The organism is Frateuria sp. sgz306004 (assembly GCF_057750885.1).
Genome location: NZ_JBYLFE010000001.1, coordinates 225,713 through 680,006, shown reverse-complemented (window position 1 = coordinate 680,006; position 454,294 = coordinate 225,713). Strand labels below are relative to the sequence as shown.

General features: G+C 64.8%; 423 protein-coding genes, 8 tRNA genes, 1 other RNA gene and 1 pseudogene (2 of these 433 cut by a window edge). 192 read left to right on the top strand and 241 right to left on the bottom strand.

The window, feature by feature from the left end; all coding sequences use genetic code 11:
• The 43 genes from gyrA to AC3G2C_RS03010 form a co-directional block, all read right to left on the bottom strand.
• Positions 1 to 200, bottom strand: the beginning of a protein-coding gene (gene gyrA, locus AC3G2C_RS03220) for a DNA gyrase subunit A (protein WP_488383149.1). Its footprint begins 2,398 nt before the window's first position; the window shows 200 of its 2,598 coding nt (coding positions 1-200); it begins with the start codon at positions 198 to 200; the stop codon falls past the left edge of the window.
• Positions 201 to 337: 137 nt separating this feature from the next.
• Positions 338 to 748 carry a GtrA family protein gene (locus AC3G2C_RS03215; RefSeq protein WP_488383148.1) on the bottom strand — a complete coding sequence of 137 codons (411 nt, stop codon included), beginning with the start codon at positions 746 to 748 and terminating at the stop codon, positions 338 to 340.
• Positions 745 to 1,758: an S-methyl-5-thioribose-1-phosphate isomerase gene (gene mtnA, locus AC3G2C_RS03210; RefSeq protein WP_488383147.1), complete on the bottom strand. Its 1,014-nt coding sequence runs from the start codon at positions 1,756 to 1,758 to the stop codon at positions 745 to 747. Before mtnA ends, AC3G2C_RS03215 begins: the two co-directional genes overlap by 4 nt.
• 61 nt (positions 1,759 to 1,819) lie before the next feature.
• Positions 1,820 to 2,005 carry a PspC domain-containing protein gene (locus tag AC3G2C_RS03205; protein WP_488383146.1) on the bottom strand — a complete coding sequence of 62 codons (186 nt, stop codon included), beginning with the start codon at positions 2,003 to 2,005 and terminating at the stop codon, positions 1,820 to 1,822.
• A gap of 25 nt (positions 2,006 to 2,030) precedes the next feature.
• Positions 2,031 to 3,098: a class III poly(R)-hydroxyalkanoic acid synthase subunit PhaC gene (phaC, locus tag AC3G2C_RS03200; RefSeq protein WP_488383145.1), complete on the bottom strand. Its 1,068-nt coding sequence runs from the start codon at positions 3,096 to 3,098 to the stop codon at positions 2,031 to 2,033.
• A gap of 9 nt (positions 3,099 to 3,107) precedes the next feature.
• On the bottom strand, positions 3,108 to 4,187 hold the full coding sequence (locus AC3G2C_RS03195) for a poly(R)-hydroxyalkanoic acid synthase subunit PhaE (RefSeq protein ID WP_488383144.1): 1,080 nt from the start codon (positions 4,185 to 4,187) through the stop codon (positions 3,108 to 3,110).
• A 155-nt stretch (positions 4,188 to 4,342) separates the two neighbouring features.
• Positions 4,343 to 6,448, bottom strand: coding sequence for a polyribonucleotide nucleotidyltransferase (gene pnp / locus AC3G2C_RS03190; RefSeq protein ID WP_488383143.1), 2,106 nt, complete (start codon positions 6,446 to 6,448; stop codon positions 4,343 to 4,345).
• A gap of 82 nt (positions 6,449 to 6,530) precedes the next feature.
• Positions 6,531 to 6,800 carry a 30S ribosomal protein S15 gene (rpsO, locus tag AC3G2C_RS03185; protein WP_114241220.1) on the bottom strand — a complete coding sequence of 90 codons (270 nt, stop codon included), beginning with the start codon at positions 6,798 to 6,800 and terminating at the stop codon, positions 6,531 to 6,533.
• A gap of 140 nt (positions 6,801 to 6,940) precedes the next feature.
• Positions 6,941 to 7,873 (bottom strand): tRNA pseudouridine(55) synthase TruB, encoded by a 933-nt coding sequence (gene truB / locus AC3G2C_RS03180; RefSeq protein ID WP_488383142.1) that lies wholly within the window; start codon positions 7,871 to 7,873, stop codon positions 6,941 to 6,943.
• Positions 7,873 to 8,256, bottom strand: coding sequence for a 30S ribosome-binding factor RbfA (gene rbfA, locus AC3G2C_RS03175; protein ID WP_488383141.1), 384 nt, complete (start codon positions 8,254 to 8,256; stop codon positions 7,873 to 7,875). Before rbfA ends, truB begins: the two co-directional genes overlap by 1 nt.
• Before the next feature lie 170 nt (positions 8,257 to 8,426).
• Positions 8,427 to 11,249 carry a translation initiation factor IF-2 gene (gene infB, locus AC3G2C_RS03170; protein WP_488383140.1) on the bottom strand — a complete coding sequence of 941 codons (2,823 nt, stop codon included), beginning with the start codon at positions 11,247 to 11,249 and terminating at the stop codon, positions 8,427 to 8,429.
• Positions 11,250 to 11,380: 131 nt separating this feature from the next.
• Positions 11,381 to 12,886 carry a transcription termination factor NusA gene (nusA, locus tag AC3G2C_RS03165; protein WP_488383139.1) on the bottom strand — a complete coding sequence of 502 codons (1,506 nt, stop codon included), beginning with the start codon at positions 12,884 to 12,886 and terminating at the stop codon, positions 11,381 to 11,383.
• Positions 12,887 to 12,934: 48 nt separating this feature from the next.
• On the bottom strand, positions 12,935 to 13,462 hold the full coding sequence (locus tag AC3G2C_RS03160; RefSeq protein ID WP_488383221.1) for a ribosome maturation factor RimP: 528 nt from the start codon (positions 13,460 to 13,462) through the stop codon (positions 12,935 to 12,937).
• Between the two features lie 207 nt (positions 13,463 to 13,669).
• Positions 13,670 to 13,746: transfer RNA gene (locus tag AC3G2C_RS03155), tRNA-Met, on the bottom strand.
• A 110-nt stretch (positions 13,747 to 13,856) separates the two neighbouring features.
• Positions 13,857 to 15,296 (bottom strand): NADH-quinone oxidoreductase subunit NuoN, encoded by a 1,440-nt coding sequence (gene nuoN, locus AC3G2C_RS03150; RefSeq protein ID WP_488383138.1) that lies wholly within the window; start codon positions 15,294 to 15,296, stop codon positions 13,857 to 13,859.
• A gap of 12 nt (positions 15,297 to 15,308) precedes the next feature.
• Complete coding sequence (locus AC3G2C_RS03145) at positions 15,309 to 16,817, bottom strand: NADH-quinone oxidoreductase subunit M (RefSeq protein ID WP_488383137.1); 1,509 nt, start codon at positions 16,815 to 16,817, stop codon at positions 15,309 to 15,311.
• Between the two features lie 13 nt (positions 16,818 to 16,830).
• The gene (nuoL, locus tag AC3G2C_RS03140; RefSeq protein WP_488383136.1) at positions 16,831 to 18,861 is read right to left on the bottom strand and encodes an NADH-quinone oxidoreductase subunit L; all 2,031 of its coding nucleotides are present in this window, start codon (positions 18,859 to 18,861) and stop codon (positions 16,831 to 16,833) included.
• A 4-nt stretch (positions 18,862 to 18,865) separates the two neighbouring features.
• A complete protein-coding gene (gene nuoK / locus AC3G2C_RS03135) occupies positions 18,866 to 19,171 on the bottom strand; it encodes an NADH-quinone oxidoreductase subunit NuoK (RefSeq protein ID WP_019466195.1) in 306 nt (101 codons plus the stop codon).
• Positions 19,168 to 19,821: an NADH-quinone oxidoreductase subunit J gene (locus tag AC3G2C_RS03130; protein WP_488383135.1), complete on the bottom strand. Its 654-nt coding sequence runs from the start codon at positions 19,819 to 19,821 to the stop codon at positions 19,168 to 19,170. The genes nuoK and AC3G2C_RS03130 overlap by 4 nt, the downstream gene beginning before the upstream one ends.
• A gap of 11 nt (positions 19,822 to 19,832) precedes the next feature.
• A complete protein-coding gene (gene nuoI / locus AC3G2C_RS03125; RefSeq protein WP_488383134.1) occupies positions 19,833 to 20,324 on the bottom strand; it encodes an NADH-quinone oxidoreductase subunit NuoI in 492 nt (163 codons plus the stop codon).
• A gap of 8 nt (positions 20,325 to 20,332) precedes the next feature.
• Positions 20,333 to 21,361, bottom strand: a complete 1,029-nt coding sequence (gene nuoH / locus AC3G2C_RS03120; protein WP_488383133.1) for an NADH-quinone oxidoreductase subunit NuoH — start codon at positions 21,359 to 21,361, stop codon at positions 20,333 to 20,335.
• Positions 21,362 to 21,365: 4 nt separating this feature from the next.
• Entirely contained in the window at positions 21,366 to 23,687 is a 2,322-nt protein-coding gene (nuoG, locus tag AC3G2C_RS03115; RefSeq protein ID WP_488383132.1) for an NADH-quinone oxidoreductase subunit NuoG, read from the bottom strand.
• Positions 23,684 to 24,994: an NADH-quinone oxidoreductase subunit NuoF gene (gene nuoF, locus AC3G2C_RS03110; RefSeq protein WP_488383131.1), complete on the bottom strand. Its 1,311-nt coding sequence runs from the start codon at positions 24,992 to 24,994 to the stop codon at positions 23,684 to 23,686. The genes nuoG and nuoF overlap by 4 nt, the downstream gene beginning before the upstream one ends.
• A gap of 12 nt (positions 24,995 to 25,006) precedes the next feature.
• The gene (nuoE, locus tag AC3G2C_RS03105; RefSeq protein WP_488383130.1) at positions 25,007 to 25,534 is read right to left on the bottom strand and encodes an NADH-quinone oxidoreductase subunit NuoE; all 528 of its coding nucleotides are present in this window, start codon (positions 25,532 to 25,534) and stop codon (positions 25,007 to 25,009) included.
• Positions 25,535 to 25,553: 19 nt separating this feature from the next.
• A complete protein-coding gene (locus tag AC3G2C_RS03100) occupies positions 25,554 to 26,783 on the bottom strand; it encodes an NADH-quinone oxidoreductase subunit D (protein WP_488383129.1) in 1,230 nt (409 codons plus the stop codon).
• A gap of 26 nt (positions 26,784 to 26,809) precedes the next feature.
• Positions 26,810 to 27,538, bottom strand: a complete 729-nt coding sequence (locus AC3G2C_RS03095; RefSeq protein WP_488383128.1) for an NADH-quinone oxidoreductase subunit C — start codon at positions 27,536 to 27,538, stop codon at positions 26,810 to 26,812.
• 18 nt (positions 27,539 to 27,556) lie between these two features.
• A complete protein-coding gene (locus AC3G2C_RS03090; protein WP_026034090.1) occupies positions 27,557 to 28,114 on the bottom strand; it encodes a NuoB/complex I 20 kDa subunit family protein in 558 nt (185 codons plus the stop codon).
• Positions 28,105 to 28,461: an NADH-quinone oxidoreductase subunit A gene (locus tag AC3G2C_RS03085; protein ID WP_488383127.1), complete on the bottom strand. Its 357-nt coding sequence runs from the start codon at positions 28,459 to 28,461 to the stop codon at positions 28,105 to 28,107. Before AC3G2C_RS03085 ends, AC3G2C_RS03090 begins: the two co-directional genes overlap by 10 nt.
• Positions 28,462 to 28,738: 277 nt before the next feature.
• A complete protein-coding gene (locus AC3G2C_RS03080) occupies positions 28,739 to 29,095 on the bottom strand; it encodes a PilZ domain-containing protein (RefSeq protein ID WP_488383126.1) in 357 nt (118 codons plus the stop codon).
• A gap of 108 nt (positions 29,096 to 29,203) precedes the next feature.
• The gene (locus tag AC3G2C_RS03075; RefSeq protein WP_488383125.1) at positions 29,204 to 30,133 is read right to left on the bottom strand and encodes a PIG-L deacetylase family protein; all 930 of its coding nucleotides are present in this window, start codon (positions 30,131 to 30,133) and stop codon (positions 29,204 to 29,206) included.
• 1 nt (position 30,134) lies between these two features.
• Positions 30,135 to 31,763 carry an ArnT family glycosyltransferase gene (locus AC3G2C_RS03070; RefSeq protein ID WP_488383124.1) on the bottom strand — a complete coding sequence of 543 codons (1,629 nt, stop codon included), beginning with the start codon at positions 31,761 to 31,763 and terminating at the stop codon, positions 30,135 to 30,137.
• Positions 31,764 to 32,021: 258 nt separating this feature from the next.
• Positions 32,022 to 32,957 carry a DNA polymerase III subunit delta' gene (holB, locus tag AC3G2C_RS03065; protein WP_488383123.1) on the bottom strand — a complete coding sequence of 312 codons (936 nt, stop codon included), beginning with the start codon at positions 32,955 to 32,957 and terminating at the stop codon, positions 32,022 to 32,024.
• A complete protein-coding gene (gene tmk, locus AC3G2C_RS03060) occupies positions 32,954 to 33,589 on the bottom strand; it encodes a dTMP kinase (RefSeq protein WP_488383122.1) in 636 nt (211 codons plus the stop codon). The genes holB and tmk overlap by 4 nt, the downstream gene beginning before the upstream one ends.
• On the bottom strand, positions 33,586 to 34,623 hold the full coding sequence (mltG, locus tag AC3G2C_RS03055) for an endolytic transglycosylase MltG (protein ID WP_488383121.1): 1,038 nt from the start codon (positions 34,621 to 34,623) through the stop codon (positions 33,586 to 33,588). The genes tmk and mltG overlap by 4 nt, the downstream gene beginning before the upstream one ends.
• Entirely contained in the window at positions 34,620 to 35,450 is an 831-nt protein-coding gene (gene pabC / locus AC3G2C_RS03050; RefSeq protein WP_488383120.1) for an aminodeoxychorismate lyase, read from the bottom strand. Before pabC ends, mltG begins: the two co-directional genes overlap by 4 nt.
• Entirely contained in the window at positions 35,450 to 36,817 is a 1,368-nt protein-coding gene (locus tag AC3G2C_RS03045; protein WP_488383119.1) for an aminodeoxychorismate synthase component I, read from the bottom strand. Before AC3G2C_RS03045 ends, pabC begins: the two co-directional genes overlap by 1 nt.
• 189 nt (positions 36,818 to 37,006) lie before the next feature.
• On the bottom strand, positions 37,007 to 38,245 hold the full coding sequence (gene fabF, locus AC3G2C_RS03040; protein WP_488383118.1) for a beta-ketoacyl-ACP synthase II: 1,239 nt from the start codon (positions 38,243 to 38,245) through the stop codon (positions 37,007 to 37,009).
• A gap of 214 nt (positions 38,246 to 38,459) precedes the next feature.
• Entirely contained in the window at positions 38,460 to 38,699 is a 240-nt protein-coding gene (gene acpP / locus AC3G2C_RS03035; RefSeq protein WP_114823364.1) for an acyl carrier protein, read from the bottom strand.
• A 301-nt stretch (positions 38,700 to 39,000) separates the two neighbouring features.
• Complete coding sequence (gene fabG / locus AC3G2C_RS03030; protein ID WP_488383117.1) at positions 39,001 to 39,744, bottom strand: 3-oxoacyl-ACP reductase FabG; 744 nt, start codon at positions 39,742 to 39,744, stop codon at positions 39,001 to 39,003.
• 64 nt (positions 39,745 to 39,808) lie between these two features.
• Complete coding sequence (gene fabD / locus AC3G2C_RS03025; RefSeq protein ID WP_488383116.1) at positions 39,809 to 40,756, bottom strand: ACP S-malonyltransferase; 948 nt, start codon at positions 40,754 to 40,756, stop codon at positions 39,809 to 39,811.
• Between the two features lie 255 nt (positions 40,757 to 41,011).
• Entirely contained in the window at positions 41,012 to 41,986 is a 975-nt protein-coding gene (locus tag AC3G2C_RS03020) for a beta-ketoacyl-ACP synthase III (RefSeq protein WP_488383115.1), read from the bottom strand.
• A gap of 149 nt (positions 41,987 to 42,135) precedes the next feature.
• The gene (gene rpmF / locus AC3G2C_RS03015; protein WP_488383114.1) at positions 42,136 to 42,330 is read right to left on the bottom strand and encodes a 50S ribosomal protein L32; all 195 of its coding nucleotides are present in this window, start codon (positions 42,328 to 42,330) and stop codon (positions 42,136 to 42,138) included.
• An 18-nt stretch (positions 42,331 to 42,348) separates the two neighbouring features.
• On the bottom strand, positions 42,349 to 42,867 hold the full coding sequence (locus AC3G2C_RS03010; protein ID WP_488383113.1) for a YceD family protein: 519 nt from the start codon (positions 42,865 to 42,867) through the stop codon (positions 42,349 to 42,351).
• A 138-nt stretch (positions 42,868 to 43,005) separates the two neighbouring features.
• Here AC3G2C_RS03010 and AC3G2C_RS03005 point away from each other — a divergent pair, with 138 nt between their 5' ends.
• Together AC3G2C_RS03005 and AC3G2C_RS03000 are read left to right on the top strand one after the other, a co-directional pair.
• On the top strand, positions 43,006 to 43,461 hold the full coding sequence (locus tag AC3G2C_RS03005) for a hypothetical protein (protein ID WP_488383112.1): 456 nt from the start codon (positions 43,006 to 43,008) through the stop codon (positions 43,459 to 43,461).
• On the top strand, positions 43,458 to 44,042 hold the full coding sequence (locus AC3G2C_RS03000) for a Maf family protein (RefSeq protein ID WP_488383111.1): 585 nt from the start codon (positions 43,458 to 43,460) through the stop codon (positions 44,040 to 44,042). Before AC3G2C_RS03005 ends, AC3G2C_RS03000 begins: the two co-directional genes overlap by 4 nt.
• 9 nt (positions 44,043 to 44,051) lie before the next feature.
• Here the strand turns inward: AC3G2C_RS03000 and AC3G2C_RS02995 are convergent, their stop codons facing one another.
• Positions 44,052 to 45,695 carry an ArnT family glycosyltransferase gene (locus AC3G2C_RS02995; RefSeq protein WP_488383110.1) on the bottom strand — a complete coding sequence of 548 codons (1,644 nt, stop codon included), beginning with the start codon at positions 45,693 to 45,695 and terminating at the stop codon, positions 44,052 to 44,054.
• On the opposite strand from AC3G2C_RS02995, the gene AC3G2C_RS02990 reads away from it, so the two are divergent.
• The 4 genes from AC3G2C_RS02990 to AC3G2C_RS02975 are packed head-to-tail and all read left to right on the top strand — an operon-like array spanning position 45,694 to position 50,218.
• Positions 45,694 to 46,635 carry an AAA family ATPase gene (locus AC3G2C_RS02990; RefSeq protein ID WP_488383109.1) on the top strand — a complete coding sequence of 314 codons (942 nt, stop codon included), beginning with the start codon at positions 45,694 to 45,696 and terminating at the stop codon, positions 46,633 to 46,635. The genes AC3G2C_RS02995 and AC3G2C_RS02990 overlap by 2 nt on opposite strands.
• Positions 46,635 to 47,591 carry a DUF58 domain-containing protein gene (locus AC3G2C_RS02985; protein WP_488383108.1) on the top strand — a complete coding sequence of 319 codons (957 nt, stop codon included), beginning with the start codon at positions 46,635 to 46,637 and terminating at the stop codon, positions 47,589 to 47,591. Before AC3G2C_RS02990 ends, AC3G2C_RS02985 begins: the two co-directional genes overlap by 1 nt.
• Positions 47,588 to 49,558, top strand: coding sequence for a transglutaminase TgpA family protein (locus tag AC3G2C_RS02980; RefSeq protein ID WP_488383107.1), 1,971 nt, complete (start codon positions 47,588 to 47,590; stop codon positions 49,556 to 49,558). The genes AC3G2C_RS02985 and AC3G2C_RS02980 overlap by 4 nt, the downstream gene beginning before the upstream one ends.
• Before the next feature lie 48 nt (positions 49,559 to 49,606).
• Positions 49,607 to 50,218, top strand: coding sequence for a Slp family lipoprotein (locus AC3G2C_RS02975; RefSeq protein ID WP_488383106.1), 612 nt, complete (start codon positions 49,607 to 49,609; stop codon positions 50,216 to 50,218).
• A 69-nt stretch (positions 50,219 to 50,287) separates the two neighbouring features.
• Here the strand turns inward: AC3G2C_RS02975 and AC3G2C_RS02970 are convergent, their stop codons facing one another.
• The 9 genes from AC3G2C_RS02970 to AC3G2C_RS02930 form a co-directional block, all read right to left on the bottom strand.
• Entirely contained in the window at positions 50,288 to 50,632 is a 345-nt protein-coding gene (locus AC3G2C_RS02970) for a histidine triad nucleotide-binding protein (protein WP_488383105.1), read from the bottom strand.
• Between the two features lie 190 nt (positions 50,633 to 50,822).
• Positions 50,823 to 51,416: a recombination mediator RecR gene (gene recR / locus AC3G2C_RS02965; RefSeq protein ID WP_488383104.1), complete on the bottom strand. Its 594-nt coding sequence runs from the start codon at positions 51,414 to 51,416 to the stop codon at positions 50,823 to 50,825.
• A 68-nt stretch (positions 51,417 to 51,484) separates the two neighbouring features.
• Complete coding sequence (locus tag AC3G2C_RS02960; protein ID WP_488383103.1) at positions 51,485 to 51,808, bottom strand: YbaB/EbfC family nucleoid-associated protein; 324 nt, start codon at positions 51,806 to 51,808, stop codon at positions 51,485 to 51,487.
• A 21-nt stretch (positions 51,809 to 51,829) separates the two neighbouring features.
• Positions 51,830 to 53,503, bottom strand: a complete 1,674-nt coding sequence (gene dnaX, locus AC3G2C_RS02955) for a DNA polymerase III subunit gamma/tau (protein WP_488383102.1) — start codon at positions 53,501 to 53,503, stop codon at positions 51,830 to 51,832.
• A 100-nt stretch (positions 53,504 to 53,603) separates the two neighbouring features.
• Positions 53,604 to 53,700: signal recognition particle sRNA small type (ffs, locus tag AC3G2C_RS02950), an RNA gene on the bottom strand.
• A gap of 248 nt (positions 53,701 to 53,948) precedes the next feature.
• Positions 53,949 to 54,041: transfer RNA gene (locus AC3G2C_RS02945), tRNA-Ser, on the bottom strand.
• Between the two features lie 83 nt (positions 54,042 to 54,124).
• A complete protein-coding gene (locus AC3G2C_RS02940) occupies positions 54,125 to 54,628 on the bottom strand; it encodes a DinB family protein (RefSeq protein WP_488383101.1) in 504 nt (167 codons plus the stop codon).
• A 28-nt stretch (positions 54,629 to 54,656) separates the two neighbouring features.
• Complete coding sequence (locus AC3G2C_RS02935) at positions 54,657 to 55,415, bottom strand: MBL fold metallo-hydrolase (protein WP_488383100.1); 759 nt, start codon at positions 55,413 to 55,415, stop codon at positions 54,657 to 54,659.
• Entirely contained in the window at positions 55,412 to 56,143 is a 732-nt protein-coding gene (locus tag AC3G2C_RS02930; RefSeq protein WP_488383099.1) for a 3-deoxy-D-manno-octulosonic acid kinase, read from the bottom strand. The genes AC3G2C_RS02935 and AC3G2C_RS02930 overlap by 4 nt, the downstream gene beginning before the upstream one ends.
• A 50-nt stretch (positions 56,144 to 56,193) precedes the next feature.
• Here AC3G2C_RS02930 and AC3G2C_RS02925 point away from each other — a divergent pair, with 50 nt between their 5' ends.
• Positions 56,194 to 57,237, top strand: coding sequence for a glycosyltransferase family 9 protein (locus AC3G2C_RS02925; RefSeq protein ID WP_488383098.1), 1,044 nt, complete (start codon positions 56,194 to 56,196; stop codon positions 57,235 to 57,237).
• A gap of 147 nt (positions 57,238 to 57,384) precedes the next feature.
• Here the strand turns inward: AC3G2C_RS02925 and AC3G2C_RS02920 are convergent, their stop codons facing one another.
• Positions 57,385 to 57,783, bottom strand: a complete 399-nt coding sequence (locus AC3G2C_RS02920) for a DUF6165 family protein (RefSeq protein ID WP_488383097.1) — start codon at positions 57,781 to 57,783, stop codon at positions 57,385 to 57,387.
• 147 nt (positions 57,784 to 57,930) lie between these two features.
• Here AC3G2C_RS02920 and AC3G2C_RS02915 point away from each other — a divergent pair, with 147 nt between their 5' ends.
• Positions 57,931 to 58,410, top strand: coding sequence for a glycine zipper 2TM domain-containing protein (locus tag AC3G2C_RS02915; RefSeq protein ID WP_488383096.1), 480 nt, complete (start codon positions 57,931 to 57,933; stop codon positions 58,408 to 58,410).
• 56 nt (positions 58,411 to 58,466) lie between these two features.
• Here AC3G2C_RS02915 and lpxK read toward each other — a convergent pair whose 3' ends face one another.
• From lpxK to AC3G2C_RS02845, 14 genes are all read right to left on the bottom strand, one after another.
• Positions 58,467 to 59,450 carry a tetraacyldisaccharide 4'-kinase gene (lpxK, locus tag AC3G2C_RS02910; RefSeq protein WP_488383095.1) on the bottom strand — a complete coding sequence of 328 codons (984 nt, stop codon included), beginning with the start codon at positions 59,448 to 59,450 and terminating at the stop codon, positions 58,467 to 58,469.
• A 9-nt stretch (positions 59,451 to 59,459) separates the two neighbouring features.
• A complete protein-coding gene (gene msbA, locus AC3G2C_RS02905; protein WP_488383094.1) occupies positions 59,460 to 61,238 on the bottom strand; it encodes a lipid A export permease/ATP-binding protein MsbA in 1,779 nt (592 codons plus the stop codon).
• On the bottom strand, positions 61,235 to 61,666 hold the full coding sequence (locus AC3G2C_RS02900) for an ExbD/TolR family protein (RefSeq protein ID WP_488383093.1): 432 nt from the start codon (positions 61,664 to 61,666) through the stop codon (positions 61,235 to 61,237). Before AC3G2C_RS02900 ends, msbA begins: the two co-directional genes overlap by 4 nt.
• Positions 61,667 to 61,669: 3 nt before the next feature.
• Positions 61,670 to 62,332: a MotA/TolQ/ExbB proton channel family protein gene (locus AC3G2C_RS02895; protein ID WP_488383092.1), complete on the bottom strand. Its 663-nt coding sequence runs from the start codon at positions 62,330 to 62,332 to the stop codon at positions 61,670 to 61,672.
• A gap of 92 nt (positions 62,333 to 62,424) precedes the next feature.
• Positions 62,425 to 64,722: a DNA internalization-related competence protein ComEC/Rec2 gene (locus tag AC3G2C_RS02890; RefSeq protein ID WP_488383091.1), complete on the bottom strand. Its 2,298-nt coding sequence runs from the start codon at positions 64,720 to 64,722 to the stop codon at positions 62,425 to 62,427.
• Between the two features lie 111 nt (positions 64,723 to 64,833).
• Positions 64,834 to 65,532 carry a lipoprotein-releasing ABC transporter ATP-binding protein LolD gene (lolD, locus tag AC3G2C_RS02885; RefSeq protein ID WP_488383090.1) on the bottom strand — a complete coding sequence of 233 codons (699 nt, stop codon included), beginning with the start codon at positions 65,530 to 65,532 and terminating at the stop codon, positions 64,834 to 64,836.
• Positions 65,533 to 65,536: 4 nt separating this feature from the next.
• Positions 65,537 to 66,784, bottom strand: a complete 1,248-nt coding sequence (locus AC3G2C_RS02880) for a lipoprotein-releasing ABC transporter permease subunit (RefSeq protein WP_488383089.1) — start codon at positions 66,782 to 66,784, stop codon at positions 65,537 to 65,539.
• A gap of 69 nt (positions 66,785 to 66,853) precedes the next feature.
• On the bottom strand, positions 66,854 to 67,327 hold the full coding sequence (locus AC3G2C_RS02875; protein ID WP_488383088.1) for a protein YgfX: 474 nt from the start codon (positions 67,325 to 67,327) through the stop codon (positions 66,854 to 66,856).
• Entirely contained in the window at positions 67,299 to 67,547 is a 249-nt protein-coding gene (locus AC3G2C_RS02870) for an FAD assembly factor SdhE (RefSeq protein WP_488383087.1), read from the bottom strand. The genes AC3G2C_RS02875 and AC3G2C_RS02870 overlap by 29 nt, the downstream gene beginning before the upstream one ends.
• 153 nt (positions 67,548 to 67,700) lie before the next feature.
• The gene (locus tag AC3G2C_RS02865; protein ID WP_488383086.1) at positions 67,701 to 68,483 is read right to left on the bottom strand and encodes a succinate dehydrogenase iron-sulfur subunit; all 783 of its coding nucleotides are present in this window, start codon (positions 68,481 to 68,483) and stop codon (positions 67,701 to 67,703) included.
• A gap of 21 nt (positions 68,484 to 68,504) precedes the next feature.
• Positions 68,505 to 70,292: a succinate dehydrogenase flavoprotein subunit gene (gene sdhA / locus AC3G2C_RS02860; RefSeq protein WP_488383085.1), complete on the bottom strand. Its 1,788-nt coding sequence runs from the start codon at positions 70,290 to 70,292 to the stop codon at positions 68,505 to 68,507.
• 4 nt (positions 70,293 to 70,296) lie between these two features.
• Entirely contained in the window at positions 70,297 to 70,710 is a 414-nt protein-coding gene (sdhD, locus tag AC3G2C_RS02855) for a succinate dehydrogenase, hydrophobic membrane anchor protein (RefSeq protein ID WP_488383084.1), read from the bottom strand.
• The gene (gene sdhC, locus AC3G2C_RS02850) at positions 70,707 to 71,102 is read right to left on the bottom strand and encodes a succinate dehydrogenase, cytochrome b556 subunit (RefSeq protein ID WP_488383083.1); all 396 of its coding nucleotides are present in this window, start codon (positions 71,100 to 71,102) and stop codon (positions 70,707 to 70,709) included. The genes sdhD and sdhC overlap by 4 nt, the downstream gene beginning before the upstream one ends.
• 86 nt (positions 71,103 to 71,188) lie before the next feature.
• Positions 71,189 to 71,356 carry a DUF1674 domain-containing protein gene (locus tag AC3G2C_RS02845; protein ID WP_488383082.1) on the bottom strand — a complete coding sequence of 56 codons (168 nt, stop codon included), beginning with the start codon at positions 71,354 to 71,356 and terminating at the stop codon, positions 71,189 to 71,191.
• A 350-nt stretch (positions 71,357 to 71,706) separates the two neighbouring features.
• On the opposite strand from AC3G2C_RS02845, the gene ygfZ reads away from it, so the two are divergent.
• Complete coding sequence (ygfZ, locus tag AC3G2C_RS02840) at positions 71,707 to 72,285, top strand: CAF17-like 4Fe-4S cluster assembly/insertion protein YgfZ (protein ID WP_488383081.1); 579 nt, start codon at positions 71,707 to 71,709, stop codon at positions 72,283 to 72,285.
• A 461-nt stretch (positions 72,286 to 72,746) separates the two neighbouring features.
• Complete coding sequence (locus AC3G2C_RS02835) at positions 72,747 to 73,181, top strand: cell wall hydrolase (protein ID WP_488383080.1); 435 nt, start codon at positions 72,747 to 72,749, stop codon at positions 73,179 to 73,181.
• Between the two features lie 73 nt (positions 73,182 to 73,254).
• Here the strand turns inward: AC3G2C_RS02835 and AC3G2C_RS02830 are convergent, their stop codons facing one another.
• Entirely contained in the window at positions 73,255 to 73,710 is a 456-nt protein-coding gene (locus tag AC3G2C_RS02830; RefSeq protein ID WP_488383079.1) for an outer membrane lipoprotein, read from the bottom strand.
• 11 nt (positions 73,711 to 73,721) lie between these two features.
• Positions 73,722 to 74,303: a glycine zipper 2TM domain-containing protein gene (locus AC3G2C_RS02825; protein ID WP_488383078.1), complete on the bottom strand. Its 582-nt coding sequence runs from the start codon at positions 74,301 to 74,303 to the stop codon at positions 73,722 to 73,724.
• 137 nt (positions 74,304 to 74,440) lie between these two features.
• On the opposite strand from AC3G2C_RS02825, the gene AC3G2C_RS02820 reads away from it, so the two are divergent.
• The 24 genes from AC3G2C_RS02820 (at position 74,441) to AC3G2C_RS02705 (ending at position 95,912) form a co-directional block, all read left to right on the top strand.
• Positions 74,441 to 75,205: a TatD family hydrolase gene (locus AC3G2C_RS02820; RefSeq protein WP_488383077.1), complete on the top strand. Its 765-nt coding sequence runs from the start codon at positions 74,441 to 74,443 to the stop codon at positions 75,203 to 75,205.
• A gap of 97 nt (positions 75,206 to 75,302) precedes the next feature.
• Positions 75,303 to 75,800: a MarR family winged helix-turn-helix transcriptional regulator gene (locus AC3G2C_RS02815; protein WP_488383076.1), complete on the top strand. Its 498-nt coding sequence runs from the start codon at positions 75,303 to 75,305 to the stop codon at positions 75,798 to 75,800.
• On the top strand, positions 75,797 to 77,305 hold the full coding sequence (locus AC3G2C_RS02810) for an efflux transporter outer membrane subunit (RefSeq protein WP_488383075.1): 1,509 nt from the start codon (positions 75,797 to 75,799) through the stop codon (positions 77,303 to 77,305). Before AC3G2C_RS02815 ends, AC3G2C_RS02810 begins: the two co-directional genes overlap by 4 nt.
• Positions 77,292 to 78,494: an EmrA/EmrK family multidrug efflux transporter periplasmic adaptor subunit gene (locus AC3G2C_RS02805; RefSeq protein WP_488383074.1), complete on the top strand. Its 1,203-nt coding sequence runs from the start codon at positions 77,292 to 77,294 to the stop codon at positions 78,492 to 78,494. Before AC3G2C_RS02810 ends, AC3G2C_RS02805 begins: the two co-directional genes overlap by 14 nt.
• Before the next feature lie 23 nt (positions 78,495 to 78,517).
• Positions 78,518 to 80,071: a DHA2 family efflux MFS transporter permease subunit gene (locus tag AC3G2C_RS02800; RefSeq protein ID WP_488383073.1), complete on the top strand. Its 1,554-nt coding sequence runs from the start codon at positions 78,518 to 78,520 to the stop codon at positions 80,069 to 80,071.
• A gap of 90 nt (positions 80,072 to 80,161) precedes the next feature.
• A complete protein-coding gene (gene phaR, locus AC3G2C_RS02795) occupies positions 80,162 to 80,641 on the top strand; it encodes a polyhydroxyalkanoate synthesis repressor PhaR (RefSeq protein ID WP_488383072.1) in 480 nt (159 codons plus the stop codon).
• Between the two features lie 112 nt (positions 80,642 to 80,753).
• Positions 80,754 to 81,515, top strand: coding sequence for an acetoacetyl-CoA reductase (phbB, locus tag AC3G2C_RS02790; protein ID WP_488383071.1), 762 nt, complete (start codon positions 80,754 to 80,756; stop codon positions 81,513 to 81,515).
• 72 nt (positions 81,516 to 81,587) lie between these two features.
• The gene (locus tag AC3G2C_RS02785) at positions 81,588 to 82,988 is read left to right on the top strand and encodes an FAD-dependent oxidoreductase (protein ID WP_488383070.1); all 1,401 of its coding nucleotides are present in this window, start codon (positions 81,588 to 81,590) and stop codon (positions 82,986 to 82,988) included.
• On the top strand, positions 82,981 to 83,400 hold the full coding sequence (locus AC3G2C_RS02780) for a DUF3293 domain-containing protein (RefSeq protein ID WP_488383069.1): 420 nt from the start codon (positions 82,981 to 82,983) through the stop codon (positions 83,398 to 83,400). The genes AC3G2C_RS02785 and AC3G2C_RS02780 overlap by 8 nt, the downstream gene beginning before the upstream one ends.
• Before the next feature lie 100 nt (positions 83,401 to 83,500).
• Complete coding sequence (gene ccmA / locus AC3G2C_RS02775) at positions 83,501 to 84,151, top strand: cytochrome c biogenesis heme-transporting ATPase CcmA (protein WP_488383068.1); 651 nt, start codon at positions 83,501 to 83,503, stop codon at positions 84,149 to 84,151.
• Complete coding sequence (ccmB, locus tag AC3G2C_RS02770) at positions 84,148 to 84,834, top strand: heme exporter protein CcmB (RefSeq protein WP_488383067.1); 687 nt, start codon at positions 84,148 to 84,150, stop codon at positions 84,832 to 84,834. Before ccmA ends, ccmB begins: the two co-directional genes overlap by 4 nt.
• A 1-nt stretch (position 84,835) precedes the next feature.
• A complete protein-coding gene (locus tag AC3G2C_RS02765; protein ID WP_488383066.1) occupies positions 84,836 to 85,594 on the top strand; it encodes a heme ABC transporter permease in 759 nt (252 codons plus the stop codon).
• Positions 85,591 to 85,791, top strand: coding sequence for a heme exporter protein CcmD (gene ccmD / locus AC3G2C_RS02760; RefSeq protein WP_488383065.1), 201 nt, complete (start codon positions 85,591 to 85,593; stop codon positions 85,789 to 85,791). Before AC3G2C_RS02765 ends, ccmD begins: the two co-directional genes overlap by 4 nt.
• Before the next feature lie 22 nt (positions 85,792 to 85,813).
• Positions 85,814 to 86,281, top strand: a complete 468-nt coding sequence (gene ccmE, locus AC3G2C_RS02755) for a cytochrome c maturation protein CcmE (RefSeq protein ID WP_488383064.1) — start codon at positions 85,814 to 85,816, stop codon at positions 86,279 to 86,281.
• On the top strand, positions 86,278 to 88,251 hold the full coding sequence (locus AC3G2C_RS02750) for a heme lyase CcmF/NrfE family subunit (RefSeq protein ID WP_488383063.1): 1,974 nt from the start codon (positions 86,278 to 86,280) through the stop codon (positions 88,249 to 88,251). Before ccmE ends, AC3G2C_RS02750 begins: the two co-directional genes overlap by 4 nt.
• Positions 88,248 to 88,790 (top strand): DsbE family thiol:disulfide interchange protein, encoded by a 543-nt coding sequence (locus AC3G2C_RS02745; RefSeq protein ID WP_488383062.1) that lies wholly within the window; start codon positions 88,248 to 88,250, stop codon positions 88,788 to 88,790. The genes AC3G2C_RS02750 and AC3G2C_RS02745 overlap by 4 nt, the downstream gene beginning before the upstream one ends.
• A complete protein-coding gene (locus AC3G2C_RS02740; protein WP_488383061.1) occupies positions 88,790 to 89,242 on the top strand; it encodes a cytochrome c-type biogenesis protein in 453 nt (150 codons plus the stop codon). Before AC3G2C_RS02745 ends, AC3G2C_RS02740 begins: the two co-directional genes overlap by 1 nt.
• The gene (locus tag AC3G2C_RS02735; RefSeq protein WP_488383060.1) at positions 89,239 to 90,288 is read left to right on the top strand and encodes a tetratricopeptide repeat protein; all 1,050 of its coding nucleotides are present in this window, start codon (positions 89,239 to 89,241) and stop codon (positions 90,286 to 90,288) included. The genes AC3G2C_RS02740 and AC3G2C_RS02735 overlap by 4 nt, the downstream gene beginning before the upstream one ends.
• On the top strand, positions 90,288 to 91,391 hold the full coding sequence (gene metX, locus AC3G2C_RS02730) for a homoserine O-acetyltransferase MetX (protein ID WP_488383059.1): 1,104 nt from the start codon (positions 90,288 to 90,290) through the stop codon (positions 91,389 to 91,391). Before AC3G2C_RS02735 ends, metX begins: the two co-directional genes overlap by 1 nt.
• A 67-nt stretch (positions 91,392 to 91,458) precedes the next feature.
• The gene (locus tag AC3G2C_RS02725; protein WP_488383058.1) at positions 91,459 to 92,040 is read left to right on the top strand and encodes a cysteine dioxygenase family protein; all 582 of its coding nucleotides are present in this window, start codon (positions 91,459 to 91,461) and stop codon (positions 92,038 to 92,040) included.
• Positions 92,041 to 92,065: 25 nt separating this feature from the next.
• A tRNA-Leu gene (locus tag AC3G2C_RS02720) sits at positions 92,066 to 92,151 on the top strand.
• Between the two features lie 187 nt (positions 92,152 to 92,338).
• Positions 92,339 to 93,577: a tyrosine-type recombinase/integrase gene (locus tag AC3G2C_RS02715; protein WP_488383057.1), complete on the top strand. Its 1,239-nt coding sequence runs from the start codon at positions 92,339 to 92,341 to the stop codon at positions 93,575 to 93,577.
• Positions 93,578 to 94,305: 728 nt separating this feature from the next.
• On the top strand, positions 94,306 to 94,500 hold the full coding sequence (locus tag AC3G2C_RS02710; RefSeq protein ID WP_488383056.1) for a hypothetical protein: 195 nt from the start codon (positions 94,306 to 94,308) through the stop codon (positions 94,498 to 94,500).
• Between the two features lie 149 nt (positions 94,501 to 94,649).
• A complete protein-coding gene (locus AC3G2C_RS02705) occupies positions 94,650 to 95,912 on the top strand; it encodes an IS30 family transposase (protein ID WP_488383055.1) in 1,263 nt (420 codons plus the stop codon).
• A 329-nt stretch (positions 95,913 to 96,241) separates the two neighbouring features.
• On the opposite strand, the gene AC3G2C_RS02700 is transcribed toward AC3G2C_RS02705, so the two are convergent.
• The 6 genes from AC3G2C_RS02700 to AC3G2C_RS02675 all read right to left on the bottom strand — a co-directional run bounded on the left by AC3G2C_RS02700 (position 96,242) and on the right by AC3G2C_RS02675 (position 102,659).
• A complete protein-coding gene (locus tag AC3G2C_RS02700; protein WP_488383054.1) occupies positions 96,242 to 96,562 on the bottom strand; it encodes a helix-turn-helix transcriptional regulator in 321 nt (106 codons plus the stop codon).
• A 153-nt stretch (positions 96,563 to 96,715) separates the two neighbouring features.
• Entirely contained in the window at positions 96,716 to 97,048 is a 333-nt protein-coding gene (locus AC3G2C_RS02695; protein WP_488383053.1) for a hypothetical protein, read from the bottom strand.
• A gap of 897 nt (positions 97,049 to 97,945) precedes the next feature.
• Positions 97,946 to 99,319, bottom strand: a complete 1,374-nt coding sequence (locus tag AC3G2C_RS02690) for an amino acid permease (RefSeq protein WP_488383052.1) — start codon at positions 99,317 to 99,319, stop codon at positions 97,946 to 97,948.
• Between the two features lie 190 nt (positions 99,320 to 99,509).
• Positions 99,510 to 101,012 carry a DcaP family trimeric outer membrane transporter gene (locus AC3G2C_RS02685; RefSeq protein WP_488383051.1) on the bottom strand — a complete coding sequence of 501 codons (1,503 nt, stop codon included), beginning with the start codon at positions 101,010 to 101,012 and terminating at the stop codon, positions 99,510 to 99,512.
• A 731-nt stretch (positions 101,013 to 101,743) separates the two neighbouring features.
• A complete protein-coding gene (locus AC3G2C_RS02680; RefSeq protein ID WP_488383050.1) occupies positions 101,744 to 102,055 on the bottom strand; it encodes a hypothetical protein in 312 nt (103 codons plus the stop codon).
• Between the two features lie 527 nt (positions 102,056 to 102,582).
• A tRNA-Arg gene (locus tag AC3G2C_RS02675) sits at positions 102,583 to 102,659 on the bottom strand.
• 115 nt (positions 102,660 to 102,774) lie between these two features.
• Here AC3G2C_RS02675 and amaB point away from each other — a divergent pair.
• The 6 genes from amaB (at position 102,775) to murB (ending at position 108,322) form a co-directional block, all read left to right on the top strand.
• Positions 102,775 to 104,310, top strand: a complete 1,536-nt coding sequence (gene amaB / locus AC3G2C_RS02670) for an L-piperidine-6-carboxylate dehydrogenase (protein WP_488383049.1) — start codon at positions 102,775 to 102,777, stop codon at positions 104,308 to 104,310.
• 72 nt (positions 104,311 to 104,382) lie between these two features.
• A complete protein-coding gene (locus tag AC3G2C_RS02665; RefSeq protein WP_488383048.1) occupies positions 104,383 to 104,685 on the top strand; it encodes a DUF4190 domain-containing protein in 303 nt (100 codons plus the stop codon).
• Positions 104,686 to 104,687: 2 nt separating this feature from the next.
• Positions 104,688 to 105,479 carry an SDR family NAD(P)-dependent oxidoreductase gene (locus tag AC3G2C_RS02660; RefSeq protein ID WP_488383047.1) on the top strand — a complete coding sequence of 264 codons (792 nt, stop codon included), beginning with the start codon at positions 104,688 to 104,690 and terminating at the stop codon, positions 105,477 to 105,479.
• A gap of 5 nt (positions 105,480 to 105,484) precedes the next feature.
• Positions 105,485 to 106,252 carry a class I SAM-dependent methyltransferase gene (locus AC3G2C_RS02655; protein WP_488383046.1) on the top strand — a complete coding sequence of 256 codons (768 nt, stop codon included), beginning with the start codon at positions 105,485 to 105,487 and terminating at the stop codon, positions 106,250 to 106,252.
• A gap of 2 nt (positions 106,253 to 106,254) precedes the next feature.
• Positions 106,255 to 107,292 (top strand): quinone-dependent dihydroorotate dehydrogenase, encoded by a 1,038-nt coding sequence (locus AC3G2C_RS02650; RefSeq protein ID WP_488383045.1) that lies wholly within the window; start codon positions 106,255 to 106,257, stop codon positions 107,290 to 107,292.
• Between the two features lie 10 nt (positions 107,293 to 107,302).
• Positions 107,303 to 108,322, top strand: coding sequence for a UDP-N-acetylmuramate dehydrogenase (gene murB, locus AC3G2C_RS02645; protein ID WP_488383220.1), 1,020 nt, complete (start codon positions 107,303 to 107,305; stop codon positions 108,320 to 108,322).
• Positions 108,323 to 108,628: 306 nt separating this feature from the next.
• Here the strand turns inward: murB and AC3G2C_RS02640 are convergent, their stop codons facing one another.
• Positions 108,629 to 109,852, bottom strand: coding sequence for an MFS transporter (locus AC3G2C_RS02640; RefSeq protein ID WP_488383044.1), 1,224 nt, complete (start codon positions 109,850 to 109,852; stop codon positions 108,629 to 108,631).
• Positions 109,853 to 109,980: 128 nt separating this feature from the next.
• On the opposite strand from AC3G2C_RS02640, the gene AC3G2C_RS02635 reads away from it, so the two are divergent.
• On the top strand, positions 109,981 to 110,763 hold the full coding sequence (locus AC3G2C_RS02635) for an AraC family transcriptional regulator (protein WP_488383043.1): 783 nt from the start codon (positions 109,981 to 109,983) through the stop codon (positions 110,761 to 110,763).
• A gap of 192 nt (positions 110,764 to 110,955) precedes the next feature.
• A complete protein-coding gene (gene ppk1 / locus AC3G2C_RS02630) occupies positions 110,956 to 113,145 on the top strand; it encodes a polyphosphate kinase 1 (protein WP_488383042.1) in 2,190 nt (729 codons plus the stop codon).
• A 49-nt stretch (positions 113,146 to 113,194) separates the two neighbouring features.
• Here ppk1 (AC3G2C_RS02630) and AC3G2C_RS02625 read toward each other — a convergent pair whose 3' ends face one another.
• Positions 113,195 to 113,752, bottom strand: a complete 558-nt coding sequence (locus tag AC3G2C_RS02625) for an NADPH-dependent FMN reductase (protein WP_488383041.1) — start codon at positions 113,750 to 113,752, stop codon at positions 113,195 to 113,197.
• Positions 113,753 to 114,078: 326 nt separating this feature from the next.
• Between AC3G2C_RS02625 and AC3G2C_RS02620 the strand changes: the two genes are divergently transcribed.
• From AC3G2C_RS02620 to AC3G2C_RS02590, 7 genes are all read left to right on the top strand, one after another.
• Positions 114,079 to 115,773 carry a sensor domain-containing diguanylate cyclase gene (locus tag AC3G2C_RS02620; RefSeq protein ID WP_488383219.1) on the top strand — a complete coding sequence of 565 codons (1,695 nt, stop codon included), beginning with the start codon at positions 114,079 to 114,081 and terminating at the stop codon, positions 115,771 to 115,773.
• Between the two features lie 80 nt (positions 115,774 to 115,853).
• Positions 115,854 to 116,270 (top strand): VOC family protein, encoded by a 417-nt coding sequence (locus AC3G2C_RS02615; protein ID WP_488383040.1) that lies wholly within the window; start codon positions 115,854 to 115,856, stop codon positions 116,268 to 116,270.
• Between the two features lie 306 nt (positions 116,271 to 116,576).
• Positions 116,577 to 118,502 (top strand): CocE/NonD family hydrolase, encoded by a 1,926-nt coding sequence (locus tag AC3G2C_RS02610; RefSeq protein ID WP_488383039.1) that lies wholly within the window; start codon positions 116,577 to 116,579, stop codon positions 118,500 to 118,502.
• 120 nt (positions 118,503 to 118,622) lie between these two features.
• Complete coding sequence (locus tag AC3G2C_RS02605; protein WP_488383038.1) at positions 118,623 to 119,282, top strand: TetR/AcrR family transcriptional regulator; 660 nt, start codon at positions 118,623 to 118,625, stop codon at positions 119,280 to 119,282.
• The gene (locus AC3G2C_RS02600; protein ID WP_488383037.1) at positions 119,272 to 120,261 is read left to right on the top strand and encodes an HlyD family secretion protein; all 990 of its coding nucleotides are present in this window, start codon (positions 119,272 to 119,274) and stop codon (positions 120,259 to 120,261) included. The genes AC3G2C_RS02605 and AC3G2C_RS02600 overlap by 11 nt, the downstream gene beginning before the upstream one ends.
• Before the next feature lie 7 nt (positions 120,262 to 120,268).
• The gene (locus tag AC3G2C_RS02595) at positions 120,269 to 121,198 is read left to right on the top strand and encodes an ABC transporter ATP-binding protein (protein WP_488383218.1); all 930 of its coding nucleotides are present in this window, start codon (positions 120,269 to 120,271) and stop codon (positions 121,196 to 121,198) included.
• Positions 121,195 to 122,286, top strand: a complete 1,092-nt coding sequence (locus AC3G2C_RS02590) for an ABC transporter permease (RefSeq protein WP_488383036.1) — start codon at positions 121,195 to 121,197, stop codon at positions 122,284 to 122,286. Before AC3G2C_RS02595 ends, AC3G2C_RS02590 begins: the two co-directional genes overlap by 4 nt.
• Positions 122,287 to 122,362: 76 nt before the next feature.
• Here AC3G2C_RS02590 and AC3G2C_RS02585 read toward each other — a convergent pair whose 3' ends face one another.
• From AC3G2C_RS02585 to AC3G2C_RS02555, 7 genes are all read right to left on the bottom strand, one after another.
• Positions 122,363 to 122,860 carry a DUF3761 domain-containing protein gene (locus tag AC3G2C_RS02585; RefSeq protein ID WP_488383035.1) on the bottom strand — a complete coding sequence of 166 codons (498 nt, stop codon included), beginning with the start codon at positions 122,858 to 122,860 and terminating at the stop codon, positions 122,363 to 122,365.
• Between the two features lie 300 nt (positions 122,861 to 123,160).
• Positions 123,161 to 123,649, bottom strand: coding sequence for an RcnB family protein (locus AC3G2C_RS02580; protein WP_488383034.1), 489 nt, complete (start codon positions 123,647 to 123,649; stop codon positions 123,161 to 123,163).
• Between the two features lie 194 nt (positions 123,650 to 123,843).
• Positions 123,844 to 125,466, bottom strand: coding sequence for an alpha/beta hydrolase (locus AC3G2C_RS02575; RefSeq protein WP_488383033.1), 1,623 nt, complete (start codon positions 125,464 to 125,466; stop codon positions 123,844 to 123,846).
• Positions 125,467 to 125,534: 68 nt separating this feature from the next.
• Positions 125,535 to 127,181, bottom strand: coding sequence for a serine hydrolase (locus AC3G2C_RS02570; protein ID WP_488383032.1), 1,647 nt, complete (start codon positions 127,179 to 127,181; stop codon positions 125,535 to 125,537).
• Between the two features lie 196 nt (positions 127,182 to 127,377).
• Positions 127,378 to 129,918, bottom strand: coding sequence for a fimbria/pilus outer membrane usher protein (locus tag AC3G2C_RS02565; protein ID WP_488383031.1), 2,541 nt, complete (start codon positions 129,916 to 129,918; stop codon positions 127,378 to 127,380).
• A 379-nt stretch (positions 129,919 to 130,297) separates the two neighbouring features.
• Entirely contained in the window at positions 130,298 to 131,053 is a 756-nt protein-coding gene (locus AC3G2C_RS02560; protein ID WP_488383030.1) for a fimbrial biogenesis chaperone, read from the bottom strand.
• Positions 131,054 to 131,177: 124 nt separating this feature from the next.
• Positions 131,178 to 131,714 (bottom strand): fimbrial protein, encoded by a 537-nt coding sequence (locus AC3G2C_RS02555; RefSeq protein WP_488383029.1) that lies wholly within the window; start codon positions 131,712 to 131,714, stop codon positions 131,178 to 131,180.
• A 440-nt stretch (positions 131,715 to 132,154) separates the two neighbouring features.
• On the opposite strand from AC3G2C_RS02555, the gene AC3G2C_RS02550 reads away from it, so the two are divergent.
• Complete coding sequence (locus tag AC3G2C_RS02550; RefSeq protein ID WP_488383028.1) at positions 132,155 to 132,943, top strand: phosphatase PAP2 family protein; 789 nt, start codon at positions 132,155 to 132,157, stop codon at positions 132,941 to 132,943.
• Positions 132,944 to 133,295: 352 nt separating this feature from the next.
• On the opposite strand, the gene AC3G2C_RS02545 is transcribed toward AC3G2C_RS02550, so the two are convergent.
• From AC3G2C_RS02545 to AC3G2C_RS02530, 4 genes are all read right to left on the bottom strand, one after another.
• Positions 133,296 to 135,563: a thiamine pyrophosphate-dependent enzyme gene (locus AC3G2C_RS02545; protein WP_488383027.1), complete on the bottom strand. Its 2,268-nt coding sequence runs from the start codon at positions 135,561 to 135,563 to the stop codon at positions 133,296 to 133,298.
• Positions 135,564 to 135,600: 37 nt separating this feature from the next.
• Positions 135,601 to 136,110 (bottom strand): nucleotidyltransferase family protein, encoded by a 510-nt coding sequence (locus AC3G2C_RS02540; protein WP_488383026.1) that lies wholly within the window; start codon positions 136,108 to 136,110, stop codon positions 135,601 to 135,603.
• A complete protein-coding gene (locus tag AC3G2C_RS02535; protein WP_488383025.1) occupies positions 136,107 to 136,649 on the bottom strand; it encodes a GNAT family N-acetyltransferase in 543 nt (180 codons plus the stop codon). Before AC3G2C_RS02535 ends, AC3G2C_RS02540 begins: the two co-directional genes overlap by 4 nt.
• Before the next feature lie 99 nt (positions 136,650 to 136,748).
• Complete coding sequence (locus AC3G2C_RS02530) at positions 136,749 to 137,918, bottom strand: acyl-CoA dehydrogenase family protein (protein WP_488383024.1); 1,170 nt, start codon at positions 137,916 to 137,918, stop codon at positions 136,749 to 136,751.
• Positions 137,919 to 138,117: 199 nt separating this feature from the next.
• Between AC3G2C_RS02530 and AC3G2C_RS02525 the strand changes: the two genes are divergently transcribed.
• Both AC3G2C_RS02525 and AC3G2C_RS02520 read left to right on the top strand, forming a co-directional pair.
• On the top strand, positions 138,118 to 138,993 hold the full coding sequence (locus AC3G2C_RS02525) for a DMT family transporter (protein WP_488383023.1): 876 nt from the start codon (positions 138,118 to 138,120) through the stop codon (positions 138,991 to 138,993).
• A gap of 79 nt (positions 138,994 to 139,072) precedes the next feature.
• On the top strand, positions 139,073 to 139,951 hold the full coding sequence (locus AC3G2C_RS02520; protein ID WP_488383022.1) for an aldo/keto reductase: 879 nt from the start codon (positions 139,073 to 139,075) through the stop codon (positions 139,949 to 139,951).
• Here AC3G2C_RS02520 and AC3G2C_RS02515 read toward each other — a convergent pair whose 3' ends face one another.
• From AC3G2C_RS02515 to AC3G2C_RS02505, 3 genes are all read right to left on the bottom strand, one after another.
• A complete protein-coding gene (locus AC3G2C_RS02515) occupies positions 139,952 to 140,881 on the bottom strand; it encodes a 5'-nucleotidase (RefSeq protein WP_488383021.1) in 930 nt (309 codons plus the stop codon). It abuts the gene before it with no gap.
• A 396-nt stretch (positions 140,882 to 141,277) separates the two neighbouring features.
• Positions 141,278 to 142,051 (bottom strand): NAD kinase, encoded by a 774-nt coding sequence (locus AC3G2C_RS02510; RefSeq protein ID WP_488383217.1) that lies wholly within the window; start codon positions 142,049 to 142,051, stop codon positions 141,278 to 141,280.
• Positions 142,052 to 142,193: 142 nt separating this feature from the next.
• Positions 142,194 to 147,128, bottom strand: coding sequence for an NAD-glutamate dehydrogenase (locus AC3G2C_RS02505; RefSeq protein WP_488383020.1), 4,935 nt, complete (start codon positions 147,126 to 147,128; stop codon positions 142,194 to 142,196).
• A gap of 845 nt (positions 147,129 to 147,973) precedes the next feature.
• Between AC3G2C_RS02505 and AC3G2C_RS02500 the strand changes: the two genes are divergently transcribed.
• Together AC3G2C_RS02500 and AC3G2C_RS02495 are read left to right on the top strand one after the other, a co-directional pair.
• Positions 147,974 to 149,194 (top strand): efflux RND transporter periplasmic adaptor subunit, encoded by a 1,221-nt coding sequence (locus AC3G2C_RS02500; RefSeq protein ID WP_488383019.1) that lies wholly within the window; start codon positions 147,974 to 147,976, stop codon positions 149,192 to 149,194.
• An 11-nt stretch (positions 149,195 to 149,205) separates the two neighbouring features.
• Entirely contained in the window at positions 149,206 to 152,460 is a 3,255-nt protein-coding gene (locus AC3G2C_RS02495) for a multidrug efflux RND transporter permease subunit (protein WP_488383018.1), read from the top strand.
• A gap of 326 nt (positions 152,461 to 152,786) precedes the next feature.
• Here the strand turns inward: AC3G2C_RS02495 and AC3G2C_RS02490 are convergent, their stop codons facing one another.
• The gene (locus AC3G2C_RS02490) at positions 152,787 to 153,947 is read right to left on the bottom strand and encodes an acyl-CoA dehydrogenase family protein (protein ID WP_488383017.1); all 1,161 of its coding nucleotides are present in this window, start codon (positions 153,945 to 153,947) and stop codon (positions 152,787 to 152,789) included.
• A 221-nt stretch (positions 153,948 to 154,168) separates the two neighbouring features.
• On the opposite strand from AC3G2C_RS02490, the gene AC3G2C_RS02485 reads away from it, so the two are divergent.
• The 3 genes from AC3G2C_RS02485 to metH are packed head-to-tail and all read left to right on the top strand — an operon-like array spanning position 154,169 to position 158,889.
• The gene (locus AC3G2C_RS02485) at positions 154,169 to 155,095 is read left to right on the top strand and encodes an ArsR/SmtB family transcription factor (RefSeq protein ID WP_488383016.1); all 927 of its coding nucleotides are present in this window, start codon (positions 154,169 to 154,171) and stop codon (positions 155,093 to 155,095) included.
• A 17-nt stretch (positions 155,096 to 155,112) separates the two neighbouring features.
• Complete coding sequence (locus AC3G2C_RS02480) at positions 155,113 to 156,198, top strand: homocysteine S-methyltransferase family protein (RefSeq protein WP_488383015.1); 1,086 nt, start codon at positions 155,113 to 155,115, stop codon at positions 156,196 to 156,198.
• Positions 156,199 to 156,204: 6 nt separating this feature from the next.
• On the top strand, positions 156,205 to 158,889 hold the full coding sequence (metH, locus tag AC3G2C_RS02475; RefSeq protein WP_488383014.1) for a methionine synthase: 2,685 nt from the start codon (positions 156,205 to 156,207) through the stop codon (positions 158,887 to 158,889).
• A gap of 50 nt (positions 158,890 to 158,939) precedes the next feature.
• Here the strand turns inward: metH and AC3G2C_RS02470 are convergent, their stop codons facing one another.
• On the bottom strand, positions 158,940 to 159,281 hold the full coding sequence (locus tag AC3G2C_RS02470) for a lipid-A-disaccharide synthase N-terminal domain-containing protein (RefSeq protein WP_488383013.1): 342 nt from the start codon (positions 159,279 to 159,281) through the stop codon (positions 158,940 to 158,942).
• 132 nt (positions 159,282 to 159,413) lie between these two features.
• Between AC3G2C_RS02470 and AC3G2C_RS02465 the strand changes: the two genes are divergently transcribed.
• Positions 159,414 to 159,488, top strand: a tRNA-Val gene (locus AC3G2C_RS02465).
• Positions 159,489 to 159,613: 125 nt separating this feature from the next.
• On the opposite strand, the gene AC3G2C_RS02460 is transcribed toward AC3G2C_RS02465, so the two are convergent.
• Both AC3G2C_RS02460 and AC3G2C_RS02455 read right to left on the bottom strand, forming a co-directional pair.
• The gene (locus tag AC3G2C_RS02460) at positions 159,614 to 160,258 is read right to left on the bottom strand and encodes a response regulator (protein ID WP_488383012.1); all 645 of its coding nucleotides are present in this window, start codon (positions 160,256 to 160,258) and stop codon (positions 159,614 to 159,616) included.
• 113 nt (positions 160,259 to 160,371) lie between these two features.
• A complete protein-coding gene (locus AC3G2C_RS02455) occupies positions 160,372 to 160,656 on the bottom strand; it encodes a hypothetical protein (protein ID WP_488383011.1) in 285 nt (94 codons plus the stop codon).
• Positions 160,657 to 160,956: 300 nt separating this feature from the next.
• On the opposite strand from AC3G2C_RS02455, the gene AC3G2C_RS02450 reads away from it, so the two are divergent.
• Together AC3G2C_RS02450 and AC3G2C_RS02445 are read left to right on the top strand one after the other, a co-directional pair.
• Complete coding sequence (locus AC3G2C_RS02450) at positions 160,957 to 161,175, top strand: hypothetical protein (protein WP_488383010.1); 219 nt, start codon at positions 160,957 to 160,959, stop codon at positions 161,173 to 161,175.
• 126 nt (positions 161,176 to 161,301) lie between these two features.
• Positions 161,302 to 161,754 (top strand): hypothetical protein, encoded by a 453-nt coding sequence (locus AC3G2C_RS02445; RefSeq protein WP_488383009.1) that lies wholly within the window; start codon positions 161,302 to 161,304, stop codon positions 161,752 to 161,754.
• 168 nt (positions 161,755 to 161,922) lie between these two features.
• On the opposite strand, the gene AC3G2C_RS02440 is transcribed toward AC3G2C_RS02445, so the two are convergent.
• Together AC3G2C_RS02440 and AC3G2C_RS02435 are read right to left on the bottom strand one after the other, a co-directional pair.
• A complete protein-coding gene (locus AC3G2C_RS02440; protein WP_488383008.1) occupies positions 161,923 to 163,515 on the bottom strand; it encodes a SulP family inorganic anion transporter in 1,593 nt (530 codons plus the stop codon).
• A gap of 2 nt (positions 163,516 to 163,517) precedes the next feature.
• Positions 163,518 to 163,967, bottom strand: a complete 450-nt coding sequence (locus AC3G2C_RS02435) for a DUF3574 domain-containing protein (protein WP_488383007.1) — start codon at positions 163,965 to 163,967, stop codon at positions 163,518 to 163,520.
• 366 nt (positions 163,968 to 164,333) lie between these two features.
• Here AC3G2C_RS02435 and AC3G2C_RS02430 point away from each other — a divergent pair, with 366 nt between their 5' ends.
• The 4 genes from AC3G2C_RS02430 to recD all read left to right on the top strand — a co-directional run bounded on the left by AC3G2C_RS02430 (position 164,334) and on the right by recD (position 176,079).
• Positions 164,334 to 166,769, top strand: a complete 2,436-nt coding sequence (locus AC3G2C_RS02430) for a TonB-dependent receptor plug domain-containing protein (RefSeq protein ID WP_488383216.1) — start codon at positions 164,334 to 164,336, stop codon at positions 166,767 to 166,769.
• Positions 166,770 to 166,953: 184 nt separating this feature from the next.
• Positions 166,954 to 170,442 (top strand): exodeoxyribonuclease V subunit gamma, encoded by a 3,489-nt coding sequence (gene recC, locus AC3G2C_RS02425; RefSeq protein ID WP_488383006.1) that lies wholly within the window; start codon positions 166,954 to 166,956, stop codon positions 170,440 to 170,442.
• A complete protein-coding gene (gene recB / locus AC3G2C_RS02420) occupies positions 170,439 to 174,092 on the top strand; it encodes an exodeoxyribonuclease V subunit beta (RefSeq protein WP_488383005.1) in 3,654 nt (1,217 codons plus the stop codon). The genes recC and recB overlap by 4 nt, the downstream gene beginning before the upstream one ends.
• Positions 174,082 to 176,079: an exodeoxyribonuclease V subunit alpha gene (gene recD / locus AC3G2C_RS02415; RefSeq protein WP_488383004.1), complete on the top strand. Its 1,998-nt coding sequence runs from the start codon at positions 174,082 to 174,084 to the stop codon at positions 176,077 to 176,079. The genes recB and recD overlap by 11 nt, the downstream gene beginning before the upstream one ends.
• Positions 176,080 to 176,099: 20 nt before the next feature.
• On the opposite strand, the gene AC3G2C_RS02410 is transcribed toward recD, so the two are convergent.
• The 16 genes from AC3G2C_RS02410 to murJ form a co-directional block, all read right to left on the bottom strand.
• On the bottom strand, positions 176,100 to 176,609 hold the full coding sequence (locus tag AC3G2C_RS02410; protein ID WP_488383003.1) for a type IV pilin protein: 510 nt from the start codon (positions 176,607 to 176,609) through the stop codon (positions 176,100 to 176,102).
• Between the two features lie 11 nt (positions 176,610 to 176,620).
• Positions 176,621 to 180,625, bottom strand: coding sequence for a pilus assembly protein (locus AC3G2C_RS02405; RefSeq protein WP_488383002.1), 4,005 nt, complete (start codon positions 180,623 to 180,625; stop codon positions 176,621 to 176,623).
• Positions 180,626 to 180,683: 58 nt separating this feature from the next.
• The gene (locus tag AC3G2C_RS02400; RefSeq protein WP_488383001.1) at positions 180,684 to 181,262 is read right to left on the bottom strand and encodes a pilus assembly PilX family protein; all 579 of its coding nucleotides are present in this window, start codon (positions 181,260 to 181,262) and stop codon (positions 180,684 to 180,686) included.
• Between the two features lies 1 nt (position 181,263).
• Positions 181,264 to 182,274, bottom strand: coding sequence for a prepilin-type N-terminal cleavage/methylation domain-containing protein (locus AC3G2C_RS02395; RefSeq protein WP_488383000.1), 1,011 nt, complete (start codon positions 182,272 to 182,274; stop codon positions 181,264 to 181,266).
• Positions 182,271 to 182,774: a type IV pilus modification protein PilV gene (gene pilV, locus AC3G2C_RS02390; RefSeq protein ID WP_488382999.1), complete on the bottom strand. Its 504-nt coding sequence runs from the start codon at positions 182,772 to 182,774 to the stop codon at positions 182,271 to 182,273. Before pilV ends, AC3G2C_RS02395 begins: the two co-directional genes overlap by 4 nt.
• A 29-nt stretch (positions 182,775 to 182,803) precedes the next feature.
• Positions 182,804 to 183,403 carry a GspH/FimT family pseudopilin gene (locus AC3G2C_RS02385; protein ID WP_488382998.1) on the bottom strand — a complete coding sequence of 200 codons (600 nt, stop codon included), beginning with the start codon at positions 183,401 to 183,403 and terminating at the stop codon, positions 182,804 to 182,806.
• Positions 183,404 to 184,700: 1,297 nt separating this feature from the next.
• Positions 184,701 to 185,198: a DNA adenine methylase gene (locus tag AC3G2C_RS02380; RefSeq protein ID WP_488383215.1), complete on the bottom strand. Its 498-nt coding sequence runs from the start codon at positions 185,196 to 185,198 to the stop codon at positions 184,701 to 184,703.
• 54 nt (positions 185,199 to 185,252) lie between these two features.
• Positions 185,253 to 185,588 (bottom strand): hypothetical protein, encoded by a 336-nt coding sequence (locus AC3G2C_RS02375; protein ID WP_488382997.1) that lies wholly within the window; start codon positions 185,586 to 185,588, stop codon positions 185,253 to 185,255.
• Positions 185,588 to 186,118, bottom strand: a complete 531-nt coding sequence (locus tag AC3G2C_RS02370) for a hypothetical protein (RefSeq protein WP_488382996.1) — start codon at positions 186,116 to 186,118, stop codon at positions 185,588 to 185,590. The genes AC3G2C_RS02375 and AC3G2C_RS02370 overlap by 1 nt, the downstream gene beginning before the upstream one ends.
• 37 nt (positions 186,119 to 186,155) lie before the next feature.
• A complete protein-coding gene (locus AC3G2C_RS02365; RefSeq protein ID WP_488382995.1) occupies positions 186,156 to 187,193 on the bottom strand; it encodes a transglutaminase family protein in 1,038 nt (345 codons plus the stop codon).
• Between the two features lie 279 nt (positions 187,194 to 187,472).
• Positions 187,473 to 187,548: transfer RNA gene (locus AC3G2C_RS02360), tRNA-Thr, on the bottom strand.
• A 52-nt stretch (positions 187,549 to 187,600) separates the two neighbouring features.
• The gene (gene ispH, locus AC3G2C_RS02355) at positions 187,601 to 188,560 is read right to left on the bottom strand and encodes a 4-hydroxy-3-methylbut-2-enyl diphosphate reductase (RefSeq protein ID WP_488382994.1); all 960 of its coding nucleotides are present in this window, start codon (positions 188,558 to 188,560) and stop codon (positions 187,601 to 187,603) included.
• A gap of 59 nt (positions 188,561 to 188,619) precedes the next feature.
• Entirely contained in the window at positions 188,620 to 189,111 is a 492-nt protein-coding gene (gene lspA, locus AC3G2C_RS02350; protein ID WP_488382993.1) for a signal peptidase II, read from the bottom strand.
• A 237-nt stretch (positions 189,112 to 189,348) separates the two neighbouring features.
• Positions 189,349 to 192,216 (bottom strand): isoleucine--tRNA ligase, encoded by a 2,868-nt coding sequence (ileS, locus tag AC3G2C_RS02345; protein WP_488382992.1) that lies wholly within the window; start codon positions 192,214 to 192,216, stop codon positions 189,349 to 189,351.
• A 111-nt stretch (positions 192,217 to 192,327) separates the two neighbouring features.
• Positions 192,328 to 193,281 (bottom strand): bifunctional riboflavin kinase/FAD synthetase, encoded by a 954-nt coding sequence (locus AC3G2C_RS02340; protein ID WP_488382991.1) that lies wholly within the window; start codon positions 193,279 to 193,281, stop codon positions 192,328 to 192,330.
• A 73-nt stretch (positions 193,282 to 193,354) separates the two neighbouring features.
• Positions 193,355 to 194,962 (bottom strand): murein biosynthesis integral membrane protein MurJ, encoded by a 1,608-nt coding sequence (gene murJ, locus AC3G2C_RS02335; RefSeq protein WP_488382990.1) that lies wholly within the window; start codon positions 194,960 to 194,962, stop codon positions 193,355 to 193,357.
• A gap of 273 nt (positions 194,963 to 195,235) precedes the next feature.
• On the opposite strand from murJ, the gene rpsT reads away from it, so the two are divergent.
• On the top strand, positions 195,236 to 195,499 hold the full coding sequence (gene rpsT / locus AC3G2C_RS02330) for a 30S ribosomal protein S20 (RefSeq protein WP_017460878.1): 264 nt from the start codon (positions 195,236 to 195,238) through the stop codon (positions 195,497 to 195,499).
• Between the two features lie 209 nt (positions 195,500 to 195,708).
• Here rpsT and cgtA read toward each other — a convergent pair whose 3' ends face one another.
• From cgtA to AC3G2C_RS02310, 4 genes are all read right to left on the bottom strand, one after another.
• Positions 195,709 to 196,788, bottom strand: coding sequence for an Obg family GTPase CgtA (gene cgtA, locus AC3G2C_RS02325; RefSeq protein ID WP_488382989.1), 1,080 nt, complete (start codon positions 196,786 to 196,788; stop codon positions 195,709 to 195,711).
• Between the two features lie 165 nt (positions 196,789 to 196,953).
• Positions 196,954 to 197,211: a 50S ribosomal protein L27 gene (gene rpmA / locus AC3G2C_RS02320; RefSeq protein WP_199100683.1), complete on the bottom strand. Its 258-nt coding sequence runs from the start codon at positions 197,209 to 197,211 to the stop codon at positions 196,954 to 196,956.
• A gap of 19 nt (positions 197,212 to 197,230) precedes the next feature.
• Entirely contained in the window at positions 197,231 to 197,545 is a 315-nt protein-coding gene (gene rplU / locus AC3G2C_RS02315; protein WP_488382988.1) for a 50S ribosomal protein L21, read from the bottom strand.
• A 146-nt stretch (positions 197,546 to 197,691) separates the two neighbouring features.
• Positions 197,692 to 198,423 carry a DUF2059 domain-containing protein gene (locus AC3G2C_RS02310; RefSeq protein ID WP_488382987.1) on the bottom strand — a complete coding sequence of 244 codons (732 nt, stop codon included), beginning with the start codon at positions 198,421 to 198,423 and terminating at the stop codon, positions 197,692 to 197,694.
• A 186-nt stretch (positions 198,424 to 198,609) separates the two neighbouring features.
• On the opposite strand from AC3G2C_RS02310, the gene uvrA reads away from it, so the two are divergent.
• The 4 genes from uvrA (at position 198,610) to AC3G2C_RS02290 (ending at position 204,441) form a co-directional block, all read left to right on the top strand.
• A complete protein-coding gene (gene uvrA / locus AC3G2C_RS02305) occupies positions 198,610 to 201,507 on the top strand; it encodes an excinuclease ABC subunit UvrA (protein ID WP_488382986.1) in 2,898 nt (965 codons plus the stop codon).
• Entirely contained in the window at positions 201,504 to 202,010 is a 507-nt protein-coding gene (locus AC3G2C_RS02300; RefSeq protein WP_488382985.1) for an acyl-CoA thioesterase, read from the top strand. Before uvrA ends, AC3G2C_RS02300 begins: the two co-directional genes overlap by 4 nt.
• Before the next feature lie 141 nt (positions 202,011 to 202,151).
• Positions 202,152 to 203,576, top strand: a complete 1,425-nt coding sequence (locus AC3G2C_RS02295) for a DUF4139 domain-containing protein (RefSeq protein WP_488383214.1) — start codon at positions 202,152 to 202,154, stop codon at positions 203,574 to 203,576.
• 109 nt (positions 203,577 to 203,685) lie between these two features.
• Entirely contained in the window at positions 203,686 to 204,441 is a 756-nt protein-coding gene (locus tag AC3G2C_RS02290) for an enoyl-CoA hydratase/isomerase family protein (protein ID WP_488382984.1), read from the top strand.
• Between the two features lie 39 nt (positions 204,442 to 204,480).
• On the opposite strand, the gene AC3G2C_RS02285 is transcribed toward AC3G2C_RS02290, so the two are convergent.
• The 3 genes and pseudogenes from AC3G2C_RS02285 to bamJ form a co-directional block, all read right to left on the bottom strand.
• The gene (locus AC3G2C_RS02285) at positions 204,481 to 205,362 is read right to left on the bottom strand and encodes a sulfurtransferase (protein ID WP_488382983.1); all 882 of its coding nucleotides are present in this window, start codon (positions 205,360 to 205,362) and stop codon (positions 204,481 to 204,483) included.
• A pseudogene (locus AC3G2C_RS02280) lies at positions 205,359 to 206,152 on the bottom strand (CoA pyrophosphatase). Before AC3G2C_RS02280 ends, AC3G2C_RS02285 begins: the two are co-directional and overlap by 4 nt.
• A gap of 48 nt (positions 206,153 to 206,200) precedes the next feature.
• Positions 206,201 to 206,917 (bottom strand): BamJ family beta-barrel-assembly machinery protein, encoded by a 717-nt coding sequence (gene bamJ, locus AC3G2C_RS02275; RefSeq protein WP_488382982.1) that lies wholly within the window; start codon positions 206,915 to 206,917, stop codon positions 206,201 to 206,203.
• Between the two features lie 174 nt (positions 206,918 to 207,091).
• Between bamJ and AC3G2C_RS02270 the strand changes: the two genes are divergently transcribed.
• Positions 207,092 to 207,874: an enoyl-CoA hydratase/isomerase family protein gene (locus tag AC3G2C_RS02270; protein ID WP_488382981.1), complete on the top strand. Its 783-nt coding sequence runs from the start codon at positions 207,092 to 207,094 to the stop codon at positions 207,872 to 207,874.
• A gap of 60 nt (positions 207,875 to 207,934) precedes the next feature.
• Here AC3G2C_RS02270 and AC3G2C_RS02265 read toward each other — a convergent pair whose 3' ends face one another.
• The 5 genes from AC3G2C_RS02265 to AC3G2C_RS02245 all read right to left on the bottom strand — a co-directional run bounded on the left by AC3G2C_RS02265 (position 207,935) and on the right by AC3G2C_RS02245 (position 214,536).
• Positions 207,935 to 208,846 carry a DUF1684 domain-containing protein gene (locus tag AC3G2C_RS02265; RefSeq protein ID WP_488382980.1) on the bottom strand — a complete coding sequence of 304 codons (912 nt, stop codon included), beginning with the start codon at positions 208,844 to 208,846 and terminating at the stop codon, positions 207,935 to 207,937.
• Between the two features lie 72 nt (positions 208,847 to 208,918).
• Complete coding sequence (gene mutL, locus AC3G2C_RS02260) at positions 208,919 to 210,757, bottom strand: DNA mismatch repair endonuclease MutL (protein ID WP_488382979.1); 1,839 nt, start codon at positions 210,755 to 210,757, stop codon at positions 208,919 to 208,921.
• An 83-nt stretch (positions 210,758 to 210,840) separates the two neighbouring features.
• The gene (locus AC3G2C_RS02255) at positions 210,841 to 212,406 is read right to left on the bottom strand and encodes an N-acetylmuramoyl-L-alanine amidase (RefSeq protein WP_488382978.1); all 1,566 of its coding nucleotides are present in this window, start codon (positions 212,404 to 212,406) and stop codon (positions 210,841 to 210,843) included.
• 190 nt (positions 212,407 to 212,596) lie between these two features.
• On the bottom strand, positions 212,597 to 213,055 hold the full coding sequence (gene tsaE / locus AC3G2C_RS02250) for a tRNA (adenosine(37)-N6)-threonylcarbamoyltransferase complex ATPase subunit type 1 TsaE (protein WP_488382977.1): 459 nt from the start codon (positions 213,053 to 213,055) through the stop codon (positions 212,597 to 212,599).
• Positions 213,052 to 214,536 carry an NAD(P)H-hydrate dehydratase gene (locus AC3G2C_RS02245; protein WP_488382976.1) on the bottom strand — a complete coding sequence of 495 codons (1,485 nt, stop codon included), beginning with the start codon at positions 214,534 to 214,536 and terminating at the stop codon, positions 213,052 to 213,054. Before AC3G2C_RS02245 ends, tsaE begins: the two co-directional genes overlap by 4 nt.
• Positions 214,537 to 214,596: 60 nt before the next feature.
• Between AC3G2C_RS02245 and queG the strand changes: the two genes are divergently transcribed.
• The gene (gene queG, locus AC3G2C_RS02240) at positions 214,597 to 215,667 is read left to right on the top strand and encodes a tRNA epoxyqueuosine(34) reductase QueG (protein ID WP_488382975.1); all 1,071 of its coding nucleotides are present in this window, start codon (positions 214,597 to 214,599) and stop codon (positions 215,665 to 215,667) included.
• A gap of 32 nt (positions 215,668 to 215,699) precedes the next feature.
• On the opposite strand, the gene pgi is transcribed toward queG, so the two are convergent.
• From pgi to pcnB, 6 genes are all read right to left on the bottom strand, one after another.
• Positions 215,700 to 217,355 carry a glucose-6-phosphate isomerase gene (pgi, locus tag AC3G2C_RS02235; protein WP_488382974.1) on the bottom strand — a complete coding sequence of 552 codons (1,656 nt, stop codon included), beginning with the start codon at positions 217,353 to 217,355 and terminating at the stop codon, positions 215,700 to 215,702.
• A gap of 113 nt (positions 217,356 to 217,468) precedes the next feature.
• Complete coding sequence (gene panD, locus AC3G2C_RS02230; protein WP_488382973.1) at positions 217,469 to 217,855, bottom strand: aspartate 1-decarboxylase; 387 nt, start codon at positions 217,853 to 217,855, stop codon at positions 217,469 to 217,471.
• A 114-nt stretch (positions 217,856 to 217,969) separates the two neighbouring features.
• Positions 217,970 to 218,815 (bottom strand): pantoate--beta-alanine ligase, encoded by an 846-nt coding sequence (panC, locus tag AC3G2C_RS02225; protein ID WP_488382972.1) that lies wholly within the window; start codon positions 218,813 to 218,815, stop codon positions 217,970 to 217,972.
• A gap of 23 nt (positions 218,816 to 218,838) precedes the next feature.
• Positions 218,839 to 219,669, bottom strand: coding sequence for a 3-methyl-2-oxobutanoate hydroxymethyltransferase (gene panB / locus AC3G2C_RS02220; RefSeq protein WP_488382971.1), 831 nt, complete (start codon positions 219,667 to 219,669; stop codon positions 218,839 to 218,841).
• A gap of 56 nt (positions 219,670 to 219,725) precedes the next feature.
• The gene (gene folK, locus AC3G2C_RS02215) at positions 219,726 to 220,208 is read right to left on the bottom strand and encodes a 2-amino-4-hydroxy-6-hydroxymethyldihydropteridine diphosphokinase (protein ID WP_488382970.1); all 483 of its coding nucleotides are present in this window, start codon (positions 220,206 to 220,208) and stop codon (positions 219,726 to 219,728) included.
• Complete coding sequence (gene pcnB / locus AC3G2C_RS02210; RefSeq protein ID WP_488382969.1) at positions 220,205 to 221,587, bottom strand: polynucleotide adenylyltransferase PcnB; 1,383 nt, start codon at positions 221,585 to 221,587, stop codon at positions 220,205 to 220,207. The genes folK and pcnB overlap by 4 nt, the downstream gene beginning before the upstream one ends.
• Before the next feature lie 157 nt (positions 221,588 to 221,744).
• On the opposite strand from pcnB, the gene AC3G2C_RS02205 reads away from it, so the two are divergent.
• Together AC3G2C_RS02205 and fdxA are read left to right on the top strand one after the other, a co-directional pair.
• A tRNA-Glu gene (locus AC3G2C_RS02205) sits at positions 221,745 to 221,820 on the top strand.
• 48 nt (positions 221,821 to 221,868) lie between these two features.
• A complete protein-coding gene (gene fdxA, locus AC3G2C_RS02200; protein ID WP_488382968.1) occupies positions 221,869 to 222,192 on the top strand; it encodes a ferredoxin FdxA in 324 nt (107 codons plus the stop codon).
• A 96-nt stretch (positions 222,193 to 222,288) separates the two neighbouring features.
• Here the strand turns inward: fdxA and AC3G2C_RS02195 are convergent, their stop codons facing one another.
• Positions 222,289 to 222,882: a hypothetical protein gene (locus AC3G2C_RS02195; protein WP_488382967.1), complete on the bottom strand. Its 594-nt coding sequence runs from the start codon at positions 222,880 to 222,882 to the stop codon at positions 222,289 to 222,291.
• Between the two features lie 41 nt (positions 222,883 to 222,923).
• Positions 222,924 to 223,817: a 4-hydroxy-tetrahydrodipicolinate synthase gene (dapA, locus tag AC3G2C_RS02190; protein ID WP_488382966.1), complete on the bottom strand. Its 894-nt coding sequence runs from the start codon at positions 223,815 to 223,817 to the stop codon at positions 222,924 to 222,926.
• A 119-nt stretch (positions 223,818 to 223,936) separates the two neighbouring features.
• On the opposite strand from dapA, the gene AC3G2C_RS02185 reads away from it, so the two are divergent.
• The 7 genes from AC3G2C_RS02185 to AC3G2C_RS02155 all read left to right on the top strand — a co-directional run bounded on the left by AC3G2C_RS02185 (position 223,937) and on the right by AC3G2C_RS02155 (position 230,190).
• A complete protein-coding gene (locus tag AC3G2C_RS02185; RefSeq protein WP_488382965.1) occupies positions 223,937 to 224,494 on the top strand; it encodes a glycine cleavage system transcriptional repressor in 558 nt (185 codons plus the stop codon).
• Between the two features lie 287 nt (positions 224,495 to 224,781).
• A complete protein-coding gene (locus tag AC3G2C_RS02180; RefSeq protein ID WP_488382964.1) occupies positions 224,782 to 225,243 on the top strand; it encodes a peroxiredoxin in 462 nt (153 codons plus the stop codon).
• 151 nt (positions 225,244 to 225,394) lie between these two features.
• Positions 225,395 to 226,774, top strand: coding sequence for a PhoH family protein (locus AC3G2C_RS02175; RefSeq protein ID WP_488382963.1), 1,380 nt, complete (start codon positions 225,395 to 225,397; stop codon positions 226,772 to 226,774).
• Positions 226,775 to 226,876: 102 nt separating this feature from the next.
• Positions 226,877 to 227,662 (top strand): bifunctional hydroxymethylpyrimidine kinase/phosphomethylpyrimidine kinase, encoded by a 786-nt coding sequence (thiD, locus tag AC3G2C_RS02170; protein ID WP_488382962.1) that lies wholly within the window; start codon positions 226,877 to 226,879, stop codon positions 227,660 to 227,662.
• A gap of 127 nt (positions 227,663 to 227,789) precedes the next feature.
• Positions 227,790 to 228,734: an aspartyl/asparaginyl beta-hydroxylase domain-containing protein gene (locus tag AC3G2C_RS02165; RefSeq protein ID WP_488382961.1), complete on the top strand. Its 945-nt coding sequence runs from the start codon at positions 227,790 to 227,792 to the stop codon at positions 228,732 to 228,734.
• A gap of 56 nt (positions 228,735 to 228,790) precedes the next feature.
• Entirely contained in the window at positions 228,791 to 229,690 is a 900-nt protein-coding gene (gene sigJ / locus AC3G2C_RS02160) for an RNA polymerase sigma factor SigJ (protein WP_488382960.1), read from the top strand.
• 35 nt (positions 229,691 to 229,725) lie between these two features.
• On the top strand, positions 229,726 to 230,190 hold the full coding sequence (locus AC3G2C_RS02155; RefSeq protein WP_488382959.1) for a carboxymuconolactone decarboxylase family protein: 465 nt from the start codon (positions 229,726 to 229,728) through the stop codon (positions 230,188 to 230,190).
• Between the two features lie 3 nt (positions 230,191 to 230,193).
• Here the strand turns inward: AC3G2C_RS02155 and AC3G2C_RS02150 are convergent, their stop codons facing one another.
• The 4 genes from AC3G2C_RS02150 to grxC all read right to left on the bottom strand — a co-directional run bounded on the left by AC3G2C_RS02150 (position 230,194) and on the right by grxC (position 233,358).
• Complete coding sequence (locus AC3G2C_RS02150) at positions 230,194 to 231,285, bottom strand: sterol desaturase family protein (RefSeq protein WP_488382958.1); 1,092 nt, start codon at positions 231,283 to 231,285, stop codon at positions 230,194 to 230,196.
• A 188-nt stretch (positions 231,286 to 231,473) separates the two neighbouring features.
• On the bottom strand, positions 231,474 to 232,490 hold the full coding sequence (locus AC3G2C_RS02145; protein WP_488382957.1) for an isocitrate dehydrogenase: 1,017 nt from the start codon (positions 232,488 to 232,490) through the stop codon (positions 231,474 to 231,476).
• Between the two features lie 203 nt (positions 232,491 to 232,693).
• Positions 232,694 to 233,098, bottom strand: coding sequence for a carboxymuconolactone decarboxylase family protein (locus tag AC3G2C_RS02140; RefSeq protein WP_488382956.1), 405 nt, complete (start codon positions 233,096 to 233,098; stop codon positions 232,694 to 232,696).
• Positions 233,095 to 233,358 carry a glutaredoxin 3 gene (grxC, locus tag AC3G2C_RS02135; RefSeq protein ID WP_488382955.1) on the bottom strand — a complete coding sequence of 88 codons (264 nt, stop codon included), beginning with the start codon at positions 233,356 to 233,358 and terminating at the stop codon, positions 233,095 to 233,097. Before grxC ends, AC3G2C_RS02140 begins: the two co-directional genes overlap by 4 nt.
• 248 nt (positions 233,359 to 233,606) lie before the next feature.
• Between grxC and AC3G2C_RS02130 the strand changes: the two genes are divergently transcribed.
• From AC3G2C_RS02130 to AC3G2C_RS02100, 7 genes are all read left to right on the top strand, one after another.
• Positions 233,607 to 235,292, top strand: a complete 1,686-nt coding sequence (locus AC3G2C_RS02130; protein ID WP_488382954.1) for a M48 family metalloprotease — start codon at positions 233,607 to 233,609, stop codon at positions 235,290 to 235,292.
• Between the two features lie 119 nt (positions 235,293 to 235,411).
• Complete coding sequence (gene phoB, locus AC3G2C_RS02125) at positions 235,412 to 236,101, top strand: phosphate regulon transcriptional regulator PhoB (protein ID WP_488382953.1); 690 nt, start codon at positions 235,412 to 235,414, stop codon at positions 236,099 to 236,101.
• A 74-nt stretch (positions 236,102 to 236,175) separates the two neighbouring features.
• Positions 236,176 to 237,444 (top strand): phosphate regulon sensor histidine kinase PhoR, encoded by a 1,269-nt coding sequence (gene phoR, locus AC3G2C_RS02120; protein ID WP_488382952.1) that lies wholly within the window; start codon positions 236,176 to 236,178, stop codon positions 237,442 to 237,444.
• Positions 237,445 to 237,553: 109 nt separating this feature from the next.
• A complete protein-coding gene (ppk1, locus tag AC3G2C_RS02115; RefSeq protein WP_488382951.1) occupies positions 237,554 to 239,656 on the top strand; it encodes a polyphosphate kinase 1 in 2,103 nt (700 codons plus the stop codon).
• 143 nt (positions 239,657 to 239,799) lie between these two features.
• The gene (locus tag AC3G2C_RS02110) at positions 239,800 to 241,317 is read left to right on the top strand and encodes a Ppx/GppA phosphatase family protein (RefSeq protein WP_488382950.1); all 1,518 of its coding nucleotides are present in this window, start codon (positions 239,800 to 239,802) and stop codon (positions 241,315 to 241,317) included.
• An 89-nt stretch (positions 241,318 to 241,406) separates the two neighbouring features.
• On the top strand, positions 241,407 to 242,087 hold the full coding sequence (locus AC3G2C_RS02105) for a peptidylprolyl isomerase (protein ID WP_488382949.1): 681 nt from the start codon (positions 241,407 to 241,409) through the stop codon (positions 242,085 to 242,087).
• 6 nt (positions 242,088 to 242,093) lie between these two features.
• Positions 242,094 to 242,822, top strand: coding sequence for a UDP-2,3-diacylglucosamine diphosphatase (locus AC3G2C_RS02100; protein ID WP_488382948.1), 729 nt, complete (start codon positions 242,094 to 242,096; stop codon positions 242,820 to 242,822).
• A gap of 42 nt (positions 242,823 to 242,864) precedes the next feature.
• Here the strand turns inward: AC3G2C_RS02100 and AC3G2C_RS02095 are convergent, their stop codons facing one another.
• From AC3G2C_RS02095 to AC3G2C_RS02075, 5 genes are all read right to left on the bottom strand, one after another.
• Positions 242,865 to 243,995 (bottom strand): YXWGXW repeat-containing protein, encoded by a 1,131-nt coding sequence (locus AC3G2C_RS02095; protein ID WP_488382947.1) that lies wholly within the window; start codon positions 243,993 to 243,995, stop codon positions 242,865 to 242,867.
• Positions 243,996 to 244,175: 180 nt separating this feature from the next.
• Positions 244,176 to 244,268, bottom strand: a tRNA-Ser gene (locus AC3G2C_RS02090).
• Positions 244,269 to 244,341: 73 nt separating this feature from the next.
• Entirely contained in the window at positions 244,342 to 244,548 is a 207-nt protein-coding gene (gene csrA, locus AC3G2C_RS02085) for a carbon storage regulator CsrA (RefSeq protein ID WP_488382946.1), read from the bottom strand.
• 276 nt (positions 244,549 to 244,824) lie between these two features.
• Positions 244,825 to 247,461 (bottom strand): alanine--tRNA ligase, encoded by a 2,637-nt coding sequence (alaS, locus tag AC3G2C_RS02080; protein WP_488382945.1) that lies wholly within the window; start codon positions 247,459 to 247,461, stop codon positions 244,825 to 244,827.
• Between the two features lie 53 nt (positions 247,462 to 247,514).
• Positions 247,515 to 248,009, bottom strand: a complete 495-nt coding sequence (locus tag AC3G2C_RS02075; protein ID WP_488382944.1) for a regulatory protein RecX — start codon at positions 248,007 to 248,009, stop codon at positions 247,515 to 247,517.
• Between the two features lie 128 nt (positions 248,010 to 248,137).
• Here AC3G2C_RS02075 and AC3G2C_RS02070 point away from each other — a divergent pair, with 128 nt between their 5' ends.
• The gene (locus AC3G2C_RS02070; RefSeq protein WP_488382943.1) at positions 248,138 to 248,497 is read left to right on the top strand and encodes a carboxymuconolactone decarboxylase family protein; all 360 of its coding nucleotides are present in this window, start codon (positions 248,138 to 248,140) and stop codon (positions 248,495 to 248,497) included.
• A gap of 57 nt (positions 248,498 to 248,554) precedes the next feature.
• Here AC3G2C_RS02070 and recA read toward each other — a convergent pair whose 3' ends face one another.
• From recA to AC3G2C_RS02040, 6 genes are all read right to left on the bottom strand, one after another.
• Positions 248,555 to 249,589, bottom strand: a complete 1,035-nt coding sequence (recA, locus tag AC3G2C_RS02065; protein ID WP_488382942.1) for a recombinase RecA — start codon at positions 249,587 to 249,589, stop codon at positions 248,555 to 248,557.
• Between the two features lie 125 nt (positions 249,590 to 249,714).
• Entirely contained in the window at positions 249,715 to 250,221 is a 507-nt protein-coding gene (locus tag AC3G2C_RS02060; RefSeq protein WP_488382941.1) for a CinA family protein, read from the bottom strand.
• 111 nt (positions 250,222 to 250,332) lie between these two features.
• Positions 250,333 to 251,478, bottom strand: coding sequence for an ABC transporter permease (locus tag AC3G2C_RS02055; RefSeq protein WP_488382940.1), 1,146 nt, complete (start codon positions 251,476 to 251,478; stop codon positions 250,333 to 250,335).
• Positions 251,475 to 252,671, bottom strand: coding sequence for an ABC transporter permease (locus AC3G2C_RS02050; RefSeq protein WP_488382939.1), 1,197 nt, complete (start codon positions 252,669 to 252,671; stop codon positions 251,475 to 251,477). The genes AC3G2C_RS02055 and AC3G2C_RS02050 overlap by 4 nt, the downstream gene beginning before the upstream one ends.
• Positions 252,656 to 253,621 (bottom strand): HlyD family secretion protein, encoded by a 966-nt coding sequence (locus AC3G2C_RS02045; protein WP_488382938.1) that lies wholly within the window; start codon positions 253,619 to 253,621, stop codon positions 252,656 to 252,658. Before AC3G2C_RS02045 ends, AC3G2C_RS02050 begins: the two co-directional genes overlap by 16 nt.
• Before the next feature lie 68 nt (positions 253,622 to 253,689).
• Positions 253,690 to 255,060 carry a TolC family protein gene (locus tag AC3G2C_RS02040; protein ID WP_488382937.1) on the bottom strand — a complete coding sequence of 457 codons (1,371 nt, stop codon included), beginning with the start codon at positions 255,058 to 255,060 and terminating at the stop codon, positions 253,690 to 253,692.
• Positions 255,061 to 255,676: 616 nt separating this feature from the next.
• On the opposite strand from AC3G2C_RS02040, the gene mutS reads away from it, so the two are divergent.
• A complete protein-coding gene (gene mutS / locus AC3G2C_RS02035) occupies positions 255,677 to 258,259 on the top strand; it encodes a DNA mismatch repair protein MutS (RefSeq protein WP_488382936.1) in 2,583 nt (860 codons plus the stop codon).
• Positions 258,260 to 258,290: 31 nt separating this feature from the next.
• On the opposite strand, the gene AC3G2C_RS02030 is transcribed toward mutS, so the two are convergent.
• From AC3G2C_RS02030 to htpX, 7 genes are all read right to left on the bottom strand, one after another.
• Complete coding sequence (locus tag AC3G2C_RS02030; protein WP_488382935.1) at positions 258,291 to 258,542, bottom strand: hypothetical protein; 252 nt, start codon at positions 258,540 to 258,542, stop codon at positions 258,291 to 258,293.
• A gap of 257 nt (positions 258,543 to 258,799) precedes the next feature.
• Positions 258,800 to 259,375, bottom strand: a complete 576-nt coding sequence (locus AC3G2C_RS02025) for a response regulator (protein ID WP_488382934.1) — start codon at positions 259,373 to 259,375, stop codon at positions 258,800 to 258,802.
• 103 nt (positions 259,376 to 259,478) lie between these two features.
• Complete coding sequence (locus AC3G2C_RS02020; RefSeq protein WP_488382933.1) at positions 259,479 to 259,877, bottom strand: RNA-binding S4 domain-containing protein; 399 nt, start codon at positions 259,875 to 259,877, stop codon at positions 259,479 to 259,481.
• 60 nt (positions 259,878 to 259,937) lie between these two features.
• Entirely contained in the window at positions 259,938 to 260,300 is a 363-nt protein-coding gene (locus AC3G2C_RS02015) for a nuclear transport factor 2 family protein (RefSeq protein ID WP_488382932.1), read from the bottom strand.
• Positions 260,301 to 260,309: 9 nt separating this feature from the next.
• Complete coding sequence (locus AC3G2C_RS02010) at positions 260,310 to 261,215, bottom strand: AEC family transporter (RefSeq protein WP_488382931.1); 906 nt, start codon at positions 261,213 to 261,215, stop codon at positions 260,310 to 260,312.
• 70 nt (positions 261,216 to 261,285) lie between these two features.
• Positions 261,286 to 263,157 (bottom strand): molecular chaperone HtpG, encoded by a 1,872-nt coding sequence (gene htpG, locus AC3G2C_RS02005; protein WP_488382930.1) that lies wholly within the window; start codon positions 263,155 to 263,157, stop codon positions 261,286 to 261,288.
• Between the two features lie 104 nt (positions 263,158 to 263,261).
• Positions 263,262 to 264,158: a protease HtpX gene (htpX, locus tag AC3G2C_RS02000; protein WP_488382929.1), complete on the bottom strand. Its 897-nt coding sequence runs from the start codon at positions 264,156 to 264,158 to the stop codon at positions 263,262 to 263,264.
• Between the two features lie 533 nt (positions 264,159 to 264,691).
• Here htpX and gluQRS point away from each other — a divergent pair.
• Both gluQRS and phbB (AC3G2C_RS01990) read left to right on the top strand, forming a co-directional pair.
• The gene (gluQRS, locus tag AC3G2C_RS01995) at positions 264,692 to 265,552 is read left to right on the top strand and encodes a tRNA glutamyl-Q(34) synthetase GluQRS (RefSeq protein ID WP_488382928.1); all 861 of its coding nucleotides are present in this window, start codon (positions 264,692 to 264,694) and stop codon (positions 265,550 to 265,552) included.
• 158 nt (positions 265,553 to 265,710) lie between these two features.
• Positions 265,711 to 266,451 carry an acetoacetyl-CoA reductase gene (phbB, locus tag AC3G2C_RS01990; protein WP_488382927.1) on the top strand — a complete coding sequence of 247 codons (741 nt, stop codon included), beginning with the start codon at positions 265,711 to 265,713 and terminating at the stop codon, positions 266,449 to 266,451.
• Positions 266,452 to 266,505: 54 nt separating this feature from the next.
• Here phbB (AC3G2C_RS01990) and AC3G2C_RS01985 read toward each other — a convergent pair whose 3' ends face one another.
• Entirely contained in the window at positions 266,506 to 267,351 is an 846-nt protein-coding gene (locus tag AC3G2C_RS01985) for a tRNA threonylcarbamoyladenosine dehydratase (RefSeq protein WP_488382926.1), read from the bottom strand.
• Between the two features lie 120 nt (positions 267,352 to 267,471).
• Between AC3G2C_RS01985 and AC3G2C_RS01980 the strand changes: the two genes are divergently transcribed.
• Positions 267,472 to 267,861, top strand: coding sequence for a cytochrome c (locus AC3G2C_RS01980; protein WP_488382925.1), 390 nt, complete (start codon positions 267,472 to 267,474; stop codon positions 267,859 to 267,861).
• Positions 267,862 to 268,037: 176 nt separating this feature from the next.
• On the opposite strand, the gene AC3G2C_RS01975 is transcribed toward AC3G2C_RS01980, so the two are convergent.
• From AC3G2C_RS01975 to AC3G2C_RS01950, 6 genes are all read right to left on the bottom strand, one after another.
• On the bottom strand, positions 268,038 to 268,340 hold the full coding sequence (locus AC3G2C_RS01975) for an Mpo1-like protein (protein WP_488382924.1): 303 nt from the start codon (positions 268,338 to 268,340) through the stop codon (positions 268,038 to 268,040).
• Positions 268,341 to 268,430: 90 nt separating this feature from the next.
• On the bottom strand, positions 268,431 to 269,303 hold the full coding sequence (locus tag AC3G2C_RS01970) for a pirin family protein (RefSeq protein ID WP_488382923.1): 873 nt from the start codon (positions 269,301 to 269,303) through the stop codon (positions 268,431 to 268,433).
• A 31-nt stretch (positions 269,304 to 269,334) separates the two neighbouring features.
• Positions 269,335 to 270,393, bottom strand: a complete 1,059-nt coding sequence (locus AC3G2C_RS01965; RefSeq protein WP_488382922.1) for an NADH:flavin oxidoreductase/NADH oxidase — start codon at positions 270,391 to 270,393, stop codon at positions 269,335 to 269,337.
• Positions 270,394 to 270,446: 53 nt separating this feature from the next.
• Positions 270,447 to 271,349: an alpha/beta hydrolase family protein gene (locus tag AC3G2C_RS01960; protein ID WP_488383213.1), complete on the bottom strand. Its 903-nt coding sequence runs from the start codon at positions 271,347 to 271,349 to the stop codon at positions 270,447 to 270,449.
• Between the two features lie 112 nt (positions 271,350 to 271,461).
• The gene (locus tag AC3G2C_RS01955) at positions 271,462 to 271,671 is read right to left on the bottom strand and encodes a cold-shock protein (protein ID WP_114239386.1); all 210 of its coding nucleotides are present in this window, start codon (positions 271,669 to 271,671) and stop codon (positions 271,462 to 271,464) included.
• Positions 271,672 to 271,958: 287 nt separating this feature from the next.
• Positions 271,959 to 272,168 carry a cold-shock protein gene (locus tag AC3G2C_RS01950; protein ID WP_038616297.1) on the bottom strand — a complete coding sequence of 70 codons (210 nt, stop codon included), beginning with the start codon at positions 272,166 to 272,168 and terminating at the stop codon, positions 271,959 to 271,961.
• Positions 272,169 to 272,511: 343 nt separating this feature from the next.
• Here AC3G2C_RS01950 and AC3G2C_RS01945 point away from each other — a divergent pair, with 343 nt between their 5' ends.
• Positions 272,512 to 272,973 carry a hypothetical protein gene (locus AC3G2C_RS01945; protein ID WP_488382921.1) on the top strand — a complete coding sequence of 154 codons (462 nt, stop codon included), beginning with the start codon at positions 272,512 to 272,514 and terminating at the stop codon, positions 272,971 to 272,973.
• On the opposite strand, the gene AC3G2C_RS01940 is transcribed toward AC3G2C_RS01945, so the two are convergent.
• A complete protein-coding gene (locus AC3G2C_RS01940; RefSeq protein WP_488382920.1) occupies positions 272,965 to 274,212 on the bottom strand; it encodes a winged helix-turn-helix domain-containing protein in 1,248 nt (415 codons plus the stop codon). The two genes, AC3G2C_RS01945 and AC3G2C_RS01940, sit on opposite strands and share 9 nt — an antisense overlap.
• A gap of 197 nt (positions 274,213 to 274,409) precedes the next feature.
• Between AC3G2C_RS01940 and AC3G2C_RS01935 the strand changes: the two genes are divergently transcribed.
• Together AC3G2C_RS01935 and AC3G2C_RS01930 are read left to right on the top strand one after the other, a co-directional pair.
• Positions 274,410 to 274,817 carry a hypothetical protein gene (locus AC3G2C_RS01935; protein WP_488382919.1) on the top strand — a complete coding sequence of 136 codons (408 nt, stop codon included), beginning with the start codon at positions 274,410 to 274,412 and terminating at the stop codon, positions 274,815 to 274,817.
• 139 nt (positions 274,818 to 274,956) lie between these two features.
• Entirely contained in the window at positions 274,957 to 276,060 is a 1,104-nt protein-coding gene (locus AC3G2C_RS01930) for a phospholipase A (protein WP_488382918.1), read from the top strand.
• A gap of 39 nt (positions 276,061 to 276,099) precedes the next feature.
• Here AC3G2C_RS01930 and AC3G2C_RS01925 read toward each other — a convergent pair whose 3' ends face one another.
• Together AC3G2C_RS01925 and AC3G2C_RS01920 are read right to left on the bottom strand one after the other, a co-directional pair.
• The gene (locus AC3G2C_RS01925; RefSeq protein WP_488382917.1) at positions 276,100 to 277,278 is read right to left on the bottom strand and encodes an FAD-dependent oxidoreductase; all 1,179 of its coding nucleotides are present in this window, start codon (positions 277,276 to 277,278) and stop codon (positions 276,100 to 276,102) included.
• Between the two features lie 98 nt (positions 277,279 to 277,376).
• Entirely contained in the window at positions 277,377 to 277,859 is a 483-nt protein-coding gene (locus tag AC3G2C_RS01920; RefSeq protein WP_488382916.1) for an FKBP-type peptidyl-prolyl cis-trans isomerase, read from the bottom strand.
• 118 nt (positions 277,860 to 277,977) lie between these two features.
• Here AC3G2C_RS01920 and dacB point away from each other — a divergent pair, with 118 nt between their 5' ends.
• Positions 277,978 to 279,576, top strand: a complete 1,599-nt coding sequence (dacB, locus tag AC3G2C_RS01915; RefSeq protein WP_488382915.1) for a D-alanyl-D-alanine carboxypeptidase/D-alanyl-D-alanine endopeptidase — start codon at positions 277,978 to 277,980, stop codon at positions 279,574 to 279,576.
• On the opposite strand, the gene AC3G2C_RS01910 is transcribed toward dacB, so the two are convergent.
• Positions 279,561 to 280,046, bottom strand: coding sequence for a glutathione peroxidase (locus tag AC3G2C_RS01910; RefSeq protein WP_488382914.1), 486 nt, complete (start codon positions 280,044 to 280,046; stop codon positions 279,561 to 279,563). The genes dacB and AC3G2C_RS01910 overlap by 16 nt on opposite strands.
• Before the next feature lie 169 nt (positions 280,047 to 280,215).
• Between AC3G2C_RS01910 and AC3G2C_RS01905 the strand changes: the two genes are divergently transcribed.
• From AC3G2C_RS01905 to AC3G2C_RS01895, 3 genes are all read left to right on the top strand, one after another.
• The gene (locus AC3G2C_RS01905; RefSeq protein ID WP_488382913.1) at positions 280,216 to 281,247 is read left to right on the top strand and encodes a methionine ABC transporter ATP-binding protein; all 1,032 of its coding nucleotides are present in this window, start codon (positions 280,216 to 280,218) and stop codon (positions 281,245 to 281,247) included.
• The gene (locus tag AC3G2C_RS01900; RefSeq protein ID WP_488382912.1) at positions 281,244 to 281,927 is read left to right on the top strand and encodes a methionine ABC transporter permease; all 684 of its coding nucleotides are present in this window, start codon (positions 281,244 to 281,246) and stop codon (positions 281,925 to 281,927) included. Before AC3G2C_RS01905 ends, AC3G2C_RS01900 begins: the two co-directional genes overlap by 4 nt.
• A 72-nt stretch (positions 281,928 to 281,999) precedes the next feature.
• Positions 282,000 to 282,800: a MetQ/NlpA family ABC transporter substrate-binding protein gene (locus tag AC3G2C_RS01895; RefSeq protein WP_488382911.1), complete on the top strand. Its 801-nt coding sequence runs from the start codon at positions 282,000 to 282,002 to the stop codon at positions 282,798 to 282,800.
• Between the two features lie 217 nt (positions 282,801 to 283,017).
• Here the strand turns inward: AC3G2C_RS01895 and pncB are convergent, their stop codons facing one another.
• Positions 283,018 to 284,208: a nicotinate phosphoribosyltransferase gene (pncB, locus tag AC3G2C_RS01890; protein ID WP_488382910.1), complete on the bottom strand. Its 1,191-nt coding sequence runs from the start codon at positions 284,206 to 284,208 to the stop codon at positions 283,018 to 283,020.
• 360 nt (positions 284,209 to 284,568) lie between these two features.
• Between pncB and AC3G2C_RS01885 the strand changes: the two genes are divergently transcribed.
• Positions 284,569 to 285,408 carry a c-type cytochrome gene (locus tag AC3G2C_RS01885; RefSeq protein WP_488382909.1) on the top strand — a complete coding sequence of 280 codons (840 nt, stop codon included), beginning with the start codon at positions 284,569 to 284,571 and terminating at the stop codon, positions 285,406 to 285,408.
• Here the strand turns inward: AC3G2C_RS01885 and AC3G2C_RS01880 are convergent.
• The 4 genes from AC3G2C_RS01880 to AC3G2C_RS01865 all read right to left on the bottom strand — a co-directional run bounded on the left by AC3G2C_RS01880 (position 285,381) and on the right by AC3G2C_RS01865 (position 288,840).
• The gene (locus AC3G2C_RS01880; RefSeq protein ID WP_488382908.1) at positions 285,381 to 286,403 is read right to left on the bottom strand and encodes an aminopeptidase; all 1,023 of its coding nucleotides are present in this window, start codon (positions 286,401 to 286,403) and stop codon (positions 285,381 to 285,383) included. The genes AC3G2C_RS01885 and AC3G2C_RS01880 overlap by 28 nt on opposite strands.
• Before the next feature lie 83 nt (positions 286,404 to 286,486).
• Positions 286,487 to 286,891 carry a hypothetical protein gene (locus tag AC3G2C_RS01875; RefSeq protein WP_488382907.1) on the bottom strand — a complete coding sequence of 135 codons (405 nt, stop codon included), beginning with the start codon at positions 286,889 to 286,891 and terminating at the stop codon, positions 286,487 to 286,489.
• 450 nt (positions 286,892 to 287,341) lie between these two features.
• Complete coding sequence (locus AC3G2C_RS01870) at positions 287,342 to 288,118, bottom strand: histone H1-like repetitive region-containing protein (RefSeq protein WP_488382906.1); 777 nt, start codon at positions 288,116 to 288,118, stop codon at positions 287,342 to 287,344.
• 119 nt (positions 288,119 to 288,237) lie between these two features.
• Complete coding sequence (locus AC3G2C_RS01865; RefSeq protein ID WP_488382905.1) at positions 288,238 to 288,840, bottom strand: rhomboid family intramembrane serine protease; 603 nt, start codon at positions 288,838 to 288,840, stop codon at positions 288,238 to 288,240.
• A gap of 151 nt (positions 288,841 to 288,991) precedes the next feature.
• Between AC3G2C_RS01865 and AC3G2C_RS01860 the strand changes: the two genes are divergently transcribed.
• The gene (locus AC3G2C_RS01860; protein ID WP_488382904.1) at positions 288,992 to 289,873 is read left to right on the top strand and encodes a PhzF family phenazine biosynthesis protein; all 882 of its coding nucleotides are present in this window, start codon (positions 288,992 to 288,994) and stop codon (positions 289,871 to 289,873) included.
• Positions 289,870 to 290,337: a YaiI/YqxD family protein gene (locus AC3G2C_RS01855; RefSeq protein ID WP_488382903.1), complete on the top strand. Its 468-nt coding sequence runs from the start codon at positions 289,870 to 289,872 to the stop codon at positions 290,335 to 290,337. Before AC3G2C_RS01860 ends, AC3G2C_RS01855 begins: the two co-directional genes overlap by 4 nt.
• Before the next feature lie 3 nt (positions 290,338 to 290,340).
• On the opposite strand, the gene AC3G2C_RS01850 is transcribed toward AC3G2C_RS01855, so the two are convergent.
• Both AC3G2C_RS01850 and AC3G2C_RS01845 read right to left on the bottom strand, forming a co-directional pair.
• The gene (locus AC3G2C_RS01850; protein ID WP_488383212.1) at positions 290,341 to 291,243 is read right to left on the bottom strand and encodes an NAD(P)-dependent oxidoreductase; all 903 of its coding nucleotides are present in this window, start codon (positions 291,241 to 291,243) and stop codon (positions 290,341 to 290,343) included.
• Positions 291,244 to 291,296: 53 nt separating this feature from the next.
• Positions 291,297 to 292,475 (bottom strand): BaiN/RdsA family NAD(P)/FAD-dependent oxidoreductase, encoded by a 1,179-nt coding sequence (locus tag AC3G2C_RS01845; protein WP_488382902.1) that lies wholly within the window; start codon positions 292,473 to 292,475, stop codon positions 291,297 to 291,299.
• 108 nt (positions 292,476 to 292,583) lie between these two features.
• On the opposite strand from AC3G2C_RS01845, the gene AC3G2C_RS01840 reads away from it, so the two are divergent.
• Positions 292,584 to 293,066 (top strand): YajQ family cyclic di-GMP-binding protein, encoded by a 483-nt coding sequence (locus tag AC3G2C_RS01840; protein WP_488382901.1) that lies wholly within the window; start codon positions 292,584 to 292,586, stop codon positions 293,064 to 293,066.
• A 45-nt stretch (positions 293,067 to 293,111) separates the two neighbouring features.
• Here the strand turns inward: AC3G2C_RS01840 and AC3G2C_RS01835 are convergent, their stop codons facing one another.
• Positions 293,112 to 293,810: a DUF1345 domain-containing protein gene (locus AC3G2C_RS01835; protein ID WP_488382900.1), complete on the bottom strand. Its 699-nt coding sequence runs from the start codon at positions 293,808 to 293,810 to the stop codon at positions 293,112 to 293,114.
• A 130-nt stretch (positions 293,811 to 293,940) separates the two neighbouring features.
• Positions 293,941 to 294,438, bottom strand: a complete 498-nt coding sequence (locus tag AC3G2C_RS01830) for a GNAT family N-acetyltransferase (RefSeq protein ID WP_488382899.1) — start codon at positions 294,436 to 294,438, stop codon at positions 293,941 to 293,943.
• Positions 294,439 to 294,553: 115 nt separating this feature from the next.
• Here AC3G2C_RS01830 and AC3G2C_RS01825 point away from each other — a divergent pair, with 115 nt between their 5' ends.
• Positions 294,554 to 295,384, top strand: coding sequence for an intradiol ring-cleavage dioxygenase (locus AC3G2C_RS01825; RefSeq protein WP_488382898.1), 831 nt, complete (start codon positions 294,554 to 294,556; stop codon positions 295,382 to 295,384).
• A 294-nt stretch (positions 295,385 to 295,678) separates the two neighbouring features.
• Here the strand turns inward: AC3G2C_RS01825 and AC3G2C_RS01820 are convergent, their stop codons facing one another.
• Positions 295,679 to 296,812 carry a 3-deoxy-7-phosphoheptulonate synthase gene (locus AC3G2C_RS01820; protein WP_488382897.1) on the bottom strand — a complete coding sequence of 378 codons (1,134 nt, stop codon included), beginning with the start codon at positions 296,810 to 296,812 and terminating at the stop codon, positions 295,679 to 295,681.
• Between the two features lie 231 nt (positions 296,813 to 297,043).
• Here AC3G2C_RS01820 and AC3G2C_RS01815 point away from each other — a divergent pair, with 231 nt between their 5' ends.
• The 5 genes from AC3G2C_RS01815 to AC3G2C_RS01795 all read left to right on the top strand — a co-directional run bounded on the left by AC3G2C_RS01815 (position 297,044) and on the right by AC3G2C_RS01795 (position 303,770).
• Positions 297,044 to 297,967, top strand: a complete 924-nt coding sequence (locus tag AC3G2C_RS01815) for an oxygenase MpaB family protein (RefSeq protein WP_488382896.1) — start codon at positions 297,044 to 297,046, stop codon at positions 297,965 to 297,967.
• 157 nt (positions 297,968 to 298,124) lie between these two features.
• On the top strand, positions 298,125 to 299,996 hold the full coding sequence (locus AC3G2C_RS01810) for a 3'-5' exonuclease (protein ID WP_488382895.1): 1,872 nt from the start codon (positions 298,125 to 298,127) through the stop codon (positions 299,994 to 299,996).
• 78 nt (positions 299,997 to 300,074) lie between these two features.
• A complete protein-coding gene (locus AC3G2C_RS01805; protein ID WP_488382894.1) occupies positions 300,075 to 301,163 on the top strand; it encodes an aromatic ring-hydroxylating oxygenase subunit alpha in 1,089 nt (362 codons plus the stop codon).
• A gap of 94 nt (positions 301,164 to 301,257) precedes the next feature.
• Positions 301,258 to 302,022: an SH3 domain-containing protein gene (locus AC3G2C_RS01800; protein WP_488382893.1), complete on the top strand. Its 765-nt coding sequence runs from the start codon at positions 301,258 to 301,260 to the stop codon at positions 302,020 to 302,022.
• 356 nt (positions 302,023 to 302,378) lie between these two features.
• The gene (locus tag AC3G2C_RS01795; RefSeq protein WP_488382892.1) at positions 302,379 to 303,770 is read left to right on the top strand and encodes a glycosyltransferase family 2 protein; all 1,392 of its coding nucleotides are present in this window, start codon (positions 302,379 to 302,381) and stop codon (positions 303,768 to 303,770) included.
• Here AC3G2C_RS01795 and AC3G2C_RS01790 read toward each other — a convergent pair.
• Positions 303,748 to 304,206 carry a hypothetical protein gene (locus AC3G2C_RS01790; RefSeq protein ID WP_488382891.1) on the bottom strand — a complete coding sequence of 153 codons (459 nt, stop codon included), beginning with the start codon at positions 304,204 to 304,206 and terminating at the stop codon, positions 303,748 to 303,750. The two genes, AC3G2C_RS01795 and AC3G2C_RS01790, sit on opposite strands and share 23 nt — an antisense overlap.
• Positions 304,207 to 304,336: 130 nt before the next feature.
• Here AC3G2C_RS01790 and trxC point away from each other — a divergent pair, with 130 nt between their 5' ends.
• Positions 304,337 to 304,774, top strand: coding sequence for a thioredoxin TrxC (trxC, locus tag AC3G2C_RS01785; RefSeq protein ID WP_488382890.1), 438 nt, complete (start codon positions 304,337 to 304,339; stop codon positions 304,772 to 304,774).
• A 9-nt stretch (positions 304,775 to 304,783) separates the two neighbouring features.
• Here the strand turns inward: trxC and AC3G2C_RS01780 are convergent, their stop codons facing one another.
• From AC3G2C_RS01780 to AC3G2C_RS01765, 4 genes are all read right to left on the bottom strand, one after another.
• Positions 304,784 to 306,343: a protein adenylyltransferase SelO gene (locus AC3G2C_RS01780; protein WP_488382889.1), complete on the bottom strand. Its 1,560-nt coding sequence runs from the start codon at positions 306,341 to 306,343 to the stop codon at positions 304,784 to 304,786.
• A 470-nt stretch (positions 306,344 to 306,813) separates the two neighbouring features.
• Positions 306,814 to 307,512: a pseudouridine synthase gene (locus AC3G2C_RS01775; protein WP_488382888.1), complete on the bottom strand. Its 699-nt coding sequence runs from the start codon at positions 307,510 to 307,512 to the stop codon at positions 306,814 to 306,816.
• Entirely contained in the window at positions 307,509 to 308,573 is a 1,065-nt protein-coding gene (locus AC3G2C_RS01770; RefSeq protein ID WP_488383211.1) for a class I SAM-dependent methyltransferase, read from the bottom strand. Before AC3G2C_RS01770 ends, AC3G2C_RS01775 begins: the two co-directional genes overlap by 4 nt.
• A 66-nt stretch (positions 308,574 to 308,639) precedes the next feature.
• Positions 308,640 to 309,512, bottom strand: coding sequence for a pseudouridine synthase (locus tag AC3G2C_RS01765; protein WP_488382887.1), 873 nt, complete (start codon positions 309,510 to 309,512; stop codon positions 308,640 to 308,642).
• 185 nt (positions 309,513 to 309,697) lie between these two features.
• Between AC3G2C_RS01765 and AC3G2C_RS01760 the strand changes: the two genes are divergently transcribed.
• The 5 genes from AC3G2C_RS01760 to AC3G2C_RS01740 all read left to right on the top strand — a co-directional run bounded on the left by AC3G2C_RS01760 (position 309,698) and on the right by AC3G2C_RS01740 (position 316,599).
• Positions 309,698 to 311,722, top strand: coding sequence for a S1 family peptidase (locus tag AC3G2C_RS01760; RefSeq protein ID WP_488382886.1), 2,025 nt, complete (start codon positions 309,698 to 309,700; stop codon positions 311,720 to 311,722).
• A 202-nt stretch (positions 311,723 to 311,924) separates the two neighbouring features.
• Complete coding sequence (locus tag AC3G2C_RS01755) at positions 311,925 to 313,292, top strand: NfeD family protein (protein ID WP_488383210.1); 1,368 nt, start codon at positions 311,925 to 311,927, stop codon at positions 313,290 to 313,292.
• A gap of 50 nt (positions 313,293 to 313,342) precedes the next feature.
• Positions 313,343 to 314,092, top strand: a complete 750-nt coding sequence (locus AC3G2C_RS01750) for a slipin family protein (RefSeq protein ID WP_488382885.1) — start codon at positions 313,343 to 313,345, stop codon at positions 314,090 to 314,092.
• A gap of 80 nt (positions 314,093 to 314,172) precedes the next feature.
• The gene (locus AC3G2C_RS01745) at positions 314,173 to 315,432 is read left to right on the top strand and encodes a TIGR03862 family flavoprotein (protein WP_488382884.1); all 1,260 of its coding nucleotides are present in this window, start codon (positions 314,173 to 314,175) and stop codon (positions 315,430 to 315,432) included.
• A 162-nt stretch (positions 315,433 to 315,594) separates the two neighbouring features.
• Positions 315,595 to 316,599 carry an HDOD domain-containing protein gene (locus AC3G2C_RS01740; protein ID WP_488382883.1) on the top strand — a complete coding sequence of 335 codons (1,005 nt, stop codon included), beginning with the start codon at positions 315,595 to 315,597 and terminating at the stop codon, positions 316,597 to 316,599.
• A 6-nt stretch (positions 316,600 to 316,605) separates the two neighbouring features.
• Here AC3G2C_RS01740 and AC3G2C_RS01735 read toward each other — a convergent pair whose 3' ends face one another.
• The 4 genes from AC3G2C_RS01735 to AC3G2C_RS01720 form a co-directional block, all read right to left on the bottom strand.
• Positions 316,606 to 317,604: an LLM class flavin-dependent oxidoreductase gene (locus AC3G2C_RS01735; RefSeq protein WP_488382882.1), complete on the bottom strand. Its 999-nt coding sequence runs from the start codon at positions 317,602 to 317,604 to the stop codon at positions 316,606 to 316,608.
• 73 nt (positions 317,605 to 317,677) lie between these two features.
• Positions 317,678 to 318,040: a nuclear transport factor 2 family protein gene (locus tag AC3G2C_RS01730; RefSeq protein ID WP_488382881.1), complete on the bottom strand. Its 363-nt coding sequence runs from the start codon at positions 318,038 to 318,040 to the stop codon at positions 317,678 to 317,680.
• A 20-nt stretch (positions 318,041 to 318,060) separates the two neighbouring features.
• The gene (locus AC3G2C_RS01725; protein WP_488382880.1) at positions 318,061 to 319,230 is read right to left on the bottom strand and encodes a YncE family protein; all 1,170 of its coding nucleotides are present in this window, start codon (positions 319,228 to 319,230) and stop codon (positions 318,061 to 318,063) included.
• Between the two features lie 47 nt (positions 319,231 to 319,277).
• Complete coding sequence (locus AC3G2C_RS01720) at positions 319,278 to 320,090, bottom strand: creatininase family protein (RefSeq protein WP_488382879.1); 813 nt, start codon at positions 320,088 to 320,090, stop codon at positions 319,278 to 319,280.
• A gap of 181 nt (positions 320,091 to 320,271) precedes the next feature.
• Here AC3G2C_RS01720 and AC3G2C_RS01715 point away from each other — a divergent pair, with 181 nt between their 5' ends.
• Positions 320,272 to 321,369, top strand: a complete 1,098-nt coding sequence (locus tag AC3G2C_RS01715; RefSeq protein WP_488382878.1) for a linear amide C-N hydrolase — start codon at positions 320,272 to 320,274, stop codon at positions 321,367 to 321,369.
• An 83-nt stretch (positions 321,370 to 321,452) separates the two neighbouring features.
• On the opposite strand, the gene AC3G2C_RS01710 is transcribed toward AC3G2C_RS01715, so the two are convergent.
• The 4 genes from AC3G2C_RS01710 to AC3G2C_RS01695 form a co-directional block, all read right to left on the bottom strand.
• A complete protein-coding gene (locus tag AC3G2C_RS01710; protein WP_488382877.1) occupies positions 321,453 to 321,665 on the bottom strand; it encodes an oxidoreductase-like domain-containing protein in 213 nt (70 codons plus the stop codon).
• 4 nt (positions 321,666 to 321,669) lie between these two features.
• Positions 321,670 to 322,428, bottom strand: coding sequence for a class I SAM-dependent methyltransferase (locus AC3G2C_RS01705; protein WP_488382876.1), 759 nt, complete (start codon positions 322,426 to 322,428; stop codon positions 321,670 to 321,672).
• Positions 322,429 to 322,515: 87 nt separating this feature from the next.
• Entirely contained in the window at positions 322,516 to 323,913 is a 1,398-nt protein-coding gene (locus AC3G2C_RS01700; protein WP_488382875.1) for a M20/M25/M40 family metallo-hydrolase, read from the bottom strand.
• A gap of 63 nt (positions 323,914 to 323,976) precedes the next feature.
• A complete protein-coding gene (locus AC3G2C_RS01695) occupies positions 323,977 to 324,489 on the bottom strand; it encodes a 2'-5' RNA ligase family protein (RefSeq protein ID WP_488383209.1) in 513 nt (170 codons plus the stop codon).
• 273 nt (positions 324,490 to 324,762) lie between these two features.
• Between AC3G2C_RS01695 and AC3G2C_RS01690 the strand changes: the two genes are divergently transcribed.
• Positions 324,763 to 325,164, top strand: a complete 402-nt coding sequence (locus AC3G2C_RS01690; RefSeq protein WP_488382874.1) for an ExbD/TolR family protein — start codon at positions 324,763 to 324,765, stop codon at positions 325,162 to 325,164.
• A gap of 24 nt (positions 325,165 to 325,188) precedes the next feature.
• Here AC3G2C_RS01690 and AC3G2C_RS01685 read toward each other — a convergent pair whose 3' ends face one another.
• The gene (locus tag AC3G2C_RS01685; RefSeq protein WP_488382873.1) at positions 325,189 to 325,845 is read right to left on the bottom strand and encodes a 2'-5' RNA ligase family protein; all 657 of its coding nucleotides are present in this window, start codon (positions 325,843 to 325,845) and stop codon (positions 325,189 to 325,191) included.
• A 136-nt stretch (positions 325,846 to 325,981) separates the two neighbouring features.
• Here AC3G2C_RS01685 and AC3G2C_RS01680 point away from each other — a divergent pair, with 136 nt between their 5' ends.
• On the top strand, positions 325,982 to 326,446 hold the full coding sequence (locus tag AC3G2C_RS01680) for a hypothetical protein (RefSeq protein WP_488382872.1): 465 nt from the start codon (positions 325,982 to 325,984) through the stop codon (positions 326,444 to 326,446).
• A gap of 78 nt (positions 326,447 to 326,524) precedes the next feature.
• Positions 326,525 to 326,809, top strand: a complete 285-nt coding sequence (locus tag AC3G2C_RS01675; protein WP_488382871.1) for a GIY-YIG nuclease family protein — start codon at positions 326,525 to 326,527, stop codon at positions 326,807 to 326,809.
• Between the two features lie 54 nt (positions 326,810 to 326,863).
• Here AC3G2C_RS01675 and AC3G2C_RS01670 read toward each other — a convergent pair whose 3' ends face one another.
• Complete coding sequence (locus AC3G2C_RS01670; RefSeq protein WP_488382870.1) at positions 326,864 to 329,170, bottom strand: transferrin receptor-like dimerization domain-containing protein; 2,307 nt, start codon at positions 329,168 to 329,170, stop codon at positions 326,864 to 326,866.
• 272 nt (positions 329,171 to 329,442) lie between these two features.
• On the opposite strand from AC3G2C_RS01670, the gene AC3G2C_RS01665 reads away from it, so the two are divergent.
• Both AC3G2C_RS01665 and AC3G2C_RS01660 read left to right on the top strand, forming a co-directional pair.
• The gene (locus tag AC3G2C_RS01665; RefSeq protein ID WP_488382869.1) at positions 329,443 to 330,063 is read left to right on the top strand and encodes a hypothetical protein; all 621 of its coding nucleotides are present in this window, start codon (positions 329,443 to 329,445) and stop codon (positions 330,061 to 330,063) included.
• A 148-nt stretch (positions 330,064 to 330,211) separates the two neighbouring features.
• Positions 330,212 to 330,922 carry a DUF899 family protein gene (locus tag AC3G2C_RS01660; RefSeq protein WP_488382868.1) on the top strand — a complete coding sequence of 237 codons (711 nt, stop codon included), beginning with the start codon at positions 330,212 to 330,214 and terminating at the stop codon, positions 330,920 to 330,922.
• Positions 330,923 to 330,965: 43 nt separating this feature from the next.
• Here the strand turns inward: AC3G2C_RS01660 and AC3G2C_RS01655 are convergent, their stop codons facing one another.
• Positions 330,966 to 331,376, bottom strand: a complete 411-nt coding sequence (locus AC3G2C_RS01655; RefSeq protein WP_488382867.1) for a VOC family protein — start codon at positions 331,374 to 331,376, stop codon at positions 330,966 to 330,968.
• Positions 331,377 to 331,546: 170 nt separating this feature from the next.
• Between AC3G2C_RS01655 and AC3G2C_RS01650 the strand changes: the two genes are divergently transcribed.
• Both AC3G2C_RS01650 and AC3G2C_RS01645 read left to right on the top strand, forming a co-directional pair.
• Positions 331,547 to 332,350 carry a class I SAM-dependent methyltransferase gene (locus tag AC3G2C_RS01650; protein WP_488382866.1) on the top strand — a complete coding sequence of 268 codons (804 nt, stop codon included), beginning with the start codon at positions 331,547 to 331,549 and terminating at the stop codon, positions 332,348 to 332,350.
• Positions 332,351 to 332,361: 11 nt separating this feature from the next.
• A complete protein-coding gene (locus AC3G2C_RS01645) occupies positions 332,362 to 332,754 on the top strand; it encodes a hypothetical protein (protein ID WP_488382865.1) in 393 nt (130 codons plus the stop codon).
• A gap of 7 nt (positions 332,755 to 332,761) precedes the next feature.
• Here AC3G2C_RS01645 and AC3G2C_RS01640 read toward each other — a convergent pair whose 3' ends face one another.
• Positions 332,762 to 333,874 carry a glycosyltransferase family 4 protein gene (locus AC3G2C_RS01640; protein WP_488382864.1) on the bottom strand — a complete coding sequence of 371 codons (1,113 nt, stop codon included), beginning with the start codon at positions 333,872 to 333,874 and terminating at the stop codon, positions 332,762 to 332,764.
• Entirely contained in the window at positions 333,871 to 334,578 is a 708-nt protein-coding gene (locus AC3G2C_RS01635; protein WP_488383208.1) for a polysaccharide deacetylase family protein, read from the bottom strand. The genes AC3G2C_RS01640 and AC3G2C_RS01635 overlap by 4 nt, the downstream gene beginning before the upstream one ends.
• Positions 334,579 to 334,854: 276 nt before the next feature.
• Between AC3G2C_RS01635 and AC3G2C_RS01630 the strand changes: the two genes are divergently transcribed.
• Positions 334,855 to 335,547, top strand: a complete 693-nt coding sequence (locus AC3G2C_RS01630; RefSeq protein WP_488382863.1) for a DUF4386 domain-containing protein — start codon at positions 334,855 to 334,857, stop codon at positions 335,545 to 335,547.
• A 177-nt stretch (positions 335,548 to 335,724) separates the two neighbouring features.
• On the top strand, positions 335,725 to 337,632 hold the full coding sequence (locus tag AC3G2C_RS01625; protein ID WP_488382862.1) for an LTA synthase family protein: 1,908 nt from the start codon (positions 335,725 to 335,727) through the stop codon (positions 337,630 to 337,632).
• A 38-nt stretch (positions 337,633 to 337,670) separates the two neighbouring features.
• Here the strand turns inward: AC3G2C_RS01625 and AC3G2C_RS01620 are convergent, their stop codons facing one another.
• The 3 genes from AC3G2C_RS01620 to AC3G2C_RS01610 all read right to left on the bottom strand — a co-directional run bounded on the left by AC3G2C_RS01620 (position 337,671) and on the right by AC3G2C_RS01610 (position 342,872).
• Positions 337,671 to 341,138, bottom strand: a complete 3,468-nt coding sequence (locus tag AC3G2C_RS01620) for a methylmalonyl-CoA mutase family protein (RefSeq protein WP_488382861.1) — start codon at positions 341,136 to 341,138, stop codon at positions 337,671 to 337,673.
• 163 nt (positions 341,139 to 341,301) lie between these two features.
• Positions 341,302 to 342,240 carry an alpha/beta fold hydrolase gene (locus AC3G2C_RS01615; RefSeq protein ID WP_488382860.1) on the bottom strand — a complete coding sequence of 313 codons (939 nt, stop codon included), beginning with the start codon at positions 342,238 to 342,240 and terminating at the stop codon, positions 341,302 to 341,304.
• The gene (locus AC3G2C_RS01610) at positions 342,237 to 342,872 is read right to left on the bottom strand and encodes a TetR/AcrR family transcriptional regulator (protein ID WP_488383207.1); all 636 of its coding nucleotides are present in this window, start codon (positions 342,870 to 342,872) and stop codon (positions 342,237 to 342,239) included. The genes AC3G2C_RS01615 and AC3G2C_RS01610 overlap by 4 nt, the downstream gene beginning before the upstream one ends.
• A gap of 173 nt (positions 342,873 to 343,045) precedes the next feature.
• Here AC3G2C_RS01610 and AC3G2C_RS01605 point away from each other — a divergent pair, with 173 nt between their 5' ends.
• Positions 343,046 to 343,369, top strand: a complete 324-nt coding sequence (locus tag AC3G2C_RS01605) for a YXWGXW repeat-containing protein (protein ID WP_488382859.1) — start codon at positions 343,046 to 343,048, stop codon at positions 343,367 to 343,369.
• Positions 343,370 to 343,527: 158 nt separating this feature from the next.
• Positions 343,528 to 343,890: a YXWGXW repeat-containing protein gene (locus AC3G2C_RS01600; RefSeq protein ID WP_488382858.1), complete on the top strand. Its 363-nt coding sequence runs from the start codon at positions 343,528 to 343,530 to the stop codon at positions 343,888 to 343,890.
• A 60-nt stretch (positions 343,891 to 343,950) separates the two neighbouring features.
• Here the strand turns inward: AC3G2C_RS01600 and AC3G2C_RS01595 are convergent, their stop codons facing one another.
• Entirely contained in the window at positions 343,951 to 344,691 is a 741-nt protein-coding gene (locus AC3G2C_RS01595) for a PAS domain-containing protein (protein ID WP_488382857.1), read from the bottom strand.
• Between the two features lie 141 nt (positions 344,692 to 344,832).
• On the opposite strand from AC3G2C_RS01595, the gene AC3G2C_RS01590 reads away from it, so the two are divergent.
• The 30 genes from AC3G2C_RS01590 (at position 344,833) to AC3G2C_RS01445 (ending at position 375,221) form a co-directional block, all read left to right on the top strand.
• Positions 344,833 to 345,774, top strand: coding sequence for a proline racemase family protein (locus AC3G2C_RS01590; RefSeq protein ID WP_488382856.1), 942 nt, complete (start codon positions 344,833 to 344,835; stop codon positions 345,772 to 345,774).
• Positions 345,771 to 346,883, top strand: coding sequence for an NAD(P)/FAD-dependent oxidoreductase (locus AC3G2C_RS01585; RefSeq protein WP_488382855.1), 1,113 nt, complete (start codon positions 345,771 to 345,773; stop codon positions 346,881 to 346,883). Before AC3G2C_RS01590 ends, AC3G2C_RS01585 begins: the two co-directional genes overlap by 4 nt.
• A complete protein-coding gene (locus AC3G2C_RS01580; RefSeq protein WP_488382854.1) occupies positions 346,880 to 347,125 on the top strand; it encodes a 2Fe-2S iron-sulfur cluster-binding protein in 246 nt (81 codons plus the stop codon). The genes AC3G2C_RS01585 and AC3G2C_RS01580 overlap by 4 nt, the downstream gene beginning before the upstream one ends.
• Positions 347,118 to 348,407 carry an FAD-dependent oxidoreductase gene (locus AC3G2C_RS01575; protein ID WP_488382853.1) on the top strand — a complete coding sequence of 430 codons (1,290 nt, stop codon included), beginning with the start codon at positions 347,118 to 347,120 and terminating at the stop codon, positions 348,405 to 348,407. Before AC3G2C_RS01580 ends, AC3G2C_RS01575 begins: the two co-directional genes overlap by 8 nt.
• Positions 348,408 to 348,409: 2 nt before the next feature.
• On the top strand, positions 348,410 to 349,315 hold the full coding sequence (locus AC3G2C_RS01570) for a dihydrodipicolinate synthase family protein (protein WP_488382852.1): 906 nt from the start codon (positions 348,410 to 348,412) through the stop codon (positions 349,313 to 349,315).
• Position 349,316: 1 nt separating this feature from the next.
• Positions 349,317 to 350,915 (top strand): aldehyde dehydrogenase family protein, encoded by a 1,599-nt coding sequence (locus AC3G2C_RS01565; protein ID WP_488382851.1) that lies wholly within the window; start codon positions 349,317 to 349,319, stop codon positions 350,913 to 350,915.
• Positions 350,912 to 352,120, top strand: coding sequence for a M24 family metallopeptidase (locus AC3G2C_RS01560; RefSeq protein ID WP_488382850.1), 1,209 nt, complete (start codon positions 350,912 to 350,914; stop codon positions 352,118 to 352,120). The genes AC3G2C_RS01565 and AC3G2C_RS01560 overlap by 4 nt, the downstream gene beginning before the upstream one ends.
• A gap of 35 nt (positions 352,121 to 352,155) precedes the next feature.
• Entirely contained in the window at positions 352,156 to 353,922 is a 1,767-nt protein-coding gene (locus tag AC3G2C_RS01555) for a DUF885 domain-containing protein (protein ID WP_488382849.1), read from the top strand.
• 64 nt (positions 353,923 to 353,986) lie between these two features.
• On the top strand, positions 353,987 to 355,396 hold the full coding sequence (locus AC3G2C_RS01550; protein WP_488382848.1) for an amino acid permease: 1,410 nt from the start codon (positions 353,987 to 353,989) through the stop codon (positions 355,394 to 355,396).
• 222 nt (positions 355,397 to 355,618) lie between these two features.
• Positions 355,619 to 356,722 carry a Glu/Leu/Phe/Val dehydrogenase dimerization domain-containing protein gene (locus tag AC3G2C_RS01545; RefSeq protein WP_488382847.1) on the top strand — a complete coding sequence of 368 codons (1,104 nt, stop codon included), beginning with the start codon at positions 355,619 to 355,621 and terminating at the stop codon, positions 356,720 to 356,722.
• A gap of 447 nt (positions 356,723 to 357,169) precedes the next feature.
• Entirely contained in the window at positions 357,170 to 357,439 is a 270-nt protein-coding gene (locus tag AC3G2C_RS01540) for an acyl carrier protein (RefSeq protein ID WP_488382846.1), read from the top strand.
• Between the two features lie 16 nt (positions 357,440 to 357,455).
• On the top strand, positions 357,456 to 358,244 hold the full coding sequence (locus tag AC3G2C_RS01535) for a glycosyltransferase family 2 protein (protein ID WP_488382845.1): 789 nt from the start codon (positions 357,456 to 357,458) through the stop codon (positions 358,242 to 358,244).
• Entirely contained in the window at positions 358,232 to 358,840 is a 609-nt protein-coding gene (locus AC3G2C_RS01530) for a LolA family protein (protein WP_488382844.1), read from the top strand. The genes AC3G2C_RS01535 and AC3G2C_RS01530 overlap by 13 nt, the downstream gene beginning before the upstream one ends.
• Before the next feature lie 17 nt (positions 358,841 to 358,857).
• Positions 358,858 to 361,197: an MMPL family transporter gene (locus tag AC3G2C_RS01525; protein WP_488382843.1), complete on the top strand. Its 2,340-nt coding sequence runs from the start codon at positions 358,858 to 358,860 to the stop codon at positions 361,195 to 361,197.
• Positions 361,198 to 361,228: 31 nt separating this feature from the next.
• Positions 361,229 to 362,455, top strand: a complete 1,227-nt coding sequence (locus tag AC3G2C_RS01520) for a beta-ketoacyl-ACP synthase (RefSeq protein WP_488382842.1) — start codon at positions 361,229 to 361,231, stop codon at positions 362,453 to 362,455.
• Complete coding sequence (locus AC3G2C_RS01515) at positions 362,452 to 363,711, top strand: beta-ketoacyl-[acyl-carrier-protein] synthase family protein (protein WP_488382841.1); 1,260 nt, start codon at positions 362,452 to 362,454, stop codon at positions 363,709 to 363,711. Before AC3G2C_RS01520 ends, AC3G2C_RS01515 begins: the two co-directional genes overlap by 4 nt.
• Positions 363,708 to 364,451 carry a beta-ketoacyl synthase chain length factor gene (locus AC3G2C_RS01510; protein ID WP_488382840.1) on the top strand — a complete coding sequence of 248 codons (744 nt, stop codon included), beginning with the start codon at positions 363,708 to 363,710 and terminating at the stop codon, positions 364,449 to 364,451. The genes AC3G2C_RS01515 and AC3G2C_RS01510 overlap by 4 nt, the downstream gene beginning before the upstream one ends.
• Positions 364,427 to 365,221 (top strand): lysophospholipid acyltransferase family protein, encoded by a 795-nt coding sequence (locus AC3G2C_RS01505; RefSeq protein ID WP_488382839.1) that lies wholly within the window; start codon positions 364,427 to 364,429, stop codon positions 365,219 to 365,221. The genes AC3G2C_RS01510 and AC3G2C_RS01505 overlap by 25 nt, the downstream gene beginning before the upstream one ends.
• On the top strand, positions 365,218 to 365,487 hold the full coding sequence (locus tag AC3G2C_RS01500) for a phosphopantetheine-binding protein (protein WP_488382838.1): 270 nt from the start codon (positions 365,218 to 365,220) through the stop codon (positions 365,485 to 365,487). The genes AC3G2C_RS01505 and AC3G2C_RS01500 overlap by 4 nt, the downstream gene beginning before the upstream one ends.
• On the top strand, positions 365,475 to 366,020 hold the full coding sequence (locus AC3G2C_RS01495) for a COG4648 family protein (RefSeq protein ID WP_488382837.1): 546 nt from the start codon (positions 365,475 to 365,477) through the stop codon (positions 366,018 to 366,020). Before AC3G2C_RS01500 ends, AC3G2C_RS01495 begins: the two co-directional genes overlap by 13 nt.
• Positions 366,021 to 366,025: 5 nt before the next feature.
• Complete coding sequence (locus tag AC3G2C_RS01490) at positions 366,026 to 366,649, top strand: ApeI family dehydratase (RefSeq protein ID WP_488382836.1); 624 nt, start codon at positions 366,026 to 366,028, stop codon at positions 366,647 to 366,649.
• Positions 366,642 to 367,610: a lysophospholipid acyltransferase family protein gene (locus AC3G2C_RS01485; protein ID WP_488382835.1), complete on the top strand. Its 969-nt coding sequence runs from the start codon at positions 366,642 to 366,644 to the stop codon at positions 367,608 to 367,610. The genes AC3G2C_RS01490 and AC3G2C_RS01485 overlap by 8 nt, the downstream gene beginning before the upstream one ends.
• On the top strand, positions 367,600 to 368,097 hold the full coding sequence (locus tag AC3G2C_RS01480; RefSeq protein WP_488382834.1) for an acyl-CoA thioesterase: 498 nt from the start codon (positions 367,600 to 367,602) through the stop codon (positions 368,095 to 368,097). Before AC3G2C_RS01485 ends, AC3G2C_RS01480 begins: the two co-directional genes overlap by 11 nt.
• A complete protein-coding gene (locus AC3G2C_RS01475) occupies positions 368,094 to 368,816 on the top strand; it encodes a class I SAM-dependent methyltransferase (RefSeq protein WP_488382833.1) in 723 nt (240 codons plus the stop codon). Before AC3G2C_RS01480 ends, AC3G2C_RS01475 begins: the two co-directional genes overlap by 4 nt.
• Positions 368,813 to 370,003, top strand: coding sequence for a beta-ketoacyl-ACP synthase (locus tag AC3G2C_RS01470; RefSeq protein WP_488382832.1), 1,191 nt, complete (start codon positions 368,813 to 368,815; stop codon positions 370,001 to 370,003). The genes AC3G2C_RS01475 and AC3G2C_RS01470 overlap by 4 nt, the downstream gene beginning before the upstream one ends.
• The gene (locus AC3G2C_RS01465) at positions 370,000 to 370,449 is read left to right on the top strand and encodes a hotdog family protein (RefSeq protein WP_488382831.1); all 450 of its coding nucleotides are present in this window, start codon (positions 370,000 to 370,002) and stop codon (positions 370,447 to 370,449) included. The genes AC3G2C_RS01470 and AC3G2C_RS01465 overlap by 4 nt, the downstream gene beginning before the upstream one ends.
• 11 nt (positions 370,450 to 370,460) lie before the next feature.
• Positions 370,461 to 371,189, top strand: coding sequence for a 3-oxoacyl-ACP reductase FabG (fabG, locus tag AC3G2C_RS01460; protein ID WP_488382830.1), 729 nt, complete (start codon positions 370,461 to 370,463; stop codon positions 371,187 to 371,189).
• A gap of 61 nt (positions 371,190 to 371,250) precedes the next feature.
• Positions 371,251 to 371,694, top strand: a complete 444-nt coding sequence (locus AC3G2C_RS01455; RefSeq protein ID WP_488382829.1) for an excinuclease — start codon at positions 371,251 to 371,253, stop codon at positions 371,692 to 371,694.
• A 105-nt stretch (positions 371,695 to 371,799) separates the two neighbouring features.
• The gene (yccS, locus tag AC3G2C_RS01450) at positions 371,800 to 373,974 is read left to right on the top strand and encodes a YccS family putative transporter (RefSeq protein WP_488382828.1); all 2,175 of its coding nucleotides are present in this window, start codon (positions 371,800 to 371,802) and stop codon (positions 373,972 to 373,974) included.
• Positions 373,975 to 374,063: 89 nt separating this feature from the next.
• Positions 374,064 to 375,221, top strand: coding sequence for an isovaleryl-CoA dehydrogenase (locus AC3G2C_RS01445; RefSeq protein ID WP_488382827.1), 1,158 nt, complete (start codon positions 374,064 to 374,066; stop codon positions 375,219 to 375,221).
• 46 nt (positions 375,222 to 375,267) lie between these two features.
• On the opposite strand, the gene AC3G2C_RS01440 is transcribed toward AC3G2C_RS01445, so the two are convergent.
• Positions 375,268 to 378,198, bottom strand: a complete 2,931-nt coding sequence (locus AC3G2C_RS01440) for a S8 family serine peptidase (RefSeq protein WP_488382826.1) — start codon at positions 378,196 to 378,198, stop codon at positions 375,268 to 375,270.
• 188 nt (positions 378,199 to 378,386) lie between these two features.
• Positions 378,387 to 381,242: a S8 family serine peptidase gene (locus AC3G2C_RS01435; RefSeq protein WP_488382825.1), complete on the bottom strand. Its 2,856-nt coding sequence runs from the start codon at positions 381,240 to 381,242 to the stop codon at positions 378,387 to 378,389.
• A 230-nt stretch (positions 381,243 to 381,472) separates the two neighbouring features.
• Here AC3G2C_RS01435 and AC3G2C_RS01430 point away from each other — a divergent pair, with 230 nt between their 5' ends.
• The 3 genes from AC3G2C_RS01430 (at position 381,473) to AC3G2C_RS01420 (ending at position 384,872) form a co-directional block, all read left to right on the top strand.
• Positions 381,473 to 382,657 carry an acetyl-CoA C-acyltransferase gene (locus AC3G2C_RS01430; protein ID WP_488382824.1) on the top strand — a complete coding sequence of 395 codons (1,185 nt, stop codon included), beginning with the start codon at positions 381,473 to 381,475 and terminating at the stop codon, positions 382,655 to 382,657.
• 149 nt (positions 382,658 to 382,806) lie between these two features.
• Complete coding sequence (locus AC3G2C_RS01425; RefSeq protein WP_488382823.1) at positions 382,807 to 383,085, top strand: hypothetical protein; 279 nt, start codon at positions 382,807 to 382,809, stop codon at positions 383,083 to 383,085.
• Positions 383,086 to 383,264: 179 nt separating this feature from the next.
• Positions 383,265 to 384,872 (top strand): carboxyl transferase domain-containing protein, encoded by a 1,608-nt coding sequence (locus tag AC3G2C_RS01420; protein ID WP_488382822.1) that lies wholly within the window; start codon positions 383,265 to 383,267, stop codon positions 384,870 to 384,872.
• 111 nt (positions 384,873 to 384,983) lie between these two features.
• Here AC3G2C_RS01420 and AC3G2C_RS01415 read toward each other — a convergent pair whose 3' ends face one another.
• The 5 genes from AC3G2C_RS01415 to AC3G2C_RS01395 all read right to left on the bottom strand — a co-directional run bounded on the left by AC3G2C_RS01415 (position 384,984) and on the right by AC3G2C_RS01395 (position 393,366).
• Positions 384,984 to 386,981: an alpha-galactosidase gene (locus tag AC3G2C_RS01415; RefSeq protein WP_488382821.1), complete on the bottom strand. Its 1,998-nt coding sequence runs from the start codon at positions 386,979 to 386,981 to the stop codon at positions 384,984 to 384,986.
• Positions 386,982 to 387,107: 126 nt separating this feature from the next.
• Positions 387,108 to 390,164, bottom strand: a complete 3,057-nt coding sequence (locus AC3G2C_RS01410) for a TonB-dependent receptor (protein ID WP_488382820.1) — start codon at positions 390,162 to 390,164, stop codon at positions 387,108 to 387,110.
• Positions 390,165 to 390,314: 150 nt separating this feature from the next.
• Positions 390,315 to 391,247 (bottom strand): 1-phosphofructokinase family hexose kinase, encoded by a 933-nt coding sequence (locus tag AC3G2C_RS01405; protein ID WP_488382819.1) that lies wholly within the window; start codon positions 391,245 to 391,247, stop codon positions 390,315 to 390,317.
• A complete protein-coding gene (locus AC3G2C_RS01400) occupies positions 391,244 to 392,170 on the bottom strand; it encodes a carbohydrate kinase family protein (RefSeq protein WP_488382818.1) in 927 nt (308 codons plus the stop codon). Before AC3G2C_RS01400 ends, AC3G2C_RS01405 begins: the two co-directional genes overlap by 4 nt.
• Positions 392,167 to 393,366, bottom strand: coding sequence for an SIS domain-containing protein (locus AC3G2C_RS01395; protein WP_488382817.1), 1,200 nt, complete (start codon positions 393,364 to 393,366; stop codon positions 392,167 to 392,169). Before AC3G2C_RS01395 ends, AC3G2C_RS01400 begins: the two co-directional genes overlap by 4 nt.
• Positions 393,367 to 393,430: 64 nt before the next feature.
• On the opposite strand from AC3G2C_RS01395, the gene AC3G2C_RS01390 reads away from it, so the two are divergent.
• Genes AC3G2C_RS01390 through agaR form a run of 3 tightly spaced genes read left to right on the top strand, consistent with a single transcriptional unit; the run spans position 393,431 to position 396,427 of the window.
• On the top strand, positions 393,431 to 394,348 hold the full coding sequence (locus AC3G2C_RS01390; RefSeq protein ID WP_488382816.1) for a class I fructose-bisphosphate aldolase: 918 nt from the start codon (positions 393,431 to 393,433) through the stop codon (positions 394,346 to 394,348).
• A 13-nt stretch (positions 394,349 to 394,361) separates the two neighbouring features.
• Complete coding sequence (locus tag AC3G2C_RS01385; protein WP_488382815.1) at positions 394,362 to 395,621, top strand: amidohydrolase family protein; 1,260 nt, start codon at positions 394,362 to 394,364, stop codon at positions 395,619 to 395,621.
• Complete coding sequence (agaR, locus tag AC3G2C_RS01380; protein ID WP_488382814.1) at positions 395,618 to 396,427, top strand: transcriptional repressor AgaR; 810 nt, start codon at positions 395,618 to 395,620, stop codon at positions 396,425 to 396,427. Before AC3G2C_RS01385 ends, agaR begins: the two co-directional genes overlap by 4 nt.
• On the opposite strand, the gene AC3G2C_RS01375 is transcribed toward agaR, so the two are convergent.
• On the bottom strand, positions 396,428 to 396,607 hold the full coding sequence (locus AC3G2C_RS01375; protein WP_488382813.1) for a hypothetical protein: 180 nt from the start codon (positions 396,605 to 396,607) through the stop codon (positions 396,428 to 396,430).
• Between the two features lie 99 nt (positions 396,608 to 396,706).
• Between AC3G2C_RS01375 and AC3G2C_RS01370 the strand changes: the two genes are divergently transcribed.
• The 3 genes from AC3G2C_RS01370 to AC3G2C_RS01360 all read left to right on the top strand — a co-directional run bounded on the left by AC3G2C_RS01370 (position 396,707) and on the right by AC3G2C_RS01360 (position 399,418).
• Positions 396,707 to 397,075 (top strand): ArsR/SmtB family transcription factor, encoded by a 369-nt coding sequence (locus AC3G2C_RS01370; RefSeq protein ID WP_488382812.1) that lies wholly within the window; start codon positions 396,707 to 396,709, stop codon positions 397,073 to 397,075.
• Positions 397,072 to 398,031, top strand: coding sequence for an SRPBCC domain-containing protein (locus AC3G2C_RS01365; RefSeq protein WP_488382811.1), 960 nt, complete (start codon positions 397,072 to 397,074; stop codon positions 398,029 to 398,031). Before AC3G2C_RS01370 ends, AC3G2C_RS01365 begins: the two co-directional genes overlap by 4 nt.
• A gap of 367 nt (positions 398,032 to 398,398) precedes the next feature.
• On the top strand, positions 398,399 to 399,418 hold the full coding sequence (locus AC3G2C_RS01360; RefSeq protein WP_488382810.1) for a phospholipase D-like domain-containing protein: 1,020 nt from the start codon (positions 398,399 to 398,401) through the stop codon (positions 399,416 to 399,418).
• 60 nt (positions 399,419 to 399,478) lie between these two features.
• Here AC3G2C_RS01360 and AC3G2C_RS01355 read toward each other — a convergent pair whose 3' ends face one another.
• Genes AC3G2C_RS01355 through AC3G2C_RS01345 form a run of 3 tightly spaced genes read right to left on the bottom strand, consistent with a single transcriptional unit; the run spans position 399,479 to position 401,861 of the window.
• On the bottom strand, positions 399,479 to 399,778 hold the full coding sequence (locus AC3G2C_RS01355; RefSeq protein WP_488382809.1) for a DUF6587 family protein: 300 nt from the start codon (positions 399,776 to 399,778) through the stop codon (positions 399,479 to 399,481).
• Positions 399,775 to 401,619, bottom strand: coding sequence for a ferrous iron transporter B (gene feoB / locus AC3G2C_RS01350; protein WP_488382808.1), 1,845 nt, complete (start codon positions 401,617 to 401,619; stop codon positions 399,775 to 399,777). Before feoB ends, AC3G2C_RS01355 begins: the two co-directional genes overlap by 4 nt.
• A complete protein-coding gene (locus AC3G2C_RS01345) occupies positions 401,616 to 401,861 on the bottom strand; it encodes a FeoA family protein (protein ID WP_488382807.1) in 246 nt (81 codons plus the stop codon). Before AC3G2C_RS01345 ends, feoB begins: the two co-directional genes overlap by 4 nt.
• Before the next feature lie 302 nt (positions 401,862 to 402,163).
• Here AC3G2C_RS01345 and AC3G2C_RS01340 point away from each other — a divergent pair, with 302 nt between their 5' ends.
• Complete coding sequence (locus AC3G2C_RS01340) at positions 402,164 to 403,252, top strand: MBL fold metallo-hydrolase (protein ID WP_488382806.1); 1,089 nt, start codon at positions 402,164 to 402,166, stop codon at positions 403,250 to 403,252.
• Between the two features lie 12 nt (positions 403,253 to 403,264).
• Here the strand turns inward: AC3G2C_RS01340 and AC3G2C_RS01335 are convergent, their stop codons facing one another.
• The 15 genes from AC3G2C_RS01335 to AC3G2C_RS01265 form a co-directional block, all read right to left on the bottom strand.
• Positions 403,265 to 403,903 (bottom strand): hypothetical protein, encoded by a 639-nt coding sequence (locus AC3G2C_RS01335; RefSeq protein WP_488382805.1) that lies wholly within the window; start codon positions 403,901 to 403,903, stop codon positions 403,265 to 403,267.
• Complete coding sequence (locus AC3G2C_RS01330) at positions 403,903 to 404,568, bottom strand: TadE/TadG family type IV pilus assembly protein (protein ID WP_488382804.1); 666 nt, start codon at positions 404,566 to 404,568, stop codon at positions 403,903 to 403,905. Before AC3G2C_RS01330 ends, AC3G2C_RS01335 begins: the two co-directional genes overlap by 1 nt.
• On the bottom strand, positions 404,565 to 405,068 hold the full coding sequence (locus tag AC3G2C_RS01325) for a tetratricopeptide repeat protein (RefSeq protein ID WP_488382803.1): 504 nt from the start codon (positions 405,066 to 405,068) through the stop codon (positions 404,565 to 404,567). Before AC3G2C_RS01325 ends, AC3G2C_RS01330 begins: the two co-directional genes overlap by 4 nt.
• Positions 405,065 to 405,418, bottom strand: a complete 354-nt coding sequence (locus tag AC3G2C_RS01320; protein ID WP_488382802.1) for a DUF192 domain-containing protein — start codon at positions 405,416 to 405,418, stop codon at positions 405,065 to 405,067. The genes AC3G2C_RS01325 and AC3G2C_RS01320 overlap by 4 nt, the downstream gene beginning before the upstream one ends.
• Positions 405,415 to 406,305, bottom strand: a complete 891-nt coding sequence (locus tag AC3G2C_RS01315) for a type II secretion system F family protein (RefSeq protein ID WP_488382801.1) — start codon at positions 406,303 to 406,305, stop codon at positions 405,415 to 405,417. Before AC3G2C_RS01315 ends, AC3G2C_RS01320 begins: the two co-directional genes overlap by 4 nt.
• Positions 406,302 to 407,144, bottom strand: coding sequence for a type II secretion system F family protein (locus tag AC3G2C_RS01310; RefSeq protein WP_488382800.1), 843 nt, complete (start codon positions 407,142 to 407,144; stop codon positions 406,302 to 406,304). The genes AC3G2C_RS01315 and AC3G2C_RS01310 overlap by 4 nt, the downstream gene beginning before the upstream one ends.
• Position 407,145: 1 nt before the next feature.
• Positions 407,146 to 408,843: a TadA family conjugal transfer-associated ATPase gene (locus tag AC3G2C_RS01305; RefSeq protein ID WP_488382799.1), complete on the bottom strand. Its 1,698-nt coding sequence runs from the start codon at positions 408,841 to 408,843 to the stop codon at positions 407,146 to 407,148.
• A 9-nt stretch (positions 408,844 to 408,852) separates the two neighbouring features.
• Positions 408,853 to 410,208 carry a type II and III secretion system protein family protein gene (locus tag AC3G2C_RS01300; protein ID WP_488382798.1) on the bottom strand — a complete coding sequence of 452 codons (1,356 nt, stop codon included), beginning with the start codon at positions 410,206 to 410,208 and terminating at the stop codon, positions 408,853 to 408,855.
• Positions 410,209 to 410,210: 2 nt separating this feature from the next.
• Positions 410,211 to 410,990, bottom strand: a complete 780-nt coding sequence (gene cpaB / locus AC3G2C_RS01295; protein ID WP_488382797.1) for a Flp pilus assembly protein CpaB — start codon at positions 410,988 to 410,990, stop codon at positions 410,211 to 410,213.
• Positions 410,991 to 411,005: 15 nt separating this feature from the next.
• Entirely contained in the window at positions 411,006 to 411,194 is a 189-nt protein-coding gene (locus AC3G2C_RS01290; RefSeq protein ID WP_488382796.1) for a hypothetical protein, read from the bottom strand.
• A gap of 11 nt (positions 411,195 to 411,205) precedes the next feature.
• Positions 411,206 to 411,877, bottom strand: coding sequence for a hypothetical protein (locus tag AC3G2C_RS01285; protein ID WP_488382795.1), 672 nt, complete (start codon positions 411,875 to 411,877; stop codon positions 411,206 to 411,208).
• Complete coding sequence (locus AC3G2C_RS01280) at positions 411,861 to 412,757, bottom strand: TadE family protein (protein ID WP_488382794.1); 897 nt, start codon at positions 412,755 to 412,757, stop codon at positions 411,861 to 411,863. The genes AC3G2C_RS01285 and AC3G2C_RS01280 overlap by 17 nt, the downstream gene beginning before the upstream one ends.
• A gap of 25 nt (positions 412,758 to 412,782) precedes the next feature.
• Positions 412,783 to 413,658, bottom strand: coding sequence for a hypothetical protein (locus tag AC3G2C_RS01275; protein WP_488382793.1), 876 nt, complete (start codon positions 413,656 to 413,658; stop codon positions 412,783 to 412,785).
• Between the two features lie 32 nt (positions 413,659 to 413,690).
• Complete coding sequence (locus AC3G2C_RS01270; RefSeq protein WP_488382792.1) at positions 413,691 to 415,205, bottom strand: Tad domain-containing protein; 1,515 nt, start codon at positions 415,203 to 415,205, stop codon at positions 413,691 to 413,693.
• Positions 415,206 to 415,419: 214 nt separating this feature from the next.
• A complete protein-coding gene (locus tag AC3G2C_RS01265; RefSeq protein ID WP_488382791.1) occupies positions 415,420 to 415,710 on the bottom strand; it encodes a pilus assembly protein in 291 nt (96 codons plus the stop codon).
• 362 nt (positions 415,711 to 416,072) lie between these two features.
• Between AC3G2C_RS01265 and AC3G2C_RS01260 the strand changes: the two genes are divergently transcribed.
• The 20 genes from AC3G2C_RS01260 (at position 416,073) to AC3G2C_RS01165 (ending at position 434,416) form a co-directional block, all read left to right on the top strand.
• A complete protein-coding gene (locus tag AC3G2C_RS01260) occupies positions 416,073 to 417,050 on the top strand; it encodes an OmpA family protein (protein ID WP_488382790.1) in 978 nt (325 codons plus the stop codon).
• Between the two features lie 34 nt (positions 417,051 to 417,084).
• A complete protein-coding gene (locus AC3G2C_RS01255; RefSeq protein WP_488382789.1) occupies positions 417,085 to 417,552 on the top strand; it encodes a hypothetical protein in 468 nt (155 codons plus the stop codon).
• 93 nt (positions 417,553 to 417,645) lie between these two features.
• Positions 417,646 to 418,314: a zinc ribbon domain-containing protein gene (locus AC3G2C_RS01250; protein WP_488382788.1), complete on the top strand. Its 669-nt coding sequence runs from the start codon at positions 417,646 to 417,648 to the stop codon at positions 418,312 to 418,314.
• Positions 418,315 to 418,480: 166 nt separating this feature from the next.
• The gene (locus tag AC3G2C_RS01245) at positions 418,481 to 419,275 is read left to right on the top strand and encodes an enoyl-CoA hydratase-related protein (RefSeq protein WP_488382787.1); all 795 of its coding nucleotides are present in this window, start codon (positions 418,481 to 418,483) and stop codon (positions 419,273 to 419,275) included.
• 50 nt (positions 419,276 to 419,325) lie between these two features.
• Positions 419,326 to 419,718, top strand: a complete 393-nt coding sequence (locus AC3G2C_RS01240; protein WP_488382786.1) for a VOC family protein — start codon at positions 419,326 to 419,328, stop codon at positions 419,716 to 419,718.
• A gap of 90 nt (positions 419,719 to 419,808) precedes the next feature.
• Positions 419,809 to 421,806: an ATP-binding protein gene (locus AC3G2C_RS01235; RefSeq protein ID WP_488382785.1), complete on the top strand. Its 1,998-nt coding sequence runs from the start codon at positions 419,809 to 419,811 to the stop codon at positions 421,804 to 421,806.
• Between the two features lie 181 nt (positions 421,807 to 421,987).
• On the top strand, positions 421,988 to 422,887 hold the full coding sequence (locus AC3G2C_RS01230) for a hydroxymethylglutaryl-CoA lyase (protein WP_488382784.1): 900 nt from the start codon (positions 421,988 to 421,990) through the stop codon (positions 422,885 to 422,887).
• A gap of 37 nt (positions 422,888 to 422,924) precedes the next feature.
• Positions 422,925 to 423,587 (top strand): GIY-YIG nuclease family protein, encoded by a 663-nt coding sequence (locus tag AC3G2C_RS01225; RefSeq protein ID WP_488382783.1) that lies wholly within the window; start codon positions 422,925 to 422,927, stop codon positions 423,585 to 423,587.
• A 131-nt stretch (positions 423,588 to 423,718) separates the two neighbouring features.
• Complete coding sequence (locus tag AC3G2C_RS01220) at positions 423,719 to 424,987, top strand: histidine kinase (RefSeq protein WP_488382782.1); 1,269 nt, start codon at positions 423,719 to 423,721, stop codon at positions 424,985 to 424,987.
• A complete protein-coding gene (locus tag AC3G2C_RS01215; RefSeq protein WP_488382781.1) occupies positions 424,984 to 425,748 on the top strand; it encodes a LytR/AlgR family response regulator transcription factor in 765 nt (254 codons plus the stop codon). The genes AC3G2C_RS01220 and AC3G2C_RS01215 overlap by 4 nt, the downstream gene beginning before the upstream one ends.
• Before the next feature lie 27 nt (positions 425,749 to 425,775).
• A complete protein-coding gene (locus AC3G2C_RS01210; RefSeq protein ID WP_488382780.1) occupies positions 425,776 to 426,144 on the top strand; it encodes a hypothetical protein in 369 nt (122 codons plus the stop codon).
• Positions 426,145 to 426,537: 393 nt separating this feature from the next.
• Positions 426,538 to 427,803, top strand: a complete 1,266-nt coding sequence (locus tag AC3G2C_RS01205; RefSeq protein WP_488382779.1) for a metal-dependent hydrolase family protein — start codon at positions 426,538 to 426,540, stop codon at positions 427,801 to 427,803.
• Positions 427,800 to 428,285, top strand: coding sequence for a GNAT family N-acetyltransferase (locus AC3G2C_RS01200; protein WP_488382778.1), 486 nt, complete (start codon positions 427,800 to 427,802; stop codon positions 428,283 to 428,285). Before AC3G2C_RS01205 ends, AC3G2C_RS01200 begins: the two co-directional genes overlap by 4 nt.
• Before the next feature lie 11 nt (positions 428,286 to 428,296).
• A complete protein-coding gene (locus AC3G2C_RS01195) occupies positions 428,297 to 428,902 on the top strand; it encodes a YdeI/OmpD-associated family protein (protein ID WP_488382777.1) in 606 nt (201 codons plus the stop codon).
• Positions 428,896 to 429,363: a GNAT family N-acetyltransferase gene (locus AC3G2C_RS01190; protein WP_488382776.1), complete on the top strand. Its 468-nt coding sequence runs from the start codon at positions 428,896 to 428,898 to the stop codon at positions 429,361 to 429,363. Before AC3G2C_RS01195 ends, AC3G2C_RS01190 begins: the two co-directional genes overlap by 7 nt.
• A complete protein-coding gene (locus AC3G2C_RS01185) occupies positions 429,360 to 429,929 on the top strand; it encodes a GNAT family N-acetyltransferase (protein WP_488382775.1) in 570 nt (189 codons plus the stop codon). Before AC3G2C_RS01190 ends, AC3G2C_RS01185 begins: the two co-directional genes overlap by 4 nt.
• A gap of 34 nt (positions 429,930 to 429,963) precedes the next feature.
• Positions 429,964 to 430,725 (top strand): SDR family NAD(P)-dependent oxidoreductase, encoded by a 762-nt coding sequence (locus AC3G2C_RS01180; protein ID WP_488382774.1) that lies wholly within the window; start codon positions 429,964 to 429,966, stop codon positions 430,723 to 430,725.
• Positions 430,726 to 430,822: 97 nt separating this feature from the next.
• Complete coding sequence (gene efpL, locus AC3G2C_RS01175; RefSeq protein ID WP_488382773.1) at positions 430,823 to 431,386, top strand: elongation factor P-like protein EfpL; 564 nt, start codon at positions 430,823 to 430,825, stop codon at positions 431,384 to 431,386.
• 118 nt (positions 431,387 to 431,504) lie between these two features.
• Positions 431,505 to 432,257, top strand: coding sequence for an N-acetylmuramoyl-L-alanine amidase (locus AC3G2C_RS01170; protein ID WP_488383206.1), 753 nt, complete (start codon positions 431,505 to 431,507; stop codon positions 432,255 to 432,257).
• Between the two features lie 74 nt (positions 432,258 to 432,331).
• Positions 432,332 to 434,416 carry an FUSC family protein gene (locus tag AC3G2C_RS01165; protein WP_488382772.1) on the top strand — a complete coding sequence of 695 codons (2,085 nt, stop codon included), beginning with the start codon at positions 432,332 to 432,334 and terminating at the stop codon, positions 434,414 to 434,416.
• Positions 434,417 to 434,521: 105 nt separating this feature from the next.
• On the opposite strand, the gene AC3G2C_RS01160 is transcribed toward AC3G2C_RS01165, so the two are convergent.
• On the bottom strand, positions 434,522 to 434,896 hold the full coding sequence (locus AC3G2C_RS01160) for a YciI family protein (protein WP_488382771.1): 375 nt from the start codon (positions 434,894 to 434,896) through the stop codon (positions 434,522 to 434,524).
• A gap of 71 nt (positions 434,897 to 434,967) precedes the next feature.
• The gene (locus AC3G2C_RS01155; protein ID WP_488382770.1) at positions 434,968 to 435,525 is read right to left on the bottom strand and encodes an ECF-type sigma factor; all 558 of its coding nucleotides are present in this window, start codon (positions 435,523 to 435,525) and stop codon (positions 434,968 to 434,970) included.
• Between the two features lie 213 nt (positions 435,526 to 435,738).
• Between AC3G2C_RS01155 and AC3G2C_RS01150 the strand changes: the two genes are divergently transcribed.
• The 4 genes from AC3G2C_RS01150 to kynU all read left to right on the top strand — a co-directional run bounded on the left by AC3G2C_RS01150 (position 435,739) and on the right by kynU (position 439,919).
• The gene (locus AC3G2C_RS01150) at positions 435,739 to 436,773 is read left to right on the top strand and encodes an amidohydrolase family protein (protein ID WP_488382769.1); all 1,035 of its coding nucleotides are present in this window, start codon (positions 435,739 to 435,741) and stop codon (positions 436,771 to 436,773) included.
• Positions 436,770 to 437,276 carry a hypothetical protein gene (locus AC3G2C_RS01145; protein ID WP_488382768.1) on the top strand — a complete coding sequence of 169 codons (507 nt, stop codon included), beginning with the start codon at positions 436,770 to 436,772 and terminating at the stop codon, positions 437,274 to 437,276. The genes AC3G2C_RS01150 and AC3G2C_RS01145 overlap by 4 nt, the downstream gene beginning before the upstream one ends.
• Before the next feature lie 344 nt (positions 437,277 to 437,620).
• Positions 437,621 to 438,520, top strand: coding sequence for a hypothetical protein (locus AC3G2C_RS01140; RefSeq protein ID WP_488382767.1), 900 nt, complete (start codon positions 437,621 to 437,623; stop codon positions 438,518 to 438,520).
• Positions 438,521 to 438,638: 118 nt separating this feature from the next.
• Positions 438,639 to 439,919, top strand: coding sequence for a kynureninase (gene kynU, locus AC3G2C_RS01135; protein ID WP_488382766.1), 1,281 nt, complete (start codon positions 438,639 to 438,641; stop codon positions 439,917 to 439,919).
• Positions 439,920 to 439,979: 60 nt separating this feature from the next.
• Here kynU and AC3G2C_RS01130 read toward each other — a convergent pair whose 3' ends face one another.
• From AC3G2C_RS01130 to AC3G2C_RS01065, 14 genes are all read right to left on the bottom strand, one after another.
• Positions 439,980 to 441,074 carry an acyltransferase family protein gene (locus tag AC3G2C_RS01130; protein WP_488382765.1) on the bottom strand — a complete coding sequence of 365 codons (1,095 nt, stop codon included), beginning with the start codon at positions 441,072 to 441,074 and terminating at the stop codon, positions 439,980 to 439,982.
• Positions 441,075 to 441,130: 56 nt separating this feature from the next.
• Positions 441,131 to 442,444 carry a glutamate-5-semialdehyde dehydrogenase gene (locus AC3G2C_RS01125; RefSeq protein WP_488382764.1) on the bottom strand — a complete coding sequence of 438 codons (1,314 nt, stop codon included), beginning with the start codon at positions 442,442 to 442,444 and terminating at the stop codon, positions 441,131 to 441,133.
• Entirely contained in the window at positions 442,437 to 443,597 is a 1,161-nt protein-coding gene (gene proB / locus AC3G2C_RS01120) for a glutamate 5-kinase (protein ID WP_488382763.1), read from the bottom strand. Before proB ends, AC3G2C_RS01125 begins: the two co-directional genes overlap by 8 nt.
• Positions 443,594 to 443,953 carry a cupin domain-containing protein gene (locus AC3G2C_RS01115; RefSeq protein WP_488382762.1) on the bottom strand — a complete coding sequence of 120 codons (360 nt, stop codon included), beginning with the start codon at positions 443,951 to 443,953 and terminating at the stop codon, positions 443,594 to 443,596. Before AC3G2C_RS01115 ends, proB begins: the two co-directional genes overlap by 4 nt.
• A 12-nt stretch (positions 443,954 to 443,965) precedes the next feature.
• Positions 443,966 to 445,261, bottom strand: a complete 1,296-nt coding sequence (gene argH, locus AC3G2C_RS01110) for an argininosuccinate lyase (protein WP_488382761.1) — start codon at positions 445,259 to 445,261, stop codon at positions 443,966 to 443,968.
• A 72-nt stretch (positions 445,262 to 445,333) separates the two neighbouring features.
• Entirely contained in the window at positions 445,334 to 446,290 is a 957-nt protein-coding gene (gene argC, locus AC3G2C_RS01105) for an N-acetyl-gamma-glutamyl-phosphate reductase (RefSeq protein WP_488382760.1), read from the bottom strand.
• 5 nt (positions 446,291 to 446,295) lie between these two features.
• Positions 446,296 to 447,561, bottom strand: coding sequence for an acetylglutamate kinase (locus tag AC3G2C_RS01100; protein ID WP_488383205.1), 1,266 nt, complete (start codon positions 447,559 to 447,561; stop codon positions 446,296 to 446,298).
• Between the two features lie 57 nt (positions 447,562 to 447,618).
• Positions 447,619 to 448,713 carry an acetylornithine deacetylase gene (locus AC3G2C_RS01095; RefSeq protein ID WP_488382759.1) on the bottom strand — a complete coding sequence of 365 codons (1,095 nt, stop codon included), beginning with the start codon at positions 448,711 to 448,713 and terminating at the stop codon, positions 447,619 to 447,621.
• A gap of 34 nt (positions 448,714 to 448,747) precedes the next feature.
• Positions 448,748 to 449,185, bottom strand: coding sequence for a GNAT family N-acetyltransferase (locus AC3G2C_RS01090; RefSeq protein ID WP_488382758.1), 438 nt, complete (start codon positions 449,183 to 449,185; stop codon positions 448,748 to 448,750).
• 22 nt (positions 449,186 to 449,207) lie between these two features.
• On the bottom strand, positions 449,208 to 450,401 hold the full coding sequence (locus AC3G2C_RS01085) for an argininosuccinate synthase (RefSeq protein ID WP_488382757.1): 1,194 nt from the start codon (positions 450,399 to 450,401) through the stop codon (positions 449,208 to 449,210).
• Positions 450,402 to 450,441: 40 nt separating this feature from the next.
• The gene (locus AC3G2C_RS01080) at positions 450,442 to 450,921 is read right to left on the bottom strand and encodes an OsmC family protein (RefSeq protein WP_488382756.1); all 480 of its coding nucleotides are present in this window, start codon (positions 450,919 to 450,921) and stop codon (positions 450,442 to 450,444) included.
• The gene (locus tag AC3G2C_RS01075; RefSeq protein ID WP_488382755.1) at positions 450,918 to 451,544 is read right to left on the bottom strand and encodes an FMN-binding negative transcriptional regulator; all 627 of its coding nucleotides are present in this window, start codon (positions 451,542 to 451,544) and stop codon (positions 450,918 to 450,920) included. The genes AC3G2C_RS01080 and AC3G2C_RS01075 overlap by 4 nt, the downstream gene beginning before the upstream one ends.
• Positions 451,545 to 451,552: 8 nt before the next feature.
• Positions 451,553 to 452,560 (bottom strand): N-acetylornithine carbamoyltransferase, encoded by a 1,008-nt coding sequence (locus tag AC3G2C_RS01070; protein ID WP_488382754.1) that lies wholly within the window; start codon positions 452,558 to 452,560, stop codon positions 451,553 to 451,555.
• 359 nt (positions 452,561 to 452,919) lie between these two features.
• Positions 452,920 to 453,462: a glycine zipper 2TM domain-containing protein gene (locus AC3G2C_RS01065; RefSeq protein ID WP_488382753.1), complete on the bottom strand. Its 543-nt coding sequence runs from the start codon at positions 453,460 to 453,462 to the stop codon at positions 452,920 to 452,922.
• Positions 453,463 to 453,693: 231 nt separating this feature from the next.
• Between AC3G2C_RS01065 and cysS the strand changes: the two genes are divergently transcribed.
• Positions 453,694 to 454,294, top strand: the start of a protein-coding gene (gene cysS / locus AC3G2C_RS01060; protein ID WP_488382752.1) for a cysteine--tRNA ligase. 788 nt of this gene lie beyond the right edge of the window; 601 of the gene's 1,389 nt are visible here — the first part of the coding sequence; the start codon lies at positions 453,694 to 453,696; its stop codon lies off the right edge, out of view.

Below are 454,294 nucleotides of genomic sequence, written 5' to 3'. Positions count from 1 at the left end.
GCCGATTTCTTGTAAGGCTTGTTCCAGGCATTGCCCAGTTCGTTCATGGCGAACAGGACGCGGCGGTGCACCGGCTTCAAACCATCGCGCACATCCGGAAGGGCGCGGCCCACGATCACGCTCATGGCGTAGTCGAGGTAGCTCTGGCGCATCTCGTCTTCGATGTTGACGCGAATGACTTCTTTGGCGAGTTCTGCCATCAATCGGCTTCCCTGATGAATAAAAGGGCCCTACTGCACGCGCGTTACCGGCGCACAGCATCGACCTGAAGACAACCCACGAAGTGTAACACGTTCGTGGTCGAATTGACAGTATTTTAACCTTCTAAATCAACAAGTTATGTTGACGTTTTGGGGCGCTTGAAAAGCATCCCGCGGGCTGTCGCAAAATTGACCAGCGACGCCGCCGCCGAGCTGGCAGCTACCGCCACGGCAGGCCAGCGGTGCAGCCATGGATAGAACAGCAAAATGGCCGCATAAGCAGCGTAGTTGACCACCGCGCCCACGCTCATAAGGGCGATCCAGTGGGCCCATTCGGTCGCCAGCGAGCGCCCACTGTGCCGATGCGCGAAGGTGTAGCGACGGTTCCACACCCAGGTCGCGGTGGCCGCTGCCAGAAACGACACCACGCGCGCCAGATAGGGGTTCCACTGCCCCCAGCTCACCAGTGCCTGGACTACGCCCGCATCGACCACCAGGCCGATGACGCCGCCCACACCGAAGAGCAGCACCTGTCGACGCAGACTCATTGCGCGAACATGACCTGCATGGCCTTGACGGTGGGTCGCTCGATCACGCCACGCTCAGTCACGATGGCATCGATCAGCTCGGCGGGCGTCACGTCGAACACGGGATTCCATGCATCGGCGCCGTCCACCACGGTGCGACGACCGCCAATGGCAAGCAGCTCGGCCGCATCGCGCAATTCAATGTCGATGTCTTCGCCGGACGCCGTGGCCATGTCCACTGTGGAGGACGGCGCCACCACCATGAATTTGACCCCGTGATGGCGTGCGGCGATGGCGAGTTGGTAGGTACCGATCTTATTGGCGGTATCGCCATTGGCCGCAATGCGATCGGCACCGACGATCACCCACTGCACGGCACCGGTGCGCATAAGGTGCGCTGCGGCCGAGTCGGCAATGAGCTTGGCCGGAATGCCATCGCGCACCAGTTCCCACATGGTCAGGCGCGCGCCTTGCTGCCAAGGGCGCGTTTCGCCTGCGTATACCTGTTCGATGCGACCGCTCGCCACGCCCGCGCGGATCACGCCCAGAGCGGTGCCGAAGCCGGCCGTGGCCAGCGAGCCGGTGTTGCAATGGGTGAGCACGCCCGAGTGCTGCGCGATCAAAGCCGCACCCAGCTCGCCCATATGGCGGTTCGCAGCCAGGTCTTCGTCCTGGATCGCTTGCGCTTCGCGCTCCAACCCGGCTGCGTCGGCACCCGCAGTGATGCGTGCCTTCATGCGGTCGAGTGCCCACATCAGGTTCACCGCCGTCGGGCGCGCCGCGCGCAGCGTGGCCAACGCGACATCCAGCGCCTCGCCCTTGCGGGCGGCCAGCACCACGCCCCAGGCGGCCGCAATGCCAATGGCCGGAGCGCCGCGCACTGCCAGGTCCTTGATGGCTTGCGTCACTTGGGCGCTATCGGTGCAGTCGATCCAGCGCTCTTCCTGCGGCAGCAGGCGCTGGTCGAGCAGACGCAGGTGGTCGCCTTGCCATTGCACGGCGCGGATGCGGTCGTAACGGTCGTAATCCATAAACTGTTTTGCCAAACGTTGAAAACCAAAGGCGCGGCCTATGCCGCGCCGGAAGGAGAACTCAGGGGCCCTCAGGCATCACGATCCAGAGGATCAGATAAGCCACGATGCCCGAGCCACCCAATAGGGTGAATACCACCCACAGCAGCCTCACCAAGGTGGGGTCCCAGCCAAGGTACTGGGCAATGCCGCCACATACTCCGGCAATTTTTTTGTCGCTGAGCGATCGTTGCAGGCGCTTTTCCATGACTCTCCACTCCGTCTGAAGCCGCTCAGTTTCGCGTACTGAGCCACTGATGGATAGCCGGGGGCACTTCGCGCTGGGCGCGACCGGAGACATAGATGCCGATGTGGCCGCCCTTGAAGGCTAGCTGAGTGTAATCCGTGGTGCCGACATGGCGACCTAGGGCGCGCGACGCGTCGGGCGGCACCAGGTGATCCTGCTCGGCGAAAATGTTGAGCACGGGCTGGGTGATCATGCCCAGGTCCACCGGCTTGCCCCCAATCACCACTTCGCCCTTGATCAGCTTGTTCTGCTGATAGAACTCCTTGATGAATTCGCGGAACGCCTCACCAGCCTGATCGGGTGAATCGAAGATCCAGCGCTCCATGCGCAGGAAATTGGTGAGCTCCTTGGGGTTATCCAGGATGTCCACCAAACCCACGTACTTCTGCTGATTCAGGCGCACCGGCTTGAGCGTGAGGTACACCCAGTTGAGCATCTGCGCCGGAACATTGCCCACGGTGTCCACGAACAGGTCCACGTCCATGTCGCGCGCCCAACTGGAAAGCATATTGTCGGGCGTCTGGAAATCGACCGGCGTCACCATGGTGATCAGGTTCTTTACTTTCTCGCCGTGCGTGGCCGTGTAGCACAGAGAGAACGTGCCGCCCTGGCAGATGCCCAGCAAATTGATGGCACCAACGCCGGCATGCTTGCGCACGGCATCCACGCAGCGATCGAGATAGCCGTTGATGTAGTCATCCAGCGAAAGCCAGCGATCGGCGCCGTCGGGGTAGCCCCAATCGAGCAGGTACACGTCCTCGCCCTGTTCGAGCAGGTTGCGCACCATCGAGCGATCGGCTTGCAGATCGGTCATCCACACCGTGTTGACCAATGCGTACACGATAAGCGTTGGTGTTTTGGCGGTGGGCGTGCCCTGCCCCTTCATGCGCCACAGGGAGAGCTTGTCTTCGCGATAGATGAGCTCACGCGGCGTGTTGGCATATTCGGGTTCAGGCTGGTGCGCGAGCTGCCCCATGCCAGCGCTCAGTTTGCGCTGAAAGGCCGAGATTTCGCCGAGCAGTGCGGCCGGGTCGAGACGAAACGGTGCAAACATGACGATTCCTTACTTGCGCGTGCGCGTTGCGCCGCGCACCACAGTCTTGCGAGCCGCCACCGCGGCAGCCGGCTTGCCCCGGCGCACGCTGGCCTCTTCATCTTCCACGATGCGCTTGCTGCTGCGTGCGGCCGGTTTCTTGGCCGCCGCCTTGGGCGCTTCCTCTGTCTTGCCTGCCAGCTCGCGCTTGAGCGCTGCCACTTCGGCACGGAGCGTGGCGAGTTCTTCGGCTGTCTGCGCGGAGCCGCCAGCGGCTCGCACCTCGCGGCGTAGCTCGTGCAGGCGTTTGCCGATCGCGGTGACCTCACTGCGCGTGGGCATGCCCAACTCGCGGCACAGGGCGTCGAGTTGCTGCTGCTGAAGTTGGCGCACACGGCCTTGCGCGTTGGCCATTTCGCCATACACGTGGCGAAACTCTTCGGACAAGGCAATTTGCGCGTAGGCCTCTTCCGCGCCATCCACCCACAGGTCGTAAAGTGCCTTGAGCGACTCTACGTGGCGAGAGGATTCGCCGAACTCGGTGAGCTTGGCCTGCAGGCGCTCAAAGCCCTCGGTGTTGGCCCGCTGGATCAGCATTTGATATTTGCTGGCCCAGTCCAGGTACTCGCGCATGGCCGAGGCCAGCGCCTGCTGGTGCAACTGCTGTTCACGGGTGTAGCCGAAGGCGGCCACATGCTCCAGATCGATACCGCCCAAGCCCTGTGTGCCAACCGCCTGGGTCGCCTGCCACCAGGCCTGCCATTGCTGGGCGAAGCCGCGAGCGGCGTCGCTCTCGATGCTGCCGAATGCCTGCGCGAATGGCTGGCCGCCGAGGCCGGCAAACATCTGTTGCAGCGATTGCTGCCAATCGCCCGCGCCATGCCCCAGGCCGCTGCCGGCCGCACCCTGCAGCCAGTCGCCGTAGCTCTTGAGCGCGGCCATGCTGCGCGCGAAGACATCTGCGCCAGCGCCAGGGTGCGCAGCATGGACTGCAGCGCCCATGGGGCTCACAGCGGCGGTTTGCTGCTGCAGGTAACGGGTCCAGGCATCCCAGGACTGCTGTGCCATTGCCTGGTAATCCTTCAACAAATCACTCGCCTGGTCAGCCATGCCCACATCCTCAGTACGCTCCGGGCATCCTAGCAAAAGCCTGTTGCAGCGAGCGCAAAAAGCCCATGAGTTGCGACATTTGGACATGTTGCGGCGCACGAAAAGCAAAAGCCCGACACGAGGCCGGGCTTTTGCGACTACTTTTGCCGTGAAGCTTAGGCGTTGGCGCCTTCGTCCTCGGCCACGGCCTTCATGGACAGGCGAATACGGCCCTGCTTGTCCACTTCGAGCACCTTGACCTTGACGATGTCGCCTTCCTTCAGCTTGTCCGACACCTTTTCCACGCGCTCGCTGGAGATCTGCGAGACGTGAACCAGGCCGTCCTTGCCCGGCATGATGGTGACGAATGCGCCGAAGTCCATCAGCTTGGCGACCTTGCCCTCGTAGATGCGGCCCGGCTCGACGTCGGAGACGATCTGCTCGATGCGCTTCTTCGCTTCGTCAGCCGCCAGGCGGTTGACCGAGGCGATCACGACCGTGCCGTCGTCGCTGATGTCGATGGTGGTGCCGGTCTCTTCGGTGATCGAGCGGATGGTCGCGCCACCCTTGCCGATGACCTCGCGGATCTTGTCCGGATGAATCTTGATGGTGAGCAGGCGCGGGGCGTACTCGCTCATCTCGGTGCGCGGGGTGCTGATGACCTTGGCCATTTCGCCGAGGATGTGCAGACGACCACGCTTGGCCTGTTCCAGCGCCACCTTCATGATCTCTTCGGTGATGCCGTCGATCTTGATGTCCATCTGCAGCGCGGAGATACCATCGGCGCTACCGGCCACCTTGAAGTCCATGTCGCCGAGGTGATCTTCGTCACCCAGGATGTCGGACAGCACGACGAAGTCGTTGCCTTCCTTCACGAGGCCCATGGCGATACCAGCCACCGGTGCCTTCAGCGGGATGCCTGCGTCCATCATGGCGAGCGAGGAACCGCACACCGACGCCATCGACGAGGAACCGTTGGACTCGGTGATTTCCGAGACCACGCGCACCACGTACGGGAACTCTTCCAGCGACGGCTTGACGGCCTGCACACCGCGCTTGGCGAGGCGACCATGGCCGATCTCGCGACGCTTCGGCGCGCCAAAGCGGCCGGCCTCGCCCACCGAGAACGGCGGGAAGTTGTAATGGAACAGGAAGGCGTCCTTCGACTCGCCTTCCGGCGCGTCGATGATCTGCGCGTCACGGGTGGTGCCCAGCGTGGTGACAACCAGCGCCTGGGTTTCACCACGGGTGAACAGCGCCGAGCCGTGAGTGCGCGGCAGCACGCCGACGCGGACGGTGATCGGGCGGATGTCGTCCAGGTTGCGGCCGTCGATGCGGACCTTGGTCTTCAGCACGCCGTCGCGCATGGTGCGGTATTCGAGCTCGGCGAACTCCTTCGACAGCTCGGCCTTGTCCCAGCCCTTGGCTTCGGCATCGGCCTTGAGCGACTCGATCACATCGGCCTTGATGGCGGCGATGGCGTCACGGCGCTGCAGCTTGTCACGCACCTGGAAGGCGGTCTCGAGCTGGTTGCCCACGGCGCCCGTGAGGGCGGCAACGAGCGACTCGTTGCGGGCCGGAGCCTGCCATGCCATGGACGGACGAGCTGCCTCGGTGGCGAGCTCGGCGATGGCGCGGATAGCAGTCTGCATCTGCTGGTGACCGAACACCACGGCGCCAAGCATCACGTCCTCGGACAGCAGCTGGGCTTCGGACTCCACCATGAGCACGGCATTGGCCGTACCGGCGACGACCAAGTCGAGCTTGGAGGTCTTGAGTTCCGATGCGGTCGGGTTCAGCAGGTACTTGCCGTCGACGTAACCGACGCGGGCCGCGCCGATCGGGCCCTTGAACGGGATGCCGGCGAGGCTCAGCGCGGCGGAGGCGCCCAGCATGGCCGGAATGTCACCGTCGATCTCGGGGTTCAGGGAGACGACCTGTGCGATGACCTGCACCTCGTTCTTGAACTCTTCCGGGAACAGCGGGCGCACCGGGCGATCGATCAGACGCGAGGTGAGCGTCTCCTTCTCCGTCGGACGGCCTTCGCGCTTGAAGAAGCCACCCGGGATACGACCGGCGGAATAGAACTTCTCAACGTAGTCGACGGTGAGCGGGAAGAAGTCCTGCCCTTCCTTCGCCTTGGCCGCGGCCACCACGGTGACCAGCACCACAGTGCCGCCCATGCTGACCATGACGGCACCGGAAGCCTGGCGGGCGATTTCGCCCGTCTCCAGTGTGACTTCGTGATTACCGAACTGGAATGACTTGGTTACTTTCGCCACTGTCTTTTCCTGAATTTGAAAGCGCGGCCATGAATGACCGCTTTCTGACCTTCGCGCCCACGAATGAGCGCAAAAATCAACCTTAGCGACGGAGGCCCAGACGCTCGATCAGGGACTGGTAACGAGCCAGATCACGATCCTTCAGGTAGGCCAGCAGGCGCTTGCGCTGATTGACCAGCTTGAGCAGGCCGCGACGCGAGTGGTGATCCTGCTTGTGTGCCTTGAAGTGGTCGGTCAGGTGGTCAATGCGGGCGGACAGCAGGGCGACCTGCACTTCCGGCGAACCGGTGTCGTTCGCCACGCGGCCGAAGTCAGCGATGATCTTGCCGGTCTGTTCTGCGGTAAGGGACATGGGTATCTCTTCCTAAAAAAACGGGTGCGATGCTTGCGCAACGTCACTTACATGACGTTGCGCAAGCATCGCCTAGATTGATGAAAAGTCTGGAACAAGCTCCGTATTGTAACTAGCGGAGCCCAAAGACAACAAGAGCGTCATAAAACGGAATGTTCCGTGACGACGCTAGGCAGGTTGAAGCCACGCACGATACGCAACTTGCCGCCTGCCGCCTCACCCAGAGCCAGTAGGCGTCCGTCCTGGGCAAATACGGCGAGCTGGCCGGCCAGCGCCGGATCCAGCGGAATCTGTTGGCCCTGCTGCACCGCCAGACTGCGCGCCTCATCCAGGTGCAGGGGCGGAAGGTCGGCCAGGCCGGCGGAAACGGGAAGCAAATGCGCCAACAGCGCCTCGTCGCCCTGCTCGGCTGCCGCCCGCAGCTCCTCCAGGGTCACCATGGCCGGTTCCCTGAATGGCTCTACCCATTGCCGGCGCAAGGCCGTCAGATGGGCGCCACACCCCAGGTCTTCGCCCAGGTCCACGGCCAGGCTGCGGACATAGGTACCCGAGCCGCACTCCACATAGAGTTCGAGGCGATCGTCCTGGCGGGCGAGCACCTCCAGCCGGTGGACATCCACCTCGCGGGCCGGCACGTCCACGGCCTCGCCGCGACGCGCCTTCAGGTACAGAGGCTCGCCATCGACCTTGATGGCCGAATACGCCGGCGGCACCTGGGTAATGCGCCCACGCAACTTGGCCAGCGCAGCCTCCAGGCGTTCGTCGCTGAAGGCGGGCACCGGGCGCTCCGACACCACTTCCCCCTCCAGGTCGGCGGTGGTGGTGGTGACCCCCAGGCGACACTCGGCCACATAAGCCTTGCGCGACCCGAGCAACATGCCGGCGATCTTGGTGGCCTCGCCCATGCACAGCGGCAAAAGACCGGTGGCCAACGGATCCAGCGCCCCGGTATGGCCGCCCTTTTCGGCCCGCAGCAGCTTGCGGGCCACTTGCAGGGCCTGGTTGGAACTCAGACCCAACGGCTTGTCCAACAACAGGATGCCGTGCAGGTCGCGGAAGCGACGCGCCTTCATCAGTCTTCGGCATCGTCCTCGGCCACCGCCGGAGCGGGGGGCGCATCCTGGCGCAGCAGGGTTTCTATGCGCTCGCCCTTGTCCACCGAGTCGTCGTACTTGAAGCGCAGCTCCGGCACGCGGCGCAGGCGCATGCTGCGCGACAGTGCGCGGCGGAACTCGGGCGCCAGGGCATTGAGCTCCTTGACGGCCGCGACGGACTGATCGGCCAATAGTGCCGTAACCCACACGGTGGCCATGTCCAGGTCGCGGGTGACCTCTACGTCGGACACGCTCACCGAAGGCAAGCCGTGGTCGCGCACGGCGGCGTGCACCAGCAGGCCCACCTCGCGGCGCAGTTCGGCGCCAACGCGGTCGGTCCGTTTGAAGTCGCGTGAGGGCATGGGGACTACTCCTTGCGCCGACCCGGCCAGCGGGCGGCATGCGCAACCGACGAGGGCGCCAGCTGCTGGTGACTATCAGTGAAAAGAGCCCGGGCAAACTTTTTGCCCAGGCTCCGTATCCATCCAACACAGGGTTTTCGCGCCCTCGCTACTGGCCCCGCATCTTTGGCTTACAGCGTGCGGGCAACCTCGATACGCTCGAAGCACTCGATCTGGTCGCCGACCTTCACGTCGTTGTACTGCTTCACGGCGATACCGCATTCCATGCCGTTGCGCACTTCGTCCACGAGGTCCTTGAAGCGACGCAGGGATTCCAGCTCGCCCTGGAAGACCACCGTGTTGTCGCGCAGCACGCGGATGGGTTTGCTGCGCTTGACGGTGCCCTCGATGACCATACAACCGGCCACCGCGCCGAACTTGGAGCTGCGGAACACTTCGCGCACCTGCGCCACACCGATGATCTCTTCGCGCACTTCCTTGCCCAGAAGGCCGGAAGCCGCCTGCTTCACCTGGTCGATCACGTCATAGATGATCGAGAAGTAACGCACGTCGAGGCCGGAGGTATCGATCACCTTGCGGGCCGAAGCGTCGGCACGCACGTTGAAGCCGATGACCAGTGCCTTGGACGCGGCCGCCAGGGTGGCGTCGGACTCCGTGATGCCGCCGACACCGGCTGCGATCACGTTGACCTTCACGTTTTCGTTGCCGATCGCACTGAGCGACTCGCGCAGCGCCTGCACCGAACCCTGCACGTCGGCCTTGACCAGGATGTTGAGCGTCTGCTGCTCTGCACCCTGAGCCATCTGGGCCATGATGTCCTCAAGGCGGTTGGCCTTGCTGACCATGCGGGTTTCACGGCGCTTGAGCTGACGCTCGGCGGCCACTTCACGCGCCAGACGCTCGTCGGCCACCACCACGAAGTCGTCACCCGATTCCGGCACGCCGGACAGACCCAGCACCTGCACCGGAATGGACGGGCCGGCTTCCTGCACGGTCTTGCCGTTCTCGTCGATCAGTGCGCGCATGCGACCGTATTCGATACCGCAAACCACAAAGTCGCCACGCTTGAGCGTGCCCTGCTGCACCAGCACCGTCGCCACCGGACCGCGACCGCGGTCCAGGCTGGACTCGATCACCACGCCGGAGGCCGGGCCGTCCTCAACCGCCGACAGCTCCATCACTTCGGCCTGGACCAGGATGGCGTCGAGCAGGTCGTCGATGCCCATGCCAGTCTTGGCCGAGATCGGCACGAACGGCGTGTCACCACCCCACTCTTCCGGAATCACTTCCAGGTTGCCGAGGCCCTGCTTGACGTGATCCGGATTGGCGTCGGCCTTGTCCATCTTGTTCAGCGCCACGATCAGCGGCACCTTGGCAGCACGCGCATGCTTCACGGCTTCGGCCGTCTGCGGCATGACGCCGTCGTCGGCCGCGACCACCAACACCACGATATCGGTGGACTGGGCGCCGCGGGCACGCATGGACGTAAACGCCGCGTGGCCTGGCGTATCCAGGAACGTGATGACACCCTTGGGCGTTTCCACGTGATAAGCACCGATGTGCTGCGTGATGCCACCGGCTTCACCCGACGCCACCTTGGTGCGACGGATGTAGTCGAGGGTCGAGGTCTTACCGTGATCGACGTGGCCCATGATGGTGACCACCGGCGGACGCGGCTTCCTCTCGCCGTCCAGCTCTGCGTTCTGCGTGTGGGCAGCCAGCGCGGCCTCGGCATTGTTCTCGTTGACAGCCACGGCCTTGTGGCCAAGCTCTTCCACCACGAGCACGGCAGTGTCGTGGTCGATGGTCTGGTTGATGGTAGCCATCACGCCCATCTTGAAGAGGGCCTTGACGACTTCCGCGCCCTTGACCGCCATCTTCTGGGCGAGGTCAGCGACCACGTTGGTGTCGCCCACCACCACTTCGCGCACCACCGGTGCGGTCGGGCGCGAGAATCCGTGCGGGCCACTGGCCGCAGACGGCGTACCGAAACGCGGCGCGTCGCGGTTGGGACCCTTGCCGGGCTTGCCACGCTTGTTGTTCGAACGGCGTGCACGATCGGCATCGCTCAGATGCAGTTCGCCGCCAGCGAAACGCTTGCCACCGGCCACGTCGTCGCGCTCACGACCGTGACGAGCCTTGTTGCGGCTATCGCCGGCGCCGTTGGCCGCAGCAGCTGCCGGTGCGGGCGCAGGCGCGGGAGCCGGCGCAGGCGCGGGCGGCGCAACCACTTTCTTCTCGCGACGACGCGGCTCATGGATACGCGGCAGGATCATGCCCAGCGAGCTGTGATCGAGCTTCTGCACCGCAGCCTCGACCGGCGCGGCCGTTGCGGGTGCGGCCTTCTCGACCGGCTCGGCGCTGACAGGCTGCTCGACGGCCTGGCGCGACTGCTCGGCGACGACAGAGGCCTGACGTTCTTCCTGTTCCTTAGCACGCGCAGCAGCGGCATCAGCTTCTGCCTGCTGGCGGCGCTGTTCTTCTTCAGCTTCTCGCTGACGCTGGGCCTCTTCGGCACGCGCCTGAGCAGCCTCTTCCTGGCGCCGGCGCTCGATTTCCTGGCGCTCGTGCTCTTCGTGTTCGCGCTGCTGCTGGGATTCCTGCAGGCGGCGCACGGCCTCTTCGCGCTCGGCGTCGCCACCGGCTTCCTCGGCAATCACGCTGCGCTTGACGTAGGTGCGCTTGGCGCGCACTTCCACGTTCACCGTCTTGGCACCACCGGTGGCGCCACGGCCACCCGGCGTGGACAGCTTCAGCTCGCCGCGCGTGCTGCGCTTCAAGGTGATCTGGCGCGGCGAGTCGGATTCGCCCTCGGCAGGCGCTTCCTTGCCGTGGCTACGGCGCAGAAAGCCCAGCAGCTTCATTTTTTCCGTGCTGCTGATGATCTGCTCAGGGTCCGAGAAGGGCATGCCTGCCTGACTCAGCTGCGAGAGCAGCTTGTCGACGGGCACCTTCATGCTCTGGGCCAGTTGTTTGATCGTTTCACCGGACATCGTGTTCTTTCTCCGCCGTTCCCGCGCTTATCGTCCGTGCGTACAAGTCGCACGGCCACCGCCATCCCTGGTGGAGAGCCCATTAGAGAGGCTCTCCTCGGCGCGCCCATCCGGGGCGCTGCCGCCCGCGGTCAGCCACCCTTCTCCAGGCGCGCGATCATCGGCGCGCGCGCCGCCATGATCAGCGCCGCAGCGCGATCCTCGTCCATGCCTTCGATATCGATCAGGTCGTCGACCGCGAGGTCGGCCAGATCATCCACCGAGACGATTTCACGAGCGGCCAGCGTGTACGCGGTCGCTTCGTCCATACCCGGCAAGTGCAGGAGTTCATCGGACGGCGCATGCTCGTCGATGCTCTCTTCCACGGCCAACGCCTCAGTGAGCAGCGCATCGCGGGCGCGGGCGCGGAGTTCTTCGACGATGTCTTCGTCGAAGCCTTCCACGGCCAACAGCTCGGCGCTGGGCACATAGGCGATTTCTTCCACGCTGGAGAAGCCTTCCTGCACGAGGATATTGGCGATCTCCTGGTCCACTTCCAGCTTGTCCATGAACAGCTGGCGAGCGGATTCCTGCTCGGCCTCGCTCTTGGCGGCGACCTGATCCTGCGTCATCACATTGAGCTGCCAACCGGTCAGCTTGCTGGCGAGGCGCACGTTCTGGCCACCGCGCCCGATGGCCTGGGACAGCTTGTCCTCGGCCACGGCGATGTCCATGGAGTGCTTTTCTTCGTCCATGATGATGGACTGCACTTCCGCCGGCGCCATCGCATTGATGACGTACTGGGCCTGGTTTTCGTGCCACAGGATGATGTCCACGCGCTCACCGTTGAGCTCGTTGGACACGGCCTGCACGCGCGAACCGCGCATGCCGATGCAGGCGCCGATGGGATCGGTGCGCGAATCGTGCGCGACCACGGCGATCTTGGCGCGGTCACCCGGGTCGCGGGCGCAGCCCTTGATCTCGACCAGGCCCTGACCCACCTCTGGCACTTCGAGCTTGAACAGCTCGATCATGAACTCCGGTGCCGCACGCGATACGAACAGCTGCGGGCCACGCGCTTCGGAGCGCACTTCGTAGAGGTAGCCACGCACGCGGTCACCCACGCGGGCCGACTCGCGCGGAATGGTCCGGTCGCGCGGAATGAAGGCCTCGGCGTTGCCGCCCAGGTCCAGATAGACATTGCCGCGCTCGACGCGCTTGACGATACCGGTGACCAGCTCGCCCACGCGCTCGCGGAACGCATCGACCACCTGCATGCGCTCGGCTTCGCGCACGCGCTGCACGATCACCTGCTTGGCGGCCTGTGCGGCGATACGGCCGAATTCGGCGTTCTCGATCTGCTGCTCGATGTATTCGCCAACCTCGGCGCCTTCACGCTCGTCCACGGCATCCATCAGGCGAACCTGGTGGAACGGCGACTCCATCTCGCCGTCGTCGGCGATGATTTCCCAGCGACGGAAGGTCTCGTAGTCGCCGCTGTGACGATCGATGACCACACGGATATCCGGATCTTCATCCGGATAGCGCTTCTTGGCCGCGGACGCGAGCGCCGCTTCCATCGCCTGGAAAATCACTTCACGCGGCACGCCCTTTTCATTGGCAACCGCGTCAACCACCAGCAAAAGTTCTTTGCTCATTGCAGCAACTCCGTAGACGCCGCCGGCGCCGTATCGGTTTCGATTGATTTACTTCGAAGACTTCTTGCCCGGCGACTTGCCGGGCGCCTTGCCCGGCTTGGGCTGCGGCACGTAACCGAGCGCCACCCAGTCGGGCACCACGCGCGCGCTTTCCACCGCGTCGTGGCCAAACGTGAACGTCTTGCCTTCGGCCTCCAGCGAGATTTGCTCGCCTTCCACCGAGATCACCTTGCCGCGCAGGCGGCGGCGCCCTTCAAGCGGCGCCTTGAGCAGAATCTTTACCTCGCCACCCGTGAACTTGGCGAACTGTGCGGCCGTGAACAGCGGGCGGTCGATGCCCGGCGAAGACACTTCCAGCACATAGTGCCCAGGAATCGGGTCTTCCACGTCCAGCATCGCCGACAACTCGCGACTAGCCGACTCGCAATCGTCGAGGGTGACTTCGCGGCCTTCCGTATCCAGATAAACCCGAAGGGTACTCTGCCCTTGCGACGGGGAGAACTCCACGCCGATGCATTCCAGCCCCAAATCGGCCAGAACCTCGGAAAAACGTTGAGCCAGTGCCTGCGTATCCATCATTCGCCTACCGTTACCAGTCGCCAGAAACAAAAAATGGGCTCAAGCGGCCCATTCCCTTCCCTCGCCGATGTCCCGACTCATACAGACTCTTCCCGGGGCACCTTCGCGAAGCCGACAGTGAAGCGGCGTACAAAGCATGTGCGACGCATCCTTGCGCCCAACAAAAAAGCCTCACGAGGAGGCTTTCTTGTTCTAAGAAAGATCTGGTAGCGGGGGTAGGATTCGAACCTACGACCTTCGGGTTATGAGCCCGACGAGCTGCCAGACTGCTCCACCCCGCATCAGAGTCCAGAAATATTAGCGAGATGGCCGAATTCTTGCAAGCCTTTTCGCTAAAAAATTTCACAAATCTTACCAACGCCGCGACAAGGCATGCCTTGTCGCGGAAACATCAACCTACGAAAACGCGCTGGCACCACCCGAACAGCGGGCCCCAGGCAAAGCCCAGCACCAGCAACGCCAACACATTGAGCGACAGTACCAGGCGCACCGAGACGTCACCCTGCAAGCGCACTTCGGTGCCCTCTACCGGCTTGTCGAAGTACATCACCTTCACTACGCGCAAGTAGTAGTACAGGCCGATGATGGCGAACACGGCGGCAACGATCGCCAGCCACATGAAGCCAGCATGCACCGCAGCCTGGAACACCAGCAGCTTGGCGAAGAAGCCGAACAGCGGCGGCACGCCTGCCAGCGAGAACATCACCAGCATCATCAGGAAGGCCGCCCACGGCGAACGCTGGTTCAGGCCCTTCAGGTCGTCGATCTCTTCGCACTCGAAACCGGCGCGAGCCAGGGCCAGGATGATGCCGAAGCCCGCGGTGCCCATCAGCGCGTAACTAATGGCGTAGAACAAGGCAGCGGCATAACCCTCCGGACTGGCATTGACCAGGCCCAGAAGCAGGTAACCCATGTGCGAAATGGTGGAGTACGCCAGCAGACGCTTGAGATTGGTCTGCACGATCGCCACGAGGTTACCGATCGCCAGCGACAGCACCGCCAGGCAGGCCAGCATGAGCTGCCAATGCTGCGAAAGGTCGCCCAGGCCCGAAGCCAGCAGGCGATACGCCATACCGAAGGCCGCCAGCTTGGGAGCCGAACCAATGAAGATCGTCACGGCGGTGGGCGAACCCTGGTAGACGTCCGGAATCCACATGTGGAACGGCGCGGCACCCAACTTGAAGCCAATGCCGACGATCATGAAGATCAGGCCAAACACCAGCAGGTGCGGCATGGTGGTCTGCAGGGCAGCGCCGTGCAGCTGGGCCAGGCTCAGCGTGCCCGTGGCGCCATACACCATCGACATACCGTACAGCAGCATGCCCGACGCCAGCGCACCCAGCACGAAGTACTTGATGGCCGCTTCGGAAGACAGGCGGGAGTCACGATTCAGCGCCACCAGCGCATACGAGGACAGCGTCAGCAATTCCAGGCCCAGGTACACCATGATCAGGTTGCCGGCCGACACCAGCAGCATGATGCCGATCACCGCGAAGATGGTCAGCGTGTAGAACTCACCTACGAATAGCTTGCGGTCTTGCAGGTACGGCTTGGCGTAGACGAACACCAGCGCCGTGCTCACCAGGGCAAAGACCTTGAGGATCTCGGCCACGCCGTCGCGCACGAACATGCCATTGAAGGCAGTGACCGCCTGGCTCGGTTGGCCTTCCACCACGAGGTAGACGCCCACCAGCAGAACGGCAATGGAGAGCCAATGCAGCAACGGACGCTGTTCGGCCTTCATGAAGGCGTCCAGCAGTAGCAGCAAGCACGCTGCCACTACCAGATACAGCTCCGGCAACAGGATCAGAATGTCATTGAGATTCGGCATGATCAGTCCTGCTTAGATCTTGTGATTGCCAAGCTGCGTCACCAGCTGCGTCACCGAAGCGTCCATCAGATGGATCAACGGCTGCGGCCAGATGCCCAAAGCCAGCACGGCAGCGGCAAAGGCGCCGAGAACGAACCACTCGCGACCGTTGATGTCCTTCATCTCGGCCACGTGCGGGTTGGTGATGTCGCCCCACAGCACGCGCTTGACCATATACAGCGTGTAGGCCGCACCGATGATCAGGGTGAAGGCGGCGAAGAACGCGATCCACGGGTTGGCCTGGAAGCTGGCCAGCACCACCTGGAACTCACCCACGAAACCGCTGGTACCCGGCAGGCCGCTGTTGGCCATGGCAAACAGCACGTAGAAGAAGCCGAACCAGGGCATCACGTTGATGACGCCACCGTAATCCTTGATCTGGCGGGTGTGCAGGCGGTCATACAGTACGCCGATGCAGGAGAACATCGCGCCCGACACGAAGCCGTGCGAAATCATCTGCACCATCGCACCCTGCATGCCCAGCTTGGCGGCATCGAGGTTGTTGGCGCCACGCACCAGCATGAAGGCGATGAAGATGCCCAGGGTGACGAAGCCCATGTGTGCCACGGACGAGTACGCCACCAGCTTCTTCATATCCTCCTGCACCAGCGCGATGTAGCCGATGTAGACCACCGACACCAGACTGAGACCAATCACCAGCCAGGCGTACGCTTCGGAAGCATCCGGGGTAATGGGCAGCGAGAAGCGCAGGAAACCGTAGCCACCGATCTTCAGCATCACCGCGGCCAGCACCACCGAACCACCCGTCGGCGCTTCCACGTGGGCATCCGGCAACCAGGTATGCACCGGCACCATCGGCACCTTCACCGCAAAGGCGATGAGGAAGGCGAAGAACAGCCAGCTCTGCTCCTTCATGGTGAGCGGCAGCGCGGCCAGCGTGGCCAGGTCGAACGAGCCAGCCTTCAGGTACAGGTACACCAGGCCGACCAGCATGAAGATAGAGCCGAAGAACGTGTAGATGAAGAACTTCAGCGTTGCGTAGACGCGACGCGGACCACCCCAGACACCGATGAGGATGAACATCGGGATCAGCATGGCCTCGAAGAACACGTAGAACAGCAACGCGTCGGTGGCGCAGAACACGCCGATCATCAGGCCTTCGAGCACCAGCATGGCAGCCATGTACTGGTGCGGGTTGGTCTGGATCACCTCCCACGCGCCGACGATCACCAGAATGCCGACGAAGGTAGTGAGCAGGATCAGCGCGACGGAAATGCCGTCGACCGCGAGGCCGTAGTGGACGCCGAGCGAGGCGATCCACACGTGGCTTTCCACCAGCTGCTTGGCTCCGTCCGCCGCGTTGAACTGCGGCAGCAGGAACAGGCTGAGCACGAAGGTGGCAATGGCGACCAGCAGTGCGATCCAGCGTGCACCGTTGGGTCGACCGGAGCCGGCAAGCAGCACCGGGATGGCGCCCACGATGGGCAACCAGATCAGCAGGCTGAGCAAATGATTGAACATGGAGCAGGTTCCCTTATTGCCCGACCAGCCAATACCCGCCAAGCAGCAGGATCAGGCCGAGAATCATCGCGAAGGCATAGTGATAGAGATAACCGGACTGCGCGCGGCGCAAGCCGCTGGCAATACGTTGCACCAGACCCGCCGAACCGTTGACCAGCGTACCGTCGATCACGGCTGCATCGCCGCCCTTCCACAGCGCACGGCCCAGGGCCATGCCACCGCGGGCGAAGACGATGTAGTACACCGCGTCGAACCAGTATTTGTGGTTGAGCACGTTGTAGATCGGCTTGAGCGCATTCTTGATGCGATCGGCCAGGCTCGGGTTGAACAGGTAGATGTAGGTAGTAATGGCGAATGCCGCCAGAACCAGGAAGAACGGCAACTGCGTAAAGCCATGCAGGGCCATCGCCACGGAACCATGGAACTCCTTGCTGAGCTCGCCCAGCACGTTGTTCGCCTCGTTCACGTGGATGGCGCCGCCGAACCAGTCACCGAACAGCATCGGACCGATGGCCAGGAAGCCCACGATCAGCGACGGAATGGCCAGCAGCACCAGCGGCAGCGTCACCACCCACGGCGACTCGTGCGGAGTCTCGTGCATGATGCCCGGCTCGTGGTGGCCGTGGTCATCCTTGTGCTCGTGATGGCCATGACCATGGTCGTGCACCACCGTGAAGCGCTCCTTGCCATGGAAGGTCAGGTACATCTGGCGGAAGGTGTACAGCGCGGTGACGAAGGCACCGGCCAGCACGCAGAAGTAGGCGTAGCCCGAACCCCAGCGATGCGATTCACCCACGGCCTCGATGATCGCGTCCTTGGAGTAGAAGCCGGCGAAGAACGGCACACCGCACAAGGCCAGCGAACCGATCCACATGGTGATCCAGGTGATCGGCATGTACTTGCGCAGGCCACCCATGTAGCGCATGTCCTGCTCGTGGTGCATGGCGATGATCACCGAGCCCGCACCGAGGAACAGCAGCGCCTTGAAGAAGGCATGGGTCATCAGGTGGAACACGGCACCGGCGTAGGCCGAGACGCCCAGCGCCACCGTCATGTAGCCCAGCTGCGACAGCGTGGAGTACGCGACGACGCGCTTGATGTCGTTCTGCACGATGCCGATCAGGCCCGTGAACAGCGCACCGGTGGCACCGATCACCATCACAAAGCTCAGCGCCGTCTCCGACAGTTCGAAGATGGGCGACATGCGGGCCACCATGAAGATGCCGGCGGTCACCATCGTCGCGGCGTGGATCAGTGCCGAGATCGGGGTGGGGCCTTCCATGGAGTCCGGCAGCCACACGTGCAGCGGCACCTGGGCCGACTTGCCCATCGCGCCGATGAACAACAGGATGCAGATGACCGTGGCGGCATCCCAGTGAACGTTCTGGGTGATCTGCAGGGTCTTGCCGACCAGGGTCGGCGCCGCGTTGAACGCGGTGGCGTAATCCATCGTGCCCAGGAAATACAGCACGCCGGCGATGCCGAGCAGGAAGCCGAAGTCACCCACGCGGTTGACCAGGAACGCCTTGAGGTTGGCGAAGATCGCCGTCGGGCGCTTGTACCAGAAGCCGATCAGCAGGTAGGACACCAGGCCCACTGCTTCCCAGCCGAAGAACAGCTGCATGAAGTTGTTGCTCATCACGAGCATCAACATCGAGAAGGTGAACAGCGAGATGTAGCTGAAGAAGCGCTGGTAGCCCGGATCTTCGTGCATGTAGCCAATGGTGTAGATGTGCACCAGCAGCGACACGAAGGTCACCACCACCATCATCATGGCGGTGAGGCGATCGATCAGGAAGCCCACGTGGGCGCTGTAGTTACCGATCTCGAACCACGTGTAGATGTTGTGGTTGTAGACGGGCGCGCCTCCGGCGGTGAGCTGGTACAGCACGTAGAACGACAGGCCGCAGGACACCGCCACGCCGAGGATGGTCGCCGTGTGCGAGCCGACGCGACCGATGAAGCTGCCAAGGAAGCCGGCCAGCAAGCAGCCGACGAGTGGCGCCAGGGCGATGGTCAACAAAATGGAGGTAGACAGTTCCATCGACTCAGCCCTTCATGCTGTCGATTTCGGCGACGTTGATGGTGCTGCGGTTACGGAACAGCAGAACCAGGATCGCCAGGCCGATGGCGGTTTCCGCCGCAGCCACGGTAAGGATGAAGAACACGAACACCTGCCCCGCCACGTCGCCCATGAAACGAGAGAACGCAACGAAGTTGATGTTCACGGCGAGCAGCATCAACTCGATCGACATCAACAGCACGATCACGTTCTTGCGGTTGATGAAGAGACTGGCCAGGGCGATGCTGAAAAGCACCGCGCCGAGCACGATGAAGTGCGAAAGCGTGATCATGGGGTGGTCTCCTTGCCCGAATCGTGCTGGGGCGCGGCGGGAACTTCCGCCGCCATCTTCACCACGCGCACGCGGTCACGTGCATTGACGCGAACCTGCTGCGAGGCCTGCTGGTGACGCACGCCGGTGCGCTGGCGCAGGGTCAGTACCACGGCCGCCACCACGCCCACGGTGAGGATCAGCGCGGCGATTTCGAACGGCAGCAGGAACTGGGTGTAAAGCGCATGGCCCAGCCATTCGGTGTTGGACATGCCAGCGGCTTCGGCCGGGTTGGCGCCCATCACCTGCTGGTGCATGGCGCGCACGCCGATCAGCGCGAGCATTTCGCCCAGCATGACCAAGGCCACCACGATGCCTACCGGCAGGTACTTGATGAAGCCTTCGCGGACGTTCTCCTGCGAGATGTCCAGCATCATCACCACGAACAGGAACAGCACCATCACCGCGCCCACGTAGACCACGATGAGCGCGATAGCCAGGAACTCGGCCTCGGCCAGCAGCCAGATGCAGGCGGTGCTGAAGAAGGTGAGCACCAGCGACAGCACGGCGTGCACCGTGTTGCGCAGGGTGATGACGCCCAGGGCAGCGGCAACGGTCACCGCGGCGAAGGCGTAGAAGCAAACGAGTTGGAACACAGACGGATCGATCATCGGGTGTGTCCTCAGCGATACGCGGCGTCTTGAGCGCGGTTGGCCGCGATCTCGGCTTCGAAGCGGTCGCCGATGGCGAGCAGCTGCGGCTTGGTCACCACGTTCTCGCCACGCTGCTCGAAGTGGTACTCATGGATGTGGGTTTCGACGATCGAGTCCACCGGGCAGCTCTCTTCGCAGAAACCGCAGAAGATGCACTTGAACAGGTCGATGTCGTAACGCGTCGTGCGACGCTGGCCATCGCTCTCGCGCGGCGCCGAGTCGATGGTGATGGCGAGCGCCGGGCACACCGCCTCGCACAGCTTGCACGCGATGCAACGCTCTTCGCCGTTGGGGTAACGACGCAGGGCATGCAGGCCGCGGAAGCGGTTGGACTTGGGGATGTGCTCCATCGGGTAGCGCATCGTGTACTTCGGGCTGAACATGTAACGCATGGTCAGGCCCAAGCCCTTGAACAGCTCGATGAGCAGCAGGCTCTTGAAATAGTGAGTAACGCGGGACATGGTTTTCTTCAGCCTCCCGTGCCGACAGTGACCCAGCCGAAGTACTTCATGCAGCCGGCGACGAGGACCCAGACGATGGTGATGGGAATGAACACCTTCCAGCCCAGACGCATGATCTGGTCATAGCGGTAACGCGGGAAACTGGCGCGGAACCACAGGAAGAGGAATGCGAACACGAAGACCTTGGCGAACAGCCACAGGATGCTGGACTGGCCGAGGAAACCCCAGGAGGCCGGCAGCGGCGACAGCCAGCCACCCATGAACAGGATCGAGGCCAGGAAGCTCACTAGGATCATGTTGGCGTATTCGGCCAGGAAGAACAGCGCGAAGGCCGAACCGGAGTACTCCACGTGGAAGCCGGCAACGATTTCCGACTCGCCTTCCGCCACGTCGAACGGTGCGCGATTGGTTTCGGCCACGCCCGAGATGAAGTAGATGATGAAGACCGGCAGCAGCGGCCACATGAACCAGTCGAAGATACCCTTGGCGCCGCCCTGGGCATGCACGATGTCGACGAGGTTGAGCGAGCCGGCGAGCACCAGCACGCACACCAGGCACAAGCCCATGGCCAGTTCGTAGGAGATCACCTGAGCCGCCGAACGCATGGCACCCAGCAACGCATAACGCGAGTTGGACGCCCAGCCGGCGAGGATGATGCCGTACACGCCCAGCGAGGTCATCGCCAGCAGGTACAGCACGCCGGCATTGACGTTGGCCAGCACCAGCTTGTCGCCGAAGGGGATCACGGCCCAGGCGGCCAGTGCCGGGACCAGCGCGATCAGCGGGGCCAGGTAATACAGCACCTTGTTCGCGTTGGTCGGAAGGATCACTTCCTTCAGCAGCAGCTTGGTGACGTCCGCGAAGGCCTGCAGCAGGCCGAAGGGACCGATCTTGTTGGGCCCCATGCGCACGTGCATCCAGCCAAGGACCTTGCGCTCCCACCACACATACAGCGCCACCGTGATCACCAGCGGCAGGACGATGGCGAGGATGTACAGGACCGGCAGCAGGACCTGATTGAGTAGCTGTTCGCCCATGTGCTTACGCCTTGCTCAGGGTGAGGGCTGCGCCGTAGGGCGGCAGCGTAACGGTGTCTTCGTGTGCGGCCTCGATCCAGGCGGTGCCATCGGGCACGCTGGCATCGATCACGAGCGGAAGCACCACGTTGCCGACGCGCACGGCAGCACCGTCGCCCAGGCCCTGACGCTGGGCTTCTTCCGTGTTCACGCGCACGGCCGGCGCGCGATTCAGCGGATGCTTGCTCAGTGCCGTCGCCCGACGAAGCACCGCGTCGGTGCGGTAGATCGGCCAGGTTGCCAGGCGAGTGATGCCGACCGAGGCCGGACGCGAGGCCAGGCCAGCGCGCAGGGCCGGAGCGTGCTCGTTGATGCCCTCACGCAGACCCGCAAGGTCGTCGAACTCGAAGCCGGCGAGCTTGAGCGCGCCACCGAGGGCACGCAGCACCTTCCAGCCCGGGCGCGCATCGCCCGGTGCCTTGGCACCGGCCGCCACGCTCTGGGCCAGACCGTCGACGTTGACCAGCGTGCCTTCCGTTTCCGGCAGCAGCGCGATCGGCAGGATCACGTCGGCCACGTCGCGCAGCAGCGGGCTGGCGAACGCGGTGAACACGACCACGCGATCGGCACCGTGCAGCGCCTTGATCAGGGTGGCGGCATCGGCCACGTCCTGCGGCTCCACGCCGTACAGCACGTACGCCTTGCGCGGCTGGGCCAGCATGGCCTGCGCGTCGAGGCCGCCGTTGCCCGGGAGCACGCCCACGCGAGCCAGGCCCAGGGCGTTTGCGCCGACCGGCAGCTCGTTGTAACCGGCACCGGTGGCTTCCGCGATGAAGCGGGCCACGGCACGCAGCCACGAGGCCTGCGGATGCGTCACGGCCGCTTCGCCCAGGATCACCACGGCATTGCCGCTCTTGAGATCGGCGATGGCGTCCTTGTCGCCCTGGTCGGCGGCGGCGGCGTTGATAGCCTCGGCCAGCACGGACGGTGCGACCGCACCGGCTTCCACGGCGGCCTTGGCCAGCGCCAGCAGCGCATCGGCCATGGCCTGCGGCGCGACGATGGCTTCGCCGGCCAGCTTGTAGTTGAAGTTGAAGCTCGCCGGATTGACGGCGTAGACCTTGGCGCCCTTCTTCACCGCCTGGTGGATGCGGTGATTGACCAGCGGCATCTCGTGGCGCAGGTCCGAACCGACCAGCAGCGCGGCCTTCACCTTGTCCAGCTCCGCCACCGGCTTGCCGAAGGCAAGCGCCGCTGCGGCGTCGGCAAAATCGAGCTGACGCACGCGATGGTCGATGTGGGCGCTGCCCAGGCCACGGGCCAGGCGCACCAGCAGGTCGCCCTCTTCGCTCGTGGTCGCCGGGTGCACCAGCAGGCCCAGCTCGCTGCCGGCAACCTGCTTGAGGGACTCGCCGGCAACGCCCAGGGCGTCGTCCCAGGTGGTCGCCTGCCACTGGCCGTTACGCTTCACCTGCGGCGCGCTCACGCGATCGGCGGCGTAGAGGCCCTGGTGGCTGTAACGGTCACGGTCGGACAGCCAGCACTCGTTGATCGACTCGTTGTCGCGCGGCACGGTGCGCAGCACCTCACCGCGGCGCGTATGCAGCCACAGGTTGGAACCCAGCGCATCGTGGTAGGCCACGGACGGCTTGGCCACCAGCTCCCAGGCGCGCGCCTGGAACTGGAACGGCTTGTTGGTAAGCGCACCCACCGGACACACGTCGATGATGTTGCCCGACAGCTCAGTCTCGATCGTCTTGCCGATATAGGTGCCGATCTGCAGGTTGTCACCGCGACTCATGCCACCCAGCTCGTAGGTGCCAGCGATCTCGCTGGTGAACCGCACGCAACGGGTGCACTGGATGCAGCGGGTCATCTCGGTGGCGACCAGCGGGCCCAAGTTCTCGTCGGCCACAACGCGCTTGCGCTCGGTGTAGCGCGACACGCTGCGGCCATAACCCAGCGCCACGTCCTGCAGTTCGCACTCGCCGCCCTGATCGCAGATCGGGCAATCCAGCGGGTGGTTGATCAGCAGGAACTCCATGACGTCCTTCTGATACTTCAGGGCGACGTCGGTGCGGGTCTTCACCTTCATGCCTTCGGCCACCGGGGTGGCGCAGGCCGGCTGCGGCTTGGGCATGGGCTTGCCGCCCATTTCCACTTCCACCAGGCACATGCGGCAGTTGGCGGCGATGGGCAGCTTGCGGTGATAGCAGAAACGCGGGATCGACACGCCAATGGCGTCGGCCGCCTCGATGATCATGGCGCCCTTGCGGATCTGCGTGGGCTTGCCGTCGATCTCGATGTTCAGCAGGTCAAGATTTGGCGTAGTGGGCTGCGCACTCATGCGGCGGCTCCAAGCTTGTCGTCGACAATGGAGCGACCATTGACGATGTAGTACTCGAATTCATCCCAGAACTGGCGCAGGAAGCCCTGCACCGGCCACGCGGCGGCTTCGCCGAACGCGCAGATGGTGTGGCCTTCGATCTGGCCGGCAATGGCCTTGAGGCGATGCAGGTCGTCCATCGTGCCCTGCCCGGCCACGATGCGGTCCAGCACGCGGTGCATCCAGCCGGTGCCTTCACGGCACGGGGTGCACTGGCCGCAGCTTTCCTTGTGGAAGAACTGCGAGATGCGGCGGGTGAAGCGGACCGTGCAGACGGTGTCGTCGAGCACCACGATGGCGCCCGAGCCCAGGCCCGTCTTGAGGTCACGCAGGGTGTCGTAATCGAACGGCAGGCCCTTGAGCTGCTCGGCGCGCAGCACCGGCATGGACACGCCGCCGGGGATCGCGCCCTTCAGGGTGCGGCCCGGACGCAGGCCACCGGCCATCTCCAGCAGTTCGTCGAAGGTGGTGCCCAGCGGCACTTCGAAGTTGCCGCCCTTCTGCACGCAACCGGAGACCGAGAAGATCTTCGGACCACCGTTCTTGGTCTTGCTCTGCGCCAGGAACCAGTCCGCGCCCTTGCGCAGGATGGCCGGCACCGAGGCATAGGTTTCGGTGTTGTTGATGGTGCTGGGCTTGCCGTACAGGCCGAAGTTGGCCGGGAACGGCGGCTTGAAGCGCGGCTGGCCCTTCTTGCCTTCAAGCGACTCCATCAGCGCGGTTTCTTCGCCGCAAATGTAAGCGCCGGCGCCGAGCGCGCCGTAGATGTCCACGTTGATGCCGGTGCCCTGGATGTTCTTGCCCAGCAGGCCGGCCGCGTAGGCTTCCTTGAGCGCCTCTTCGAAGTGCTCGAACGGCTCGTGATGGAACTCACCGCGCAGGTAGTTATAGGCCGCGGTCGAACCGGTGCAGTAGCACGCGATGGCCATGCCTTCGATCACCGCATGCGGGTTGAAGCGCAGGATGTCGCGGTCCTTGCAGGTGCCCGGCTCGGACTCGTCCGAGTTGCAGAGGATGTACTTCTGCATGTCTCCCTTGGGCATGAAGGACCACTTCAGGCCGGTCGGGAAGCCCGCGCCGCCACGGCCGCGCAGGTTGCTCTTCTTGATCTCTTCGATCAGAGCGTTCGGGTCGGGCTTTTCGGCGAGGATCTTCCTCCACGCTTCATAACCACCAACCTGGGTATAGCTGTCCATCGCCCACGGCTTGTCGAAATGCAGCGTGGTGTAGACGACCTGGTGTTCTTTGGGTGCGGGTCCGTAAGCCATTGCGCCCTGCCCTTACTTGAGACCGTCGAGGATCTCGTCGATCTTCTGGATCGAGAGACGCTCGTGGTAGTGACCATTGACGGTCATCGCCGGCGCGGAGGCGCAAGCGGCGATGCATTCTTCTTCGCGCTTCAGATACACGCGGCCATCGGCGGTGCTTTCGCCAAGCTTGATGCCCAGCTTCTGCTCGCAATGCTTGACCAGGTCCTCGGCGCCGTTGAGCCAGCACGAGATGTTCGTGCAGATGGCAACGTTGTTGCGGCCGACGGGCTTGGTCTCCAGCATCGAGTAGAAACTGGCGACTTCATAGGCCCACACCGCGGGCAGCTCCAGGTACTTGGCGACGGCGGTGATCAGCTCGTCGGTCAGGAAGCCCTGGTTCTGCTCCTGCGCGGCGAACAGCGACTGGATCAGCGCCGAGCGCTTGCGGTCAGGCGGAAAGCGCGCCACCCACTCTTCGATGTGGTGACGGGTGTGCTCGTTCAGTACGACGAGCGGGTCGACGTTCTTGACCTGCTCGTAATTTCCGGTGGCTTTCATCAGTAATGCTCCCGTGCGCTCAGCGATCGACTTCGCCGAACACGAGGTCGTAGGTACCGATCATCGCCACCACGTCGGCCAGCATGTGGCCACGCACGATGGCGTCCATCGACGACAGATGGGCAAAACCCGGTGCGCGCAGATGCACGCGGAACGGCTTGTTCGCGCCATCGGAGACCAGGTAGCAGCCGAACTCGCCCTTCGGCGCTTCCACGGCGGCGTAGGTTTCGCCGGCCGGTACGCCATAGCCCTCGGTGAAGAGCTTGAAGTGGTGGATCAGCGCTTCCATGTCCTCCTTCATGTTTTCACGATGAGGCGGAGCTACCTTGTAGTTCTGCACGATGACCGGGCCGGGGTTGGCCTTCAGCCACTTCACGCACTGCTGGATGATGCGGTTGGACTGGCGCATCTCCTCGACGCGAACCAGGTAACGGTCGTAGCAGTCGCCACCCACGCCCACCGGGATGTCGAAATCCATCTCGGCGTACTTGGCATAGGGCTGCTTCTTGCGCAGATCCCAGGCAATGCCCGAGCCGCGCAGCATCACGCCGGTCATGCCCCAGGCCTGGGCCTTTTCCGGGGGAATCACGCCGATGCCGACCGTACGCTGCTTCCAGATACGGTTGTTGGTCAGCAGCTCTTCGTACTCGTCGACCTTGGTCGGGAAGTCGTTGGTAAACGCTTCGAGGTAGTCGAGCATGGAGCCTTCGCGCCAGCTATTGAGGCGCTTGAGGTCCTTACCCTTGTGCCAGGGCGACTCGCGGTACTGCGACATGTGATCGGGCAGATCGCGGTAGACGCCACCCGGACGGTAGTAGGTCGCGTGCATGCGCGCGCCCGACACCGCCTCGTAGACGTCCATCAGTTCCTCACGCTCACGGAACGCGTACAGGAACACCGCCATCGCGCCCAGGTCGAGCGCGTTGGAGCCCACCCACATCAGGTGGTTCAAGATGCGGGTGATTTCGTCGAACATGGTGCGGATGTACTGCGCACGCTCCGGCACCTCGATACCCATCAGGGTTTCGATGGCGCGCACGTAGGCGTGCTCGTTGCACATCATCGACACGTAGTCCAGGCGATCCATGTAGCCGATCGACTGGTTGAACGGCTTGGACTCGGCCAGCTTTTCCGTGCCGCGATGGAGCAGGCCCACGTGCGGATCGGCGCGGACGACGGTTTCGCCATCCATCTCCAGCACCAGGCGCAGCACGCCGTGCGCAGCGGGATGCTGCGGGCCGAAGTTCATGGTGTAGTTGCGGATCTCTTGTATGATCAGTTGTTCCGCCAGTTATCGGCCGCTTCGGCCTTGGCCTGCAGCAGGTCGGCATCGTCACGGATGACGCGCGGCACGAGCACGCGCGGCTCGATCGACACGGGTTCGTACACCACGCGCTTCTGCTCGGGGTCGTAGCGCACTTCGACGTTGCCGATGAGCGGGAAGTCCTTGCGGAACGGGTGACCCACGAAGCCGTAGTCGGTGAGGATGCGGCGCAGGTCCGGGTGGCCGTCGTAGACGATGCCGTACAGGTCGAACGACTCGCGCTCGAACCAGTTCACGCCCGGCCAGATGCCGGTCAGCGAGGGCACCACCGGCAGCGAGTCGTCTTCGCAGAACACGCGCAGACGCAGGCGCTGGTTGTTGTCCAGCGACAGCAGGTGCACCACGGACGCAAAGCGGCGCGGCTGGTTGTCGGACTGCGGACGGTCGGCCCACTTGAAGCGCCCCATGGCCTCGCCTTCTACGCCACGCGAGAAGCCGGTGCCGGACACGGTCTGGGTGTCCCACTCGGTCTGGCCGTAGCCCATGTAGTCGACGCCACAAACGTCGATCGGCACGGTGAAGCGGAACGGTGCCTCGTCACGCAACGCGGCGGCCACCGCGAGCAGGTCGGCGGCGGCCACTTCGGCGGTGACTTCGTTGCGTACCACGCTGATGGTCAGCGTGTCGCCGAATCGCGCGGTGAGGCGCTCGGCCAGCGAGTTGATCGGTGTATCAGTCATGGCTCAGCTGCGCCTTTCTCAGGAACGCGCGATGGTGTTGGTGCGACGGATCTTCTTCTGCAACTGCAGAATGCCGTGGATCAGCGCTTCGGCCGTGGGCGGGCAGCCCGGCACGTAGATGTCCACCGGCACGATGCGGTCGCAACCGCGCACCACGGAATACGAGTAGTGGTAATAGCCGCCGCCATTGGCGCAGCTACCCATGGAGATGACCCACTTGGGGTCCGGCATCTGGTCGTAGACCTTGCGCAACGCCGGGGCCATCTTGTTCACCAGGGTGCCGGCCACGATCATCACGTCGGACTGACGCGGACTCGGGCGGAACACCACGCCGTAGCGATCGAGGTCCAGGCGCGCGGCACCCGCGTGCATCATTTCCACGGCGCAGCAGGCCAGGCCGAAGGTCATCGGCCACATCGAGCCGGTGCGCGCCCAATTCATCAGCGCATCGACGCTGGTGGTGGCGAAGCCGCGCTGGATGACGGGGTTGTCCTCGGCCGGACGCAGGATGTCGTCCACGAGGTTCAACGGCTGCGGGTTGTGCATCACCCGGTCAAGGGACGAGATCACTCCCATTCCAGTGCTCCCTTCTTCCACACGTAAGCAAAACCAATGACAAGGAGCAGCAGGAACAACGCCATTTCGACCAGCGCGATCAGGCCGATCTTCTGGAACACCACTGCCCAGGGGAACAGGAAGGCGATTTCCAGGTCGAAGATGATGAACAGGATCGCCAGCAGGTAATAGCGCACGTCAAAGCGCATGCGCGCGTCTTCAAAGGCCTCGAAGCCGCACTCGTAAGGCGAGAGCTTTTCCGATTCGGGGCGACGCGGGCCGGCCAGGAGGCCAATAACCAGCAGGACCACGCCAAGGCCGGCGGCAACGCCGATGAAGAGCAGAATGGGCCAGTATTCGGCAAGCACGGTGAAACGTACCTCCGCGCCTTCATTGGCGCATCAGTGACCGTCGGGGGAACGGTCCGGAACTGGATTCAGCAGGCCGATCAAGGCCATGGGCTCAACGCCACGATCGCTGCGTTAGGGGCTACGAACGTCCGACTTTCCACGATCAGAGTCGGGAATCGCGACATTGTATCAGCGCGCTTAACAACAACAAGCCTTGACGGGTATTTGGAAGGCAATTTGCAGGCACTCACGTACGCCTCACGGCGATACTGCGCAGGCAATTACTACCAAGGTCTTACATGGTGTGGGTCGAGCGCTCGGAGGCGGTCATGCCGGCCAGGAGGTTTTCGATGCGCAAACGTGCCTGTTCACCGTCCGTGGAGTCGTTGAATTGCACCCCGATGCCGGCAGTGCGATTGCCTTGAGCCCCCACCGGGGTGACCCAGACCACTTTGCCAGCGACGGACAAGCGCTCGCCCTCGTCGGTGAGGTTGATCAGCAGCACCACCTCATCCCCCAGTGCGTATCGCTGGGCGGTTGGCGCGAACAGGCCGCCGTTCTTCAGATAAGGCATATAGGCGTTGTAAAGCGCCGCCGTGTCCTTGATCTTCAAGGAAATAATGCCCTGGCGGGCGGCAATGGCCGGATTCATGGTTGCTCCTGCGAATCGCTTAGGGCGATTCCCCTCCCCGGCATCGTAGCGAGCGGCCGGGGCAAGGGACAAGCGACAGGGCGGCAGAATGTGACGATGACGACCCGATCAGAGCTCGCACCAGCCCCAGCGATCGAATATCCAGGGCGAAGGCAGGTTCATGTGAAGCTTGGCAAAGGCCGGCCCTGGCGAACCCTTCGCACGCGCATGGAACACGTATCGCCCCGACCCATCCCGGGTCACCGGAGCCTCTCGCCATGGCCAACTGCGTAGCCCCTCCCCATCGACGACCGTCAGGTGCAGCCACGGGGTCAGCGCCAACGGCGGCTGCCAGGGAAGCACGTCCGTTAGCTCCGCCGAGCCGGAGGCGGCCACGCGCTGGTAGCGCTCGGCCCGATCGGCAAGGCGTCGCATGCGAGCACCGCTGAGCGCCATTTGAGTCCCGTGGCAGGCCAAGGCCGCCATCTTTTGGGCGTGCAACTCCACCGAGGAGTCCAATTTGACCCGTGCCGCACCAGACTCTTCACGTCCGTGGACTAAAAAGGCCAGCAGCTCGGGCTCGCCATCCGGCCACTTGGCCAGCGCTAGCCGGCAGAGCACATGAGCGGCACTGTGATCGGGATGGCGATCCCCCAAGGCTGGCAGCGCGATCACATTGGGGCGACAGGCGTCGAACACCCCACGCAATCTCGTCACGCTGTCCGAGAGCGCACCGCGCAACCGGCCGGTGACCCCCATGTCGGGCCAGTCCAGCACGTGAAGTGCCTCGGGGTTCACCCCTAGATGCTGCAGGGCGCGCGCCACTTCGCCGCGACGACGTTCGCCCCAGCGGCGGCGCTCGTCGTCGCCAATACGCAGCCGACGCTCCACCCAACGCTGCGGCCAGGGGTTGTTGTCGCCATTGGTGAGCAAGGCCACCGATACTTCGCCACCGAACCGACGCACGAGCTGGATCAGCTCGCCCGTCGCGATGGATTCATCGTCCGGGTGGGGCGCCACCACCAGCAATCGCGTGCTGGCGTTCAAACTCAACGCCATATCAACGCCATTCCACCAATTCGCGCGGCACCGGACGCCAGCCGCGATCAAAGGCCTGAGTCCACACCAAAGCAAGCGGCAGGCCCGCCTCCACCTTGAAGTGGTGAGTTCCAGCTGTGAGCTCCCAGTGATCGGCCACCGGCGCCCCATCCACGCTGGCGCGCAAACGCCGATTGCCATCGGTCAGCACGTAATCGCCCGGTACTGCCACATCGATCCCCTGATCCGCATCATGAGTGGGAAGCATAAGGCCGGCCACACCCACGCTGCCGCCTGCCGGCAAGAAGTTAAGCATGACAAAGCGCGCCGTTGCGTGAGGAAACCGACGCAACATCACGATCATCGTGTGATGCTCGGCCATGTCCTGCAGGATGGTGTCGGTCATGCTGCCCACACGGAGGCGATGCATGGCCAAGCTTTCCAGCACAGGGTAATAGGGACGCTGGCGAAAGATCGCGTCGCCCTTGGCATCCATGACGGTATCGCTCTTGTCCGTGTAGCGCAGCACCACGGCCAGCTCGTCGCGCTGCCGGGCAAGTGCATCGCGCCAGGGCGGGGCATAACAGATGATGGTGACCAGTTCGGCACCCAGCACCAACAACACGCCCGCCAGCCGCAGGCGCGGCCGCCGGCTCAGCCAAGCGCGCTGGGACAGCCAACCGCCGCCAGCAAGCACGAGGGTAGGCAGCACCGGCAGGAAATCCTGCCTGGTAATCAGCGGCCAGACAAACCAGATCAGCAGAACGAACAGGCCACCTTGCAGCAGCAGAAACATCGGCCAATCGAATGCGCTCAGGGCGCGCCGGCGGATACCCCATAGCGTGACGACAACCAGCACGGCGGAAAGCATGACAAACCAGAGGGCTTGCTGCGCCACATGCCGCCTGCCCTGCCCGCCCGTGTTGTAGCTCACCAACCCATACCAGACATCGCCGAGCGCGCCATGCACCGCGAACCAGGCGAGGAAGATAACCGGCACCACGAGCAAACCACCCAGCCCGGCCAACCAGCAGCGCCATCCGCCGCGGTCAGCCTGATCCGGACCGAGCCAGCGAATGGCCAGCGCCGCTACGCCGGAGGTAAGCAGCAACACCACGGTCTTCTGGGATACCGACAAGGCCGCGCCGAACATCAGCCCCGCCACGAAGTAACGCCACCAGCGCGGCGGGCATCCCACCACAAAGGCCAGGCCGACGAGCCATAGTGCCGCCCACATGTCATCGGTGCGAAATTGGCCACTAACCAGGAAGAAGCGCGGAACCAATCCGGCCACCAGCGTCAGCAGAACAGCGGCGCGCCAGCCATACAGGCGATGCGCGATCCAGCCAACCGCGCCCAGGGCCAGCAGGTACCAGACCTGCATCGCCATGCGCAGCCAGGTCAGTACATCCGGTCGGCCATCCATCAACGCCAACAAAGGTGCGTGCAGCCAGCCGAACAGCGGTCCGTGATTGTCGAAGACATCCCGATAAGGCAGCAAACCTTGGGTCCACGCCCAGGCGACATGGGCGTGTTGCGACTCATCGGAATTGAGGGGGTACGCATTCAACCAAGCCAGTCGCAGGACCAGCAGCAGCAACAGCGATACCCACGGCCAAAGGGGGACGCGGTGGGATACGGGGGATTTCATGCGCACAGCCTAAAAAAAAGGCCTGTCAGCCGGCTTTCCCTTTGCCCGCCTACGCCCTGACGACAGCGTCAGTTAAGCGACAAGCGTCCCGTAGGCTGTCAGCGAATTTCGCCCTGCCTAGTGAAGTGGCGCACTCAAGAGCCGAAAATCCGATCTCGTCGCCTGACCTGGTAGTCGTGCCCCGGGCACTGACCTCCTCGACACTTCCGGGTCTGCATCTAGGCGTGACCGCTCTGGTCTACTAGCGCAGGCGCGTGCTTAGCGCCAGCTCGACAGCAACTCGAGCAACAGCAAATCACCACGCAACGGCCCCCGCAAGGAATCGCGCGTGCGATTGGTTTGCATGTACCAGTGATCCAGCGCTTCGGCATCGAGCTGGCTGGCGAGCACACCCTGGGCGCCACAAGCTTTTGCCTTGGCCTCGTCGGCCGCCGCTTGCGCGGCAAACCAAAGGCGCTGCTCGGGCACGTCGTCGAGCCAACGCTTGGTCACATCCATGGCCTCACCGCGGCCTGCCGCGAGCGCTGCCAAATCCTTGCGCACCTCCAACCGCCGGACCAAAGCACCCTGCTCGCCCCAGACTTTCGCCAAGCCAGGATTGCCGCCCGCTGCATCAAGTGCAGCCACAGGGTCTTTCACGCCAGCCTGTTGCAACCATGCCAAGGCCTCTTCGCGCGCAGGCAAGTGAAACTCGATGCGCTGGCAGCGGCTACGAATGGTTTGCGGCAATCGCCACGGCGCGTCCGCCACCAGAAGCAGCAAGGTCTGGGGCGAAGGCTCTTCCAGCGTCTTAAGCAAGGCATTCGCCGCCGGTGTGTTCATGGCATCAGCAGGATCGATGCACACGATCTGCCATCCACCGAACTGACTTGCCATGGCCAGGCGCGCGGACAACTCGCGAATCTGGTCCACCACGATTTCGCTGCGCTGCACGCCATCCTTGCGCAGGCCATAGCTCAGCACTGCGTAGTCAGGATGCGTTCCTGCCACGAACAATTGACAGCTACGACACTGCCCGCACGGTTCGCCATCGCTCGACTGCTGGCACAGAAGGCCCTGCGCAAAACGATGCATGAAGTCGCGCTTGCCCAGGCCTGCCGGGCCGCACAGCAACAGCGCGTGCGGCATGGCATCACGCGCGCGACGCGCCTGCAATCGCGACCAGTGCTCGGCGTGCCATGGCATCGTGCTCACGCATGTACTCCAAAGAGGTGATCGGTAGCGTGGATGGCGGCGTCCCGCACCTGTTCCGGGCTAAGGCTGGCATCGATCAAACGGAACCGCCCAGGCTCCGCCGTCGCGCGCGCGCGGTAAGCGGCACGCACGCGTTCGAAGAAGTCGTCTTCCTCCACCTCGATGCGGTCCGCTTCGCCACGGCCGGCGGCGCGCGCGCGACCAGTGGCTACGGGCAGGTCGAGCAGCAACGTAAGATCCGGCACCAGGCCTTCGGTCGCCCAGTTTTCCAGGGTGGCGATTCGTTCGACGGGTACGCCACGCCCTCCGCCTTGATAGGCGTAACTGGCGTCGGTAAAGCGATCGCACAACACCCAGCGACCGGCCGCGAGCGCTGGCTCAATGCACTCTCGCACCAGTTGCGCACGTGAGGCAAACATCAGCAGCAGCTCGGCCTCCGCGCACATGTCGCGATGCTGCGGGTTGAGCACGATGGCGCGCACCGCCTCACCCAATGCCGTGCCACCCGGCTCGCGCGTTTGCACCAGGTCGACGCCACGCGCCACCAGATGCCGCTGCAAGCCGGTGAGCAAGGTGCTCTTGCCAGCACCCTCGCCACCTTCGAGCGATATAAATTTGCCTCGTAATGTCATGAGCAACGCTTCAACTGATAGCACGCGACGTTGCGGTTGTGTTCCTCCAACGTGGAGGAGAACACATGGGAGCCATCGCCACGCGCAACGAAATAGAGTTCGGAGCCGGCTGCCGGATGCAGCGCCGCCTCAATAGCAGGCTTGCCCGGCATCGCAATAGGGGTGGGCGGTAAGCCGGGACGGGTATAGGTGTTGTAGGGGGTGTCGGTAGTGAGATCCGACTTATGGATGTTGCCCGCATAGGCGTCGCCCATGCCGTAGATCACCGTGGGATCGGTTTGCAGCAGCATGTGTGTCTGCAGGCGACGGATGAACACGCCCGCGATGCGCGCGCGCTCGTCAGCGCGACCGGTTTCCTTTTCCACGATGGAGGCCAGGATCAATGCATCGTAAGGCGTGGCCAGCGGGAGATCCTTGTCGCGCTGCGGCCAAAGCGTGTCGAGCATCTTCGTCATGGCCAGATGAGCACGACGCAAGATATCGAGGTCGCTGTCTCCCTTTACATAGGCATAGGTTTCCGGAAGAAAGCGCCCCTCCGGCATTTCGCCCGGCGCACCGATCTTGGCCATCAAGGTGGCGTCATCCAGGTTCGCCCCGTCCTGACGCAGCCGGTCCGCCTTGGCCAGGGCTTGGCGCAGGTCGCGAAAATTCCATCCATCGACGATGGTGAAATTGCGCTGGAGCACCTTGCCGGCCGCCATGTTGAGCAAGAGGTCGCGCGGCGTCATGCCGGCGGTGAGCGCGTATTCGCCGGCATGCAGGCGCCCGGCCACGCGCAGCTGTTCGGCCAGCACGCGCCAGTACAGCGGCCCGGTGGCCGTGACGTGCTGCTCACGCAGTTGGCCTACCACGGCGCGCAGATTGCTGCCCTTGCTCACATCCATGCTCGGGGTCTGCGCCGATACGGCCAGCGGGGTGCGCACAAAGCGCTGGTAATCCATCCAGCCGTACACCAGGCTGCCGGCCACCGCCAGCAACACCAGCACGATCAGAACGCGCCACCATGCGCGCCCCCGCATCTTCGATTGCTTCATGCCTGCTCCAAGGGGAAACCCAACCCGCGCCAATGCGCCTGCATGGCACGGGTGACCGGCCCGGGACCATACACCGTATCGCCCACGGCCTGAACCGGCAGGATGCCGCGAACACTGGAGCTGAGGAAGACCTCACTGGCCTGGTGGAGGTCCGCGGGGGTCAAGGGCATGACCCTGGCACCCGGCCAGGTCGCCAGCACTTCGGCACGGCCCACGCCTGCCACGCCACAGTTGTCCAGCCGCGGGGTGACCAGCACGCCGTCGAGCACGGCGAAAAGATTGGTCATGGTGCCGGATACCAACTGCCCTTCGGTATCGCACACCAAGCCTTCGGCAACAGAGGGATCGCTCCACTCCGCACGAGCCATCACCTGCTCCAGCCGATTGAGGTGCTTCATGCCGGCCAGCAAGGGTTGCCGCGCCAGGCGGGTGGCGCACCAGCGCACCCGGACGCCATCCCGATAAGCCGGGCTGTCCATGACGGGCGCTTCAAAACCCGCCACGATGCGCGTGATGCTGGGTGCGGCAGGTGGCGCATAGCCGCGCTCACCCAGTCCACGCGTCACGGTGATCCGCACGACGGCCTGGGCCAGCCCCGACGCCACTACACGCGCTTCGTCCAGCAGCTCGTCCGGCTCCGGCGTCGGCAGGCCCAGGCGCTCGCCACTTTCGCGCAATCGCTGCATGTGGCGCACCCACAAAGGGGCGCTCCCTTCGACGAAGCGCAAGGTTTCGAACAACCCATCGCCATAGGACAGGCCGCGATCGAACGCCGATACCTGCGCATCTGCCGAGCCATTCACCAGCACGCGCGCAGAGGCGGACATCAGCCCTGCACTCCGAGCGCACGCAGCAGCCCGCGCGCCTTGGCTCGCGTTTCGTCCAACTCCTTCTCCGCCACCGAGTCGGCCACGATGCCCGCGCCCGCGCGCAGGCTCACTTCGTGGTCCGTCATGGTGAACGTGCGAATGAGGATGTTGAGGTCCAGGTCGCCGTTACGATCGAGATAACCCAGCGCGCCGGTGTAAGCGCCGCGTGGCGCCTGCTCCAGGGCGGCGATGATCTCCATGCAACGCACCTTGGGGCAGCCGGTGATGGTGCCGCCCGGGAACGTCGCGGCAATCACCTGCCCCGGCGTCACGTTGTCACGCACGCGCCCTCGCACGTTCGACACGATGTGGTGCACGTGGGCGTAGCTTTCCACCACCATCAATTCGTTGACCTCGACCGTGCCCGGCACGCAGACGCGCCCCAGGTCGTTTCGCTCAAGGTCGATCAACATCACATGCTCGGCGCGCTCCTTCGGGTGCGTGCTCAACTCGCGGATGCGCGCCACATCGTCATCGCCCGGCGTGCGCGGTCGCGTGCCGGCGATGGGCCGCGTCTGCGCCAGGCCGTCACGCACCTCCACCAGGCGCTCAGGCGATGAACTGACCACCGCCCACGAAGCTTGTTGCAACAAGCCGGCGAAAGGCGCCGGATTGGCGCGACGCAGTGCGCTGTACAACACGGATGGCGCAGGCATGTCCTCGAAATGCGCGCGCCAGGCCCGCGAGAGGTTCACCTGGAAGATATCGCCCGCGTGCAGATGCTCGTGAATACGCGCCACACCGTCGAGGAAACGCGCGGGCTCGTCTTCTTCCCAGCGATCGGGCGCTGACAGTTCGGCCGCCATCGCATCCGTGGCCAGATCGGCCTCCATGGCGTCGAGCAGCGCCTCGTGACCAGCCTCTGCGACCAGCACGGTGCAACCACGCTGGTGGTCCACCACGATGGCCGCGGGGCAACGCAGCGCCAGCGCAACGGGCAGCGGCGCTGGCGCGCGCAAACGCAGGCGCGGCTCGATCTCGCCCACCAGCTCGTAGGTCAGCAGCAGCAACCAGCCGCCATGAAACGGCAGGTCGTCGTCGGAGCGCGCCACGCGCTCGGCGCGCCATGCGGCATCAAGTGCATCGAGGAAGCGGCCGGCGTGTTCGCGGCCCTGCCCGTCCACCACCACGCCTTGCGTGGTGAGCGTCAGGCTTTCCTGCGGAAACGCAAACAGCAGGTCGTAGCGTGCCTGCGGCGAGCCATGGGTGACACTTTGCAGCAGCCCTGGATAGCGCTCTGGAAATGCAGCGGCCGGCGCGAGCAGATCGCGCCGGCCGTGCAGGGTACGTCGATGGAACAAGGGCTGTTCGGGGCGATTGAACAAGGATGTCACCGTATCTGTTTGCCCGCCGAGGTGAGTTGCGTCAGCCAAGGCAGGCCGGATGCCTGTCGAGATGGCGCGACGCCCAGCGATGGGCAAACACAAGCGGCCCTTCGGGGGATGCCCAGCCAGCGCGCCAGCGGGACATCATGCCACCTTTGTCAGTCGGTCAGAGCACCCTTATCACTTCGTTCAAACGCGACGGAACGCCAGCGTGCCGTTGGTGCCACCGAAGCCGAACGAGTTGGAGATGGCCACGTCGATCTTGGCTTCGCGCGCGGTGTGCGGCACGAAGTCCAGATCGCAGCCTTCGCCCGGCTCGTCCAGGTTGATGGTGGGCGGCAGCACCTGGTCGCGCAGCGCCAGGATGGTGAAGATCGCTTCCACGCCGCCGGCCGCACCCAGCAGATGGCCGGTGACCGACTTGGTGGAGCTCATCGCCAGCTTGTAGGCGTGGTCGCCGAACACGCGCTTGGCCGCCAGCACTTCACCCAGGTCGCCCAGCGGCGTGGAGGTACCGTGCGCGTTGACGTACTGCACCTCGGTCGGGTTGATGCCGCCATCCTTCAGCGCGCTATCCATGCAGCGCGCCGCACCCTCGCCGCCCTCGCTGGGCGCGGTGATGTGGTAGGCGTCGCCGCTCATGCCAAAGCCCACCAGCTCGGCGTAGATCTTCGCGCCGCGCGCCTTGGCGTGCTCGTACTCTTCCAGCACCAGCACGCCGGCGCCGTCGGACAGCACGAAGCCGTCGCGATCCTTGTCCCACGGACGGCTGGCCTTGGTCGGCTCGTCGTTGCGGGTGGACATGGCCTTGGCCGAGCAGAAGCCCGCCATGGCGGTACCTGTGGTGGCGAACTCGGCGCCGCCAGCGATCATCACGTCGGCGTCGCCGTACTGGATCATGCGCGCGGCCAGGCCGATGTTGTGCGTGCCGGTGGTGCAGGCCGTGACGCAGGCGATGTTCGGGCCCTTGAGGCCGTTCATGATCGACAGGTGGCCGGACACCATGTTGATGATCGAGCTGGGCACGAAGAACGGGGACACGCGACGCGGACCCTTGTCGTGCAGCTCGATCGAGGTGTGCTCGATGGTATGCAGACCGCCAATACCGGCGGCCACCGCCACGCCGATGCGGGCGGCGTTGGCTTCCGTCACTTCCAGCCCGGAGTCGCGCAGGGCTTGCGTGCCCGCGGCGATGCCGTAGTGGATGAACGGGTCCATCTTCTTGATCTCTTTCGGGGCAATCCACTGCGCCGGGTCGAAATCACGTACCTGACCGGCGATGCGCGTGGCATAGGCGGTAGCGTCGAAATGGGTAACCGAACCGATGCCGCTCACGCCCTTGAGAATGTTGTCCCAGGCGCTGGCGATATCGTTGCCGACCGGCGAAATAATGCCGAGGCCGGTTACAACCACACGTCGTTTGCTCATGCTGATCTTCCCTTGTGTTTCCGTGGCGCCGCTCAGAGCGGCTGCGATTGCGCGCTAGCGCGGCCACGTAGTCCGGGCCGCCGGTGCGGGACGCCGCACCATACGGGATCGGACGTTGCAAAATGCAGAAACGAAAACTGCGCCAATGTGGCGCAGCTTCCGGTATCGCTGGCGGGCAGACGCATGTCGCCAGGCGCCTGCCACGGCGGAGCGATCACTCCTTGGTGTGGGCCTTGATGTAATCGACGGCCTGCTGCACCGTGGTGATCTTCTCGGCTTCTTCGTCCGGGATCTCGGTCTCGAACTCTTCCTCGAGAGCCATCACCAGCTCGACGGTGTCCAGCGAATCCGCGCCCAGATCGTCCACGAACGAAGCGTTCGCCGTGACTTCATCCTCCTTCACGCCCAGCTGCTCGATGACGATTTTCTTGACGCGCTCTTCGATGGTGCTCATGTTGCCAATACCTCCCAAGGAGTAGTTACCTGTCGACGGCTGGCCTTAGGGCCAACCTTTGGCCGGCGGATTGTAGTGGCTAAGCCCTGGGGCCGCCATGGTCCGCTGACCGTGGTGAAACGCAGGCCACGGGACCGGCGCGAAAGAAGCAATTGTCGCCTAAAACGAGGTCGCTTGCGACAACTCCTTGTTAAGCCGGCCCGTGCCGGCGTGCCGATACGCCCTCCGGATACCCGGGAAGCGCCTCGGCTGTTTCAAACAATGCAGCGTATAGCGGCGCTTGGCGCCACTACTTCACGCCTCAGGGCATGTACATGCCGCCGTTGACGTGAAGGGTCTCGCCGGTGATGTAGGACGCCGCCGGCGAGGCAAGGAAGCCCACCGCCTTGGCGATATCCTCGGCCTCACCCAGGCGACCCAGCGCAATCTGACCCAGCAGCGCCTGCTTGGACTCTTCCGGCAGCGAGCGGGTCATGTCGGTATCAATGAAGCCCGGGGCCACCACGTTCACCGTGATGCCACGCGAACCGATCTCGCGCGCCAGCGACTTGGAGAAGGCAATGATGCCGGCCTTGGCGGCGGCGTAGTTGGCCTGGCCGGGGTTGCCGGTGAGGCCGATCACCGAGGCGATGGAAATGATGCGGCCCTTGCGCGCCTTCATCATGCCGCGCATGACCGCCTTGGACGTGCGATACACCGAGGTGAGGTTGGTATCGAGAATGGCCTGCCAGTCTTCATCGCGCATGCGCATCAGCAGCTGGTCGCGCGTGATACCGGCGTTGTTCACTAGGATCGACACGGCGCCGAACTCCTTGGCGATACCGTCGATAAGCGCCTCCACCGAAGCGCCATCCGTCACGTTGAGCACGCGACCGTGACCGCCGTGCGCCGCCAGGCGCTCGCCAATCGCTGCCGCGCCGCTCTCGCTGGTCGCGGTGCCGATTACCGTGGCGCCCTGCGCCGCCAGTTCGTCGGCAATGGCCGCACCGATGCCGCGACTGGCGCCGGTCACCAGGGCAATTTCACCTTGCAGAGTCTTGCTCATCTGTCATTTCCCTTTGGATGGCTGGACGTCGATCCGCCCATGCGCATGAATGTGGTGATCGGCCTTAGACCCACTCGGCGCGGGTGGCATCCAGCTCGGCAGGCGTCCCGATGGCACGCGCCTCGACGCTCTTGTCGATGCGCTTGATCAGGCCCGCCAGCACCTTGCCCGGGCCCGCCTCGGCCACGCGCGTGGCGCCATGGGCGACCAGCGCCTGCACGCACTCCGTCCAGCGCACCGGCAGGTAGAGCTGGCGTTGCAGCGCGGCGCGGATGTCCTCCAGCGTCTCGTAGCTGCGCGCCTCGGCGTTCTGCACCACCGGAATACGCGGCAGTGTCCAGGCGATGGACGCCATGCGCTCACCCAGGCGATCGGCAGCATCACGCATCAGGGCGCAGTGCGAAGGCACCGACACGGCCAGCTTGATCGCCTTCTTCACACCCTGCTCGGCGAGCTTGGCCAGCGCACGATCGACGGCCTCGGCATTGCCGGCGATCACCAGCTGGCCGGGCGAGTTGAAGTTGGCCGGCGACACCACCTGACCCTGTGCAACCTCCTCGCACACAGCGGCGATCTGGGCATCGTCGCCACCCAGGATGGCGGCCATGGCACCCACGCCCGACGGCACTGCCGCCTGCATCAGGCGACCGCGCTCGGTAACCAGCGCCGCCGCGTCGTGCAGCGAAAGCGCTTGGGCGCAAACGAGCGCACTGTATTCACCCAGGCTGTGACCGGAGAACTGCGCCGGCTGTGCGCCGCCCAGCTTCTGCCATACGCGCCACACCGCGACGCTTGCAGCAAGCAGCGCCGGCTGCGTGTTTTCGGTGCGATTGAGATCCTCCTCCGGACCTTGCTGGCTCAGCGCCCACAAGTCGACGCCAGCGCCCTGCGACGCCTCGTCGAAGGTGGCCTTCACCTCCGGATGGGCGGCGGCCAGTTCAGCCAGCATGCCGACCGATTGCGAGCCCTGGCCCGGAAAAACGAAAGCGAGCGAAGCGACAGTCTGGGTCATGGAGGATGGATGTTCCAAAACGAAAAACGGAATGGTGCCAGCATTGCGCGCCATACGCAGCTGTATTCGGGCAAATCGCGCGCCATGAGCGGACGCGCGCACCGACCGTAACCACCGTGACGGGGCTACGCCCCGGCCGCCACAAGGTCGACTGAAACGCAGGGAGCCAGCTCACGGCACCGCAGGCGTGACACAGCCCCAGAACGAACCATGCCGCCCGGAGGCGGCATGGTTCGTCATCAGAATCAGCAGGGATCAGTAGCGCAGCAGTGCCGACGCCCAGGTGAATCCGCCGCCAAAAGCCTCCAGCAACAGGTTCTGGCCACGCTGCACCTTGCCCGAGCGCACCGCGTAATCCAGTGCCAAGGGCACCGAACCCGACGAGGTGTTGGCGTGCTCCTGCACCGTCACGATCACCTGATCCATCGGCATGTTCAGGCGCTTGGCCGTGGCTTCGATGATGCGCAGGTTGGCCTGATGAGGGATGAGCCAGTCGATCTGCGAGGCCTCCATGCCAGCCGCCTGCAGGGTTTCATCGACCAGGGAGTCGAGCGTTTTCACGGCCACCTTGAACACTTCGCGGCCGGACATATTGATGCGCACACCGTGGTTCGGCTCGTCCGTGAAACCCGCCGAGACACCCACCGGGTTGTACAAGAGATGCTTGAACCCGCCATCGGCGTGCAGCAGTGTGGCGTAGATGCCCGGCTCTTCGGAGGCTTCGAGCACCACGGCACCAGCGCCGTCGCCGAACAGCACGCAGGTCTCGCGCTCCTTCCAGTCGATCATGCGGGTCAGCGTTTCCGCGCCGATCACCAGCACCTTCTTGGATTGGCCACTGCGAATGAACTTGTCAGCAATGCCCAACGCGTAGACGAAGCCCGAGCAGGCGGCATTCACGTCGAACGCTGCGCAGCCGTTAGCGCCCAGGCGGTGCTGCACGAGGCAGGCGGTGGACGGGAAAATGATGTCGGGCGTGGTCGTGCCCAGCACGATCAGGTCAAGCTCGGACGCCTTGACGCCTGCCGCCTCCAGCGCGCGCTGCGCTGCCTCGGTGGCAAGATCGCCGGTGGTCTGGCCTTCCGCGGCGATGTGTCGCCGCTGGATGCCGGTGCGAGTGCGAATCCATTCGTCGCTGGTCTCGACGATCTTCTCGAGATCGGCGTTGGTCACCACGCGTTCGGGCAGCGCGCTGCCGGTACCGGTGATGCGGGCGTAGATCTGGGCCATTAACTTTCCATGCGGAGGGTCGGACGAACGGACTGCGTCATGTCGCTGCAGCCGGTTACCAATCCGCCAACGTTACGTGGGTGATCGCATAAACGCAAAGCGGCGCGAAATCGCGCCGCCATGCGGAACCGTATCCCTTGCGGGACCGATTAATCCTCTTCGACCACCGAGGTGTTGGTGTCGATGACCTTCTTACCGCGGTAGTAGCCATCCTTGGTGACGTGGTGGCGCAGGTGCACCTCGCCACTGGTCGGGTCGGTGGCCAGCTGCACGGACTTGAGCGCATCGTGCGAACGACGCATGCCGCGGGTGGACGGGGTCTTGCGGCTCTTGGCAACGGCCATGGCGAATCTCCAGCTAAATCAACGTTTCTTGAGTTCGCGCAAAATCGCGAACGGGTTATCGGAACGCCCTTCGCCGGAGGATTCCTCGGGATCGGGGCCTGTTACTTCTTCTGGCAGAGCGCTGTCGGGGTTCACGGGAACCAGCGGCAACGCCAACAACAATTCGTCTTCGATCACATCCAGCAGGCTCAGCTTGCCGTCCTCGGCGACGAGCAGGGGCTCGCAACCTGGTGGCAAAGCCGCCTCCTCGCGCTCGGAGCGGATCAACCCGAGCCGACTATCCACCGCCACCGGCAGCACAAAAGGCTCCAGGGTGCGCTGACAAGTCAGCATGAGCGGAGCCTCGACGCGAACGTCCAGGTAGGACGTACCGAACGCGTCACGACCGAAATCCAGCTCGTATTGCGCTGTCCCTTCCGTACTGGCCAGGGCCTCGCCCAGCCGCTTCATGGCGGCTATGGGCAGTACCCCCTGGAACGAACGCCGCGCCGAGACCAGGCGCCAAGCGTCCACGGACTCTGGCAGTGTCACGGACATAGACGCGAAATCTTAGGATTACAACAGGTTGAAGTCAACGGGTCAGGCACCCCTCAAATGGGGAGATCGGCTATTTTGCCTGAACGCCACCGGTACGGCAGACTGCGAGCCTGTTTCCGCTGCCCAGCCTGACGCCCCGTGACTCTTTACCTGACGCTCGGCCTGGTCGCCCTGGTGGTGTTGGTGGCGGCATCGCTTGGACTGGCCCTCACCCATCGACGCCGGGCCAATCGCCGCTCCAGCAGCCTCCGCGCACTGCTTGAACTGGCCGACCGCCTGGAGGCCGATCTCAAGACCTGCCGAGCCGGGCTGGCGCAGGCCCATGCGGTGATCTCGCTCAACCCCGACCAACCGGCCCAGGGTGAGCAGGAAGCCCGCCAGGCCATCGACGCCGGCTTGCGCTCCTTACTGCAGCAGCGCATCTGGATTCGCGACCAAGCCCCCCGCGCCAGCCAGCAACAGCTGGACCTGGCCGTGAACACCATGAACGACACCCGCGCGCGCCTGCGCCCCCTGCTGAGCGCCTTGGACCGCGCCCAGCACGACCTGGACAGCGCGATGCGCGAGCACCTTCGACGAGAGCACGACGCATGACCCTTCCCACCCTGGTGCTCGGCTCCACCTCGCGCTATCGCGCGGAGCTGCTGCGCCGCCTCTACCCCACCTTCGAACAACGCGCCCCCGGCACCGACGAAACCCCGCTGGCCCACGAGACACCGCGCGACCGGGCTCGCCGCCTGGCCATCGCCAAGGCACAGGCTGCCGCCGAAGGGCTGGAAGATGCGCTCGTGATCGGCTCCGACCAGGTCGCCGAATTGGCCGGCCACATACTGGACAAGCCAGGCACCACCGAGCGCGCCCATGCGCAGCTCTCGGCATGTTCCGGGCATGAAGTGCACTTTCATACCGCGTTGTGCCTGCACGACACCCGCACCGGCCAGGATCGCGTGCATGTGGATCACACACGCGTTTTCTTCCGCAGCCTCGACGCGCAGGAAATCGACCGTTACATCGAGCGCGAGCAACCGCTGGATTGCGCCGGCAGCTTCAAATGCGAAGGCCTGGGCATCAGCCTGTTCGAGCGCATCGAGAACGAAGATCCCAGCGCGCTCATCGGGCTGCCGCTGATTGCCCTGGCGCGCCTGCTGCGCGAAGCGGGCATCGCGCTGCCCTGATGATGGCCCTTAGTCGCTCAGCGGCGTCGCCTGTTGCGACTGCAGCCAGATAAGGCAGCCATCGTCGACAGGCGGCGCCAAGGTCGGCATCGAGGGTACACGCCCCCCATAGAAGGCGATGCGACGCCGACCCTCGAAGAGATCCAGCCGCTCCAGCAAACGTGGTTGCGCGATGCGCCCGCAGAGCGTGCGCAGCCAGCCTGGCCGCTCGCGCGCGCGCAAGGCTGTTTCATCGACCGCCAGCACCATCGCATCGCCCGCATGCCCTGCGTGTAACGCGGATTCGTCGCGCTGCCAAACGGCGAGTTGCGGCGCCCTGCCGTGTTTGACATTAAGCGGGTTGTCCAAGGCATACACCGGCACCCGCCCGTTCAATTGAAAGTCGATTTCCGCCGCCAGCATGAAGTTGTCGGCCACCAGCACACGCGGCTCACTGTCGAGCAGCCGATCCGCAACGGCCCCGCTCTCGCGCCAACCAACAAAGCGCGCGGGAAAGGCCTTGACTCCCGCCAGCACCTGGGCGCCCGCGGGGCTCGCGGCCAACCCCAGATAAGCCAAGCCTGCCACCTGCCCAAGCGCAGCGAGCGCAAACGTGAGCCTGAGTAGCCACGGCCGCCAGGCGGATGGCCGGCGCAACAGCACCGGCAGCGCAGCCAGCAAAGGCAAATAGCCCGGCAGCGGCCAGTGCGCGCGAAAGCGCAGGTCGTCCGCAAACAAGCCAAGCACGAAATACAAGACAATGAAGCTCAGCGACACCACCGCCAACGCATCCCACGGCGCCCCTTCCCGTCGACTGCGTTGCCAGCAGCGCCAGGCCGCCCACAACAGCAGCAGATAGAGCAAGGGCGTGCAGGCCATGGCCTGCTCCAAAGGTTGAACCAGGGCGTCCGCATGGAACTGCCAGGGATTGCGCTCCATCAACTGGAACGCCACGCCCGCACCGCGCTGCTGCCAATTGGAGATCACCAGGGGAATCAAGCCCAGCGCCGCCACCACTATCGCCAGCCAAAAGCCCCCGCGCCGCCACTGGCCGCGGCCGCGTGCCGTGAACACCAACAGCAACAGGCCAGCCAACATGGGCATTGCCGCGCGATAGTGCGTGAGCCAGCACACATCCAGCGCCACGCCGAGCAGCAACCAGTGACGCCAACGATTGCTCTCCATGGCCTGAACCAACGCATACAGGGCCCAGGTGATCGCCACCGTCAGCGGCGCATCGGGTAGCGCCAGCACGCCCAGCGAACCAGCCAACGGCAGCGCCATGCACAGCAGGCCGGCCTGCCAGCCCGCCCGCTCATCGAACCATTCGCGAGCCAGCGCGCGCACCAGCCAAGGCAGCGCACTACCCATGAGCAAGAACGGCCAACGCATGCCGAGCACGCTGTGACCCGCCAGGGATTCACCCAGGCGGATCAACCAGGCAGTGAGTGGCGGCAGGTCGCTGTAGCCCCAGGCAAGGTGCCGGCTCTCCTGCCAGTAGAACGCCTCATCACCAAACGGCGAGAGCGTGGCGGCGAGAATCAGTTTGACCACGGTCAGCAGCACGAAACAGATCACAAAGGCGGCTCGCCACTGCGCAAAGCCCACGGCTACACTCACCCCATCGCGCAAGCTCGCGCTTGTGCCCTGTCCATTCCATTGCCCCACACTCATGTCCGCCATCACTCCACTGCACGATGAAACGCTGCGCGCACGCCTGGAGGCCGCCACGGCCCAGGTCAATCGCGTGCTGTTGGGCAAGCCGCGCCAGGTGAAGTTGGCCTTCACCTGCCTGATCGCCGGGGGACACCTGCTGCTGGAGGATGTGCCCGGGGTAGGCAAAACCACGCTGGCGCACGCACTCGCCGCCAGCTTTGCGCTGGATTTCCAGCGCGTGCAGTTCACCAGCGACCTGCTGCCATCGGACATTATCGGTGTGAGCGTGTACGAGCGCGAGACCGGACAGTTCCGCTTTCACGCCGGACCGATCTTCACCGGCTTGCTGCTGGCCGACGAAATCAACCGTGCCACGCCCAAAACGCAGAGCGCGCTGCTCGAAGCCATGGCCGAAGGACAAGTCACGGTAGACGGCCAGACTCACCTGCTGCCACAGCCGTTCTTCGTGGTCGCCACGCAGAACCCACTGGATTTGGCCGGCACCTTCCCGCTGCCAGACTCCCAGTTGGATCGCTTCATGCTGCGCGTGTCGCTCGACTATCCCGATGCCGCCGCTGAACGCGCCCTGCTCACGGGCAGTGATCGTCGCGACCTGCTGGCCCAGCTCACGCCGCAGCTCGATGCGGCAGGCCTCGCCGAGCTGGGTCGTCAAGCACAAGCCATTACGGCGAGCCCGGCGCTGCTGGACTATCTACAGGCGCTGCTCGCCGCCAGCCGTCGCCACGCGGACGTGCGCGTGGGCCTGTCGCCTCGCGCCGGCCTGGCACTGCTCGGCGCCTCGCGTGCATGGGCACTGCTCAGTGGTCGCACGCATGTACTGCCGGAAGATATCCAAGCCCTCTTCGTGCCCTTGGCGGCGCACCGCCTGGTTCCCACCCGTGGTGCCAGCGGCGAAAGCCTGGCACGCAGCCTGCTCGCCGACGTCGCGGTGGGTTGATGTTCGCCACCATTCGTCGCGTCCAGGGCTGGGCGGAGCGGCGATTGCCGGCACTGACGCGCTACAAGCGCCTGGAAAGCTTGCCCATCGTGCTGCATCGCCGGCGCATCTACATCGTCCCTACCGGCTTTGGCGCGGCCTTTACGGTATTGCTGCTGGTGATGCTGGCCGGGGCGCTCAATTACTCCAATAACGCGGCCTTGTTGTTGACCTGCCTGTTGGGGTCGGCCGGCACGGCGAGCATGCTGGTGGCCTTTCGCAGCCTCAACGGCCTTCGCCTGAACGCGGTGCGCCAATCGCACGCGATTGCCGGCGAGGCACTGGCCATCCAGTTGATATTCGACGGTGGCGGCCATGCGCATCCTTCCGTGCACGTACAGTGGGACGGCGACGCTGTCGTATTCGCGGCACAAAGCTCCGGCGATACATCAGTGACGCTACAGTTGCCCACGACACGGCGCGGCTGGCAGCCGCTGCCGCGCATCAAGCTGTGGAGCAACTGGCCGCTGGGCCTGTTCCACGCCTGGAGCTGGATTCACCCCGAGCACCCAGTGCTGGTATGGCCGCGCCCCGAAAACGGTGGCCCGGCACCCGAGCTGCCGGCCAATGACGACCGGCGACGCCAATTGCACCACGGCGAAGACATCGCCGCCCTGCGTGACTATCGTGCGGGCGATCCGCAACGGCACATCGCCTGGAAAAGCAGCGCCCGGCACGAGCACTTGCTCGTAAAGGATTTCGAGCAACCCCAGTCGCAGGAAGAGTGGCACCTCGACTGGCGCCAGTTAACGCTGGCCGATCCGGAGGCGCGCATCGCACGGCTGGCTCGTTGGCTCAGCGAGGCCGAAGCGGTTGGTCGACCGACCAGCCTATGGCTGCCCACCGAGGACATCGGCCTGGGTCACGGCCCGGTGCATTACACGCGCTGCATGACGGCGCTGGCCCGCATGCCATGATTCGTCTGCGCCTGTTCCGTCGCAAGCCACCGCAGCCCCTCAACGGTCGCGCCTTCGACCTGCTGTGTCTTACGGTAGCGGTGGTGCTGGCTGTGCACGTGCCGCACCTGCCCCTATGGCTGAGCGCTGGACTCGCCCTCACGCTGGGGTTGCGCTGGTGGCAGCGTCGCCAACATGGCGGGCGTGCCCCCGCGTACCTCAAGTTACCCCTGGTGGCCTTGCTGGCCGGCGCGGTGATCTTCCACTACGGCAACCTGTTTGGCCGCGAACCGGGCGCCGCGCTGGCCGTGGGCCTGCTGGTACTGAAACTGCTCGAAACCGATACCCCCCGCGATGCGCGAGTGGGCGCGGCCTTTGGCTGCTTCGCCTTGATGGCGGCCCTGCTGTTCGACCAGGGTCTGGTCGCCACCGCACTCGTGGCCCTGGGCCTGCTGCCAGCGCTGGCAACCTTGCGCGCCCTCGAACCCGCCGCGCCCGCAGCCACCCTGCCACGCGAATTGCTGCCCGCCCTGAAGTTGCTCGCCGCCTCCCTGCCCCTGGCCTTGCTGGGCTTTGTCCTGGTGCCGCGCCTGGGTTCGCCACTATGGGGCGGAGCGAACCCGGCACAGGGCCGCACTGGCCTCAGCGAGGACATGTCCCCCGGCGAGTTCTCCGAATTGCTCACCGATAACCGCCCCGCCATGCGCGTGAGCTTCGAGGGCGCGCCACCACCGGCAGGCGAGCGCTACTTTCGTGCCTACGTCATGTGGAATTACGACGGACGCCGCTGGACGCGCTTTGACACCGCACGCGGGCCTGCTCCCATCGAGTACCAGGGGGTGGTGCGCTATACCGTCAACCTGGAGGCCTCCAACCAGCGCGCTCTGCCTGCGCTGGACATGCCACTGGATGCGCCGGACGACGCCATGCTCGCCGCCGATCACGAAGTACTGAGCGGCAAGACGGTCGACGATGCCCGCACCTACACAATCCGCTCGGCGCAGCGTTACCGCTTGCAGCCCGAGTTGGATGATCAACAGCGCCGGCGCGCCTTGCGTCTTCCCCCTGGCTTCAATCCGCGCACGCTGGAACTGGCGCAGCAATGGCGCACGCGTTACGGCAACAACGATGCCGCCATCGTCAAGGCGGCGCTCGACCTGTTCCACAACGGCGGCTTCAGCTACACCCTGCTGCCCGCGCCACTAGGGCGCGACGCCGTGGACGATTTCTTGTTCTCCACCCGCCAGGGCTTTTGCGAGCATTACGCCTCGGCCTTTACCGTACTCATGCGCGACGCCGGCATTCCCGCGCGCGTGGTCACCGGTTACCAGGGTGGCTACTGGAATACCCTCGGCAACTACCTGCTTGTGCGCCAGGCCGACGCGCATGCCTGGAGCGAAGTATGGCTGCCAGGCCAAGGTTGGCAGCGTGTGGACCCCACCGGCGCGGTTCGTCCTGAGCGCGTGAGTCGCGGCGCGGCCGCGGCCGCCGAAAGCGCATCCGACTGGCTGCCCAATCAATGGTGGCTCGGCGTGCGCAATCGCTGGGATGTCGTCAACCGCTGGTGGAACCAAGGCGTTATCGGCTTTGACACACTCCGGCAGCGCGGCTTGCTGACACCCTTTGGCGTCAGGGACACCGACGCGGGCACACTGGGTCTCTTGCTGGCCGTCGGAGGTTCGCTGTTCGCGCTGCTGGGTTTGTCGTGGGCGCTGTGGAAACGCCCATCTGGCGACGCGGCTCAAGCAGCGATGCAACTGCTGGAAAGAAAGCTGTCGTCGGTGGGCCTATCCCGCCGCCCCAGTGAAGGACCGCAACACTACTTCAGTCGTGCCGCGCGGGCGCTCCCCACCCAGCGCGCGCCATTGGAGCAATTGATGAGGACGTATCTGGACCTGCGTTATGCGCACGAGGTACCGCCACCTGAACTGCTGAAGGCTTTTCAGCGTGCCGTGCGGGACTTTCGACCGCGTCGCGTGGTCAAATGATATTGAACCGTGGATGCCTGGCATCCACTACACGATGGAGAAAGCGTCATGTCCATGTACAAGCCGTTGATTCTCGCGACCGCGGTTGCCACGTTGGCCGCCTGCGCAACGGTGCCGCAGCCGCTGCAAGGCACCTTCACCGACGTGACCTCGGCCGCCGCACAACAAGGTGGCGCCGGCGGCGCGCAGGTTCGCTGGGGCGGTCAGATCATCAAGACCGCGCCAGGCGAACAACAGACCTGCTTCTACGTGCTCTCGCGTCCGCTGGACGATGAAGCCCGTCCGAAGGCCCCCAGCTCCAACAGCGAAACGCAGGGCCGCTTTGTGGCCTGTCGCGCCGGTTTCTACGACCCTGAGGTATTCAGCCCGGGCCGCGACATTACCGTGACCGGCGTGCTGCATGGCACGGTCTCGGAGAAGGTCGGCGAGTACAACTACGCCTATCCGCGCGTGGAAGCCAACGTGGTGTACCTGTGGCCCAAGCGCGTGGTCACCAATTACCCGCCGGGCTATTACGACCCGTTCTGGGGCCCGTATTGGGGTCCGTGGGGCAACCCGTGGGGTCCGTATTGGGGTCCGTGGGGTGGCTACTACCCGTCGCGCGTGATCGTGGTACCGCGCCCGGTGGTTCGCCCGCCGCCGCCGCCCGCACGCGGCTGATTGCACTTCACCAACGAAAACGCCGGCCCAGGGCCGGCGTTTTTGTTTCCGTCTTTTCGTACCGTTTCGTCAGCCCGGCGGCCAGTGCATGACGCGCCCGGCCAACAAATGCACGTGCAGGTGAAACACCGTTTGCCCGCCGTGCTCGTTGCAATTGATGACGGTGCGATAACCCTGCTCGGCCAGGCCCAGGCTGCGCGCATACGCTGCCGCCGCCAGCAACAGCTTGCCGAGCAATGCCGCATCGCCTGGTGCGGCCGCATCCAGCGTGGCGATGGCCTTCTTCGGAACGAACAGCACGTGCACCGGCGCCTGCGGATTGAGGTCGCGGAATGCCAGCACCTCATCGTCCTCATAGACGATGTCCGCCGGGATTTCGCGCCGAATGATCTTGCCGAAGATGGTGTCGCCCATGGAGTGCTCCTTAGTTACAGACGCATCAGCATACCGTGCGATGCCGGCGCTACCCGCTTGAATCCGAATGGTTCGTAGAGCCGGTGCGCGGCTCCATCGGCGGTCATGGCACTCAGGCCAGCGGCCACCCGCCATGCACGGTACTCGTCGCTGCCAGGAACGTCCCGCGTGTGCGCCACTTGCATCGGGCTCAATCCAGCGTCTGCCGGCTGCCGAAGGCATGCGCCAGCGTGCCGCGATCCACGTACTCCAGTTCGCCGCCCAACGGCACACCGTGAGCCAACCGCGAGGGCTTTACGTTGGCCGCTCGCGCCAGTTGCGCCAGGTAATGAGCGGTGGCTTCGCCCTCCACGGTGGGGTTGGTGGCGATGATCATTTCCTCGATCTCGCCTTCAGCCAGACGCTCCGCCAGCCGGTCCAGGCCCAGCTCCGCCGGCCCCAGGCCATCCAGGGGCGACAAGCGCCCGAGCAGCACGAAGTACTGCCCGCGATAGCCGGTAGCCTGCTCGATGGCCGCCAGCTCGGTGGGCGACTCCACCACGCACAACACCTGGCGATCGCGACTGCTGCTGGAACAGAGCGCGCACACCGGCGTTTCGCTGAAATTGCGGCAGCGCTCGCAGTTGCCTATCTCGCGCATAGCCTGGCCCAACACCTGGGCCAGGCGCACGCCACGCTCGCGGTCGCGCTCCAGCAAGTGGAACGCCATGCGCTGCGCACTCTTGCCACCCACGCCGGGCAGGCAACGCAGCGCCTCGATAAGGTCGGAAAGAAGCTTGCTCATGCCAACGATCGCGCCCCTTAAGCGCCACTAAGACGTGTAACCCGGGTAGCGATAAAGAGCGCGTTCAATCAGAACGGCATCTTGAAACCGGGCGGCAGGTTCAGCCCGGACGTTACGCCGCCGAGGCGGTTCTTGCTCACCTCGGCCACCTTGTTCACGGCGTCGTTGACGGCAGCGGCCACCAAGTCTTCGGCCATCTCCGGATCGTCCGCGAACAGCTTGCGGTCAATCTGCACGCGGCGGACTTCGTGCGTGCCGCTCATCACCACGCTCACCAAGCCGCCACCGGCACTGCCGGTCACTTCCAGCTTGGCGATTTCTTCCTGCGCACGCTTCATCTCTTCCTGCATGCGCTGGGCCTGCTGCATCAGCTGACCGATTTGACCTCTCATGGCACTACTCCACTAGCTCGTTCAATGCTCAATAGGCTTGATCGACTGGGGCACGACGCGCGCGCCAAATTCGCGCTTGAGCGCCTGCACCAGCGGATCTTCGTCAATGGCACGCTCGGCCGCCGACTGGGCCGCCTCGCGCGCGTTGGCGGCTCGCGCCGCCGGGGTTTCGCTTGCCGCGCCGCGTTGTTCGACAAAACGCAGCTTCACGCGTTCGCCCAGGGCCTGGCTAATGCGCTCTTCCATCTGGGTGACCATCGGCTCCACCGCCAGATGCATGTGCGCCGGTTGCAGCGCCAGTACCAGCGTGTTGCCTTCGCGGTCGCGCAAGGCGGCGTTCTGCGCCAGCTGGCCCAGCGGGCCGCGCAGATTGGCCTGCTCGATCAGGCTGTCCCAATGCGGCAAACCACGTGCATCCATCGCCACGGGCGCGCGAGCGGCCGGCGCTGACGCAGCCACGGGCGCGGGCGGGCGCGGCGGCGAAGGCTCGGTCACGCTGGCCATGTGCATGCGTTCGTTGGACGCCGGTGCCGCAGCGCGCGGCGGCGCAGCGGGTGCGCGGGACGCCGACGGTGTGCCGGCATGCGGTGCGGGTGCACCGCCGCCCTCCGCCGGGCGGAAAGCCAGCATCCGCAGCAAGGCCATCTCGAAGCCGGTGCGTGCATCCGGGGCCAGCGCCAGATCGCGGCGGCCCGCCGTGGCGATCTGGTAGTAAAGCTGCACGTCTTCCGGTGCGAGCTTTTCGGCCAATGCCACCAGTGCATCGGCGTCGCCGTCACCCTCTTCGGGGCGATAGCCCGGTATCAACTGAATCAACTGCAGGCGATGGAGCACGCTGGCCAGATCATCCAGCACGCCACCAAAATCCGGCGAGAAGGAGGCGATGCGCGCGCATTCGGCCATCAGCGCTTCGCCACTGCCTTCGGCCAGTGCCTGCAACAGGCCCAGCACCTGACCACGCGCCACGCTGCCCAGCATGGCGCGCACGTCGTCCACCTTCAGCTGGCCGCCACCGTAGGCAATGGCCTGGTCTAGCAGCGAGAGACCATCGCGCAACGAGCCATCGGCGCCGCGCGCCAGTTCGGCGATCGCCGCGTCTTCGTACGGAATGTTTTCCGCGCCCAGGATATGGCGCATCTGCCCGGAGATCTGCTCGGGCAACAAGCGCTTGAGGTTGAACTTGAGACAGCGCGACAGCACCGTCACTGGCAGCTTCTGCGGGTCAGTGGTGGCCAGCAGGAATTTCACGTGCGGCGGCGGCTCTTCCAGCGTCTTCAGCAGCGCATTGAACGCCGGCTTGGAGAGCATGTGCACCTCGTCCACCAGGTACACCTTGAAGCGTCCGCGCGCCGGAGCGTATTGCGCGTTCTCAATCACCTCGCGCACATCGTCTACACCCGTATTGCTGGCGGCGTCGATTTCCAGCAGGTCGACGAAGCGCCCCGCATCCACCGCGGTGCAGACGGCGCACTCGCCACACGGATCGGCCGACTCGCCGCGCTCGCAGTTGAGCGACTTGGCGAAAATACGCGCGATGGTGGTTTTGCCCACGCCGCGCGTGCCGGTAAACAGGTAGGCGTGGTGCATGCGACCGGTGTCGAGCGCGTTGGTGAGCGCGCGCACGACATGCTCCTGCCCGACCAGTTCAGCGAACTTGCGGGGGCGCCATTTTCGCGCGAGTACCTGATAAGACATGCGTAGCCTGATGTAGGGGCAAGTCCCGATTGTGCCAAGTCGGTGCGAGCAAGTCAGTATTGACCGCCGCGCACGTTTCCGACCCCGGAAAAGGCGGCGGCCCTGCCAGCCACACCCCGGCACCCGAATCATTCGCTACCGTTGCTCCCTTCCGGGCCTGGCGGGGTTTACGAACTATCGTCGCGGGGGGACCGACAGGGCCACCATAGAGACGTGCTTGGTGCGAGGGCTAAAAAGCCGTCGCTGGGTTTCACTCACTGGCGGAGAGGGCGGGATCTGTTCGGCTCGTCCTGCGCCTCACCCCTCGCTTTCGCTCGGGGCCAGCCTTTGGCTGTCCACATTCGCTCCTGGCGAATGTGTCGAACAGCGGGTTCTCACCCAGCCTCTCTTTCAGTACTTCCTACTTCAGCGCCAACCCTCAAGGGTGTCGCTCGGCTTCACTCACTGGCGGAGAGGGCGGGATTCGAACCCGCGATACGGGGATAAGCCGTATACACACTTTCCAGGCGTGCTCCTTCAACCACTCGGACACCTCTCCGCAATGGTGAAACCGCTCGCTGGGTACTCAGACCCGGCAAAGAGGCGAAAGGATAGCGGCACACGGCGGTTCACACAAGATAGTCACGCGACGACCGGCCACGCATCCCGCAGGAATACGGGCAAGTCGGTCGCCGGTGGGCGCGCCGGCACCTGGTAGAACATGTCGGCGACGAAACCGCGGTGATAGGTGGCGTGGTTGACCACGTGCAGGATCATGTCCTCACGCGACATGCATCCCTCGCCACCGCCAACGAACTGGAAATGCACCATCTGCTGGGCCTGTATGGGCGAGAGGCCGGCGGCATAGGCCAGGTACCAGTCGTTCATTACCCGCTGGCGGCTCCACAGCTCGTCCAGCGGCAGTGGCTCGGGCGTGTTGCGACTGGTGTGGCCGTGTGCCCGCCCTTGCAGATGTGCCTGAAAGATGTCGTCCACCACCCAAGTGTGGCTGAGCGTGCGCAGCATGTTGCCGAAAATGGTGGCTCGCGGCGCTTCGGCAGCCCCGTCGGGCAGCTCCCCGATGGCCGCATAGATCAGGCCATCGGCCCAGGCCCGGTAGTGCAAGAGCTTTTGCAGATGATTCATGGCGCCAATGCACTCAGGGCGATAGGGATCAGCCCGCCTCGGGCCGAACGGGCTGTGGAGCCGGCAAAACAATGCGCTCACCCGGTCGTGCGATGGCGTAGCCGCGCGCCACCAACGCTGCGCCATCCGCTTCGCTGCCGTAGTGGTAGAGGCGCAAGCGCGGACGCAGTTCCGCCGGATATTCGCGCTCGATATCGTCGATGCCGGTATGCGAGGGGTTGCCGACCAGGCCGCAGTCATGGGCGATCAGTTCGCTGCTCGCCGCCACCCGCGCGAGTACCTCGGGAATCGGCCGTGTGTCGCCGGTATAGGCAAAGCTGCCCGGCAGCGCCACGCCGTAGGAAGTGCCGGCCATGTGATGGCGCGTGGCGAACACGTCGAACCACACACCGTCCAGCCAGAAACCGCGCGTGCATGGCACCAGGTGGAAGGCCTCCCAGAAGTTCGCGCCGCCTTCGGCCAGTACGTTCGGGTAATCGGCCACGCGGGCCTGCAACCAGGTCATCAACCCGGCATGGATGAACACCTTGGTGCGACCACGCCAGTTCTCATCGAACCACAGGCGAAAGAACAGGCGCTCCATGCCACCGATGTGGTCCATGTGCGTGTGCGTGATGTACAGCGCGCGCGGCGGCTCGCCGTAGGCGGCGAGGTAGCGATCCAAGGTGTCCGGGCCGCAGTCGATCAGCAACACCGGCGCGCCATCGCGCTCCAGCACCACCGCCGACGAGCCCAGTTCCACGGCGTGCGCCGCGCCCACTCCAAGGAAATGCAGAGTCCAGTTCATGCGCGAAGAGTACGCTCGTAACGGTAAACCAGGGGCTTCCACAGCACTTCGTCAAAGGCTGCTTCGCCCTGCGCCGCCGCGCCCAGCTTGAGCAAGGATCGCCGCAGGCGCTGCAGATTGGCTTGCTGCCAGGCGTCTGCTGGCGAGCGCTGGCGACCCCGGTCGAAATCGATCAGGTAAAGCTGCTCGGCGGTGACCAGCACATTGTGCGCGTTGAGATCGGCGTGCCAAATGCCGGCCCGATGAAAACGGGCCACCAGTGCACCGACCAGCTCAGCCATTTCGCCATCCAGCGTGCCGTCCGCCAGGCATTGCGCCAGTGTGCGCGAGTCGGCAATGCGCCGGGTGATGAGATCGGCCGAGTAGAACAGCCCAGACCGCCGATAACGACACGCCACCGCGTGTGGCCCGGGCAAGCCAAGGTCGGCAATCTTGCCCAGCAAGCGAAACTCGGTGAAGCAACGGGTACGATCGGCGCCTTCCCACAGGTAACGATCACCCATGATTCGGGCTACCAAGCCGCCGCGCCGGTAATGGCGCAATACGCATTCGCCAGCCGGCGTATCGATGATGGCCACCCCGCCCCGCCCGCCGCTCTGCTGGCGCAAGGCGCCTCGCGAGCGCCAGGCGTCCGGGTCGAACCAATCGGCATCGACTTGTGGCGACACCGCGGCGTCGAACAGAATCGCTCCGGCGTCGTCTTCGCGGATTCGTTCCTGTATCGCCATGCCTGGTGTATCCGACGCGTCCTCGTCCAAAGTTCAGCGATTCTAGCCCAATGACTGCTCCTGCCTCGATCTGCCTGCTGCGCACTTCCGCCATTGGCGATGTCACCCATGTCGTTCCTCTCGTACGCACGCTCCAGGCGGCCTGGCCCCAGACTCGGCTCACCTGGATCATCGGCAAGCTGGAACGTCGCCTGGTCGGCGACCTGCCCGGCGTGGAGTTCGTCACCTTCGACAAGGCCGCTGGCCTCGCCGGCATGCGCGCCGTGGGCGAGGCGCTCAAGGGCGAGCGCTTCGACGCCCTGCTGCAGATGCAGGTGGCGCTGCGCTCCAACCTGCTCAGCCTGTTCGTGCGCGCGCGCCGCCGTATCGGCTACGACCGCGCCCGCGCCAAGGACGGCCATCGCCTGGTGATCGGCGAGCGCATTCCCGCACGCACCGGCGAGCATGTACTCGACGCGATGGGCAGCTTCTGCGAGCCGCTGGGGCTCAAGCAGACCCGGGTGCGCTGGGACATCCCGATTCCGGAGGAGGCCCATGCCTGGGCCGCCGAGCAGTTGCCCGGCGACACGCCTACCCTGCTGGTCAGCCCCACCTCCAGCCATGAACTACGCAACTGGATGCCCGAGCGCTACGCCGCCGTCATGGATCACGCCGCCGCCAAGGGCTGGCGGGTGGTGCTGGTGGGTGGCCCCTCCGAGCTGGAGCGCCGCATGGCCGACGCCGTGCTGGCGGCGTGTCGCCACACACCACTCGACCTCACCGGCAAGGACACGCTCAAGAAAATGATGGCGATGCTGGTGCGCGCGCCCGTGCTCCTGACGCCAGATTCCGGCCCCATGCACATGGCCAACGCGGTGGGCTGCAAGGTGCTGGGCCTGCATGCCGCCAGCAACCCCAATCGTTCTGGCCCCTACTCTGACCGGCGCTGGTGCGTGGACAAGTACGACGCCGCCTCGCGCCGTTACCTTGGCAAGCCGGCAAGCGAAATCCCCTGGGGTAGCAAGATCGAGAAGCCCGGGGTGATGGAACTGATTGGCGTGGACGAGGTCATCGAGCGCTTCGAGGCCTGCGCCCAGCATCTTGGCCTGGGATGAGGCCAAGGGCGCGCAGAAGCGGTGTCCGGCGCGCCTGGCAAGCCGGCCTCCCCGGGCGCCCCCAACCGAGGATTCCCGCCAACGTGGGGCGGGAATGCACCTTCGCGGGGTGCATGCTGCCAGCGAGGCTGGCAGGCCCCGTGTGGCTTACGGCGCGCGGTAATCCTGGTAGGACTTCTCCTCCACCAGCTGCGAACCCAGCTTGAGGTTGATCTCGCGCTTTACCGCCGCGCGCTCGTCGTTGCGGAAATAGACCGAGCGGGCCAGCTCGATGAACTCCGCATCGAACGCCTGGGCCTTTTCCTTCAGGCGGATACGATCCTCGATATCCCACAGCGCCTCGTTCACCGCCAGCAGGCGTGCGCGCTCGTCGCTGATATCGGTGTGCGATGCCGGATGGGCAGCCCAGGTGGCGTTGAGCAGGTCCAGCTCGGTGCGCACATTGGCGACCTTGGCCGGGTCGCTGATCTGCGCGGACTTGATCTCCAGGATGGTGATCTTGTCGATCAGCTCGCCGTAGGAAACCGGTACTTGGATAAGGCTCATGGAAACTCCGAAGGACAGGGCCTTGACGCCATGACGGGTGTGTCACGGCAACCGGCCAGGAAAGCGCACATCATAAGTGGTCTTGCACCATCGTTCAGTCTGCTTGGTTAGACTGGTAGCGCACCCGACCTTCAAGGAGAGAAATCCATGCTCAACACCCGTTTTGTCTTGCTGCCGCTGGCCGCCCTGCTGGCCGTAAGTTCGTTTGCCGCCAATGCACAGTCCCCATCCCAGTCCAGCCGCAACGGCGTGCTGGTTCAGCGTGACGGCATCTACCTGCGCTGCGACCAGTGCGGCACGGTGGAGGCGATCGACCAGAACATTTCCCAGGGCAACGACCACAGCATGGCCGGCACCATCATCGGCGGCATTGCCGGTGGCGTGCTAGGCAACCAGGTTGGCAAGGGCAAGGGCAACACCTTGGCCACCGTGGCCGGCGCCGTAGGCGGTGGCGTTGCGGGCAACCGCATCGGCGCCAACAGCGGCCGCCCCAACGCCAGCTACACCCTGCGCATTCGCATGGGCAACGGTGCCTACAGCAACGTGACCGTGCCGGACGCCAGCGCCATCCGCGTGGGCGACATGGTGCAGATCGACCCGCAGGGCAACATCGTGCGCATCCAGTAACGTTTGCGCCGGTTCCAGCAAAAAGCCGACCGCAAGGTCGGCTTTTTTGTGGTTGATCAATGCAGGGGCAGGCTTCGCAATCGTGCTTCGAGCTGATCGAAAAATTCCTGCGGCAAAGCAGCACGCACCGGCACGGTCCACCAGTGCGGCTGGGCGAAACCCCTGCATTTCACCGCATCTTTCTCGGTCATCAGCACCGCCTTGCAGTCGCCGAAATTCAGGTCATCGGCGGTGAAGGCGTGGTGGTCGGGAAAGGCATGCTCAGTCACCAACAAACCTTGCGAACGCAGGCTGGCGAAAAAGCGCTGCGGGTGGCCAATGGCCGCCACGGCATGAACGGCCTGCCCGGCAAAATCGGACAAAGGCCGACTGTGATCGTCGAGCAATGCGCGTGCCCGGGTGCCCTGCAAATGCATCGGCACATCGTCGGGCGCAAAGGCGCCGCCGTTGCAGACACGAAAATCCACCTTGCGCAACCGTGACCTTGGCTCACGCAACGGCCCCGCGGGCAACAGCTTCCCATTGCCGAAGCGACGAACGCCGTCGATCACGCAGATCTCGATATCGCGAGCCAACGCGTAATGCTGCAGGCCGTCGTCGGCAATCACCACATCGCAGCCGGCGTCGATCAACAAGCGCGCCGCCGCCGGGCGATCACGCCCCACCGCCACGGCTACGCCGGAGGCCCGAATCAGGCATGGTTCGTCGCCCGCCTGCGCCGGGTCGGGAGCGGCATCCAGCAGTAAGGGCTCCCTCTGCGTGCCGCCATAGCCGCGACTCACCACGCCCGGTGTGTAACCGCGACGGCGCAAGGCCTCGGCCACGGCGATGGTCAGTGGGGTCTTACCCGTGCCGCCTGCCGTGATATTGCCGATAACGATCACCGGCACCGGCAATCGCGTACTGCGTAATACGCCAACCCGGTAAAGGCCTCGGCGCAGGCCGGACAGCGCGCCGTACAGCCCAGCCAGCGGCAAGCTCCACCAGGGCGCGCGGGCGGCGCCATACCAGGCCGATTCAAGGCGCGCGGCCATGCTCATGGGCGCGCCTCAATCCCCAGGCTGCTGGTGGAACTGCATGCGATGCAGGGCGGCGTATTGGCCACCCAGTGCCAACAGCTCCGCGTGGGTGCCGCGCTCGACGATGCGACCCTGATCCATCACCGCGATCTGGTCGGCGTGCTCGATGGTAGAGAGGCGATGCGCGATCACCAGCGTGGTGCGGTCGCGCATGAGGCGTTGCAGCGCCTGCTGGATCAATCGCTCTGATTCGGTATCCAGCGCGCTGGTGGCTTCGTCCAACACCAGGATCGGTGCGTTCTTGAGAATGGCGCGCGCAATGGCAATGCGCTGGCGCTGACCGCCGGAAAGCCGGTTACCGCCCTCACCGATCTGGCTGTGGATGCCTTCGGGCAGCTTTTCGATGAATTCCATCGCGTGCGCCGCCTCGGCCGCCGCGATGATGTCCTGCTCGCTGGCGCCCACCAGCTCGCCATAGGCGATGTTTTCCGCCACGGTGCCATCGAACAGCACCACGTTCTGACCCACCCAGGCGATCTGGTGGCGCAAGGAGGTCAGCGTGTAGGTCTCGTAATCCTCGCCATCGAGCAGGATGCGCCCACTGGTCGGCTCGTTGAAGCGCGGCAACAGGCTCACCAGGCTGCTTTTACCGCTGCCCGAACGCCCCACCAGTGCGGTCACGGTGCCGGCGGCGCAGTGCAGGTCCACGTCGGTCAGGGCCTGGAACTCGTCGCGCGGATAGACCAGCCCCACCTGCTCGAAACGAAGGTCGCCCTTGGTGCGCTCCAGCACACGCGTGCCTTGGTCTACTTCCGGCGCCATATCGATGATCTCGAACAGGTTCTCAGCCGCCGAGATGCCAGTCTGCATGGTCGACTGCACGTTGGTCAGTCGCTTAAGCGAGGACAGCATGCCGCCCATGGCGGTGAGCACGGCGATGAACACGCCCGGGGTGATATGGTCGATCTGCGACGGCCGGGACGCCAGGAACACCATGCCCGCCAGCGCCAGCGAAGCCACCGTTTGGATGGACGAGCCGGAGATGGCGCTGGTCGCGATGATCTTGAGGTTGAGGTAGCGCGCGCGATCAGACACTTCCTTGAAGCGCTCGTCCGCCTGCTTCTGGCCACCATAGATGCGCACCTCGCGATGCGCCTTGATCATCTCTTCCACCGTGCCGGTGACCGAACCCATCATGCCCTGGATGCGCCGGCTGACCACGCGATAGCGACGACTCACTGCCGAGGCGATCAACACGATGGCCGGCACCAGCACCAACAACGCGGTGGTGAGGTAAAGGCTCTTGTAGAGCATGACCGTGAACATGCCGATGACGGTGATGCTCTCCGTCACCGCCACCTTCAAGGCATCGGTGGAAGCGCCGGCCACTTGCTCGCTGGTATAGGTGATGCGCGAGATCTGGTGGCCCGAGTGCTCGCTACCGAAGAACGACGCCGGCAGTCGCAGGTACGCGGCGAACACGTCGCGCTGCATGGACTGCACCACGTTGCGCGACACATAGCCCATGCCGTAATTGCTGATAAGGATGGCCACACCGCGCACCGCGAAGATGGCGATGATCCACCACGGCATCCAGCGGATCAGGTAGGGGTCTTTCTGCTCCAGCAGCTTGTCCATGATCGGCTGCAGCTTGCTGGTGAAGTAGGCCAGCGCGCCGCCGTCCACGGCAAAGCCGACGACCGAAATAAGGATCACCGGCCAGTAGCGAGCGGAATAACCGAGCAGTCGCTTGTAGACCTGCCGGCTTTTTGCATCCCACAACGCTACTTTCTTCTTGCCCTCGCTCATGGCCTCGCGTCCGCCTGGCTGGGCGTCGTGGCGATGGAGAGCTTGGTGAAGCCGAGTTGACCCAGCGCATCCATGGCCATGACCACGTTCTGGTGCGGGGTCATGGCATCGGCGCGAAGGGTCACCTGGCGCTCGCGATCATCACCCGCCACAGCTGCGATCGCTTGCTTGAGCGGTTCCACGCCCTCGCCATGCACTTCGTCGCTGCCGACAAAGAAATGCCCGTCGCGGTCCACCACGATGGTGAGCGCGGGCGCCTGCATGTCGCGCTCCTGCACACTGGCCTTGGGCAGCGTCACCTGCATGCGCGAGTGCTGGATGAACGTGGTGGTGAGCACGAAAAACATCAGCAGGGTAAGCAGCACGTCGATCAGCGAGATCACGTTGATCTCGAAATCGTCCTGCCGGCGGTCATTGCCGATACGCATGCGTCAGCTCGCGCTCGACTCGGTGGTCGGGCGACCGCTCGCGCGCGGGCGAGTCGGCGCGGCCTGATTCACCGTGAGTTCGTCGAGGAGCTCCGTGGCCTGCTTTTCCATTTCCACGCAGTAGCCCGCCACCTTGGAACGGAAATAGCGATGCAACACGTAGGCCGGAATGGCCACGACCAGGCCGCTGGCCGTGCAGATCAGCGCTTCGCCGATGCCACCAGCCATCTTCATCGGGTCTCCCACGCCGCCCTTCATCACGTCCATGAACATGCGAATCAGGCCGATCACTGTGCCGAGCAGGCCTAGCAGTGGACCGATCAGTGCGATCGTGCCCAGCGTGTTGAGATAGCGCTCCATGCGATGCACCACATGGCGGCCGGTATCCTCGATGCGCTCCTTGATCAGGTCGCGCGAACGGTTGCGTACGGCCAGCGCCGACGCCAGCAGTTCGCCCAGCGGCGAGCCGTTGGCCAGCGCGTTGAGGTGATTGCTGTCCAGTTGGCCCGAACGAGCCCAGTTGCGCACTTCCTCGCCCAACCCGGGCGGCAGCACCGAACGGCGGCGCAGGGTCCAGCAACGCTCCAGCACGATCGCCAGTGCGACCGCCGAACAGATCAGGATGGGCAGCATAGCCCAGCCACCAGCCATCAGGATTTCCAGCACAACGACTCCGCGAAACGCGATCGATAGGAAGAGCGCATCATAACAGTCTCGCCCGGCCGTTCCGCGGCCCCGGTGGCAGTTGTGAAGGCCACCTATTCGCGCCAATAGCGAGACTGTCGCTGGCGCCAGGCGCCCACCACCACGGGCGGCTGGCCAGGCATCAGATCCACCTGTATGGCGCCGCTGGTCGCTGTGTTCAACCAGGGGATCTCCGCCCGTTCATAACGTTGCATGACCTGTGCATTGGGGTGGCGAAAGCGGTTGCGCCAGCCGGAGGACACCAAGGCCAGCGCCGGCTGAGTGGCTTGCAGGAAATCCTGGCCAGATGACGTGCGACTGCCATGATGGGGCACGCTGAGCACCAGCGGTGCCCCCGGCGGCAAGGCGGCCGCCACTACGGGCTCGACCCGCGTGCTGATGTCGCCCGTCAATAGCACTCGCCCTGAGGCACCCTCCACCAGGATCACGCACGACCGATCATTGGCCGACGCCCCGGGATTTCCTGAGGGCAACACACGCACCGTGACACCATCCCACTGCCAGCCACGCCCCACCGGGCACGCCTCCATAGGGATGGCCATGCGCTCGGGCTCGCCCGCGTAGCGCTCGGCCGCGGGAAAAGCCGCCGCCACGGCGGGGATGCCACCTGCGTGGTCGTTGTCCGCGTGGCTGGCCACCAGCAGATCCAGCCGGTCGATGCCCAGCGCGCGCATCGATGGCAACACGGCGGCCTCGCCGAGATCGAACTCGGACGGAAAGCGTGCACCCGCGTCGTAGAGCAACGAGTGCTCGCGCGTGCGTACCAACACCGACAGCCCCTGCCCCACATCCAGCATCCACACCTGGAAGCCGCCCGCCGGCGGCAGCGTTCGCGTGGGCCACACCAGGGGCAGGAACAGCACAACACCCAGCCAACGCAGGGGTACTCCGCGCGGCATGAATAACCAGAGCGCGCCGAATGTAGCCAGCAGCAAAGCCGCCAGACTCACCGTCGGCAAATACCAATGCGCACCCGGCCAGGTAGCCATGCGTTCCAGCAGCCACCATTGGGCATGAGCGAACCAGGCAGCGCACCAAAGTACCGGCTTCGCCAAGGGCGGACACACCGCCAACAGCACCATGCCCATCAAGGCGAAGGGCACGATAACGAAGCTGACGAAAGGCACCGCGATCAGGTTGGACAACGCACCGACCAAGGACGCTTCGCCGAAGAACCACAGTGTCAAAGGCATCAGCGACAACGTCATCACCAACTGCCCTGCCGACAGCTCGCGCAGGAAACCCCGCAAGCCTTTGCCCTGCACATCCAGGCACAGCATGAGAAAAGCCACACCCACGAAGGACAGCCAGAAACCGGCCGACAACACGCAGAGCGGATCGAACAGCAACACGACCACCAAAGCCAATGCCAGCGACGCCGGCCCGCTCGGCTGACGCCGCCGACAGCGCCCTAGCGCCACCACGCCGATCATCAGCAGCGTGCGAACCGTGGGCAACCCGAAACCCGCCAGGGCGCTATACACGGCCGCGACCACCAAGGCGCCAGCCGCCAACGCGGGCGGGCGCGGCCAACGCAGGGCCAGCGCTGGCCACAAGGCGTACAGGCCACGCATCAGCCACGCGCCAAACAAGGCCGCCACGCCCACGTGAAACCCCGAAATAGCAATCAGGTGGGATATGCCATTGGCCCGCGCCACCTCCCAGTCGCGCTGACTGAGCCCACGAATGTCGCCCACCGAAAAAGCCTGTAAGAGCGCCGCGTCGTGCGCATCCCGCACCCGACGCGCAATGCCCTGGCTAACAGCTTCGCGCGCACGGTCGATGCACAAGGGCGCCCTGGTCAGTGACCGGTTTCCGGCCGCCTCACGCACGTAGCCTGTCGCCACGATGCCGCGCTCCAGTGCGCTACGTTCGCTGTCGCTACCGCCGGGGTTGATCAGGCCGCGTGGCCGCTTGAGGCGCAATTGCAGGCGCCAGCGCTCGCATGCGGCGATGGGCGGAGCCGTCCGGTACCAATTGACCCTTACCAGGCCAGCCAGAGGCACTGGCTCGTCATCCAGCGAGGCTTGCTCCACTGACAGCAAGAAGCCAGTGGCGTCGTCGCGCCTCAAGGGAAGCGCAGCGACCCGTCCTTCTACCCAGAAATCCTTGCCTTCCCACTCATGCGGCAAACGCGCATCCAGGGCGATGCCACCGCGAAGACAGGCCCAACCCACACCGAACACCAGCCACGCAGCCCAGCGGTGGCGCCGCCCAAGACCTGCCCATAACACCGCTGACGCAAGCAACGCAACGCACCAACCGCGCGAAGGCAAGCCTGGCAACCACTGCACGGCGAGCACGCCGCCCAGCAAACACAAACCAGGCCCTATCGCTCCGCGTCCACGCATGGCGGCATCGTCCCTTCAGGCGAAGAAACGATGCTCAGCCAGCATACCTTCCAGGGGTATCGGTACGAGGCGCCAGCGCCCGCAAGCGCGGCACCCGCACCGGCGAAGGCATCAAGCCCGCACCTTCTCCATGATCACGCCGTTGTGCAGTTCCAGCGTGCGATCCATGCGCGCGGCCAGGCGGTTGTCATGGGTCACCAGGATAAAGCTGGTGCCGATCTCGCGGTTGAGCTCCAACATCAGGTTGTACACCTGGGCCGCATTGCCTTCGTCCAGGTTGCCGGTGGGCTCATCACCCAGCACCACAGCGGGACGCGCCACCAGCGCGCGCGCGACCGCGCAGCGCTGGCGCTCGCCGCCGGAGAGTTCCGCCGGCTTGTGGTCCAGGCGCTTGCCCAGCCCCACCCGACCCAACAAGTCGGCCGCCTGGCGCGATGCCTCGCTGATCGCCACGCCGCGAATCAGCAACGGCATGCACACGTTTTCCAGCGCAGTGAATTCCGGCAGCAAGTGATGGAACTGGTAAATGAAACCCATCGAGCGATTGCGCACGCGACCACGATCGGCATCGGACAGGCGCGAAAGGTTCTGGCCTTCCACTTCCACCTCGCCACCGGTCAACGTATCCAGGCCGCCGATGATGTGCAGCAGCGTGCTCTTGCCCGAGCCCGAGGCACCGACGATGGCCAGCGTCTCGCCGCGCTTGACGGTAAAGCTGACGTTGGACAACACGTCCGTCTTGAGATCGCCTTCCTCGTAGGTCTTGGCGATGCCGCTGGCGCGCAGCACGATCTCGTTAGTGTGACTCATCGGTTTATTCATAGCGGAGCGCCTGCGCGGGCTGCGTGCGCGACGCGCGCCACGCGGGGTAAAGGGTGGCCAGCAAGGAGAACAGGAAGGTGATCAAGGCCACCCAGCCCACATCGCTCGCCAGGAGTTTGCTGGGCAATTCGCTGATGTAATAGACGTCCGGCGACAGGAAGGTCACGCCCGTGACATGTTCGATCCACTTGACGATCGCCGGCAGCTTCCACGACAGCAGCGAACCCAGGCCCACGCCAAAACCGATGCCCACGAAGCCCACCAGCACGCCCTGCACCATGAACATGCCCATGATGCTGCGCGGCGTGGAGCCGAGCGTGCGCAGGATGGCGATGTCGGCCTGCTTGTCGGTCACCAGCATCATCAGCATCGAGATGAGGTTGATCACCGCGACCAGGATGATCAGCGAAAGAATGATGAACATGACCTTCTTCTCCATCGAGATGGCGGAGAAGAAATTGGCATGGCTATCCATCCAGGTTTCCACGCGATAGACCTGCCCCAATTGGTTGGCCAGCTCGCTGGCCACGGAGCGCGCGTTGAACATGTCGTCCAGGCGCAGGCGGATGCCGGTGGGGCCGTCGAGGCGATTGAGGCGCTCGGCGTCGGTCATATTGATCAGCGCAAGGCCGGAGTCGAACTCCTGCATGCCCACCTCGAACACACCCGACACCGTGAACGTGCGCAGGCTGGGCACGCTGCCGGTGATCGGCGAGGACTGGAACGAGGGCACCGCCACGATCACTTTGTCGCCCACCGCCACGCCGAGCTGCATGGCCAGCTCTCGGCCTAGCACGACGTTCCAACTGCCTGGCGTTAGCGAGGCGAGCGTGCCTTCGACCATGTGCTGTCCGATGTCGGACACCTTGGGCTCTTCGGACGGCACCACACCTCGCAGCAGGCCGCCGGTAGAACGGCGGGCCTGGAGGAAAGCCTCCGATTCCACATAGGGCGCAGCGCCCTGCACGTGCTTGTTGGCCTCGGCAATCTTTACCGCGCGCGGCCATTCCTGCACGGATTGCCCCGGCATGCCCGACACCGTCGCATGCGAAATCGCACCGAGGATGCGGGAGCGCAGCTCGTTATCGAAGCCGTTCATCACCGACATTACCGTGATCAGCGCGGTCACGCTGATGGCAATGCACACGATGGAAACGGTGGAAATAAAGGATATGAACTGATTGCGACGCTTGGCGCGGGTGTAGCGCAAGCCGATAAAAAGCTCTAACGGTCGAAACATTAGGCGGGTCGCTTGTGGGGTTCGTGGGGGCTGGCCGCCCGGGTGGCGGGATTATCGCCTGAGATGCGGCTACGCCCTAGGACCGCGTTGAACGGAAAGAGTGCCATGCTCCGCCGACGCCTGCTGGGCTCGCATCACCTGTAGGCGCATGCGCAGGCGGCGGCGCGTGTCGGCATCGGCATTGTCAGGCGCCAGCAGCAGCGGGTACGCCCGCCCGTCCGTGTCGCGCAGGGCCAGCCAGATCAGGGCCTCGCCGAGCACGCGGTGGGAAACCAATGCAGCGGTGCAGTCCGAGCCGTCGCAAAGCCGCAGGCTCCATACCTGATCACGCCCCCAGCCCGCCGCGGATAAGGGGCTGCGCTCCCAAGCTCGCCTGCGCGAAACCAGCACGCCGAGCAGCACGACATTGAGTGGCACGACCAGCCAGGGCGACAAGTTGCTCAGCCACAGCGAGGCCATGGCCAGCGCGGTGACGAGCCATACGGCCCGCCCCGGCCAGCGCGAGGGCCGATACTCAAAGCCGATGGCGGGAGCGGATGTCATTGATGATGGCCTGCCAGTCCGGGCGCGACGCCTGGGCGTGTCCCATCACCCAGTCCCACAGGTCCGGGTCTTGAACATCCAGCAATTCATCGAACGCCTGGCGCGTGGCCTCGTCGGCCTGGGCAAAGCGCTCGTCCAGCCAGCCGCCGAACAGGGCGTCCAGCTCGCGGGTGCCGCGACGGGTGCGCCAACGCAGGCGCTTGATGCGGGCTTCGTCCATTGCGCGAAGTGGCTCCTGGGTCGCGTCCCCTCCCCCACAGGGGAGAGGATGGAAATGAGGGGCGATGCTGCCTCGATACGGCGAATGCCAACCTTGCCGCGAGCACCCTTCACCCTCAGCCCACTCCCCTGCAGGGGAGTGGGAACAAGAGCATCAGGTACGACGCTCGACGATCAGCTTCTTGATCTCCGCAATGGCCTTGGCAGGGTTCAGACCCTTCGGGCAGGTGCGGGCGCAATTCATGATCGTGTGGCAGCGGTACAGCTTGAACGGATCTTCCAGGTCGTCAAGGCGAGCACCGGTATCCTCGTCGCGGCTGTCCACGATCCAGCGGTAAGCCTGCAACAGGATCGCCGGGCCGAGGTAACGGTCACCGTTCCACCAGTAGCTCGGGCAGCTGGTGGAGCAGCATGCGCACAGGATGCACTCGTACAGGCCGTCGAGCTTCTTGCGGTCTTCCGGCGACTGCAGGCGCTCCTTATCGGCCGGGGCCGGGCTCTGCGTGCGCAGCCAGGGCTTGATCGAGGCGAACTGCGCGTAGAAGTGCGTGAGGTCGGGCACCAGATCCTTCACCACCGGCATGTGCGGCAGCGGGTAGATCTTCACGTCGCCCGAACCGCAATCCTCGATGGCCTTGGTGCAGGCGAGCGTGTTGGTGCCGTCGATGTTCATCGCGCACGAACCGCAGATGCCTTCACGGCACGAGCGGCGCAGGGTCAGCGTCGAATCGATCTCGTTCTTGATCTTCAGCAGGGCGTCCAGAACCATCGGGCCGCACGAAGCCATGTCGACTTCATACGTGTCGATGCGGGGGTTCTGACCATCGTCCGGGGACCAGCGATAGATGCGGAACGTCCGCGGCTTCTTCGCGTCCTTGGCCGGAAAGTGCTTGCCCGGCTGGACCTTGGAATTTTTGGGTAGCGAAAACTCAGCCACAGTGGCTCTCCAGTCCGGGTATCAGTAAGTGCGCTTCTTGGGCGGCACGACGTCGACGTCCTTCGTCATGGTGTACATGTGCACCGGACGGAAGTCGAAGTTGGCCTTGCCGTTCTCGTCGACGGACACCATGGTGTGCTTCTGCCAGGTGACGTCGTCGCGGTCCGGGAAGTCCTCGCGAGCATGCGCGCCGCGGCTTTCGTGGCGCTGCTCGGCCGAGTACATGGTGGCCACGGCCTGATCCAGCAGGTTGGCCAGCTCCAGCGTTTCGATCAGGTCGGAGTTCCACACCAGCGAACGATCGCTGATGCCCACGTCCTTGAACGAATCGCGCACCTTGGAGATCTTGTCGCAACCCTCCTTGAGCGACTCGCCGGTACGGAACACGGCCGCGTCGGACTGCATGGTGCGCTGCATTTCCGCGCGGATCTTCGCGGTCGGCAGGCTGCCCTTGGCATTGCGCAGGCCGTCGAAACGGGTGAGCGCCTTGTCCAGCACGTTGGCCGGCAGGTCCTTGTGCGGCGTTTCCGGCTTGATGATCTCGGCGCAGCGGTGCGACACGGCACGGCCGAACACAACCAGGTCGAGCAGCGAGTTGGAGCCCAGGCGGTTGGCGCCATGCACCGACACGCAAGCCGCCTCGCCGATGGCGAACAGGCCCGGCACCACGGCATCCACGTCGTCGCCGCGCTTCTGCACGACTTCGCCGTGATAGTTGGTGGGGATGCCGCCCATGTTGTAGTGCACGGTGGGGATGACCGGGATCGGCTCCTTGGTCACGTCCACACCGGCAAAGATGCGCGCCGACTCGGCGATGCCCGGCAGGCGCTCGTGGATCACGTCCGCACCCAGGTGCATCAGGTTGATGTGGATATGGTCCTTGTGCTCGCCCACGCCACGGCCTTCGCGGATTTCCATCGTCATGGCGCGGCTGACCACGTCACGCGAAGCGAGATCCTTGGCGTTGGGCGCATAGCGTTCCATGAAACGCTCGCCGTTGGAGTTGGTGAGGTAACCGCCCTCGCCACGCACGCCCTCGGTGATCAGGCAGCCCGAACCGTAGATGCCGGTCGGGTGGAACTGCACGAACTCCATGTCCTGCAGCGCGAGCCCCGCGCGCAGCACCATGCCGCCACCGTCGCCGGTGCAGGTATGCGCCGAGGTGGCGCTGAAGTAGGCGCGACCGTAACCGCCGGTCGCCAGCACCACCGCGTGGCCGCGGAAGAAGTGCAGCGTACCTTCGTTCATGTCCAGCGCGAGCACGCCGCGGCACACACCCTCTTCGTCGAAGATGAGGTCGATGGCGAAGTATTCGATGAAGAACGTGGCGTCATGCGCCAGCGCCTGCTGGTACAGCGTGTGCAGGATGGCGTGACCGGTACGGTCGGCCGCGGCGCAGGTGCGCTGCGCGGTGCCCTTGCCGTAGTGGGTGGTCATGCCGCCGAACGGACGCTGGTAGATCTTGCCTTCCTCGGTACGCGAGAACGGCACGCCGTAGTGTTCCAGCTCGATGATGGCCGGAATCGCTTCACGGCACATGTACTCGATGGCGTCCTGGTCGCCCAGCCAGTCCGAACCCTTGATGGTGTCGTAGAAGTGGAAGCGCCAATCGTCCTCGCCCATGTTGCCGAGCGCGGCCGAGATGCCGCCCTGCGCCGCCACGGTGTGCGAGCGGGTCGGGAACACCTTGGTGATGCAGGCGGCCTTGAGGCCCTTCTCGGCCAGGCCGAAGGTGGCGCGCAGGCCCGCGCCACCGGCGCCGACCACGATCACGTCGTACTTATGTTGTTGGATCTTGTAGCTTTCCATGGAATCAGGCTCCCAGCGCCACGCGCAGCACGGCCATCAGGGTGGCCAGCGTGCCGAGCACTGCAATGAACTTCACCAGCACCAGGAGGGCGACCTCCTTCCAGCGCGTATGCACGTAGTCCTCGATTACGATCTGCAGGCCCAGCACGGCGTGCCAGCACACGGTCAGCACAAAGGCGACCAGTAGCACGGCGTTCCAGGGCTTGGCGACGATCGAACGGGCCGTGGCGTAATCGGCGTGCAGTGCACCCAGCACCGTCACGACAAACCACAGGGCGAGAAACACCAGCGCCGCCGCGGTGACGCGCTGCGTCCACCAATGGCCAACGCCGGACTGGGCCGAGCCCAGGCCGCGAGCGCGCTTGAGGGGGTTGCGCAACTGCTTGCGCACATCATGCTGCTGACCGTTGGCGCTCATGCCGCACCTCCGGAAGTGAGCACATAGGCCCACACGATCACGGTAAGCACGACGCTGCCGACGATGGAGAGCCAGCTGGAGCGAACGAACTGGGGAATGGCGTAACCCATACCGCCATCCTGGAACAGGTGACGGATGCCGTTGCACAGGTGATAGAACAGGGCCCAAGTCCAACCGAACAACAGGATCAGGCCAATCGGGCTGCCGATGCAGGTCTTGAACTGGTTGTAGCTTTCTTCGCCACGAGCGAGGGAGAACACCCCCCACAGCACGATCAAGGTTCCGACGGAGAGGGCGATGCCGGTAGCGCGGTGCACGATGGATGTCGCCATCTGCACTTGCCACTTATATATGCCCATGTGAGGGGAGAGAGGTCGTTGCGTGTCTGCCATGGCGGCTATCCTGGGTGGAATCGCTGATGCCCTTTACCGCCCTTCCCTATCTCCGACACGCCGGCGCAATGAGCCGGCGCGGCGGATCAGAAGTCGATACAGCGCCCGTTCTTTTCCCAATCGCCGTAGCGCGTGGGATCTGGGGCCGGCCGCTCCACCGCGGTCTTGTCCGTCGCCGGAACGGCGGGCACGGTCGACGGTTCCGTGGGAACGGAGGCCGGCTTCGACTTTGGTTGGGAGGACGTATCGGACATGGTATTTGAAAACTGTAAAAGCGTAATACTTGCGTAAATGCAGCACAACCTTGACGTTGCGACGCATGTCTGACAGACCGCTCACTCGCACTTGTATGTAAGGCGCCCCGCCCCTACCTCGCCAAGCTATGACGCATTCCCATACCGCACATATCCTGCAACTCGAAGGCGCCGACGCCATCGCGTTCGCACACGCGCAATTCTCCAGCAACGTTCGCGCGCTACAAGTCGGCCAGTGGCAATTCAGTGCATGGCTGGATGCGCAGGGCCGGGTACTCGCCCTGTTCCACCTCGGTCGCCCCGCCGAAAACACCCTGCTCGCCTTGCTACGCGGCGGGGACGCCGCAGGCATGGCGCAGCAACTGCAGCGATTCGTCTTCCGCTCCAAGGTGACCCTGGTGGTGCCGCCTCCCCAGACCCTCGGTACGGCCCCCGCACTGGACAGTTACGCCCTCCATCGTGAAGGCGACGCCTATCTATGGGGCTGCGGCACGCATAGCCTTGTCATGGGAGCGGCGTCGGGCGACAACGATTGGCGCCTGCCGCAGATTCATGCGGGCTGGCCTTGGTTGCCCAGCGAAACCCTTGGCCAGTTGCTGCCGCCGGCACTCTCGCTGGAGCGCCTTCAGGCTGTCGCCTTCGACAAGGGCTGCTACCCGGGGCAAGAGATCGTGGCCCGACTCCACTATCGCGGCGGCCACAAGCGACATATGCATTGCGTCGTATTGTCGCAGCCCTTGACAGGGGGCACCGTTTTGCGCATGGACGGAAAAGGGGTGGCGCAATTACTCGATGTCGCCGTGACGCAAACGGACGTCCAATCACTGGCCGTGATCGACGATGACATCGCCAATCAACTTGAAAATGGCGCATCGATGACCTTCGATGATGGTGTTTCGTTGCGCATCATGGCGAGTTGGGAAGCGTGATGAACATGTCCGCGCAAGGATTCGCGAACGCGTCTTGCGATTGTGAGTGCGACGTGAACCTGAACGAACGGGCACTTGCCAGATCGAAATCCCGCCACTAGGCTCCGCCAACCAAATCGATAGACACCCCAGCCCACGGGTGTCGATATACGCGACGAACCGGAGGGGTCCGGATCAGCGCGACCCGGCAGTGATGTCGGCGTACATAACCTCCGTTAGTGCGGAGGAGTTGCAGGCAACGTGGTCGTTAGTACCCGAGCAATGCCTTTGCAGCACGACAAGTTGTGAGTGGCACCGGATCAGCCGCTCGACTGGCCACAATCCCGTGGCAAACCGCTGGCGACCACAAGTTTCGGTCGCAGTGTTCAATCCAGGTGGAACGGCCTGCCCGCCCGTCCACCGCAACGGCGTGTGAAGTCAGCAGTACCGGCTTCGCGCGTACAGCACGCTGGAGGCAGACAATGAAACTTTCCATGCTGTTGTGGCTGGCGTCCGTGCTACCCCAACCCCTCGCGGACCAGACCTGCCTGGCCACGACGGTTTATCTCGAGGCACGCAGTGAGTCGACCATCGGGCAATACGCGGTGGCCGAGGTAGCCCTTCGACGTCGCGATCGCGGCACCTGGGGCGATAACGTTTGCGAGGTCGTTACTTCCCCGCGCCAGTTTGCGCTGACGACGACAGCAAGCAGTTTCGAGGTCACCGACCTCAACTCGTGGACCAAGGCGTGGAAGATCGCCGGCGACTCCATCAGCAACTGGAGCCTGCCCAAGGGCGAGCGAACGGTTTACGTGCCACAGGCCGACCATTTCGCCACGCTCGCAGTATCTCCGACATGGTCGACGCACCGCATCGTCAAGACCATCGGCGATCACGCGTTCTACGCCGTCAACTAACCCCAACCCCAATGCACAAAAAAAGGCCCTCGAAAGAGGGCCTTTTTATTTGGACGTCTAAACGTCGAAATCGTCAGAGTCGATAGACGAGGTTATTGCGAATCTGCACATAGTCGCCGGGGCGAACCTGCGGATCAGCCGCTTGCGTCACCGTTGCATAGCGCCCGTCATCCATCTTGATGGTGACCTGCCAAGCAATATCGGGCCCGCCGTTGTTCTTGCCTACCTCGTTACCGATCGCACCACCCGCTACCGCGCCTGCCACCGTGGCGAGCGTGCGGCCACTGCCGCCGCCCACCTGGTTGCCAAGCACGCCACCGGCGATGCCGCCAATCACCATACCCAGCGGCGACGCGCCCTTCTGGGTCTGGATCTGACGCACATCACTCACCACACCACACTGCTCGCAACGATTGGAAGCTCCGCTGTAAACCACCTGTCGCTGCGGTGGTGGCGGCACGCAGGCCGACAACAGCGCCATCGAACAGGCCAAACCCACGACAGCCAAATGTCTAAACAGTGTGTGCATGACGTGATTCCTCAGTGAGCGTCGGAAACTGCTACTACTCCTTGTTGCACCTGCAGCCTGTCACCCGGGTCGTGATCCATGCGTACAGTGCGCGTCACGCCGTTGTACTCGTAACTCACGTCGTACGCCACCACCTTGTCGCCACCATTGCCAGGCACCGTATTGCAGCGGCGCTGAGTCACCTGCTGGGTCGCATTGGCCTGATGATTGGCCTGAATTTCATGGCCGGCGTAACCGCCGCCAACCGCGCCCGCCACCGTCGCCAGCGTGCGGCCCTTGCCGCCACCCACCTGATTGCCCAGCAGGCCGCCAGCCACCGCACCAATGGCCGTACCCGCGATCTGGTGCGTGTCCTGCACCGGCTTGTGCACCGTCACCACTTCGTCATGACACACCTGCTGCGGCGCGGACGCCTGTTCGCGCACCGGTGTCACGCTTACCACGCGCGCGTACTTGGCGCTGTCCTGGCCACCCTGCTGCGACATGGCACCCACGCCGCCATCCGCATTCGCATCGCGGTTGCACGCCGAAAGGCTCAACACCAAAGCAGCGCTCACACCCACGTGCAACGCCGTCATTACCATCTTGTTCATAATGCTCTCCTGTCTGGACCGGCGGAGCACCCCGCATCCGCCTCGAACGATCCCGAGTGGTTCAATTGAACTCGTGTTTTACTGAATACTCGCTTAGATCGGGTCAGGCATTTTTCTAGACAGGAAACCCAAAAACTGTGCTCGAACTCACCGACAGTCACGCTCATATCGACGATGCCAGCTTCGACGGCGACCGAGAGGCGATGTTTGCCCGCGCACGCGAGCACGGCGTGCAGCACATGGTGGTGCCCGCCATCGACCACGAATCCTGGCCGCGCATTGCGGCCATTTGCAATGTACACCCGCAAGCGCTTCCGGCTTATGGCATGCACCCGATCTATATCGACCGGCATCGCCCGGAGCACCTGGATGCCCTGGTGATCCAACTGAAGAACGAGCGCAGCGTGGCCGTGGGCGAGATCGGCCTGGATTACTTCCTCCCGGAGCTGAATGTCGAACGGCAGCGCGAGTATTTCCAGGCGCAACTACGCATTGCCCGCGACTTCGACCTGCCCGCGATCGTGCACGCGCGACGCGCCATGGATGAAGTCACTTCCACGCTGCGCCGCATCGGCGGCCTGCGCGGTGTCGTGCATAGCTTTTCCGGGAGCTTGCAGCAGGCCGAACGGCTATGGGAGCTAGGCTTCTATCTGGGCATCGGCGGCCCAGCCACCTACGAGCGTGCACAACGCCTTCGCGGCATCGTGGCCAACATGCCGCTGGAACACCTGCTGCTCGAAACGGATGCCCCCGATCAACCCGGCGCATGTCATCGCGGCGAGCGCCATGAACCCGCCCACCTCACCGACATCCTGCGCGTCGTGGCGGAACTGCGTGGTGAAAGCGAAGCACAGGTCGCCCGCGCCACCACGGAGAACGCGCGGCGACTGTTTGGCTTCTGAGCACTTGCCTCCCTTCGCCGGCCGGTGCTAGCCTAATTACTTCACCGGTGAACTATCCTCCAATGAAATGAAGTGCATCACCGAATGTCTCGCTCATATGGACGAGGGCATTGCTCGCGTCGGCGAGAACATGCCAGGCTACCCCGTGCATGAGGTGGTGCTGACGCGCCTGCTTATGCTGGTGGGTAGCTCGCTGCAGACCGAGCTGGAACGCCATCTCAAGCCCTACGACCTCAACGACAGCGATTTCCGCACGTTGATGATGATCTACAGCAGCCCCACCGGCAGCGCGAACCCGAGCGAACTGTGCGAATACGCGCAGCAAGGCGCCACCAATATGACGCGCATCGCTAACGTACTGGTCAAGGCCGGGCTGGTGACGCGCACCAGCAGTGCCGAAGACCGCCGCCGCGTCGTGCTCAGCATCACCGCCGCCGGCAAGCGCTTGGTGCGCAAGATTCTTCCGCCACTGGCACCCCGCGTGCTTGGCGTGTTCTCGTCGCTGAGCGCCAGCGACAAACGAACGCTCGACCGCCTGCTGCGACAGGTGGCGATGAACATCGATTCGCTCACCCATCCGGACCCTCGTCCATGACCCCAGACTTTTCGCTTCGCCGCGGATTCGGCCAGCGCATGTTGCTCGCCTGTGCCGTGGCTGTCGCCCTGGCCGGCTGCTCGATTCCCGCCAAGCTTCACCAGCCCACGCTGCGCGATGATGTACCGCTCGCCGGCATCGAAGCCGGCCATCGCGCCGGCTGGCCCGACGCCGAATGGTGGCGTCAGTATCAAGACCCACAACTGGATCAACTGATCGCGATGGCCATGCAAGGCTCGCCCGATCTTGTCCAGGCACGTTCGCGCATCGATTCGGCGCAGCAATCCATTCGCGCAGCGACCGCGCAGGCCGGACTTTCGGTGGGTGGCAGCGCCCAGGTCCAACGTCAACGCCTGAGCGAAACGGGTTTGATTCCGCCCAAGTTCCTCGGTTTCACCTGGTACAACCAAGGCGACCTGGGCGTGCAGGCACAGTACGACTTCGACTGGTGGGGCAAGAAGCGCAACACCATCGAAGCAGCGGTGGACCAGGCCCACGTCGCCGAGGCTCAACAGAGCGCCGCAGCGCTCGCCATCCAGAGCACGGTGGCTGATACCTACATGGGCTGGCTGGCCGATGAGGCGCGTATCGATATCGCCAGGCAAGCCGTGGCAGCGCAGCAACAGTTGCTGCGTATCGCCGAGCTGCGCGTGCGGCAGGGCGTGGATCGCCCGGACACGCTTCAGTCCGCCAAGGCACAGCTCGCCGCCACTGAACAGATGCGTGTTGCGATCGAAAGCTCAGCACGCATTCGCCTCGCGGCACTGGCAAGCCTGGTGGGTGTCGCGCCGGCGCAACTGCCCGCCCTGCAAGCGCGCCCGCTTCCTGATGCAACCGGCGGCCTGCCCGACAACGTGGGTGTAGACCTCATCGCTCGCCGCGCCGACATTGCCGCCAGTCGCTGGCAAGTGGAGTCAGCGCTGCGCCAGACCGATGTCGCCCGTGCGCAGTTCTATCCTGACATCAGCATCAGCGCGATGGCCGGCCTATCCAGCGTCGACCTGGACAAACTGTTCAGCGCAGGCAGTCGCGTGTTCGCACTCACACCGGCCCTGCACCTGCCCATTTTTACCGGCGGTCTGCTTGAGGCCAATTACGGTGTAAGCAAAGCGCAGCTCGACGGCGCCGTCGCGCAATACAACAGCACCGTGCTGAGCGCCGCGCGCGACGTGGCCACGCAAAGCCTCACCGCCAAACAGTTGGAATTGCGCCGCGCCGAGCAGGACCGCGAAGTCACCGCCAACGAGCAACTGCTCGCCAACGCGCAGGCCCGCGTACATCGCGGCGTGAGCGACCAGCGCGAGGCACTCGCCGCGCAAGCGCAGTTGTTGCAACAGCAGGACGACCGCACGAGCCTGCACGCCCAGGCCCTCTCCACCAACATCTCGCTAATCAAGGCCTTGGGCGGCGGCTATCGCGCCAGCTCGCCCGACCAGGTTTCCAGCGACCAAGCCCCCACTTCCCCGACGAACCTTTCCGGAGACGCCACGCATGAGCGCCACTGATTCCAACGTCCGCTCGCAGGACAACGACAGCGGCATGGCCGCCAAGGACCCGGCCAAGCGTCGGCGCGCCCTGCTCATCGTCGCCACCGTGTTCATCCTCGCGGGCGTGATCTGGTGGTTGCTGTGGACGTTTGTGTTCTCCACTCGCGAGAAGACCGACAACGCCTACGTGGGCGGTAATCAGGTCGCCATTTCGGCGCAGGTGCCCGGCACGGTGGTGGCGATCCTCGCCGACGACACGCAGCGCGTGGAAGCCGGCCAGGTGCTGGTGAAGCTCGACAGCACCGATGCCGACGTGCGCCTGCAGCAAGCAAGCAGCGCGCTCGCCCAGGCCGTGCGCCAGGTGCGCCAGCAGACCGACTCGGCCACGGGCGCCGATGCGCAGGTCGCCAAGGCCCGCGTGGATCTCAAGAAGGCCCAGGCCGATCTTGCCCGCCGCATGCCGTTGGTCGCCGCACAAGCGGAAGCCCCGGAAGTCGTGCAGCACCTGCGCGACGGCGTAGACCAGGCACAGGCCGCACTGGATGCCGCCCAGGCCCAGGCCCAGGCCGCGCATGCCGCCATCGAAGGCACCCAGGTCGCCAACAACCCGACCGTGGAACAGGCACGCGCCAACTTCCGCGCTGCCTGGATCGCTGCCAACCGCAATGCCATCTACGCGCCGGTGAGCGGCTATGTCGCCCAGCGCAGCGTGCAACTCGGCAACAGCGTGCAGCCGGGTCAGCAGCTGATGACCGTGGTGCCGCTGCACGACCTGTGGGTGGACGCCAACTTCAAGGAAAACCAGCTGCGCCACATCCGCGTCGGCCAGCCCGCCAAGATCGAGGCCGACGTGTACGGCGGCAGCGTGGAGTTCCACGGCAAGGTCATCGGCCTTGGCGCCGGTACCGGCAGCGTGTTCTCCCTGTTGCCCGCGCAGAACGCCACCGGCAACTGGATCAAGGTGGTACAGCGCGTACCGGTGCGCATTGCGCTGGACGACAAGGAGCTCGACCAGCATCCGCTGCGTGTGGGCCTTTCCACCGATGTCACCGTGGACATCACCGACGACAAGGGCCCGATGATGGCGCCCGCCGGCAACGGCCAGCCCATCGCGCAGACCAGCGTGTATGAGCAGATGGCGAGCAAGGCCGACGACGAGGCTGAGAAGATCATTCAGGCCAACCTGAGCCAGCGCAACGCCAACTGACGAGCGAGCCGAGCCCCTCCCCCATGGCCACCACTCCCGAAGACGCCAAGCCGTTGCCGCCCTTGCACGGCACGGCGCTGGTTCTGCTCACCATCGCCGTCGCGTTCAGCACCTTCATGGAGGTGCTGGACATGACCATCGTCAACGTTGCCGTGCCGCACATCGCCGGCAGCCTGGGCGTAAGCTCCAGCGAGGGCACCTGGACGATCAGCTCCTACTCGCTGGCCAGCGCCATCATGCAGCCCCTCACCGGCTGGATCGCGCGACGCTTCGGCGAAGTGAAGACCTTCGTCTTCTCGGTGTTCCTGTTCGTCGTGTTTTCCATGCTTTGCGGCCTGGCCACCTCCATGCCGATGCTGGTGTTCGCCCGCCTCATGCAGGGTGCCGGCTCCGGCCCGATGGTGGCGCTCTCGCTTACCTTGCTGCTGGCCAGCTACCCCAAGGCCAAGCAAGGCATCGCGTTGGCGCTATGGGCCATGACCGTGGTGGTGGCGCCGATCTTCGGCCCCATCCTTGGCGGCTGGCTCACCGACAACTTCTCCTGGCCGTGGATTTTCTACATCAACCTGCCCGTGGGCATTCTTGCCGGCGTGATCACCTGGTCGCTGCTGCGCAAGCGTGAAACCAAGACGTTCAAGACGCCGATCGACATGATCGGCCTGGTGCTGCTGGTAGGTGGCGTGGGCTGCCTGCAGTTCATGCTGGACAACGGCAACGACCATGACTGGTTCGCCTCGCCGCTGATCACCTCGCTGGGCCTGGTCGCGCTGATCAGCCTTACCTTCCTGGTGGTGTGGGAGCTGCACGCCAAACACCCGGTGGTGGATCTGGGGCTGTTCCGAAAACGCAACTTCACCGCGGGCGTCACGGCGTTGTCGCTGGGCATGTTTGCCTTCTTCGGCATCAACGTGGTGTTCCCGCTGTGGCTGCAGACCACCCTGAGCTACACCGCCACCTGGGCTGGCCTGGCCACCGCACCCGTGGGCATCCTGGCCTTTCTGTTGTCGCCGCTAATCGGCCGCAACATGCACCGGCTGGAGTTGCGCGCGGTGGTGACGTTCGCTTTCATCGTGTTCGCCGCCACCTCGTACTGGTTCTCCACCTTCGACAGCTCAGCCTCGTTCGATTCGCTGGTGCTCCCGCGTTTCGTCATGGGCATTGCCATCCCCTGCTTCTTTATCCCGCTCAACCAGATCTACCTGGCCGGCCTGCCGGCGGAGGAAATTGCCAGCGCCAGCGGCCTGGCCAACTTCTTCCGCACGCTGGGCTCGAGCGTGTCCACGGCGGTCACGGTCACCCTGTGGCAGCACCGCGGCATCCTCCATCACGCCAACCTCAGCGAGAACGTCACGGCAGCCAACCCAGCCGCGACCCAGGTGCTGCAGGGGCTCACCCATGGCGGGCTGGGACAGATGCAGGCCCTGGGCATCACCGACAACCTGGTCAACCGGGAGGCGCTCACCCTGGCGGTGAACGATATCTTCCTCGGCTGCGCGGTGCTCTTCGTGCTGCTAATCCCCGTGATCTGGCTGGCAAAGCCGCCCTTCGGCTCCGCCGGCGGCGCGGTAGGTCACTGATTTTTTAACAATTGCTGCACCCTTGGGTGCAGCATGACCTTAGTCAGGGGCGACTGGTGCGGCGCAATACCTTCTGTTAGTTTGTGCCGCATGGCACAAACGATCCGCATCATCAAGAAGTATCCGAATCGCCGGCTCTACGACACGGAGATCTCCAGCTACATCACGCTGGAAGAGGTCCGACAGCTGGTGATGGACGGCGAAACGTTCGAAGTTCGCGACGCCAAGAGCGGGGAGGATCTCACCCGCTCGGTGCTGCTGCAGATCATCTCTGAGCACGAGGAAAAGGGACAGCCCATGCTGTCGCCCCAGTTGCTCAGCCAGATCATCCGCTTCTACGGCGACTCGCTGCAGGGCTTCATGGGCCCTTACCTGGAGCGCAGCCTGCAGGTCTTCCTGGACCAGCAGCAGCAATTCCGCACGCAGCTCAACAGCCTGCTGGGCCAGACCCCCTGGTCGATGCTCAACGAGCTGACCGAGCGCAACATGGATGCTTGGCGCAACATGCAGCGCGGCCTGCTCGATGCCGCCACGCAGGCACAGACGCCGCGCACCACCAAGAAGCCGTAATTCTCTCTCCGCGCATGCGCCCGCCAATGCGGGCGCGGCCGATTTCCCTTCTCACTCTCAGCCGTTGCAGCACAACATGTGCTGCCGTGCGGCATGTGCACGAGTCTTTCACATGAACCCTACTGCCCCGACCCCGCGCGTCGCCCTTGTGACCGGAGGCATCGGCGGCCTGGGTACCGAAATCTGCCGCCACCTTGCCCAGGCCGGGCGTCAGGTGATTGCCGTGGATCTGCCGGCTCGTGAGGATCGCCTGCACGCTTTCCAGCGCGAACTGGCCGACCTCGATGGCGCCGTGCGTTTCGAACCCGGCGACGTCAGCCAGTTCGAAAGCTGCGCCGAGCTGATCGGCCGCGTGGAAGCCCAACACGGCGCCGTGGACATCCTGGTCAATGCCGCCGGCATCACCCGCGACACCAGCCTGCGCAAGATGACGCCGCAGCAATGGCACGAGCTGATGCGCGTGAACCTCGATGGCGTGTTCAACATGTGCCGCAACGTGGTCGAAGGCATGAGCACGCGCGGCTTCGGGCGCATCGTCAACCTGAGCTCGGTCAACGGCCAGACGGGCCAGTTCGGGCAGACCAACTATTCCGCCGCCAAGGCTGGCGTGCATGGCTTCGGCATGGCGCTGGCGCGCGAAACGGCGCGCAAGGGCGTCACCGTCAACACGGTGTCGCCGGGCTACTGCGATACCGCGCTGGTGGCCGCCGTGCCCGACGACATCCGCGCCCAGATCATTGCCGATATTCCGGTGGGCCGCCTGGGCGCGCCGGCCGACATCGCCCGCGCGGTCAGCTTCCTCACCGCCGATGACGCCGGCTACATCACCGGCGCCAACCTGCCGGTGAACGGCGGCTACTTCATGAGCTTCTGATCGCGCACATCGCCTGCGTCGCGCCAACCGGCTACTCTTGGCGGCCATCGCGGCTGCCTACTCAGGGAATCCATGGCGAAGCACATCACCCTTATCGGCGGCGGCCTGGTCGGCGCGCTGTTGGCGCAGCAATTGGCCGGTCGCGGCTTCAAGGTGGATGTCTTCGAAAAACGCCCCGACCCGCGCATCGCGGGCTTCGTCGGTGGCCGCTCCATCAACCTCGCCCTGGCCGAGCGCGGCCTGCAGGCACTGCGCGAAGCCGGCCTTGCCGACGATGTGCTGCAGCGCGCCGTGATGATGCGCGGACGCATGGTGCATACGCGCGACGGTCGCTCGGGCCTGCAGCGTTACGGCGTGGACGACAGCGAAGTCATCTGGTCGGTGTCGCGTGGCGCGCTCAACATGCTGCTGCTCGATGCGGCGGAAGCGGCCGGCGTGCGCTTCCATTTCGGCCAGTCGTTGGTGTCGGCGGATTTCGATGCCGGGCGCATTCGCCTCGCCGACGAGGCTGGCACGGAGCGTGACATCGATGCGCCCGTGGTCATCGGTGCCGACGGCGCGGGCTCGGCGCTGCGCGCGGCGATGAATGCGCACAGCCCCCTGGGTGAGCGCGTCGATGCGCTTGGCCACGCCTACAAGGAGCTGGAGATTCCTCCCGCCGGCACCTTGCCCGCGGAGCTGGTGGGCCGCAGCGGCGGGCACGACCAGTTCGCGCTGGAGCCTCACGCGCTGCACATCTGGCCGCGCGGTGGCTACATGTGCATCGCCTTGCCCAATACCGAAGGCAGCTTCACCGTCACGCTGTTCCTGCCCGCGCAGGGCCCGCACCCGAGCTTCGCCACGCTGGCCGATGCGCAGGCAGCGCGCGCCTTCTATCAGCACGATTTCCCGGATCTGCTGCCACTGATCCCCGATTTCGACAACGACTACGACGGCCACCCGGTCGGCACGCTGTCCACCCTGTACCTGCAACGCTGGCACCTGGGCGGCCGCGCGCTGCTGGTGGGCGATGCGGCACACGCCATCGTGCCGTTCCACGGCCAGGGTATGAATTGCGGCTTTGAAGACACCGTGGTGCTGGCCGCGCTGCTCGGCGAAGCACCGGACGATACCGACGAGGTGTTCGCCGAGTTCCAGCGCATCCGCCAGCCCAACAGCGACGCCATCGCCGCCATGGCGCTGGAGAACTACATCGAGATGCGCGACTCGGTGGCCGACCCGTATTACCTCGCCAAGCGCGAGCTGGGCGCACTGTTGGCCACGCAGGCGCCGGCGCATTTCATGGCGCGCTATCGCATGGTCACCTTTACCCACCTGCCCTATGCGTACGCCTATGAGCGTGGCCGGGCGCAGGACACGTTGCTGGATCAGCTGCTGCGCGGCTCCACCGACGTGGGTGCCGTGGACCTCGCCGCCGCCGTGGGCACCCTGAAAGCCACCCTGCCGCCGCTACCCGATCTACGGCATGGATGAGGCCCTGCTCGCCGCGTACCGCGCCACCGATTACCGGGTGCGGCTCGCGACGGGCGGCTGGGCCAGCATACGCATCGATCAGCCGTTGCCCGCTGCGCTGGCCACCTGTGTCGCGGATCAACCGTGGGGATTCATCACCGCGTGGAACCCGCGCTCCCAGCCACAGCCGCGCCACGTGAACCGCGCGGCGCAGCGCGCACTGTTGCGACAGCTCCGGACATTGCCGCGGACCGTCGTGCTGCGCGCCGGTGTCGGCGTCGCCCAGCATGGCGCCTGGCGCGAACCCAGCCTGTTCGTGGTGGGCCTGGACATCACTGCGCTTGACCGGCTCGCCCACATTTTCGCCCAGCATGCCTATGTCCACGGCCGGGGCCCCTCGGCCGCGCAACTGCGCTGGACAGCCGGCCTTTGAGGCGCCTCTCTGGCACGTTTCCGGCCCCCGTTTCCTCGTCCTGCACCGGCGGCAGCTCGCCGCATGGACAAGCGCGCCAGCCTTTGCGGACAATCGACCGATGACTGCGCCGACCGCCAACGCCACGGCCACACCACACGCCTTGCTGGAAGCACGGGCGATCGCCTTCTATCGCCAGGACGAACCCGTGTTCGGACCGCTGGATTTCAGCCTGCACGCCGGTGAAGTGGCCTTGGTGGAAGGTGACAACGGCAGCGGCAAAACCACCTTGCTGCGCGTCCTTGCCGGTTTGCTGCACCTGGACGAAGGCGAGCTGCGCTGGCGCGGCGGCCCGTGGCGCCGGGTCGAGCACCTGGGCGACACGGTCTTCCTGGGGCATCACCTGGGCCTGAAGGCCGATCTCAGCGCGCGCGAAAACCTCGCGGTGGCCGCCGGGCTGTACGGCATACGCGACGGGCACCGCATCGAGCAGGTGTTGCTCGACGTCGGGCTGGCCGGCTACGAGGACGAACCCGTGCGTCGCCTGTCCGCTGGCCAGAAAAAGCGCGCCGCGCTGGCGCGATTGCTATTGCTGCCCGCCACGCTGTGGCTGCTCGATGAGCCTTACGCCAACTTGGATCGCACCGGCATCGAGCTGGTGAACCGCCTGCTGGCTCGGCACGCCGCGCGTGGCGGCGCCGCCCTGGTCACTAGCCATGGTGCGGTGAGCTTTCTCGATGGCGAACCCAAACGGGTACGCATGCACGCATGAGTCACCCCTCGCTTGCCGCCGCCTGCGCCGCTGTGTTGCGACGCGACCTCACCCTGGCCTGGCGCCGTCGCGGCGACATCGCCATGCCGGTGCTCTACGCCATCATCGTGATCACCTTGTTCCCCTTCGCGCTCGGGCCGGAGGACGCCCTGCTGCAGCGCATCGCCAGCGGCGTGGTGCTGGTCACCGTGTTGCTCGCCATGCTGCTCGCACTCGATGCCATGTTCCGCAGCGACATCGAGGACGGTTCGCTGGAGCAGCTCATGCTGTCGCCGCAACCGCTGGCGCTCATGCTGGGCATGAAGATCCTCGCGCACTGGATCACCACCGCGCTGCCACTCATCGTCATTGCGCCACTGCTGGCCGGCATGCTGCATCTGCCTACCGCGGTGATGCCTGTGCTGGTGTATGCGTTGGCGCTTGCCACGCCCCTGCTGAGTCTGCTCGGCGCCGTGCTGGTGGCCCTCACAGCCGGCACGCGACGCTCTGGTATGCTCCTGGCGTTGATGCTGCTGCCGCTCTGCGTACCAGTAGTTATTTTTGCCGCCGGCGCCGTTGCCGCGGCGCAACAGGGGCTGCCGTGGCTCGCGCCCATCGCCTGGCTGGGGGCCGCGTTGGTCATGGCCCTGGTGCTGGCGCCGCTGGCCTGTGCCGCCGCGCTTCGCATTGCCTTGGATGCTTGAGATGGCCAACTGGATCCCGTTGTGGGTACACAAGCTCAGCTCACCGCCTAACTTCTACCGCTTTGCCGGTGTGGTGCGTCCGTGGGCCCTTGCCCTTGCGCTGCTGCTCGGCGCGGTGGCGCTGTACGGCGGGCTGGTGCTGGCCCCGGCCGATTACCAACAGGGCGACGCCTACCGCATCATTTTCATCCACGTGCCCAGCGCCTGGATGAGCCTGTTCATCTACGGGCTCATGGCGGTGGCCGCCTTCATCTCGCTGGTATGGCGCATCAAGCTGGCCGAAGTGGTGGCGATGGAATCGGCGCCCATCGGCGCGGCCTTTACCTTCATCACGCTGGTTACCGGTTCGCTGTGGGGCAAGCCCATGTGGGGCACCTGGTGGACCTGGGATGCACGCCTCACCTCCGAACTGGTGCTGCTGTTTCTGTACCTGGGCGTTATCGGGCTGTATCACTCCTTTGAAGATCGCCGCCAGGGCGCACGCGCCGCGGCGTTCCTCGCCATCATCGGCATCATCAATGTGCCGATCGTGCATTTCTCGGTGAACTGGTGGAATACGCTGCACCAGGGTTCCACCGTGCGCATCCTGGGCCCCTCGCACATCAGCAGCGACATGCTGTGGCCGCTGCTCACCATGATGGTCGCCACCAAGTTCTATTACGTGGCCAGCCTCTTCGGCCGCGTACGCACCGATCTGCTGGCGCTGGAAAGCGGCAAGGATTGGGTGCGCCAGATCGCCGAACAGGAAGGTGCACGATGACGCCGTTCTCCTGGCAGCACTTTTTCGCCATGGGCGGTTATGCGGCGTACGTGTGGCCGGCCTTCGGGGTGTTCTTCCTGGTGCTGCTGGCCGACTACCTCAGCCCTGGCCTGCGCCGCAAACGCCAGTTGCGCGAACTGCGCACCCGCCTTGCGCGGCAAAGCGCGCGACAGGCGCGCCAAACCACCACGCCGTAAGCGACGGAGACGCGAGTCCTTCATGAACCCCACCCGCAAGCGCAGGCTCACCATCGCCCTCCTCGTGATCGCCGCCGCGGTGGTGGCGGGCGGGCTCATCGTGTTCGCCTTGCAGCAGAACATGAATTACCTCTTCACCCCGAGCCAGGTGCAATCGGGCGCGGCCACCAGTTACAAAACCTTTCGCCTCGGCGGCATGGTCAAGGCCGGCTCCATCCAGCGCAGCAAGGATTCGCTCAAGGTCACCTTTACCGTGGTGGATGCCAACGGCTCCATGCCGGTGGAATACACCGGCATCCTGCCGGACCTGTTCCGCGACAACCAATCGGTCATCGCCACCGGCCACATGGACAACGCCCGCTTTATCGCCGCCGAAGTGCTGGCCAAGCACGACGAGACCTACATGCCTAAAGAACTCAAGGACGCCATGGCCAAGGCGCATGAAGGCAAGAAGGTTAACGAGGCCGCCGGCCAGGATCAGCCGCAATGACGCCGGAACTGGGCCAGCTCGCACTTATCCTCGCCCTGCTGCTGGCGCTCGCGCAGGGCGTCTTGCCGCTGCTCGGCGCCTGGCGCAACAACCGCGCACTGATGGCGGTGGCGCGACCCGCCGCCGCGGGCCAGGCTGCGTTTGTCATTCTGGCTTTCGGCCTGCTGGTGTGGTCGTTCCTGCGTTTCGATTTCTCCGTGCAGTACGTGGCCGACAACTCCAACCTCGCGCTGCCCTGGTATTACCGCGTTGCCGCGGTGTGGGGCGCACACGAGGGCTCGCTGCTGTTGTGGATCTTCATCCTCAACCTGTGGACGCTCGCGCTGGCGGCATTGAGCCGCGACCTGCCGGAGGTGTTCGCCGCGCGTGTGCTGGGCGTGCTTGGCCTGGTGGCGGTGGGCTTTCTGGCCTTCATCATTTTTACCTCCAACCCTTTCCTGCGCCTGCTGCCCATGCCGGCCGATGGCGGCGACCTCAACCCGGTGCTGCAAGATCCGGGCATGACCTTCCATCCACCCGTGCTCTACATGGGCTATGTGGGCTTTTCGGTGGCCTTTGCGTTCTCCATCGCGGCGCTGCTGGGCGGTGAACTGGAACAGGCCTGGGTGCGCTGGGCGCGTCCGTGGACCAATGTGGCGTGGGGCTTTCTTTCCGCTGGCATTGTCGCGGGCAGCTGGTGGGCTTACGCCGAGCTTGGCTGGGGTGGCTGGTGGTTCTGGGACCCGGTGGAAAACGCCAGCTTCATGCCGTGGCTGGTGGGCGCCGCGCTGATCCACGCGCAGGCGGTGACGGAAAAGCGCGGCGGCTTGCGCGCGTGGACCATCCTGCTCTCCATCTTCGCGTTCTCGCTGTCGCTGCTGGGCACCTTCCTGGTGCGCTCGGGCGTGCTCACATCCGTGCACGCGTTTGCCTCCGACCCCAGGCGCGGCCTGTTCATCCTCTGCTTCCTCACCGTGGTGGTGGGTGGCTCGCTGCTGCTCTATGGATTGCGTGCGCCCAAGGTGGCCGGCGGCAAGCCGTTCAGCGTGGTGTCGCGTGAAACGGCCATCCTCATCGGCAACCTCATGCTCACCGTGGCGGCGGCGATGGTGCTGCTGGGTACGCTGTTCCCGCTGATCGGCGATGCGCTCAACCTCGGCAAGATTTCGGTGGGGCCGCCCTACTTCGGTTTCCTGTTCACGCTGTTGATGTTGCCGGTGGTGGTGCTGCTGCCGTTCGGCCCGTTTCTGCGCTGGGGCAAGAGCGACATGCCGCAGCTCAAGCGCGTGCTGTGGCAAGCCGGCCTGGCGAGCGTGGCGCTCGCCATCGTTGCCGCGCTGGTGACCGACGGCGAGAGCAAGGCCATGGCCGGCACGGCGGCCGCCGTGTGGTGCGGCTTTGGCACCTTGCTCTACGTGTTCAAGCGCTGGCGCGAGATGCCCGCCGGTCGCCGCTATCCGGCGGAAATGGCCGGCATGCTGCTGGCGCACCTGGGCGTGGGCGTGTTTCTGGCAGGCGTGATGCTCACCAACGCGCTGAGCGTGGAGCGCGACGTGCGCATGGCACCCGGCCAATCCGAAACCATTGGCGGCTACACGTTCCGCTTCGATGGCGTGCAGGAAACCACTGGCCCCAACTGGCAGGGCGACCAAGGCACCGTCACCGTGGTGCGCAACGGCAGCGAGGTCGCCGTGATGCATCCGCAAAAGCGCACGTACACGCGCGGCCAGGTGCAGACCGAATCGGCCATTGCGCCGGGCCTGTTCCGCGAGCTTTATGTGGCGCTGGGCGAGCCGATGGATCATGAGCACCCCGAAGGCGCCTGGGCATTGCGCCTCTACGACAAACCCTTCGTGCGCTGGATCTGGGCGGGCGGCCTGTTGATGATGCTGGGCGGCTTTTTCGCCGCGGCGGATCGCCGCTTCCGCGCCAAGCGCGTGGCCGAGGCCAGCCCGGTGGCTGCGCCCGTGCTGCAGGAGTCGCGCGCATGAGTCGCCTGCTTCCCTTCATCGGCTTTCTGCTGCTGGTGACGCTGTTCGGCTTTGGCATCTGGTGGAACACCCAGCACGACCAGCGCGAAGTACCGTCACCGTTGATCAATAAGCCCGCTCCCGCCTTCGTGCTGCCGCGCCTGGACGACCCCACGCAAACCGTGAGCCGCGATGCCCTGCTGGGCAAGCCCTACCTCATCAACGTATTTGCCAGTTGGTGCGTGGCCTGCGGCGAGGAGCACCCGGTGCTGATGGCCCAGGGCAAAGCCATCGGCGTGCCCATCGTGGGCTACAACTACAAAGATGCCCCGGACGACGCCAAGGCGTGGCTGGCCCAGCATGGCAACCCGTACGACATGGTCATCGTCGATCAGGAGGGCCGCACCGCCATCGACTTTGGCGTGTACGGCGCACCGGAAAGCTTTCTCGTGGATGGCAAGGGCGTGATTCGCTACAAGCGCATCGGCCCGCTCACACCTGAAGCGATCGAAAAAGAACTCAAGCCGGCCATCGCCGCGCTGAGCAAGGAGGCGCCGTGATGCGCACGCTGCTCCGCGCCATCGCGCTGGCCGCGCTGGTCGCCGTGGGTGGCGTTGCCGCACAGGCCATCGATCCCCTGCCGTTCAAGGACCACGCGCAAGAGGTGCGCTTTCAAAAGCTCACCCGCGAACTGCGCTGCCTGGTGTGCCAGAACGAAAACCTCGCCGACTCCAACGCCGACCTTGCGCGCGACCTGCGCCGCGAAGTGTTCCAGTTGATGCAGCAAGGCAAGAGCGACGAGGAGATCAAGCAATACCTGGTGGATCGCTACTCCGACTTCGTGCTGTACGACCCGCCGGTGAAGTCGAGCACGCTGCTGCTTTGGTTCGGGCCGCTGGCGATTCTGCTGGCCGGCGCCATGGTGGTGGTGATCACCGTGCGGCGCCGCCAACGCACCGAGCCGGCCGCCGCCATGAACAACCCACCCAGTGACGAAGGGGACGACTGGTGAGGCTGGCTTTCTTTCTGATCGCGGCGGTGATGATCGCCGCGGCGTTGCTGCTGTTGTTGTGGCCCCTGCTGCGCCAGGGGCGCCGCCAGGGCCGTTCGCGCGGGGTGTTTGCGCTGGCCATGGTCATCGCCTTTGCGCTGCCGATCGCGGCCGTGGGCCTTTACCTTGCCGTGGGCACGCCCGCCACGCTCAACGGCGTGGCGCAGCAACCGTCGAGCATGAACATCGACCAGGCGGTGGCGGAGCTGCAAAGCCACCTCAAGCAACAGCCCGATGACCAACAAGGCTGGATGCTGCTGGCGCAAACTTACGGCGTGATGCGCCGCCCCGCCGACGCGCGCAGCGCGTACGAGCAGGCGCTGCGCATCGACCCCAACAACAGCATCGCCATGGTCGGCTGGGCCGAGGCGGATTCGCTGCTTCGCGACGATCACCGCATCGAAGGCCGCGCCGCTGAACTGCTGGAGCGCGCCGTCAAGCTCGACCCGCAAAGCCAGCGCGGCCTGTGGCTGCTCGGCATCAGCCAGTTCCAGCACGACCACTACCGCGAAGCCGCCGCCACCTGGCGCCAGTTGCAGCCTCAACTGGAACCCGGCTCCACCGTCGCCAAGGCCGTGACCGAGCAAATTGCCGTGGCCGATGCGCGCGCCAACGGCGACGGCAAAGCCAGCCCGGAAACACCCGCCACACAGGCCAACCAAGGCCCCGCCCTGCAGGTGCAGGTGTCGCTGGCGCCTGAGCTCAAGAACAAGCTCACCCCTGGCGACACGCTGTTCGTCTACGCCCGCGCCGAAAACGGCCCGCCCATGCCGCTGGCCGTCGCCCGACTCGATGCCACCGCCATGCCAGCCAGCGTCACGCTTACCGACGCCATGGGCATGACACCGCAACTCAAACTATCCTCGGCCGCTCGGGTGTTCGTGGGCGCCCGCATCAGCAAGAGCGGCCAGGCCCTGGCCCAAGCCGGCGACCTGGAAGGCGACGCCGGCGTGGTGGACGTGAGCACACACACGCCCATCCACATCACCATCGACAAGGTTCATTGATGAGTCACGACGCACGCCGCTACGCCGCCCTTTCCACGCCGTTCGCCATGAAGCGCGGCGGCGAACTGCATGGCGCGCAGGTGGCGTACGAAACCTGGGGCACCCTCAGCGCTACGCGCGACAACGCCGTGCTCATTCTCACCGGCCTCTCGCCCAGCGCACACGCCGCCTCCAACGCCCAAGACCCCACGCCTGGCTGGTGGGAGGCCATGATCGGCCCCGGCAAAGCCATCGACACCACGCGTTGGTATGTGATCTGCGTGAACTCGCTGGGCAGCGACAAGGGCTCCACCTGCGCGGCCTCCATCAACCCGGCCACGGGCGCGCCGTATCGGCTGGATTTCCCCGAGCTCTCGCTGGAAGACGTCGCCAACGCCGCCCACCAGGCGGTACAGAGCCTGGGCATCGACCAGCTCGCCTGCCTCATCGGCTGCTCCATGGGCGGCATGAGCGCGCTGGCGTACATGGTGCTGCACCCGGGCAGCGTGCGCGCGCACATCAGCGTGGACACCGCCCCGCAGGCGCAGCCGTTCGCCATTGCCATCCGCTCGCTGCAACGCGAGGCCATTCGCCTTGATCCGCAGTGGAACAACGGCCAGTACGACGACGCGCACTACCCCGAAACGGGCATGAGCATCGCCCGCAAACTGGGTGTGATCACCTACCGCTCCGCCATGGAATGGAACGGCCGCTTCGCCCGCATCCGCCTGGATGCCGAACAACGCGACGACAACCCCTTCGGCCTCGAATTCGAAGTGGAGTCGTACCTGGAAGGCCACGCCCGCCGCTTCGTGCACACCTTCGACCCCAACAGCTACCTTTACCTTTCGCGCGCCAGCGACTGGTTCGACATCAGCGAATACGGCGATGGCGACGTCATGGCCGGCCTCAAGCGCATCCACCTGGAGCGCGCCATGGTGATCGGCGTTAGCACCGACATCCTGTTTCCGCTGGAGCAGCAGGAGCAGATTGCCGATGGCCTGCGCGCCGCCGGCGCCGAGGTGGACTTTGTGGCGCTCAACTCGCCGCAGGGCCACGACGCCTTCCTGGTGGATATTCCCAACTACAGCCGCGCCATCGGCGGCTTTCTCGGCCGACTCTGAACGGCCCGTCTGCGCCGCCGGCCCCTCGCTGCTAAGATGGCCCGGTAGCACTGCACCCGAGAATGACATGCTGACCCTGGACTTCCCCGGTTCCCGCCAACTCATCGACGCCATCGATGCCGCCGTGGCCCACGACTGTACGCGCGCCGTCACCGACAGCCTGCGCAACAGCCTGTGCGACCTCATTCGCGGCCAAAAGGTGACCCTGCCCGACTGCGTGTTCGAAACCGCCGAAGGCCGTTACGCCCGCCGCGAGCTGTACCGCAGCGAGGAGCACGGCTACTGCGTGGTCGCCATGACCTGGGGGCCCGGCCAGGGCACCCCCATCCACGACCATTGCGGCATGTGGTGCGTGGAGGGCGTATGGAGCGGCGCGCTTGAAGTGGTGCAGTACGAGCGCCTGGCCGACGAAGACGGCAACTACCGCTTCCAGCCCGTGGGCTCCATCCAGGCCGGCCCCGGCTCCGCCGGCAGCCTGATCCCGCCCCACGAGTACCACACCATCCGCAACCCCAGCGGCGACGCGGTGGCCGTGAGCCTGCACATCTACTCCGGCCAGATGACCCACTGCGCCGTTTTCCAGCCCCTGGGCCACAACCACCAGTACCAGCGCACCGACCGCCAACTGGGGCTCGACCCGGTGCATTGAACCGGGCATAATGGCCCGCTGCAATGCCGGTGTGGCGGAATGGTAGACGCGGCGGACTCAAAATCCGCTTCTAGCGATAGAGTGTAGGTTCGAGTCCTATCACCGGTACCAAGTAGTAGTCCAAGGATGTCCAGCGGAGTCCAAGGAACCAAGGAAAACCCTCAGTTTTGAGGGTTTTTTTATGCCCGAATGATCCAGCCACGTCCAACGGGACCTACTGGAATCCGGGGGTATTTGGGGGTATATCTAGGGGTATAGGGGTCAAATCCCCCTACCTACGAAAGCGGGATACCCCCAGATGCCGACGATCACCGACGTTGCTCTGCGCAAGGCCAGGCCCCAGGACAAGCCCTACAAGATCGCTGCGGGCAAAGGCCTCTATCTACTCGTCAATCCTATCGGCTCGAAGCTTTGGCGCTGGAAGTATCGCTTCGCTGGCAGAGAGAAATTGCTCGCGCTCGGCCCCTACCCCACGGTATCTCTGCAGGACGCTCGCCAACGGTGCGAGGACGCGCGCCGGCTGCTGGTGTCGGGTCAGGACCCTGGAGAAGTACGGAAGTCAGAAAAGGCCGCGCGAGCTCAGGCGGAGGCCATAGCTTCAGAGACCTTCGAGCGCGTGGCACGTGACTGGATGGCGTGGCGCGAAGCCAAGGGCGACACGGCAGAGGCCACGGCAAATAAAGATCGCTGGCGCCTTGAGTCGTATCTATTCCCCTTTATCGGTCAACGCCCAATCGCTGAGATCACACCGCTCGAGCTACGAGACGTCTTGAAGCAAGCGGAGGAAGCAGGCAAGCGAGAGACCGCTAGCCGAGTGAAGATCAATGCCGGCCAGGTGTTCCGCTGGGCTGTTCTTGAGGGACGCACGCATAGCGACATCACCGCCAGTCTGCGCGGCCTGTTCACCACACCCAAGCCGACCCATCGAGCTGCCCTTACCGATCCCAAGCAGATCGGAGAGCTTCTGCGCGCGATTGATGGCTTCACGGGGCAGTTCGTAACCCTCGCGGCCCTCAAGCTGGCGCCACTCCTGTTCGTTCGCCCGGGCGAGCTGCGCAAGGCAGCCTGGTTAGAGTTCGATCTCGACGGCGCAATGTGGCGCATCCCAGCAGAGCGCATGAAGATGAAGGCAGCCCACCTCGTCCCCCTGTCGACGCAGGCAGTCAAAGTACTACGAGAACTGCATGGTCTGACGGGGCATGGCCACTATGTATTCCCAGGTGTCCGTAGTGCCAGCCGACCTATGTCGGAAAACACCATCAATGCCGCACTTCGTCGACTGGGATATGGCACAGACGAGATGACGGGCCACGGATTCCGAAGCATGGCCGCCACTAGGCTCAACGAAATGGACTGGAACGCCGATGCGATCGAACGCCAGCTCGCACATGCAGAGTCCAACAAGGTCCGCGAAGCCTACACGCACGCAGCGCAATATCTCGACGAGCGTAAGCGCATGATGCAATCCTGGGCAAACTATCTGGACGGTCTGCGTGCCGGCGCCAAGGTTTTACCGATCAAATTCAAGCGCGGTTGAGGGTCAAATAGCTCTAAGCACACTCACCTAACGCGCGGCGTGACCTCCTCTTCTGATGCAACTACCTACATCGAGCGGCGCCAAGTGGTGACTTACACCGTACTCTACCGGGGGCAACCCTATGCGGTTTGACGCACCTAGTACCTGGCGGTAGATGGGCTATAGCGACGGCGCATCAATGCCGACTGACTTATGGAGAACTATCTTGGCGGACACAGGACGCGTTGATGTTTGCTATCGCCCCCTGCGAATTGGCTGGGCGATTCACTCCGGTGACCGTGACGCTGTGAGGCGTGCGATCAGATACTCCCCGCTATGAGCTTGCCGGTGCGGCTAGCGATTTCTGCATTCCAGACTCCCAAAAAATTCCGAATGTGCCGTGGGCTCCTGACGAGGCTCCTGGCACTCCTAAGGGATTTGCATTTGCCGGTTGCGAGGGCCTGACTGGAGCAGAGGCGGATCAGTGTCCGTTCCCAGCCTCCATCAGCGGTGGCGTTGTCGAAGAGCGGTCGGCATTTCGCTCACAGAAGTGGGCCGACTTCGGTGCCAAATCGACACTAAAGTTAGGAACTCTTTCCCCTTCGGCTGCTAAGACCCAATCTGAGAGTAATGGCGTTCTCATAGTTCGTCGCGATAAGCGATGGGATGTATGGAGCCATACAGCCGATGGCAGTCAGAAGCAGGACGCGCCACGACTTGCAGATAGCGATGTTTTACAAGCTAGTTGCTTGGCAGAAAGCGATCCGCTGCCTGGCGACAAATCGTGGCCAGCGGGCCTGAAATGCCGCCGCGCGGTGCTCGCCAGCGACTACGCACTGGAGTATTCGTTCCGCTCGGAAAATATGTCGCCGGCTGCACTGGAACAATTGGACAAGAGAGTGATGTCCACGATCAATCACTGGCGCTGTGGCAGCAAGCGATAACCCGGCCAGTATTACGACATTGAAAGCGGCTTGACTGACAACGGGGCAAAACAGGGGTGGCGAATTCAATTCTGAAGTGCAGCGCCCCATACGGTGACGCGACCCAGGTGCGGTAGCCTGCGAAGCTTCACCGCCAAGTGGAACTGCACATGAGCTACACGCACCTGAGCCAGGACGAACGTTATCAGATTCAATGTCTGCATCGAGGTGGCTTTTCATCGCGCGAGATGGGGCGGCGGCTGGCACGCGATGCAAGCACGATCAGCCGCGAACTTCGGCGCCATGCGGGTGATCGCTACGAGGCCAGGTCGGCGCAACGGCAAAGCATGCAACGCCGTCATCAGGCGAGTGCCCGGCCCCGCATCCGCGCTGACCAATGGCCGATCGTGGAGGCCTCTCTGGCCGATGGCTGGAGTCCCGAGCAGATCGCCGGCCAGGGTGACATCGCGATCAGCCATGAGCGCATTTACCAACATATCGCCGATGATCGGCAGCGCGGCGGTACCCTGTGGACGCACCTGCGGCGTCGCAAGCGGCGACGGCATCGCTGCGGTACGCCACGACAACGCCAGCGCTTTGGCGGGCGCCGGATCAGCGAGCGCCCCGCCGTGGTCGATACACGCCAGCGCGTCGGAGACTGGGAGGGCGACACGATCGTTGGCAAAGGCCTAACCCGCATCGTCACGCTGGTGGAGCGAAAATCCGGCTTGCTTCGCCTGCGCCGCGTGGCCAGTGGCGAGGCCGAACCTACCCTGCGAGCGATCCTGCAGGCGCTGTACGCGCTGCGCCAGCGTGTGCACACCCTCACCTGGGACAACGGCAGCGAATTCGCCGAGCACGCGCTCATCGATATCGCGCTCGATGCAAAAAGCTACTTCGCTGACCCGTATTCGTCCTGGCAGCGTGGCACGAACGAAAACACCAACGGCTTGCTTCGCCAGTATCGGCGCTGCAAGCTGTATCGGGAAGCCCGCGATAGCAAATCGACACTATCCCAAGCAGCGCCACCGCCCATGTGTGGCGACTCGCGCCTTTGGCAAAGCACGCCCAAGGAAAAAAAGCGCTTCGGTGGCAGATCGCCGCATAGCACCCCCTTCGAGCGCCACTTGCAGCCATATCGCGCGAGGCGCCCGTCACACCCAGGCGCCCAGCAGCCTGCCGATGCGCTCATCTCACCGCTTGATGCAGGCCGCCGTTGCGATGATGTCGGAGCGGATGTTTTCCACCTTAGCTTTGGCGTTGTATTGGCCGACGATGCTGTTGGTGTGGGTTCTAAGCAGCTTTTGGCTAAAGGCGTGCTTGGCGGGCGTGATGAACACGTTGCCTTCGCTGTCGATTCTTACTACCTGGGCGCCCTCTTTCTCGATGATGCTGTACGCCACAGCCGCTACCCGGCCAGCGCCACGCCATAGGGAGCGGAAACGACAAACGGGTACGAAGAAGTCACGAGGCATGCGGGTCTCTGCGTAGTGGCAATTCGCCCTACCCTACGCCTGCGCATGTACCGTTTCTGTCAGCGACCCTGTAGTTGTGTGGAGCGGCAATGCCTCAAACTTCTCGCTCGTCCAGCCGCATCACAGTTCAGCAAATTTCAGATAACCCCTCTTGTGGATTTTATCGCGAGCGTATATGTGATCACGCCCTTCTTTTGCGCACAGCTCGCCTCGCTTGGGCGCCAGCCATTGCCCCCTGACGGCAAGCGGAGTGTTTGCGCGGTGCGCCTTGAAATCGGGTGGCAACGCTATTTCGTGGTGCTGCTTTGAGGCGGGCGGCCTGTTGAGAAAGGCTCATCCTCCAGCTCCAGTCGCGCCTGCAGCACCATCCAGTACAACGCCGTGGTGTCGAACGCGCGCGCAAACATGTTCGCCAGGTCCACCGTCATCGGCTTTCCATTCATCATCCAATCCTTTAACTGCGCGCTGGTGATGCCAATGCGCCGCGCCGTCTGCGCAAAGGTGAGGTCATCCGGCAGCATGTAATCGTGCAGCAGTACCTGCGCGGGTGAGCGCACGGCCAGCACACGGCTGACGTACATGCGCGGTGAGAGGGGAATCCGACTCATCACTGTCCTTCTATGTTGTGCGCGCACGCTCAAACGCGCCGGCGTTGACGCAGCGATAGGTGTAGGCAAAGCACCAAATCAAACGTAAGCAATCGCCAGGGTGCGGCACACCGGCAACACGCCCGGTGCGCCGCGGGGCGATCAACGGACGGGTCAGGTGCTGGCGGTGGGTGTTTGGCCCAACAAGCGTGCGTAGGTGTGCAGGTAATGCACGGCCGCCGATAAACCCGCAGATTCCAACGGGGTTAGGGGAAGCCGGCGTACTGGGCGGGAACCTCGGCGCGACGGGGCGAGGAAAGCCTCCTCGCTATCCATCAGCAGACCCAACAAGGCGTCTGCGGAGCGGGCAATACCGATCAGCGTTAACAACCGCTGCTCTGCGTCCCCAACCTCAGCTGGGGGAGCCAGCGTGTCGGCGGAGGTCGCGTGCGTAGCCTCTGGTGGGAAAGACGGGCGTGCGCGTGCCGTATGATCGTGGGTAGCCATGATCAACTTCCTGTTAGTTGGTGATGGTTAGCGGGTCGTGTGAGCGGCAACTCGCACGGCCCGCGCCTCGCGGCCCAAGGGCCACGGTTGCGCGCAGCGCGGATTCAGACACTCCACGCGCAACGAGAAGCAAAGTAGCAGAGCCCCGCGGCGGCCCTTGTAAGGCGAAAGCGCAGGCGCGCATGCGGACTTGGCGTGTGGGTGACGCGGCATCGGCTGTCAGCGCCATACGTCAATGCCTCTAGAGCCGCAGCGAACCCCATGCCAAGCGATGCCTGTGTTTAGCGCGTTTTTGCACTCAGGGCAGATTGCTCCTTCCCGCCACTGAAAGCGCGTTTGGCAAGCGCGTCTACACCGATGGGGTCGATAGCGACGAATGGCCACCCTGGAGCACAGGCTGATGGCTGACCGGCGAGCCGCTAGAGATTCCGCGCTTTTGATCGTCATCCTCAAGCCAAACCTGGAGTGCCGAGAAGAACGAGATCGCCTCTAGACAGGCGCTGATTTTGATCGTCATCCCGGCGAGCCCCGCAAAGGGGCAAGAGTTGGAGGCACCTTTCAACAGCCGAAGGGCTGGTCATCCAGTGTCTGCAAATGCATTGGGCGTAAGCGCACTGGATTCTTGCTCTTGCCCCTTTGTGGGGTTCGCAGGAATGACGCACCAAATGGCGTTCAATCACACCTTCCCTAGGGATGCTCTGATTTTGATCGTCATCCCAGCGAATGCTGGAAGCGCCTTTCAACAGCCGAAGGGCTGGTCATCCAGTGCCTATAAATCTTTGAACGTAAAGGCGCTGGATGACCAGCCCTTCGGCTGTTAGAAAGCACCTGCTGCTCTTGCCCCCTTCTTGGGGTCCGCAGGAATGACGAACAAAAAGTCGATTAATCAGAGTTTCCCTAGCGCAGAGAATCGGTTGGTTTCTTTGCGGCTGACAAGCGTACGTGCTTTACGGCCCTGCCCCGGCCCACCACCGTACGCTGCACTTTTACCAAGGCGAAGAGCGGCGTGGACACCAGCATTACCACCAAGGCCTGCCGATTGAGCTGAGCGGACTGCCCCAACACCACACCCACGCAATACGCGCAGGCGAGCAAGCCCACCATTACCAAACATTGTCGCTTGAATGGCGTTAGACCCAACGTGCGATTGAGGCGCCACATGGCCACTACCGAGTAGATATAAGGCAGCGCCATCAACACGACAGTGGCGCTGGTAATGGTGGCGAACTGGGTGGCGATATCCGGCGAGGTGGTAAGGGCGAGCAGCAAGGTCATCAGCACGCCGGTAATGATGAGGTTGCGCGCAGGCATGCCGTGCTCGTTGGTGAGCGCGAAGCTGCGAGTGAACATGCCGTCCTTCGCGGCGGCTTGGGCCGACTGCGCCACGATGAGTATCCAGCCGACCAGCGCGCCCGCCGCTTTGAGTATGGCCGCCAGCGAAATCACCACGGCCGCCCAGTTGCCCAACATGACGCGCGCGGCTTCGGCAAAGGGTGCGCCGGAGCCACGCAGTTGCGCGTTGGGTAGCAAACCCATCATGACGGTGCAGCACACGACGTAGATCACCGTGGAAACGATGAGGCCGATCACGGTGGCCAGCGGCACGTTGCGTTTGGGGTTGTCGATAACACCGGCGGAAACGGCCGCGCTTTCCACGCCGAGAAATGCCCATAGCGCGATGGAGGCGCTACGCGTAACGGCCGAGCCAAGGGGAAGCTCCTGCGGGTTCCAGCCGGCCATGAACACATCGGCACGAAACCAGTACCAACCCAGCAGACCCACAAAGGCAATCGGCAAGATGCCCGCCACGGTGCTCACCGTTGTAAAGTGCCCCACCACGTTCGCGCCGCGCGTGTTGAGCCAGATGAACAACCAGATGACGCTGGCCGTGCACGCATTGGCGAACCAAGGGCTTTTCAGCGCGGGAAAGAACACCGCCAGATAGCCCGTTACGGAAACAGCAATAGCGACGTTGCCGATAACATTGGCGCCCCAATAAAGAAAGTTGGTCTGGAAGGCGGCAAACGGCCCCAGGTGATCGCGCGCGTATGCGTACGGCCCGCCCGCTTGCGGCTCCACCATGCCAAGGTGCGCGAACACCAGCCCCAATGCACTCGCGCCGATAGCCGCCACGATCCACCCGAACAACGAGATGCTGCCAATGTTGGCGAGGCTGGAGGGCAGCAGGAACAAGCCCGTGCCAACCATGTTGGCCACGACGAGGGAGGACGCCCCGAGCAGGCCCATCTTCTTCACCGGCGTGGCGGACATGGTGTTTCCTTGTGTGGTATTGCGGCGGCACCTGCAAAACGCGCCGTTGTGGCTGCATAAGCGAGGGCACGCCCGCGCGGGCATTTACTCGCCGAATGGCAACGTGCGCCGCCATCACGCTCTGGTGAATTGGCGTGCATAGCTCGCCCGACATGGCTAGTGCTTGCCGTCGCCACGGCCATGTGGTCGCTTACGGGTTCAGGTCGTACCGCAAGGTGGTTTGCACACGCTGGCCTTGCCCGCGCATGTCGGTCAGCTCGATGTTCTGGCCCCACAAGTATTCAATGCCGAGCATGGCGCGCTGACTGAATTGCCACGCCAGGTTCAACGACGCGAACTTGGTGCTCTTGGGTAGCTCGTCACTGATCAGCATATTGGCCGAGGGGCTGATACGCAGGTAGCCATAGGCGGCGCTGGAGCTCAGCGATTCGCTCCACCCATGCGTGTAGCCCACGCCCCAGCCGCGCGCCCGAATGGCGCGCAGGTCGCCCTGCTTGGTAAAGGCGGCATCCAGGCCCAGCCCGGAAATGTCCTGCAGGAAATTGGCAAAGCCATGGCCGTTGCTGTACCAACCTTGCACGCTGTCGTATTTGAACAACTTGGCGCTGCCGGTGAGCTGGGTGGCGAACGCGTTGGTGCGCTGGGTTTTGCCGGTGGTGGCATCCTCCATGCCCAGGTCGCGATAGAGGTTGGACCACTGCACGTGCCAGTTCGGCGTTTCCCAGCGCAAGCCCCAGGTGAAATCGGCCAGGCGCGAGTACGGCGTGTAGTTGCCGATGGCGGTGATGTCGGCATTGGGCTTTTCCATCGACATCGGCATGGTGAGCGTGTTGTCGCCCCACTTGTGCAACACCGGCACAAAGCGCAATTGCGGCCCGTATTTGAAGTTGAAGGAATTGGGGCCTTCGTAATCGAGCGTGTTGGGGAACACGTCGATATCGGTGAAAGCGGAAATGTTGTAGCCCACCAGCAGGCTGTACCACTCGTTCTGCAATTCGCCGTAGAAGAACTGCAGGTTGTACGGCATGTCGCCGGTGCCGCTGCCGAAGAAGTTGTTCTTGTAGACCACCTTGAGCAGGCCGTAATCCGTATCGCGGCGGAAATCCATGCGGAAGATGCTCTGCCGCGCGCTCAGGTTGGTGTTCCAGCCCGAACCGTAAAACGGTTGCCCGCGCACCGGAATGGAGGAAGGCACGAACAGGTCTTTGGAACCCATGTGCGTGTTGTCGATCATGGTGTCCAACTGGGCGACCAGATCCAGCTTGAGCAGGTTGCCCGTGTCGCCCAGGCGCACGTAACCCTCGGGCAGCGGCTCGCTCACACCGGCGGGCGCCGAGGGCGGGCGATACGGTGGCGGCGTGCTGTCGTTCGACGTGGCGGTAGCGGCCACCAAGGGCGTAGGCGATGCCGGCGCCGTGGGTACGCTGGGTGGCGGCGACGCCACGGCCCGGGACTGCGCGGCCTCCTTGGCTTCCAACTCGTCCAGGCGCTTTTGCATCTTTTCCATGACCGCTTGCTGCGCTTGCATCTGCTGGCGCATTTGGGCGACTTGGGCTTTGAGGTCGCTGTTGGTGTCGGTGCTTTGCGCGAAGGTGGTGGGCGTCGCGAGGGCCGCCCCGCACGCAACCAACAAATGGGGCAGCCCCTTCTTGATCAATCGGCGCGATGCATCGACGGTGCGCAATTGCCGCATGAAGACACTCCTGTCTTGAGTTTCCACAGGTGGGGCCCCTGCAACCCACCCAGCCGCGCTGGATTCCGCGAGGCTGCACAGAGATGGATCGCGCATGGGCGCAACCATCCTGAGAACGCATGGGAACCATGCAGCCACGACGAATACGCAGGCTGCGCACACCCAACGTTGCGCGATTAAAGCCGAGAAATTGTGGAACGCCCGTGAACTAAGGCATGCGCGCACTAGGTGGTTTGCGGTGATAGCGCGAGCTGCGTGTGCAGCGCGATAAACCAGGGCGTTGAGCTAGCCCACGGCGACGATAGAGGCGGTTGTACCAACCTGCCGCTGACACGCAGAAGTTTTCAACCTGTCGGCCATTGAACGCGAAGCTGCGAGGTCGCTAATGCGGTTGATCGCTTGGGCTTGGAATAATTTGCCCCGATGACCTAAGGGAAGGTCTGATTAAGCGACATTTTGTTCGTCATTCCCGCGAACCTCAAAAAGGGAAGCGAGAGCAGGAATCTTATGCCTTTACGTTCCAGCACTTACAAACGTCGATTGACCAGCCCTTCGGCTGTTGAAAGGCGCCTCCAGCGCTTGCCCGGTTTTCGAGGTTCGCTGGGATGACGATCAAAGTCGGAGCACCCTTAGGGCGTCACGCAAGCCATCGCCTCGACTCGCTGGCTGCCAGCGAGCCTCTACATAAGTCGACGCGTGCGGGCACCGCTAAGCGGAGTACCCGTTACGGATCAAGCAACGACGCCGGCCTTAGTTTCAGACGTCCCCTGCGCGCGCTCAGCTGCTTCCGCATACCGCAAGATTTCGCAAGCCAGGTTGCGCATCTCGTCCGCCGAGGCATGCAGGGATAAGTGCAGCCCTGCCTGCAACCCCGCGGCGAAGTTGAGAAAGACTGAAGCGCGATTTCCTGCCATTGCGGTCATTGACACCGACATGGACCCAATCTTGAGCCCCAAGGGGGTGGACATAACGGTGCGCGCCCCTCCAGGTCCAATTGCATCAATGGGCGACACCTTAGACTCAAAATCCGTCAGTGCATTCATATCCAATCGTTCCTGCAGCACAACCGCTCCCCCTGTCCCTGACAGCTCGGCACTCCGGCCGAATGTGATGGCTACCTCACATTATATGTCACGACATGGTTGCTGTGAATGCTTCCTGAACAATTTGACGAAAATACTTCCGAATACTGCCAGTCATACGTCAGTCGAACATTCATTATTACGTAGGCTTTCGCGACCTGACCCTGACTTCCCCGTCGCGCTCACTACCGGACACAACAAAGGCCGGGCTGACGATTGCCTTGGCCCGCCTTCCATAGTCACGGCCGCACCGGATCGCGCTTTGCCAGATTGCCGAATCTACGACAGCGACGCATCAGGCGTACCTTCACCCCTGAAGCAAGATTGATATGAGCGACAGCTGCGCGAAGACTGAATGCGCTTGCCATTCCAAGGACGCCAAGTGAGAGACATGCGTCGAGCAACTGACCGCATGAGGACCTTAAGTCAACTCACATGCGGCGAAGGGGACTTTCAAAAAAAACTGTGAATAACAACCGCTACAAAGATGGTGCCCCCGATACGATTCGAACGTACGACCTTCCCCTTAGGAGGGGGACGCTCTATCCAACTGAGCTACGGGGGCAACCCCTGAATTCTGGCATGGATCGCCCGACAGTGCGATCCGGGCCCAGGGCCGCCTGCTAGAATGGCCGTTTTCATCCCGGCGCCCTTCCCCGCGCCCCGGTCCAGGAGTTGGCATGTCCCACGAAATCCTCACCGCACTCGGTCTCGGTAACACGCATTCGGGCACGTACCTGGGTCATGGCGAGTGGTCCAAGACCACCGACGCCGGCACCCTGCAGCCGGTCAACCCGGCCACCAACGAGGTGATTGCCTCGGTGCATGCCTCCAGCGCGGCGGACTACGAGATCATCGTCAAGCGCGCGCAGGAAGCCTTCAAGGTGTGGCGCACCACGCCGGCACCGCGTCGTGGCGAGGCCATTCGCCTGTGCGGCGAAGCGCTGCGCAAGCACAAGGACGCCCTGGGTTCGCTGGTGGCGCTGGAGATGGGCAAGATCAAGCCCGAGGGTGACGGCGAAGTACAGGAGATGATCGACATCGCCGACTTCGCGGTGGGCCAGAGCCGCATGCTCTATGGCTACACCATGCACTCGGAGCGCTCCGGCCACCGCATGTATGAGCAGTACCAGCCGCTGGGCCTGGTGGGCATCATCAGTGCGTTCAACTTCCCGGTGGCGGTGTGGGCGTGGAATGCGTTCCTGGCGGCCATCTGCGGCGATATCTGCATCTGGAAGCCCTCGCCGAAGACCCCGCTCTCGGCCATTGCCAGCATGAAGATCTGCAACGAGGCGCTGAAGGAAGCCGGTTTCCCGGACATCTTCTTCCTGTTCAACGATGCGGGCGTGGAGCTGTCGCAGAAGTTCGTCGACGATCACCGCATTCCGCTGATCAGCTTTACCGGCTCCACCAAGGTGGGTCGCCATGTGGGTGAGCGCGTGGCCAAGCGCATGGGTCGCTCGCTGCTGGAGCTGGGCGGCAACAACGCGATCATCCTGGACGAAAGCGCGGACCTTAAGCTGGCGATCCCGGCCATTGTGTTCGGCGCCGTCGGCACGGCCGGCCAGCGCTGCACCACCACGCGCCGCCTGTTCGTGCACGAGTCGCTGGTGACCGAGGTGACCGACAAGCTGGTCGCCGCCTATAAGCAGGTGGAAGGCAAGATCGGCGACCCGACGCTCGCCACCACGCTGATGGGCCCGCTCAACAGCAAGGAAGCCGTGCAGGCTTACCTCACCGCGGTGGAAAACGCCAAGGCGGCCGGCGGCAACGTGCGCACTGGCGGCGCCGCGCTCAGCGATCGCCCGGGCAATTTTGTGCTGCCGACCATCGTGACCGGCCTCAAGAACAGCGACGAGGTGGTGCAGACGGAAACCTTTGCGCCGATTCTCTACGTGATGCCGTTCAAGACGCTGGACGAGGCCATCGATCTGCAGAACAGCGTGCCGCAGGGCCTGTCCTCCGCCATCTTCACGCAGAACCTCAAGTCGGCCGAGCAGTTCCTCTCGGCGGCAGGTTCCGATTGCGGCATCGCCAACGTGAACATCGGCACCTCCGGCGCCGAGATCGGTGGTGCGTTCGGCGGCGAGAAGGAAACCGGCGGCGGTCGTGAGTCGGGTTCGGATGCATGGAAGGTCTACATGCGCCGCCAGACCAACACCATCAACTACTCCAACTCGTTGCCGCTGGCCCAGGGCATCAAGTTCGACCTGTAAGACCCTCCCACGACCGGCGCACCTGCGCCGGTCGTGCTTTCCGCCCCCACTTTGCGCAGGACGTGCATTGCCATGAGCTACCAGCCAGCGACCCGCACCACCAACGCACTGGCCATCGTGAGCCTGGTGTTCGGCATGTTGTCGTGGTGCATGCTGCCGCTGGTGGGCGCCCTGGTGGCCATTGTGTGCGGGCACCTGGCACGCGGTGAAATTCGCCGGGCCCCGCCGGGTTCGGTGGAAGGCGATGCACTGGCCGTGGTCGGTTTGGTGCTTGGCTACATGCAATTGGCGTGCATTGCGCTGGCGTTCCTGTTCGTTATCGCCGTGATGATGTTCGGGCTGGGCCTGGGCGCGCATTTTCTTCACTGGCAGTAACCATGACCGAGTCGCGGAACCCGACGCACGCACGCCCCACTCCCTTCGACTTTCGCGGCTATCGCGTGGTGGTGGCCGGTGGCAGCAAGGGCATCGGCCGCAGCATCGCACTGGGTTTCGCCGAGGCGGGGGCTGCCGTGTCGGTATGCGCGCGCGGCGCGGATGCATTGAACGAGGTACGCCACGCCATCGCCGCGCATGGCGTTACCGCGCACACGCAGCGCTGCGACCTGGGCGATGGTGAATCCATCGCCGCGTATATCCGCGAGGCGGCGGAGGTGCTGGACGGCATCGACGTGCTGGTGAACAACGCCAGCGGCTACGGCTTTGCCGATGACGACGAAGGCTGGGAGGCTGGGTTTCGCGTGGACCTGATGGCCGCCGTGCGCGCCTCGCGCCACGCGCTGCCCTACCTCAAGGTGTCGGCGCACGGCTGCATCCTGCATACCTCGTCCATCGCCGCGTTTCACCCGGGTGTGCGCGGGCCGGCGTATGCGGCGGTGAAGGCGGCACTGAACCAGTACACCACCTCGCAGGCGCTTACCCTGGCCGAACATCGCATCCGCGTGAATGCCATTGCGCCGGGCTCCATCGAGTTTGACGATGGCCTGTGGGATCGCCGCAAAACCGAAGCGCCGGAGCTTTACCAGCGCACGCTCGCCAAGATCCCGTTCGGCCGCTTCGGCAAGCCGGAGGACATCGCCCACGCGGCACTGTTTCTTGCTTCGCCCTATGCTCAATGGATCACCGGCCAGACCTTGTGCGTGGACGGCGGCCAGCTGCTGACGGGGTAAACCGCATGAGCGACCTCAAACCCACCGAGCGTTTCAGCGACCGCGTCGCCGACTACGTGCGCTATCGGCCGGACTACCCGGTCGCCATGCGCGAGTGGCTGGAGCGCGCGTACGGCGTGAACCCGCATGGCTGGGTGGCCGACATCGGCGCCGGCACGGGCATTTCCAGCAAGCTCTTTCTGGACGGCGGCTATCGCGTGATCGCGGTGGAGCCAAACGAGCCGATGCGCCACGCGGCCGAGCAGTGGCTGGGCGACAACCCACGGTTTCGCGTTATCGACGGCCAGGCCACCGCCACCGGGCTGGACGAGCGCAGTGTGGACCTGGTGCTGGTGGCGCAGGCGTTCCACTGGTTCGACCAGGCCGCCGCACGTCGCGAGTTTCAGCGCATTCTTTCGCCCAACGGGCTGGTCGCGGTGGTGTGGAACGCGCGCCGCCTGGTGGGCACGCCCTTCCTCGAGGGTTACGAGGCGCTGCTGCAAACCTATGGCACCGACTACACCAGCGTGGCCGAGCGTTATGGCGACGAGCCGCGCATGCGCGCCTGGTTCGGTGCTGGCTACCTGGGCATGGGTCGCTTCGATCATGGCCAGTGGCTGGATTTCGACGGCGTACGCGGGCGCCTGCTTTCCTCTTCTTACGCGCCGCGCCAGGGGCATCCCTCGCATGAGCCGATGCTGCATGCGCTGCGCGAACTGTTCGATCGCTGCCAGGTGAACGGCCGCGTGAGTTTCGATTACGACACTGTCATCTACGTGGGCAAGGTGCCCTGACTATGTACGACCTTATTCGCCCTCTTCTTTTTGCGCTGGATGCGGAAACCGCCCACCGTGTCAGTCTGTACGGGCTGGACGTGGCCAAGCGCAGCAACTTCATCCACCTGATTGCCAAGCCGCCGGCCGAGTTGCCGACCGAGGCGTTTGGCATTCGCTTTCCCAACCCCGTAGGTTTGGCCGCCGGCCTGGACAAGAATGCCGACCACCTGGACGCACTCGGCGCACTGGGCTTCGGGTTCGTGGAGGTGGGCACGACCACGCCGCGCCCCCAGCCGGGCAACGACAAGCCGCGCATGTTCCGACTGCCGCGCCACGAGGCGGTGATCAATCGCCTGGGCTTCAACAATGCCGGCGTGGATGCGCTGGTGCGCAACGTGCAGCAATCGAGCTATCGCGGTGTGCTCGGCATCAACATCGGCAAAAACAAGGACACCCCCAACGAAAAGGCGGTGGACGATTACCTGTTCTGCCTGGAGCGCGTGTACGCGCTGGCCAGCTACATCACGGTGAACATCTCCTCGCCCAACACCCAGGGCCTGCGCGACCTGCAGGAAGAGGAAACATTGCGCCGCTTTATCGACACCCTGCGTGAGGCGCAGGAGCGCCTGGGCTCGCAAACCGGCACCCGCAAGCCGATGCTGCTCAAGATCGCCCCCGACTTGAGCGAGACCGAGCTGGACGCCATTGCCGACGTGCTGCTCGCCGCCAAGGTGGATGGCGTGATCTGCACCAACACCACCATCGACCATTCGTCGGTGGCCAGCGACCCGCACGGCAACGAAGTGGGCGGGCTCTCGGGCAAACCGTTGTTTGCCCGCTCCACCGCAGTGCTGCGCGGCATGCGCCAGCGCGTGGGCGATCGCCTGGGCATCGTGGGCGTGGGCGGCATTCTCGATGGCAGCGATGCCGCGGAGAAGATGCAGGCCGGCGCCTCGCTGGTGCAGATCTATTCGGGCATGGTCTATCGCGGCCCGGCACTGATTGGCGAATGCGTGGATGAAATCCGCCGCCAGCGCGAGGGCAACCACGGTGGCTGAGCGCGTGGATATGGGCGGTTACACGCTGATCGAAAACGCCTCGCTGGCCCAGCGCAATACGCTGCGCGTCAACGCCAAGGCCAAATTGCTGGCCTTGGTGCATGACGCCTCCAAGCTGACGGAGCTGCTGAACTTTCCCGCGGTGCGCCAGAGCAAGCTGCTGGTGCTGGGCGAAGGCAGCAACATGCTGTTCACCGGTGATTTCCAAGGCACCGTGCTGGCCATGGCCACGCGCGGCGTGCAGGTGGAACAGGATGGCGAGGTGGCCCGCATTGCGGTGGCCGCGGGCGAGCGCTGGGACGATTTTGTGCGCTGGACGCTGGGCCAGGGTTTTGCGGGTTTGGAAAACCTCATTCTTATTCCCGGCACGGTGGGCGCTGCGCCCATCCAGAACATCGGCGCCTACGGCACCGAAGTGGCCGAGTTCATCGAAAGCGTGGAGGCGTGGGATACCAAGGAGCAACGCGTGGCGACGCTCGATCGCGCAGCCTGCGCCTTCGCCTATCGCGACTCGGTGTTCAAGCATGAGCCGGGGCGCTACATCGTCACCGCCGTGCGCTTTGCCCTGCCCCGTTCGCGTGCATTACGCCTGGACTACGCCGGCATCCGCGAGGAGCTGGCGCGCATGGGTGTGGCCAAGCCCGCGCCCTTCCACGTGGCCGAGGCCGTGGTGCACCTGCGCACCCGCAAGCTGCCGGACCCGGCGGTGATCGGCAACGCCGGCAGCTTCTTCAAGAACCCCATTGTGGACGCCGCCACCGGCGAAGCGCTCAAGCGCGCGCACCCGGAGCTGGTGAGCTGGGTGGGCGCCGACGGACGCTGGAAGCTGTCCGCGGCCTGGTTGATCGAAGCCAGCGGCCTCAAGGGCGCCCGCGAAGGCGACGCCGGCATTTCCAACCGCCACGCCCTGGTGCTGGTGAACCACGGCCAGGCCACCGGCGAGCAGCTGTGGACGTTTGCGCAGCACGTGATCACCACCGTGCAGGCCACCTTTGGCGTGCGCCTGGAGCCGGAGCCGGTGGTGGTGTGACCTTGCATGGCCTGGCGAATGCGCGGATACCGCGGCTTTCGCCAGGCGCCTGCAAGCATGCTGGATGACCAACCCTTCGGCGGTTGAAAAGCGCCTCCGGCTTTCGTAGGGGCGACGAACCTGAAAGACGCGGTGGTCACTTCCTCGGCCACCGCGACATCCCCTCACCGTCGTCCCCTCACCGTCGTCCCTGCGAACGCAGGAGGCGCTTTTCAACAGCCGGAGGGCTGGTCACCCAGTGACGTTCGCTCTACGCTCGAACCGCGCTTCCTCCGCAACCGCTAGCTTTGCGCCACCAAGCCACCCTCAAGCCGCCTTGCGCTCCAAGTTCGGCAGGAACGCCGTGATAATGCCCAGCAGCGGCAGATAGGCGCACAGCCCGTACACGTACTCGATGCCGCGTGCATCGGCGATGTGGCCCAGCACGGCCGCGCCGATGCCGCCCATGCCGAAGGCGAAGCCGAAGAACAGGCCCGAGACCATGCCCACGCGGCCCGGAATCAGCTCCTGCGCATAGACCAGGATGGCCGAGAACGCCGAGGCCAGGATCAGGCCGATGATCACCGTGAGCACGCCGGTCCAGAACAGGTTGGCGTGCGGCAACAGCAAGGTGAAGGGCGCCACGCCGAGGATCGATACCCAGATCACCCACTTGCGGCCAATGCGGTCGCCGATGGGGCCGCCGATGAGCGAGCCTGCCGCCACGGCAAACAGGAACACAAACAGGTGCGTCTGCGCGTTGGGCACCGACACGTTGAACTTGTGCATCAGGTAGAACGTGTAATAGCTGCTGATGCTGGCCAGGTAGAAATACTTGGAGAAGATCAGCAAGCCCAGGATGAGGATGGACCACGCCACCTTGCCGCGCGACAGCGGCACCAGCGAGGCGTGGCGCGCCTTGGCCTTGCCGCGCACCGCATGATGATCGCGATACCAGCGACTCACCTGCAGCAGCACCACGATGGCCAGCAACGCCGCCAGCGAAAACCAGGCCACGCTGCCGCGACCGTGCGGCACGATGACCCACGCGGCCAGCAGCGGCCCCAGCGAGGAACCCGCATTGCCGCCCACCTGGAACAGCGATTGCGCCAGGCCGTGACGGCCACCGGAGGCCATGCGTGCCACGCGCGAGGATTCGGGGTGGAACACCGACGAGCCAGTGCCCACCAACGCAGCAGCCACCAGCAGCATGGCAAAGTTCGGCGCGGTGGCGAGCAGCAGCAGGCCACACAGGGTGAAGCCCATGCCCACCGGCAGCGAGTACGGCATGGGTTTCTTGTCGGTGATCATGCCCACCGCCGGCTGCAGCAGGGAGGCGGTGATCTGGTAGGTCAGCGTGATGGTGCCGATCTGGGCGAAGCTGAGGTCGAAGCCGCTCTTGAGGATCGGGTAGATCGCCAGAATCAGCGACTGGATCATGTCGTTCAGCAGGTGCGAGAAGCTGATGGCGCCGATGATCCTGAATTCGGTGTCGTGCTTGGCCGGCGCGGCGCTGGCCGGCACGGGTACGTCTTGAACGCGCGTCTGCATGGGGATCGGGGGACTCGTGGCTGGTGACATGGCGTCGCGGCTTGCTGCGCCAGGTGCGTCACCTTAAAGTGGCGGCGTGCGGCCCGCATGTGTTAACGGGTCAATTTTCATCGAATTTGGGCCATCCTGTGCGAAACACCCGCGCCGACGCCTACGAAAACACCCCACGCGATGTCATCGCCACGGGCAACGACTATCCGCCCTACTACGTGCTGCCGGCCCATTCGCATCGTCGTGGACAGCTTTTGTACGCCTCCACCGGCGTGCTCACCACCATCACTAGCGAAGGGAGCTGGGTGGTACCGCCGCGCCGGGCTCTGTGGATTCCGCCGGGGGTTTCCCATGAGGTGCACATGGGTGGCCCGGTCTCTACCCGCAGTGCTTATGTAAAAGCCGAGACGGCCGTCGCCGTCGGCCTGCCGGCCCACTGCCAGGTGATGGCGGTGTCGCCGCTACTGCACGAGCTGTTGCATGAGGCGGTGGATTTGCCCGTCGAGTACGACCTCGACGGGCGCGACGGCCACGTCATGGCCCTGCTACTGGATGAAATACGGCGCATGCCCACCCTGCCGCTCAGCGCGCCGCTACCGAGCGAAAAGCGCCTGGCGGCGCTATGCCGCGACTTGCTCCTGCACCCCTCGCAGGAGGTAAAGATCGACGACATGGCCCAACGCGCAGGCATGAGCCGCCGACATTTCACGCGCACCTTTCGCGAAGAAACCGGCATGAGCTTCAGCGCCTGGCGCCAACAGGCCTGTCTGCTGGCCGCGCTCACGCGCCTGGCGCATGGCCAGTCCATCACCCAAGTAGCGGTGGATCTGGGCTATGGCAACCCCAGCGCGTTCACGGCCGCGTTTCGCCGCGTGCTGGGGGCGCCGCCCACGCGTTATCTGGCTACGCCGTCGGAGTGAAGGAGGCATCACGATCCGCTAACACTGCGGGCGGCAATGTCACGGAGATGTCAGACACGCGGGGCAATATGTCTGTCGCGTGACAGTGCGAGAGTCGTGCTGCACTGCCATGGCCCGGTCTTGATCGGCGCCGTACTATGGAATTTGGCGGCCCAGCGCGAACACGCGCGCCGCACTTACAACGGTGAGCCGATGAGTAACGATGTGGTTCGTCCCAGTGCAATGGCCGACGCGGAGCTTGGCCAAACCAGCCGCAAGCCGTCCGCCCCCGCGGTGCCCCCGCCGGCCACGCCGACGCCCCCGGACCTGAGCGACCCCAGCCTGTATATCCATCGCGAACTGTCGCAATTGCAGTTCAACATTCGCGTGCTGGACCAGGCGCTGGACGAAAGCAAGCCGATTCTGGAGCGGCTCAAGTTCTTGCTGATTTTCTCCAGCAACATGGACGAGTTCTTCGAGATCCGCGTGGCGGGCCTCAAGAGCCAGATCGCCTTCGACCATGAAATCGTCGGCTCCGATGGCATCGCCCCGCGCAGGGCGTTGGCCGAAATCAGCGAGATCACGCACAAGCAGATCGAGCGCCAATACAGCATCCTCAACGACCGCATACTGCCCGAGCTGGCGCGCAACGGCATTCGCATCGTGCGCCGCAACGAGTGGTCGGCCAAGCAAAAGCAGTGGGTGCGTCGCTATTTCCGCCATGAAGTGGCGCCCCTGGTGACGCCCATCGGCTTGGACCCGACGCATCCGTTTCCGCTGCTGGTGAACAAGAGCCTCAACTTTATCGTGCAGTTGGAGGGCACCGATGCGTTCGGCCGCGACTCCGGCCTGGCTATCGTGCCAGCGCCGCGCGTGCTGCCGCGCCTGATCCGCCTGCCGGATGAGGTGAGCGAAGGTGGCGAGAACTTTGTGTTGCTCTCCTCCATCATCCACGCGCACGCCGAGGAGTTGTTTCCCGGCATGTCGGTGCGCGGTTGCTACCAGTTCCGCCTGACCCGCAACGCCGACCTCACCATCGACCCCGAAGACGTGGAAGACCTCGCCCGCGCACTGCGCGGCGAACTCTACTCGCGCCGCTTCGGCGATGCGGTGCGCCTGGAGGTGGCCGACAACTGCCCGCCCGAGCTCACCGATTACCTGCTGCGCCAGTTCGGCCTAACCGCTGCCGAAATGTACGAAGTGAATGGCCCGGTGAACCTGGCTCGCCTGTTCGGCCTGATCACCAAGACCCTGCGGCCCGAGTTGCAATACCCCTCGTTCACGCCATCCATTCCCAAGTCGCTGAAGAAAGCCGAGGACCTGTTCCAGGTGATCGGCCGTCAGGACGTACTGCTGCTGCACCCGTACGAATCCTTCGCGCCCGTGGTGGATCTGCTGCACCAGGCCGCCAAAGATCCGAGCGTGTTGGCGATCAAGCAAACGCTGTATCGCAGCGGTGCCAACTCCGAGATCGTCGACGCACTGGTGGACGCCGCGCGCGCAGGCAAGGAAGTCACCGTGGTGATCGAGCTGCGCGCACGCTTCGATGAAGAATCCAACCTCTCTCTCGCCTCGCGCCTGCAATTGGCCGGTGCCATGGTGATCTACGGCGTGGTGGGCGTGAAAACGCACGCCAAGCTCATGCTCATCCAGCGTCGCGAGGGCGACGAACTGGTGCGGTACGCACACCTCGGCACCGGCAACTACCACACCGGCAACGCACGCCTGTACACCGACTACAGCCTGCTCACCTCCGACCAGGCACTGTGCGAAGACGTGCACAAACTGTTCAGCCAGCTCACCGGCATGGGCAAGCTGCTGCAGATGAAGAAGCTGCTGCACGCACCGTTTACGCTCAAGAAGACCTTGCTCGAACTGATCGCACGCGAAACCGCGCACGCCGCGGCGGGCCGGCCGGCGCAGATCATCATCAAGGTCAACGCGGTGACCGATGCCAAGGTGATCCGCGCCCTATACAAGGCCAGCATCGCGGGCGTGAAGATCGACCTGATCGTGCGCGGCATGTGCTGCCTGCGCCCGGGCGTGCCCGGTGTGTCGCACAACATTCGCGTGCGCTCCATCGTGGGCCGCTTCCTGGAACACAGTCGCGTGTACTGGTTCCTCAACAACGGCGAGGAGCAGTTCTACCTGGCAAGCGCCGACCTGATGGAACGCAACCTGGATCGCCGTGTGGAAACCGGCTTCCCGGTGGAAGGCAAGAAGCTGCAGGCGCGCCTCAAGAAGGAACTGGAGCTGTATCTTTCCGACAATGCCAGTGCCTGGCTACTGCAGCCCGATGGCCGCTATGTGCGCGCCAAGGCCAGCAGCAACCAGCCCGTGCGCAATGTGCAGGTGCAGTTGCTGGAGAAGCTCTGCGGCTCCGGCGCGGCCACCGACGCTTGATGCAAGCGTCGGACATGCCGGCGCGCAGCCGGCATGTCCGCGCACGCGCTCACTTGTGCGCGTGCCGCTTTACCCAAGCCACGTAGCGATCCACGAAGCCCTGCAAGAACTTCTGGGTGCCTTCGTTGCCAATGTGGCCCTCTGCATCGAATAGGCCCTCCTTGTTCTGGATGAACACCTCCGGTTGCCCCAGCGTGGGGATATCCAAGTAGGCCATGACATTGCGCAGGTGCTGCTGCGCCAGCGCCGTACCGGTGGCGCCCACGGAAACGCCGATCACCGCACCCGGCTTGCCGGCGAAGGAATTGGTGCCCCAGGGCCGCGAGGCGATATCGATGGCGTTCTTGAGCACGCCGGGGATGGAGCGGTTGTACTCGGGCGTGACGAACAACAGCGCGTCCGCCGCCTCGATCTGCTTTTTCAGCGCCTGGCAGTCGGCGGGGTAAGCACCATCGAAATCCTGGCTGTACAGGGGCAAATGGTCGATGCGCACGTGGTCGAACTGGAAATCCGCCGGGGCCAGCCGCTCCACGGCGCGCGCCAGGTGGCGGTTGAAGGAATCCTTGCGCAGGCTGCCGACCAAGACGGCGACGTTGATCTTGCTCATGCTCGAACTACTCCGTTGAAGGGGAATGGTTACAGGTCCGCCGAGCATGGCAGGCGGGGCGGTTAACCCCTCGTGAGCGTTCGGGCATTGGCTCTATGCCTTTTCTATGCCTTCTGGGGTAAAGCCATCCCGCCGTCCGCAGCCCAACATGTCGGGCTGCGGGGAGCGGCTTGTCCGATTCCAGCCGGCCAGAGCGGGAGGCTTGACACCGGCATGACGGAAACGGGCATCGAAATACGCATTCCCTGGTAGGAGAGGCGCATCGGCATAGGGGGCCGCCAGTGGAGAGGCAGGGACGTAAGACAGCGCGAGAAGGCTTGTGGCGCGTGCTCGGCACGCTCGCCCTGCTGCTTTGCGCCTTGCCCCTGCATGCCCACACCGCCCTGCAGGGCGCCGCCCGCGAAGTGCTACCCGGCGACACACCGCAGAATGTGCTCGATGATTACCGCCATGGCGGCTGGCTGACCTTCGATCCGGCCCTGCTGCAACGGTTCACCACGAAAGGCCAAGGTACGTGGGTGGTGCTCCAACCACAGTCGCCCCTGACCGACGAGCAACGCGTGCTCTCCATCTACCCGCCACCATCGGGCGCGGTCACGCTGTTCTTTGCCAATGGCCGCACGGTGACCCAGTCGCTGGACGACTTTGTCAGCGCCGCGCATGGCAACGGCCGGCTGGCCTATCGCCTCGGCGAAGAGGTGCCGGCATCCGCCCCCATCCTGCTCAAGTTTCAGCCCGCGCCCGGACGTGCCACGCCCGTGAGTTTTCGCCTGCAGGCATGGAACGAATATCTGCAACAAGATGCCCACTGGCTGGCCTTCGCCAGCGCCTGCCTGGCAGTCATGCTGGCCATGGCCCTGATGGCCCTGTGCCTCGCCATCATGCTGCGCGACACCCTTTTCGCCTGGTACGCCGGTTACATCCTCTGTTACGCGCTGATCCAGGGGCTGCAGACGGGGTACCTGTTCCACCCCCTGGAGCAGACCTGGCTGACGGGCTCGGCGCCGATGCTTTCCGCCTGCTCGATCGCGTTGTCGCTGGCGTTCGCCGCCATGTTCGTCGCTCGCTTCTGCGAATTGCCCCGCTACGTGCCCATGCTGCATACGCCGGCCCAGGTGCTGGCCGTAGGCATGCCATTGATCGCCCTGCTGCGCAGCGGCCCGGTGCCGGTGCTGCAGGACATGGCGCAGGTGCTGATCGGGCCGATGCTGGTCATCGGCACATTGCTGTTGTTCGTCGCCGCCGTGATCGCCGCCGCGCGCGGTGCGCGGCCGGCATGGTTCTTCCTCGCCGGCTGGACCCCGCTGCTCGCGCTCATGGCCTTGTTCAATCGCCAGGCCAATGGCAGCCTGGCCGATATGCCCTGGCTCAGCGACGCCTGCCTGGCGGCTGGCGCGTTTGAGGCCATCGTGCTTTCGCTGGGCCTGGCCGACCGCGCGCTGAGCATGCGCCACGACCGCAACCTGGTGCAGGAGCTGGCCGATACCGATGCCCTCACCAACGTGCTCAACCGCCGTGCGTGGAGCGAGTGCGTGGCCAAAGTGCTCTCGGCCGGCGCCATGCAGCCGGTCGCGCTGCTGTTCCTGGATCTGGACCACTTCAAGACGCTCAACGACCGCCACGGCCACGCCGCCGGCGACCGCGCACTGATTGCCGTGGCCGATGCCCTGCGCCACGAACTGCGTCCGCATGACCTGCTGGGCCGCTACGGCGGCGAAGAATTCGTCGCCATGCTCTACGGCGTGGAGCAAGCGCAGGCCGTGCAGGTGGCCACGCGCCTGTGCCGTCGCGTACACCGCCTGGAAATTCCCGTGAACAACGACGGCCTGGTGCTCACGGTGAGCATCGGCGTGGCCATGCGCCTGCCCGACGATAGCGTGGACACCCTGGTCGAACGCTCCGACCACGCCATGTACCGCGCCAAGCTTGCCGGCCGCAATCGCGCAAGGCTAGAGGAAAGCCTGGAAACGGTCACGCGGTCATCCTGGCCCCGCGCGGTGGACAGCGTGCGGCGCCGTTGAAGCCGCCACTCGGATTTTCTACAAGACAACGTCAACCGCCTGGCTAAGCTGGAGCCACCCTCACTCTCGGAGCGGCCACCATGAGCCCCGCCACTGGCAGTACCGTTATCCCCGGCATGCGCTACCGCAACGCCCACGCCGCCATCGAGTGGCTGTGCAAAGCCTTCGGGTTCACCGCTCACGCCGTCTACGACGATGATCAAGGCGGCGTGGCCCATGCCCAACTCACACACGGCACCGGCATGGTGATGCTCGGCTCGGTGCGCGACGACGCCCATGGCAAGCACCTGGCGCAACCGGACGAAACCGGGGGGCGCAGCACGCAGAGTGTCTATGTGGTGGTGAAGGATTGCCGCGCGCATTACGAGCAGGCGAAAGCGGCAGGGGCGGTGATCGAGGATGAGTATTCGGAGAAGGAATATGGGGGTGCGGGGTATAGCTGCCGCGATCTGGAAGGGCATGTGTGGTCGTTTGGGAGTTATGACCCGTGGGCGTGAGGGTGTCTGTCGCGCCGTTGGCTCGTTCGCGATGTTCAGTGGGGCGTGGGCGCGACTGAGGTGTGCTTGGCGGCGTTCGCTGAAGCGACGCTGTAAGGGCGCGTGAGGTGGATCAACCGACCTTCCACCAGAACCACCAATGCACCCAACCGCAACACCCGAGATCAGCCCCACGCCACCTCGCCCCATAGGCAAAAAGTCATGGTGGGCGCTTTGTGACAGCTCGCTTAAAGTCGACAGCACCTCGCGTTATCGCTTACCCACCCACCAGTCGCCCACCTGGCGCCTGACCCGCCCGGAGCACCCATGCGCATCCGCCTCACTTTGCTCGCCGCTGCCACGCTCATCGCCCTCTCCGCCGGTTTCGCACACGCGCAAACCGCACCGCTAACACCCGATGTCCCCAAGACCGAGTTCACACCGACCACGACGGCCAACGATTACGTCAAGCGCGAAGTGATGATCCCCATGCGCGACGGCGTAAAGCTGCACACGGTGATCGTGATACCCAAGGGGGCCAAACATGCGCCCATCCTGCTCACGCGTACGCCCTACAACGCGAGCGGCCGCGCGGCGCGTTTCGAATCGCCGCACATGGACGCCACGCTGCCGCAAGGTGACGAGGTGTTCGTCAAGGGCGGCTATATCCGCGTGTTCCAGGACGTGCGCGGCAAGTACGGCTCGGAAGGCGACTACGTGATGACGCGCCCGCTGCGCGGGCCGCTCAACAGCAGCGAAGTGGATCACGCCACCGATGCCTACGACACCATCGACTGGCTGGTGAAGAACCTGCCCGAGTCCAACGGCAAGGTCGGCATGCTCGGCTCCTCGTACGAGGGCTTCACCGTGGTGATGGCGCTGATCCATCCGCACCCCGCGCTCAAGGTCGCCGCGCCGGAAAGCCCGATGGTGGATGGCTGGATGGGCGACGACTGGTTCCACTACGGCGCCTACCGCCAGACCAACTTCGACTACATCTACGGCCAGACCGCGCAGAAGGGCAAGGGCGGTGGCGTGCCGCGCGCGGGCTATGACGATTACAGCAATTTCCTCAACGCAGGCTCGGCCGGCGACTATGCGCGCGCCAACGGCTTCGAGCAGTTGCCCTTCTGGCGCAAGCTGGAGGAACACCCAGCCTACGATGCGTTCTGGCAGAATCAGGCGCTGGACAAGATCATGGCCGAGCAGCCGCTCAGCGTGCCGACCATGTGGCTGCAAGGTCTGTGGGACCAGGAAGACATGTGGGGCGCCATCCACAGCTACGCGGCGACCGAGCCCAAGGACAAGGGCAACGACAAGAACTTCCTGGTGATGGGCCCGTGGCGGCACAGCCAGGTGAACTACGACGGCCGCTCGCTGGGCCCGTTGCAGTGGGATGGCGACACCGCGCTGCAGTTCCGCCGCGACGTGCTCAAGCCGTTCTTCGACCAGTACCTGGTGGATGGCGCGCCCAAGGCGAACACGCCGCCGGTGCTGATCTACAACACCGGCGAGAACCGCTGGGATCGCTACAAGTCCTGGCCGCTGAGCTGCGACAAGGGCTGCGCGCACCAGCCCAAGGCGCTCTACCTGGGCAGCAACGGCAGCCTCTCGTTCAAGGCACCGGCGGCGGATGCGCCCAAGTTCGATGAGTATGTGTCCGACCCCGCCAAGCCGGTGCCCTACCAGCCGCGCCCGGTGCATTTCGCCGACCACGACGCGTGGACGCGCTGGCTGGTGAACGACCAGCGTTTCGCGGATGGACGTCCAGACGTGCTCACCTACGTGAGCGAGCCGCTCACCGCGCCGGTGCACATCGGCGGCGCCCCGCAGGTAAACCTGTATGCCTCCACCAGCGGCAGCGACAGCGACTGGGTGGTGAAGCTGATCGACGTGTACCCCGACACCGTGCCGTCCAACCCGGAGATGGGCGGCTATGAACTGGCCGTGTCGCTGGACATCTTCCGCGGCCGCTACCGCACCAGCTTCGAGCACCCCGCCGCCATCACGCCCAACCAGCCGCTGCTCTACAGCTTTGGCCTGCCCACCACCAACCACGTGTTCCAGCCGGGCCACCGCATCATGGTGCAGGTGCAGTCCAGCCTGTTCCCGCTGTACGACCGCAACCCGCAGACCTTTGTGCCGAACATCTTCAACGCCAAGCCAGCGGATTACCAAAAGGCTACCCAGCGCGTGTGGCACGCCCCGGGCACGGCCAGCTCCATCAGCCTGCCGGTCGTACCCAACGGCTGATCCCGCAAGCCAGCGCACGCAAACCCAAGGGCCGGCCGCCAAGCCGGCCCTTTTTGCTGCGGCAAAGCGCCCGCATGGCAGCCACTTGCGATGAATTATACAGACGATTAATTTGTCGCCATGACCGCCACCAAACCCCGCTCGATGCGCCGCGCCCCTGGCCGCCCCGGCCCGGACAGCCCGGAACTGCGCCCTCACCTGATCGATGCCGCGCTGACGTGCTTCGTGCGCAATGGCATCGCAGCCACGTCTTTGCGCGGCATCGCCGCCTGTGCGGGTGTTACGCCCGCGCTGCTGAACTATTACTTCGGCAGCAAACAGGCGCTGCGCGATGCCATCTTTGAGGAGCGCCTGATGCCGGCCATCGCGTCGCTGCGTGAGCATGTGATGGCTGCCGGCGACGATCCGCAAGCGCTGGCGCGTGAGTTCGTGAAGGGCGTGTTCGCCGCGGTGGAGCGCGCGCCCTGGCTACCTTCCCTGTGGGTGCGCGAAGTGTTGTGCGATGGCGGAGCGCTGCGCGAGATGCTGCTCTCTCGCATCGGCCCCCAACTGCCGCAGTGGCTCGCCAGCCGCTTTGCGCAGGCGCAACAGCAAGGCAACCTCAATCCAGGGTTGGACCCGCGCCTGCTGGTGGTGTCGTTGATGGGCTTGACCATGTTTCCCGCGGCCAGCGCGCCGCTGTGGCGTCAGATGTTTCAGGCCGACCTGGGCACCGACGCACTCGCCCGACACGCCCTCGCCCTGCTCGGCCACGGTATGGAGGCACCCCATGCGCCCTGATCGCCGCTTTGTCACACGCAGCCTGCGCCGCGCGGCCGCGCTACTCACCGTCACCCTGCTGGCCGGCTGCCAACCGCAAGCGCCGCAAGTGCTGGGCACGGTGGAGTTCGACCGCATCACCCTGCCCGCGCCCGCCGCCGAGATCATCGTGAAGATCGACGCGCGCGAGGGGCAATACGTACCCAAGGGCCAACGCATCATGCAGTTGGAAACCACGCGCACACAGGCGGCGCTGGATACCGCGCGCGCCGACGTGCGCCAGCAACAACAGGCGTTGCTGGAGCTGGAGCGCGGCCCGCGCGAGGAGCAGATTCGCCAGGCGCGTTCCAACCTTACTGGCGCCCAGGCGCAGGCGCGCGATGCCAGCGCCTACTATCAGCGCCTCTCCGCACTGGCCCGTCAGCAGTTCGTTTCCGCCGCCGACCTGGATCGCGCCAAAGCCTCCGCCGGCAATGCCGAAGCCGCCGTGGCTGCCGACCGCGCCGCGCTGGATCTGCTGCTCAATGGTTCGCGCGCCGAGGATATCGCGCAGGCGCGCGCCACCCTCGCCGCCGCGGAAGCCACGGCGGCCTCGCGCGCGGTGGATCTGGAAAAGCTCGACCTCACCGCGCCGCGCGACGTACGCGTGGATAGCCTGCCCTACAAACTCGGTGACCAAGCCCAGCCCGGCACGCCGCTGGTGATCCTGCTGGCCAGCGATACACCGTATGCGCGTGTCTACGTGCCGGCCGCGTTGCGTCCGTCAGTGAAGGTGGGCGACGCCGCGGAGGTGGTGCTCAATAACGGCCAACGCAGCTTCCATGGCGTGGTGCGCCTGATCCGCAGCGAACCGTCGTTTACGCCCTACTACGCGCTCACCGGTGAGGACGCCAATCGATTGAGCTACATCGCCGAGATCGTTCTGGGCCAGGATGCCCGTGAACTGCCGCAAGGTTTCCCGGTGAGTGCTCGTTTCGATACGGCCACGCACCATGACTGAGCCGGCCATCCAGGCGCGCGGCCTCACCAAGCGCTTTGGCGCACTGGTGGCGGTGAACGGCGTAAACCTCACGGTGCCGCGGGCCAATGTGTATGGCTTCCTCGGCCCCAATGGCTCGGGCAAATCCACGACGATCCGCATGCTGTGCGGCTTGCTCACACCCAGCGAGGGCAGCATCGAGGTTCTCGGCCTGTCCATTCCGCGCGAGGCCGAACAGCTCAAGCGTCGCATCGGTTACATGACGCAGAAGTTCTCGTTGTTCGACGACCTATCGGTGCGCCAGAACCTAGAATTTCTCGCCACGGTGCAAGGGCTGTCGCGCCACGACACACGCACACGCGTGGACGAACTGCTGCGTCGCTACCGACTGGACGATCGCCAGCCGCAACTGGCCGGCACGCTCAGCGGCGGCCAGAAGCAGCGCCTGGCGCTGGCGGGCGCGGTGGTGCACCAACCGGAATTGCTGTTTCTGGACGAACCCACCAGCGCGGTCGATCCCGAGTCGCGCCGCGATTTCTGGGAGAAGCTGTTCGAACTGGCCGATGAGGGCACCACCATTCTGGTGTCCTCGCACTACATGGACGAGGCCGAGCGCTGTCATCGATTGGCGATCCTGGATACCGGCAACCTGGTGGCCGACGGCACGCCGCGCGACCTCACCCGCAAGTTGGCGGGTCGCACGTTTCTCATTCGCGCCACCTCGCCACGCCAGGCCAAGCAGGCACTGGACCAACAACCAGGCGTGCTCAGCGTGGCGCAGATCGGCAACGAGCTGCGCGTGCTGATGAATGACGCCCGGCACGATGCCGACTCCTTGCGCCGTCTGCTGGGCGATGCGGGCAACGACGTGGATGTGCAGCCGGTCGAACCCAACCTCGAAGACGTGTTCGTGGTGGCCACACGCCGACACGCGCACCAACAGGAGCAGCCCGCGTGAACCTGCGCCGCCTGTGGGCGATCCTGATCAAAGAGCTTCGTCAGCTTCGACGCGATAGCGTCACGCTGGCGATGATCATGGGCATGCCGATCCTGCAGCTCATGCTGTTCGGCTACGCCATCAACCTCAACCTGCGACACCTGCCCGCCGCGGTGGCCGACCAGGCGCACACCACGGGCTCGCGCACGGCCATCCAGGACATGGTCGCCAGCGGTGTTATCGATATCGTCGCCAGCGCACAGACGCCCGAGCAACTGATCGACCTGCTGCGCGAGGGACACATCAGCGTGGGCATCGCCGTGCCGCCGGATTTCGAGCGGCGCAAGCTGGACGGGCGCGAAGCCTTGCAGGTGATGGTCGACGGCAGCGACAACGTGGTGCAGTCGGCGGCGGCGCAGCTCGCGCAATACCCGCTTAACCAACCCGACAATTTCCACGCGCGCACCGTTACGCCGATCAGCGTGGTGAGCTTCTACAACCCCGAGCGCCGCTCGCCGGTGAATATCGTACCGGGGCTGGTCGGCGTGATCCTTACCATGACGATGGTGTTGTTCACCGCCGTGGCGATCGTGCGCGAGACCGAGCGCGGCAATATGGAAATGCTCATCACCACGCCAGTCAGCCGCACGGAACTGATGATCGGCAAGGTGCTGCCGTATGCCGGCATCGGCCTGGTGCAGACCACGGTGATACTGACGCTGGGTGTGTGGCTGTTCCGCGTGCCGGTGCGCGGCAGCCTGTGGGATATCTACCTGGCGGCGAGTCTGCTGATTCTCGCCAACCTGTCGCTGGGGCTGCTCATCTCCACGCGCGCCAAGTCGCAGTTCCAGGCGATGCAGATGACGTTCTTCGTGTTTCTGCCATCGATCCTGCTGTCGGGTTTCATGTTTCCCTATGCCGGCATGCCCGCGCCCGCGCAATGGATTTCGGAGGTGCTGCCGCTCACGCACTTTCTGCGACTGATTCGCGGCATCATGCTGCGCGGTGCCGACTTTGCGGACCTATGGCAGGACGCCGTCGCCCTGCTCGCCTTTATCGCGGTGATGCTGACGCTGTCGATACGGCTGTTCCACAAACGACTGGATTGAGCGCGTCCACAAGCGTTTTTCGCATGAAAAAGGCCGGCAAGTGCCGGCCTTTTTCGTGGATCGCTATCGGGAACGATTAGGGCGTACAGGCCTTGCCATGATCGGCATGGAAGCCCTTGGCCTTGGCATCGGCTTCGCTCATGTACGAGCCTGCCTTGGTCTTGCCGTACCACTTGTCGCCCGGGCAGTGATAAACCTTGCTGCTGGAGTTCACCCACACCATGCCCGGGCCGCCACCCGGCGCCGCGGCAGCCGGCGGCTCATGGGCGGCCTTGCTGCCCGGAATCGGGGCGGAGGTCTTGGGCGTCATGCTGGGAGCGGCCTGCGCGGCCGGGGCAGCGGCGGGCGCGGCGGCAGCGGCAGGAGCTGCGGCGGCAGCCGCGGTCGGCGCGGTGTACCACTCCTTCACGCCCTGGTGGCCGGAGCACGCGCCTTTTTTGGTCGCGTGATTGGTGTACGAGCCATCCTTGCACTGACCGGTGGAACCGGCAGGGGCAGACGCCTCCTGCGCATAGACCGCGGGGCCAGCCAGAACACCTGCAAGCAAGACTGCGATCAAACCCATCGATTTCATCTTTCATCCCTCCGGCGCAAACTCATCGTTCCCATGGAGACGCCGACGCCTCTGGCGTGCGTGCTCCCTCTTTCGCCATGCCGTGAAAACCAAGCCTTCATGGCACAACGCCCACAAGCCAACTGCGCTTGTGTTGATGACTATGCACCAAGTGGATGACGGTCCCGCAAGAGGCAGCGCGTGAACGCATTTAACTGCCGTGCGGCCGCGCTCGTAACAAGTTGCGATGCGACGCGACGCCGATGGCGGCACGCAACGGAAAAGTGCCGCATCGCAATTTCATGCGATGCGGCAACGACCTCAATGGCTGTTCAAAATGATGTCCGCGATGATGCCGGTGGAGATCGCCACCAGCAGGAATTCTCCGTTGTCGCTGCGCACCCACTGGTGGTCCGGCGGGGGCGGTGCGAGGCGATAGGCGCGCCAGTCGTCCACCACGTAGCGGCGATCGCGATATTCCACCGGCACATAGCCGCCACGGCGATACCAGCCTTCGTGCATGCCGCGGTCGTGAACGATCACATAGTCGCGCCGGTCGCGGTCGCGGTCGTGGTCATCGCGGCGGTCCCGGTCATAGTCTCGATGATCGCGGTCGCGATCGTAGCCGCGCCCGTCGTCATGATCGTGGCCGCGATCCTGATCGTGGTCGCGTCCATGATCGTGCCCGCGATCATGGTCCTGATCGTAATGATCCTGACGATCATCGTATTGGAACGGCGCCGCCGATACCGCCACGCTGTAACACGCGGTTGCGCCGACCAGGGCCAGGGCTAACAGGGATTTCTTCATGGATGCTCTCTCCGCTTTTGCATGTCGCCCTACCGCTCGATAGGGATGATGCGACCGCGTCATCATGCGACGCGGCGCGGAGTGTGATGGGTGAAGTCGATCGCAGGAAAGGTGTAACGGCGACTGCAAGTTATTGCGTTGAACGTAGGTTTGGTTTTGGCGATGACGCCTTGCGGGCGTCATCGCCTCGCCGCTCAGGGAGCGGCAACCTTGGGCTTGAGCGCCGACTGCGGGCGCGCCACCGCGTACATTTCCCAGGCGATCTGTTTGAGCAACGCACGCCGGTCGCCACCCACGGTGTAGAGATCAAAATGCGTCTTATCGGGCAGAAAGCGGATATCCGCCTGCGCATGCAGCTCATCCAGCGTGGCCTTGAGGCGATGGGCGGCACCGTCGAGGTAGAAGGTATCGGCAGTGCCTACGATCAGATGGATCTTGCCATCCAGGTCGGGCTGGAGCGTGGCCCAGTTGCTACGCAAGCGCTGCGCGATGTCGTAGTGATCGCGCCAGTACGCCACCACCACGGGATCGACCTTGCCGGTGTCGCGATCGAACATGGGCTGCGGGCGGCCATCTTCGCCGCGTGGCGAGAATACCCAGTCGAACGAAGCCATCTGGCCACCGTAGCTGCCGAGCACCTCCTCCAGTTGCGCGAACTGCTGGAAGCTGGCGAGCACCTTGCCCTTGTCGCGCATCAACGGATACGCCTCGCCATCGGCCTTGCGGTAGACGTTGGCATCGGGTGAGTACAGGTCTACGCCGACGAAATCGTGGAAGTCGCTCGGGTCTGGCGAGGTCGACCATGTGCCGCCGAATACCTTGGGATAGCGCGTCTGCAACCACAGCGTGGCCCAGCCGCCCGACGAGTGGCCGTTGAGGAAGCGACCGTTGGCGCCGCCATCCATGTGGTAGTTGGATTCGAGGTAAGGAATGAGCTCCTCGGTCAGCGCCTGGCCCCACGGGCCGTTGTTCACCGAGTCGGCGAATTCGTGCGTGCCGGTCGGGCTCGACTCGTCCAGGTACACCCAGATCATCGGCGGCATGTCGCCCTTGCTCATCGCCCGCCAGGTATCGGCGATGACCGGCACGAAATGCGCAAGGCCGCCACCGAATCCATGCGTGAAGTACACCACCGGATAGGTATCCGCCGCCTTGGGGTCGTAGCCCGGTGGCGTGAGCATGAAACCGCGCATATGTATCGGGCGGCCCCAGAACGCCGACAGCGCGGGGCTGACGAAATCCAGGTCGGCCGTGTGCTGGTGCACTTCCGCCAATGCGTCCTGCGCAGGCTTGGGCGCGGCCGGTGGAAGCTGCCACAACGTGGCAGCGGGAACGGCCTCCGCCAGCGTCAAACGCGGCGTGTCGCTCGATGGCAAATGCATCTTCACCACTTGGCTGACCAGGTCGCCTGCACCACGCCCGCTGTAGTTGTAACTGTGATTGGTATCGAGCACGGCCTGCACGTAGTAGTCGCCCGGCGGCAGCTTGGAGAACACTTCCGGGTAGGCTTGCGCGTCCGCATCCAGATCCACGCTTTTACCGGGCTCGATGCGCGACACCTCCCGCGCCACGACGCTCACGTCATTGGGGGCGAGCGGGTTCACATCTACTTCGCTCACCTTGCCGTCCTTGCCCGCGGCTTCCGCTTGCGCAGCCGACTGGGCAAACACCAGCAAGCGGCCGGATGCCGGGGCCTGCGCGGCCGCCAATTCCACGTGAAAGCGCGGAGACCCGCTAGCGGATTCGTGCGAACACCCCGCTAGTACCGACGCGGCAAGACCGAACAGAACGGCAAACGTCCAACGATACGACGACATGGCACCCTCCCCTTTTGAACGGGCTCCCGGCGCGGGGAGCCCATGGCCTTATGGACGGCTAGACGGATTCAGTCCGCCTTGGCGCTCTTTACCGGCGCAAGCCGCAGATCCTGAAAGTCGAAGCTGAAATCCGTGAGCGGTGAAATGGGCTGCATGCGCACTTCGCGCACCTTGCCATCGGCATCCAGTGCATAGCTGACGAACGCGTCGGCATTGAGCGAACGATCATCCCAACGCACGATGAAGGTGTCGTGCTGCCATCGCTCCATGGTGCCCTGTAGCTGCGCCGTCTTGGAGAAGCTCAGACGTAGCTTGCCGCCCTGCTGGCTCACCACGATGTCGCCATACCAAGGGTCGCGGAAGGTGCCAGCGTAACCGGCCAGCGGCAGCGAGGGCTTGCTGTTTTTGTCGCGCGCGGCGAGATGCTGCTTCCAACTGTCGTCGGCATGGCCTTCGGACTTCTTTACGGCGGCGGCATAAGCGGCCACCCAGTCTTTCTTGTCTTTGCCCAGGTAGGCATCGAGCACGCGCAGCGTCACCGCGTTGAAGGCGGCGCCCGATTCCTGGTTGGTCAACACCACCACGCCCAGCTTCAACTCGGGCACGAGGGTGAGGCGGGATACCATGCCGGGCCAGCCGCCGGTGTGCCACACCAGGCGCTGCCCCTGATAGTCGGTGAGGTTCCAACCTTCACCGTAGCCGGCAAAATTGGGGCGCACCGCGCGCAGTTCGGGCACCGGCGGTTCGCTGATCTTCATCGGCGTAAGCATGGACCACATCTGCTTCTGGCTACCCTCGGAGAACAGCGCCTTGCCGTCCGGCAGCTTGCCGCCGGCCAGTTGTACGTTCATCCACTTGGCCAGGTCGTGCACGCTGGCGTAGATGCCGCCCGCGCCGGGGTTGTTGGACCACGCCATGGGCGGCACCGGCTTGAGCTCGGTGAAGTTGAACTTGGCGTGACCCATCGCCACGTCCATGCCCGGCTTGAGTGCTGTCATGTCCACCAGTGCATCGTTCATGCCCACCGGCTGGAAGATGCGCGTGCGCAGGAAATCCGCGTAGCTCTGGCCTGACACCTGCTCGATCACCAACGTGGCAACGGCATAGAGGATGTTGTCGTAGGCATAAGCGCTGCGGAAGCTGGTGGCGAGTGGCACGTCGCGCAGACGCTGCACCACCTCCTTGGTGGAGTAGGACGTGGGCGGCCAGTACAGCAGATCACCCGCGCCCAGACCCAGGCCGCTGCGGTGTGCCAGCAGGTCGCGCACGCGCATTTCGCGCGTGACGTAAGGGTCGGACATCTGGAACCACGGGAGGTAATCGATCACCCGGCCATCCATGTCCAACTTGCCTTCCTCGGCCAGCATCTGCAGCGAGGCCGCCGTGAATGCCTTGGTGTTGGAGGCGATGGCGAACAAGGTGCGTGCGTCCACGGCTTCCGGCTTGCCCAGCTCGCGCTGGCCGTAGCCTTGCTCCAGCACTACCTGACCGTCCTTGACGATGGCCACGGCGATGCCCGGCACATCGAACTGCTTGCGCACGCTGTCCACGTAGGCCGTAAAGTCCGACAGTTGCGCGGGCAGCGCCGGCGCGGGGGCGCTGTGCTCGGCGGCGATGGAGGTCGGTGACGTGGCGTCCTGCGCCCAAAGCGGCGTAGCCAGGGCCATGAGCACGCCGCAAGTCATCAGGCGCAGGGACAAGGGACGCAGGGACATCAAGCAACTCCACGGTTTCAAAGAGCCCCAACTATCGGGCCATTTGCACCGTGAGGCCAGCACTGAAAGTCATGACCGATCCCTATGTCCGGACCCGCCCGCGAGCAAATCGATCTCGCGGGATCCAGCGCACAAAAAAGGGGATGGACCGAAGTCCACCCCCTTGGCGCGTGACGCTCGCTTGAAGCCCGTTGCCTCAGCTCGCCTTGCAGCTCGCCTGGATCAGCTGGGCCTCGCCCTCGCTGCCCTTCTGGCGCTCCGGCAGCACGTAGTCGATCTGGCAGGAGGTGCCCTGCTCCGCATCGATGGCCACCGACAACTGGCCCTGCGGCTCCAGGCCGCGCGCCATGATGCGGCCCGCCTGGCCCACCAGGCCCACTTCCTCACCCTTGCCATTGACCACCGGGGCACCGAACGGCAGCGGTTCGCCGTTGTGGCCCTGCACGTCGATGATCGCGGTGCGGCCCGAGACCGTCTCGTACTTCAGCAGCGACACCGAACCGGCGCGCGGCACCACCTGCTGGCTGGTCGCCTTGAACTCCACGTCCATCGAGGTGCCCTTGGGGTCCAGGTCGATGGTGTTGAGGCTGTACGGCGTCAGATTGGGCACCACCGCGTAGCCGCGGCTGTTCACTTGCACGCCCGCCGCACCCACGACCTTCGCACCCACCGCATCCTTGGCCTCGACAATGCCGATGGTCTCCGACAGCGACGGCGCCAGCATCACCCCACCGCGATGCGCCACCACCGCGCCGCGCATGCCGAACGAACCCTGGCTATAGCCCTGGCCGTTGGCGATGCTGCCGGTGAATTCGCCGATCGGGCTGCGGTAGCCCGCGTTGGCGCTACCACTGGTGCCGCCGTGGGCGCCGTTGCTGTAGCTGGCGGCCACGCCGTAGGAGATGGCGTTGTCCGCACCTGCCACGCCGGTCACCATGCCCTGCGCCTGAGAGCGACCGGCGCTGTCACGCGACACTTGGGCCGAGGCCATGGCCGAACGATCCTTGCCCAGGGGGATGTTTACGCTCGCGTAGTACTGCGTATCGATCATGCCCTGTGCGTTGCGCTGGCGGTTGGTGGAGAAGTTGAAGCTGACGCCCTTGTAATTGTTGCTGTAGCCCAACGAGTAGTTGAGGTCCGCGCCCGGGCGGTTCCAGTAATTCACCGACGAACCGGTAGCGTGCAGCTGACCGCCGCGGCTACCCAGCTGCTGGCTCACCGACAGCGACGCATGGTTACGCTGACGCTGGATCTCCGCGCCCTGCGAGGCGCCGACGCCATGACGAGCCGTCATCGCATCGTTGAGGCCGAAGAAGCCACCCGTGGAGTAACGATGGGCCGCCACGGTCATGTTGGTGCCGGTGGCCGAAAGCAACTTGGCGTAGCTCACGCGGGCACTGCTGCCGTTGTAGGTCGTGCCGGCCGCCTGCAGCCGCGACTGGGTCAGGTCCACACCGAACGCGCCCAGCTGGGTGTTGAGGGCCGCGCCACCGAGGATCGACGCATAGCCCTGCGCCGCCGTCACGCCGGTGTAGCCGGTGAGCATGTTGGTCATGCCGCGCTGCCAGGTGCCCTGCGCGAATGCCGGGGCACTGGTCAGCTGCTCGTTGCGGACCTGGCCGGCCACCGCGCTGAAGCGGTTCACGCCCGGGCGCAGCGACTGCGGCACGGCGGCATAGGGCACCTCGAAGGTCGACACGCGACCATCGGCCTCTTCCACCGACACCTGCAGGTCGCCGCCGTAACCGGTGGCGTAGAGGTCGTTGATCTCGAATGCGCCCGGCGCCACGGTGGTTTCGTAGACGATGGCGTTGTTCTGGCGAATGGTCACGCGCGCATTGCTGTTGGCCACACCGCGCACGGTCGGCGCGTAGCCGCGCAGCGAGTCGGGCAGCATGCGGTCGTCGGTCGCCACGCGCACACCGCGGAACGACGTGGATTCAAACAGGTCGCCGCTCGTGTAGGTCTCGCCGATGGTCAGCTGCGCGGCCATGGACGACAGGTCGCGCTGGGCGTAGGTGGCGGTGTTCTGGTAGCTGTGATGGCCCTGCGAGTCGAAGTGGTACGAGCCTTCGCTGCGCAGGCGCCAGTTGCCCAGGTTGAGGCCGCCGTTCAGGCCCACATAGCCGCGCGTGTTGGCCGCGCCCGCACCACCGCTGTTGCTGCGATACAGGTTGACGTTGTAGCCGAGCGTGGCGGCGTTGATGCCCGTTTCCCACAGCTCCGGGCTGACGTAGCCACGCGCCGAGCGCTTCATCGCAATCTGCGGAACGCTCAGCGCCAGCGCCTGGTCGCCGAAGTCGTAAGAGGCCACGGCCCCGTCCACGATCTGTTCGATCGGCAGGCAGCCGCCGTCGGCCAAGCGCGCCGACGCCTCGGCCGTCACCTTGGTCGTATCCACGCCGATGCGCTGCAGCAGGGCCTGGTCCAGGCACGCCTGCGCGTCGGTGCTGTCGTTCACGCGGGAGAAACGGACGTCCATGCGGCCCACACGCTGTTCGTTGGCCGTCACATCGACGCTGTACACGCCCGGGCTCAGCACATTGCCGGTCTCGTAACGCGAGAGATCGATCTGGCCGCTCGCGTTGGGCTTGATGAAGCCGCCGGCGAACTCCACCGGGGCGCCGGCGCTGGCGTGTGCCTGCACACCCAGGGCGGCCACCAGCACGGCAGCGAGCGCGTTCAGGCGCAGCAGCGGTCGTTGGAGGCGGGTTTGCTCAGTGTGCTTCGTCGTCACGTCGTCGACTCCCAAATAAGGTCTTCAAGAAAGGGAAGGAAGCGAGTGGCACGAAGAAATGGAGCCCTGCTTCCGATAGAAGTAGGCTAAGGATTCACGCTCGTGAGACATATCTGACAAGGCTTAAAAGCACGCCGTAGGCGCGTAAAAGCCGTACGTACGATCGTCCCAGTACCTGAGAGACACGGACGCCGATGCGTCGCGTGTGCGCGTGTTAACGCCGCGCGTAGAAGGCGTGAAGGATCGTCAACGCCAGGGTGCCCGGTCGCCCCATTGGGCTTTCCGGCGACCGGATCGGCGTGGCGCTGGTAGCGCGACGACCCGCCGCCCGACGCTCATCCGGCGGCGAAAAAAAGCGGCCCCGACGGGCCGCTGGTTTTTACGGAGTGCTCCCGCCAAGCGGGTGTTTGCCTGGCATGTTTCCGCCCCAGTCGTTGATGGCGGAGAACTCGACCTCACCACCGGACGTCGGCGGGGACGACAACTGCTTCACCGGGAATAGCGCCGATTCTCCAGGCTTGATGAAACCAGCGCCCGCGTCGAACGCCTTGCCGCCCGCGTTGAGCGTGACGGAGCCCAGGTTGACCACATACGGCGTCGGGTTGACCGCCTTCAATACATAACCGTCGCCATCGGCTGCCTTGGTAAGCTGCCACGTCACCTTGGTGGGCGCTTCTTCGACCTTGCCGGGCAACCCTTGCGGGCGAAAGATCAGCTTGATGCGTGTGCGAAATGCGAGCTGCACCACATTGGCATCGGCACCGCGATCAGCCTTGGGTGGCACTTCGAGCACATTCAGCCAGTACAGGCTTTCTTTGTCCGCGGGCAGCGGCTCTTTGGTGTACGTCACCCGCAGCGTCTGCGCCTTGTTCGAGTCCAGGCGAAACAGCGCGGGCGTCACCGCAAAAGGTACCCGGATGTGCTCCGGCGCTTTATTCATATCACCATCGTCCATCCATACCTGGACCAAGGCCGGCGTTGAGCCGTTGTTGTTGAGCTTCACCGAAACCTCACGTTCCTGTGAGGGGTAAATCACGCGAGTGCCTGCAACGACGACGCTGGCGTGGACCTGGCTTGCCAACGTACCGGCGGCAATCAGGGCGGCTGTAAGCCAATGGCAGATGACTCGTTTCATGGGAAAGGCTTCCAGAAGTCGATGATCACGTACTTTCGGAACAACCGGTGCCGCGGGTAGGCGGCTCTCATTCACCAAAGACTTTGGCGGTCATGATGCGCCATGACCGCCAAAGTTGCACTGCTTACTGGTAGACCAGGGTGTACTGCACGCTGGAGTTCGCGGCGCCGGCGGTGGTGCCACCCAGCGACTCGTACTGCACGTAGTAGTTCATCGTGGCGTTGCCACCCGCGATCTGCACCTGCTGCGAGTTCTGCGCGTTCGCCGCCGCACCGGCGCGGATCTTGCCGAACGTGTCATTCAGGAGACCCAGCTCCACCTTGGTGGCGGCGCCCGCGCCGGTGTCGACCAGCAGGCGACCGGTGGTGGTGTTCACGCTCGGGCCTGCCTCGAACATCGTCTGAACCTTCTGATCCGACGAGCAACCGCTCAGCTCGATCTGGAAGGGCGTACGGCCAGCGGTGGCGCCGGAGGCCTGCAGGGCCGAAGCCGACACGGCCGGCATGTTCACGGTGAAATCACCGGCGCCGCCGCCATTGATGGTGCAGGTGTTGGCGATGATGTTGCCCTTGACAGTGATGACACCGTCAGCGGCGTGGGCGGCCGAGGCGGCAGCGATCAGACCGGCGATGGCGAAAGCGGAGGCAATGTGCTTCTTCATGATGTCGTTTCCTTAAATGGGAGAGAGAGAAATGCGTTGAAAAGTGGTTGACCGTCATGGCCCTGTCTGGCGACCCGGGAGGCTTTCGAGGTGGCGTGACCGCTCACGCTTCAACCTCTTGAAACCGCCACTTTCCGAGTCCCGCTGGCTGCTGCTTGCCCGGCCAGTGAGGACAATTTATCGGCGCACGCCTACACGAAATATGGGACGATTCCCAAACCACTCCGAGGCAAAAAGTCTTGCGTTTTGAGTTGCCTATAGATCTCCGTCGCGATGGAGCGGAGCAAGGCGGAGCGCCGGCCAATTCAACGCACAAGCGCGCGTGTGCACTTCGTCAGCCCGCGCGCGCGGTAACCGTGATGCGTGGCGATACGCCATTCAGCTCGACGCGATGAGCCATGCCGGAGATCATGGGCCGTCTACACAGGAGCCGGTCTTTGATGAATGCGATGGTCGATTGGGTTGCCGCACACGCACTGCCTGTTTGGAGTGGGCTGCTGATATTGGCCTTGCTGAGCGGCGACCTCGCCTGGCAGTGGAATCGCCGCCACCACGATGCGGCGCTCGCACGCGGCCACCTACCCGTCGTACTACGCGGTCGCACGGCGACGCTATTGCTGGTGAGTGGCTGTTTTCTGTTTCTCGCCATGGCGCTGGCCATTGGCGCGGAAACACAGGATGCGCTCACCCAGTTCGACACCGGGCTCGCAGAGGATCTTCGTGCCCACATGCAACCGGGCGTGCTTGCGGCGGTCGCCGCGGTATCGCACCTGGGCGACCTGTGGACGGTGGCAGCCATCTCCGTTGCCGTACTCACCCTGTTGCTATGGCGCGGACAGCTTCGGCTCGCCACGGTGTGGACGCTTGCCGTCGCGGGCATCGTGCCGCTCAACAGCGCGCTCAAGGCGTGGTTTCAGCGCCCTCGCCCGCTGCACAACCACGGTTTTATCGTGGAGCACGGTTGGAGCTTTCCCAGCGGTCACGCCTTCGGCGCCATGGTGTTCTACGGCATGCTCGCCTATGTGTTGCTGCGTGTGACGCCACGCGCGTGGCATCGCTGGGTGATTGCACTGGCCGTCGCCATGGTGACCATCATCGGACTGAGCCGCATCGTGTTGCAGGTGCACTACTTCAGCGACGTGATCGCTGGCTATGTCAGTGGCGCGGTGTGGTTACTGGTTTGCCTGCTGGCCGCCGAAGCGTGGCGCCTGCGCGGAATGCGCCGCTGAGCGAGTGGGCGGCATTGCGCTCGCCTACTTGAAGACCGCCAGTCATTCCACGCGTCGTGTAGCGCGAGGTAACCGTCACCCTGGCGAACACTGGGGGCCATCGGCGCAGACAGCGCTGATGGCGCTCGCCATGCGCACGCACCAATAAGCACACTTCGGTGCGAGTACCCGCTTTGTGAGCTGAGCCGATTCGGCAAGCGACACTGTGACGACATCGTGCCCGTCTTGCCGGCGAACTTCGCGGGCATGTTGCAACGGCTGTCAGGCGGGTCTTGCGCTGACGCTCACGCGTCGACAGGCACGTCATCCCAGCGCTGGCCCCTTCCGGGGAGCGCCGGGATGACGATCAAACTCAGGCGAGCTTGCGTGCCGCCGCCACTACGTCGGCCTCGCCCGGCAGCACCAACAGGGCTGCCCCTGCAAGCGGGGTGTAGGTGTCGGCGCCCACCACGCGCTGCAACGGCGTGGCGCCGCTGCCGCCTTCCACGATGGCTGTGATGATGCCCTCGCCCACACCGGCGCTGCGACGGCCTTCATCCAGCACGAGGATGCGCTTGGCGTTCCTGGCCTGCGCGGCGATGAACGCATCGTTGAGCGGTGCCAGCCAGCGCAGATCCACCACGCGCACCTTCCAGCCAAGCTCCGCCTCGATGGTGCGCGCGGCGCGCAAGGCCATCGGCACGCCATTGCCGAAGGTGAATACCACGAGGTCGTTGGCGTCCTCGTGATAGACGCGGCCTTCGCCCAGCACCATGGCTTCGCCCGGCGCGGGGTAGGTGAATTGCCATTGGCCGTCGCCTGCGTCGTACAGGTCCTTGGTCATGTACAGCGCAATGGGTTCGAGGAAGGCGCACACGCGGCCATCCACCTTGGCGAGCGCGGTGAGCGTGCGCAGCATGGTCGCCGCGTCGTCGCCACGGCTGGGGCAACCCACCACCAGACCCGGGATGTCGCGCAGTGCGGCAATCGAGTTGTCGTTGTGGAAGTGGCCGCCAAAGCCCTTCTGGTAGCCCAGGCTGGCCACGCGCATCACGATGGGGTTGCGGTACTGGTCGTTGGAGAAGAACTGCAACGACGCCGCCTCACCGCGAATCTGGTCGCAGGCGTTGTGGAAGTACGCCAGGTACTGGATCTCGGGCATGGGCAGCATGCCCATGTTGGCGTAACCCTGGGCCAGGCCAAGGATGATGGTTTCGTCCAGCAGCGTGTTGAACACACGGCTGCCCTTGAAGGTTTTGAACAGGCCCTTGGTGACGGTATAGACGCCGCCCTTCTGCGCCACGTCCTCGCCGAACAGCAGCGACTCGGGGTACTTGGCCATGATGTCGTGCAAGGCCTGGCCGATCTGGATGGCCAGATGGCGGGGCGGCTGGTTTTCCGGCAGCTTCTCTTCGCTGCCGAAGGCTGCCAGGCGGCGCTCCGCGTAGTCGGCACGCTCGGCCTCGGCCTTGACCGCCGCCGGGGTATACGGCGCCAGCGGCTTCATCACTTCGTCCAGCGAGGTCAGGCGCGGCCGGCGATCGGCGTCTTCGGCTGCGTCGAAACAACGCTTGCGCGTGGCTTCGTACAGGGCCAGCAACGATTCCTTGGTGTACAGGCCCGAGGCGAGCGCGATTTCCGCCGAACGCAGCAGCGGGTCGCTGGCTTCCACCTGGAACAACTCCTCCACGGTGCGCCATTCGATTTCGAAATCGGTGCCGGCGTGGCCCATCACGCGCGTGGTGCGCAGGTGCAGGAACGTCGGGCGACGCGTATGGCGGCAGTGCTCCACCGCCTCCTGCACCTGGGCGTAGCCGTTGGCGAGGTCCAGGCCGTCGGCGTAGTAGTAGTCCAGGTCGGCGCGATGGCGGAAGTTGTTGGCCACCCAGCCGTTGGGCGTCTTCACCGAAATGCCGATGCCGTTGTCCTCGCACACGAACAGCACGGGTGCCGGCAGCTTCTGGTACGCCGTCCAGGCGGCGGCATTGAACGCCGTCTGCGCGGTGGCGTGGTTGGACGAGGCATCGCCGAAGGAGCAGATGGCGATGCTGTCGTCGGGAATCGGCAGCTTGTGACCGATGCGACGCGCCTGCTCGATGGCCACGGCGGTGCCCAGCGCCTTGGGCAGGTGCGAGGCGATGGTGGAGGTTTGCGGCAATACCCACAACGGCTTGCTGCCCCACACCTTGTGGCGGCCTCCGGAGGCGGGGTCTTCCATGCTGGCGGCAAAGGACAGCGCCGAATCCATCACCGGGTCCATGCCCGGCAACTTGCGGAAGCGCTCGGCCATGAAGCCGCCGGAGCGGTAATGCAGGAAAGCCGGATCGGTATGACGGGTGAGGCGCGCCACCATGGCGTTGCCTTCGTGCCCGCTGGAGCCAATGGTGTAGAACACCTTGTTCTGCACGCGCAGCACGCGCGCCATCAGGTCGAGATGGCGGCTGATCAGTTGCGATTCGAGCAGCTCGCAGAAACCGCGCGCGTCGAGCGTGCTGCCCGGCAACACCGGCGAGCGGTCGCCATGCGGGCTATGCACATCGCCCTGCCACAGCTGCACGAACTCGATGAAGTTCTGATCGACGATCTCGGCACGATTGAAACCCTTGTGGCGCGCCGTGAGGGAATACGGGATGGCAGTCATGATGTCTCGTCAACGAACAGCCGCGGCGGCGGCCAACTTAGGGAAAAGGGGAAAGAGGTTTGGTGGGCAATGGTGTGGCCGCGAGCAGGCGGAGCGCATAAGCGCGCGCGTGGTCTTTTTCGCGGCCGAAGCTGTCGAGAATGCGGATCTGATCTTCCAGCGACGGCACCGGCACGGCCAGGCCGTTGAGGCCGACCAGGGTGAGCCGACCGGCGGACACCGGCGTCCAGCCATCACCCCGGTTGAGTTCCAGCCCGCCCATCACCTCCACCGGCAGGCCGGGGAAACGAAAGCGTGCAAAGTGCGAGCGAAAGCGCTCCGCGCCCGCCGGCTCGTGCGTGGCTTCGCGGCGGTCGGCCCACAGTACGCGCAAGCGTTCGGCGTCCTCGCGCGAGGTGAACACATCCACATCGGCCACGCTCACCTCGGCGCCCATCAGCAAGGCCGCGGCGCTGCCGATGACGCACCAGGGCGCCAGGCAATGCACGTGCAGCTCCGGCACGATTTCCGCCAGGGTGGCGTACAGCGCGGGCGTGACATGACTCATGCGCGGCGGCTCCGCCATTGCGCGCGCGTCTGTCCCCACAGCTCGATCGGCGCGCTCTCGAACGGCTCGGGCAAGCGCCCCGGGCCTCGCAGCGTGGAGCCCAGCCGGCGTGCCAGCGCCTGCGAAGGTGTGTTGGCCGGGTCGATGTTGTGGATCACATCCTCCCAGCCGAGGCGGTCGAACGCGAAATCCATGCAGGCGGTGGCGCCTTCCAGGGCATAGCCTTTGCCCCAGGCCGGTCGCGCCAGGCCCCAACCCACTTCCCGGCCAGGCCAGCCCTCGGGATACCAGGGCCCCATGCGGCCCACCCACTGGCCGGTGGCCTTTTCGATCACCGAGAACATGCCAAAGCCCTGCACTGCCCAGGCGCCCGCCATGGCGATAAAGCCGCGCCATGCGACCGCGCGCGGCTGCACGCCACCAATGAAGCGTGCCGATTCGGCATCGGCCATGTTCGCCGCCCACGCATCGAAATCCTCTGCCTGCGGCGGGCGCAGGAGGAGGCGTTCGGTTTCGATGCGGATCTCTTGCCAGTTCATCGCGTGGCGTGCCTTTGCGTTACGACCTGCTTGGCGCGACGTCATCCCGGCATGTACCGGGATGACGTTCGCTCACCTGTCGAGAGGAGCTGATGCTCCTCAGAAGGCGTTGATGCCCGTCAGCTCGCGGCCGACCACCAACTGGTGCACCGTCTCGGTGCCTTCGTAGGTGATGACCGATTCCAGATTGAGCGCATGGCGAATCGCCACGTGCTCGGTGGTGATGCCGGCGCCACCGAGGATGTCGCGGCATTCGCGCGCGATGTCGATCGCCATGCGGCAGTTGTTCCACTTCGCCAGCGACACCTGCGTGGGCTGCATGGTGCCGGCATCCTTGAGGCGGCCAAGCTGCAGCGACAGCAGCTGCGCCATAGTGATGCGGCGAGCCATCTCGGCCATCTTGATCTGGATGGCCTGGTTGGAAGCGAGCGGACGGCCGAACAGGATGCGCTCCTGCGTGTAATCGAGCACTTCCTTCAAGCAGGCCTGCGCGGCGCCGATCGGGCCCCAGGTGATGCCGTAGCGGGCCTGCGTGAGGCAGCCCAGCGGGCCCTTCAGACCCTTCACGTTGGGCAGGCGATTGGCGTCGGGCACGCGCACGTTGTCGAAGAACAGCGCGGAGGTGACCGAGGCGCGCAGGCTCATCTTCTTGTGCACTTCCTGCGCGGTGAAGCCCGGCGTGTTGGTCGGCACGATAAAGCCCTGGATGCCGTCCTCGGTCTGCGCCCACACGATGGCGATGTGCGCGAGGTTGCCGTTGGTGATCCACATCTTGGCGCCATTGATGACCCAGTCGCCGCCGTCCTTCTTGGCGTGGGTTTTCATGTTGGCCGGGTCGGAACCGCCGTGCGGTTCGGTGAGGCCGAAGCAACCGATGATTTCACCCGCGGCCATCTTGGGCAGGTAGTGCATCTTCTGCTCTTCGGTGCCGTAGGCGTAAATGGGGTACATGCACAGCGAGCTCTGCACCGAGGCGAAGCTGCGCAGGCCCGAGTCGCCACGCTCCAGCTCCTGGCAGATCAAGCCGTAGCTCACGCCGTTCATGCCGGCGCAGCCGTACTTTTCGGGGATGGTGGCACCGAGCAGGCCAAGATTGGCGATCTCGGGAACCAGCTCCTTGGGGAAACGCCCCTGGTCGAACGCGTCGCCGATGATCGGCAGAACTTTCTCGTCGACAAAACGGCCGACGGAGTCTTGCACCATGCGCTCTTCGTCGGAAAGCAGCGAACGGACGTCGTACAGATCGAGGGGATTCAGGCGAGCGGACATGCGTGTGTTCCGTGACGGGGGCAAAACGCCATTCTAGCGGGCCTTGGCGGGCGGGTCATGGCGGGCTGCAACAGGGCCAGGGGTAGGCGCGCAGCACGGCCTGTGGGACCATGCGCGCTCCCGGTTCCCCGCCAACCCCGCGCCAGCGCCATGCGCACCCTGCGCCAGGCTGACGGCTCCGTACGCTGCCGGATCGTCCATGTTGAAAGGTGTTCTCCTCGGTTTCGCTTGCTACGCCGCGTACGCAATCAGCGATGCCTTCGTCAAATCGCTGCACGGCAGCTTGCCGGCCTACGAGGCGGTGTTTTTCGGCGCGGTGCTGATGCTCAGCGCCTTGCCCTTCATCCGCAAACCGGGCGATCGCTACCTGGACGTGTTCCACGCGCGCAAGCCGCGCCTGTGGTGGATACGCGCCATCACCGGCGCCATTTGCAATATATCCGCCGTCATTGCCTTCACGGCGCTACCGATGGCCGAGGCGTTTGCGTTGATCTTCTTGCTGCCGATCTTCGTAACGCTGCTTTCTGTGGTGTTCCTGAAGGAGCACGTCGGTTGGCGGCGTTGGTCGGCCGTAATCGTCGGCTTTATCGGCGTGCTGGTGGTGCTGCGCCCGGGTTTTCGCGTGCTGGGCGCGGGCCACTTGGCCGCCATGACCTGCGGGCTTTCCGGCGCGGTATCGGTAGTGGCGCTACGCATGGCCGGCCCGCACGAAAAACGCATCAGCCTCTATGGCGCGGGGGTGATCGGCCCGCTGGTGAGTGGCGGTCTACTGATGCTGCCTGCCTTTGTCTGGCCCAGCCTGCATCAATGGTGGCTGCTCGCCGGCTACGGCCTGCTGGCGGGGCTGGCCGGCGTGCTGTTGATGCTCGCCACGCATCACGCCCCTGCCAATCGCGTGGCGCCAACGCAGTACAGCCAGATGCTGTGGGCCATTTTCTTCGGTTACTGGTTGTTTGGCGATCACCTGGATTGGCCGATGCTGATCGGTATCGTGCTGATCCTCGGCTCAGGACTGTTCACCTTGGTCCGCGAGGAAAAGGTCACCGGCTGGTGGAAGCGCGCGCGCATCGTCTAGCGAACGCAGGCTCCGCCTGACGCTGGCGCCCGCCGGCTGGGCTTGGCACACTGCCGGCCCCTCGTTCCGGTGTTGCCCCATGCCACAGCCCGCCTTTGCGCTATCCCCCATCGTCGCTGGCCTGTGGCGTATAGGTGATTGGAATCTCAGCGTGAACGAGCGCGTGCGCTGGATCGAGCAGGCGCTGAACCTGGGTATCACCTCGTTCGATCACGCGGATATCTACGGCGACTACCAGGCCGAAGCCTTGTTTGGCGAGGCGCTGAAAGCGGGGCCCGCGTTGCGCCAGCGCATGCAATTGGTGACCAAGTGCGGTATCCGCCTGCGCTCGGCCCACCTGCCGTACCGCATCAATCACTACGACACCTCGGCTGCCTACGTGCGCGCGCAGGTGGAAAAGTCGCTGCGCAACCTGCACACCGAGCAGCTGGATCTGGTGCTGATCCATCGCCCCGATTACCTGATGGATGCCGCCGCGCTCGCCGACACGTTTGCCACGCTCACGCGCGAAGGCAAGGTGGCGCACTGGGGTGTTTCCAATCACTCGGCCAGCCAGTTCGCCCTGCTCAACCAGCATCACCCGCTGGTGACCCATCAAGTCGAACTGTCGCCCTTGCAGATGGACGCGCTGGACGACGGCACGCTGGACCAGGCCCAAATGCTGGGTGCACGGCCGATGATCTGGTCGCCGCTGGCGGGTGGCCGCCTGTTCGGCGCCACCGATGCACAGACCGAACGCGTGCGTGCCGAAATGGAACCGATGGCGGCGCGCTACGGCGTCAGCCTGGCCACGCTGGCCTTCGCGTGGGTACTGCGCCACCCCTCGCGCCCGCACCCGATCACCGGCACGGGCCGCATCGACGGCCTGCGCGAGGCCGTGTCCGCGCTGGAAGTAGCGTTGGATGCGGAAGATTGGTACGCCATCTGGACGGCCAGCAAGGGCCATCCCGTGCCCTGATCAGCGGTTGCTCACGCCGTGCGGTACGTGGCCCGTCGCTACGTGCTTGCGGGCGGACTCCACGTTGGCCGGTGAATCGTCGAAGAAAATATCCGCGCCAAAGGCTTCCAGAAACGGCCCCTTGTCGCGGCCGCCGAGGAACAGCGCTTCGTCGATACGCACACCCCAACGGCGCAGCGTGAGAATCACGCGCTTGTGCGCGGGTGCGGAACGCGCCGTCACCAGGGCCGTGCGAATCGGAGAATCCTCGGCAGGAAAGGCCGCTTGCAGGCGATGCACCGCCGTCAGGAAGCCGCGGAAGGGCCCTACCGACAGCGGTTCGGCCGCGAGTTCATGCTCGCTGCGATGGAACGCCTCCAAGCCCTCTTCCCGCGACACGCGCTCGCCTTCGTCGCCAAAGATCACCGCATCGCCGTCGAAAGCGATGCGCAACTGCTCGGTCGCGCGCGGCGGCGCCGTGGAAGGCAGGATGGTGGCGGCCGCCACGCCGGCGGCCAACGCGCGGCCTACGTCTTCCGCATTGGCGGAGAGGAACAGGTCAGCCTTGAACGGTGCGATGTAATCGGAGGTGGGCGCGCCACTGGTAAAGGCGGCGCGGCTAATCGCCAGACCGTAATGCTGGATGGCGTTGAAGATGCGCAGCCCGGTATCGCCCGAATTGCGCGACAGCAGGATCACTTCCACCGGCGGCACGTCGCCGGCCAGCTTGTTCAGATCCAGCAGCTTCTGCACCAGGGGAAACGCCACGCCCGGCTTGAGAATGTCGTTTTCGTGGTCGATCTGGAATTCGCGATAAGCATCCAAGCCGTCTCGCTCGAACAGCGCATGACTGTCGCCAAGGTCGAACAAGGCACGCGAGGAAATGGCGACTACCAACCGGTTGTCACCGGCCGCGGTGGGATCGTGGGCGTCAGCTTTGGAAGACTTCATGGCGCCAATCTAGCAAAAGACGCGGTCATCCGAACGTCGAGCACTGCCGAGTAGCGAAATCAGCGGTATGCGCCACGCGCGCATGATGTCCCGGGTGAAGATGAAGGAAGTACGCATGCCCTCGCATGACGACATCGGGTTCGCAGAGAGCCAGAGACTTTCGCAACAAAGACGCTGGATGACCAGCCCTCCGGCTGTTGAAAAGCACCTCCCGCCTACGCGGGGATGACGAGCAAGGGCGGCGCTTGCATCGCTGACGATATGCGATTTTCAGACAGAAGCATCAGGTTAAAGCGCCGGGCGTGGCCCCCTTACCGTCATCCCCGCGTAGGCAGGAAGTACGTTTCCACAGCCGGAGGGCTGGCCAACCAACGCCTTCAGCGATGCTCACTGCCCTCAATCCTGCGCGAACTGCTCGTCCAGAATGCGCTGCTCCAGGTTGTGCTCCGGATCGAACAGCAGTTTCACGCCCTGCCCCGCCGATTGGCGAATCTCCACTTCGCGGATATCGCGCACTTCGTGGTAATCGGCCGTGGCGCTCACCGGGCGCTTGCTCGTGTCGAGCACACGCAAGGTCACCAAGGTGCGGTGCGGTAGGATGGCGCCACGCCAGCGACGCGGGCGGAAGGGGCTGATCGGCGTGAGTGCCAGCACGTTTGCGTCCAGCGGCAGGATCGGGCCGTGCGCAGAGAGGTTGTAGGCAGTGGAACCGGCCGGGGTGGAGACCAGAATGCCGTCGCACACCAGGGTGGCGAGCTTCACCGTATCGTTGAGCCGCACTTCCAAGTGCGCGGCCTGGTTGCTCTGGCGCAACAACGAGACTTCATTGAAGGCCAGCGCGTGGCGCACCTCGCCCGAGGCGTCCACGGTGCGCATCTCCAGCGGATAGAGCACCGCCGCGTGCGCGAGCGAAATGCGGTCTTCCAGATCGTCCAGCCGATGCTTGTTCATCAGGAAGCCGACGCGCCCCAGCTTCATGCCGTACACCGGTGCCGGCAACGCGTGATAGGCGTGCAGTGTGCGCAACATGAAACCGTCGCCACCCAGGGCAATGATCACATCGGCCTGCTCGGGCTCGACGTCGCCGTAGCGCTCGACGAGTTTGCGGCGGGCCTGTTGGGCGACGTTGGTATCGCTGGCGACGAAAGCGAAGCGCATGGGGCTTGTCAGCGGTCGGGAAACAAGGCGCCCAGTTGAACTTAGAAAGCACGAAGGGCGCAAGACCGTCGTCGGCCTGCGCCCTTCGAAAGGCAATGCCTTGCCATCGGAAGGTCATCTGGCGGCCCAAGGGGCGCGCCGGATGACTGACCGATTACTGGTTCACCGGCACCTGCGCCAGCTGGGCCAGGCGGCGCACCGCGACCGAAGCGATCGGGTAGTCCGCGTTCTGGGTGAGGATTTCCGCCAGCATGTTGCGGGTGTACTTGAGCGTGGCGTCGTCACGCTGCAACCACGCCTGCACCGGCGAGATGTCCTTGCTGCTGCCGGTCATCGACAGCACCTGCAGAGCCAGGGCGCGATGCTGGTGGTTCAGCTCGTCCAGCAGCGAACCGCGGGCCTGAGCGTGCCATGCACCTTCCACCGGCAGGGCCTCGATCTGGCTACGCAGCCATTCCAGGTCCAGCGACTCGCCCAGTTCGTAGAACACACCGGCGACCTTGGCGATCGGCTGACTGCTCTGCTGTGCTACCTCGACGATGTCCAGCATGGCACGCAGCTCGGGGATGCGCGCCAGGCGCAGCGACAGTTCGGCCGGCAGGCCCAGGCCTTCCCACTTCTCCTGGCTGGTGGCGAAATCGGCCTTGCCGGTTTCGGTCAGCGCATTCGGCAGGGCTGCCCACAGCTCCATCACGCCCGACTGGTAGCGATCCACGTTGGCATTGATGTCCAGCGTGCCGCCCGGACGATTGAGCAGCCAGCGGGTCATGTGACGCAGCAGCGACCAGATCTGCAGGATCGCGTCGATCTGCGTGTTCTCGGCCACCTTGCTGTCCAGCGCCTCGACCTCGGACCACAGCTCACGCGCACCCAGGATCTCGCGCGCGGCCGTATAGGCCTTGGCGATGGCCGCAGGACCCTGCCCGGTATCCTCCTGCATGCGCATCATGAAGGTGGCGCCCATGCGGTTAATGGTGGAGTTGGTCACGGCCGTGGCGATGATTTCGCGCTTCAGGCGGTGGCGCTGCATGTGATCGGCGTATTTGGTGTGCAGCGGTTCGGGGAAGTAGCGCACCAGCTCCTTGGAGAGGTAGGCGTCTTCCGGCACGTCCGAGTCGAGCAACTGCTGGTACAGCTTGATCTTGTCGTAGGACAGCAGCACCGACAGTTCCGGGCGGGTCATGCCGATGCCGCGCGTCTTGCGCTCGGTCAGCTCGGCTTCGCTCGGCAGGTTCTCCACCTGGCGATCGAGCAGGCCCTCGCCTTCCAGCATGCGAATGAAGTGCGCCATCGAGCCGATGCGCTGCACCGACTGGTGCTCCATCAAGGTGATGGCCTGGTTCTGGCGGTAGTTGTCCCACAGCACCAACTGGCCCACTTCGTCGGTCATGCTGGCCAGCAGCGTGTTGCGCTGCTCCAGCGTGAGCTCGCCGCGCTGCACGGCATCGCCGAGCAGGATCTTGATGTTCACCTCGTGGTCGGAGGTATCCACGCCGGCGGAGTTGTCGATGAAGTCGGTATTGAGCAGCACGCCGTGCTGGGCGGCCTCGATGCGGCCCTTCTGGGTGAAGCCCAGGTTGCCGCCCTCGCCCACCACCTTGCAGCGCAGCTCGCCACCGTTGATGCGCAGGCCGTTGTTGGCGCGGTCGCCCACTTCGGCATGCGTTTCACTGGCGGCCTTCACGTAGGTACCGATGCCGCCGTTCCACAGCAGATCCACCGGCGCCTTGAGGATGGCGCTGAGCAAGTCGTTAGGCGCCATCTGGGTCACATCGCCACGCAGGCCGAGCACGGCGCGCACTTCCGGCGAGATCGGGATGGCCTTGAGCGTGCGCGAATAGACGCCGCCACCCTGCGAGATGAGGGACTTGTCGTAATCCTCCCAACTCGAACGCGGCACCTTGAACATGCGCTCGCGTTCCGCAAAGGAACGAGTGGCATCCGGGTTCGGGTCGAGGAATACATGGCGGTGATCGAACGCGGCCACCAAGCGAATGTGGCGCGACAACAGCATGCCGTTGCCGAACACGTCGCCGGACATGTCGCCGATGCCCACGCAGGTGAAGTCCTGGCTCTGGCTGTCGCGGCCCAGCGCACGGAAGTGGCGCTTGACCGACTCCCACGCGCCCTTGGCGGTAATGCCCATGCCCTTGTGGTCGTAGCCGTTGGAGCCGCCAGAAGCGAACGCATCGCCCAGCCAGAAGCCGTGCTCCACCGAAATGGCGTTAGCAATATCGGAGAACGTGGCCGTGCCCTTATCCGCCGCCACCACCAGGTACGGATCGTCCTGATCATGGCGCACCACCTCGTGCGGGGCCACGACCTTGCCGTCCACCAGGTTGTCGGTGATGTCGAGCAGGCCGCTGATGAACATGCGATAGCAGGCGATACCCTCGGCAAGCTGCGCGTCGCGGTCGCCGTTCAGCGGCGGACGCTTGACGAAGAAGCCGCCCTTGGAGCCCACCGGCACGATCACGGTGTTCTTCACCATCTGCGCCTTGACCAGGCCCAGCACTTCCGTGCGGAAGTCTTCGCGACGGTCGGACCAGCGCAGGCCGCCGCGCGCCACCGCGCCAAAGCGCAGGTGGATACCTTCCACGCGCGGCGCGCACACGAAGATTTCGCGGTACGGCACCGGCTTGGGCAGTTCGGGCACGCGGTGCGAGTCGAACTTGTAGCTGATGTAGCTGCGGTACTGGCCATTCCACTGCTGGAAGAAGCTGGTACGCAGGGTGGAACGGATCAGCGACATGAAGCTGCGCAGGATGCGGTCGTCGTCCAGGCTGGACACGGTTTCCAGCAAGGTGCCGATGGCCTCCTCCACCGCGGCGATCTGCTCGGCGCGCGGCTTGGAGAGTGCACCCACCAGGCCGTCGATCAGGCCCGGATGCGCGTTGCGCACCGACTCGGGGATCAATGCCTGCATTTCGCCACGCAGCAGCTCGCCGGCGCGCTTGAGCTCTTCGGCGCTCAGCGTTTCCCGACGCGGATCGAACTTGGCCAGGAACAGCTCCACCAGCAGGCCGGCAATGGCCGGGTAGCGGTTGAAGGCATCTTCCATGTAGCTCTGCGAGAAGGTCACGCCGGTCTGCAGCAAGTACTTGCAGTAGCCGCGCAGCATGGCGATCTGGCGCCAGCTCAGCTTGGCGCCGAGCACGAGGCGGTTGAAGCCGTCGTTCTCCGCGTTGCCGCGCCAGATCTGTTCAAAGGCATCCTCGAACAGCGAACCAACCTGCTCCACGCCGAAGGCGAGGCTGCCAGCGGTCTGCACTTCGAAATCCTGGATGTGCAGCTGGGCGCCATCCACATGCACGTCGTACAGATGCTCGGTGAGCACGCGCAGGCCGAGGTTCTCCAGCTGCGGCAGCACTTCGGACAGGGCGATGTCGCCACCGCTGCGGTAGATCTTGAAGCGCAGCTCTTCCGGGCGGGCCTCGGGGTGATAGAACGACATGCGCACCGCATCGTCGCCCTTGAGCAACGACAGCTGGCGCACGTCCTCGGCGGCGGAGGTCGGCGACACGTCTTCCACGTAGCCGGCCGGCAGCGCCTTGGCGAAACGGTTAGCGAGCACCACGCCGTCGTGGTCGCCCAGCTTGGCCACCAGCGCATCGCGCAGGTCGTCCTGCCAGTTGCGCACAATGGCGGCCACGCCCTTCTCCAGCTCGGCCACATCGAACGGCACCTGGTCGCCGATCTTCGGGCGCACCACCACGTACAGGCGCACCAGGGCGGCCTCGCCCATCAGCACCGAGGAGTCGAGGTATTCACCGCGCATGGCGTTGCGCAACAGCGCCTCGATGCGTTCGCGCACCGTGGTGTTGAAACGGTCGCGCGGCACGTAGACCAGGCAGCTCACGAAACGGCCGTAACGGTCGCGACGCACGAACAGGCGAGTGCGTGCGCGCTGGCGCAGTTCCAGGGTGCCCATGGCGTTGCCGAACAACTCTTCGTCGGCGGCCTGGAACAGCTCGTCGCGCGGCAGGGTTTCGAGGATGTGGCGCAGCGCCTTGCCCGAGTGCGAGTCGCGCTTGAGGCCCGAGCGGTCCATCACGTATTCGTACTTCTGGCGCACCAGCGGCACGTCCTGCGGGCGCGCCATGTAAGCGTTGGAGGTGAACAGGCCCAGGAAACGCTGCTCGGCCACCGGCTTTCCGTTGGCGTCGAACTTGAGCACGCCCACGTAATCCATGTAGCCCGAACGGTGCGCATGCGAGCGCGCGTTGGTCTTAGTGAGGATGATGGCGTCGGTGGAGCCCGACTGCGGAAGATCGTGCGCCACCAGCGTACGCAGCGAACGCGGCGCCAGCGAGCGCTCGCTCTTGTGCAGGATGCCCAGGCCGGAGGTTTCCACCGCGCGCAGTACTTCCTCGCCGTCGGCTTCGGTCACTTCGTATTCGCGGTAACCGAGGAAGGTGAAGTTGTCATCAGCCAGCCAGCGCAGGAATTCAGCGGCTTCCTTCACCGCGGCGCCTTCGATCGGCAGTTGGCGCGTCGGCAGGTCGGCGGCGATGGCCAGCGCCTTGTCGCGCATCTTCGGCCAATCGTTGACAGCGGTGCGCACATCGTCCAGGGCGCCTTCGAGCTGCGCGGTGAGCTTGGCTTGCGCCTCGGCATCGGCCAGGCGATCCACCTCAAAGTGCATCACCGACTCGGGCTGCGCGTCTTCGGCGCCGAGCTTGACCAGCTTGCCCGACGCGTCGCGGGTCACGTTCACCACCGGGTGAATGACGGCATGGATCTGCAAGTGCTCGGCAGCCACCATGGTGACGGTGTCCACCAGGAACGGCATGTCGTCGGTGACGACCTGGACATAGCTGCGGCCCGCGTGGCCCGTGGTCGGGTTCACCACGCGCACCGAGGCGCGGCCCGCCTGGCGCTGCTGCATGAAGTTCAACAGGTCGCCCACCAGCGCGGCCCATTCGGCCGTGGTGTGCAGTTCGAGGTCACCATCGGCAATGCGCGCAAAAAAGGCGCTGATAAAAAATTGCGCCTCATCAAGGCGCTGGGTGGGGAATCCGCTCTGCTTCAGTTCTTCGAAAACAACAGTGGGGAAGGAGCTGTTGCTAGCCGCACGAATCGCGTTCATGGCATCTACTGGTTTGGGGAAACGGAATAGGGAAAAAAAGCCTTGAAAGGATACGCCCGGCGTGATGCCTAATCCACCTTCTTGCGGTGGCAGTTTCAGCCCACGTCAGGTATGACGCCCTTGCAGCAAAGACCTGCTTTGGCACTTATTCGCCATCGCCAACCCTTCTCGATACGCGTTACACGTGACGCTTTCCAAGGAAAAAGGTGAAGGCCTCATGAAGTTGCCGGCGTTTCACACGGGAATACGCGTCGGCGACGCTGCTCAGTACCGATGCGTATGTGGGTATGGCATCTCGCCGGTGTCGCTGCAACGCAACACATCGCGCTGTTCAGCTGGCATCCGCGAACGCACATGATTCGGTGTACGTGTGTGTCATCAAGCGCAGGCATGCTTGCTTGCTTTGTGCACCACTGCGCGGCGGGCGCAAGCAGACCATCGGCACAGGCCCATACGCCTGCGCGCTGGCACTATCGGCACCTATCGCCACCGCATGACCGCGAAAACACCGACACCCTTCCTTCACGGTACTAGGCCAAAATTGCCCGTAGTGGATTCGCCTAGGGGTACAGCATTGCTTTGCGACACCCGGACCGCTGCGGTTGTGCAGCCATATCCGGCTTAGTCAACAGCTCTACAAATTGTAAACTGTACGGTATAGTCCACGCTCGGCTGCTTTTTGTGTTGGGCCATGACAGCACCCCGCCCCGCCTTTCGCCCCTTGGTTCGGGCCCTATGGCAGGCGGGGCGGTCGTGTGCTCGATGCCTAACGAACTTCGGTTGTCGCCTGGAATGGCGGCAACAAGCTGCATCCCCGACCACATTAAAATGAGAATGGAGCCCACATGAAGTCCACGTCACTGCGCACACCCTTGTTGTGCCTTGGCTTGCTCTCACTGGCCGCCTGCGGCAAAGGCAAGGAGCAAGGTCCGCCGCAGATGCCCCCGCCGGAAGTGGGTGTGGTGAAGGTGCAGCCGCAGAATGAACCGCTGCGCAAGAGCCTGGTGGGCCGTCTCTCGCCGTATCGCAGCGCCGATGTGCGCGCCCGCGTGTCGGGCGTGGTCACCAAGCGCGTCTATACCGAAGGCACCGACGTCAAGGCCGGTCAGTTGCTGTTCCAGATCGACCCGGCGCCCTACCAGGCTGCGCTGAACTCGGCGCAGGCGGCCCTGGCCTCGGCCAAGGCCACCTACACCAATGCCCACGTGGTAGCCGAGCGCGATCGTTCGCTGGTGCCCAAGGGCTATATCTCGCGCGCTCAGCTCGATGCCGATGAAGCGGCCGAGCGCTCGGCGGCAGCCGGTGTGCAGCAGGCCGAGGCGGCGGTGACCACCGCCCGCGTCAACCTGAGCTACACCAACGTCACCGCGCCGATCGACGGCCGCGCCGGCCAGCAGCAGGTGACGGAGGGCGCAATCGTCGGCAGCAGCACCGCCGATACCGGTGCCAACGCCACCCTGCTCACCACGGTGGATCAGCTCGACCCGCTCTATGTGAACTTCACCATGAGCGTGTCCGATCTGGACCAGCTCCGTCGCGCGCAGGCCTCCGGCAACGTGACGCTGCAGCAGCAGAACAAGGCCACCGTGACGGTGACCCTGCCTGATGGCTCGGCCTACGGCGAGTCCGGCACGCTCGACTTCTCCGACACCACGGTCAATCCGGCCACCGGTGCGGTGAACCTGCGCGCCCTGCTGCCCAACCCCGACCGCACCCTGTTGCCCGGCCAGTACGTGACCATCAGCGCCAACCTCGGCGAGCAGCACAACGTGTTCCTGGTGCCCCAGGCCGCTCTGCTGCGCGACACCGCCGGTGCCTACACCATGGTGGTGGGCGCGGACGGCAACGTGGTGCGCAAGAACGTCACCGCCAACGACACCAGCGGCAGCAACTGGATCGTGACCAAGGGCCTGCAGGCAGGCGACCAGGTCGTGGTGTCCGGTCTGCAGCGCGTCAAGGAAGGCGCCCCGGCCAAGGCCTCGCCCTGGCAGCCCGACCAGCAGGCCGCGCCCGGTGGCGCGGGCATGCCGGGTGCGGCTGGCGGCAAGCCGGCCGGCGGCAAGTAAGGGAGTAGACCATGCCCAGTTTCTTTATCGACCGCCCCATTTTCGCGTGGGTGGTGGCGATTCTGATCTCCCTGTGCGGCACCATTGCGGTGCTGAACATGGGTATCGAGTCGTACCCGAACATCGCCCCGCCGCAGGTCACGGTGAATGCCACCTACCCCGGCGCCAGCGCTGACACCACCGAAAAAACCGTCACTCAGGTGATCGAGCAGCAGCTCACCGGCATCGATCACCTGCTGTACTTCAGCTCCTCGTCCAGCTCCAGCGGCTCGGCGAGCATCACCCTCACCTTTGAAACCGGTACCGACCCTGATATTGCTCAGGTGCAGGTGCAGAACAAGGTGTCGCTGGCCACACCGCGTCTGCCGACCGAAGTGACTCAGCAAGGCGTGGTCGTCGCCAAGAGCAACCCGGACTTCCTGATGTTCGTGGCGCTGACCTCGAGCAATCCGGATATCGACGGCGACAAGCTCACCGACATCGTGTCCTCGCAGGTGCTCGACCAGATCGCCCGTATCCCGGGCGTGGGCAGCACCCGCCAGCTCGGTGCCGAGTACGCCATGCGCGTGTGGCTCAACCCGGACAAGCTCCAGGGTTATGGGCTGTCCGCCACCCAAGTACTGAGCGCCCTGCAGACGCAGAACGTGCAGTTCGCCGCCGGTTCGCTGGGCTCGGACCCCGCCGTGAATGGCCAGGGCTTCAGCGCGACAGTGTCGGCCGAAGGTCGCTTCTCCAACCCGAGCGAGTTCAACAACATCATTCTGCGTGCCAATCCCGACGGCACCGTGGTGAAGCTCAGCGATGTGGCCCGCATCGATTTCGGCCCGCAGAGCTACGGCTTTGCCGCAACATGGAACGGCGTATCCACCGGCTCGTTCGGTGTGCAGCTGCTGCCCGGCGCCAACGCGCTGGACGTGGCCACCGCCGTGCGCGCCAAGATGGCCGACCTCGCCAAGAGCTTCCCCGAGGGCGTGACCTGGTTCGCCCCGTATGACTCCACCACCTTCGTGAAGATCTCCATCGAAGAAGTGGTGCATACGCTGATCGAAGCGGTGGTGCTGGTGTTCCTGGTGATGCTGCTGTTCCTGCAGAACTTCCGCGCCACCATCATCCCCACCCTGGTTATTCCGGTGGCCTTGCTCGGTACTTTCCTTGGCCTGCTGCCGTTGGGCTTCACGGTCAACCAGCTCACGTTGTTCGGCATGGTGCTGGCCATCGGTATCGTGGTGGACGACGCGATCGTGGTGATCGAGAACGTCGAACGCATCATGACCGAGGAGCAGCTCTCGCCGAAGGAAGCCACACGCAAGGCAATGGGCCAGATCACCGGCGCGGTGGTGGCCATTACCGTGGTGCTGGCGGCGGTGTTCGTGCCGTCCGCGCTGCAGCCAGGCGCGTCGGGCGTGATCTACAAGCAGTTCGCGCTGACCATCGCCGTGTCGATGGGCTTCTCCGCGTTCCTCGCGCTGTCGTTCACCCCAGCCTTGTGCGCCACCATCCTCAAGCCCACCCACCACGAAAAGAAGAACGTCGTCTACCGCAAGTTCAACGACCTCTTCGACTGGGTCACGCACACCTACACCGGCCACATCGGCGGTGCCATCAAGCATGCACCGCGCTGGATGGTGGTGTTCGTGCTGGTGACGCTGCTCTGCGGATTCCTGTTCACCAGGCTTCCGACCAGCTTCGTGCCCGACGAAGACCAGGGCTATGCACTGGCCATCGTCTCGCTGCCTCCCGGCGCCAGCCTGCAGCGCACGCAGCACGTGATGGGCGAAATCCGCGAGGTGCTGAAGAAGGACCCGGCCGTCGACGGCGTGTTCCAGATCTCCGGCTTCAGCTTTGTGGGCCAGGGTGAAAACACCGGCATGAACTTCATCCGCCTGAAGGACTGGAGCGCCCGCGACGTCACCGCGTCGCAGTTCATCCAGCAGGCGAACATGAAGCTGCACGGCATTCGCGATGCGCAGATCTTCGTGGTCAACCTGCCCACCATTCGCGGCCTCAGCCAGTTCGGCGGCATCGACATGTACCTGCAGGCACGTGCCGGCCAGTCGCGTGACGAGCTAACCGACGCGCGCAACATTCTCCTGGGCAAGGCGGCACAAAGCCCGGCCCTGGTGGGTGTGCGTCCGAACACGCTGGAAAGCGCGCCGCAGATCAACCTGAGCGTGGACCGCGTACAGGCGCAGGCCATGGGCCTGTCGGTCAGCGACATCTACAGCGCGATCCAGCTAATGCTGGCGCCGGTGTATGTCAACGACTTCTCCTACGGCGGCCGCGTGAAGCGCGTGATGGTGCAGGCCGATGCGCCCTACCGCATGGGCCCGGAAGCCCTGCAGCACATCTACACGCCCAGCTCGCTGGCCACCACCAGCACCTCGCCGACCAGCAACAACATGATTCCGTTGGCCAGCGTGGTGAAGGCGCAGTGGAGCATGGCGGCGCCAGCGCTCACTCGCTACAACGGTTACTCGGCCGTGGAAATCGTGGGTAATGAAGGCCCGGGCTACTCCACCGGCCAAGCCATGGGCGTGCTCGAAGGCATCATCAACGACAACCTGCCCAAAGGCTTCGGCTATGACTGGACCGGCCAGTCGTACCAGGAAATCCTGGCCGGCAACGCCGCCACGCTGCTGATGGTGCTGTCCATCTTCATCGTGTTCCTGTGCCTTGCCGCACTGTACGAAAGCTGGTCCATCCCGGTGTCGGTGCTGCTCGTGGTGCCGCTGGGCGTGCTGGGCGCAGTGGTGTTCACCATGCTGCGCGGCTTGCCCAACGACATCTACTTCAAGATCGGCATGATCACCGTGATCGGCCTGGCGGCGAAGAACGCCATCCTGATCGTGGAGTTCGCCGTGGAGCAGCAGCAGGAAGGCAAGACGTTGCGCGAAGGTGTCGTCCAGGCAGCTCGTCTGCGACTGCGCCCCATCCTGATGACCTCGATGGCGTTCATCCTGGGTGTGTTGCCGCTGTTCATCTCCACCGGTGCCGGCGCCAACGCGCGTCACGCCATCGGCACGGGCGTGATCGGCGGCATGCTGTTCGCCACCTTCCTGGGTCTGCTGTTGATCCCAGTGTTCTACGTGGTGGTGCGCCGCCTGCTCGGCGACAAGATGGACGAGACCTCCCACTCCATCCGCCAGGGTCATGGCGGTGGTGCGGGCGGACACGGCCAGCCGCCGCAGGGTGGCTCGCTGCCCCCGGGTGGCAACCTGCCCAGCGGCATGCAGCCGTTCGATTCGGACCCGCGTCGCGGCGCCTGATCGAACAAAGCTTGCCCTGCAAGACAAAAGCCCCGGTCGCAAGACCGGGGCTTTTTGTTATTCGCAACGCTGGATCGCCTTGCCCTGAATGCAGTCTGCCCGCACCCGTCGTTTAGCCCAGGTGGATATCGAGTAAGGGGAAGCGCCAATGCGCAGAAAAGAAAGGTAGCGCCATCCGTGGCGCGAGGGACCTGGTTCCGTGGTTGATCGCAAGTATTTGCGAAATGAGGGGCCAGGTCAATTCACCAACATGCCGCAGCCAAAAAAATACCCGGCCGAACACGTCGGCCGGGCATGGTTCAAGCGATCTCTGGGCTAGGCAGTGCTCAGCGCAGCCCGGTCTCGGCACGGGCGATTACGATGCGCTGGATTTCGCTGGTGCCCTCGTAGATCTCGGTGATCTTGGCGTCGCGGAAGTAGCGCTCCAGCGGCATCTCCTTGGAGTAGCCCATGCCGCCGTGGATCTGCACGGCCTGGTGGGAGATCCACATGGCCGCCTCGGATGCGGTGAGCTTGGCGATGGAGGCCTCGGTGCCGAAGCGACCACCGTTCTTCTCCGCCTCCCCCTTGGCCCAGGCGGCGCGCAGAGTCAGCAGCATGGCCGCGTCGAGCTTGCACTTCATGTCGGCAATCTTGGCCTGGGTCATCTGGAACGTGCCGATGGGCTGGCCGAAGGCCTTGCGGTCACGCGACCACTGCAAGGACGCCTCGTAAGCCGCACGCGCAATGCCCACCGCCTGCGAGGCGATGCCGATGCGGCCGGCATCGAGCAGGCTCATGCCCATGGCAAAGCCCTTGCCCTCTTCGCCCAGCAGATTCTCCTTGGGGCACACGTAATCGCTGAACTCGATTTCGCAGGTGGCCGACGCGCGGATGCCCAGCTTGGGCTCGCTCTTGCCGGCATGGAAGCCCGGCAGCTGGGTATCGATGATGAAGGCGGACACGCCCTTGGCGCCGATGCCCGGCGTGGTGATGGCGAACAGGATGATGTAGCGCGCCACCATGCCGGAAGTGATCCAGCTCTTCTTGCCATTGATCACCCAGTCGCCGTTGGCGTTCTTGGTGGCACGGGTGTGCATGGCCGAGGCATCGGAGCCGGATTGCGGCTCGGTCAGCGCATAGGCACCGATGGCCTCGCCCTGGGCGATGGCGCGCACGTACTTTTGCTTCTGCTCCTCGGTGCCGTGCTTGAGGATGCCGGTGCAGAACAGCGAGTTGTTGACGGACATGACGGTGGCCGTGGCCGCATCGGCCGAGGCGATCTCGATCATGGCCAGCACGTAGGCGATCGGGTCCATGCCCGCGCCGCCGTACTCGGTCGGCACTTCGATGCCCATCAGGCCCAGCTGGCCCATCTCGCGAATATTGTCGAGCGGGAATTCCCCCTTCTCGTCCAGCTCCGCCGCCACCGGCACGATGCGCTTTTGCGCGAAATCGCGGGCAATGGCCTGGATGGACAACTGGTCGTCGGTAAAGCGGAAATCCATGAAGGGCTCCAAGGGGACACGAGAGAGCCGGCGATTTTAGCCTGTCTGCGACGACAGCCCTTGTGCGGTCGCAGCACGCCGGCCTTCCGGGCCTGCCGACCAACGCCTGGGTTTTCAGCCACTTGCCATCACACAAAATCTGCCGCTGCGGCGCAGCGCTTGACGCGACAGGCTACGCGGCCTAGCCTTCGCATCTCTGTATCGCGATATAAGGATAATCAATGGATCTGGCAACCGCCTCTAGCGTGCTCCGGCTGCTGGCAGATCCTACGCGCGTACGCCTGCTGGCCCTGCTGGAGCGCGAGGAATTGACCGTGGCGGAGCTCGCCTCGGTCCTTCACCTGGCCCAACCACGCGTGTCCACCCACCTGGCCAAGCTCAAGGAAGCGGACCTCGTGCGCGACCGTCGCGCCGGCGTCTCCGCCTACTACCGCGCCAACAGCGAAACCGACGAGCGCCAGCAAGCGCTGCTCAAATCCCTGCGCGAAAGCATCGACGACGCCCTGCTTCGCGAAGACGCCGACCGCCTGCCCAGCGTGCTGGCGCAGCGCGCCCGCGAAGAAGGCTGGGCCGACACGGTCGCTGGCGACATGGAGCGTCACTACTCCCCGGGCCGCACCTGGGAAACCCTCGCGCGCTCCCTGCTGCAGCTGCTGGAAACCGGCGACGTGCTGGATATCGCCTCGGGCGATGGCATCACCGCCGAACTGCTGGCGCCGCATGCGCGCTCCATCCTGTGCGTGGACAGCAGCGAACGCGTGGTCGAGGCCGCCGCGCAGCGGCTCAAGCCGTTCACCAACGTGGAAGTCTGCCAGGGCGACATGCATGCCCTCGCACTGGGCGAGCGTCGCTTCGACCTGGTGCTGATGCTGCACGCCCTCACCTATGCCGAACAGCCGGCCCAGGCCGTGGCCGAAGCCGCCCGCCTGCTGCGCAGCGGCGGTCGCCTGCTCGCCGTGACGCTGGGCAAGCACGATCACCGCGCGGTGGTGGAGCCCTTCGACCACCGCAACCTCGGTTTTGCCGCCAACGACCTGAGCGGCTTCGCCACGGCAGCCGGCCTGGACGTGCTGAGCTGTACGCGGCTGAGCCGCGAACGCAAGGCACCGCACTTTGAAGTGATCAGCCTGCTCGCTCGCAAGCCCTGAGCCCACGGAGCCCCGCCATGAGTACCCTGCCCTGGCTTCACCCCGAACGCGTGGCGCTGCTGCAAGCCCAGCTGCGCAAGCGCATTCTCATCATCGACGGCGGCATGGGCACCATGCTGCAGGGACATCAGCTGGACGAGGCCGGCTTTCGCGGCGAGCGCTTCGCTCACGGCCACGACAGCGCCCAGGCGCACGATCATCCGGGCGGCTGCGACCTCAAGGGCAACAACGACCTGCTCACGCTCACCAAGCCCGATGTGATTCGCGGCGTGCACGAGGCGTACCTCGCGGCAGGTGCCGATTTGATTGAAACCAACACCTTCAACTCCACCCGCATCAGCCAGGCCGACTACCATCTCGAACACCTGGCCTACGAGTTGAACCTGGAAGGCGCGCGCCTTGCCCGCGCGGCCTGCGACGCGGCGGAGGCGAAGACACCGGACCAGCCACGCTTCGTGATTGGCGTGCTCGGCCCCACCAGCCGCACGGCGTCGCTGTCTCCCGACGTGAACGACCCGGGCTTTCGCAACGTCACCTTCGAAGAGCTGGTGCTCAACTACACCGAAGCCGCGCGCGGCCTGATCGATGGCGGCGCCGACCTCATCATGGTCGAGACCATCTTCGACACGCTCAACGCCAAGGCTGCGCTGTTCGCGTTGAGCGAGCTGTTCCACGCGCTGGGCAAGCGCCTGCCGGTGATGATCTCCGGCACCATCACCGACCGCTCGGGCCGCACGCTCTCGGGCCAGACCGCCGAGGCCTTCTATTACTCGGTGAACCATGCGCGCCCGCTGTCGGTGGGCCTCAACTGCGCGCTGGGTGCGGCGGACCTGAGGCCGCATGTGCAGGTGCTGTCCGATGCCGCCCAGTGCTTCGTCAGCACCCACCCCAACGCCGGCCTGCCTAACGCGTTTGGCGAGTACGACGAAACCCCCGAGCAGATGGCCTCGGTGATCGCCGGCTTTGCCCGCGATGGCCTGGTCAACCTGGTCGGTGGCTGCTGCGGCACCACGCCCGCCCACATCCAGGCCATTGCCGACGCGGTGCGCGATATCGCGCCGCGCGCACTCCCCTCTGATCTCGACAACGCCAAGGCCGCCTGAGCTGCAATGATGTCCCGTCACACACGTCTCTCCGGTCTGGAACCGCTGGTCATCACGCCCGACCTGCTGTTCGTCAACGTGGGCGAACGCACCAACGTCACCGGCTCCGCGCAGTTCCGCAAGCTCATCAAGGAAGAGCGCTACGAGGAAGCCGTGGACGTGGCGCGCCAGCAGGTGGCCAGCGGTGCACAGATCATCGACGTGAACATGGACGAGGGCCTGATCGATTCGGAAGCGGCGATGACGCGCTTCCTGAACTTGATTGCCGCCGAGCCGGATATCGCCCGCGTGCCGGTGATGGTGGATTCCTCCAAGTGGAGCGTGATCGAAGCCGGCCTGCGCTGCCTGCAGGGCAAGGGCATCGTCAACTCCATCTCCATGAAGGAAGGCGAAGCACAGTTCCTGGAGCATGCCCGCAAGGTGCAGCAATACGGCGCCGCCGTGGTGGTGATGGCCTTTGATGAGCAGGGCCAGGCCGACACCTGCGCACGCAAGGTGGAGATCTGTTCGCGTGCGTTCGAGCTGCTCACCACGCAGCTAGATTTCCCACCCGAAGACATCATCTTCGACCCCAACATCTTTGCCATTGCCACCGGCATCGAGGAGCACAACAACTACGCGGTGGACTTTATCGAGGCCACGCGCGAGCTGAAGCGGCGCTTCCCCGATACGCACGTCTCCGGCGGCGTCTCCAATGTGTCGTTCTCCTTCCGCGGCAACAACACCGTGCGCGAGGCGATCCACTCGGTGTTCCTGTACCACGCCATCAAGGCGGGCATGGACATGGGTATCGTCAACGCCGGTGCATTGATGATCTACGACGACGTGCCCGCCGAGTTGCGCGAGCGCGTCGAAGACGTGGTGCTCAATCGCCGCCCCGACGCCACCGAGCGCCTCCTGGAAATCGCCGACAACTACAAGGCGAAAAAGGGCGAAGCCGTCGTCGAGAACCTCGCATGGCGCGACAAGCCCGTGCGCGAGCGCCTGAGCCACGCCCTGGTGCACGGCATCGACCAGTTCGTGGTGGAAGACACCGAAGCCGTGCGCCTGGAATCCTCGCGTCCGCTGGATGTGATCGAAGGCCCGCTGATGGACGGCATGAACGTGGTCGGCGACCTGTTCGGCGCCGGCAAGATGTTCCTGCCGCAGGTGGTGAAATCCGCACGCGTCATGAAGAAGGCCGTGGCCCACCTCATCCCCTTCATCGAAGAGGAAAAGGCGCGCACCGGCGATGCGGGCAAATCCAACGGCAAGATCGTGATGGCCACGGTCAAGGGCGACGTGCACGACATTGGCAAGAACATCGTGGGCGTGGTGCTTCGTTGCAACAACTTCGAGGTGATCGACCTCGGCGTGATGGTGCCGGCGCAGAAGATCCTCGACACCGCCTTGGCCGAGAACGCCGACATCATTGGCCTCTCCGGGCTCATTACGCCCTCGCTGGAAGAAATGAGCCACGTGGCGCGCGAAATGCAGCGCCAGAACCTCACCATCCCCTTGCTGATCGGCGGCGCCACCACGTCTCGCGCACACACCGCACTCAAGATCGAGCCGCACTACAAGTCGCCCACCGTATGGGTGAAGGACGCTTCGCGCGCCGTGGGCGTGGCGCAGTCGCTGGTGAGCAAGGAGTTGGTCGACAACTTCATGGCCAAGGTAAAGGCCGATTACGCCGAGGTGCGCGAACGCCACCGCAATCGCGGCACCGGCAAGCCTCTCGCCCCGCTGGACCGGGCACGCGCACAACGCTTCACCACCGACTGGGCCAACTACGACCCGCCGCAACCGCGCAAGCCCGGCATTACCGTGCTCGAGAATTACGACCTCGCCGAACTGCGCAACTACATTGACTGGATGCCGTTCTTCAATGCCTGGGAGCTGGCCGGTCACTTCCCCGCCATCCTCACCGACGAGGTGGTCGGGAAGCAGGCCACCGAGCTGTACAACGACGCGCAGGCGATGCTGGATACGCTGATCGCGGAGCGATGGCTGCAGGCCAACGGCGTCATCGGATTCTGGCCGGCGGCAAGCGTGGGTGACGATATCCGGGTGCAGCGCGAGCATGGCGAAACCACCGTGCTCCATCACTTGCGCCAGCAAGTCGACAAGCCGGTGGAACGCCCCGACTTCTGTCTCTCCGACTTCATTGCCCCCAAGAGCGCAGGCAAGCAGGACTGGATCGGCGGCTTCGCCGTCACGGCGGGCGTGGGCATCGATGCGCATGTCGCCCGCTTCGAAGCGGAGCATGACGACTACTCGGCCATCTTGCTGAAGGCCCTGGCCGACCGCCTCGCCGAGGCCTTCGCCGAACGCATGCATGAGCGCGTACGACGAGAGTTCTGGGGCTATGCGCCCGAGGAATCGCTCGACAACGCGGGCTTGATCGCCGAACAGTATCGCGGCATCCGCCCGGCGCCCGGTTACCCTGCCTGCCCGGACCACACCGAGAAGGGCACGCTGTTCGCGCTGCTCGATGCCACCCGCAATGCGGGCATCGAACTGACCGACAGCTTCGCCATGTACCCCACCGCCGCCGTATCGGGCTGGTACTTCGCCCACCCGGACAGCCAATACTTTGTCGTAGGCCGGCTCACCCGCGAACAGGTGGACGACTACGCCAAGCGCAAGGGCTGGACACGCGAAACGGCCGAGCGCTGGCTGGCTCCGAACCTCGACTACGACCCCGAGTGATCCCCGTCACCGGGGCACCAAAGGCCGGCGATCAGCGCCGGCCAGAGTGCTCACACTTCGCTTTCCACCAGCGAGCGACGCCTCACCTCGCGCATGTGCACGACCAGGTTGTAGATCGACACGAACGCCGGGAAGAAATTGGACAGGATGCCGACCGAGTCGTTCTTGCCAAAGATGAAGTAAGACAGCAGTAAGGCACTGCCCACCACCGACAGCCACCAGAACGACAAAGGCATCACGACACGCTTGAGCTTGCGCGTGTAGTAGAGCTGCACGAACCAGCGGCTGGTAAACATCACCGACCCCAGGTAGCCCACCATCTTCCAGGGGGTGAACTCGAAGTGATGCAGGGCCCCGAGAATGTGAGCGAGTTCGTGCTGCAGAAAGTCCATGTGCCGGGCCCGTCAAAGGAAAACAGGGCATTTTACCTGTCCACCTTTCAATGAACTGCCGAGCGCGACAATTTTTTTGTCACAAAAGCTTGACCGACCCGCCACGACCCCGTATATTTGCGCGCTCTCGGCGGGCGATTAGCTCAGCGGTAGAGCACTGCCTTCACACGGCAGGTGTCGCAAGTTCGATCCTTGCATCGCCCACCACCGATATTTCTGAGAAATCAGCAAAAAGGCCGCTCCATGGGAGTGGCCTTTTTCGTTATCGGGCGACGGCACGGTGCACACTGTCGCATGAGGTCGCCAGACACGCCGGCGACAGCCGTGACCGCTTACGCGATCAGGCCGTTCTCTCGGGCATACGTATAGATATCCACATCGCTGCGCAGGCCCAGCTTGGCCATGGCGCGGTTCTTCTGCCCGCTGATGGTCTTTACGCTGCGATGCAATTGACCGGCAATCACCGATACCGTGCGACCGGATGCGAACAAGCGCAGCACTTCAGCCTCCTTGGGCGACAGCATGCTCTCGGGCTTGGCTGACGGGTCGGCCATGACATTGCTGCTCATGCGCGCACGCACGCTCTCGCTGAGGTACACCTTGCCGCGCAACACCGCACGTACGGCAAAGGTCAGCTCTTCTTGCACGTCCGCCTTGTGCACCAAGGCTCGCACGCCGAATGCGTGAATGGATAGCAGAATCGCGGGATTGCTCAGCGCCGTCATCACCAGTACGGGCATGCGCGGCCAACGCCGCTGGAGCTGCCCCAGCAGGCCCAAGCCATCCATCGACTGGCCCGAAGGCATGATGTAGTCGGTAACCACCGCATCGCAGGCAGTGGTGCCAAGCAGACGCAGCAATTCGTCCGGCGAGGTCGCCGTAGCAACCACGCTGGTAAGGCCGTCGCTTTCGAGCACCATGCGGGTGCCCAGAGAAACGACCGGATGATCGTCCGCAAGAATGATTCGGGTGGTCATACATTCACTACTCGATATGTGCGCACCACCCTATGACGCATCTATGCCACGTCACTTTCTGCATCAAGACCATGCAGGCGACGTCGGAGTGCGGGTGTGCGCGTGAGACTGCTTCAGGGGGAGGAAGACGCCATCTCAGGCAGGCAAGTCACGGGGGCACCAAAAGCATGTCGGCGCGACCGCACCGCATCGATCAATGCCCGCGCCAGCGCGATGGCCTCTTCCTCCCGCATGTTCAAGGAGGCCGGCCCCAGCACGAGCTGCACGGGCGCGTAGTGCGCCGGCAGACCCGACCCGACCACCGTGAGGTGGCCGTCGCAAAGGTCCACCCGCTGCCGGGTGGATGCCTGGGCGTTCCAGCCGGCACTCGCTTCGTTGGTGGGGAACGGGTACTGCACGGAAAGTCGCCTCTGCCGGGTTGAGCAGGCCTGCCCTCATGGAGGCAGTCAGGCGTGCTGATTCAATAACTCAGGTGCTCAAGGCTAGGGCGGACACCGAAATAGGAATATCGGACAATGCTGAAAGAATTCGAGTCAAAGTAGGAATTACCCGTCATCCAATCAGTAGGCGGCCTGCATGTCGGATAGCTGCAGTCATTCGGATATGGCGGTGACCCCGGACCGTCAAATTCACCGCCTACCCTTTGCGCACCGGGCATTCCCCAAGCCCGAAGGACAGCGGAGCAGGAGCACAACGCCATGACGTCCAAACGGAACAGGGACAGTTTGATTCAGGCGCTCGAAGCGGCTCGACAGGAGAACGACCGGCTGCAGCAGGAAGTGCATCTGCTGCGGGCCCAGCTTCGACGCCATCCTGGCGGGGAGCTACAGATCCGTCAGGCGCAACGCGAACTGGCCTCCCTAGGCCACCCGATGGCGGCGCCGACTTGCTCGGTGGCCTCCACCCATCGCACCTGAGCGCCGGATGACGGATGTCCGCCCCCGGCCGCTGCCTGCTGCGACGCGCCACCCAAATTTCCGATACCCAAGCGCCCCCATACCGTGGAGAATGCGCGTCAAAAATTTGTCTAGGGGGAGGCAAGCATGAGTCAAGGCGACCTGACCGGTCATCCGGTCATCCAATTGCTTGTGGTGACGAGGGGTTTGGTCGAACTGACCGATCGCACCATGTCCGACAGCGAGCTGTCCCATGCGGCGGCCGATGTGCTGGTGTTTGCCGCGCGCCAGGCGGCCCGCCTGGTGGAGGATCTGGTCAGCGCGCGCACCCGTGACACCAACCGCACCCAGGCGTTGGTGCAGTGCGCCAGCAGCGCGGACCTCGATCGCGCCTATACTGACCTGGAGTGCCTGGCTGACGCGGCCAGCATGATTCGCGCACATGGCATTGGCTCGCAATACCGCGCGCACCTGGCGTACCTGATGCGCTACGCCGCCGAGTCCGCCTGCCACGCACTGGAGCGTGCCGAGCGCGCCATGCGCAAAGCCTCCGCGCCATCGGCCGTCGCGGGTGCAGTCGGCGTTGCCCTGCCCGGTTGAGGCTGGCTCGGCAGCGCAGCCTCGCGCGCACCATGACGGGGCGCCCCGCCGCGGGGTGACGGCGCGCCGCGCCTAGACGGCGCCTGCCATCCCCGCGACGAAGCGGGCGGATTGTGGAAGCGCGTCGTCACAGCGTCCTTGCGGCGACTCTCAGTTCGACGGGCGCGCTCAAGCACGCCCGGATGATGTGGGCCCCGTCGCAAAGGAAAGCAGCACCAGCACACAACCCAGCACGGCGTATGCACCAGCGAACTGCCACACAAGGAATTGCGAGGACGCATCCAGCATCCATGGCAAATAGATACCACCGCTCAGCTCCACCGAGTGGATGATGCCGACCAAGCTGAGCACACTGCCCAGCAGCAAGATCCACGCCCCGCGCAAGGGCTTGCCATCGATCAACGCCACCAGAAAGCTGGCCCACACCATCGAGGTGATGATGAAGCCGTTGCCGAGCACGGTGATCACCGCCAGTTCGGAAATGCCGTGGGCGCGATCGGCAAATAGCGCCGCCACGCGTTCGGGCGGCACATAGGTGGGGTCGCTCAACTTGATGGTGACCATGCGCGCAATGGCCGGGAAGAAACTGAACACCACCGCCGCCGCATACCGAGGCGGGGTTGCCTCGAACGCCTGCACCGTGATGCCCACCGCCACGAACACCAGGATCGGCGCCAGCACCGACAGCGGCAGCAACTCCACCAGGTTGGACAGGTAGCCGAAGATGCCGCCCAGGCCGATCACCACGCCAGTCAGCAAGGTGTATCCGCTACGCGCACCCATGGCCTTGTACGAGGGCTGGCCGATATAGGGCGTGGTTTGCGCCACACCGCCACAGAACCCCGCCACCAGGGTCGCCAGGGCCTCCACCAACAGGATGTCGCGCGTGCGGTAATCGTCGCCTGCGGCACGCGCACTCTCGGTAACGTTGATGCCACCCACCACCATCAGCAAACCAAACGGCAGGATCAACGGCAGGTAAGGCACGGCGGCGTGCAGCCCCTGCACCCACTCCAGCGTGGGCAACGGCAAGGCGAACCGCCATTGCCACGCCACCGGCGCGCGATAACCCTCGCCCAGCCAGCCCAGTGGACCCAGTACGTAATAGAGCGCCACCGACACCACGAAGGCCACCAGCACGCCGGGCAGCCGCCACGGCATGCGCCCTCGCGCCACCAGCGCGTACAGCACCACGCCCAAGCCGGCAAAACCGACCACCGGCACCTTGAGGATTTCCACCAGCGGCAGGAAACCCATCAACACCAGCGCAATGCCGGCAATCGAGCCCAGAAGACCCGCGCGCGGCACATGCCGCTGCACCCAGCCGCCAAAGAACGACAGCACGAACTTCAGCACGCCCATGATCACCAGGGCCGCCATGCCCAACTGCCAGGTAGCCACGCCGGCGGCGTGCTCGTCCAGGCCGGCCTGCTTGAAACCGAGAAAGGCCGGACCGAGCACCAGCAAAGCCATGCCGATGCTGGTGGGCGCATCCAGGCCGAGCGGCATCGCCGTGACATCCTCGCGACCACTGCGGCGGGCGAGACTGCGCGCCATCCAGGTATACGCAAGGTTGCCCAGCAGCACGCCCAACGTAGTGCCGGGAAACATGTGCAGAAACACGATATCGGCGGGGAAGCCGAATATGCCGATAAGGGCGGTGGCGAGGAAGGCCATGATCGACAGGTTGTCGACCACCAGGCCGAGAAAGCCATTGAGGTCGCCAGGCCCAAGCCATCGCGGGGAAGTGACAGCACCCATGGTCAGAACGACACCTCGGCCGGCTGCGTGACGCGCAGCACCGACTGATCGCCGGTGCGCTGTTTCCAGGCTGTGCGAATCGCCTCGACCTTGGCCCGGTTGGCGGCTGAGTCGGGGTAATCAACGATCAGCATCTTCGAGCGCAGCCGCTCAGGCGCGGGCTGGCCCTTGCCCTGCCACTGGCCGTACACGTCCACCACGCTCAGGCCATCGGGAAAGCGCGGCGTCACCTCCGCATCGAGGAAATCGCGCCAGCCCTGCTCGCTGACGCCATGGCCGGCCTCGCCCACCAGGCCCAGGCCAAAGAACAGGCGCGTTTCCACCCAGCCCTGCGTCTGCGCGGGATGCGCAGCGTCGCCCTGCAAGGTGGACGGCGCGCTCGGCGCGCTCGCCACGCAACCTGAAAACAACGCAGCCGACAGGATGATCGCCGAAAAACGCATATGACTCATGGTTATTTCCTTATGTCGCTTTTGGCCGTCCAAACGGATAAACCGACAAACGGACCGAAGATGGTTGCAAAGTATTGACAACAGAACTTGCGCAATGCAACAAATAACTTCCGGGGCGACATCCGTCGTACCGGGCCCACTGCCAGCTTCACCTTGGGGACCAGGCGTGTCGGATCGCAAGTTCAACCCAACTGGAACCCTGCACGCGCCGCATGGCCTGTCCATGCGGCGATGTCGCATGCGCTAAGCCCCCAGGCACCCCGCCCGCCCCATCGCCCTTGCTCCACACCACCGTGCCGGCTCTACGAATCGGCGCATGGATCGCCGCATTCCCAGGAAACCGTCATGCCGCTTCGTTTCATCACCCTGCCCCGTCCACGGCTGCTTGCCACCCTCATCACCACCGCGCTCACCGCGCCACTCGCGCATGCGCAATCGGCGCCGACCGATGGCGCTGCGCGCACGCTCGACCAGGTGGTGGTTACCGGCGTGCGCGCCAGCACCCGCACCTCGCTCGATTCGCCGGTGCCCGTGGACGTGCTGACGGCGCAAGATCTACGCAATGCCGGCGCCGTGAATGGCGAGCTCGGCGCCGCACTGGCGGTACTGCTGCCCTCGTTCAATTTCCCGCGCCAGTCCAATTCGGGCGGCTCCGACCACGTGCGTTCGGCCCAGTTGCGCGGCCTGTCGCCGGATCAGGTTCTAGTGCTGGTGAACGGCAAGCGCTTCCACACCTCGGCCCTGGTCAACACCGACACCAAGATCGGCAACGGCACCACGCCGGTGGATTTCAACGCCATCCCGATCAGCGCCATCAAGCGCGTGGAGGTGCTGCGTGACGGTGCGGGCGCGCAATACGGCTCCGACGCCATTGCCGGCGTGATCAACATCATCCTCAAAGACAGCCCCACGGGCGGCGAAGTCAACGCCACCTACGGTGCCTACCACACGCACTTCAGCCCCACCGACCGCGAGATCACCGACGGCCAGGGTGGTTACGCCAGCGCCGATTTCGGAAGCACGCTGGGTGGCGGCGGGTTTTTCCACGCTGGCGTGGAAACCAGCCACCACGCCGGCACCAACCGTGCCGGCTACGACACCGTGCCCGACTTCATCGCCGACCCGACGCCCGCCAACCTCGCTCTGCAAGGCAAGCGCAACTATGCCGCGGGCGATCCGCCCAACGAGAGCTACAACGGCTGGCTCAACAGCGAGCTGCCTATCAACGAGAACGCCCGCCTGTACTGGTTCGGCACGTACACGCAGCGCCACACCATCGGCGACAACTACTTCCGCTACCCCGACAGCAGCGCCAACGTCACCTCCATTTATCCCAACGGCTACCTGCCGCAATCGATCGGCCACAACCGCGACGCGCAGACTGCCGCCGGCATCCGTGGCACCGCTGGCGATTGGAGCTATGACGGCAGCCTCAACTGGGGACGCAACGACTTCAGCTACGACCTGCGCAACTCGCTCAACGCCTCGCTGGGCGCCGCCAGTCCCACCAGCTTCCACATCGGCAGCTATGCCTTCGACCAGGCCACCGCCAACTTCGATGCCAACCGCTCGCTGGATTGGGCCGGGCGCACCGCCACCCTGGCCGTGGGCGCGGAATACCGCCACGAGAACTTCCGCACGGGAGCGGGCGATCCGGCGTCCTACGCTGTGGGACCCATCGATGCCCCGGCCGGCGCGCAGGCCGGCGGCGGGCTGCAACCGCAGGACGTCGCCAACCTGTCGCGCAACGTACAGGCGGCCTACGTGGAGCTGTCCAGCGACATCACCGACACCTTCTTCGCCGATGCGGCAGGACGCTATGAGCATTACAGCGACTTCGGCGGCAACTGGAGCGGCAAGCTGAGCGCACGCTGGGAGTTCACGCCTGGCTTCGCCCTGCGCGGTGCGGTCTCCAACAACCTGCGCGCTCCCTCGCTCAGCCAGATCGGCTACGAAGCCACCACCACCGGCTACGGCGCGGACGGCCGTCTGGTCACCGGGCGCATCCTGTCGGTGAATAATCCCTTGGCGCAGGGCCTGGGTGCGCAGCCGCTGAAGCCGGAGAAGTCGCGCAACATCAGCCTGGGCCTTACCGGGCAGTTGGGCAGCGCCTTCGACTTCTCGCTGGACGTGTACCAGATCGCCATCGATCACCGCGTCACGCTCTCCGAGACCATCGACAACGATGGGCTGGGGGCGTACATCCAGCAGCAGTTCGGCATCGCCGGCGTGCAGAGCGTGCAGTTCTTCACCAATGCGGTGAACACCATCACCCGAGGCGCCGAACTGGTGGGCAACTACCGCACCACCGTGGCCAGCGGCAACCTCCTGCTCACCCTGGCCTACAGCCACAACAACACGCAGATCCGCAGCGTGGAGGCGACGCCGCCCCAGCTCATCGCGGCGGGCGCGGACAACGTGCTGTTCGGCGTGGAGGCGCGCAACACGCTCACCGATGCCGCTCCGCGCCAGCGCGGCAGCTTTACCGCCAAGTGGGACAACGCGCGCTGGAGCCTGCTTGGCCGCGTCACCCGCCAGGGCGCCACCACGCGCGTGTTCGACTTCGGCGACGGCTACGTACCCACCCAGACCTACGTGCCACGCTTCCAGCTCGACGCCGAGGTGGAATACCGCGTCACCTCGCAACTGAGCCTGGCCCTCGGCGGCGACAACATCACCAACCAGTACCCCACGCGCTCCAACAGCGACATCAACTACGGCGGCAATTTCCCCTACGACGTGTTGTCGCCCATCGGCAGCAATGGCGCCTACTGGTACGGCAGGGTGCGCTACACGTTCTGATGGGCTGCCCTAAGAGCATGATGACGATCTCCGCGTAGCCCGCACCGGGCCGAAGGGTTGCGCGGAGGTCGTGAACAGGCTCTAAGCCGTCGCGCATCCTGCGACGGCTTAGAGGCAGGATGCGCGACATCCTCCGCCCTCTCGGCGAGAATGCCCGCATGAGCCCTATCCACCCCCGCCTGCCGTGAGCCACAGCCTGGACCTGCCCCTGGAGGGCCCGATCGAACCGGGCCTCATGGTGATCCATGGCAACCGCATGGAAGACCTGCGCGACCTGCTGACCGCATGGCTGGCGCGCGCCCCGCTCAAGCCGCTCGAAGACGAATTGATGCTGGTGCAGAGCAACGGCATCGCGCAGTGGTTGAAGTGGGCCTTGGCCCGTCCCCTTGACGAGGGTGGGCTGGGCATCAGCGCAGCCATCGATGTGCAGCTACCCGGTCGCTTCCTCTGGATGGCCTACCGCAGCGTGCTTGGGCGCGAGGCCGTGCCCACCACCTCGCCGTTCGACAAATCGCGCCTGAGCTGGCGCCTGTTGAGGCTGTTGCCACAGCACCTGCATGAGCCGGTGTTTGCCCCGTTGCGTGATTTTCTGCGCGACGACCCCGACGAACGCAAACGCTACCAACTGGCCGAGCGTGTCGCCGACCTCTTCGACCAGTACCAGGTCTATCGCGCCGACTGGCTAACCGATTGGGAACATGGGCACGACCGGCTGCGCGACGACCTTCGCGGCGAACAGGTGCCGCTGGCCGACGACCAACGTTGGCAGGCACGGTTGTGGCAACTGCTGCTGGATGACGTGGGCGAAGAACGTCATAACCATCGCGCCGCCGTGCACCAGGCATTTCTCGAACGTATGGCGCGGCTGGATCGCCGACCCACCGGCCTGCCACGCCGTATCGTGGTGTTCGGCATCTCCTCGCTGCCTCAACAGACGCTGGAAGCGCTCACCGCGCTGGCCCGTTTCAGCCAGGTGCTCTTGTTGGTCGCCAACCCATGCCGGCATTACTGGGCCGACATCATCGAAGACCGCGAACTGCTCAAGGCTGCCCAGCGCCGCCACGCTGGCAAGGCTGGCCTACCAACCGAGCCGCGCTACGAAGACTTGCATCTGCATGCCCATCCACTGCTCGCCGCGTGGGGCCGCCAAGGCCGCGACTACATCCGCCTGCTCGATGCGGTGGACCATCCCGCCGCCTACCGCCAGCGCTTCGCCAGTTGGAATCGCAGCATCGACCTGTTCGTCGATACCGATAGCCACACGCTGCTCAGCCAAGTGCAGCAGGCCATTCTCGATCTGGAACCCTTGCCGGCGGAGCCCTCCGCACGCAAGCCGTGGCGCAAGAACGACACGTCTCTGTGCTTCCAGGTGGCCCACAGCCCGCAACGCGAAGTGGAGATACTCCACGACCAATTGCTGTCCATGTTCGAGCGCGCCGCCCAAGAAGGGCGACCGTTGTCGCCGCGCGATGTCATCGTGATGGTCCCCGACATCCAGACCTACGCCCCGCATGTGCGCGCCGTGTTCGGCCGGCTGCCCAGCCATGATCCGCGCTACCTGCCCTACACCGTGGCCGACCAGCCCTCGCGCGGCGCGGTGCCGCTGATGGTAGCCCTGGAGCATTTGCTGGCGTTGCCCGAGTCACGCTTTGCGGTGAGCGATCTGCTCGATCTGCTCGATGTACCCGCGTTGCGCTCGCACTTTGGCATGGATGAGGCCGGGCTGCCGGTGCTGCGCCGCTGGATCGAAGGCGCCGGCATTCGCTGGGGCCTGGACGCCACGCAAAAGGCGAGCCTGGAACTGCCAGCGCTCGCCCAGAACAGTTGGCGCTGGGGTTTGCGTCGCATGTTGCTCGGCTATGCCGTCGGCGACGGCGACACCTGGCAAGGCATTGCGCCTTATGACGAAGTCGGTGGGCTGGATGCCGCCATGGTCGGCCCCCTGGCCGCGCTGCTCGATCGCCTGGAACACTACTGGCAGTGGTTGCGCGAGCGAGCCACACCAGCGCAATGGCAACAGCGTCTGCAGGCGTTGCTGCGGGACTTCTTCAACCCCACCGACCCTGGTGACGGCGATCGCCTGGCGCGGCTTGGCGACGTACTCGATGAATGGCGCGAAGCGTGCGATCAAGCCGGGTTTGAACTCCCGTTGCCGCTGAACATCGTGCGTGAGCACTGGCTCAAAGCCATGGACGAAAGTCGGCTGTCGCAACGCTTCATGGCGGGTGCCGTGAGTTTCTGCACGCTCATGCCCATGCGCGCCATTCCGTTTCGCGTGGTCTGCCTGCTGGGCATGAACGATGGCGAATACCCGCGCCAACAAGCACCTGCAGATTTTGACCTGATGGCCCAACCCGGGCGCGCACGACCGGGCGACCGCTCCCGCCGCGAGGATGACCGCTATCTGTTCCTGGAAGCCCTTGTCTCCGCCCGCGACTCGCTATACCTGAGCTGGGTTGGCCGCCACGTACGCGACAACACGCCGTTGCCGCCGTCGGTATTGCTCGGTCAACTGCGCGATTATCTCGCTGCCGGCTGGCACCGCGAGGGCGACGATGCGAACGACAGCAACGCTGGCCAACGCCTGCTGGATGCGCTCACCACCGTGCATCCGTTGCAAGCCTTCAGCAGGCGCTACTTCCACGCGGACACCGACCCGCGCCTCTTCACCTATGCCAGCGAATGGCGCATGGCCCATCGCGACGAAGATACGGCAACCGCTTCGCAAGCCTTGCCGGAGTGGACTGCCGACGCCTCCCTGGGCATCACCGCACTGCATGCGTTCCTTGCCCGCCCAGTGCGCTACTTCTTCAACCATCGCCTGAAGGTGCACTTTGGGGAATTGGACGAAGAGGCACTGAACGACGAGCCTTTTGCGCTGAATGCGTTGGAGCGGCACCTTGCCGGCACCCTGGTTGCACGTAGCGCCATACATGCGGGTCATGGCGCGAACGGCGTGGAAGAAGCCACGCTGCGACTTGCCCAGCAAGGCGCATTGCCACCGGGTGGCTTTGGTGAACTCAGTCGCGACACCTTAGCCCGGGAGGGACGCGAGCTGGCCGCGGCCTGGCATGCCGCCTGCGCCCGCTGGCCACAGGTAGACGAGAAAATCGAGCTGCAATGGGCCTCACCCCAGCTGCGTGTGGAGGACTGGCTTACCGATGTGCGACAAGGTGACAGCTCCCCTCTTGTGCGCCTGGAGCTAGTCGCCGGCAAGCTCCGGCAGAAACCCAGTGGCCTGCGCCATGACAAGATGCTGGGCGCGTGGATCGTGCATCTGCTCGCGCACGCGCAAGGCCTGTCCATGCAAACGCGGCTTATCGCTGTCGATGCACACGTGGTGCTGCACCCGCTCGATCGTGCAGCGGCGGAACAACACCTGCGTTCGTTGGCGGACGCCTTATGCCATGGCATGCAAACGCCGCTTCCGCTCGCCCGCAAGGCCGCCTTCGCCTGGCTGCAACACGCGGACGATGAAGAGAAAGCGCGCAAGCAGGCGCTTGCAGCCTATGAAGGCAACGGCTTCGGACCGGCACGCGGCGAGGTCGACGAAGACCCATATCTGGCACGGGCGTGGCCACATTTCGATGCCCTGATGCAGGCTGGCTTTGAACCATGGCTTGCGCTCTACCGCCCGCTGGTGGAAATCGCCACGCTGGAGGGTGAGGCATGAACACGCCGCGCACGCTGCAACCGCTGCACCTTCCGCTCGAAAACATCCAGCTGATCGAAGCCAGCGCAGGCACCGGCAAGACCTGGACCATTGCCGCGCTTTACCTCCGGCTGGTGCTGGGTCATGGGGCGCCTAACGGCATGCCCCTGCTGCCTGGGCAGATCCTGGTGCTCACCTTCACCAAGGCCGCCACCGCCGAATTGCGCGAACGCATTCGCGAGCGACTGGCGGGCGCTGCCGAGGCTTTTCGTGGCCGCCACGAGCCCGATGCCTTTCTACGCGACCTGATCGCGGTGTATCACACCGACGACGAACGTGCCCGCGCCGCGCGCCTGTTGGAACTGGCTGCGCAATGGATGGACGAGGCGGCCATCCACACCATTCACGCCTGGTGCCAGCGCATGCTCGCGCAGCATGCCTTCGAGAGTGGTCACGCGTTCGTGCAGGACACGAACGCTGATGAAAGCGAGCTGCTGGCCGAGACGGTTCGCGACTACTGGCGCAGCCATTTCTTCATGCTCGATCGCGCCGGCGCCGCGCAGGTGGTGGATTGGTGGCCCGATCCCTCGGCCCTGCAGAAGGCACTGCGGCCCCTGTTGCGCCAACCCATGGAAACGCTTCGCCTCGATGGCCGCCCCTTGGGCGACGCCGACGCGCTCGATCGTTTCCAGCAACGCATCGACGCCGCACAGGCCGCCGACCGCAGCGCGCGGCAAGCATGGTTGGCCGACATCGACCAGATCGAGGCGTCGTTTGCACAAGCGCTGCAGGCCGGTGCACTCAATGGCACCAAGATGCGCCGCGAACGTGTGCTGGCGGATCTCGCCGAACTGCGCGCCTGGGCTGAGGGCGGTGCGGATGCACCCGCCAACCTCGAACGCTATACCCAAACCTATCTGATCGAGGCCAAGAACAAGAGCGCCGCCTCTCTGCTGCACCCGGCGTTCGACGCCATCGGGGCCTGCATCGAGGCACGAGCGCCACTGGAACCCTTGCAGGCCCATGTGCTGGCCCACGCCACCGTATGGGTGGCCCAACGCCTGGAGCAGACCAAGCAACGGCGCGCGCAACTGGGCTTCGACGACATGTTGCGTCGCCTCGACAACGCACTGCACAGTGATACCGGACCGCGCCTGGCCGACACCATCGCGCGCCAATACCCCGTCGCACTGATCGATGAATTTCAGGATACGGACCCGCTGCAATGGCGCATCTTCAAACGCGTCTATGGCGATCGCCCTCATACGGGCCTGTTACTCATCGGCGATCCCAAGCAGGCCATCTACGGTTTTCGTGGCGCGGATATCCACACCTACCTGCGCGCCCGCGACAGCGCGCACCAACCCACCTGGACGCTGGATACCAACTACCGCTCCACCAAGGCATTGGTAAGTGCGGTAAATCGCGTTTTTGAGTATGCCGACACTCACCCGGAGGGTGCGTTCGCATTCGGGCACGGTGCGCATGCCCTACCGTTCCATCCGGTCCAGGCGCAGGGCCGTGACGAGCAACTGGTGCTCGACGGCGAACCGTTGCCGCCACTGCATCTGGCTGTGGAGGATGCTGCCGAACCCATCAGCGGCGGCAGCTACGTCAACCTGATGGCGGCGCATGCCGCGGCTTATCTGGTGCGCTTGCTCTCCGCAGCCCAACACGGTCGCTGCGGTTTCCGCCAAGCAGACGGCACGCTGATCCCGCTGCAGCCCGGCCATATCGCCGTGCTCGTACGCAGCGGAACCGAGGCGGCCAAGATTCGCGCCCACATGCAGCGCCGTGGGCTCAAGAGCGTTTATCTCTCCGATCGGGATTCGGTCTATGCCTCGGCCGAGGCCGGTGACCTATTGCGCTGGCTGCAGGCCTGCGCCACACCCGGTTCCGACCGCACCATGCGCGCCGCCCTGGCCACCCCCACGCTTGGCCAAAGCCATGCGGAACTGGATCGCCTCAACCTGGACGAACACTACTGGGAGGCTTGCGGCGAACGTTTCCGTCAATTGCATCTCGATTGGCGCGATCATGGCGTTCTGGCCATGCTGCACAACCTGCTGCATGCGTTCGATCTGCCTGCACGCCTGCTGGCCCGTGTCGATGGCGAGCGCGCACTGACCAACCTGCTGCATCTGGCCGAGCTGCTGCAACACGCCGCCACTACCCTGGATGGCGAACATGCGCTCATCCGCTACCTGGCCATGCAGATCGCCACGGCCCACGATCCACAGGCGGAAACCGCCGACGAACAGATCGTGCGCCTGGAAAGCGAAGAGGCGCTGATCAAGGTCATCACCATCCATAAATCCAAGGGCCTCGAATATCCCCTGGTGCTGCTGCCTTTCGTGTGCTCCGCGCGTGAAGTGAAGGCTGACGACCCATTCACCTGGCACGATGCGCAAGGCTATTCGCGCCTGGACCTGCGCGCCGACGAAGCCGCCCGCGTCCAGGCCGACCGCGAGCGCCTGCAGGAAGATCTACGCCTGCTCTACGTCGGCCTCACCCGCGCCCGCCACGCCAGTTGGCTCGGCATCGCTTGCTGCAAGATCGGCAACAGTCGCACGCCCAGCCTGCACAAGTCCGCATTTGGACATGTACTTTCCGGCGGCCAGCCCATCCAGGCGCAACAGTTGATGCCACGCGTACGGGCGCTTCGAGGCGAGCACCCTGGCGTGCACATCGAGCGCCTGCAGGCGGCGGACGAACACCCGCTCGCGACGCCGAGTGCGGACATCGTATCGCTTGGGCAAGCCCGCCTATACACGGGACCCGCCGCCGAACGCTGGCGCGTCACCAGTTATAGCGCGCTACGTTACGCCGAAGCGCCGATGGCGGTACCGGACACGCATGCACAGGATGTGCGCTCCGAAGCGCTGGGCGAGCAGTCCACGCCATCGCCGGTGCAAACCGCAGTCGCGCAGGGCATGCACGCGTTTCACGCAGGCGCGGAAGCAGGCACGTTCCTGCACGACCTGTTCGAATGGTGCGCAGCCGAGGGATTCGCCCAGGTCGCCGCCATGCCGGGTGACTTGGAAAAGGAAATCGCGCGGCGATGCCAGCGTCGCGGATGGCAGGCCGACATCAACCTGCTCTCGCAATGGTTCCCCGCCCTGCTGAATACGCCGCTTCCCTTGGCCCATGACGTTCGGGTGAGCCTGGCCGAGCTGGGCGGCTATTACGCGGAAATGGAGTTCTGGTTCGAGGCGCACCGGGTCGACACGCTCGCCCTCGATGCGCTGGTGACCAAGCACACACTCGATGGCCTTGCACGCCCCCCGCTGGAGCCCGAGCGTATGCACGGATTGCTCAAGGGCTTTATCGACCTGGTGGTCGAATGGCAGGGGCGCTATTACGTGATCGACTACAAATCGAACAAGCTGGGCATCGATGCCAGCGCCTACACGACCGACGCCATGCGCGCATCGATCCTGCGCGAACGCTACGACCTGCAATACGCCCTCTACACCCTGGCCCTGCACCGGCAGTTGCGCGCGCGCCTGCCCGGCTACAACTACGAAAGGCATATGGGTGGCGTGGCCTATCTTTACCTGCGCGGCATCGACAGCAGCGGCCACGGCGTACACCAGGAGCGGTTGCCGTTTTCCCTGATCGATGCTATGGATCGGCTGTTCGCCGTTGGAGCGTCCGCGCATGTCGCATGAAGCCCTGCACGATCTCCTTCAACTCGGCGAAGCAAGCACATGGCTGCGCCCCCTGGACATCGCCTTCGGTCGCTTTCTCGCCACCGAAGACCCACAGGCTCCCCCGGCACTACCGCTGCTGGGCGCCATCCTCAGCCGGCAGCAGGCCGATGGGCACCTGTGCCTGGACCTCGCCGACTGGGCATCGCTTGCAGAGGAATCGGCTTGGCCGGCGGCCTGGCAACGACAACTGGCCATGATCGCCGCCGACCCGACACGCGCGATGCACTCAGTTCTGCTGCAGGCGGCGGCCGATCCGCAGCAAACGGGCTCCCCTTTGGTGCTCGACGGCTCACGTGTCTATCTACGGCGCTACTGGAATCACGAACAGCGCATCGCCCAGGCTATCGTGCAGCGCTTGGCCCGTACACCATCGGCACCCCCGGACCTTGGCCCGCAACTGGCGAGGTTGTTTCCGGACCACCAGGGCGACACTCCCGATTGGCAGCGCGTCGCCTGTGCGCTGGCTGCGCGCGGTGCGTTTACGGTGATTACCGGTGGACCAGGCACCGGCAAAACCACCACCGTCGTTCGCTTGCTCGGCTTATTGCAGACGCTGCATCAACGCGAAGTCGCGCGTCCGCTGCGCATTCGCCTGGCGGCTCCCACTGGCAAGGCCGCTGCGCGCTTGCAAGCCTCCATCAGCATGCAGATCGCCCGACTGGATGTGGATGAGCCCGTGCGGGCGAGCATCCCGCACCAGGTGGATACCTTGCACCGCTTGCTTGGTGCACGCCCCGATACACGCCGCTTCCGTCATGACCGCAGCCACCCGCTGCATCTGGATGTGCTGGTCATCGATGAAGCGTCGATGATCGACCTGGAAATGATGTCCGCCGTGTTGGCGGCGCTGCCCGACGACGCGCGGCTGATCTTGCTCGGCGACAAAGACCAGTTATCCTCCGTGGAAGCTGGCGCCGTGCTGGGCGATCTGTGCCAGCGCGCAGAGGCCGGCCACTACAGCCGGGACACCGCCCACTGGCTCACCGACGTCACGGGTGATCGCATTGACGCCTGGACGCGCGAGGATGGACGGGCATTGGATCAGCAGGTAGCCATGTTGCGCCAGAGTCATCGCTTTGGTGCCGACAGCGGTATCGGCCAACTCGCGCAACGCGTAAACGATGGTGACTTCTCCGGCGTTAGCGCCCTGTTCGATCGACCGCGCGCCGACATCGCCTGGACACGGGCAACCGCCGGCCATGCCCCACTCTCCGCGCTCGTGCTCGATGGCGCCAGCGCACTCTTCGATGCCGCTGCCGACCAACAACCGCCCCGCGGCTTTCGTCATTACCTGGAATTCATGCAGCAAACGCGTCCTGTCGGTACGCCCGACCATGCAGCCTACGAAGCCTGGGCGCGCGGCGTACTGCATGCCTTCGGCCGCTTTCAGTTGCTCTGTGCGCTACGCAAAGGTAGCTACGGCACCGACGAACTCAATCGACAGATCGCAGGCATTCTCCACCGCGCCTCGCTGATCGATGCCAGCAAGGAATGGTACGAAGGCCGCCCCGTGCTAGTCACCCGTAATGACTACAACCTGGGCCTGATGAACGGTGACGTTGGCGTCGTGCTGCGTGTGCCGGATGAACACGGCAAACTGCAATTGCGGGTAGCCTTTGAAGTGGCCGGCCAGGCAGGCGGCGACGCCACACGCCTGCGCTTTGTACAGCCGGCACGGCTAGGCGAACTTGAAACGGTATTCGCCATGACCGTGCACAAGTCGCAAGGGTCCGAGTTCGACCATGCGGCGTTGCTGCTCCCCGAGGAAACCAGCCCGGTGATGACCCGCGAGCTGCTTTACACAGGCATCACCCGAGCACGACGCTGGTTCAGCCTGCTCGCTCCGGTGAACAGCGTAACGTGGAGCCTTGGCAATCGATGCCGACGCCAATCGGGACTTGCCCAAGCCCTTGCCTACAGCTCACCGCCCAGCACCGACGCCTGAGACATCTCAGGCGCTTGTGCTTACCAGCACTGAGAGACGTCGGTGCTGGTATTGCTGATGCCTCGCGAGCCCGATTGATCCAGCAGAAGCGTGCCGCACTTGCCATCCCGGTTGAGCTGGTTGCCCAGGGGCGTCGCCTTCAGAACGTACGTGGTCGCGGCAAGCTGGGTGCTGTCGAAGCCGTAGCTGTAGCTGTCCTGCGTCGCCTTGCTGCAGTCGAGCGTGGGCAGCGTATTCGCCGTGGCGGACGAGGTGCTGTCGGTTTTGTCGTAGCGCAGATACGTCGTGTAGTAGCGCTCCATATAGCTTGCGTACTGCGACAGGCAGGCTTCGGCCGCCACGCGCTTGGCCTTGATCGTATGGTTCATATAGGACGGATAGGCCACAGCGGTGAGGATGCCGATGATCAACACCACCACCATCACCTCGATCAGGGTGAAACCTTGCTGACGTAGCTTGCCCCACGTCGGGCGATGCTCCTGCACCCGACTGGGAACGGTGTGCCGCTGGTATGTCGTATGCCGATCCATGTATCGCCCCTTTACTGGCTGATCAGTTCGCGCCATGACACGCGCGTGAACTTGTTGCCGCCGCCCGACGTAGCGACGTTCTTGTTCTGATTGTTCTGGAAGTTGATCAGCATCTGACTGCCCACGAAGATCGGGTTGTTCGGCAGGGAGGAAAAGCCCATGCCTGCCGCCGGCGTGCTGCCCACGCGGTCGGACGAGTTCACCTTGCCGTCGCCGTTGATGTCGAAGAAGTCCGATTGCGGGCTCGTGCCGGTAAACGGATCGATCGCCATCACCCAACCCGTGCCGGAGGGATTGCACAGGTCGGTCGCCTTGGGAATGCGCGTGGTACCCAGCAACAGATTTCCCTGGAACTGATTGGGCGTGACCATGCGCTCGCCTTGCTTGGTATACGTCACCGTGCCATTGGTGTCAGGCGCAGAGGGTTGCAGCAAATCCATATACCAGCCGGACTTGCCACTCATCGATGTCGCCTGGGTGGTCGTGGTGACGGTGCGCGCGGGTGCACTGGTCGAGGAGCCCGAGGTTTCCGCCGTGATGTAACGCTGCACCAGCGACTTACGGTTTTGATTGGTCTGGCTGCCGATGTTCTTGTAACTACTGGTAGCCCCCTTGGTCACGATCACGCCGTACCAGCTTTGCGTGCTGGTGTTGCTCAAGTCGCCGGATGTCAGGTACTTGCCGGTGCCAAAGAACACCCAGACGTCACCCGTCTGCGAATTCTTGCCCACCAGCATGCCCGAGGTGATGGGCTGCACCGTGCCGCTACTGTCCGTTGCAGTGAAAAGCAAGGTGCCGTCGCTGCTCGGGCTGGGCGTAAAGCTGCTGCTGCCGTCATTGAGCGCAAACGACCACACATTGCCGTTCAAGTCACCGGCGTAAGCCATGTTGCTGATGCCTGAGGTGCCGTTGTCCATCCACACGGCAGGCGCCGCCAGGCCGGTGGTATCGGTCGTCTTGTGCACACTCAGCGAGCCATCGGACAGGTTGAACTGCAGCAGTGCCGACACACCCGCAGCGCTGTTGTAGCCGTTGCCCATCAGCACCGACCAAGAGGTGGTGGAGGTCTGCGCAATCACCGGCTTGCCGGTCATCTGGCCAATGTAGCCGCTGTTCTTGTCCGAGGTGTTTCCGTCACCCGCCGAGCGCTCCCACAGGAACTTCACGTTGGAAGGATCGGTGACATCGAGCGCATACACCGCCTTGGACAACCCTCTGCCGGTGGTGCCCACCAGCACCGTCTTCCAGGCGCTGCCCATGTAGACATCCGCGACGGTGAGCTCGCCATCGTTGAAATACTGATGCGGCACCGAGAGCGAAACGCCGTAGTCAGCGTTAGAAAGATCCTGGATGCCATTGGTGCTTCCACCCGCCATGACAGCACCGGGAAGGTAGGCGTACACCTCGGCACCCGTACTGGCGTTGAAGCCATGCAGCATGCCGTCGTTGGCCGCCACGTAGATCACGCCGGTGCGCGAGCTCTTGTCGCTGGCGAACTGCGCATAGCTGCTGGACCCGGTAAAGGTCTGGTTGAGGAACTGGCTGCTCAGGGGGGCACCAACGTACACCGGCTGCGAGTCGATAATGTCGCCCAGCGCCGTCGTACGGTTGCGGTACGTGCCGCCATTGGACAACTCATTGGAGCTGTCGCCACGCAGGTAGTTGATCATGTTCCCCTGCGCCGTCGCGTTGGCACCGAGCGCGGTCAATTGGCTACCACTCAAAGCGGGCAACGTCGTTCCCGACATCTTGAAGGCCAGGTAGGTGGCGCTGCTGGGGTTATAGGTATAGATATTGCGATTGGCCGCGGTCGGCAGCTTGCTCGCAGCGTTCCAGCTCGGCGTGGTGGCGATGGCACCCGAACTCGAATTGATCGACAGCGCCACCAGGTCGCCCGTCCATTTCACGGTGTAGTAACTCGCCTGGTAGGCCACGGTGCCGTTCTGCAACTGCGTGGAGTTGGCCGCAAGACTCGCGCCACTGCCCACGCGCTCGGAAGCGCGATTGAGTGCGTCTTTCAACCCCGCCGCGAACGCCTGGGGGCTCGTGGCCGAGTAGAAGCCACCGTGTCCGTTGATGCCCGCATGCGCCAAGTCGGCGATGTTGTTGATGGAGCCACCGTTGGAGTTGGACGGCTTGGGCCACGCGAAATTGCTGATCGCCTGAGTGGTATCGCCATTCGCCCACTTGGCGACCTGGTCCATCGGAATCACGTTGCCGTTGGCGTCCTTGGGCAGGAAGCCGAGACCCATCGTGAACGTCGTCATGTGCTGCCAGAAGGCGCGATCGGATGCATTGGTCGGCACTTCGTTGGACGCCGCCCGCAAATCGTTCACCCAATACTTCATCGCCACGTCGGCCAACGTATTGGTATAGGTCGTGCCCGGCGTGGTCGATGTGACAACGCACATCTTGCTGCTCGAATCGTACGAGCCACCCTTGCCGCACACGGCGGTGGGCGAGGTGGTCCTGCTGCCCTTCACGCACTGGCCGCCGCTCAAGGTATAGCCGGTGGGACAACTCCAGCTCGTGGGTGCATACGTGGTGGTGGTGGTGACCGGTATCTGGCTGGTGTCCGCGAAGGGCTGCACCGGCTGATACGTATAGGTCTGCGACGTGGGGCCTGAGATGGTGGGCCCTGTGGCGCCGTCCTGCTCATTGACGCCGCTGAGCAAGCTGTTGGACTCGTTCCAGAAGCCATCGGTCGTGAGAATGGCGTAGGACGCGCGGCACGCGAGTTCATCCGAACCGGTGCCGGTGCTGCTCGCCGTGGGATCGGTCTGCCAGGGCTGCTGCTCATTCTGGTAATACTGACCAATGGCATCCAACGCCACGCGCAACGGCGTGCCGCCGCTCGGCGTGATGTTCTGGGCCCAAGTCCAGAAGGCGGCCTTCTGGGTGGAGCTGGAGCCGTCACCGAACGCTCGGACTTCCGCCAGATCCTTGCTGTTGTAGCTGCTGTTGCTGTAGCCGGTGTTGTCGATATCGCTGGAGTTGTTGTTGTTGATCGAGCCAAAACCAACGCGATAGGTCTTGTCCAGCGACGAGAACGCCGTCATGAGGCCGCTCTTGGCCATCATGATGCGTGTGCGATAGTAGGAGAACCAGTTCGCTACGTTCTGCTGCACGGTGGTGCTGTCATCGCACACCGAAGTGCTCAGGTTCGCCTTTGCGCAATCGCCGGTCTTGCCGACATATTTGCGCGTATAGCCACCGCTGCCGTTGGCGACGGTATAGGTGAACAGCCAATACGTGTTGGTGACCTGAGTGGTCTTTTGACATTGCAGCGTGGCGGGCAGGTACGTATCCGTGCCGCACCCCGTGCTGGAGGGGGTGCTATAGGTGGTCTTGCCACCCGAGGTGACCTTGCACAAGCCGTTGTTGGCGGAGCCGTCCGTCACCAGTGTGCCGGAACTGCACCGGGCAGTCGCCGCATAGGTGGACGTTTGCGACGTGGTGATCGGGAACGAGGTATAGAACTTGAAGTAATGATAGGACGTGCTACCGCCGCTGACGCAGCTGCGCGACGAGATGTTGTTGTAGTCGCAAAAACTATCCGATGCGTATTGGGTGACATCCACCGTGGACGTATCGAGGAAGCCATCGTTGAAGGCAGCACCGATACCCGTCGGCGTGGCATAGGACGACGTGCCGTTGGCCTTGAGCGGCGGCGTATAAGTCACCGAGGGATCGTAGTAGGTACCGTTGTTGCCTGCGTAACGCAAAGCGTCCAGATCAACCAGGGTATTGCCGCTGCTGTCGGTGGTGGCGCCGGACAGGTACTGCGCGTCTGGCATGAAATCCCACGCCATGGAGCCCGAGTCGTCGAGCATCAGCATGATGTTGGGCGGCAGCGTGGGCTGGACAATCAGCGGTGAGGTATCGACGGTGACAGCCGTTCCCGCGGCGGCCACCGGCTCGCTGAGGATACCCAGGCCGCAAACCAGCAGGCTCGTGAACGCGAGGCGGCCGAGAAAAGTGGCCAGCGTCTCGCGCATTCGGGTGAGCGTATTCATGGCGGTGAAGCCCCCGGGTGAATTCAACGATTGTGTGTGGGTGAAATGGATGAAGCGATCAGCCCTGCTTCACCATGGCCTGCAACGTCACGATGGCGCGGGTACCCACATCCTTGGGGTTGCCGCTGCGCGCCGTAATTCGGTAGTAGTTGACCGTGGTGGACAGGCCTTGCGCGCCATAGTTGTGCGAGCCGGCGTTCTGACTCGATCCCGTGCTGGAGTTGGGGTCCTGCCACACGCCCATGTTCTCGATGACATACTCGGGCGTGCCCACCGTCGTGCTGCTGGTGGTGAAAAGACTGCTATCCACCTTGATGATCTTGTCGGTGGACAAGTTGGGATCGTTGAAGGGGTTGGCGGGACATACCACGCCACCGGCCTGGCAATTTCGCGCGATATCGTTGGGGTTGCTGGCAATGCGTTGCTGCGCCGTGCGCATGGCTGCCTCGGCATTCTGAAACGCCAGTTGCCGGTCATAGAGATTGGCCGACATCTTCTGCTGCATCAACGTGCCGTGCACGGCCGCAAAACCCACCAGCGTGATGACCAGGAGAAGAATGAGCGCTACCGCCAGCGCTACGCCACGCTGGTGTTGCGGGGCCGCGCGACGTTGGCGCTTGGTATGAGAGTGCGTCATGTCAGGCCACCCGGTTGCGAAGCGTGACGGTCGAGGTGAAGGTGCGCGACACCGGCTTGCTATCGGCGCCGGCACGGCGATCCACGCTGATCATGGTCAGCGTGATCTGCACGGCATCCACCGTGGGCCACGCGGTAACACTGTCGGCAGCGACGAAACTGGTGGCCCCGCTTTGGTGATAGGCCAGGGTGAGCCCAGTGACGTCCCGCACCATTTCGTTGCGCACCACGCTCGCCGCTCCACTGGTGCTGCTCACCGAAATCGACGCGCGGTACAGCGATGTTCCGCCGTCGCTGTTGCTGCTTACGTACCAATCGGCGGCCGTCAGACGGGCGATTTGTGCGTTGGGCGAAAACACGTAGCTGCTGGTGCTGCTGCACACCGTGGGGAAACTCAGGTCAAGCGTGCAGTTGCCGGGCGTACCGGTCGTGGCATGGGTCAGCGTGGTGCCACTCACGGCGGAGAGCTGCACGATGGCGGCGTGATCGAGGTCGCAGACCACCACGATGTCGCCCTTCTGCAAATTGGTGCTCGACTCGTTGATGGTGAAGGTACCAGCCGGCTCGGCGTTGGACTTGACCGTCACGCCGGTACCCTCCACGCCCAGCAGCATGATCGACTCGGTGCTGGCCGTGCGACTGGATGCCGCGCTATCGGTCTGGCTGGCGGTATACCCGAAGATCGGGTTGCTCCAGTTCGTGTACCAATTGCTGGTGTTGCTATTCAACACGTTGGCGATGCGGCCGCTGTTTTCACAGCCGGTAAGCCCCGCAACGCGCATGTCTCTGGCGATCATCTCGAAAGCCAGGCGCGCGCTGTCCTGCACGTCGCTCAACGCCTTGTTGGAGCGATACACCTGTTGGTTGGTGATGAAGACGCTGACCACGCCGCCGATCACCACCAGGCCGAGCAGCATGGCCACCATCAACTCGACCAGGGTGAAGCCCCCTGCCCGCGTCGAGCACGGCTGGCGCGACAGCGCCGTGGTGCGTTGGATATCTCGCCGGTTCATAGCATCGCCCGCGTCACGACGGTTTGTTGGGTGGACTTGTTGCCGCCAGGCCGAACGTCCACGAAAGAGATGGTGATGGTGCAATCGCCCGTGCCGGTGCAACTGATGGCACCCGTGGTGGTGGCGGCCACCCCCAACGTGTTGCCCAGCAACCCGCACCACTGGTTGACCTGTGCGGCAGCCAGCGTGGTGGCCGTATTGGAGCAGGCGTTGGCCTTTACCGCGGTACTGGTGTTGTAGTTGCCAGCCGTTGCGTTGTTAATATCCGCCCGCATGGCATCGAGGATCGAATAGCTGGCAATAGTGGCCATGCTCCGCGCCATGGCACTGTTGTTGGCGGCCAGCGAGGTCGCCTGCAGTGCAGCGATGCCAAGAAACGCGATCGACAGGATAAGCACGGCCACCAGCACTTCGATAAGGCTGATGCCGCGCTGCGCGCCGCGCACTGCAAGGCCACCCACGCCTCGGCGGCTGGAGCCACACACCGCGACGCGCGACATGACAACCAAGCTAGACGATTGGCGCTGAGTCATGAGCAGTTGGTATCCGTCTTGGTGATCACGGAAACGGTGGAGCCGGCAGCCAGCTGCACGATGCGATGGTTGTTGCTGCTGAGACTGGTGGTGCAGATGTCCACCACGGCACCGGAATACGGTGCGTTGCTGCCGATCGCTGCACCGAGGCCCTGCCCGTTGAAGCGCAACGGCTTGAGGTTCCCGGATATCTTCAGGGGGGTCGTCAGGCCGTCGATGCCATCGGCCACGATGTCGGCCGTGGCATTGCCCTGACTATCGACTGCCAGTGCCACCACGCCGCCGACGTTGGTGCCGCACTGCGTGCCCAGCGCATCGGTGGTGGTGTTGGCCGACGAAGAATCGCTGCACAGTTGAACCGTGCTATTGCGCTTGACCGCTTCCACCCGCGCCATGTTGATCGCATCGACCACCTGGTTGGCCGCGCTGGTGAGCCGGTTGGCGAGAATCATCGCCCGGAAGTTGGGGATGGCGACCGCAACGATGATGCCGGCGATCAGCAAGGCCACCGCCAGCTCCACCATGGAAAACCCCCATTGATGGCGACGCCCGGTACGGGGCCGTCCATCCTCTGGCACATCGCGCGATCCAGACATAATTCCCCCTAGCGTTACCGCAAGAACCTATCAACCCACGCGAGTGGCGAAAATACTCGCGCCGACGAGCGGTATATTCTTTCGGATAAAAGGAGAATTTTCCTACGAGTGTTAACGCAGGCTGTGACCGGCTTCGCCTTTGCGGAGGGCCTGTGTCATCGGCCATCGGCCCTCGGATCGGTGTGATCGCAGCGTGCCTGACCGTATAAACCTGAGCCCATATGAAAGATTTGGCGAAATGGCTTGCGTTAGCCTTGCTAATCGACTGACGGCCTTCGCCATAGCTTGCGGAGCGATTTCATGCGTAAGTGACTGGTACAGCAAGAAATAACGCGCCAAAGGGCATCGGATCTACGGACTACTGATGCCCATAGCTCGACGAATAGGTCATACATCGCTGCGTCTTGGGCGGCCAATGCATGGGCTCTAGGCCCTCATCGGCCTGCAGCTGTCGAGCTACCGAGGCCCCCGCGTCCTGTGCGGCGAGGCAGGCAAGTTCCCGGCTGTCGTAAACCCCTTGGGTACGGCCATCGATAAGCGCCACCCAATCCCTCCGATCACCGGACGGGGAGCGAAAAAGCGACCACACGCCGACCCAGGCATCGGGCCGATCCTGGGCCGCTTCCATGGACGCAAAGTCCAAGAGGTAAATGCCAACCAACACAGCCATGCATGAACTCCATTTCAGGATTTGCACGCGCACGAAACCGCCACGCCTGCTGGAGCGACGCGTCTATGTTCAAGTGGCAAAAGGGGAAAGTGGGGGCCACGAACCGTGTGAGCTTACCCCTATGTTACGAGATACCAAACATGACAAAGGTCATGGAATCTCGACTACAAAACCTGACGCTCACCATGTGTGAGGGCACACCACAGCCAACTGATCCACTGAAGCGACTTGACGAGCGGTGCTCGGGATAGCACAGACCGAAAATCGCCAAGGACAAGCGCCAGCCGTTTCAGTTTTTGTCTTCCTGCCCGTCAAGATCTGTAAGGCGCCGCACCCTGCTCTATGCACCAACGGAACGGCGCGACACGGCGTTGCCATGTTCTACACGCATGATCACGAATCGACTCTCAAGGTACCTCCCGCCATGGCCGAGCCCTGGATTACGCCCGATCACATCGCCGCCCTGGACGCTCTAAGGACAGATCACCCAGCGCACCTGAACATGTGGGTGGCATGTCCGCTTGAGCGCAGGGGCTATATCGAGCCAGCACCTCGCACGCGGACAGCGGCAGCGCTCTTCCAGCTTACGCCGGCCGGGCGTTCGTTTCTGGAGGAGGTACGCCTAGGTCAGCACCCAGGCCTTCGCACCCTCGAACGTGTCGCGTTGTTCGGGCACGGTGCTGCCGTCCTGGCCGAGGGGGCTGCGACTCTTACCGGCGGCCTGGGCCACCTTGAGTGCGAAATAGCCACGCCCGCGCGAGGACTACTCGATCGAACCTGGTAGTAGTAGTCCGTGTTGTGATTGCGATGATGGCGCCGAAGTTCTGAGAGCACGGCTTGCCAATCGGCCTGAACAGCCTTGTAGGTGTGGATCAACTCTTCGTTGAAGTCCGACAACACGGCCCTTGTCGGTTGCAATGCGAAGAACATTGCTCCACTCCCGACGAAGGGCTCGAAGTAAGTGTTGATCTTTTCAGCAGGCAGCTGTTGCGCCAAAGGCATCAACCAGCGCTTGCCACCGGCCCATTTCAGGAAAGGCAAGACAGGACGGTCTCCGTCCCCGAGAGCTTTGGCGCCGGCCGTAGCCCGGAAGGAGAGTGAGCGGTCAGCTACGTGGATACCCACCGATGACTCAATCAGTTTCGAGTACCAGTCTTTCTCTTGTGCCACGTGTTTCCCCTAAGGTGACGTCACGTGAGCGGTGTGCACCACGCGTCCTGACTCGTCCAGTTCCACTGCCCATGCCTCCCCCGCCAGGCTCAGCTTGTTGGGATACCACAGGCGCTGTGCACACGGCTGCTGGCACTCCGACACCCCGTATTTCGCCAATCGGTTACTCGCCGTCTCCCGATCTGCAGGCTCACCCATGGCGGCGATCACTTGCTGCTCAGTGTTGCCTTCCCTCACCTGGGCGAAGCTGTGTTCGCGTTGGTGCGATAGCATGCTGCAGGAGCCGACGTAGAGCATGGGGACCAACACGATGATCCCCACCACAATCTTGACGAGAGTGCTCATCAGTGGGGCTCGAAACCAGGCAGCAGGTTGAGCAGCCCTTGTGGAATGGGCCCACCCTGCGGAATGAAAAACTGTTGCGCACCTGGCAAGCCACCCACATCACGTGACAAGCCACCCGGAAACGGGATGTCTTGGGTCGGCACGCCGGCCGCGTTCAAGGCCTGGTTGGTGCGCGTGGCGCAGTTATCGAAGTAACCCACGCTGTTGCGTCCGGGATGGAAGGCGTAATAGGCCAGGGCCGCCTGGTCCTGAGCCGGCGACGTGGGAATGAAGGTCACCACCTGGTTGCGCAGCGCCATCTGGCTCTGGATATACGATTGCACGCCGCTGCCCAGGTTGGTGTCGTTGCCGTAGGAGAAGACGCCCGCACCCGTCACCGCATTGGCCACGTGGCCGAACACGTTGCTGCTACCGGTCACCTGCCCCCCGGCAATCACCAATTGATTGGTGCCGGTTGGATCAATGGAATTGAGCGGGTTGCCGCCGACGTAGGACGCGTGCGCAGGGTGGCACATCAGGAGGAGTGCCAAAGCGCCTCCGGTGATCAACGATTTCATCTGCATAACCTCAACCTCCCTTTTCGGTTTTCTTGGCGCTCTGGATGGCCTGCATGTATTCCGCATCTTGTGCCGCACTGCGTCGGTGCCACCCCAACCCTTGCAGATCATTGGCAATCTTGAAGTATCTGTCCATCAATGCTTGGTAGTCCGCCTGTTGGGCCGGGCTCAATAGGCGGGGATCCGGGTATTTGCTGCGGTAACGGATCGTCACCTGCCGATCGTAGGCCAATGCCTTCAACATGAGGGCCGCGACATCCTTGGGGTCGTAGCTCAGCATCAGATCCACCATCGCCATGATCTGTTCCGGCGAATGGTGCTTGGCGTAGTCGTCCAGGAACGGCGCCGCCATTTCGACCACGGCTTCGCGCATGGTCAAGGGCCGGAGATACAACCCGTTCTCCACGGCCGTGGTCGTGATCTGGAATCGCTGCATGTATTCCTGATCGGTGAGAGTGCTGCCGCTGGTCGCTTCGATGTTCTTCCATTGCCCGTCGTCCAGCTTCACCTTGACTAGCAGGTGATTGGGTGCAGTGGCCAACGTCACATGCAAACCGATGCGTTGCGCCAGGATCGCGAAGAAGATTGGCATCGACACACAGTTTCCTCGACGAGTGGCGAGGTAATTTGAAAGCATCGTGGTGTGCACGTCTTTGCCGAAGGGATCATCGAAGTTGTAGTCAAACTTCTTCTGATCATTCCAGGAGCCAGGCACATAGATCGTGGAATACACCGCCATGACTTTGGCCCACGTCGAGGCTCCGGCGGGAATGCGGGCACGCACGCGATCGGCCCACTGATCCACGGCTCTGAGCGTGGCGGCCTGATCTTCGGTCGGATCCACCAAGTGATCGATGGCGACCTTGGCTTTGGCAAGGTCGATGCGATCATCCTGCTGCCAAAGCAACGTGCGAAACACAGTCACGGCGGCATCAGGTTCGGGGGTGATCGTTCCTGGCGGCGTGTTCGCGAGAGGCACGGCGGCCGAAGCGGGGAATGTGCTCCCCACCACCATGGCGACGCCCAAAGCCTTGATCCAGTGACGCATCCTGCCTCCCCAGTTCCATTCCCGATCTTACTTTGGGGTTTTCGGCGGCGGCAATGCTGTACCGCTGGATTCCACCATGGCGTCACTCCTGGCGCACGATTTTTGCCTCCCCCCGGGGACGCCGTGGACGGCAATGAATTGCACATCAGGACGTGGCAAGAAGGACGCAAGGTGTGGCACGCCACAAATTTGCCACACCGGGAACGCGAAATCGTGCCATCCAAAGCAAAACAGCGCATCACACTGCAAGGTGTAATGCGCTGTTTTAATTGGCAAAACTGGTGCCGGAAACAGGAGTCGAACCTGCGACCTACGCATTACGAATGCGCCGCTCTACCAACTGAGCTATTCCGGCGAGGAATCGCCAATTCTACGGGGCCTGCCAAGGACGCGCAAGACGTCCGCGATCACAGGCTGGCCGATGTGCCACCCGCCATGCGCAGCTCCTTGGGCAGCGCGAAGGTGATCGTTTCCGGTTCGCCATCCAGCTCTCGCACGTCACCCGCGCCCCACGACTGCAGGCGGGCGATGACGTCGCGCACGAGTTTCTCGGGCGCGGAGGCGCCAGCGGTCAAGCCAATGCGCGTCACGCCATCCAACCAGCTGCGCTCAATGTGCTCGGCGCCGTCGATAAGGAACGAACGAACGCCCTGCTTCTCCGCCAGCTCGCGCAGGCGATTGGAGTTGGAGCTGTTGACCGAACCGACCACCAGCACAATGTCCACGGCGTCGGCGAGACGGCGCACCGCGTCCTGGCGATTCTGCGTGGCGTAGCAGATATCGTCCTTGCGCGGGCCCTCGATATCCGGAAATTTCTCACGCAGCGCCTGGATGATGGCCTTGGTGTCATCCACCGAAAGCGTGGTCTGGGTGACGTAGGACAGTTCGTGCGGGAACTTGGGCGCCAGCTCGGCCACACCCTCGACCGACTCTACCAACAGGATCTCGCCCTTGCTGGCGGGGTTCCACTGGCCCATGGTGCCCTCGACTTCGGGGTGACCGGCGTGACCGATCAGTACCACACTGCGCCCCACCCGACCCAAGCGCGCAACTTCCATGTGCACCTTGGTCACCAGCGGACAGGTCGCATCGAACACTTTAAGGCCGCGCTGCTCGGCCTCGTCGCGCACCGCCTTGGAAACGCCATGCGCGCTGAAGATGACCGTGGCGCCATCAGGCACTTCGTGCAGCTCTTCGACGAACACGGCGCCATCATTGCGCAGCTTGTCGACCACATAACGGTTATGCACCACTTCGTGGCGCACGAAGATGGGCGCGCCATACGATTCGAGCGCGCGCTCGACGATGGCGATGGCGCGGTCCACGCCGGCGCAGAAGCCACGGGGATTGGCGAGCAGGATGTCCACGATCACTCCAGACCCATCCGGGTCGATATCAGGCCCGCATTATCGCACGGGCCGCCAGCTCAAGCTTTGGGCTTGCCCGCCACCATGCCGAACACGATCAGCATGACCGCGCCCACGGTGATACCGCAGTCGGCCACGTTGAATACGGGGTAGCTCCACTCCCGGTAGTAAACCTGGATGAAGTCGGTGACCTGGGCCGCATGCAGGCGATCGATCAGGTTGCCCAGCGCGCCGCCCACGATCAGGCCCAACGGCAGGGCCGTGCGCCAGTCGCGTCGGGGCGTGCGAGCCAGCCATGCCACCAGCACGCCGCTGATCACCACCGCCAGCCCCACGAAGAACCAGCGCTGCCAGCCCGCGCTATTCGCGAGAAAGCTGAAGGCTGCGCCCGTATTGAAGGCCAGGGTCCAATTCAGGAAGCCCGGAATGACCTGATGCGGCATACCAGCCGGCTGCAGCGCGGACAGCGCCCACCATTTGCTGAGCTGGTCGAGCAGGATGACCACAGCAGAAAGCAGCAGCCAGGAAAGCGCGTTGGGTTTGGGTTTCATGGGTAATCTGCGTGTCGTATCAGAGCCGCTCGTCATCGAGATGCGGACCATTCGGTACCCGACGCCCATCCTCCTGATCGTCATCCCAGCGAACGCTGGGATCCAGTGACTTTCGTCAGCGAAAGCGCTTCAAAGGCGCTGGATCCCTGCTTTCGCAGGGATGACAACCATGGTGCGAGCCCGAGAAGTGAAGTCGTTCTCCCTCGCCCACCGTGGCGGCGCGAAAGAACACCTCACTTAGAACCAGCGGCGATCCTCGCCCGGTCCATCGACGTTGCTGATGCAGCGGTCGCACAGCTCCGGATGGTTCGCATGCGTGCCGACATCGTCGCGACGGTGCCAGCAACGCACGCACTTGGCGGCGTCGCTCACCGTGGCCGACACCCACACGTCCGCGCCTTCCAGCTCGGTCAGCACGGCGTCCGCCGGCTGGCCACCGGCCAAGTCCAGGCGCACGTCGGAGGTGATGAAGAAGAAGCGCAATTCCGACGCGGCCGACTGGTAGCGCGCCACGACCGCCGGGTCGGCATGAACCGCCAGCTTGGCCTCCAGCGATGCGCCGATCTGCTCGCCCTTGCGCATGCCTTCGAGCACGCGCGAAGCGGTGTCGCGGATGGCCAGCAGGTCGGACCAGTAGCGACGCTGCTCTGGCGAACCCTGGGTGGCGGTGAGGCCCTCGTACCAAGTTTCGAACAGCACGCTTTCGCTGCGCTCGCCCGGCAGGTGCTGCCAGATTTCCTCGGCGGTGAAGCTGAGCACGGGCGCCAGCCAGCGCACCAGCGCCTCGGCGATGCGGTACATCGCACTCTGCGCGCTGCGGCGACCGTGGCTCTCGGTCGGCATCGTGTAGAGACGATCCTTGGTGATATCCAGGTAGAGCGCGCCCAGCTCGTTGGTGCAGAAGTTCTGCACGCGCTGCACGATCTCCGGGAAATCGTAGCGATCGTACGCAGCCGCGACGGCCTGCTGCACGTCATAGGCTTGCTGTACGGCCCACTGATCCAGCAACAGGCTCTCTTCCACCGGCACCAGGTGCTTGGTGGGGTCGAAGCCATCGAGGTTGCCGAGCAGGAAGCGCGCGGTGTTGCGAATGCGGCGGTACGTATCGGAAACGCGCTTGAGGATCTCGTCCGACAGCGACATCTCGTTGCGGTAATCGGTGGAGCAGATCCACAGGCGCAGGATGTCCGCGCCCAGCGTCTTCATGATGTCCTGCGGCTCGATGCCGTTGCCCAAGGACTTGGACATCTTGCGGCCCTGCGCATCCACGGTGAAGCCGTGGGTGAGGACGTCGTTGTACGGCGCACGTTCGAACATCGCCGCCGAGGTGAGCAGCGACGACTGGAACCAGCCGCGATGCTGGTCGGAGCCCTCCAGGTACATCACTTTGTAGCTGCTTGCGTTGCCCTGCTGCAGCTCGGGGCGCTGGCCGACCACGGCGAAATGGCTCACGCCGGAGTCGAACCACACGTCGAGCACGTCCAGGACCTTTTCGTAATCCTTGGCCTGATCGCCCAGCAGTTCGGCTGCGTCGAGCGCGTACCACGCATCGATACCGCCCTGCTCCACACGCTTGGCTACCTGCTCCAGCAGCGCGACGCTGTCCGGATGCGGCTCCTGCGTGCCCTTGTGGATGAACAGCGCAATCGGCACGCCCCAGGTGCGCTGGCGCGAGATGCACCAGTCCGGGCGATCGCCGACCATGCCCGCGATGCGCTCCTCGCCCCATGCCGGCACCCAGCGCACCTGCTTGATCGCGTCGAGCGCGTTCTTGCGCAGGCCTTCCTTCTCCATGCTGATGAACCATTGCGGCGTGGTGCGGAAGATCACCGGCGTCTTATGGCGCCAGCAATGCGGGTAGCTGTGCTCGATCTTCGCGAACGCCAGCAGCACGCCGCGGCGACGCAGCAGCTCCACGATTTCGTCGTTGGCCTTCCACAGGTGCTTGCCTGCGATGACGGTGCCATCCAGCGCCACCGGCGTATCCGCGCGATAGGTGCCGCGGGCCTCGGTGTAGTTGAGCGTCTCGATGCCGTACTTGCGCGAAACGACGAAGTCTTCCACGCCGTGGTCGGGCGAGGTGTGCACGGCACCGGTGCCGTCTTCGGCAGACACGTGGTCGCCGATCAGCACGGGCACTTCGCGTGCATAGAACGGATGCTTGAGCAGCACGCCTTCCAACGCCTGGCCGGCGACGTGGCCGAGCACGACCGGCTCGCCCGCAAGGCCGTAGCGATGCGCGACCTTTTCGGCCAGCGCCGCCGCTACCACCAGCAGAACGCGATGACCTTCGCGCGCAGGACCTTCGATCAGGGCGTATTCGAGTTCGCCGCCCAGCGACACCGCCAGGCTCTCCGGCAAGGTCCACGGCGTGGTGGTCCAGATCGGGATGGCGACGATGGCGTCGCCTGCATCCACACCGAACTTCTGCGCCAGCGCCTTGGCGTCCACGGCGTCATAGGCCACATCGACGGCTGGCGAGGTCTTGTCGGCGTATTCGATCTCGGCCTCGGCCAGCGCCGAGCCGCAGTCGAAACACCAGTACACCGGCTTGGCGCCGCGCACCACATGGCCATTGGCCACGATCTTGGCGAGCGCGCGCACCATGTCGGCTTCGTACTTGAAATCCAAGGTGCGATAGGGGTTTTCCCAATCGCCCAGCACGCCCAGCCGCTTGAAGTCGGTGCGCTGCAGATCGATCTGTTGCTGCGCATATTCGCGGCACTTCTGACGGAACGCGGCGGCGTCGAGCTTGTCGCCCGCCTTGCCGAACTTCTTTTCCACCGCCACTTCGATGGGCAGGCCATGGCAATCCCAGCCAGGCACGTAGGGTGCGCGGTAACCGGCCAGCAGGCGCGACTTGACCACGACGTCCTTGAGCACCTTATTCACCGCATGACCCAGGTGAATGGCGCCATTGGCGTACGGCGGACCATCGTGCAACACAAACACCTTGTCGCGGTCGGCGGCGCGCTGCTGGATCTGCGCATAGCGGCCCACCTGCTCCCAATCGGCCAGCCACTTGGGTTCGCGCTTGGGCAGGTCGCCGCGCATCGGAAACTCCGTCTGCGGCAGGTTGATGGTGTTCTTGTAGTCCTGGGTCATTGCCTGGGGATGCTCTGATCGGGTTCTGGCGCGGCCCTGCCGGCGCCGTGGATGGCCTGCGGCGCCGCCACGGTACGGGCGGAAACGCCAACGTTACCGGATTTGGGGCGCTTACGCCTCGCTCAACCGTGGATTCATGCCCAACAATTCACGGGCCTGGCGGGCGTCTTTGGCCATCTGGACGGTCAAGGCGTCCAGGTTGTCGAACTTGAGCTCGTCGCGCAGCTTGGCCACGAACTCCACCGCCATGCGCTGGCCGTACAGATCGCCCTCGAAATCGAACAGATGGACTTCCAGCAAGGGCTCGTCCACCTGGTTCACCGTGGGGCGTACGCCCAGGCTGGCCACGCCCGGCCAGCTGCACTCGCCCTCGCCCAAGCCCACTCGCACCGCAAAAATGCCGTGCACCGGGCTGGCACGATCGCGCAAATGGATATTGGCGGTGGGATAACCCAGTTGGCGCCCCAGTTGCTGGCCGTACTCCACCTTGCCCTCCATCACGAAGGGGCGCCCCAGCAAAGGCGCGGCGCCGGAGAATTCGCCGGCCGCCAAGAGCATGCGCACCCGCGTGGCCGACACCCTGGCACCGTCCAGCAGTACGGGGGGCATGGTGCGGGCCGTGAAGCCATGCGTCTTGCCCAGCGTTTCGAGCAGCGCCACGTCGCCGGCGCGCTTGTGGCCGAAGCGGAAATCCCCGCCCACCCACACTTCACGGGCGGCCAGCCGATCCACCAGCACGCGCTGCACGAAATCTTCCGGCGACATGGCCGTCAGGGCCCGATTGAAGCGCAGCAACTGTACCTGCTCGATGCCGGCCGCGGCGAACCCCAGCAGCTTCTCGCGCACACTGGACAGCCGTGCCACCGGCTCGGGCGAGAAGAACGCCCGCGGCAGCGGCTCAAAGCTCACCACGATGGGCGTGCAACCCAGGGCGGTCGCCCGCTCGCGCACCTCGGCCAGCAAGGCCTGGTGACCGCGATGCAAACCATCGAATGCGCCCACGGCGACTACGCTGCCGCCGGGTGCCAGACAAGCGCCGGCAACGTCTCTGGAAAGTCTCATCATCACGCGAGTATAGCGGCAGGCGAAGCACAACCCGCGGCTTTCGGCCCGCCAGGGCGTCATTGCCGCCCGTCACTCAGACGCCGCGCAGCTCCCGCATGCGGAAGCCGGCAGCGAACAGCGTCACCGCGTAGGCACCACCGCCACCGACCACCAGTACAGCCAGACGCCATACGCGGGTCCACTTGTCGGCCTGCGTCCAGTCCGGCCATACCCACGTGCCCACCAGCAACACCGCCACCATCACGGCACAGGCCAGCATCAGGCGCAGCATGTGGCGGGCCCAGCCCGGCTGGCGCTGATAGACGCCGGCCTTGCGCAGCCAGTACCACAGCAGCCCGAGATTGAGATAACTGGCCAGCGCGCTGGCCATGCCCAGGGCCATGTGCAGCCCCGGAACCACGGCGATGCCGTCCAGCCAGGGTAGCTGTCGCTGCTCGGGCGTAGCCCACAGCAGGTACAGCGTGGCCACGAACACCACGTTGAGCGCCATATTGGCGACCAGCGAAGCCACGCCCGCCCGCACCGGGGTTCGCGTGTCCTGGCGCGCATAGAACGCCGGCAGCGCGACCTTGACCAGGGCGAATGCCGGCAGGCCGAAGCTGAGCGCCGTGATCGAAAGCGTCGCCATGTGCGTATCGAACGGGGTGAACTGGCCGTGCTGGAACAAGGTGGCTACCAGCGGGCGTGCCAGCAGCATCAGGGCGAACATGGCCGGCACGGCGATCAGCAGCGTGGTGCGCAGGCCCCAGTCCAACGCTTTGGAAAACCCCTCGCGATCCGTGGTCACATGGTGGCGCGACAGCGACGGCAGGATCACCGTACCCAGCGCCACACCAAAAAGGCCCAGCGGCAGCTCCAGAAAACGATCGGCCTGCGACAGCCAGCTCTGCGAGCCGGTCATGAGGTAAGCGGCGATCACCGTATCCAGCAACAGGTTGACCTGGGCAATGGAGGAGCCGAACAGCGTCGGCACCATCAGCTTCAGGATGCGGCGCACGTCCGGGTGGCTCCAGCCCCAGCGTGGCAAGGTCAACAAGTCCAGCCCCTTCAACGAGGGCAACTGGAACAGCAACTGCAGGATGCCCGCCAGCAGGATCGCCCAGCCCATCGCCATGATCGGCGGATGCAGGTGGCGCGACAGCCACAGCGCGCCACCGATCATGCACAGGTTGAGGATCACCGGCGTCAGCGCTGGCAGCGCAAACCGATGAAAGCTGTTCAGCGCACCACCGCAAAGCGCGGTAAGCGACACGAACAGCAGGAAAGGGAACGTCAGGCGCAGCAGCTCCGTGGTGAGCGCGAACTTCTCCGGCGTATCGGCCGCGCCCTGGGAGAACAACGCCGCCACCTGCGGGGCGAAGATCACCCCCAGCGCGGTGATGACCAGCAACACCCCACCCAGGGTGCCCGACACGCGCGACATGAGCTGCTTGAGGTCCTCATGGCTGCGCTTCTCCTTCACCTCGGTGAACACCGGCACGAAGGCCGTGGAGAACGAACCCTCGGCAAACAGTCGGCGCATGAAGTTGGGAATGCGGAACGCCACCCAGAACGCGTCGGTGGCCGCATTGGCCCCAAACATCGCATTGATCGACATGTCCCGGACCAGACCGAGCACGCGCGAAATCATGGTCATGCTGCTGAACGACAGCAGCCCACGGAACATGCTGGGAGACTTCATGCCTCTGACGTAACCTTCTGCCTGTGATGAGCGCCAGGCCGTGTCGCCATCGACCCCCTGCCCGGAAAGGCGCATAGTGTGACAGCGCTTGTGGGCGAGATCACGGCCCCTTCATGGCATAATTGAGTCGTGCATCCGCCTTGAGGGTGCCGCCACGGTGGCGTCCTACGGGCGCTGGCGCCTTGACAAACGGCTAAGCTGTTGACGCAAAGGCGCATTGACCGCATAATTGCCGTCTTTTTCCAACCCAGTCATTCATTTCGGAGTTCTACCTTGGCCAACATCAAGTCCGCGAAGAAGCGCGCGCGCCAGTCCGAGCAGCGCCGCCTGCGCAACGTCAGCGCCCGCTCCATGGTGCGCACCGCCCTCAAGAAGGTCGTCAAGGCCATTGAGGCCAAGGACAAGGCTGCCGCTGTTGAGGCCTTTGCTGCCGCACAGCCGGTCATGGATCGCTACGCCGCCCGCGGCCTGATCCACAAGAACAAGGCTGCTCGTCATAAGAGCCGCCTCAACGCGAAGATCCGCGAGCTGGCGTAAGCCGGCTCCGCGTCTTGCATCTCGGGTTGGCGAAAAAGCCGGCGCAAGCCGGCTTTTTTGTGTCCTGAGCAAGAGCAGGCCGGCGCAAGCCGGCTTTCTTGCGCCTTGAGCGCGGACAGCCCTGACGTCAGCAACCAACCTCAAGCAGGCGGAATAAAAAAGCGGCCCAAAGGCCGCTTTTTTTATTCCTGAACTGGCGTAACGCCGACTCAGTCAGCGTGACCCTCGCCCCTCAGGCGAACGTCGCCCGGCAGCATATCCACCCGTTCTTCGTGGGCCATCTGCTGCTCGGAGAGGAATTGCCACACCTTCTGGCACACCGGCATGGTGTTCTCGCGCGCAATCGCCGAGACCAGGAACCAGGGGCCCTTCCAGCCCAGCCGTTTGACGATGTCTTCGGACACCGCCTGGCGCTCGTCCTCCGGCAGCACGTCCGCCTTGTTCATGACCAGCCAGCGCGGGCGCTCCAGCAGTTCGGGATCGAACTTCTCGAGCTCCTGCTCGATGGCATGCACCTGCTCCACGGGGTCCGAGCCATCGATCGGCGCGATATCCACCACATGCAGCAGCAGGCGGGTGCGCGACACATGACGCAGGAACTGGATGCCCAGGCCAGCGCCATCCGCGGCACCCTCGATCAAGCCGGGAATATCGGCGATCACGAAGCTCTGGTCGGTACCCAGACTCACCACACCCAGGTTCGGATGCAGCGTCGTGAACGGGTAATCGGCCACGCGCGGGGTGGCTGCCGATACGGCACGGATAAAAGTGGATTTGCCGGCATTGGGGAAGCCCAGCAGGCCCACGTCGGCCAGCAGCTTCAGCTCCAGCTTGAGCTCACGCACGTCGCCAGGCGTACCCGGCGTGGACTTGCGCGGAGCGCGGTTCACCGAGCTCTTGAAATGGATGTTGCCCAGGCCGCCCTTGCCGCCCTGCGCCACCAGCAGACGCTGGCCATGCTGGGTAAGGTCGCCGATGATTTCATCGGTGTCGACGTTGGTTACCACGGTGCCCACCGGCACGCGGATCGCCGTGTCGTCGCCGCCCTTGCCGTACATCTGGCTGCCCATGCCATTCTGGCCGCGCTCGGCCTTGAACATGCGCTGGTGACGAAAATCAATCAGCGTATTGAGACCTTCGTCGGCCACCAGCCACACGGAGCCACCGCTGCCGCCATCGCCACCGTCGGGACCGCCAAAGGGAATGAATTTTTCGCGACGGAAGCTGATGCATCCGTTGCCGCCGTCACCGGCTTGGACCTTGATGATGGCTTCGTCGACGAATTTCATGGTTGTGTTCCGGGGAGAGTGAAACGGGGAACCAGGACGCGCAGCCTCGCTGCATCATAAGGGAATCTCGCAGCAGCGCCGCGCGCTGCCGATTCCACCATCCCGCCTCCCAACAAAAACAAAGGCCCCGCGAGAGCGGGGCCTTCGTTGCAACCTCGAAAAGGCTTAGACCTTGACGATGCTGACGAACTTACGGCCTTCAGCGCCGCGCTTCTTGAACTCGACGGTGCCGTCGACCAGCGCGAACAGCGTGTGGTCGCGACCCACGCCCACGCCGGTACCGGCATGGAACTTGGTGCCGCGCTGACGCACGATGATGTTGCCAGCCTCAATGGCCTGGCCACCGTACACCTTCACGCCGAGGTACTTGGGGTTGGAGTCGCGACCGTTACGGGACGAACCTACGCCTTTTTTATGTGCCATGACTATCTACTCCGGCTGATCAGGCGTTGATGCCCGTGATCTCGACTTCGGTGAAATGCTGACGGTGGCCCTGCTGCTTCTTGTGGTGCTTGCGGCGGCGGAACTTGATGATGCGCACCTTATCGGCACGGCCGTGCTTACGCACGGTGGCACTGACGGTGGCACCGGCCACGGTGGGGGCGCCCACGGTGATCGACTCGCCTGCACCGACCAGCAGAACCTGGTCAAACTTGATGGTGGCGCCTTCTTCGGCGTTCAGCAGCTCCACGCGCAGGACATCGCCCTGCTGAACGCGGTACTGCTTGCCACCGGTCTTGATGACTGCATAACTCATGGGAATATCCCTTCTGTCGTTATTCTCTTGGGTATCGCCTGCCCCTTAAAGGGACCGGCGAACTCGGGAGTATACCCACGGAACTGCCCACTGGTCAAATGATGACCAGTCCATCACTTGGCCTCCGCAGCCCATCAGGGCGACGACTAGCCGCCCTGGCTCCCCGCGGTGGCCGCAGGCTTGGCCTGGGTCGATTTGGCCGGCGCCTTGGTGGGCGTTTTGGTGGCGCTCGCCTTGGTCGGCGCCTTCGATGGCGTGCTGGCCTTTTTGGGTGCTGGCTTGGCCGGTGCCTTCTTGACTGGAGTCTTGACATGCGTGGCGTGGCTGGTCGCCTTGGCCGCCGGCTTGGCGGGCGCTTCCTCGGCCTCTTCGTCCGCCCCTTCGTGCGAGGCTGCAGCGGTTACTGCCGCACCCAGCGCGGGGGCTGGGGTCTTGGCGGGACAATGTCCGCTGGCGTCCAGGCTGCCCATTTGCTTGAGCTCGGCGATCATCTGCTGGCTGCGCTCCTGGCTCCACTGCTGCCCGGCCTGGTTGGCCTCGGCCATGGTGGTGGGCATTTCGTTGATGACCTTCTGGCCCAAGGGGGAGCGGTAGAACTTGAGCAGCCCGTCCAGTTCATCCGCGGTGAAATGGCGCTGGTACACGGGCACCAGGCGACCGATGAACAGCTGGGTCTGGTTGGCATCCATGTAGTTCTGCCAGAACTCGGCCGGTACGCAGGGCATGGACTGTTGCAGGGCGCTCACCGCCTGGGAGTTCATCTGGCTGAGCATCTTGCCCATGCCCACGGCCTCCATGAGCTGGCGCACCTGCTCCTCGCTGGCGGGCTTGGTGGTGGCATGCAGCTGCCCCACACCCATTGCAAGCGCCAGGGCCATGCCCCATTTCGTCAATTTACCCATCCGCACTCTCTGTCAAAGCCTGGGCCGGGTATCGGCCAAAGAACCTATTAAGCCATAGTCGGCGTCGGCTTCCCTGAAGGGCGCAGGTCGACAGGGTCGCAATAACTGACCTGGGTAGTTTGATATAGTGCAGTTTTTCCCTCCCCCATCCTCTCGGGCGACATGGACACCATCCGCATCCGCGGTGCGCGCACGCACAATCTGAAGAACATCGACCTGGACCTGCCCCGCGACCGGCTGATCGTGATCACCGGCCTGTCGGGCTCGGGCAAGTCGTCCCTGGCCTTCGACACCATCTATGCCGAAGGCCAGCGCCGCTACGTCGAATCGCTGTCAGCCTATGCCCGGCAGTTCCTCTCGATGATGGAAAAGCCGGACGTGGACCATATCGAAGGTCTTTCGCCGGCGATCTCCATCGAGCAGAAATCCACCTCGCACAACCCGCGCTCCACCGTGGGCACCATCACCGAGGTCTACGACTACCTGCGCCTGCTCTACGCCCGCGTCGGTACGCCGCGTTGCCCCGAGCACGGCATTCCGCTGGAGGCGCAGACGGTGAGCCAGATGGTGGACACCACGCTCGCGCTCAATGCCGACAAGCGCTACATGCTGCTGGCGCCGGTGATCCGCGAGCGCAAGGGCGAGCACGTGCAAGTGTTCGATCAACTGCGCACGCAAGGTTTCGTGCGCGCACGCGTGGACGGCACCGTGTACGAGCTCGATGCCGTACCGCCGCTCACCTTGCGCCAGAAGCACACGATTGAGGCGGTGATCGACCGCTTCCGCCCGCGCGACGACATCAAGCAGCGCCTGGCCGAGTCGTTCGAGACGGCGCTGCGACTGGGCGACGGGCTGGTCATCGTGGTGGACATGGACGACGCCAAGGCGCCGGAGCAATTGTTCTCCTCGCGCTACTCCTGCCCGGTGTGCGACTACTCGCTGCCCGAACTGGAGCCGCGCCTGTTCTCGTTCAACTCGCCCGTGGGCGCCTGCCCCACCTGCGACGGCCTGGGCGTCACCCAGGTATTCGACGCTGCACGCGTGGTCGGCCACCCTGAGCTGTCGCTCGCCGGTGGCGCCATTCGCGGCTGGGATCGACGCAACGCGCATTACTTCCAACTGCTCATGTCGTTGGCCACGCACTACGGCTTCGACGTGGAGACGCCGTGGCACAAGCTGCCCGCCAACGTGCAGAAGGCCGTGATGAACGGCAGCGGCAAGGAGCAGATCGCGTTCCGCTACCTCACCGAGCGCGGCGGTCGCGTCACGCGCGAGCACGCGTTCGAAGGCATCCTGCCGAACATGGAGCGTCGCTATAAGGAAACCGAATCGCCCGCCGTGCGCGAGGAGCTTTCCAAGTACATCAGCGACCAACCCTGCCCCGAGTGCGAAGGACAGCGCCTGAATCGCTCGGCCCGTCACGTCTATGTGGCCGATCACGCCCTGCCGTCGCTCACGTCGCGCTCGATCGACGACGCGCTGGCCTTTTTCGAAGCGCTCAAGCTCACCGGCTGGCGCGGCGAGATCGCGGTGAAGATCGTCAAGGAGATTCGCGAGCGCCTGTCGTTCCTCAACGACGTGGGCCTCAACTATCTCACGCTGGATCGCCAGGCCGACACGCTTTCCGGTGGCGAGGCCCAGCGCATCCGCCTGGCGTCGCAGATCGGCGCCGGCCTGGTCGGCGTGATGTATGTGCTCGACGAACCCTCCATCGGCCTGCACCAGCGCGACAACGAGCGCCTGCTGGGCACGCTCACGCGTCTGCGCGACCTGGGCAACACGGTCATCGTGGTGGAGCATGACGAAGACGCCATCCGCATGGCCGACTACATCCTGGACATCGGCCCCGGCGCGGGCGTGCATGGTGGCGAGGTGGTGGCGCAAGGCGTGTTGAAGGACATCCTCGCCACGCCCGGCTCCGTCACCGGCCAGTTCCTTTCCGGCAAGCGCGGCATCCGCGTGCCGGAAGAACGCCGCCAGCAACTGGACGCCGACTCCTGGATGCACCTCAAGGGCGCCAGCGGCAACAACCTCAAGAACGTGGACTTGGCTATTCCAGCCGGCCTGTTCACCTGCGTCACCGGCGTGTCCGGTTCCGGCAAGTCCACGCTCATCAACGACACGTTGTTCCGCTTGGCCGCTGCCGAACTCAATGGCTCCAGCGAGCAGCCTGCACCGTACAAGTCGGTCGAGGGTTTGGAGCTGTTCGACAAGGTGGTGGACATCGACCAGTCGCCCATCGGCCGCACGCCGCGCTCGAACCCGGCCACGTATACGGGCCTGTTCACACCGCTGCGCGAACTGTTCGCCCAAGTGCCCGAAGCACGCGCACGCGGCTACACGCCGGGCCGCTTCAGCTTCAACGTCCGCGGCGGCCGCTGCGAAGCCTGCGAAGGCGACGGCATGATCAAGGTGGAGATGCACTTCCTGCCCGACGTGTACGTGCCTTGCGACGTGTGCCACGGCAAGCGCTACAACCGCGAAACGCTGGAAGTGCACTACAAGGGCCACACCATCGCCGATGTGCTCGACATGACGGTGGAAGATGCACTGAAGCTGTTCGAGAACGTGCCGACCATCGCGCGCAAACTGGAAACGCTGCGCGCCGTGGGCCTGGACTACATCAAGCTGGGCCAGAGCGCGACCACGCTCTCGGGCGGCGAGGCGCAACGCGTCAAGCTTTCCAAGGAGTTGTCCAAGCGCGATACGGGTCGCACGCTGTACATCCTCGACGAACCCACCACGGGCCTGCACTTCCACGACATCGAGCAATTGCTCGACGTGTTGCACCAATTGGTGGAACAGGGCAACACCGTGGTGGTGATCGAGCATAATCTCGACGTGATCAAGACCGCCGATTGGCTGGTCGATCTCGGCCCGGAAGGTGGTTCGGGCGGCGGTCGCATCCTGGTGGCGGGCACCCCGGAAACGGTGGCGGCCACGCCGGGCTCGCATACCGGCCACTTCCTTGCCCCGCACCTGGACATGAAGCCCGCCAAGAAGGCCAAGGCCGACGGCAACGGGAAGAGCAAACCCGCATTACGGAAAAAGACTGCATGAGTTCCCCCGATCCGGCACCCCACAAGCGCGCCCGCGCGCGCAAGGCCGAGGCGCAGGACAGCGCCCCGGCCGTGGTCGCCGTTGAAACACCGCACGCCGACACCACCACACAACCGCTGTTCGTCGCCGCCATCGGCGTGCGTTGGCGCGACCTGGATGCGTTCAATCACGTCAACAACGCCAACTACCTCACCTACCTCGAAGAGGCCCGCCTGCAGTGGCTGCGCCACGTGCCCGGCTGGTTCGACGAACACTCGATGCCCGTGCTGGCTGCCAGCGAAATCAACTACCGCCGCCCCATCGAATGGCCGGCGCAATTGCAGGTGGAGCTTGCCTGCGAACGCCTAGGCAATAGCTCCATCACACTCGCCCATCGCATCGTCGACGCCCATGACCCGCAATGCCTTTACAGCGACGGCAAGGTGGTGATGGTGTGGATGGACCCGGCCAGCGGCAAACCAGTATCCCTGCCGCAGAGCATTCGCGACGCCGCAGCCGCTTGAACGAACCGTTGTCGATTCGGGGTTAGTACCCCCGGACTCATGGATACCGTCGCTTCATGACGGTATCCGTAACATCCACGGCGACCACCCGAAAGGAGTTCGACCGTGATCCGTCTCCCCCTTCACACCCTCGCTCTCGCCATGGCCGCCGGCACCAGCGCCGCCACGGCCGCTCCATCAGCTACCACCAGCCTCACGCTGTATCGCAGCGACGATGCCGCGCTGTTCAGTGCGGGTGACAGCAGCAGCGTGCAAGCCGGCTATGCGGTGGCGCACGAGCCGCGCGAGTTGCAGCTCAAAGCCGGCCTACAGGACATCAGCCTGGGCGGGTTGCCGCTGTTCCTCGACCCCGAAGCCATGGCGCTCAGCATCGACGGCCAAGCCGCCACGGTAGTTTCGCAACGCCTGCGCTTAGGCCAAGGCCAGAATGCCGCATTGGGCAGCCTCGTCGGACAGCCGGTGGAAGTGCTGGCGACCAGCGGCCAACCGTTGGCCAGCGGCACCCTCCTGCGCGCCGGTGATGGCCTGCTGGTGCAGGATGCCAACGGCCACACCAGCCTTATTCGCGATTACGCGGCGGTGCGAGCCCAGGGCAGCTTCCAGACCGGCTCCAGCCTCGACCTGCGCATCGATGCGCAACGCGCCGGCCAGGCACGTGCCACCTTGAGCTATCCCACGGGGGGACTAGGCTGGCGTGCCGCCTACGTGGGCACACTGCTGCCCGATGGTGGGTGCAAGCTCCAATTCGAGTCGCGCGCCAGCGTGGCCAATCGCAGCGGTCGCGATTGGAGCAAGGTGCAGCTCACCCTGATCGCTGGCGAACCACGCATCGCCAAGCCGCAGGCGCCCCGCCCTATGGCCGCGCCGATGGCGTTTTCCGTGCGCGCCAAGGCAGACGGCGGCGAACTGCCTGAGCAGGGCACCCTCGCCGATTACCGCAGCTACACATTGCCCACGCTGGTCGATCTTCCCGATGGCAGCGTGAGCCAGGTGCCGCTGTATGAAACGCGCACGATCAACTGCGAGCGCACCTCGTTGTTTGAAACGGGTGGCGGCTGGATCGCCCCGCAACCGATGCTCTCACCCGATTACCAGCAAGGCGGCAACACCAGCGTGATCAGCACGCTGCAATTGAAAGCATTCGACAGCTTGCCGGCTGGCTATCTGCGCGTACTCACGGCCGACCGTCAAGGCGTCCTGCAGTTCATTGGCGAAGACCGTATCGCCGATACACCCAAAGGCGGCGATGTGCATATCGTGCTGGGCACGGCATTCGACCTGCGCGGCGAGCGCGAGCGCACTGCGTTCCATGTGGACAAAGCCGGCCGTAACCTGGACGAAGCGTTCCGCATCACACTCACCAACGCCGGTGACAGCGCGCGCGTGGTCACCGTGCGCGAGCATCCCCAGCGCTGGCGCCAGTGGAGCGTGGTCAGCGCCAGCATCAAGCCTAGCAAGCAAACCACGGACACCCTGGAATTTCAGGTCACCGTGCCGGCCGGCGGAAAGGCTACGCTGGACTATGCCGTGCGCTACCAATGGACGGCAGAAGAGCACCCGCAATAAAACACGCACCATCGGCGCGCGAGCAACGCAGCCTCGCGCGCCGATCCTCGCGTGGTTTGCTACGCTGATGCGTCGCTTCACGCCCCCTCACTGCCTGCACGGACCCGCCATGCTCAACCTGATCCGCCATGACGCCATCACCGAACTCAACCTGGCGCGCCCTCCCGTCAATGCGTTGAACATGGACCTGCTGCGCGCGCTCCGTCACGGCGTGGATCAGGCTGTGGAAGCGGGCGCACGCGGCCTGGTGCTCTCCGGTGCACCGGGTATGTTCTCCGCGGGTGTCGACGTGCCTTCGCTGCTCGGCCGCGATCGCGAAGGCGTGCGTGAGTTCTGGCGAGAATTCTTCCTCACCGGCTCCAAGTTGGCCTGCTCACCGGTGCCGGTGGTGGCCGCGATCACCGGCCATAGCCCGGCAGGTGGCGCCGTGCTGTCCTTGTTCTGCGATTACCGCGTGATGGCCGAAGGCCCGTACCGCATCGGCCTCAACGAGGTGCAGGTGGGCCTGGTGGTGCCCGAGAGCATCCAGCTCGCGCTGCGCCGCATCGTGGGCACCTATCGCGCCGAACGCCTGATGGTGGCTGGCGCCATGATCGAATCCGCTCAGGCGCTGGAATACGGCCTGGTGGACGAACTCACCGGCGTGGACCAGGTGGTGACCCGCGCGCTCCATTGGCTGCAAGGCACATTGGCATTGCCTTCCAATGCCATGCTCGCTACGCGCGCGCTTGCACGCGCCGATCTGACCAGCGTGTGGGCCGACCCGGATGCGCTACCGATCGATCACTTTCTCGACGCCTACTTCCACCCGGAAACGCAGGCTGTATTGCAACAGCTCGTAGCGCGCCTGAAGAAGAAGGATTGACCGCGCGTACGGGAGCGCATCCCGCGCTCCGGTACGGCGTCATCCGGGTTGATCGCCCGTTGCCACCGGACGCGAAGGGTCGCTCACCCAACCGCTCCAGGACGGCGCGTAAAGGCGCGAACCTGACAATCCCGCGTATTCCATCGCCAGCAGGTTATGGCACGCGGTAACACCGGAACCGCACATGTGCACCACGTCGCCTGGCGCATGTGCGCCCAGGATGGCGAGGAACTCCTCGCGCAGCACGGTCGCCGGCTTGAAGCGGCCATCCGGCGTCAGGTTGTCCGAGAACGGGCGGTTGCGCGCACCTGGCACGTGCCCACCCACGCGATCGATGGGCTCCACCTCGCCGCGATAGCGAGGCGCGCCGCGCGCGTCGAGCAGCAATCGCTCGGGCGCATCGCGCAAATGCGCGTGATCGGTCAGGTAAAGCTCGCTATCAAATTGCAACGTCACGTGGGACGGCGTGCGCGCCACCTCGCCCTGCTCCACCGGCAAGCCTGCCGCGACCCATGCCGGATAGCCGCCATCGAGCACGGCCACTTCGCGCACGCCAGCCAAGCGCAGCAACCACCATAGCCGGGCCGCCGCCAAGGATCCGCCGGCGGCGTCGTAACACACCACCTGCACACCCGGGCGCCAACCCCAGCGGGACAATACCAGCGAAAAAGCGGCCTCCAGCGGTAGGGGATGGCGCCCCAAGCCCTCGGCTTGGCGCGAAAGGTCGGAGAGATCTTCGTCCAGGCTGGCATACACCGCACCTGGAATATGTCCAGCCAGATAATCGCGATGCCCCTTGGCCGTGTCGCGCTGTTCGCCGCCCGGAGGAATCAGTTCAAAGCGGCAATCGACGATAAGCACCGCATCCACGGGCTGCGCCGCGAGTGCATCGACGTCGATCAAGGTGGTCTTGGCGGTCATGCGCGCCCCATCCTCTGCAAGAGATTGAACACCATGGCGGCGGTCGCACCCCAGATGCGATGACCACCGTGCACGAACTCCACCATGTCGCGGCGGTGACCGCGAAACTCCATGGTGTAGCGACGCAGGTTGGCCGGCTCCAGGAAGAACGACAGCGGCACCTCGAAGACTTCGGCCACTTCAGCCGGCGCGGGATACAGGCGCGCCTCGGGCTCGATGCGTGCGACCACCGGCGTAATGCAGTAGCCGCTGATGGTTTCGAAGCGATCGAGAAAACCCAGCGGCGTCACCAGTTGGCGCTCCAGGCCGATCTCCTCCTCGCTTTCGCGCAGGGCGGTTGCGATCGCGTCGATATCATCAGGGTCGGTACGCCCGCCTGGAAACGCGACCTGGCCGGCGTGATCCTGCAGGTGATCGGTACGCACGGTGAGCACCAGCCGCGGCTGCACACCCTCGCGCAACCCCACCAACACGGCCGCCGGCCGGCGCGGCTTGTCCCCCAGCAAGGTGGACATGTCGGCGTGGTTCCAGCCCTTCCCCAACGGCGGCATCGAGAGCGGCAGCAAAGCCGCCTGCAGGTCGTCCCAGGCAGCGCTCATGCGCCCACCTTGCGTAACGGCAACACCTCGCGCATCACGCGCAGGCGCTCCGGATCGCTCAGGCTGCGCCAGCGCGCAATCTCATCGCCCGTACGCAGGCAGCCAACGCAAAAGCCACGTTCGTCGAGGCGGCAGACACCGATACAGGGTGTCAATGGAGCGGGAGGAAGCGAGGCGGGATCGTTCGACATGATCCCGGTCATGCTAGCCGATTCGCTGCCCCGCGGCAGCGCCCGGCGTCACTGTTGCACGTCCAACAGCTCGATTTCGAACACCAACGCCTCATTGGGGCCGATACGTGGCAACGCACCGCGCTCGCCATAGGCAAGCTGTGGCGGAATCACCACCTTCCACCGGTCGCCCACGTGCATGCGGGGAATCACGTCCTGCCAGCCACGGATCACCTTGTCGACCTGAAAGTGCACCGGTGCGCCGCGCGCCCAGGTGCTGTCGAACTCGGTGCCGTCCACCAGCATGCCGCGATAGTTCACCGTGACCATGCTGGTGACGGTGGGGCTGACCTTGCCGTCGCCCTTGCGCAGTACCGCGTACTGGATACCCGAGGGCAGTTGCACTACACCTGGCAGGCGACGGTTGCGATCCAGGTAATCGGTGCTCTTGCGCGCGTTGGCCTCGGCGATGCGTTTGAACTCGGCCAGCGCCTTGGCGTGCATCTGCTGGTCCAACCGCTCGAGCTGGTCGTGCATGTCCTGCATCGACACCGTCGGCTGCTTCTTGGCGTAGGCGTCCTGGATGGCGCGCTGGAGCGTGGGAATGTCCACGTCCGGCTCGCCATTGGCGAACTGGCTGCCGATCTGGTAACCGATGGCATAGGACAGCTTGCTCTTGTCGATGCGCCCAGCCGCCACATTCGCTGCGGCAGCGCCATCCTGTGCATGCGCTGCGGTTGCACCCCAGAACAGGATGCCCAGAACCAGCCAACGCCGTTGTGCCATGCCTATCTCCATTGCAGCGCGAACTCCACCATCGTAAGCGGTCCGGGCCCTTCGTGCAGCGAACACCCACCCGGGACCCCAAACTGGCTCACGGCGGCGACCTTGCTGAGAACACGACACAGGGGCAAAGGTTCCCGCTGCTACCATGAGCGTTTTACCTGCCGGAGTGTGGCCATGGCTTATCGGAACCTGGAAATCGCCCATCGCGGCGCGGTGCGCACCATTACGGTGAACCGCCCGGACAAGCTCAACGCATTGAATCGCGAGACCATTAATGAGCTGACCCTGGCCTTCACCCAGGCCGCGCAGGACGACGACGTGCGCGTGGTGGTGCTGGCCGGTGCGGGCGAGAAGGCCTTTGTGGCCGGCGCGGATATCTCGGAGATGAACGGCTACACGCCGGTGCAGGGCCAAGGCTTCTCGCGGGCCGGCCAGCGCCTGATGAGCCTGATCGAGCGCCTGGGCAAGCCGGTGATCGCGCGCCTGCAGGGCTTCGCGCTGGGCGGTGGCATGGAACTGGCCATGGCCTGCCACCTACGCATCGCCAGCGAAAAGGCCAAGCTCGGCCAGCCCGAAATCAATCTCGGCCTGATCCCGGGCTTCGGTGGCACGCAGCGACTGCTGCGCCTGGCCGGCCGTAGCGCCGCACTGGAACTGTGCCTGACCGGTGCCCCTATCGGCGCACAGCGGGCCTACGAGTTGGGCCTGGTGACCCGCGTGGTGGCTCCCGAGGCATTGGACGAGGCCGTGAACGCCCTGGCCGACCAATTGGCCGCCTCGGCACCGCTGGCGGCCGCCGGCATCCTCGACGCCATTCTGCAGGGCGGCGAAACCAGCATCGACCAGGGTCTGGAATTCGAAACCCAGGCGTTTGCCCTCGCCTTCTCGACCGACGACATGCGCGAAGGCACCACGGCGTTCCTGGAAAAGCGCAAGGCCGAGTTCAAGGGTCGCTGAAAACGACAACGGCCAGGCGAGGCCTGGCCGTTGGGAAAACAACGTGGCGCTAGCGCCTGCTCAATGACCGCCGCGGTACTTCTTCTCGCCGGCGGTCACCGCCAGATCCATGCGGTTCTCCGGCGGCGCTAGCGGGCACGTGGCATACGGTGTGAACGCGCACGGCGGGTTATAGGCGCGATTGAAATCCAGCACGACCTTGCCGTCCTTGGGCAGGTCGGCATAAAGGAAACGCGCGGCACCGTAAGTTTCGCGGCCGGAGGTGCGGTCGGCGATCACAAAGAACAGCGAGTCGGGCTCTTCCTGGATGGGCATCAACTCGTAGGTATGGCCGTCACGATGGAACACGGCCTTGCCCGGCACCTTCTCCTTGTTGATGGTGCCCAGCACCGAGCCGATTTCCAGCTCGTGCGGCGGGTCGAACGGCACCCAGTCGGCCACGATGCGCCACGAGGCATCCATCGGGTAGTAATCCAGGCCTTGGAAATGCGTGCGCGTTTCCGCCTGGGCGTCTTTAACGCGCAACGCCTTGCGGCCGTCGCGTTCGATGACGAAAAAGCTCGCTGAACCAAAAGACACGTTGGTGGGGCCGCTATCACCCGCGTGGGCATCGTCCAGCAAGGTGGCCTCGAGCACGGGCTTGCCATCCACCGTGGCGCCGCTATTGGCGTCCAGCACGATGTGCAGGCTGCCATCCTTCGCCACGTTGATCACACCCAGATGGGCCGGCCCGGCCTTGAGCACGATGTCGTTGTCCGCACCGCTGCCCACGCGATTCCGTCCTTCTTTCAGCCACTCCAGCCCAATGAGGCTAAGCCAGCCATTGGACGCCGTCAGGCTTGCCAAGCGCTTGTCGCGCCATTGCTGGGTGTTCTGCACGAAATCCGCCGAAACGGTGGCGCTGGTGGTCTGGGCTTGCACGGCTACAACTCCAAGGCACAGGGCAAAGGCAACAACGGCGGAACGCAACATGGCAGCCCCCTTCGATAACGAAAACCGAGTATGGCCGTCCATTTGGCGGGGTGGCAAGTCGGCGCGGGGCGCTCAGCGGCCGCGCAGGAACAGCTTGTCCAGCTCGGCCATGCTCAGCTGCGTCCAGGTCGGGCGTCCATGGTTGCACTGGCCCGAACGTTCCGTGGCCTCCATCTCGCGCAGCAGTGCATTCATTTCCGGCACGGTGAGACGACGACCCGCACGCACCGAACCGTGACAAGCCATGGTGGCGAGCAGTTCGTTTTCCAACTCCTGCAGCCGGCGAGAACTGCCATGCTGGGCCAGTTCGCTCAAGACGTCGCGGCACAGCTGCGCCACGTCCGCACCTTCGAGCAACGCAGGAATACGACGCACCACGACGCCCGACGGACCGCTGCGCGAAAGCTCCAGCCCCCACTCGGCCAACGCTTCGGCATGCTCCTCCGCGGCAGCGGCCTCCTTGGCGCTCACCGGCACATTCAGCGGCACCAGCAGCATCTGCGAGCGCAGGTTGCTGCACGCACGGCCGGCCTTGAGCCTTTCGTAGGTGATGCGCTCGTGCGCGGCGTGCATGTCCACCAGCACCAGACCGTGGGTGTTCTCAGCCAGGATGTACACGCCCTTCAACTGCGCGATGGCAAAACCCAGCGGCGGCGCCTCATCGTCGGATGCTTCCGGCATGGGCATGGGCATCGGCATGCTGGCCGGCATGGCGATCTCACGGGACTCGCCTGCCAGCGCGGCATAACCGGCCAGCGGCTGCTCGCGCACGCCGAGACTGAGGCGACTCTGGCTAAAGGCATTGGGCCAAGCAGGTGCCGATGGGCTCGGGCCGGGCGCAGGTGCCATGCGATAGGCCATGGGCGCCGCATCGCCAGCATCAGCGTCGGGTGCAGCCAACGCCTGCCCCGCGCGCGTCTGCGCCAATGCCTCGTGCAAGGTGCGAAAGAGGAAATCGTGCACCAAGCGTTGCTCGCGAAAGCGCACTTCGTGCTTGGCCGGATGCACATTCACGTCCACGCCAGCCGGATCGAGTTCGAGGTACAACACGAACACCGGGTGTCGCCCGTGGAACAACACATCCGCATATGCCTGGCGCACGGCATGCGCCACCACGCGGTCGCGCACCAGGCGGCCATTGACGTAGAAATACTGCGAGTCGGCCTGCGAGCGCGACGCGGTGGGCAAGCCAACCCAACCCGACAAGTGCAGCCCCGCCGCCGCGTGGTCGATGCGCAAACTCTGTGCCGGAAATTCCTCGCCCAACACTTCGGCCACGCGCAGCAACGCGGCATGCTGGTCGCGCGCCGAGCGCAGGATGCGTACCGGCTTGCCGTTGTGGTTGAGACGAAACTCCACCGAGGTGCGAGCAAGCGCCAGCGACTTCAGCAGATCATCGATGTGCGCAAACTCCGTACGCTCGGCGCGAAGAAATTTTCGGCGTGCCGGCACGTTGTAGAACAGATCGCGCACTTCCACGCTGCTTCCCGGCGGATGCTGCGCGGGCCGTGCGGCCTGCATCTTGCCGCCATCCACCTCGATGCGGAACGCGGCGTCCTGCCCCTGCGCACGCGAAGTCAGCGCAAAGCGCGCCACCGACGACACCGACGCCAGTGCCTCGCCACGAAAACCCATGCTGGCGACATGTTCGAGATCGTCGAAGCTGCCGATCTTGCTGGTGGCGTGCGAGGCCACGGCCAGTTGCAGCTCGTCCGGCGCAATACCGCAGCCATCGTCGCGCACACGGATCAGCCGGGCGCCGCCCTGCTCGATATCCACTTCCACTCGCGTGGCGCCGGCATCGAGACTGTTCTCGACCAGTTCCTTGACCACGGACGAGGGCCGTTCGATGACCTCACCGGCGGCAATCTGATTGACGAGTTCGGGGGGAAGGGCGCGAATGACTGGCATCGGACAAGCTTAGAGCCTGTCGCTGCCGGGCGAAAGCAAAACGCCGCCCGAAGGCGGAGCCTGGCATCGACGCACGACCGCGCTCAGCCGGCCGGAATCGCCAGCATCATGCCCACGCGCACACTGTTGTCGCCATCCAGGCGATTGGCGCTCTTGAGCGCGTCCACACTTACACCGTACTGGCGAGCGATGCTGCGCAGGCTTTCGCCACGAGTCACACGATGCATATCGCGCACGCCATTATCGGCGCTAGCGGAAGCGCCACTGGCGCCACTCCCCTGCGAGGAGGCCACCGCAGCCATGCCATTACGTCGCGCCGCCTGCGCGGCAAACCACGTGCCCGGCGGCGGCGTGGATTCGAAATAATTGCGTACGCCACTCATCACCGCGGCCGCCAGTCGGGACTGATGGCCCGGATCACGCAGGCGACGCTCTTCGTCCGGATTGCTGATGAATGCGGTTTCCACCAGGATCGACGGCACATCCGGCGAGCGCAGCACCACGAAGTTCGCGCGCTCCACGTAGCCGCGATGGGTGGGACCAAGGCCGCCCAGGGCCTTGAGCACGTTGCCGGCCACCGTTTCGCTGGCCTGCATGGAGTAGCCCTGCTGCAGATCCAGCAGCACGGCCGCGAGGCCGTCGTTCTTGTCGTCCAGGGTAACGCCGCCGATCAAGTCGGCGCGGTTTTCACCGTCCGCCAGCCACTGCGCCGCGGTATTCGTTTTGCCGCGCGGCGACAGCACCCACACGGAAGAACCCTTGGCGTCACCGTTGATGAAGGCGTCGGCGTGAATCGAGACGAACAGGTCCGCCGAGTTGTTGCGCGCGATCTGGTAGCGCTGCTGCAACGGAATGAAGAAATCGGAGTTGCGCGTCAGCACGGCGCGCATGCCGGGCTGCTGGTTGATCTGATCGGCGAGCTGCTTGGCCACGGCCAGCGTGACGTTTTTCTCCAGTGTGCCGCCCGGACCATGCGCACCCGGGTCCTGGCCGCCATGGCCGGCATCGATGGCGATGACTACTTTGCGCTCGCCGTTGAGCATGGCCGCGGCAGCACGGGTGGAGGCCATGCCGCTCTGGGTCGGCTTCAACCCGGCCTTGCTGGAAGTGCGCACCGGCGCGGGCTCATCCACCGGCACTGGCGAAGGCGTCGGCGCAGCCACCGGGGCCGGCACGGGCGCCGTCGCCACGGTGACGGAACTGCGCTCGTCGCTGTCATTGGCCGGGCTGGACTTGGCCGGTGTGGCGCCACCCTTGCCAGGGTAGAGGTCCACGACCAGGCGGTAGCCGTAGTCGGCTTGCGGCTTGAGCAGGAAGGTCTTGTAGGTGCTGGCAGGGTCGACCTTGGCGGTGAGGCGCAGATTGTCGCCCTGACGCGAGCTGGTCAGCCCCTTGTACAGCCCCTGCGCGGCGGGGCCGCTGAAGCCACCAGCGATGGCGCTGTCGCTGAGATCGAGGATGAGCTGGTCGCCGTCCTGCTTGAGCTTGTAGCTGACCGGACCGGAGACATCGAGCACTACACGGGTGTATTCCGGCCCTGCCCAGACGCGCGCGCCCTTGAGATCGGCCGCGCGAGGCGCGCCAACAGGGGCCAGGGCCAACAAGGCCACGGCGCCGAGCACTGCAGGATGCGTCCTATATCCCTTCATGGTGCCGAATTGAAGCCTAGAGAGGAGCCGATTGCAAGGGGTTTTCCCTTGAATATCCATAACCTGCGCCAGTTTCGTCAGGTCGCATCCAGCTATAGGCCGCAAGCCACGCAAACCAAAGGCATCCCAATCCGGATCGAGACCGAGGAAATTCTCAGCAACTGTCGATACTTAGCACCGGGGTCGAGCGTCAGCCAAGCCGCGACACCGCGCGTGCGCCGCGCTCGGTGCGCGGCTCCATCGCTGCGGTGCGACCACTGCCGGCATAGGCGAGGTGCACCACCAAATCGGCCGGGGGCAACGCGCCCGCGCCACGCTCGGGCCATTCCACCAGCACCAGGGCGGATGGGTCGGACAAGGCGTCCAGCCCCAGCCATTCCAACTCGCCGGGATCGGCAATGCGGTAAAGGTCCAGGTGCCACGCAGGCCGCCCCTGGGCCCGATAGGACTCCACGAGACTGTAGGTGGGGCTCTTGATGCGCTCGCCCACACCCAAGGTGCCCAGCAAGGCCCGAGCAAAACTGGTTTTGCCCGCACCCAGGTCACCGTGCAGGTAGATCACCAGGCCCTCGTCCAGGGCCTGGGCCAAGCGCGTGGCCAGCGCGGTCGTTGCCGCCTCATCGGCCAGCTGCCAGTGGTGTTGCGTCATGATTCCCGTCCATTGATCAGGAGTCGCAGCGGGGCGAGCAGATCGCTCGCCAGCATGCCGCGCTCGCCGCCTTGCCGCGCGGCCAGATCGCCCGCACGCGCATGCAGTGCCACGCCCAGACAAGCCGCCACCCAGGGCTCACACCCCTGCGCCAGCAAGGCCGCCACGATGCCCGTGAGCAGGTCGCCCATGCCGCCGGACGCCATGCCCGGGTTGCCCCAGGGGCAAACAGCCACGCGCCCGGCCGGATCAGCCACCAGACTGCCCGCCCCCTTGAGCACCACCACGGCGCCAAAGCGGCGAGCAAGCTCACGCACAGCACCGTAACGATCGCGGGCGATGGCGGCCGTGTCGCTACCGAGCAAGCGCGCCGCCTCCCCGGGGTGCGGCGTGAGCACAGCCGAACCGCCCAGCAGGCGCGGCTCGCGCGCCAGCAGATTCAGGCCATCGGCATCCAGCACCAACGGCTTGCCCGCATCCAAGGCCGTGAGCCATAAGGCATGGCCCCAGGCGCCCTGCCCCAGGCCCGGCCCAACCGCGAGCACCGTCGCCCGCTGCAACAGCGGCTCCAGCGCCTGCGGACCGTTTACGTCGTGCGCCATCAACTCCGGTCGCGCGCTATTGAACGCCATCAAGTGCTCGGCACGCGTCGCCACGCTGACCAGACCGGCGCCTGCACGCAACGCGGATTCACCACTTAGGCGAATGGCGCCCGCCAGGCCGTGTTCGCCGCCGATGGCGAGCACGTGACCGTTGTCGCCCTTGTGCACCTGACGGGGGCGCGGCGGCAGCGTCCACGCCTGCATCAGCTGCGCGTCGGGCTCGACGCCCTGCCACAGGGCATCGGGCAGGCCGAGCGAATCCAGTTCCACCCGGCCCGTATAACCCGGCGCCTGGCCCGTATACAGGCCGCGCTTGGCCGCGATGAAGGTCACGGTGACATCCGCATGAACCGCCTCGCCAGGCACGTCGCCCGTATCGGCGTTGACGCCGGAGGGCACATCCAGCGCCAGCACAGGCTGGCCACTCGCGCGAAGTTGCTGCACCAACGCCGCGGCGTCCGATGCAAGCGGGCGCGTGAGCCCGGTGCCGAACAACGCATCCACGCATACATCGGCGTCCACGAACGGCATCGTGCCGTGCCACGCGTGCACTTGCCCGCCCGCCTGCACAAAGGCCTGCCGCGCACGCACCGCGTCCTCGCCATGACTCTCGCCCAGCGCGATCACCTCGGCATGCATGCCCGCTTCGCGCGCCAGCCACGCCAACAGGAAACCATCGCCACCGTTATTGCCCGGCCCGCAGCAAACCAGCAGGCGCTGGGCCTGCGGCCAATGCACGCGCAAACACACCAGCGCAGCAGCCGCCGCCCGCTCCATCAACGCGTAACCCGATATGCCCAGCGTACCGATGGCACGGCGATCCAGTGCCCGAACCTGGTCGACGGAGAAGAGCTGGTGGCGAAGCTGGCGGGTGGTCATGCGCGGATTATAGGCATGCCATGCCAGGCAGCCGCGCGCACAGCGCCTACAATATCCGCCATGCCCGCTTCGCTTGCCTCCATCGACTACGCCGCCCTCGCCCAGCACATCAAGCACTGGGCGCGCGAGCTGGGCTTTGCCGATGCAGGCATCGCCGGGGTGGACCTGGGCGAGGACGAAGATCATCTCAAGCGCTGGCTGGCCGCAGGCCATCACGGCGAGATGGATTACATGGCTCGCCATGGCGACAAACGCAGCCGCCCCGCCGAGCTGGAGCCTGGCACCGTACGCGTGATCACCGTTCGCATGGACTACGTGCCACCGGGCACCCGCAACGCCTGGCAGGTGCTGGAAGACGCCGAAGCAGGCTATGTCGCGCGCTACGCGCTAGGTCGCGACTATCACAAGCTGATGCGCAACCGCCTGCAAAAGCTTGCCGAGCGCATCCAGGCCAACATTGGCGAGTTCGGCTATCGCGCGTTTGTGGATTCCGCCCCCGTGTTGGAAAAGGCGTTGGCCCGCAATGCCGGGCTGGGCTGGATCGGCAAGCACACCGTGTTGATCAATCGTCGTGCGGGCTCGTACTTTTTCCTGGGCGAGCTCTACACCAACCTCCCGCTGCCCGAAGATGCGCCCGCCAGCGCCCATTGCGGAACCTGCCGCCGCTGCATCGACATTTGCCCCACGCAGGCCATCGTCGCGCCGTACAAACTGGACGCGCGACGCTGCATTTCCTACCTCACCATCGAATTGCGCGGGAGCATCCCCGAGGAACTACGCGCACCCATCGGCAACCGCATCTTCGGTTGCGACGATTGCCAGTTGATCTGTCCCTGGAACAAGTTCGCCCAGGACGCGACCGAGGCGGATTTCGCCCCGCGCCACCGCCTCGATGGCGCCAAGCTCGTGGAGCTGTTCGGCTGGAGCGAACAGGAGTTTCTTCAGCGCACCGAAGGCATGGCTATCCGCCGCACCGGCTACGAAGGTTGGCTGCGCAATATCGCCGTGGCGCTGGGCAACGCGCCGCACACCGATGAGATACGCCAAGCTTTGTTGGCACGCGCCGAACACCCCTCGGCCATCGTGCGCGAGCACGTGGCCTGGGCTCTTCAACGCCATCTGGCCGCCTAAGCGTCTGTTCGATCAAAACGCAAAGGCGGCGATCAACGCTCGTGCTCGGCCTGGGTCAGGCGACGCTCGTGAATCGCGTCGATCAGCGCGCGCGTGGCCGAATCGAAGGCCGCCGTGTCGGAGGTGTTGCCATCCAGCGCGGGGAGAATCTGCCGGGCGATCGACTTGCCCAGCTCCACACCCCACTGGTCGAACGCATTGATGCCCCACAGGTGGCCGAGCATGAACACCTTGTGCTCATACAGCGCGATCAACGCACCCAGGCTCTCCGGCGTGAGCGCATCGAGCAGCAGCACCGTGCTCGGGCGATCGCCCGGGAAGGTGCGCTGCGCGGCGAGCACGCGGCGCTCCTCTTCCGTTCCCTGCGTGGCTTCGGCGAGCGCTTCGTCGAACGTCTTGCCCAAGGCCAGCGCGGCAGCTTGCGCTAACAGATTGGACAGCAGCGCATCGTGGTTGGCGCCGAGGTTGTGTGCCGGCTTCACGATACCGATGAACTCCAACGGCACCACATCCGTGCCCTGATGCAAGGATTGAAAATAGGCGTGCTGCGCATTGGTGCCCACACTGCCCCACACCACCGGCGAGGTAGCCTGCGCCACCGGCTGGCCTTGCGGCGTCACCTGCTTGCCCAGGCTCTCCATCTCCAACTGCTGCAGGTAGGAGGTGAGGTCAGTAAGCAAATCCGCATAGGGCACCACGGCGCGACTGGCGCGCCCGTGAGCGTTGCGGTTCCACAGCTCCACCAGGCTCAGCAGCACCGGCAGGTTCTCCTGCCACGGCGCCGTGCGGAAATGATCATCCATCAGCGCCGCGCCACGCAGCAGCGAATGGAAGTGATAGCTGCCGATGGCGAGGGCCAGCGACAAGCCCACGGCGGACCACAACGAAAAGCGGCCGCCGACGAAATCCCACATCGGATAGACCTGCGCCGCGGGCACGCCCCATTTTTCGGCGGCGGCCACGTTGGCACTCACCGCCAGAAAATGACGCGACACCGATGCGGCATCGCCGCCATAGGCGCGGCTGATCCAATCGCGCATGACATTGCCGTTGAGCAAAGTCTCCTGCGTGGTGAACGTCTTGGACACCACCACCACCAGCGTGCGCTTGGGGTCGAGCCGCTGCATCAGCTCGTAGGCCGACTGGCCGTCCACGTTGGTGAGGAAGTGGCTGCGCAGGCCCGGCACGTGGTACGGCGCCAGCGCCCGCACGGCCAGGCGCGGCCCGAGGTCCGAGCCGCCGATGCCGATATTGACCACGTCGGTGATGCCTGGCGCGAGGCCAAAGGCCGACGCATCGCCCAGGCCCACGGCATGCACCAGCGCATCGATGCGTCGCAGGGTGTCGTTGATTTCCTGGAGCGCCGCCGCGGGCGCCGGCGAAGGCAGTCGCGAGCCGCTGGCGCGCAGCGCCGTATGCAGCACCGCGCGTTGCTCGGAAGTGTTGATGGGCGCGCCCGCGAACATGGCATCGCGCGCCGCCTGCCAGTCACTGGCTTCGACATGGTTGCCCAGCGCGTCGAGCGCAGGCGCATCGAGTTTCTGGCGACTCAGGTCGAGCAGGATCGGCCCGACGCGGTGTCTCAGTCGCTCGCCACGGGCGGCATCCTTCAGCAGTTCACGCAGGTGGGTGCCTGCGAGGCGGTCAGCGTGATCAGCCAGGAAGGAGGTGCGGCGCTCGGGCGACATGGGTGCTCATGCTTGGCGATAGGGAACGCCGATCTTACGCAGCTCCCGCCATAACGCGCCAGCACATTGTTGCACCGCAACCGCGCCCCGCCGTCACGGCGGGGCGGGCGTGATCAGGCCGCAGCCATCTGCGTGGGGATGGAGCGATTGGTGTGCGAAATGGCGTTCTTGGCGTCCACGTACACCAGGGTGGGCTGGAACTGCTCAGCCTCGGCCTCGGACATCTGCGCGAAGGCCGCGATGATGATCAGGTCGCCCGGCTGTGCGCGGTGCGCGGCGCTGCCGTTCACCGAGATGATGCCCGAGCCTTCTTCCGCACGCAGGGCGTACGTGACGAAGCGCTTGCCGTTGTTGATGTTCCACGCATGGATCTGCTCGTACTCGCGAATGCCGGAGGCATCGAGCAGCAGGCCGTCGATAGCGATGGAGCCTTCGTAATGGAGCTCGGCGTGAGTCACCGTGGCACGGTGGATCTTGCACTTGAGCATGTTCAGGTTCATGACTTCAGTTTCCGGCAGGTACAGCCCGCGTAGCTCGCCATTATCCGACCGGGGCACGTCGCATCGCAACATGACCCCGGACGGGGGTTCAGACGGGCCTGAATATGGGGCCGTTCAGTCGAACAGCAAGTTGTCGATCAGGCGGGTGCTGCCCAGGCGGGCGGCGATCAGCGCCACCAGGCCCTCGCGCTCGCCATCGGCGGGCTCGGCCAGGTCCTCGGCACGGCGGATGGCCGCGTAGTCCGGCTCAAAACCCGCGCGCGCCAGCTTGGAGGCTGCCGCCTGCTCCACCACGGTGCGGGCATGCCCCTTGGCGATCAGGTCGCGCATCTGCTGCAAGGTGGCATGGATCTGGTTGGCCAGGGCGCGATGCTCGGGCGACAGGTACTGGTTGCGCGAACTCAATGCCAGGCCGTCGTCCGCGCGCAGGGTGGGCGCCGCCATGATCTTCACCGGCAGCGACAGGTCGCGCACCATGCGCTCGATCACTTTCAACTGCTGGAAGTCCTTCTGACCGAACACGGCCAGATCGGGCTGCACCAGGTTGAACAGCTTGCACACCACCGTCGCCACACCGTCGAAATGGCCGGGACGATGCGCGCCCTCCAGCGTCTCGGTGAGCAGGGGCACGTGGATGCTCACGCTGTTGGCCGCGCCAAAGGGATACAGCGTGGTCACTTCCGGAGCGAACAGCAGGTCGCATTCCTGCTCGGCCAGGCCAACCTGATCCTGCACCAGGGTGCGCGGATAGCGCTCGAAATCCTCGTTCGGGCCGAACTGGGTGGGGTTGACGAACACGCTCGCCACCACGCGATCGGCGCGGGCGCGGGCCAGCTTGATCAACGAATGGTGGCCGGCGTGCAGGTTGCCCATGGTGGGCACGAAGCCCACCGTCTGGCCCTGGCTGCGCCAACCGCGGATCACGGCGCGGAGCGCCGCGGCGTCTTGCACTGTCTGCATGGTTGTTTAGCTCGATCGCTGCTTCATTCGAAGCAATGTTCTGGTGCCGGGAACACGCCTTGGCGCACATCCTCGGCAAAAGCCGCGATCGCCGCGGCCACCGAGTCGCGTCCTGCGAGGAAATCCTTGCTGAACTTGGGGCGCTTGCCGGGGGTGATGCCCAGCATGTCGTGCAGCACCAGCACCTGGCCATCGCAATGCGGGCCGGCGCCAATGCCAATGGTGGGAATGGAAACAGCCTTCGTGATGCGCTCGCCCAGGGCGGTGGGAATGCCCTCCAGCACCAACAGCGCGGCACCGGCGGCTTCCACTGCCTTGGCCTCGGCCACCATCAGGTCAGCCGCCTCCTGCTCGCGCCCCTGGATACGGAAGCCACCGAACTTGTGCACCGACTGCGGCGTCAGGCCAAGGTGGGCGCACACCGGAATCACGCGCGCGACCAGCGCGGAAATGATCTCCAGCACATGCGGCGCCGCGCCTTCGATCTTCACCATCGCCGCCCCGCCCTCACCCACCAGGCGCGCACCGGCTTCCAGAGCATGCGGCACATCGCGATCGGCCATGAACGGCAGGTCAGCGACCAGCAGCGTGGCATTGACGCCACGGGCCACCAGGCTGGTGTGATAGACCATGTGATCGAGCGTCACCGGTAAGGTGCTGGCGTGCCCCTGGACAACCATGCCAAGGGAGTCGCCCACCAGGGCCACGTCCACGCCGGCCATTTCCAACTGGGCGGCGAAACTGGCGTCGTACGCGGTGAGCATGACAATGCGGCGACCTTCGGCCTTCATCGCACGCAAGGACGGCACCGTGACCGGCTTGCGCGTGGGGGCATTCGCTTTCTGCGCGTACACGAGTAATCCCTAGAACGGAAATAGACGCGGATTATCCCGCGCCGGGAGTGAAGGGCTCAAGGCAGCCGCTCGATATCGGTGACATCCAGCGTCGCCAACAGGTCCGCCACTCGGCCTTGGCCGGGCAACACCAGGTCCGGCGCCAGATCATGCAAGGGCAGCAGCACAAAGGCCCGCTCGCGAATGCGCGGGTGCGGCAGCTGCAGGTGATCGTCTTCCAGCGCCACGCCGTCCATGTGCAAGACATCCAGGTCCAGCGTACGCGGGCCCCAACGCTGCGCGTCGCGCACGCGGCCGGCTGCACGCTCCACGCCCAGCAAGTGATCCAGCAGTGCATGGGGCGACAGCGAGGTATCCAGTCGCGCCGCCGCGTTCACGAAGGGGGGCTGGTCGAGCACACCCCATGGCGGCGTGAGATAGAGCGCCGAGCGCGCCAATAGGCGCGTCTGCGGCAAGCGCGATAAAGCCTCGAACGCACCCAACACCTGTGCACGGGCATCGCCGAGGTTGCTCCCCAGCGCAACGAAAGCTTCGGTCACTTGGAATCCGACGACGCGCCCGACTTACCAGCCGGCTTGCGGCGCCGACGCTTGCGCGGCTTGGCGGCGCTCACCACCTCGCCTGGCGCACCTGCCGGCGTATGCCCGGCCAGCGCAGCCGCCAGCGTTTCAGGCGGCAACTTCTGCGCGTGATCCCACCACTGCCCCAGCTCCCGCACCGCCGGCGACTCCGACGCGCGCAGCAACAGAAAATCGAAAGCAGCACGGAAGCGCGGATGCGCCATCAGGCGGAACACCCGCTTGCGCTGCACTTGCTCGAAGCGCGGCTGCAAGCCCCAGATCTCTTCCATGGTGAGGGTAAAGCGTCGAGGAATCGCCACGCGCTGGCACTGCTCGGCCACCACCTGGGTCACTGCGCGCTCCCAGGCGGCATACGGGTCCATGCCGCGAGTCGTCAGGGTATGCGCCAGATCGCGCACTTCGCCCCACAGCAGCACAGCAAACAGGAAAGCCGGCGTCACCGACTTGCCTTCGACCACGCGCGCATCAGTGTTGGCCAGGCCTTGCTCGACCAACGTGCGCAACGCCTGGTCGCCGCGCTTGAGCGAGCGTGCCGTTGCGGGGAACAGGTACCTGAGCAAGCCAGTCTGCTCGAGCATGTGGAAGCTCTTGAGACCGTGCCCGGCGAGGAACATCTTGAGCGACTCGTCGAACAGACGCGCCGGCGCCGCGTCGGACAGCAGCGGCCCGAGCTCGTCGAACGGCGCGGCCGCAGCCGCATCAATGCGGAAATCGAGTTTGGCCGCCAGGCGCACCGCGCGCAGCATGCGCACTGGGTCTTCCCGGTAACGCGTGGCCGGATCGCCGATCAGGTGCAGCACGCGATCCTCCACGTCTTGCACGCCGCCCACGTAGTCGCGCACCGAGAAATCGCTGATGTCGTAATAGAGCGCGTTCACGCGGAAGTCGCGGCGAATGGCGTCCTCCTCGACGGTGCCCCATACGTTGTCGCGCACGATGCGGCCATCCACGATGTGGCGATCGCCCTCGCCCGTTTCTTCGCCGGTGCCACGGAAGGTGGCCACTTCGATGATCTCCGGGCCATACACCACGTGTACGAGGCGAAAGCGTCGTCCGATCAAGCGCGAGTTGCGGAAGAGTCTTTTCACCTCTTCGGGCGTGGCATTGGTGGCCACGTCGAAATCCTTCGGGTGACCGCCCAGCAGCAGGTCGCGTACGGCGCCGCCCACTAGATAAGCCTGGTAGCCGGCCTCGTTCAGGCGATAGAGCACTCGCAAGGCAGCCTTGCTGATGTTCTTGCGCGATATCACGTGCTGCTCGCGCGGAATGATGCGCAGTGCAGGCGTGGCAGTAGTCCTTGCGTCGTGACTCAAGCGGTTCGGGTCCTTGCGGCGCATGGCGCCATTCAAAGCATCAATCGCGACGCCAGGCGCCGCGCCCACGCCCGCATGGCCCCGGCGGGGCTGCAGGCCGTTCCGCACCGCAGGACAAAAATGCCCCTGGGCATTGCCGGGCGAAACAATTCCGCTATACTAGCGCGCTCCGGTGCATTTCGCTCCCTTCGTCTAGTGGCCTAGGACACCGCCCTCTCAAGGCGGGAACACGAGTTCGAACCTCGTAGGGAGCGCCACTTCCGGCCTGGCACGGGCCAAGCCCTTCTGAACAGGCAAGTGTCAGCATGACTTTTGTCGTTACCGACAACTGCATCAAGTGCAAATACACCGATTGCGTCGAGGTTTGCCCTGTCGACGCCTTCCACGAAGGCCCCAACTTCCTCGTGATCAATCCGGACGAGTGCATCGATTGCACCTTGTGCGAGCCGGAATGCCCGATCAATGCCATCTATCCCGAGGACGACGTGCCTGCCGGGCAAGAGTCGTTCGTGGCGCTGAATGCCGAGCTGGCCAAGGGCTGGCCGGTGATCACCGAGCGCAAGGATGCCCTGGCCGACGCCAAGGACTGGGAAAACAAGCCCAACAAGATCGATCTGCTCCAGCGCTAAGCACCGGCGCGGCGACACCGAGCCGCTCGGTCGTTGCCTTTGGAGCACAAAAAACGCCGCCCTTGGGCGGCGTTTTTCATGGGCTGGAGCGGGGGCTCAATTGCCGCCCAGTCGACCCTTGAGCGTATCCACGACCTTGGCGACCGCACCGGCATCACCCTGGGCGCGCACTTCCGAAGCCTGCGAACCGCTGCTGCCCACGGTCAACTGCACCTGATGCGGCGCAGCGCCGGGAGCGTCTTCGCTCTTCTTCGACTTGCCGTTGAACATGCTGCTGAAGAAGCCCTTCTTCTGCACCGGCTCATCCGTGGCGACCACGCTCAACGTGTACGAATGCGCGGCGTCGTCATGGGCCAACACCTGGCCGATGTCACCGTTCTCCAGGGCCTGGCCAACGCGGCGGTAGGTGTTGTCCACGGTGTCGTTGATCACGAAGCCGTCGGCGATCTGGCCACTGCCCTTGCCCACGCGAGCCGTGGCACCGTTGGCGGTCGGATTATTGGCACCCTGCTCCGGAATAACCAGGGCAGCGCTGGTGGAGGGGGTGTCCAGACCCGGCGGGATCTCCAGCGGGGACTCCTGCTTGGCGGTTTGCCAGGCCTTCTCCGAACGGAACATGCCGCAGCCGGAAAGCAACAAGGCGGACAGGGCCAGTACCGGCAGGGTCACGACGAGCGGGGATTTCTTCATGTAAGCAGATTCCGTAGGAGTATCAGTTGCCCGACCTGGGGTCAGGCCGCATTCGCCAAGGATGCCAGACCTGCCAGCGCTTCGGTCAATCGCGCCCGATCCGGACCCTCTTCCAGTTCCACCAAAGGCAGTCGCAACGCCGCCGACCCCAGCCCCAGCGAAGGCAGACCCGCCTTCACCGCGATGGGGTTGGGAGCGCAATTGAGCGCCTGCACCAGCGGTGCCAGCAACGCATCGCAGCGCTGCGCCTCACCCCGGTCGCCCGCCGTGGACGCATCGCACAACATGCGAAACGCACGAGGCGCCAAGTTGGCTACCACCGAGATCGTACCTGCGCCGCCGGCAAGCATGGCCTTGGCCGCCGTGCCGTCGTCGCCCGACAAATAGACGAAATCAGGACGCGCAAGTTCCGCACAGGCGCGAATGCGCTCATCGGCGCCCACGGCTTCCTTGATGCCGATGATGCCTGGATGGTCGCGCAGCCGCGCCACCGTCTCGGGCAGGAGATCGCAGCCCGTGCGGGACGGCACGTTGTACAGCAGCACCGGCAAACCGCCCTGCTCGGCCACCGCGAGGTAATGGCGACGAAGTCCTTCCTGAGTGGGACGCACATAGAACGGAGCCACCACCAGGGCGGCATCAGCGCCCAATACCTTGGCGCGACGGGTCAGCGCCACGGTCTTGGCGGTGCCGGCTTCGCCGGTACCGGCAATCACCGGGATACGACCGCCCACGTGCTCGACTGCAAAAGCGAGCAAACGCTCGTATTCGTCATGCTCCAGCATATGCGCTTCGCCGGTCGAGCCGGCCACTACGACACCCTCGGTACCGTTGTCGATCTGGTAGTCGAGCAGGCGCCCGAAGGCTGCCAGGTCAAGCGAGCCGTCGGCCGCGAAGGGCGTCGCCAGCGCGCAGATGCTTCCGCGAATGTTCAAGACCTGCTCCGGCCAAAATCCAAGCCCTGCATATTACTTGCGGCTTTACGGGGGCGACAAGTAAGCTCGACCGATCTACCTTCCCCGCGATTCGGCGGGGACGCCATGGGTGACCCTCTTTGAACCGACCCTCTGCGCGCTCCGGCGGCGACAACCAGCTGCTGATCCAGACGCTCACCCCCTCGACCCGTACGCCCCTGCTCACGCTGGCACGACGGATTGCCGAGGCCGGCTGCAACCTGGCCGACGCCCGCGTGACCTCCATCGGCGCGGATACGTCGCTGACCTTGCTGGCTACCGGCAGTTGGGATGCCGTCGCCAAACTGGAAAGCGCGCTGGCCAAGCTGGCCCGGGAGGAAGATCTGCACCTGGTGCACTACCGCACCGGCCCGCGCGAGCACCATTCGCACTTGCTGCCGTACCTGATCGAGGTGATTTCGGCCGACCGTCCGGGCATCCTGGTCAAGATCATCGATTTCTTCGATCGGCGCGATATCGTGATCGAACAGCTCAGCTCGTTGCGCTACCAGGCGATGCAGACGGGCGCGGACATGTTCCAAGCGCAGATCACCATCGGCATTCCCGCCGCGACGCACATCGCCGCCCTGCGGGACGATTTCCTGGAGTTCTGCGATGGGCAGAACCTCGACGCGATCATGGATCCGGTGAAGTTCTGATCGCCCGGCCAGCCGGCCGGCGACGCTGAAAAATCGGACTTTTCGCCGCCCGCCGCATGGCCTTTGAGCATGCCCCGAGCCCTCTGTGAGCGCAAGGGCTGTTATCCGGCCACGCACGCGCTAGTCTCTGTTCCCAGGCAGCACCGGAGCAGACGCATGCAGCAGGCGGCACGGGCAACATCCAACGCAGGGTTCGCACCTGCCGCGCCCGCCACGCTCTTCGCTGCCGCACTTCCCTCTCATACCCGCACACAGCCGGAGTCGGCCACGACTCCGCAGGAGAACCCATGCCCGAAGTTGGCAAGAAAGTCCCCAAACTCAAAGGCCCCACGGGCGACGGCAGCGAGCTGAAGCTGGATAGCCTCAAGGGCCAGTGGGTGGTGGTGTACTTCTACCCGAAGGACAGCACCCCCGGTTGCACCAACGAAGCGAAGGATTTCCGCGATCTCTATCCTTCCTTCGTGAAACGCCACGCGCAAATCATCGGCGTCTCGCGCGACTCGGTGAAATCCCACGCCAATTTCGCCACCAAGCAGGAGTTGCCGTTCCCGCTGGTATCGGACCCCGAGGAAACCTGGTGCCAGGCCTTCGACGTGATCCACGAGAAGGTGCTGTACGGAAAACGTCACATGGGTGTCGTACGAAGTACCTTCCTGATCGACCCCGAAGGCAGGCTGGCCCAGGAATGGCGCAACGTGAAAGTGACTGGACACGCCCAGGCCGTACTCGACGCCATCCCCGCCAAGTGACCGATACCCGACCAAGCCGCCGCGCCAGCCTGAGCCCTCGCGGGCCACGGGTCGGCACGCGGCTCCGCTTTCCGGCCGCGCCGGCCGGTACCCCGCGGCATGCCGCATGCCGCGGTTCTTCCACCTCGCACGACGAAGAGGTTTCTTCCGTATGACCGGAAGCAAGCGTATTTACGCGCTCGACACCAATGTGTTGCTGCATGACCCGACCTCGTTGTTCCGCTTCGAAGAGCACGATGTCTTCATCCCCATGACGGTGCTGGAGGAACTGGACGAAAAGAAGAAAGGCGCCTCGGAAGTTTCGCGCAATGGCCGACAGGTCAGCCGCTTCCTCAATGAACTGATCGAACGCGGCAATGGCCATGGCATCAGTAACGGCCTGGAACTGATCAGCCCGGATGGCGTGAACCTCAAGCGTGGCTCGGCGGTAGGCCGACTGTATTTTCAGCAACGCACAAGCAACGGCCACGGCAAGGCCGACAACCAAATCCTGTCGGCGGTGATCGAGCTGCGCGATCAGAACCCCGAGCGTGCGGTGGTGCTGGTCAGCAAAGACATCAATCTGCGTATCAAGGCCAAGATCTACGGCATCCACGCGGAGGACTACGAGAACGACCGCGCGCTGGACGATTTCGCGTTGCTCTACACCGGCGCTACCGAACTCGGCGAGGATTTCTGGGATCGCCACCCGGAAGTGCAATCGTGGAACGAGCGCGGCCGCACTTTCTATCGCGTCGACCGTCGCGATGACGAGAACTGGTACGCCAACCAATGCCTGTTCCTGCCCGGCGAAAACAGCGTGGAACTGCGCGTGCTGCATGTGGACGATCGCCAGGCCACGCTGGTTTTGCTGGATGACCACAGCCATGCCAACCACGCCGTCTGGGGCATCGCCGCGCGTAACCGCGAACAGAACTTCGCGCTCAACGTGCTGATGGACCCGGATGTGGATTTCGTCACCCTGCTCGGCACGGCCGGTACGGGCAAGACCCTGCTGGCGCTGGCCGCGGGCCTTGCGCAAGTGATGGATCAACAACGCTATCGCGAGATCATCATGACCCGCGCCACCGTATCGGTGGGCGAGGACATCGGCTTCCTTCCCGGCACGGAAGAAGAAAAGATGACCCCGTGGATGGGCGCACTCACCGACAACCTCGAAGTGCTCGCCAACCCGGAGGAAGGCGGAAGCTGGGGGCGCCAGGCCACGAACGATCTGCTCGCCTCGCGCATCAAGATCCGCTCGTTGAACTTCATGCGCGGGCGCACCTTCCTCTCGCGCTACCTGATCATCGACGAGGCACAGAACCTCACACCCAAGCAGATGAAGACCCTGATCACTCGCGCGGGCCCCGGCACCAAGATCGTCTGCCTGGGCAACGTCGAGCAGATCGACACGCCCTACCTCACCGAAACCACCTCCGGCCTCACCTACGCGGTGGACCGCTTCAAGCACTGGAACCACTCGGCGCACATCACCTTGCGTCGTGGCGAGCGGTCGCGCCTGGCCGACTTCGCCTCCGAAGCGCTGTAACTGGCAAACACGATGTCCCGGCTCTTGCCGGGACATCGTGGCGCATGCACCGGTAGAAGCTGCGGGCGATAATGGCCCGCATACTCACCGTCGAGCCTCCCCATGCCGCATGTCGCCCCGCCCATCGCCCTCACCATCGCCGGCTCCGATTCCGGCGGCGGCGCCGGCATTCAGGCCGACCTGAAAACCTTCCATGCCCGCGGCGTGCACGGCCTGTCGGTGATCGCAGCGATTACCTCGCAGAACACGCGAGGCGTCACGGCCGTGCACACGGTGCCGCTCACGCACATTCGCAGCCAACTCGCTGCGGTGTTCGACGACTTTCCCATCGGGGCGGTCAAGACCGGCATGCTCGGCAGCGCGGCGGTGACTCGCCTGGTCGCCAAGGAGATGCGCGCGCACCAACCTGCATGGCTGGTGGTGGACCCCGTGATGATTTCCACCAGCGGCGCCCGCCTGCTCGACGAAGACGCCGTGCAAGCCATGGTGGACGCATTGATTCCTCTTGCCGACGTGCTCACGCCCAACGTTCCCGAAGCAGAGGCGCTACTGGGCCGGCGCCTGCGCAAACCTGCGGATTTCGACAAGGCCGGCGAAGCGTTGCTCGCACTGGGCGCACGCGCGGTGTTGCTGAAGGGGGGGCATGCCAACGAACGCGATGTGGTCGATCGCTACTACGACGAGCGCGGCGTGATGGAGCTACGCCACGGTCGCCTGCCCATCGAGGGCCATGGCACCGGGTGCACGCTGGCTTCGGCCATTGCCGCCGAGCTGGCCAAGGGCCACACGCCCCGCTCGGCCGTTCGCCGCGCGGTGGCCTACGTGCACCGTGCACTGGCACGCAGCTATCGCCCTGGTGGCGGCTCGGTACACGTGCTGGGCCACTGAAGGCAGGCCACTCCCGCCAGGCGCCCACGGGAAAGCCCAAAACCACACGCGAACTGAACCAGATCAAGGGGCGGCACGGATCAGAGAGTAGAATGGGGCTTTACGTTCCCAGGCCGCCCCTCACTCCATGATCCTCGCACCGCGCCTTGTCCTGCTGGTCCTGCTGCTGCTGTTCGTGCTCTGCGTGTTGCTGGTGCACCTGCGTGGACGCGCCAAGCTGCGCTTTGACCGTCAGCTGGTGGATCACTCCGCCGTGTTCGCGCCGTATAACCTCTTGATGTACGCGTTCTCGGCCGTACCGGCCCGCCCCATCCTCGATCGACGCGGCTTTCCGCAGTTGGACCTACTGCAGGCCAACTGGCAGGCCATCCGCGAAGAAGCCCTGCACCTGTTCGACGAGGGCTACATCCGCGCCGCGGAAAAGAACAATGACGCCAGCTTCAACAGCTTCTTCAAGCAAGGCTGGAAGCGTTTCTACCTGAAATGGTACGGCGAACCGCTAGCCTCGGCCGAAGCGCTTTGCCCCAAGACCGTGGAACTGCTCAACGCCATTCCCAGCGTGAAGGCCGCCATGTTTGCCCTGCTACCGCCGGGCAGCAAGCTCAATCCGCACCGCGACCCGTTTGCCGGCTCCCTGCGTTACCACCTGGGCCTGATCACGCCCAATTCGGAGGAGTGCCGCATCTTCGTCGACGGCGAAGTGCACAGTTGGGGCGACGGCAAGGACGTGGTATTCGACGAAACCTACGTACATTGGGCCGAAAATCGCACCGACCAGACTCGCGTGATCCTGTTCGCCGATGTGGAGCGCCCGCTGCGCACGCGCTGGATGAACGCGATCAATCACCGCGTTGGCGCCTTCATGGGCAAGATCACCGCCTCGCCAAACACCGAGTCCCCGGAGGAGCAGACCGGCTTCGTCAATCGCGTGTTCGCGCTCAACCAGCGCAACCGTGAACGCAGCCGTACCTTCAAGCGCAAGCACCCCAAGCTGTTCCGCGCCGCCAAGTACCTGGGCATGCTGGTGCTGATCTGGATCATTTTCCTGGCGCCGTGGCCGCTGCTGCGCTGAGCGGTCACATTTTTGCTCGCTGATACGTCCTGGTACGTAGCCCCCAGGAGCTTGCCATGGACCACGCCACTACCCTGTTCGAACAACACCGCCAGCGCCTCTACGGCCTGGCCTACCGCATGCTCGGCACGCCCGCCGATGCGGAAGACGTATTGCACGACGCCTGGTTGCGCTGGCACCAGCAGGAACCGGCGTCGCTGGATGACCCGGAAGCCTGGCTGGTTACCGTGACTACGCGACTGGCGCTCGATCGCCTGCGCCGCGCCAAGACCGAGCGCCAGCACTACCCTGGCCCTTGGCTCCCCGAGCCATTGGTAGCCGAAGCCGAGCAGCCGGAGGTGATGCTCGAGCGCAGCGAGAGCCTGAGCCTTTCTTTTCTCGCCCTGCTCGAACGATTGAGCCCGGACGAGCGCGCCGCTTTCCTGCTCAACCAGGTGTTCGACTACAGCCATGCGGAAGCGGCCAGCATGCTGCAGATCACCGAGGAAGCCAGCCGCCAGCGCACCCATCGCGCGCGCCAGCGTCTGCGGGAAGGTCGCCCGCGTTTCAGCCTGGAACCCGAGGCGCAGCGACGCCTGCTGGAGAAATTCCGGGATGCACTCGAGCAACCCAACCTCGATACCCTGCAGGCGCTATTCACTGCCGATGCCCTGCACGAGGCCGACGGTGGCGGCAAGGTTAGCGCCACGCTCAAGCCGCTCCATGGCAATGAGCGCATCGCGCGCCTGTATTTCCAGATCGCATTGCATTACCGGCAGGTGGGTGCCGTGCATCGCGTCGAATGGATCAATGGCGCGCCGGCACTGCTCACCTGGGTAAACGCCGAACTGGCGACCGTGCAATGGATCGAGACCGATGGCGAGCGCATTCTCGCGGTGCACGCCCTGCGCCACCCGGACAAGCTGGCCCGGTTGCGGTCTGTCACGAATCCGACCGGCCCTGCGTCCTTGGGATAAGCGGCCATGGTGGCCGCCTTGCCAGGAGCCTACCTATGTCTTCCCGTCTTTCGTTCACGAAGTACACCCAGGCCATGAAACCGCTGTTCGATTTCAGCGCCGCCATCCATGCCCAAGGCCTGGAACGTCCGCTGGTCGAACTCATCCTGCTACGCGTATCGCAGCTCAACGGCTGCGCCTACTGCATCGACATGCACTCCAAGGACGCGCGTGCCGGCGGCGAAACCGAGCAGCGCCTGTATGTGTTGCAGGCGTGGCGAGAGGCACCGTTCTACAGTGAACGCGAATGCGCTGCGCTGGCCTGGGCCGAAGCGGTCACCCGGCTGGGCGAGCACGGCGTGCCGACCGATGTCTACGAGCGCGCCTTGGCGAGCTTCGGCGAAGAGGATCTGGTCAAGCTCAACCTGACCGTAATCCTGATCAACGCCTGGAATCGCATCGCCATTCCCTTTGGCGCGATACCTGGCGAATACCAGCCACGCGCCCGCAAAGCCGCTTGAGCTTCAACGTTCCGACGCAGCCGGCGCCGCCCCTTCGACGGCGGTCGCCGGCCGTTCGAGCGCCACAGCCCGTCGCCTCCGTCGCGCCTCCAGGGCATGCAGGTCGACGTCCCGGATGGAGATCGGACGATAGCGCTCATCGAAAGCCACCTCACCGGGCCGCCACCCGGCCCGGCAAGTGATCGACCGCCAGCACCGGCCCAACGTACGCCATTGCTGGCCCGCGATGCCGTGGTCATTGTCCTCGTCCACCGTGGGGTCACCCACGCCCGTGGCGCGCACGGGCTCCCCATAAAGCGCCGTACCGAAGACGATGTCCCACAGTGGGAAAACAAACGCATAGTTACAGGCGTGTAGCGTGGGACGAAGCGGATCCACGCGCATGTGATGCAGCCGATGGTAGCGGGGGTCCACCAACATGCGCCCAAGCACCGGCCCAAAGTGCATGCGGATATTGGCATGCCCGAGGTTCTGCAGTAGCTCGCCCAGCAGCACCAGCAAGGCGTACTCGGTGGGCGCCACGCCAATCAACAGCGCCACCGAGGCCACGATCACTGCTTCCAACAAGTCGTCCAGATAGGCGTCTCGGTCGTTCGACCAGCAACTCAATTGACGCTGGCTGTGATGCAGGCTGTGCAGCGCCCACCACCAGGGAATGGCATGTTGCAGCCGATGCACCACGTAATAGACGAAGTCGTAGATGGCGTAGTAGCACACGAACAGCAACAGTGGATGCCCCGCCAGCCAGGGCAGGCCTTGCTGCACACTGACCAGCCCACCGCCCTCGCCATCGCGGTCGCCGCCCAACCACTGGTTGAGGGGGAACAGCACCAGATAGGTGAACAGCGGTAGCACCACGAACAGCTTGAGCATGGTGTAGCGACCATCGATGGCCGTGGTGCTACGCGTGACCCATCGCTCGGCCGGCCAGACATTTTCCAGCGGACGAAGCACGCACGCGATCAACGCGACCTGTATGGTGGTAAGCACGAAGTACTGCGCGATGTCCGTTGCCTGGCTGTGCAGCCAAGACAGATGCATGGCGAGCAACGATGGCTGCACGATGTGCAGCACCGTCCAACCCAGCAACTTCATCCAAAGCGCATCCAAGGCATGCATCGCGCACATGCAATTGATTGACGTGCGGGAATTCTACGTCGCGCCCCGGAGCACGTTCATGCAGGCATCCGGCGCACAAAAATGCGTCTTTTGGGGCGATTGCAGGATCCTGCAGGCAAAAAAAACCCCTCTCCTGGAGAGGGGTTTTTCAGCGATCAAACCGCTTAAGCCGCGCGAACGCGCTTGACGATGGCGTCGCCGAAGCTGTCGGTCGTGCCCTTGCCGCCGATATCCGGCGTGACGCTGTCGCGATCGTTCGCCATGGTGTCGCGGATGGCCTGGCGCAGCTTGTTGCCCTTGTCCACCATGCCCAGGTGGTCGAGCATGTCGGCCGCGGCCAGCAGCAGTGCGCACGGGTTGGCGATGCCCTTGCCGGCGATGTCCGGCGCGGAACCATGCACAGCTTCGAAAATGGCCGCCTCGGTACCGATGTTGTCGCCCGGGGCCAGGCCCAGACCACCCACCAGACCAGCGCAAAGGTCGGACAGAATGTCACCGAACAGGTTGGTGGTGACGATCACGTCGAACTGCTCGGGCTTCATCACCAGCTGCATGCAGGCGTTGTCCACGATCATCTCGTTGAACTCGATCTGCGGGTATTCCTTGGCGATCTCGCGCGCCACGTTGAGGAACAGGCCCGAAGCGGTCTTGATGATGTTGGCCTTGTGCACGGCCGTGACCTTCTTGCGGCCCTTCTTCACGGCCAGTTCGAAGGCGTAACGCACGATGCGGCTGGAACCCTTGCGGGTGTTGCGCACCATGGAGATGGCGGTTTCGCCGTCCTCGGACACCGACTGGCCTTCGGACAGGTAGGCACCCTCGGTGTTTTCACGCACCGTGATGATGTCGATGTTGTCGAAGCGCGCCTTGGTGCCCGGGAAGCTGATCGCCGGACGCACGTTGGCGTACAGGTCGAAGTGGCGACGCAGGGTGACGTTGATCGAGGTAAAGCCACCGCCCACCGGCGTGGTCAGCGGCCCCTTCAGGGCCACCTTATGCTTGGCGATGGAATCGAGCGTCGACTGCGGCAGCAGGTCGCCGTGCTTTTCCAGTGCGACCATGCCGGCATCGACGAACTCGTAGGACAGACCGCAGTCCAGCGCATCGAGCACGCGCAGCGTGGCGTTCATGATCTCGGGGCCGATACCGTCGCCCGGAATCACGGCAATGGTCTTGCTCATGGGGACACTCCTTGGGATAAGAATCGAGCAACCCTGCGTTGGGGGAGAACAGGGTTATAAATCCCTTCAATTATCCCCCATGCGGTGCCGACCGGCCAGAGCGAAAACGCGGCTGGCCGTTGCAAATCCTCGCATGCAGCATTGAATAAACTCGCATGCGTCAAGGCGGCGGCAAGGAGCAGGCCGCCACCCTGGGGCTTGAGTCAGGCGTGACTGGCGCAGTCAGCGGCCTCAGCGTCACCGGATTCGAGCTGGTCGAGGAAATCCACCGCACGACGCAGGTGCGGAATCACGATCGACCCGCCCACCACCAGGCCCACGCTGAAGGTTTCGAAAAATTCTTCGCGGGTCACGCCGGCCTCTTTGCACTGCGCCACGTGGTAGCTGATGCAGTCATCGCAGCGCAGCACCATGGAGGCCACCAGGCCCAGCAGCTCCTTGGTTTTCACGTCCAGGGCGCCGGGCTTGTAGGTCTGGGTGTCCAGCGCGAAGAAGCGGCGCACCACTTGGTTATCTTCGGACAGGATGCGCTCGTTCATGCGCTTGCGGAAAGCGGTGAACTCCGCCACGCGGTCCTTGCCGGCCTGCTCGTCGTTAGGCTTGCTCATGCCGCACTCTCCAGCAGTTGCGCCAATTTGCCGCTGCGGTCGGCGGCAACCAGGTCGTCGAAGCCGCCCACATGCTGGTCATTGATGAAGATCTGCGGCACCGTGCGGCGGCCGCCGCTGCGCGTCAGCATCGCATCGCGCTGCGCGGGGTCCAAATCGATGCGCACTTCGCTCCACTCCAGTCCCTTGGACTTGAGCAGGTTCTTGGCGGACACGCAGTACGGGCACACTGCGGTGGAATAGACCTCGATCTTGGGCACGACAAACTCCGGAACCGAAAAATGATGCGACCTGCCCCCAAATGGGGTTGTGCGCCGCGGTATACAAGTGAACCGACACCTTTCCGAGGTGTCTCAGATGGTATTGTCGCTGACCTATGCGCATGGCACCACGTCCCACTTCTATGGCCACAGGATCTCACCCCAACCTGAGCCCGGCGCGGACGGGCCAGCGCGCGTCCAAGGAACGGCACCCGCATGAAGATGCACCCATTTGCGGGAGGCCGGCCTTGAAGGCGCGCCCTCTCCGCCGCCTGCTGACGGCCCTTCTGGTAGCGGCCCTGAGCTTTGCCGCCCAGGGGCAGGACCGTGACGTGCGCCTGCCCGACCTGGGCAGCTCCGCCAATGCGCTGATCTCGCCCCAGGAGGCCAAGGAGTACGGCGCCGCCATGCTGCGCCAAATGCGCGCCCTGGACATGGTGCTGGACGACCCCTTGCTGGACGACTACATCAACAACCTCGGCTATCGCCTCGTCGCCGGCAGTGAAAAGCCCAAAGATCACTTCTCGTTCTTCATTGCACGGGAGAACGTGATTAACGCCTTCGCCGCACCGGGTGGCTACATCGCGGTGAACTCCGGGCTCATCGTGATCACCAACAATGAGAGCGAACTGGCGGGCGTGATCGCCCACGAAATCGGCCATATCACCCAGAACCATCTGCAGCGTGCGTTCGAGGCATCCAAGAAGGACACCCCGCTGATGGCGCTGGTGTTGTTGGGCGCCATTGCGGCGGGCGCCGGCGCCGGAGCTGGCGACGCGGCAGGCGCCATCCTGATGGGCGGCCAGGGCTTGCTCATGCAGCGCCAGATCAACTTCACCCGCAAGGACGAGATCGAGGCCGACCGGGCCGGCATCCAGACCCTCGCCAACGCGGGCTACGATCCCACCGCCATGGCCAGCTTTTTCGAGCGCATGGAAGACACCCTGCGCGTAGGCAGTGGCGGCGACCGTGGCGAGCTACCCGCGCTGTTGCAGGATCACCCTGTGACGATGGACCGCATCAGCGATGCCAAGGCCCGCGCCAACGGGCTGGTCGCGCAGCAGAAGCTGCGTCCCAGCGGGTCCACCCTGGACAAGACCCAGTGGGAGAAAAGCACGGCCCCCATCGCCTATGTGAAGGACGCCACCCGCCTCGCCGCCCGCACCGAAGGGAGCGACCTGGACACCTTCCTGCTGATGCGCGAACGCGTGCGCGTGCTGTCCAACGACGCCACCCAGATGGTGAGCTACTACGCCAACAACCTGCAGAACCAGCGCGGCTTTGACACCCCGTCCAACCACTACGGCTATGCGCTCGCCCTGTTGCGCAGCAATCGCGGCGCCAAGGCGGTGGATGAGTTACAACCCCTGCTGACGGCACACCCCGCCAACCAAGTGGTGCGCCTGGCCATGGCCGATGCCAAGCTGCAGGCCGGTCGGCGCGCCGAGGCCCTGGCGATGTATGCCGACCTCAACCAGCAATCGCCCCACAACCGCGCCATCGCCATGGGCTACGCCAAGGCACTGACCGAAGGCGGCAGCCAGGACGAGGCCCGGCAGGCAGCCACCATGCTGATGCCCATGCTGGACAACAACGACGAGCCAGAGCTGTACCGCACCTACGCCCGTGCCGCCGACAAGGCGGGCGACCCGGTGCGCGCGGGCGAGGCCTTCGCCGATGCCTCCTACCTGTCCGGCCGCCCGTTCGACGCCATGGAGCAGCTCAAGCGCCTGCTGCAGCGACCGGACCTGGACTACTACGCTCGCGCCCGCATCCAGGCGCGCATCAACGACCTCACCCCGCTGGTGATGGAGCTGCGCAAGCGCAGGATCCAGACCGACGACAACCCCGATGGCCGCAGCCAGCAGCCGCTCCAGGGCCAAGGCAACTGTGAGGGACGGGTGTGTTTCAGCCTTGGCGATAGCGCTCGCTGAAACGCCTACGGGCGCACGATGACGCCGCCGTCACGTAGCAACGACGTGAAATGTCATCGCGGCGTAACATTGGACCGCTGCAATAATTGCGTCATAGGCCTCCACAGCGGACCCCACGCGTGCACAAACGCATATTGATCGTCGAAGACGAAGCCTCGATCCGCGACATGGTCGCCTTTGCCCTGCGCAAGGCCGGCATGGACGCCATTCACGCCGCCGACGCGCGCGCCGCGCAATTGGCCATTGCCGAACAAGTACCGGACCTCATCCTGCTCGACTGGATGCTGCCCGGTACCAGCGGCCTTGACCTTGCCCGCCGCCTGCGCAAGGAAGAGCTGAGCCGCGAGATCCCCATCATCATGCTCACGGCGCGCGGCGAGGAGATGGACCGCGTCAACGGCCTGGAAGCCGGCGTGGACGACTATGTCATCAAGCCGTTCTCCACGCGCGAGCTGGTCGCCCGTATCAAGGCGGTGCTCCGTCGCAGCCAGGGCGACGATGGCTCAGGCATGGTCGAGCTGGGCGGCCTGCGCATCGACGGCCCCGCCCACCGCGTGTTCGCCGGTGAGGAGCCGGTCACCATCGGCCCCACCGAATACCGCCTGCTGTACTTCTTCATGACGCATCCGGAGCGTGTGTATTCGCGCGCCCAACTGCTCGACCACGTATGGGGCGGCAGCGTGTACGTGGAGGAACGCACCGTGGACGTGCACATTCGCCGCCTGCGCAAGACGCTCGAACCATGGAAGCTCGATGACATGGTGCAGACCGTGCGTGGCGCCGGCTATCGCTTTTCCGCCAGCGTCTAAGCTCTCTATTGCGAGGGAGCGGCGTTTTGCCGATGCTGGCGCACCGCCAACCCGGCGCTCACTAGCTTCCGCCCATGCCCAAGACCTTCGAACGCTCCTGGATGCTGCCGGCCGCACTCGCGGCCGGTTTGCTTGCCGGTGCCTTCGCCGGCTGGCTGGCCGGAGGCCAAGTGGCTGTGGGTTTGGCCGCGGTCGCTATCGTGGAAATCGTCTTGCTCCTGTCCCGAATCCGTCATCAAACACGCCTCATGATGACGACAGACCCCTTGGCAACCTCCCTTCAGCATGACCGTTTCATGACGCGTTCCCGTCGCATCGCCTCCAGTCTGCGCGATCTGCGCAGTGCCGCCGGCAGCCTGCCGGACGCGGTCGTCCTGCTCGACAACGAGCAGCACGTCCGCTGGTTCAACCACGCCGCCGAGGATCTGCTCGGCCTGCGTCGCCCGCAGGATCGCGGCGCGCATCTGGACGAACGGCTGAGCACCACCGAACTCGCCACCTGGTTGAAGGACGGTGCGCGCGAGCCGCTCAACGATGTGGCTGCACCCGGCCTGCCCAATCGCCACATCAACGTGACGCTGCTGCCGTTCGGCCGCCGTCAACGCTTGCTGCTGGCGCGCGACATCAGCCACCTCACGCGTCTGGAGCAGATCCGTCGCGACTTCGTGGCCAACGTGTCGCACGAGTTGCGCACGCCGCTCACGGTGATCCACGGTTATCTGGAATTGATCGATCCCGAGGATGTGCCCGAACTCGCACCGGTGCTCACCGAAATGCGCGCGCAGTCCAAGCGCATGGGTCAGATCGTGGAAGACCTGCTCACGCTCTCGCGTTTGGAAACCCAGGAGCACGTGCAGGACGAGCGCGTGCAGATGACGCCGCTGCTCGCCACCATTCGCAAGGAAGCCGAGGCGCTCAGCCAGGGCCGTCACACCATCGTGGTCGAGGCCACCGCCGAGGCCGACCTGCTCGGTTCGGTGAAGGACTTGCACAGCGCCCTCTCCAACCTGGTGAGCAACGCCGTGCGCTATACGCCCACCGGCGGACGCATCACCATCCGCTGGCGTCGCACGGCGGATGGCGCGGTGTATTCGGTGACCGATACCGGCTACGGCATCCCCGCCTCACACCTGGCGCGACTCACCGAACGCTTCTATCGCGTCTCCTCCAGTCGCTCGCGCGAAAGTGGCGGCACCGGCCTGGGCCTGTCCATCGTCAAGCACGTACTGAACCTGCACCAGGCGCGCCTGGACATTCAGAGCGAGCCAGGCCAGGGCTCCACCTTTTCCTGTTGGTTCAGCAACGAGCGCCTGCTGGCGCCGAGTTCGGGCGACCCGGATTGACCCCTCGCCCGATGTAGGCAAGGCGCTTCACCGTGCGCCGACTGAACGCCGGTCACACTACGCGGCAGTGCGCCATGCCACGGCGCGCCGCATGGGACAGAATGGAGGGATGCGCCGTAAACCCGCCACTCCTTCGCCGGTCCTCGATCGTGCCGCCCCCGAGCTCTACCTCAGCCGCGAGCTGGCGGCGCTCGAGTTCAACTTCCGTGTGCTCGCTCAGGCCCGCGATGCCCGCATCCCGCTGCTGGAGCGGTTGCGCTACCTGAGCATTGTCGCCAACAACCTCGACGAGTTCTTCGAGGTGCGCGTGGCCATGCTCAAGCACCATCACATGTTCGGGTCAGCCGCGCCGGGACCCGATGGTCTCTCCTCCGGTGAATTGCTCACGCGCATCCGCAAGCGCGTGCTCGACCTGGTGTCCGAGCAATACCAGTTGTGGCAAGGCGAGATCGGCCCCGAACTGGATGCCGAAGGTATCCATTTCCTCAAGCGCGATCGCTGGACCGAACGCCAGCGGCGCTGGCTGCAGGGCTATTTCGAGAACGAGGTGATGCCGGTGCTGTCGCCGCTGGGTTTGGACCCCGCGCATCCGTTCCCGCGCATCCTCAACAAGACGCTCAACATCGCCGTGGTACTCAAGGGTCGCGACGCCTTCGGGCGCGAGGGTCACATGGCCCTGGTGCGCGCGCCGCGCTCGCTGCCGCGCATCATCCGCCTGCCCGACGAGGTGTGCGACGGCGGCGTGCACTACATCTTCCTGGCCGAACTGCTGCAAGGATTCGTGGACCTGATGTTCCCCGGCTTCAAGGTTGCCGGGTCGTACCAGTTCCGCGTCACCCGCAACAGCGAGCTGATGGTGGAAGAGGCCGAGGTGGAGAACCTGGCCCGCGCGCTGAGCGAGGAATTGATTGGCCGCGGTTACGCCCGCCCGGTGCGCCTGGAGATCGGCAACGACTGCCCCAAGTCCATCGTCTCCATGCTCATCGGCAATTTCGAGCTGGAAGAAACCGACGTCTATCGTTGCGACGGGCCGGTCAACATCATCCGCGCCGGCACCATCTATGACGGCCTGGATCGTCCCGACCTCAAGTTCCCTCGCTTCGTGCCCCAGTTGCCGCAGGCGTTCAAAGAAAACCGCTGCAAGTTCGAAGTGCTGCGCCAACGCGACGTGCTGCTGCACCACCCCTACGAATCGTTCGCGGCGGTGGTGGATTTGCTGCGCCAGGCCAGCCAGGACCCGGCCGTGCTCGCCATCAAGCAGACCCTGTACCGCGCCGGTGAGGACACCCCGCTGGTCGATCTGCTGGTGGAGGCCGCGCGCAACGGCAAAGATGTCACCGTGGTGATCGAACTGCGTGCGCGTTTCGACGAAGAGGCCAACATTCGCCTTGCCACCCGCCTGCAGGAGGCCGGCGTGCAGGTGGTCTACGGCGTGGTGGGCTACAAGACGCACGCCAAGATGCTGCTGATCGTGCGCCGCGAGGACGAAACGCTGCGCCGCTATGTGCACTTGTCCACGGGCAACTATCACCAGGCCAATAGCCGCAGCTACACCGACATCGGCCTGATGACCGCGCACCCGGGTATCGGTGAGGATCTGCACAAGGTGTTTCAGCAGCTCTCCGGCCTGGGGCCGGTAATCGAGCTGCAGCACCTGCTGCACTCGCCCTTCACGCTGTACCCCAGCGTACTGGAGAAGATCGAGCGCGAAACGGCGCACGCGCAGGCCGGGCGCCCCGCCCGTATCGTGGCCAAGCTCAACGCACTCAACGAAGCGCATGTCATCCAGGCCCTGTACCGTGCCTCGCAGGCCGGCGTGGAGATCGACCTGATCGTGCGCGGCGCCTGCACCTTGCGCCCTGGCCTGCCGGGCGTGTCGGAGCGCATTCGTGTGCGCTCCATCATCGGCCGCTTCCTGGAGCACAGCCGCGTCTATTGGTTCGCCAACGATGGCACGCCAGAGCTCTACTGCGCCAGCGCCGACTGGATGGAGCGCAACCTCAAGCGCCGTATCGAGGTCGCTTTCCCCATCCTCGACCACACGTTGGCGCAGCGCGTCTACGAGGAAACGCTCGCCAACTATCTGGCCGACAACACCGAAGCATGGCTGCTTGACGACAAGGGCCGCTACACACGCGCCACGCCTGGCATCGAGCCTCCGCACAGTGCGCAGCGCTGGCTACTGGCAAAGTTGGTGCCTGGCCCGACCTGAGAGCCAGTTCACGATCTCCGCGCAAACCGCTGCCGGCGCGGGCCACGCCGAGATGGTGAGCAGACTCTAAGCGAACGCCTCGATTTCGTAGCGAGGCCGTAGCGTGCGAGAATTCTCACCATGCTGCCCGATATGAGCCCCGCATGAGCCAAGGCGATCCGACCCCGATCAAGGATGGCGAACTGATCGCCGCTGTGGATATGGGCTCCAACAGCTACCACATGGTGGTGGCACGCGTAGAACACGGCGAACCCCGCGTTATCGATCGACTGCGTGAAACCGTGCGTATGGCGGCTGGCTTGCGCACGGACGGCACGCTGGACGCGGAACATCGTGCGCGCGCCATCAACTGCCTGGCTCGCTTCGGCCAGCGTATCGCGGGCGTGCCCTCCATTCGGGTCCGCGCAGTGGCCACCAACACGGTGCGGCGACTGGCCTCGCCGCAAGGCTTCCTGACCGCGGCGGAAACCGCGTTGGGGCACCCCGTGGAAATCGTCTCGGGACGTGAAGAAGGCCGACTGATTTTCCTTGGCGCCTCGCACGACCTGCCTGCCTCACGCGAGAGCCGACTGGTGATCGACGTGGGTGGCGGCAGTACCGAGTTCATCATTGGCCGCGGCTTTGCCCCCATGCACACGGAAAGCGTGCAGGCCGGCTGCATCGCCTCCACCCTGCGCTTTTTCCCAGGTGGCAAGCTCAATCGCAAGCGCTGGCAGCGTGCTACCGCCGAAATCGGTGTGCTGCTGCAGCAGTTCGCCGAGGACTACCGGGAGTCCGGCTGGGTGGAGGTTTATGGATCCTCCGGCACCGCCAAGGCGATCGGCTCGGTGGTGCAGGCCATGAAACTCTCCGACGACGGCATCACGCCCGCCTCGCTCGCGTCGCTGCGCGATGCCCTGCTCACGCAAGGACAGATCGGCTCGCTGAAGCTGCCCGGCTTGGCCGAGGACCGCGCCCCCGTGATCGCCGGCGGCGTGGCCATTTTCGAAGCCGCCTTCGCCGCGCTGGGCATCGAGCGCATGCGCGTGTGCCAAAGCTCCATGCGCGAAGGCCTGTTGTGGGACCTCATCGGCCGCGCCGGCGGCACCGATCCGCGCACCGCCAGCATCGACGCCCTCGCCAGTCGCTACGGCGTGGACCGCGCCCAGGCACGTCGCGTGGAATCGACCGCACTGATGTTCTTCGATCAGGTGGCGCGCATCTGGAAGCTCGATGCCGAGGCGCGCGAATGGCTGTCGTGGTCCGCGCGCGTGCACGAGATCGGCCTCGCCATCGCGCACAGCCAACACCATCATCATGGCGCCTATATCCTGCGCCACGCCGACCTGGCCGGTTTCTCGCGCCAGGAGCAGCAACTGCTCGCGGCCATCGTGGAGTCGCACCGCCGCAAGCCGGACAAGGCGGTGTTCTCCGCCCTGCCGCAGCGCTACCGCTTACTGGCCCGCTACATCACCGCCCTGCTGCGCCTGGCGGTATTGTTCCGCCGCGCCCGACGCGCCGAGTCGCTGCCCCCCATGCAACTGGCCGCAACCAGCCAGCGCCTGCGCCTGAGCATCCCCTCCGCCTGGCTGGACCAGCACCCGTTGAGCGAGGCCGATCTGGAGCAGGAGCAGGCCCCGATGAACGAGCTGGGTCTGTTGCTGGAAGTCCACCCATCCTGAGTCCAGGCCACACGACCGGAACCGCGCACGAGCCACGGCGCGCGCCGGCCGCGTATGATGTCTGGATGCCACACGCCGCCCGACCCGCCATGTCCCGACTGCTGCTCGCCACGCTCCTGCTGTTTTCGCCCCTTGCGCTGCTGGCGCAGACGGCCAAACCCGCCACACCGGCCGCGGCGACAGCCGCCCACCCGCAAGTGGTGCTGCACACCTCGCAGGGCGACATTACGCTTGAGCTGTATCCCGACAAGTCGCCTCGCAGCGTCGCCAACTTTCTGCAGTACGTGCGCGATGGCTTCTACAGCGGCACGGTGTTCCATCGCGCCATTCAGGGTTACCTGGTTCAGGGCGGCCTCTATACCCGCGACCTGCAAGCCAAGCGCACCCGCTCGGCCATTCCCAGCGAGGCGGACAATGGCCTCTCCAACCTGCGCGGCACCGTGGCCGTAGCGCGCGGCGCGGACCCGAACTCCGGCACGTCGCAGTTCTTCTTCAACCTGGTGGACAACCGCCGCCTCGACTTTGTCGGCAACCAGAGCGGCCTCACCTGGGGCTACGCCGTGTTCGGCAAGGTCGTGAAAGGCATGGACGTGGTCGACAAGATAGCCGCCCTGCCCACGCGTGGCCTGGGCCCCTTCGCGGGCGACGTACCCAATCCGCTGATCGTGATCGACAGCGCCAATGTGGTGGGCGAGGAATCGAGCCCGACACAGCCGGCCGCACCGGCCGCCACCAAGGGCGACAAGCCGGCCGGCAAGACCAAGGGCTAAGGCTTCATGGCAACGTTATTCATCGCCGACCTGCACCTGGACGACAGCCGTCCGCATATCACGCAGTTGTTCGAGCAGTTTCTCGCCAGCGAAGAAGCACGCTCCGCCGACGCGCTCTACATCCTCGGCGACCTAGTGGAAGCCTGGGTCGGTGACGACGACGACGCCGAGCTGCCCAAGCGCATCGCACACGCCACGCGCACACTGCGCGATGCTGGCGTGCCGGTGTACTTCATGGTCGGCAACCGCGACTTCCTGCTGGGCGAAGACTACGCCCAGCGCGCCGGTTTCACCCTGCTCGAGGACGGCACGGTGCACACGCTCTATGGCCGCCCCACCCTGCTGATGCACGGTGACGTGCTATGCACGGACGACGTCGCCTACCAAACGGTACGCAAGCAAGTACGCAACCCGGAATGGATGGCCCAAGTACTCGCGATGCCGCTACCGGCACGACGCGCCTTTGCTGCCAAGGCGCGCGAGGACAGCCGCGCTCACACGGGCAGCACCCTGGAAACCATCATGGACGTAAACGCCGACGCCGTTGCCCAAGCCATGCGCCAGGCTGGCGTCACGCGACTGATCCATGGCCACACCCATCGCCCGGCGGTGCATCGCCTGGATCTGGATGGACAGCCCGTCGAACGCATCGTGTTGGGCGACTGGTACGAACACGGCTCAGTGCTGCGCATCACGCCTGATAGCACGGACCTGCGCGGCCTCTCACTGAGCTGAGCGGATGCGCGGCCACGCCACGCACCCCATCAACATCCTCACTCAATGATGCTCTTCATGGGGCGCACCCCGCGGTGCGCTGGCATGAGGTGCAGGCGCATGGCTCGCCGCTGGCGCTCGTTGCTGCGGCGCACGGTAGCTGGGTGCACGATAGGGCGACGCCGGCCCGCCATAACTGGGGTAGCGCGCAGTGTGCGCCACATACCCACCGCCCGTACCCATGGAACGAGCCGGCTCGCTCGCCGGCATCTGCGCCGTGTGCGCCCTATACCCGCCATCGCGATTCATCGTACGCACCGGACCGCCGGAGGATGCGCCAGGCCCAGCGTGTGGCGCGAACCCTGAGGAGCGCAGCGCCATGTCGCTATGCGCGGCGGGTGACGTCGCCGGTGAACCCATTCGCTGCGTATTGAAAGCTGCGGCCGAAGGGGGCGCCGCCGCATGCAGCGCGCCCGCCGTGGTCGTGCCGCCGATGGCTGGCGCGCCCCGATTGAACGACGCGCGCATGGACGGATCGCGGCTCGCCACCGTGCTCTGCCGCGTCTGCGCCGCGACCGCAGGCATGTGCGACTCGCGTGCGAAGGCCATTTCCTGCGCATTGGGTCGCGCATTGATACCGCCCCGCCCACCGTTGAAGCTGGTGCGATTGACGCTCACGTTGTTAACCGTGGTGTTGTACACGTGGGTGATATGCACGTTGTCGATGCGATTGACCGACCGGTTGTAGAAAAACGCACCTCCGCGCCAGTAACCGCCGGCATAGCCCACTCCACCGTAGCCGAAGCCATAGTTGATGCCGCCATAGAACCCCACGTGCCGGCCCCAGTAACCCATGTGGAATACGTAGAGCCCGCCTGACCATCCCCACCAACCTGGCGTCCACAACGCACCGACGTAAGGCGGTAGCACCCAGGTGCCAGGCACCCAGTAATAGCCGTCATCGCCCCACGCCCAATAGCCCGGCACCCAGATGTAGCCCGGGCCAGGAATTACCGGCTGCACGTACACAGGCAGCGGTGGCGGCGGCGTGCCCACGGAAATACCCACGCCTAGCGATACGCTGGCCTCGGCACGATGAGGTGCAGCGACGCCGACCAGCACTGCCAACGATAAGGCCAGGGCACAAGTCAGGCGACGACGCGATACAGAAGCTTCAAACCGTTGCACGACCATGGCGAGTCCTCCGCGGCAGGTGGCCTGGGGACAATAACGTGCAGCGGCGCGCTGCGTGATACGTCGTGCATGACACATGGTTGCGGATGGTTCAGTCGCATGCATCGCACATGAACCCGGCAAGTCCCCGAAGAAGGCCAGATACGCAAAAAGCCCCACAAAGGGGGCTTTTTGCGTATCTGGCGGAGAGAGAGGGATTCGAACCCTCGATAAGGCTTTTGACCCTATACTCCCTTAGCAGGGGAGCCCCTTCGGCCTCTCGGGCATCTCTCCGTTTTTTGTCCACATTGCTGCGGAGCCGGCAAGGATACTAACCGGCGAGCTTTAGGTAAAGCTTTTTTGCCTGTCAGTGATCGCCGGCGCCACCGGACGTGCTGCTATCCGGTTCGTGCTCGTTCTTGATCCGTTGATAGATCTCTTCGCGATGCACGGCGACGTTCTTGGGCGCATTGATGCCAATACGCACTTGATTGCCTTTCACGCCTAGAACGGTAACGGTCACCTCGTCACCGATCATCAAGGTTTCACCGACCCTGCGGGTCAGAATCAACATGTTTGCCACTCCATGAATACTTTGGTCATAGGCCAACAGACGGCTGTGCCTCACCCCTGAGCTTCACCGTCCGCACTTTTATCGACGATTTTACCCGTCGAAGGCCCTACCGCCTTCCCCGGTTCACAGACGAGGCATCCCCTGTTGATGCCATGTCGAGCGACACCGTCGCAACCATCGGTGCCGGCAGTGTTTGGATACTAGCCGAGCGTCCGATGGCTGCGCAATGCGTAAACGGCAACGGAGTAAGTTCCGTTGACGTGCGTCAGACCAGCGTCAGGAACCCAGTCGCGCTTCGATCCAGGCCGGCAGGCCAGCCAGGATGCCCGGTAGCGCGGCGCTATCGGTGCCGCCGCCCTGGGCCATGTCCGGACGCCCGCCGCCCTTGCCGTCGATCTGGCTGGCCACATGCGCGACCACCTCGCCGGCCTTGACCCGGCCAAGCGCCTTGCCGTTCACGCCAGCGACCAGCGATACACGGCCCTCGGCCGCGCCAGCCAGCACAATCACGCAATCGGCCATCTGCTGCTTGAGCTGGTCCATGCTGTCGCGCAACGCCTTGGCGTCCAAGCCTTCCAGACGGGCGGCCACGACCTTGATGCCATCGATTTCGTGGGCCGTCGAGGCAAGATCGGCGGTGGCCGAGCCGGCGGCCTTGGCGCGCAACGATTCCAGCTCGCGCTCCAGCTTCTTCTGCTTGTCGAACAGCTGGCGCAGCTTCTCCACGGCGTCATCACCATGGGCAGACAACAGTTGCGAGAACTCGCCCAGGCGGCGTTCTTCGTCCGCCACGTAGGCCAGCGCGCCCGCACCTGTAACAGCTTCGATACGGCGCACGCCCGAGGCCACGCCCGCTTCGCTGATGATCTTGAACAGGCCAATGTCACCGGTACGGTTCACGTGGGTGCCACCGCACAACTCGGTGGAGAAGCCGCCCATCTTGAGCACGCGCACTTCATCGCCATACTTCTCGCCGAACAGCGCCATGGCGCCGAACTCGATGGCTTCGTTGTAACCCATGTGATGCACTTCGGCGGCCTCGTTGCGGCGCACCTCGGCATTCACCAGCGCCTCGATCTCGCGCAGTTCCTCAGCGCTCATCGGCTTGAAGTGCGCAAAGTCGAAACGTAGACGTTCCGGCGCGACCAGCGAGCCCTTCTGCGTCACATGCTCGCCTAGCACCTTGCGCAAGGCCGCGTGCAGCAAATGGGTGGCCGAATGATTGAGCACGATGGCCTGGCGGCGGCTGCCATCGACGCTCGCATCGACCGTGTCGCCCACGCGCAACGCCTGCTTGCCCTGCCAGCGGCCAGCATGCCCGAAGAACACACCGCCCATCTTGAGCGTGTCCGCCACGGCGAACGCGCCGGCCGTGCTCTGCAATGCTCCCGTGTCGCCCACCTGGCCGCCGGACTCAGCGTAGAACGGGGTACGATCGAGGATGACGAGACCTTCCTCGCCCTCCTCCAGCTGATCGAACTGCTTGCCCGCGCGCACGATGCCCACGACCTTGCCGCCCTGCGCATTGAGTGCCTCGTAGCCCAGGAACACGGTCGGCGCCAGCTGGCTGGCCAGCTCGGCCGGCATCTGGCCCTTGGCTTCGAACTTGCCGCCTTCGCGGCTGCGCTCCTGCTGCTCCTTCATGGCCAGCTCGAAGCCGTCCATATCCACCGTCATGCCGCGCTCGCGTGCAATGTCGGCGGTCAGGTCGACCGGGAAGCCATAGGTGTCGTACAGGCGGAACGCGTCGGCGCCGGGAATGCTGCCGCTGGACTTGGCGGCCACCGCGTCGAACAGGCGCATGCCGTTCTCCAGCGTTTCGCCAAAGCGGCGCTCTTCGGTACGCAGCGCGTCCTCGACGAAGGCCTGCTTCTGCGCCAGCTCTGGATAGGCCACGCCCATTTCTTCCACCAGCGGCTGCACCATCTTCCAGAAGAAATCGCCGCGCACGCCCAGCATCCAGCCGTGACGCAGCGCGCGACGGATGATGCGGCGAAGCACGTAACCACGGCCTTCGTTGGACGGCAGCACGCCGTCGACAATAAGGAAAGAGCACGCGCGAATATGGTCGGCGATCACGCGCAGCGACTTGTTGGCCAGATCCTTGGTGCCGGTAAGCTCGGCGGCCACCTGGATCAAGTGCTGGAACAGGTCGATCTCGTAGTTGGAATGCACGTGCTGCAGCACGGCGGCCAGGCGCTCCAGGCCCATGCCGGTATCCACGCACGGCGCGGGCAGCGGCGACAGCGTGCCGTCGGGAGCGCGGTCAAACTGCATGAACACCAGGTTCCAGATTTCGATGTAGCGATCGCCGTCTTCGTCGGGCGAGCCCGGCGGACCACCGGCAATGTCCTCGCCATGGTCGAAGAAGATCTCGGTGCACGGGCCGCAGGGGCCGGTATCGGCCATCTGCCAGAAGTTGTCCGATGCGTACGGCGCGCCCTTGTTGTCGCCAATGCGCACGATGCGCTCGGCCGGCACGCCCACTTCCTTGTTCCAGATGTCGAAGGCCTCGTCATCGGTGTGATAGACGGTGACCCAGAGCTTTTCCTTGGGCAGCTTGAACACGCCCGTCAGCAATTCCCAGGCGTAGGCAATGGCGTCGCGCTTGAAGTAGTCGCCAAACGACCAGTTGCCGAGCATTTCGAAGAACGTATGGTGGCGCGCGGTGTAGCCGACCGAATCGAGGTCGTTGTGCTTGCCACCGGCACGCAGGCAGCGCTGCACGTCGGCCGCGCGCACGTAGGGCAGCTTTTCGCTGCCCAGGAACACGTTCTTGAACTGCACCATGCCCGAGTTGGTGAACAGCAGCGTGGGATCGCTGGCCGGCACCAGGGAACTGGACGGGACGATGGTGTGCCCTTTCGAGCGGAAATAGTCGAGGAAAGTCGAGCGGATTTCGGCAGTTTTCATGCGGTTGGGGACGACCAGTACGAGAAGGCCACGCCCGGACCGCACCGCCGCGATCAGTCAGTCTCGTCGGCAGCGTCGTCCACCTCAGCGTGGGTAACACTCCGTACTGTGGCGGCGGGAAAGCCCCGACGCAAGAGAAATTGCGCCCGGCGGGCCTTTTCCGCCGGATCGGCGGCGGGTTTTCCGCCAAAACGGCGCCGCAACTGGTCGGCGGCATTCTTGGCCCAGTCCACTTCGGCCTCTTCCAGCACCGCCCGAATGCGGGCCTCGGGCAGGCCGTGACTCTTAAGTTCTGCCCGCAGGCGCATGGGGCCGTAGCCCTGGGCCACGCGGCTGCGCACCAATGCTTCGGCGAAGCGGTCGTCGTCCTGATAGTGCTGGGCGCCCAGGCGATCCAGGGCGTCACCCGCCTCATCGCCGTCATAACCGCCCTGGCGCAGCTTGAGCTTCAGCTCGCGCCGGGAATGCTCGCGGCGCGCCAGCAATCCCAACGCCTTGTTATAGGCGCTAGGTTTTGCTTTACGGGAGTCACGGTCGTCTGCGCTCACCTTGAAAATCACCTGTCGTGCGAGGAATGGACCAGGGGGACGCAACGCCTGCCCTGATGCATGTCAATCATGGTCGGACGCAAATTCCCAAATATAGGGGGAGCCGTTACCCTTCCCGAGACCAAGCCGTGACCAAACACTTTCCGACCATCACCAAGGATATCTCCGCCCAACTGAAGACGCTCCGCGCGGATATCGCCGACACCATGCAAGGCTTCTCAGCCATGGCACATGCCGCCACCCGCGACGGAGCGCTGGACAAGAAGACCAAAGAACTCCTAGCGCTGGCCCTGGGCGTTGCAGCCCATTGCGATGGCTGCCTGGGTTTTCACGCCGAAGCGCTGGTGAAACTTGGCGCCACCAGGGCGGAAGTGGAGGAAGCGCTGGGCATGAGCATCTACATGGGAGGCGGACCGTCCCTCATGTACGCTGCCGATGCCCTGGCCGCCTTTGAACAATTTCGCGCCCTGGCGCAGCCGCAAACCTAAGCGCGCCGCCGCACCGAGCCCGTGGATCGCGCCGGTCGACCGGCGCGATCTCGTACCTCAGCTCTCTTCCACTGCCTCTTCGGAAACCGGCGTAGCCTTGCCACCGATGGTGAGCAGGCGTGCGCGCAGCTCGGCATCCACCTCGTTGGCGATAGCCGGGTTATCGCGCAGGAACTGGCGCACGTTCTCCTTGCCCTGACCGATGCGGTCACCCTTGTAGCTGTACCAGGCGCCGGACTTGTCGATCAGGTTCTGGGCGACGCCCAGCTCGATGATCTCACCTTCACGCGAGGAGCCTTCGCCGTAAAGGATCTCGAACTCGGCCTGACGGAACGGCGGCGCCACCTTGTTCTTCACCACCTTGACGCGGGTTTCCGAACCGATGACCTCTTCGCCCTTCTTCACCGCGCCGATGCGGCGGATGTCCAGGCGCACCGAGGCGTAGAACTTCAACGCGTTACCGCCCGTGGTGGTTTCCGGGCTGCCGAACATCACGCCGATCTTCATGCGGATCTGGTTGATGAAGATCACCAGGCAGTTGGACTTCTTGATGTTGGCGGTGAGTTTGCGCAGCGCCTGGCTCATCAGGCGAGCATGCAGGCCCACGTGGGAGTCACCCATTTCGCCTTCGATTTCGGCCTTGGGCGTGAGCGCGGCGACGGAGTCGACCACCACCACGTCCACAGCGCCCGAACGCACCAGCATGTCGGCGATTTCCAGCGCCTGTTCGCCGGTGTCGGGCTGCGACACCAGCAGATCGTCCACGTTGACGCCCAGCTTGGCGGCGTAGGACGGGTCCAGCGCGTGCTCGGCGTCGACGAAGGCCGCCGTGCCGCCGTTCTTCTGACAGTTGGCGATGACCTGCAGGGTCAGCGTGGTCTTACCCGAGGATTCCGGGCCGTAGATTTCAACGACACGGCCGCGCGGCAGGCCGCCCACGCCCAGCGCGATGTCCAGCCCCAGCGAGCCGGTGGAGACGGTTTCCACCACGTCGTCGGAGCGGTCGCCCAGGCGCATGACCGCGCCCTTGCCGAATTGCTTCTCGATCTGGCCGAGGGCGGAAGTGAGCGCACGGCGCTTGTTGTCATCCATCGTCTTGAATCCCGGAGTGGCAGTGAATGAAAGGCATGATGCCCGCGGGTAGTCTCACGGGCTGCGATCTCAGAAAAGCCAGTATCCCACACCCGTCAAGCCGGGCCGGGATACCCGGCGGCGGCTCAGTCGGTCAGGCTCTGCAGCACACCCTTGAGCGCCGCGGCCACCGTTTGCCGGCGCACTGCTTCGCGGTCGCCATCGAAATGGAAAAGCTTGGCATTGGCGTAGCCGCCGCGCCGCTTCCAGCCGATCCAGACCGTGCCCACCGGCTTGTCAGCCGTGCCGCCGCTGGGGCCGGCGATACCGGTAACGGCCACCGCCATGCCCGCGCCAAACCTGGCCAACGCGCCCGACACCATCTCCAGCGCCGTTTCCTCGCTGACCGCACCGGTGCGCTCCAGCGTGCGCGGATTGACGCCCAGCAGGGCTTCCTTGGCTTCGTAGCTGTACGTGACCACGCCAGCGTCGAACCAGGCCGAGCTGCCCGGCAGATCGGTCAGGGTCTTGGCGATCCAACCGCCGGTGCAGGACTCAGCCGTCACCATCATCAACCGCTTCTGCAGGGCGAGCTGGGCCACCTGCTCGGCGAGTTGCCTGAGTTCGGCATCGGAGGGAGAGCACGCGGTCATAAGGGAAAGCTCCTTGGGGAAGAGGTGCCAACCAGCACAAGTCGCCGGTTCTACCTGCAATGCTCCGCTACGCCAAGCCCCGATGTGCCCGAGCCACCGATGACCGCCTCGCTACTCAATGGCGCGCCCCGTGGTATCGCGTTGCGTCGTGACCTGCGCGCGCGGCCTGAACCGCCATGCGGCGAGCGCGCCGTACACGAGTGCCAAGGCGACCAGATTGAGCAATTGGGGCGCCACCTCGGACACACTGGCGCCCATCTGGTTGAGGCGCACCATCGCGTTGATGCCCGGCGTGGTCGGCAGCAGCTTGGCGATCCAGACCAACGGCGCGGGTGTCGCCTCCGCAGGCCATGACAAGTTGGCCAGAAAGAACATGGGCAGCGACAAAAACGTGATGAGCTGGAAGGGACGCTCGCGCGTGCGGAAAAAACTGCCCAGGAGCAGCGCCATCGCCACGACGGCCGCCACATAGAGAACCGCCGCGAGCAGCAGCCCGCCCAGGTTGCCGCCGCGCGGGTAGTCCTGAAACCACACCACGAAACCGTTGTAGTACAGCACCGAACACAGCCCCAGCGTGGCGAACGCCGCGGCGATGCCCGCCATCCCCGCGCGCGAGAAAGCCAAGCGCCCCATGCGTTCGCGACGCGTACCTGCCATCACCAGCATGCCGATCAACAAAGTCTGCTGCACGATGAGTTGCGCCACCCCTGGCACCACGGCACTGCCATAGCCTTCGCGCGTATTGAACAACGGGCGCTGCACCAGTTGAATCGGCGGTGGAGCGGGAGGCCCGGCGAACTGCGCCTGCTCGACAGCGGCTTGCCGCGCGAAGGCACCGGCGGCATCGGCCACGCCTTGCAGCACCTGGCTGGCACGCCCCAGGTAGGCGCCGCGTCCGAACAACGCCACGCCACCGCTACCGCCGCGCAGCACGTCATGCTGAAAGCCATCGGGTATCACCATCAAGCCTTCGGCATCGCCGCGTGCGAGCAAGGCTTCACCGGCATCCATCGAATCCACGGTGGCCGCCACGAACACGGCATTCACGGCGTCGATACGCCGACTCAGCGCCCGGCTTAGCGGGCTGTGGTCTTGGTCGACCACCACCACGGGAAAGTCCGAAGCCACCTGATGACGATAGGCGCTGGGATAGAAGAACGAGTAGATGATCACCGCCAGAATGAGCGTAACCACGGCATAACGATCGCGCAGCAGCGTGGCGAACGTTTCCCGGTAGGCATCGAAGAATGGGGTCATCGCAGGCCCCACGCCTTGGGATCGCGTGCCGCACGCGCATAAAGCCACCACCCTGCTGCCCCCGCCACCAGCACGAACAGCATGAGCGCGCCGAGTGGCCTGGCCGAGTCGGCGAGCGACGCATGCGCATCCAATTGCTGCGCCTGCAGGCGGAGGTAATACGTGTAGGGAAGTATCGCATTCCAGGCCCTGACGAAGGCGTTCGCGCCGATCACCGGAAAGGTGCCGGCGGAGAATGCCAACGAGGTACCTGCGTAGATACCCACCAGCGAGAGCGACGTGCCCATGTTGCGCGTAGCGCCCACCAGCAAGAGCGCAATGGCCGCATAGGCCAGCAGCATCAAGCCATAGCCCAGCACCAGCAGCCCCACATCGCCGTGTACGCCACCACCGCGCACGCCCGCCAACCACGCAAGCCCCAGCACCGCGTACAAGAGGAACAGCAGCATATAGGGTGCGACCTTGCCAACCACGGCCGACAACACGTGACCACCGCAGGCATCCATCCAGCTCGTCACCGTGGCGTCGCGCAATTCGCGCCCGAACGCCGCTGCCCACGCCAGCGTCGCCGCCAAGTGCAACATGGCCGGAAACAAGAGGCTCAACAGGAAATGTTCATAGCTGCGCGACGCATTCCCCAGCACGGATACCTGCACGCTGATGGGCGCTGCCCGCAACTTGCCCGGCCCGCGAATGGCGGCTGTCTGCTCTTTCGCCACTCGCTGGGTAAAGGCCTGCACCGTGGCCGAGATCTCGCGTGACGCCGCCTGCCCCGCGGTGAGGTAACTCGCGTTGTACCAGCCCAGTATCGTCGCACCATTGCGCACCAAGGCATCGCGCGACGTGTTTGGGCCCACCAAAACTACGGCGTAACTCTTTCCCTCCCGCACCAACGGCCAGGCGTCCAGCAAGGCGTCGCGCTGGTAGGCCACGTGCAACCCAGGGTTCTCGTCCAGCATGCGGATCAGTTCGCGGCTGAGCGCACTGCGCTCCTGGTCCACCACCACGATGGGCAACTTGCGCGGCACGCCCGCGCTGAAGAACCATGCGAACAGCGCCAGCGCGAGTAGCGGCATCCAGGTGACCAGCGCCAGATCCCAGCGATCCGTGCGCAAGTGCGCGCACTCGCGAGCGGCCGAACGCAGGAACGCCTGCCAGGGCGAGCGGGCCGGCTCGCTCAGTGCGGCGGCCATGGAAACAGCACACTCATGCCTGGGCGCAGCCCCTGGATTGCCTGCACCGGACGCACGCGCACCTCGAAACTCTTGACGTCGTAGCCCGAGGACTGTCGGGTGGCGCGCCACGTGGCGAAATCGCCAGCCGGATTGATGAAATAGACCTCGAACTCGGCGTCATCCAGTTTCAGCGCCGGGATGCTGCCGCGCAGACGATCGCCCATCTTGAGCGCGGAGAACTGATCCTCGCGAAGATTGAACGCCACCCAGGGGTGATCCACGTCGGTGAGCGCAAACACGGGATAGCCCGCCGGCACGAGTTCACCCACGGTGACCAGGCGCTTGCCCACTTCGCCAGCGGCCGGCGCGCGCCCTTGCACTTCGTCCTCGGCGGCCTGCACCTCGGCCACGGCGCCCTCGGCCTGCCCGACCTGTGCAGCGGCGGCGGCCTTGTCCTCGTCACGCGTGCCGGCGAGTGCCTGATCGTACTGCGCACGCGCGGCCTTGGCCTGCTCGGCCGCACTGATCGCCTGGGCCTGCGCCTCATCGCGATTCTGGCGAGTGACCACGCCTTCTCGATAGAGATTATCCAGGCGGGCGAAGGTGGCCTGCGCCAACTGATGGCCGGCCTGCGCGCGATTCCAATTGGACTCCAAGGCGCGCACGTCTTCCGCGCGAGGGCCGTTCTTTGCCTTTTCGTTGGTGGCCTGCGCGGCCGCCAGCACGGACGCGGCCTGTTGCCGCTTCGCTGCCACTTCGGGGCTGTCCAGCTCGAACAGCACCTGGCCTGGCGTCACGCGATCGCCTTCGTGCACGTGCAGTTTTTCCACGCGCGCGGTGATCTTGGCGGCCACGTTGATGCTGTCGGCATCGACCATGCCCTGCACGAGATCCGCCGGCTTGCGATAGGCCAGCCATAAGCCCAACGCGACGATGACGATGACCACCAACAGGGCGAGCAGGCCCAAGGGAGGCTTGCGCTCCTTTCCGGAGGCGGCCGGGGAAGAGGATGCGAGAGATGTTTGTTCGGGCATAGTTACCAGACCTTGTCCGCGCGACGGACATATTCGTCGTAACGCGCCGACTGACCGCTGATTTCCAGCAGCTTGGCCAGCGCCACGTCATAGGCATAAGCCGCCTGCAGGCGCTCCAGCTCCGCGCCGCCAAGGGCCATCTGTGCGTCGATGACATCCAGCGAGGTGGCACGCCCCTCGCGGAACGAGAGTTGCTGCAAGCGCAGGTTTTCCTTGGCCTGCGCGATGGAGCTTTCCAGCAGGGCGTACTGCTGCCGGGCGGTCTCCACGGCGTTCCATGCCTGCGTTACGCCAATGACCAGTTGGTTCTTCGCTTCCCGCAGACCCGCCTCGGCCTGCGCTTGCTGGTCGCGCGCGGCGCTGATCTGGCGTGGACGGTCGCGGCCAGAGAACAAGGTGTACTTGAGGCCAATGCCCCACACCCAATCCGGGTCGGTAATCAGCGCATCACGTCGATGCAGGTCATAGGTGCCGAACAAGAAAATCTGAGGTTTCAGTTCCGCCTGTGCTACACGCACACCGGCCGCCGCCTGTTCGCCCATGGCTTCAAGCCGGGCGATCTGCGGATGGTTGGCCAGCGCGGAATCCACATAGCCCTGACGAGCATCGAGCGGCCCTGCGATGACGAACAACGGCGTCGTGGGCTGCACCGGCGCATCCGAACGCAGCAACTGCGCGAGCGTGGTGGTGGCGGTATCGCGATCGTTGCTCGCCTTCTGGTACTCGCGCTCGGCACTGTCACGCGCCACCGTGGCCTGCAGGCGCTGCGCCTTGGTGGCGAAGCCTTCGCGTTCGAGCTTCTCCGCATTGGCGAGGTGCCCGTTCAGGCCATCGCGAACCTGCAGCCGCACGGCGAGCGCTTGCGTTGCCAGTTGCTCGCCAAAGTAGGCCTGCGCCAACTGCGTATTGATCGTGTCGGCCTGCTGATTGCGTTCGGCCGAGGCCTGGCGCGCAGCGGCGGCGGCGGCGTCCTGCGCGGCGGGGATCTTGCCGCCGGTATAAAGCGGCAGGGTTGCGGTCACCGACGGGCGAAAGCGCCAGTCCCGCTCCTCGAATCGCAAGGGGCTGGGAATGCCATACGCCTCGGCTACCGGCGCCAGCGAGCCCAGCGGCAGTTCCAGCGTTTTCTGAAACTGCAGGTAGTTGGCGTCCAGGGAAATGTCTGGAAGGCGCAAATGGCCACTGGCCTCGGACAAGGTCTCCTTGCCGCGCACGTTCGCATCCGCCGCCGCCAGGGCATCGGACACACCCATGAGCCGTTGTCGCGCATCGGTCAGCGAAAGGGGCACCGATGAAGGGCCTTGCGCATGCACGGACAGCACCGCGACCGCGCATGTCGCCAGCACCGCAAAACGCCCACCTGACTTGACCATCGCTCCCCTCTCACCCGCCAACCGGCCCGGCCTTACGGCTCTATTGGGCTCGAACGCGTAGGCTGCGGCAAGGGGAGGTCTGCGAAACGTGAAGACCTTGCTGGGTCGACCTACGCAACCCCAAGCTTCACCTGACAGGCGCTGTAGCGCCCAAGCGGCACCGACTCGCTTGGAAACACCTCATGCCCACTCAAGGCCCTGGTCCTCTGATGAAGCGACTTCTTGCTCGTCATTACTGCGAACCCAATAAATAGGGCCAGAGCAGGAGGTGCTTTTTAACAGCCGAAGGGCTGGTCATCCAGAGCCTCTTACGTTCAATTATTTACAGGCGCTGGATCCCAGCTTTCGCTGGGATGACGATCAAAATCGGAACATCCTGGGTTTCGGCCACTCATACCAGCGTCGTGGGCTACCATTCGGCGTTCGAGCCTTCGCCATGCCGACGGTCGATCCATGGCTCCGGCGCATCGCATGCGCCCCCAGGCTATCGAGGCCACTTCCGGACCAGGCACATGCCGCCTGACCGTCGCGGCTACCATTGCCCGCGACACTGGCGGTGGTTTCAGGACCCGGGCCAAGGCATTTCAAATAGTTAGGATTAGAACAACAACAACCCATGAGTTCTGAAAACTTCGAGTCCCACACCCCACTCATGCGCCAGTACCTGGCGGCCAAGGCCGAGCACCCGGATGTGCTGCTGTTCTTCCGCATGGGTGACTTCTACGAGTTGTTCTATGACGACGCGCGCAAGGCCGCGCGGTTGCTGGATATCACCCTGACCCAGCGCGGCCAGTCCGCCGGTCAGCCCATTCCGATGGCGGGCGTGCCGTACCACGCCCTGGAGAACTATCTGGCGCGCCTGGTGCGCCTGGGCGAGTCGGTGGCGATCTGCGAGCAGATCGGCGACCCGGCCACCTCCAAGGGTCCGGTGGAGCGCAAGGTCGTTCGCATCGTGACGCCGGGTACGGTCACCGACGCGGCCCTGCTGGAAGAGCGCCGCGACAACCTGCTGATGGCCATCAGCGCGGGTGCCCATGGCGCTTACGGCCTGGCCTGGGTGGATCTGGCCAGCGGCCGGTTCCTGCTCAGCGAAGTGCCTAGCGCCGAAGCGCTCGCCTCGGAGCTGGCTCGACTGCAGCCGGCCGAAACCCTGGTGGGCGAAGACGTGGCATGGCCCAAGTTCGTGACCACCCTGCCCGGCCTGCGCAAGCGTCCGCCGTGGCATTTCGATGGGGATGCGGCGCGCCGTGAGCTGAACCGCTTCTTCGGCACGCGCGACCTCGGCGGCTTTGGCGTGGATCGCATGCCGCTGGCCATCGCCGCTGGTGGCTGCCTGCTCGGCTATGTGGAAGAAACGCAGAAGAGCGCGCTGCCGCACCTCTCCGGCATGGCGGTGGAAAGCGCCGGCGACACCATCGCGCTGGACGCCGCCACCCGCCGCAACCTGGAGCTGGATACGCACCCCAGCGGCCGCACCGAGCACACCCTGCTGGGCGTGCTCGACGAGTCCGTGACGCCCATGGGTGCGCGCCTGCTGCGGCGCTGGCTCAATCGCCCGCTGCGCTCGCGCGAACTGCTGCGCGGCCGTCACCAGGCCATTGGCACCCTTATCGATCATCGCCAATACGAACCCTTGCGCGAACAGCTGCGCGGCATCGGCGACCTGGAGCGCATCCTGGCGCGCGTGGCGCTGCGCTCGGCACGTCCGCGCGATCTCTCCACCCTGCGCGATGGCCTTGCTGCGGCGCCGGCTCTGCGCACGCTGATCGAGCCACTCGACAGTCCCCTGCTGCACGGGTTGGTGAACCGCATCGGCGATCATGCCGATACGGCGGCCCTGCTGGCCCGCGCCGTGGTGCCGCAACCGCCGGTGCTCCAGCGCGACGGTGGCGTCATCGCCGATGGCTACGACGCGGAACTGGACGAACTCCGCCGCCTCGCCACCCACGCCGACCAGTACCTGGTGGAACTGGAAGAACGCGAAAAGGCCGCCAGCGGCATTCCCACGCTCAAGGTGGGCTACAACCGCGTGCACGGCTACTACATCGAAATCAGCAAGGGCCAGGCCGACAAGGCGCCCACGCACTACACGCGCCGCCAAACCACCAAGAACGCCGAGCGCTTCATCACCGAAGAACTGAAAACCTTCGAAGACAAAGTGCTCTCGGCCAAGGAGCGCTCGCTGATGCGCGAGCGCGCGCTGTACGAGGCGCTGCTCGACACGCTCACCAGCCAGCTCGAACCGCTCAAGCAGGCCGCTGCCGCCATGGCCGAGCTGGACGTGCTCGCCACACTGGCCGAGCGCGCCGCATCGCTGGACTGGAGCGCCCCCGAACTCACCGACGAACCCGGCATCGCCATCGAGCGCGGTCGCCACCCGGTGGTGGAAAAGGTGCGCGACGAACCCTTCGAGCCCAACGACCTCGCGCTCGACGACAGCCGCCGCATGCTGGTCATCACCGGCCCGAACATGGGCGGTAAATCCACCTACATGCGCCAGAACGCGCTGATCGTGCTGCTCGCGCATATCGGCAGTTATGTGCCTGCCTCGCGTGCAGTCATCGGCCCGATCGATCGCGTGTTCACCCGCATCGGCGCGGGCGACGACCTTTCGCGCGGCCAGTCCACCTTCATGGTGGAAATGAGCGAAACGGCCAACATCCTGCATAACGCCACCGAGCACAGCCTGGTGCTGATGGACGAAGTGGGTCGCGGCACCAGCACCTACGACGGCCTGGCGCTGGCGCGTGCGGCCGCGGTGCATCTGGCAGCCAGCAGCAAGTCCTACACGCTGTTCGCCACGCACTATTTCGAATTGACCGAACTGGCCAACGAGTTCCCCACCATCGCCAACGTGCACCTGGACGCTGTGGAATACGGCGAGCAGCTGGTGTTTATGCATGCGGTGAAGGAAGGCCCCGCCAACCGCAGCTTCGGCTTGCAGGTGGCGGCACTCGCCGGCTTGCCCAAGAGCGTGATTGCCGACGCACGACGCACGCTGGCCGAACTGGAACGCGGCATGTATCAGCAGGCCTCCGCCGCCAGCAGCAAGCCGCCCGTGCAGGATGCCTCGCCGCAACTGGGCCTGTTCGCCAGCGCGCCGTCGCCCGTGGAGCGGGCACTGGAAGGTATCGATCCCGATGCACTGTCGCCGCGCGAGGCGCTGGAAGCCCTTTATCGGCTCAAGGCCTTGGGGTGAGTGTGATCTTCGGCGCCGGGCACGCAGGTCTCTAGTGGGGATATTCGGAACGTCGTGCGTTGCCAATGGCTTCCAGCACAGCGCGCGACAGGTGATCGAGGTCAAGGATGACCTTGCCCGAATGCACGGCTTTCACCCCACTGGCCGGTATCACGAAATCGCCAGCATTCTCGATGTAGATCAAGAGCGCGTTTTCCTCCGGCAGCCAACGCCGCACGGAACCGATGCCGTCTTCGCCATCGGCCACGAATACCAGCGCGCCTTCCTCGATGGACTCTGCCACGTCGCTCTCCCGCCATGACCAGGGAGGTCGATGCTCCGTAAGCGGGTGTCGGGCCGGCGTGAATGGGCGGCGCTCCACCGCGCCCATAGCCCTGCGCTATGGCTACTATCGAAACAATCACTTTCCGCATGCGCACCGCTGCGCCTAGGCTTGAGCCCAGCCAGCCAACGCAAGCCGCCCTGGGGCATCCCCGATGCGTCAGTCAAGCAAAAGGCGGCGTCCATGAGACGCCGCCTTTTCGCAAAGGATCGAAGATCTCAGGCAGCCAGTTCCGGCCGCTTGTCGCCGCTGGCGTCCGGCGTGGCATTGGCCAGCATGGCGGGGATGTTTTCCACCGGTACGGGCAGTGAAACCACCTTGGCCGGCTCGCGTGCGGACAGGCGACCAAAACCCACCAGGCGATCGATGCTGCGCGCCACTTCGACATGACCGAACGGCTTGCTGATAAAGTCGTCCGCGCCAAAGCGCTGCACGTAGAACTGCTCGGTGGCCTGCTGGTTGCCGCTGATCATGACGATCGGCACATGCTGGGTAACCGGGTCGTGACGCAGCGCGCGCAGCACGGCAAAGCCGTTGATACCGGGCAATACGATGTCCAGGAAGATCAACTCCGGCCGCTCGGCACGGGCGATCTCCAGCGCGCTCTCGCCATCGGCGGCGCGCAGCACCTGATAACCATCCACCTCAAGCATGCGACCGAGAACGGCACGGATGGTCGCGGAGTCGTCCACCACCAATACTTTGGCGCCCTGTGTGGTCTTACGTGTACCGGATGCGGCTTGCCCCGGAACCGCGCTGCCCAGCAAACGCTTCAGGAATGCCATGCCTGTCATCGTCATCTCCCACATCAAGATCGTTGGCTATCTACGCGCCCGCGCAGACCGTCCGTGATGTTGATGCTCCCGCAGTTCGCCTACGGGTTCTGCGATGCGTGACTCACATGGAATCCTTAAGCCGTCGCAATTCTCGACGCGCCTGCTTGTCCGGCCGGGTGGGCGGCGCTATGGCGCCCACAAGCTTACGCTGAGCCTTCGCCGCCGCGCGGGCCGCTAGGCTGGCCTCGCTTTCACGGTACAGCGCCTGGGCCACGGGAGCTGGGCCACGCTGCTCGGACAACGCCAGCACCTCCACCTCCAGGCGCTCCTCGCCGCGACCGATGCGCAGCCGATCGCCCACGTGCACGGCCTTGGACGGCTTACAGCTGGCCTCATTGAGTTCGATCTTGCCGCCGTCGATGGCCTGCTTGGCCAGGCTGCGTGTCTTGAAGAAACGGGCAGCCCATAACCATACGTCGGCGCGCACGAACGCCTGGGGAGATGCTTGCGGTGATGACATAGGGTCTATTGTGGATCAAGAGTGCCCTCGCCCGCGCGCCCTTGGGGCGGGGCTGCGGCCTTAGATCGAAAGCGCCGTACCTTGATGAAACTGCATTTGCCAGCGTCCGTCGCGAAAGCGCCAGACAGAGCTGCGCAACGACTCCGCTGCGGGACGCTGCGCCGTGGCGACTCGGTGGGCGCGGTAGGTCACCAGGGCAACGTTGTCAGCCAACGAGGTCACCTGAAAGTCGCTCACCTCGCGCGGAGAGAAGGCCTCACCCCGCAAAGCCCCGATCACGGCATCGCGGGTCCACACCGTGCCCGACACCCCGAACTCGAAGAAATCCTCCGCGATCAACTGGCACAAGGCGGCTTCGTCGGCACGGATGTCCTGCCGATGGAGTTGGGTTTCCAGGTCGAACAGATGGGCGGTGAGGTCCATGGCAACTCCCTACTGACTCATCATCCACAGATTGCCCAAGGGAATCGTCGCCAGCGAGAGGACGATGCCGGCTCCAAGAATCGTGTTGGCCAGCGAGGGTTCCAACTTATGCTCATCCGCGAGGATGGCGGCGGAAATCATCGGCGCCATCGCGGCCTGCAACACGCCAACGGTCAAGGTGAGGCCACCCACGCCCGCCGCACGGCCGAGCAGCCAGGCGGCAAGCGGTGCCAAGGCCAGCTTCCAGCCCAGGCCCAGCAACAAGGCCGGCCATTGCCGCTCACCCAGGTGAAACTTGAACTGCAGGCCCACGGAAAACAAAGCCAATGGCGTGAGGGTGGCGCCGATGGGCGTAAGCACATCGTCCACGGGCGCCGGCCAGCCGCCCAGCGCGCCCACCGCGCCGCCCACGATCAGCGCCACGAAGGCGGGAAAGGTGAGAATGCGGCGCGCGATCATGCCCGCCTGTGGCTTGCGCCCGGCGTACAGCGAGGCCACCGCCACACCCGCTGACGACAGCAGCGGAAAGCAGCCCAACTGATCCGCTACCACCGCCAGGGCCAGGCCCTCCTTGCCATGCAGGGCCTGCATCATCGGATAGCCCATGAAGGAGGTATTGCCCAGGCCGCACACCAAGGTGAGCGCGCCGACGCGCTCGCGCGACCAGCCCAGCCAGCGGCCAAGCGCGGCGAACAACGCCCATGCGCCGAAGAACACCACCCACATCGCGGCTACGGGAAACCACAGCTGGGTGTCGATGCGTACCTTGGGCACCAGGGCCAGCACCAGCGCCGGCAAGGCGATGCGGATCACCCACCAGTTGATGCCATGAACGATGCCCGACGGCGGCTTGGCAAAGCGCGCCACCAGCGCACCCAGCAACAGGCAGGTAAAAAGCAGCAGCAAGGCGCTCATGGGTATCCCACAAAAAGAACGACCGCAGTATAGCGGCCGTTCTCATCAACCCTTTGAGGGCTTGCCGTGCTTACCCAACGATCAGGCGATTCAGACGCTGCACGAAGGCAGCCGGGTCCGGCAACTGCGCACCCGCAGCGATCTCGGCCTGTTCCAGCAACAGGTTGGCGAGGTCCGCCGACTTGGCCGGATCGTTCTCTTGCTGCACGCGCTGCAACAACGGGTGCTGCGGATTGATCTCCAGCGTGGGCTTGCTGTCGGGCATGTCGTGGCCCGCTTCGCGCAGCAGACGCGCCAGGTGCGGGGCCATGTCGTAATCGGACAAGGCCAGGCAGGACGGCGAATCGGTCAGGCGTGCCGATACACGTACGTCGCTCACGCGATCGCCCAGCAACGCCTTGAGCTTGGCGAGCAGCGGCTCGGCGGCCTTGCTGGCCTCTTCCTGCTGCTTCTTGTCCGCTTCGTCCAGCGGCAGCTCGCCCTTGGCGACGTTACGCAGCTTTTTGCCGGCATACTCGTGCAAGCTGTTGAGCATCCATTCGTCGATGCGGTCGAACATCAACAGCACTTCGATGCCCTTGGCCTTGAAGGCCTCCAACTGGGGGCTGCCTGCCGCTGCGGCGTAACCGTCAGCGGTGATGAACCAGATGGTGTCCTGGCCCACGGCCATGCGACCGACGTAATCATCCAGCGACACGGTCTGCTTGGCGCCGTCGCCCTTGGTGGAGGCAAAGCGCAACAGCTTGGCGATGCGCTCGCGATTGGCGGCGTCCTCGGCGATGCCTTCCTTCAGCGTGTTGCCGAAGGCCTTGTAGAAGGTGGCGAACTTTTCCGGCTCGTCGCGCGCCAGCTTTTCGATCAGGTCCAGCACGCGCTTGATACAGGCGGCGCGGATGCGCTCCAACTGGCGGTTGTGCTGCAGGATCTCGCGGCTCACGTTGAGCGGCAGGTCATCCGAATCCACCACGCCGCGCACGAAACGCAGGTAGTTGGGCAGCAGCTCTTCCGCTGCATCCATGATGAAGACGCGCTTGATGTAGAGCTTGAGGCCCTTGCGCTCGTCGCGGCCGCCCATCATCAGGTCGAACGGCGGCTGCTCGGGGATGTACAGCAGCGTGGTGAAACTCTGGCTACCTTCCACGCGATTGTGCGTCCAGGCCAACGCATCGTTGAAATCGTGGCCCAGCGATTTGTAGAAGCTCTGATAGTCCTCGTCGCTGATTTCATTGCGCGGCTTGGCCCACAGTGCCGAGGCGTCGTTGACGGTTTCCCACTCGTCGGTGGGCGCGCCGTCCTTGTCCTTGGGACAACGGATCGGAAACGCCACGTGGTCCGAATACTTGCGGATCAGCGAGCGCAGCTCCCAACCCTTGAGGAACTCGTCCTCATCGGCCTTCAAATGCAGGACCACCGCCGTGCCGCGCTCGGGCAGGTCGACCTGGGCGAGGCTGTACTCGCCCTTGCCGTCGCTTTCCCAGCGCACGCCCTCGCCTTCCGGCAGATCGGCGCGACGACTGAACACCGTCACGCGATCGGCCACCACGAAGGCGGAGTAGAAACCCACGCCGAATTGGCCAATGAGGCGGGCGTCGGTCTTCTGTTCGGCGCTCATGGCCTCCAGGAAGCGGCGCGTGCCGGAGCTGGCGATGGTGCCGATATTGGCGACCACCTCGTCGCGACTCATGCCAATGCCATTGTCGCGTACGGTGACGGTGCGGGCGTTCTCGTCCCAGCTCACGTCGATGTGCAGCTCGCCTTCACCGGAGAGCAGCTCGGGCTTGGCCAACGACTCGAAACGCAGCTTGTCGCAGGCGTCGGAGGCGTTTGAGATCAACTCGCGCAGGAAAATTTCCTTGTGCGAATACAGCGAATGCGTGACCAGATGCAGGACCTGGGCGACTTCGGCTTCGAATTTACGGGTTTCGGGCGCGGCGTTCGTCATACGGAAAGACTCTTGCAGAGATCAGACAAGGTACGGAGACATACAAAGGGGCCGACGGATCGGCCCCTGAGGCTACCCGCCCTCGTTGGGAGGGCGGGTGAAATTCAAGCAGCCGAAGCGCTCTGCAGCGCGGCGATGCGCTCTTCCAGCGGCGGGTGGCTCATGAACAGGCGCTTGAAGCCCGAGGCCAGGTGACCGGAGATGCCGAAGGCGGCAATGGTCTGCGGCAGCGTGCTTTCACCGTGCTGCACCTGCAGACGCTGCAGGGCCGAGATCATGGCGCCACGACCGGCCAGCTTGGCACCGGCGGCATCCGCACGGAATTCGCGCCAACGCGAAAAGGCCATCACGATCATGGAGGCGAACAGGCCAAAGATGACCTGCAGCACCATCACCGACACGAAGTAACCGATGCCGGTGCCTTCACGGTTGTCGCGACCGCCGGAAAGCCAGCTGTCCACCAGGCGACCCACCACGCGGGCGGCCACGATCACGAGGGTGTTGAGCACGCCCTGGATCAAGGTGAGCGTGACCATGTCGCCGTTGGCGACGTGACCGATCTCGTGGCCAAGCACAGCCGACACCTGCTCGCGATCCATCTGCTGCAACAGGCCGGTGCTCACTGCCACCAGCGAGCTGTTCTTGGTCATGCCGGTGGCGAAGGCGTTCATTTCCGGGGCGTCGTAGATCGCCACCTCCGGCATGCCGATGCCGGCGTTCTGCGCATGGCGGCGAACGGTTTCCACCAGCCAGCGCTCGGCTTCGTTCTGGGGCTGGTCGATGACGCGGGCGCCCGTGGACATCTTCGCCATCCATTTGGACATGGCCAGCGAGATGAAGGCGCCACCCATGCCGATTACGGCAGCGTAGGCCAGCAGGTTGCCCATGCCGCCGTAACCTCGGGCAGCGGCCCACTGATCGATGCCAAACAGATGGCACACGATGCTCAGCAGGAACAGGACGGCGATATTGGTAAGCAGGAACAATACGATGCGACGCATGGCTGTCTCTCGGGCAGTCATGAAAGGGATAGACGCGGCGGCTGCCGCTGATCAAGGATCGTGGCGAAACCTTGCGGTTTCAAGGGCCGCGCGACGGTTTTGGCGTAGCCGTTTTCGAACGCTTTAGGGAAGGTCTGATTAATCGACTTTTTGTTCGTCATTCCTGCGAAAGCAGGAGGTGCTTTCTAACAGCCGAAGGGCTGGTCATCCAGCGCCTTTACGTTCAAAGATTTACAGGCACTGGATCCCAGCATTCGCTGGGATGACGATAAAAATCAGAGCACCCTTAGGGATGTTCTGGTTTTGCTCGTCATTTCGGGGGAAAGCCGGGATGACGAGCCCATGGCGCAATATCAGACCATCCTCAGCTCCACGCCGGTCGCTCGGCTTGACGCCCGCTGTCGCCATGCGGCCAGGCGCCGGTCCATCGCCTTCGCGCAGCCCGCATTCGCCCCTGGATCGACGCGCAGGCCGCTCCCGGTGCGGGCCGCCCGAAGGCTATGAACAGGCTCCAAGCTCCGTAGAATGCGCCGATGACTTACCGCGGACGTTTCGCCCCCTCACCCACCGGCCACCTGCATTTCGGTTCCCTGGTAGCGGCCGTGGGAAGCTGGCTTTGCGCTCGCCATGCCGGCGGCGAATGGCTGGTGCGCGTGGAGGATATCGACCCGCCACGCGAATTACCCGGATCGGCCGAAAGCATCCTAGCCGCCCTGCCCGCCTTCGGCCTCGTCGCGGATGCGCCGCCGCTGTTCCAGTCCACCCGCCATGCCGCCTATGAGGCCGCCTTCGAGCAACTGCGGGCCAACGATCTTGTCTTTCCATGTTGGTGCAGCCGCAACGACCTGGCTGGCGGACTGCACCTGGACGGGCACTGCCTGGCACCGCCTTCGCCCGGGCGCGAGCCGGCCTGGCGCCTGCGTGTGCCTGACGTGGACATCCACTTCGACGATGCCCTGCAAGGGCCGCAAACGCAGAATCTGCGCCTAAGCGCCGGTGACTTCGTCATCCGCCGGGTGGAAGGCTTCTACGCCTATCAACTCGCCTGTGTGGTGGACGACGCCTTCCAAGGGATCACCGAAGTGGTGCGTGGCAACGACCTGCTCGACTCCACCGCTCGGCAGATCTACCTGCAGCGTTGCCTTGGCCTGCCCGAGCCGAGGTACCTACACCTGCCGCTGGCCCTCGATGCCAGCGGCCGCAAGCTCTCCAAGTCCGAACGGGCGCGCCCGGTGGATCCCACCCATCCGTTGCCGGCCTTGTATCGGGCATTGCACTTCCTGGACGTACCGGTGTCGGGCCAGGCGACCACGCCCGGGAACCTGCTGGTCGAAGCTTTGTCCGTATTCGACCCCAGGCAATTGCCGCACTGCAGCGAACGCTTGGCGGCATAACCCGCTATAACCACCGAAGTCCCTGTGCATCACGCCACGGCAACGCGACAACGCAGCCCGCGCGTAGGCGTTTTGCCATGTGGAACGTGGTAGACATGAGGACGCCCGCGACGCACGATCCGGGTAACTAGAGCATCGGCATCTTTCGGAGAACAGGCATGACGCAGCGCACGGCATTGGTCACTGGCGGCACGGGTGGAATCGGCACGGCGATCATCCGTTATCTCGCTCGACAGGGACATCGGGTCGCCACCAACTATCGCGACCAGGCCAAGGCGGAAGCGGTGAAGGAATTGATGGCGAAGGAAGGCATCGAGGTCATGCTGGTACCGGGCGACGTGAAAGACCCCGACTCCTGCGAAGCCATGGTGCGCATCATCGAGGCGGGGCTGGGCCCGGTGGAGATTCTGGTGAACAACGCCGGCATCACTCGCGATGCCACGTTCCACAAGATGACGTACCCGCAGTGGATGGAGGTGGTCAATACCAACCTCAACGCGTGCTTCAACGTCACCCGTCCGGTGATCGAGAGCATGCGCGCCCGCAAATGGGGCCGCGTCGTGCAGATCAGCTCGATCAACGGCCAGAAGGGCCAGTACGGTCAGGCCAACTATGCCGCCGCCAAGGCGGGCATGCACGGCTTCACCATTTCGCTGGCCCAGGAAAACGCCAAGTTCGGCATCACCGTGAACACGGTCTCGCCCGGCTATGTCGCCACCGACATGGTGATGGCGGTGCCCGAAGATGTGCGCGACAAGATCGTGGCGCAGATTCCGGTGGGCCGCCTGGGCAAGCCCGAGGAAATCGCCCATGCCGTGGCCTTTCTCACTGGCGACGAAGCCGCCTGGATCACCGGCGCCAACCTCTCCATCAACGGCGGCCACTACATGGGCTGGTAAGCCCTACCCTGCCTTAGCCGGAACGGAGTGGCGCCCAGTGCGCCGCTCCGTGGCTTACTTCTCGTCCTTCAGCAACTTCTCCATCACCTTGCCCACCGCCGCAAAGGCGAAGGCTCCGGTCACGTGCGTGGCCGCGCCCAAGCCGCCACCGCAGGCCAGGTTCAGCGCCTCGGTGCCATTGGCCACCGGCGGACGCGTGCCGCACACGCTGCCATCGGGCTGGGGGTACTGCACGTTCTGCAGCGAGTACACCGCCGAGACGCCAAAGTAGCGATCCGGATTGCGTGGAAAGCCGAAATCCTGGCGGAGCTTTTTGCGGATCAGGCTGAACATGGCATCGTGCTCGGTACGCGAAAGATCGCGCACGCGAATCTGCGTGGGATCGGTACGCCCACCCGCCGAGCCCACGGAAACCATCGGCAGCTTGCGCCGGCGGCACCAGGCGATGGCCTCCAGCTTCACGCGGAACGCGTCGCAGGCATCCAGCACCACGTCGTAGCCGCGATCCAGCAACTCATCCAGCGTCGAGGTGGTGAGAAAGCGTTCGATGGCATGCACCTTGATCGCCGGATTGATCGCCTTGAGGCGCTTGGCGATCACGGCGACCTTGGATTTGCCGTACTCGCCATCCAGCGCATGCAACTGGCGATTGGTGTTGGACACGCAGATCTCGTCCGCATCGATCAAGGTGATCTGGCCTACGCCGCTGCGAGCCAGCGCCTCCGCCGCCCAGGAGCCCACGCCACCGATGCCGATCACGCACACGTGACCGCGCGCCAGGCGCTCCACGCTGCCCAGGCCATACAGGCGCTCCACGCCGGCAAAGCGCTCGCGCGGAAACACTGACGCGCCCTCACCAGCCGTCTCACCGGTAACTTCCACCGCACCCTCAGCTTGCATTGCCGAACCTTCCAACAACTTGAATGTGTTCCATTTTAGCGGGAGCCAGCGCGCGCCGCAGCCAAACCGCCGCCGCCCCGGTTATGCTCGCCCGTTCTTTGCCACTTCATGGGAACCTGCATGCGTGCCGCCCTTCTGATCCTGCTCGGCTTGTTTATCGGCGTACTGGGCACGGTGTTCGCACTCAATGCGCAACGCCAGCACCAGCCGATGTCGCACGCCGTCATGTCGGTGATGGCCCACCATGCGGATGCGCTGCGGCAGTCCATGAAGACCCGCCAATGCGACGCCGCCCAGACCCAGCAACACCTGACGCGCTTGCTGCAGACCTCGGCGGATATCAAGGACGCGTTCCCTGGGGTGGATCAGCCGTTCCTGGAGGAAATCGCCAAGCTGCAAAGCCGCACCGACGCCGCTATCAAGGCCGCCCCCGCGGATTGCGCCGCCTTGGCAAGCGCATTCAAGCCGATCGGCGAGACCTGCCAGTCGTGCCACCAGCAATATCGCTAAGGCGGGCCAAGGTGCGCTGATTCGTCAGCCCATCCCAATGGATGCTCTGATTTTGATCGTCATCCCAGCGAAGGCTGGGATCCAGCGTCTGTAAATACTCGAAGGTAAAGGCGCTGGATTCCTGCTCTCGCAGGAATGACGAGCAGCATGACGTTAAATCAGACCATCCCCAGAGGTCAGATCCGCACTTTGCCGCGCAGGATCTGCCAATACATCACCCAGTCGCCCATCAAGCTGTACAGCGGATGGGTGAAGGTGGCCGGACGGTTCTTCTCGAACACGAAATGGCCGATCCAGGCAAAGCCATAACCCGCCACCGGCGCCAGCAGCAGCCACCAGGCGTGCCCGGTGATCAAGGCCGTGGCGATCGCCGCCAGCACCAAGGTGCTGCCGATGAAATGCATGCGGCGGCATTGCAGATCGCTGTGCTCGTTGAGGTAAAACGGATAGAACTCGCGAAAGCTGGCGTAACGGGACATGGCCTGCACCCCTGAGGCAAGAACCCCAGCCTAATGCGCCACACGCGCCGTTGCATGCCGCGGATGCAGCATGCGGGCCAGCCGATCCGATCAAGCGGGCAGCGGGATGAACTCCGCTTCGTCGCCAATCACCTTACCCATGCGCTGGGCGGCCCAATCCGCCTTGGCCTGCTCGATGCGCTCGCGCGTGCTGGCGACGAAGTTCCACCATAGGTGACGCTCACCATCCAGCGGTGCGCCACCGAACAGCATCACGCGGCTCGCGGCGCGTGCGCGCAGCGGCGGCGAATCCGGGCCCGCCTGCACGGCCGCCTGCATCGGCTGCACCGTCACGCCATCCCATTCCACCTCGCCCTCCACCACGCATACGCCACGTTCCGTATGCTCGGTGGGCCATGGCAACTCGGCACCCGCCTCCAGCGTGGCCTCGATAAAGAACATCGGGGCGAACACCTTGACCGGCGACGCCTTGCCATAGGCGGTGCCGGCGATCAGCACCAGCGAGGCGCCAGGCGAGGCGATGCGCGGCAATTCCTCGGCGCCATGATGATGGAACTCAGGCTCCATCTCGGCGTCCTTCTGCGGCAAGGCCACCCATACCTGGATGCCATGCGCCCGCATGCCGCCACCGCGGGCCTCAGGCGGCGTGCGCTCCGAATGCACGATGCCGCGACCTGCGGTCATCCAGTTCACCTCACCCGGGCGAATGTCCGCGATGCTGCCCAGGCTGTCGCGATGGCGGATCACGCCTTCGAACAACCAAGTGACCGTGGCCAGCCCGATGTGCGGGTGCGGGCGCACGTCCATGCCCTTGTCCTCCAGGAACGTCACCGGCCCCATGTAGTCGAAGAACACGAATGGCCCGACGTGGCGCGCCTGCAAGACAGGCAATAGCCGCCGCACGTTGAAGCCATCGCCCAGGTCGTGCACGCGACCATCGATCACCATCGGTTGCTGTTCCATCCGTGACTCCATCAGGGTTGCTTGCTGCGCATTACCACGCGCGCTGATATTGCAGGGGTGCGTTGATCGTCACCCCCAGTTCCTGCGCGGCGCGACGGGGAAAGTACGGATCACGCAGGCTCTCGCGCGCGATCAGCACCACATCGGCACTGCCCTCGTCGATGATGCGTGCGGCGTGTGTGGATTCGGTGATGAGCCCCACCGCGCCCGTGGCGATGTCGGCCTCGCGGCGAATGCGCGCAGCAAAAGGTACTTGGTAGCCGGGTGCCACTGGAATCTTCACGTGCGGCACCAGACCGCCGCTGCTGGTATCGATCAGGTCGATGCCCAGGGGCTTCACCATCTGCGCCAGGCGCACGCTCTGCTCGATGTCCCAGCCACCTTCGCTCCAGTCGGTCGCGGAAATACGCAGCCACAGCGGCAGCGACTCGGGCCACACTTCGCGAACCGCTGTGATCACCTCGCGCACTAGGCGCGTACGGTTCTCGAAACTGCCGCCGTATTCGTCGGTGCGCTGATTGCTCAGAGGCGAGAGGAACTGGTGCAACAGGTAGCCATGGGCAGCGTGGATTTCGATGAGCTGGAAGCCGGCCGCCAGGGCCCGCACGGCGGCGGCACGAAAATCCGCCACCACTTGCGCGATGGCGGCACTGTCCAGCGCCTCAGGCGTGGGCCAATGTGCATCGAACGGCACGGCCGACGGCGCCACGGTTAGCCAGGCACCGGCATCGGCGGCCAAGGGGTGGCCGCCCAGCCAGGGTGCCTGGGCACTGGCCTTTCTACCCGCGTGAGCAAGCTGCACACCTGCAACCGCACCGTGCGCGCGCATAAAGCGCGTGATCGGTTGCCAGGCGGCTACCTGGGCCTCGTTCCAAAGGCCCACGTCACCCGGCGAAATGCGGCCTTGCGCCGATACCGCCGTGGCCTCGGCGATGATCAGCCCCGCCCCGCCGACCGCACGACTGCCCAGGTGCACCATGTGCCATTCATTGGGAAGCCCGTCGGTGGCCGAGTATTGGCACATCGGCGCAATCACCAGTCGATTACGGAGTGAGAGGCTTCGTTGCGAGAAGGACGTGAACAGGTTCATGGAGACCATCCGAAGGAATTATCCGCCACACATGCCGACGCTCGGGCCACTCTTCAAGTCACCTCAACGGGCGAAACGTCGGACAACCAGGCAGCGATGCGTCCCGCGAGAGGTCCTGGAGCCTTCATCCAGCCGAAGTGATCGGCGGCGCGCCCCTCCAGATCAGCGGATGTAATCAACTGCGCCTGTACGTCTGCGAGTGGCATCTTGCCGAGCAGCCACGCCAGCGATGCCTCGGGGCCCAGCCAGTCATCGGCAAGGCGCAGGGCCAGCAGTGGCGCGCGCACCGTGCCCAGCCCCTGCTCCAGATCATCGGCCATGCCGGTAGCGGCGTAGCGTCCAGTGCGACCGCTGCGCGCCCAGTCGGCGATCAAGCGGCGGGCCTCGTTGCCACCGAAACCGATGCGCCGTCCGGGTAAGTAACCCACCGCCTGCGCCAGCCAAGGCGCGATCACATAGGCCAGCCAAATCAGGCTCCCATACCGGAAGCGGCGCCAGTACGGCGATCCGCTGGCCACAACCAGCAAGCCTGCTACGTCATGGGTGTGCAGGCCGGCGTACAGCGACGCCATCTGTGCGCCGAGGCTGTGCCCTCCAAGCCAGTAGCGCGCGCGAGGCACGCTGGCCTGCACGGCATGCAGCCCGGCGGGCAGGTCCCATTGCAGCACTTCGCGATAGCCCCAGTCCTCACGACGGCTTGCGCGACGGTCACTCGAACCGATGCCGCGCCACTCGTGAATGGCCACCGTCACACCGCGGCGTGCCAGCGCTTGAGCCAAGGGAAGGTATTGCCGTGCCGACACACCGAGCGCAGGCAGCCAGTACAGCACGTCGAGGGACTCGCCCGCAGGGCGCTGCAACAGCACCTCGGCGGCAGCACCGTCGGTGGCGGTCGCGCGCAGCGCTTCCACGGAGGGAAGAGGTACATCGTTTTCGATCGACACGAGCAGCCGCATGGACAGAGGGATCAGCATCGCAGGCTAACCAATCACCGTGCGATGAAAAAGCCCGCCCATAAAAAAAGGCCGGCTTGCGCCGGCCTTTTCTTTCGCCCGAAAACGGCTCGCGTTACGCAGGAGTGACTTCATCGGCCTGCAGGCCTTTCTGACCCTGCACGACCTTGAAGCTCACCTTTTGACCTTCCTTCAGGCTGCGGAACCCCGAGCCGCTGATTGCCCGAAAATGCACAAAGACGTCCGGGCCACTTTCACGACTGATGAAGCCGAAACCCTTGGCGTCGTTGAACCATTTGACAGTGCCAACTTCACGATCCGACATGACTCACTCCGATCTGCTCGATACTGAGACAAGTCGACCTCCCCTTTGGCCGACGGCTTACTGGGCATGCAGGGATCGGCTGAAGCGATGTGGACCCTTCCGAGTCGCGCACCGGGCACGCACGTGACCGAGCAACCACAGTGAATCCAGCATAACGGATTTCTTTAATGCAAGTGAATGTGCTTAATCATTTTCACATTTCAACGACATTTGCACTTTTTAGTCCAAAAACAAAAAGGCCAGGCATTACTGCCCGGCCTTTCTAATTGCGTTATTGAAAACGCTTTTTACTGCGGGATCACTTCGTCGGCCTGCAGGCCCTTCTGACCCTGCACAACCTTGAAGGAGACCTTCTGGCCTTCCTGCAGGCTCTTGAAGCCATTGCCCTGGATCGCGCGGAAATGCACGAACACGTCCGGGCCATTGTCACGGCTAATGAAGCCGAAACCCTTGGCATCGTTGAACCACTTGACGGTACCGATCTGACGATCAGACATGGAAATCACTCCGTAGGATTGAACAGACTCGACCCACGCAACGTGCGCGGGACGACTTACTGGTGTGCAAGGAAACCCTAGGGGTGAGGCGATGAGGCTAGATCGAGATCAGGCGGCATCGGGTCACGAAACTCTGGTGACCCCGGCAAACACAGTATGACCATCATAGCCTGTGAATGGGCTCAAGGCGAATTTAGTCCTCGTGCAAAGCTGAATGAATGGAAACTGGCGTGAAGGGCTTTTCGTTTGATTTTCATCCGGTGTTCTCCTTACATGCGTCTCTTTAGCGTTGGGATTCTGGGCGACGCCCATCCCATACGACCGATTTAACCAAGGAGCCCTTATGACCACGCATCGTCACTACCTCATTCTGCTGGCCCTGCTCGCGGGCGGCATCAGCGTTGCGGGTTGCTCCAGCACACCCAGCAAGACCACCCCCAGCCGTCCCGCCAGTACGGCGACCACGACAGCGGCCACCAGCGGGACGACGAAAGCCAAAACCCCGGCTACGAGCCCGGCCAATCTCAAGGCGTTGCCGGATAACACTGGCATTCCCGCCTGCGACGACTACCTGTCCAGCTATATGGCCTGTCACCGGGCGGCGGGTATTTACGCGCAGGACCAGATTCCTGCTCATTACCAGGAAATGCGGGAAAGCCTGCTTCGCGACTCGCAGAATCCTGCGGTCCGTCCGGAACTGGGGGCCCGCTGCACCTCGTTGGCGCAGCAGCTCAAGGATGCACTGCACGGCAAGTCGTGCGGCCCGACCAGCCCCGCGAGCACCGGCTCGTCCAGTTCACGCTGAGGCCGCGGACCGGCGCCACAGCGCACGTAGCGCAGCCGCCACGTTCGTCGGGCGGCTGCGCACGAGGCGTACCGATGGCGTGCCATGCCAGCGCGCCGTTGCCTCCACGGCATCGGCCAGTTCCTGCAGCATCGACGGCACCGGCTCTACACCCTCTTCGAGGAACAGCGCCTTGATCTCGAATACCCCATGGCGACGATGTGCCTTGGCGTCGAGGCGTCCGATCAGCCGCCCGCGATGCAGGATGGGCAGCACGTAATAGCCATAGCGCCGCTTTGCCTCTGGCACGTAGCACTCGATGGTGTACTCGAAATCGAACATGGCTCGCGCACGCGCGCGGTCCCACACCACTGGATCGAACGGCGACAGCAATGCGGTATGCGTGGCGCGCAGGCGCCCCTGAGCGGCTTGTGCCAACAGTGGGGCATGATCCCGGTGTACGTAGGCGGGCGAGTCCCAGCCGGCAACTTCTACGAGGATCAGCTCGCCCGTTGCCACCCAGGGCGCCAGCTCCTGATCGGTCACGCCAGGTTTGAGTCGATAGTAGTCGGCGATCCAGCGCGCCTGAGTCACCCCCAGCGCACGCACGCTGTCGAGAATGAAACGCTCGCGCAAGCCGTCGTGCGTCTCGGGTACGGATGTGCTTTCCATCGGTGGATCGAGCTTGGCCAGCACGCGCTCGGCCAAATCATAGACACGCTGGAAGCGCTCGCGTCGCGTCACCATCAAGTCCCCCAGGGCGAACCAGGCCTCCAGCCAACGCTTCTCCGGCTTCCATGACCACCAACCGCCCGCGCTGCGCTGTTCGCTCTCGAAATCGGCCGCGCGCAAAGCGCCTTGCTCGCGAATTCGCTTGAGCAGGCCATCCATGCTTTCGCGATGCTCCGCATGCATGCGCACCGCATGCTTGTGCGCCCAATGCATGCCACGCTGACGCGCCCAGGCGCGATGCAAGGGAAAATCGGCGGCGGGCACGAAGCACGCTTCATGCGCCCAGCATTCGGCGATGCGTCCATGATGCAGCGCTTCTTCGAGCCATTCGGATGCGTAGTCGCCGATACGTGAGTGCAATACCAGATATGGGCTACGCGCAACGACGTGAATGCTATCGATCTGCAACAAGCGCATGCGCGTGATGGTGTCGATCACGTCCGTTTCGCGCGCGCGTGCCCTGGGCTTGCGCAACAGGCCTTGGGCAGCCAGATGAAGGCGTTGCGCCTGGACCAGGCTCAAACGCATCGCTGGTGTGGATGAAGGATTCGACAACGATAACGATGCTTTCACGTGCCCGCCATGCCCATATTGATCCGCCATTTAGCCACCTTTTGCTAGCGTTGGTGTCGGCGCGAAACAACGTGTGCAGCACGAGATGTGCTTCCCCATGTTTCACCGCGCACCCGTCCACAAGCCAAGCATTCTGGCATGGAGAAACGACGATGAAATCACGTACCCCCCTTCTCGTCCTCATGACCGCCGGCTCGTTGATGCTGGCCGGCTCCCTGATGGCTCAGGATCAGACGACGATGCCGCCGCCTCCACCGCCGGCACCTGCGGCTCCCGCAGCACCCATGCCACCACCGGCACCGATGCCCGCTAACGCCGGCACCCAAGGCAGCGCGCAGTTCAACACCGCGCAGGGTCAGGTAACGATCAACTCGGTCGTGCCACCGGTGAACGCAGGCCCGGCACCGAGTTTCGAGCAGCTCTCCGGCGGCAGTCGTTACATCACCGAGGAGCAGGCATCTGCCTATCCTTTGCTGGCCAATGACTTCAGTTACGTCGACAAAGGTCATACCGGCCATATCACCCGGACTCAGTACGAGGCCTGGGTCAACAAGAAGTAAGCCGATCAGGTCCATCGCAAGCGGGCCGCCTTGAGGCGGCCCGCTTGGTTGCACGAAAAAGCACGGACTCCCGCATACTGTCCCTTTGTCGCCGGCCCTACTCCGGCACGTTGTGCACGACAAGGAATGGAGCCCGATCATGCGACCGACCCTGCCCGCGGCCACGCTGTTTGCCCTGAGTTCGCTGACCGCTCACGCGCAAAACCCCAGCCCCATGGACATTCGCGCTTGCACCGCCATCGAAACCGATGCGCAGCGCCTGGCCTGCTATGACCGCGCCACGGGTCGCGATCAATTGCCAGCTGCCCATAAGAAGGCCGATGCGACGGCCTCGACCTCCGGCACGCCAGCCAACAGCGTTTTCGGCCACGAACAAACAAAGACTGCTCAGGCCGATACGACGCGGAACGATACAGCCCCCGTGAAGGCCATGTCCCTGCTGGATAGTCGCTGGGAGCTGTCGCCGGAAACCAAGCTGGGCACCTATAACCTGCGTGGCTACAAACCCATCACCATCATGCCGGTGTTTGCCACCAGCAATCAGAATAGCCAGCCGTTCAGCCCCAATCCGCTCAATCGCGTGCAAACACCGCAAGAGCTGGACAACATTGAGGGCAAATTCCAACTCAGCCTGAAAACCAAGATATGGCAAGGCATCTTCGGCGACGCCGGCGACCTGTGGGTCGCCTATACCCAGTCCTCGCGATGGCAGGTCTACAACAAAGAAATATCGCGCCCCTTCCGCGAAACCAACTATGAGCCCGAGGCCATCTTCGTGTTCAACACCAACTATCAGGTGGCGGGCTGGAATGGGCGATTACTGGGTGTGGCGTTTAACCACGAATCCAACGGACGATCCAACCCGCTTTCACGCAGTTGGAATCGCGTGATGGGCTATGTCGGCTTCGAGCGCGACGACTGGACAGTAATGCTGCGACCATGGTGGCGCGTGCCCGAAGGCGGCAAGGACGACAACAACCCCGACATCAGCAACTACATGGGCCGTGCCGATCTTCAGATCGTGCGCGAATGGCAAGGCCAGGAGTTTGGTCTGATGCTGCGCCACTCGCTGCGTAGCGGTAGCCAGAGTCGCGGCGCCGCGCAGTTCACCTGGGCGTTCCCTATCGCCGGCAATCTGCGTGGCTACATGGAGCTCTTCAAGGGTTATGGCGAGAGCATGATCGACTACAACCACAACGCCACCTACCTGGGCCTTGGCGTGTCGTTACTCGATTGGTACTAAGAGCCTGTTCACGATCTCCGCATGGCCCGCGCCACGACACTACCACCAAGTGGTTTTGGTGCCGGTGAGGATACGCAGCATGTGTCCACGCGTGAGTCGCATGCGGCCCATCGGGCCGAAGAAGCGATCCCGCAGCGGCACCAGCATGTCCCGCTCCGACTGGAAGAAAGGTGTGAGCCAGCGACTCAGTCGCTGATAGATGCCGATATGGCGGCGCCGCTCTCGCATATAGCCGTGCAGTGCCGCCGGCACGTCGACCGCGCTCGCCAGCGCGTCCGCCAAGGCCTGGGCGTCGAGCAAGGCCATGTTCACGCCCTGCCCCAGCTGGGGACTCATCGCATGCGCGGCATCCCCCAGGTAAACCACGCGTCCGTGCGAAGGCTGGTGCAGCACCACGTCACGGTAGCGGGCACGATGCAGGCGCGATGGCGTATCGACCTGCGCCAGGACCACCGCAGCCTCCGGCCATAGCCGCGCAACGCGGTCGTGCAAACGCGCCAGCGCCGCCTGATCGAACGCATCCACCTGGTCGCCCGGAAGGCTGTAGTAGAAGGTGAGCCATCGCGCATCGCTGTCGTCACGGCGACCGACCGGCAGTAACCCGATCATTTCGCGCGTGCCCGCGTAACGTTGATGCAGCACTTGCGGGTGAGCCCACTGCTCCGCGGGCAATAGGCACCACATGGCACCCCATGGATACAGCGTTTCGCGCCGGGTCAGTCCGGGCTGGCTGCGCAGCGCCGAATGTGCGCCATCGGCGGCGACGATCAGGTCGAAGGGGCCGTACGACTGGCCATTGGCGTCGATGAGGTGACAGCCGTCCTCGGTGATGCGCTCGATGCGCGTGCCCGTGTGGATCGCTTCGCGCTCGACGTAGGCCCGGTGCAGCAGTGAAAAAAGACCGCCTCGCGTCATGCCCAGGCCGAAGCACCCCGGTGCATGGTCCGCGTAACGCATATCCATCACGGCGCGACCAGCGGGTGTGCACCCATACAATTGTTCGATGCGCTGGCCATAGACCAGGGCCTGTTCGTGCAGGCCAAGCCGGGCGAGCACGCTCAAGCCCGTTGGCTGCAAGAGGAAACCGGCCCCTACTGGCCCGGGAGACGCAGCCTGCTCAAAGACCGAGAGCGCATGCCCGGCCGCACTCAACAACAGGCACGTCGCCTGGCCGGCGACGCCGTAACCCACGACGGCGACCCGCAAGCGTTCCCGCATGACTTCTCCTTGTCGAACGGGACCGGTCGGCCGGATAGAACACGACCGCCCGGCATGCGATGGGCGCGCCGCTCAGCGAGCTGGCGCGCCACGAACGCTTAGTGGTGATGACCACCTTCGCCGTGCACGTGACCGTGCGAGAGTTCTTCCTCGCTGGCTTCGCGCACTTCGGTCACTTCGATGTCGAAGTGCAGGGTCTTGCCGGCAAGCGGGTGGTTGCCGTCGATGTGCACCTTGCCATCCTCGACCTTGGTCACGGTGACGTTGATCACGCCCTGCGGGCCACGGCCCTGGAACTGCATGCCGGGCTGGATGTCTTCCACGCCCTGGAAAGCCTCGCGCGGCACTTCCTGCATGAGCTCCGCATGATGCACGCCATAACCTTCTTCCGGCGCCACATCGACCTTGAACTGGTCACCGACCTCACGACCCACCATCGCCTTCTCCAGACCCGGCACGATCTGGCCCACGCCCTGCAGGTACACCAGCGGCTCACGGCCCTGCGAGCTGTCGATGACCTGACCCTGGTCGTCGGTCAGCGTGTAGTGGAAGGCGACGACGGAATTCTGTGCGATCTGCATGATGTTCTCTAATTGGCAAAAAAGGACCGCGCCTAGCGGCGCGAAGGGCCAAGGGTAACAGACGGGGCTGACCAACGTCGGCTAGGCGGGATGGTCACCGATTGGCGATACTTGCTCCATGCACGCGCAGCTTCGCCCGTTTTTCCACCGCCCTGGCCTGCTTTTGGGCATGGTGCTGGCATCGCTGGCCCCGACGCTGGCGGCCGCCCCTCAAGCCACGAGCCGCCCCACCAACGCCAACGCCTCGCTGGCCGACCAGATCGACAGCCTGATCGCCGAGCCGCGCTTTGCCGGCGCCGACTGGGGCATTTCGGTCATATCGCTGGATACCGGGCGCACCATCTACGCGCATCGTGCCGACCAGCTTTTCCAACCGGCCTCGACGGCCAAGCTGTTCACGGCCGCGGTGGTATTGAACGAGCTGGGGCCCGATTACCGCATTCCCACGCGGGTGCTCGCCCAGGGCGAGATCCGAAGCGGTCGGCTCGACGGTCCGTTGATCCTCTACGGCATGGGCGACCCCACCCTGGGCGTGGATGCCGCCACGCAAGCATGGCCCGATCAATTGGCGGAGCAGTTGGCCGCCCAGGGGCTGCGCCATGTCCGCGGCGACCTGATCGCTGATGCCACCTATTTTGCGAGCCCCGCCATGGGTAGCGGCTGGGAGGCCATCGACCTGCAAAGCTGGTTTGCCGTACCCACGAGCGCGCTGAGCGTCGGCGAGAACCAAGTGGAGCTCACCGTGAGCCCGGCGAGCACGCCAGGCATGCCGGCCGAGTTAAGCGTGATTCCCGCCACCGCCGGCCCCCAGCTGACCAATGAGATCGTTACCGGCACCACGCGCACCCGCAACGACGTGAACCTCTATCGAGCCCCTGGCGACAACGTGCTGTACGCCTTCGGCACCATTGCCGCCCGTTCGCAGGCGCAAACCTTCAAGCTCGCGTTGCCCAACCCGGCCCTGTACGCCGGTAATCTGCTGCGTGCGGCCCTGGCGCGGCACGGCATCCAACTGGACGGCAAACTGGTATCGCTGCGCTGGCCTCAACGCGATGCCGCCCTGCAAGGCCAACCACGCACGCTAGCTCAGGTGCTTTCGCCGCCGCTGGGCGACATCGTTTCGCGCGGGCTCAAGCGCTCGCAGAATCTATACCTGCAGAATCTTTTGCTGCTGGCCGGCGTCAAAGCCCAGACCGACAGCGAACAACGCGACGGCGCCAGTGGTTTCATCACCAGCGAACGCTGGGGCATCCGCGCCATGCGTCAGCTGCTCGATCAAATCGGCGTTGCCTCCACGGCCAGCCTGATTGAAGAAGGTTCGGGCCTGTCGCGCCGCAACCTGGCCACGCCGAACGCCATGGCACGCCTGCTGGCCTATCTGGCAAGCCAACCTTACGCGGCCACGGTAGCGAATGCGTTGCCTGTCGCTGGAGTGGACGGCACCTTGCTCGGGCGCATGCGGAACACGCCCGCGGAAAACAACGTACATGCCAAAACCGGCAGCATGAGTTTTGTGCACTGCCTGGCCGGTTATGTGACCAGCGGCGACGGCGAGCGGTTGGCGTTCGCCGTCATGCTCAACAACTATGCACCGCCGCCTGGCGCTCCCAGCGCCACGCGCGACGTAGACACCATCGCTGTCTTGCTCGCGGGCTCGCGCAGCCGCACGAGCACCAGCGCCTCAGGTCCGGTGGCGGCCACTCACCCGGCCAATTGAGCCTTGATGTCCTTGGCGATCTTTTCGGGCGTATCGGTCGGGGCATAACGCTTCACCACCTGCCCGTCGCGATCCACCAGGAACTTGGTGAAGTTCCACTTGATGCCCTCGGTGCCCAGGATGCCCTTGCCTTCGCGCTTGAGCCATTGGTAGAGCGGGTGCGCACCATCGCCGTTCACCTCGATCTTGGCGAACATGGGGAAGCTCACGTCATACGTGGTGGCGCAGAACTGGCGAATTTCCGCCTCGTCGCCCGGCTCCTGGTGGCCGAACTGGTCGCAGGGAAAACCCAGCACGACCAGCCCCTGCTCCCGCTCGGCGCGCCACAACGCTTCCAGGCCCGTGTACTGCGGGGTGAAGCCGCACTTGGAGGCCACGTTCACGATCAACAGGGCCTTGCCACGGTAATCGCCCAGCGAGCGTTCGTTGCCATCGATATCGCGGACGGAAAAGTCGTAAACGGTTGTCATGGGGGCGTCCCTCGCAAAGAGCCAGGAGTGTATGCCCTACCCAGCGGTGAGGCGAGACACGGCCCAGGGAAGACCCCGGCAGGCACATGCCTTATGCTTTGCCGCGAGCCGGCCCCGCCGGCAGCCGCTCCCCGAGGCCCGCGCCTCCCCGGTTCCCCGAAGGTACCCCGTGATCCGATTCCAGGATGTCCACAAATCCTACCGCGTCGACGGCCGGGAGGTTCCCGCGCTGCAACCCTTCAGCCTGGACATCGCTGATGGCGAAGTGTTCGGCATCATCGGCCATTCGGGTGCCGGCAAATCGACACTTATACGTCTGATCAACCTGCTCGAACGCCCCTCCGGCGGACGCATCCTGATCGACGATGTGGACATGACCGCGCTGAGCGAAGCCGAACTACGCAAGCAACGCCAGCGCATCGGCATGATCTTCCAGCACTTCAACTTGCTGGCCTCGCAGACCGTGGCCGAAAACGTGGCCTTTCCGCTGCGACTGGCTGGCGAAAGTAACGCAGATGCGATCCGCCAACGCGTGAATGAATTGCTCGCGCGAGTGGGTCTGACCGCGCATGCGGACAAATACCCCTCGCAGCTCTCGGGTGGCCAAAAGCAACGCGTAGGTATTGCGCGTGCACTGGCCAATCACCCGTCGATCCTGCTCTGTGACGAAGCCACCAGTGCCCTGGATCCGCAAACGACTGCCTCCGTGCTGGAGTTGTTGGCCGAGATCAACCGCGAACTCAAGCTCACCATCGTGCTGATTACGCACGAGATGGACGTGGTGCGCCGCGTGTGCGATCGCGTGGCGGTGCTCGATGCCGGACGCATCGTGGAAACCGGCCCGGTCGCCGACGTGTTTTTGCATCCGCGCCATGCCACCACGCGACGTTTCGTCAACGAAGCCTTGCCGGAAGAGGCCGCCGGCGAACAGGCGCCCTACGCGCATGTGCCGGGCCGCATCCTGCGCTTGTCGTTCCGCGGCGAAGCCACCTGGACGCCCGCGCTGGGCCGGGTGGCGCGCGAAACCGGGGTGGACTTCAACATCCTCGCCGGCCGCATCGATCGCATCAAGGATCTGCCCTACGGCCAGCTGACTCTCGCCATGCAAGGCGAACGCGTGGACGAAGCCCTCGCCAGCCTGCGCCAGGCCGGCATCGAAATCGAAGAAGTCGCTGCACCCTCGCCGGAGAATCGTCCGTGACGCTCGCCCCTCTGCAAAGCCTGTTTCCCAACATCGACGACTGGAGCGAAATCGGCCAGGCCTGCATCGACACGCTGCTGATGCTGGGCGGCTCGTTGCTGCTCACCGTGGCACTGGGCCTGCCGCTGGGCGTGTTGCTCTATCTCACCGGCAAAGGCCAGTTGCGCCCCATGCCCAAGCTGTACGCCGCGCTGTCGCTGGTGGTAAACATCCTGCGTTCCATCCCCTTCATCATCCTGATGATCGTGTTGATGCCACTCACCTACGTGCTGGTGGGCACCAAGCTGGGCATCCGCGGCGCGATTCCACCGCTGGTGATCGGCGCGGCGCCGTTCTTTGCTCGCCTGGTGGAAACCGCTCTGCGTGAAGTGCAGCGCGGCGTGATCGAAGCCAGTCAGGCCATGGGCGCCAGCACCTGGCAGATCGTGCGCCATGTTCTGCTGCCCGAAGCACGGGCGGGCCTGATTGCCGGCATCACCGTCACCGCCATTGCCCTGGTGGGCTATACCGCCATGGGTGGCGCCATCGGCGCGGGCGGTTTGGGCGACCTCGCCTATCGTTACGGCTACCTGAGCTACAAGTCGGACTACATGCTGGTGACCGTGGTGTTGCTGATTGTGCTGGTGCAACTGCTGCAAATGCTCGGCGACCGCATCGTGGCGCGCTATAGCCAACGCTGAACGGGGCGTTTTGCATCCAGCGGTATGGACGGCTATTCTTGTGCGCCGCATCAACCGTGCCATATGACGAAGATGAATAAGCTCATTGCCATTCTTTCCGCCCTGCTCCTGCTGGCAGGCTGCTCTTCGTCCCATGAGGGCGGCGACGCGGCCAGCCAGAAGCTGGTGGTGGCCGCGACGGCCGTGCCGCACGCGGAGATCCTCAAGCAGGTCAAGCCGATCCTGGCCAAGGAAGGCGTGGACCTGGAGATCAAGGTTTTCGCCGACTACGTGCAGCCCAACGTGCAGGTGCTGGAGAAGTCGGTGGACGCCAACTACTTCCAGACCAAGCCCTACCTGGATGCGTTCAACCGCGAACGCGGCACCAACCTCACCATCGTCACCGGCGTGCACATCGAGCCGTTCGGCGCCTATTCGCACAAGATCAAATCCATTGACCAGCTGCCCGACGGCGCCTCGGTGACCCTGCCCAACGACCCCAGCAACAACAGCCGCGCGCTGCTGCTGCTGGCCAAGCACGGCCTGATCACCCTGAAGGACCCGAGCAACGAGCTGTCGACCCTCAAGGACATCACTGCCAACCCCAAGCAGCTCAAGTTCCGCGAGCTGGAGGCGGCCATGTTGCCGCGTACGCTGGATGAGGTGGACCTCGCCCTGATCAACACCAACTACGCGCTTGCCGCCGGCCTCAACCCGACCAAGGACGCGCTGTTGATCGAAGACAAGGATTCACCGTATGTGAATTACCTCGTCGCGCGCCCGGACAACAAGGACGATCCGCGCATCCAGAAGTTGGCCAAGGCGCTGACTAGCCCTGAGATCAAGGCCTTCATCGAGCAGAAATACCAGGGCGCGGTGCTGCCGGCGTTCTGAAGGCTGCGCTCGACGCAACACCTGAATGTTCATGACGCCGCCCGTCGCTAGAGGGCGGCGTTTTTTATGCTTTAAGCCTTCTCCGCCAGGGCTCGTTTCGGCGTAACGGTGCGCTTGCGGCAACACTCAGCGAATCGGCCTGCAGACGACCTTTGGCGCCCGAGCCCGTCCTACCACAACAAGCCTCTAACTGAGATGCACCGCGCGGCCCGCTGCATCACACCAACTCCGGCTCCGCCGGAATCTCGAATACCTGGCGCAGATACGTAACGTACGCGCTGTCCTCGCACATATTCTTGCCCGGTGTATCGCTGATCTTCGCCACTGGCTGCCCATTGCAGCGAACCATCTTGATCACGATCTGCAACGGCTCGGGGCCTACGTCGTTGGTGAGGTTGGTGCCCACGCCAAAAGCCAACTGACAGCGACCGTGGAAGTGCTGGTAAAGGCTCATCACCTTGGGAATGCTCAGGCCGTCGCTGAACACCAACACCTTGGTGCGAGGGTCCACGCGATTGGCGCTGTAATGCGCCAACACGCGCTCGCCCCAGGCGAACGGATCGCCCGAGTCGTGACGGGTGCCGTCGAACAGCTTGCAGAAGTACATGTCGAAGTCGCGCAGGAAGGCGCTCAGCCCGTACACGTCAGACAGCGCAATACCCAGGTCGCCGCGGTATTCGCGCGCCCATGCCTCCAGCGCCGCCACCTGCGAGTCGCGCAAACGCGGCCCCAGGGCCTGATGGGCCTGCAGGTACTCATGAGCTAGCGTACCCAGCGGGGTCAGGCCCAGCTTCCATGCCAGCCATACGTTGCTGGTGCCTGCCAGCTGGTGGCCCAGGCCGTCGCGCAACGTGGTCACCACCTCTTCGTGCCAGGCGCGCGAGAAGCGACGACGCGTGCCGTAATCGGCAATGCGGCACTCCTGATACCCCTCGGTGTCGCGCAATAGCGAAATCTTCTCGCGCAATCGACGTCGCCCTTCGGCCAGATCCAGCCCGGGCTGCGTGTTGCGAAAATACACCTCGTTGACGATCGCCAGCAGCGGCACTTCGAACAGAATGGTGTGCAGCCATGGGCCGCGTATGCGTATCTCGATTTCCCCCGGGCCCTCCTGTACGGGAAAGATCTCCACATACTTGGCGTTGAGCTGAAACAGCCCAAGGAAATCCACGAAGTCGCTCTTGATAAAGCGCCAGGTACGCAGATAGGCCAACTCGTCTTCGCTGAAACGCAACGTGCACAGCGCCTGCAACTCAGCCCGGATTTCCTCGATATAGGGCACCAGGTTCACACCCGGGTTGCGGCACTTGAACTTGTATTCCACCTGCGCGGCCGGGTAGTGATGCAGCACTACCTGCATCATCGAGAACTTGTAGAGATCGGTGTCGAGCAGCGAGGTGACGATCATGTATCGCTCATGCGCCTGGCGGCGCTACGGGGACGGGTAAGGGAATTATCCCCGCCATCGTGCCTCGCGCGCGAGCGTCCTTTCTCTCCAAAACGTAGGCAAATAAAAACCCCGGTAGCCAGGGGAGGGGCTAGCGGGGTTTTGTCAGGCCGGTCTCAAAACAAAGAGGGGAAAAGGACCGACCCCTCAGTGGAGCGATACAGCTACCCCACTTCTTGTCGCCGTCACGGCGATACGATGACTTAGTGTGGTCCCATGCCTACGAGTTCAAGGACTCGTCCGATTTCGTTCAGCTTTTGGCAAGCTGGCGCCTCCGGCCGCTACCTCTACAATCAGCGCCCCACCGTCCGAGGAACGCCCATGTCGCTGCTGTCGCGCCTGCTGGCCTTGTGCTTGCTGGGCCTCGCCCTGCCCGCTCCCGCCGCCGAACTCAGCCTGGACCTCGGCCACGGCGTTCAGAGTCTGAACACAGCGGAGCTATTGCAGCGCAAGGATGCGCGCAGCATCGAGATTCCGGACGATGTGTCCTATCACCGGACGATGCGCTATCGCGCTATCCCATTGAAAGCGCTGTTGAATGGCGTAGGGAACGACGACGCCCTGCTGTTCGTGGCGGCCGATGGCTTCGCGGCGGAAATACCCGCTTCGCTACTGCTCCACTCCCACGGCTCGCAGGCCTGGTTGGCTATCGAGGAGCCCGGCAAACCCTGGCCTTCGCTGGGCCAAGGCAAACTGGGTGCCGGGCCGTTCTACCTGGTGTGGGTCGACCCCGCGGCGATGAAAGTGAGCCCCGAGCAATGGCCGTTCCAGCTCGCCTCCATTCGCCGACTGGCGCCGGTGGCGGAACGCTTTCCTGCCATCCGCCCGGGCACGCCGGCGGGAGACAGTGAGATCAACCGGGGCTTTGCGGTCTTCCAGCGCACGTGCTTCGCCTGCCATACGCTCAACGGCCAGGGAGATGCGCGACTGGGGCCGGATCTCAACATTCCCCACAACCCCACCGAATACCTGCGAGACGATCTATTGCGCGCCTATATCCGCGACCCGCAGTCCTTACGGCGCTGGCCGCAGGCGCGCATGCCAGGCTTCGGCAAGGAGGCACTTACCGAAGCCGATCTCGATGCGCTGCTCGCGTACCTGCGTCACATGGCCGGACGCAAGATCGCTCCGCCTCAGGCCGAGGGCGCTGCCGGCAAATAGCGCTGCAACGCTTGCTCACGCTGGGCGGGCGGCAATCGTGCCAGCTCGCGCACGCTGGCATAGAAGGCAGGCCACTGACCTTCAGCCTCCTTGAACATCACGGCGAATGCCGGCGTCCAGCGATCGTAAAGGCCAAACGGCAATAGGCGCGCGTTGTTGATGGGCCCCGCCACCCACGCGTCATAGCGATGATCCTTGGGCCATTGTCGGTCACGCCACTGGGCATAACGATCGCGAAACTGGTCGATCTCGCGCCGTTTGCCGGCCGCCATGGCTTGCGCGTCGACGCCGCTGGCGTAGAGCGTCTTGAGGCGTTCGCGCAAATCCAGCACCAATCGCGTGAATCCTTCGGCCATGTCGCTGGCTTGCCGGTCTGGTGGCGGCAGACCCTGGGAGCGGCGCCACTCCTTGAGCCCCTCCTCCTGCACAAAGCTGGCGAACGACTCGTTGAAGGCGGTGTCGTCCTTTACGTAGATCAACTGATGGGCGAGCTCATGAAAAATCGTGCTGGCGAGCTCATCGTCGTCCCAGCGCATCATGCTGCTGAGGATGGAGTCAGCGAACCAGCCCAGTGTGGAATACGCGGGCACGCCACCCACGTAGACATCGTCACCGGCTGCCTCCAGCCGCGCGGCTTCGGCCTTGGCCTTGTCGTTGGAGAAATAGCCGCGATAAGCCACACAACCGGCGAACGGGAAGCAATGCTGAATCGGTGCCACGGAGTACGCCGGTGTAGCGAACACGTTCCACACCACGTATGGGCGATTGAGCTGCACGTAACTGGTGTAGCTGCGGTTATCCGGTAAACCCAATTGCACCGAGGCAAAGCGCCGGGCTTCCTGGGCAAGTTCCAAGCGCTTCTTCAAGGCCGCATCTGTCGATGGATCGGCCACCACGGCGTTCACGTCCCGGCGATGCACGACCAATTGCCCTTGGCCAGATGCCACGTGCGCGTAGTAGCCCAGCGTATGGCACCCCGAAAGCAACAGACCCACCGCCGCCACGGCGATGGGTCTGGGAACGATTCTGGTAAACGGCCCGAAAGCGCTCAACCTCATGCCGCCATTGTGCCTCCAGTTCAGTGGCCGTGGCCGCTCCAATTGCTGTGGCCACCACTCGAACTGCCATGCCCGCCGCTCCAGCCACCATGTCCGCCATTCCAGCCGCCGCGACCGCCCCAGCCGCGTCCGCCACTGTAGTAGTGGCCGCCGTGACCGTAATAGCGCGAACCGCCATACCACACGCCGCCAATACCGATACTCACAGAAGGCGCATAGCAACAACCGTAATAACCGTAGTAGCCCGGGTAGTAATAACCTGGCGCCGCATAGTAGCCACTGTCGTAGGTCACGCCCGAGCCGTAGTAAGCGTCGCCACCCGTTGTGGCAACTGGGCGGACGTAGCTGTAATCCGGGTAGTAATAACAACCGGACAGCGCCGCGGTGGCGGCCACCAAGGCAAGGCCGGCGAACATGCGTTTCATGACCGTAACCTCTGGGAGGGGATGGCTACACGCTAGTCCTCTCGCGCTAAGTGCGCACTGAATGGCTCAGAGCCTGCTCACGATCTCCACGCGGCCGCCTTGCTTGGGTGTGCCCGGCCAGTGAGCGGGGCGTGGCGAAGCGCCTGACTGGCCGTCAGGTCAAGCCGCGCACCGGTTCCTGGTGGGCACACCGGTGCAACCCTTGGGGCCGGGGCGGCTTGCCCGCAGCTTCGCGTCATTACTCGGCTGTGTACGGACGTACACGCCCTCGTTCTTCCTGGATCTGCGCCAAAACTGCTCCCGGCGCGGGCTACCTGGAGATCGCGAGCAGGCGCTTACAGCCACTTACGATCCTTCCGCCGTATGCATACGGAAGGATCGTAAACTGGCTTGCGAGCGTGACCGCGAACCGCGTGCTCGCCAGCGATGCCCTGTGGTTGCAGCGACTTGTCAGTCGCCGGCGCCGCCTCGTTCAGGTGGTTGCCGAATGTGGAGCAGCACGCCGCCCTGCGCACCCTGATCGTAGATGCCCTGATCAGCCAGATCGCTGGCCGGTGCCGAGGTTGCACCAGGCCAATGCGGCCCTTGGCGCACGCGCTCTTGCTTGGCTTCCAGCAGCGCCTGGATATGGGCCACGGCCTCTTGCGGGGTGATCCGCTGCATTGCCTGCTTGCGAGGCGCGGGGGGGCGCTTGGCCGAGGCTCGCTTGGCCGTAGGCGGCGAGCTGGCGGAGCGGTTGACCAGGGCGGATCGCTCGGGAGCCTTCCTGGGCGGCGCTTTCTTAGTCACGGCCTTCTTCGTCGCCAGCTTCTTGGCAACGACCTTCTTGGCGACTGCCTTCTTGGCGACTGCCTTTTTGGCTACCACCTTTTTCGCCACCGTCTTCCTGGCGACCACCTTCTTGGCCGCTCCCTTTTTGCTCACCGCCTTCTTGGCGGCCGTTGTCTTGCGAACGGTGGCGCGCTTGGCCACCGTCTTGCGCGTAGCAGGCTTGCGTGCGGTCGTCTTCTTGCTGGCCCCCTTCCGGGTCGATACGCGTTGGCTCGCTGTCTTGCGGCCGGTCGCCTTCTTGCTGGCGACTTTGCGCGTGCTGGACTTGCGCGCCGCCTTGGCGGTCGCGCGCTTGCGAGCTGGGGTCTTGGGCGGAGCCTTGCGGGTGGTGGTCTTCGGGGTAGCGGCTTTGCGGGTGCTGGTTCGCTTCGTCGCCGTTTTACGCGTCGTAGCCATGCGTCTCTCCTGCGGTAGTCGAGAATGCCCAACGCCCTGCTCGTTGGGCAGCACGAGCATTAACACCGCAAAGATGTATATCCGGTGAGCAACGCGCCACCGTTACGCATGAATTCGCGTTAGAACCGCGGCTGCGCCAACTGGTTGAGGAAGTGCGACAACACTTCCGGGCGCATCAGCAGGGTGAACGCCACGCCGAATGCCGCGCCCCACAGGTGCGCACTATGGTTGACGTTGTCCTGCCCGCGCCTGTCCATATAGATCGAGTAACCCAGATACAGCACGGCGTAGATGATCGCCGGCATCGGCAAGATGAACACCACGATGCGTGTCCACGGCGCCAGCAGAATGAACGAGAACAGCACCGCCGATACCGCACCGGACGCACCCAGGCTACGGTAACTGCTGTTGTTCCGGTTCTTCAGGTAGGTCGGCAGGATCGAGACCACCAGCGCCGCGATGTAGAACAACGCAAAGCCCAGCGTGCCCAGTCGCGCCGTGTAGAAGCCTTCCATCACCCGCCCGAAGAAGAACAGCGTGATCATGTTGAACAACAGGTGGCCGAAATCCGCGTGCACCACCCCGTAGGTCACCAGGCGGTGATACTCGCGGTTGCGGGCAATGGCCGGCGGCCACAGGATGAGATCGTTCATCAGGCGGGCATTTTTGAACGCCATGAACGACACGACAGAGGTAATGGCGATGATGATCAGGGTGATCATGCGGGTATCCGTACAGCCAAATTAAGACAAAGAATCCGCATCTTGGCGGCGAATCGCCCACTTGTCGACTACACCGGGCCCCACGGGCCGCCGATCCGCACTATCATTCGCCGCTTCACGCGTCTTCCCCCACGCCTGTCCGATCCCTCCCATGTCGATTCGTTACCTGCATCTGGACGTCTTTGCCGCCACCCCGGGCGGCGGCAACCACCTGGGCGTCGTCACCGACGCCACCGGCTGGAGCGACGCCCGCATGCAAGCTTTTGCTCGCTGGACCAATCTGGTCGAAACCACGTTCCTGCTGCCGCCCACCCAGCCGGGTGCCAGCTACCGCGTGCGCATCTTCACGCCGCACAAGGAAATTCCCTTTGCCGGCCATCCCACCATTGGTAGCGCCCATGCGGTGTTGCTGTGCGGCCTGGCCAAACCCGTCGACGGCCTGCTGTGGCAGGAGTGCGGCGCCGGCGTGCTGCCCATCCGCCTGGAAGGCGAAGGCCCTGCGCAGCGCCTGCTATTGAAGTCACCGCATGCCACGGTGGAAAAAACCGGCCTCGACGCTCACCCGCTGCTTTCCCCTGCCCTCGCCGGCATTGGCCTGGGCACGCTGCCGCCGGCGTATGTGGCAGGTGGCCGTCATTGGTGGCTGGCCGAATGCGCGGACGAAGAAAGCCTGCGACGCTGGAAACCCGATCACGCCGCCATCGGCGCGCTCGCGCGCGACACCGATAGCCTGGGCCTGTGCGTATTCGCGCGCAGCACGCACCCCGATTACCAGTTGGTCGTGCGTGCACTGCCCGCGGGCGTGGGCATTGTCGAAGATCCCGCCTCCGGCGCCGCCAACGGCCTGATCGCCGCCTATATCGCCCATGCCGAGCCTCATGGCCCGCTGGCCAGCGGCTACACGGTGAGCCAGGGACGCGAGATCGGGCACGACGCCAGCCTCAGCGTGCGTATCGAAGGCGACACGGTGTGGATCGGCGGTCACACCAACACCATCATCGACGGCATCCTGCACTGGGACGGCGCGGCGTGAACGCCGAGGCGCAAATCTGGGTCGATGCCGACGCCTGTCCGGTCGCCATCAAGGAAGTCCTGTTTCGCGCCGCCGAACGCGAGCAGGTGCAGGTCACCCTGGTGGCCAATCAATGGCTGCGCACGCCGGCCTCCCGCTTCGTGCGGGCCATCCAGGTGCCGGGTGGCTTTGATGTGGCCGACAACGAGATCGTCCAGCGCGTTGGTGCGGACGATCTGGTGGTGACGCAGGATATTCCGCTGGCGTCGGCCGTGATCGCCAAGGGCGCGCTCGCCATGCATCCGCGCGGCGAGCTCTATACCACCGACACCATCTCGCAGCGCCTGAGCATGCGCAATTTCATGGACGAGCTGCGCGGCGCCGGCGTGGACACCGGCGGCCCCGCCGCTTTCCATCCACGCGACAAGCAAGCATTCGCCAACCAGTTGGATCGTTGGCTCACGCGCCGACGTCAGGCGCGCTAAGGCTCAAAGGCCTCGTTCGTCCAGGTGCGCCCGCCGCGCAGCCACTTGCGCGAGGATCGCCCAATCCACGTCGTCATCACCGGCCGAGAGCGCTTCCAGCAGGTTGTCGCGCAGCAATCCGGCCAGCGGCAATGGAACGCGCGACGCATCGGCGGCGGCCAGCGCGAGGCCGATATCCTTGTAGCCCAGGGGCAGCGCAAACCCCGCTGGGGTGTAGCGCTGCTCGGCGATCAGCTTGCCGTAGCCCTGATAGGCCGGCGCCGCGAACAGCGTGCTGGTCATGACCTCCAGAAAGTCGGCCGCGCTCACGCCATGCGCGCGAGCCAGCGCCGATGCTTCCGCCATGCTTTCGATGGCCGCGCCCAGCATGAAGTTGCCGGCGATCTTCACCACGTTGGCGCGTTCGGGGGCTTCGCCCAACGGCCACACGCGACTGCCCATGGCGTCCAACAGCGGGCGCACTCGCTCGATGATCGCCGGTTTGCCCGCGGCGAGAATGTTGAGCTTGCCTGCCGCGGCCACGTCAGGGCGGCCAAACACAGGGGCCGCCACATACTCCAACCCGCGCTGCGCATGGGCATCGGCCAACTCGCGTGCCAGCGCCAGGGAGATCGTGGCGTGGTTCACGTGGATGCTGCCCTTGTCCATGCCATCGAGCAGGCCACCCGCGAAGAAAATGTCGCGCACGGCCTGGTCATTGGCGAGCATGCTGAACAGCACGTCGCCCTGCGCCGCGCGATCGGCGCTGCGTACGGCCTTGGCGCCCAGCGACACCAGCGGCTCGGTAGCGCCGGGCGAACGGTTCCACACCGTCACTTCGTGCCCAGCCTTGATCAGGTTGCTGGCCATGGCGCTGCCCATGGCGCCCAGGCCGATAAAGCCGACTTTCATTCGTGCTGCCTCCAGATCGAAGAAGCAGTCAGTGGAACATGCTGCGCGTTCAGCGCATGCGAAATGCGCTACGCCACTTCGCCTGCCGCATGCCCGGAAGCCCAGGCCCACTGGAAGTTATAACCGCCCAGCCAGCCGGTAACGTCCACCAACTCCCCCACAAAGAACAAGCCCGGCACATGCTTGGACTGCATCGTGGTGGAGGACAAACCATCGGTATCCACGCCACCCAGCGTCACTTCGGCTGTGCGGTAACCCTCGGTGCCACTCGCCACCATGGGCCAATCGTGCAATTGCGCGCCGATGTTCTGCAGCTCCGCCTCCCGGTACTGACGCATGGGGCGGCTTTCGAACCACAGCTCGCACAATCGCTGAGCGAGTCGGCGCGGCAACACGTCGGCAAGCACGTTCTTCAGTTCGGCCGCCGGCCGCGCGCCGCGCTGCTGGATCAACCAGTCGGCGGCGTCGAGTTCCGGCAGCAGATCGATGCGCAGATCATCACCCGGCTGCCAATACGAGGAAATCTGCAGGATCGAGGGTCCACTGATACCGCGATGGGTGAACAACATGCCCGCGCGGAAACTGCGCTTGCCCACGCGCGCCTCGGCCACCGGCAAGGCCACACCGGACAGATCCTGGTAACGCTCCTGGTGCTTGCCACTCAGTGTCAGCGGCACCAGGCCTGCCCGCGTGGGTAGCACCGCGTGCCCGAATTGCCGGGCCAGTTCATAACCAAAACCGGTCGCGCCCATGCTGGGAATGGACAGGCCGCCGGAGGCAACCACCAGCGATTGCGCATGCACCTCGCCATGCGCGGTGAGCACGCTGAAGCCCTCCTCCGTCTTGCGCACGCGCTCCACGCCGCAGCTGGTTTCGATACGCACGCCAGCGGCGGCGCACTCATCCAGCAACATGCGCACGATCAACTTGGAGGATTCATCGCAAAAGAGCTGGCCCAGCTCTTTCTCGTGATAGGCGATGCGGTGTTTTTCCACCAGCGCGATGAAATCCCACGGGGTGTAGCGCGCCAGCGCCGACTTGGCGAAATGCGGGTTGGCGGACAGGTAGCAGCCAGGCGTTACGCCCATATTGGTGAAATTGCAGCGCCCGCCACCGGACATGAGGATCTTCTTGCCCACCTTGTTGGCGTGATCCACCACCAGCACCCGGCGGCCGCGCTGCCCGGCCGTGATGGCGCACATCAGCCCGGCGGCACCGGCACCGATGATCAATACATCCACTTTCACGCGCGCACCACCGTCATGACCTGCTCCTTACGCCCAACCCCGCCATTATCCGCCAGATGACGCCTGTATCGCTTAAAATCGGCTTTTCACCCCTTTTGGACCGCGCCCATGCCCTCCTTTGACGTAGTTTCCGAAGTCGACAAGCACGAGCTCACCAACGCCGTCGACCAGGCCAACCGCGAATTGACCAGCCGCTTCGACTTCAAGGGCACCGACGCCCAGTTCGAACTGGACAAGTTCGTGATCACCCAGAGCGCACCCAGCGAGTTCCAGCTCCAGCAGATGCTGGACATCCTGCGTGCCCGCCTGATCTCGCGAAAGATCGATGTGCGCGCTCTCGACGTGTCCGACCCGGAAACCAACCTGGGCGGCGCGCGCCAGAAGATCACGGTGAAGCAAGGCATCGAGCAGACCATCGCCAAGAAGCTGGTGGCCTCGCTGAAAGAGGCCAAGCTCAAGGTCGAGGCGCAGATCAACGGCGACAAGCTGCGCGTTACCGGCAAGAAACGCGACGACCTGCAGCTCGCCATGGCGGTGCTGCGCAAGGCCGACGTGGAACTGCCGCTGCAATTCGACAACTTCCGCGACTGATTCACCTCACGCACTGTCCCGGCCAAGACCGGGACGGTGCAAGCGTCAGCCCGCCAGGCCAGCCGCGATGTTCACACTGATGGCGATGATGAACACGTTGAAGAAAAATGCGATCACGCTGTGCAGCAAAGCCACGCGGCGCAGGTAGCGACTGGTGATCTGCACGTCGGATACTTGAAACGTCATGCCAATGACAATGGCGAAATACGCGAAGTCCCAGTAATCGGGCTGTTTGGTTCCCGGAAACTCCAGCCCCTCGTGCTTTTTGCCGAAGTCGCCGTAGAAGCCGTGCGCGTAGTGCATGGCGAACATAATGTTGAGGAACAGCCACGACAGCACGATGCTGCCCGCGGCGATGAGCAACGCCTGCGCACCACCGCCCTTGGCCGCCCCCAGCTCCGTGGTGAGCGCCAACGCCACCACCCCGGTCAGCGCGAGCCCAGTCCACAACACGCCCCAGCGCCCTGTATCCTGCTTGCGCGCCTGGCTTTGCATCAACTCGGGTGTCGTGGTTTGGTTGAACAACCAGGCCAGCGCGCACAGATAAATCAGCGCGCCCAGGTCGAATGCCAGTAGCAATGCCTTGGCGGGCTTCACGCCAAGGCCCTGCCACAGACCCACGCCCACCAGTACGAATACGATGGCCGAAGCCGCCAATCGCGGCCGCGCGCGTAGGTTGCGAAACGGAATCCAATGCCGAACGCTGCCGCGTGCCACCGGCGACTTGTCAGGCGGCGCGCTCATGCCACGGCTCCGGCGAAGGACTGAAAACACGTCATGAAGGCCCGCTCTCTCATCGCCCGACATCGGGCCCAGAGCATCTTAGAGCCTGATTACCAGGCGCGCATGGGTTTCCTGGCAGGCCATTCGGCAGTTAAACGTGCAAATCGGCGTATTCGGGGTGCCGATTCATCCAGATTTCGGAATAACTGCACGCCGGATCTACCTTCCAATGCTCCGCACGCGCCATATCCAGCGCGGTCTTCACCAGATGGGATGCGATGCCGCGTCCGCCGACGGCGGAAGGCACGATGGTATGGGTGATCGTCATGATGCCGTTGTCGAGCGTGTAGTCCAGCACGCAAGGCACGCCGTCCACCTTCACTTCGAAACGATGGGCGCGGGGATTGTGGTTGATCTCGGCGGACATGAAACGCTCCCTCGGGCGGTCGACGGCGCGCAAGCGTAAACCACCCGGGAGCGAACCCGGCGTGAAGGTGTTGTTCGCATACGTTCGCAACGCCACACGTTCGGACTTCCATACGATTGCTGTGCATTTCGTATCAAACGCGCGTGTATCGATGCCATGGAATGTGGCCCATGAATGTGCGTGAGATCGCATCATCATCGCGCCGCCGGTGGCGAGGCGCACGCGGCCTCCGTGTTAGGACAACAGATCGATGGCCTCTTCATGTCATCCACCTCGTGAGTGAAGCGTTCGATTAGACACAGCGCCTTCGCGCTCCGTTTCAATCGTGGGAAACGAAGTGAAAATCACCTGGAACCGACGCCACTTTTTACAGCTCTTTGCAGGCGGCCTCACTGCATTACCCCTGGCACGGCTGGCACGCGCCCTACCCGATGGCCGACCGGCCTGCTACCTGAGTCCCGAGCAGACCGAAGGCCCCTACTACCTGGACCGCGCACTACTGCGCCAGGACATTACCGAAGGTAAGCCCGGCCTTGCATTGCAATTGCACTTCGAGGTGCTCGACAGCCGTACCTGTCGCCCACTCAGTGATTCGGCGCTGGAAATATGGCACTGCGACGCGCAAGGCCAGTACTCCGGCTTCACGGCGGCATCGATGAATGGCCCTGACATGGGCCCGCCACCGGGGGCGCCGCCGCTGGGGCATCCTCCCGGCCCGCCACCTGGCAGGCCCGGTAGCGGAGGCGGCATGCCACCTCATAGCACGCCCACCGACGCGCTTACGTTCCTGCGCGGTGTGCAAATAGCCGACGGACGCGGACAAGTAGCGTTCCGCACCATTTTTCCCGGTTACTACCCCGGCCGTTGCAACCACATCCATCTCAAGCTGCACGTCGGCGGTCGCATGCAGGACGGGCATTACCGGGGCGGCCAGGTGGTGCATACGGGCCAGTTGTTCTTTCCGGAAGCGGCAAGCCTGGCCGCGATGGCACAAGCACCTTATCGGCAGCATGGCCCGGAACGCACCACGCTGGATCAGGACAACGTCTACCTCGCCCAGCGAGGTAACGGCTCCATCGCCACGCTTAGCGAGCACGATGGCGTGCAGATCGCCCGGCTTGCCCTCGCGGTGGACCCCACCGGGCACACGCGCGAGGGGCACGATTAACCCTCTCTAAGAGCCAGTTCACGATCCCCACGTGGCCCGCGCCGGGAGCGGTTTACGCGCAGATCTAAGGAAGAACGAGGGCGTGCACGTCCGTATACCACCGAGTGATGATGCCGCGCTGGGTGCAAACCGGCCCGGCCCGAAGGGTTGTGCTGGTGTGCCCGCCAGGGAGCGGAGCGTGTCGAGGCGCCTGACTGGCGATCAGGTCGAGCCGCGTGCCGGTTCCTGGCGGGCACACCCACGCAACGTGGACTACGTGGAGATCGTGAACAGGCTCTAACGCCGCGTCACTGCTCAACAACCCGCAGCAGTGCGCGTGGCGGATGTCCAAGAGCGATCGAGTGCGCGCCGCGTGCGTACCGCACGCGCAAGGCGTTCAAGCACCTCTTCCGTTGCCTCCCAGCCGATGCAGCCATCGGTGATGCTCTGTCCGTAGCGCAACGGTTCGCCCGGCAAAAGCTCCTGGCGACCGGCTACCAGGTGGCTCTCCACCATTACACCGACGATGCGATGCTCGCCGCCCGCCAACTGTGCCGCGATGGCGTCCACAACGGCCGGCTGGTTTTCCGGCTGCTTGCTGCTGTTGGCGTGACTGGCGTCGATCATCACGCGCTCGGCCAAGCCTCCGCGCCCGATCGCCATGCAGGCAGCGTCTACGCTATCGGCGTCGTAATTGGGTACCTTGCCGCCGCGCAGGATCACATGGCAGTCGGCATTGCCCGTGGTCGCGGCGATCGCAGTCTGGCCGTCCTTGGTGACGGCCATGAAATGATGCGGCTGCGATGCAGCCTGCACGGCGTCCACGGCAATCTTCACGTTGCCGTCGGTGCCGTTCTTGAAACCCACCGGGCACGACAGGCCCGAGGCCAGCTCGCGATGCACCTGGCTTTCCGTGGTGCGCGCCCCGATGGCGCCCCAGGCCACCAGGTCGGCAATGTACTGCGGCGTGATCATGTCCAGGAACTCGCAGCCGGCCGGCACACCGCGTTCGTTGATGTCACGCAGCAGTCCGCGCGCCATGCGCAAGCCCTTGTCGATCTGGAAGCTGCCGTCCAACTCGGGATCATTGATCAGCCCCTTCCAGCCCACCGTGGTGCGCGGCTTCTCGAAATACACGCGCATCACTACTTCCAGCTCCCCAGCATGCTGCGCGCGCAGCTCGGCCAGTCGCTCGGCGTATTCCAGCGCGGCGCGGGTATCGTGGATCGAGCACGGCCCCACCACGACCGCGAGGCGATCATCGCGCCCGGCCAGAATCTGGTGCAGCGCATCTCGCGAGGTAGTGACCGTATGCGCTGCGCGGGCGCTCATTGGGCAATCGCGCATGACCTCGGCGGGCGTACTGAGCGTGGTAATGGCGCGAATGCGCAAATCGTCGGTGGTGGGGTTCACGGGGATCTCCTGGGTGGGGGTTCCACTCGCGACCATGAAAAAGGCCGCCAGTGGTGGCTGGCGGCCTTTCTTGGGAATGGTGACTTGTCGTTGAGACAGTCGCTACCAACCCTCCGCCAGCGGCATCGGATAGCCGTAAAACCAAAAATACTGGCGGGCGGTGAGGTTGGTCATGGCGATAAGGAATAACACAGGCTTTTCGCGCATGCAAAGGATGCATTTGTAACCAAGCGCTACACTCATGGCTCATCGGTACGCCCATTGATCATGCCTTCTCCCTGGACCCTGCTCGCTCGTCCCGCTCGCGAACCCATTCGTCGCTGGGTTCTGGGCGCCTTTCCCCGTGGCGGTGGCGGCCATGTCGACTACGATCATCCGCTGGGCGAGCCGGGCCTGTTCGGGCCGGAAAGCGCGACCTGGCGTGTGCACGCGGATTTTCCCGGCATGCTGGCCGGCGGCCTCGCCGCCCTGATGCTGCAGACCTTGCACCCTCGCGCGCTGGCGGGCGTGTGGGACCACTCCAACTTTCGCGATGACCTGGTGGGCCGACTGCGTCGCACCACCTCGTTCGTGAGTGGCACCACGTATGCATCCACCGAGCAGGCAGAACAGTTGATTGCTCGGGTCAAGAGCATCCACGCCAAGGTGCAAGGCCTCACCGAAGATGGACGTCCATACGCTGCGGACGATCCCGAGTTGCTCACGTGGGTGCACGTGACCGAAGCCTACAGCTTCCTCCAGGGCTATCGACGCTATAGCCATATCGCGATGCCGGCTGGCGCCGCTGATCGCTACTACGACGAGGCTCGCCGTGTGGCCGAGGCCCTGGGCGCACGCGACGTGCCGGCCTCTGAGGCGCAGATCAACAGCTACTTCCGCCGCATGCGGCCAGAGCTGATGTTCAGCGAGCGCTCGCGTACCGTGTTGCAGGTGCTGTCGAAGGTTCGCCTGCCAGTGCCCATTGCCGGGCTTTCGCGCGATGTGTTCCTGCAAGCCGGCGCCGCGCTGTTGCCGCCCTGGGCCGATGACCTGCTCAAGCGCACGCCGTTGCAGCGCGCCCAGGCGGGGCTGGCCGCGCGGGCGTTGTGGTCGGTGGCGCCGGTGTTCCGCTCGGCACTTCATGACGGCATCGCCGCCCGCGCCTGCACTCGCACGGGCCTCCCGGCGGACGTTCTCACCCATTGGAGCTGACTCGGCGCCAGCCTGTCGCGCCGGGGCGAGCCAGGCTTGGCCACTACCTCTCGCGCCTACCTCACGAGCTCGGCGGATAGCCCTTCCGTCGGGCCATACCTAGCCCAGCGGCAGGGCAATCGGCTAACGTCCCCGCACTGGAACTCAGGGGGCCACGGTGGCAACGCTCATTCCAACCCGCAATAGCTGCCTGCCGCGCATGACCAGCGGCGAGAAGCGCTTGTCCGAGCGCCTGGAGCAAAAGCTCGAGGAAGATTACCTGCTGTGGTACGACGTGCCGATCGGCCCGCGCCAGCGGCATCCCGACTTCATCGTGTTCCATCCGCGTCGCGGCCTGCTGGTGCTGGAGGTGAAGGACTGGAAGCCCGGCACCATCCAGCATGCGGACCGCACGCTGTTCACCCTGCTCACCGGCAATAGCAGCGTGAAGGAGCACAACCCGCTGATGCAGGCGCGCGACTATGCCAGCGAGATCTACAAGGTGCTGGCGCACGACCCCGCGCTGCGCCACCCACCCGGGCATACCTACGAAGGCAAGCTGCTGATGCCCTGGGGTTACGGGGTGGTGCTTGCCAATATCAGTCGCAAGCAATTCGACGCCGGCGAGCTGGGCGACGTGATTCCCCCGCATCTGGTGATCTGCCAGGACGAGATGTACGAAACGGTGGAACCGGAGGCCTTCCAGGAGCGCCTGTGGGCGATGTTTCCGCAGGTCTTCCCCACCGCATTGACGCTGCCGCAGATCGATCGCGTGCGCTGGCACCTGTTTCCGGAGATCCGCGTGGAGCCGGGCGAAGGCCAGTTCGGCCTGTTCCCCGCCCAGGCGCCGGAAACCAGCACCAAGGTGGCCATCCCCGACCTGATCAAGGTGATGGACGCGCAGCAGGAACTCCTGGCGCGTTCGCTGGGCGACGAGCACCGCATCATCCATGGCGTGGCTGGCTCCGGCAAAACCATGATCCTGGGCTTTCGCGCCATGCATCTGGCGCGCGCGCTGTCCAAGCCGATCCTGGTGCTCTGCTACAACAAGACGCTTGCGGCCCGGCTTGACCAGCTCATGGGCGAGCGCGGCCTGAGCGACAAGGTGCAGGTGTACAACTTCCACAAGTGGTGCCGCAGCATGCTGTCGGCGTACCACGTGCCGCTGCCCGAGCAGGGGCCGAACTTTGTGCATGAGCTCCCGGGTGCGGTGATCGATGGCGTGGACAAGGGCCAGATTCCCCGCTTCCAGTACGGCGCCGTGCTGATCGACGAAGGCCACGATTTCGCGCCCGACTGGTACAAGCTGATCGTGCAGATGATCGACCCGAACACCAACTCCCTGCTGGTGCTGTACGACGACGCACAGAACATCTACGGCGAGGCCAACCGCAAGAAGCTCAGCTGGAAGAGCCTGGGCGTGCAGGCGCAAGGTCGCACCACCATTCTCAAGCTCAACTACCGCAACACGCTGGAGATCCTCTCGGTGGCGCGCGCATTCGCCAACGAGCTGCTGCTCGAGCGCAGCGACGATGACGACAGCGTGCCCTTGATCGCCCCCGAGAGCGCCGGCCGACGCGGTGCCTTGCCGGAGTTGATTCGCGTGGAGCGGCAGGCCGACCAGTTGCCGGCGATCATCCAGCGCCTGCGTGATGAGCACGCGCATGGGCGGCGCTACTCGGACATGGCAGTGATTTTCCGAAACAGTTGGGAGGGCGAGAAGCTGCACGAAGCGCTGGAGCAGGCCGGCATTCCAAGCCGCCTCGCCGAAGGCAACGGCAAGAGCTCGCTGTTCGTGGTGGAAGACACCGTGAAGCTGGTAACGATGCATTCCAGCAAGGGCCTGGAATTCCCGCTGGTGATCATTCCGGGCCTTGGCTCGCTGCCCAAGCCCGGCAAGAACGAAGCCGAAGAAGCGCGCCTACTGTACGTGGCCATGACACGCGCCACCGAACGCCTGGTGATGATCCACCATGAGGATTCCATCTTCAGCCAACGCATTCGGAACTCCATCAACGAGGTGCAGGGGCAGCTGGACGCGGCCGCCTGAAGGCTGGCCGCCGCGCCCCCTTTGCCGACCGGAGAAACGGGCCGATACTCGAGGTATCGCCCCGTGACAGGTCGACCCATGCACGATTTGCTCGACGCACCCACGCTGGCGCCGCAAGCGCTGGATCATGCCCTCAGCCTGCCGGCGCGGTTCTATACCGATCCGCGCATGGCGGCCCTCGATGCGCGAGCCATTTTTGCGCGCACCTGGCAGCTGGTGTGTCACCAAACACAGATACCTGACAGCGGTGACCACCTGGTCACTGAGATCGCTGGCCTGCCACTCCTGGTGGTGCGTGACGAGCAAGGCGTGGTGCGCGGCTTTCACAATGTCTGCCGCCATCGTGCTGGCCCGATCGCCAGCTGCGACGGCCGTGGCGCAAAGGCCCTTCGCTGTCGTTATCACGGATGGACGTATGGCCTGGACGGCGTGTTGCGCGGTGCGCCAGAGATGGGGCGCACGCCCGACTTTCAGCTATCGGACATCCGCCTGCCGGAGGTGCGCGTGCAGGTGTGGCAGGGTTTGGTCTTCGTCGCCATCGGTGAGGCGCCGCCATTCGCAGAGGTGGTCGCCGGCATCGACGAGCGCCTGGGCCCCGAGCGCTCGCTGGCGCACTACGTGTTCCATCATCGCGCCAGCTACGACGTGGCCTGCAACTGGAAGGTGTACGTGGACAACTACCTGGAGGGCTACCACGTGCCGCATATCCATCCGGGCCTCAACAGCCTGCTCGATTACCGCAGCTACATCACCGAAACGGCGCCGTGGTACTCGTTCCAGTACAGCCCGCTGGAAAGCGCCGGCGACCTCTACGGCAGCGGCGAGGCGCTGTACTACTTCATCCACCCCAACACCATGCTCAACATCCTGCCCAATCGCCTGCAGACCAACCGCGTGCTGCCGCTGGGCGTGGACCGGTGCCGGGTGGAGTTCGACTTCTACTACCCGCCGGACGACAGCGAGCAGGCGCAAACGCGCCGCGCCAAGGACATCGCCTTCAGTGACGAAGTGCAGGACGAAGACGTGACCATCTGCGAAGACGTGCAGCGCGGCCTTGCGTCTGGGTCTTACGAAGCGGGCCGACTCAACCCCTTGCGCGAAAATGCGGTGCACCATTTCCACGAACTGGTGCGTGGCGCCTACCGTGAGGCGCTAGCTGCGAGCTGAATGCCTCCGCCTTGCCAGGTCACCCCTGCCCTGGCGTTGACGGCGCCTTCGCAAAGGTCGCAGTCTCATGAAGACGCCTGACGGAGACGCACCCATGAAGCGATTGCTCTGCATCTTGCTGTTGGCGCTCTGTTTCGCCGGCCCTGCGAGCGCGCAAGGAATGAACGGCGTGGTCACGGCCTATGTCGACCTGTATGCCGGCCCGTCGCCCGACTATCCCACCATTGCGCAATTGCCCGCCGGCACCAGCGTGGCCATCCAGGGCTGCACCGAGGGCTGGGGTTGGTGCGACGTGATCACCATGGGCACGCGCGGCTGGGTGGCCGGCACGTTCGTGCAGTACACCTACCAGAACCAGCCGGTGATCGTCGCCGACTATGGCCCGCGCATCGGCATCCCCATCGTGGCCTTCTCGATTGGCCTGTACTGGGGCAACTACTACCGCGACCGGCCGTTCTATCGGAACCGCGACTACTGGTTCCATCGCCCGTTCGTACCGCGTCCGCCGCCTCGCCCGCCCATCCACGGCCCCGGTCACCGGCCGCCAGGGCCAGGCGCTCGCCCTCCGAGCGGTCACCGCCCCCCGCCGCCGCCCAGCCATCGCCCCCCGCCGAGCAATCACCGGCCGCCGCCGAACCCGGGCAATCGCCCGCCTCCGGGAAATGGGCACCAACCCAACCCGGGGCAGCGCCCACCGCCGCAGGGCGGCAACCGCCCACCGCCGGGGCCGGGCAACCGGCCACCGCCAAATCAAAGTAATCGCCCGCCGTCCAACAGTGGTGGGGGCCACCGCCCGTCATCGGGTCAGGGACAGCATCCTCAAACCCGCCCTGCGCCGAAGAAGCAGGACGGCAACTAGGCACTTGTCGACCATCTACGCGTAGCCGCACCACCAACGCCGGCCATCAGGCCGGCGTTTTTTTGGTTCGCCGCGCGCTGTCAGATTGTGTCTGGACGGGTCGACGCTATGCGTCACCCCCACGTCGCACTACCTGGTTCTTGTTGAGCGACGCACCGACAAATCCGGCACTTCCCCGCACATCCTCGACTGGCACGACTCTTGCCACGTCTCAGCCTGAAACAGGGGATGTGAACTGCACGCACCCAATTGACCAGGGCGCGCGCCCTTCACCAAGCAGACGCCACACCACGGGCCGGCATCGGTCGTGACGTGGCCCTAGCCTGGTGCGGCCGCTCGATCTGTGGAACACAGGCATGAGCATCAACGCACGAGACGTGGCAAGACAACGGACAGTGGCGCTTTCCATGGCGCTACCGCGTGCGGCCGCCAATGATCGCCGTCTGCATCGCTGGCACGATGTGTCTGTGCGCTTCAAGTTCGTGCTGACGCTGGCCTTGTCGATCATCTGGGCGGCGTGCCTCTACCACGTCACGCGGCGTTGGACGCACCATCTCGCCCTGCTGGAAGGCGACCTGCTCGCCAACCTGATGATCTTCTGCATCGCCATTCTGCCGGGCGCCATGCATGCCTTTCTGCTCGTCGGGCTGCTGCTGGATCGGCGCCCGCCACGCTCGCGCTTCGCTGAAGGTGATTATCCGGGCGTGACGCTGCTCATCGCCGCCTTCAACGAAGAGGCACACATCCTCAGCACGCTGGAAAGCATTGACCGCCAATGCTATCCGGGCCCCTTCGAAGTGCTCGTGATCAACGACGGTTCCACCGACGGCACCATGGAGCGCTTGCGTGGCGTGTCCTATCCCTGGTTGCACGTGATCGACCTCAAATGCAACGGAGGCAAAGCCAAGGCACTCAACAACGGCCTGCGCCATGCCGCCTACCCGGTCACCGTGACCATGAATGCCAGCGCCTATCTCTACCGCGATGCGCTGCGGCGGTTGGTAGAGCGCTACATGAGCGATCCACCGAACACCGCCGCCGTGGCGGGTACCGTCATGGTGCGCAATTCGCGCCAGAGCCTGATCACTCGCCTGCAGGAGTGGGATCACTTCCACGGCGTGGCCGCCGCCAAGCGTCTGCAGAGCCTGTTCCAAGGCACGTTGGTGGCGCAGAGCGCGCTCTCGCTCTATCGCACGGACATCTTGCGCGTCGTCGGCGGGTGGCCCGAACGCGCCGGCGAAGACACCCTGCTTACCTGGTCCATCCTGCGCGACGGTCATCGGGTGGGTTATGCCGAGGACGCCATCGCCTTCGCCAACGTGCCAACCACGTTCGATGCACTGCTCAGCAAGCAGCGGCGCCATGCCCACGGCCTGATGGAAGCCTTGAAGACGCATGGCGCACTGTTGCTTCAGCCGCGCATGAGTACGCTGTTCGTGTGGTGGAGCCTGCTTCTGCCGGGCATTCAACTCGCCTATACGCTGCTGCTGATTCCCTGCGCGGTGCTTGCACTCGATGGCGTATACGATCTGCTCGCGCCGGTTGTCTTGCTCACGCTGCCGGTGAGCTTGCTGGCCAACGGTTGGATGTATCGGGTGCAGTCACGCATGTATCGTGCGCAAGGCCTGCGTGTGCGCCGTAACTGGCTGGGCCTGCTCATGTACACCCTTATCTACGGTCTGGCCCTGCAACCGGGCGGCGCCCTGGGGCCCGCCAGCAGCCTGTTCAAGCGACATCGCCATTGGTGACGACACCCCTGCTCCAGGGCCACCAGCCCGCCTTGCGCAGTGCGTAGCGATCGGCCGCACGTTCGAAGCGATTGCGGGCGCTTACCCCGCCGCACAACAAATACAGCGGCAGGAACAGCGGGCCTAGCACCATGTACTGATAGACATGGGCCCGCTCGTGATCGGCCAGCGAAATGCGTGGCTCCGCCGCCCATCCGGCGCGACAGGCATAGGTGAGACACGGCACATCGAGCGATGCTCCGTTGCACAGAATCACGTTGCCCAGCGTCAGCGCCCCGCCGACGCCACGCCACGGCATGCGGTAGAACACGAGGGCCGCTTCCCTCGGCTGCCACGCCACCTTCGCCCCCCAAGCCATGCCGGCCAATCCCGCCACGAGGCCGAGCAAACTGTTGGGCAGCGTCCAGCACACGCCTGCTAACCACCACCAACGCATGTCAGCCTCATCAGAGCGTCCCATCGCGCGAACAGCATGCCTTCACGCACGGCCTGGCGCACCCTGGATCTTGTACAGCGTCGGGGCCGCCACCATGTGGTGCCCATCGCATCGCTGCCTGGAGTCCGTCATGTCCGCCCCCTTGAGCGTTCCCTGCCCGCATTGCGGCGCGCTCAACCGCGTGCCGGCCGAGCGCCTCACCGAGCACCCTCAGTGCGGACGCTGCAAGCAGGCCCTGTTCCAGGGTCAGCCTGCCGCGCTTACCAGCACCCAGTTCGATGCAGTGGCTGGGCGCGGCGACCTGCCCGTGGTAGTGGACTTCTGGGCCCCCTGGTGCGGTCCGTGCCGGAATTTTGCACCGGTGTTCGCCCAGGCCGCGCAAAGTCTCGAGCCGCAGTTGCGTTTAGCAAAGGTGGACACCGAAGCAGAACCGGCACTGGCTCAGCGCTTCGCCATTCGCAGCATTCCTACGTTGCTGGTGCTTCGACACGGCAAGGAAATCGCACGCCAGGCAGGCGCGCTCAACCCGATGCAGTTGCGTCAGTTTCTTGCCAACGTGCTGCAGTAAGGGAAATCCTCACGAACTGCACGAAAGCATCGAGCAGCCCGCCTTGTGCATGGCCCACGCCGGACGTCGGCGGGCGTAATGCTCGCGACCCGGTTGATCGTCGTAGGGGCGCCGCATGACCTCCAACAGCTCGCTGATGCCTTCGTAATCCCCTTCCATGGCGCGGTCGATGGCTTCCTGCGCCAGATAATTACGCAGCACAAAACGCGGATTGGCGGCCTGCATGCGCGCTCGCCGCGCCGCAAGCGGCCATGCGTCCTCGGCCACCCTGGCGGTGTACCGCTGGAGCCAGGCCAACCATGCCGGTGTCACTTGCTCGCGCTGGGCTTGGTCGTAAAACGCCTCCTCAAGCGTCTCCAGTTTGGGCTCGGCCAGATCGACATCGGCCAGCAAGCGGAAGAACAGCGTCATGTCGACGTTGCCCGCCACCAAGAGCGCGTGCAGATCGCGCATCAGCACCACGTCCTCGTCGCGACACGCCATCAAACCCAGCTTAGCCGCCACATGTTCGCGATCGGTCGCCTCGTACACCGCCGCGTAGCGATCCAGCCCTGCCTGCAAGGGCTCGGTACCGGAAAACAGGGGCGCCAAGGCCATCGCGAGGCGACTGAGGTTCCACCAGGCCACTTGCGGCTGCTGACCGAAGCGATAGCGACGTCGGCTCGCATCCGTAGTGTTGGGCGTCCAATCGGGGTCGAAATGGTCGACCCAACCGTACGGGCCGTAGTCGATGGTGAGGCCGAGGATGGACATGTTGTCGGTGTTCATCACCCCATGCACGAAACCCACACGCATCCAGTGCGCCACCATGCGTGCCGTGCGCTCGCACACCTGGGCGAACCATTCCGCGTAGAGCGCTTCGCCGTCGCCACGTAGCCAGGGAAAGTCGCGTGCAACAGTGAAGTCCACCAATTGCTTGAGCAAAGCGTGATCGCCACGGGCTGCCGGCAACTCGAAATTGCCGAACCGAATGAACGACGGCGCCACGCGGCATACGATGGCCCCAGGCTCCTCCTGCGGGTGTCCGTCGTAAAACATGTCGCGCACCACACGGTCACCCGACACCACCAGGCTCAACGCACGCGTGGTGGGTATGCCCAGATGATGCATGGCCTCGCTGCACAGGAATTCACGGATGGACGAACGCAAAACCGCACGCCCATCCGCGCCACGCGAATACGGCGTGCGGCCCGCCCCTTTCAGTTGAAGCTCCCAGCGCTCGCCGCCCGCGTTGACGACTTCCCCCAATGAAATGGCGCGCCCATCGCCGAGCTGATCGGCCCAAACGCCAAATTGATGCCCACCGTAGTTGGCCGCATAAGGCTGCATGCCCGGCATCAGCGTGTTGCCGCTCAATACCTGCGCCCACTCGGGGCTCGCCAGATCGGCAGTGTCCAGATCCAGGGCCTGCGCCATCGCGGAGGACCATGCCACGACCCTGGGCGCGCTGACGGGCGTCGGCATGACTTGCGAGTACAGCGCGTGCAACACCTGACGCGGATGGTTTGCTTGTTCAGGCTCGCCGGGCAGCTCACGCACAAAGGCGTTATCGAAGGAAAAGCTGTGCATGGGTGACAGTGTGACTCCTGAAGGCAATGTGCGTATGCAGCATGCGTTGGCCGTCACACAACGCATCGCCGTGAGAACAATCGGCTAAGCCACGAAATTTTATGCGTTCAGGAAACTTAAGAACTCGCGCACTTTCTTGCGAGAAACTTTCGCGTTTGTTCAGGGCGCATTGGCATTTGTGTATCGCTTGTGAATCTGTTTAAAGTGCACCCAACGGCTACGCAGGGGTAGCCCGGAGTACCACCATGCACATGCTTCTAACACGCTCCGCGATTAGTCGCGGTATGCAGCTAGTCGCAGGGATGCTCTCTTCGAAAGAATCGCAGGATGCGGCGCAAGACCCTCGCAAAGGGCAACGTAAATTTCAGCTGGTTTCCTGGCAGCCTGGCGCACATTCGCGCCGGGAAGACGAGCTGGCGCGACGACGCGAACCGGCACTCGATTGAGTTGGCGGCGTGTCGCACGTCGCCTCATTCAAAAATCTTCGCCACGTCGTGCGCATCTAGCGCACGCCACTCGCCAGGGGGCAGGCCGTCCAGGCCCAGTTTCCCCACCGACACGCGAGTGAGTGCCTGCACGTGATTACCCACGGCGGCGAACATGCGGCGCACCTGGTGATAGCGCCCCTCGGTGAGCGTCAATCGCGCGCGCCTCGGCTCCAGCACCTCCAGCACGGCAGGCTGCAGCGGTTCGCGCTCTGCTTCGAGCATCATCGTGCCGCTGGCGAACAAGGCGCCTTCGTCGCCGCGCAGGTCGCTGTCGAGTACGGCCTCGTAGACCTTGGCCACCTTGGCTCGCGGCGAAATGATCCGGTGTAGCAGCGCGCCGTCATCGGTGAACAGCAGCAGGCCGGAGGTGTCGCGATCCAACCGCCCCACCGTGGAAAGCGCCGGCTCGCGATATTGATAGCGCGGCGGCAGCAAGTCATACACGACGCGTCCTTGGTCCTTGCGTGAACACGTGGCGCCCAGCGGCTTGTTCATCATCAGCACCATGCCGGCGGGCGGGTCGAGCGGCTCGTCGTCGATGCGGATGTGCTCGTGCGGCACTTTGTCGTCGGCGTAGAGCACCTCGCCGTTGGGATCGGTGATGCGTCCTTCGCGGAACATCAATGCCACGTCCTTGCGGCTGCCGTAGCCCAGGTTGGCGATCAGCTTGACCAGTTTCATGTGCGCACTCCTCGTGCTTCGATCACTTTGAATCCGTCCTGCGTGGTGACCGTGCGCACCTCGTTGAAACGGGAAGACAGCGTGGCTTCGTACGGTAGGTGACGATTGGCCACCAGCCACAATCGGCCGTGTACGTGCAGCGCCTTGGCTGCGGTGTCGATGAAGGCTTGTCCCAGCGCTGGTAAATCCGCGCGCCCCTGATGAAAGGGCGGATTGCTCACGATGGCGTCGTAGCGTTGTCCCAACCCTTGCGTCACGTCGTGCCAGTGCAGGGAGAAGGCGACGCTGCGCCCGCTGGCTCGTACCGCCTCATCCATGTTTTGCCGTGCGGGCTCAAGAGCGCGCTGCTCAGCCTCGTACAGGTCGATGGTCTGGACACCGGGGCAGCGGGCCACCACCTGTGTAGAGAGGTAACCGTAGCCGGCGCCAAGGTCCGCAACGCGGCCGCTGAGGTCCGTGGGCAGATGTCGGGCAAGCAGCTCGGAAGCCGTGTCCACCCTGTCCCAGGCAAAAAGACCCGGTCGGCTCATGCAGCCGGCATCGTTGCGGCGTGGCGCGTCCAGCGCGCTCCAACTCTCCAGCAGCGCGGCATCGACGCCACTGCCCACGCGGGCCCAGAACACGCGGCATTTGTGCTTGGACAGCGACTGGACGGTGCCGAGCAAGCGCTCCAAGTCCGCCTGCCCGGATTTGGCGCCCTCGGCATTGGTCATGGCCGCCAGCACGATCCCATCGGGCGCGGCACGACGAACCGCTTCAGCGAACAACGCGCGCGCCTCGTCGCGCTGCCGCGGCGGCAAGATCAGCACCAGCGAAAAACGCGATGTCTCGCCAGGAACACCCAAGGCCAGCCCGCTGCGCTGCAAGGCATCGGCGAACGGCTTGAAACTCTGCTCGCACACCCAGCCCGGCCGAGCCGTTTCACGCAGGCGAAAACCATCGCGCGCGCGCAGGAACAGCACGCGCTTATCGGCGGGCAACGCCAGCGCGCCCGTATCGAAGGGCACGAACAGCGCTTCCAGCGCCACATCGTCGGCAGCGGCGGAGAAAACAGAGGACATCACGTGGGGAGCGATCCAGGGGAAACGGACGGTGCCTAGTTTAGCCGCCCACCCTGTCCAATGCCTTCACGAGAGCGGCAACAACCGGCTCTCACTGGTGAACTGGCGAGGAAGGCCGCTGATCGGGTCGGCGAAGCTCAACGCCTTCGCCAGCAGCTGCATGGGGCGCGCATAGTCGTCCGGCGCGGGCTCGGCCAAGCCGGGATAGAAGGGATCGTGCACAATCGGCGCCCCCAATCCGGCCAGGTGAACGCGCAACTGGTGCTTGCGGCCCGTCACCGGGCGCAGGGCGTAACGCCAGTAGTGAGGCCCGCGCTCCAGCACATCGATCCAGGTATCGCTATTGGGCTCGCCCGCCACCTCGCACATGCGGAAAAACGGCTCGCCCGGCACGATACGGGTGCAGCGGCGCAATGGAAAGGCCAGCGCCGGCAGCGGCGGCGCCCAGGCCTCGTACAGCTTCTCGATACGCCGCTCGCGGAACAGCGCCTGGTAGGCGGCACGACTGTCGAGCTTGGCCGAAAACATCACCAGCCCGCTCGTATGGCGATCGATGCGGTGCAGGGGAACCAGGTGCGGGTTACTTAGCGCGCGCATCAGCCGTGCCAGCACCGTCTCCTCCACGAAGCCGCCCGCCGGGGTTACCGGCAAAAACGGTGGCTTGTCGACCACCACCAAGTGCTCGTCCACGTGCAACAAGGTTTCGCGTAACGGTATCGGCGCCTCGTCAGGCACCTCGCGGAAGTAGCGCAGCTCCAGACCCACCCGATACGGGGTATCCGCACTCAGTGCTTGCCCCTGCCCGTCCTGCACAAGCCCTCGCGCAAAGCGGTCCTGCCATCGCGTGGACGAAATCTGCGGAAACAGCCCGCACAGGCCGTCGAGCACCGTCGCCCAGGGGCCCGGCGGCAATTGCAGGCGACTGGCAGGAAGGGACATACGGCGCAAGTTTCGGTGGCGGAAGGGACGGATTATGACGCCGTACCGGGCGCCATCGTAAGGCTTCGTGGCGGCATCGCTGAGGAGCGACCAGCTTCGCTACACTCCACGCCGGGACGGGCGCAAGCCCGCAGGAACGACGTCGCGCATGCCGCGCGTCTGGGACAACTAGTCAGGGGTGGAACATGGATCAGCGGCAAGCCCGCGTTCGACAGATGCAACCGACGCTTCACTCACCCCCGTCACCGGCGTTCCGCTGGCTGGCGTGGTTGGCGCTGCTCGCCGCACCCGCCGTGGGCGCGGCCACCCTGGACCCCGCCGTACTGCCTCGCGTGCAGGGCGCCACCTTCGAGGTGGTGATTCCCAAGCCCGTCAACGATCCGCTCACCTACGAAAGGCCGCTGCCCCTGGATCAACTGCCGTTCCAGATGCGCAACGACAAGTACTACTCCGTGGGCACGGCCTTCGCTATTGGCGACAACCGCTATGTCACCGCGGGCCATGTCATTTCCATCGGCATCGACAGCCTGATGGGCGAACCGGCCGTGCGCGACGCGAGTGGCCATGTATACGCCATCGACAAGATCTCCCGCTATTCGCTGCAGGAGGATTTCGTCGAATTCACGCTCAAGGATCCCCCGCACATCGCGCCGCTGGAGGTGAACACGCAGGCCACCATGAACGACGTGGTGTATGCCGTCGGCAATGCGCTGGGCACCGGCATCGTCATTCGCGACGGCCTGTACACCTCGCAAACGCCGGAAGAGGAGAACGGGCGCTGGAAATGGATGCGCTTCTCCGCCGCTGCCTCGCCCGGCAACAGCGGCGGACCACTGCTGGACAAAGACGGCAAGGTCATCGGCGTCGTGCTGATGAAGTCGCCGGACGAAAACCTCAACTACGCGCTGCCCATCGATATGGTGCTCAAGGCGCCAGCCAACCTGGCCGACGTGGATGCCCGCGAGCTGTACCAGTTGGACGTCATCGACAGCAAGTACGCCGGACACTTCAGGGCCCAGTTCCCCTTGCCCAAGAGCTTTGCGGACTTCAGCGCCACCTACCAGAAGCTCTACAACGCCAATGCCGATCAGGAACTGCATGCGCTGCTCACGGAGAACGCCGCCAACCTGTTCCCCAACGGCAATGGCGCCAGCCGCTTGCTGCACAGCGGCTCCACCCTTAACCCCTTCCCCACGCTCATGCGCCGTGCCAACACCGGCGTGTGGACCGTCGCCAACCCCTCCGAAAGCAAGGGCAGCCTGGAGCGCAACGGCTATGTGAGCAAGGCTGCCGTGGGCACGCAGGTGATGTTTCACCTGCACAAGCCCGATAACGTGACCGACAAGCAACTGTATGGCGACGCCAAGCTATTCATGGATCTGGTGCTCAAGGGCGCCCCCATGCAGCGCACCGTTGGCTCGCAGCAGGTCAAGATCACCTCGCTGGGGCAACCCACCCAGCAGCGCAACCATACCGACCATTACCAGCGCCGTTGGCAGGTGCGCGTATGGCCCATTCCGTATGAAAACTCCAAGGCCGTGGCCTTCATGCTGCCCGTGCCGGACGGCTACGCCGCCATGGTGCGCGTGGTGCCCGCGCGTCGCGAACACGAGGCGCTGATCGACCTCGCCGCGCTCACCGATTTCGTCTACGTGTCTTACAGCGGCACCTTGGCGCAATGGAAGGATTTCCTCGCCAATGGCGATCTGCTCCCCGGCGCGCTCTCGGATATCGCCATCCGTTTCGACTACGGCAACGATTTTCGCTATCAGTCCAAGCGCCTTGGTTTCGCCTATACGCCGCAATTGCAGAAGATCGACCAGGACAGCCAGCTTGTGCTCGGCATGTCCTACTTCCAGGACGGCGGCAAGACCGTCTGGGACGTTTCCAACGTATTGGTGAAGGCCAACGTGGACAATGCCGAGCACATCGGCATCAACCGACACGTGGCGCCCTCGGAGGATCTGGATGACACCTACCGCAATCACTGGAGCAAGATCGTGCGCCGCGATCACCCGGATGACGGCGTGCCCTACAGCGAGAACGACATGACGTTCATCGGCACCGTGGGCGGAACACCAGTGAGCACAGATGCCAAACCCGGCGTGCTCTACACCGCGTTCTACGGCGTGGATGGCCCGCGACCGGAAGACGCCATGAAGGGCAAGTTGAACCTGCTCACCGAGAAATTGCAGGTCAACGAGCACTGACGGGGACGCGCAGGGGCGCATAGGCACACGCGCCAAGCCACACCAGGAGAGGGCGGCGGGTCGACGGACCCGCCGCCCTCTTTGCATCCCTGGCCGTTCGGCGTTCAAGCAACGAGGCACGACTCCCGCCCGCTCCGCCTCACGCCGAGACAACGCGCCTAGGCGCAAGGTGAAGCACGCCACGTCAAGGAGCCCCACCGTGATGCGATGGTTGGCCGAGTGGTGGAAAGCCGCCCTTCTCGGCGCCACATTGGCACTGGCCGCCGTGGCCTTCGCCGCCACGGATGCACCGCCGCGCGCCAACGCATTCGTGGCTCGCATCACCCTCGATGGCCCCATTGGCCCCGCCGCGGCCGAATACGTCGACGACAGCCTGCAGCGCGCCAACCGAGAAGGTGCCAGCGCGATCATCGTGCAACTGGATACACCCGGCGGCCTCTCCGATGCGATGCGCCAGATCATCGCCAGCCTGCTCGCCGCCCGTCAGCCCGTGCTCGGCTACGTCGCCCCCAGCGGCGCCCGCGCAGCGTCGGCCGGCACGTACATCCTCTACGCCTGCCCAATCGCCGCCATGGCGCCCGCTACGCATTTGGGCGCGGCCACGCCGGTGCAAATAGGTGGCGAAAACCCGCTCCCCGCTGCACGGCCGCCGGCGTCCAGCGGCACAGCGCCCACGCCGGCGGGCGACGCTGAAGCGCTCAAAGTGCTCAACGACGCCATCGCCTCCATACGCGCCTTGGCACAACTCAACGGTCGCAACGCGGACTGGGCCGAACAGGCGGTGCGCGGCGCGGCCACGTTGACTGCCGACGAAGCGTTGCAAAAGCATGTGATCGACCTGGTTGCCACCAATGAACGCAGCCTGCTGGAGCAGGCCAGCGGACGCCGGGTGCGCGTGAACGGCACCGACGTGGTACTGCAACTGCGGGGGCTGCCGGTGCGCGACTATCCACCGACCTGGCGTACGCGCTTCCTCGGCATCATCACGCACCCCACGCTGGCCTATCTGCTCCTGCTCGCCGGTGTGTACGGCCTGGTACTCGAAGCATTGCACCCCGGCGTGCTGCTGCCAGGCATCGCCGGCGCGATCTGCCTGCTGATCGGGCTATACGCGCTGCAATTACTGCCGGTGAACTATGCCGGCCTTGCCCTGATGGGGCTGGGCATTGGCCTGGTGCTTGCCGAGGCGCTGATGCCCTCCGTGGGCGCCATCGGCGTGGGTGGTGTCGTGGCCTTCGTGATCGGCTCGATCATGTTGTTCGACAACGGTGTGCCCGGCTATGGCGTGAACCTCGGGGTGATCGGCGGCATGGCGCTGGTGGCTGCGGCGGCGCTGGCAGTGTTGTTGCGGTTGATTACGCGTTCACGGCGGGCACGCCCCTTCCTCGGCGACGAAACGCTGCTGCTCACCACCGGCATATTGCTTGGCCCCATCGGCGCCGATGGCGAAGCCTGGGCACGCATCGGTGGCGAGCAATGGCGCGTGCACTGTGATTCATCGCTACCGATCGGTGCGCGCGTGCGCGTGATCGGGCGCGACGGCTTGTTGTTGCGGGTTACCTCCGCCTAGCAACGCTCTCAAGGAGCGATCCCGAGGCGAATCGACGAAGGAGCATCTCCATGTTCGGCTTTTTGGGCGTGATCGTGGTGTGGGCGGCAGCGCTGCTGTTCCTATCGGTAAAGGTGTTGCCGGAATACCAACGCGGCGTGGTGCTGACCCTGGGGCGCTACACCGGCACCAAGGGGCCGGGCCTGGTGATTCTGGTACCGGTCGTGCAGCGCATGATGCGTGTGGACCTGCGCGTGACGGTTATGGACGTGCCGCCACAGGATGTGATCTCGCGCGACAACGTATCGGTGCGCGTCAATGCCGTGGTGTATTTCCGCGTGATGGAGCCGGACAAGGCGATACTTCAGGTATCGGACTTTCTCCAGGCCACCAGCCAGCTCGCGCAGACGCGCCTGCGCTCCGTGCTGGGCCAGCATGAGCTGGACGATATCCTCTCCCAGCGCGACTCGATCAATCACAGCCTGCAGCAGATTCTCGACGAAGCGACCGACCCGTGGGGCATCAAGGTCAGCAACGTGGAAATCAAGGACGTCGACCTCAACGAAACCATGGTGCGTGCCATCGCCCGTCAGGCCGAAGCCGAACGAGAGCGCCGCGCCAAGGTGATCCATGCCGAGGGCGAATTGCAGGCCGCCGAAAAGCTGCGCGATGCGGCGGCGCTGCTGGCCCAGCAACCACAAGCACTCCAGCTGCGCTACCTGCAGACCATGGCCGACATGTCCAACAGCGGCAAAGCCTCCACCATCGTGTTTCCGCTGCCCCTGGATCTGATCAAGCCCTGGCTGGATAAACCGGCCTGATCATCGAACCCGGCACATCGGTGACGGAGCACGACCGAGCCAGGCGATACAATGCCCAGCCCTTCGCCAGCCCGCCCACCATGCAAGCCACTCCGTCCCACGTCAGCCTCGCCATCATCGGCGGCGGTCCCGCCGGTCTCTTCGCTGCCGAAACGGCGCGGGCCGCAGGGCTGGAGGTGGACGTGTTCGAGGCCAAGGGCTCGGTGGGGCGTAAATTCCTCATCGCCGGCAAGGGCGGCATGAACCTTACTCATGGCGAGCCCAAACCCGCCTTCGTGCAGCGCTACGGCAAACGCGCCGCCGAAGTGGGTGGCTGGCTGGACGACTTCGACGCCGATGGCTTGCGCGACTGGGCACGCGGCTTGGGCGTGGAAACCTTTATCGGCAGCTCGGGCCGCGTATTTCCCAGCGACCTCAAGGCCGCCCCGCTGTTGCGTGGCTGGGTAAGACGCCTGCGCGATAGCGGTGTGCGCTTCCATGTGCATCACCGCTGGCTAGGCTGGAACGATAACGGCAGCCTGCGCCTGCACACGCCCGACGGCGAGCGCGCGGTGCAGGCCGATGCGACGGTACTGGCGTTGGGCGGCGGCAGCTGGCCCGAATTGGGCTCGGACGGTGCCTGGCAACCCTGGCTCACGGCGCGACACGTGGATGTATCGCCACTGGTGCCCGCCAACTGCGGCTTCGATATCGGCTGGAGTGAACACCTGGCCAGCCGTTTCGCCGGCGCACCGCTGAAACCGGTGGTGATCCACCTGCGCGACGCACACGGCCAGGAGCACAGTCGCCAGGGCGAGTGCGTGATCACCGCTGGCGGTATCGAAGGCAGCCTGATCTATGCCTTCTCCGGCGAACTGCGCGATGCCATCGCAGCGCATGGCGACACCACCATTCACCTCGATCTCGCCCCCGACCGCTCGCTGGAGCGTTTGCGCGCCGACCTCGCCAAGCCTCGTGGCAGCCGCTCGATGAGCGAGCACCTGCGGCGACAGGCAGGTCTGGCCGGGGTCAAGGCGGCACTGCTGCATGAGGTATGGGATCGCTCGCGCTTCGACGATCCAGACGCCTTGGCCCAGGCCATCAAGCGACTGCCGCTGCGGCTTCGCCGCGCCCGCCCCGTCGCAGAGGCCATCAGTAGCGGCGGCGGCGTGCGCCTGGAGGCAACGGACCCGCACCTGATGCTCCGCGCCCTGCCCGGCGTGTTCTGTGCCGGCGAGATGCTGGATTGGGAAGCCCCCACAGGGGGCTATCTGCTCACCGCGTGCTTCGCCAGCGCTCGCCGCGCCGGCTTGGGCGCCGTCCAATGGATCAATCAGTTGCGGCATCGCACAAGCGAATAAGCCCCTCGTGGCCGCCGCTGGTGCCGACTTGTGCGCGCCTTTATCTTTTTCCGGGGGCGCCGATACAGAAGCGGAGCGAGAGCGGGTGACGAGGGAGCACACAGCGCAATGATGGGGATTTGGGGGCGGCTATTCGCACGTGAACGCGCGTCCGGCGCATCGATGGCGCGCCCGCAAGCGGGCGTTCCTGCTTCGTCGCCGGTGCCCACGGCCGCTGTGCCTGATGAGCCGGCGCCGGTACAGGTGCCCGCGGCCATGGCCGGGGACGACCTGGAGGAGTGCTTCTACCGCTACGTGCTCAACCAGTTGGTCAACAGCGGCGACAACGCCCACCCCGCCCGTGAGCAAGTCCTGCTGCATCGCCTGCACGAGCTGTGCGACGACGACCGCTTCGACGTGCGCAGCCTGCCGCGCATGCCTGCCGTGCTGCCCCAGCTGATGCGCGCCATGCGCAACGACGACCTCAGCGGCGCCCAACTGGCGGATCTGATCAAGCGCGACCCCGTGCTGGTGGGCGAGGTCATGCGCGTCACGGGCAGCGTCACCTACCGCACCGCCCACCCCGTGGGCAGCTTGCAACACGCCGTGGTGTTGCTGGGCCAGATCGGCCTGCGTCACGTGGTGTCCTCTTACGCCATGAAACCCATCCTGATGGCCAGCGCCGGTGCGAGCGGGCAGATGGTGGGCCAGCGCCTGTGGGACCACGCCGAGCGTTGCGCCCACGCCGCCGTATTTCTCAGCAAGGGGCAGTGCGACCCGTTCGAAGCCTATCTCGCCGGATTGGTCGGCTACACCGGCCTGGGCGCGATCGCCCGCGTGCTGGACAAGGAACTGGACGGCGGCCCGACCGCCAGTTCGTCCGCCTTCGTGGCCGGCTGCGCCGCCCTCGCCTCTCGGATCACCCTGCAGGCCGGCTTGTACTGGGAGCTGCCGGCCAATGTGCTCGATACGCTGGCCGAGCTGGCCACGCTGCATCAGCATGGCCTCTCCTTGCCGCTCAGTCGTGTACTGCATGCTTCGCAGCGCCTGGCGATGTATCAGTTGCTGGTCGAGCAGGGGCTGGTGAATGCGGACGCCGGCTATGCCGACGACCCGCTCGCCCAGTTCCCGGCCCAACTCATGGCGCGCTGCCAGCAAGACCTGCAGCAAAACTTCACGCCGGGCTAAGCGCGCTCACGCGCTGGCCAACCACTGCTGACGCACCTCGGCCACGATGGCGAACGAGCGACAGCGCGCCTCGTGCTCGAACACATTGGCGGTCACCATCAACTCATCGGGGCGATGGCGCGCCACGAAGGCCTCGATGCCCTCCTTCACCGTCTGCGCGTCGCCGATCACCGCACAGGCCAGCGCCCTCTCCACACCGAACTTCTCGGTAGGCGTCCAGTAATCCTCGATGTTGTCGATGGGAGGAGGAATCAGCCCCGGCTGCCCTCGGCGCAGGTTGATGAAGCTCTGCTGCTGGGTGGTGAACAGGCGCCGGGCTTCTCCGTCGCTGCCGGCCGCCACCACGTTCACGCCCAGCATGGCGTACGGCGCCTGCAGGCGCGGCGACGGACGGAAATCGCGGCGGTAGAGGGCCAACGCTTCGTCCATGGCGTCAGGCGCAAAGTGCGAAGCAAACGCAAACGGCAAACCCATCGCGGCGGCCAATCGTGCACTGAACAGGCTGGAGCCGAGCAGCCACACCGGTACGTCGATGCCCGCCCCCGGCACCGCGCGCACCGACTGGCCGGGCGTAGCCGGTTCGAAGTAAGACAGCAACTCCGCCACATCCTGCGGAAACTGTTCGGCGCTATCGAAATAGCGGCGCAGTGCGCGCGCCGTGGGATGGTCCGTGCCCGGCGCGCGGCCCAGGCCCAGGTCGATGCGTCCCGGATACAGCGAAGCGAGCGTGCCGAACTGCTCGGCCACCTGCAGCGGCGCATGGTTGGGCAGCATGATGCCGCCCGCACCCACGCGGATGGTGGAGGTGCCGCCGGCCACGTGGCCGATCAGCACGGCCGTCGCCGCGCTGGCGATGCCGGGCATGTTGTGGTGTTCGGCCAGCCAGTAGCGCGTGTAGCCCAAGGCTTCGGCGCGGCGCGCCAGGTCCAGCGTATTGGCAAACGCCTGGGCGGCGTTGCTGCCCTCGGTCACCGGCGCCAGATCGAGTACGGAAAACGGAATCATGGGGCTTCCTCGACAGGGAAGCCCACGATGTGGGGACGACGGCGGCAATTGCCAGCCCCGTCCCCTGCGACGGTCAAGCGGCCAGGGTCGGCTCGCCCATGGCAAAGGAAACGCGCACGATGCGCCCGTCGCGCACCTCATAGACGCACAGCATCTCCATGCGCCCCTTACCCTGGGGGAAATTGCGCGTGACCTCTTCCAGGTCCACCACCACCGCGCCCATCACGCTGCGGCTGAGCAGCCGCGCGTGGAGATCGGGCTCAGCGAAGCGCGCCAGCATGCGCTGGCGCAACTGCTCGTGCCCGTGAGCGAGTCGTTCGCCGTGCAGAAGGTACTGCTCGGCGTCAGGCGCATAGGTGGCGAGCAAGGCGTCGATGTCCTTGCGGTTATAGGCCTCCAGCTGCCGCTGGATCACGGCAGCTGGATCGTCCGACACGGTCGTCACCTTGCCCCCACTCAGCGCATGATGCCGGTGTGGCCCAGCGAGTAGCGGCCGGGCTGCGGCCATACCGCGAGGCCGTGGGGCTCCTGGCCCACCTTGATGATGCGCACCTGCCCGCTGGTGGTGTCGAAGGCATACACCACGTCGTCGAAACGGCCCGAGAGCCACAGCGTCTTGCCGTCGGCGCTCACGTTGCCCATGTCCGGGCTGCCGCCACCGGGAATCGGCCAGTTCGCCACGACCTTTTGCGTGGCGAAATCGATCACCGACACGCTGCCCTTGCCGTTGCGCGCGCCATGCACCTTGTTGGAGCCACGATTGGCCACGTAGAGCTTGCTGCCGTCGCGACTGGGGTAGAGCCCATGCGTGCCCACGCCGGTCTTGACGAAGCCCACTTGCTTGAAGCTCGCGCCATCCACCAGGTACACGCCATCGGCCATCATGTCGGCCACGTAGAACGTCTTGCCTTCGGGCGACACACGGATGTCCTGCGGCATGCCCTTCTTGGACAGGTCGAGATAGCCGAGCACCTTGCGGTTCACCATGTCGATCTTCACCAGCTTGCCGGTGAACTCGCAGGTGAAGATCACGTAGCTGCCGTCGATGGCGAAATCGGCATGATTGATGCCCTTGCACTCGGGCGCCTCGATGCTCGATTGCAGCGCCATGGTGTGCGCATCGCGGAAATCCAGGCGCGCATGGGCCTCGGCCACCACGATGGCCTGCTTGCCATCGGGCGTGAAATACATGTTGTACGGATCATCCACCGGCACCGCCTTGCCCGGCTTGCCGGTGCGTGCATCGATGGGCGTGAGGCTGCCGGAGTCCTTGCGCTCGGCATTGTTGGTCACCCACAAGGTGCGCAGGTCCCACGACGGCACCACGTGCTGCGGACCCTCGCCCACCTTGAACTTGTCCACCACCTTGTAGGTGGCCGGATCGATCACGTAGACGTCGTTGGAGCGCAGGTTGGGCACGTAGATGCGTGCGGGATCGTCCTTCACCGCAGGGCTCAGCTTGCCCAGGCCCGCCTCGCTGTACATGTTGGCCGGGTTGGTCACCGGCGGCATGCCTGGCACGGTGGTCACGGTGGAGGCCGCCAGCGCGACACCGGCAAAACCAAGCGCCGCCAGCGGCGCCAGGCGGAACAGACGGGAAGAACGCGGGGAATGAGTGTTGGCCATGAGCAATCAACGAGTCCGTGGAGATTGAAGGTCCACCCCGAAGGGCATCAGTGCGCCTGTGTGTCTTTCCTCAGGGCATCGACGGTATGTACCACAATTGCATCGATGCCGATTTGACCCAGGTCGGCCGAGGCGCGGCGCGGGTCGCCACCGTACACGCCATCGGCCTGACCCAACTTCGGCCCTTTCTGCAACTGCTCCAGGCGCACCATCTGCGGCGCCACGGCCAGTTGCAGCGAGGTGTCGGCCAGGCCAGCGTGCGTGCCGATTTCATCGTCGCGGAATCCGCGCTGGCGCAGCTGCGCGGCGTAGCCGTCCGAGGCGCTGGCGTAGTACTCCGGCGGCACAATGGCCCGGGCCTTGCCGCCCCACGCTTTGTTCAGGCGATCGGCGACGTGCGCCAGATCCTTTTGGTAGCCCCCGTGATCGCCAAGCAACACCACGTTGCGAAAGCCGTGCGCGGCAAAGCTCTGCGCTGCCGACTCCAGCATCTGTTCGAACACCGCATCGGGCACGGTAATCGTGCCGGGAAAGCGCATGTGCGATGTGGGCGGTGCATAGCCGCCCTCCGGCACATAGGCCACCACCGGCGCCACCAGGGCGTTGCCCAGGCGCTCGGCGATCTTCTGCGAGAGATAGGCCACGCGCGCATTGTGCTTGCCTACTGCAATACCTGGTCCGCTCTGCTCGGTGCCGCCAATGGGAATGATGATGGTGGTCTTGCCGGCCTGCACCTGATCGCGGATTTCGGTCCAGGTGAGGTTCTCAAGCAGCACCGTGTGCGGTGCCTGGGCAACGGCGGTGGCGCTGGTGGCGAGCAGCGCGGCAAAGGCCAGCGCCCGCAACGGGAAATAAGGCATGCGCAATGTCCTGATGACGAACAACGACGAGGCGCCGGGCCACATGACCGCGACGAGCTGCCGACAGTCGCATAGCTTGCCGCATCCGTGCCTGGAGAACGAGTGTCAGGCTACACGGCGCCTTCATGCGCCGCATGCTTAGTTGCGCGCTCTCGCCACCATGCATCGACGGAACGCCCCCATGAACCGTGGTCGCCCTCATCTCGCGCTGGCCGCCCTCGCCACCGCCCTGGTCGCCTGTGTAGCGGCACCCGTCAGCTTGGCCTGTACGCGCACGCTCTACGTGGGCGACCAGAACACCGTCATCACCGGCCGCAACATGGATTGGGCGGAGGACATGCAGTCCAATCTCTGGGTGTTTCCCGCCGGCATCAAGCGCGACGGCAAGGCGGGCCCCCACTCGCCGCACTGGACATCCCGCTACGGCAGCCTGATCACCGCTGGCTACGACATCGGCAGCACCGATGGCATCAATGAGAAAGGCCTGGTGATCAACGTGCTGTACCTGGCCGAGACCGACTACGGCAAGCCCGAACCCAAGCGCGAGCACATGTCGATCAGCCTGTGGGGCCAATACGTACTGGACAATTTCGCCACGGTCGACGAGGCGGTGAAGGTACTGTCGAAGGAACCGTTCCAGATCATCGCCCCACCCTTGCCCAACGGAAAGCCGCTGACGCTCCACCTGTCGCTGTCCGATGCGAGCGGCGACTCGGCCATCCTCGAGTACATCAACGGCAAGCTGGTGATTCACCACGGCCGCCAGTACACCGTGATGACCAATTCGCCGACCTACGACGAACAGCTCGCCATCAATGAATACTGGAAAAGCATTGGCGGCCTCACCTTCCTGCCCGGCACCAATCGCGCGGCGGACCGTTTCGCCCGCGCCTCGTTCCTGCTCGATGCCGTGCCCAAGAAACTGGCGCCCAACTACATCGTGGGCGTGCCTCAGCAATCTTATACGTACCAAGCCGTGGCCGAGGTCATGAGCGTGATGCGCGCGGTCAGCGTGCCGCTGGGCATCACCACACCGGGCCAGCCCAATATTTCATCCACCATCTGGCGCACCGTGGCAGACCAGAAAAACCTGGTCTATTACTTCGATTCGGCCACGCGCCCCAATACGTTCTGGGTGGATCTGCACAAGCTGAATCTCAAGCCCGGCGCACCGGTGAAGAAGCTCACGCTGGCGCACGGCGAGGTGTACAGCGGCGAAGCCTCTGCACAATTCGTGGATACGCCCTCGTTTGAGTTCATGCCGGCGCCCGCGCCTTGAGAGCCTTTGGATACCCAAATGTTGATCGTCATCCCGGCGAAAGCAGGAATGACTAGCAATCGGTCGTCTAACCAGAGCTTCCGTTACTCGGGTGATTGCCCAGGATGACGCGCCTGCCAAGCCGCGAGTTCCTCGCGGTAGCGCCCCATGGCTTCGTCGTAGAGATCGAAGATGCAGGGCACGCAGCCCTGCCCGCAGCAATCCTCGTCGTCAGGGCGTTGCGGACGAACCGGGGGCGGATCGTTGGAGGGCGCCGAGGCGCCCTCCGTGTTCGAGGTGTGCGAAAACTCGGTCAAACGCTTATCCAGGCTTGCGGAAACGATAGATGAACTGGTCGGTGTGACCTCGGATGGACTTGTCGAACACCTTGATGTTGTGCGGATCGGCCGGGTTGCGCAGCACATTGCTTTCGCCGTCGAACACAAAGCCCACCGACTCCACCTGCTTGCGCACGATGGCTGGGTCGATGCGATGCAGGGTGTCAGTGTCACGCATACCCGAGCCCGCTTCCGCTACGTGGTCGACGATCACGAACAGGCCGCCGGGCTTGAGCGAGTCGAACACCTGCTTGTCGAACACCACCGGGTCCACATGGCCCATGAATTTGTCCGGGTAATCGTGGTAGTTCTGCGAGGTGAACACGAGGTCCACCTTCTCCGGCGTCTTGAACTCCTTGGCCGGCACCATCAACACGCCGACGTTGGCGTAATGCGGGTTGGCGACCAATGCCTTGGAGGCCTGCACGTCCGACTGGGCTTCGGCACCATATTCGTTCGGCCACACCGCGAATACCTTGCCTTTGGGGCCCACGACGCCGCTGAACACCTTGGTGAAATAACCACTGCCGGGGATCAAATCCACCACAGACTGGCCGGGCTTCACCTGGGCAAACGTCATCAGGTCGACGATCTTGCGGCGATCGTCACTCACGGCATCGTCCTTACGCGCCGCGTCGTTCACGGCGGCGCTGACGTACGCGGGAACCTCCGTCGACGCCGCAAGCGCCGCGGTGACGGGGAAAGCAAGAGCTACCAGCACTGCAAGAACGGTCGGACGCATAACGTACTCCGTGTGGGATTCGGGGGCGCCATTCTGCGCCCCGCTGGGACAAAGCGCAGCATGCGTTTTGGCATATCAACGAAATGTTTAGCGGGCGCTGCCAGGGCCCGCGAGCGTGGTCAGCAGCACATGCCAATAGGCCAGGTCGTCGTAGAACGATTTCACCGGGATGCGCTCGTTCAAGCCATGCGCAAACGCATCGCTGTTCTTCATGAACATGCCGCTGACCCCATACGTGGGAATGCCGGCTGCGCGGAAATAGATGCCGTCGGTGGCACCCGACTCCTGCTCCGGCGTAATCGCCACGCCCGGGCGGATGCTGTGCACGGCCCTGGTCACCGCCGCCACCACATCAGGGCGCAGCGGCGAGGCTTCGCTCGAAATCGCCTTGCCCACCAGGGTCACTTCCACCTTGGGGCCCACCTGGTCGACCAAGGCCTTGCGCACGGTATCGATCGTTACGCCTGGGAACACGCGGCAATTGATGGTGGCCGTTGCCGACTGCGGCAGCGCGTTGTCCGCATGGCCGCCGCGCAGCAGCGTTGCCACGCAAGTCGTGCGCGTCTTGCCGACCTGTGAGGGCTCATCGGCCAGCACCGCCGCAGCGGCGGCATCGTGGGGATTGGCCGCAAAGTCGCGCATGGCCTGCCCCACCTTGCCCGGCGTGGTGGCGCCAAGCGCCTTGAACGAGGCGATGGTGGTGTCGTTCCACATCACGGGGAACTGATAGGCCTGCACTTTCTTCAGCGCGTCCGCCAACTCGTAGATGGCATTGTCCTTGCGCGGCAGCGAGCTGTGGCCGCCAGGGTTGCGAGTGGTGAGTTCGAAGCTGGCGTACGCCTTCTCTGCCGTTTGCAGCCCATACACGAGCGGCTTGCCGCTTTCGCCCAACTCGCCGCCACCGGCGTCGGTGTTGAGCGCAAACTCGGCATCCACCAGGTCGCGGTGGTTCTTGATCAGGTCGTCCATGGTGTCCTGCGTGGTTTCTTCATCGCCGGTGTAGACGATGATGAGATCACGCGTCGGCACGAAGCCTTCCTTCTTCAGCCGAATGAAGTTGGCGGCAAGCACGGCCACGCCACTTTTAATGTCCTCAGTGCCGCGACCATAGAAATAACCGTTCTCCTCGATAAGGGTGAACGGATCGCGCTGCCAGTCTTCCGGCTTGGCGGTCACCACGTCCATGTGCGCCATCAGCGCGATGGGTTTGCCGCCGCTGCCGTTGCCGCGATAACGCACCACCATGGCGGCCGTTTCGCCGTGCGGAATCATGTGAATGTCCGCATCGGCGAAGCCCGCGGCACGGAACTGGTCAGCAAGGTAGCGCGCCATCACCGGCACCTGCCCCTGCCCCACCTCGGTCTTGAATGCAATCAAGTGGCTGAAGATGTCTCGCGCTTTGGCCTGGTTGGCGTCCAGGCTGGCAGCCTGAACAGGCGCGGCGATGGCCAGGGGCAACAAGGTAGCGAGCAGGGTCTTCAGCATGGAGCGTCTCACCGGCATAGGTTGGAACCCTGAGTATTACCTATCCCGGTGCCGGCGGCGCGCTTAGTCCTGCGCGAAATGCCAGGTGCGCAACACTTCGTACTCGCCACCACCGACGACGCTATGCAGCAAGGCGAGACCATCGACCGTCCACGCGATGGGCGCCATCGGGGCAGCCTGCGGCAAGCCGCCCCGGCTGTACGCATAGGTGACATGCGGAGTAAAGCTGCGCGACAGCTGCGCCCCCAACCCAGCCAGGAGCAGCGCCTGGCGCAGCCCTTCCCACAGCCTCTGCAGGCCTTCCGGCACCTGTGTGCAGCGCAACACGCATGGCGGCTCGCGACCATGAAAGGCCGCGGACTGATCCAGCACCAGCTCGAATGGATGCATCGCCACCTTGTCAGCCGCCGCGATGGCTGCCTTGACGATGTCCTGCCGCAGCAAGGCATGGTCGCCCAGAAAATGCAGGGTGAGGTGATAGCGCGAAGGCCGGATCATACGCATCCGCATATGCAGTGTTCGTGCTGCCTCGGTGGCGGCGGCCTCAACCTGCCGAGCTACCGCGGCGCCGGGCATGAGCGCAAAGAACAATCGGTGGACAGCCGCGGGCTCGTTGCCACCGAGCAGATCGCCCTGCGAGGAAAAGAGATCAGGCTGAGCAGAAGGCATAGGCAATGCTGGGTCGGCAACACGAACGGACCTGCATTGTAGTGCCAGCTGGCGCACTCGCTGCGCTCGCGTCCCCGGGGCTGGTATCACGCGCCACGAGCGTCGTAACCTGTGGTTGCCGGCGCATCCCCAGTGCTTGGCGCCCCATCGATGCCGCACCCGCTGACAGGAGGAAGAATCATGGCTTTCTCTGCTCGTGCTTCCGATGCTCCGCTCGCCCAGATCAACGTCACGCCCCTGGTCGACGTGCTGCTGGTCTTGCTGGTAATCATGATGATCACCGCGCCCATGGTGACGCATAAGGTCGCGCTGGACCTGCCGCAGTACAACATCGTCGATCAACGCACACCCGCCGAACCCGTCCGGATAACGCTCGACGCCAACGGCGGCCTGCGCTGGAACGACATCCCCGTGGACATGGCAACACTGGAGGCCCAAATGGTGCTGGCGGCCCGGTCACCGAACGTGCCGCACCTGCAACTCGATATCGCCGACGGCGTGGCGTACCAGCGCATGGCCGAGGTGATTGCCGCCGCCAAGCGACACGGCCTGGTCAACATCGATTTTTCGGGCGAACCCTGACCGCACCCAAACCCCAGCGGTGGGCTAGGGCGCGGCGACCAGAGCCGACGCCTGCATCGACACGATGTGCTGTGCCCGCAGCGGGCCCATGTGCTGTCGCGCTACGTAAGTCGCATAGATCAACCGCTTCACCTGCAGCGCCACGGAAGGCGCCGGCAACGCCTGGAGCCGCTGCCGCAACGCCGCGGCTTCCACGCGCTTGCGATACAGGCCAAGGGTGATGTGCGGCACATAGGCTGACTGCCTGATCTCGCGACTGGCCTGCCCCAACCGGTGACGCCAACCGGCGAGCAAGCCCTGCGGATCACCCACGGGTACGAACGCAGCACTGGCGAAACTGTCCACGCATGCCAAGGGCAACGCGCTGGGTGCACTGGCATGCGCGCGCAATGCGGCGAGCTGCCGCTCGCATGCCTGCGCCGTGAAATCGTCGTCATGCACGCGCCGGGGTTGTTCGAATCCGCACACAAAAGCGGTCAGGTGCGGCGGGCGCTGCGGGCTCGGGTGCAGCAGGTCACGCAACTGGTGGCGACAAGCATCGAGCCAGTCCAGCAGGTCCGCCTGTTCGATGGGCACGATCCACACGCCATAGCGCTGGCGTCCCCGATGCCATTCGGGGTAATCGCGCCATGGGGCGGGCCAGGTTTCGGCGGGGGCGGCCACGGGGTCGGAGAACAGCATGCAGCCATGCTAGCGAGGTTGGCGATGCGCCGGCAGCCCCTGCGTAAAGTCATGTCGCGGCGCGTGCGCGCAGCCACTAGAGTGCGCTGGCTGTCGCGCCACGCAAGACCCTGTCCGCATCCCATCGGAGAACGTCATGGCTCGTTCGCGTCACCCTGCCCTATCGGCCATCCTGTGGGGTGGCCTGGTTGCCGGCACACTCGATATCGGCGCCGCCTCGGTGATCAGCGGCTACAACCCGCTCGTCATCCTCAAGTACGTTGCCGGCGGTGTGCTGGGCAAGTCCTCACTGGCGGGCGGCTGGCAGAACGCCGCACTGGGCATGGCACTGCAATGGGCCATGTCGCTACTTATCGCCGCCATCTTCGTGTTGCTCACACGGCGCCACATCGCCCATTCGACGCGCTGGCCCTGGTGGGGCATCGGCTATGGCGTGGTGATCTTTGCCGTCATGAACTATGTGGTGGTGCCACTCTCGGCACTCCACGCGACGCCGCACTTCAGCACGTACAGCTTTATCGCAAACCTGGCCGCCATGCTGCTGTTTGGCTGGATCGTGGCCTTGTTCGCGAGGAGCAAGCTGCGCACGTCCGCGTACTGATACGCTGGCAGGTCATCGCCAGCCAACTGCGATTGCGCGACACTGCGTGCGTATCCACTGCACCGCCGTGCCGCCCCGATGACTCAAGGCCCCGACTCCGTCACCAGCGCACTCACCTGGTGGCTGTACCTTATCGAGTGCCGCGACGGTTCGTACTACGCCGGTATCACCAACGATCTGGAGGCGCGCTTCCAGGCCCATCTCGCTGGCAAGGGCGCGCGCTACACGCGCTCGCATCCGCCGTTGCGCTTGCTGGGTGCACGACCGTATGCCAATCGCTCTCAGGCGTCGCGCGCGGAATGGGAGATCAAACGTTTGCCGCGGCCACGCAAGCTGGCGTATCTGCAAAACGATCAGGAGTGATCGCCTGCGGTGCGAAGGTGGTAACCATCTTCGCACCGCGTGGACCGCAAGGGCTTAGGCGCCCTTCTTGAGCATCGCCGTGAGGCGATCGAGCTGGGCACGATAGCGATCAAGTACCTTGGCCGTGCTAGCCGCGTACTGGCTGGCTTCGTCCCAACGGCGCGCTTCCAGCGCCTCGCGAACGCCAGGCACGGTTTTTACTTCATAGCCGGTCAGCAGACCTGGCGCGTAGATCATGTGCTTGAACCACGGACGCCCCGGCAAACCTGCCGGATCGGACAGCCCCTGCTCCATCTGCGCCATCAGTGCGTTCAACTCGCGCAACTGCGCCGGCGGTAGATCGAAGCCGGTGGCAGCACGCGCGTTGTAGGCCGCTTCATAGGCCTGCGCACTCTGTTTGAGCTGCTTGGCGGCCTGATCCAGCGGTTCAAGCTGGATCGCACCGACGTTCGACTCGCGCGCGGGCGGTTGCACCGGGCGGGCCGGATCGACCACCAACGCATAGGCGCCGCTGTCGAGCAGCTTGTGCTGCTCGTCGGTGTCCTTGCGGGTATCGTCCACCAACTTGTGCAACTGGGTTACATAGCGGTCGAGCGTATCGCTGAAGTCGCCAAAGCGCAGCGGCACCACGCTGGCATCGGCCGTACGCAACATGATGTGGCCAGCCACCTTGGACAGGGCCACACCGTACTCAAACGTCGGATCGCCAAAACGCGCGTAGTGATCGAAGGAGTCGTAAACGGAGTGGTAGACACCGTCGCTGTCGTTCTCGCCGCCGAAGCCCAAGTCCAACGACGCAACACCCAGGTGCTCAAGGAACGCGCTGAAATCCGAGCCTGAACCCAGCGCACCGATCGGCACGTCGCCCCCCTTTTCGGCCACCGCGGCATCCTCCTTGGTGGCGGGGCGCGCATCCTTGCCATGGCCTTCCACCAACAACCTGGCGCGCATACGCGCAAGCACGCTGGCTTTGGTTTCCGGATCGGTCACACCGGCCGCCACCTCGTTCACCAAGTGCTGCAGCGAGTGGCTGCCACCGGCGTTGAGGAAGCCATGACCGTTAGTGTCGGAGTTGAGATAAAGCACAGCCTTCTGCTGCAATGCCTTGGCATGCGTTTCAGCCCATTCGGTGGAGCCGAGCAGGCCAGGCTCCTCACCGTCCCAACTGGCATAGACCAGTGTGCGCTTGGGTCGCCAACCCTGCTTGTACAGCGTACCGATGGCCTTGGCCTCGGCCAGCATGGCAACGTTGCCCGAGAGTGGATCCCACGCGCCGAACACCCAGCCATCGTGGTGATTGCCGCGCACCACCCATTGGTCGGGCTCGGTGGAGCCCTTGAGCGTGGCGATCACGTCGTACACCGGTTTCTGACCCCAGTCGGACTGCACCGTGAGATGTACGGGTGCGCTGCTGGGCCCCACGTGGTAGGTCAACGGCAAGCCACCGCGCCAACCCGCCGGCGCCACGGGGCCGGTGAGCGACTGCAACAAGGGCGTGGCATCCGCGTAGGAAATCGGTATCACCGGAATCTTGAGGATGGTCTTGGCATCCTTCAGCGCCAGGCGTTTGGCGCCCGGCGTGGAACCGATGCCCGGCGTGAGCGGGTCGCCGGGGTACTGCTGCATGTCGGCCACCGAACCGCGCTGTACGCCGTCGGCGGGCCGCCAGCCACCTTCGGGATAGGTGTCGCCCGCGCCGTAGCCATCATTGCGCGGGTCGGAATAGATCAGGCAACCCACGGCGCCGTGCTCCTGCGCCAGCTTGGGCTTGAGTCCGCGCCAACCACCGCCGTAACGGGTGATGACGATCTTGCCGCGTACGTCGATACCGCGCCGCGCAAGTTCCTTGTAGTCATCCGGCATGCCGTAATTGGCGTAGACCACCGGTGCGGTCACGTCGCCATCGCCGCCGTAGACGTTGTAGGGCGGCAGCACATCCTTATCGATGCTGGAGGTGGCATCGCCTGGCACCGCAGGCTCATGCAGCTTGGCGGTATAGGGGTGCGGCCCCAGCAGTTCCAGTGCCACCTTCTTCGGCGTCGGGTACAGCACGTCGAACGTCTCGATGTGCGCGTCCCAGCCCCACTCACGGAACTTGGCCAGCATGAACTCGGCATTGGCCTTGTCGTGCGGCGAACCCACCTGGTTGGGCTGGGAGGACATCTGCTTGAGCCATTCGCGCTGATCAGCCGGGTCCAGCAGGGCATCGAAGCGCTGCTCAAGGCTCTGCTGGGCGGCGGCGCCTTCCGTGGTGAAGCCAAGCATCGTGCCGGGCGCGCCCGGGCCATCCACCGCCAGTGCGCTGCCTACGGTCGCCAGCAGGCAGGCCGCCAGCAGCGGCCGGGTATTCAATCGGGTCATGCCGTCTCTCTCCCCACAAATGATCGTGCATTGGATGAACGGGCGTCATAGCCCCTGGAAGCGCTGGCAAATTCGTCCCCAGCACCCCAAAGCGCCGATCCCTGACACGGCAGTTATAGCAAGGGGCGTGGCCGCAGCGTCTAGGACAAAGGTCATGCCCCTACCAAGGTAGGACTGAAGTTGCCGCGCAAACGGCCGATAAGCCTGGCAGACCCGGCCACGGCCCTGGCTTGGCGCCGGCACACCCGATGAACTCATGACGTGGGATGGACATGCTGAACTCGGCACCGAATCTCGCTTACCTCAAGGCCGCCTGGGCCGCCTATGCCGGCATCAGCGGCCCCTTTGCCAAGCAAAGCTATGAGGAGGCCGGCCTTCGCTTCACGCGCATCAACCATTCGATGCTGGTGCACATGAACGAGGTACAGGTCGCCACCATGCCGCTGCGCTATACGCGCCAGGATCTGCGCGTGGGCTTTCTGGGACGCATCGAGAACGAGGTGCGCAAGCTCGTGGCGCAGATCGAGCCGGTGTTGCTGCGTACGCTGCACATACCTGAAGGGCACCACTTGTCCATCGAGATGGAAGACTGCCTGCGCCAACTGCGTCGCAAAGGTCACCGTTCGCTGAGCATCCTTATCCGTCCCAATGACGGTGAGGAACTGGACGCCACCCTGCAGGTGGAGATGCGCGTTTTCCTTGACTCGCCGCGCGCGTGCCTGTTCATTTGCCTTGCCGACGGCACCTCGCACCACCAGTTCGACCTGCTCGCCGCCGCCCCCAAGCGCGCGCGCGTTCCGCGTTCGGACAACTACGCCGCGCTGGCTGAGCAAATGGCGGCCACCATCAATGCCTCGCTCGACCTGACCTACGCGACCCAACTGGCCGCCTGAGCGCGAGATCTGCGCCATTCACGCGTTCGGCACGCGGGGTACGGCGATCATGCCGGCCTGAACCTGTCGATTTCCCGTACCCGCGTTCGTCGTGATGGCGTGGCTGCTCATGCAGCCCGCCCACGATCCGCTGCCGGAGGTCCTCGCCATGTCGTCCGTTCCGCCCCTCGTTCCAGCCGCCGAGCTCGTGCGCCGCAATGGCATGCGTTTCCCCGGCGAAAGCGACGCCTATCGCCACGCCCGCGACGCTCTGCTGGCTGAAGAAATCGAACTACGACGCCACATCGAACGCGTGGCCGAACAACGCCGCGCTTTGCCGCCGGGCCCGGAAGTCCGTACCGACTATCGCTTCATCGGCGAGCACGGGCCAGTGAGTTTGCTGGACATGTTTGGCGACAAGCCAAGCCTCGTCACCTATAGCTACATGTTCGGCCCGCAGCGCGAGCGGCCCTGCCCCATGTGCACATCATTGCTCAGCGCCTGGGACGGCGAGGCTCGCGACATCGACCAGCGCGTGTCGCTGGCGATCATCGCGCGCTCACCCATCGAGCGCTTGGTGGCGTTCAAGCGCGAGCGTGGGTGGCGTCATCTGAAGCTGTACTCCGATATCGATGGTGCGTTCAGTCGTGACTACCACGCCTTGGGCGACAACGGTGGCGACGAACCTGCGTTCAACGTGTTCACGCGGCGCGATGGCGTTGTCCGGCTGTTCTGGGCGGGCGAAATGGGCGGCGCAACCGCCGATCCGGGACAGGACCCACGCGGTGCCCCCGACTTGATGCCGCTGTGGACGGTACTCGACTGCGTGCCCGAAGGGCGTGGCACCGACTGGTATCCCAAGCTCGATTACCCCGCCTGATAGGCCTCGATGCGGGCTGCGTCCATCGCAGCCCGCAACAGGCTCATTCGCCGGGTGTCTTCAGGCAATTGACCATCCACGCCTTGCCATAGCGATCCACCAGCATGCCGAAGCGATGCGCCCAGAACGTCTCGCCGATCGCCACTTGCACCTGGCCACCTGCCGACAACGCGTGGAACACGCGATCGGCCTCCTCGGGTGTGCTCACGTCGACGTTGACCACGCCGCCGCGGGTGTCCGAATGCGATGGGCCATCCGCCCCCATCACCATGCCGTGGTCCGACTCCAGCTGCATATGCATCACGCGATGGTGCGTGGCTGGCGGCATTTCCTTGGCCATCGGCGACTCACCAAACGTCATGCGTGCGGTAATGCGTCCTTGGAAGGCCGAGGCGTAGAGATCGAAAGCTTCTGCGCAATCGCCGTCGAAATTGAGGTAGGGAATAAAGCGCATGAAGTTCTCCTGATCGGGGCGGACCGCGCAATCCTGGCGGCCCGAAAGGACGCAACACCCAGTGATGGGGCATCGCCGTCACGGGGGCGACGAACCACCTTACGTCAAATCGACACACACTCTACGTTTTGGGCGTACGCTGGCGACCTCACCTTTCGGAGGGCCGAACCATGTCGTTCCGTCGTGCTTTCCCTTTGACCCTGTGCGCCGGCCTGTGCCTTTTCGCCGCTGTCACCCAGGCCACCACCCCACCCGCTCCTGACATGAGCCTCACGCAGGCCGCTGCCGGCGCATGGCGCTCGGATGCCAACAAGGCGCGCGATGTCTATCGGCATCCAGTGGAAACCCTGCAGTTCTTTGGCATCCAGCCCGGTATGACCGTGATCGAGCTGTCGCCGGGCGGCGGGTGGTACACGGAAATCCTGGCGCCCTATCTGGCCGCCCACGGTCAACTGATCGAAGCGGCGCCACCCAAGGCGGAGAAATTCAACGCCAAGCTCAAAGCCAATCCACAAGTGTTCGGCCACATCGCCAAGGTCATACCGTTCGCACCGCCCGATGCCGTCACGCTTGGCCCGCCCGGCTCCGCCGACATGGTGCTCACCTTCCGCAATACGCATGATTGGCTGATCAACAGCCCCGACACGCTGGATGCGGTGTTCAAGGCCGCGTTCGATGTACTCAAGCATGGCGGTGTCCTGGGCATCGAAGAACATCGCGCCAAGCCTTTCAGCGAGCCGCGCGTCACCGCAGGCGCACTGCACCGCATCTCCGAGGATTACATGATCGCTACCGCGCTCAAGGCCGGCTTTCAGCTGGCCAGCGTATCGCAGATCAATGCCAATCCGAACGACCCGGAGGACATCAACGTGCACCGCCTGCCACCCGACCTGGCCGGCCCCGAGGAGGAGCACGCGCGCATGAAAGCCATTGGCGAATCCGACCGCATGACCCTGAAATTCGTCAAACCCTGACGCCCACCCTCATGCGAACGCTGGCATTCGTCATCGCCCTGTTGACCTTGGTCATGGGCCTGATCGGCGTGGTTGCACCCATCACGCTGGTGAACGTGTCACGCGCGAGCATCGCCCCCACGTTCTTCCTGGGGGTGGGCATCGTGCGTTTGCTGTTCGGGGCGCTATTGCTGTCGGTGGCCACCGCCTCGCGCATGCCGCGACTGTTGCGCGTTGCGGGCTGGGTCGTCGTCGTGCTGGGTATCGTGACCGTGCTGATGTGGCTGTTCGCCATGCCTCAGGCACAGGCCATGGTGGAGCGATGGTGCCTGGCCGGCGACGGCGTGATCCGCCTCACCGGCCTGCTTCTGATCGTGCTTTCCGCATTGCTGGCCTACGCATTGGCACCAACGCGGCGGCGGTGACACAACATTACGTGGCGGCATGCCCTAGGTGCGGCAGCGAAACGTTGCCGTGGCGCAACAGTGCCTCGAAGTCGCGCGCAACGGCCGCGTTACCGAAATGCTCGATGACGAAGTTGCGCGCTGCCGCACCCATGTCGCGACAACGCTGTTCGTCGCACATGTCGAGAATGCGGTCGCGCCACGCATCGATATTGCCTGGCTCGATGAGATAGCCGGTCACCCCGTCGCTCATGGTTTCGGGCACGCCGCCGATGTCGCTGCCCAGCACGGGCACGCCACTGGCCTGAGCCTCGATGGCGACACGGCCAAACGTTTCCGGCTTGATCGAGGGAAACGCCAGGAATGAAAACGCGCTGTTGTAGCGTTGCGTGTCGTTGACCCAACCGGTGAAGTGGTGACGATCGGCCAGCCCTTTCTCCGCCGCCATCTGCTTGAGGCGCTCCTCATCCACGCCCGAGCCCACCCACAACGCATGCAGACGCGGCTGTTGCGCCATGGCCTGGTTGGCTGCCTCCATCAGGTGGATCACCCCCTTGCCCGCATGCACGCGGCCGGCAAAACCCATCACGATAGCGTCGTCGGGAATGCCGAACTCTGCCCGTACCTGAGCGCGACGTTGCGCATCGGGCTTGAACACGTCTACGTCCACCGGGTTATAGGAAATGCTCACCAACTCCGGCGGCACGCCCCACTCCAGATACGCGTTGCGCGCATATTTCGACACCGCAATGAAACGCTGCGACATACGTGGCACGCCATATTCAGAGAACTTGCTCATGCGCGGCGTGCGATGGCGGAACAGCGCCACTTTGGTGCGCGTCAGCTTGCCGCACAGAATCAGCGGCCAATACTCCTTGCCAAAGTTGCCTACCAGCCAATCGGGTGATTGCTGGGCGATGGCCTTGAGCACGGCGGCATAGCCACGCAGGTCGAACGCATTGCGGAAGGTGCTGTAGGTCACCGGTACCTGCGCAGCCTCGAAGCCTTCGCCGATCAGTCCGCGACGGGAAACAATGCCATGCACCTGGTGCCCGGCCTGCGCCATGGCCTTGGCCAGCGCCACGAAATGCGTGGCCGCACCGGTGTTCTCCGGGTTGGTGCCAACAAAAAGCAGTTTCATGCGCGCTTGTCTTCGTAAGCGGTGAGGATGCGGGTAGCGACCTGCGGCAGCAGGTGATGACGGGCGACCTGAATGCGCGGCAGGCGCCACAGATCCACCTTGGCCCCGCCCTCAGCGCGCCCGCGCCGCGTGGTGGTGGCGGCGGCATAACCGGCCTGGCGCGCGATGTCCACGGAACGATCGTCGTGGTCGCCGTAGGGATAGCAGAACTGCGTGACTGGCGCGCCGATCACGTCCTCCAGCTCCGCCTTGCTGCCGGCGATCTCGTCGCGCTGCTGCTCATCGGTGCAGCGACTGAGATGCACGTGAGTACGCGTGTGCGCACCGACCTCCATGCCGCCCGCATGCCAGGCGCGCAATTGCTCGGCGGTCATGATGGGTTTACGCACACCCAGTTTCTGGTCGTCCCACGCGTTGTACTGCCCGAGACGGCTGCTCACCGCATAGCACGTCGCCGTGAAATCATGCTGCTTGAGCACCGACAGCGCCGACTCCAGGTTGTCCACGTAACCATCGTCCAACGTCACCACCACCACCCGCCCTTCGCGCTCGCCGCGCAAATAGGGCATGGCGTCGGTCATCGATACACCGCGATAGCCCAGCAGGCTGAACATGCGCATCTGTCGGGCAAACGCGCCCGGTGACACGTAGAGGCTGCGGTACACCGAGATGTCACGCGGCGCCTTGGCGATGTTGTGGTACATCAGGATGGGTATCTTCACGTACGGTCCTGCCACCAGTGCAACCCGCCCGAGAGCCCGTCGCACCCCACTCGCGTGGGCGTGCGTACGTTCTTTCGGGGCTTTGGGGAATCTCGACAAAGTACCTTTTCAAACTGTCGACCAACTTACATTTGGGCGTGCGAAGCCGTCGTTTAGCTGACGCCCCGTAGGAAATACGGCAGATTTCGACGACTTTGCCCGCGTGATAGCCTCGCCCGGCAATTCTTCACATTCCACGCCCCAGGACACTCACGAGCCATGGAAGCACCCAGGAAGCAAGCAAGGTTGGCAGGCCTGCTCTACACGCTGGTAGCCGTGACCGCCCCGATTGGCCTCATCTATGTTCCCGGCAAGCTGTACGTGAGCGGCGACGCCGCCGCCACGGCGGAACGCCTGCGCCAGGCGGAGCCCTTGATGCGGCTGGGTATGGCCAGTGAACTGTTCCACCAAACGGTGGAAGTGTTCCTGGTGCTCGCGCTGTATGCGCTGTTTAAGCCCGTCAGCAAGCCCCTGGCTCGGCAACTGGCGGTGATGGGCCTGCTGCCCATACCTATCGTGTTTGCCAACGTGCTCAACGAGGTTGCCGCCTTGATGCTGGCCAAGGGCGAGGCCTTCCTGCAAGTTATCGACCGGGTGCAACTCGATGCGCTGGCGTTCTTCTTCCTGCGCCTGCATGGCAAGGGTCTGCAGGTGGCGGGTGTGTTCTGGGGGTTGTGGTTGATCCCTTTCGGCCTGCTGGTGATCCGCTGCGGCTTCATTCCCAGGCTGCTGGGCTGGCTCTTACTGCTGGCCGGGCTGGGTTACGTGCTCGACGCCACCGCGGTGCTGATCCTTCCGCAGTTCATTAGCCCACTGGGCGACATCGCCAGCGTGCTGCAAATGGGCGAACTGCCGATCATCCTGTGGCTGCTGATCTGGGGAGCTCGCACTAGGCCCGCAGGCCAGCCCTAAGCATTCACTCCGGGCGTTCTCATCGAACCATCGCTGGTGCCGATGGCCCCTGAGCGCGTCGCCTCAGGATCCATCGGCTCGCGCTGACCTGAAGCCTGTTGTGCACCGGTGGTAGCCCTGCGCGTTGTTTGACAGCATCATGACAGTCAAACGACAGCTTGAGGCAAGGCTCATCCCATGACGGCGGCGTGGCTGGTCCGCAGGCATCGACTCATTTTTTTCGCCGGCCTCTATGTGGCCTACCTGCTGACGTTGCTCCATGTGGCGCCGCACACCACGCAGCCCGCGCACCTGTTGATACAAGGGCTGGCACCTGCCATGGAGCTGGCGCTTGGCTGGATCGCCTGCAGCCGCCTCCATGCGTTGTCCTCGCCGCGAATCCGCTGGACAGAACCCTTGTATCTGGGACTGGCTTTGGTGTTCGGGCTTATTTACGCCGCGCAAATGTATTCGCTATATCTCTCAGGCAACTTCATCACCGTGCTGGCGATCGAGAACCGCGCGGAGAGCTGGATCATTCGCCGCGGCCTGGTGACCTTTGCCTTGCTCCCGATCCTTCTCTGGTGGTGTCTGTTTGCATTCGCTCGCCGCTACGAACGTCGACTGCCAGCCATGCCCCCAGACAGTCGCTGGCGCGACCGATGGAGGGTGCCCCAACGGATCGCGACGGTATCGTCGATCGCTGCCTTGGCATGGTTGTTCCACGCGCAGCGCCATCACGATCTACTGCAAGCGGACTACCACCAGGCGCCCTTGACGGCATTCTCCCGCACACTCTATGACGCATCGAAGAATGGCCTGTTCGATCACTGGCTGCCAATCCACCGCCAAACCAAGGAGCCGCTGGAGAACGCCTCTGGTTATCCGCTTGAGAAATCCACGGTCTACACCAACGCGCTGCCCTTCCACGCCACGGATGCGGTAGACACTCCGCCCAACGTCATCGTGCTGTTCCTTGAGGGAACGTCCACTCGTTTGATCGGCGCCTACGGGGGAACGCACGCTGGGCTGACACCCGCCATGGATCGCCTCGCGGCACGCTCGATGCGGGTAACCCACTATTACAACCATACCGCTGCCACCTATCGCGGATTGCAGGGACAATTGGTCTCCGGCTACCCCGCAGCAGGTGGCGACGATGATCACGAGCTGTGGGAGTCGGAGCAGAGCAGACAACGCCTCAGCACCATCCGCTATCGTTCGCTCCCCATGATGTTGCGCGAGAATGGGTACCACACCTATTTCATGTCACCGCATCACGACAGCGTGGGTCTCAATACCATGTTGCGTGCGCTGGGTTTCGACAAGGTCTACTCGTTCGAGGATGTGAGCCAGCGCATCGCCCCGGGCAACCCCTTTTATGCCGTGGAAGGCGCTCTAAGCGATCACGACGAGTTCCATGCGCTTCAACTGCTCCTGAGCAAGCACATGCTTGGCGATCAGGGTCACCCTTTCTTTCTTGGCCTCTACAATTTCGGCACGCATGCTTTTCTGGACATCATGCCGATAGGCGTGAAGTACCAGGATGGCTCCAACGCGTCGCTGAACAAGTTGCACAATCTGGACGACGCCCTGGGCCGATTCCTGGATTACTTCTTCGCCAGCCCCTACGCCAGCAACACCATCCTGATTCTCACCGCCGACCATGCCACGTATCCGGAGCGCTCCTACCGTGACATCGCAGGCGAAGGTTTCCAGCCGCTCTTCGTGGACACCATCCCCTTGCTTGTCTATGACCCCACGCACCGACTGCCGAATACATATGACGCGCAAGGGCGCACATCGCTCGACCTGGCGCCGACGTTGCTCCATTTGCTCGGCATCCAGCGCGGCAACAACAGCTTCATGGGCACATCGTTGTTCGAGCCCGATGGAAAAGCCTTAAGCGTGGCCGCCATTGGCAACGAGTTCTTTGGCATCGACCGCGACGGCGTTCACACGGAGGCGCACGTACCCGCCTCCTTGCGCCAGGCATTCGACCATCAAAAGCGCGATATCCAGTCCTACTACGGTTTGGAGCAGGCCAACCGACTCGTTGCACCCATCACGCAGGCAGGCGGATTGCAGGCCGCGCTGCCCCAGTAATCACCCCTCCCTTGCGGAGGGGTGATCCAGACAACTGGTTACATATTGCGGCGATACTCGCCGCCCACCTCGTACAACGCGTGGCTGATCTGGCCGAGCGAGTTGTACTTGACGGCTTCCATCAGCTGCTCGAACACGTTGCGACGTTCGCGCGCGGTGTTCTGCAAGGTCTTGAGGCTTTCCGGCGCCAGCCCGTTGCGGGCCTTGCCGAAGGCCAGCACGTTGTCGATCTGCTGGCCCTTTTCGGACTCGGTGGAGCGGATCAGTTCGATCTCGGTGGCGATCTCGCCGCCGTGGTCCTTGGGCAGGAAGGTGTTCACGCCGATCAGCGGCAGGCTGCCGTCGTGCTTCTTCTGCTCGTAGTACATCGACTCTTCCTGGATCTTGCCGCGCTGGTACATGGTGTCCATCGCGCCGAGCACGCCGCCGCGCTCGCTGATCGCCTCGAACTCCTTGTACACGGCCTCTTCGACGATGTCGGTGAGCGCATCGACGATGTGGCTGCCCTGCCAGGGGTTCTCGTTGAAGTTGAGGCCCAGCTCCTTGTTAATGATCATCTGGATGGCCACCGCGCGACGCACGCTTTCTTCCGTCGGCGTGGTGATCGCCTCGTCGTATGCGTTGGTGTGTAGGCTGTTGCAGTTGTCGAACAGCGCGTACAGCGCCTGCAGCGTGGTGCGGATGTCGTTGAACTGGATCTCCTGGGCGTGCAGCGAGCGGCCGGAGGTCTGGATGTGGTACTTCATCATCTGGCTGCGCGCGCTTGCGCCGTAGCGTTCGCGCATGGCGCGCGCCCAGATACGGCGGGCCACGCGGCCGATCACGGTGTACTCCGGGTCCATGCCGTTGGAGAAGAAGAACGACAGGTTCGGCGCGAAGTCGTCGATGTGCATGCCGCGCGCGAGGTAGTACTCCACGATGGTGAAGCCGTTGCTGAGCGTAAAGGCGAGCTGGCTGATCGGGTTCGCGCCGGCCTCGGCGATGTGATAGCCGGAGATCGACACCGAGTAGAAATTGCGCACCTTGTGGTCGACGAAGTACTGCTGGATGTCGCCCATCATGCGCAGCGCGAACTCGGTGGAGAAGATGCAGGTGTTCTGCGCCTGGTCTTCCTTGAGGATGTCCGCCTGCACGGTGCCGCGCACGGTCTGCAGGGTTTCCTCCTTGATGCGCGCGTACGTTTCGGCGTCCACCAGCTGATCGCCGGTGATGCCCAGCAAGCCCAGGCCCAGGCCTTCGTTGCCCTTGGGCAGCTCGCCGGAGTACTGCGGACGGCCATTGGCGAACAACGCAGACATCTTCTCCTGCGCATCGGCCCAGCGGGTGGCGTCTTCCTTGAGGTACTTCTCCACGTTCTGGTCGATGGCGGTGTTCATGAACATCGCCAGGATGATCGGCGCCGGGCCGTTGATGGTCATGGACACGGAACTGCTCGGCGCACTCAGGTCGAAGCCCGAGTACAGCTTTTTCATGTCATCGAGCGTGGCAATGTTGACGCCGGAGTTGCCGATCTTGCCGTAGATATCGGGACGCGGCGCGGGATCTTCGCCATACAGCGTCACGGAGTCGAACGCCGTGGAAAGACGCGTGGCGGCGCCACCCTGGCTGAGGTAGTGGAAGCGGCGGTTGGTGCGCTCGGGCGTGCCCTCGCCCGCGAACATGCGGGTGGGGTCTTCGCCGGTGCGGCGATACGGATACACGCCACCGGTGTACGGATAGTGGCCTGGCAGATTCTCGCGCTTGAGGAAGCGCACCAGGTCGCCCCAGTCCTTGGTCTTGGGTGGCGCCACCTTGGGGATCTTCTGGTGACTGAGCGATTCGCGGTAGTTCTCCACGCGAATCACCTTGTCGCGCACCTTGTACTCGTTGACGTCTTCGGTCACCGAGGCATAGCGCTTGGGCCAGTCGTGCAACAGGTGGATCGCCTCGTGGCTCAGTTCCTTGATGGCCGCGTTGTAGCGCTGACGCAAGGTCAGCAGCGTGCGGTCGACGCCCTCCTCGTGCAGGGCCTCTGCTTCGTAGCGGGCCAGCGCGCGCGGCAGGTGGGCATCACCCAGCTCCTTGAGCGACTCGTAGTAATGCTGGGCCTTGCTGGCGAATTCGGCTTCGCGCTCGATGTCCTTGTTGATGCCGCGGCCCTGCTCGGCGATCTCGGCCAGGTAACGCACGCGGCTGCCGGGAATAAGCACAGTGGCGCGCGGCTCCTTCAACGAGGTATCCAGGTTGGGCGACCACTTGTCCGCCGGCAGGCTGAGCTTGTCGCGCAGCAGGCGGCACAAGTTGGTGAACATCCACGTCACCCCCGGGTCGTTGAACTGGCTGGCGATGGTGGGATACACCGGCACCTGCTCGTCGCTCAGCGTGAAGGCCGTGCGGTTGCGCTTCCATTGCTTGCGCACGTCGCGCAAGGCATCCTCCGCGCCGCGCTTGTCGAACTTGTTGAGCACCACCAGCTCGGCGAAATCGAGCATGTCGATCTTTTCGAGCTGGCTGGCCGCGCCGTAATCGCTGGTCATCACGTAGGTGGGGAAATCCACCAGGTCGACGATCTCCGAATCGCTCTGGCCGATGCCGGCGGTTTCCACGATCACCAGGTCGTAAGGCTGCGCCTTGAGGAAATCGATGCAGTCGCGCAGCACCGCGCTGGTGGCAGCGTGCTGGCGGCGCGTGGCCATCGAGCGCATGTATACGCGATGGCTGCGCAGGGAGTTCATGCGGATGCGGTCGCCGAGCAAGGCGCCACCGCTGCGACGACGGGTGGGGTCCACCGCCAGCACGGCGATGCGCATCAGCGGGAAAGCATGCAGGAAGCGCAGCAGCAGTTCGTCCACCACCGACGACTTGCCCGCGCCGCCGGTACCGGTCACGCCGAGCACCGGCGTCTGCTTGCCGGCCATCTTCCACTGCTTGCGCAGGTGCTCCAGCTCGGCTTCCGGCAGCTCGCCTTCCTCGATGGCGGAGAGCACGTGGCCTACGGCGATCTCGTCGTCGATGTTCACCAGCGGCGCGATGGCGCCTTCCGGCTGGGCCTTGGCGCGCTGCACCGCGGCGGCGCGCGTGCGCTGCATCACGTCCTCGATCATCTCGGTGAGGCCGAGCTTCATGCCGTCATTGGGGTGGTAGATGCGCTCGACGCCGTAGGCCTGCAGTTCGCGGATCTCCTCCGGCGTGATGGTGCCGCCGCCACCGCCGAACACGCGGATGTGTGAGGCGCCATGCTGCTTGAGCATGTCCACCATGTACTTGAAGTACTCCACGTGGCCGCCCTGGTAGGAGGACAGCGCGATCGCATCGGCGTCCTCCTGCAGCGCGGCGCGCACCACGTCTTCCACCGAGCGGTTGTGGCCCAGATGGATCACCTCGGCGCCTTGCGCCTGGATGATGCGACGCATGATGTTGATGGCCGCATCGTGGCCGTCGAACAGGCTGGCAGCGGTGACGAAACGCAAAGGGCGGGTTTCCGCCTGGGCGGCGCTGGCGGGGACGTGCTGTGCGGGGGAACTCATGGGGACTCCGAAACTGCGGACGCGTCGAATCCCGGGATTTTAGTGGATGGTTACGTTTGGAACATGTTGCGGCGCGGTGGCGGGCGTGTCCGTGCGCACGAGTACGCCCATTTTCGGGTGCTTGCGCAGCAGCAAAAATCGCCGTGGAGTGCCCGATGGGCGCTCAAGCGATCCCAAACGGCAGGTTGGGCGAGGACACCACGCGAGCACCCACCGTTTCCCCGCGCAGGAACGCCAGCGAGGCCTCCACCACCTCCGGTGCATCGAGCACGCGGTGGTGTCCCAGGCCTTGCGTGGTGAGCAGACGGGCATGGTGCCAATGGCGCACGTACCGCTCGCCTTCGGCCCAGGGCACGTCGTGGTCGTCCATGTCATGCACCACCAGGCCCTGCTGGCCGAGCGACGGCAGGTGTCGGTGCACTTGCAGGTCGTGGATGTTGATGCCGGTCATCGCCTCCAGGCGCGCATGCAGGCGTGGCCGCAGGTGCTCACCCAGGCGCACCAGGCGCGAGAAGCGTTGCGTCGCCGCCACCGGGTCCGCGGCGGGCGCGATCAGGATGAGCTTGTGCGCCCGCCAGGCTTCGCCTTGAGCCAATGCGACGGCGGCGCCGCCCAGCGAGTGGGCGACTGCCACAGCAGCATCGCCGTAGTGGCGCCCTACTTCGCGCACAGTGTCGACGAAGTCGGGCAAGGTGCACGTGCGCCCTTCGCTACGGCCATGCCCCGGCTGGTCGAACGCAACCAGCGCGTAGCCCAATGCGCGCAAAGGCGCGACCCACGGCAGATAGCGCAGGCCGAAACTGGACCAGCCATGCACCAGCAGCACATACGGCTGCCGGGCTGGGTTGCCCCAGGTGTAGGTGGCAATGCGGCGGCCCGACACCACCAGCTCGCCGCGCTGCATCGCCTCATCCGGCTCGGCTCGCTGGGCACGCGTGCGACTGCTGGCAAAGGGCGTGACGAACAAGCGCAGCGCCAGCTCGACCGCCCGCGCCGGCGCCAGGCGACTGCCCAGCGTGAAGCCCGCGCGCACCGCGCCCAGCTTGAAGGCGCCGGGGCCATGGTGACGCTTGGCCGGAACCGTGGCGACAGCAACGTTCATGACACGACACTCCCGCCCGACACCGGGCTGTAGCTGGCGAGTAAGCGCTCGAAGGCGGCCTGCGTGTGCTGACGCGCCTCGTCGAATCCAAACAGGGCCGCGTCATGGTGCAGGCCCAGCATCAGGGCGTAGATCTCGAAGGCGAACTGCGCGGGTACGGTCTGCGCACACAATTCGCCTTGCTCGATGGCGTGACCGATGGTGCGGCACATTTCCTGCCGCCATCCCGCCTGCTGGCGGATCACGCAGTCACGCAGCACGCCTTCGCGGCCGTCGTATTCGCTGGCGGCCGTGAGCAGCACGCAACCGCTCTGGTACTCCCGTCCCCACTCTATCCAGTTGGCCACGATCGCACGCAGGCGTGCCAGGCCACGCGGCAGGCTCAACGCTGGCCGCTGCACCTGGTTGAGAAAGCGGAGCTGGCCCGCTTCGAGCACCGCCAGTTGCAGGTCCTCGCGCGAACCGAAGTGGGCGAACACACCACTCTTGGACATGCCGACGTCTTGCGCCAGCGAGCCAATCGAGAGGCCCTCAAGCCCTTCCCGGCGCGCCAATGCATAGGCGTGCTCCAGGATCAGTTCGCGCGTAGCAACGCGTTTGGGCGTGGGCGTGGGTGCGGTGGCAGCATTCATGGGCGGAAGAAATAGCACGACCGTTCGTTCTTTTTCAAGGCAAGAAACCTGAACAGACCGATGGGCCGGCCCTCACGAACCTGAACAAGCCGGCGCCACGAGGTCAACACGGCCACTTTTGCCCCGTTCCCCGCCATGAAGCCGCAGCGAGCGGCCATCTGAAGGAGAGCGTCATGTTGAGCACCACCCGCAAACTTGCCCTGCTCGCCGTGCTGGGCATGGCAGGCGCCAGCGCCGTCTATGCCCCCACCGCCGCGGCCGGCGTTTCGGTGGCGGTCGGCATCAACGTGGCCCCGCCAGCGCAACCGCTCGAAGCCGTTCCCCCGCCGCGCGCGGGCTACGTGTGGGCGCCGGGCTACTGGCGATGGGAAGGCCACCGCCATGTGTGGATGCATGGCTATTGGGTGCGAGAACGTCCGGGCTTCGTCTACCACCCTGCCCGCTGGGAACAGCACCGGGATGGCTGGCACTTCCGCGACGGCTATTGGGCCCATTGATCGCACGCGCCCACCCGGGACAACGCACGTTCGCCCCGATTGATTCGCAAGTATTTGCTGCCAAAGACAAAAAAGTGCAACACGAAAGGTAAGCCTCAGCTACGCGCGTCATCGTCGCCCAACCAAATCACCCTCCTTTCACAAAGGTATTTCTCTCTATGTCGAACCACGTTCGCTTGATCGCCCTTTCCGCCCTGACCATGCTGGCCAGCGGCTGCGTGGTGGAACAGCCCGCTCCGCGTCCCCGCCCGGTCGTGGTGGAACGCGAGCAGGTGGTGCAGCGCGAATACGTCGAAGTGATCGCCCCGCAGCCGCCACCGGTGGAAGTGGTGGAAGTGGAGCCGCCGCATCGCGCCGGTTATGTCTGGGCTCGCGGCTACTGGCACTGGAATGGCCACCAGTACGTGGCGATGCATGGCCATTGGGAAGCCGAGCGCCCGGGCTACCACTACGTGCATCCGCACTACGAGCACCACAACGACGGCTGGCACCTCAACGTTGGCGTGTGGGTCGCCGGCTGATCCAGGCTCCCGCCGCACGCTATTGGCAGCCCCGTTCCCAGGAACGGGGCTGTTTTGTTTTCAGTGCCCGGCCACGGGCATGCGCTGGGGCCGGCCCGGCCCGCCGGCGATGGCCCGGTAATCGCGGGGCGCCATGCCCACCATGGCCTTGAACTGGCGCGCGAACGCGCTCTGGTCGGCAAAACCGCAGGCCAGGCCAATGGCCGCCACGCTCTCCTCGCCATGCAGGCGACGCATGGCCTCCTCCATGCGCAGCTTGGTCTGCCATTGCTGCGGCGTGAGCTGGAATACCTTGCGGAAATCGCGCTCCAGTTGCGCGACGGAAACATCCGCCAGGTGAGCCAGCGTGGCCACGCGCACGCTTTCGGCGTAATGCTCATGCAGATAGGCCAGCACGCGGCGCAGCCGTACGTAGGTGGGGTGCTTGCCGTCCGGCTTGCCCAGGTCACGCGAGATACCCACCACACCTTTCACGGCGCCGCGCACGCGCAAGGGGCGCTTGCAGGTCAGGCACCAGCCGGGTACGCGGTTGGGGAACATGTGGACTTCGAGCTGGTTCTCGATCACCTCGCCCTGCAGTACGCGCTCGTCCTGGCTGGCGTAGGAGCCGCCCAGCGCCATGGGAAACAGCTCGGTCACGTCACGCCCGATCACGTCGCTGCGGTGCTTGAGCCCCAGTCGACGCACCAGGCTCTGGTTGGCATGGGTGTAACGCCCTGCGCTGTCCTTCACAAAGAACACCACATCGGGCAACGCATCGAACAGCGCTTCCAGTTCATCGGCTGAAATCTTCATGTCCATGGCGGCGCTCCACGATGCAAAAGCTGCTGCTGCACCTGCAGCATAAGGCCCAGGTACGTGAAACGCATTGTGCCGATTTCCGCATGGACGGGGAGCAGGCGTTTCTAGACGCTGCCAGGCCCGGACCGCCAGCATAGGTCCATGCACACCATCGACGTGATCGACTCCCACACGGGTGGCGAACCCACCCGCACCGTGACCGCCGGCTTTCCCGACCTGGGCGGCGGCTCCCTGATGGAACAGCGCGAGCGCTTTCGCCGCGACTTCGATCGCTGGCGCGCGGCCATCGCCTGCGAGCCACGCGGATCGAGCACCGTGGTGGGCGCGCTGCTGCTGCCACCCCAAACGGCCGAAGCCTGTGCCGGGGTGATCTTCTTCAACAACGTTTCCTACCTGGGCATGTGTGGCCACGGCACCATCGGCGTCGTGCGCACCTTGCAACACATGGGACGCATCGGCCCCGGCCACCATCGCCTGGAAACGCCCGTGGGCATGGTGGGCGCCGAATTGCACGCCGATGGACGCGTGACCATCGACAACGTCGAGAGCTATCGCCACGCCCACGGCATGGCCGTGGACGTACCCGGTTATGGCGTAGTGACCGGCGACGTGGCCTGGGGCGGCAACTGGTTCTTCATCACCAAGGACACCCCGCTGCCGCTGGAAATCCATCACCAGCGCGAACTCACCCGCTACACCGAGGCGATACGCGCCGCCTTGGAAGCCCGGGGCATCACCGGCGCGGATGGTGGCGAAATCGATCACATCGAGGTCAACACGAAGTCTCCGGTCGCTGGACTGGACGGCCGGAACTTCGTGTTGTGCCCTGGCCTGGCCTACGATCGCTCGCCGTGCGGCACCGGCACCAGCGCCAAGCTGGCCTGCCTCGCCGCTGACGGCAAGCTCGCCCCTGGCGAACTGTGGCGGCAGGAAAGCATCCTCGGCAGCGTGTTCGAAGGTCGCTACACGCCGGGTTCGCGCGGTGTGCTGCCGCAGATCACCGGCACCGCCTATGTGGTGGCGCGCAGCACGCTGCTGTTCGATGAAGACGACGCCTTTACCTGGGGCAGCGGCGCCGAATGAGCACGGCCGCGGCCAGCTACGACCTAATCGTGATCGGCGCAGGCATCATCGGCGCCAGCTGCGCCGATGCGGCCAGCGCCGAAGGTCTGCGCGTGGCGATGATCGAACCCGGCCCGATCGGCGGCGGCGCGACGGCCGCGGCGATGGGGCACCTGGTGGCGATGGATGACGACCCCGCCGAACTGGCGCTCGCGCGTTACTCGCTACGCCAGTGGGAAGCCTTTGCCGACCTCAAGGAAGCCGAGTTCAGCCGTTGCGGCACCTTGTGGGTGGCCCGCAACGAGCAGGAACTCGCTGCCGCGCGGGCGCGTGCGCAACGCCTTGCCGCGGCCGGCATCGAAGCGCACGCCATCGACGCTGCCACGCTCTACGACCTGGAACCCGCCCTCTGCCCCGACCTCAGCGGCGGCATGCTGGTGCCGGGCGAAGCGGTGGTGTATCCGCCGCGCGTGGCGCGCCACCTGGCGCAGCGCGCGCTGGCACGCGGCGCCACCTTGTACGCGGGGCGTCGCGCCGTGGCACTCGAAACGGGCGGTGTGCGCCTGGACGACGACACGCACCTGAGCGGCCCAGTACTGGTCGCCACCGGTTGCGCCCTGCCCGCCCTGCTGCCGATGTTGCCGATGCGCGCACGCAAGGGGCACCTGGTGATCACCGATCGCTATCCCAACCTCGTGCACCACCAATTGCTGGAGCTGGGCTACGCCGACAGCGCACACGGCGATGCGGACAGCAGCGTAGCGTTCAACGTGCAGCCACGCCCCACCGGGCAGATCCTCATCGGCTCATCGCGTGAGTTCGGCGCCACCGATGCGGAGGTTTCAACCGCCATGGTGCAGCGCATGCTGGAACGCGCGTTTGCCTTCATCCCCGCCTTGCGCAATCTGCAAGCCTTGCGTAGCTGGACAGGTTTTCGCCCCACCACGTTCGACGGCCGCCCCTACCTGGGTGCGGTGCCGGGCGAACGTGATCGCTGGGTCGCCGCCGGCCATGAAGGGTTGGGCGTCACGACGGCGCTAGGCAGTGCGCGCCTGATGGTGGATCTGATCCTGGGCCGCCAGCCGGCCATCGATCCCACACCGTATGCACCGTCGAGGGTCATGCCATGAGCCACATGCTCCGCCTGAGCGTCAATGGGCAATCGGTGGACGTGCCATCCGGGGCCAGCGTGGCCGCCGCCGTGGCGCTCGCCACGCTGCGCTTTCGCCGCTCGGTGAGCGGCACGCCGCGCGGCCCTTTGTGTGGCATGGGCGTATGTCTGGAGTGCCGCGTCACCGTGGACGGCGCGGCCCACGTGCGCGCGTGCATCACACCGGCCACCGAAGGCATGCAGGTGTACACCGATGGCTGAGCGATTCGATGTGCTGGTCATTGGCGCCGGCCCCGCCGGGCTGGCGGCGGCGCAAGCGGCGGCATCCCATGGCGCGCGCGTGGCCGTGGTGGATGCGCAGGCGCGCCCCGGCGGACAAGTGTGGCGTCACGACGTACGCCGCGAGGCGCCACGCGCCGCGCGCGATGCCATGGCGGCCTGCGGCAAGGTGGAGTGGTTGATGCGCCACACCGTGGTGGCCAGCGAGCCCGATGGTCTGCGCGTGGAAACACCCAACGGCAGCGCCTTGCTGCATTACGGCCGCTTGATTCTCGCCACCGGCGCCCGCGAGTTGCTGCTGCCCTTTCCTGGATGGACGCTCCCCGGCGTCTGCGGCGCCGGCGGTGCCCAGGCGCTTGCCAAGCAAGGTTGGCCTGTCGCGGGCAAGCGCGTCGTGGTCGCCGGCACCGGCCCGCTGTTGTTGGCCGCCGCGGCGACCTTGCGTGCCCACGGCGCACGCGTACTAGGCATTATCGAACAGGCTCCTGCCAGCGCGGTGCGAGCCTTTGCCGCGCAACTGCTGCGTTGGCCAGCACGCGCGGCACAAGCACTGTCCCTACGCGCACGCCTTGCCGGTGTGCCCTATCGCTGCGGCAGCGTGGTGCGGCGCGCACATGGCGAAGGCCAGCTGCAATGGATCGAGATCGACGGCCCGCACGGCACACAGCATGTCGATTGTGAACTGCTGGCCGCAGGCTATGGCCTGATACCCAACGTGGAGCTGGCGCAGTTGCTTGGCTGCGAACTGCACACGCAGGGAGCCCATGCGCATGTGCGCGTGGATGCGCTGTTACGCACCAGCGTGCCGAATATTCTCGCCGTGGGCGAAGCCATCGGCATCGGTGGATTGGCCGCCGCTCGCCTGGAAGGCGCCATGGCCGGACACACAGCCACCGGCTTTGAGCAGGATGCACGCGCGCTCAGCGAACCACGCGACCGCGCCCGCCGCTTCGCCGCGCTGATCGAACGCCATTTCGCACTCGGCGCTCACGTGCGACAACTTGCCAACGCGCAAACCATCGTGTGTCGCTGCGAAGACATCACGCTGGGCGAGCTGAATGGCTTTACCGACGCGCGTGCCGCCAAGCTCGCCACCCGCTGCGGCATGGGCGCCTGCCAGGGCCGCATCTGCGGCAGCGCCCTGGCCGAACTTGGCCGCTTTCCGCGCAGCAGCAGCCGACCGCCCCTTTTTCCCGCCCGCTTGGCCACCCTGGCCGGGCTCGCCACTCTCTCCCCTTCTGACGACGCTTATCGAGGTAGCTGAGCATGAGCAACACGACTCTCTGGCGCGGTGTCATTCCCGCCATCACCACGCCCTTCACCGCCGACGGCCAGGTCGACCATGCGTTTCTCGCCAAGCATGCGCGCACGCTGATCGACAGCGGCTGCACCGGCATCGTGCCGCTCGGCTCGCTGGGCGAAGCGGCCACGCTGAGCTTCGAGGAAAAGCTCGCCATCATCCGCACCCTGGTGAGCGCGCTGGAAGGCCGCGCGCCGGTCATCCCCGGTATTGCCGCGCTCTCCACGGACGAGGCCGTTCGCCTCGCGCGTGAAGCCAAATCGCTCGGCGCTGCCGGCCTGATGGTGCTGCCACCCTACGTGTACTCCACCGATTGGCGCGAAATGGGTGCGCACCTGCGCGCGGTCATCGCCGCGACTGACCTGCCGTGCATGCTCTACAACAACCCCATTGCCTACAAGACCGATTTCTCGCCCGAGCAGATCGCCGAACTCGCCGCCGAATTCCCCAACGTGCAGGCCGTGAAGGAATCCTCCGGCGATGTGCGCCGCTTTGCGGCTTTGCGTTCGCTGCTCGGCCATCGCCTGGAACTGCTGGTGGGCATGGACGATGCCATCGTGGAAGGCGTGGCCATGGGTGCGCGCGGCTGGATCGCCGGACTGGTCAATGCCTACCCCAAGGAGTCGGTGAAGCTGTTCGAGCTGGCACGCGACGGCGGCGCCGATGCCGCGGCGGAACTCTATCGCTGGTTCCTGCCGCTGCTGCGCCTCGACACCGTGCCCAAGTTCGTGCAGCTCATCAAGCTCGTGCAGGAAAAGGTGGACATGGGCAGCGAGCGCGTACGCGCACCGCGCCTCACCATCACCGGGGCAGAACGCGAGGCGGCCATGCGTGTCATCGACCACGCCATCGCCAACGCGCCGGTGCTTTGACATGGCCGAGCAGCCGCTGCTGATCGATGGCCAATGGCGTGCCGCCATCGATCTCGTCGACGCCTTTCGCGCGGAGAACCCCGCCACAGGCGAGGCGATTGGACCAAGCTACCCGGTCTGCGGTGCGGCCGACGTTGAAGCCGCACTCAGTGCGGCCTCACGCGCCGCCCCTCTGCTGGCCGCAACGCCGCCCGAGCGCATCGCCGCTTTTCTCGATGCCTATGCCGCCGGCATCGAGGCCGACGCCGAGCTGCTGGCGGAACTGGCTCACGCCGAAACTGCGCTGCCGAAACAGCCGCGGCTGGCGCAGGTCGAGCTGCCGCGCACCACCTACCAATTGCGCCAGGCCGCCAAGGCCGTGCGTGATCGTTCGTGGACGCAGCCGGTCATCGATACCGCCAACCAGCTACGTACGCATCGCGCACCGCTATCCAAGCCGGTGGTGGTGTTTGGCCCCAACAACTTCCCGTTCGCGTTCAATGCCGTGGCCGGCAGCGATTTTGCATCGGCCATCGCCGCACGCAATCCGGTGATCGCCAAGGCCCATCCGTCGCATCCTGGCACCAGCGAACGGCTGGCGCGCATCGCCGTGGCCGCCGCGCGCGACGCGGGCCTGCCGTCGGCGACGATACAGATGCTCTATCACCTGGATGCCCAGCTCGGTACGCAACTGGTCGGCGATGCGCGCGTGGGCGCCATCGGCTTTACCGGCAGCCGCGCGGGTGGTCTTGCGCTCAAGGCGGCGGCGGATGCCAGCGGCGTTCCCGCCTATGTGGAGCTGTCGAGCGTGAACCCGGTATTCCTCTTGCCCGGCGCGCTGGTCGAGCGTGGTGCAGCCCTGGCGCAGGAGTTCTTTTCGTCCTGCACGATGGGTAGCGGGCAGTTCTGCACCAACCCCGGGATAGTTATCGTACCCATGGGCGAGGCGGGTGATACCTTTGTCGCCGCCGCGCGCGAGCACTTCGCGGCAGCGGCACCACTCGTGTTGTTCTCCCGTGGCGTGCTGGAGCACCTGCAGCGCAATGTCACCATCCTGCGCGCTGCGGGCGCCCAATTGCTTGCCGGTGGTGACGCCGGCGCGCCGGGCTATCGCCACGCTCCCACCTTGCTGAGCGTGGACGCAGACGCATTCCTGCGCGAACGGGTCGCCCTGCAGACCGAGGCCTTCGGCCCCGTGAGCCTGCTGGTACGCACGCGCGATGCCGCACACATGCAAGCCGTGGCGAACGCGTTCGAGGGCAACCTGACCGGCACCATCTACAGCGACACTCACGGCAGCGACGATGCCGCATGGCACGCCGTCGCGCAGGCGCTGCGTCCGCGCGTGGGCCGCCTGATCGGCAACCGCATGCCTACCGGTGTAGCGGTGAGCGCCGCCATGAACCACGGCGGCCCCTACCCGAGCACCGGTCATCCCGGATTTACGGCGGTAGGCATGCCGGCGGCCATCTCGCGCTTTACCGCCTTGCACTGCTACGACCACGTGCCCGAGCACCAGCTTCCGCCCGAGTTGCGCGACGCCAACCCAGGCGGCGTGGCGCGCTGCGTCGACGGCGTTTGGTGCATGGACGACCTCCCGCATGGGGCATCGCACGCATGACCCAGGCCGCACAAATCGGTGGCTTGGACCTCGCCCAGGCACGCGCCGCGCTGGCTCCCTGGGCGTCGCCCGCCGCCGCCATTACGCAACAGGAGTACCAGCAGCGCCTGGAGCAGGCGCGTCGCCTGCTGCACACGCATCAGCTCGATGCCTTGCTGGTAACCGCCGGTACCTCGCTGCGCTACTTCTGCGGCGTGCCGTGGGGCGCCAGCGAGCGCTTGGTCGGCATGCTGGTAACGCGGCATGGCGATCCCATCGTGTTCTGTCCCGCGTTCGAGCAGGGTTCGCTCGAACGGGTGCTGCAGCTGCCGGTTGAAATGCGCCTGTGGGAGGAGCACGAAGACCCGCATCAGTACGTAGCCGATGCCCTGCGCGACCGCAACGCCCACAGTCTGGCGCTGGACCCCGCCGCGCCCTTCGTGATGGCCGAACACTTGCGCGCGTCGCTGGCCGGCAAGCCCCTGCGCGATGCAAGCCCCATCATCGATGGATGCCGCATGTGCAAGTCGATGGCGGAGCTGGCGTTGATGAAACAAGCCACGGCGATGACGCTTCAGGTGCACCGCCTCGCCGCCGGGCTTATGCGCGAAGGCATCAGCCGCAGCGAACTCGTGCGCTTCATCGACGAGGCCCATCGCGCCCTGGGTGCGGACAACGGCTCCACCTTCTGCATCGTGCAGTTCGGCCAGGCCACGGCGTATCCGCATGGCGTGCCCGGCGAGCAATACCTCGCGCCGAACGAGCTGGTGCTGATCGATACCGGCTGCACCGTAGAGGGCTATCACTCCGACATCACCCGCACCTACATTTTCGGCGAGCCCACTCCCGAGCAGGCACGCATCTGGGCGCTGGAGCAGGCTGCCCAGCAAGCCGCATTCGACGCGGTGCGGCCCGGCGTCACTTGCGCCGCGGTGGATGCCGCCGCCCGCGCCGTGGTGGAGCGCGTGGGCCTCGGGCCCGACTACCGCCTGCCGGGCATTCCCCATCGCACGGGTCATGGTTGCGGCATGAGCATCCACGAAACGCCTTACCTGGTGCGCGGCAACGACACCGTGCTGCAGCCGGGCATGTGCTGCAGCAACGAACCCATGATCGTGGTGCCCGATCGCTTTGGCGTGCGCCTGGAGGACCACTTCTACGTCACCGACGACGGCGCGGCCTGGTTCACTCCACCCTCGCCTGCCATCGATCGCCCCTTCGCCTGAGCCAGACAGCGCGAGGGATCGACCAAGGAACGCACATGAAGACCCACCTTATCGCCCTCGCCTTGTTTGCCGCGCTCACCATGGCGCCGGCCTCCCGCGCGCAGTCGGATGCCGGCGTGCGTTTCCATGACATCTACACGCGGGAATGGGCCTGGCGACAGGCGCAGTTCCAGGGCGAGGACGACGAGGACAGCCAGACCGAACTCACCGACCACTTGCCCAAGGTGGATGCGGCAACCCAGCAGGCGCGCGCCGCGTATTGGGCCGAGGTGCTCAAGCAGCTCGACGCCATCGAGCCCACGCAACTGCGGGGCGAAGATCCGGTGAACTACGCGGTGTACCGCAACCAAGTGCAGACCCTGCTGGACGACCAGCGCTATCGCGACTGGGAAATGCCGTTCAACAGCGACACGGCGTTCTGGACCAACCTGGGCTTTACCGCCCGCCGTACGCTGCGTACCGCGCAGGACTATCGCCACTACATCGCCCAGCTGCGCGATATCCCGCGCTACTTCGACGAGCAGACGGCCAACATGCGCGCAGGGCTGGCCCGCGGTTTCAGCGTGCCGAGGGTGACACTGGCCGGACGCGACCAATCCATCGCCGATGTCGTGGATGCCAAGGGCGACAACAACCTGTTCTACACGCCGTTCCGCAACATGCCCTCGACCATCCCGGCCGACGAACAGGCGCGGCTTCGCCAACAAGGCCGCGAGGCCATTGCAAACGCGGTCATTCCCGCCTACGCGAAACTGCTGGACTTCATGCGCAACCAATACATGAAGCAGGCGCGCACGAGCCTGGCGGCGGAAGCGATGCCCGATGGCAAGGCTTACTATCGATCACGCATCCGCGAGTTCACCACGCTGGACATGAGCCCCGACGCCATTCATCAGCTCGGCCTGAAGGAAGTGGCACGCATTCGCCAGGCGATGGACCAAACCATTCGCGAGACGGGCTTCAAGGGCAGCTTTGCCGAGTTCCTGCACTACTTGCGCACCGACCCCAGGTTCTACCCCAAGAGCGCCGACGAACTGCTCAAGGACGCCGCGTGGATCGCCAAGCGCGTGGACGGCAAGATCGGCGACTACATCGGTCGCCTGCCGCGCCAGCGCTTCGCCATCGAGCCGGTGCCGCCCGATCTGGCGCCGTTCTACACCGGCGGGCGCGGTGGCCCGGGCATCTATTTGGTCAACACCTATGACCTGCCCTCGCGTCCGCTGTACTCGCTCGCGGCGCTGACCCTGCACGAGTCGTCCCCCGGTCATGCGCTGCAGATGCCACTGGCGGCAGAGCATGAAGGCCTGCCGGATTTTCGTCGCTATACCTATATCTCCGCCTATGGCGAAGGCTGGGCCTTGTATGCCGAGCGTCTGGGCGTAGAGATGGGCATGTACGACACGCCCTACGATCGCTTTGGCTATCTCAGCTACCAGATGTGGCGTGCCTGCCGGCTGGTGGTGGATACCGGCATCCATCATCTTGGCTGGAGTCGCGCGCAAGCCCAGGCGTACATGCGGGACAACACCGCGTTGAGCGAACACGAGATTGAAACCGAGGTCGATCGCTACATCGCCTGGCCGGGCCAGGCGCTCTCCTACTACCTGAGCGAGCTGGCCATTGTGGACGCGCGCACGCGCGCCGAGCAGGCGCTGGGCGAACGTTTTGATCTTCGCGCCTTCCACGACACCGTGCTGTCGCTGGGCTCGGTGCCCTTGCCGGTATTGCAGCAACAGGTGGATGCGTTCATTGCCGGCGGCGGCAAGTCGCCCTATGCCGCCAAGGAGCCTGCCGCACCCTGAGTAAAGCGGCCACGCGAATCGTTGTCCCGCAGCACACCATGACACGCAGTTCGGGGAGAGAGGGATGGGTCTGAAGAACGACATGCTTCGCCGCAAACCGGTGGAAGTGCTGCAAAGCGAAGCCGCGCGCGGCGGCAGTGGCCTGCGCCGCGTGCTGGGCTTGTGGCAACTCACGGCCATCGGCCTGGGCGGCATCATCGGCGTGGGCATCTTTGTACTCACCGGCACGGTGGCCGCCACGCAAGCCGGGCCGGCGGTGCTGCTGTCCTTCGTGATCGCGGGCATCGCCAGCGCCGCCGCCGCACTGTGCTATGCGGAGTTCGCCGGGCTCATTCCGGTTTCCGGCAGCGCCTACACCTATGGGTACGCCGTGCTCGGCGAGTTCGCCGGCTGGATCATCGGCTGGGATCTCCTGCTCGAATACGCGCTGATCGCCGCGGTGGTCGCCGTGGGTTGGTCCGGTTACGTGCAAGCGTTGCTGGATGCCGCCGGCATACCGCTGCCCACCTGGGCCCAGGGCGCCTGGGGCAGCGCACCCGGCCGGGTGGTGAACCTGCCGGCCATTCTCATCGCCATCGCGATCACCGCGCTGCTCGCCATACGCATGGAATGGGGCGCCCGCTTCAATACCCTCATCGTGGCCATCAAGATCGCTGGCGCGGCGCTGATCGTGGTGGCGGGTGCGGCGTTCGTGAAGCCGGAACGCTGGCACCCCTTCATGCCCTTTGGCATGCACGGCGTGGTGACCGGCGCGGCGGTGGTGTTCTTTGCGGTGTTCGGCTACGACATGCTCACTACTGCCGCCGAAGAAGCCCGCCAGCCCCAGCGCGATCTGCCGCGCGCGGTGCTGCTTTCGCTGGGCATCGCCATGCTGCTGTACATCGCCATTTGCCTGGTGCTTACCGGCATCGTGCCCTACAGCACGCTGGACAACGATGCACCGGTGGCGGGCGCCTTCCTGCGCATAGGCATGCCGTGGGCCATGGTGGTGATCTCGCTGGCATCGGTGTGCGGCATCACCAGCGTGATCTTCGCCAACCTGATGGCCGGCGCCCGTATCGGCTTCAGCCTCGGGCGCGATGGCCTGCTGCCGGCGTGGTTCGCCGGGGTGCACCCGCGCTGGCGTACGCCGCACCGCTCCACCGTGCTGCTGGGCGCGGTCACCGCCGTGGCGGCCGGGCTGTTTCCCCTGAACGAGCTGGCCAAGCTGGTGAACATCGGCGTGCTCGGGGCCTTCATCGTGATCTGCAGTGCCGTGGCGGTACTGCGTTGGCGCCAGCCGGAGCTGCATCGCCCCTTCCGTACCCCCTGGGTGCCCCTGGTGCCACTGATCGGGGTGGGGTTTTCCTGCTGGCTGATCTGGGGCCTGCCGCTGATCACTTATGTGCGATTCGGCGTCTGGCTGTTGCTCGGCTGCATGCTTTACCTCGGTTACGGCCGCCGCAACAGTCGCCTTGCCGCCGCGGCCGCCTGAGCAAAAAATGCCCATACGCCAGCGACTTGCCGCGTCGCAGCAACCCGGCGGCCGAGGACGTACTAAACTATCGAACTAAATTCGCTGCCCCGACCTCTGGTCGGGGTTTTGACTTTCAGGCTTTTGTTAGTACGCCCGGGCGGGGCCGCACTGGATCGAACCCCGCCTCCATCCCGCGGCATCCGTCCCCACGGCGCCGCCAAACGTGGAGTCTCCGTTCCAATGATTTTCGAAACCATCGCCAAGACCGGTCACGAAGAAGTCGTCTTCTGCCACAACAAGGACGCCGGCCTGAAGGCCATCATCGCGATCCACAATACGGTGCTGGGCCCCGCGCTGGGCGGCCTGCGCATGTGGCCGTACAAGAGCGAGCAGGACGCGGTGAACGACGTGCTGCGCCTGTCGCGCGGCATGACCTACAAGAACGCCGTGGCCGGCCTGAACCTGGGCGGCGGCAAGGCGGTGATCATCGGCGATCCGAGCAAGGACAAGTCCGAGGCGCTGTTCCGCGCGTTCGGCCGCTTCGTCAACTCGCTCAACGGCCGCTACATCACGGCCGAAGACGTGGGCATCGACGTCAACGACATGGAATACGTGTTCCGTGAAACCGAATACGTGACCGGCGTGCACCAGGTGCACGGCGGCTCGGGCGACCCGTCGCCGTTCACCGCGTTCGGCACCCTGCAGGGCCTGATGGCCGCGCTGCAGGTCAAGCACGGCAACGAAGACGTGGGCAAGTACAGCTACGCCGTGCAGGGTTGCGGCCACGTGGGCAGCGAGTTCATCAAGCTGCTGCGCGAACAGGGCGCCAAGGTGTTCGTCACCGACATCAACAAGGATGCCGTGCAGCGCTGCGTGGACGAGCTGGGCTGCGAAGCCGTGGGCCTGGACGAAATCTACGACGTCGACGCCGACGTGTACTCGCCCTGCGCGCTGGGTGGCACGCTCAACGAGCAGACCATCGACCGCATCAAGGCCAAGATCATCTGCGGCGCGGCCAACAACCAGCTGGCTACGGACGCCATCGGCGACGAACTGCAGCGTCGTGGCGTGCTGTACGCCCCGGACTACGCGGTCAACGCCGGCGGCGTGATGAACGTGTCGCTGGAAATCGACGGCTACAACCGCGAGCGCGCCATGCGCATGATGCGCACGATCTACTACAACCTCGGTCGCATCTTCGAAATCTCCAAGACCGAAGGCGTCCCGACCTATCGGGCGGCCGACCGCCTGGCCGAAGAGCGCATCGATGCCATCGGCAAGATCAAGCTGCCGACCATGGGCAACCATGGCCCGCGCTTCGCTGGTCGCATGCGCGGTCAGTAATCCATTCAAGGCTCCTTGAGCCATGGTTGACCACGAAGCCGCCAGCCCTGCTGGCGGCTTCGTCGTTCTTGGTTTTACCTGCGCGTTCAATCGACATTAGGCCAAGTCCCATCACCGTGAATGCCAACGCATTGACGCAACACGGACCGGAGGATTCCTAGCCCGTTAGATAGATTTGACCTTCGTAAACTTCTGATACACTGAAATAGCTGTCATGGCCCACTGTAACGCTTTGCTTGCAAAGCCATTTGGCGGCCAAGGGGAAAATAGGCCAGCAACGCTGACGAAGCGCAGACGCAAGAACGTACTGCGCATCGACCACGGATCGTGTCCGTCGTCGGCGCTTGTGCATTCCCCGGGCAGGAAGGCCCGTACAAGGGTTTGCAACCTCGCCAGCGCGGCACCGCACGGCAAGGCAACCACTCACGTTTGTAGGATCAAGGATTTATGAGCACCATCTTGGCCGCCGGCATCAGCGACGACGACATCCTGTCTCGCCTGAAGCAGGTTCTGCACGATAACTTCGAGATCGAGCCTGCACGCGTCAAGCCGGACGCCCATCTATTTACCGATCTCGAGCTGGACAGCATCGACGCAGTGGATCTGGCTATCCAGGTGCAGGACATGACCGGGATGCGCATCAAGCCCGAGGACTTCAAGAGCGTGCGTACGGTAAGCGACGTGGTCGCCACCGTGCAGACGCTGCTCCATCGCTGAGCTGGCGTTGCCACGCATGACCGCCGGTACCGTGAACGCCGGTATCAGCTATGCGCCCTGCGCACTGATACCCATCTACAACCACAAGGACACGATTGCGACATGCGTGCAGGGATTGCGCGCTCACGGTCTGCCGGTGGTGATTGTCGACGATGGCAGCAACGCGGCCACCCGCGACGTGCTCGATGCCATCGCGCGCGATGTGCCGCAGGTCCATCTGTTGCGCCTGCCGCACAACCAGGGCAAGGGCCGTGCGCTCAGCGCCGGCCTGCTGGCTGCGCGCGAGCTGGGTTTCAGCCATGCCCTGCAGATCGATGCCGACGGCCAGCATGACGTGAACGACGTGCCGCGCTTTCTCGCCGACAGCGCCGCCCATCCTGCGGCCTTGATCTGCGGCCGCCCCATCTACGACGACAGCGTGCCGCGCGGTCGCCTCTACGGGCGATACATCACGCACGTCTGCGTGTGGCTGGAAACGCTCTCGCTGGAGATCCAGGATTCCATGTGCGGGTTCCGCCTCTATCCGCTCGCGCCCACCTGCGCCGAGCTGGCTCGCAAGCCGTTCCCCGCCCGCATGGATTTCGACACCGAAGCAGCCGTTCGCCTGTTCTGGCGCGGCGTGCCCGTGCGCAACCTGGCCACGCGGGTGATCTACCCGGAGAACGGGCTGTCGCATTTCCGCATGTGGCGCGACAACGTGCGCATCTCGGCGATGCATACCCGCCTGCTGCTGGGCATGTTGCCGCGTATACCGCGCCTGCTGCTTCGCCGCTGGCGACGCCCGGAGGCTGCATGCGCTGGCTGATCGTCACCCTGCTCTGTCTGGTCGCCCTGGGCGCACGCGCACAGGACAACGACCTGCTTCAAGGCGTGCTCGGCGAGCTGGGCAAGCACGCCAGCGTGCGCGCCGACTTTACGCAGAGCCGCGAAAACCCCGCGCTCGCGCAGCCGCTGCGCAGCGAGGGCAAGCTCTTGTTCGTGGTTGGCCGGGGCATGTTGTGGCAAGTGAGCCAACCCTATAGCGAAACCCTCGCCCTGACCGGCTCGCGCACCGCGCGCGTGGACCAGGACGGGCGCCTGCAGATCGTGCGCAATGGCGATCGCGGCGTGGCCCAGGTCTCCCAGATGCTGCAGTCCATGCTTTCCGGCCAACCGGAGGAAGCCTTGCGCCAGTTCCAGGTCGAAAGCCATGGAACGCTGTCGCGTTGGACCTTGCGCTTCACGCCTCGCCAGGAACGCATGGCGCGCATCTTGAGAAGCATCGAACTGAGCGGCGGCCAATTCCTCGACGGCATCCGCGTGGACATGCAGAACGGCGAATCCACGCAGATTCGTTTCGGCAACACCCGCGATGCGGGCGGGCTCAGCCCGTTTGAGCAGCACGCGCTCGGCATGCCATGACCGGACGACGCCTGCACATGCGCGCAGCGCTTTTTGGTGGCTTCGCCTTGGGCATGGTGCTGTTGGGTGTGTGGTTGCTGTGGGGTCGGGGTGGTGCTCCCATCCAAACCGACTTGCTCGCGATGCTGCCCGTGACGGAACGCCATCCGCTGGCCGAAGCGGCTGTGGATCGCCTGGCACACGCCAATGGCGACCGCGTCGTCCTGCTGGTGGCACATGAGGATGACGCCACTGCCAAAGCAGCGGCACGCGAACTCGGCAGCGCGTTGGCGCAGGAATCGGCCTTCTCGTCGGTTACCGCCGAACTGCCGGACTTCGACCTTGACCAGCTCGTCGCGCCGTACCTGGACTATCGCTTCAGCCTGCTCACCGCCGCCGATCGCGCCGCGCTCACGCAGCCTGGCTACGACGCCGGCCGCGCACTATCGCGCCGACTCAACGAGCCCTTCCTCGCCGGCGTGGGCACCACCATGCAAACCGACCCGTTCGGGTGGCTGCAACACTGGCTGGATCAGCAACCGTGGAGCCGCTCGCCGCTGATGCCGGAGGACGACCTGCTCACGGCGCATCGCGATGGCCTTACCTATGTGATGGTGATGGCCTCGCTGCGAGGCTCCTCCTACGACGATCAGGTGCAGCGTGACGCGGTGGACGCGCTCGCTCGCGCCGAGCACAAGGTGAAGCTCTCCTATCCCGACGTGCAAGTGCTCAAGACGGGTGCCGTGCTCTATGCCGCCGCGGCGCGCGCTGGGGCCGAGCGCGACGTGCATGTGGTTGGCCTCGCCTCCACGCTTGGCATCGCACTGCTGCTGTGGTGGACCTTCCGCTCACCCAGGCCGCTGCTGGCGGCATTTGTTTCCACCGCCATTGGCATCGTCAGCGCGCTCAGCGTCACCATTCTGGTGTTCGGGCAGATTCATCTGCTGACCCTGGTGTTCGGTGCGGCGCTGTTGGGCGAGGCGGTCGACTATTCCATCCAATATTTATGCGCCCGTGCCAACACGGGCCCCGGCTGGCAACCCGAGCAAGGCGTGCGACAAGTTCGGCCGGCGTTGCTGCTCGCACTGGGCACCTCCCTGCTGGGTTATGCGCTGCTGGGGCTGGTGCCGTTTCCCGCACTGCGCCAGATGGCCTGCTTCGCCATCACGGGCATGTTGGTGGCTTGCCTGAGCGTGTTCTGGCTATTGCCCGCCGGGCTGGTCGCTCCCGCGCGCAAACCGCTGGCGCCCGCACTGGTGCGTTTTGCGCTGTCCCTGCAACGCCTTGGCCAGCACTGGGCCGGCGGACGCCGTGCGGCGCTGGCGCTATCGGTACTGCTGCTGTTGGCCCTGCCGGGCTGGCTGCGCCTGACCCACGACGACGACATCCACGCCTTGATCGCTCCGCCGTCGGCCCTGGTGGAGGCCGATGCGCGCATCCGCGACGTCACCGGCATTGGCAACAGCAGCCAGTTCTACCTGGTAACCGGTGACTCGGCGGAACAGACATTGCAGCGCGAAGAAGCGCTGGAAGCCCGGCTGCAGGCACTCGTGCAGAACGAGCAGCTGTCGTCCTGGACCGGCGTGGCGGGCATGGTGCCGTCCGCGCGCATGCAGCAGGAAAACCGCGCGGCACTGGCGCCGCTGTTCGAACATGCGGCCGCACTCGAAGCCACCTTGCAGCACGCCGGCCTGAAGCCCGAGGTCGCGCGCGATTACCTCGCCACATGGCCCGGTCGCACACTCAAGTTGGATGACTGGCTGTCGATGCCCTTGTCCCTGCCCTTCCGATACCTGTGGATGCACGACAGCGAACACGGCTTTGCCTCCATCGTCCTGCCCCAGGGGCAGGACAACGCGGCGGTGCTGCAAGGCGCGGCCGACGGCCTGCTAGGCGTCAGCCTGGTGGACAAGCCCGCCAGCGTGACCACCCTGTTTGGCCGTTACCGCGCCTACGCCAGCGGCTGGCTGCTCGCCGCCCTGCTGCTGGTGGGCGCGGCCTTCGCGTGGCGCTATCGGCGCGGCGCGCTGCGCGTACTGGTACCGCCGCTGGCGGGCATCGGCCTGAGCATGGCGGTGTTCGGCTACCTGCATGAACCACTCACCCTGTTCCACTGGATGGCGCTGATGCTGGTGCTGGGCGTGGGCGCCAACTACGCGGTGTTCCTGCGCGAAGGCGAACCGCACACGCTCGATCGCCCCGGCGCGAGCTACGCCAGCGTGCTGCTCTCCGCCGTCACCGCGCTGCTCTCGTTCGGCTTGCTCAGCCTGAGCACGATGCCTGCGCTGCAACACTTCGGACTCACCCTTTTGCTGGGCATCGGCCTGACCGCCCTGATGGCGCCCGTCAGCCTGCCCGCCCCTGAGAAACACGCATGAACGCTCGCAACACCGCCAAGGACGCCCACCGATGAAGCGCGTAGTGATCACCGGCATGGGCGGCATCACGTCGCTCGGGCACGACTGGGCCACGATCTCCGCTCGCCTGCGCCAGTTCTGCAACAGCGTGCGCCGCATGCCCGAATGGGATTACTTCGACGCGCTCAATGGTCGCCTCGGCTGCCCCGTCGACGACTTTGCGCCGCCGCCGTGGCCGCGCCGCCATCTGCGCTCGATGGGCCGCGTCGCCCAGCTCGCGGTGGCCGCCAGCGAACGTGCGCTGCACGATGCGGGCCTGCATGGAAACAATGAGATCACCGATGGCCGCATGGGCGTGGCCTATGGCTCCTCGGGCGGCAGCGTGGAGCCCATTCGCGTCATCGGGCACATGCTCGACACCGGCTCTATGCAAGGCGTCACGGCGACCAGCTACATCCAGATGATGGCCCACACCACGGCTGTGAACATCGGCGTGTTTTTCGGCCTGAAAGGACGCATCGTGCCGACCTCCAGCGCCTGCACGTCGGGCAGCCAGGCCATTGGCTACGGCTACGAAGCGATTCAACAAGGCAAGCAGAAGCTGATGCTGTGCGGCGGCGCCGAGGAGCTTTCCGGCCCCGGCGCGGCGGTGTTCGACACGCTCTTCGCCACCAGCACGCGCAACGACGAACCCATGCTCACGCCCAGGCCGTTCGATCGCGCCCGTGATGGCCTGGTCGTGGGCGAAGGCGCCACCACCCTCGTGCTGGAAGAGCTGGAGCACGCTCGGGAACGCGGCGCGCGCATCTACGCCGAAGTGGTGGGATTCGGCTGCAACTCGGACGGCAGCCACATCACCCAGCCCACCAGCGAGACCATGGCGGTAGCCATGCGCATGGCGCTGACGGATGCCGCGCTGACCCCTGACGCCATCGGCTACGTCAGTGCCCATGGCACGGCCACCGACCGCGGTGACGTCGCTGAAAGCCAGGCCACGCATGCGGTGCTGGGCGCACAAACACCGATCAGCTCGATGAAGAGCTACGTCGGCCACACCCTGGGCACCTGCGGCGCACTGGAGTCGTGGTGGGCGATCGAAATGATGCGTGAGGGCTGGTTCGCCCCCACGCTCAACCTGACGGCCCCCGATCCCGAGTGCGCACCACTGGACCACATCGTGGGCGAAGGTCGTGCCATCGATGCGCGCTACGTGATGAACAACAACTTTGCGTTCGGCGGCATCAACACCTCGCTGATATTCAAGGCCTTTGACGCATGACGTCGACGACCACGCACCCGGCTTCGCCAACCCGCGTCGTGGTGACGGGCATGGGCTCGGTGTCCTGCGTGGGCGCCGGCAACGATCACCTGCTGCATGCCATGCGCACCGGGCGCGGTGGCCTGCGTCACCTCCCCTCGCTGGAAGCGCTGGGCATGCGCTGCCAGGTCGGCGGCGCCGTGGACGAGGCTTCGCTGGATGAGCCGCCGCGCAAATTGCGCCGCTTCCTGCCCATCACCGCGCATTACGCGTGGCAGGCCGCGCGGGAGGCCATCGCACAAGCTGGGCTTTCGCCCGAGCAATTGGCCTCCCCCCAATGCGGCCTGATCATGGGCGGCGGTTCGGCCTTGAGCGAACACCAGGCGGCGCTTGAAGACTTCGCCTCGCGCGGTATTTCCAAACTGTCGCCGTACATCGTGACCCGCGGCATGAGCAGTTCGATCGCGGCAGGACTCGCCCACGCCTTCGGCGTGGGTGGCCGCAGCATGGTGGTGACCTCCGCCTGCACCAGTGGCGCGCATGCGATCGGCCAGGCCATGGAGTGGATCCAGTTGGGCAAGCAGCAACAGGTGATCTGTGGCGGCAGCGAAGAGCTGCACCCCACCACCGCGCTGTGGTTCGACGCCATGGGTGCGCTTTCCACCTCGAGCAACGACGCCCCCGCTCAAGCATCGCGTCCTTTCGACGAGGCGCGCGACGGCATTGTGCTGGCCGCAGGCGCAGGCGTACTGGTGCTGGAGTCCCTGGAGCGCGCGCGCGCTCGTGGCGCGAACATTCTGGCTGAGGTCAACGGCTACGGCGCCAGCACGGACGCGACCAGCATGGTCGGCCCGGGCCCCGGCGGCATCGCCGACGCCATGCGCCAGGCCTTGGCGCAGAGCGGGCGAACACCCGATTACATCAACGCGCATGCCTGTTCCACCCCGCTAGGCGACCTCGCGGAATGGCAGGCCATCGAAGGCGTATTCCATGCGCGCGACCAAGCCGTGCCCCCGCTTTCCTCCATCAAGGGGCTGATCGGTCACGCGCCAGCGGCGGCGGGCGCGCTGGATGCCATCGCGGCGATCCTGATGATCAAGCATGGTTTCCTGACTGCCGGCAGTCCGTTGCTGGCACGCGATGCGGCCTTCGACCACGCGCCGCTGCTTACGGAAAACCTCGCACGCGACGTCGAGCACGTACTGTCCAACAGCTTCGGTTTCGGTGGCAGCTGCGCATCGCTGATGTTCAGCGCCTATGCGGAGGAACGGGCATGATCGACCTGCGCATCGCCGACTGGCGCGCCTGGGCACCCGGGCTGGAAACCACGCAGGCATGGCAAGCCTGGGCGCAAGCGCCTTACGCACCGCCTGAGCAGGGCGAGCAGCCGGACTGCGCATTCATGCCGGCCATGCAACGCCGCCGCCTCAGCCGCATGGCGCGCATGGCGCTGCACGTGGCCTGGCCACTTTGCGGCGACGACGAACAGTTGCCGCTGGTGTTCGCCTCGCGCCACGGCGAAACCACCCGAACCTACGCCATTCTCGGCGACGTTGCGGACCAGCAACCGCTCTCGCCGACGCAGTTCGGCCTGTCCGTACACAATGCCATCGCCGGACAGTGGTCGATCCTGCGCGGTCAGCGCGCCGAATCCACGGCCATCGCCGGCGAGGGCGACACCTTTGAGCACGCCCTGCTCGAAGCGGCCACGCTGCTGCACCAGGGCGCGCCCGCGGTTATCGTGATCATGGCCGAGGAGCGACCGCCCGAGGCCTACGACGGATGGATCGAGGACGTGCCGTTCTCCTACGCGATGGCGTTGCGCGTTGGCGCCTCCCGTTCGGGCGAGTCGCACGCCGCTTCCTCCTGGCAGTTGCAACTGGCCCCCCGCCATGCGGATGCGGGCCCTGCGCACTGGCCCTTCGCCCTCGATTTCCTGCGTGTGCTGCTCACCACGCCGGCCCCTTTTGTACACCCATGGAAGACGCGTCAATGGAACTGGCAGCCGACCATCTGAACCTTCGTCGCCAGGATTTCTATGCGTGGCGACTGATCGCCACGGCATCGAGTTTCCTGCTGTTTGGCATCGGCGGCCTCTTGCTGCGCGCCTTTGTGCTGCCCGTGCTCTGGGCCCTGCCCGGTAGTACGCTGGAAAGGCGCCGTCGCTTGCGCGCGGCCATCAGCAAGGCGTTTCACCTGCATGTGCAGTTCATGTATCGCACTGGCGTGCTGACCTTCGAGGTCGTCGGTGCCGAGCGCCTGGGGCAACCGGGTCAAATGGTCATCGCCAATCACCCATCACTGATCGATGTCGTGTTCCTGGTGTCGCAGATACGCGACGCCAATTGCGTGGTGAAGCAAAGTCTCTGGCGCAACCCCTGCATGCGCGGACCGATCAGCCATGCCGAGTACATCAGCAACAACGGCAGCCCCGAGATGCTGGAGCGCGCAGCCGACGTGCTGCGCGACGGGCAGACACTTATCGTGTTTCCCGAAGGCACCCGCACCACGCCGGGGCAAGCGCCCTTGTTCCATCGCGGCGCATCGGCCATCGCCCTGCGTGGCGCGCGAGTGGTCACGCCGGTCTTCATCTCGGTCAACCCCACCACCCTGACCAAGGCCGAACCGTGGTACAGCATTCCCCACCGGCGCATGCACGTGCGCCTGCGCGTGGGCAGCGACATCGATCCGGCTACCTTCGGCAGCGATACGCCGCTGCCGATTGCGTCGCGGCGACTCAACGAACATCTACATCATCTTTATCTCAAGGAGCTGGCCTCGTCGTGACCGACCTTCAACTGGACATCGCACAACTCATCATCGACACCCTGAGCCTGGAAGATATCCAGGCCAGCGAGATCGAACCCACCATGCCGCTGTTCGGCGAGGGCCTGGGACTGGACTCCATCGACGCGCTCGAGCTCGCCCTGGCGTTGCAGAAGCGCTATGAGATCCAGATCGCCTCGGACTCGCGCGACGCCCGACAGCACTTTGCCACCGTAGCGAGCCTGGCCGCCTTCGTCGAGGCACAGCGGACCGCATGCGCCGGCTGACCTCTCTACTCCTGCCAGTCATCGGGCTGCTTTACCCGTTCCTGGTGTATTTCGGCATGGAGCACGTCGAGACGCCGGTGTTCGCGCTGGCGTTGGGCGCGGTATGGCTGCTGCGCGCTCCCAGCCTGCTCAAGCAACCGGGTGGCCGCTGGATGGTGGGCGCAGCGCTCGCCTATTGCGCCATCCTCGCCTTCAGCGGCGAGGCGGCCTTGCTGCGCTGGTACCCCACGCTGATCAGCCTGCTCCTGCTGCTGGTATTCGCGCTGAGCCTGCGCTTTGGGCCGCCCATCGTGGAGCGCATTGCACGCGCGCGCGAACCGGACCTGCCGGACGCCGCCATTCCCTACACCCGCAAGGTCACGTGTGTGTGGGTGGGCTTTTTCATCTTCAATGCCCTCACCTCCACCGTGCTGACGCTATGGGCGCCGCTTCGCTGGTGGACGCTCTACAACGGCCTCATCGTCTACCTGATCATTGGCGTGTTGTTCGTGGGCGAATGGATTTTGCGCCGCCGTATTCGAGGCACGGAGTGACTGGTTTGCTCGCCACAGCTTCGGCCGCACTAGGCACCCATGCATGGATAAGCCAGGCCGCCGTCGATGCAACGGACGGCGCCATCCGGGCAGCCGTGCTGCCCAGCGTGGCCGGCATCACGCAGTTGCGCCGTGTCGGGCGGCGCCGCGTTATAGCAACACTGTCCGAACACCTCGTCGCGCACGGGCATGCCGCACCTGCTTCGTGGCGCCTGTGCGACGCGTGGCCGACGCAGGCTGACGCCGCGTGGCTGGAGGCGATGTTCGCCCATGCCCCCCTGCTGGAGCCCATCCTGGTGCGGGAGCAGCTCACGGACGATGGCGTATGCCTGGATCTGCAACTGCCGCTGGACCTGACCCACTTCGATGTGCACTTTCCAACACTGCCCATCCTGCCCGGCGTCGTGCAACTCGGCTGGGCGCTGGCCCATGGCGCGGCCCGGTTGGGCACGCCGGCCACCTGCCGCCGCGTGGAAATGCTCAAGTTCCAGCGCCCGTTGCACCCGGGTGATGCAGTGCGACTGAGCCTTGTCCATCACACCGCCCAGCGGCGCGTGCAGTTCAGCTATGCGCGCGAGGGCGTGGAATGCTCCTCTGGCCGCCTGGTGTGGGAGGCTGGCGATGTCTGAGCCAAGCTCGAACCAACGCGGCTGGGCCGGACGCAAGGAGCGCGGCAGCTTTTTCCTGATGAAGCTCACCGCCTTGCTGGCGCGCAAGCTGGGGCGGCGCGTGCTGACGCCGCTGCTCTACGTCATCGTGTTCTATTTCTATGCCTCCGACCGGCGCGGCCGGCGCAGCATCCATCAATACCAGCAACATCTAGCCACCTGGAGTGGGCAAGCCGCCCTCGCGCCTTCGTGGCACACGGTGTTCAAGCAATACCTGGCCTTTGCCGAGTGCCTGCTCGACCGTCTCGACGTATGGAACGGCAAGCTGCGCCTGGAGCAAGTGCACCTGGACGACCCTGCCGAGGTACGCATGCGCCTGTTGCAGAGCAGCGGCCAGGGGCGCGGGCAGATCCTCGTCTGCGCGCACCTGGGCAATCTCGATGTGTGTCGCGCCATGGCCGAGCTGGGCGATCAGGTTCCCTTGAACGTGCTCGTGCACACCCATCACGTGGGGCATTACAACCGGCTGCTGGGTGAAGCGGGCGAGCGTCGCATGCGCCTCATCCAGGTCAGCGAGCTGGATACCGCCTTGATGATGGACCTGGCGCAACGCATCGAGCGCGGCGAATGGCTCGCCATCGCCGGTGATCGCGCGCCACTGCATGGCGGTCGCTGCGTCGAGGTGGACTTTCTCGGCGCGCCCGCGGCGATGCCGCAGGGTCCCTGGCTGATGGCCGGCATGCTGGGTTGCCCGGTGAACCTGATCCACTGCCTCAAGGTCGAAGGCCGCTACACCATCCACCTGGAGCCCTACATCGCGTCCCCCGCGTGGAAGCGTGGCCAACGCGAGGACACCATCCAGCAATGGGCGCAAGGCTACGCAGACCGACTCGCCAAGCGCTGCCTGGATGCGCCAACGCAATGGTTCAACTTCTATCCCTATTGGACACCCGCTGCCACGGAGACGACGCATGCGCGCTAAAGGTGTGATGAGCGTCGACACGCCCCTGGTGGTGCCCTTCTTCGACGTCGACTCCATGGACGTCGCCTGGCACGGCCACTACGTGAAGTACCTGGAAGTGGCCCGCTGCGCCTTGCTCGACGCCATCGGCCACAACTACACCCAGATGAAGGAAGCCGGCTGGGTGTGGCCCGTGATCGACCTGCAGCTTCGCTACGCCGCGCCTGCACGCTTTGGCCAGCGCATCGTGGTAACCGCCGACCTGGTCGAGTGGCGCAACCGGCTGAAGGTGCATTACCTCATACGCGATGCCGAGAGCGGCGAACGCCTTACCCGCGCAAGCACGGTTCAAGTGGCCGTCAATCGACTGGGCGAAATGCAGCTGGTCTCGCCGCAAGTTTTCATCGACGCCGTAGAGCGTCACCTGCCCGCCGGTGCGATGCACATGCCCCCCATGGATGGCCCCGCATCCATCGCCTCCCCCGCCTGCCCGAACGGATCGACATGACTTACGCAAGCGCCACTTATGTTCCGGAGACCCGACTCGGCTTTCGCTTTCTCGCGACGCACACCTGGCAACATCACGTGCTTCGTGTCGCCATCAACGATCTCAAGCGCATGCTTGGCGACACCGCACCGCGTGATGGCGTGTTGCTCGACGTGGGTTGCGGCCAGGGACGCTCGTTCCGCCTGCTGCACGAGGCGTTCCAGCCGAGCCGCATGATCGGCCTGGACGCCGATCCGCACAGCGTCACGCTGTCGGGCGAGGAGGCGCGCAAGCAGCACTTGTCGGTGGACCTCATCACCGGCGATTGCGCGCGCATCGACCTGCCCGACCACAGCGTGGACATCGTATTCTGCCATCAGACGTTTCATCACCTGGTCGAACAGGAGAAGGCTCTGGACGAGTTCTGGCGCGTGCTCAAGCCCGGCGGCGTGCTGATGTTCGCCGAGTCGACCAAGGCTTATATCGATACCTGGGTGATCCGCTGGTTCTTCCGTCACCCGATGCACGTACAAAAGAGCGCCGACGAATACGTCGCCATGCTGCGCCAGCGCGGCTTCCGCTTCGAGCCCGAGCACATATCCCTGCCCTACCTGTGGTGGAGCCGCTCGCGCGACTTCGGCCTGCTGGAGCGCTGGGGCCTGCGCTCACCGCCGCCGCCGGGCATCCGCGAGGAGACCCTGGTCAACGTGGTGGCGCGCAAGCCGCCGGCGCAGGCATGAAAACCTACCTCAACGCGCTCGGTGTGGTCTGCGCGCTCGGCTCCGGCAAGTCGGCCGTGGCCGAGGCGCTATTTGGCGGGGACGATAGCCATATTCGTCACGAGTCCCGCTGGGTGCCGGGGCGCGACGTCGCGCTCGGTGCGGCGCGCATGCCGCTCCCACCGCTGCCCGAAGCGTTGGCTGGTACGCGCGACAACCGCAATAACCGCTTGTTGCTGGCCGCAGCGCAGGAAATCGAGCCGGAGCTGCGTGCCGCTGTTGCACGCTTCGGCACCGAGCGCATCGGCGTGATCATCGGCACCAGCACGACGGGCATCGACGAGGCCACCCACGGTATCGCCGGCTATCGAAAGGATGGTGCATGGCCGGCCGACTACCGCTACGCGCATCAGGAGCTGGGCTCACCAGCGGCTTTCCTGGCGGAGTGGCTGGGCCTGGCCGGCCCCTGCTATGGCATTTCCACCGCCTGCACCTCCAGCGCACGCGCGCTGCTCAGTGCGCGACGACTGCTGCGCATGGGCATCTGCGATGCCGTGCTGTGCGGTGGCGCCGATACCTTGTGTGGCCTGCCCATCAACGGCTTCCACGCGCTGGAGGCCGTGGATGCGTCGCGCTGCAATCCTTTTTCGCAACAGCGCCAGGGCATCAATATCGGCGAGGCGGCCGCGCTGTTCCTGATGACACGCGAGCACGGCCCCGTGCAGCTGTATGGCGGTGGCGCGAGTTCCGATGCCTACCACATGTCCTCGCCTGAGCCGGACGGCAAGGGCGCGCAGGCGGCCATGCGCGCAGCGCTGGCCGATGCGGCGCTTGAAGCCAGCCAGATCGATCATCTCAATCTACACGGCACAGCCACCGCCCAGAACGATGCGATGGAAAGCCTGGCCGTGGCGGCGGTGTTTCCACACGGCGTGTCGTGTGCCTCCACCAAGTCGCTCACCGGCCACACACTGGGCGCCGCCGGCGCCCTGGAAGCCGCGTTCTGCTGGCTCAGCCTTGCCGACGAACAGCAGCCGCGACGCCTGCCGCCGCATGTGTGGGACGGGCTGCCCGACCCCGCACTGCCCGCCTTGGCATTCACGGCGGCCGGGCAACACCTGCCCGCCAGGGGCGCGCGCTATCTGATGAGCAACTCGTTTGCCTTCGGCGGCAACAATGCGTGCCTGATCCTGGGGGACGCCACGTGATCCTTCGCCCGCTGGCCGAGCTGCTGCCGCACGAGGGCCACATGATCCTGCTCGACAGCATCGTCCACTACGATGCCGAGCGCATCGCCTGCCTGCGCAAGGTGGTACCGGGGACGCCCTTTGTCGACGACCAAGGCGACTTGCCGGCGTGGGCGGGCATCGAGCTGATGGCGCAGGCCATCGCCGCCTGGTCCGGTTGCCACGCGCGGGACGCCGGGCACCCCGTGCGCCTGGGTTTCCTGCTTGGCTCGCGGCGTTACGAGGCCAATGCGGCCGGCTTTGCGCGCGGCAGCACGCTGCGCGTCGAAGCCATCCGCACCTTTCACGACGACGAAGGCATGGGCGTGTTCGACTGCCGTATCGAGGCGGGCGACGCCCACGCAAAGGCGCGCCTTACCGTGTTCAGTCCCGCCGATTCCGATACCTTTCTCGCATCACTTACCTAGAGAACCTGTCCATGTCCGAGACTATCCTGGTCACCGGCTCCAGCCGCGGCATCGGCCGCGCCATTGCCTTGCGCCTGGCTGCCGCGGGCTATGACCTGGTGCTGCACTGTCGCGCGCGCCGCGATGAGGCCGAGGCCGTGCAGGCCACCATCGAAGGGCTGGGCCGCAAGGCGCGCATCGTGCAGTTCGACGTTGCCGATCGCGCGACCTGCGCCAGCGCGCTGGAGGCCGATGCAGCCGCACATGGCGCGCCCTACGGCGTGGTGTGCAATGCCGGCCTCACCCGCGACGGCGCGTTCCCCGCGCTCACCGGCGACGATTGGGATCAGGTGCTGCGAACCAATCTCGATGGTTTTTACAACGTGCTGCATCCGCTCATCATGCCGATGATCCGTCGACGCGCCGCCGGGCGCATCGTGTGCATCACCTCGGTATCGGGTCTGATCGGCAATCGCGGCCAGGTGAACTACAGCGCCTCCAAGGCCGGCATCATTGGCGCCGCCAAAGCCCTGGCGGTGGAGCTGGCCAAGCGCAAGATCACCGTGAACTGCGTGGCACCGGGCCTGATCGATACCGATATGCTCGATCCGGAACTGCCCATTGAAGAGATTCTGGCCATGATTCCCATGCAACGCATGGGTACGCCCGACGAAGTGGCTGCCGCCGTGCAGTACCTGGTCAGCCCGGAAGCCGGCTATGTCACTCGCCAGGTGCTGGCGGTGAACGGCGGCCTCTGCTGACGACGCCGGGCTGCGCGGCAAGACGAACATCAAACGCTGTCAACCCATGGAGATACAAAGCATGAATGCAAAACGACTCAGCCTTGCTGCCTTGCTCCTGATGATCATGCCCGCAGCCAGCATGGCTGCCGACAAGATCGTGCACTTACCCTTCGATGCCGTGGTCGCAGAAGCCCAGAAAACCGGCAAGATCGATGGTTCGGTCAAGTTCTACTTGAAGGGCAACACGCCCGAAGGCACCGTCACGGTGCTCAACGACAACGTCTCCACGAACCGCAAAACCAATGCGTTCGGCAAGAAGGATGACGTGACCTGCTCGTGGGTGCTCCAGTCCGCGCTGATTGCCCTGCAGGACGACGCCAAGGCGGCGGGAGCCAACGCCGTGGTGGACATCGTCAGCAACTACAACGACGTGATCTATAGCGACCCGGCGAACTACGAGTGCCACGTTGGCTTTCTGATGTCCGGCGTGCAGCTCAAGGGCAAGCTGGTGACGGTCAAGTAACCGGCATGGGCAACCCGCGACTGCGCGGGTTGCCTGGCCCCGCTTCCAGCCTGGAAGCTCGGCTCACTTCGTGCGTGATGCACTGCATCATCGTATGCTTGAGGGGTGACTGCACTCGCCCCTTTCATCCAGCGCTGGCGACGCCTGAGCGGCTCTGACCGCTATTCCGAATGCCTGCGCGTGTTCCTTGCGCTCGGTGGCGCCATCGTCTGGTGCGCCTTCAGCGACCGCATGGATGCCGTGGTCGCGGTGTTGCTGGGCGTGATTGCCTGCGCCCTGGCCGAAACCGAAGACCATTGGCGCAGCCGCTTCACCACCTTGCTGGTCACCCTGGCCTGTTTTGCGGTGTCCTCGGGCGCGGTGCAATGGTTGTTTCCGCACCCCTGGCTGTTCGCCACCGGCCTCATGCTTTCCACCTCCGTGCTGGTGATGCTCGGCGCGATCAGCGAGCGCTACGCCACCGTGGCCAGCGCCACCCTGCTGCTCGCTGTGTACACCATGATCGGCGCCGACACCGCCAGCCCGGCGGCGCACCCGTGGCACCAGCCCTTGCTGTTGCTGGCCGGCGCAGCCTGGTACGGCGTGTTGTCCCTGCTGTGGAGCGTACTGGCGCCCCAGCAGGCCGTTCGTCATTCGCTGGCACGACTGTTCGAGGCGCTGGCCGTCGTGCTCGAGGGCAAGGCCGCCCTGTTCACCCCGGTGCACGGCGTGGACCGCGAGGCGTTGCAGCTCTCGCTGGCCATGCAAAACGAGCGCGTCGTGGACGCGCTCAATGACACGCGCCTGCTGCTGATCGACCGCATCGGCTCACGGCGACCGCGCGGCAGCAGCGCCGAACGGCTGCGCCTGTACTTTGCCGCGCAGGACATTCACGAGCGCGTGAGTTCGGCGCACTACCCCTACGATGCGCTCACCGAGGCGCTGTTTCATAGCGATGTGCTGTTCCGCTGCGAACACCTGCTGCGCCTGCAAGCCCATGCCTGCCGCCAGCGCGCCGCCGCCCTGCGCCTGCGCATTCCGGCGCCCGCAACTGCCGGCATCCGCGAATCGGTGGACGACCTGCGTAGCGCTCTCGACAACCTGCACGCGCAGGGGCATCCACCCGCCGCCCATCTGCTGCGCGCGCTGGATGCGGTGGTACGCAACCTGGCAGCCATCCAGCAACAGCTGGAAGGCGACGCGCCCGCCAGCCTGCCGCAGGCCGGTGCGGAGAGCGTCTTGCAGAACCCTGGTCCGCAATCCCTGGGCGAAGCCTGGGAACGTATCAGCGGCCAGCTCACGCCGCGCTCGTTCCGCTTTCGCCACGCGGTGCGACTGGCGTTGGCCCTGCTGGTGGGCTATGGCGTGCTTCACGTGGTGCATCCGCGCCACGGCTACTGGATTCTGCTTACTACTTTGCTGGTGTGTCAGCCCAGCTATGGCGCCACCGTGCGCCGGCTGATGCAACGCATTACTGGCACCGTGATCGGTCTGGTGCTGGGATGGGCGAGCTTGCGTCTGGTACCTGCGCTGGCCTGGCAATTGCCCTTGATCGTGGTCTCGGGTGTGCTGTTTTTCGCCGCGCGCCTGCGCCGATATCGCACCGCCACGGCAGCGATCACCTTGTTCGTGGTGTTGTGCTTCAACCAGGTCGGCAGCGGTTACGAAGTGATGTGGCCGCGCTTGCTCGATACGGTCATCGGCGTGGTCATTGCGGCACTGGCCATGCGGCTGGTCATGCCCGATTGGCAGGGCCGGCGCCTGGACGACCTGCTCGCGGACATGTTACGCAGCGATGCGCGCTATCTCGGCCGCATCGTGGCCCAGTATGCGAGCGGGCGCCGCGACGATCTGGACTACCGCATTGCCCGCCGCGATGCACACAACGCCAATGCGACGCTCAGCGGCGTGCTGGCGAACATGCTGCGCGAACCCGGCCGGCACCGACGCGGCAGCGAAACGCTGCTGCGCTTCCTGGCGAGTGCACATACCTTGCTCGGCCAGCTTTCCGCGCTGGGTGTGCATCGACAAACGGTCGCCTCGCCCGGCATGCGCGAAGCGATCCAGCAGGAAGGCGAGCGCGCCGTGCACGCGCTGCAAGTGCTGGCCGATGCCCTGGCGCAGGGTTTCGAGGCCGTGCCAACGGCACCGCACAGCCTCACCGACGCGCTGGCCGCACGCGAAGCCGATGACACCTCAGGCCTGGTGCTTGGCCAGTTGGCGCAGATTCTGGCGCAACGCGATCACCTCGCCGAACTGGCGAACGAACTGCACGCACAGCAGGCGGCGCCAGCCTCGTAAAGGCCTTTGGTTGTGCGTCGCGCAACAGCTTGTCACGGTCGGCGCGTTACCATTTGCCCCTATCGCTACTAGTTTCGGAGTACGTTGGCATGCGTCCGTTCCCGCTGGGTGAAGAAATCGATCTGCTGCGCGACAGCGTGCATGCGTTCGCCGAAAAGGAGATCGCGCCGCGTGCCGATCACATCGATCGGGAAAACCAGTTCCCGGCCGACCTGTGGCTCAAGCTGGGCGACATGGGCTTGCTCGGCATCACCATTCCCGAGGAATACGGCGGTTCGGGCATGGGTTTCCTGGCCCACCTGGTGGCGATGGAAGAGATTTCGCGTGCGTCGGGTTCGGTGGGTCTCTCCTATGGCGCGCATTCCAACCTGTGCGTGCAGAACATCTTCCACAACGGCAATGAAGAACAGCGTCGCAAGTACATCCCCAAGCTGTGCTCGGGTGAGTTCGTGGGCGCGCTGGCGATGAGCGAGCCGGGCGCCGGCTCCGACGTGGTCGGCTCGATGAGCTGCAAGGCCGAGAAGAAGGGTGACGTGTGGGTCGCCAACGGCAGCAAGATGTGGATCACCAACGGCCCGGACGCCGATGTGCTGCTGGTGTACATGCGCACTGCACCACGCGCTGCCGGCAGCCGCTGCATGACCGCCTTCATCGTCGAAAAGGGCATGAAGGGCTTCAGCACCGCGCAGAAGCTGGACAAGCTCGGCATGCGCGGCTCCAACACCTGCGAGCTGGTGTTCGAGGATTGCGAAATCCCCGCCGAGAACATCGTCGGCGAGGTCAACGAAGGCGTGCGCGTGTTGATGAGCGGCCTGGATACCGAGCGACTGGTGCTCTCGGGTGGCCCTATCGGCATCATGCAGACGGCGATGGACCTCACCCTGCCCTACGTGCGCGAGCGCAAGCAGTTCAATGCGCCCATCGGCACCTTCGGCCTGATGCAGGGCAAGGTGGCGGACATGTATACCGCGCTGCAGTCTTCGCGTGGTTTCGCCTACATGGTCGCGCAGCAGTTCGACAACAAGGTGCGCTCGCGCATCGACCCTGCCGCCTGCCTGCTCAATGCCTCGCAGAACGCGGTGAAGGTGGCGCTGGAGGCCATCCAGGCGCTGGGCGGCAATGGCTACATCAACGAGTTCCCTGCGGGACGCCTGCTGCGCGACGCCAAGCTGTACGAGATTGGCGCGGGCACCAACGAGATCCGTCGCATGCTGATCGGCCGCGAGCTGTTCCACGGCAAGGCCTGAGCACGCGCCGCGCCCTCTCCAGCACGGGAGAGGGCGCGTTGATCGATCAGAAGTTCAAGCGATAGTTGAGCGTACCCATGGTGCCCTGGCCGCGCTGACCGAAGTACTGGTCCATGCCGAACTGCAGGCTGGAACGCGCGGACATCGTCCAATCCATCGTCAGGCCCACCTGGCTCTGGTAGCGCGACACACCAACGCCGCCAACCGGCGCCCACTGGTCCACGCCGGTAAAGCTGGCGTCGAAGACGTCGCCATGCGTGGCCAGGGCCTGCTGCCACTGCAGCCGCCCCTGCAGACTCAGGCTCCCGCCACCCGACAGCGGCCAGCGGTGGCCCGCACGCAGCCCCAGGCCCGCCTGCAGGCGATCGACCGACTGCCCGGCGGACTTCAGCCCGAAGCCATCGCCACCCACCTCATTGAAGCTGTCGCGCTGGATGCTGGCGTATTGCAGGTTGGCGTACGGCGTGAACTGCACGCCGCCCAACGTAGCGCGCAGGCCGCTCTCGCCATAAGCCACGACGTAGCGCCCCTGCGTGTTGCTCGCCACCGCCGCCACATCGCTACCCAACACCAGATGGCGGCGCATGTCCTCGCGATAGCTGCCGTAGCCGAGGCGGCCCATGCCATACCAGGCGTCCTGCGTGACGCCCGCATAGAGCATGCCTTCCACAGCGCGACTCTGGCCCTGGTCGGCGAATTCGGCCAGGCGCCCCAAGCCCTGACTCTGGCTCACGGCGAAACCGAACACGCCGTTGGCGCCCAGGCGTCGATCCTGACCCACCATCCAACCGCTGAGGTCATAACCGACGCTGCCGTAACCGGCGCGACTCATGTTGCCGTGATAGCCTAGCGTCTGCGCCCAACCGCCTAGCGTGCGCTTGTCCGCGACATCGTCGAAGTGATCGGACAGCGCGCGCGTGCCCGCGTCGATCGCTTCGAATGTCATCGCGGCACTGGCCGCATGCAACTGCCCGGAGAGACTTTCCAGCGAAGTCTGCAACGCGTTCGTGGTGGCCGTCTGCTGCAGGCTCGCCGCGCCGCTGACGAAGCTGCCGGAGACCGTACTACCAGGCGCCGCACTACCCTGCCCAAGCGACGCATTGATCTGGCTGAAGGCGTTGTCCACGCGCTGCGCGGCGGCGCTCGACGCTGCCGTATAGCTCATGCCCGCCACGGCGGTAGCCTGCACCTGCGTCACGTTGAGCCACGCGGTGTTGGGGTCGTAATTGAGCTGGGCGGCGAGCAGTACGCCTTGCGCCACGTCCAGGCTCTGGAACTGGCCCGTGAGCCCGCCCGTGGCCGACAGCACCACAGTGTGCGCATTGGCGACATAGCCCTGGCCCACGCCGATGACGTACAGGTCGCCGCCGCGTAGCGTCGCCTTGCCCTTCACCTGCAGCGAGGAGCCCAGCTCTACGGCCAAGCGACCCTGCGTCACAGGGGCCGCACCCGGCGGCCCTTGATCGTAGTTGCCGCCCACCGTCACGTTGCCACCGGCCACGGTGAGCGTACCGGCGTTGCTGACGCTGCCGGCGATGCTGCGCACACCCTTCAGCGTGGCCGTGGTGTTGTTGATGAAAAGATCCGCCGGAATCGACGATGCCACCAAGGTACCGTCGATCACTTGCGTGGCGCCCTGATAACTCAGTGAACTGCTGAGCGTGAGCGTGCCGGTGCCACGCTTGATCAGGCCACCCTGACCGCTGATCGCATTGCCCCAGGTGGAATTGGTGTTGAGCGTGACATCGAAGTCGCCCCAATCGAAGCGCGCCGGCCCCTTGATGGCGCGACCCACATCGAGCGCGCCATAGCCAAAGGTGGGGTTAGGCTGCGAACCACCCAGCGGATCGGCGGTGCCCAGCAAGGTCTGGCGCACCTGATCGTTGGTGAAATACGGAAACGCCTGCCACACCAGCGCCGCCGCACCCGACACGGTCGGCGCTGCAAACGACGTGCCTTCCGCGATCCAAAACTTTTGACTGGACGTGGTATCTGCCTTGTCGCTCACCACCACGTTGCCCGGCGCCGCCAGACAATAGTTCATGGCGATGCCGCACTTGTCCGAGTAGCTGGCCAACTGCGTCGGGTTGTTGCTGTCCAGCGCTACCGCGACCAGCCAGCCCTTCTCCAGGTCCGGTGCCAGGCTGGGCAAGGTGGCCATGGTGCTGGGGTTGGCCTGCGAATCGTTGCCCGCGGCGAACACCACCAACCCGCCCCACTGATTCACGAAAGGGTTGTACGCATCGTGGAAGGCCTTGGTAACGGCCGTGTCCGACGCGTTCCAGGTAATGCCACCCCAGGAGTTGTTCATCACCTTGACGTTGGCGTTGATCAGGTCCTGGTTGATGCTCTGAAACGGCGCGGCTTGCGACGCGGTGATCGTGGTCGGCGCGCTGGAGCCGTTATCGTCCGGCGCCTTGTCGGAAATGATGCGCGCCGACACGATCGTCGCGCCCTGCGCCAGGCCACCAGCGAACTTGCCGAGCGGTGTACCCGCAGCCACTTCGGCCACCCAGGTGCCGTGGCCGACGACGTCGTCCACCGACAAATTGTTCGAGCTTGGATCGACGTAGGTGAGGTTCTGAGCCACACGGCCGGCAAGCGTGGGGTGATTGCGGGTTACTCCGCTATCGACGATGCCAATGGTGACACCGCTGCCGTTGAAGCCGGCCTGTTGTGCGGCATATGCATTGGTAAGGGAAAGCTGGGCGTCGAGTGGCGGCGTCGGCAGGGTCGGCTGCGTGGGCGTCGTCGGCGTCGTAGGGTTGCCCGGATTGCTTGGCGTCGTGCCCGGGCTGGTCGGCGGCTGATACCCCGAACTGGGCGGTTGGTAGCCCGTGGAGGGTGGCGTATAGGGCGGATAGCTCGGCTTGACGTTGCCGTTGCCACCACCTCCGCCGCAGGCGCTCAGGCCCAAGGCCGTCCATACCAACAAGGACATCTGGCGGAAGCGCAGTCCGCCCACATGGCTATCCATATTTCCCCTGCGCCCATCATGGGCTGTCCGAGCATTCCAAGCGCGGCAGATACCTACTGGACTCCGCCAGCACCTCCTCGGCGAATGGTCGCACATCCTCGCGTGAAAGTTCCTACGTGAATCACACAAACAAACGCCCCCGGGTTTCCCTTGGCCTTCAAGGGAAACCCGGGGGCGTCTGGGCACGGTTAGAACGACCAGCGATAGCTCAGCGTATTGAGCGCGCCATGCTGGTTCTGGGCCACGTATCGCTCCAAGCCGAGCGTAAGGCTGGCGCGAGGGCTCATCTGCCATGCCAAGTCCAGGCCCGCTTCGCCGCCATAGCGCGACAAGCCGATGCCACCGACCGGTGCCCACTGGTTGAGTGCGGTAAAACTGGCATCGGGCAGCACCCCACTCATGCTGAAGGCGCGCTGCCACAGAATGCGCCCCTGCAAACTCAGACTCCCGCCGCGAGGCAGCGTCCACTCGCGCGCGGCGCGCAAGCCCGCCCCCGCCTGCCAACGCTCGATGGTTTGCGCGCCCGCTTTCAAGCCAAACCCATCGCCGCCCAGTTCGTTGAAGCCGTCCGCCTGGATGTGGGCGTATTGCACATTCACGTAAGGGACAACACGCACACGGCCCACGTCCAGGCGGTAGCCACTCTCACCGTAAGCCACGCCGTAGCGCCCGCTGCTGTCACTGGCGACGGCCAGCACATCGCTGCCCAGTTCCAGATGACGCCGCATGTATTCCTGATAGCTGCCCACACCCAGCCGGCCGAGTGCGTACCACTGGTTCTGCGTCACGCCGCCATAGAACATGCCTTCGACCGCGCGACTGCGCCCCAGGTCTGCAAATTCATTGAGCAGGCCCAGGTTCTGGCTTTGGCTCACCGCAAACCCGAACAGGCCGCCTGCACCTACGCGGCGATCCTGACCCACCATCCAACCGCTGAGGTCATACCCCACATTGCTGTAGCCGGCGCGACTGAGGCTGCCATAGCTGCCCAAGCTCTGCGTCCAACCGCCCACCTGCGCCTTGTCGGACAACTGGTCAAAGCGGCCGGACAAAGCGCGCGTGCCCGCATCCATGGCATCGAAGATCATGGCGGCACTGGCCGCGTGCATCTGCCCGGAAAGGCTGCTCAAGCTCTGTTGCAGGCCGCTCGTGGTGGCTATCTGCTGCAGGCTGGCCGCACCGCCGACGAACGAACTGGGGACCGCGCCGCCGCTGGCGGGCTGTCCGGTCTGGGCGTTGATCTGGGTAAAGGCGGCATCCACGCGCTGGGCTGCGGCATACGAAGCCGGCGTATAGGTCATGCCGGTGACGTTGCTGGCCTGCACCTGGCTCACGTTCAACCAGGCATCGGTGGCGTTGTAGTTGAGCGAGGCGCTGAGCAGCACGCCGGTGGCGACATTGAGCGCGGAAAACGTGCCACTGAGTCCGCCGTTGGCCGTGAGCACATCGGTATGCGAGTTGGCGACATAACCGGCGTTCGCTCCGGTGACATAGAGGTCGCCGCCCGTAAGGCTGGCTGTGCCAGCGACGCGCAAGGCCGATCCCAACGACACGGCCAGGCGGCCTGCGCCTTCCTGGCTGTAGTTGCCGCCCACGGTGACGTCCGAACCATTGACCGCCAACACGCCGGCATTGGTCACCGAACCGCCGACATTCGGCGTGGCGGTCAGCACGCCCTGAGCGCCGATGCTCACATTGGAGGCCAGCGATTTGGCCACCAGCATGCCGCCCTGCACCTGGGTGAGGCCTGTAAAGGTGGAGGGCTGCGTGAGCGTCAACGTACCGGTGCCCTGCTTGATCAGTCCGCCCGCACCGGAAATCGAGTTGTTCCAACTGGAGCTGCCACTGAAGCTCACCGTGACGTCGCCCCAATTGAACTGAGCCGGACCATTCACCGCCTTGCCCACGTCCAGCGCGCCATAACCATAGGTTGGGTTCGGCTGGGAGCCACCGAGCGGGTCGGCCGTGCCTAGCAGAGTCTGACGTACCAGGTCGTTGGTGAAGTAGGGATAGGCTTGCCATACCAGCGCCGCCGCGCCGGTGACCTGGGGCGCGGCCAGCGAGGTGCCTTCGACGATCCAGTAGGTCTCGTTGGCCGTGCTGGTGTCACTCTTACCGCTCGCGATCACGTCGCCTGGCGCCGCCAGGCAATAGTTCATGGCGATGCCGCACTTGTTGGTGTACGTATCGAGCTGGGTGGGGCTGGTGCTGTTGAGGGCCACCACGACCAGCCAACCCTTTTCCAGATCCGGCGCCTGGCTCGGCAGCGCGGCGATGGTGCTTGGATTGGCTTGGGAATCATTGCCTGCCGCGAACACCACCAGACCGCCCCATTGATTGATGAAGGGGCTGTAAGCGTCATGAAAAGCCGCCGTGGTGGCGGTATCGGATGCGCTCCAACTGATGCCACCCCAGGAGTTGTTCATTACCTTGACGCCGTTGCTGATCAGGTCGGCATTGACCTGATTGAACGAAATGGCGTCGGAAGACGTAACCGGAGTAGCCGTGGTGGAGCCGTTGTCGTCGGGCGCGTTGTCGTCGATGATGCGTGCGGACACGATGTTGGCGCCGGGCGCGATGCCGCCCGCGAACTGACCAAACGGCGTACCGGCGGCGATCTCGGCGACGAAGGTCCCGTGCCCGTTGGCATCGTCCACCTTGAGGTTGTTCGTGCTCGGGTCGACATAGACCAGCTCCTTCACCACTCGCCCGGCAAGGGTGGGATGGGTGGAGGTGACCCCGGTATCGACGATACCGATGGTGACGCCCGCGCCGGTATAGCCGGCGGCATGCGCGGCATAGGTGTTGGTGAGACTGAGCTGCGCGTCGATCGGGGGCTGCGCTACCGAGGTGGCCGGCGGTGGCGTCGTTGGGGGTGGCGTGGTGGGAGGCGGCGTGGTGGCCGGCGGCGTCACGGGAGCGGTCGGGGGCGCCTGGGTCGGCTTGGTGCCGCCACCACCGCCTCCGCATGCCACCATTCCCAGGGCCATGCCCACCAGCACTGCCATGCGACAGCGGCTCAATCCACCGATACCTGTATTCATCACTTTTCCCCCAGCCCGTTTACCGCGTCCGTCTAGCCCTTCGACGCGCCCCTGCGGCGCGTTGCGCGCGTGCGGGGTCATGGTGGCACAACGAAAACGCAACTAAATGGGCGCAAGATCCCGTTGGCGTGTCAGATCATGGGGGTTTGCCCCTGTCAGCCGCGGACTGCGATAATTCCGATGTTGAACACCGGGCACCCTTGCCCTTTCAAGTACTTGCGGAGATATCCATGTCGGACATCAGCGTCGTCATCGCCGGTGCCAAGCGCACTGCCATTGGCTCCTTCCTCGGTCAGTTCACCGGCGTCCCCACGCCCACGCTGGGTGCTACGGCCATCCGCGCGGCGCTGGAGCAATCCGGCCTCGCCCCCACGGATGTCAGCGAAGTCATCATGGGCTGCGTGCTGCCCGCCAACCTGGGCCAGGCGCCCGCCCGCCAGGCATCGCTCGGCGCCGGCCTGCCGCCGGCCGCCGGCTGCACCACCATCAACAAGGTGTGCGGCTCGGGCATGAAGGCCATCATGCTGGGCCATGACCTGATCAAGGCCGGTTCGGCCTCGGTCGTGGTGACCGGCGGCATGGAGTCGATGACCAATGCGCCGCACATGGTCAACGCCCGCACCGGCATCCGCTACGGCGACGGCACCCTCGTCGACCACATGGCGTGGGACGGCCTGACCAACCCGTACGACGGCAAGGCCATGGGCGTGTTCGGCGAACTGTGCGCCGACAAGTACCACTTCACCCGCGAGGCGCAGGACACCTATTCCACCGAGTCCGTGGAGCGCGCCAAGGCCGCCCAGCAGTCGGGCGCCTTCGCCGGCGAGATCGTCCCGGTGACCGTCTCCAGCCGCAAGGGCGACGTGCAGGTGGATACCGACGAGCAGCCGGGCCGCTCGGACGTGAGCAAGATCCCCTCGCTCAAGCCCGCGTTCCGCAAGGAAAACGGCACCATCACCGCAGCCAGCTCGTCGAGCATCTCCGACGGCGCGGCTGCCCTGGTGCTGTTGTCGGCCGATGACGCCAAGGCTCGTGGTCTGAAGCCGCTGGCGCGCATTGTCGCCCACGCTACCCACTCGCAGGAGCCGGAATGGTTCACCACCGCTCCCGTCGGCGCCCTGCACAAAGTGCTGGAAAAGGCCGGCTGGAAGGCCAGCGATGTGGACCTATATGAGGTCAATGAAGCCTTCGCCGTGGTGGCCATGGCCGCCATGAAGGAGCTGGATATCCCCCGCGACAAGCTCAACGTCAACGGCGGCGCCTGCGCGCTCGGCCACCCCATCGGTGCCAGCGGCGCCCGTCTGGTGGTCACGCTGATCAACGCATTGAAGACGCGCGGCCTCAAGCGCGGCGTTGCCTCGCTGTGCATCGGCGGCGGCGAAGCCACCGCGATTGCGGTGGAATGCCTCGACTAAGTGCGCTTTAACGGCACCCGGCTAGCTAGGTGCCGATGAAAGCGGGGTTAACCCGATTTCACTTCTTCACATAAATATGTGGCGCATTTTCCGCGAAAGCGCTATTAATACGCCCGCCAAACGGCATTCCACGGCAAAGGAGATTCAACATGAAGTTCACGCGTACCCTTCTCGCCTCTGCGCTCGTCGCGCTGCTGGCGGCTTGCAGCAACGGCGCGCAGGATTCCGCGCAGGACGCTCAGAAGTCGGCTGACCAGGCTCAGCAGGCTGCTGACCAGGCTCAGAAGGCTGCTGCTGCCCCGGCCGAACAGCCGGCTGCTGCTCCGGCTTCGACCGCCGCTGCCCCGGCTGCTGCTCCGGCTGAACAGCCGGCTGCTGCTCCGGCCGAACAGCCGGCCCCGGCCGCTGCCTCGACCGCTGGTCACTAAGTACAACTTAGTACCTATCTAAAACCGGCCGCCTTGTGCGGCCGGTTTTTTTTATGCGCGCCGTCTGCTGTCTGGGCACTGCCCAACAGCCACGCATGCCCCTCCATGCTGCGTTGCCGATTTAGCCGCCGCGCCCTGGCCGCTATCATCCGTGGTTCCCTACGAACGGCCGTGCCAGCATGAGTGTCCTCACCACGCAGATCGATCCCCGCTCACCGGATTTCCTCGCCAGCAGCACGCAGCTGAAAGGCCTGGTGGACGACCTGCATCGCGAGCTGACCCGCAGTGCGGAAGGCGGTGGCGAGAAGGCGCGTGAGAAGCACACGGCCCGCGGCAAGTTGCTGCCGCGCGAGCGCATCCGTGCCCTGCTCGATCCCGGCTCGCCCTTCCTCGAACTCTCGCCGCTGGCCGCGCATGGCATGTACGACGATGCCGCCCCGGCCGCCGGCATCATCACCGGCATCGGCCGTGTGAATGGCATCGAGGTGGTGGTGGTGGCCAACGACGCCACCGTCAAGGGCGGCACCTACTTTCCGATGACGGTGAAGAAGCACCTGCGCGCGCAGGAAGTGGCGCTGGAGAACCGGCTGCCCTGCGTCTACCTGGTCGATTCGGGTGGCGCCTTCCTGCCGCTTCAGGACGAAGTGTTCCCCGACAAGGAGCACTTCGGCCGCATCTTCTACAACCAGGCGCGCATGTCCGGCCTGGGCATCCCGCAGATCGCCGTGGTCATGGGCTCGTGCACGGCCGGCGGCGCCTACGTGCCGGCGATGAGCGACGAAACGATCATCGTGCGCGAGCAAGGCACCATCTTCCTGGGCGGCCCGCCGCTGGTGAAGGCCGCCACCGGCGAAGTGGTGGACGCCGAGGCGCTGGGTGGCGCGGACGTCCATACGTCCGTGTCCGGCGTGGCGGACCATTACGCCGAGAACGACGCCCACGCGCTGTCCATCGCGCGCGACATCGTGGCCAGCCTCAACCGCAAGAAGCCGATGCCGCTGGCCCTGCGCAACCCGGCCGAGCCGCTCTACCCTGCGCACGACCTCTACGGCGTGATCCCGCAGGACACCCGCCGCCCGTTCGACATCCGCGAAGTTATTGCTCGCATCGTCGACGGCTCGGAATTCCACGAGTTCAAGGCGCGCTATGGCAAGACGCTGGTGTGCGGCTTCGCGCACATCCACGGCTACCCCGTGGGCATCGTCGCCAACAACGGCATCCTGTTCTCCGAGTCCGCGCTCAAGGGCGCGCATTTCATCGAACTGTGCAACCAGCGCAACGTGCCGCTGGTGTTCCTGCAGAACATCACCGGCTTCATGGTGGGCAAGAAATACGAGAACGCCGGCATCGCCAAGGACGGCGCCAAGATGGTCACCGCCGTGGCATGCTCGCACGTACCCAAGTTCACCGTAGTGATCGGCGGCAGCTTTGGCGCCGGCAACTACGCCATGTGTGGCCGCGCGTACGGCGCCCGCTTCTTGTGGATGTGGCCCAACGCGCGTATCAGCGTGATGGGCGGCGAGCAGGCCGCTTCGGTGCTGGCCACGGTGCGACGCGACGGCATCGAGTCGGCGGGCAAGAGCTGGAGCGCCGACGAAGAAGAAGCGTTCAAGGCACCGATCCGCGACCAGTACGAGCGCCAGGGCCACCCCTACTACGCCAGCGCGCGCCTGTGGGACGACGGCATTATCGACCCTGCCGATACGCGCCGCGTGCTCGGCCTGGCCATTTCCGCTTCGCTCAATGCACCGATCGAGCCGCAGCGGTACGGCGTATTCCGCATGTAAGAGCCTGCCTGGCAGGCAAAGAAAAGGCCTCGTCGAACGACGAGGCCTTGCCGCCTCCAGTCCGGAGCGGCCAAGAAGGGCCGGCAGGCGCCGGCCCAGGGGGGAACTGCCCTAGCGGGCCTGTTCGGGCGTGAGCTCCAGCGTCAGCACCTGGAAGGGCGCCAGCGTTAGCGTGCTCGGTTGGGATGCATCCAGGGTGATGGCCGGCTTGCCGGCATCCTCGCGCCACGGGCTGCTTGCGCTATAGCGCGTGGCGGCGCCCGGTGGCAATTCCAGCTGGCGTGCCAGGTCCACCACGAAAAGCTGGGGTTTGGCATCCGGGTTGCGCAGCGTGACGATGGCCTTCTTCGGCGACCACGACGCCCAACCATAGACATCCAGCCGCCCCGGATCGCCACCCACCCAGTGGGTATCGCGCAGCACCTCGGCGTTGGCGCGCGACCAGCGCGCTGCTTCGGCCAGCACATCCCAATCCTGGGCGGTAAGCAGATCCGGCGTGACGTACAGCTCCTGCAACTGCGTACCGGTGCCAAAGTAGGAGCGCACCTCGTTGGCGAAGTCGTGACCGGGATCAGCGTTGAGCCGGCGATTTTCCTTGGCGTAGATGATGCCGTGGAGCATCAGCGAGTTGAGCGGATACAGCGGACCCTTCACCACGATGTTGTGGAAGGTCTCTCGGTCGCGATAGGTGATCCAGCGCTCGCGTTTGCTGCCCACGCCCGTGAGGTCGTCATCCTCGCCATCGCGCCAGATCGAGTCGGCGTAGCACAGCCAGAACGGCGAGGCCGTCGTGCCCGTGGTGAGGTTGATGTAAAGGTCGGGCTTGGCGTCGCGCAGGTCGTCGATCAGCTGGATGGCTGCATCGAAGTCACTGCTGAATCGACTGCCCGGAAACACCTTGTCCGCGTTGCCGGTGCCGTCGAACTTGAACTGGTTGATGCCATCGCTTTTCACCAGGTCGAGCACGGCGTCATGGAAACGCTGGTAGTACTTGGGTCCGGACAGCGCAAGGCCGCCGTCGATGATTTCGTAACCGTTGGCCTGGCCGTTCTTCACGCGCTCCTGCTTGGGCGGGCCGTAGCCACCCCACGGCGATAACCACATGCCCGGCGACGCACCGTACTTGGCTGCCGCGTCGCGCAGCGGCAGAAAGCCGTGCGGAAAGTCCTTGCTGAAATGCCAACTGCCGCTGCGATCGTCCCAGCCGTCATCAAACAGGTAGGAATCGAGCTTCACGCCGCGCTTGACGCTCAGCTCCTCGCCGAAGGCATGGATGCGATCGAGCGCCTGCGCCTCGGTGTATGGCGTGAAATAGCCAATGTCGTACCAGGAGTTGTAGTGAAGGAACGTGCGATAGGGATGCGCGCGCTCGCGTTCGATGTAGGTGAGGAAATCACGCCGCAGCTGATTGTCGTGGGTGGCGCCGATCACCGCCGAGTAGGTAATGGACTGTCCCTTGGGCAACGGCAGGCCGCGCTCGATCCACAGCCGCACCTGCTTGCCGTGCACTTCGCTGGAGGAGAGCGGGTGCTCGAAGCCAAAATAGTCGTGGCCGGCCACCACGGGCGAGCCCTGCACGGTGCCCACGACTTCCGCGTCGGCTGCCTGCGCCTGCAACAAGGCAACCTTGCTGATGTCCTCGTCCTGCTTGAGGGCCGTGATGGTTGCTTCGGCACGCAGGTAGTCGGAGCCTTCGCGCTGCACCCAGCGCCAATCGATGCGGAAGCGGCCGGCATCGTCGCCCAGCACGAGTTGCAATGCCTGCCCGGGCAATCGTTCCGCCAGTCGCGAGGCCGCCTTGTCGGCCTTCAGCTTGACGAGCTTTGCGGGCGACAACAGCTTCAGCTGATCCGCGCCAAGCTTGTTGCCATCGTGCAGGGTCAGCTCGATCGGTGCCGTGATGGGCAAGGTCTGCGCATTGACGTGATCGACCACGCTGATCTCGGCCAGGTGCCCGTCGCGCACCGCCCAGCTGGCGTCGATGGCGGCATTGCCGAAATGCCCAGTCGCTCCCGTTTCCGTGGAAGCCGCGAAGGCATGACCAACGCTGGCGATGCCACCCACCAGCAACGCCATGCGCAAAGACTGTCGAAGTAAAATCAAAGCCATGCCGGAAATCCTCTCGGGCCATGTCCATCGCGCGCCACCGGGGCCGCGCGATGCAAGTTGAATGACGCCCAAGGACAAGCCCCTGGAACGTGGGATGCGGTGCCCCGAAGGGCACCGCGGCGGTGCTTACTGGAAGGTATAGCGCAACACCAGCTGGGTGGTACGCGGCACTTGCCACGTCGCCGCACCATAACTGGGATTGAGCGCCCACACGCCATTGCTCGGCAGGCTGCCGGTGTCGTAGATCTGGTTGGCGTCGATCTTGCCCTGGCGGTTGGTGACGTTCTGGATCTGCAGGTCCACGCTCAGGTGGTTCTGCGAATTGATCGCCCAGTCGTAGCCCACGCCCAGATTCCATTGCCAGAAGAACGGCAGGCGCCCTGCACTGCCCAGCGGCGCCGGCACGCCGTTGCAGTAATGGCTGGCCGCCCCGTACAACTCCGCCGGATTATTGATATCCGGGTACGTGCCCAGGCAGCTCAACGGCTCGCCCGTATGCATGTTCAGCGTGCTGCCCAGGCGCAGGCCATTGTGGAAGTAGTACACACCGTTGATGTTCATCGCATGGCGGATGTCGCCCGCGAGGTCACCGCTGCCGTACTCCATCAGGCCAGGGAAGTCCCAATAGATCTGTTCACCGGGGCCGGTGCCCGTGCGCGTACCGAGATTGAGCAGGCCATCGTCGTTGCCGTAGAGGTGTGCCCAGGTATAGCTCACGTCGAGGAAGTACGGTTCTTCATTGGTGCGCTGGTGGCTCAACTCCAGCGTCAGGTGTGAATAGCGGCGCTTGGGCGCGGGCCCGAACACGCTGCCCGGTATGGTCAACTGTTCCAGCTTGCCGTCGCCGTTGTAGTCACGCGTGAAGACCTGCGCGACGCCTGGGTTGAAGATCGGGCAGCCGCTCTCGTCCACGTAGTTCGGATAGCCGTGCGTGTTGGCGTAGTTGGTAATGCCCTGGTTGTAGCAGGTGTCGTCGATGATGCGCTTGAGCGTGCTGTAACCGAGCTCGGCCGAACCCGCCCAGCTTCCCCACAATTGCTGTTGCAGATACACCTGGAACTCGTACTGGTACGGCGCCTTGATGTTGGAGGTCGCCACGTTGTACGCCGTGGGCGCCTGTCCGTTGATCAGCGTCGATTGCGGACCGATCTGGCTCAGCCCCGTCGGCGCCTTGGTCGTGGGATCCATGCCGGTATAGGTGTAGTAGCGGTTCCATTCGTACACCGCGCCGGCCGCACCGTTGTTCACGCTGGATGGAATGGCCAGCGCGTACTTGCCCACGTTGACGCCGAGTTTGGTGGAGCTGTCGCCGTTCACGTCCCAGGACACGCCCAGGCGTGGCGAGGTGATCGGCATGCGCAGGAAGTTCTGGCCGTTGACGTTCTTGTTGATGAAGGTGTCAAAGCGCGTGCCCATGTACACCACCCAACGGTCGGCCACCTGCCAGTAGTCGTCGATGTAGGCTGCCTTGTTCACCGTCGAGAACGCGCCACCGGTGCGCTCGTAGAACTGCGACACGTACTGGCCATCGGCGGGCGATGGCGAGCCGTTGGGCAGGATGATTCCCGGGCGGTCGTAATAGGTCCATTGCCCGCCGTCGGTCGTGGTGATGGTGTTGTTGATGTAGTGCTTGTAGTGCTCGGCGCCGATGGTGATCTTGTGATCGCCCAGGTTCCAGGTGAAATCGCCCTTGAAGCCGCGACGGTAGTACTGGAACGGGAACAGCTGATTGGGCGTACTGGTCACACCGATGTTGCGCGACACATTGGTCACCGGGTCCACTTCGCTCACGTACGGCAGGCCCGTGCCGGAGTCGGAGGTGGGGCTCAGCGACGACTGGCTGAGGTAGCCACCCATCAGGCGCAGCGACATGGTGTCGTTGATCTGCCAGTGATAGTTGCCGATCAGGAACTGGTTCTTCACCTTGGTCTGCGACCAGCCGAAGTAATCGCCCACCGAATGCGGGTCGTACGGCGTATTGAGCGTGTAGAGGTTGCTGAAACTGGAGTTCCAGTCCTTGTAGCCGGCCACGTTGAGCGACTGGTTGTTGGTGATGTTCCAGGTCAGGTTGACCAACGCGTTCTTGTCGCGATCGGTGATCTGCGACTGGCGATTCTGCGAGTAGGTAGTGAACTGATTGTTGGGGCTGTTGCCCAGCATGGCGAAGAAGAACAGCTTGTCCTTCACCAGCGCACCCGATGCCCACAGATACTGGCCGGAGGTCGAGGGCTGGCCCGAAGGCACTTCCGGCGCGGGGCCCTGGTAGCCCGCGGGCAGGCCTGTGACATTGCCGCCGTGCGTGTTGGCCGAGGCGAAGCTGTAGTAGCTGCCATCGGAGGCGAAGGAGTCGTGCCGGCGCGGGTTGAGCAGGCGCGAGGTCGGCGGCGTGTAGTACAGCGAGTAGCCCGCCTGGAAATCGTTGGTACCCTGCCGGATGGTGGCGGACATGATGCCGCCGGTGGCGTTGGTCCAGCCCACCGAACCGTTGCTGCTCAATACCTGCACCGAGCTCAGGGCTTCCGATGGCAGCGAGGTGGCGCCCAGGCCGTTGTAGTCGTAGGTGGTGTCGAATTCGTTGAAGTAGTAGCGGTTCTCTGCCGGGCTCGCGCCGCCCATCTGCACCAGACCCGTCGTCTGGTCGTCGTAGCGCACGTTGGACTTCAGGCGCGCGATGCTTTCCAGGCTGCGCCCCGTGGGCAGCTGATTGACCAGGTTGATGTTGTAGTTGTTGGACAGCTCCGGCGTGCTCACGTCGATCGGTTGCACGTCGTTGTTGAACGAGCTTGCGCTCACCGTCACGCCGGACAGGTTGGTGGCCTTGGTGTTGGCCGCCGCGGTGGCCGCCGGCGATACCGCCTGCACGGGCGACTGCACGTTGGGGGATACCGTGACCGTTCGCGTGCCGATCACCTGGCCGCCCTGGCTTACCGTCACCTCGTACTTGCCGGGGTTGAGTCCGCCAAGGCTGTAGCGACCATCGTCATCCGCCTGGATCTGCTTCGTGTAGCCCGTGGCCGGGTTGCTCACCTCGATGGTGAGGCCCTTGCCGGAAGGCTCCTTGCCGTACAGGCCGCCGGTGATCGATTGCGCTTGCGCCACGCCGGCCAGGGCCAGCGCCAGCCCCACCGTCAGTACCGTCTTCCTGAAACCGCGCGACTTGCTCCCCACTCCTGCTGCGTACATGCCTTGACCCTCGCTGTGAACCGGGCGGCGGCGCGTTGGCTCTCCCCAACGCCGTCATCCGTTGCTGGAATTGCCACGGGCATGTCCTCCCCCGCGGTATCGATTGGTCCTGCTCCGCCACACGCCCTCTCCCGGCGCGCAGCGCATTGCTCACGCCGACAGGCGCGTTACCTGCACACGTGCGCGCAACGCTTCCACGTCCGCGCGCCGCACGAATCCGGTTTCCTCGTTGATCGCATTGGCCGCACCGCAGGCCACCGCCAGGCGCAGCGCCTCATCGAGCGGATAGCTGCGTCGATGCGCGACCACCAACCCGGCCAGAAAACAGTCGCCCGAACCCACGGCGTTCTCGCTGCGCTCAAGCGCAAGGGCGGCGTGCCAGGCGGTGTCGCCATCGCGCGCCACCGCACCCTTGGCGCCCAGCGTCACCACCGGGCGGTGGATGCCCCGCGCCTGCAGCGCCGTCACCAGGCGTGCGGCCGCCTCGACTCCGTCGACAACACCGCCGCTCCATTGCGCAGCCTCGTCGCCGTTGGGCTTGATCAGATAGGGTGCTGCGTCCACCGCCAGGCGCAGCGCCTCACCGCTGGCATCGACAAAGCACGGCAGCGCCGCGGCCGTCGCCTGGCGCACGAGGCGCGCATAGGTTTCCGCGCTGAAGCCGCGCGGCAGGCTGCCGGAAAGCACCAGGGCATCGCCCGCATCCATGGCGCGACCCAAGGTATGAAGCAACTGCTCGCGAACGCCTTCGGGCAACAACGGGCCGGGATCGAGCACTTCGGTCATGCGCCCATCGCGCTCCCGCAGCGCCAGGCACTGGCGCAGGTCGCCCTTGATCTCCACGCCGTGGAACAGCACGCCACGCTCGCTCATGCGACGGGCAATGAAATTGCGGTGCGGCCCATCCACCAGGCCCACCAACTGAACCGGCTCGCCCAGGGCGGCGATGGTCTGCGCCACATGCACGCCCTTGCCGCCTGGGTAACTCTGCACACTGCTGGCGCGCTGCACTTGCCCGGGCTCCAGGCACTCCAGCGTCACCAGGCGATCGATGGCCGTGTTGAAGCCGGCGACGGTAATCACGCGAGCGCTCCGAGCAGTCCCTGCACTTCTGCCACGGTGCCCTGGCTGGCCGTGCCGCCCATGCAACGCGTGGACAACGACCCGCAGGCACTCCCCCAACGCAGACACTCCTGCAGCGGCCAGCCGCGCCGCCACGCGTGCAGAAAACCCGCATCGAAGGAATCGCCTGCGCCGGTGCTGTCGACCACGTCCACGGCATGCGCCGGCGCCACCAGCACGCTGCCATCGCGATCCATCGCCATGCAGCCGTCGCTGCCAAGCTTCACCACCGTCAAGGTGTGGCCATTGGCCAAGGCTTGGAGGGCTCGCTGGGGATCGGGCTGACGACTGATCGCGCAAGCTTCGCGCTCGTTGGGCAGAAACACGTCCACCAACGGCAACAAGGTCGGCCATGCATCGCCCCATTGCCGCTGGGGATCAAACCCAGGATCGAGCGACGTCGTGAGGCCCGCCGCGCGCGCGCGTGCAAACAATGCACTCAATGCCGGGCGCAATCGATCCTGCAGATAGTAGGACGACACGTGCAGGTGCCCGGCACGAGCCAGCAAGGCATCGTCCACGTCGTCGGCATGCAATGCGCCGATCGCGCCCACGTACGTCACCAGCGCGCGATCCAGCTGCGAGGACAACGCCACGGTCACACCGGTCTGCAGGTCGTCGCGCTGCATCACTGGCGTTGCATCGATGCCGGCGCCGCGCATGGCATCGACGCAGTAGTCGCCCCAGCTGTCGCGACCAGCCACGCCAATGAAAGTCACCGGGTGCCCCAGCCGCGCCAGGCCAAGGGCGCAGATCATGGACGAGCTGCCAGGCCCCTGGCGAAAGCCTGACGCCAGCACTTCGCCGCCGAATTCCGGTAATCGGTCGCACCCGGTAAACACCAGGTCCACGTTGATTTCGCCGGCGACGAGTAGCGGCTTCACGCGTTCGGCTCCGCACCATGGATGGCGAAGGCCTGCACAACGCGCGTGAGCACGCCCTGCGCCGGCGCGTCCGGCTGTTGTCCCAAGGCGAGACAACGGAACAAGGCCAGCAACTGCCCCACCACCACGTGTACCATGGCCTGCTGCGCATCGTCGAGCTGCGCCAGGCCGGGCAGGTCGATGGCCACGTCGTTGGCGCCGATGACGTCGGCAGGAATGCCCTCGCCCACCAGGATGCGCACGCCACCCAGCCCCTTGCGCGCGATTTCGCGCAGCAGGTCCAGCTCATAGGCGCGCACGGCGGGTATCGAGGAGAGGAACGCCACGACCGGACAGGGGCGATCCAACCAGGACATGGGGCCGTGACGCAGGCCCAGATAGGTTTCGCACATCGCGCTTACCGCGCCGCCGGACATCTCCAGCATCTTCAGCGCGGACTCGCGCGCCGCACCGAACGCGCAGCCGCTGCCCAGGTAGAGCGCCGCGTCGAAGTCCGCCGCGCCTTCGCGCGCCAGCGCATCGCCATGCCGCTCGAACACGCGCCCGGCCAAGCGGGCCGCGGCGTCCGCCTGCCCCGCATCCGCCTCGCCCGCCACCTGCAACAGGCCCGTGCCGCCAAGCACGAGGTTGGTGAAGCTGCTGGTCATCACCAGGCTGCGATCGTTCGTGCGCGCTGGCAGTTGCAGCACGTGCACGCGCGCTTCGTGGCGATAGCGCGTGGCGAGCTGCCCCTGTGCGTTGCAGGTGATCACCAGGTGGCGATAGTCCGGCTCGGCATCCAGCACCTGATCCACCACGCTGGCGCTTTCGGGGCTGTCGCCCGAGCGCGCGATGGATACAAGCAGCCCCGGGCCACGCGGCAGCGTGGCGCGGCGATGGGTGAGCAAGGTGCCTGCCGCGATGGCCTGACTGGCGATCCCCAACCCCGCCTGCAACGCCGGCGCCAGGCACTCGCCGGCGTAGACGGAGCTGCCCGAACCGGTGAGCACGATGTGCTGCGGTTCGGCCGCCAGCAGCTCGCGCAGCATTGCGCGCGTGTCGTCTGCGGCAAGGCGCGCAGCCGTTTCGCGCCAGGTTTCGGGCTGCTGGAGGATCTCGCGCAGGGTGTCGGCGTAGCCCAGTCGCTGCTGCTCGGCAGCAGGGGCGGTGCGCAACGAATCCAGCGTGGAAACACGAACGGCGGGTTTGACAGGCATGGTCATCTGATGAAATATGATATAAAACGAAAGTACACGAAACCTCAAACACAAGGTATTCGAAATGAAACACAACTTGCAAGCGCCGTCGTTTTCTTCCACCACGCTGGCTTCGCTGGCCCTTTCGCATGGCAAGCGCACCCGCCTGTGGCGCCTGCTCTACGGCAGCGGCCCGCGCAACGGCAGCCTGTTGGTGCTGCCGCTGGATCAGGGCCTGGAACATGGGCCGACCGATTTCTTCCCCCACCCGCCGGCGGTGGACCCCAGCTATCAGTTCGAACTGGCGGAGGCCGGTGGCTTCTCCGCCATTGCGCTGGGCATTGGCCTGGCCGAGAAGTACATGACCGAGTACTGCGGCCGCGTGCCGCTGATCCTCAAGCTCAACGGCAAGACCAACATCCCCAGTGACGCGGAGGCGACATCGCCGCTGTTCGCCTCGGTGGAGGACGCCGTGCGCCTGGGCGCCGACGCCGTCGGCTACACCATGTACGTGGGCTCGCCGCGCCAGCACGACGAGTTCCGCCAGTTCGAAAAGGTGCGCCAGGATTGCGAGCGCTTCGGCATGCCGCTGGTGCTGTGGTCGTATCCGCGTGGCAGCGCCATCAACGGCAAGGGCGGCACCAACACGCTCTACGCGCAGGATTACGCTGCGCGCGTCGCGCTGGAACTGGGCGCCGATATCGTGAAGCTGCACGAGCCCAACGACAGCGTAAGCAATGTGCCCGCGCCCTACGACAAGCTGCAGGAAGATGCAGCCGCACGCTGCGCCCGCGTGGTGCGCTCGGCCGGCCGCACCATGGTGCTGTTCTCCGGCGGCGAGAAGAACGACGACGATGCCGCCGTGCTGCGCAAGGTGGAGTTCTACATGCAGAGCGGCGCCAGCGGCGTGATGTTCGGCCGCAACATGTGGCTGCGTCCGTTCGAGCAGGCCGTGGCGCTTACCCGCCAGGTGCACGACATCATGGCGCGCTATCCGCGCTGAGGCGGGACCTGAGATGCATACAGCTTCCCGTCGCCGCCTCCGGCGTACCGACCCCACGCAGCGCCAGGTTCTGGCGATTACCCGCACCGGTTGCGGTTGTTGCGCGCCACCCAACATGGGCGGCGGCAGCGGCAAGAACCCCTTGCAGACCGCGGCGGCGCCCGGCAGCGACGCGCTGAAGCTGAGCGAGTTCGCACCGCGCAGCATGCTGCACGTACCGGTGACGCGGGTGGAAACGCCCGCGTTCCCGGTGATCGACGTGCATACGCATTTGAGCTGGATGAGCGAGACCCGCAACGGCGTGTCCCTCGGCGAATCCATGACCTACTTCGCCGACCCCGCCGAGCTGCTGCCCTTGATGGACCGCAAGGGCATTCGCACCATGGTCAACCTTACCGGCGGCACCGGCAAAGGCCTGGAGCAGACCATCGCGCGTTTCGATGCGGTGGCGCCTGGGCGCTTCCGCACGATGACCGAGCCCTCCTTCGCCCTGTTCGACCAGGGCGATTACCCGCGCCTGCAGGCGGAAGCCATCGAGCACGCGCATGGCGTGGGCGCGGCCGGCCTCAAACTGCTCAAGACCCTGGGCCTGTACCTGCGCGAAGGCATCGACCGCGGCGAACTGGTAACGGTCGATGACGCGCGCTTCGACCCCATGTGGGAAACCTGCGCGGCAAGACGCATGCCGGTGTTCATCCACACCTCGGACCCGGAAGCTTTCTTCCTGCCCGGCGACAGCGCGAACGAGCGCTACGAGGAACTGGCGCGCCACCCGGACTGGTCCTTCTACGGCCCGGAGTTCCCCAGCCATCGTGACCTGCTGGCCGCGCGCAATCGCGTGATCGCACGGCACCCGCACACCATCTTCGTGTTGATGCACGTGGGCAACCAGGCGGAAGATCTTGCCGCCATCGCGGCCTGCATGGATCGCTACCCGAATGTGTACGTGGATATCAGCGCGCGCATCAGTGAACTGGGGCGGCAGCCACGCATGGCGCGGCGCTTCTTTGAGCGCTACCAGGACCGCATCCTGTTCGGCACCGATGCCGTGCCGCCGCCCTATGGCAACGATGTGCCGCAGCAGCTGCTCGGCGACGACCTGTACGAGATCTACTATCGCTTTCTGGAGACAGAAGACGAATATTTCGATTACGCTCCAGCCGCCGTGCCACCGCAGGGCCGCTGGTCGATCTACGGCGTCGGCCTGCCGCACGACATCCTGCGCAAGGTGTACCACGACAACGCCGCACGACTGCTAGGAATGCATGCATGAATGGACGACGCAAGGCTGCCCCCACCCCACCACCCAAACTCCTGGTGGAGGAGCGCCGTCGTCGCATCGTCGAGCTGGTGAACGAGCACGGTCGCGTCACCGTAGACGAACTGGTCGCCCAGTTCGACATTTCCGCCGTGACTATTCGCGCGGATCTGGAGGCGCTGGATCGCGCCGGCAGCATCAGCCGTTCGCATGGCGGCGCCCTGCCCACCGCCCCTAGCGCGCTGGATACGCCGCTTAATATCAAGGAAACGCGCCACCACGCGCAGAAGCGCCGCATCGGCCTGGCCGCCGCGCGCCTGATCGAGGACGGCGACACCATCATCCTGGACTCCGGCTCCACCACCGTGGAGATCGCGCGACAGATCCGTCAGCAGAAGTGGCACTCGCTCACCGTCATCACCAACGCGCTGAACATCGCGATGGAGCTGTCCTCGCTGCCGAGCGTGCGCGTGATGATGCTGGGCGGCCTGCTGCGCCAGACGTCCTACTCGCTGGCCGGCCCGGACGCCGAGCAGGCCCTTTCGCGCCTTTCCGCCGACCGGCTGTTCCTGGGCGTGGATGGCCTGGACCCGGACGTGGGCGTCACCACGCCCGACCCGCTCGAAGCCTCGCTCAACGCTCTGATGATCCGCGTGTCGCGCCAGACGATCGCGGTGCTGGATGCCAGCAAGTTCGGCCAACGCAGCCTGTCGGTAATCGCGCCGGTAAGCAGCCTGGGCCTGGTGATCAGCGACACCGCCGCCCCGCCGGACTATATCCAGGCCCTGGAGGCCCAGGGCGTGAAGACCCTGCTGGTCTGATCAGCGCGGCACGCGCAGGCTCGAATCGCGCAAGGCCGCCTCGTGATCCACTTCGTCGTGACCGGCGATATCCGCGCTATCGAGCACGCCGTGCGCCGGGTGACGCATGGCCATGGGCGGCACGGTGATTTCGGTGTCGTCGCCGTCGGGCACGGCGTCTGTCGAGGGCATGGGCTGCATCGCGAACTCCTGGAAGTCGACGGATTCTAGCGAGGACCACCCGACGAATATTCAACCAAATGGTTGACTTTCATTGCCCATCGGCAGATATTCAACCGCATGGTTGAGCAAATCTCCGCCCCTCTCGATGCCGTTTTCCAGGCGCTGACCGACGCCACGCGCCGCGCCATGCTGCGCAGCCTCGCCGATGGCGAACGCAACATCGGCGAGTTGGCCGCTCCCTTCGACATGTCGCTCGCGGCGGCCTCCAAGCATGTGAAAGTGCTGGAGCGAGCGGGCCTGGTGCGACGCGTGGTCAAGGGCCGTACGCACGTCTGCCGACTCGAACCCGCCCCGCTGGCCGCCGCGAATGAGTGGCTGCACTTCTACGAGCAATTCTGGAACAGCAAGCTCGACGCACTCGATGCCCTGCTCAAGGCTGAAGACCAAGCCTCGGGCAAGCCCCAACCCAAAGGCTCATCGCGATGACCACCAGCCCCTTGTGCACGCTGCGCATCCACCGACACTTCGAGGCCTCACCCGAACGCGTGTTCGATGCGTGGCTCGATCCCGTCACGGCCGGCCGCTGGCTCTTCTCCGCCCCTCATGGCGAGATGGTGAAGGTGGAGATCGACGCGCGCCCTGGTGGCCGCTTCTGTTTCATCGACCGTCGCGATGGCGAGGACGTGGAACATGTCGGCGAGTACCTGGAACTGGATCGCCCGCGCCGTATCGTCTTTACCTTCGGCGTACCCAAGTACGCGGGCGCGATGACGCGGGTCAGCATCGACATTGTCGCAGCGGCCTCCGGATGTGACCTGAGCTTGCTGCATGAAGGCGTACTGCCGCCCTGGGCCGAAGCGACCGAACAGGGCTGGGGAAGCATCCTTGGGCACCTCGAGCGCAACCTGCATCGCCAGTCGCCCCGACAACGGCTCGCGCCCGACACGGTGCGCTTCGAGCGCGTGCTCCCCGGCCCCATCGAGCGGGTGTGGTCCTACCTGGTCGACTCGGACAAACGCGGCCAGTGGCTGGCCAGCGGCGTCATGGAGACGCGTGCCGGCAGCACGTTCCAGATGCGCTTTCTGCACAGCAGTCTCTCCCAAACACCCAGCGCGCCGCCCGAGCGCTTCCAGTCATTCGCCGAGGGCGTGAGCAGTTCGCACCGCGTGATCGCTTGCGATCCGCCGCACCTGCTCGCCATCACCTGGGGCAACTCGGCAGACCCGTCGGAGGTGACTTTCGAACTCGCGCCCGAGGATGGGCAGGTTCGGCTGATCGTGACGCATCGCAAGATCAAGCCCGCGGACATCGCCGGCACCAGCGGTGGCTGGCACACGCACCTGGACATTCTTGAGGATCGTTTGGACGGCCATTTACCGCAACCTTTCTGGCCCATCTTCAATCAACTGCTTGCCCGCTACGAGCAAGCCTCGGCCGATTGATGCCGAATTCGCTGGCGCAACCTACGCACTGAGCTTGCGCACCATCCGTATCGAGCACACGAAGAAAGCAGCCGCTATCCAGGCAATGCTTCACGCCTCATCCACCACCCACGTGGCAGCACACGTGCTTTCGGTGAACTGCATCACGCGCGATCGCACCAAGCTGCATCGCGCGTGACCGCATGAACTTGCCTGCGTCTCGCGCAAGCTCCCTGTCATAAAGTCGCGGTGTCATGCCGTGCGCCGCCACAGCCTTGGCACCTTGGCGAACCTTGTTCGCACTGCCGCTCACCTGGCCTGTAGCCGGCTCCTTGCGCGACCGCAGCGTCGCGTTCCAAACAACGTCACATCACGAAGGGAGCTCGTCATGAAGTCTCGTTACATGTTGTTCGCGCTGTGCGCACCCGTCTTCGGCGCCACCTTGCTGGCGGGATGCCTCGCTGGCGTGCCGATGTCGGCCAAGGCGGCGACGCCGGCGGCCACCACGGTGACGCGCACGCTGGTGATCGAACCGGACCAAGGCCTTACGCCGATCTACAACCTGATCCAGTCGGCCACGCAAAGCATCGACATGACCATGTATGAACTGGTGGATACGCAGGCACAGTCGCTGCTCTGCCAGGCGGCCACCAACGGCGTGGCGGTGCGCGTGATACTCGACCAGAACCTGGAGTACAACAACAACCTCAGCGCCTACAACCAGCTCAACAGCTGCGGCGCGCAGGCGGTGTGGGCCTGGACCAAGTACGACGCCACCCATCAGAAGTCCATCGTCATCGACGGCACCACCGCGGCAATCATGTCGCTCAACCTGACCAGCCGCTACTACAGCACCAGCCGCGACTTTGCGCTGATCGAGAACGATGCCGCGGACGTGGCCGCCATCGAAAGCACCTTCAATGCGGATTTCCAGTCGCAAACCATTACGCCGCCGGTGGGCGATGACCTGGTGTGGAGCCCGACCAACGCCAAGACCCAGCTGCTCAGCGTGATCAACAGCGCGCAGACGAGCCTGCAGGTGGAGAACGAGGAGATGAGCTACAGCACCATCGTCACCGCCCTGGAGAACGCCGCCAAGCGCGGTGTCGCCGTGACCGTGTGCATGACCAACACTAGCAACACCTATGCCACGGAATTCAATGCGCTGAAGAAGGCCGGCGTGAACATCACCACCTACGCCGCCACCGCTCCGCTGTACATCCACGCCAAGGCCATCGTCGCCGACTACGGCACGGCCAGCGCGCGCGCCTTCATGGGCTCGGAGAACTTCTCCTCCAACTCGCTCAACTACAACCGCGAGCTTGGCCTGATCACCACGGACGCGAACACGCTCACCCAGCTGCACAACACGCTGGCCAGCGACTATGCCGGCGGCACCGCCTGGTAAGGGGAACATGGCCGGGGCGCATGGCGCCCTGGCCGACTTCGGAAATGCCCGGGCTGAGCCTCAACGCCCGCGCGGGCGGAACTCCAGCGGATAGACGTCGCGCGCCGCGGCCGGCGGCTTGGGGCCGCAGGCCCCGCAGGTGCTGCAGCCATCGCTGCAATTGCCCGTGGCGGCCTTGGGCTGCAGTCGCCGGCCAAGGGCACGCAGCCAGGCGCTGCGATCGGTGCGATCCAGGTGCAGGGCCATCGCCGCCAGCCAGCGATTGGTCAGCTGAGGCGCCAGCTTGCGGAAGGTCACCATCACGCTGGCCAGCACGACCAAGCCGATGATCACGTATTGCGTGAGCAGTCCGGTACTCATAGCAGCCTGCTGGCGATCTGATAGGTGAGGAAGGAAGCCGCATAGGCCACCACGAACATGTAGCCGAACGAGATACCCACGTTGCGCCACGAGTTGGTCTCGCGACGGATCACCGCCAGCGTGGACATGCACTGCGGCGCAAACGCAAACCACACCAGCAGCGACAGCGCACTGGCCAGCGAGAAGTTCGCCGCCAAGGCCTGCGCCAGGCCCGCGCCGTCGGCGCCATCGCCACCCACGGCATACACGGTGGCCAGGGCAGCCACGGCGGTTTCGCGCGCGGCGAACGCAGGGATGAGCGACACGCTCATCTGCCAGTTGAAGCCCAGCGGCGCGAAGATCACCTGCAGGCCGCGGCCGATATAGCCAGCAAAGCTGTAGTCAATGGCGGGCCCCGTGGCGCCAGCGGGCGCGGCCGGGAAGCTGGAAAGGAACCACATCAGCACGGTCAGGCCGAGGATCACGCCGGTGAGGCGCTTGAGGAAGATCATGCCGCGCTCCCACAAGCCGATCGTCACATCGCGCACCTTGGGCAGCCGATAGGAAGGCAGCTCCATCAGCAGCGCGTGCTCGCTCTTGTCGTGACGCAGCTTCTTCATCACCCAGCCCACCGCCATGGCGCCGGCGATGCCGGCGGCGTACAGCGCAAACAGCACCAGGCCCTGCATGTTGAAGATGCCGAGCACGCGCCGGGTGGGAATGAAGGCACCGATCAGCAGCGCGTACACCGGCAGGCGGGCGGAACACGTCATCAGTGGCGCCACCAGGATGGTGGCGAGGCGATCGCGCGGATCGGTGATGCTGCGCGTACCCATGATGCCCGGAATGGCGCAGGCGAAACTGGAAAGCAGCGGAATGAACGAACGACCGGTGAGCCCCACCGACACCATGAAGCGATCGAGCAGAAAGGCCGCGCGCGGCAGGTAGCCGGATTCTTCCAGGGTAAGAATGAAGAAGAACAGCACCAGGATCACCGGCAGGAAGCCGACGACGGTGCCCAAGCCGCCAAACACGCCATCCACGATCAGGCTTTGCAGCGGACCGGCCGGCATCCACGCGGTCACGTGCTCGCCCAGCCAGCCGAAGCCCTCGCCGATCAGGTCGCTCATGGGCTTGCCGGCGGCGTACACCGCCTGGAACACCAGGAACATCACGGCCGCCAGAATGGCCAGCCCGAACACCGGGTGCAGCGCCCAACGGTCCAGCGCATCGTCCAGCTCGGCGGTGGCGCGCGGCATATGAACCGTCGCGGCAAGCAACTCGCGCACCTGCGCGTGCAGGTCGGCGCGACTGGCGGGGTCATCCGGCAAGGCGTCGGAGGCTTGCGGCATCTGGCCATCGACCTGGGCCACGAGTGACTTCACGCCATTGCGCTTCACCGCCACCGTTTCCACCACGGGCATGCCCAGGCGGCGCGACAGTTCGGGTACGTCGATCACCACGCCACGCCGGCGCGCGGCATCCATCATGTTCAGGGCCAGCACCATGGGGCGACCCAGGCGCTTCACCTCCAGCACGAAACGCAGGTGCAGACGCAGGTTGGTGGCATCGGCCACGCAGACGACCAGATCCGGGGCGGCCTCGCCAGGGTAGTTGCCCTCCAGCACGTCGCGGGTGATCTGCTCGTCGGGGCTGGTGGCGTCGAAACTGTAGGTACCGGGCAGATCGAGCACTTGCAGCACCCGGCCGGAGGGCGCCGTGAAACGGCCCTCCTTGCGCTCGACGGTGACGCCGGCGTAGTTGGCTACCTTCTGCCGGCCGCCGGTGAGCTGGTTGAACAGCGCGGTCTTGCCGCAGTTGGGGTTGCCCACCAGGGCAATGCGCAGGCCAGCGGCGCTCATGCGGCCTCCTCCAGGCGAACCAGAACCCGTGCGGCCTCGGCGCGACGCAGCGCGAAACGCGTCGAGCCGATCTGGATCAGCAAGGGATCGGCACCCAGCGGCCCCACGGCCACCAGGCGAACCGGCTCACCCGCGACGAAACCCAGGTCGCGCAAGCGCTGCGCGATCGGGTCGCTGGCATGAGCATCGTCCACTCGGTCCACCACGGCAGTAGCCCCTTTCGGCAGGTCGGACAGGCGCACTGGTCACCAACTCAAATAAGAATGGTTCGCATTGTACCTTAGTCGGCCACGGACTGCAGCGCGGTGTCATGCCGCGCTGCCCGGCGCCCGCCGACGGAACCGCAAGAATCCGCCCTGCCATTCATCACCGGGCGACGACTTGCAAGTTGCCAAGGTCGCCCCGATAGCAAGCAAACGGGCTCGCTTCCCCTTGGGGAACCGGCCTGAACGGCTGGCCATGACCGCTTTCGCGATGACGGCGGACAGCCAGACGTTCCGGGCCTCCCCAGGCGACCCACCCCACACCGCTCGACGAGGTCCACATGGCTTTGCTCGCCCGACACGCCGCGGGGCTGCGGCTGGAACGCATGCAAGCGTCCGCGCAGTACGCCGGCGACGGTTTCGTGAATACCTACCCTTCGAGCACCCCGCCGGTGGCGGACGACCGCCCCTCGCTCACGGACTTCATCTTCCGAGGCGAAGGGCGCACACCGGCGCGGCCGCTGCCCTCGCTCGATCCGCGCTCCCACTGGGTACTGCCCAGCGAAACGGGACTGCGCGCCACCTGGCTGGGCCACTCCACGGTGCTGCTGGAAATCGACGGCGTGCGCGTGCTCACCGACCCGGTCTGGGGGCAACGGGCCTCGCCGTTCTCCTTTCTCGGACCCAAGCGCTTCCAGCCGGTGCCGGTGGATATCGCCGCGCTGCCGCCCCTGGACGCTGTGCTGATTTCGCACGATCACTACGATCATTTGGACTATCCCAGCATTCGCGCGCTGGCCAAGTTGCGGGTGCCCTTCATCACCTCGCTGGGCGTGGGCGTGCACCTGGAAGCCTGGCGCGTACCGGCCCAGCGCATCACCGAGCTGGACTGGTGGGAAAGCGTGACGCTGCCGCGCGGCCTGACGCTCACGGCGGCGCCTTCGCATCACTTCTCTGGGCGCAGCCTGCGCGACCGCAACGCCACGCTGTGGTCCTCCTTCGTGCTGCGCAGCGACCAGCATGCGGTGTTCTTCAGTGGTGATACGGGCCTGTCCCCGCACTTCAGCGAGATCGGCCAGCGCCTGGGGCCATTCGACCTGGTGATGCTGGAGGTAGGCGCCTTCCATCCGTCATGGGGCAGCGTGCACCTGGGGCCCGACAACGCGCTCACCGCGTGGCGCCAGCTGGGCAGCGGACGCCTGCTGCCCGTGCACTGGGGCACCTTCAACCTTGCCATGCACGCATGGAGCGAGCCGGCCGAAGTGTTGCTGGCGCACGCTCCCGAAGGGCTGCTGATGCCGCGGCTCGGCGAAGTCGTGGAACCCGCGCGCGTGGAGGCGGTGCAACCCTGGTGGCGCGATGTGGCGCCCAATCCTCACGCCCCCATGCAGGAGGCGGCGGAGTTCCTGGTGTTACCCAGCAGGGATTGATGCTGCCGGGCGTCAGGGCTGTGCCGGGCGAACCGGCACGCTCACACTCATGGGCAAAGCGAACACGTCGTCATCCAGGGTGACTTGCTCGAAACTCACCGTCTGCATGCGGTAGTGGTGCCCGGCAAGATCGCGCGCATCGAATGCCAGCACCGCGCCGGTGGCGGTGTCCACCCAGAACTCCCCTTCGTCCGTGCCTTGTGGGCCGCCGCGCTCGGCGTGGCGATAACGCCAGCCACTTACCTGGCGGCCAGCCTCGGTGCGCTCACCCAATGCCTGGCACGCAAAGCCCAGCTCCCAACATGGGTGGCGCGGGTCCACCCGCGCCACCTTGCCGATCGACACGCCCTTGGCAGGAATCGCCTGGTGGGCATTGGGGCGCAACAGCCAGGCGTGATCGCCATCGCGCAAAACACGCCCGCGCAAACCTTCGCCGCCGTCGAAATCCACGCGCTGCCGATCGCCGCTCAACCACGTCGTGGTGACCAACGTACCTTCCCGCGCCACGCTGGCGCCCGGTGCACGCAAGGCATCGCTGCTGACGATGGCATGCAGCACGATATCGCGCCCTGGCTCGTCGGCATACGCGGGCATCCCCACACACAGCATGAGCGCAACGCCAAGCCATTGCCTGGCGCGAAGCACCCGCATCACGGCAGCACTCCGCTATCGCGAACGGGAGTCTGCATACGCACGATGGCCTGTGTGGCGATTGGCAGGCGACCGCTTTCGAGCATGGCGATTTCCTGTCCGTTGAGGCCTTGATAGAACGCGGTGCGATAGACACCCAGGATGATCTTGTCGATCACCGGCACGATCATCTTGTAACCATAGACCACGCGGATCTTCAGCACGTTGGCATCCTGCACGGTGAGGCCACTGCGGCCACCCACGGCGGTGGAGCGATACGGCAGGCTGTCGTTGGGTATGCCGTCCACGCCGTCGAACTGGCGCACCTTCCAATCGGCAAAGGCCGCCTTGGTCGGGCTGATCACCTGGATCTCCGACACGCGCGGGTCCAGCGTATCCAGCCGGGCCTGGCCATAGGCTTCGGTGGCGGCCGTCTTGTCGGGCTTGCTGGTGTAGAGCGGCATCAGGCCACGCGCCAGGCCATCGCGCATGGCACCCATGTCCACGCTGTGCGTTGCACCGCTGCGTGCGGCCTCCAGCGCGGCATAGTCCACCAGGCTCTTGGCGCGATAGAACAGGATCATCTGGAACACGCCCAGCAGGAACGTACCGAACACCACCATCACCACGCAGGTCTCGACCACGCCCTGGCCACGCTGTGCGCCGCGCGGAGCCAGGCGTTTCATGGCCCGTGCCCCGCATCTGCCGGCGCCGTTGCCGATGCGCCGCCTTCGGGCTTGGCGGTCAGCCGCGCGATGCCGTCGGCAAGGCTGGTGCTCTGCTGCTGCAAGACGGGATCGACACCGTGGGCATCCACTGCGCTTTCGGAAAACGCCGCCGCCGCCTGGCGCAGGCGCAACACCCCGATGTTGTGCCACGCCTTGGCGTGCTTGGGCTCCAGGCGCAGGGCGTGCTGGTAGGCATCCACCGCCTGATCGGGCTGGCCCACGCGTACATAGGCGTTGCCCAGGCGAAACCATGCATCGGCATTGGTGGGCAACGCGGCCGTCAGCTTCTGGTAGTTCACCAGCGCCTGCTCCGGTCGCCCGGCATTGGTGTCCTGATCGGCCTGCGCCTGCAGCGCCTTTATGTCGGCCAGGGTGGTGGTTCGTGGCGCACCGCTGGCACAGGACGCGAGCCCTGCGCACGCCGCAGCCAGCAACAACACGCGTGATATCCCGTTCATGCAACCTCCCATGTCCATGTATCCCTTGTGACGGGCTTCAGTTGACGCAGTGCGCCCGCGGCGAATTCCACGGTTTGATGCGCGCCGCGGGCACGGCGCCAGCGCCCGGGCGCCACCTGTTCGGCGCAGTCGAGTACGCGCCCCTGGCGGTCCAGAAACACCAGATCCAATGCGTAGCGCATGCCAAAGGTATGCACCGCGCCACACGGCAATAGCCACAATGCTTGGGCCGGCTGCACGGCGAGCGGCTCGCGCCACAGCAGACCGCGCAGCCGGGACCAGGGCCGATTCGCCAGCCACGCCGTACTCACCAGCACCTGCCCGTTACTGTGAATGCGCCCCTGCCTCACAGAATCCCCTCTTCCTGCATGCGCAGGAAAATGAAGTAGCCGAGCATCAGGAAGATCAGCGGAAAGAAGAACATCACCAGCGGCAACATCATCTTCACTGGCGCTTCCAGTGCGAGTTTTTCGGCACGCAGGAAGCGCTCTTCGCGACGCTGGGCCGCCTGTGCGCGCAAGGTGTCACCCAGGCTCGCGCCCACGCGGTCCGCCTGGATCAGCGTGCCGGTGAAACTGGATATCTGCGGCATATCCATGCGTTCGGACATGCGAGACAAGGCTTCGGAGCGTGGCAAACCCGAGCGCACATCGCGCAGCAAGCGCGTGAACTCCTGCGCCAGCGGACCGGTGGGGCCCTTATGGGTCGCCTGCTCGATGCCGCCGGTGACATTGAGCCCCGCCTCCACCGCCATGGTGATGAAGTCCAGATAGACCGGGAGATCCTTGATCACCTGACGTCGCCGCTTGCTGCGCCGCTCACCCAGCCACAGGCTGGGATAGAGCCAACCCAGCGCAGCGCCCACGCCAAGCGTGCTGGCGAACACCATCGGGCGCTCCGTATGCAACAGGCTCAGCAAGGTCCACGCGAACAGGGCCACCAACCCCGCGCTCACCAGCCGCAGCCCGTACAGCTGCTCGGGGCTGAGCACGAAATCCTGCCCCGCCGTCTGCAGGTCGCGATGGGCGCGTTCCAGGCGATCGGGCGTAAGGCGCGGCCCGATCACGAATGTGGCTGCATTCACCAACGGCCAGATCATGCGCAGGCCGAACGGCAACGGGTCCTGGAAGTGGCGATCGGCCTTGGGCACGTCGCGCAGCAGTCCGTATACCGACCAGATCACCAGGCCCATGCACGCACCTGCGCTAAGGGCCAGCACCACGAGCATGGGGGTCATATATCGATACTCATGATTTTGCGGCACATGCGGTAGCCCAGGTATTCCATCACCGCACAAATGGCGATGACCACCCAGCCCAGTGGCGTGTGATACATGGCGCGCATGGTGTCGGGATAGGCAAAGCTGAGAAACGCCACCAGGCCCGCCGGCATCATCGCCATCACGATGCCCTGCAGGCGTCCTTGCGCGGTGAGCGACTTCACCTTGCCCTCCATGATCTGGCGACGGCGCAGCGTGTCCGACAGCGACGCGAGGATCTCCGCCAGGTTGCCACCCACGTCGCGCGAAATGCTCACCGCCGAGACGAACAGTGTCACGTCCTGGACCGGCACGCGGTGATTGAAATGCACCAGCGCCTCGTCCAGCTTCACGCCCATGCGCTGCTCGCGCAGCACCAGCGCGAACTCCTGCGATAGTGGCGGCTCGATGTCGCGCGCCAGACTCTCCAGCGCGGGGGTAAAGCCCAGGCCGGCTCGCATGCTGCCAGCGATCATCATCAAGCCGTCGGGCAACTGCTGCTGGATCTTTTCCATGCGCCGCTGGCGCATCCACGCATAGGCCTTCTTGGGCAACACCAGCACCAGCACCAGGGCCACCAGCGCCAGCAGCGGATTGCCCGACACCACCCATAACAGGAGCGGCAGCACCACCATCGCCACCACATTCACGCGGAACAGGTTGCCGGTGTCCATGAACATGAACATGTCGGCCAGGTTGAAGCGCGCCTGCTCGGTGAACACCTCCTGGTAACGCCCCCAGAACACCGTCGAGGAGCGCGCCACCAGAAAGCCCATCAAAGTCACGCAGACGAATACCGCCAATGCGATCACCGCCATGTCAGCGCTCCTCGCCAGCCGGGCGGAATATGCCCAGATCCACCGGCACGCCACGCGAGGCTAGCTCCTCGTAGAACTCCGGCACCGAGCCGGTCGCCCCGAACACACCACGCACCTTGCCGTTGGGGCCACCCTGGTCCCGCGCGCGGAACACAAACAGATCCTGCGTCTGGATGGTGCCGCTTTCGATGCCGGTGATCTCGCAGATATGGGTGATCTTGCGCGAGCCGCAGGGGAAGCGCCGCTGGTGGATGATCAGGTCGATCGCCGAGGCGATCTGCTCGCGCACCACCACCATCGGCAAATCCATGCCCGACATCATCACCATTACCTCCAGACGCGACAGCGCGTCTCGCGGCGAGTTGGCGTGGGCGGTGGTGAGCGAGCCTTCGTGGCCGGTGTTCATGGCTTGCAACATGTCCAGCGCCTCGCCGCCACGACACTCACCCACCACGATGCGGTCCGGTCGCATACGCAAGGCGTTGCGCACCAGGTCGCGAATGGTGATCAGGCCCTTGCCTTCCACGTTGGCCGGCCGCGATTCCATCGCCACCAGGTTGGGCTGGCTGAGCTTGAGTTCCGCGGCGTCCTCGATGGTGACGATGCGCTCGTGATCGGGGATGAAGTTGGACAGGATGTTGAGCAGCGTGGTCTTGCCCGAACCCGTGCCGCCGGTCACCACGATGTTGCGACGCTCGCGCACGGCCACCTGCACGAACTCCAGCATCTCCTGATTGATGGAGCCGTACTGCAACAGGTCCTCGCCGCGGAGCTTGCGCTTGCTGAACTTACGAATGCTCACGCTGGGACCGCGCAGCGCCACCGGCGGAATCACCGCATTGACACGGGAGCCGTCCGCCAGGCGCGCATCCACCATGGGCGAGCTTTCATCGATACGTCGGCCCAGGGGCCCCACGATACGCTCGATGGCCGCGAGCACGGCCTTGTCGTTGGTAAAGATCACCGGCGACTTTTCAATGCGACCGGACCGCTCGATGAAGATCTCGTCGTGGCAGTTCACCATCACTTCGGTGACGGTGTCGTCGTCCAGCAGATCCTCCAGCGGCCCCAAGCCGATCGCCTCGTCCAGCACTTCCTTGGCCAGGCGTCGTCGGTTGATGGTCTTGGGAAGCTCGGCGGAGAACTCGCGATCGATGATCTCGTCGATCAGGGTGGCGGTCTTGCTGCGCAGCTCTTCGTCGGTCATGCCGCGCACATCCACGCGGCGTAGGTCCATCTGGCGCACCAGCGACTGGTGCACGCGGGTTCGCCACTCCAGCATGTCCGGCGGCATCACCACCGTGGAGGGCAGCTGCACGACCTCCTCGCGCACTGGCGCGGGCGGTTCGGCGGCCAGTTCGTGATTGGACGCCGGCATGGGCGGCACGATCACCTGCTCGCTGGGCGCATCCGCCAGCACGCGCAGCCGATAGGCGCCGATCAGCACGAGGTCGTTGCGCTGTAGCGGACCATGCTCGCTCTGCACGCGCACGCCATTGACGGTAATGGGCGCCCGTGCGCTCAGCACTTCGATGAATACGCCCATCTTGCGCGCACTGAGCGTGGCGTGCTCCTTGGCGATATTCCAGCCCTGCAACATCACCAGGTTGTCTTCGCCTCGGCCGATGCCGCAGGTGGTGTTAAGGCAGCGCACCTGGCGGGGATCGCGGTTTGCGGTTTCGATGACGACTTCGAACATGGGTCTACCTCAATCAACGATATCGCTGCCGGCCACCTTGCGCATGTCATCGCGCAGGTGGTCGCTCTTCTCGATCAGCTCGCGGTTCTTGGGCGACGCCGCATCGATGACCACCGGTGTCACGAAGATCACCAGGTCGGTGCGGTTGCGCTGAAAGTTTCGCGAACGGAACAGGCTGCCGAAGATCGGCACATCGCCCAGGCCAGGCACCTTGTCGAAGGTCTTGGACGCCGTGGCATCCACCAGGCCGGAGATGACGATCGAGTCGCCCTCGTGCACATTGAGCTGCGCACTGGCGCGGCGCGTGATGAAGCCGGGGTAGCCCTGAACCGTCACACTGGGATCGATGCGGCTGATCTCGGTTTCGATATCGGTGGAGATATCCCCGGCCGCGCTCACGATCGGCGCGATGTGCAGCTTGATGCCGTACTGCTTGTACTCGACCGTTGTTTCGCCCAGCCCCTGGGTGATCGGAATGGGCACTTCGCCGCCGACCAGGAAGTCCGCGATGCCTCCACTGCGCGCGGCCAGCTGCGGTGCAGCCAGCTCCCAGGCGTTGCCGGTCTGCTCCATGATGTTGATCTGCGAGGCGATCGACGTGGCGATACCGAAGTACGACGGCGTGCCGGGCACGCGCAGCGGCAGATTCACAGCCTGGCCGATGGCGTCGATGCCCTTGAACGCCGGGTCGGTCAAGCGGTAATAGGGGTTGGTCACCCAGTCATGCACCAGGCCGCCGCCGGGGCCGGCGATCATGCTGTCCCACTTGATGCCCAGGTCGCTCATGGCCTTCTTGTCGAACTCCATGATGCGCACCTGCATCATCACCATCGGCTTCATGTCCACGGCATTGGCGCTGGTGAAATCCAGCACCTGTGGATACAGCTTCTTGATGGCCGCCACCTTGGCCACGTCAATGGGCGTCAGGTCGCTGCCGGTCATCACCACGTTGCTGCCCACGGCGTTGACGCGAACGCCACTGCCCTGCCCCACCAGTCGCGCCACCAGCTCGGCCGCCTGATCCGCGTTGCCGGCGCCGACATGCACGCTGATGCTGCGCTGCGTTCCATCGCTCAGCCACAGCTGCATCGACGTATCGCCGGGCTGGTTGGCGATCAGCACCAGCTCGCGATTGCCCAGCACTTTCACGTCCAGGAGTTTGCCATCGCCCACGGCCACCCGGCTGATCGGCCCGGGCGCGCGCTGCACCAGCGCCTGCCCCGCATACATGCTCAACGCATTGGGAATCACCTGATTATTGGCCGGCGCAGCCTCGCCCGAAGGCTCAGCCGACACCGCAGCGCCCACGCCCATCACCAGCGTCGCCAGCAGCAACGCCTTACCCACGCATTTGATCGCTTCCATGCTCAACCTTTTCCACCAATGATGAATTGGATACCCGACTCTCGCAGCACGGGCTTGCCCATCCGCAGCAAATCCGCCTTGCTGAGGGTTTCCAGCGCAAAGGGCTGCTTGTCGCCCGCACTACGCAACATCACCCGCAGCTCGCCGGCCTTCATGGCCATGCCAAGGCGTTGGGCGTCCACCGGCGTCAGGCCGAGTGTGAGATTGGAGTAGCTGCCGTCATCGCCAGTCGGCTTGACGCCCTGCGCGCGCTTGCCCGTGGCGAGCACCAGCACGTCCCCCAGCAGTGGGCGAATCTGGTCCTTGCCGGCCGCCGCATCACCGGTGAGCAGCAGCATGATGTCCACGTGATCGCCCGGCACGATCAGGCCGGAGACCGAGCCCGACTCGTCCACGCTGATGGTGTAGGCCACCTTGTTCGCATCGATCACGGTGGAGAAGTGGTCGCTGACCAGGTCGATGGCGCTACCCGGAATGGGTGCCCCCTTGCCCAGCGGCGAGCGCAACAGCTGGCCGAGATAGGTCTGGTAGTTCTCCGGCGTCAGCGCATCGGCAGGCACGAACTGCACCGGTACATCGCGCGTGGCCACGTCGTCGTCGCCCAGCAGGGCGCCCTTCTCAAGGTCATGCACCGGCACGACCACGGTACGTGTGGCTTCCGGGGTGACCTGGGTGCGCGCCGCCACCTGGTTGTTGATGTAGTGCACGGCCATGAAGCTCGCGGCGATGCCCAGCAGAATGGCAACCCCGAGAAAGAGCAGGTTGCGGTTGATCTTTGGCATGAGAGTTCCCTTCCTTTAAATCCAGCTGATGGACAATGCGTAGACAAAGCCGCTGTAGGCTTCCTTGAAGCGTTTGATCAACTCGGGTATCGCCGTGGGATCGACCACCAGCACCAGTACCAGGAACGAAACCACGATGAGGTACTCCGCGACGGCGCTGCCGCGTTGGCGCCGACGGAGGCCGGCATGAATCAGGCGTTGCATGGCAGGCTTCCTCACGGCTGCAAAACGTTGATCAGGACCTGCGACTGGGCAGCACCCTCGCGCATCACGAGCAAGGTGAGCTTGCTGTCACCCCGCTCGTAACGCATGACGCAATCGGCATCGCGGCAATGGCCGGCGTCGCTGGGCTTCCAGCCATCGGCGACCAGCCTTTCCTTGAAGTACGCCGCGTTCTGCGCCGGCGACAGCGCATTGCGCATGGCCACCGTGCGCGCCGGCACGCTGTCGTCGGGGTAGGCGATGTCGTTGAACACCTTTGACCCCATGGGTGCCGGCAGCCCCTTGCCCGGTACGAAGTGCGTCGGTGCGCCGCCCACGTCGACGATGCCGATGTTGCCCTTGCTGCCTGCGCCGCTATGGCTTACCTGCACGGTGACGAAGTAGTCGCCTTCGCGATGCCCGATCACCTGGGACGGGCCCATGCGATTGACCACGACGTCCTTGCCCCAGGCCTGCCGATAGAACGCCACCACCTCGTCCTGGCTACGCGCCGAGGAAAAGACCTGTGCGTGCATGTCCAAGCCGTTGAAGACGATGTGCTTGGCGACGTCCTCCGTCGCGGTACCCGCGGGCAGGGGTGGACTGGGCCAACCACCCGCGTGCGCAGCACCTGCCATCAGCAGACCGGCAAGCACCGCGAGCCAATGCTCAGCGCGGGTTCGCATACTTCACCAGCTTGTCGGAGGGCACTACATCCGGCGCCATCTTGCCCAGCTCGAATTGGCTGAAGCCCGGCGTAAAGATTTGATTGACGAACGGAATGGCGCCAAGCAGGTCGATCACGTTGCTGGTGAGGTTGTCGAACTTGTCGCCCAGCAGGGCCGTTGGCACCAATGGCCGAATGACATTGCGCACTGTGCGATTGCTGGCGCCGGGAATGCCCTTGCCATTGCGATCCTCGCCACCGCCGCCTGCGTCCCAGGCGTCGGCCAGCAGCACCGTGCGCGAGGAAAAATCCAGCTGCATGCGGTTGAGCGGATCAAGGAAGGTCAGCGCGCTGCCGTCGCGCCCCAGGATCAGCTCCGGCTTGGCGTGCACCTCGGCGGTCACCAGCCCCTTGCTGTTGGGCGGCAGGTTGCCGAGCGACTTGGCGACCTTGCCGATCATGGACAGACCCTTGTCCAGGTAGCCGGGCGAACTGTCCTGCTTGTACACCTGCAAGGTCACGGCATTGGGCTTGAGCAGCTCCCTGCCGGCGAAGGTGGTGAGCATCGCGTCGTTGAACTTGGCCGGCACCGTGGCATTGCTGCGCACGGTGTCCTTGCTGTCGCCGTACTGGCGAATGCGCAGGGCCTGCTCCATCTGATCGTGTCCCGGCAACTGCTCGCCCAGCAGCGAACGATCCGCCGTGGCCGCCCAGGCGGCAGCCCGCGCAGCGGACTGGGTCTGCTGCTTTACGTGGATGTACTGGCCCAGCAACATCACGCCGGCCGCCAATGGCACCAGCACGATGCAGGCAATGGCCATCTCGACCAGGCTTTGCCCTTTTTGGCGGTGCGGCGATCCATGCCGCCTGCGCCGGTTGCTCCGATGCATCGCTTCCATCGCTTCCTCCCTCCCACGGCCCTTGTCAGGGCGAGGCGTTGATCGCTACTCCGGACGGCACCTCGAATACCTTGCCGTCGATGGTCTGGCCCACCGTCATCTTCTGCGTTGCCCATTCCCGGCCATTGCCTTGTGGCGGATGGCGCCACAGCACGATGCTGTTTGTGCGGCCGCTCAGGCCTTCGCCGTCGTCCACCACGTCGGAGGAGAAGCCCCAGGCCTTGCCGCCGCTCCACACGCACGCCTCGCCCACCGTCGGTTGCGCGATGCGCTGGCATGGCTGGCCGGCCGCGCTGGCGGTACCTGCCGACTGCGCCATCAAGTCGCCCTGCCCTTGCTTGCCCAGTTGCGCGGCCACGGCGGCGCGCAAGGCGGCATCGTCATCGCCGCCACTGGACATGTCCGCCGCGCGCGCATCGCTCTGTGCCTGGCGCACCACGCCGTCAGAGTGCTGCCGCGTCCCGGTTCGGCCAACCAAATCGATGTCGATGGCCTCGCCGGGCTTGACGATGGCCAGGGTCTGTTCGTGCACGACCTTGAACTGGCACGTGCCGATCACCTGGAAATCCCAGTGCTCGGCGCGTTCGGCCACGCGCGCGCCTTGGTACCACAGGTCGTAATAGGTGCGACCTAGCTTGCCCACCACATCATCACCCAGCGGCTGCGTGGGCATCGGCCCCTTCTGGCAATCGGCGAGCGCCTGGCGGTAATCGTCTTCACGCGCCGGCTTGCCTTCGCGCAGCACCACCATGGTCTGGGTGACATGTATGGGTGGCGTCGCACTGGCCGCATTGCCGGCATCGTCCTTGCCATCATCGGCATGGCGATCACCCGCCGAGCACGCCGCCAGTGGAAACAGCATCAGAACCGAGAGCAGACCACTCAAAGCACGTTGTTGCATGGGCTTCCTTGAACACATGGGAAATTCATTCGTCACTTCACGCAAGGCGCGACGAAGCCGTAACTCACGGCCACCTCCTGGCGCACCACGCACGGCGTATCGATCAGGCGCACCTGCCAGTACGGACTGAACAAGCTGCCCAGCTCACGACGCGAATCGATCACACTGGGGAACAGTTCGCGCGGCCGGCTGAAATACACCTGCGCCGACGACAACGCCGTCATGGTGTTGTTCACCGACTGGTCCTGCGTCTGGAAGTCGGGTGGACCGCCGATGCCCTGCACGTTCTGGCTGGTGCGCACGGTATTCATGGGCTGCTCCACCAGCACGGTGAAGATCGGCCCCACGTCCACCGCACCCAGTCCGTTCTGTCCCGCAGACCGGCCGTTGTCGTAAGGCACCGTGGCCTTGTTCGGGGCGATGTCGTTGTAGTCGGGCAAGCCCGGCGCCTTGCCGGTGTAGCTCTTCAGCCAGGCCTTGTTCGTGCCCCCCATGGCTGGCGACGACAACACCCGACCACTCGCGGAGTTATTGTCCAGGCCATCCGCATAGCGGCTGTAATGGCCGCGATCGATGTCGTAAGGGGAGTCCCAGCCACGCCCGCCATTGATGCCCGGTGAAGCGATGGAGCGGAAGGACGTCGGATTGCCGGCCACGGCCGCCGCACCGCCCCACGCCAACGGCACGTCCAGCTTGACCGGCGGTATCCACGAGCGGAACTTGACGTTGAGCGTGTCCACGCCCACCCAGTCCTGGTAGTTCACCAAGTCGGTACCGCCACGCTTGTGGATCGGCCCGATACCACCATTGCGCTGGCGCGAGAAGCCATCGCGCGCCTCCATCACCACATTGGCGAAGCGGTCCGCATCGCTGGTGCGACGACCGTTGGTGGGGATGGTGTATCGACGGGCGTACTGCGTGGCCACAAGGGCATCCGATTCCAGCAACCCCATGCCGCGTACGCCCACGGTCGCCTTGTTGTCGGTGTTGAGCGCCACGATACGGCGCGCCAGCAGCAACGAAGACTGCGGCTCGCCGATGGCGATCAGCTGGGATGCATCGGAGTAGACGGTGTCCAGCGCACTGATCGTGGTGACCGCCGCCGAGAACGCCACCTGCATGCCGTCGCGCAGCTCCTGCACGGCGACCTTCACTTCGTTGAGTACCGACACCATCTCCTGCAGCGCCGCACCGACTTCGGCGCCGACGATGCTGATGTCGAAGATGATCGCAATCGCTTGCACGGCATCCTTGAAGTTGTCCGTGCCGCGCAACATGAAATTGGTCCAGGAGTACCAGCTCACCATCTGCGCCACGGCGACCTGGTTCGCCACGGTAGCGCGATTCATATAGGCGATGAGGTTGAACGCGCGCGCCTGCTCCACCGCTACGCTGTAGGCAGCGGCATCGGCCGTGTTTACCAGCTCGACCTTTTTGGAAACGGTCTGCCCGGTGTTGAACAGCACGATCACGCCAAGGCACAACACCAGCAGGCTCACGATGGCAAGCACCAGCGCTTGTCCGCGCACCGATGCTCGGCTCGTCATCCTTTGTGCCACCAAACCTGCCCGTGGCGATGTGATCAATCGATTTCTCATGGGCCCATCATCCAGTTGACACCCACAACCCAAGAACGCTGCCGGGCATGGCGCCCGGCAACGTGTCAGCTAATCGGTTCTGCAAAGGCGCAGCACCGCACGCGCGCCGCTCAGCGGCACGTCATGGCTAACCCAAGGATGAAAACGAAACTACGCCGAGGCGTTACTGGGCGGTCTCGTTGTTGTAGCTCTTGAGGGTCTTGTCCTTGGTGCCCTCGGCATGGGCCTTGTTGCCCTGGTTGCCTGCACGATTGATGTCTTCCGTGGCGCTCTGGCCAGACAGCTCGCGGGCCATGCCGCCGACCTGCGCACGCGCGGTGCCACCGAAATAGGTGACGGCCGCAATGGCAGCGATGGCGATGAGTGCGGTGATGATGATGTATTCCGTCATGCCCTGACCGCGCTGACGGATGTTGACGGAGGTATTGCGCTTACTCTGACGCTTGCAGTTCATCGGACTTCCTCTTTTTTGATGAAGTTACGGCCCGTCCATGACGAGTCCGATCCACTTAAGGATCAAAGAGGCAAGCGTCCCCTGTATCAGTCTTGCGACTACGCATGCACCGAATTTGCCTTACAAATTTCGGCGGCGTGGAAACTAACGAACTGCGATGACGACTTTGCAAAAACTTGAGCGCAATTTTTTTTATTTGTGATGGTCATCACGAAAAAAGCCTGCCTTGTTCATGGTTGTCAAGGAAATGTGCAGAAAATGCCTACACTGAACGGAAACCTGCGAAGTGAGTTCTCGCGCTCTTTCAAATCCTTACGGCTTCGCTATGGTTACGCCCTCACTGGATGGAGGAGCTGCCTTACATGAGGTTTCTCTCGCGCGGCGTGCGCCGGATGGCAGCACTCGCTCTGCTTGTCGGCCTTGGCCTGGGCACCGCATCGGGCGCGGATGTCGCCGGATCACATGACCACCCGCTGGTATCGCGCTTCAGCGGCTCCACCATCATCGGCTACCAGCAAGTGGCCTACGACAAGGCCACGCTTCCCCTGGGGCCACTCAACGCCAGCTCCGTCACCGAGGTGCTCGAAGGGCGCGTCACGCGCATTGCCTACGAGGCCCCTGCCGGGAAATCCCTGCTGGAGGTGTATCGCAACTTTGCCCAGGCATTGGCGCAGGCGGGCTTCAAGACTCGCTTTGAATGCGCGGACGCGGCCTGCGGCAATGCGGCTGACTTTTCCGACCGCGTGATCCAGCCGCTGTTCGAACCCATGCATGCGCGTAATGCCATGGAGCATGCGCTTTACGCCGTGGACGGCCATATGCAACAGCTCACCGCCCGGCTCGATCGTCCGGAGGGTGCCGTCCATCTGTCGCTGATGGTGGTGCAGGCCGAGCAGAACCGACCCGTGGGGGTGTTGCTGCAGTTGGTGGAAGCACAGTCGATGGCCACCGGACAGGTCACTGTGGACGCCAAGGCGATGAGCCAGGGCCTGAGCCGGCAGGGTCATATCGCGCTCTACGGTATCCACTTCGCGACGGACAGCGCCAACCTCACCACCGATTCGGACGCCACGCTGGCCCAGATGGCGCAGTTGCTCAAGAGCGAGCCGACACTCAAGGTCTTCATCGTCGGCCACACCGACAACACCGGAGAGCGCAATCACAACCTGCAGCTCTCCCAGTCGCGCGCCGAATCGGTGGTGAAGGCACTGAGCACACGGTACGGCATCACCGCCTCGCGGCTCGCCGCCAAGGGCATTGGCGCCTACGCGCCGGTGGCCAGCAACCAGGACGACGCCGGCCGCGCGCAAAACCGACGCGTCGAACTGGTGGCGCAGTAGTACCTCCCTCCCCTTTCCCCCGGAGTACGCCCCGATGACACTCACCCTTACCAAGCAGCGTCTGTACGGCATTGCGCTCGGCTTGCTGCTGCCTGCAGCCTGCGCGACGGCGCAAGGCATCGAATCGCACGCGCTGACGCCAGCCGACAAAGTGGCTGTTCGCCAGTACGTCATCACCGAAGCCGTGTTCGCCAAGATGCGTGCCGTGAGCAAGGACGCCGACGCCAAGGGCGTGAAGATCACGCCGTTCAAGCCCGGCGCACATTCGCTCGACGAATCGGCTGGCGCACTGGATGCGCAGCCCGCCGCTCAGGCCATTCTTCGCGCCCATGGCATCAGCTCGCACGACTACGTGCTGGCCAGCGCCGCCACGCTGGGCGCCATCATGACGGTGAAATACGGTTCGGATAAGTCCAAGGCCAACGGCGATGTGCTGGTCAACCCGGCCAACATCGCCTTCGTGCAGAAACACATGGCCGAACTGGGCGCAGACGACAACTGAGTCAGGGGCACTTCCTGTCGAGGGAAGGAGCCCTGCAGAATGCGCGGCCCGGCACGCTGATATCGCGTCGTGCCGGTACGCCACGAGGGAACGATGAGCGACGATCTTCACTTTTCAAACAACTACCGCGACCTTTGCCAGCAATACGGCACCGGCGCTGGCTTTCAGTTCGAGTTCTATTGCCAGAGTTGCAGCGACAGCTGGCGCTCACCGTTTGCGCCCTACCGCAGCGGCCAGGCCTCGGGCTGGATGCGCGAGATCGGCAATTTCGCCAGCAACTTGCTTGGCGGCCTGAGCAACGGCCTGGATAACGCCGTCGAAGGGCTCGCGAAAGCCGGCTGGGGCAGCGCGCGCGATGAGGCATTCAAGGAGGCGATCGCCTCGGCCCAGGCCCACTTTCATCGCTGCGCACGCTGCCACAGCCACGTGTGCGATCGCTGCTGGAGCGTGGACAGCGGCCTGTGCCAGCGCTGCGCCCCGGACCTCGCGGCCGAAGTACAGGTGGCTCGCCACCAAGGCCAGGTCGAAGCGAGCACCGAGCGCGCCCGCGACCAAGGCAAGGCACAGGCAGCCCAGGTGGATGTCACCAGCGCCAAGCAATTGGTGTGTCCGCAATGCGGCTGCGAAGCGCGCGGGGGCAAGTTCTGCCCCGACTGCGGCTTTCACCTGGCGGTGCCGGATGCCTGTGGCGGCTGTCATGCGCCACTGCCGGCCGGCAGCAAGTTCTGCCCCGAGTGCGGCCAGCGCGCCAGCGCGGCCTGATAGCGAACGTTCGATCTCCGTACGGCGCAGGCCAGCGGATGGCGCTGGCTGCGTCGAGATCCTGGGTCGCCCCCAGGCACGTCAAGCACGGCGCACGGGAACACCCGGCGCCGTGCATGACACGCCGCTTACGCTCTACCATGACCGGCCAAGCCCCGGAGTTCCTATGAGCACGAGCATCCTCACCAGTGACCAGGGCGGCGTTCGCCGCATCACGCTCCATCGCCCGCAGGTGCACAACGCGTTCGATGACGCGCTGATTGCCGAACTCACCACGGCACTGGAACAGGCCGGTGCGGACGAGCACGTGCGCGCGGTGGTGCTCACCGGCGAGGGCGCGAGTTTCTCCGCCGGTGCCGACCTCCACTGGATGCGCGGCATGGCAAGCGCGAGCGAAGCGGAGAATCGCGAGGACTCGCTGCGCCTGGCCAAGCTCATGCGCACCCTGCAATACCTGCCCAAGCCCACCATCGCGCGCGTCAACGGCGCGGCGTATGGCGGTGGCGTGGGGCTGGTGGCCTGCTGCGACATCGCCATTGGCGTGGAAGGCGCGCGCTTTGGCCTCACCGAGGTCAAGCTCGGCCTGGTGCCCGCCGTGATCTCGCCGTATGTGATCCATGCCATCGGCCTGCGGCAGGCGCGCCGACTGTTCCTTACCGGCGAGCTGTTCGATGCCGGCACCGCGCTCGCCATCGGCCTGCTCCATCAATGTGTACCGCCCGCGCAACTCGACGAAAGCGTCGATGCCGCACTGGCCCTGCTCGCCAAGGCTGGCCCACTGGCCCAAGCCGAAGCCAAGCAACTCGCCTTGCGCATGGCCGGCGCCTCGCACGAGCACGCCGAACGGCTGGATCAGGAAAATGCCGCGCTGATTGCCCGCCTGCGCGTATCGGCCGAAGGCCAGGAAGGGCTTTCGGCCTTTCTCGGCAAGCGCGCCGCCGCCTGGTGCACACCCGACTGACGCCATCCGCGCCAAACTCCACCCACGCAGTCATCGCCAAGGAACGAGCCATGATCGATCACGTCGGCCTGCAGGTATCGGGCTACGAACGCAGCCGCGACTTCTATCGCAAGGTGTTCGCCCCGCTGGGCGCCAGCCTGGTGATGGAAGTGACCGCCGAGCAGACCGGCGACGGTGCACACGCCGGCTTCGGCACAAACGGCAAGCCCAGCTTCTGGATCGGCACCTCCTCGCACGGGCATGCCGCCGGGCCGGTGCACGTCGCCTTTGCCGCCGACAGCCGCGCGGCCGTCGATGCCTTCCACGCCGCCGCGCTGGCGGCCGGCGGCAAGGACAATGGCGCGCCAGGCCTGCGTCCGCACTATCACGAGCACTACTACGGCGCTTTCGTGCTCGACCCGGACGGACACAACATCGAAGCCGTCTGCCACCGGCCCGAATAAGGCAACGCAGCGGGTTTTGCTGCGCCGCGCATCGGCGGCGACGCGGCAATCTGCTAGTTTTAGGGGCTTCGCCCTACCCCCGGATGTCGCATGTTCGAGCGCGTACTCATTGCCAACCGCGGCGAGATCGCCTGCCGCGTGATCCGCACCTGCCGACGCCTGGGCATCCACACCATTGCGGTCTACTCGGAGGCGGACGCCAACGCCCAGCACGTGCGCCTGGCCGACGAAGCCTGGCCGATCGGCGGCCCGCGCCCCACCGAGTCGTACTTGCGCGGTGACGTCATCCTCGACGTCGCCCGCCGCAGCGGCGCGCAGGCCATCCACCCCGGCTATGGCTTTCTGTCCGAGAACACCGCGTTCGCGCGCGCCTGCATCGAGGCCGGCGTGGCCTTTATCGGCCCACGCCCGGAGAGCATCGACGCCATGGGCTCCAAGGCCGCGGCCAAGGCGCTGATGGAACAGCATGCCGTGCCACTCGTGCCCGGCTACCACGGCGAGAACCAGTCACTCGACACGCTCGCCGCCGAGGCGCGTCGCACCGGCTTCCCGCTGATGATTAAGGCGGCTGCCGGCGGTGGCGGCAAGGGCATGCGCATCGTGCGCAGCGAGGCGGAGTTTGCCGATGCGCTGGCATCGGCACAGCGCGAGGCCGCCAGTGCGTTCGGTGACACACGCGTGATCCTGGAGCGCTATGTGGAGCATCCGCGCCACATCGAGTTCCAGGTGTTCGGCGACACGCACGGCCAGGTCATCCATCTCAACGAGCGCGAGTGCTCGGCCCAGCGTCGCTACCAGAAAGTGCTGGAAGAAACGCCCTCGCCTTTCCTTGACGATGCGCGCCGCGCGGCCATGGGCGCCGCCGCGGTGGCTGCTGCCAAGGCGGTGAACTACGTCGGCGCGGGCACGGTGGAATTCATCGTTGGCCAGGATGGCGAGTTCTTCTTCATGGAGATGAACACGCGCCTGCAGGTGGAGCACCCCGTCACCGAGGAAACGCTCGGCCTGGACCTGGTGGAATGGCAATTGCGCGTGGCGGCCGGCGAGGCGCTGCCGCTGGCGCAGGAGCAGATCCACGCGCGCGGCCATGCCATCGAGGTGCGCCTGTACGCGGAAGATCCCGACCAGAACTTCCTGCCCGGCTCGGGCAAGCTGCTCACGCTGCGCCTGCCGGCGCCGTCGCGCCATGTGCGCCTGGATGGCGGCGTGATCGAGGGTGACACGGTCACCATCTTCTACGACCCCATGATCGCCAAGCTGATCGTGTGGGACATCGACCGCCCGCAAGCCCTGCAACGTCTGCGCGATGCGCTGATGCGGTGCGAGATCGTCGGGCCGAAATCCAATATTGCCTTCCTCGAACGCCTCGCTCGCCACCCTGTAGTCGTGGAAGGGCGCATCGATACGGGTTATCTGGATCGCCATCTCCAGGAATTTCTGGCCGGCGATACGGCGCCGATGGATTCGGTGCTATTCGCTGCCACCACGGCGGCCCTGCTGCACGATGAGCGCGCCGCCACGTCACCGCCGGCAGGCCGCACCGATCCGCACTCGCCCTGGGCACAGGTCGACGCCTGGCGCGTCGGTCATGCCGGCAAGCGCATCGTGGCCCTCTCGCTGCACGGTCAGCGTCACGAGGTGGAAGCCCATGGCCATGGCGGCGATTACCGGCTTCACCACGCAGATGCCCACGTCGACGTGCGCGGCGCCCGCCTGGATGGCGAGGCGCTGAGTGCGCGTTTCGATGGGCAATCCCTGCGCTTGCCCTTGCGCACGGACGCCTCGCGCGTGACCGTGCACGACGTGCAGGGCAATCGTTACACCTTCGAGCGTGCGCCGGCCTTTGCCTGGCAATCGAAGGAAGGCGGCGGCGGCAACCAGGTGGTCGCGCCCATGCCCGGTCGCATCGTGCTGGTGAAGGCCCAGCCCGGCGACAGCGTGGAAGAAGGCCAGGAGCTGCTGGTGATGGAAGCCATGAAGATGGAACTGGCACTCAAGGCACCGCGCGCCGGCACCATCGACAGCGTATCCGCCGCGCAGGGCGATTTTGTGGAGGCGGATACCGTGCTGGTGCGCTTTGGCGATTGATGCCTTTGGGTGCCACCGACATTGCCGGTGATCAGGGTACTCACACAAGCACCGCGCCCGTGCATTTAGCGCAGCGCTACTGCAGCGGCTTCGCTCGACAACGCGTCCTGGGCAAGCCGCCGCAAACCATCCACGCGATTCCGTCGCCGCTGTCGGCGGGATCGCGCTATGCTCGGCGTCTATGAACGCCAGCCACCATGTCCGCATTGTCGAAGTCGGCGCCCGCGACGGCCTGCAGAACGAAAAGACCCTGCTGCCGACCGACGTGAAGATCGCCCTGATCGACCGTCTCTCCAGCACCGGCCTGCAGAGCATCGAAGCCACCAGCTTCGTCAGCCCCAAGTGGGTACCGCAAATGGCCGACGCCACGGAGGTCTACCAAAGCATCCGCAAAGTGCCTGGCGTGAGCTATCCGGTGCTGGTGCCCAACGAACAAGGTTACGAGCGCGCACGCGCGGTGGGCGTCACCGAAGTGGCCGTGTTCACGGCCGCCTCCGAGGCGTTCAACCGCAAGAACATCAACGCCTCCATCGACGAATCCATCGAACGCTTCCTCCCGGTGCTGGAACGCGCGAAGGCCGATGGCGTGAAGGTGCGTGGCTACGTTTCCACCGTGCTGGGCTGCCCCTATCAGGGCGAGGTGCCCGTGTCGGACGTGGTCCGCGTAGCCCAACGACTGCATGCGCTGGGCTGCTACGAAGTGTCGCTGGGTGACACCATTGGCGTGGGCACGCCGGCGAAGGCGCGCGCCATGCTGCGTGCGGTGGCGCAGGAAGTACCCATGAACGCGCTGGCGGTGCATTTCCACGACACCTACGGCCAGGCCTTGGCGAACATCCTCGCTTGCCTGGAAGAAGGTGTGCGGGTGGTGGACAGTGCCGTCTCCGGCACCGGCGGCTGCCCCTACGCCAAGGGCGCCACCGGCAACGTCGCCAGCGAAGACGTGGTGTACATGCTGCATGGCATGGGCATGCACACCGGCATCGACCTGGACATCCTCATCGCCACCGGCGCCTGGTTGTCCGGACAGTTGCACAAGGAAACCGCGAGCCGAGTCACGCGGGCACGCACCGCCGCCTGATCTGCCTGCGTCGCCACCGCTGAGACGCCTGGCGCGCATGCTGCACCTTTCCAGCCGCGTCCGCTGCCCCATGGATGACGAGTTCCAGCCGCCACGCTTCGCCCCAAAGGGGCGCGCCTATGTGTACGTGCTGCCCTGCCGCGACGAAGATCTGCTCAAGATCGGCTACTCGCGCGATCCGCTGCAACGCTTCCACAGCCTGCACCGGCGCTTCTACGCGTTCTTCGACCTGGAGCGCGGCTTGTTGATCGAAACCGAACGCACTGCGCAGGCGCGACGCATCGAGCGGCGCCTGCTGACCACCTGGGTTGACCAACGCGCCCCCGCGCCCTTGGTGGTACGGGCTGCCGCCGCCGGTGAAACCGAGTGGTATCGCGGCATCGACGCAAAAGCGGTCGCACTGGCGCAACAGATCGCCCAGGAGGAAGCACTTCCGGTACACCAGCCACTGCGCGCCTGGCTCGCCGCAACGCTCGCGCCCCGGGCCGACGCCCTGTACGACTGGAGCGAACGCATGCTTGCCGCCGCACGCGAGGAAGAGGCGTACGCGCAGCTTGGCGAGGCCGGCCCTGTGGCCCGCTCGTTGCTGGAAACCCTGAGCCTGTGCGAAGGCGTTGGGCTGTCTCTGGAGCACCGCCTGCCCGCTTCGGTGCTGGACTGGTACCGTTTCGGCCCACATAGGTCGCTGTTCGGCGACTGAGCGTCCGGTTTCGCGCCCGCCAGGGGCGATTTGGTCGCCGATTCCCCGGTTTCGTCGCATCCCCTCTCCCGCCGACAGGCTGGCTGGGTATGCTCCGCTTCGCCCATCCACTTTGCCGCCGGGATAACCCTGTGATCACCAGCCTGCTCTTTGTTTTTCGCCTGGTTCTGGCCTGGTTCCTGGTGTTGCTTTTTGCCACGCTGGTGCTGGGCAATACGCCGCCCTTTCGGTTCTTCGATCTCGGCGGCAGCGTGGTGTTGCTCATCGCCATCGCCCTCGTCATGGTCGCCACCAGCGCCGTGTCGCACCTGCGCCGCGTGCGCTTGATCGCGGGCCACATCAATGAGGAAAGCGCCAGCAATCGCCAGCGCCGCCGCGTCGAAGTTCCGCTGGATGCCGACGAAGCTTTCGATCTGCTCGACGCCGCCATTCGCGAACTACCCGGCACCAAGGAAGTGGAGAGCGCCCGCGACAGCCTGCAAGTGCGCGCCAAATTAGAGCGCTCACAACCCTATGGCCACAGCGCGTTCGGGCGACTGAACCCCACCACCTGGTTCGGCCACCTGCGCAACCAGATTCTCGCCACCGTTACGCCGGGCGATGGCAGTAGCAGCATCACCCTCATCTGCGAACCGGAGGCGGCCGCGTGGAGTGACCTGTTCCGCGTGGACGACGGCACCAACCTGGAGAACGCCGAGGCCGTTACCCGCGCCATCACGCGCCGCCTCGCCGAGCGCCGTCGCCACGAAAAGATGCACGCGAAGCAGACCGAGAGCGAGAAAGAACGCACCATCGCCCGGCTGAACTTGCTGCATGCACAAGTGGAGCCGCACTTTCTCTACAACACGCTGGCGAGCGCGCAGTACCTCACCCGCACGGACCCGGCCCAGGCCGACCGCATGCTCGGCCACCTGATCCATTACCTGCGCCACTCGCTGCCACTCACCGACGACGCACTCTCCACCATCGGCAACGAACTGGAACGCACACGCGCCTACCTGGAGATCATGAAGTTGCGCATGGGCCCGCGCCTGTCGCTGCAGATCGATGTGCCCGACGCACTGCGCCCGATCACGCTGCCGCCCATGATGTTGCAGACCCTGGTGGAGAACGCCATCAAGCACGGCCTGGAGCCCAAGCCTGGTGGCGGCACCGTGTGGATTCTGGCTCGCCGCGAGGAGAACAGCGTCACCATCACCGTCGCCGACGACGGACGCGGTTTTGGCGCGGCGACCGGCGGCACCGGCATCGGCCTGAAGAACGTGCGCGAACGCCTGCGCCTCATCTACGGTGCCGAGGCTTCCCTGGCCGTCGTCGCCAACGCGCCCGAAGGTGTCGCCAGTACCATCACCGTGCCGGCGCGCATCAGCGCAGCGCCGGCCGCGGAGGTTACGCCATGACCAGCGCCATCGTCGCGGAAGACGAAACCCTGTTGCGCACGGCGCTATGCGACCTGCTCGGCGAGGTGTGGCCGGAGTTGGAGATCATCGCCGAATGCGAAGACGGCGCCAGCGCCCTGGAGGCCATCGCCAACCAGCGCCCCGACGTCGCCTTTCTCGATATCCGCATGCCTGGTCTCAATGGACTGGAAGTAGCAGCCGCCGCTGCCGAAGCCAGCCCGGGCACCCAGGTGGTATTCACCACGGCGTATGACCAATACGCCATCGCCGCCTTCGAACGCGGCGCGGTGGATTACCTGCTCAAGCCGATCACGGCCGACCGCCTCGGCGCCACCATGCAGCGACTCAGGGCACGCAGCGAACCGCAACTGCCCGATAGCGCCGCGCTCGGCGCGCTGTTGCGCGAGTTGGCCGGCACGCAGGGGCGTGGCACGCCGCCACTCACCTGGATCACCGCCAGCAATGGCCGCGAGACCAAGCTGGTGATGGTGGACGACGTGGCCTATTTCCGCGCCGACCAGAAGTACACCGTCGCGGTCACCGCCGAGGGCGAAGTGCTGTTGCGCAAGCCGATACGCGAACTGGTCGTCGCGCTGGACCCGAACATCTTCAAGCAGATTCACCGCTCCACCATCGTCAATCTCAGGGCGGTGTCGTCCGTGATCCGCGACGACACCGGCAAGGGCACGCTGCGACTTAAGCAGCGCCCGGAGACACTCACCGTAAGCCAACCCTTCATGGCGCTCTTCCGAAACATGTAAGCGCCACGCACCAAGCCAGAGGTCACCATGAACAAGTTCATCGCGCTCTGCTACGTGCTGCTTTCCTTTGTCGGCTGCCAACAAGGACGCACCGTGGTCGTACAATCGAGTGTCAACGGTCAGGACGTGCTCTACAGCAAGGTGCACGTCAACGGCCCGCTGGCGGATTTCCAATGCATCCGCAGTCAAAGCGGCTCGTGCCACTACACGGTGGTGAGCAACGACTGCGCTCCGGCCAGCGTGGCTTGCACGCAACCCGTCGCCGATTTCTCCGTGTCGGTGGGCGACACCCGTCGCATGGCCAGCCTGCCCGCGGGCTTCCAGAGTTGCGTCACTACCACGCCCACGCCCGACAGCCACTGTGCTGCGCCGACCGTCGCAGCGGTGAGCCACTGACCCTTACTCACCCCGGTGCCGCAAGGCTAAGCACGTACGACGTCTGCTCTCAGGAGCCCTTCCGGTCGACAGCGGCGCACCCGCGCGCAGCCTGACATGATGCGCACTCGGTTTCTGATCGTCACCCCAGCGAACCCCAAAAAGAGGGCAAGCGCTTGGGTCCAGCGCCCGCAACCGTTGAATACAAATGCATCGGATGCCTGCTCTTGCCCCTTTTTGGGTTCGCAAGAATGTCGTGCAGAACGTCCTTCGATCAGGCTTTTCCGAAAGCGCCGCCAAGGCTACGCGAACCGCGTCTACTGGCCCTAGAATCGGGCTTCATTCACGCGGGGGCAGACAATGTGCTGGATGCGTCAGGTAGTTCGGCTGGGATCATGGGCGGCGCTTTTTTTCATGGGAGCAGCAGCCGCGACCAGCACCACGCCCCAGGGCGACTACCTGCTGCTGCCCGATCGCGTATGGACGGCCGATGGCGACGCCGCTCACGCGGGCTGGGGCGTACTGGTGCATGACGGGGCGATCGCTGCCGTCGGACCGGCAGACAGCCTCAAGGCGCCTGCCAACGCGCAGCGGGTCGCGCTGCCCGGCACGACCTTGATGCCTGGCTTGATCGACCTGCATTCGCACGTGTTCCTGCATCCGTACAACGAGACGCTGTGGAACGACCAGGTGCTCAAGGAGCCGCAGGACTACCGCACCCTCGCGGCCGCCGCGCATGCACGCGCCACCTTGCTGGCCGGCTTCACCGCGCTGCGCGACCTGGGCACCGAGGGCGCCGGTTACGCGGACGTCTCCGTGAAGCACGCCATTGACGATGGCCTCATTCCTGGCCCACGCCTGTTCGTGGCCACGCGTGCCATCGTGGCCACCGCCAGCTACGGCCCGGGCCCGCGCGGCTTCCGCCCCGACCTTGATTTGCCGGGCGGCGCCCAGGAGATCAGCGGCGTCGACGAAGCCATTCGTGCCACCCGCGAACAGGCCGGGCGTGGCGCCGACTGGATCAAGCTCTACGCCGACTACCGCGTCGGCACCGACGGCAGCACGCAACCCACGCTCTCGCTGGCAGAAATGAAGGCCATCGTGGACACCGCCCACCTCTCCGGTCGCCCGGTGGCGGCGCACGCCGCCAGCGATGCCGGCGTGCGGCTGGCGGTAGAAGCGGGTGTGGATAGCATCGAGCACGGCTACGGTGCCAGCGAAGCGACCTTTCGACTGCTCAAGCAACACGGCGTGGCCTACGAGCCCACGCTCACCGCCGTGGAATCCACCGCGCAGTACTTCGAGCACTACGTGCCCGGACAAAGCGAACCCACCGCGCGCATGCGCGAGGCCGAGCATGCGTTTCGCACGGCGCTCAAGCTGGGCGTCACCATCGGCAACGGCAGCGACGTTGGCGTTTTCAGTCATGGCGACAACTGGCGCGAACCGGCCAACATGGTGCGAGACGGCATGACCGCTCCGCAGGCGCTGCACGCCGCCACCGATGTGGCCGCACGCATCCTGCGCCAACAGGACAAGCTTGGCCGCATTGCACCGGGTCTGCGGGCCGATCTCGCCGCCTTCCAGGGCGACCCCAGCACGCATATCGAAGACCTTGCCCACCCTGCTTTCGTCATGAAAGACGGCACCATCTACCGCACCCCGCAGGCCACGCCATGAGCGACTACCTGATCCGCCCCATCGAGGCTCGCGACAACGTGGCCGTGGCGCGCATCATCCGCGCGGTCATGCCGGAATTCGGCGCCGACGGCCCCGGCTTCGCCATCCACGACGCCGAGGTCGATGCCATGTACGAGGCCTACCACGCGCCACGCAGCGCCTACTTCGTGGTGGAGCGTGCCGGCGAGGTGATCGGCGGCGGTGGCGTGGCGCCCCTGGCCGGCGGTGATGCCGACGTGTGCGAGCTGCGCAAGATGTATTTTCTGCCCGAGGCGCGCGGCATCGGCGCAGGCAACGCGATGATGCTGCGTTGCCTGGAGGCGGCCCGCGAGCGCGGTTTCCAGCGCTGCTACCTGGAAACCCTTACCGGCATGGATGCGGCGCAGGCGCTGTATCGTCGACACGGTTTCCGCACCCTGTGTGGCCCACTCGGCGGCACCGGACATTTCAGCTGCGACCAGTTCTACCTTCGCGACCTGTAGGAGACCGCGCCATGGCTAGCCACGATCCTCGCGTCGACGCTTACCTCGCCAAGGCGGCGGCGTTTGCGCAGCCCATTTTGGAGCACCTGCGCAACGTGGTGCACGCGGCCTGCCCGCAGGTGCAGGAGGACATCAAATGGGGCATGCCGTTCTTCCTGGTGGAGGGCAAGCCGCTGTGCCACATGGCGGCGTTCAAGCAGCACTGCGCCTTCGGCTTCTGGCGCGGCAAGGACGTGGTGGCCGATGCCGGCAAGGACGACGCCATGGGCCAGTTCGGCAAGCTCGCCAGCCTCAAGGATCTGCCCACCAAGAAGGAACTCACCGCGCTGGTGAAGAAGGCCGCGGCCAGCATCGCCGATGGCACGCGCCCGGTGCGCCCCAAGAGCGCGCCCAAGCCACCGCCCTCTCTTCCGCCCGATCTCGCGACCCTGCTGGCGCAGAAGGCCCACGCTGCCGCGCGCAAGCATTACGAGAGCTTCCCGCCCAGCGCACAGCGCGAGTACGTGGAATGGATCACCGAGGCTAAGACCGAAGCCACGCGCCAGAAGCGCCTCATCACCACACTGGAGTGGCTGGCCGAGGGCAAGCGACGAAACTGGAAGTACGAGTCATGTTGAAAACCCCGCAGTTGCACTTCGCCGTCGACAACCCGGCCTCACCCGACGTCATGCCGCTGCTCGAGCAATTGGACGGCTATCTGGAAGGGCTGCACCCCACCGGCAACATCCAGCCCGTGCCGCTGCAGGAGCTGGAGCAACCCAACGTGACCTTTCTTACCGCGCGTGTGGACGGTCGACCGGTGGCGTGCGGCGCCTGCGTGTGGCATGCCGACTACGTGGAAGTGAAGCGCATGTATGTCCTGCCCGCCTGTCGTGGCCTGGGCCTGGGCAAGCAATTGCTGGACGCGCTCGAAGCGCAGGTGCGCCATGGCGGCGGTCGTCGCGTACGACTGGAAACCGGCACCGCCCAGACCGAAGCGCTGGAACTCTACGAGCGGGCGGGCTATCGCCGCTGCCCGCCATTCGGCGAACATCACGCCAACCCGCGCAGCATCTGCATGGAGAAAGAATTCGCATGATCCGCATCGCACGCGCGGACGACGCCGCCGCCGTCCACGACATCTACATCCCCTCCGTCCTGCACGGCGTGGAGACCTTCGAAACCGACCTGCCCGGCGTGGATGCCATGCGCGAACGCATCGTCGCCCGACTGCGCCAATATCCGTGGTTGGTCTGGGAGGAGCACGGCCGGGTATTGGCCTATGCGTATGCCAGCCGCTTCCGCGAGCGGGCCGCCTACGACTGGATCGCGGAGACTTCCATCTACGTACACGCCGACGCCCGCCGGCGCGGCATCGCCGGCCGGCTCTACCGCCGCCTGCTGGACACCATGCGCCTGCAGGGGCTCAACCAGGCGGTGGGTGTGATCACCCTGCCCGGCGAGGCCAGCGTGGCCATGCACCAGGCACTGGCATTCACCCCAGCAGGGGTCTGGCGCAGCGCTGGCTACAAGCTCGGCCGCTGGTGGGACGTGGGCGTATGGCAGAAGGAACTGCAGCCCCCCGGCAACCCGCCGCCCCCGGTTCGCCCCTTTGGCGAGCTGGCCGACGATCCGGCGCTGCGGGCATTGCTGCAGGTCGGCTAAACTCGTCCGCTGGACTCATTCAGCGGACATCCCCATGCAGCTCAATCAGGTCAAGGCGATCATCACCGGCGGCGCCTCCGGTCTCGGCCACGCGGTGGCACAGTTCATCGTCGCCAACGGCGGCAAGGTCGCCCTGTTCGACGTCAACGAGGAAAAGGGCCAGGAAGCCGCCAAGGCGCTCAGCGGCCACTTCTTCCGCACCGACGTGACCTCCGAAGAGGGCGTGAGCGCCAACGTCACCGCCGCTCGCAACGCCATGGGCGGCCTCAACGTAGTGGTGAACTGCGCGGGCATCCTGGGCGCCGGCCGCATGCTCGGCAAGGAAGGCCCGATGCCGCTCAACACCTTCGCCACCACGGTGATGGTGAACCTGGTTGGAAGCTTCAACGTCGCCAAGGCCGGCGCCGCGCTCATGCAGCACAACGAGACGGGCGAAGACGGCGAGCGCGGCGTGATCATCAACACCGCCTCCGTGGCCGCGTTCGAAGGCCAGATCGGCCAGGCTGCCTATTCGGCCTCCAAGGGCGGCGTGGTCGGCATGACGCTGCCGATGGCGCGCGAGCTCTCGCGTTTCGGCATCCGCGTGGCGACCATCGCCCCGGGCATCTTCTGGACCCCGATGGTGGATGGCATGCCGCCGCAGGTGCAGGAGTCGCTGTCGGCTTCCATCCCGTTCCCGTCGCGCCTGGGCAAGCCGGACGAGTTCGCCAGCACGGTGGGCTTCATCCTCGGTAACCGCTACATCAACGGCGAAACCATCCGCCTGGACGGCGCCGTGCGCCTGCAACCCAAGTAAGACCAGCTGACGCGATGCATGGGGCGTGGCCCCATGCATCGCGCTCTGTTCTTACCATTCCCTATTCCCTACTCACCATTCTCTATTTCATACGCCCATGAAAGCTTCCGACGTCAAGAAAGGCAATGTGGTCGAACACGAAGGCACTGTGTACCAGGTGCGCGACATCGAGCGCAGCTCGCCCACCGCACGCGGCGGCAACGTCACGTTCCGCTTCACCATGTATTCGATCCCCGGCGGTCGCAAGTTCGACCTGAGCCTGCGCGCCGACGACGACCTCAAGGAAATGGACCTGGTGCGCCGCGAGGCGAACTTCTCGTACATGGACGGCGACGTGTTCGTGTTCATGGACAAGGAGGACTACACCCAGTACCTGCTTTCGCCGGAACTGGTCGGCGACAACGCGGGCTACGTCGTCGAGGACGTCGAGGGCTACTACGTGCAGCTCATCGACGACGCCCCGGTGGGCCTGCAGGTACCTACCAGCGTGACGCTGACCGTGGTGGATACCGCGCCGGAACTCAAGGGCGCCAGCGCCACCAAGCGCACCAAGCCGGCCAAGCTCAACACCGGCATCGAAATTCAGGTGCCCGAGTACATCACCAACGATGAAAAGGTTTGGGTGAATACCCTCACTGGCGAGTTCGCTGGTCGCGCTTGATTCCTGCGGCTTGGCCCTCGCTAACGGCGTCCGCTTCGGCGGGCGCCGTTTTCGTTTGGCTTGACCTGAGCCGCCACGCTGCGGAAGCTTCGTGGCCCGTCCCCGCCGAACGACCACCATGTTCCTGCCTCCAGTCCGGCACGCCCTGCTGCTGTCCTGCCTGCTGATGGCGCTGGCTGCCTGCGCCCCCATGCCCGTGCACAACCCCATGGCGCAATGGGTGCCCTCACCCAATTTCGATGCGCGCCGACCGGTACTCATCGTGATTCACTTCACCAACGAACACTCGGTCGGGCAGGCGCTGCACACCTTGCGCACCGCCAACAGCGGCGGCCCAGTGAGCGCGCATTACCTGGTGGGCAACGATGGTCATATCTATCAACTGGTAGCAGACGAACAACGCGCCTGGCACGCCGGCGCGGGCCGCTGGGGCACCATCACCGACGTCAATGCCGTCTCCATCGGCATCGAGCTGGACAACGATGGCGACTCCCCCTTTGCCCAGGCGCAGATCGACAGCCTGCTCGGCCTGCTGGCCGACCTGACGCAACGCTGGCGCATTCCGCCCACCCAGATCATCGGCCACGAGGATCTCGCGCCCGGCCGCAAGGACGATCCCGGCCCGCGCTTTCCCTGGCAGCAACTAGCGCAGGCGGGCTTTGGCCTGTGGCCGCGCGGCCCCCTGCTCGACCCGCCGGCAGGCTTCGACCCTTGGATGGCGCTGGGGCTGATCGGCTATCCCCTGGACAACCGGGCTGCGGCACTGCGCTCGTTCCACCATCACTTCCGGGGCATGGACGGCGACACGCTGGACGAGCAGGATCAACGCATCCTCTACGCCCTTTCGCGCCAGCTCAGCGCCACGCGCTGAAGGCAGCATCGTCGCGCCCGCTTCAGGCGCGCTGAGGCACAATCCACGCATCGTTTAGGAGTGAACGAAGCCTCATGTCTGCCAGCGGTTACTCGCTACGCGCCAGCGTCGTCGACAGCCTGCTCACCACCAAGCGGCCGGATGTGCCCTTGCGTGTGGTGGTGCGCAACACCGCCGCGGTGATCCTGCCGCTGGCCGCCGGCTTGCTGACCGGCCACCCGGGCATTGGCCTGGGTATCGGCGCCGGTGCGCTGGATACCATGTTCTCCGACCAGCCAGGGCCTTACCGCCAGCGCATGACGCGCCTGCTGCTCGCCTCGCTGGCGGCGGGCGTGGCCTCCTTGCTGGGCTTCCTGATCGGCGACCAATTGGTGCCGATGCTCATCGCCACTGCCGCGTTCGGTTTCCTTGGCGGTCTGCTGGTGGTGTTCGGCCCGGACATGGCGCGCGTGGGCATGACCAGCATGATCCTGCTGGTGGTCACCGCCGCCACGCCACGCCCCTTTCTGGACGCACTGGGCGCAGCGTCACTGATCTTTGGCGGCGGTCTGCTACTTACTCTGTTCTCGGTCGCCGCCTGGCCGTTGCAACGCTACCGCCCCGAACGTCATGCACTCGCCGCGGTGTATCGCGGCCTTTCTTCGCTAGCCCGACAGCAAGCGCACGATGACGCCGACGTACCGGCGCTGACCGACGCCATGACCACGCTGCAACACACCCTGCTCGGCCGGCACCACGCACGCGGCCGCGCCATGGAGGCCTTTGGCGTGTTGCTGGAGCTGGCCGAGCGCATCCGCCTCGAACTTACCGCCATGGCGGAACTGCGCGCCAACCCCACCATCCACGCGATGTTCCGCGGTGACGCTGCCCGCGTACTGGCCGCCGTGGCGGACGCACTGGAAGCAGGCGAGTCGCCGCGCCAGGCCGAGCACGCCTTGCAAACCTTGCAAGCCAGCGAGAACGCCTTGCTGGGGAACGGTGGGAGTGCAGACGGTCTGGCCACGCATATCCACGCCTTGTCCGGCCAGCTCGCCGCCGCGGTGCGTAACGCCAACTGGGCCGGCAGCCGAGGCGAGCTGCGCGCGGCCGCCGCCGAAACACCCTTGCCCGCTGCGCTGCGCAGCAGTTCGGCGCGCGCGACCTTGCGCGCCAACCTGACGCCCCATTCCGTGGCCTTCCGTCACGCTATTCGCAGCGCGATCACGCTGAGCGCCACCTTGTTCGTCGCGCGCCAGCTTGCCCTGCCGCACGGCTATTGGTTGCCGATGACCGCCGCCATCGTGTTGCGGCCGGACTTTGCCGCCACGTTCAACTTCGGCCTGCTGCGCGTGGTGGGCACGGTGCTCGGCCTGGTCGTCACGACGGCACTGCTGCATTTCACCCCACATGAAGCCTGGGCGCACTTGGCCCTAATGGCCGCGCTGTGCATGGCGTTCCGTTTCCTGGCGACCGCGCACTACGGCGTGGCGGTGGCAGCACTGACCGGCACGGTGGTGATTCTGTTGTCGTTCGAGGGCGTTAATTCATCCGATGCAGTGACCGATCGCGTGATCAATACCGCGCTAGGCAGCGGCATGGCCTTGCTCGCCTATGTGCTGTGGCCCACGTGGGAGCGCGGACGCGCCCGCGCCGCGCTATCGGACATGCTCGACGCCTATGCCAACTATCTGCAGGCGCTGGCACGGCCGGAGCGCCGCGACAGTCGTCGCGAGGCACGCACGGCGGCACGCACCGCGCGCAGCAATGCACAGGCCTCCCTGGATCGCATGCGCGCCGAACCGGCCACGCCACCGGCCTTGCTCGAACTGGCCAATGCGCTCTTTTCCAACGGCAATCGCCTGGCCCGCACGGCGATGACCCTCGAGGCCTTGATCGACGATCACGACCACCTGCCGGAGATGGCCGAGATGTGCATCTTCGTCACGCAGGTGGCCGAGGCACTGCACGAGGTTTCCGATGCGCTGCGCGCTCAGCGCGCGCCCGAGCAGCTCCCTGACCTGCGCGGCCTGCAACGTTCATTGGCGACGCTGCTGAGCATGTCCGAGGAGAAGCCGTCGGCGGAACTGCTTACACGCATCGGCGACCGGCTGGTGGACAACGTGAACACGCTTGCGCACGTCACGGGACGCAGCCGCGCCAAGTCGGTCGAAACCGTCTAAGAGCCTATTCATGGCGAGCGCGCAGCCCTCGTAGCGAGGACCGCGAACAGATTCCAGCGCCGCATGGGCCGGCGACAGGCCGGCCAGTCTCGTTGTGCGCCGGGCTCAGGCGCCGACGCGGCGGCGCACCGCATCCATGTCACGTACCGGGCGAATCTCGATGCGCCCCGTGCGCGACCACGGGAAGGCCCGCGCAATGCGCAAGGCTTCATCCATGTCTGCCGCTTCGATGAGATTGAAGCCGCCGAGGTATTCCTTGGCTTCGGCGAATGGGCCGTCGATCACGCTCAGCGTGTTGTCCCGCATGCGCAGTGACTTGCCCTGAGCAGGCCCTTCCAATTGCATCGAGTCGAGCAGGTGGCCTTCGGCGCGAAGCTCGTCAGCGTGTACGAAGCAGCCGTGCATCATGCTGTCGAACTCTCCCTCGGGGAGAGCTTCGAGCAGGCTGTCTTCGCAGTAGATCATCACCAGGAACTTCATGCAGGCCTCCCATGGCACGGTGGACGTCACCGCGTCGGCCATGATGCCGACAAACGATTTCCGGTGCACGTTCAGGAAGTTTGCAGCTCGCGCTGCAGCCATGCGCGTGCCAATCGCCACTCCCGCTGAACGGTGGACGGCGAAATGCCGAGCGCCACACCGATCTGATCCGCCGTGAGACCAACGAAAAAGCGCATTTCCACGATGCGTGCCTGACGTGCATCCATGGCTTCCAGGCGATCCAGCGCTTGCTCCAGCGCATCGGGCTCGACCTCGCCCGCCAGCGCGGCGGCCACTTCGCTCAATTCCAGTCGGTCCTTCTGCTGCGGCCGCTTGCCAGCCTTGCGACGCCGCGCCGCGTCGATCAACACCTGGCGCATCGCACGGGCAGTGACGCCCAGCAGGTGCCCGCGATCTTCCCACTGCGGCACCGAGGCGCCTTGGAACACACGCAGATAAGCTTCGTTGACCAGTGCGGTGGCGCTGAGTGTGCGCTCGTTGCGATCCTGGCGCAGTTGCTCGCGGGCAAGCCGATGCAGCGCGTCGTAGAGCAAGCGCAGCGCGGCATCCAGCGCCTCGCCATCGCCGTCGCGGGCGGCATCGAGCAGTCGTGTAATGTCCTCGTTCATCCCGCGCGCGACCGCCGGCGTCGATATTGCGACGCCGCAAAGTCGAACCCTAGCCAACCGTCCTGGCGCATGCCGAACCCCTGTCGACCGCCCGCTCCGGGCATCGCGCAGTATAGAAGCCACTTTGCTGCATCGCGCAGGCGGATAGTCATACCCATGAACAAGCCCGGCCCCCCCGCGACGCCCGCACCCGCAGGACTTACACTCGGGGACATGCTCAAGATCGATACCCACGCGCACATCCTGCCCCGCGACTGGCCGAATCTGGCGGCCAAGTACGGTGACGATCGTTTTCCGGTGATGATCCACAACGATGGACGACACCGCATCTACAAGGACGGCAAGTTCTTCCGCGAGGTGTGGGAGTCGGCGTTCGATGCAAAACATCGCATCGACGATTACGCGCGATTCGGCGTGGCCGTGCAGGTGGTATCCACCGTGCCGGTGCTGTTTTCCTACTGGGCGCCCGGCTATCAAGCACTGGAACTGCACCGCCATCTCAACGACCAGTTGGCCGTGCTGTGCGCCGACCATCCCCGTCACTACGCGGGCATTGGCACGGTGCCGCTGCAATCGCCTGACCTGGCGATCCGCGAGCTGGAGCGCTGCATCGACGAACTGGGCCTGCAAGGCGTGCAGGTCGGCTCGCATTGCAACGACTGGAACCTCGATGCGCCCGAGCTGTTTCCCTTCTTCGAGGCCGCCGCCGATCTCGGTGCGGCGGTGATGGTGCACCCCTGGGACATGATGGGCGCGGCCAGCATGCCCAAGTATTGGCTGCCCTGGCTGGTCGGCATGCCGGCGGAGCAATCCCGCGCCGCCTGCTGCCTGGTGTTTGGCGGCGTGCTGGAGCGTCTGCCCAAGCTGCGTGTCATGTTGGCCCACGGCGGCGGCAGCTTTCCGTGGAGCATCGGCCGCATCGAGCATGGCTTCCGCATGCGTCCGGACCTGGTCGCCACGGACAACCCCCGCAACCCGCGTGAGTACCTCAAGCGGCTGTATTTCGATTCCTGCGTGCATGACCCGCACGCCCTGCGCTATCTCCTGGATGTGATCGGAGTCGAGCGCGTGATGCTGGGTACCGATTATCCTTTCCCGTTGGGGGAACAAGTGCCGGGCAGCGGCATCGAGGCCTTGGGGCTCGATGACAACGACCGCGCCCAGCTCTTCCACGGCACCGCCCTGGAATGGCTGGGGCTGCCGCGCCATCGTTTCGAACCAAACGTCGTTTCTCAGGAGCAGGCATGAGCTTTATCCGCAACGTGGTTCTTGCCAGCGCCCTGCTGCTGGCCAGCGCCACCCACGCCACCGATATCAGCATGGCCGGTGGCAGCGTTACCTTCAGCACGCCCGACCAATGGCTTGGCATCATGGAAACCCAGGGTGACCCGGAAGTGCGCGTGTTCCAGGTGCCGGACCCTTCGCCCACCGCGAGCACCAGCCTGGCACGCGTCACCGTGACGGTGAAGCAAGTGCCCGACGCCAATGCGTTCCAAACCTATGTAAACAGCGCGATGGGCAAGGCCAAGGCACTCACCGGCTACCAGGCAGGCACCGCGCAGGGCAACGACAACTTCGTCTATACCGCGCAGGAAAACGGCGCGCAGTTCAGTTACACCGAACGCTATTGGTTCAAGGACAATCACGCCATCCAGTTGCGTTGCGTGCGTCCCACGCAAAGCCAGGCCGGCCTGCAGTGGCGTGCGGCGTTCGACAAAGGCTGCGATGCCATCGCGGCACGCCTCAAATAGTAACGGCGTAACTGACGTTACAAGCTCCGAGAAGGATCAAGGAAACGTTGATCCTTCTCGTACTTCCCGCGAAAGCGGACATTCAATGTCTTCATTTCCAGAAGCCTGGCCACACAGGACTTCTTCTTTCACGGAAATGGCGGCCATTGCTCAGAGCACCCCAAGAATGCGTCCATCGATGAAAGACGCCACGCTGACTCAGTAGGTGCACCTACAGCATCTCAAGTCTTCCTAGATCGACTCGATCAACCAGGCCATGCCAGTCTGGTTTTGCGCATTGCTTTTCCATTGCGCAGTCGCAAGCAAGTGAAAACACTTACTCAATCGACGATCAGGGGCCACTCATGAAATTTCCATTTCTAGCCGGACTCTTCTTTGCCATCGGTATTAGCGCGACACCGACTGCCAATGCCTACGACGGAATTGTCACCGAATGCACAGCGTGCAATAGCGACGCCATTTTCAGGCAAAACGCCAAGTACTACTACGACATGGGCAACGTCACCCTGTACAACCTACGCACGGGAACAATTCACGCTTATCAATTTAGCCTCAAGAGAGGCTATCAAAACCAAGTGGACCCACCACTCGAAGCCATTGAGGTCAATGAAGTGGCGGTGAATCCCTCTGTGTACAATGCATTTGCGAACGTGAGCGGCTTCTATCAAGCCTCCGGCCTAAAGCTGCAAGCCGCGATCACCATTCCTTACACTGACCTCGGACCGAATGTTCCCGGCCTCAATCAAGGGACATCTGCTTACGATGTCACTGAAGATGCAAACTTGCGCAATCGCATCGGCATCGAAATCGCCAACAACAGAGACAAATGGAATCAAGTCCGGTCATTCATGAATAAGGTCGACCAAACCATGCTCATGCTGCTTGGTCTTCGGGATGAAGCTGTTTTAGAGGTTCGAGTGACATTTGCCGACGGAAGCTCAGCGCTTTACCGGATTAGCAGCAGGAGTACAAACTCGACAAAACTAGAGTATGTACCCGGAAGCGCTACGACACCGCGAAGCCAACTTATACCCGACACCAACCAACCCCAGAATCAGGGAACTTGGGTTGGCCCCAACCGTGGTGGCGATGACATGGGACGATTCGGTCAGCACATGAACGCCATTGGAGCAAGCACCGATTGGTCCTACCGTGGTGGCGACTCCAATCCACAGGAAGTCAGGTGCACTTGGAAAGCATCCCAGAGCGGCAACACGCTGGTGTGCGCGGCAAGCGCCTATTAAGCGCATGGTGTGCCCGTATACATGCGGGCACACCATCCTTGCAGCCTCAGGACGGCCACTGGTGTGATGCCCGGGGTGAATGGCAAGCTAGCCCCTTGCGCCATCAGAATCTGCAATCATGCCCACACCACAATTCGTAGCAACCACAGCGTGGGCGCAAGCCCAGGATGCCGCCGACCCGCTGAGTGGCTTTCGCGACGAGTTCCTGATACCGCCGCACGAAGGTCGCGACAGCCACTATTTCTGCGGCAACTCACTGGGCTTGCAGCCGCGCGCCGTGCGCCCCGCACTCAGCGCGGAATTGGATTACTGGGGCGAGCTGGGCGTGGAAGGCCACTTCAAGGGCCGCCTGCCCTGGATGGATTACCACGAGTTCGTGCGCGATGACCTGGCGACCGTGGTGGGTGCGTTGCCCACCGAAGTGGTCGCCATGAACACGCTGGGCGTGAACCTGCACCTGATGATGGTGAGTTTCTATCGCCCCACGGCGGAGCGTCACGCCATCCTGATCGAGGCGGGCGCCTTCCCTACCGATCGTTACGCGGTGGAGTCGCAGGTTCGCTTCCACGGCTACGACCCGGCCACCGCGCTGATCGAACTGGAAGGCGACGAACCCAACGGCCTGATCTCCATGCAGGCCATCGAACGCGTACTGGCCGAACATGGCTCGCGCATCGCCCTGGTCATGCTGCCCGGTATCCAGTACCGCACCGGGCAGGCGTTCGACCTGGCCGCGATCACGCGCCTGGCCAGCCGCCATGGCTGCATGGTCGGCTTCGATCTGGCGCATGCGGTCGGTAACCTTCCGCTGCAACTGCACGACAGCGGCGCGGATTTCGCCATCTGGTGCAGCTACAAATACCTCAACAGCGGTCCGGGCGCCGTGGGCGGCGCCTTCGTGCATGAGCGCCACGCCCGCAGCCAGCTGCCGCGCTTCGCCGGCTGGTGGGGGCACGACAAGACCACGCGCTTCCAGATGGGCCCCGAGTTCGTGCCCACCTATGGCGCCGATGGCTGGCAGCTCAGCAACCCGCCGATTCTCGCGCTGACGCCGCTGCGCGTGTCGCTGGAAATCTTCCGCCGCGCTGGCATGGCCCGCCTGCGGGAGAAATCGCTGCGGCTCACCGGCTATCTAGAGTGGCTGGTCAAAACCCAGTTGCACGATGTGCTGGAGATAGTCACGCCGGCCGATCCCGAGCGTCGTGGCAGTCAGCTTTCCATCCGCGTACTGGGCGGCCGCGACCGCGGCCGAGCTCTGTTCGATCATCTGATGGAAAACGGCATCATCGGCGACTGGCGCGAACCCGACGTGATCCGCATCTCCCCGGCAGCCTTGTACAACCGCTATGCCGATTGCGTGGCGTTTGCCGATGCGGTTCGCCGCTGGTCGCCTGCTTGATAGTTCCGCCTGACATCCGGTCACCCGGGTTAGGCACTGCCATGCATTGCCTAACCCGCGTCAGGGAAGCTCCGACCCGCTAATCACGGGCTTGGCGGATGGGGCCGGAATGGCACCAGGCAAACCGTCGCGCTGCCGAGAACCGAGGTTCCGTTTCAGCGACAGCGCCGGCTTCTCGACCAAATGCCAGGATGCGATCGCGCACGCCACCGTAACGACCACGGACAGCACCAGCGTCAAGCCGTAGGAATGGTGGTAGCCGATCACTGCGATAACCGATTGCTGCACCAGATAGGCATAGATGTAGATGCCATAGGACAGGTCGCCAAACCGCCCCGCCTGCGACAGGACCGGTGTTGACAGGTTACCGAACCAAATCACCAGAAACGGTAGCAACAGGTACACGGACAGATACCGATACCCGCACGCAAGTGCCAGTGCGCTCACCACGCACAGGCCAAGCAGCGTGATGCCAGGGCGCCTCCTCCAATACGACTGCCAACGGAAAAGCACTGCTCCGTAACAGAAGAAGCATCCGTACTCGCAGCCGAACGCCGGCTGGGGAAAGCTGGCGGCCGGGTTATGTTGCACGTCGAAGATGAGAAAGATATAGCCGGCGTAACCCAGTATCACTGCCAACAACAGGTAGCGCAGGCGTGCATGCAGCAGCCCGAGCATGCCCGCGAGCATCAGGATGCCGTACCAGCGCACTTCGATCGGAATGGTCCATAGCGAACCGTTCACCACCTTCCAAACGTTGTCCTGGAACACACCAGGCAGGTAGAGCTCCACGCTCAGAACCAACTGCCCGAAGTACTTCCAGGTTTGCCCCTCTTGAAAGTACGAACGCAACGGCAAGGAGGTAAATATCGGCCCGGCCACGAACACCGTGAGTGCGACCACGACCGCCAAACCGGGCCAAATGCGCAGAAAGCGCCGCAGCGCAAAACGCCAAACGTTGGCGTCACGATCCCAGCTCTGGGCCACCAGGTAACCACTGACCACGAAGAAGATCAGCACACCCAACGTGCCAAGCGTAAACAGCCCCAAGGGGCGTGGCTCCGGCATGAACAGCAGCGCGAACTGGTGCGAGCAAAGCACCATCGACGCGGCGGTCAGCCGGATAAAGTCAAAATTGTTCGCTTTGATATGCAACGGCGTAGCGACCTTGCTTCCCCATATCGGGCTTATCGCCAGTCGGCCTTACGAAGTCAAGCACCGCCGGTATCGACAGCGGAACCCATGTCACGTTGGCCAACCCCTTGAGGGCTGCGCAAGGGATGCCTCACCTGCCCCTGCCCGCGCACCACGAATCGCTCCACCGTCAGTGACTCTGCACCCATCGGGCCGTACGCATGCAGACGCGTGGTGGAAATACCGATTTCCGCACCAAGACCCAGTTGGCCGCCATCGGAAAAGCGCGACGACGCGTTCACCATCACGACGGACGACCGCAACGCCTGCACGAAACGCTGCGCCGCCGCCTCGTCACGCGTGGCAATAACTTCGGTGTGATCAGAACCATGGCGGCGAATATGCGCGATGGCTTGCTCCAGGTCGTCCACCACGCGGATCGCCAGGATCAGATCGAGGAACTCGGCCGCGTAGTCGTCTTCTGTGGCCGACTGCGCCTCAGGCACCAGCGCCCGGGTTGAATCATCGCCGCGCAAGGCGACGCCGCGTGCCCGCAACGCCTGCGCGGCCTTGGGCAGGAACGCCTGCGCGACGTCGCGATGCACCAGCAGCGTCTCCAGCGCATTGCATACGCCTGGGCGCGATGTCTTGCCGTCCACCAATAGATCGAGCGCCAATGAGAGATCGGCGGCGCGATCCACATACAAGTGGCATACACCCTTGTAGTGTTTGATCACGGGCACTCGTGCATGCTCGGTAACGAAGCGGATCAGCCCTTCCCCGCCGCGCGGTATGGCCAGGTCGATGATGTCGCTCAGCTGCAGCAATTCCACCATGGCTTCGCGCCGCAGATCGGTCACAAGCGTGATCGCCGCGGCGGGCAATCCGTGGGCCTGCAGCGCCTCGTGCAGCGCGCCTGCGATGGCGGTGTTGGAATGGATCGCCTCCGAACCACCACGCAGAATGACCGCGTTACCCGCCATCAGACACAACGCCGCAGCATCCGCCGTGACATTGGGGCGCGCCTCGTAAATCATTGCCACGACGCCCAGCGGAATACGCACGCGCTCGACCTGCAGCCCATTGGGCAACACATCGCGGCGCGTAACTACGCCGACCGGATCGGGCAACGCCGCCACTTCGCGCAGCGCTTGCGCGATACCGCCAACACGAGCCTCATCCAAAAGCAGCCGGTCGAGCATCGCGCCCTGTACACCCTTGTCCCGCGCGCTGTGCATGTCGCGCGCATTGGCGGCCAGGATCTGCACGGTCTGCAGTTCCAGCGCCGCCGCCATGGCGCACAGCAGGTCCTGCTTGGCTTTCGTATCCAATGCCGCGACCTGCAAGGCCGCATCACGGCACGCCAGCCCTTGTTGGCGTAGTTCACTCATGCGTCGATCTCTCCACCGCATCCGCGTCGTCCAGCGTCACCAGATCATCCCGGTGAACCACTTCGGCACCATAGCTGTACCCCAGCACGTGCTCCGCATCGCGACTGTGCCTGCCCGCCAGCCGCCGCACTTCACCGGCGCCGTATTGAGCCAGGCCGCGTGCCACTGCAGTGCCGGCCGCGCTGACGATCTCCACGAGATCGCCGCGATGGAATTCACCCTGTACGCTGGTGATCCCGCCCGGCAACAAGGACGCACGACCGCTCGCCAGGGCCCGTGCAGCGCCCGCATCCACTTCGATGCGCCCCGGCGCACCGGGTGCGTGGCGCAACCAATACTTGCGCGCCTGCATGCGGCTGCGAGCGGCCTCGAACAAAGTGCCGCGCAGCCGGCCCGCGGCCAAGCCCCGTACGCTGGCGGCCTGGCGGCCACTGAACAGCGCGGTGGGAACACCCGCCGCTCCGGCCTTAGCCGCGGCCTCAAGCTTGGTGCGCATGCCGCCCGTGCCCACGGCACTGCCGCTGCCACCGGCCATGGCCAACACTTCCGGCGTGAGCGACGGCACGTAACCCAACGGAACGGCGCTGGGGTCGCGGCGCGGGTCGGCGCTATAGAGAGCATCGATATCCGAGGCAATCAGCAACAGGTCGGCGTCGACCAGGGCGGCCACGATGGCGGCCAGATTGTCGTTGTCACCCAGCTTGAGTTCGTCCACCGCCACCGTGTCGTTCTCGTTCACCACGGGCAGCACGTCCAGCGCCAGCAGCTCACGCAGCGTGGCGCGTGCATTGAGGTAGCGCCGACGATTGCGCAAATCGTCGTGAGTGAGCAGCACCTGCGCCACCGGGCGCTGACTCAACGATTGCCACAACGCGATCATGGGTGCCTGGCCGAGCGCCGCCAGCGCCTGCCGGGCCGCGAGATTGCTGGGCGCACTGGCGTGTTCGCGCAGCAAGGCGCGGCCCGCGGCAACGGCGCCCGATGACACCAGCACCACCTGCCGCCCAGCCGCACGGCTGGCGTCGATGAACTCGGCCAGCGCACGCGCGTACTGGTCCGTAAGGCCGCCACCATCGGCAGCCAGCAGATTGCTGCCCACCTTGAGCACCGCCCTGCGCCAGGCGGGCAAGGGTTGTTCAGGCGTTGCACTCATACGTCGCCCTTCACGGGTGCGTCCTGGCGATCGCCATGACTGCGGGGCGAGGAGACCACCAGAAAGCGCACCTCATCGGGGCTTTCATTGCGCGCCTGGTGCGCGCCGCCCGGCGGTACGTGAAGCCCCTGGTGAATGGCGAGGCAATGCACCTCGCCATCCAGCTCGAGCGTAAGCTCGCCCGCCAGTACGTAGAAGAACTGGCGCGCATGCTGGTGCCGGTGCCGCACTTCGGCAGCACCCGGCGGCATGCGCTCTTCGATCACGCTAAGGTCGCTGCCGGCCAGCAGATGCCAGCCGTCGCAGCCTTGTCCCCAACGGTAGTGTTCGGCATTCCCCGTACTGACGGTCCCCATGCCATTCACCGTTTAGCCGTCCAGTTGCCCAAGCCTGGCGTGCAATTCCTCCAGGCGCAGATCGTTGCCGGAGCCGGGCGACACGCGCGCCGCCAGGCTACCCTCGGGCGTGCGGCCTTCACCAGCGGATGCCGCCGCATCCGCCGCGGCACGGTAGGCATCGCGGAACGGCACGCCGGCCGCCGCCTGCTCGATGGCCACGTCGGTCGCATACATGGCCGGCTCGATGGCCGCGCGCATGGCCGGCTCGTTCCAGCTCATGCGCGCCAGCAGATCCGGCACGAGTTCCAGCGCGGCGAGGCCGTGACGCACGCCATGGAACAACGAGCCCTTGGAGAATTGCAGGTCGCGCTGATAGCCCGACGGCAACGAGAGCAATTGCTCGATCTCGGTTCGCGCCGCTGCCACGCTGGCGTAGCTGGCGCGCAGCAGTTCCACCACATCGGGGTTGCGCTTGTTGGGCATGATCGAGCTGCCGGTGGTGTACTCCGACGGCAGCTTCACGAAATCGAACTCCGCCGTGGTGAACAGGGAAAGATCCCAGGCCAGGCGGCGCACATCGAGCAAGGCGCCGGCCATGGCTTCCAGCACGGCCATTTCGAACTTGCCGCGCGAAAGCTGCGCGTAGATGGGCGATATCTGCATGCGCGAGAAGCCGAGCGCGCGCGTGGTGTGCTCGCGATCAAGCTTGAGATTGACGCCATAACCGGCGGCCGTACCGAGCGGATTGGCGTCGATCAGGGCCGAGGTCTGGCGGGCGCGCAACGCATTGTCGATGAAGCCCTCGGCAAAACCGGCAAACCACATGGCGGTGGAAGACACCACGGCGCGCTGCAGGTGGGTGTAGCCCGGCAGGGGCACCGCCGGCTGCGCGGCGCGATCCAGGCATACCTTGGCCACGGCGCGGCAATGCGTTTCGAGTGTCGCGAGTTGCTCCTTCAACCACAGGCGCGTGGCGACCAGGATCTGGTCGTTACGGCTGCGGCCCGTGTGCACGCGACGACCGGCATCCCCCAGGCGCTCGGTAAGGCGCGCTTCGATGGCGGAGTGGCCGTCTTCGTAGCGCTCGTCCAGCACGAACTGCCCCGCGCGGAAGTCGTCCGCGAGCAGATCCAGCTCGCGCTTGAGCGCAGCCGCCTCAGCCTCGCTCACCACGCCGATGTGCGCCAGGCCTTCCACGTGCGCCTTGCTCGCGGTGATGTCATGGAGAAAGAACTCGCGATCCAGCAGCACGTCGTCGCCCGCCAGGAATGTCATGATGCGGGCGTCGATCTTGATATTGGATTTTTGCCAGAGCGGCTGGGTCATGGGGCCTTGTCCTGCGAAAGATGGAAGACGTGTCCTGGGGATGGATCCGGCCTGCGCGCGCAGGCCCGACCGTCAAGCCACCGGAATCGCCGTGTACTCGTCCACGCCAATGGCGCGATTGATGTTCTGCATGGCCTGCGTGGCGGCGCCCTTGAGCAGGTTGTCCAGGGTAGCCACCACCACCACGCGCTTGCCGTCGTTGGATACGGCAAAGCCACCGATGTCTACATGATGTTGGTTGGCGATCTGGCTGACCCACGGCGCTTCATCCACCACGCGCACCAGCTTTTCGCCGTCATAGGCGGCATGGAAACGCTGGACGATGTCCTCGCGCTTGACCTGGCGCGCCAGGTACAGGTTGGTGGTGACCGTCAGGCCGCGAAAATGCGGCGCGACATGCGGCATGAATTCCACCGGCACACCGAGATGGCGGCTCGCTTCCTTCTCATGCATATGACCAGTGAGCGAGTACGGCATCAGGTTGTCGCGCAGCTTCTCCGGGTCGTTGCGATCGGACGGCGTGGTACCGGCGCCGGAATAGCCGGAAACGCCGAAGCTCACCGGCGGCGCGGCAAGCAGGTCCTTCAACGGCGCGATCGACAACTGCACGGCCGTGGCATAGCAACCGGGGTTGCTGATGCGCTTCTCACCGCGCCAACGCTGGCGCATCAGCTCGGGCAGGCCGTAGTACCACTTCTCGTTGAAGCGGTAGTCGGCCGACAGATCGACGATCAGCGTGTCCGGCCTGGCTTGGTCGATGGCCTGCACAAAGGGCTCAGCCTTGCCATTGGGCAGCGCCAGCACCACCACATCCGCGCCCTGCGCAGCGACGGCTGCCGGGTCCAGGCTGGCGTAACGCAGCTCGCCCTGGAAGCCGCTGACGTGATCGGCCACGCGCTGGCCATCGAGTTCACGCGATGACACGAACACCAGCTCCAGCGACGGATGCGCCGCCACCAGGCGGATCAGCTCGGCACCGGTATGCCCGCGCGCGCCGACGATGCCGATACGGAAAACGTTGTTGCTCATGGGTCTCAGTCCACCAAGGTCGGCAAGCGCTGGGCGCAATGCGCGACGCAGCTTGCGATCGTGTCGAAATCGTTGATGCCGTACCAGAACACTTTCCAGCGCGGCTGCTTGAGGCAGCCGTCCGATTCGGCGTAATAGAAGTGATTCACGTTGTTTCCGTGGCGCGAGCGCCAGAACAGCTGCGGATTCTCCTCGCGCATCACCTGCCACACGGCGCGCCCCAGGCCTTCGCCCTGGGCATCGTCCAGCACGGCGAACTTGTCCAGGTACGGCAGGCCGCCCTCCATCGTCAGGATCATCGCGGCGCGATAGTTCTCGCTCACGTAGATGCGATAGGGCTGCGTGCGGCTGAAGTAATCGGGCACCAGTGTGCGCCCGAAGCTCGATTCGATCAGTGCGCGCATGCGGTCCTGGTCGATGCCGTCCCACGATTCGTAGCGCTTCACCTTCTCGCCGCGGCGCACCAGTGTGCCGGAGCCCTTGTGGGTGAACAGCTCCTTGGCAAGCTCCGACGGCTTGGTGATGGACACCGACGAGGTCAGCGGCAGATCGTTGAGCAAGTCGGCGATCTGTTCGATCTTGAGCTTCATGCCGCCGTTGATCCACGGCTGGTTCATCAGGTGCTCGAACTCGGTGCTGAGGTTGATCGAGTCGATGATCTTGCCCTGGTCGTCCAGCAGGCCGCCGGTGCCGGTGAGGAACACGATCTTGTACGGCTGCAGCACGCGCACCAGCTCGTTGGCGGCAAAGTCGGCGTTGACGTTGAGGATCTGCCCCTCCTCCGTCTCGCCCAGACTGGCGATGACCGGGATGGAACCGGCGCGCAGGCTGGCCTCGATCGGCGCCAGGTTGATGTGGCTGACCTTGCCGACGAGACCGTAGGTGTCGCGATCGATATAGCTGGCGGTGAATACGCCCGAGGGCACCGAGGTGGCGCGCGTATCCATGGTCTGCAGGGCTTCGACCAGGCGCAGGTTCTGCTCCTGGAACACCTTGCGCACGATTGCCAGCGCCTTGGGCGTGGTCACGCGCAAGCCATTGACGGTCTGCTTCTCGATGCCGGCAGCGGAGAGCTCTTCGTCCAACTGCGGGCCCGCGCCATGCAACACGATCGGCGTAAGGCCAACCTGCTGGAGGAAGGTGAGCGAGGAGGTCAGTGCCGGCAGGTCATCGCGCAGCACGGCGCCGCCGACCTTCACCACGGCGAAGCGCTTGGCATCCAGCTGGGAGAAGCGCTTGAGGTATTGCTGGATTTCCTTCGCGCTGCCCATGCTCGAAAGCAGGCGGACGATGGTTTTCCGGGTGTGCTTGTGGGCTTCCACGATGACTTAGCTCTTATCGATGATGCGGTAGATGGTGTTGGCGTAGTGCTCGAGCTGGTCCAGGGCGACCCACTCGTCGGCGGTATGGGCCTGTGCGATGTCGCCCGGGCCGTAGACGAAGCAGATGTAGCCGGCGGCGGAGAACAGCGCCGCTTCGGTCCAGAAGTCCACGGCATTGCCAATGGGGATGTTCAACTCGTCCGCCAGATCGCGCGCGGCCAGGCGGCGTGCTTCGGCGGTGGCGGTGTCGCCGGCCGGCAGCGAATCGCCGCGGAACAGTTCCTCGAACGTCACCGGCTGGGGTTCGACGAGGGTGCGGAAGGTATGGAGCAGTTGCGCCGGCGCCATGGTTGGCAGCGGACGAAAGCCGAAGCGAACCTCGGCCGACGGGGCGATCATGTTGGCCTTGATGCCACCCTCGACCTTGCCGATATTGAAGCGCAGACCCGTCAGGCCGCCGAAGCGCTCATGGGCCTGTTGCTCCACGTAATCGAGCGCGGCGCCGCCCCAGCGCATGGCCTGATGCAGCGCACTGTCGGTAGGCTTCTGCTCGCCCGACGCATGGCCCGCATGGCCCTTGAAGCTCATCTGCACCGAGTGGATGCCACGGTGCGCCAGCACCGCCTCGCCCTTGGTCGGCTCGGCCACAATCACCGCCTCGTAGGCCGGCTTGTCCTTGAGGAAACCGGCGATGCAGCGCGGGTCGTTGGCTTCCTCGTCGGTCGACAACAGCATGGCCATGTCGCCGGTCGTGGCATTTGCCACGGCCACCAGCGCAGCGGCCGCGCCCTTGATGTCGCAGGCGCCAAGGCCGATGGCCCGGTCTGCGGTAAGGCGCAGCTCATGCGGGCTGGCTGTCCAGTTCGGCGAATCGGGCACCGTATCCAGGTGCACGTTGAACAACACCTTGGGCTGGCCACGTACGGCGTGCAGCGTGACGGCACCCGCGCCGTAATCGGTCACGGTGACATCGAAGCCCGGCAGGTTCTGCCGCAGGTAATCGAAGATGCCATCGGTGCCGATATCGCGCGGCGGGTTGCGCGTGTCGTAGCCGACCAGCGCGCGAAGGTGCCTGAGGGTTGCGTCGAGTAATGCGCTCATGAGGTCCGTTGTCGAAAATGCGTTGCCTGGCTCGTCACGCCTGAGCCGACTGATAGATGCCCGGCCGATAGATTTCCATCAGCGTCTCAGGGCGATGAGGTGCGGTGAAGCCGTGGCGCGCGTAGAGCTCATGCGCATCGAAGGTGGCCAGCGTGAAGCGACGCAGCCCCTGCAGCTCCGGGTGCGCCATCACCGCCTCCACCACCTGCTTGCCGTAGGCCTTGCCGCGATGGGCCGGCAGCACGAAAACGTCCACCAGGTTGGCGAACGTGGCGAAGTCGGTGATGACGCGCGCGAAAGCCACCTGGCCGGAGGCGTCATAGCCGCCAAAGCACAGCGAATGGTCAATCGACTTGCGTACCGTCTCCAGCGAAATGCCCTGTGCCCAGCCGGACTGGGTCGAAAGAAACGCGTGGATCAGCGCGAGGTCGAGCTGATCCTTGTCGGTGGAGATACGCAAGTGATGATCCATGTCGCTGTGCTCCTGCCTGTGATTAGCCGCGGTTCACTTCGGCCCAGAGGGTGCTGCTCATGCCGAACAGCTTGATGAAGCCTTCGGCCTCGGCCACGCCCCAGTCGGCGGACTGTGCGTAGGTGGCGCCCTTGGCGTTGAGGATGTGCGGCGAACGCACTTCCACCGCCGTCACCTGGGCGCCCGTGGTTTCCAGCACCACTTCGCCGTTCACGCAACGCTGGCTCGACGCCAGGAACGCTTCCAGGTCGGTCTTGATCGGGTCGTGATAGAAGCCTTCGTACACCACTTCCACCCACTTGCGCGCAACGTCGGGCTTGAAGCGGTTCTGCTGCTTGGTCAGCACGGCTTCTTCCAGCGCGCGGTGCGCGGCGAGCAGCGAGATCAGGCCCGGCGCCTCGAACACGATGCGGCCCTTGAGGCCAATGGTGGTGTCGCCGGTATACATGCCGCGACCCACACCATAGGGCGCGAACAGCTCATTGAGCTTGGCCAGCAGCTTGGCACCCGGCAGCTTCTCGCCGTTGAGCGACACCGCCTCGCCCTGCTCGAAGCCCAGCGTGACGGTGAGCTTTTCGGACGGCCATTCAGCGCGCGGCTTGCACCAGCCGCGAGCACCCTCGCCCGGGGTCTTCCAATGGTCGATCTCGCCACCGGACAGGGTCACGCCGAGCAGGTTCTCGTTGATGGTGTAGCTCTTCTGCTTGGCGCGCACTTCGAAGCCACGCTCTTCGAGATAAGCCTGCTCGTAGGCGCGGGTCTGGGTGTGCTCCTTCTGGATCTCGCGGATCGGCGCCACGATTTCATAGTCGCCCAGCGCCTTCACCGCCAGGTCGAAACGCACCTGGTCATTGCCCATGCCGGTGCAGCCATGTGCGATGGCCTTGGTGCCCAGTTCCTTCGCGCGCGCAATGGCGGCGTCCACGATCAAATAGCGGTCGGACACCAGCAGCGGGTATTGGCCCTGGTAGGCCTCGCCGGCGTGCACGAACGGCTTGACGAAGCCTTCCCAGATCGCCGGACCGCCATCCACCGTGACATGGCTAGCCACGCCCAGCTCCTTGGCGCGCTGTTCGATGTACGCACGCTCTTCGGCATCCACGCCGCCGGTGTCGGCAAAGATGGTATGCACGGCCCAGCCGCGCTCCTTGAGGTAAGGCACGCAGAAGCTGGTGTCGAGGCCACCGGAGAAGGCGAGGACGATATCTTTGCTCATGGCTTGCAGATCCTGGATGGAAGGCTAAACGGAAGGTATTTCAGAGAGATTCAACCACGATGCGCGGCTCGCAGCGCACCGGGAAATTGACGGAATTGGCGATGAAACAGGCATGGTGAGCCGGCTCGTGCGCTGCCTCGGCCTTGGCCGGGTCGCTGCCGGCAGCAATGGTGACCACAGGACGCAGCACCACCTCGACGAAACGGCCGCCCTCGACGGTGGTTTCCATGAGCCCTTGCGCTTCGTCCACGTACGCGGTCACCACCACGCCCGCCAGCACCGCCTGGTGCAGGTAGGACAACATGTGGCAGGTGGACAGCGCCGTGACCAGCATGTCTTCCGGGTTGTGCTTGCTGGCGTCGCCGCGGAAGGTGGGATCGGACGAACCGGCCAACATCGGCTTGCCGGCGATGCGAATCTCATGGTCGCGGCCGTAGCCCTGATAGGTCTTGGTACCGGTGCCCTGGTTGCCGGTCCAAGTGACCTGGACCTCATAGTGATGCTGGTGCGTTCGGCTCACGACCTGCCCTCTTCGATGTGCGACATGAGATCGGCCAGTGCGGCGTCGCCCGGTGCAGCACGTTCACGCAGCCCGGCCATGACACCCGCACGATTGGCCGCCGGATGGTTCTGGCTCAGCTTGAACTTGCCCTCGATGCGCTCGATGGTGATTTCCAGGCCCACGATGGCGCGCAATAGCTTTTGGGTGTGGTCCTCCGGCGCATCGGCCACGCGCCAGGGCTTGGCCTGACCGGCTTCGTGACGATCGGTCAACCGCTCCAGCAACGCGCGCAGCCAGTGCGCCTCCTCCACCACGCGCAAGCGGCCATGCACATGCACCACCGCGTAGTTCCAGGTGGGCACTTCTCGGCCGGTTTCATGCTTGCTCGGATACCAGTTGGGGCTGACGTAACCGTCCGGCCCACGGAAGATCACCAGCACCTCGGCGCCATCGTGGCGCGACAGCTCATTGCCGCGCGCCACGTGCCCGTGCAGGTGCGTGCCATCGATCAGCTCCAGCGGCAAATGGTTCGCCGCCAGCCCATCCGCGCCATGCACCAGCATGGTGGCGAACGGGTGCGCCTGCATCAGTGCGTGCAGGCGATCCTCTCGCGCTTCCCGGAAAGACGAGGGCAGATACATGGCGCGTCTCAGCGCTGGCCGATGAGCGAGGCCATCACGGCCTTCTGCACGTGCAGGCGGTTTTCGGCTTCGTCGATGGCGATGCATGCGGGCGAGTCCATCACGGCGTCGGTGGCCTTGACGTTGCGGCGCAGCGGCAGGCAGTGACTGAACAGGCCGTTGTTGGTGAGCGCCATCTTGGCCTCGTCCACGATGAAGTGCTTGTTCGCCTCGCGGATCGGCTTTTCCTGCTCCCAGCGACCGAAGAACGGCAGCGCGCCCCAGCTCTTGGCATACACCACATCGGCGCCGCTGTAGGCCTCCTCGATGTCATGGCTGACCTTGAGCGAGCCGCCGTTCTCCTTGGCGTTGTGGTAACCGAACTCCATGTAGCGCTCGTCCAGCACGTAATCGGGCGTGGGGCACAGCAGGGTCACGTCCATGCCCATCTTGGTCGCGATCAGCAACGCCGAGTTGGCCACCGCCGTGTTCAGCGGCTTGGGGTGGTAGGTCCAGGTAAGCACGTACTTCTTGTTCTGCAGGTTGCCCAGGTGCTCCTTGAGCGCCAGCGCGTGCGCCAGCTCCTGACACGGATGGGTGATGGTCTCCATATTGATCACCGGCACCGTGGCGTACTTGGCAAAGGCCTTGATCACGTTGTCCTGGCGATCCACCGCCCAGTCCTGGAATTTCGGGAACGCGCGCACGGCGATCAGGTCCACATAGCGCGACAGCACGCGTGCCACTTCGGCGATGTGCTCCTCGGTATCCCCGTCCATCACGGTGCCCACCTCGAACTCGATCGGCCACGCGTCCTTGCCCGGCGCCAGCACGATGGCATGGCCGCCCAGGTGGAACGTGCCCAGCTCAAAGCTGGTGCGAGTACGCATGGAGGGATTGAAGAACATCAGCGCCACCGACTTGCCGGCCAACTGCTGGCCGCGCGGGCTGCGCTTGAAGGCCGCAGCCTGTTCGAGCAGCGCATCGATCTCGGCGCGGCTGTAATCCTGGGTGGTCAAAAAGTGGCGGAGAGTCATGTCGGTGAATGCCCTTGTCGAATCTTCGGATCGCGGAAACAAAAAAACCCGGCTGCAGGCCGGGTTTTGTCGTCGATACACATGAAACGCGTGCGACAGCCTACCCGGCCGAATGTCGGGACAGCGGTCGGCGAGCACGCGACGTCATGCCAGCGGCCATGCGGGCGCTGGTGAGGACTGTAGCGGTATAGACGGCTGCGGACATGGAGGTTCCGGGAGGTTGAACGCGCATCATGACGGGATTTTCGCTGCCATGCAACAAGCGAGGGCCTGGGCCGCCCCAACCCGCCGCCGGAGCGCCACGGATGAAACGGAGGCGCCAAAGCACATCGCCGCCCCAGGGGCGGCGATGTGGAGTCTCAATCGGCGGGAGAAACGCTGACCCGCACCCGCAGGCGCTCGCCGGGGTCATAGTTGAGGCGAGACACGTAGACCTCGCCGCGGTAACGGTATTCCACGTCATAACCCATGATGCGACGCTGCTCGCTCACCGCCGCCACCTGGCGGCAGCGGGTTTCGGTGGTTTCGTATTCGCCGCCGCCGGAGCGCGAGGCGCTGTTGCCCACCGCGCCGCCAGCCACCGCGCCGACCACCGTGGCCGCGGTTCGACCGTCTCCCTTGCCTACGGTACTGCCCAGCACACCGCCAACCACCGCGCCGAGGATGGTGCCAGCCGTGGAGCCCTGGCTGGGCGCCTGGCGCACCACCTGCTGGTCATAGCACTCCTGGCGCGGCACTTCGGTGCGCGCCACGCCATAGACCGGATCGACGCGCAGGACATCGGCCCAGCCATAGTGGGTGTTGTTGTCGTCGTTCTGGTACTGCTGATAACGCGCATCCTGCGCACACACGCCGGTGGCCATCAGTGACAGCGCCAGCGCAGGGAACAACCATTTGGACACAGCGGCCTCCGCTCAGGGCAAGATCAGGGCGCATCTTTGCGCCACTACCATCCATTGCAGCAAATTCACTCTGAATCGACGCTTAGAACGTTTCGTATCTAAGCTTTTCCCGTCCAGGTCGATTCATATGCGGCCCCAGCCGCCCTGCGGAGAGCCCGGCGGCTTGTTAAGATGCGCGACCGGCTTGCGCCCGCCAGGGTGCGCGCTTCCTTTCGCCCGGACCTCCTGCCGATGCCGATCTCGCTCCACAACAGTCTCACCCGCCGTGTCGAACCGTTTGCCCCGCTGAACCCGGATCGGGTGACCATGTACCTGTGCGGGCCGACGGTCTACAACTACGTGCATATCGGCAACGCGCGCGGCCCGGTGGTGTTCGACGTGCTGGTGCGACTGCTGCGCCGCCACTTCCCCAAGGTGGTGTATGCCCGCAACATCACCGACGTGGACGACAAGATCAACGCCGCCGCCCAGCAGCTGGGCGTGGGCATCGAGGCCATCACCGGTCGCTATACCCAGGCCTACCGCGAGGATATGGCACAGCTGGGCATCGCCCCGCCGGATGTGGAGCCGCACGCCACCACCCATATCCCGCAGATCATCGCGATGATCGAGCGCCTGATCGCCGGTGGTCACGCCTACGCCGCCGAAGGGCACGTACTGTTCGAGGTGGATTCCTACCCCGCGTATGGGGCCCTCTCGGGCCGCGACCCGGAGGAACTGCTCGCCGGCGCCCGCGTGGAAGTGGCTCCTTACAAGAAGAGCCCGGGCGACTTCGTGCTGTGGAAGCCCTCCACTCCGGAACTGCCCGGCTGGGAGAGCCCGTGGGGCCGTG

Excerpts from the sequence above, each read along its gene's own strand:
- AC3G2C_RS03215 (WP_488383148.1), bottom strand. The coding sequence starts at position 748 with ATGAGTCTGCGTCGACAGGTGCTGCTCTTCGGTGTGGGCGGCGTCATC.
- mtnA (WP_488383147.1), bottom strand. The coding sequence starts at position 1,758 with ATGGATTACGACCGTTACGACCGCATCCGCGCCGTGCAATGGCAAGGC.
- AC3G2C_RS03205 (WP_488383146.1), bottom strand. The coding sequence starts at position 2,005 with ATGGAAAAGCGCCTGCAACGATCGCTCAGCGACAAAAAAATTGCCGGA.
- phaC (WP_488383145.1), bottom strand. The coding sequence starts at position 3,098 with ATGTTTGCACCGTTTCGTCTCGACCCGGCCGCACTGCTCGGCGAAATC.
- AC3G2C_RS03195 (WP_488383144.1), bottom strand. The coding sequence starts at position 4,187 with ATGGCTGACCAGGCGAGTGATTTGTTGAAGGATTACCAGGCAATGGCA.
- rpsO (WP_114241220.1), bottom strand. The coding sequence starts at position 6,800 with ATGTCCCTTACCGCAGAACAGACCGGCAAGATCATCGCTGACTTCGGC.
- truB (WP_488383142.1), bottom strand. The coding sequence starts at position 7,873 with ATGAAGGCGCGTCGCTTCCGCGACCTGCACGGCATCCTGTTGTTGGAC.
- rbfA (WP_488383141.1), bottom strand. The coding sequence starts at position 8,256 with ATGCCCTCACGCGACTTCAAACGGACCGACCGCGTTGGCGCCGAACTG.
- infB (WP_488383140.1), bottom strand. The coding sequence starts at position 11,249 with ATGTCCGGTGAAACGATCAAACAACTGGCCCAGAGCATGAAGGTGCCC.
- nusA (WP_488383139.1), bottom strand. The coding sequence starts at position 12,886 with ATGAGCAAAGAACTTTTGCTGGTGGTTGACGCGGTTGCCAATGAAAAG.
- AC3G2C_RS03160 (WP_488383221.1), bottom strand. The coding sequence starts at position 13,462 with ATGGATACGCAGGCACTGGCTCAACGTTTTTCCGAGGTTCTGGCCGAT.
- nuoN (WP_488383138.1), bottom strand. The coding sequence starts at position 15,296 with ATGCCGAATCTCAATGACATTCTGATCCTGTTGCCGGAGCTGTATCTG.
- AC3G2C_RS03145 (WP_488383137.1), bottom strand. The coding sequence starts at position 16,817 with ATGTTCAATCATTTGCTCAGCCTGCTGATCTGGTTGCCCATCGTGGGC.
- nuoL (WP_488383136.1), bottom strand. The coding sequence starts at position 18,861 with ATGGAACTGTCTACCTCCATTTTGTTGACCATCGCCCTGGCGCCACTC.
- nuoK (WP_019466195.1), bottom strand. The coding sequence starts at position 19,171 with ATGATCACGCTTTCGCACTTCATCGTGCTCGGCGCGGTGCTTTTCAGC.
- AC3G2C_RS03130 (WP_488383135.1), bottom strand. The coding sequence starts at position 19,821 with ATGATCGATCCGTCTGTGTTCCAACTCGTTTGCTTCTACGCCTTCGCC.
- nuoI (WP_488383134.1), bottom strand. The coding sequence starts at position 20,324 with ATGTCCCGCGTTACTCACTATTTCAAGAGCCTGCTGCTCATCGAGCTG.
- nuoH (WP_488383133.1), bottom strand. The coding sequence starts at position 21,361 with ATGGGCGAACAGCTACTCAATCAGGTCCTGCTGCCGGTCCTGTACATC.
- nuoG (WP_488383132.1), bottom strand. The coding sequence starts at position 23,687 with ATGAGTGCGCAGCCCACTACGCCAAATCTTGACCTGCTGAACATCGAG.
- nuoF (WP_488383131.1), bottom strand. The coding sequence starts at position 24,994 with ATGGCTTACGGACCCGCACCCAAAGAACACCAGGTCGTCTACACCACG.
- nuoE (WP_488383130.1), bottom strand. The coding sequence starts at position 25,534 with ATGAAAGCCACCGGAAATTACGAGCAGGTCAAGAACGTCGACCCGCTC.
- AC3G2C_RS03100 (WP_488383129.1), bottom strand. The coding sequence starts at position 26,783 with ATGAACTTCGGCCCGCAGCATCCCGCTGCGCACGGCGTGCTGCGCCTG.
- AC3G2C_RS03095 (WP_488383128.1), bottom strand. The coding sequence starts at position 27,538 with ATGACTGATACACCGATCAACTCGCTGGCCGAGCGCCTCACCGCGCGA.
- AC3G2C_RS03090 (WP_026034090.1), bottom strand. The coding sequence starts at position 28,114 with ATGGGAGTGATCTCGTCCCTTGACCGGGTGATGCACAACCCGCAGCCG.
- AC3G2C_RS03080 (WP_488383126.1), bottom strand. The coding sequence starts at position 29,095 with ATGAATCCGGCCATTGCCGCCCGCCAGGGCATTATTTCCTTGAAGATC.
- AC3G2C_RS03075 (WP_488383125.1), bottom strand. The coding sequence starts at position 30,133 with ATGGCGTTGAGTTTGAACGCCAGCACGCGATTGCTGGTGGTGGCGCCC.
- AC3G2C_RS03070 (WP_488383124.1), bottom strand. The coding sequence starts at position 31,763 with ATGAAATCCCCCGTATCCCACCGCGTCCCCCTTTGGCCGTGGGTATCG.
- tmk (WP_488383122.1), bottom strand. The coding sequence starts at position 33,589 with ATGACATTACGAGGCAAATTTATATCGCTCGAAGGTGGCGAGGGTGCT.
- mltG (WP_488383121.1), bottom strand. The coding sequence starts at position 34,623 with ATGAAGCAATCGAAGATGCGGGGGCGCGCATGGTGGCGCGTTCTGATC.
- pabC (WP_488383120.1), bottom strand. The coding sequence starts at position 35,450 with ATGTCCGCCTCTGCGCGCGTGCTGGTGAATGGCTCGGCAGATGCGCAG.
- fabF (WP_488383118.1), bottom strand. The coding sequence starts at position 38,245 with ATGAGCAAACGACGTGTGGTTGTAACCGGCCTCGGCATTATTTCGCCG.
- acpP (WP_114823364.1), bottom strand. The coding sequence starts at position 38,699 with ATGAGCACCATCGAAGAGCGCGTCAAGAAAATCGTCATCGAGCAGCTG.
- fabG (WP_488383117.1), bottom strand. The coding sequence starts at position 39,744 with ATGAGCAAGACTCTGCAAGGTGAAATTGCCCTGGTGACCGGCGCCAGT.
- fabD (WP_488383116.1), bottom strand. The coding sequence starts at position 40,756 with ATGACCCAGACTGTCGCTTCGCTCGCTTTCGTTTTTCCGGGCCAGGGC.
- AC3G2C_RS03020 (WP_488383115.1), bottom strand. The coding sequence starts at position 41,986 with ATGGCCCAGATCTACGCCCGCATCACCGGTACCGGCAGCGCGCTGCCC.
- rpmF (WP_488383114.1), bottom strand. The coding sequence starts at position 42,330 with ATGGCCGTTGCCAAGAGCCGCAAGACCCCGTCCACCCGCGGCATGCGT.
- AC3G2C_RS03010 (WP_488383113.1), bottom strand. The coding sequence starts at position 42,867 with ATGTCCGTGACACTGCCAGAGTCCGTGGACGCTTGGCGCCTGGTCTCG.
- AC3G2C_RS03000 (WP_488383111.1), top strand. The coding sequence starts at position 43,458 with ATGACCCTTCCCACCCTGGTGCTCGGCTCCACCTCGCGCTATCGCGCG.
- AC3G2C_RS02990 (WP_488383109.1), top strand. The coding sequence starts at position 45,694 with ATGTCCGCCATCACTCCACTGCACGATGAAACGCTGCGCGCACGCCTG.
- AC3G2C_RS02995 (WP_488383110.1), bottom strand. The coding sequence starts at position 45,695 with ATGAGTGTGGGGCAATGGAATGGACAGGGCACAAGCGCGAGCTTGCGC.
- AC3G2C_RS02985 (WP_488383108.1), top strand. The coding sequence starts at position 46,635 with ATGTTCGCCACCATTCGTCGCGTCCAGGGCTGGGCGGAGCGGCGATTG.
- AC3G2C_RS02980 (WP_488383107.1), top strand. The coding sequence starts at position 47,588 with ATGATTCGTCTGCGCCTGTTCCGTCGCAAGCCACCGCAGCCCCTCAAC.
- AC3G2C_RS02975 (WP_488383106.1), top strand. The coding sequence starts at position 49,607 with ATGTCCATGTACAAGCCGTTGATTCTCGCGACCGCGGTTGCCACGTTG.
- AC3G2C_RS02970 (WP_488383105.1), bottom strand. The coding sequence starts at position 50,632 with ATGGGCGACACCATCTTCGGCAAGATCATTCGGCGCGAAATCCCGGCG.
- recR (WP_488383104.1), bottom strand. The coding sequence starts at position 51,416 with ATGAGCAAGCTTCTTTCCGACCTTATCGAGGCGCTGCGTTGCCTGCCC.
- AC3G2C_RS02960 (WP_488383103.1), bottom strand. The coding sequence starts at position 51,808 with ATGAGAGGTCAAATCGGTCAGCTGATGCAGCAGGCCCAGCGCATGCAG.
- dnaX (WP_488383102.1), bottom strand. The coding sequence starts at position 53,503 with ATGTCTTATCAGGTACTCGCGCGAAAATGGCGCCCCCGCAAGTTCGCT.
- AC3G2C_RS02940 (WP_488383101.1), bottom strand. The coding sequence starts at position 54,628 with ATGAATCATCTGCAAAAGCTCTTGCACTACCGGGCCTGGGCCGATGGC.
- AC3G2C_RS02935 (WP_488383100.1), bottom strand. The coding sequence starts at position 55,415 with ATGAACTGGACTCTGCATTTCCTTGGAGTGGGCGCGGCGCACGCCGTG.
- AC3G2C_RS02930 (WP_488383099.1), bottom strand. The coding sequence starts at position 56,143 with ATGGCGATACAGGAACGAATCCGCGAAGACGACGCCGGAGCGATTCTG.
- AC3G2C_RS02925 (WP_488383098.1), top strand. The coding sequence starts at position 56,194 with ATGACTGCTCCTGCCTCGATCTGCCTGCTGCGCACTTCCGCCATTGGC.
- AC3G2C_RS02920 (WP_488383097.1), bottom strand. The coding sequence starts at position 57,783 with ATGAGCCTTATCCAAGTACCGGTTTCCTACGGCGAGCTGATCGACAAG.
- AC3G2C_RS02915 (WP_488383096.1), top strand. The coding sequence starts at position 57,931 with ATGCTCAACACCCGTTTTGTCTTGCTGCCGCTGGCCGCCCTGCTGGCC.
- lpxK (WP_488383095.1), bottom strand. The coding sequence starts at position 59,450 with ATGAGCATGGCCGCGCGCCTTGAATCGGCCTGGTATGGCGCCGCCCGC.
- msbA (WP_488383094.1), bottom strand. The coding sequence starts at position 61,238 with ATGAGCGAGGGCAAGAAGAAAGTAGCGTTGTGGGATGCAAAAAGCCGG.
- AC3G2C_RS02900 (WP_488383093.1), bottom strand. The coding sequence starts at position 61,666 with ATGCGTATCGGCAATGACCGCCGGCAGGACGATTTCGAGATCAACGTG.
- AC3G2C_RS02890 (WP_488383091.1), bottom strand. The coding sequence starts at position 64,722 with ATGCGTGGACGCGGAGCGATAGGGCCTGGTTTGTGTTTGCTGGGCGGC.
- lolD (WP_488383090.1), bottom strand. The coding sequence starts at position 65,532 with ATGAGTCACACTAACGAGATCGTGCTGCGCGCCAGCGGCATCGCCAAG.
- AC3G2C_RS02880 (WP_488383089.1), bottom strand. The coding sequence starts at position 66,784 with ATGTTTCGACCGTTAGAGCTTTTTATCGGCTTGCGCTACACCCGCGCC.
- AC3G2C_RS02875 (WP_488383088.1), bottom strand. The coding sequence starts at position 67,327 with ATGACATCCGCTCCCGCCATCGGCTTTGAGTATCGGCCCTCGCGCTGG.
- AC3G2C_RS02870 (WP_488383087.1), bottom strand. The coding sequence starts at position 67,547 with ATGGACGAAGCCCGCATCAAGCGCCTGCGTTGGCGCACCCGTCGCGGC.
- sdhA (WP_488383085.1), bottom strand. The coding sequence starts at position 70,292 with ATGGAAAGCTACAAGATCCAACAACATAAGTACGACGTGATCGTGGTC.
- sdhD (WP_488383084.1), bottom strand. The coding sequence starts at position 70,710 with ATGAGCGCCAACGGTCAGCAGCATGATGTGCGCAAGCAGTTGCGCAAC.
- sdhC (WP_488383083.1), bottom strand. The coding sequence starts at position 71,102 with ATGGCAGACACGCAACGACCTCTCTCCCCTCACATGGGCATATATAAG.
- AC3G2C_RS02845 (WP_488383082.1), bottom strand. The coding sequence starts at position 71,356 with ATGTCCGATACGTCCTCCCAACCAAAGTCGAAGCCGGCCTCCGTTCCC.
- ygfZ (WP_488383081.1), top strand. The coding sequence starts at position 71,707 with ATGGCGCAGCAACTGCAGCGATTCGTCTTCCGCTCCAAGGTGACCCTG.
- AC3G2C_RS02835 (WP_488383080.1), top strand. The coding sequence starts at position 72,747 with ATGAAACTTTCCATGCTGTTGTGGCTGGCGTCCGTGCTACCCCAACCC.
- AC3G2C_RS02830 (WP_488383079.1), bottom strand. The coding sequence starts at position 73,710 with ATGCACACACTGTTTAGACATTTGGCTGTCGTGGGTTTGGCCTGTTCG.
- AC3G2C_RS02825 (WP_488383078.1), bottom strand. The coding sequence starts at position 74,303 with ATGAACAAGATGGTAATGACGGCGTTGCACGTGGGTGTGAGCGCTGCT.
- AC3G2C_RS02815 (WP_488383076.1), top strand. The coding sequence starts at position 75,303 with ATGGACGAGGGCATTGCTCGCGTCGGCGAGAACATGCCAGGCTACCCC.
- AC3G2C_RS02810 (WP_488383075.1), top strand. The coding sequence starts at position 75,797 with ATGACCCCAGACTTTTCGCTTCGCCGCGGATTCGGCCAGCGCATGTTG.
- AC3G2C_RS02805 (WP_488383074.1), top strand. The coding sequence starts at position 77,292 with ATGAGCGCCACTGATTCCAACGTCCGCTCGCAGGACAACGACAGCGGC.
- AC3G2C_RS02800 (WP_488383073.1), top strand. The coding sequence starts at position 78,518 with ATGGCCACCACTCCCGAAGACGCCAAGCCGTTGCCGCCCTTGCACGGC.
- phaR (WP_488383072.1), top strand. The coding sequence starts at position 80,162 with ATGGCACAAACGATCCGCATCATCAAGAAGTATCCGAATCGCCGGCTC.
- phbB (WP_488383071.1), top strand. The coding sequence starts at position 80,754 with ATGAACCCTACTGCCCCGACCCCGCGCGTCGCCCTTGTGACCGGAGGC.
- AC3G2C_RS02785 (WP_488383070.1), top strand. The coding sequence starts at position 81,588 with ATGGCGAAGCACATCACCCTTATCGGCGGCGGCCTGGTCGGCGCGCTG.
- AC3G2C_RS02780 (WP_488383069.1), top strand. The coding sequence starts at position 82,981 with ATGGATGAGGCCCTGCTCGCCGCGTACCGCGCCACCGATTACCGGGTG.
- ccmA (WP_488383068.1), top strand. The coding sequence starts at position 83,501 with ATGACTGCGCCGACCGCCAACGCCACGGCCACACCACACGCCTTGCTG.
- ccmB (WP_488383067.1), top strand. The coding sequence starts at position 84,148 with ATGAGTCACCCCTCGCTTGCCGCCGCCTGCGCCGCTGTGTTGCGACGC.
- AC3G2C_RS02765 (WP_488383066.1), top strand. The coding sequence starts at position 84,836 with ATGGCCAACTGGATCCCGTTGTGGGTACACAAGCTCAGCTCACCGCCT.
- ccmD (WP_488383065.1), top strand. The coding sequence starts at position 85,591 with ATGACGCCGTTCTCCTGGCAGCACTTTTTCGCCATGGGCGGTTATGCG.
- ccmE (WP_488383064.1), top strand. The coding sequence starts at position 85,814 with ATGAACCCCACCCGCAAGCGCAGGCTCACCATCGCCCTCCTCGTGATC.
- AC3G2C_RS02750 (WP_488383063.1), top strand. The coding sequence starts at position 86,278 with ATGACGCCGGAACTGGGCCAGCTCGCACTTATCCTCGCCCTGCTGCTG.
- AC3G2C_RS02745 (WP_488383062.1), top strand. The coding sequence starts at position 88,248 with ATGAGTCGCCTGCTTCCCTTCATCGGCTTTCTGCTGCTGGTGACGCTG.
- AC3G2C_RS02740 (WP_488383061.1), top strand. The coding sequence starts at position 88,790 with ATGCGCACGCTGCTCCGCGCCATCGCGCTGGCCGCGCTGGTCGCCGTG.
- metX (WP_488383059.1), top strand. The coding sequence starts at position 90,288 with ATGAGTCACGACGCACGCCGCTACGCCGCCCTTTCCACGCCGTTCGCC.
- AC3G2C_RS02725 (WP_488383058.1), top strand. The coding sequence starts at position 91,459 with ATGCTGACCCTGGACTTCCCCGGTTCCCGCCAACTCATCGACGCCATC.
- AC3G2C_RS02715 (WP_488383057.1), top strand. The coding sequence starts at position 92,339 with ATGCCGACGATCACCGACGTTGCTCTGCGCAAGGCCAGGCCCCAGGAC.
- AC3G2C_RS02705 (WP_488383055.1), top strand. The coding sequence starts at position 94,650 with ATGAGCTACACGCACCTGAGCCAGGACGAACGTTATCAGATTCAATGT.
- AC3G2C_RS02700 (WP_488383054.1), bottom strand. The coding sequence starts at position 96,562 with ATGAGTCGGATTCCCCTCTCACCGCGCATGTACGTCAGCCGTGTGCTG.
- AC3G2C_RS02695 (WP_488383053.1), bottom strand. The coding sequence starts at position 97,048 with ATGGCTACCCACGATCATACGGCACGCGCACGCCCGTCTTTCCCACCA.
- AC3G2C_RS02690 (WP_488383052.1), bottom strand. The coding sequence starts at position 99,319 with ATGTCCGCCACGCCGGTGAAGAAGATGGGCCTGCTCGGGGCGTCCTCC.
- AC3G2C_RS02685 (WP_488383051.1), bottom strand. The coding sequence starts at position 101,012 with ATGCGGCAATTGCGCACCGTCGATGCATCGCGCCGATTGATCAAGAAG.
- AC3G2C_RS02680 (WP_488383050.1), bottom strand. The coding sequence starts at position 102,055 with ATGAATGCACTGACGGATTTTGAGTCTAAGGTGTCGCCCATTGATGCA.
- amaB (WP_488383049.1), top strand. The coding sequence starts at position 102,775 with ATGTCCCACGAAATCCTCACCGCACTCGGTCTCGGTAACACGCATTCG.
- AC3G2C_RS02665 (WP_488383048.1), top strand. The coding sequence starts at position 104,383 with ATGAGCTACCAGCCAGCGACCCGCACCACCAACGCACTGGCCATCGTG.
- AC3G2C_RS02660 (WP_488383047.1), top strand. The coding sequence starts at position 104,688 with ATGACCGAGTCGCGGAACCCGACGCACGCACGCCCCACTCCCTTCGAC.
- AC3G2C_RS02655 (WP_488383046.1), top strand. The coding sequence starts at position 105,485 with ATGAGCGACCTCAAACCCACCGAGCGTTTCAGCGACCGCGTCGCCGAC.
- AC3G2C_RS02650 (WP_488383045.1), top strand. The coding sequence starts at position 106,255 with ATGTACGACCTTATTCGCCCTCTTCTTTTTGCGCTGGATGCGGAAACC.
- murB (WP_488383220.1), top strand. The coding sequence starts at position 107,303 with ATGGGCGGTTACACGCTGATCGAAAACGCCTCGCTGGCCCAGCGCAAT.
- AC3G2C_RS02640 (WP_488383044.1), bottom strand. The coding sequence starts at position 109,852 with ATGCAGACGCGCGTTCAAGACGTACCCGTGCCGGCCAGCGCCGCGCCG.
- ppk1 (WP_488383042.1), top strand. The coding sequence starts at position 110,956 with ATGAGTAACGATGTGGTTCGTCCCAGTGCAATGGCCGACGCGGAGCTT.
- AC3G2C_RS02625 (WP_488383041.1), bottom strand. The coding sequence starts at position 113,752 with ATGAGCAAGATCAACGTCGCCGTCTTGGTCGGCAGCCTGCGCAAGGAT.
- AC3G2C_RS02615 (WP_488383040.1), top strand. The coding sequence starts at position 115,854 with ATGAGCCCCGCCACTGGCAGTACCGTTATCCCCGGCATGCGCTACCGC.
- AC3G2C_RS02610 (WP_488383039.1), top strand. The coding sequence starts at position 116,577 with ATGCGCATCCGCCTCACTTTGCTCGCCGCTGCCACGCTCATCGCCCTC.
- AC3G2C_RS02605 (WP_488383038.1), top strand. The coding sequence starts at position 118,623 with ATGACCGCCACCAAACCCCGCTCGATGCGCCGCGCCCCTGGCCGCCCC.
- AC3G2C_RS02600 (WP_488383037.1), top strand. The coding sequence starts at position 119,272 with ATGCGCCCTGATCGCCGCTTTGTCACACGCAGCCTGCGCCGCGCGGCC.
- AC3G2C_RS02585 (WP_488383035.1), bottom strand. The coding sequence starts at position 122,860 with ATGAAATCGATGGGTTTGATCGCAGTCTTGCTTGCAGGTGTTCTGGCT.
- AC3G2C_RS02580 (WP_488383034.1), bottom strand. The coding sequence starts at position 123,649 with ATGAAGAAATCCCTGTTAGCCCTGGCCCTGGTCGGCGCAACCGCGTGT.
- AC3G2C_RS02575 (WP_488383033.1), bottom strand. The coding sequence starts at position 125,466 with ATGTCGTCGTATCGTTGGACGTTTGCCGTTCTGTTCGGTCTTGCCGCG.
- AC3G2C_RS02570 (WP_488383032.1), bottom strand. The coding sequence starts at position 127,181 with ATGTCCCTGCGTCCCTTGTCCCTGCGCCTGATGACTTGCGGCGTGCTC.
- AC3G2C_RS02560 (WP_488383030.1), bottom strand. The coding sequence starts at position 131,053 with ATGAAACGAGTCATCTGCCATTGGCTTACAGCCGCCCTGATTGCCGCC.
- AC3G2C_RS02555 (WP_488383029.1), bottom strand. The coding sequence starts at position 131,714 with ATGAAGAAGCACATTGCCTCCGCTTTCGCCATCGCCGGTCTGATCGCT.
- AC3G2C_RS02550 (WP_488383028.1), top strand. The coding sequence starts at position 132,155 with ATGAATGCGATGGTCGATTGGGTTGCCGCACACGCACTGCCTGTTTGG.
- AC3G2C_RS02545 (WP_488383027.1), bottom strand. The coding sequence starts at position 135,563 with ATGACTGCCATCCCGTATTCCCTCACGGCGCGCCACAAGGGTTTCAAT.
- AC3G2C_RS02540 (WP_488383026.1), bottom strand. The coding sequence starts at position 136,110 with ATGAGTCATGTCACGCCCGCGCTGTACGCCACCCTGGCGGAAATCGTG.
- AC3G2C_RS02535 (WP_488383025.1), bottom strand. The coding sequence starts at position 136,649 with ATGAACTGGCAAGAGATCCGCATCGAAACCGAACGCCTCCTCCTGCGC.
- AC3G2C_RS02530 (WP_488383024.1), bottom strand. The coding sequence starts at position 137,918 with ATGTCCGCTCGCCTGAATCCCCTCGATCTGTACGACGTCCGTTCGCTG.
- AC3G2C_RS02525 (WP_488383023.1), top strand. The coding sequence starts at position 138,118 with ATGTTGAAAGGTGTTCTCCTCGGTTTCGCTTGCTACGCCGCGTACGCA.
- AC3G2C_RS02520 (WP_488383022.1), top strand. The coding sequence starts at position 139,073 with ATGCCACAGCCCGCCTTTGCGCTATCCCCCATCGTCGCTGGCCTGTGG.
- AC3G2C_RS02515 (WP_488383021.1), bottom strand. The coding sequence starts at position 140,881 with ATGAAGTCTTCCAAAGCTGACGCCCACGATCCCACCGCGGCCGGTGAC.
- AC3G2C_RS02505 (WP_488383020.1), bottom strand. The coding sequence starts at position 147,128 with ATGAACGCGATTCGTGCGGCTAGCAACAGCTCCTTCCCCACTGTTGTT.
- AC3G2C_RS02500 (WP_488383019.1), top strand. The coding sequence starts at position 147,974 with ATGAAGTCCACGTCACTGCGCACACCCTTGTTGTGCCTTGGCTTGCTC.
- AC3G2C_RS02495 (WP_488383018.1), top strand. The coding sequence starts at position 149,206 with ATGCCCAGTTTCTTTATCGACCGCCCCATTTTCGCGTGGGTGGTGGCG.
- AC3G2C_RS02490 (WP_488383017.1), bottom strand. The coding sequence starts at position 153,947 with ATGGATTTCCGCTTTACCGACGACCAGTTGTCCATCCAGGCCATTGCC.
- AC3G2C_RS02485 (WP_488383016.1), top strand. The coding sequence starts at position 154,169 with ATGGATCTGGCAACCGCCTCTAGCGTGCTCCGGCTGCTGGCAGATCCT.
- AC3G2C_RS02480 (WP_488383015.1), top strand. The coding sequence starts at position 155,113 with ATGAGTACCCTGCCCTGGCTTCACCCCGAACGCGTGGCGCTGCTGCAA.
- metH (WP_488383014.1), top strand. The coding sequence starts at position 156,205 with ATGATGTCCCGTCACACACGTCTCTCCGGTCTGGAACCGCTGGTCATC.
- AC3G2C_RS02470 (WP_488383013.1), bottom strand. The coding sequence starts at position 159,281 with ATGGACTTTCTGCAGCACGAACTCGCTCACATTCTCGGGGCCCTGCAT.
- AC3G2C_RS02460 (WP_488383012.1), bottom strand. The coding sequence starts at position 160,258 with ATGACCACCCGAATCATTCTTGCGGACGATCATCCGGTCGTTTCTCTG.
- AC3G2C_RS02450 (WP_488383010.1), top strand. The coding sequence starts at position 160,957 with ATGACGTCCAAACGGAACAGGGACAGTTTGATTCAGGCGCTCGAAGCG.
- AC3G2C_RS02445 (WP_488383009.1), top strand. The coding sequence starts at position 161,302 with ATGAGTCAAGGCGACCTGACCGGTCATCCGGTCATCCAATTGCTTGTG.
- AC3G2C_RS02440 (WP_488383008.1), bottom strand. The coding sequence starts at position 163,515 with ATGGGTGCTGTCACTTCCCCGCGATGGCTTGGGCCTGGCGACCTCAAT.
- AC3G2C_RS02435 (WP_488383007.1), bottom strand. The coding sequence starts at position 163,967 with ATGAGTCATATGCGTTTTTCGGCGATCATCCTGTCGGCTGCGTTGTTT.
- recB (WP_488383005.1), top strand. The coding sequence starts at position 170,439 with ATGAACACGCCGCGCACGCTGCAACCGCTGCACCTTCCGCTCGAAAAC.
- recD (WP_488383004.1), top strand. The coding sequence starts at position 174,082 with ATGTCGCATGAAGCCCTGCACGATCTCCTTCAACTCGGCGAAGCAAGC.
- AC3G2C_RS02410 (WP_488383003.1), bottom strand. The coding sequence starts at position 176,609 with ATGGATCGGCATACGACATACCAGCGGCACACCGTTCCCAGTCGGGTG.
- AC3G2C_RS02405 (WP_488383002.1), bottom strand. The coding sequence starts at position 180,625 with ATGAATACGCTCACCCGAATGCGCGAGACGCTGGCCACTTTTCTCGGC.
- AC3G2C_RS02400 (WP_488383001.1), bottom strand. The coding sequence starts at position 181,262 with ATGACGCACTCTCATACCAAGCGCCAACGTCGCGCGGCCCCGCAACAC.
- AC3G2C_RS02395 (WP_488383000.1), bottom strand. The coding sequence starts at position 182,274 with ATGAACCGGCGAGATATCCAACGCACCACGGCGCTGTCGCGCCAGCCG.
- pilV (WP_488382999.1), bottom strand. The coding sequence starts at position 182,774 with ATGTCGCGCGTCGCGGTGTGTGGCTCCAGCCGCCGAGGCGTGGGTGGC.
- AC3G2C_RS02385 (WP_488382998.1), bottom strand. The coding sequence starts at position 183,403 with ATGTCTGGATCGCGCGATGTGCCAGAGGATGGACGGCCCCGTACCGGG.
- AC3G2C_RS02375 (WP_488382997.1), bottom strand. The coding sequence starts at position 185,588 with ATGAGCACTCTCGTCAAGATTGTGGTGGGGATCATCGTGTTGGTCCCC.
- AC3G2C_RS02365 (WP_488382995.1), bottom strand. The coding sequence starts at position 187,193 with ATGCGTCACTGGATCAAGGCTTTGGGCGTCGCCATGGTGGTGGGGAGC.
- lspA (WP_488382993.1), bottom strand. The coding sequence starts at position 189,111 with ATGAAACCCAAACCCAACGCGCTTTCCTGGCTGCTGCTTTCTGCTGTG.
- ileS (WP_488382992.1), bottom strand. The coding sequence starts at position 192,216 with ATGACCCAGGACTACAAGAACACCATCAACCTGCCGCAGACGGAGTTT.
- AC3G2C_RS02340 (WP_488382991.1), bottom strand. The coding sequence starts at position 193,281 with ATGATGAGACTTTCCAGAGACGTTGCCGGCGCTTGTCTGGCACCCGGC.
- murJ (WP_488382990.1), bottom strand. The coding sequence starts at position 194,962 with ATGAAGTCTCCCAGCATGTTCCGTGGGCTGCTGTCGTTCAGCAGCATG.
- cgtA (WP_488382989.1), bottom strand. The coding sequence starts at position 196,788 with ATGAAATTCGTCGACGAAGCCATCATCAAGGTCCAAGCCGGTGACGGC.
- rpmA (WP_199100683.1), bottom strand. The coding sequence starts at position 197,211 with ATGGCACATAAAAAAGGCGTAGGTTCGTCCCGTAACGGTCGCGACTCC.
- rplU (WP_488382988.1), bottom strand. The coding sequence starts at position 197,545 with ATGAGTTATGCAGTCATCAAGACCGGTGGCAAGCAGTACCGCGTTCAG.
- AC3G2C_RS02310 (WP_488382987.1), bottom strand. The coding sequence starts at position 198,423 with ATGGCCCTGGCGCTTGCAATGGGTGTGGGGCAGCTGCATGCCACCACC.
- uvrA (WP_488382986.1), top strand. The coding sequence starts at position 198,610 with ATGGACACCATCCGCATCCGCGGTGCGCGCACGCACAATCTGAAGAAC.
- AC3G2C_RS02300 (WP_488382985.1), top strand. The coding sequence starts at position 201,504 with ATGAGTTCCCCCGATCCGGCACCCCACAAGCGCGCCCGCGCGCGCAAG.
- AC3G2C_RS02295 (WP_488383214.1), top strand. The coding sequence starts at position 202,152 with ATGGCCGCCGGCACCAGCGCCGCCACGGCCGCTCCATCAGCTACCACC.
- AC3G2C_RS02290 (WP_488382984.1), top strand. The coding sequence starts at position 203,686 with ATGCTCAACCTGATCCGCCATGACGCCATCACCGAACTCAACCTGGCG.
- AC3G2C_RS02285 (WP_488382983.1), bottom strand. The coding sequence starts at position 205,362 with ATGACCGCCAAGACCACCTTGATCGACGTCGATGCACTCGCGGCGCAG.
- bamJ (WP_488382982.1), bottom strand. The coding sequence starts at position 206,917 with ATGGCACAACGGCGTTGGCTGGTTCTGGGCATCCTGTTCTGGGGTGCA.
- AC3G2C_RS02270 (WP_488382981.1), top strand. The coding sequence starts at position 207,092 with ATGGCTTATCGGAACCTGGAAATCGCCCATCGCGGCGCGGTGCGCACC.
- AC3G2C_RS02265 (WP_488382980.1), bottom strand. The coding sequence starts at position 208,846 with ATGTTGCGTTCCGCCGTTGTTGCCTTTGCCCTGTGCCTTGGAGTTGTA.
- mutL (WP_488382979.1), bottom strand. The coding sequence starts at position 210,757 with ATGCCAGTCATTCGCGCCCTTCCCCCCGAACTCGTCAATCAGATTGCC.
- AC3G2C_RS02255 (WP_488382978.1), bottom strand. The coding sequence starts at position 212,406 with ATGAAGGGATATAGGACGCATCCTGCAGTGCTCGGCGCCGTGGCCTTG.
- tsaE (WP_488382977.1), bottom strand. The coding sequence starts at position 213,055 with ATGACGCAACACCACTGGCAGCTGGCCGATGAGGCGGCAACGACCGCG.
- AC3G2C_RS02245 (WP_488382976.1), bottom strand. The coding sequence starts at position 214,536 with ATGACCACCCGCCAGCTTCGCCACCAGCTCTTCTCCGTCGACCAGGTT.
- queG (WP_488382975.1), top strand. The coding sequence starts at position 214,597 with ATGCCCGCTTCGCTTGCCTCCATCGACTACGCCGCCCTCGCCCAGCAC.
- pgi (WP_488382974.1), bottom strand. The coding sequence starts at position 217,355 with ATGTCGCCCGAGCGCCGCACCTCCTTCCTGGCTGATCACGCTGACCGC.
- panD (WP_488382973.1), bottom strand. The coding sequence starts at position 217,855 with ATGAACCTGAACATGCTCAAGTGCAAGATCCACCGTGCCACGGTGACT.
- panC (WP_488382972.1), bottom strand. The coding sequence starts at position 218,815 with ATGCAGACAGTGCAAGACGCCGCGGCGCTCCGCGCCGTGATCCGCGGT.
- pcnB (WP_488382969.1), bottom strand. The coding sequence starts at position 221,587 with ATGCGCCGCAAGGACCCGAACCGCTTGAGTCACGACGCAAGGACTACT.
- fdxA (WP_488382968.1), top strand. The coding sequence starts at position 221,869 with ATGACTTTTGTCGTTACCGACAACTGCATCAAGTGCAAATACACCGAT.
- AC3G2C_RS02195 (WP_488382967.1), bottom strand. The coding sequence starts at position 222,882 with ATGAAGAAATCCCCGCTCGTCGTGACCCTGCCGGTACTGGCCCTGTCC.
- AC3G2C_RS02180 (WP_488382964.1), top strand. The coding sequence starts at position 224,782 with ATGCCCGAAGTTGGCAAGAAAGTCCCCAAACTCAAAGGCCCCACGGGC.
- AC3G2C_RS02175 (WP_488382963.1), top strand. The coding sequence starts at position 225,395 with ATGACCGGAAGCAAGCGTATTTACGCGCTCGACACCAATGTGTTGCTG.
- thiD (WP_488382962.1), top strand. The coding sequence starts at position 226,877 with ATGCCGCATGTCGCCCCGCCCATCGCCCTCACCATCGCCGGCTCCGAT.
- AC3G2C_RS02165 (WP_488382961.1), top strand. The coding sequence starts at position 227,790 with ATGATCCTCGCACCGCGCCTTGTCCTGCTGGTCCTGCTGCTGCTGTTC.
- sigJ (WP_488382960.1), top strand. The coding sequence starts at position 228,791 with ATGGACCACGCCACTACCCTGTTCGAACAACACCGCCAGCGCCTCTAC.
- AC3G2C_RS02155 (WP_488382959.1), top strand. The coding sequence starts at position 229,726 with ATGTCTTCCCGTCTTTCGTTCACGAAGTACACCCAGGCCATGAAACCG.
- AC3G2C_RS02150 (WP_488382958.1), bottom strand. The coding sequence starts at position 231,285 with ATGAAGTTGCTGGGTTGGACGGTGCTGCACATCGTGCAGCCATCGTTG.
- AC3G2C_RS02145 (WP_488382957.1), bottom strand. The coding sequence starts at position 232,490 with ATGAGCAAGACCATTGCCGTGATTCCGGGCGACGGTATCGGCCCCGAG.
- AC3G2C_RS02140 (WP_488382956.1), bottom strand. The coding sequence starts at position 233,098 with ATGAGCAAGCCTAACGACGAGCAGGCCGGCAAGGACCGCGTGGCGGAG.
- phoR (WP_488382952.1), top strand. The coding sequence starts at position 236,176 with ATGCCCAAGACCTTCGAACGCTCCTGGATGCTGCCGGCCGCACTCGCG.
- ppk1 (WP_488382951.1), top strand. The coding sequence starts at position 237,554 with ATGCGCCGTAAACCCGCCACTCCTTCGCCGGTCCTCGATCGTGCCGCC.
- AC3G2C_RS02110 (WP_488382950.1), top strand. The coding sequence starts at position 239,800 with ATGAGCCAAGGCGATCCGACCCCGATCAAGGATGGCGAACTGATCGCC.
- AC3G2C_RS02105 (WP_488382949.1), top strand. The coding sequence starts at position 241,407 with ATGTCCCGACTGCTGCTCGCCACGCTCCTGCTGTTTTCGCCCCTTGCG.
- AC3G2C_RS02100 (WP_488382948.1), top strand. The coding sequence starts at position 242,094 with ATGGCAACGTTATTCATCGCCGACCTGCACCTGGACGACAGCCGTCCG.
- AC3G2C_RS02095 (WP_488382947.1), bottom strand. The coding sequence starts at position 243,995 with ATGGTCGTGCAACGGTTTGAAGCTTCTGTATCGCGTCGTCGCCTGACT.
- csrA (WP_488382946.1), bottom strand. The coding sequence starts at position 244,548 with ATGTTGATTCTGACCCGCAGGGTCGGTGAAACCTTGATGATCGGTGAC.
- alaS (WP_488382945.1), bottom strand. The coding sequence starts at position 247,461 with ATGAAAACTGCCGAAATCCGCTCGACTTTCCTCGACTATTTCCGCTCG.
- recA (WP_488382942.1), bottom strand. The coding sequence starts at position 249,589 with ATGGATGACAACAAGCGCCGTGCGCTCACTTCCGCCCTCGGCCAGATC.
- AC3G2C_RS02060 (WP_488382941.1), bottom strand. The coding sequence starts at position 250,221 with ATGACCGCGTGCTCTCCCTCCGATGCCGAACTCAGGCAACTCGCCGAG.
- AC3G2C_RS02055 (WP_488382940.1), bottom strand. The coding sequence starts at position 251,478 with ATGACCCCATTCTTCGATGCCTACCGGGAAACGTTCGCCACGCTGCTG.
- AC3G2C_RS02050 (WP_488382939.1), bottom strand. The coding sequence starts at position 252,671 with ATGGCCGCCGCACTGAGCGAGCCGGCCCGCTCGCCCTGGCAGGCGTTC.
- AC3G2C_RS02040 (WP_488382937.1), bottom strand. The coding sequence starts at position 255,060 with ATGGTCAAGTCAGGTGGGCGTTTTGCGGTGCTGGCGACATGCGCGGTC.
- mutS (WP_488382936.1), top strand. The coding sequence starts at position 255,677 with ATGAGTTCTGAAAACTTCGAGTCCCACACCCCACTCATGCGCCAGTAC.
- AC3G2C_RS02025 (WP_488382934.1), bottom strand. The coding sequence starts at position 259,375 with ATGACAGGCATGGCATTCCTGAAGCGTTTGCTGGGCAGCGCGGTTCCG.
- AC3G2C_RS02020 (WP_488382933.1), bottom strand. The coding sequence starts at position 259,877 with ATGTCATCACCGCAAGCATCTCCCCAGGCGTTCGTGCGCGCCGACGTA.
- AC3G2C_RS02015 (WP_488382932.1), bottom strand. The coding sequence starts at position 260,300 with ATGGACCTCACCGCCCATCTGTTCGACCTGGAAACCCAACTCCATCGG.
- AC3G2C_RS02010 (WP_488382931.1), bottom strand. The coding sequence starts at position 261,215 with ATGAGCGCCTTGCTGCTGCTTTTTACCTGCCTGTTGCTGGGTGCGCTG.
- htpG (WP_488382930.1), bottom strand. The coding sequence starts at position 263,157 with ATGACGAACGCCGCGCCCGAAACCCGTAAATTCGAAGCCGAAGTCGCC.
- htpX (WP_488382929.1), bottom strand. The coding sequence starts at position 264,158 with ATGCGTCGCATCGTATTGTTCCTGCTTACCAATATCGCCGTCCTGTTC.
- gluQRS (WP_488382928.1), top strand. The coding sequence starts at position 264,692 with ATGACTTACCGCGGACGTTTCGCCCCCTCACCCACCGGCCACCTGCAT.
- phbB (WP_488382927.1), top strand. The coding sequence starts at position 265,711 with ATGACGCAGCGCACGGCATTGGTCACTGGCGGCACGGGTGGAATCGGC.
- AC3G2C_RS01985 (WP_488382926.1), bottom strand. The coding sequence starts at position 267,351 with ATGCAAGCTGAGGGTGCGGTGGAAGTTACCGGTGAGACGGCTGGTGAG.
- AC3G2C_RS01980 (WP_488382925.1), top strand. The coding sequence starts at position 267,472 with ATGCGTGCCGCCCTTCTGATCCTGCTCGGCTTGTTTATCGGCGTACTG.
- AC3G2C_RS01975 (WP_488382924.1), bottom strand. The coding sequence starts at position 268,340 with ATGTCCCGTTACGCCAGCTTTCGCGAGTTCTATCCGTTTTACCTCAAC.
- AC3G2C_RS01970 (WP_488382923.1), bottom strand. The coding sequence starts at position 269,303 with ATGGAACAGCAACCGATGGTGATCGATGGTCGCGTGCACGACCTGGGC.
- AC3G2C_RS01965 (WP_488382922.1), bottom strand. The coding sequence starts at position 270,393 with ATGAACCTGTTCACGTCCTTCTCGCAACGAAGCCTCTCACTCCGTAAT.
- AC3G2C_RS01960 (WP_488383213.1), bottom strand. The coding sequence starts at position 271,349 with ATGCGGCTGCTCGTGTCGATCGAAAACGATGTACCTCTTCCCTCCGTG.
- AC3G2C_RS01955 (WP_114239386.1), bottom strand. The coding sequence starts at position 271,671 with ATGTCGGATCGTGAAGTTGGCACTGTCAAATGGTTCAACGACGCCAAG.
- AC3G2C_RS01950 (WP_038616297.1), bottom strand. The coding sequence starts at position 272,168 with ATGTCTGATCGTCAGATCGGTACCGTCAAGTGGTTCAACGATGCCAAG.
- AC3G2C_RS01945 (WP_488382921.1), top strand. The coding sequence starts at position 272,512 with ATGACCACGCATCGTCACTACCTCATTCTGCTGGCCCTGCTCGCGGGC.
- AC3G2C_RS01940 (WP_488382920.1), bottom strand. The coding sequence starts at position 274,212 with ATGCGTTTGAGCCTGGTCCAGGCGCAACGCCTTCATCTGGCTGCCCAA.
- AC3G2C_RS01935 (WP_488382919.1), top strand. The coding sequence starts at position 274,410 with ATGAAATCACGTACCCCCCTTCTCGTCCTCATGACCGCCGGCTCGTTG.
- AC3G2C_RS01930 (WP_488382918.1), top strand. The coding sequence starts at position 274,957 with ATGCGACCGACCCTGCCCGCGGCCACGCTGTTTGCCCTGAGTTCGCTG.
- AC3G2C_RS01925 (WP_488382917.1), bottom strand. The coding sequence starts at position 277,278 with ATGCGGGAACGCTTGCGGGTCGCCGTCGTGGGTTACGGCGTCGCCGGC.
- AC3G2C_RS01920 (WP_488382916.1), bottom strand. The coding sequence starts at position 277,859 with ATGCAGATCGCACAGAATTCCGTCGTCGCCTTCCACTACACGCTGACC.
- dacB (WP_488382915.1), top strand. The coding sequence starts at position 277,978 with ATGCACGCGCAGCTTCGCCCGTTTTTCCACCGCCCTGGCCTGCTTTTG.
- AC3G2C_RS01910 (WP_488382914.1), bottom strand. The coding sequence starts at position 280,046 with ATGACAACCGTTTACGACTTTTCCGTCCGCGATATCGATGGCAACGAA.
- AC3G2C_RS01895 (WP_488382911.1), top strand. The coding sequence starts at position 282,000 with ATGAATAAGCTCATTGCCATTCTTTCCGCCCTGCTCCTGCTGGCAGGC.
- pncB (WP_488382910.1), bottom strand. The coding sequence starts at position 284,208 with ATGATCGTCACCTCGCTGCTCGACACCGATCTCTACAAGTTCTCGATG.
- AC3G2C_RS01885 (WP_488382909.1), top strand. The coding sequence starts at position 284,569 with ATGTCGCTGCTGTCGCGCCTGCTGGCCTTGTGCTTGCTGGGCCTCGCC.
- AC3G2C_RS01875 (WP_488382907.1), bottom strand. The coding sequence starts at position 286,891 with ATGAAACGCATGTTCGCCGGCCTTGCCTTGGTGGCCGCCACCGCGGCG.
- AC3G2C_RS01870 (WP_488382906.1), bottom strand. The coding sequence starts at position 288,118 with ATGGCTACGACGCGTAAAACGGCGACGAAGCGAACCAGCACCCGCAAA.
- AC3G2C_RS01865 (WP_488382905.1), bottom strand. The coding sequence starts at position 288,840 with ATGATCACCCTGATCATCATCGCCATTACCTCTGTCGTGTCGTTCATG.
- AC3G2C_RS01860 (WP_488382904.1), top strand. The coding sequence starts at position 288,992 with ATGTCGATTCGTTACCTGCATCTGGACGTCTTTGCCGCCACCCCGGGC.
- AC3G2C_RS01840 (WP_488382901.1), top strand. The coding sequence starts at position 292,584 with ATGCCCTCCTTTGACGTAGTTTCCGAAGTCGACAAGCACGAGCTCACC.
- AC3G2C_RS01835 (WP_488382900.1), bottom strand. The coding sequence starts at position 293,810 with ATGAGCGCGCCGCCTGACAAGTCGCCGGTGGCACGCGGCAGCGTTCGG.
- AC3G2C_RS01820 (WP_488382897.1), bottom strand. The coding sequence starts at position 296,812 with ATGGTCGCGAGTGGAACCCCCACCCAGGAGATCCCCGTGAACCCCACC.
- AC3G2C_RS01815 (WP_488382896.1), top strand. The coding sequence starts at position 297,044 with ATGCCTTCTCCCTGGACCCTGCTCGCTCGTCCCGCTCGCGAACCCATT.
- AC3G2C_RS01805 (WP_488382894.1), top strand. The coding sequence starts at position 300,075 with ATGCACGATTTGCTCGACGCACCCACGCTGGCGCCGCAAGCGCTGGAT.
- AC3G2C_RS01800 (WP_488382893.1), top strand. The coding sequence starts at position 301,258 with ATGAAGCGATTGCTCTGCATCTTGCTGTTGGCGCTCTGTTTCGCCGGC.
- AC3G2C_RS01795 (WP_488382892.1), top strand. The coding sequence starts at position 302,379 with ATGAGCATCAACGCACGAGACGTGGCAAGACAACGGACAGTGGCGCTT.
- AC3G2C_RS01790 (WP_488382891.1), bottom strand. The coding sequence starts at position 304,206 with ATGCGTTGGTGGTGGTTAGCAGGCGTGTGCTGGACGCTGCCCAACAGT.
- trxC (WP_488382890.1), top strand. The coding sequence starts at position 304,337 with ATGTCCGCCCCCTTGAGCGTTCCCTGCCCGCATTGCGGCGCGCTCAAC.
- AC3G2C_RS01780 (WP_488382889.1), bottom strand. The coding sequence starts at position 306,343 with ATGCACAGCTTTTCCTTCGATAACGCCTTTGTGCGTGAGCTGCCCGGC.
- AC3G2C_RS01775 (WP_488382888.1), bottom strand. The coding sequence starts at position 307,512 with ATGAAACTGGTCAAGCTGATCGCCAACCTGGGCTACGGCAGCCGCAAG.
- AC3G2C_RS01770 (WP_488383211.1), bottom strand. The coding sequence starts at position 308,573 with ATGTCCTCTGTTTTCTCCGCCGCTGCCGACGATGTGGCGCTGGAAGCG.
- AC3G2C_RS01765 (WP_488382887.1), bottom strand. The coding sequence starts at position 309,512 with ATGTCCCTTCCTGCCAGTCGCCTGCAATTGCCGCCGGGCCCCTGGGCG.
- AC3G2C_RS01760 (WP_488382886.1), top strand. The coding sequence starts at position 309,698 with ATGGATCAGCGGCAAGCCCGCGTTCGACAGATGCAACCGACGCTTCAC.
- AC3G2C_RS01755 (WP_488383210.1), top strand. The coding sequence starts at position 311,925 with ATGCGATGGTTGGCCGAGTGGTGGAAAGCCGCCCTTCTCGGCGCCACA.
- AC3G2C_RS01750 (WP_488382885.1), top strand. The coding sequence starts at position 313,343 with ATGTTCGGCTTTTTGGGCGTGATCGTGGTGTGGGCGGCAGCGCTGCTG.
- AC3G2C_RS01745 (WP_488382884.1), top strand. The coding sequence starts at position 314,173 with ATGCAAGCCACTCCGTCCCACGTCAGCCTCGCCATCATCGGCGGCGGT.
- AC3G2C_RS01740 (WP_488382883.1), top strand. The coding sequence starts at position 315,595 with ATGGCGCGCCCGCAAGCGGGCGTTCCTGCTTCGTCGCCGGTGCCCACG.
- AC3G2C_RS01735 (WP_488382882.1), bottom strand. The coding sequence starts at position 317,604 with ATGATTCCGTTTTCCGTACTCGATCTGGCGCCGGTGACCGAGGGCAGC.
- AC3G2C_RS01725 (WP_488382880.1), bottom strand. The coding sequence starts at position 319,230 with ATGGCCAACACTCATTCCCCGCGTTCTTCCCGTCTGTTCCGCCTGGCG.
- AC3G2C_RS01720 (WP_488382879.1), bottom strand. The coding sequence starts at position 320,090 with ATGCCTTATTTCCCGTTGCGGGCGCTGGCCTTTGCCGCGCTGCTCGCC.
- AC3G2C_RS01715 (WP_488382878.1), top strand. The coding sequence starts at position 320,272 with ATGAACCGTGGTCGCCCTCATCTCGCGCTGGCCGCCCTCGCCACCGCC.
- AC3G2C_RS01705 (WP_488382876.1), bottom strand. The coding sequence starts at position 322,428 with ATGCGTCCGACCGTTCTTGCAGTGCTGGTAGCTCTTGCTTTCCCCGTC.
- AC3G2C_RS01700 (WP_488382875.1), bottom strand. The coding sequence starts at position 323,913 with ATGCTGAAGACCCTGCTCGCTACCTTGTTGCCCCTGGCCATCGCCGCG.
- AC3G2C_RS01695 (WP_488383209.1), bottom strand. The coding sequence starts at position 324,489 with ATGCCCGGCGCCGCGGTAGCTCGGCAGGTTGAGGCCGCCGCCACCGAG.
- AC3G2C_RS01690 (WP_488382874.1), top strand. The coding sequence starts at position 324,763 with ATGGCTTTCTCTGCTCGTGCTTCCGATGCTCCGCTCGCCCAGATCAAC.
- AC3G2C_RS01685 (WP_488382873.1), bottom strand. The coding sequence starts at position 325,845 with ATGCTGTTCTCCGACCCCGTGGCCGCCCCCGCCGAAACCTGGCCCGCC.
- AC3G2C_RS01680 (WP_488382872.1), top strand. The coding sequence starts at position 325,982 with ATGGCTCGTTCGCGTCACCCTGCCCTATCGGCCATCCTGTGGGGTGGC.
- AC3G2C_RS01675 (WP_488382871.1), top strand. The coding sequence starts at position 326,525 with ATGACTCAAGGCCCCGACTCCGTCACCAGCGCACTCACCTGGTGGCTG.
- AC3G2C_RS01670 (WP_488382870.1), bottom strand. The coding sequence starts at position 329,170 with ATGACCCGATTGAATACCCGGCCGCTGCTGGCGGCCTGCCTGCTGGCG.
- AC3G2C_RS01665 (WP_488382869.1), top strand. The coding sequence starts at position 329,443 with ATGCTGAACTCGGCACCGAATCTCGCTTACCTCAAGGCCGCCTGGGCC.
- AC3G2C_RS01660 (WP_488382868.1), top strand. The coding sequence starts at position 330,212 with ATGTCGTCCGTTCCGCCCCTCGTTCCAGCCGCCGAGCTCGTGCGCCGC.
- AC3G2C_RS01655 (WP_488382867.1), bottom strand. The coding sequence starts at position 331,376 with ATGCGCTTTATTCCCTACCTCAATTTCGACGGCGATTGCGCAGAAGCT.
- AC3G2C_RS01650 (WP_488382866.1), top strand. The coding sequence starts at position 331,547 with ATGTCGTTCCGTCGTGCTTTCCCTTTGACCCTGTGCGCCGGCCTGTGC.
- AC3G2C_RS01645 (WP_488382865.1), top strand. The coding sequence starts at position 332,362 with ATGCGAACGCTGGCATTCGTCATCGCCCTGTTGACCTTGGTCATGGGC.
- AC3G2C_RS01640 (WP_488382864.1), bottom strand. The coding sequence starts at position 333,874 with ATGAAACTGCTTTTTGTTGGCACCAACCCGGAGAACACCGGTGCGGCC.
- AC3G2C_RS01635 (WP_488383208.1), bottom strand. The coding sequence starts at position 334,578 with ATGTACCACAACATCGCCAAGGCGCCGCGTGACATCTCGGTGTACCGC.
- AC3G2C_RS01630 (WP_488382863.1), top strand. The coding sequence starts at position 334,855 with ATGGAAGCACCCAGGAAGCAAGCAAGGTTGGCAGGCCTGCTCTACACG.
- AC3G2C_RS01625 (WP_488382862.1), top strand. The coding sequence starts at position 335,725 with ATGACGGCGGCGTGGCTGGTCCGCAGGCATCGACTCATTTTTTTCGCC.
- AC3G2C_RS01620 (WP_488382861.1), bottom strand. The coding sequence starts at position 341,138 with ATGAGTTCCCCCGCACAGCACGTCCCCGCCAGCGCCGCCCAGGCGGAA.
- AC3G2C_RS01615 (WP_488382860.1), bottom strand. The coding sequence starts at position 342,240 with ATGAACGTTGCTGTCGCCACGGTTCCGGCCAAGCGTCACCATGGCCCC.
- AC3G2C_RS01610 (WP_488383207.1), bottom strand. The coding sequence starts at position 342,872 with ATGAATGCTGCCACCGCACCCACGCCCACGCCCAAACGCGTTGCTACG.
- AC3G2C_RS01605 (WP_488382859.1), top strand. The coding sequence starts at position 343,046 with ATGTTGAGCACCACCCGCAAACTTGCCCTGCTCGCCGTGCTGGGCATG.
- AC3G2C_RS01600 (WP_488382858.1), top strand. The coding sequence starts at position 343,528 with ATGTCGAACCACGTTCGCTTGATCGCCCTTTCCGCCCTGACCATGCTG.
- AC3G2C_RS01595 (WP_488382857.1), bottom strand. The coding sequence starts at position 344,691 with ATGGACATGAAGATTTCAGCCGATGAACTGGAAGCGCTGTTCGATGCG.
- AC3G2C_RS01590 (WP_488382856.1), top strand. The coding sequence starts at position 344,833 with ATGCACACCATCGACGTGATCGACTCCCACACGGGTGGCGAACCCACC.
- AC3G2C_RS01585 (WP_488382855.1), top strand. The coding sequence starts at position 345,771 with ATGAGCACGGCCGCGGCCAGCTACGACCTAATCGTGATCGGCGCAGGC.
- AC3G2C_RS01580 (WP_488382854.1), top strand. The coding sequence starts at position 346,880 with ATGAGCCACATGCTCCGCCTGAGCGTCAATGGGCAATCGGTGGACGTG.
- AC3G2C_RS01575 (WP_488382853.1), top strand. The coding sequence starts at position 347,118 with ATGGCTGAGCGATTCGATGTGCTGGTCATTGGCGCCGGCCCCGCCGGG.
- AC3G2C_RS01570 (WP_488382852.1), top strand. The coding sequence starts at position 348,410 with ATGAGCAACACGACTCTCTGGCGCGGTGTCATTCCCGCCATCACCACG.
- AC3G2C_RS01565 (WP_488382851.1), top strand. The coding sequence starts at position 349,317 with ATGGCCGAGCAGCCGCTGCTGATCGATGGCCAATGGCGTGCCGCCATC.
- AC3G2C_RS01560 (WP_488382850.1), top strand. The coding sequence starts at position 350,912 with ATGACCCAGGCCGCACAAATCGGTGGCTTGGACCTCGCCCAGGCACGC.
- AC3G2C_RS01555 (WP_488382849.1), top strand. The coding sequence starts at position 352,156 with ATGAAGACCCACCTTATCGCCCTCGCCTTGTTTGCCGCGCTCACCATG.
- AC3G2C_RS01550 (WP_488382848.1), top strand. The coding sequence starts at position 353,987 with ATGGGTCTGAAGAACGACATGCTTCGCCGCAAACCGGTGGAAGTGCTG.
- AC3G2C_RS01545 (WP_488382847.1), top strand. The coding sequence starts at position 355,619 with ATGATTTTCGAAACCATCGCCAAGACCGGTCACGAAGAAGTCGTCTTC.
- AC3G2C_RS01540 (WP_488382846.1), top strand. The coding sequence starts at position 357,170 with ATGAGCACCATCTTGGCCGCCGGCATCAGCGACGACGACATCCTGTCT.
- AC3G2C_RS01535 (WP_488382845.1), top strand. The coding sequence starts at position 357,456 with ATGACCGCCGGTACCGTGAACGCCGGTATCAGCTATGCGCCCTGCGCA.
- AC3G2C_RS01530 (WP_488382844.1), top strand. The coding sequence starts at position 358,232 with ATGCGCTGGCTGATCGTCACCCTGCTCTGTCTGGTCGCCCTGGGCGCA.
- AC3G2C_RS01525 (WP_488382843.1), top strand. The coding sequence starts at position 358,858 with ATGCGCGCAGCGCTTTTTGGTGGCTTCGCCTTGGGCATGGTGCTGTTG.
- AC3G2C_RS01520 (WP_488382842.1), top strand. The coding sequence starts at position 361,229 with ATGAAGCGCGTAGTGATCACCGGCATGGGCGGCATCACGTCGCTCGGG.
- AC3G2C_RS01515 (WP_488382841.1), top strand. The coding sequence starts at position 362,452 with ATGACGTCGACGACCACGCACCCGGCTTCGCCAACCCGCGTCGTGGTG.
- AC3G2C_RS01510 (WP_488382840.1), top strand. The coding sequence starts at position 363,708 with ATGATCGACCTGCGCATCGCCGACTGGCGCGCCTGGGCACCCGGGCTG.
- AC3G2C_RS01505 (WP_488382839.1), top strand. The coding sequence starts at position 364,427 with ATGGAACTGGCAGCCGACCATCTGAACCTTCGTCGCCAGGATTTCTAT.
- AC3G2C_RS01495 (WP_488382837.1), top strand. The coding sequence starts at position 365,475 with ATGCGCCGGCTGACCTCTCTACTCCTGCCAGTCATCGGGCTGCTTTAC.
- AC3G2C_RS01485 (WP_488382835.1), top strand. The coding sequence starts at position 366,642 with ATGTCTGAGCCAAGCTCGAACCAACGCGGCTGGGCCGGACGCAAGGAG.
- AC3G2C_RS01480 (WP_488382834.1), top strand. The coding sequence starts at position 367,600 with ATGCGCGCTAAAGGTGTGATGAGCGTCGACACGCCCCTGGTGGTGCCC.
- AC3G2C_RS01475 (WP_488382833.1), top strand. The coding sequence starts at position 368,094 with ATGACTTACGCAAGCGCCACTTATGTTCCGGAGACCCGACTCGGCTTT.
- AC3G2C_RS01470 (WP_488382832.1), top strand. The coding sequence starts at position 368,813 with ATGAAAACCTACCTCAACGCGCTCGGTGTGGTCTGCGCGCTCGGCTCC.
- fabG (WP_488382830.1), top strand. The coding sequence starts at position 370,461 with ATGTCCGAGACTATCCTGGTCACCGGCTCCAGCCGCGGCATCGGCCGC.
- AC3G2C_RS01455 (WP_488382829.1), top strand. The coding sequence starts at position 371,251 with ATGAATGCAAAACGACTCAGCCTTGCTGCCTTGCTCCTGATGATCATG.
- AC3G2C_RS01445 (WP_488382827.1), top strand. The coding sequence starts at position 374,064 with ATGCGTCCGTTCCCGCTGGGTGAAGAAATCGATCTGCTGCGCGACAGC.
- AC3G2C_RS01440 (WP_488382826.1), bottom strand. The coding sequence starts at position 378,198 with ATGGATAGCCATGTGGGCGGACTGCGCTTCCGCCAGATGTCCTTGTTG.
- AC3G2C_RS01435 (WP_488382825.1), bottom strand. The coding sequence starts at position 381,242 with ATGAATACAGGTATCGGTGGATTGAGCCGCTGTCGCATGGCAGTGCTG.
- AC3G2C_RS01430 (WP_488382824.1), top strand. The coding sequence starts at position 381,473 with ATGTCGGACATCAGCGTCGTCATCGCCGGTGCCAAGCGCACTGCCATT.
- AC3G2C_RS01425 (WP_488382823.1), top strand. The coding sequence starts at position 382,807 with ATGAAGTTCACGCGTACCCTTCTCGCCTCTGCGCTCGTCGCGCTGCTG.
- AC3G2C_RS01420 (WP_488382822.1), top strand. The coding sequence starts at position 383,265 with ATGAGTGTCCTCACCACGCAGATCGATCCCCGCTCACCGGATTTCCTC.
- AC3G2C_RS01415 (WP_488382821.1), bottom strand. The coding sequence starts at position 386,981 with ATGGCTTTGATTTTACTTCGACAGTCTTTGCGCATGGCGTTGCTGGTG.
- AC3G2C_RS01410 (WP_488382820.1), bottom strand. The coding sequence starts at position 390,164 with ATGTACGCAGCAGGAGTGGGGAGCAAGTCGCGCGGTTTCAGGAAGACG.
- AC3G2C_RS01395 (WP_488382817.1), bottom strand. The coding sequence starts at position 393,366 with ATGCCTGTCAAACCCGCCGTTCGTGTTTCCACGCTGGATTCGTTGCGC.
- AC3G2C_RS01390 (WP_488382816.1), top strand. The coding sequence starts at position 393,431 with ATGAAACACAACTTGCAAGCGCCGTCGTTTTCTTCCACCACGCTGGCT.
- AC3G2C_RS01385 (WP_488382815.1), top strand. The coding sequence starts at position 394,362 with ATGCATACAGCTTCCCGTCGCCGCCTCCGGCGTACCGACCCCACGCAG.
- agaR (WP_488382814.1), top strand. The coding sequence starts at position 395,618 with ATGAATGGACGACGCAAGGCTGCCCCCACCCCACCACCCAAACTCCTG.
- AC3G2C_RS01375 (WP_488382813.1), bottom strand. The coding sequence starts at position 396,607 with ATGCAGCCCATGCCCTCGACAGACGCCGTGCCCGACGGCGACGACACC.
- AC3G2C_RS01370 (WP_488382812.1), top strand. The coding sequence starts at position 396,707 with ATGGTTGAGCAAATCTCCGCCCCTCTCGATGCCGTTTTCCAGGCGCTG.
- AC3G2C_RS01365 (WP_488382811.1), top strand. The coding sequence starts at position 397,072 with ATGACCACCAGCCCCTTGTGCACGCTGCGCATCCACCGACACTTCGAG.
- AC3G2C_RS01360 (WP_488382810.1), top strand. The coding sequence starts at position 398,399 with ATGAAGTCTCGTTACATGTTGTTCGCGCTGTGCGCACCCGTCTTCGGC.
- AC3G2C_RS01355 (WP_488382809.1), bottom strand. The coding sequence starts at position 399,778 with ATGAGTACCGGACTGCTCACGCAATACGTGATCATCGGCTTGGTCGTG.
- feoB (WP_488382808.1), bottom strand. The coding sequence starts at position 401,619 with ATGAGCGCCGCTGGCCTGCGCATTGCCCTGGTGGGCAACCCCAACTGC.
- AC3G2C_RS01340 (WP_488382806.1), top strand. The coding sequence starts at position 402,164 with ATGGCTTTGCTCGCCCGACACGCCGCGGGGCTGCGGCTGGAACGCATG.
- AC3G2C_RS01335 (WP_488382805.1), bottom strand. The coding sequence starts at position 403,903 with ATGCGGGTGCTTCGCGCCAGGCAATGGCTTGGCGTTGCGCTCATGCTG.
- AC3G2C_RS01330 (WP_488382804.1), bottom strand. The coding sequence starts at position 404,568 with ATGAAACGCCTGGCTCCGCGCGGCGCACAGCGTGGCCAGGGCGTGGTC.
- AC3G2C_RS01325 (WP_488382803.1), bottom strand. The coding sequence starts at position 405,068 with ATGAACGGGATATCACGCGTGTTGTTGCTGGCTGCGGCGTGCGCAGGG.
- AC3G2C_RS01315 (WP_488382801.1), bottom strand. The coding sequence starts at position 406,305 with ATGACCCCCATGCTCGTGGTGCTGGCCCTTAGCGCAGGTGCGTGCATG.
- AC3G2C_RS01310 (WP_488382800.1), bottom strand. The coding sequence starts at position 407,144 with ATGGCGGTGATCGCATTGGCGGTATTCGTCTGCGTGACTTTGATGGGC.
- AC3G2C_RS01305 (WP_488382799.1), bottom strand. The coding sequence starts at position 408,843 with ATGTTCGAAGTCGTCATCGAAACCGCAAACCGCGATCCCCGCCAGGTG.
- AC3G2C_RS01300 (WP_488382798.1), bottom strand. The coding sequence starts at position 410,208 with ATGGAAGCGATCAAATGCGTGGGTAAGGCGTTGCTGCTGGCGACGCTG.
- cpaB (WP_488382797.1), bottom strand. The coding sequence starts at position 410,990 with ATGCCAAAGATCAACCGCAACCTGCTCTTTCTCGGGGTTGCCATTCTG.
- AC3G2C_RS01290 (WP_488382796.1), bottom strand. The coding sequence starts at position 411,194 with ATGCAACGCCTGATTCATGCCGGCCTCCGTCGGCGCCAACGCGGCAGC.
- AC3G2C_RS01285 (WP_488382795.1), bottom strand. The coding sequence starts at position 411,877 with ATGCGAACCCGCGCTGAGCATTGGCTCGCGGTGCTTGCCGGTCTGCTG.
- AC3G2C_RS01280 (WP_488382794.1), bottom strand. The coding sequence starts at position 412,757 with ATGGAAGCGATGCATCGGAGCAACCGGCGCAGGCGGCATGGATCGCCG.
- AC3G2C_RS01275 (WP_488382793.1), bottom strand. The coding sequence starts at position 413,658 with ATGCAACAACGTGCTTTGAGTGGTCTGCTCTCGGTTCTGATGCTGTTT.
- AC3G2C_RS01270 (WP_488382792.1), bottom strand. The coding sequence starts at position 415,205 with ATGACGAGCCGAGCATCGGTGCGCGGACAAGCGCTGGTGCTTGCCATC.
- AC3G2C_RS01265 (WP_488382791.1), bottom strand. The coding sequence starts at position 415,710 with ATGAACTGCAAGCGTCAGAGTAAGCGCAATACCTCCGTCAACATCCGT.
- AC3G2C_RS01260 (WP_488382790.1), top strand. The coding sequence starts at position 416,073 with ATGAGGTTTCTCTCGCGCGGCGTGCGCCGGATGGCAGCACTCGCTCTG.
- AC3G2C_RS01255 (WP_488382789.1), top strand. The coding sequence starts at position 417,085 with ATGACACTCACCCTTACCAAGCAGCGTCTGTACGGCATTGCGCTCGGC.
- AC3G2C_RS01250 (WP_488382788.1), top strand. The coding sequence starts at position 417,646 with ATGAGCGACGATCTTCACTTTTCAAACAACTACCGCGACCTTTGCCAG.
- AC3G2C_RS01245 (WP_488382787.1), top strand. The coding sequence starts at position 418,481 with ATGAGCACGAGCATCCTCACCAGTGACCAGGGCGGCGTTCGCCGCATC.
- AC3G2C_RS01240 (WP_488382786.1), top strand. The coding sequence starts at position 419,326 with ATGATCGATCACGTCGGCCTGCAGGTATCGGGCTACGAACGCAGCCGC.
- AC3G2C_RS01235 (WP_488382785.1), top strand. The coding sequence starts at position 419,809 with ATGTTCGAGCGCGTACTCATTGCCAACCGCGGCGAGATCGCCTGCCGC.
- AC3G2C_RS01230 (WP_488382784.1), top strand. The coding sequence starts at position 421,988 with ATGAACGCCAGCCACCATGTCCGCATTGTCGAAGTCGGCGCCCGCGAC.
- AC3G2C_RS01225 (WP_488382783.1), top strand. The coding sequence starts at position 422,925 with ATGCTGCACCTTTCCAGCCGCGTCCGCTGCCCCATGGATGACGAGTTC.
- AC3G2C_RS01215 (WP_488382781.1), top strand. The coding sequence starts at position 424,984 with ATGACCAGCGCCATCGTCGCGGAAGACGAAACCCTGTTGCGCACGGCG.
- AC3G2C_RS01210 (WP_488382780.1), top strand. The coding sequence starts at position 425,776 with ATGAACAAGTTCATCGCGCTCTGCTACGTGCTGCTTTCCTTTGTCGGC.
- AC3G2C_RS01205 (WP_488382779.1), top strand. The coding sequence starts at position 426,538 with ATGGGAGCAGCAGCCGCGACCAGCACCACGCCCCAGGGCGACTACCTG.
- AC3G2C_RS01200 (WP_488382778.1), top strand. The coding sequence starts at position 427,800 with ATGAGCGACTACCTGATCCGCCCCATCGAGGCTCGCGACAACGTGGCC.
- AC3G2C_RS01195 (WP_488382777.1), top strand. The coding sequence starts at position 428,297 with ATGGCTAGCCACGATCCTCGCGTCGACGCTTACCTCGCCAAGGCGGCG.
- AC3G2C_RS01190 (WP_488382776.1), top strand. The coding sequence starts at position 428,896 with ATGTTGAAAACCCCGCAGTTGCACTTCGCCGTCGACAACCCGGCCTCA.
- AC3G2C_RS01185 (WP_488382775.1), top strand. The coding sequence starts at position 429,360 with ATGATCCGCATCGCACGCGCGGACGACGCCGCCGCCGTCCACGACATC.
- AC3G2C_RS01180 (WP_488382774.1), top strand. The coding sequence starts at position 429,964 with ATGCAGCTCAATCAGGTCAAGGCGATCATCACCGGCGGCGCCTCCGGT.
- efpL (WP_488382773.1), top strand. The coding sequence starts at position 430,823 with ATGAAAGCTTCCGACGTCAAGAAAGGCAATGTGGTCGAACACGAAGGC.
- AC3G2C_RS01170 (WP_488383206.1), top strand. The coding sequence starts at position 431,505 with ATGTTCCTGCCTCCAGTCCGGCACGCCCTGCTGCTGTCCTGCCTGCTG.
- AC3G2C_RS01165 (WP_488382772.1), top strand. The coding sequence starts at position 432,332 with ATGTCTGCCAGCGGTTACTCGCTACGCGCCAGCGTCGTCGACAGCCTG.
- AC3G2C_RS01160 (WP_488382771.1), bottom strand. The coding sequence starts at position 434,896 with ATGAAGTTCCTGGTGATGATCTACTGCGAAGACAGCCTGCTCGAAGCT.
- AC3G2C_RS01155 (WP_488382770.1), bottom strand. The coding sequence starts at position 435,525 with ATGAACGAGGACATTACACGACTGCTCGATGCCGCCCGCGACGGCGAT.
- AC3G2C_RS01150 (WP_488382769.1), top strand. The coding sequence starts at position 435,739 with ATGCTCAAGATCGATACCCACGCGCACATCCTGCCCCGCGACTGGCCG.
- AC3G2C_RS01145 (WP_488382768.1), top strand. The coding sequence starts at position 436,770 with ATGAGCTTTATCCGCAACGTGGTTCTTGCCAGCGCCCTGCTGCTGGCC.
- AC3G2C_RS01140 (WP_488382767.1), top strand. The coding sequence starts at position 437,621 with ATGAAATTTCCATTTCTAGCCGGACTCTTCTTTGCCATCGGTATTAGC.
- kynU (WP_488382766.1), top strand. The coding sequence starts at position 438,639 with ATGCCCACACCACAATTCGTAGCAACCACAGCGTGGGCGCAAGCCCAG.
- AC3G2C_RS01125 (WP_488382764.1), bottom strand. The coding sequence starts at position 442,444 with ATGAGTGAACTACGCCAACAAGGGCTGGCGTGCCGTGATGCGGCCTTG.
- proB (WP_488382763.1), bottom strand. The coding sequence starts at position 443,597 with ATGAGTGCAACGCCTGAACAACCCTTGCCCGCCTGGCGCAGGGCGGTG.
- AC3G2C_RS01115 (WP_488382762.1), bottom strand. The coding sequence starts at position 443,953 with ATGGGGACCGTCAGTACGGGGAATGCCGAACACTACCGTTGGGGACAA.
- argH (WP_488382761.1), bottom strand. The coding sequence starts at position 445,261 with ATGACCCAGCCGCTCTGGCAAAAATCCAATATCAAGATCGACGCCCGC.
- argC (WP_488382760.1), bottom strand. The coding sequence starts at position 446,290 with ATGAGCAACAACGTTTTCCGTATCGGCATCGTCGGCGCGCGCGGGCAT.
- AC3G2C_RS01100 (WP_488383205.1), bottom strand. The coding sequence starts at position 447,561 with ATGGGCAGCGCGAAGGAAATCCAGCAATACCTCAAGCGCTTCTCCCAG.
- AC3G2C_RS01095 (WP_488382759.1), bottom strand. The coding sequence starts at position 448,713 with ATGAGCGCATTACTCGACGCAACCCTCAGGCACCTTCGCGCGCTGGTC.
- AC3G2C_RS01090 (WP_488382758.1), bottom strand. The coding sequence starts at position 449,185 with ATGGATCATCACTTGCGTATCTCCACCGACAAGGATCAGCTCGACCTC.
- AC3G2C_RS01085 (WP_488382757.1), bottom strand. The coding sequence starts at position 450,401 with ATGAGCAAAGATATCGTCCTCGCCTTCTCCGGTGGCCTCGACACCAGC.
- AC3G2C_RS01075 (WP_488382755.1), bottom strand. The coding sequence starts at position 451,544 with ATGTATCTGCCCTCGTCTTTCCGGGAAGCGCGAGAGGATCGCCTGCAC.
- AC3G2C_RS01070 (WP_488382754.1), bottom strand. The coding sequence starts at position 452,560 with ATGACTCTCCGCCACTTTTTGACCACCCAGGATTACAGCCGCGCCGAG.